Annotated in this window: 467 protein-coding genes, 32 tRNA genes, 3 pseudogenes and 1 other annotated feature (2 of these 503 running past the window's edge); of the genes and pseudogenes, 361 read left to right on the top strand and 141 right to left on the bottom strand. The window is 43.5% G+C overall.

Annotated elements, in window-relative coordinates; translation table 11 throughout:
* The 9 genes in view from AACH20_RS02770 to AACH20_RS02730 are tightly spaced (at most 30 nt apart) and all read left to right on the top strand, a layout consistent with a single transcriptional unit that may run on beyond the window.
* Positions 1–975, top strand: partial view of a hypothetical protein gene (locus tag AACH20_RS02770; RefSeq protein ID WP_338503943.1) — the 3' end only. The gene continues 1,557 nt to the left of window position 1, outside the view; 975 of the gene's 2,532 nt are visible here — the last part of the coding sequence; its start codon lies beyond the left edge, outside the window; it ends in the stop codon at positions 973–975.
* A gap of 30 nt (positions 976–1,005) precedes the next feature.
* Entirely contained in the window at positions 1,006–1,917 is a 912-nt protein-coding gene (locus AACH20_RS02765; protein WP_338503940.1) for a PrgI family protein, read from the top strand.
* Positions 1,918–1,926: 9 nt separating this feature from the next.
* A complete protein-coding gene (locus AACH20_RS02760) occupies positions 1,927–2,802 on the top strand; it encodes a hypothetical protein (RefSeq protein ID WP_338503938.1) in 876 nt (291 codons plus the stop codon).
* Entirely contained in the window at positions 2,802–4,661 is a 1,860-nt protein-coding gene (locus AACH20_RS02755) for a VirB4-like conjugal transfer ATPase, CD1110 family (RefSeq protein WP_338503936.1), read from the top strand. The genes AACH20_RS02760 and AACH20_RS02755 overlap by 1 nt, the downstream gene beginning before the upstream one ends.
* Before the next feature lie 17 nt (positions 4,662–4,678).
* Complete coding sequence (locus AACH20_RS02750) at positions 4,679–7,651, top strand: M15 family metallopeptidase (protein WP_338503934.1); 2,973 nt, start codon at positions 4,679–4,681, stop codon at positions 7,649–7,651.
* Positions 7,651–8,100 carry a hypothetical protein gene (locus tag AACH20_RS02745; protein WP_338503931.1) on the top strand — a complete coding sequence of 150 codons (450 nt, stop codon included), beginning with the start codon at positions 7,651–7,653 and terminating at the stop codon, positions 8,098–8,100. Before AACH20_RS02750 ends, AACH20_RS02745 begins: the two co-directional genes overlap by 1 nt.
* On the top strand, positions 8,093–9,313 hold the full coding sequence (locus AACH20_RS02740; protein WP_338503929.1) for a phage tail tip lysozyme: 1,221 nt from the start codon (positions 8,093–8,095) through the stop codon (positions 9,311–9,313). Before AACH20_RS02745 ends, AACH20_RS02740 begins: the two co-directional genes overlap by 8 nt.
* A complete protein-coding gene (locus tag AACH20_RS02735; protein ID WP_338503927.1) occupies positions 9,313–9,921 on the top strand; it encodes a hypothetical protein in 609 nt (202 codons plus the stop codon). Before AACH20_RS02740 ends, AACH20_RS02735 begins: the two co-directional genes overlap by 1 nt.
* A gap of 2 nt (positions 9,922–9,923) precedes the next feature.
* Positions 9,924–10,574 carry a hypothetical protein gene (locus AACH20_RS02730; RefSeq protein WP_338503925.1) on the top strand — a complete coding sequence of 217 codons (651 nt, stop codon included), beginning with the start codon at positions 9,924–9,926 and terminating at the stop codon, positions 10,572–10,574.
* Here AACH20_RS02730 and dnaN read toward each other — a convergent pair.
* Both dnaN and dnaA read right to left on the bottom strand, forming a co-directional pair.
* A complete protein-coding gene (gene dnaN / locus AACH20_RS02725; RefSeq protein WP_178143072.1) occupies positions 10,564–11,661 on the bottom strand; it encodes a DNA polymerase III subunit beta in 1,098 nt (365 codons plus the stop codon). The genes AACH20_RS02730 and dnaN overlap by 11 nt on opposite strands.
* A 246-nt stretch (positions 11,662–11,907) precedes the next feature.
* The gene (gene dnaA / locus AACH20_RS02720) at positions 11,908–13,263 is read right to left on the bottom strand and encodes a chromosomal replication initiator protein DnaA (RefSeq protein ID WP_338503921.1); all 1,356 of its coding nucleotides are present in this window, start codon (positions 13,261–13,263) and stop codon (positions 11,908–11,910) included.
* 223 nt (positions 13,264–13,486) lie between these two features.
* Between dnaA and rpmH the strand changes: the two genes are divergently transcribed.
* The 4 genes from rpmH to AACH20_RS02700 are packed head-to-tail and all read left to right on the top strand — an operon-like array spanning position 13,487 to position 15,435.
* A complete protein-coding gene (rpmH, locus tag AACH20_RS02715; protein ID WP_129635430.1) occupies positions 13,487–13,624 on the top strand; it encodes a 50S ribosomal protein L34 in 138 nt (45 codons plus the stop codon).
* Between the two features lie 59 nt (positions 13,625–13,683).
* Positions 13,684–14,031, top strand: coding sequence for a ribonuclease P protein component (rnpA, locus tag AACH20_RS02710; RefSeq protein WP_338503918.1), 348 nt, complete (start codon positions 13,684–13,686; stop codon positions 14,029–14,031).
* Between the two features lie 24 nt (positions 14,032–14,055).
* Complete coding sequence (locus AACH20_RS02705; protein ID WP_338503916.1) at positions 14,056–14,964, top strand: YidC/Oxa1 family membrane protein insertase; 909 nt, start codon at positions 14,056–14,058, stop codon at positions 14,962–14,964.
* A gap of 9 nt (positions 14,965–14,973) precedes the next feature.
* Entirely contained in the window at positions 14,974–15,435 is a 462-nt protein-coding gene (locus AACH20_RS02700) for a protein jag (RefSeq protein ID WP_338503914.1), read from the top strand.
* On the opposite strand, the gene AACH20_RS02695 is transcribed toward AACH20_RS02700, so the two are convergent.
* From AACH20_RS02695 to AACH20_RS02680, 4 genes are read right to left on the bottom strand one after another with little or no spacing between them, the layout of a single operon-like run.
* Positions 15,416–15,850 (bottom strand): GtrA family protein, encoded by a 435-nt coding sequence (locus AACH20_RS02695; protein ID WP_338503912.1) that lies wholly within the window; start codon positions 15,848–15,850, stop codon positions 15,416–15,418. The two genes, AACH20_RS02700 and AACH20_RS02695, sit on opposite strands and share 20 nt — an antisense overlap.
* On the bottom strand, positions 15,822–16,769 hold the full coding sequence (locus AACH20_RS02690; protein ID WP_338503910.1) for a glycosyltransferase family 2 protein: 948 nt from the start codon (positions 16,767–16,769) through the stop codon (positions 15,822–15,824). The genes AACH20_RS02695 and AACH20_RS02690 overlap by 29 nt, the downstream gene beginning before the upstream one ends.
* A gap of 2 nt (positions 16,770–16,771) precedes the next feature.
* The gene (locus tag AACH20_RS02685; protein ID WP_338503908.1) at positions 16,772–17,905 is read right to left on the bottom strand and encodes a glycosyltransferase family 4 protein; all 1,134 of its coding nucleotides are present in this window, start codon (positions 17,903–17,905) and stop codon (positions 16,772–16,774) included.
* Between the two features lie 3 nt (positions 17,906–17,908).
* On the bottom strand, positions 17,909–19,057 hold the full coding sequence (locus tag AACH20_RS02680; protein WP_338503906.1) for a glycosyltransferase family 4 protein: 1,149 nt from the start codon (positions 19,055–19,057) through the stop codon (positions 17,909–17,911).
* A 61-nt stretch (positions 19,058–19,118) separates the two neighbouring features.
* Here AACH20_RS02680 and AACH20_RS02675 point away from each other — a divergent pair, with 61 nt between their 5' ends.
* Both AACH20_RS02675 and AACH20_RS02670 read left to right on the top strand, forming a co-directional pair.
* Positions 19,119–19,913 (top strand): ABC transporter permease, encoded by a 795-nt coding sequence (locus tag AACH20_RS02675; RefSeq protein ID WP_243826496.1) that lies wholly within the window; start codon positions 19,119–19,121, stop codon positions 19,911–19,913.
* On the top strand, positions 19,914–21,095 hold the full coding sequence (locus AACH20_RS02670) for an ABC transporter ATP-binding protein (RefSeq protein WP_243826497.1): 1,182 nt from the start codon (positions 19,914–19,916) through the stop codon (positions 21,093–21,095).
* Positions 21,096–21,107: 12 nt separating this feature from the next.
* Here the strand turns inward: AACH20_RS02670 and AACH20_RS02665 are convergent, their stop codons facing one another.
* Positions 21,108–22,091, bottom strand: a complete 984-nt coding sequence (locus AACH20_RS02665) for a glycosyltransferase family 2 protein (RefSeq protein ID WP_338503900.1) — start codon at positions 22,089–22,091, stop codon at positions 21,108–21,110.
* A gap of 111 nt (positions 22,092–22,202) precedes the next feature.
* Between AACH20_RS02665 and AACH20_RS02660 the strand changes: the two genes are divergently transcribed.
* Positions 22,203–22,769, top strand: coding sequence for a hypothetical protein (locus AACH20_RS02660; protein ID WP_338503897.1), 567 nt, complete (start codon positions 22,203–22,205; stop codon positions 22,767–22,769).
* Positions 22,766–25,429: a hypothetical protein gene (locus AACH20_RS02655; protein ID WP_338503895.1), complete on the top strand. Its 2,664-nt coding sequence runs from the start codon at positions 22,766–22,768 to the stop codon at positions 25,427–25,429. Before AACH20_RS02660 ends, AACH20_RS02655 begins: the two co-directional genes overlap by 4 nt.
* Here AACH20_RS02655 and AACH20_RS02650 read toward each other — a convergent pair whose 3' ends face one another.
* The gene (locus AACH20_RS02650) at positions 25,430–27,580 is read right to left on the bottom strand and encodes a glycosyltransferase (protein ID WP_338503892.1); all 2,151 of its coding nucleotides are present in this window, start codon (positions 27,578–27,580) and stop codon (positions 25,430–25,432) included.
* Between the two features lie 60 nt (positions 27,581–27,640).
* Between AACH20_RS02650 and AACH20_RS02645 the strand changes: the two genes are divergently transcribed.
* Genes AACH20_RS02645 through AACH20_RS02630 form a run of 4 tightly spaced genes read left to right on the top strand, consistent with a single transcriptional unit; the run spans position 27,641 to position 31,921 of the window.
* Positions 27,641–29,002, top strand: a complete 1,362-nt coding sequence (locus AACH20_RS02645; protein ID WP_338503890.1) for a hypothetical protein — start codon at positions 27,641–27,643, stop codon at positions 29,000–29,002.
* Positions 28,995–30,125, top strand: coding sequence for an FAD-dependent oxidoreductase (locus tag AACH20_RS02640; RefSeq protein ID WP_338503888.1), 1,131 nt, complete (start codon positions 28,995–28,997; stop codon positions 30,123–30,125). Before AACH20_RS02645 ends, AACH20_RS02640 begins: the two co-directional genes overlap by 8 nt.
* Positions 30,103–31,092: a glycosyltransferase gene (locus AACH20_RS02635; RefSeq protein ID WP_338503886.1), complete on the top strand. Its 990-nt coding sequence runs from the start codon at positions 30,103–30,105 to the stop codon at positions 31,090–31,092. Before AACH20_RS02640 ends, AACH20_RS02635 begins: the two co-directional genes overlap by 23 nt.
* A 4-nt stretch (positions 31,093–31,096) precedes the next feature.
* Positions 31,097–31,921 (top strand): glycosyltransferase family 2 protein, encoded by an 825-nt coding sequence (locus AACH20_RS02630; protein ID WP_338503883.1) that lies wholly within the window; start codon positions 31,097–31,099, stop codon positions 31,919–31,921.
* 26 nt (positions 31,922–31,947) lie between these two features.
* Here the strand turns inward: AACH20_RS02630 and AACH20_RS02625 are convergent, their stop codons facing one another.
* Entirely contained in the window at positions 31,948–34,062 is a 2,115-nt protein-coding gene (locus tag AACH20_RS02625) for a hypothetical protein (protein WP_338503880.1), read from the bottom strand.
* A 105-nt stretch (positions 34,063–34,167) separates the two neighbouring features.
* On the opposite strand from AACH20_RS02625, the gene AACH20_RS02620 reads away from it, so the two are divergent.
* The 3 genes from AACH20_RS02620 (at position 34,168) to AACH20_RS02610 (ending at position 36,858) form a co-directional block, all read left to right on the top strand.
* Entirely contained in the window at positions 34,168–34,929 is a 762-nt protein-coding gene (locus AACH20_RS02620) for an NAD-dependent epimerase/dehydratase family protein (protein ID WP_243809742.1), read from the top strand.
* Positions 34,930–34,932: 3 nt separating this feature from the next.
* On the top strand, positions 34,933–35,748 hold the full coding sequence (locus tag AACH20_RS02615) for a sugar phosphate isomerase/epimerase family protein (RefSeq protein ID WP_338503876.1): 816 nt from the start codon (positions 34,933–34,935) through the stop codon (positions 35,746–35,748).
* Between the two features lie 66 nt (positions 35,749–35,814).
* Complete coding sequence (locus AACH20_RS02610) at positions 35,815–36,858, top strand: mannose-1-phosphate guanylyltransferase (RefSeq protein WP_338503874.1); 1,044 nt, start codon at positions 35,815–35,817, stop codon at positions 36,856–36,858.
* Between the two features lie 2 nt (positions 36,859–36,860).
* Here AACH20_RS02610 and AACH20_RS02605 read toward each other — a convergent pair whose 3' ends face one another.
* The 4 genes from AACH20_RS02605 to AACH20_RS02590 are packed head-to-tail and all read right to left on the bottom strand — an operon-like array spanning position 36,861 to position 41,886.
* Complete coding sequence (locus AACH20_RS02605) at positions 36,861–37,958, bottom strand: glycosyltransferase family 4 protein (protein ID WP_338503872.1); 1,098 nt, start codon at positions 37,956–37,958, stop codon at positions 36,861–36,863.
* A complete protein-coding gene (locus tag AACH20_RS02600; RefSeq protein WP_338503870.1) occupies positions 37,942–39,084 on the bottom strand; it encodes a glycosyltransferase in 1,143 nt (380 codons plus the stop codon). The genes AACH20_RS02605 and AACH20_RS02600 overlap by 17 nt, the downstream gene beginning before the upstream one ends.
* Complete coding sequence (locus AACH20_RS02595; RefSeq protein ID WP_338503868.1) at positions 39,084–40,505, bottom strand: sugar transferase; 1,422 nt, start codon at positions 40,503–40,505, stop codon at positions 39,084–39,086. Before AACH20_RS02595 ends, AACH20_RS02600 begins: the two co-directional genes overlap by 1 nt.
* The gene (locus tag AACH20_RS02590; RefSeq protein WP_338503866.1) at positions 40,489–41,886 is read right to left on the bottom strand and encodes a hypothetical protein; all 1,398 of its coding nucleotides are present in this window, start codon (positions 41,884–41,886) and stop codon (positions 40,489–40,491) included. The genes AACH20_RS02595 and AACH20_RS02590 overlap by 17 nt, the downstream gene beginning before the upstream one ends.
* Positions 41,887–41,902: 16 nt before the next feature.
* Here AACH20_RS02590 and AACH20_RS02585 point away from each other — a divergent pair, with 16 nt between their 5' ends.
* The 3 genes from AACH20_RS02585 (at position 41,903) to AACH20_RS02575 (ending at position 43,098) form a co-directional block, all read left to right on the top strand.
* Positions 41,903–42,253 carry a LexA family protein gene (locus AACH20_RS02585; RefSeq protein WP_338503864.1) on the top strand — a complete coding sequence of 117 codons (351 nt, stop codon included), beginning with the start codon at positions 41,903–41,905 and terminating at the stop codon, positions 42,251–42,253.
* 41 nt (positions 42,254–42,294) lie between these two features.
* Positions 42,295–42,369: transfer RNA gene (locus AACH20_RS02580), tRNA-Asn, on the top strand.
* 240 nt (positions 42,370–42,609) lie between these two features.
* Positions 42,610–43,098, top strand: a complete 489-nt coding sequence (locus AACH20_RS02575) for an NUDIX hydrolase (RefSeq protein ID WP_338503862.1) — start codon at positions 42,610–42,612, stop codon at positions 43,096–43,098.
* Positions 43,099–43,251: 153 nt separating this feature from the next.
* Here the strand turns inward: AACH20_RS02575 and AACH20_RS02570 are convergent, their stop codons facing one another.
* Together AACH20_RS02570 and AACH20_RS02565 are read right to left on the bottom strand one after the other, a co-directional pair.
* Positions 43,252–45,018 (bottom strand): family 16 glycosylhydrolase, encoded by a 1,767-nt coding sequence (locus tag AACH20_RS02570; RefSeq protein ID WP_338503859.1) that lies wholly within the window; start codon positions 45,016–45,018, stop codon positions 43,252–43,254.
* A 188-nt stretch (positions 45,019–45,206) separates the two neighbouring features.
* Positions 45,207–46,454 (bottom strand): glycoside hydrolase family 16 protein, encoded by a 1,248-nt coding sequence (locus AACH20_RS02565; protein ID WP_338503857.1) that lies wholly within the window; start codon positions 46,452–46,454, stop codon positions 45,207–45,209.
* A 121-nt stretch (positions 46,455–46,575) separates the two neighbouring features.
* Between AACH20_RS02565 and AACH20_RS02560 the strand changes: the two genes are divergently transcribed.
* The 7 genes from AACH20_RS02560 to AACH20_RS02530 all read left to right on the top strand — a co-directional run bounded on the left by AACH20_RS02560 (position 46,576) and on the right by AACH20_RS02530 (position 54,916).
* Positions 46,576–47,586, top strand: coding sequence for a hypothetical protein (locus tag AACH20_RS02560; RefSeq protein ID WP_338503855.1), 1,011 nt, complete (start codon positions 46,576–46,578; stop codon positions 47,584–47,586).
* Between the two features lie 176 nt (positions 47,587–47,762).
* On the top strand, positions 47,763–49,889 hold the full coding sequence (locus AACH20_RS02555) for a ribonucleoside triphosphate reductase (RefSeq protein WP_129743865.1): 2,127 nt from the start codon (positions 47,763–47,765) through the stop codon (positions 49,887–49,889).
* The gene (locus tag AACH20_RS02550) at positions 49,840–50,580 is read left to right on the top strand and encodes an anaerobic ribonucleoside-triphosphate reductase activating protein (RefSeq protein WP_338503852.1); all 741 of its coding nucleotides are present in this window, start codon (positions 49,840–49,842) and stop codon (positions 50,578–50,580) included. Before AACH20_RS02555 ends, AACH20_RS02550 begins: the two co-directional genes overlap by 50 nt.
* Positions 50,565–51,227: a ferredoxin--NADP reductase gene (locus AACH20_RS02545; protein WP_338503850.1), complete on the top strand. Its 663-nt coding sequence runs from the start codon at positions 50,565–50,567 to the stop codon at positions 51,225–51,227. The genes AACH20_RS02550 and AACH20_RS02545 overlap by 16 nt, the downstream gene beginning before the upstream one ends.
* The gene (locus tag AACH20_RS02540) at positions 51,224–53,002 is read left to right on the top strand and encodes a hypothetical protein (RefSeq protein WP_338503847.1); all 1,779 of its coding nucleotides are present in this window, start codon (positions 51,224–51,226) and stop codon (positions 53,000–53,002) included. The genes AACH20_RS02545 and AACH20_RS02540 overlap by 4 nt, the downstream gene beginning before the upstream one ends.
* A gap of 71 nt (positions 53,003–53,073) precedes the next feature.
* A complete protein-coding gene (locus AACH20_RS02535; protein WP_338503845.1) occupies positions 53,074–54,639 on the top strand; it encodes an RNA-directed DNA polymerase in 1,566 nt (521 codons plus the stop codon).
* 55 nt (positions 54,640–54,694) lie between these two features.
* A complete protein-coding gene (locus tag AACH20_RS02530) occupies positions 54,695–54,916 on the top strand; it encodes a DUF167 domain-containing protein (RefSeq protein WP_338503843.1) in 222 nt (73 codons plus the stop codon).
* Between the two features lie 2 nt (positions 54,917–54,918).
* Here the strand turns inward: AACH20_RS02530 and AACH20_RS02525 are convergent, their stop codons facing one another.
* Positions 54,919–56,355, bottom strand: a complete 1,437-nt coding sequence (locus AACH20_RS02525) for a polysaccharide deacetylase family protein (RefSeq protein ID WP_338503841.1) — start codon at positions 56,353–56,355, stop codon at positions 54,919–54,921.
* Between the two features lie 94 nt (positions 56,356–56,449).
* On the opposite strand from AACH20_RS02525, the gene AACH20_RS02520 reads away from it, so the two are divergent.
* Positions 56,450–57,211, top strand: coding sequence for an ABC transporter ATP-binding protein (locus AACH20_RS02520; protein ID WP_232736164.1), 762 nt, complete (start codon positions 56,450–56,452; stop codon positions 57,209–57,211).
* 1 nt (position 57,212) lies between these two features.
* Positions 57,213–58,331 carry an ABC transporter permease gene (locus tag AACH20_RS02515; protein ID WP_338503837.1) on the top strand — a complete coding sequence of 373 codons (1,119 nt, stop codon included), beginning with the start codon at positions 57,213–57,215 and terminating at the stop codon, positions 58,329–58,331.
* 48 nt (positions 58,332–58,379) lie between these two features.
* On the opposite strand, the gene AACH20_RS02510 is transcribed toward AACH20_RS02515, so the two are convergent.
* Positions 58,380–58,874: a hypothetical protein gene (locus AACH20_RS02510; RefSeq protein WP_338503835.1), complete on the bottom strand. Its 495-nt coding sequence runs from the start codon at positions 58,872–58,874 to the stop codon at positions 58,380–58,382.
* A gap of 92 nt (positions 58,875–58,966) precedes the next feature.
* Between AACH20_RS02510 and lysS the strand changes: the two genes are divergently transcribed.
* The 3 genes from lysS to AACH20_RS02495 all read left to right on the top strand — a co-directional run bounded on the left by lysS (position 58,967) and on the right by AACH20_RS02495 (position 61,521).
* Positions 58,967–60,493 (top strand): lysine--tRNA ligase, encoded by a 1,527-nt coding sequence (gene lysS / locus AACH20_RS02505; RefSeq protein ID WP_338503832.1) that lies wholly within the window; start codon positions 58,967–58,969, stop codon positions 60,491–60,493.
* Positions 60,494–60,772: 279 nt separating this feature from the next.
* Entirely contained in the window at positions 60,773–60,913 is a 141-nt protein-coding gene (locus AACH20_RS02500) for a hypothetical protein (RefSeq protein WP_338503830.1), read from the top strand.
* The gene (locus AACH20_RS02495) at positions 60,910–61,521 is read left to right on the top strand and encodes a hypothetical protein (RefSeq protein WP_338503828.1); all 612 of its coding nucleotides are present in this window, start codon (positions 60,910–60,912) and stop codon (positions 61,519–61,521) included. The genes AACH20_RS02500 and AACH20_RS02495 overlap by 4 nt, the downstream gene beginning before the upstream one ends.
* Before the next feature lie 6 nt (positions 61,522–61,527).
* Here AACH20_RS02495 and AACH20_RS02490 read toward each other — a convergent pair whose 3' ends face one another.
* From AACH20_RS02490 to AACH20_RS02480, 3 genes are read right to left on the bottom strand one after another with little or no spacing between them, the layout of a single operon-like run.
* Positions 61,528–62,244: a DsbA family protein gene (locus AACH20_RS02490; RefSeq protein WP_338503826.1), complete on the bottom strand. Its 717-nt coding sequence runs from the start codon at positions 62,242–62,244 to the stop codon at positions 61,528–61,530.
* Positions 62,241–62,840, bottom strand: a complete 600-nt coding sequence (locus AACH20_RS02485; protein WP_338503824.1) for a hypothetical protein — start codon at positions 62,838–62,840, stop codon at positions 62,241–62,243. The genes AACH20_RS02490 and AACH20_RS02485 overlap by 4 nt, the downstream gene beginning before the upstream one ends.
* 7 nt (positions 62,841–62,847) lie before the next feature.
* Positions 62,848–64,995, bottom strand: coding sequence for an ATP-dependent Clp protease ATP-binding subunit (locus tag AACH20_RS02480; RefSeq protein WP_338503822.1), 2,148 nt, complete (start codon positions 64,993–64,995; stop codon positions 62,848–62,850).
* A gap of 149 nt (positions 64,996–65,144) precedes the next feature.
* Here AACH20_RS02480 and galE point away from each other — a divergent pair, with 149 nt between their 5' ends.
* Positions 65,145–66,158, top strand: coding sequence for a UDP-glucose 4-epimerase GalE (galE, locus tag AACH20_RS02475; RefSeq protein ID WP_338503819.1), 1,014 nt, complete (start codon positions 65,145–65,147; stop codon positions 66,156–66,158).
* On the opposite strand, the gene AACH20_RS02470 is transcribed toward galE, so the two are convergent.
* Positions 66,155–67,426, bottom strand: coding sequence for an LTA synthase family protein (locus AACH20_RS02470; protein ID WP_338503817.1), 1,272 nt, complete (start codon positions 67,424–67,426; stop codon positions 66,155–66,157). The two genes, galE and AACH20_RS02470, sit on opposite strands and share 4 nt — an antisense overlap.
* A gap of 22 nt (positions 67,427–67,448) precedes the next feature.
* On the opposite strand from AACH20_RS02470, the gene AACH20_RS02465 reads away from it, so the two are divergent.
* From AACH20_RS02465 to AACH20_RS02450, 4 genes are all read left to right on the top strand, one after another.
* A complete protein-coding gene (locus AACH20_RS02465) occupies positions 67,449–67,580 on the top strand; it encodes a hypothetical protein (RefSeq protein ID WP_338503815.1) in 132 nt (43 codons plus the stop codon).
* Between the two features lie 192 nt (positions 67,581–67,772).
* Positions 67,773–68,564 (top strand): basic amino acid ABC transporter substrate-binding protein, encoded by a 792-nt coding sequence (locus AACH20_RS02460; RefSeq protein WP_338503813.1) that lies wholly within the window; start codon positions 67,773–67,775, stop codon positions 68,562–68,564.
* Complete coding sequence (locus tag AACH20_RS02455; RefSeq protein WP_232272879.1) at positions 68,561–69,271, top strand: amino acid ABC transporter permease; 711 nt, start codon at positions 68,561–68,563, stop codon at positions 69,269–69,271. Before AACH20_RS02460 ends, AACH20_RS02455 begins: the two co-directional genes overlap by 4 nt.
* Positions 69,252–69,974, top strand: coding sequence for an amino acid ABC transporter ATP-binding protein (locus AACH20_RS02450; RefSeq protein ID WP_338503810.1), 723 nt, complete (start codon positions 69,252–69,254; stop codon positions 69,972–69,974). The genes AACH20_RS02455 and AACH20_RS02450 overlap by 20 nt, the downstream gene beginning before the upstream one ends.
* Before the next feature lie 14 nt (positions 69,975–69,988).
* Here AACH20_RS02450 and AACH20_RS02445 read toward each other — a convergent pair whose 3' ends face one another.
* Together AACH20_RS02445 and AACH20_RS02440 are read right to left on the bottom strand one after the other, a co-directional pair.
* Positions 69,989–70,456: an NUDIX domain-containing protein gene (locus AACH20_RS02445; RefSeq protein WP_338503808.1), complete on the bottom strand. Its 468-nt coding sequence runs from the start codon at positions 70,454–70,456 to the stop codon at positions 69,989–69,991.
* A gap of 65 nt (positions 70,457–70,521) precedes the next feature.
* Positions 70,522–70,598, bottom strand: a tRNA-Pro gene (locus AACH20_RS02440).
* A 118-nt stretch (positions 70,599–70,716) separates the two neighbouring features.
* Between AACH20_RS02440 and AACH20_RS02435 the strand changes: the two genes are divergently transcribed.
* Together AACH20_RS02435 and AACH20_RS02430 are read left to right on the top strand one after the other, a co-directional pair.
* On the top strand, positions 70,717–72,477 hold the full coding sequence (locus AACH20_RS02435) for an ABC transporter ATP-binding protein (RefSeq protein WP_338503806.1): 1,761 nt from the start codon (positions 70,717–70,719) through the stop codon (positions 72,475–72,477).
* A complete protein-coding gene (locus AACH20_RS02430; protein WP_338503804.1) occupies positions 72,477–74,471 on the top strand; it encodes an ABC transporter ATP-binding protein in 1,995 nt (664 codons plus the stop codon). Before AACH20_RS02435 ends, AACH20_RS02430 begins: the two co-directional genes overlap by 1 nt.
* A 7-nt stretch (positions 74,472–74,478) precedes the next feature.
* Here AACH20_RS02430 and AACH20_RS02425 read toward each other — a convergent pair whose 3' ends face one another.
* Positions 74,479–75,219, bottom strand: a complete 741-nt coding sequence (locus tag AACH20_RS02425) for a hypothetical protein (RefSeq protein WP_338503802.1) — start codon at positions 75,217–75,219, stop codon at positions 74,479–74,481.
* 97 nt (positions 75,220–75,316) lie between these two features.
* On the opposite strand from AACH20_RS02425, the gene AACH20_RS02420 reads away from it, so the two are divergent.
* The 7 genes from AACH20_RS02420 to AACH20_RS02390 all read left to right on the top strand — a co-directional run bounded on the left by AACH20_RS02420 (position 75,317) and on the right by AACH20_RS02390 (position 82,731).
* Positions 75,317–75,949 (top strand): TylF/MycF/NovP-related O-methyltransferase, encoded by a 633-nt coding sequence (locus tag AACH20_RS02420; RefSeq protein ID WP_338503800.1) that lies wholly within the window; start codon positions 75,317–75,319, stop codon positions 75,947–75,949.
* A gap of 47 nt (positions 75,950–75,996) precedes the next feature.
* Positions 75,997–77,235: an arginine deiminase gene (arcA, locus tag AACH20_RS02415; protein WP_338503797.1), complete on the top strand. Its 1,239-nt coding sequence runs from the start codon at positions 75,997–75,999 to the stop codon at positions 77,233–77,235.
* A complete protein-coding gene (gene argF / locus AACH20_RS02410) occupies positions 77,235–78,224 on the top strand; it encodes an ornithine carbamoyltransferase (RefSeq protein WP_338503795.1) in 990 nt (329 codons plus the stop codon). The genes arcA and argF overlap by 1 nt, the downstream gene beginning before the upstream one ends.
* Positions 78,225–78,263: 39 nt before the next feature.
* On the top strand, positions 78,264–79,808 hold the full coding sequence (locus AACH20_RS02405) for a YfcC family protein (RefSeq protein ID WP_338503793.1): 1,545 nt from the start codon (positions 78,264–78,266) through the stop codon (positions 79,806–79,808).
* Between the two features lie 3 nt (positions 79,809–79,811).
* Positions 79,812–80,762, top strand: coding sequence for a carbamate kinase (gene arcC, locus AACH20_RS02400; RefSeq protein WP_338503791.1), 951 nt, complete (start codon positions 79,812–79,814; stop codon positions 80,760–80,762).
* A gap of 76 nt (positions 80,763–80,838) precedes the next feature.
* A complete protein-coding gene (locus tag AACH20_RS02395) occupies positions 80,839–81,753 on the top strand; it encodes a magnesium transporter CorA family protein (RefSeq protein WP_338503789.1) in 915 nt (304 codons plus the stop codon).
* A gap of 57 nt (positions 81,754–81,810) precedes the next feature.
* Positions 81,811–82,731: a CorA family divalent cation transporter gene (locus AACH20_RS02390; protein WP_338503787.1), complete on the top strand. Its 921-nt coding sequence runs from the start codon at positions 81,811–81,813 to the stop codon at positions 82,729–82,731.
* A gap of 352 nt (positions 82,732–83,083) precedes the next feature.
* Here AACH20_RS02390 and AACH20_RS02385 read toward each other — a convergent pair whose 3' ends face one another.
* A complete protein-coding gene (locus AACH20_RS02385; RefSeq protein ID WP_338503786.1) occupies positions 83,084–83,776 on the bottom strand; it encodes a DsbA family protein in 693 nt (230 codons plus the stop codon).
* 53 nt (positions 83,777–83,829) lie between these two features.
* Between AACH20_RS02385 and AACH20_RS02380 the strand changes: the two genes are divergently transcribed.
* Genes AACH20_RS02380 through AACH20_RS02370 form a run of 3 tightly spaced genes read left to right on the top strand, consistent with a single transcriptional unit; the run spans position 83,830 to position 87,290 of the window.
* Positions 83,830–84,852 carry a CBS domain-containing protein gene (locus AACH20_RS02380; protein WP_338503785.1) on the top strand — a complete coding sequence of 341 codons (1,023 nt, stop codon included), beginning with the start codon at positions 83,830–83,832 and terminating at the stop codon, positions 84,850–84,852.
* Positions 84,853–84,890: 38 nt separating this feature from the next.
* Positions 84,891–86,669, top strand: coding sequence for an aspartate--tRNA ligase (aspS, locus tag AACH20_RS02375; RefSeq protein ID WP_338503784.1), 1,779 nt, complete (start codon positions 84,891–84,893; stop codon positions 86,667–86,669).
* A gap of 48 nt (positions 86,670–86,717) precedes the next feature.
* Positions 86,718–87,290 (top strand): CAP domain-containing protein, encoded by a 573-nt coding sequence (locus AACH20_RS02370; RefSeq protein ID WP_338503782.1) that lies wholly within the window; start codon positions 86,718–86,720, stop codon positions 87,288–87,290.
* 118 nt (positions 87,291–87,408) lie between these two features.
* Here AACH20_RS02370 and AACH20_RS02365 read toward each other — a convergent pair whose 3' ends face one another.
* Complete coding sequence (locus tag AACH20_RS02365) at positions 87,409–87,948, bottom strand: VIT1/CCC1 transporter family protein (protein ID WP_338503780.1); 540 nt, start codon at positions 87,946–87,948, stop codon at positions 87,409–87,411.
* Positions 87,949–88,104: 156 nt separating this feature from the next.
* Between AACH20_RS02365 and AACH20_RS02360 the strand changes: the two genes are divergently transcribed.
* From AACH20_RS02360 to AACH20_RS02345, 4 genes are read left to right on the top strand one after another with little or no spacing between them, the layout of a single operon-like run.
* Positions 88,105–88,326: a hypothetical protein gene (locus AACH20_RS02360; RefSeq protein WP_129636661.1), complete on the top strand. Its 222-nt coding sequence runs from the start codon at positions 88,105–88,107 to the stop codon at positions 88,324–88,326.
* Positions 88,327–88,345: 19 nt separating this feature from the next.
* Entirely contained in the window at positions 88,346–88,615 is a 270-nt protein-coding gene (locus tag AACH20_RS02355) for a YtxH domain-containing protein (protein ID WP_129631738.1), read from the top strand.
* A gap of 40 nt (positions 88,616–88,655) precedes the next feature.
* A complete protein-coding gene (locus AACH20_RS02350; protein WP_338503776.1) occupies positions 88,656–89,198 on the top strand; it encodes a hypothetical protein in 543 nt (180 codons plus the stop codon).
* Positions 89,191–89,535: a hypothetical protein gene (locus AACH20_RS02345; protein ID WP_338503773.1), complete on the top strand. Its 345-nt coding sequence runs from the start codon at positions 89,191–89,193 to the stop codon at positions 89,533–89,535. The genes AACH20_RS02350 and AACH20_RS02345 overlap by 8 nt, the downstream gene beginning before the upstream one ends.
* 3 nt (positions 89,536–89,538) lie before the next feature.
* On the opposite strand, the gene AACH20_RS02340 is transcribed toward AACH20_RS02345, so the two are convergent.
* Positions 89,539–90,441 carry a mechanosensitive ion channel family protein gene (locus AACH20_RS02340; protein WP_243816757.1) on the bottom strand — a complete coding sequence of 301 codons (903 nt, stop codon included), beginning with the start codon at positions 90,439–90,441 and terminating at the stop codon, positions 89,539–89,541.
* A gap of 24 nt (positions 90,442–90,465) precedes the next feature.
* Here AACH20_RS02340 and trmB point away from each other — a divergent pair, with 24 nt between their 5' ends.
* Positions 90,466–91,107, top strand: a complete 642-nt coding sequence (trmB, locus tag AACH20_RS02335) for a tRNA (guanosine(46)-N7)-methyltransferase TrmB (RefSeq protein WP_338503769.1) — start codon at positions 90,466–90,468, stop codon at positions 91,105–91,107.
* 17 nt (positions 91,108–91,124) lie between these two features.
* Positions 91,125–91,472: a nucleoside triphosphate pyrophosphohydrolase family protein gene (locus tag AACH20_RS02330; protein ID WP_232736137.1), complete on the top strand. Its 348-nt coding sequence runs from the start codon at positions 91,125–91,127 to the stop codon at positions 91,470–91,472.
* On the opposite strand, the gene murC is transcribed toward AACH20_RS02330, so the two are convergent.
* Positions 91,469–92,719 carry a UDP-N-acetylmuramate--L-alanine ligase gene (gene murC, locus AACH20_RS02325; RefSeq protein ID WP_338503763.1) on the bottom strand — a complete coding sequence of 417 codons (1,251 nt, stop codon included), beginning with the start codon at positions 92,717–92,719 and terminating at the stop codon, positions 91,469–91,471. The two genes, AACH20_RS02330 and murC, sit on opposite strands and share 4 nt — an antisense overlap.
* An 84-nt stretch (positions 92,720–92,803) precedes the next feature.
* On the opposite strand from murC, the gene AACH20_RS02320 reads away from it, so the two are divergent.
* The 5 genes from AACH20_RS02320 (at position 92,804) to AACH20_RS02300 (ending at position 96,101) form a co-directional block, all read left to right on the top strand.
* Positions 92,804–93,469, top strand: a complete 666-nt coding sequence (locus tag AACH20_RS02320) for a hypothetical protein (RefSeq protein ID WP_338503761.1) — start codon at positions 92,804–92,806, stop codon at positions 93,467–93,469.
* A gap of 67 nt (positions 93,470–93,536) precedes the next feature.
* On the top strand, positions 93,537–93,743 hold the full coding sequence (locus AACH20_RS02315) for a hypothetical protein (RefSeq protein WP_082001355.1): 207 nt from the start codon (positions 93,537–93,539) through the stop codon (positions 93,741–93,743).
* A 136-nt stretch (positions 93,744–93,879) separates the two neighbouring features.
* Positions 93,880–94,371, top strand: a complete 492-nt coding sequence (locus tag AACH20_RS02310; protein ID WP_338503756.1) for a hypothetical protein — start codon at positions 93,880–93,882, stop codon at positions 94,369–94,371.
* A gap of 325 nt (positions 94,372–94,696) precedes the next feature.
* Positions 94,697–95,659: an ADP-ribosylglycohydrolase family protein gene (locus tag AACH20_RS02305; RefSeq protein WP_338503753.1), complete on the top strand. Its 963-nt coding sequence runs from the start codon at positions 94,697–94,699 to the stop codon at positions 95,657–95,659.
* A gap of 25 nt (positions 95,660–95,684) precedes the next feature.
* On the top strand, positions 95,685–96,101 hold the full coding sequence (locus tag AACH20_RS02300; protein ID WP_338503751.1) for a hypothetical protein: 417 nt from the start codon (positions 95,685–95,687) through the stop codon (positions 96,099–96,101).
* A 377-nt stretch (positions 96,102–96,478) separates the two neighbouring features.
* Here AACH20_RS02300 and AACH20_RS02295 read toward each other — a convergent pair.
* The 6 genes from AACH20_RS02295 to AACH20_RS02270 form a co-directional block, all read right to left on the bottom strand.
* A tRNA-Met gene (locus tag AACH20_RS02295) sits at positions 96,479–96,555 on the bottom strand.
* 43 nt (positions 96,556–96,598) lie between these two features.
* Positions 96,599–97,048, bottom strand: coding sequence for a hypothetical protein (locus AACH20_RS02290; protein ID WP_338503749.1), 450 nt, complete (start codon positions 97,046–97,048; stop codon positions 96,599–96,601).
* A 64-nt stretch (positions 97,049–97,112) separates the two neighbouring features.
* Positions 97,113–97,188 (bottom strand) — tRNA-Ile (locus AACH20_RS02285).
* A 30-nt stretch (positions 97,189–97,218) separates the two neighbouring features.
* Positions 97,219–98,589, bottom strand: a complete 1,371-nt coding sequence (locus AACH20_RS02280; protein WP_338503747.1) for a dihydrolipoyl dehydrogenase family protein — start codon at positions 98,587–98,589, stop codon at positions 97,219–97,221.
* 8 nt (positions 98,590–98,597) lie between these two features.
* On the bottom strand, positions 98,598–98,885 hold the full coding sequence (locus tag AACH20_RS02275) for a hypothetical protein (protein WP_129631704.1): 288 nt from the start codon (positions 98,883–98,885) through the stop codon (positions 98,598–98,600).
* Positions 98,879–99,616, bottom strand: coding sequence for a hypothetical protein (locus AACH20_RS02270; RefSeq protein ID WP_338503744.1), 738 nt, complete (start codon positions 99,614–99,616; stop codon positions 98,879–98,881). The genes AACH20_RS02275 and AACH20_RS02270 overlap by 7 nt, the downstream gene beginning before the upstream one ends.
* A gap of 140 nt (positions 99,617–99,756) precedes the next feature.
* Here AACH20_RS02270 and AACH20_RS02265 point away from each other — a divergent pair, with 140 nt between their 5' ends.
* Positions 99,757–99,921: a hypothetical protein gene (locus tag AACH20_RS02265; protein WP_164999847.1), complete on the top strand. Its 165-nt coding sequence runs from the start codon at positions 99,757–99,759 to the stop codon at positions 99,919–99,921.
* Between the two features lie 51 nt (positions 99,922–99,972).
* Here AACH20_RS02265 and AACH20_RS02260 read toward each other — a convergent pair.
* A tRNA-Met gene (locus AACH20_RS02260) sits at positions 99,973–100,049 on the bottom strand.
* Positions 100,050–100,123: 74 nt separating this feature from the next.
* Here AACH20_RS02260 and tilS point away from each other — a divergent pair.
* The 29 genes and pseudogenes from tilS (at position 100,124) to AACH20_RS02115 (ending at position 128,122) form a co-directional block, all read left to right on the top strand.
* Complete coding sequence (gene tilS, locus AACH20_RS02255) at positions 100,124–100,960, top strand: tRNA lysidine(34) synthetase TilS (RefSeq protein ID WP_338503741.1); 837 nt, start codon at positions 100,124–100,126, stop codon at positions 100,958–100,960.
* Between the two features lie 28 nt (positions 100,961–100,988).
* Positions 100,989–102,857, top strand: coding sequence for an ATP-dependent zinc metalloprotease FtsH (gene ftsH / locus AACH20_RS02250; RefSeq protein WP_338503739.1), 1,869 nt, complete (start codon positions 100,989–100,991; stop codon positions 102,855–102,857).
* Between the two features lie 6 nt (positions 102,858–102,863).
* A complete protein-coding gene (murJ, locus tag AACH20_RS02245) occupies positions 102,864–104,516 on the top strand; it encodes a murein biosynthesis integral membrane protein MurJ (RefSeq protein WP_338503737.1) in 1,653 nt (550 codons plus the stop codon).
* Positions 104,516–105,325 (top strand): annotated as a pseudogene (locus AACH20_RS02240) (GTP-binding protein); the annotation flags it as partial. The gene murJ and the pseudogene AACH20_RS02240, both read left to right, overlap by 1 nt.
* 115 nt (positions 105,326–105,440) lie before the next feature.
* A pseudogene (locus AACH20_RS02235) lies at positions 105,441–105,617 on the top strand (transposase); the annotation flags it as partial.
* A gap of 46 nt (positions 105,618–105,663) precedes the next feature.
* Complete coding sequence (locus tag AACH20_RS02230; RefSeq protein ID WP_061582780.1) at positions 105,664–105,927, top strand: SemiSWEET family transporter; 264 nt, start codon at positions 105,664–105,666, stop codon at positions 105,925–105,927.
* A 217-nt stretch (positions 105,928–106,144) separates the two neighbouring features.
* Positions 106,145–106,459, top strand: coding sequence for a dUTP diphosphatase (locus tag AACH20_RS02225; RefSeq protein WP_243813177.1), 315 nt, complete (start codon positions 106,145–106,147; stop codon positions 106,457–106,459).
* A 74-nt stretch (positions 106,460–106,533) separates the two neighbouring features.
* Positions 106,534–107,004 carry a hypothetical protein gene (locus AACH20_RS02220; protein ID WP_338503734.1) on the top strand — a complete coding sequence of 157 codons (471 nt, stop codon included), beginning with the start codon at positions 106,534–106,536 and terminating at the stop codon, positions 107,002–107,004.
* A gap of 110 nt (positions 107,005–107,114) precedes the next feature.
* Positions 107,115–108,077, top strand: a complete 963-nt coding sequence (locus AACH20_RS02215; protein WP_338503732.1) for a GTP-binding protein LepA — start codon at positions 107,115–107,117, stop codon at positions 108,075–108,077.
* A 2-nt stretch (positions 108,078–108,079) separates the two neighbouring features.
* Positions 108,080–108,538: a 5' nucleotidase, NT5C type gene (locus tag AACH20_RS02210; RefSeq protein WP_338503729.1), complete on the top strand. Its 459-nt coding sequence runs from the start codon at positions 108,080–108,082 to the stop codon at positions 108,536–108,538.
* Positions 108,539–108,547: 9 nt separating this feature from the next.
* A complete protein-coding gene (locus tag AACH20_RS02205; RefSeq protein WP_338503726.1) occupies positions 108,548–109,258 on the top strand; it encodes a guanylate kinase in 711 nt (236 codons plus the stop codon).
* The gene (locus AACH20_RS02200) at positions 109,255–110,622 is read left to right on the top strand and encodes an LssY C-terminal domain-containing protein (protein ID WP_338503724.1); all 1,368 of its coding nucleotides are present in this window, start codon (positions 109,255–109,257) and stop codon (positions 110,620–110,622) included. The genes AACH20_RS02205 and AACH20_RS02200 overlap by 4 nt, the downstream gene beginning before the upstream one ends.
* A gap of 50 nt (positions 110,623–110,672) precedes the next feature.
* The gene (locus AACH20_RS02195; RefSeq protein WP_129631658.1) at positions 110,673–111,383 is read left to right on the top strand and encodes a transcriptional regulator; all 711 of its coding nucleotides are present in this window, start codon (positions 110,673–110,675) and stop codon (positions 111,381–111,383) included.
* Positions 111,384–111,401: 18 nt separating this feature from the next.
* A complete protein-coding gene (locus AACH20_RS02190) occupies positions 111,402–111,866 on the top strand; it encodes a nucleotide exchange factor GrpE (RefSeq protein WP_338503721.1) in 465 nt (154 codons plus the stop codon).
* Positions 111,867–112,011: 145 nt separating this feature from the next.
* Complete coding sequence (dnaK, locus tag AACH20_RS02185; RefSeq protein ID WP_243822590.1) at positions 112,012–113,901, top strand: molecular chaperone DnaK; 1,890 nt, start codon at positions 112,012–112,014, stop codon at positions 113,899–113,901.
* A 102-nt stretch (positions 113,902–114,003) separates the two neighbouring features.
* Entirely contained in the window at positions 114,004–115,113 is a 1,110-nt protein-coding gene (dnaJ, locus tag AACH20_RS02180) for a molecular chaperone DnaJ (RefSeq protein ID WP_338503717.1), read from the top strand.
* Positions 115,114–115,173: 60 nt separating this feature from the next.
* Positions 115,174–118,305, top strand: a complete 3,132-nt coding sequence (locus AACH20_RS02175; RefSeq protein WP_338503715.1) for a hypothetical protein — start codon at positions 115,174–115,176, stop codon at positions 118,303–118,305.
* Between the two features lie 23 nt (positions 118,306–118,328).
* Complete coding sequence (locus AACH20_RS02170; protein WP_338503713.1) at positions 118,329–118,835, top strand: ATP-dependent zinc protease family protein; 507 nt, start codon at positions 118,329–118,331, stop codon at positions 118,833–118,835.
* On the top strand, positions 118,835–119,752 hold the full coding sequence (locus tag AACH20_RS02165) for a RimK family alpha-L-glutamate ligase (RefSeq protein WP_178142762.1): 918 nt from the start codon (positions 118,835–118,837) through the stop codon (positions 119,750–119,752). Before AACH20_RS02170 ends, AACH20_RS02165 begins: the two co-directional genes overlap by 1 nt.
* Positions 119,753–119,776: 24 nt before the next feature.
* Complete coding sequence (locus AACH20_RS02160) at positions 119,777–120,268, top strand: DUF192 domain-containing protein (RefSeq protein WP_338503710.1); 492 nt, start codon at positions 119,777–119,779, stop codon at positions 120,266–120,268.
* Positions 120,265–120,744 (top strand): hypothetical protein, encoded by a 480-nt coding sequence (locus tag AACH20_RS02155; protein ID WP_338503708.1) that lies wholly within the window; start codon positions 120,265–120,267, stop codon positions 120,742–120,744. The genes AACH20_RS02160 and AACH20_RS02155 overlap by 4 nt, the downstream gene beginning before the upstream one ends.
* A gap of 47 nt (positions 120,745–120,791) precedes the next feature.
* Positions 120,792–120,868, top strand: a tRNA-Lys gene (locus AACH20_RS02150).
* A 64-nt stretch (positions 120,869–120,932) separates the two neighbouring features.
* Positions 120,933–122,384 (top strand): ComEC/Rec2 family competence protein, encoded by a 1,452-nt coding sequence (locus AACH20_RS02145; protein WP_338503706.1) that lies wholly within the window; start codon positions 120,933–120,935, stop codon positions 122,382–122,384.
* A 47-nt stretch (positions 122,385–122,431) separates the two neighbouring features.
* Positions 122,432–123,148, top strand: coding sequence for a YebC/PmpR family DNA-binding transcriptional regulator (locus AACH20_RS02140; protein ID WP_129635224.1), 717 nt, complete (start codon positions 122,432–122,434; stop codon positions 123,146–123,148).
* Positions 123,149–123,247: 99 nt separating this feature from the next.
* The gene (locus tag AACH20_RS02135; protein WP_338503704.1) at positions 123,248–125,032 is read left to right on the top strand and encodes a lamin tail domain-containing protein; all 1,785 of its coding nucleotides are present in this window, start codon (positions 123,248–123,250) and stop codon (positions 125,030–125,032) included.
* Between the two features lie 16 nt (positions 125,033–125,048).
* Positions 125,049–125,522, top strand: coding sequence for a crossover junction endodeoxyribonuclease RuvC (gene ruvC, locus AACH20_RS02130; protein WP_338503702.1), 474 nt, complete (start codon positions 125,049–125,051; stop codon positions 125,520–125,522).
* A gap of 7 nt (positions 125,523–125,529) precedes the next feature.
* A complete protein-coding gene (gene ruvA / locus AACH20_RS02125) occupies positions 125,530–126,105 on the top strand; it encodes a Holliday junction branch migration protein RuvA (protein ID WP_338503700.1) in 576 nt (191 codons plus the stop codon).
* A 69-nt stretch (positions 126,106–126,174) separates the two neighbouring features.
* Positions 126,175–127,173: a Holliday junction branch migration DNA helicase RuvB gene (gene ruvB, locus AACH20_RS02120; protein WP_338503698.1), complete on the top strand. Its 999-nt coding sequence runs from the start codon at positions 126,175–126,177 to the stop codon at positions 127,171–127,173.
* Positions 127,174–127,285: 112 nt separating this feature from the next.
* Positions 127,286–128,122: a PH domain-containing protein gene (locus tag AACH20_RS02115; RefSeq protein ID WP_338503696.1), complete on the top strand. Its 837-nt coding sequence runs from the start codon at positions 127,286–127,288 to the stop codon at positions 128,120–128,122.
* A gap of 4 nt (positions 128,123–128,126) precedes the next feature.
* On the opposite strand, the gene AACH20_RS02110 is transcribed toward AACH20_RS02115, so the two are convergent.
* Positions 128,127–128,519: a type II secretion system protein gene (locus AACH20_RS02110; RefSeq protein WP_338503694.1), complete on the bottom strand. Its 393-nt coding sequence runs from the start codon at positions 128,517–128,519 to the stop codon at positions 128,127–128,129.
* A 67-nt stretch (positions 128,520–128,586) separates the two neighbouring features.
* Between AACH20_RS02110 and recA the strand changes: the two genes are divergently transcribed.
* Both recA and AACH20_RS02100 read left to right on the top strand, forming a co-directional pair.
* The gene (recA, locus tag AACH20_RS02105) at positions 128,587–129,642 is read left to right on the top strand and encodes a recombinase RecA (protein WP_129631572.1); all 1,056 of its coding nucleotides are present in this window, start codon (positions 128,587–128,589) and stop codon (positions 129,640–129,642) included.
* 11 nt (positions 129,643–129,653) lie between these two features.
* The gene (locus AACH20_RS02100) at positions 129,654–130,307 is read left to right on the top strand and encodes a regulatory protein RecX (RefSeq protein ID WP_338503690.1); all 654 of its coding nucleotides are present in this window, start codon (positions 129,654–129,656) and stop codon (positions 130,305–130,307) included.
* On the opposite strand, the gene AACH20_RS02095 is transcribed toward AACH20_RS02100, so the two are convergent.
* From AACH20_RS02095 to AACH20_RS02065, 7 genes are read right to left on the bottom strand one after another with little or no spacing between them, the layout of a single operon-like run.
* Positions 130,304–130,891 carry a hypothetical protein gene (locus AACH20_RS02095; protein WP_338503688.1) on the bottom strand — a complete coding sequence of 196 codons (588 nt, stop codon included), beginning with the start codon at positions 130,889–130,891 and terminating at the stop codon, positions 130,304–130,306. The genes AACH20_RS02100 and AACH20_RS02095 overlap by 4 nt on opposite strands.
* A 24-nt stretch (positions 130,892–130,915) precedes the next feature.
* A complete protein-coding gene (locus AACH20_RS02090) occupies positions 130,916–131,200 on the bottom strand; it encodes a hypothetical protein (protein WP_338503686.1) in 285 nt (94 codons plus the stop codon).
* Positions 131,197–131,790 (bottom strand): hypothetical protein, encoded by a 594-nt coding sequence (locus tag AACH20_RS02085; RefSeq protein WP_338503684.1) that lies wholly within the window; start codon positions 131,788–131,790, stop codon positions 131,197–131,199. Before AACH20_RS02085 ends, AACH20_RS02090 begins: the two co-directional genes overlap by 4 nt.
* On the bottom strand, positions 131,787–132,362 hold the full coding sequence (locus tag AACH20_RS02080; RefSeq protein WP_243819407.1) for a PilN domain-containing protein: 576 nt from the start codon (positions 132,360–132,362) through the stop codon (positions 131,787–131,789). Before AACH20_RS02080 ends, AACH20_RS02085 begins: the two co-directional genes overlap by 4 nt.
* Entirely contained in the window at positions 132,355–133,407 is a 1,053-nt protein-coding gene (gene pilM / locus AACH20_RS02075) for a type IV pilus assembly protein PilM (protein WP_338503681.1), read from the bottom strand. The genes AACH20_RS02080 and pilM overlap by 8 nt, the downstream gene beginning before the upstream one ends.
* A 57-nt stretch (positions 133,408–133,464) precedes the next feature.
* Entirely contained in the window at positions 133,465–134,691 is a 1,227-nt protein-coding gene (locus AACH20_RS02070) for a type II secretion system F family protein (RefSeq protein WP_338503679.1), read from the bottom strand.
* Between the two features lie 4 nt (positions 134,692–134,695).
* Entirely contained in the window at positions 134,696–136,474 is a 1,779-nt protein-coding gene (locus AACH20_RS02065) for a GspE/PulE family protein (RefSeq protein WP_338503677.1), read from the bottom strand.
* Positions 136,475–136,534: 60 nt separating this feature from the next.
* Here AACH20_RS02065 and tsaE point away from each other — a divergent pair, with 60 nt between their 5' ends.
* The 6 genes from tsaE (at position 136,535) to AACH20_RS02035 (ending at position 140,349) form a co-directional block, all read left to right on the top strand.
* Positions 136,535–136,993, top strand: coding sequence for a tRNA (adenosine(37)-N6)-threonylcarbamoyltransferase complex ATPase subunit type 1 TsaE (tsaE, locus tag AACH20_RS02060; protein WP_338503675.1), 459 nt, complete (start codon positions 136,535–136,537; stop codon positions 136,991–136,993).
* Entirely contained in the window at positions 136,990–137,364 is a 375-nt protein-coding gene (locus AACH20_RS02055; protein WP_338503673.1) for a tRNA threonylcarbamoyladenosine biosynthesis protein TsaB, read from the top strand. Before tsaE ends, AACH20_RS02055 begins: the two co-directional genes overlap by 4 nt.
* A gap of 153 nt (positions 137,365–137,517) precedes the next feature.
* A complete protein-coding gene (gene rny / locus AACH20_RS02050; RefSeq protein ID WP_129635283.1) occupies positions 137,518–139,008 on the top strand; it encodes a ribonuclease Y in 1,491 nt (496 codons plus the stop codon).
* On the top strand, positions 139,008–139,535 hold the full coding sequence (locus AACH20_RS02045) for an NUDIX hydrolase (RefSeq protein ID WP_338503670.1): 528 nt from the start codon (positions 139,008–139,010) through the stop codon (positions 139,533–139,535). The genes rny and AACH20_RS02045 overlap by 1 nt, the downstream gene beginning before the upstream one ends.
* Positions 139,535–140,170 carry a 2,3-diphosphoglycerate-dependent phosphoglycerate mutase gene (locus AACH20_RS02040; protein ID WP_338503668.1) on the top strand — a complete coding sequence of 212 codons (636 nt, stop codon included), beginning with the start codon at positions 139,535–139,537 and terminating at the stop codon, positions 140,168–140,170. Before AACH20_RS02045 ends, AACH20_RS02040 begins: the two co-directional genes overlap by 1 nt.
* 102 nt (positions 140,171–140,272) lie before the next feature.
* Positions 140,273–140,349, top strand: a tRNA-Pro gene (locus tag AACH20_RS02035).
* Between the two features lie 35 nt (positions 140,350–140,384).
* On the opposite strand, the gene AACH20_RS02030 is transcribed toward AACH20_RS02035, so the two are convergent.
* From AACH20_RS02030 to AACH20_RS02020, 3 genes are read right to left on the bottom strand one after another with little or no spacing between them, the layout of a single operon-like run.
* On the bottom strand, positions 140,385–141,905 hold the full coding sequence (locus AACH20_RS02030; protein ID WP_338503666.1) for a glycosyltransferase family 39 protein: 1,521 nt from the start codon (positions 141,903–141,905) through the stop codon (positions 140,385–140,387).
* A gap of 3 nt (positions 141,906–141,908) precedes the next feature.
* Positions 141,909–142,631, bottom strand: a complete 723-nt coding sequence (locus tag AACH20_RS02025; RefSeq protein WP_338503664.1) for a type 1 glutamine amidotransferase — start codon at positions 142,629–142,631, stop codon at positions 141,909–141,911.
* Positions 142,631–143,893: a MurT ligase domain-containing protein gene (locus AACH20_RS02020; protein WP_338503662.1), complete on the bottom strand. Its 1,263-nt coding sequence runs from the start codon at positions 143,891–143,893 to the stop codon at positions 142,631–142,633. Before AACH20_RS02020 ends, AACH20_RS02025 begins: the two co-directional genes overlap by 1 nt.
* A gap of 26 nt (positions 143,894–143,919) precedes the next feature.
* Here AACH20_RS02020 and AACH20_RS02015 point away from each other — a divergent pair, with 26 nt between their 5' ends.
* Positions 143,920–144,318, top strand: a complete 399-nt coding sequence (locus AACH20_RS02015) for a hypothetical protein (RefSeq protein WP_338503661.1) — start codon at positions 143,920–143,922, stop codon at positions 144,316–144,318.
* Positions 144,309–146,759: an AAA family ATPase gene (locus tag AACH20_RS02010; RefSeq protein ID WP_338503659.1), complete on the top strand. Its 2,451-nt coding sequence runs from the start codon at positions 144,309–144,311 to the stop codon at positions 146,757–146,759. The genes AACH20_RS02015 and AACH20_RS02010 overlap by 10 nt, the downstream gene beginning before the upstream one ends.
* A 67-nt stretch (positions 146,760–146,826) precedes the next feature.
* Here the strand turns inward: AACH20_RS02010 and AACH20_RS02005 are convergent.
* A tRNA-Arg gene (locus tag AACH20_RS02005) sits at positions 146,827–146,903 on the bottom strand.
* 54 nt (positions 146,904–146,957) lie between these two features.
* On the opposite strand from AACH20_RS02005, the gene murB reads away from it, so the two are divergent.
* From murB to AACH20_RS01975, 6 genes are all read left to right on the top strand, one after another.
* Positions 146,958–147,983 (top strand): UDP-N-acetylmuramate dehydrogenase, encoded by a 1,026-nt coding sequence (gene murB, locus AACH20_RS02000; RefSeq protein WP_338503657.1) that lies wholly within the window; start codon positions 146,958–146,960, stop codon positions 147,981–147,983.
* Positions 147,984–148,024: 41 nt separating this feature from the next.
* Positions 148,025–148,510 carry a prepilin-type N-terminal cleavage/methylation domain-containing protein gene (locus tag AACH20_RS01995; protein WP_338503655.1) on the top strand — a complete coding sequence of 162 codons (486 nt, stop codon included), beginning with the start codon at positions 148,025–148,027 and terminating at the stop codon, positions 148,508–148,510.
* Entirely contained in the window at positions 148,498–148,962 is a 465-nt protein-coding gene (locus AACH20_RS01990) for a type IV pilus modification PilV family protein (RefSeq protein WP_338503653.1), read from the top strand. The genes AACH20_RS01995 and AACH20_RS01990 overlap by 13 nt, the downstream gene beginning before the upstream one ends.
* Positions 148,949–149,794, top strand: a complete 846-nt coding sequence (locus tag AACH20_RS01985; RefSeq protein WP_338503651.1) for a hypothetical protein — start codon at positions 148,949–148,951, stop codon at positions 149,792–149,794. Before AACH20_RS01990 ends, AACH20_RS01985 begins: the two co-directional genes overlap by 14 nt.
* On the top strand, positions 149,791–151,569 hold the full coding sequence (locus tag AACH20_RS01980) for an RCC1 domain-containing protein (protein WP_338503649.1): 1,779 nt from the start codon (positions 149,791–149,793) through the stop codon (positions 151,567–151,569). The genes AACH20_RS01985 and AACH20_RS01980 overlap by 4 nt, the downstream gene beginning before the upstream one ends.
* A 78-nt stretch (positions 151,570–151,647) precedes the next feature.
* A complete protein-coding gene (locus AACH20_RS01975; protein ID WP_338503647.1) occupies positions 151,648–152,115 on the top strand; it encodes a prepilin-type N-terminal cleavage/methylation domain-containing protein in 468 nt (155 codons plus the stop codon).
* Positions 152,116–152,177: 62 nt separating this feature from the next.
* Here AACH20_RS01975 and glyA read toward each other — a convergent pair whose 3' ends face one another.
* Positions 152,178–153,446: a serine hydroxymethyltransferase gene (gene glyA, locus AACH20_RS01970; RefSeq protein ID WP_338503645.1), complete on the bottom strand. Its 1,269-nt coding sequence runs from the start codon at positions 153,444–153,446 to the stop codon at positions 152,178–152,180.
* 69 nt (positions 153,447–153,515) lie between these two features.
* Between glyA and AACH20_RS01965 the strand changes: the two genes are divergently transcribed.
* A complete protein-coding gene (locus AACH20_RS01965) occupies positions 153,516–155,036 on the top strand; it encodes a helix-turn-helix domain-containing protein (RefSeq protein ID WP_338504283.1) in 1,521 nt (506 codons plus the stop codon).
* On the opposite strand, the gene AACH20_RS01960 is transcribed toward AACH20_RS01965, so the two are convergent.
* Complete coding sequence (locus tag AACH20_RS01960; protein WP_338503643.1) at positions 155,026–156,831, bottom strand: glycogen/starch/alpha-glucan phosphorylase; 1,806 nt, start codon at positions 156,829–156,831, stop codon at positions 155,026–155,028. The genes AACH20_RS01965 and AACH20_RS01960 overlap by 11 nt on opposite strands.
* Before the next feature lie 32 nt (positions 156,832–156,863).
* Positions 156,864–156,938 (bottom strand) — tRNA-Gly (locus AACH20_RS01955).
* Positions 156,939–156,981: 43 nt separating this feature from the next.
* On the opposite strand from AACH20_RS01955, the gene AACH20_RS01950 reads away from it, so the two are divergent.
* Positions 156,982–157,058, top strand: a tRNA-Arg gene (locus tag AACH20_RS01950).
* Positions 157,059–157,082: 24 nt separating this feature from the next.
* Entirely contained in the window at positions 157,083–157,493 is a 411-nt protein-coding gene (locus AACH20_RS01945) for a hypothetical protein (RefSeq protein WP_338503641.1), read from the top strand.
* A gap of 34 nt (positions 157,494–157,527) precedes the next feature.
* On the opposite strand, the gene AACH20_RS01940 is transcribed toward AACH20_RS01945, so the two are convergent.
* Together AACH20_RS01940 and AACH20_RS01935 are read right to left on the bottom strand one after the other, a co-directional pair.
* Positions 157,528–157,604 (bottom strand) — tRNA-Lys (locus AACH20_RS01940).
* Positions 157,605–157,689: 85 nt separating this feature from the next.
* Positions 157,690–157,767 (bottom strand) — tRNA-His (locus tag AACH20_RS01935).
* Between the two features lie 76 nt (positions 157,768–157,843).
* On the opposite strand from AACH20_RS01935, the gene AACH20_RS01930 reads away from it, so the two are divergent.
* Positions 157,844–158,656, top strand: coding sequence for a bifunctional 5,10-methylenetetrahydrofolate dehydrogenase/5,10-methenyltetrahydrofolate cyclohydrolase (locus AACH20_RS01930; protein ID WP_338503639.1), 813 nt, complete (start codon positions 157,844–157,846; stop codon positions 158,654–158,656).
* Here AACH20_RS01930 and AACH20_RS01925 read toward each other — a convergent pair.
* Positions 158,653–159,024, bottom strand: coding sequence for a response regulator transcription factor (locus AACH20_RS01925; protein ID WP_338503637.1), 372 nt, complete (start codon positions 159,022–159,024; stop codon positions 158,653–158,655). The genes AACH20_RS01930 and AACH20_RS01925 overlap by 4 nt on opposite strands.
* A 40-nt stretch (positions 159,025–159,064) precedes the next feature.
* Between AACH20_RS01925 and AACH20_RS01920 the strand changes: the two genes are divergently transcribed.
* Together AACH20_RS01920 and AACH20_RS01915 are read left to right on the top strand one after the other, a co-directional pair.
* Entirely contained in the window at positions 159,065–160,414 is a 1,350-nt protein-coding gene (locus AACH20_RS01920) for a class I SAM-dependent methyltransferase (protein WP_338503635.1), read from the top strand.
* Positions 160,415–160,440: 26 nt separating this feature from the next.
* On the top strand, positions 160,441–162,600 hold the full coding sequence (locus AACH20_RS01915; protein WP_338503633.1) for a sensor histidine kinase: 2,160 nt from the start codon (positions 160,441–160,443) through the stop codon (positions 162,598–162,600).
* Here the strand turns inward: AACH20_RS01915 and AACH20_RS01910 are convergent.
* Positions 162,597–162,812 carry a hypothetical protein gene (locus tag AACH20_RS01910; protein WP_338503631.1) on the bottom strand — a complete coding sequence of 72 codons (216 nt, stop codon included), beginning with the start codon at positions 162,810–162,812 and terminating at the stop codon, positions 162,597–162,599. The genes AACH20_RS01915 and AACH20_RS01910 overlap by 4 nt on opposite strands.
* A gap of 91 nt (positions 162,813–162,903) precedes the next feature.
* On the opposite strand from AACH20_RS01910, the gene AACH20_RS01905 reads away from it, so the two are divergent.
* Positions 162,904–162,978: transfer RNA gene (locus AACH20_RS01905), tRNA-Glu, on the top strand.
* 42 nt (positions 162,979–163,020) lie between these two features.
* On the opposite strand, the gene AACH20_RS01900 is transcribed toward AACH20_RS01905, so the two are convergent.
* Positions 163,021–163,323 carry a hypothetical protein gene (locus AACH20_RS01900; protein ID WP_338503629.1) on the bottom strand — a complete coding sequence of 101 codons (303 nt, stop codon included), beginning with the start codon at positions 163,321–163,323 and terminating at the stop codon, positions 163,021–163,023.
* Positions 163,324–163,456: 133 nt separating this feature from the next.
* Between AACH20_RS01900 and pyk the strand changes: the two genes are divergently transcribed.
* The 25 genes from pyk to AACH20_RS01775 all read left to right on the top strand — a co-directional run bounded on the left by pyk (position 163,457) and on the right by AACH20_RS01775 (position 191,689).
* On the top strand, positions 163,457–164,878 hold the full coding sequence (gene pyk / locus AACH20_RS01895) for a pyruvate kinase (RefSeq protein ID WP_338503626.1): 1,422 nt from the start codon (positions 163,457–163,459) through the stop codon (positions 164,876–164,878).
* Positions 164,879–164,889: 11 nt separating this feature from the next.
* Entirely contained in the window at positions 164,890–166,128 is a 1,239-nt protein-coding gene (locus AACH20_RS01890) for a phosphoglycerate kinase (RefSeq protein ID WP_338503624.1), read from the top strand.
* Between the two features lie 24 nt (positions 166,129–166,152).
* Positions 166,153–166,911, top strand: coding sequence for a triose-phosphate isomerase (gene tpiA, locus AACH20_RS01885; RefSeq protein ID WP_129637313.1), 759 nt, complete (start codon positions 166,153–166,155; stop codon positions 166,909–166,911).
* Positions 166,912–166,925: 14 nt separating this feature from the next.
* The gene (locus AACH20_RS01880) at positions 166,926–168,164 is read left to right on the top strand and encodes a hypothetical protein (RefSeq protein WP_338503621.1); all 1,239 of its coding nucleotides are present in this window, start codon (positions 166,926–166,928) and stop codon (positions 168,162–168,164) included.
* Between the two features lie 4 nt (positions 168,165–168,168).
* Entirely contained in the window at positions 168,169–170,271 is a 2,103-nt protein-coding gene (locus AACH20_RS01875; RefSeq protein WP_338503619.1) for an ATP-dependent helicase, read from the top strand.
* Between the two features lie 35 nt (positions 170,272–170,306).
* On the top strand, positions 170,307–171,497 hold the full coding sequence (locus AACH20_RS01870) for a G5 domain-containing protein (RefSeq protein ID WP_338503617.1): 1,191 nt from the start codon (positions 170,307–170,309) through the stop codon (positions 171,495–171,497).
* Positions 171,498–171,588: 91 nt separating this feature from the next.
* Positions 171,589–172,614, top strand: a complete 1,026-nt coding sequence (locus AACH20_RS01865; RefSeq protein ID WP_338503614.1) for a G5 domain-containing protein — start codon at positions 171,589–171,591, stop codon at positions 172,612–172,614.
* Positions 172,615–173,403 (top strand): 16S rRNA (adenine(1518)-N(6)/adenine(1519)-N(6))-dimethyltransferase RsmA, encoded by a 789-nt coding sequence (rsmA, locus tag AACH20_RS01860; protein ID WP_338503612.1) that lies wholly within the window; start codon positions 172,615–172,617, stop codon positions 173,401–173,403.
* A gap of 28 nt (positions 173,404–173,431) precedes the next feature.
* Entirely contained in the window at positions 173,432–174,943 is a 1,512-nt protein-coding gene (gene metG, locus AACH20_RS01855; protein WP_338503610.1) for a methionine--tRNA ligase, read from the top strand.
* A 3-nt stretch (positions 174,944–174,946) separates the two neighbouring features.
* Positions 174,947–175,765, top strand: a complete 819-nt coding sequence (locus AACH20_RS01850; protein WP_338503607.1) for a TatD family hydrolase — start codon at positions 174,947–174,949, stop codon at positions 175,763–175,765.
* Positions 175,766–175,776: 11 nt separating this feature from the next.
* Positions 175,777–176,097 (top strand): hypothetical protein, encoded by a 321-nt coding sequence (locus tag AACH20_RS01845; RefSeq protein WP_338503605.1) that lies wholly within the window; start codon positions 175,777–175,779, stop codon positions 176,095–176,097.
* On the top strand, positions 176,094–176,531 hold the full coding sequence (locus tag AACH20_RS01840) for a hypothetical protein (protein WP_338503603.1): 438 nt from the start codon (positions 176,094–176,096) through the stop codon (positions 176,529–176,531). The genes AACH20_RS01845 and AACH20_RS01840 overlap by 4 nt, the downstream gene beginning before the upstream one ends.
* A gap of 12 nt (positions 176,532–176,543) precedes the next feature.
* Positions 176,544–177,701 carry a cysteine desulfurase family protein gene (locus tag AACH20_RS01835; protein WP_338503601.1) on the top strand — a complete coding sequence of 386 codons (1,158 nt, stop codon included), beginning with the start codon at positions 176,544–176,546 and terminating at the stop codon, positions 177,699–177,701.
* Entirely contained in the window at positions 177,698–178,294 is a 597-nt protein-coding gene (locus AACH20_RS01830) for a YdcF family protein (RefSeq protein WP_338503599.1), read from the top strand. The genes AACH20_RS01835 and AACH20_RS01830 overlap by 4 nt, the downstream gene beginning before the upstream one ends.
* Positions 178,291–179,343, top strand: a complete 1,053-nt coding sequence (gene mnmA / locus AACH20_RS01825) for a tRNA 2-thiouridine(34) synthase MnmA (protein WP_338503597.1) — start codon at positions 178,291–178,293, stop codon at positions 179,341–179,343. Before AACH20_RS01830 ends, mnmA begins: the two co-directional genes overlap by 4 nt.
* Before the next feature lie 76 nt (positions 179,344–179,419).
* Complete coding sequence (rpsP, locus tag AACH20_RS01820; protein WP_129634821.1) at positions 179,420–179,767, top strand: 30S ribosomal protein S16; 348 nt, start codon at positions 179,420–179,422, stop codon at positions 179,765–179,767.
* Between the two features lie 73 nt (positions 179,768–179,840).
* Positions 179,841–181,724: an alanine--tRNA ligase gene (locus tag AACH20_RS01815; protein ID WP_338503594.1), complete on the top strand. Its 1,884-nt coding sequence runs from the start codon at positions 179,841–179,843 to the stop codon at positions 181,722–181,724.
* 49 nt (positions 181,725–181,773) lie between these two features.
* A complete protein-coding gene (locus AACH20_RS01810) occupies positions 181,774–183,036 on the top strand; it encodes a cell division FtsA domain-containing protein (protein WP_129636425.1) in 1,263 nt (420 codons plus the stop codon).
* A gap of 1 nt (position 183,037) precedes the next feature.
* A complete protein-coding gene (locus AACH20_RS01805; protein ID WP_338503592.1) occupies positions 183,038–184,669 on the top strand; it encodes a hypothetical protein in 1,632 nt (543 codons plus the stop codon).
* The gene (gene ruvX, locus AACH20_RS01800) at positions 184,659–185,072 is read left to right on the top strand and encodes a Holliday junction resolvase RuvX (RefSeq protein WP_338503590.1); all 414 of its coding nucleotides are present in this window, start codon (positions 184,659–184,661) and stop codon (positions 185,070–185,072) included. The genes AACH20_RS01805 and ruvX overlap by 11 nt, the downstream gene beginning before the upstream one ends.
* Positions 185,059–186,135 (top strand): endolytic transglycosylase MltG, encoded by a 1,077-nt coding sequence (gene mltG, locus AACH20_RS01795; protein ID WP_338503588.1) that lies wholly within the window; start codon positions 185,059–185,061, stop codon positions 186,133–186,135. The genes ruvX and mltG overlap by 14 nt, the downstream gene beginning before the upstream one ends.
* A 189-nt stretch (positions 186,136–186,324) precedes the next feature.
* Positions 186,325–187,521 carry a LysM peptidoglycan-binding domain-containing protein gene (locus tag AACH20_RS01790; protein WP_338503586.1) on the top strand — a complete coding sequence of 399 codons (1,197 nt, stop codon included), beginning with the start codon at positions 186,325–186,327 and terminating at the stop codon, positions 187,519–187,521.
* 65 nt (positions 187,522–187,586) lie between these two features.
* Positions 187,587–188,909: a GTPase ObgE gene (gene obgE / locus AACH20_RS01785; protein WP_338503584.1), complete on the top strand. Its 1,323-nt coding sequence runs from the start codon at positions 187,587–187,589 to the stop codon at positions 188,907–188,909.
* A gap of 46 nt (positions 188,910–188,955) precedes the next feature.
* A complete protein-coding gene (gene sbcB, locus AACH20_RS01780) occupies positions 188,956–190,374 on the top strand; it encodes an exodeoxyribonuclease I (protein ID WP_338503582.1) in 1,419 nt (472 codons plus the stop codon).
* A gap of 64 nt (positions 190,375–190,438) precedes the next feature.
* Positions 190,439–191,689 carry a WD40/YVTN/BNR-like repeat-containing protein gene (locus tag AACH20_RS01775; RefSeq protein WP_338503580.1) on the top strand — a complete coding sequence of 417 codons (1,251 nt, stop codon included), beginning with the start codon at positions 190,439–190,441 and terminating at the stop codon, positions 191,687–191,689.
* A 4-nt stretch (positions 191,690–191,693) separates the two neighbouring features.
* Here AACH20_RS01775 and AACH20_RS01770 read toward each other — a convergent pair whose 3' ends face one another.
* Positions 191,694–192,080 (bottom strand): hypothetical protein, encoded by a 387-nt coding sequence (locus AACH20_RS01770; protein WP_338503577.1) that lies wholly within the window; start codon positions 192,078–192,080, stop codon positions 191,694–191,696.
* Between the two features lie 121 nt (positions 192,081–192,201).
* Between AACH20_RS01770 and uvrA the strand changes: the two genes are divergently transcribed.
* The gene (uvrA, locus tag AACH20_RS01765) at positions 192,202–195,015 is read left to right on the top strand and encodes an excinuclease ABC subunit UvrA (protein ID WP_338503575.1); all 2,814 of its coding nucleotides are present in this window, start codon (positions 192,202–192,204) and stop codon (positions 195,013–195,015) included.
* Positions 195,016–195,017: 2 nt separating this feature from the next.
* Here the strand turns inward: uvrA and AACH20_RS01760 are convergent, their stop codons facing one another.
* Positions 195,018–195,668: a DedA family protein gene (locus tag AACH20_RS01760; RefSeq protein ID WP_338503573.1), complete on the bottom strand. Its 651-nt coding sequence runs from the start codon at positions 195,666–195,668 to the stop codon at positions 195,018–195,020.
* A 37-nt stretch (positions 195,669–195,705) separates the two neighbouring features.
* The gene (locus AACH20_RS01755) at positions 195,706–197,478 is read right to left on the bottom strand and encodes an ABC transporter ATP-binding protein (RefSeq protein ID WP_338503571.1); all 1,773 of its coding nucleotides are present in this window, start codon (positions 197,476–197,478) and stop codon (positions 195,706–195,708) included.
* A 199-nt stretch (positions 197,479–197,677) separates the two neighbouring features.
* Between AACH20_RS01755 and AACH20_RS01750 the strand changes: the two genes are divergently transcribed.
* The 20 genes from AACH20_RS01750 (at position 197,678) to leuS (ending at position 214,844) form a co-directional block, all read left to right on the top strand.
* The gene (locus tag AACH20_RS01750; RefSeq protein ID WP_338503569.1) at positions 197,678–198,070 is read left to right on the top strand and encodes a Fur family transcriptional regulator; all 393 of its coding nucleotides are present in this window, start codon (positions 197,678–197,680) and stop codon (positions 198,068–198,070) included.
* A complete protein-coding gene (locus tag AACH20_RS01745) occupies positions 198,070–198,399 on the top strand; it encodes a thioredoxin family protein (protein WP_129637096.1) in 330 nt (109 codons plus the stop codon). The genes AACH20_RS01750 and AACH20_RS01745 overlap by 1 nt, the downstream gene beginning before the upstream one ends.
* Before the next feature lie 19 nt (positions 198,400–198,418).
* Positions 198,419–198,814 (top strand): cupin domain-containing protein, encoded by a 396-nt coding sequence (locus AACH20_RS01740; RefSeq protein ID WP_338503565.1) that lies wholly within the window; start codon positions 198,419–198,421, stop codon positions 198,812–198,814.
* A 32-nt stretch (positions 198,815–198,846) separates the two neighbouring features.
* Positions 198,847–199,311, top strand: coding sequence for an NUDIX hydrolase (locus AACH20_RS01735; RefSeq protein WP_338503563.1), 465 nt, complete (start codon positions 198,847–198,849; stop codon positions 199,309–199,311).
* Between the two features lie 29 nt (positions 199,312–199,340).
* Complete coding sequence (locus AACH20_RS01730) at positions 199,341–200,060, top strand: HD domain-containing protein (RefSeq protein WP_338503561.1); 720 nt, start codon at positions 199,341–199,343, stop codon at positions 200,058–200,060.
* 66 nt (positions 200,061–200,126) lie between these two features.
* A complete protein-coding gene (locus AACH20_RS01725) occupies positions 200,127–200,474 on the top strand; it encodes a DUF488 domain-containing protein (protein ID WP_338503559.1) in 348 nt (115 codons plus the stop codon).
* A gap of 55 nt (positions 200,475–200,529) precedes the next feature.
* On the top strand, positions 200,530–202,107 hold the full coding sequence (locus AACH20_RS01720) for a helix-hairpin-helix domain-containing protein (protein ID WP_338503557.1): 1,578 nt from the start codon (positions 200,530–200,532) through the stop codon (positions 202,105–202,107).
* Positions 202,108–202,157: 50 nt separating this feature from the next.
* A complete protein-coding gene (locus AACH20_RS01715) occupies positions 202,158–202,532 on the top strand; it encodes a phage holin family protein (RefSeq protein ID WP_243819339.1) in 375 nt (124 codons plus the stop codon).
* A gap of 1 nt (position 202,533) precedes the next feature.
* Entirely contained in the window at positions 202,534–202,770 is a 237-nt protein-coding gene (secG, locus tag AACH20_RS01710) for a preprotein translocase subunit SecG (RefSeq protein WP_129631344.1), read from the top strand.
* Between the two features lie 10 nt (positions 202,771–202,780).
* Complete coding sequence (locus AACH20_RS01705; RefSeq protein ID WP_338503551.1) at positions 202,781–204,571, top strand: peptide ABC transporter substrate-binding protein; 1,791 nt, start codon at positions 202,781–202,783, stop codon at positions 204,569–204,571.
* Positions 204,572–204,595: 24 nt separating this feature from the next.
* A tRNA-Leu gene (locus tag AACH20_RS01700) sits at positions 204,596–204,683 on the top strand.
* Between the two features lie 68 nt (positions 204,684–204,751).
* Positions 204,752–204,825 (top strand) — tRNA-Cys (locus AACH20_RS01695).
* Positions 204,826–204,949: 124 nt separating this feature from the next.
* Positions 204,950–205,035: transfer RNA gene (locus tag AACH20_RS01690), tRNA-Leu, on the top strand.
* Between the two features lie 48 nt (positions 205,036–205,083).
* Entirely contained in the window at positions 205,084–205,653 is a 570-nt protein-coding gene (locus AACH20_RS01685; protein ID WP_338503549.1) for a LemA family protein, read from the top strand.
* A gap of 63 nt (positions 205,654–205,716) precedes the next feature.
* Positions 205,717–206,592: a zinc metalloprotease HtpX gene (gene htpX, locus AACH20_RS01680; RefSeq protein WP_338503547.1), complete on the top strand. Its 876-nt coding sequence runs from the start codon at positions 205,717–205,719 to the stop codon at positions 206,590–206,592.
* Between the two features lie 2 nt (positions 206,593–206,594).
* A complete protein-coding gene (locus tag AACH20_RS01675; RefSeq protein WP_338503545.1) occupies positions 206,595–207,692 on the top strand; it encodes a hypothetical protein in 1,098 nt (365 codons plus the stop codon).
* Positions 207,667–209,688, top strand: a complete 2,022-nt coding sequence (gene ligA, locus AACH20_RS01670; protein ID WP_338503543.1) for an NAD-dependent DNA ligase LigA — start codon at positions 207,667–207,669, stop codon at positions 209,686–209,688. The genes AACH20_RS01675 and ligA overlap by 26 nt, the downstream gene beginning before the upstream one ends.
* Positions 209,689–209,863: 175 nt before the next feature.
* On the top strand, positions 209,864–211,153 hold the full coding sequence (locus AACH20_RS01665) for a glutamate ligase domain-containing protein (RefSeq protein ID WP_338503541.1): 1,290 nt from the start codon (positions 209,864–209,866) through the stop codon (positions 211,151–211,153).
* A gap of 42 nt (positions 211,154–211,195) precedes the next feature.
* Positions 211,196–212,278, top strand: a complete 1,083-nt coding sequence (locus tag AACH20_RS01660) for a hypothetical protein (protein ID WP_338503539.1) — start codon at positions 211,196–211,198, stop codon at positions 212,276–212,278.
* 64 nt (positions 212,279–212,342) lie between these two features.
* Positions 212,343–214,844 carry a leucine--tRNA ligase gene (leuS, locus tag AACH20_RS01655; RefSeq protein ID WP_338503536.1) on the top strand — a complete coding sequence of 834 codons (2,502 nt, stop codon included), beginning with the start codon at positions 212,343–212,345 and terminating at the stop codon, positions 214,842–214,844.
* Between the two features lie 8 nt (positions 214,845–214,852).
* Here the strand turns inward: leuS and AACH20_RS01650 are convergent, their stop codons facing one another.
* Positions 214,853–215,377, bottom strand: a complete 525-nt coding sequence (locus AACH20_RS01650; RefSeq protein WP_338503534.1) for a hypothetical protein — start codon at positions 215,375–215,377, stop codon at positions 214,853–214,855.
* Between the two features lie 135 nt (positions 215,378–215,512).
* Between AACH20_RS01650 and AACH20_RS01645 the strand changes: the two genes are divergently transcribed.
* The 5 genes from AACH20_RS01645 (at position 215,513) to AACH20_RS01625 (ending at position 217,797) form a co-directional block, all read left to right on the top strand.
* The gene (locus tag AACH20_RS01645; protein ID WP_164999843.1) at positions 215,513–215,659 is read left to right on the top strand and encodes a hypothetical protein; all 147 of its coding nucleotides are present in this window, start codon (positions 215,513–215,515) and stop codon (positions 215,657–215,659) included.
* A gap of 24 nt (positions 215,660–215,683) precedes the next feature.
* Entirely contained in the window at positions 215,684–216,142 is a 459-nt protein-coding gene (gene nusB, locus AACH20_RS01640; protein WP_129631319.1) for a transcription antitermination factor NusB, read from the top strand.
* Positions 216,123–216,620 (top strand): NUDIX hydrolase, encoded by a 498-nt coding sequence (locus AACH20_RS01635; RefSeq protein WP_164999844.1) that lies wholly within the window; start codon positions 216,123–216,125, stop codon positions 216,618–216,620. The genes nusB and AACH20_RS01635 overlap by 20 nt, the downstream gene beginning before the upstream one ends.
* On the top strand, positions 216,621–217,337 hold the full coding sequence (gene rnc / locus AACH20_RS01630) for a ribonuclease III (RefSeq protein ID WP_338503530.1): 717 nt from the start codon (positions 216,621–216,623) through the stop codon (positions 217,335–217,337).
* A 70-nt stretch (positions 217,338–217,407) separates the two neighbouring features.
* Positions 217,408–217,797: a KH domain-containing protein gene (locus AACH20_RS01625; RefSeq protein ID WP_338503528.1), complete on the top strand. Its 390-nt coding sequence runs from the start codon at positions 217,408–217,410 to the stop codon at positions 217,795–217,797.
* A 214-nt stretch (positions 217,798–218,011) separates the two neighbouring features.
* Here the strand turns inward: AACH20_RS01625 and AACH20_RS01620 are convergent, their stop codons facing one another.
* Positions 218,012–218,581 (bottom strand): hypothetical protein, encoded by a 570-nt coding sequence (locus tag AACH20_RS01620; protein WP_338503526.1) that lies wholly within the window; start codon positions 218,579–218,581, stop codon positions 218,012–218,014.
* Positions 218,582–218,682: 101 nt separating this feature from the next.
* Between AACH20_RS01620 and trmD the strand changes: the two genes are divergently transcribed.
* Positions 218,683–219,351, top strand: coding sequence for a tRNA (guanosine(37)-N1)-methyltransferase TrmD (trmD, locus tag AACH20_RS01615; RefSeq protein WP_338503524.1), 669 nt, complete (start codon positions 218,683–218,685; stop codon positions 219,349–219,351).
* 178 nt (positions 219,352–219,529) lie between these two features.
* Positions 219,530–219,949: a hypothetical protein gene (locus AACH20_RS01610; protein ID WP_338503522.1), complete on the top strand. Its 420-nt coding sequence runs from the start codon at positions 219,530–219,532 to the stop codon at positions 219,947–219,949.
* Positions 219,950–219,970: 21 nt separating this feature from the next.
* On the opposite strand, the gene AACH20_RS01605 is transcribed toward AACH20_RS01610, so the two are convergent.
* Positions 219,971–220,045, bottom strand: a tRNA-Gln gene (locus AACH20_RS01605).
* 79 nt (positions 220,046–220,124) lie between these two features.
* Between AACH20_RS01605 and AACH20_RS01600 the strand changes: the two genes are divergently transcribed.
* The 3 genes from AACH20_RS01600 to AACH20_RS01590 are packed head-to-tail and all read left to right on the top strand — an operon-like array spanning position 220,125 to position 222,236.
* Positions 220,125–220,607: a phosphatase PAP2 family protein gene (locus AACH20_RS01600; RefSeq protein WP_338503520.1), complete on the top strand. Its 483-nt coding sequence runs from the start codon at positions 220,125–220,127 to the stop codon at positions 220,605–220,607.
* 45 nt (positions 220,608–220,652) lie between these two features.
* Positions 220,653–221,147 carry a hypothetical protein gene (locus tag AACH20_RS01595; protein WP_338503518.1) on the top strand — a complete coding sequence of 165 codons (495 nt, stop codon included), beginning with the start codon at positions 220,653–220,655 and terminating at the stop codon, positions 221,145–221,147.
* An 18-nt stretch (positions 221,148–221,165) separates the two neighbouring features.
* Positions 221,166–222,236: a DNA recombination protein RmuC gene (locus AACH20_RS01590; RefSeq protein WP_338503516.1), complete on the top strand. Its 1,071-nt coding sequence runs from the start codon at positions 221,166–221,168 to the stop codon at positions 222,234–222,236.
* A gap of 52 nt (positions 222,237–222,288) precedes the next feature.
* Here the strand turns inward: AACH20_RS01590 and AACH20_RS01585 are convergent, their stop codons facing one another.
* Positions 222,289–223,224, bottom strand: coding sequence for an MIP/aquaporin family protein (locus AACH20_RS01585; RefSeq protein WP_338503514.1), 936 nt, complete (start codon positions 223,222–223,224; stop codon positions 222,289–222,291).
* 57 nt (positions 223,225–223,281) lie between these two features.
* Between AACH20_RS01585 and AACH20_RS01580 the strand changes: the two genes are divergently transcribed.
* The 4 genes from AACH20_RS01580 to AACH20_RS01565 all read left to right on the top strand — a co-directional run bounded on the left by AACH20_RS01580 (position 223,282) and on the right by AACH20_RS01565 (position 226,480).
* Positions 223,282–223,518: a hypothetical protein gene (locus tag AACH20_RS01580; RefSeq protein WP_232272729.1), complete on the top strand. Its 237-nt coding sequence runs from the start codon at positions 223,282–223,284 to the stop codon at positions 223,516–223,518.
* A gap of 1 nt (position 223,519) precedes the next feature.
* A complete protein-coding gene (gene pheS / locus AACH20_RS01575) occupies positions 223,520–224,563 on the top strand; it encodes a phenylalanine--tRNA ligase subunit alpha (protein WP_338503510.1) in 1,044 nt (347 codons plus the stop codon).
* Between the two features lie 122 nt (positions 224,564–224,685).
* On the top strand, positions 224,686–226,008 hold the full coding sequence (locus tag AACH20_RS01570; RefSeq protein ID WP_338503508.1) for an FAD-dependent oxidoreductase: 1,323 nt from the start codon (positions 224,686–224,688) through the stop codon (positions 226,006–226,008).
* 10 nt (positions 226,009–226,018) lie between these two features.
* The gene (locus tag AACH20_RS01565) at positions 226,019–226,480 is read left to right on the top strand and encodes an HIT family protein (RefSeq protein WP_338503506.1); all 462 of its coding nucleotides are present in this window, start codon (positions 226,019–226,021) and stop codon (positions 226,478–226,480) included.
* A 7-nt stretch (positions 226,481–226,487) separates the two neighbouring features.
* Here AACH20_RS01565 and AACH20_RS01560 read toward each other — a convergent pair whose 3' ends face one another.
* Together AACH20_RS01560 and cyaB (AACH20_RS01555) are read right to left on the bottom strand one after the other, a co-directional pair.
* The gene (locus AACH20_RS01560) at positions 226,488–227,483 is read right to left on the bottom strand and encodes an alpha/beta hydrolase (RefSeq protein ID WP_338503504.1); all 996 of its coding nucleotides are present in this window, start codon (positions 227,481–227,483) and stop codon (positions 226,488–226,490) included.
* A gap of 52 nt (positions 227,484–227,535) precedes the next feature.
* The gene (gene cyaB / locus AACH20_RS01555; protein WP_338503502.1) at positions 227,536–228,102 is read right to left on the bottom strand and encodes a class IV adenylate cyclase; all 567 of its coding nucleotides are present in this window, start codon (positions 228,100–228,102) and stop codon (positions 227,536–227,538) included.
* Between the two features lie 85 nt (positions 228,103–228,187).
* On the opposite strand from cyaB (AACH20_RS01555), the gene AACH20_RS01550 reads away from it, so the two are divergent.
* On the top strand, positions 228,188–228,529 hold the full coding sequence (locus tag AACH20_RS01550) for an ASCH domain-containing protein (RefSeq protein ID WP_338503500.1): 342 nt from the start codon (positions 228,188–228,190) through the stop codon (positions 228,527–228,529).
* Positions 228,530–228,596: 67 nt separating this feature from the next.
* Here AACH20_RS01550 and AACH20_RS01545 read toward each other — a convergent pair whose 3' ends face one another.
* The 3 genes from AACH20_RS01545 to AACH20_RS01535 form a co-directional block, all read right to left on the bottom strand.
* The gene (locus AACH20_RS01545; RefSeq protein WP_338503498.1) at positions 228,597–229,496 is read right to left on the bottom strand and encodes a hypothetical protein; all 900 of its coding nucleotides are present in this window, start codon (positions 229,494–229,496) and stop codon (positions 228,597–228,599) included.
* Positions 229,497–229,591: 95 nt separating this feature from the next.
* Positions 229,592–229,984, bottom strand: a complete 393-nt coding sequence (locus AACH20_RS01540; protein ID WP_243809928.1) for a hypothetical protein — start codon at positions 229,982–229,984, stop codon at positions 229,592–229,594.
* A gap of 68 nt (positions 229,985–230,052) precedes the next feature.
* The gene (locus AACH20_RS01535) at positions 230,053–230,319 is read right to left on the bottom strand and encodes a hypothetical protein (RefSeq protein WP_243809929.1); all 267 of its coding nucleotides are present in this window, start codon (positions 230,317–230,319) and stop codon (positions 230,053–230,055) included.
* Between the two features lie 229 nt (positions 230,320–230,548).
* Between AACH20_RS01535 and pheT the strand changes: the two genes are divergently transcribed.
* Genes pheT through AACH20_RS01515 form a run of 4 tightly spaced genes read left to right on the top strand, consistent with a single transcriptional unit; the run spans position 230,549 to position 235,258 of the window.
* Positions 230,549–233,062: a phenylalanine--tRNA ligase subunit beta gene (pheT, locus tag AACH20_RS01530; RefSeq protein WP_338503496.1), complete on the top strand. Its 2,514-nt coding sequence runs from the start codon at positions 230,549–230,551 to the stop codon at positions 233,060–233,062.
* Positions 233,063–233,120: 58 nt separating this feature from the next.
* Complete coding sequence (locus tag AACH20_RS01525; RefSeq protein WP_338503494.1) at positions 233,121–233,798, top strand: FKBP-type peptidyl-prolyl cis-trans isomerase; 678 nt, start codon at positions 233,121–233,123, stop codon at positions 233,796–233,798.
* A complete protein-coding gene (locus tag AACH20_RS01520) occupies positions 233,791–234,723 on the top strand; it encodes an NAD(P)/FAD-dependent oxidoreductase (protein WP_338503492.1) in 933 nt (310 codons plus the stop codon). The genes AACH20_RS01525 and AACH20_RS01520 overlap by 8 nt, the downstream gene beginning before the upstream one ends.
* 4 nt (positions 234,724–234,727) lie before the next feature.
* Positions 234,728–235,258 (top strand): inorganic diphosphatase, encoded by a 531-nt coding sequence (locus tag AACH20_RS01515; RefSeq protein ID WP_338503490.1) that lies wholly within the window; start codon positions 234,728–234,730, stop codon positions 235,256–235,258.
* 42 nt (positions 235,259–235,300) lie between these two features.
* Here the strand turns inward: AACH20_RS01515 and AACH20_RS01510 are convergent, their stop codons facing one another.
* Positions 235,301–236,818: a RelA/SpoT family protein gene (locus AACH20_RS01510; RefSeq protein ID WP_243809934.1), complete on the bottom strand. Its 1,518-nt coding sequence runs from the start codon at positions 236,816–236,818 to the stop codon at positions 235,301–235,303.
* 70 nt (positions 236,819–236,888) lie between these two features.
* On the opposite strand from AACH20_RS01510, the gene gap reads away from it, so the two are divergent.
* The 8 genes from gap (at position 236,889) to AACH20_RS01470 (ending at position 243,612) form a co-directional block, all read left to right on the top strand.
* Positions 236,889–237,911, top strand: coding sequence for a type I glyceraldehyde-3-phosphate dehydrogenase (gene gap / locus AACH20_RS01505; RefSeq protein WP_338503487.1), 1,023 nt, complete (start codon positions 236,889–236,891; stop codon positions 237,909–237,911).
* Positions 237,912–237,928: 17 nt separating this feature from the next.
* Complete coding sequence (locus tag AACH20_RS01500; RefSeq protein WP_129631214.1) at positions 237,929–238,381, top strand: RpiB/LacA/LacB family sugar-phosphate isomerase; 453 nt, start codon at positions 237,929–237,931, stop codon at positions 238,379–238,381.
* Positions 238,378–239,028, top strand: coding sequence for a ribulose-phosphate 3-epimerase (locus AACH20_RS01495; RefSeq protein WP_338503484.1), 651 nt, complete (start codon positions 238,378–238,380; stop codon positions 239,026–239,028). Before AACH20_RS01500 ends, AACH20_RS01495 begins: the two co-directional genes overlap by 4 nt.
* The gene (locus AACH20_RS01490) at positions 239,028–239,864 is read left to right on the top strand and encodes a transketolase (RefSeq protein ID WP_338503482.1); all 837 of its coding nucleotides are present in this window, start codon (positions 239,028–239,030) and stop codon (positions 239,862–239,864) included. The genes AACH20_RS01495 and AACH20_RS01490 overlap by 1 nt, the downstream gene beginning before the upstream one ends.
* Entirely contained in the window at positions 239,861–240,823 is a 963-nt protein-coding gene (locus AACH20_RS01485; protein ID WP_338503480.1) for a transketolase family protein, read from the top strand. Before AACH20_RS01490 ends, AACH20_RS01485 begins: the two co-directional genes overlap by 4 nt.
* A 436-nt stretch (positions 240,824–241,259) precedes the next feature.
* A complete protein-coding gene (locus AACH20_RS01480) occupies positions 241,260–242,171 on the top strand; it encodes a class II fructose-bisphosphate aldolase (protein WP_338503478.1) in 912 nt (303 codons plus the stop codon).
* Positions 242,171–243,133 carry a carbohydrate kinase family protein gene (locus tag AACH20_RS01475; protein ID WP_338503476.1) on the top strand — a complete coding sequence of 321 codons (963 nt, stop codon included), beginning with the start codon at positions 242,171–242,173 and terminating at the stop codon, positions 243,131–243,133. The genes AACH20_RS01480 and AACH20_RS01475 overlap by 1 nt, the downstream gene beginning before the upstream one ends.
* Positions 243,133–243,612 (top strand): hypothetical protein, encoded by a 480-nt coding sequence (locus tag AACH20_RS01470; protein WP_129637266.1) that lies wholly within the window; start codon positions 243,133–243,135, stop codon positions 243,610–243,612. Before AACH20_RS01475 ends, AACH20_RS01470 begins: the two co-directional genes overlap by 1 nt.
* On the opposite strand, the gene AACH20_RS01465 is transcribed toward AACH20_RS01470, so the two are convergent.
* Positions 243,613–244,284, bottom strand: a complete 672-nt coding sequence (locus tag AACH20_RS01465) for a TIGR00730 family Rossman fold protein (RefSeq protein WP_338503473.1) — start codon at positions 244,282–244,284, stop codon at positions 243,613–243,615.
* A 122-nt stretch (positions 244,285–244,406) separates the two neighbouring features.
* Here AACH20_RS01465 and AACH20_RS01460 point away from each other — a divergent pair, with 122 nt between their 5' ends.
* From AACH20_RS01460 to dnaE, 12 genes are all read left to right on the top strand, one after another.
* The gene (locus tag AACH20_RS01460) at positions 244,407–244,595 is read left to right on the top strand and encodes a hypothetical protein (RefSeq protein ID WP_338503472.1); all 189 of its coding nucleotides are present in this window, start codon (positions 244,407–244,409) and stop codon (positions 244,593–244,595) included.
* 103 nt (positions 244,596–244,698) lie between these two features.
* Entirely contained in the window at positions 244,699–245,007 is a 309-nt protein-coding gene (locus AACH20_RS01455; RefSeq protein ID WP_338503470.1) for a hypothetical protein, read from the top strand.
* Between the two features lie 27 nt (positions 245,008–245,034).
* Entirely contained in the window at positions 245,035–247,005 is a 1,971-nt protein-coding gene (gene uvrB / locus AACH20_RS01450) for an excinuclease ABC subunit UvrB (protein WP_338503468.1), read from the top strand.
* Positions 247,006–247,035: 30 nt separating this feature from the next.
* Positions 247,036–247,821, top strand: coding sequence for a hypothetical protein (locus AACH20_RS01445; RefSeq protein WP_338503466.1), 786 nt, complete (start codon positions 247,036–247,038; stop codon positions 247,819–247,821).
* A gap of 67 nt (positions 247,822–247,888) precedes the next feature.
* Positions 247,889–248,176, top strand: a complete 288-nt coding sequence (gene gatC, locus AACH20_RS01440) for an Asp-tRNA(Asn)/Glu-tRNA(Gln) amidotransferase subunit GatC (protein ID WP_338503463.1) — start codon at positions 247,889–247,891, stop codon at positions 248,174–248,176.
* Positions 248,176–249,546, top strand: coding sequence for an Asp-tRNA(Asn)/Glu-tRNA(Gln) amidotransferase subunit GatA (gene gatA, locus AACH20_RS01435; protein WP_338503461.1), 1,371 nt, complete (start codon positions 248,176–248,178; stop codon positions 249,544–249,546). The genes gatC and gatA overlap by 1 nt, the downstream gene beginning before the upstream one ends.
* Positions 249,546–249,965, top strand: a complete 420-nt coding sequence (locus AACH20_RS01430) for a hypothetical protein (protein WP_146423190.1) — start codon at positions 249,546–249,548, stop codon at positions 249,963–249,965. Before gatA ends, AACH20_RS01430 begins: the two co-directional genes overlap by 1 nt.
* The gene (gene gatB / locus AACH20_RS01425; protein WP_338503458.1) at positions 249,965–251,413 is read left to right on the top strand and encodes an Asp-tRNA(Asn)/Glu-tRNA(Gln) amidotransferase subunit GatB; all 1,449 of its coding nucleotides are present in this window, start codon (positions 249,965–249,967) and stop codon (positions 251,411–251,413) included. The genes AACH20_RS01430 and gatB overlap by 1 nt, the downstream gene beginning before the upstream one ends.
* A 34-nt stretch (positions 251,414–251,447) precedes the next feature.
* On the top strand, positions 251,448–252,341 hold the full coding sequence (locus AACH20_RS01420) for a UTP--glucose-1-phosphate uridylyltransferase (protein WP_338503456.1): 894 nt from the start codon (positions 251,448–251,450) through the stop codon (positions 252,339–252,341).
* A 15-nt stretch (positions 252,342–252,356) separates the two neighbouring features.
* The gene (locus AACH20_RS01415; RefSeq protein WP_243813046.1) at positions 252,357–252,644 is read left to right on the top strand and encodes a hypothetical protein; all 288 of its coding nucleotides are present in this window, start codon (positions 252,357–252,359) and stop codon (positions 252,642–252,644) included.
* Positions 252,613–252,909 (top strand): DUF5665 domain-containing protein, encoded by a 297-nt coding sequence (locus tag AACH20_RS01410; RefSeq protein ID WP_129635164.1) that lies wholly within the window; start codon positions 252,613–252,615, stop codon positions 252,907–252,909. The genes AACH20_RS01415 and AACH20_RS01410 overlap by 32 nt, the downstream gene beginning before the upstream one ends.
* A gap of 19 nt (positions 252,910–252,928) precedes the next feature.
* Positions 252,929–256,669, top strand: a complete 3,741-nt coding sequence (gene dnaE, locus AACH20_RS01405) for a DNA polymerase III subunit alpha (protein ID WP_338503453.1) — start codon at positions 252,929–252,931, stop codon at positions 256,667–256,669.
* 488 nt (positions 256,670–257,157) lie between these two features.
* Here dnaE and AACH20_RS01400 read toward each other — a convergent pair whose 3' ends face one another.
* Positions 257,158–257,718, bottom strand: a complete 561-nt coding sequence (locus AACH20_RS01400) for a TrmH family RNA methyltransferase (protein WP_338503451.1) — start codon at positions 257,716–257,718, stop codon at positions 257,158–257,160.
* A 51-nt stretch (positions 257,719–257,769) separates the two neighbouring features.
* On the opposite strand from AACH20_RS01400, the gene AACH20_RS01395 reads away from it, so the two are divergent.
* Positions 257,770–259,392 (top strand): GspE/PulE family protein, encoded by a 1,623-nt coding sequence (locus tag AACH20_RS01395; protein ID WP_338503449.1) that lies wholly within the window; start codon positions 257,770–257,772, stop codon positions 259,390–259,392.
* Between the two features lie 37 nt (positions 259,393–259,429).
* A complete protein-coding gene (locus tag AACH20_RS01390) occupies positions 259,430–261,001 on the top strand; it encodes a hypothetical protein (protein ID WP_338503447.1) in 1,572 nt (523 codons plus the stop codon).
* A 2-nt stretch (positions 261,002–261,003) separates the two neighbouring features.
* Here the strand turns inward: AACH20_RS01390 and AACH20_RS01385 are convergent, their stop codons facing one another.
* On the bottom strand, positions 261,004–262,137 hold the full coding sequence (locus tag AACH20_RS01385) for an NAD(P)-dependent malic enzyme (protein WP_338503444.1): 1,134 nt from the start codon (positions 262,135–262,137) through the stop codon (positions 261,004–261,006).
* Between the two features lie 163 nt (positions 262,138–262,300).
* Here AACH20_RS01385 and rplS point away from each other — a divergent pair, with 163 nt between their 5' ends.
* The 3 genes from rplS (at position 262,301) to AACH20_RS01370 (ending at position 264,362) form a co-directional block, all read left to right on the top strand.
* Positions 262,301–262,822 (top strand): 50S ribosomal protein L19, encoded by a 522-nt coding sequence (gene rplS, locus AACH20_RS01380; protein ID WP_129637077.1) that lies wholly within the window; start codon positions 262,301–262,303, stop codon positions 262,820–262,822.
* 69 nt (positions 262,823–262,891) lie between these two features.
* The gene (locus AACH20_RS01375) at positions 262,892–263,389 is read left to right on the top strand and encodes a hypothetical protein (protein ID WP_338503441.1); all 498 of its coding nucleotides are present in this window, start codon (positions 262,892–262,894) and stop codon (positions 263,387–263,389) included.
* Positions 263,373–264,362, top strand: coding sequence for a ribonuclease HII (locus AACH20_RS01370; RefSeq protein ID WP_338503439.1), 990 nt, complete (start codon positions 263,373–263,375; stop codon positions 264,360–264,362). Before AACH20_RS01375 ends, AACH20_RS01370 begins: the two co-directional genes overlap by 17 nt.
* 122 nt (positions 264,363–264,484) lie before the next feature.
* Here the strand turns inward: AACH20_RS01370 and AACH20_RS01365 are convergent, their stop codons facing one another.
* Positions 264,485–264,871 carry a hypothetical protein gene (locus AACH20_RS01365; protein WP_338503437.1) on the bottom strand — a complete coding sequence of 129 codons (387 nt, stop codon included), beginning with the start codon at positions 264,869–264,871 and terminating at the stop codon, positions 264,485–264,487.
* A 268-nt stretch (positions 264,872–265,139) separates the two neighbouring features.
* A complete protein-coding gene (locus tag AACH20_RS01360) occupies positions 265,140–267,641 on the bottom strand; it encodes a M1 family metallopeptidase (RefSeq protein ID WP_338503435.1) in 2,502 nt (833 codons plus the stop codon).
* Positions 267,642–267,661: 20 nt separating this feature from the next.
* Between AACH20_RS01360 and AACH20_RS01355 the strand changes: the two genes are divergently transcribed.
* The 7 genes from AACH20_RS01355 (at position 267,662) to AACH20_RS01325 (ending at position 275,712) form a co-directional block, all read left to right on the top strand.
* Positions 267,662–268,351: an HNH endonuclease family protein gene (locus tag AACH20_RS01355; RefSeq protein WP_376787504.1), complete on the top strand. Its 690-nt coding sequence runs from the start codon at positions 267,662–267,664 to the stop codon at positions 268,349–268,351.
* A 36-nt stretch (positions 268,352–268,387) separates the two neighbouring features.
* Entirely contained in the window at positions 268,388–268,846 is a 459-nt protein-coding gene (locus tag AACH20_RS01350; protein WP_338503433.1) for a GNAT family N-acetyltransferase, read from the top strand.
* Positions 268,847–268,962: 116 nt separating this feature from the next.
* On the top strand, positions 268,963–270,084 hold the full coding sequence (gene nusA / locus AACH20_RS01345) for a transcription termination factor NusA (RefSeq protein ID WP_338503431.1): 1,122 nt from the start codon (positions 268,963–268,965) through the stop codon (positions 270,082–270,084).
* A gap of 40 nt (positions 270,085–270,124) precedes the next feature.
* Complete coding sequence (locus tag AACH20_RS01340; RefSeq protein ID WP_338503429.1) at positions 270,125–272,581, top strand: ATP-dependent Clp protease ATP-binding subunit; 2,457 nt, start codon at positions 270,125–270,127, stop codon at positions 272,579–272,581.
* On the top strand, positions 272,565–273,545 hold the full coding sequence (locus tag AACH20_RS01335; RefSeq protein WP_338503427.1) for a hypothetical protein: 981 nt from the start codon (positions 272,565–272,567) through the stop codon (positions 273,543–273,545). The genes AACH20_RS01340 and AACH20_RS01335 overlap by 17 nt, the downstream gene beginning before the upstream one ends.
* On the top strand, positions 273,545–274,894 hold the full coding sequence (radA, locus tag AACH20_RS01330) for a DNA repair protein RadA (RefSeq protein ID WP_338503424.1): 1,350 nt from the start codon (positions 273,545–273,547) through the stop codon (positions 274,892–274,894). The genes AACH20_RS01335 and radA overlap by 1 nt, the downstream gene beginning before the upstream one ends.
* An 11-nt stretch (positions 274,895–274,905) precedes the next feature.
* Complete coding sequence (locus AACH20_RS01325; RefSeq protein WP_338503422.1) at positions 274,906–275,712, top strand: PIN/TRAM domain-containing protein; 807 nt, start codon at positions 274,906–274,908, stop codon at positions 275,710–275,712.
* Positions 275,713–275,717: 5 nt separating this feature from the next.
* Here the strand turns inward: AACH20_RS01325 and AACH20_RS01320 are convergent, their stop codons facing one another.
* A complete protein-coding gene (locus AACH20_RS01320) occupies positions 275,718–278,378 on the bottom strand; it encodes a transglycosylase domain-containing protein (protein WP_338503420.1) in 2,661 nt (886 codons plus the stop codon).
* A 73-nt stretch (positions 278,379–278,451) separates the two neighbouring features.
* Here AACH20_RS01320 and tyrS point away from each other — a divergent pair, with 73 nt between their 5' ends.
* The 7 genes from tyrS to AACH20_RS01285 all read left to right on the top strand — a co-directional run bounded on the left by tyrS (position 278,452) and on the right by AACH20_RS01285 (position 284,967).
* The gene (tyrS, locus tag AACH20_RS01315; RefSeq protein ID WP_338503418.1) at positions 278,452–279,672 is read left to right on the top strand and encodes a tyrosine--tRNA ligase; all 1,221 of its coding nucleotides are present in this window, start codon (positions 278,452–278,454) and stop codon (positions 279,670–279,672) included.
* Positions 279,672–280,427, top strand: coding sequence for an HAD-IIB family hydrolase (locus AACH20_RS01310; RefSeq protein ID WP_338503417.1), 756 nt, complete (start codon positions 279,672–279,674; stop codon positions 280,425–280,427). Before tyrS ends, AACH20_RS01310 begins: the two co-directional genes overlap by 1 nt.
* Positions 280,428–282,470, top strand: a complete 2,043-nt coding sequence (recG, locus tag AACH20_RS01305; protein WP_338503416.1) for an ATP-dependent DNA helicase RecG — start codon at positions 280,428–280,430, stop codon at positions 282,468–282,470.
* A 1-nt stretch (position 282,471) separates the two neighbouring features.
* Positions 282,472–283,296, top strand: coding sequence for a hypothetical protein (locus AACH20_RS01300; RefSeq protein ID WP_338503414.1), 825 nt, complete (start codon positions 282,472–282,474; stop codon positions 283,294–283,296).
* Positions 283,286–283,831, top strand: coding sequence for a 16S rRNA (guanine(966)-N(2))-methyltransferase RsmD (rsmD, locus tag AACH20_RS01295; protein WP_338503412.1), 546 nt, complete (start codon positions 283,286–283,288; stop codon positions 283,829–283,831). Before AACH20_RS01300 ends, rsmD begins: the two co-directional genes overlap by 11 nt.
* Before the next feature lie 59 nt (positions 283,832–283,890).
* Positions 283,891–284,523 (top strand): DUF421 domain-containing protein, encoded by a 633-nt coding sequence (locus tag AACH20_RS01290; RefSeq protein ID WP_338503409.1) that lies wholly within the window; start codon positions 283,891–283,893, stop codon positions 284,521–284,523.
* Between the two features lie 129 nt (positions 284,524–284,652).
* Positions 284,653–284,967, top strand: a complete 315-nt coding sequence (locus AACH20_RS01285) for a hypothetical protein (protein WP_338503407.1) — start codon at positions 284,653–284,655, stop codon at positions 284,965–284,967.
* 13 nt (positions 284,968–284,980) lie between these two features.
* On the opposite strand, the gene AACH20_RS01280 is transcribed toward AACH20_RS01285, so the two are convergent.
* From AACH20_RS01280 to AACH20_RS01260, 5 genes are all read right to left on the bottom strand, one after another.
* Entirely contained in the window at positions 284,981–286,567 is a 1,587-nt protein-coding gene (locus AACH20_RS01280) for an alpha-amylase family glycosyl hydrolase (protein ID WP_338503405.1), read from the bottom strand.
* A gap of 45 nt (positions 286,568–286,612) precedes the next feature.
* Positions 286,613–287,038, bottom strand: coding sequence for a DUF4396 domain-containing protein (locus AACH20_RS01275; RefSeq protein WP_338504281.1), 426 nt, complete (start codon positions 287,036–287,038; stop codon positions 286,613–286,615).
* A 50-nt stretch (positions 287,039–287,088) separates the two neighbouring features.
* Entirely contained in the window at positions 287,089–287,376 is a 288-nt protein-coding gene (locus AACH20_RS01270) for a metal-sensitive transcriptional regulator (protein WP_338503403.1), read from the bottom strand.
* A gap of 432 nt (positions 287,377–287,808) precedes the next feature.
* Positions 287,809–288,222, bottom strand: a complete 414-nt coding sequence (locus tag AACH20_RS01265) for a hypothetical protein (protein ID WP_338503401.1) — start codon at positions 288,220–288,222, stop codon at positions 287,809–287,811.
* On the bottom strand, positions 288,212–288,892 hold the full coding sequence (locus AACH20_RS01260; RefSeq protein WP_338503399.1) for a type II toxin-antitoxin system antitoxin SocA domain-containing protein: 681 nt from the start codon (positions 288,890–288,892) through the stop codon (positions 288,212–288,214). Before AACH20_RS01260 ends, AACH20_RS01265 begins: the two co-directional genes overlap by 11 nt.
* Positions 288,893–289,201: 309 nt before the next feature.
* Here AACH20_RS01260 and AACH20_RS01255 point away from each other — a divergent pair, with 309 nt between their 5' ends.
* Positions 289,202–289,531: an HNH endonuclease signature motif containing protein gene (locus tag AACH20_RS01255; protein ID WP_338503397.1), complete on the top strand. Its 330-nt coding sequence runs from the start codon at positions 289,202–289,204 to the stop codon at positions 289,529–289,531.
* A 2-nt stretch (positions 289,532–289,533) separates the two neighbouring features.
* Positions 289,534–289,821, top strand: a complete 288-nt coding sequence (locus AACH20_RS01250) for a hypothetical protein (RefSeq protein WP_338503395.1) — start codon at positions 289,534–289,536, stop codon at positions 289,819–289,821.
* Between the two features lie 62 nt (positions 289,822–289,883).
* Here AACH20_RS01250 and AACH20_RS01245 read toward each other — a convergent pair whose 3' ends face one another.
* The 4 genes from AACH20_RS01245 to AACH20_RS01230 form a co-directional block, all read right to left on the bottom strand.
* Positions 289,884–290,765: an HpyAIV family type II restriction enzyme gene (locus AACH20_RS01245; RefSeq protein WP_338503393.1), complete on the bottom strand. Its 882-nt coding sequence runs from the start codon at positions 290,763–290,765 to the stop codon at positions 289,884–289,886.
* Complete coding sequence (locus AACH20_RS01240; protein WP_338503391.1) at positions 290,758–291,825, bottom strand: site-specific DNA-methyltransferase; 1,068 nt, start codon at positions 291,823–291,825, stop codon at positions 290,758–290,760. Before AACH20_RS01240 ends, AACH20_RS01245 begins: the two co-directional genes overlap by 8 nt.
* Before the next feature lie 269 nt (positions 291,826–292,094).
* Positions 292,095–292,170 (bottom strand) — tRNA-Gly (locus tag AACH20_RS01235).
* Positions 292,171–292,219: 49 nt separating this feature from the next.
* Positions 292,220–292,295 (bottom strand) — tRNA-Phe (locus AACH20_RS01230).
* A gap of 67 nt (positions 292,296–292,362) precedes the next feature.
* On the opposite strand from AACH20_RS01230, the gene AACH20_RS01225 reads away from it, so the two are divergent.
* Positions 292,363–292,437, top strand: a tRNA-Gly gene (locus tag AACH20_RS01225).
* 56 nt (positions 292,438–292,493) lie between these two features.
* On the opposite strand, the gene AACH20_RS01220 is transcribed toward AACH20_RS01225, so the two are convergent.
* Positions 292,494–293,240, bottom strand: a complete 747-nt coding sequence (locus AACH20_RS01220) for a slipin family protein (protein WP_129743970.1) — start codon at positions 293,238–293,240, stop codon at positions 292,494–292,496.
* Positions 293,241–293,341: 101 nt separating this feature from the next.
* On the opposite strand from AACH20_RS01220, the gene AACH20_RS01215 reads away from it, so the two are divergent.
* On the top strand, positions 293,342–294,514 hold the full coding sequence (locus AACH20_RS01215; protein ID WP_338503388.1) for a replication-associated recombination protein A: 1,173 nt from the start codon (positions 293,342–293,344) through the stop codon (positions 294,512–294,514).
* Between the two features lie 36 nt (positions 294,515–294,550).
* Complete coding sequence (locus AACH20_RS01210) at positions 294,551–295,120, top strand: hypothetical protein (protein ID WP_338503386.1); 570 nt, start codon at positions 294,551–294,553, stop codon at positions 295,118–295,120.
* A gap of 64 nt (positions 295,121–295,184) precedes the next feature.
* Here the strand turns inward: AACH20_RS01210 and typA are convergent, their stop codons facing one another.
* The 3 genes from typA to AACH20_RS01195 form a co-directional block, all read right to left on the bottom strand.
* On the bottom strand, positions 295,185–297,008 hold the full coding sequence (typA, locus tag AACH20_RS01205) for a translational GTPase TypA (protein WP_338504279.1): 1,824 nt from the start codon (positions 297,006–297,008) through the stop codon (positions 295,185–295,187).
* 97 nt (positions 297,009–297,105) lie between these two features.
* Positions 297,106–297,627, bottom strand: a complete 522-nt coding sequence (locus tag AACH20_RS01200; protein ID WP_338503384.1) for a hypothetical protein — start codon at positions 297,625–297,627, stop codon at positions 297,106–297,108.
* 19 nt (positions 297,628–297,646) lie between these two features.
* Positions 297,647–297,723: transfer RNA gene (locus AACH20_RS01195), tRNA-Val, on the bottom strand.
* Between the two features lie 307 nt (positions 297,724–298,030).
* On the opposite strand from AACH20_RS01195, the gene AACH20_RS01190 reads away from it, so the two are divergent.
* From AACH20_RS01190 to AACH20_RS01180, 3 genes are all read left to right on the top strand, one after another.
* On the top strand, positions 298,031–298,483 hold the full coding sequence (locus AACH20_RS01190) for a hypothetical protein (protein ID WP_338503382.1): 453 nt from the start codon (positions 298,031–298,033) through the stop codon (positions 298,481–298,483).
* A gap of 531 nt (positions 298,484–299,014) precedes the next feature.
* Positions 299,015–300,307: a hypothetical protein gene (locus AACH20_RS01185; protein WP_338503380.1), complete on the top strand. Its 1,293-nt coding sequence runs from the start codon at positions 299,015–299,017 to the stop codon at positions 300,305–300,307.
* Positions 300,308–300,383: 76 nt separating this feature from the next.
* A tRNA-Leu gene (locus AACH20_RS01180) sits at positions 300,384–300,468 on the top strand.
* Between the two features lie 59 nt (positions 300,469–300,527).
* Here the strand turns inward: AACH20_RS01180 and AACH20_RS01175 are convergent.
* The 5 genes and pseudogenes from AACH20_RS01175 to AACH20_RS01155 all read right to left on the bottom strand — a co-directional run.
* Positions 300,528–300,811 (bottom strand): annotated as a pseudogene (locus AACH20_RS01175) (IS30 family transposase); the annotation flags it as partial.
* A 102-nt stretch (positions 300,812–300,913) separates the two neighbouring features.
* Positions 300,914–301,204, bottom strand: a complete 291-nt coding sequence (locus tag AACH20_RS01170; RefSeq protein WP_338503378.1) for a hypothetical protein — start codon at positions 301,202–301,204, stop codon at positions 300,914–300,916.
* A gap of 172 nt (positions 301,205–301,376) precedes the next feature.
* A complete protein-coding gene (locus tag AACH20_RS01165; RefSeq protein WP_243813015.1) occupies positions 301,377–302,255 on the bottom strand; it encodes a TIGR02391 family protein in 879 nt (292 codons plus the stop codon).
* Positions 302,256–302,276: 21 nt separating this feature from the next.
* Positions 302,277–303,518: a hypothetical protein gene (locus AACH20_RS01160; RefSeq protein WP_338503374.1), complete on the bottom strand. Its 1,242-nt coding sequence runs from the start codon at positions 303,516–303,518 to the stop codon at positions 302,277–302,279.
* A gap of 159 nt (positions 303,519–303,677) precedes the next feature.
* A tRNA-Leu gene (locus AACH20_RS01155) sits at positions 303,678–303,762 on the bottom strand.
* A gap of 84 nt (positions 303,763–303,846) precedes the next feature.
* Here AACH20_RS01155 and AACH20_RS01150 point away from each other — a divergent pair.
* Both AACH20_RS01150 and AACH20_RS01145 read left to right on the top strand, forming a co-directional pair.
* Positions 303,847–305,457, top strand: coding sequence for an FAD-binding oxidoreductase (locus AACH20_RS01150; RefSeq protein WP_338503372.1), 1,611 nt, complete (start codon positions 303,847–303,849; stop codon positions 305,455–305,457).
* A 42-nt stretch (positions 305,458–305,499) separates the two neighbouring features.
* Positions 305,500–305,586 (top strand) — tRNA-Leu (locus AACH20_RS01145).
* A 127-nt stretch (positions 305,587–305,713) separates the two neighbouring features.
* Here AACH20_RS01145 and AACH20_RS01140 read toward each other — a convergent pair.
* Entirely contained in the window at positions 305,714–306,142 is a 429-nt protein-coding gene (locus tag AACH20_RS01140; protein ID WP_338503370.1) for a hypothetical protein, read from the bottom strand.
* A gap of 327 nt (positions 306,143–306,469) precedes the next feature.
* A complete protein-coding gene (locus AACH20_RS01135; RefSeq protein ID WP_338503368.1) occupies positions 306,470–306,700 on the bottom strand; it encodes a hypothetical protein in 231 nt (76 codons plus the stop codon).
* Positions 306,701–306,970: 270 nt separating this feature from the next.
* Between AACH20_RS01135 and AACH20_RS01130 the strand changes: the two genes are divergently transcribed.
* From AACH20_RS01130 to AACH20_RS01110, 5 genes are all read left to right on the top strand, one after another.
* Positions 306,971–307,495, top strand: a complete 525-nt coding sequence (locus tag AACH20_RS01130) for a TrmH family RNA methyltransferase (protein ID WP_338503366.1) — start codon at positions 306,971–306,973, stop codon at positions 307,493–307,495.
* Between the two features lie 139 nt (positions 307,496–307,634).
* On the top strand, positions 307,635–308,969 hold the full coding sequence (gene hisS / locus AACH20_RS01125) for a histidine--tRNA ligase (RefSeq protein WP_338503364.1): 1,335 nt from the start codon (positions 307,635–307,637) through the stop codon (positions 308,967–308,969).
* A 26-nt stretch (positions 308,970–308,995) separates the two neighbouring features.
* On the top strand, positions 308,996–310,285 hold the full coding sequence (tig, locus tag AACH20_RS01120; protein ID WP_338503362.1) for a trigger factor: 1,290 nt from the start codon (positions 308,996–308,998) through the stop codon (positions 310,283–310,285).
* Positions 310,286–310,292: 7 nt separating this feature from the next.
* Positions 310,293–310,886, top strand: a complete 594-nt coding sequence (locus AACH20_RS01115) for an ATP-dependent Clp protease proteolytic subunit (protein ID WP_129635252.1) — start codon at positions 310,293–310,295, stop codon at positions 310,884–310,886.
* Between the two features lie 90 nt (positions 310,887–310,976).
* A complete protein-coding gene (locus AACH20_RS01110; RefSeq protein WP_338503359.1) occupies positions 310,977–311,915 on the top strand; it encodes a thymidylate synthase in 939 nt (312 codons plus the stop codon).
* Positions 311,916–311,949: 34 nt separating this feature from the next.
* Here the strand turns inward: AACH20_RS01110 and AACH20_RS01105 are convergent, their stop codons facing one another.
* Both AACH20_RS01105 and AACH20_RS01100 read right to left on the bottom strand, forming a co-directional pair.
* Positions 311,950–312,204, bottom strand: coding sequence for a hypothetical protein (locus AACH20_RS01105; protein ID WP_338503357.1), 255 nt, complete (start codon positions 312,202–312,204; stop codon positions 311,950–311,952).
* Between the two features lie 46 nt (positions 312,205–312,250).
* A complete protein-coding gene (locus tag AACH20_RS01100; protein ID WP_338503354.1) occupies positions 312,251–312,745 on the bottom strand; it encodes a dihydrofolate reductase in 495 nt (164 codons plus the stop codon).
* Positions 312,746–312,849: 104 nt separating this feature from the next.
* Between AACH20_RS01100 and AACH20_RS01095 the strand changes: the two genes are divergently transcribed.
* The 10 genes from AACH20_RS01095 to fusA all read left to right on the top strand — a co-directional run bounded on the left by AACH20_RS01095 (position 312,850) and on the right by fusA (position 328,435).
* Positions 312,850–313,569, top strand: coding sequence for a dCTP deaminase (locus AACH20_RS01095; protein ID WP_338503352.1), 720 nt, complete (start codon positions 312,850–312,852; stop codon positions 313,567–313,569).
* Positions 313,569–314,012, top strand: coding sequence for an HIT family protein (locus tag AACH20_RS01090; protein WP_338503350.1), 444 nt, complete (start codon positions 313,569–313,571; stop codon positions 314,010–314,012). The genes AACH20_RS01095 and AACH20_RS01090 overlap by 1 nt, the downstream gene beginning before the upstream one ends.
* Positions 313,967–314,659 (top strand): dTMP kinase, encoded by a 693-nt coding sequence (tmk, locus tag AACH20_RS01085; RefSeq protein ID WP_338503348.1) that lies wholly within the window; start codon positions 313,967–313,969, stop codon positions 314,657–314,659. The genes AACH20_RS01090 and tmk overlap by 46 nt, the downstream gene beginning before the upstream one ends.
* A 170-nt stretch (positions 314,660–314,829) precedes the next feature.
* Complete coding sequence (locus AACH20_RS01080; RefSeq protein WP_338503346.1) at positions 314,830–318,171, top strand: DNA-directed RNA polymerase subunit beta; 3,342 nt, start codon at positions 314,830–314,832, stop codon at positions 318,169–318,171.
* Position 318,172: 1 nt separating this feature from the next.
* Positions 318,173–322,006: a DNA-directed RNA polymerase subunit beta' gene (rpoC, locus tag AACH20_RS01075; RefSeq protein WP_338503344.1), complete on the top strand. Its 3,834-nt coding sequence runs from the start codon at positions 318,173–318,175 to the stop codon at positions 322,004–322,006.
* A 273-nt stretch (positions 322,007–322,279) separates the two neighbouring features.
* Positions 322,280–322,693: a 30S ribosomal protein S12 gene (rpsL, locus tag AACH20_RS01070; RefSeq protein WP_129631024.1), complete on the top strand. Its 414-nt coding sequence runs from the start codon at positions 322,280–322,282 to the stop codon at positions 322,691–322,693.
* Between the two features lie 2 nt (positions 322,694–322,695).
* Positions 322,696–323,175, top strand: a complete 480-nt coding sequence (rpsG, locus tag AACH20_RS01065; protein ID WP_338503341.1) for a 30S ribosomal protein S7 — start codon at positions 322,696–322,698, stop codon at positions 323,173–323,175.
* 80 nt (positions 323,176–323,255) lie between these two features.
* Entirely contained in the window at positions 323,256–323,750 is a 495-nt protein-coding gene (locus tag AACH20_RS01060; RefSeq protein WP_338503339.1) for a YajQ family cyclic di-GMP-binding protein, read from the top strand.
* Positions 323,751–323,762: 12 nt separating this feature from the next.
* Positions 323,763–326,240, top strand: coding sequence for a trypsin-like peptidase domain-containing protein (locus tag AACH20_RS01055; protein ID WP_338503337.1), 2,478 nt, complete (start codon positions 323,763–323,765; stop codon positions 326,238–326,240).
* Positions 326,241–326,344: 104 nt separating this feature from the next.
* Positions 326,345–328,435, top strand: coding sequence for an elongation factor G (fusA, locus tag AACH20_RS01050; protein WP_338503335.1), 2,091 nt, complete (start codon positions 326,345–326,347; stop codon positions 328,433–328,435).
* Positions 328,436–328,504: 69 nt separating this feature from the next.
* Here the strand turns inward: fusA and AACH20_RS01045 are convergent, their stop codons facing one another.
* The 4 genes from AACH20_RS01045 to AACH20_RS01030 form a co-directional block, all read right to left on the bottom strand.
* The gene (locus AACH20_RS01045; RefSeq protein ID WP_338503333.1) at positions 328,505–329,896 is read right to left on the bottom strand and encodes a threonine/serine ThrE exporter family protein; all 1,392 of its coding nucleotides are present in this window, start codon (positions 329,894–329,896) and stop codon (positions 328,505–328,507) included.
* 103 nt (positions 329,897–329,999) lie between these two features.
* Complete coding sequence (locus AACH20_RS01040) at positions 330,000–330,368, bottom strand: hypothetical protein (RefSeq protein WP_338503331.1); 369 nt, start codon at positions 330,366–330,368, stop codon at positions 330,000–330,002.
* Between the two features lie 263 nt (positions 330,369–330,631).
* The gene (locus AACH20_RS01035) at positions 330,632–331,027 is read right to left on the bottom strand and encodes a hypothetical protein (protein ID WP_338503329.1); all 396 of its coding nucleotides are present in this window, start codon (positions 331,025–331,027) and stop codon (positions 330,632–330,634) included.
* A gap of 101 nt (positions 331,028–331,128) precedes the next feature.
* Positions 331,129–333,096 carry an alpha-amylase family glycosyl hydrolase gene (locus tag AACH20_RS01030; protein WP_338503327.1) on the bottom strand — a complete coding sequence of 656 codons (1,968 nt, stop codon included), beginning with the start codon at positions 333,094–333,096 and terminating at the stop codon, positions 331,129–331,131.
* Between the two features lie 72 nt (positions 333,097–333,168).
* Between AACH20_RS01030 and AACH20_RS01025 the strand changes: the two genes are divergently transcribed.
* The 3 genes from AACH20_RS01025 (at position 333,169) to tuf (ending at position 337,393) form a co-directional block, all read left to right on the top strand.
* Entirely contained in the window at positions 333,169–334,866 is a 1,698-nt protein-coding gene (locus tag AACH20_RS01025; RefSeq protein ID WP_338503325.1) for a hypothetical protein, read from the top strand.
* A 16-nt stretch (positions 334,867–334,882) separates the two neighbouring features.
* Entirely contained in the window at positions 334,883–336,094 is a 1,212-nt protein-coding gene (tgt, locus tag AACH20_RS01020; protein WP_338503323.1) for a tRNA guanosine(34) transglycosylase Tgt, read from the top strand.
* 114 nt (positions 336,095–336,208) lie between these two features.
* Positions 336,209–337,393, top strand: a complete 1,185-nt coding sequence (gene tuf / locus AACH20_RS01015; RefSeq protein WP_129637477.1) for an elongation factor Tu — start codon at positions 336,209–336,211, stop codon at positions 337,391–337,393.
* Between the two features lie 74 nt (positions 337,394–337,467).
* Here tuf and AACH20_RS01010 read toward each other — a convergent pair whose 3' ends face one another.
* On the bottom strand, positions 337,468–338,241 hold the full coding sequence (locus AACH20_RS01010) for a hypothetical protein (RefSeq protein ID WP_338503320.1): 774 nt from the start codon (positions 338,239–338,241) through the stop codon (positions 337,468–337,470).
* Positions 338,242–338,386: 145 nt separating this feature from the next.
* Here AACH20_RS01010 and AACH20_RS01005 point away from each other — a divergent pair, with 145 nt between their 5' ends.
* The 20 genes from AACH20_RS01005 to AACH20_RS00910 all read left to right on the top strand — a co-directional run bounded on the left by AACH20_RS01005 (position 338,387) and on the right by AACH20_RS00910 (position 349,338).
* Positions 338,387–339,328 (top strand): L-lactate dehydrogenase, encoded by a 942-nt coding sequence (locus AACH20_RS01005; RefSeq protein WP_338503318.1) that lies wholly within the window; start codon positions 338,387–338,389, stop codon positions 339,326–339,328.
* A gap of 94 nt (positions 339,329–339,422) precedes the next feature.
* Positions 339,423–339,740, top strand: a complete 318-nt coding sequence (rpsJ, locus tag AACH20_RS01000) for a 30S ribosomal protein S10 (RefSeq protein ID WP_129630989.1) — start codon at positions 339,423–339,425, stop codon at positions 339,738–339,740.
* Between the two features lie 69 nt (positions 339,741–339,809).
* Positions 339,810–340,142: a hypothetical protein gene (locus AACH20_RS00995; RefSeq protein ID WP_338503316.1), complete on the top strand. Its 333-nt coding sequence runs from the start codon at positions 339,810–339,812 to the stop codon at positions 340,140–340,142.
* A gap of 190 nt (positions 340,143–340,332) precedes the next feature.
* On the top strand, positions 340,333–340,947 hold the full coding sequence (gene rplC / locus AACH20_RS00990) for a 50S ribosomal protein L3 (RefSeq protein WP_129630980.1): 615 nt from the start codon (positions 340,333–340,335) through the stop codon (positions 340,945–340,947).
* Positions 340,947–341,546 carry a 50S ribosomal protein L4 gene (gene rplD / locus AACH20_RS00985; protein WP_129635108.1) on the top strand — a complete coding sequence of 200 codons (600 nt, stop codon included), beginning with the start codon at positions 340,947–340,949 and terminating at the stop codon, positions 341,544–341,546. The genes rplC and rplD overlap by 1 nt, the downstream gene beginning before the upstream one ends.
* A gap of 1 nt (position 341,547) precedes the next feature.
* The gene (locus AACH20_RS00980; RefSeq protein WP_129630974.1) at positions 341,548–341,868 is read left to right on the top strand and encodes a 50S ribosomal protein L23; all 321 of its coding nucleotides are present in this window, start codon (positions 341,548–341,550) and stop codon (positions 341,866–341,868) included.
* Positions 341,868–342,707 carry a 50S ribosomal protein L2 gene (rplB, locus tag AACH20_RS00975; RefSeq protein WP_129630971.1) on the top strand — a complete coding sequence of 280 codons (840 nt, stop codon included), beginning with the start codon at positions 341,868–341,870 and terminating at the stop codon, positions 342,705–342,707. The genes AACH20_RS00980 and rplB overlap by 1 nt, the downstream gene beginning before the upstream one ends.
* A gap of 6 nt (positions 342,708–342,713) precedes the next feature.
* Positions 342,714–342,980 (top strand): 30S ribosomal protein S19, encoded by a 267-nt coding sequence (rpsS, locus tag AACH20_RS00970; RefSeq protein WP_129630968.1) that lies wholly within the window; start codon positions 342,714–342,716, stop codon positions 342,978–342,980.
* Between the two features lie 2 nt (positions 342,981–342,982).
* The gene (gene rplV / locus AACH20_RS00965; RefSeq protein ID WP_146423288.1) at positions 342,983–343,441 is read left to right on the top strand and encodes a 50S ribosomal protein L22; all 459 of its coding nucleotides are present in this window, start codon (positions 342,983–342,985) and stop codon (positions 343,439–343,441) included.
* On the top strand, positions 343,442–344,077 hold the full coding sequence (gene rpsC, locus AACH20_RS00960; RefSeq protein ID WP_129630962.1) for a 30S ribosomal protein S3: 636 nt from the start codon (positions 343,442–343,444) through the stop codon (positions 344,075–344,077).
* A complete protein-coding gene (rplP, locus tag AACH20_RS00955) occupies positions 344,078–344,491 on the top strand; it encodes a 50S ribosomal protein L16 (protein WP_243778147.1) in 414 nt (137 codons plus the stop codon).
* Positions 344,491–344,700, top strand: coding sequence for a 50S ribosomal protein L29 (rpmC, locus tag AACH20_RS00950; protein WP_129635100.1), 210 nt, complete (start codon positions 344,491–344,493; stop codon positions 344,698–344,700). Before rplP ends, rpmC begins: the two co-directional genes overlap by 1 nt.
* A complete protein-coding gene (gene rpsQ, locus AACH20_RS00945) occupies positions 344,700–345,011 on the top strand; it encodes a 30S ribosomal protein S17 (RefSeq protein WP_129630953.1) in 312 nt (103 codons plus the stop codon). The genes rpmC and rpsQ overlap by 1 nt, the downstream gene beginning before the upstream one ends.
* Positions 345,008–345,376 (top strand): 50S ribosomal protein L14, encoded by a 369-nt coding sequence (gene rplN, locus AACH20_RS00940; RefSeq protein WP_129630950.1) that lies wholly within the window; start codon positions 345,008–345,010, stop codon positions 345,374–345,376. The genes rpsQ and rplN overlap by 4 nt, the downstream gene beginning before the upstream one ends.
* Positions 345,376–345,696 (top strand): 50S ribosomal protein L24, encoded by a 321-nt coding sequence (gene rplX, locus AACH20_RS00935; RefSeq protein WP_039327403.1) that lies wholly within the window; start codon positions 345,376–345,378, stop codon positions 345,694–345,696. Before rplN ends, rplX begins: the two co-directional genes overlap by 1 nt.
* Entirely contained in the window at positions 345,696–346,280 is a 585-nt protein-coding gene (gene rplE, locus AACH20_RS00930) for a 50S ribosomal protein L5 (protein ID WP_146423291.1), read from the top strand. Before rplX ends, rplE begins: the two co-directional genes overlap by 1 nt.
* Entirely contained in the window at positions 346,280–346,549 is a 270-nt protein-coding gene (gene rpsN / locus AACH20_RS00925) for a 30S ribosomal protein S14 (protein ID WP_178142843.1), read from the top strand. The genes rplE and rpsN overlap by 1 nt, the downstream gene beginning before the upstream one ends.
* A gap of 20 nt (positions 346,550–346,569) precedes the next feature.
* On the top strand, positions 346,570–346,971 hold the full coding sequence (gene rpsH, locus AACH20_RS00920; RefSeq protein WP_129630940.1) for a 30S ribosomal protein S8: 402 nt from the start codon (positions 346,570–346,572) through the stop codon (positions 346,969–346,971).
* A gap of 83 nt (positions 346,972–347,054) precedes the next feature.
* On the top strand, positions 347,055–348,665 hold the full coding sequence (abc-f, locus tag AACH20_RS00915) for a ribosomal protection-like ABC-F family protein (RefSeq protein WP_338503300.1): 1,611 nt from the start codon (positions 347,055–347,057) through the stop codon (positions 348,663–348,665).
* 133 nt (positions 348,666–348,798) lie between these two features.
* Positions 348,799–349,338, top strand: coding sequence for an NUDIX hydrolase (locus AACH20_RS00910; protein ID WP_338503297.1), 540 nt, complete (start codon positions 348,799–348,801; stop codon positions 349,336–349,338).
* Here the strand turns inward: AACH20_RS00910 and AACH20_RS00905 are convergent.
* Positions 349,301–349,948 carry a non-canonical purine NTP pyrophosphatase gene (locus tag AACH20_RS00905; RefSeq protein WP_338503295.1) on the bottom strand — a complete coding sequence of 216 codons (648 nt, stop codon included), beginning with the start codon at positions 349,946–349,948 and terminating at the stop codon, positions 349,301–349,303. The genes AACH20_RS00910 and AACH20_RS00905 overlap by 38 nt on opposite strands.
* Before the next feature lie 120 nt (positions 349,949–350,068).
* Here AACH20_RS00905 and rplF point away from each other — a divergent pair, with 120 nt between their 5' ends.
* The 5 genes from rplF to secY all read left to right on the top strand — a co-directional run bounded on the left by rplF (position 350,069) and on the right by secY (position 353,671).
* Positions 350,069–350,602 (top strand): 50S ribosomal protein L6, encoded by a 534-nt coding sequence (rplF, locus tag AACH20_RS00900; RefSeq protein ID WP_338504277.1) that lies wholly within the window; start codon positions 350,069–350,071, stop codon positions 350,600–350,602.
* A 2-nt stretch (positions 350,603–350,604) separates the two neighbouring features.
* The gene (gene rplR / locus AACH20_RS00895) at positions 350,605–350,955 is read left to right on the top strand and encodes a 50S ribosomal protein L18 (RefSeq protein ID WP_129745349.1); all 351 of its coding nucleotides are present in this window, start codon (positions 350,605–350,607) and stop codon (positions 350,953–350,955) included.
* A gap of 1 nt (position 350,956) precedes the next feature.
* A complete protein-coding gene (gene rpsE / locus AACH20_RS00890; protein ID WP_129632920.1) occupies positions 350,957–351,547 on the top strand; it encodes a 30S ribosomal protein S5 in 591 nt (196 codons plus the stop codon).
* A complete protein-coding gene (gene rplO, locus AACH20_RS00885) occupies positions 351,547–352,020 on the top strand; it encodes a 50S ribosomal protein L15 (protein WP_232736554.1) in 474 nt (157 codons plus the stop codon). The genes rpsE and rplO overlap by 1 nt, the downstream gene beginning before the upstream one ends.
* A 175-nt stretch (positions 352,021–352,195) precedes the next feature.
* Positions 352,196–353,671, top strand: coding sequence for a preprotein translocase subunit SecY (gene secY / locus AACH20_RS00880; RefSeq protein ID WP_338503290.1), 1,476 nt, complete (start codon positions 352,196–352,198; stop codon positions 353,669–353,671).
* Between the two features lie 51 nt (positions 353,672–353,722).
* On the opposite strand, the gene AACH20_RS00875 is transcribed toward secY, so the two are convergent.
* Complete coding sequence (locus tag AACH20_RS00875) at positions 353,723–354,298, bottom strand: hypothetical protein (RefSeq protein ID WP_338503288.1); 576 nt, start codon at positions 354,296–354,298, stop codon at positions 353,723–353,725.
* Positions 354,299–354,403: 105 nt separating this feature from the next.
* Here AACH20_RS00875 and infA point away from each other — a divergent pair, with 105 nt between their 5' ends.
* The 22 genes from infA (at position 354,404) to AACH20_RS00765 (ending at position 366,121) form a co-directional block, all read left to right on the top strand.
* The gene (gene infA / locus AACH20_RS00870; RefSeq protein ID WP_129635133.1) at positions 354,404–354,646 is read left to right on the top strand and encodes a translation initiation factor IF-1; all 243 of its coding nucleotides are present in this window, start codon (positions 354,404–354,406) and stop codon (positions 354,644–354,646) included.
* A 54-nt stretch (positions 354,647–354,700) separates the two neighbouring features.
* A complete protein-coding gene (rpmJ, locus tag AACH20_RS00865) occupies positions 354,701–354,817 on the top strand; it encodes a 50S ribosomal protein L36 (RefSeq protein WP_129637195.1) in 117 nt (38 codons plus the stop codon).
* Between the two features lie 2 nt (positions 354,818–354,819).
* Positions 354,820–355,206 carry a 30S ribosomal protein S13 gene (rpsM, locus tag AACH20_RS00860; protein ID WP_039327369.1) on the top strand — a complete coding sequence of 129 codons (387 nt, stop codon included), beginning with the start codon at positions 354,820–354,822 and terminating at the stop codon, positions 355,204–355,206.
* 15 nt (positions 355,207–355,221) lie between these two features.
* Positions 355,222–355,611, top strand: coding sequence for a 30S ribosomal protein S11 (gene rpsK / locus AACH20_RS00855; RefSeq protein WP_129745336.1), 390 nt, complete (start codon positions 355,222–355,224; stop codon positions 355,609–355,611).
* A 2-nt stretch (positions 355,612–355,613) separates the two neighbouring features.
* Positions 355,614–356,234 carry a 30S ribosomal protein S4 gene (gene rpsD, locus AACH20_RS00850; protein WP_129632896.1) on the top strand — a complete coding sequence of 207 codons (621 nt, stop codon included), beginning with the start codon at positions 355,614–355,616 and terminating at the stop codon, positions 356,232–356,234.
* A gap of 21 nt (positions 356,235–356,255) precedes the next feature.
* A complete protein-coding gene (locus AACH20_RS00845) occupies positions 356,256–357,179 on the top strand; it encodes a DNA-directed RNA polymerase subunit alpha (RefSeq protein ID WP_146423081.1) in 924 nt (307 codons plus the stop codon).
* A gap of 2 nt (positions 357,180–357,181) precedes the next feature.
* Positions 357,182–357,568, top strand: coding sequence for a 50S ribosomal protein L17 (gene rplQ, locus AACH20_RS00840; protein ID WP_129636875.1), 387 nt, complete (start codon positions 357,182–357,184; stop codon positions 357,566–357,568).
* 1 nt (position 357,569) lies between these two features.
* Positions 357,570–358,001: a 50S ribosomal protein L13 gene (gene rplM, locus AACH20_RS00835; RefSeq protein WP_129632888.1), complete on the top strand. Its 432-nt coding sequence runs from the start codon at positions 357,570–357,572 to the stop codon at positions 357,999–358,001.
* Between the two features lies 1 nt (position 358,002).
* Positions 358,003–358,398, top strand: coding sequence for a 30S ribosomal protein S9 (gene rpsI / locus AACH20_RS00830; protein ID WP_338503274.1), 396 nt, complete (start codon positions 358,003–358,005; stop codon positions 358,396–358,398).
* Positions 358,399–358,468: 70 nt separating this feature from the next.
* Positions 358,469–359,305: an alpha/beta fold hydrolase gene (locus AACH20_RS00825; protein WP_338503272.1), complete on the top strand. Its 837-nt coding sequence runs from the start codon at positions 358,469–358,471 to the stop codon at positions 359,303–359,305.
* Positions 359,306–359,327: 22 nt separating this feature from the next.
* Positions 359,328–359,900: a class IV adenylate cyclase gene (gene cyaB / locus AACH20_RS00820; protein WP_338503270.1), complete on the top strand. Its 573-nt coding sequence runs from the start codon at positions 359,328–359,330 to the stop codon at positions 359,898–359,900.
* Between the two features lie 22 nt (positions 359,901–359,922).
* Positions 359,923–360,444, top strand: a complete 522-nt coding sequence (locus AACH20_RS00815; RefSeq protein ID WP_338503268.1) for a GrpB family protein — start codon at positions 359,923–359,925, stop codon at positions 360,442–360,444.
* A 76-nt stretch (positions 360,445–360,520) separates the two neighbouring features.
* The gene (locus AACH20_RS00810; RefSeq protein ID WP_338503266.1) at positions 360,521–361,120 is read left to right on the top strand and encodes a non-canonical purine NTP pyrophosphatase; all 600 of its coding nucleotides are present in this window, start codon (positions 360,521–360,523) and stop codon (positions 361,118–361,120) included.
* Positions 361,113–361,607: an NUDIX hydrolase gene (locus AACH20_RS00805; protein WP_338503264.1), complete on the top strand. Its 495-nt coding sequence runs from the start codon at positions 361,113–361,115 to the stop codon at positions 361,605–361,607. Before AACH20_RS00810 ends, AACH20_RS00805 begins: the two co-directional genes overlap by 8 nt.
* A gap of 27 nt (positions 361,608–361,634) precedes the next feature.
* Positions 361,635–362,744, top strand: a complete 1,110-nt coding sequence (gene trpS / locus AACH20_RS00800; RefSeq protein WP_338503262.1) for a tryptophan--tRNA ligase — start codon at positions 361,635–361,637, stop codon at positions 362,742–362,744.
* 12 nt (positions 362,745–362,756) lie between these two features.
* Positions 362,757–363,902, top strand: coding sequence for an RluA family pseudouridine synthase (locus tag AACH20_RS00795; protein WP_338503260.1), 1,146 nt, complete (start codon positions 362,757–362,759; stop codon positions 363,900–363,902).
* Positions 363,903–364,712, top strand: coding sequence for an AAA family ATPase (locus AACH20_RS00790; RefSeq protein WP_338503258.1), 810 nt, complete (start codon positions 363,903–363,905; stop codon positions 364,710–364,712).
* A 10-nt stretch (positions 364,713–364,722) separates the two neighbouring features.
* Positions 364,723–365,409, top strand: coding sequence for a tetratricopeptide repeat protein (locus AACH20_RS00785; RefSeq protein ID WP_338503256.1), 687 nt, complete (start codon positions 364,723–364,725; stop codon positions 365,407–365,409).
* Positions 365,410–365,452: 43 nt separating this feature from the next.
* Positions 365,453–365,529 (top strand) — tRNA-Thr (locus AACH20_RS00780).
* A 6-nt stretch (positions 365,530–365,535) separates the two neighbouring features.
* Positions 365,536–365,620: transfer RNA gene (locus tag AACH20_RS00775), tRNA-Tyr, on the top strand.
* An 89-nt stretch (positions 365,621–365,709) separates the two neighbouring features.
* Positions 365,710–365,997, top strand: coding sequence for a hypothetical protein (locus AACH20_RS00770; RefSeq protein ID WP_338503254.1), 288 nt, complete (start codon positions 365,710–365,712; stop codon positions 365,995–365,997).
* Positions 365,998–366,045: 48 nt separating this feature from the next.
* A tRNA-Thr gene (locus AACH20_RS00765) sits at positions 366,046–366,121 on the top strand.
* A gap of 352 nt (positions 366,122–366,473) precedes the next feature.
* On the opposite strand, the gene AACH20_RS00760 is transcribed toward AACH20_RS00765, so the two are convergent.
* The 6 genes from AACH20_RS00760 to AACH20_RS00735 form a co-directional block, all read right to left on the bottom strand.
* Positions 366,474–366,698 (bottom strand): hypothetical protein, encoded by a 225-nt coding sequence (locus tag AACH20_RS00760; RefSeq protein ID WP_338503252.1) that lies wholly within the window; start codon positions 366,696–366,698, stop codon positions 366,474–366,476.
* A gap of 209 nt (positions 366,699–366,907) precedes the next feature.
* Positions 366,908–367,324 (bottom strand): DUF4236 domain-containing protein, encoded by a 417-nt coding sequence (locus AACH20_RS00755; RefSeq protein ID WP_338503250.1) that lies wholly within the window; start codon positions 367,322–367,324, stop codon positions 366,908–366,910.
* A gap of 397 nt (positions 367,325–367,721) precedes the next feature.
* Positions 367,722–369,812, bottom strand: a complete 2,091-nt coding sequence (locus tag AACH20_RS00750; protein ID WP_338503248.1) for a DUF262 domain-containing protein — start codon at positions 369,810–369,812, stop codon at positions 367,722–367,724.
* A 15-nt stretch (positions 369,813–369,827) separates the two neighbouring features.
* Positions 369,828–372,875: a type I restriction endonuclease subunit R gene (locus AACH20_RS00745; protein WP_338503246.1), complete on the bottom strand. Its 3,048-nt coding sequence runs from the start codon at positions 372,873–372,875 to the stop codon at positions 369,828–369,830.
* A gap of 47 nt (positions 372,876–372,922) precedes the next feature.
* Positions 372,923–374,107 carry a restriction endonuclease subunit S gene (locus tag AACH20_RS00740; protein WP_338503244.1) on the bottom strand — a complete coding sequence of 395 codons (1,185 nt, stop codon included), beginning with the start codon at positions 374,105–374,107 and terminating at the stop codon, positions 372,923–372,925.
* Entirely contained in the window at positions 374,107–376,185 is a 2,079-nt protein-coding gene (locus AACH20_RS00735; RefSeq protein ID WP_338503242.1) for a type I restriction-modification system subunit M, read from the bottom strand. Before AACH20_RS00735 ends, AACH20_RS00740 begins: the two co-directional genes overlap by 1 nt.
* Before the next feature lie 207 nt (positions 376,186–376,392).
* On the opposite strand from AACH20_RS00735, the gene rpmG reads away from it, so the two are divergent.
* On the top strand, positions 376,393–376,611 hold the full coding sequence (gene rpmG, locus AACH20_RS00730; protein WP_129632843.1) for a 50S ribosomal protein L33: 219 nt from the start codon (positions 376,393–376,395) through the stop codon (positions 376,609–376,611).
* A gap of 66 nt (positions 376,612–376,677) precedes the next feature.
* Here rpmG and AACH20_RS00725 read toward each other — a convergent pair whose 3' ends face one another.
* Both AACH20_RS00725 and AACH20_RS00720 read right to left on the bottom strand, forming a co-directional pair.
* Entirely contained in the window at positions 376,678–377,880 is a 1,203-nt protein-coding gene (locus AACH20_RS00725; RefSeq protein WP_338503238.1) for a glycoside hydrolase family 57 protein, read from the bottom strand.
* Complete coding sequence (locus AACH20_RS00720) at positions 377,877–379,079, bottom strand: glycosyltransferase family 4 protein (RefSeq protein WP_338503236.1); 1,203 nt, start codon at positions 379,077–379,079, stop codon at positions 377,877–377,879. The genes AACH20_RS00725 and AACH20_RS00720 overlap by 4 nt, the downstream gene beginning before the upstream one ends.
* Before the next feature lie 126 nt (positions 379,080–379,205).
* Here AACH20_RS00720 and AACH20_RS00715 point away from each other — a divergent pair.
* From AACH20_RS00715 to AACH20_RS00680, 8 genes are all read left to right on the top strand, one after another.
* Positions 379,206–379,282 (top strand) — tRNA-Trp (locus AACH20_RS00715).
* A 60-nt stretch (positions 379,283–379,342) separates the two neighbouring features.
* Positions 379,343–379,885, top strand: a complete 543-nt coding sequence (locus AACH20_RS00710; protein WP_338503233.1) for an AAA family ATPase — start codon at positions 379,343–379,345, stop codon at positions 379,883–379,885.
* A gap of 2 nt (positions 379,886–379,887) precedes the next feature.
* Positions 379,888–380,580 (top strand): YgjP-like metallopeptidase domain-containing protein, encoded by a 693-nt coding sequence (locus AACH20_RS00705; protein ID WP_338503231.1) that lies wholly within the window; start codon positions 379,888–379,890, stop codon positions 380,578–380,580.
* A gap of 30 nt (positions 380,581–380,610) precedes the next feature.
* Positions 380,611–381,804 carry a sensor histidine kinase gene (locus tag AACH20_RS00700; RefSeq protein WP_338503229.1) on the top strand — a complete coding sequence of 398 codons (1,194 nt, stop codon included), beginning with the start codon at positions 380,611–380,613 and terminating at the stop codon, positions 381,802–381,804.
* Positions 381,805–381,893: 89 nt separating this feature from the next.
* Positions 381,894–382,223: a preprotein translocase subunit SecE gene (secE, locus tag AACH20_RS00695; protein WP_338503227.1), complete on the top strand. Its 330-nt coding sequence runs from the start codon at positions 381,894–381,896 to the stop codon at positions 382,221–382,223.
* A 10-nt stretch (positions 382,224–382,233) separates the two neighbouring features.
* On the top strand, positions 382,234–382,779 hold the full coding sequence (gene nusG / locus AACH20_RS00690) for a transcription termination/antitermination protein NusG (protein WP_338503225.1): 546 nt from the start codon (positions 382,234–382,236) through the stop codon (positions 382,777–382,779).
* Positions 382,780–382,845: 66 nt separating this feature from the next.
* On the top strand, positions 382,846–383,271 hold the full coding sequence (gene rplK, locus AACH20_RS00685; protein ID WP_129632624.1) for a 50S ribosomal protein L11: 426 nt from the start codon (positions 382,846–382,848) through the stop codon (positions 383,269–383,271).
* Between the two features lie 64 nt (positions 383,272–383,335).
* Positions 383,336–383,893, top strand: coding sequence for an L-threonylcarbamoyladenylate synthase (locus AACH20_RS00680; protein WP_338503222.1), 558 nt, complete (start codon positions 383,336–383,338; stop codon positions 383,891–383,893).
* A 77-nt stretch (positions 383,894–383,970) separates the two neighbouring features.
* Here AACH20_RS00680 and eno read toward each other — a convergent pair whose 3' ends face one another.
* Positions 383,971–385,251, bottom strand: coding sequence for a phosphopyruvate hydratase (gene eno, locus AACH20_RS00675; protein WP_129634982.1), 1,281 nt, complete (start codon positions 385,249–385,251; stop codon positions 383,971–383,973).
* Between the two features lie 33 nt (positions 385,252–385,284).
* Positions 385,285–385,761 carry a hypothetical protein gene (locus AACH20_RS00670; RefSeq protein WP_338503218.1) on the bottom strand — a complete coding sequence of 159 codons (477 nt, stop codon included), beginning with the start codon at positions 385,759–385,761 and terminating at the stop codon, positions 385,285–385,287.
* Positions 385,762–386,232: 471 nt separating this feature from the next.
* Between AACH20_RS00670 and rplA the strand changes: the two genes are divergently transcribed.
* Entirely contained in the window at positions 386,233–386,919 is a 687-nt protein-coding gene (rplA, locus tag AACH20_RS00665; RefSeq protein WP_338504274.1) for a 50S ribosomal protein L1, read from the top strand.
* Positions 386,920–388,318: 1,399 nt separating this feature from the next.
* Here the strand turns inward: rplA and AACH20_RS00660 are convergent.
* Positions 388,319–388,600 (bottom strand): hypothetical protein, encoded by a 282-nt coding sequence (locus AACH20_RS00660; RefSeq protein ID WP_338503216.1) that lies wholly within the window; start codon positions 388,598–388,600, stop codon positions 388,319–388,321.
* Between the two features lie 305 nt (positions 388,601–388,905).
* Here AACH20_RS00660 and AACH20_RS00655 point away from each other — a divergent pair, with 305 nt between their 5' ends.
* The 11 genes from AACH20_RS00655 (at position 388,906) to recR (ending at position 398,248) form a co-directional block, all read left to right on the top strand.
* Positions 388,906–389,232, top strand: coding sequence for a WhiB family transcriptional regulator (locus AACH20_RS00655; RefSeq protein ID WP_338503213.1), 327 nt, complete (start codon positions 388,906–388,908; stop codon positions 389,230–389,232).
* 37 nt (positions 389,233–389,269) lie between these two features.
* Positions 389,270–389,407: a sequence feature (ribosomal protein L10 leader region), on the top strand.
* 58 nt (positions 389,408–389,465) lie between these two features.
* A complete protein-coding gene (gene rplJ, locus AACH20_RS00650) occupies positions 389,466–389,990 on the top strand; it encodes a 50S ribosomal protein L10 (protein WP_338503211.1) in 525 nt (174 codons plus the stop codon).
* Positions 389,991–390,055: 65 nt separating this feature from the next.
* The gene (rplL, locus tag AACH20_RS00645) at positions 390,056–390,433 is read left to right on the top strand and encodes a 50S ribosomal protein L7/L12 (RefSeq protein WP_129632638.1); all 378 of its coding nucleotides are present in this window, start codon (positions 390,056–390,058) and stop codon (positions 390,431–390,433) included.
* 250 nt (positions 390,434–390,683) lie between these two features.
* Entirely contained in the window at positions 390,684–391,199 is a 516-nt protein-coding gene (locus AACH20_RS00640; protein ID WP_129632640.1) for a hypothetical protein, read from the top strand.
* A gap of 5 nt (positions 391,200–391,204) precedes the next feature.
* Positions 391,205–392,080 carry a DUF2797 domain-containing protein gene (locus tag AACH20_RS00635; RefSeq protein WP_338503207.1) on the top strand — a complete coding sequence of 292 codons (876 nt, stop codon included), beginning with the start codon at positions 391,205–391,207 and terminating at the stop codon, positions 392,078–392,080.
* Between the two features lie 140 nt (positions 392,081–392,220).
* Entirely contained in the window at positions 392,221–392,679 is a 459-nt protein-coding gene (locus AACH20_RS03695) for a DUF2690 domain-containing protein (RefSeq protein ID WP_376787508.1), read from the top strand.
* Between the two features lie 341 nt (positions 392,680–393,020).
* On the top strand, positions 393,021–394,469 hold the full coding sequence (gene dnaX, locus AACH20_RS00630) for a DNA polymerase III subunit gamma/tau (protein ID WP_338503205.1): 1,449 nt from the start codon (positions 393,021–393,023) through the stop codon (positions 394,467–394,469).
* Positions 394,469–395,821: a replicative DNA helicase gene (gene dnaB / locus AACH20_RS00625; RefSeq protein WP_129635267.1), complete on the top strand. Its 1,353-nt coding sequence runs from the start codon at positions 394,469–394,471 to the stop codon at positions 395,819–395,821. Before dnaX ends, dnaB begins: the two co-directional genes overlap by 1 nt.
* Before the next feature lie 21 nt (positions 395,822–395,842).
* Positions 395,843–397,303 carry an ArnT family glycosyltransferase gene (locus AACH20_RS00620; protein WP_338503202.1) on the top strand — a complete coding sequence of 487 codons (1,461 nt, stop codon included), beginning with the start codon at positions 395,843–395,845 and terminating at the stop codon, positions 397,301–397,303.
* Between the two features lie 32 nt (positions 397,304–397,335).
* Positions 397,336–397,626 carry a YbaB/EbfC family nucleoid-associated protein gene (locus AACH20_RS00615; protein ID WP_129635271.1) on the top strand — a complete coding sequence of 97 codons (291 nt, stop codon included), beginning with the start codon at positions 397,336–397,338 and terminating at the stop codon, positions 397,624–397,626.
* Positions 397,627–397,630: 4 nt separating this feature from the next.
* A complete protein-coding gene (gene recR, locus AACH20_RS00610; protein ID WP_129632661.1) occupies positions 397,631–398,248 on the top strand; it encodes a recombination mediator RecR in 618 nt (205 codons plus the stop codon).
* Between the two features lie 69 nt (positions 398,249–398,317).
* Here the strand turns inward: recR and AACH20_RS00605 are convergent, their stop codons facing one another.
* On the bottom strand, positions 398,318–399,484 hold the full coding sequence (locus AACH20_RS00605; RefSeq protein WP_338503195.1) for a PKD domain-containing protein: 1,167 nt from the start codon (positions 399,482–399,484) through the stop codon (positions 398,318–398,320).
* 208 nt (positions 399,485–399,692) lie between these two features.
* On the opposite strand from AACH20_RS00605, the gene AACH20_RS00600 reads away from it, so the two are divergent.
* Positions 399,693–400,673, top strand: coding sequence for a DHH family phosphoesterase (locus tag AACH20_RS00600; RefSeq protein ID WP_338503193.1), 981 nt, complete (start codon positions 399,693–399,695; stop codon positions 400,671–400,673).
* Positions 400,674–400,685: 12 nt separating this feature from the next.
* Here the strand turns inward: AACH20_RS00600 and AACH20_RS00595 are convergent, their stop codons facing one another.
* Complete coding sequence (locus AACH20_RS00595; protein WP_338503190.1) at positions 400,686–401,498, bottom strand: hypothetical protein; 813 nt, start codon at positions 401,496–401,498, stop codon at positions 400,686–400,688.
* Between the two features lie 327 nt (positions 401,499–401,825).
* On the opposite strand from AACH20_RS00595, the gene AACH20_RS00590 reads away from it, so the two are divergent.
* Both AACH20_RS00590 and cysS read left to right on the top strand, forming a co-directional pair.
* A complete protein-coding gene (locus AACH20_RS00590; RefSeq protein WP_338503187.1) occupies positions 401,826–402,476 on the top strand; it encodes a hypothetical protein in 651 nt (216 codons plus the stop codon).
* A gap of 140 nt (positions 402,477–402,616) precedes the next feature.
* The gene (gene cysS / locus AACH20_RS00585) at positions 402,617–404,050 is read left to right on the top strand and encodes a cysteine--tRNA ligase (protein WP_338503185.1); all 1,434 of its coding nucleotides are present in this window, start codon (positions 402,617–402,619) and stop codon (positions 404,048–404,050) included.
* 39 nt (positions 404,051–404,089) lie between these two features.
* Here cysS and AACH20_RS00580 read toward each other — a convergent pair whose 3' ends face one another.
* The 3 genes from AACH20_RS00580 to AACH20_RS00570 are packed head-to-tail and all read right to left on the bottom strand — an operon-like array spanning position 404,090 to position 407,200.
* The gene (locus tag AACH20_RS00580) at positions 404,090–405,223 is read right to left on the bottom strand and encodes an AI-2E family transporter (protein WP_338503183.1); all 1,134 of its coding nucleotides are present in this window, start codon (positions 405,221–405,223) and stop codon (positions 404,090–404,092) included.
* A 2-nt stretch (positions 405,224–405,225) separates the two neighbouring features.
* Complete coding sequence (locus AACH20_RS00575; protein ID WP_338503181.1) at positions 405,226–406,458, bottom strand: ABC transporter permease; 1,233 nt, start codon at positions 406,456–406,458, stop codon at positions 405,226–405,228.
* On the bottom strand, positions 406,451–407,200 hold the full coding sequence (locus AACH20_RS00570) for an ABC transporter ATP-binding protein (RefSeq protein ID WP_338503179.1): 750 nt from the start codon (positions 407,198–407,200) through the stop codon (positions 406,451–406,453). The genes AACH20_RS00575 and AACH20_RS00570 overlap by 8 nt, the downstream gene beginning before the upstream one ends.
* Positions 407,201–407,263: 63 nt before the next feature.
* On the opposite strand from AACH20_RS00570, the gene AACH20_RS00565 reads away from it, so the two are divergent.
* The 4 genes from AACH20_RS00565 to AACH20_RS00550 all read left to right on the top strand — a co-directional run bounded on the left by AACH20_RS00565 (position 407,264) and on the right by AACH20_RS00550 (position 410,107).
* A complete protein-coding gene (locus AACH20_RS00565) occupies positions 407,264–407,932 on the top strand; it encodes a response regulator transcription factor (RefSeq protein WP_338503177.1) in 669 nt (222 codons plus the stop codon).
* Positions 407,929–408,879, top strand: coding sequence for a sensor histidine kinase (locus AACH20_RS00560; RefSeq protein ID WP_338503175.1), 951 nt, complete (start codon positions 407,929–407,931; stop codon positions 408,877–408,879). Before AACH20_RS00565 ends, AACH20_RS00560 begins: the two co-directional genes overlap by 4 nt.
* Positions 408,880–408,956: 77 nt before the next feature.
* Positions 408,957–409,415 carry a GreA/GreB family elongation factor gene (locus tag AACH20_RS00555; RefSeq protein WP_338503173.1) on the top strand — a complete coding sequence of 153 codons (459 nt, stop codon included), beginning with the start codon at positions 408,957–408,959 and terminating at the stop codon, positions 409,413–409,415.
* Between the two features lie 110 nt (positions 409,416–409,525).
* Positions 409,526–410,107, top strand: coding sequence for a hypothetical protein (locus AACH20_RS00550; RefSeq protein WP_338503171.1), 582 nt, complete (start codon positions 409,526–409,528; stop codon positions 410,105–410,107).
* A 76-nt stretch (positions 410,108–410,183) separates the two neighbouring features.
* On the opposite strand, the gene AACH20_RS00545 is transcribed toward AACH20_RS00550, so the two are convergent.
* A tRNA-Gln gene (locus AACH20_RS00545) sits at positions 410,184–410,258 on the bottom strand.
* A gap of 73 nt (positions 410,259–410,331) precedes the next feature.
* Between AACH20_RS00545 and AACH20_RS00540 the strand changes: the two genes are divergently transcribed.
* Positions 410,332–411,645 carry a class I SAM-dependent RNA methyltransferase gene (locus AACH20_RS00540; RefSeq protein WP_338503169.1) on the top strand — a complete coding sequence of 438 codons (1,314 nt, stop codon included), beginning with the start codon at positions 410,332–410,334 and terminating at the stop codon, positions 411,643–411,645.
* The gene (locus AACH20_RS00535; RefSeq protein ID WP_338504273.1) at positions 411,645–411,884 is read left to right on the top strand and encodes a DUF3021 family protein; all 240 of its coding nucleotides are present in this window, start codon (positions 411,645–411,647) and stop codon (positions 411,882–411,884) included. Before AACH20_RS00540 ends, AACH20_RS00535 begins: the two co-directional genes overlap by 1 nt.
* A gap of 8 nt (positions 411,885–411,892) precedes the next feature.
* Here AACH20_RS00535 and AACH20_RS00530 read toward each other — a convergent pair whose 3' ends face one another.
* From AACH20_RS00530 to AACH20_RS00520, 3 genes are read right to left on the bottom strand one after another with little or no spacing between them, the layout of a single operon-like run.
* Positions 411,893–414,205, bottom strand: coding sequence for an HAD-IC family P-type ATPase (locus AACH20_RS00530; RefSeq protein ID WP_338503167.1), 2,313 nt, complete (start codon positions 414,203–414,205; stop codon positions 411,893–411,895).
* Positions 414,205–414,693 (bottom strand): hypothetical protein, encoded by a 489-nt coding sequence (locus AACH20_RS00525; RefSeq protein ID WP_338503165.1) that lies wholly within the window; start codon positions 414,691–414,693, stop codon positions 414,205–414,207. Before AACH20_RS00525 ends, AACH20_RS00530 begins: the two co-directional genes overlap by 1 nt.
* A gap of 55 nt (positions 414,694–414,748) precedes the next feature.
* Entirely contained in the window at positions 414,749–415,066 is a 318-nt protein-coding gene (locus tag AACH20_RS00520) for a hypothetical protein (RefSeq protein WP_338503163.1), read from the bottom strand.
* 99 nt (positions 415,067–415,165) lie between these two features.
* Here AACH20_RS00520 and AACH20_RS00515 point away from each other — a divergent pair, with 99 nt between their 5' ends.
* From AACH20_RS00515 to AACH20_RS00500, 4 genes are all read left to right on the top strand, one after another.
* A complete protein-coding gene (locus AACH20_RS00515) occupies positions 415,166–418,462 on the top strand; it encodes an ATP-dependent helicase (protein WP_338503161.1) in 3,297 nt (1,098 codons plus the stop codon).
* A 443-nt stretch (positions 418,463–418,905) separates the two neighbouring features.
* Positions 418,906–418,972 (top strand) — tRNA-Leu (locus AACH20_RS00510).
* Positions 418,973–419,150: 178 nt separating this feature from the next.
* Positions 419,151–420,110 (top strand): tRNA dihydrouridine synthase, encoded by a 960-nt coding sequence (locus AACH20_RS00505; protein WP_338503159.1) that lies wholly within the window; start codon positions 419,151–419,153, stop codon positions 420,108–420,110.
* 13 nt (positions 420,111–420,123) lie between these two features.
* Positions 420,124–420,999: a hypothetical protein gene (locus AACH20_RS00500; RefSeq protein ID WP_338503157.1), complete on the top strand. Its 876-nt coding sequence runs from the start codon at positions 420,124–420,126 to the stop codon at positions 420,997–420,999.
* Positions 421,000–421,034: 35 nt separating this feature from the next.
* On the opposite strand, the gene atpC is transcribed toward AACH20_RS00500, so the two are convergent.
* From atpC to AACH20_RS00455, 9 genes are read right to left on the bottom strand one after another with little or no spacing between them, the layout of a single operon-like run.
* Entirely contained in the window at positions 421,035–421,460 is a 426-nt protein-coding gene (gene atpC / locus AACH20_RS00495) for an ATP synthase F1 subunit epsilon (RefSeq protein ID WP_243819138.1), read from the bottom strand.
* Between the two features lie 2 nt (positions 421,461–421,462).
* A complete protein-coding gene (atpD, locus tag AACH20_RS00490) occupies positions 421,463–422,896 on the bottom strand; it encodes a F0F1 ATP synthase subunit beta (RefSeq protein WP_338503155.1) in 1,434 nt (477 codons plus the stop codon).
* Between the two features lie 14 nt (positions 422,897–422,910).
* Positions 422,911–423,792 (bottom strand): ATP synthase F1 subunit gamma, encoded by an 882-nt coding sequence (gene atpG / locus AACH20_RS00485; protein WP_146422300.1) that lies wholly within the window; start codon positions 423,790–423,792, stop codon positions 422,911–422,913.
* Between the two features lie 3 nt (positions 423,793–423,795).
* Positions 423,796–425,322, bottom strand: a complete 1,527-nt coding sequence (atpA, locus tag AACH20_RS00480) for a F0F1 ATP synthase subunit alpha (protein ID WP_338503151.1) — start codon at positions 425,320–425,322, stop codon at positions 423,796–423,798.
* Between the two features lie 8 nt (positions 425,323–425,330).
* Positions 425,331–425,729 (bottom strand): F0F1 ATP synthase subunit delta, encoded by a 399-nt coding sequence (locus AACH20_RS00475; RefSeq protein WP_338503148.1) that lies wholly within the window; start codon positions 425,727–425,729, stop codon positions 425,331–425,333.
* Positions 425,730–426,272 (bottom strand): F0F1 ATP synthase subunit B, encoded by a 543-nt coding sequence (atpF, locus tag AACH20_RS00470; protein WP_243809502.1) that lies wholly within the window; start codon positions 426,270–426,272, stop codon positions 425,730–425,732. It lies immediately after the preceding gene.
* A gap of 15 nt (positions 426,273–426,287) precedes the next feature.
* Complete coding sequence (locus tag AACH20_RS00465; RefSeq protein ID WP_129637300.1) at positions 426,288–426,500, bottom strand: H(+)-transporting ATPase; 213 nt, start codon at positions 426,498–426,500, stop codon at positions 426,288–426,290.
* A gap of 36 nt (positions 426,501–426,536) precedes the next feature.
* Positions 426,537–427,373 (bottom strand): F0F1 ATP synthase subunit A, encoded by an 837-nt coding sequence (gene atpB, locus AACH20_RS00460; RefSeq protein ID WP_243819132.1) that lies wholly within the window; start codon positions 427,371–427,373, stop codon positions 426,537–426,539.
* The gene (locus AACH20_RS00455; protein ID WP_338503143.1) at positions 427,370–427,630 is read right to left on the bottom strand and encodes a hypothetical protein; all 261 of its coding nucleotides are present in this window, start codon (positions 427,628–427,630) and stop codon (positions 427,370–427,372) included. Before AACH20_RS00455 ends, atpB begins: the two co-directional genes overlap by 4 nt.
* A gap of 39 nt (positions 427,631–427,669) precedes the next feature.
* On the opposite strand from AACH20_RS00455, the gene AACH20_RS00450 reads away from it, so the two are divergent.
* Both AACH20_RS00450 and AACH20_RS00445 read left to right on the top strand, forming a co-directional pair.
* Complete coding sequence (locus AACH20_RS00450; RefSeq protein WP_129637302.1) at positions 427,670–427,894, top strand: hypothetical protein; 225 nt, start codon at positions 427,670–427,672, stop codon at positions 427,892–427,894.
* A 48-nt stretch (positions 427,895–427,942) separates the two neighbouring features.
* Positions 427,943–428,230, top strand: coding sequence for a glutaredoxin family protein (locus AACH20_RS00445; protein WP_129632750.1), 288 nt, complete (start codon positions 427,943–427,945; stop codon positions 428,228–428,230).
* Between the two features lie 49 nt (positions 428,231–428,279).
* Here AACH20_RS00445 and AACH20_RS00440 read toward each other — a convergent pair whose 3' ends face one another.
* A complete protein-coding gene (locus tag AACH20_RS00440) occupies positions 428,280–429,938 on the bottom strand; it encodes an ABC-F family ATP-binding cassette domain-containing protein (protein ID WP_338503139.1) in 1,659 nt (552 codons plus the stop codon).
* 89 nt (positions 429,939–430,027) lie between these two features.
* Between AACH20_RS00440 and smpB the strand changes: the two genes are divergently transcribed.
* Positions 430,028–430,504 (top strand): SsrA-binding protein SmpB, encoded by a 477-nt coding sequence (smpB, locus tag AACH20_RS00435; protein ID WP_338503137.1) that lies wholly within the window; start codon positions 430,028–430,030, stop codon positions 430,502–430,504.
* A gap of 29 nt (positions 430,505–430,533) precedes the next feature.
* Here smpB and AACH20_RS00430 read toward each other — a convergent pair whose 3' ends face one another.
* From AACH20_RS00430 to AACH20_RS00420, 3 genes are read right to left on the bottom strand one after another with little or no spacing between them, the layout of a single operon-like run.
* Positions 430,534–431,832: a glycosyltransferase gene (locus AACH20_RS00430; RefSeq protein WP_338503135.1), complete on the bottom strand. Its 1,299-nt coding sequence runs from the start codon at positions 431,830–431,832 to the stop codon at positions 430,534–430,536.
* 19 nt (positions 431,833–431,851) lie between these two features.
* A complete protein-coding gene (locus AACH20_RS00425) occupies positions 431,852–432,877 on the bottom strand; it encodes a glycosyltransferase (RefSeq protein ID WP_338503133.1) in 1,026 nt (341 codons plus the stop codon).
* 20 nt (positions 432,878–432,897) lie between these two features.
* On the bottom strand, positions 432,898–433,707 hold the full coding sequence (locus AACH20_RS00420; RefSeq protein ID WP_338503131.1) for an alpha/beta fold hydrolase: 810 nt from the start codon (positions 433,705–433,707) through the stop codon (positions 432,898–432,900).
* 30 nt (positions 433,708–433,737) lie between these two features.
* Between AACH20_RS00420 and AACH20_RS00415 the strand changes: the two genes are divergently transcribed.
* From AACH20_RS00415 to AACH20_RS00405, 3 genes are all read left to right on the top strand, one after another.
* Entirely contained in the window at positions 433,738–434,538 is an 801-nt protein-coding gene (locus AACH20_RS00415) for an exodeoxyribonuclease III (RefSeq protein WP_338503129.1), read from the top strand.
* Between the two features lie 5 nt (positions 434,539–434,543).
* On the top strand, positions 434,544–435,329 hold the full coding sequence (locus tag AACH20_RS00410; RefSeq protein WP_338503127.1) for a hypothetical protein: 786 nt from the start codon (positions 434,544–434,546) through the stop codon (positions 435,327–435,329).
* A 132-nt stretch (positions 435,330–435,461) separates the two neighbouring features.
* The gene (locus tag AACH20_RS00405) at positions 435,462–435,674 is read left to right on the top strand and encodes a hypothetical protein (protein ID WP_129636501.1); all 213 of its coding nucleotides are present in this window, start codon (positions 435,462–435,464) and stop codon (positions 435,672–435,674) included.
* A gap of 123 nt (positions 435,675–435,797) precedes the next feature.
* Here AACH20_RS00405 and AACH20_RS00400 read toward each other — a convergent pair.
* Positions 435,798–435,884 (bottom strand) — tRNA-Leu (locus tag AACH20_RS00400).
* A gap of 91 nt (positions 435,885–435,975) precedes the next feature.
* Here AACH20_RS00400 and AACH20_RS00395 point away from each other — a divergent pair.
* Positions 435,976–437,391, top strand: a complete 1,416-nt coding sequence (locus AACH20_RS00395; RefSeq protein WP_338503124.1) for a sortase — start codon at positions 435,976–435,978, stop codon at positions 437,389–437,391.
* A 9-nt stretch (positions 437,392–437,400) separates the two neighbouring features.
* Here the strand turns inward: AACH20_RS00395 and AACH20_RS00390 are convergent, their stop codons facing one another.
* Positions 437,401–438,897 (bottom strand): PEGA domain-containing protein, encoded by a 1,497-nt coding sequence (locus AACH20_RS00390; protein WP_338503122.1) that lies wholly within the window; start codon positions 438,895–438,897, stop codon positions 437,401–437,403.
* Between the two features lie 89 nt (positions 438,898–438,986).
* On the opposite strand from AACH20_RS00390, the gene AACH20_RS00385 reads away from it, so the two are divergent.
* From AACH20_RS00385 to AACH20_RS00350, 8 genes are all read left to right on the top strand, one after another.
* Positions 438,987–440,009, top strand: coding sequence for a DUF4367 domain-containing protein (locus tag AACH20_RS00385; RefSeq protein WP_338503120.1), 1,023 nt, complete (start codon positions 438,987–438,989; stop codon positions 440,007–440,009).
* A gap of 29 nt (positions 440,010–440,038) precedes the next feature.
* Positions 440,039–441,484 carry a glutamate--tRNA ligase gene (gene gltX / locus AACH20_RS00380; protein WP_338503118.1) on the top strand — a complete coding sequence of 482 codons (1,446 nt, stop codon included), beginning with the start codon at positions 440,039–440,041 and terminating at the stop codon, positions 441,482–441,484.
* Between the two features lie 38 nt (positions 441,485–441,522).
* The gene (locus tag AACH20_RS00375; protein WP_338503116.1) at positions 441,523–442,629 is read left to right on the top strand and encodes a DUF3048 domain-containing protein; all 1,107 of its coding nucleotides are present in this window, start codon (positions 441,523–441,525) and stop codon (positions 442,627–442,629) included.
* Positions 442,620–444,146, top strand: coding sequence for a sensor histidine kinase (locus AACH20_RS00370; RefSeq protein WP_338503114.1), 1,527 nt, complete (start codon positions 442,620–442,622; stop codon positions 444,144–444,146). Before AACH20_RS00375 ends, AACH20_RS00370 begins: the two co-directional genes overlap by 10 nt.
* A gap of 8 nt (positions 444,147–444,154) precedes the next feature.
* Positions 444,155–444,535, top strand: coding sequence for a response regulator transcription factor (locus tag AACH20_RS00365; protein ID WP_338503111.1), 381 nt, complete (start codon positions 444,155–444,157; stop codon positions 444,533–444,535).
* 144 nt (positions 444,536–444,679) lie between these two features.
* On the top strand, positions 444,680–445,414 hold the full coding sequence (locus tag AACH20_RS00360) for a nucleotidyltransferase domain-containing protein (RefSeq protein ID WP_338503109.1): 735 nt from the start codon (positions 444,680–444,682) through the stop codon (positions 445,412–445,414).
* 105 nt (positions 445,415–445,519) lie between these two features.
* The gene (locus AACH20_RS00355; RefSeq protein ID WP_338503107.1) at positions 445,520–446,011 is read left to right on the top strand and encodes an NUDIX hydrolase; all 492 of its coding nucleotides are present in this window, start codon (positions 445,520–445,522) and stop codon (positions 446,009–446,011) included.
* A gap of 282 nt (positions 446,012–446,293) precedes the next feature.
* The gene (locus tag AACH20_RS00350; RefSeq protein WP_338503105.1) at positions 446,294–446,776 is read left to right on the top strand and encodes an NUDIX domain-containing protein; all 483 of its coding nucleotides are present in this window, start codon (positions 446,294–446,296) and stop codon (positions 446,774–446,776) included.
* 144 nt (positions 446,777–446,920) lie between these two features.
* Here the strand turns inward: AACH20_RS00350 and AACH20_RS00345 are convergent.
* A tRNA-Glu gene (locus AACH20_RS00345) sits at positions 446,921–446,995 on the bottom strand.
* 117 nt (positions 446,996–447,112) lie between these two features.
* On the opposite strand from AACH20_RS00345, the gene AACH20_RS00340 reads away from it, so the two are divergent.
* The 6 genes from AACH20_RS00340 (at position 447,113) to AACH20_RS00315 (ending at position 453,561) form a co-directional block, all read left to right on the top strand.
* Positions 447,113–449,104 carry an ATP-binding protein gene (locus AACH20_RS00340; RefSeq protein WP_338503103.1) on the top strand — a complete coding sequence of 664 codons (1,992 nt, stop codon included), beginning with the start codon at positions 447,113–447,115 and terminating at the stop codon, positions 449,102–449,104.
* Between the two features lie 52 nt (positions 449,105–449,156).
* The gene (locus AACH20_RS00335) at positions 449,157–450,170 is read left to right on the top strand and encodes a response regulator transcription factor (RefSeq protein WP_338503101.1); all 1,014 of its coding nucleotides are present in this window, start codon (positions 449,157–449,159) and stop codon (positions 450,168–450,170) included.
* On the top strand, positions 450,167–450,874 hold the full coding sequence (locus AACH20_RS00330) for a pseudouridine synthase (RefSeq protein ID WP_338503099.1): 708 nt from the start codon (positions 450,167–450,169) through the stop codon (positions 450,872–450,874). The genes AACH20_RS00335 and AACH20_RS00330 overlap by 4 nt, the downstream gene beginning before the upstream one ends.
* Positions 450,875–450,957: 83 nt before the next feature.
* Positions 450,958–451,482: a hypothetical protein gene (locus AACH20_RS00325; protein ID WP_338503097.1), complete on the top strand. Its 525-nt coding sequence runs from the start codon at positions 450,958–450,960 to the stop codon at positions 451,480–451,482.
* Positions 451,483–451,484: 2 nt separating this feature from the next.
* Positions 451,485–452,918, top strand: coding sequence for a ribosome biogenesis GTPase Der (gene der / locus AACH20_RS00320; protein WP_338503094.1), 1,434 nt, complete (start codon positions 451,485–451,487; stop codon positions 452,916–452,918).
* A gap of 253 nt (positions 452,919–453,171) precedes the next feature.
* Positions 453,172–453,561 carry a hypothetical protein gene (locus AACH20_RS00315; RefSeq protein WP_338503092.1) on the top strand — a complete coding sequence of 130 codons (390 nt, stop codon included), beginning with the start codon at positions 453,172–453,174 and terminating at the stop codon, positions 453,559–453,561.
* A 121-nt stretch (positions 453,562–453,682) separates the two neighbouring features.
* On the opposite strand, the gene AACH20_RS00310 is transcribed toward AACH20_RS00315, so the two are convergent.
* Complete coding sequence (locus tag AACH20_RS00310; RefSeq protein ID WP_338503090.1) at positions 453,683–454,651, bottom strand: GTP-binding protein; 969 nt, start codon at positions 454,649–454,651, stop codon at positions 453,683–453,685.
* Between the two features lie 43 nt (positions 454,652–454,694).
* Here AACH20_RS00310 and pth point away from each other — a divergent pair, with 43 nt between their 5' ends.
* Positions 454,695–455,255, top strand: a complete 561-nt coding sequence (gene pth, locus AACH20_RS00305) for an aminoacyl-tRNA hydrolase (RefSeq protein WP_338503089.1) — start codon at positions 454,695–454,697, stop codon at positions 455,253–455,255.
* Between the two features lie 11 nt (positions 455,256–455,266).
* On the opposite strand, the gene AACH20_RS00300 is transcribed toward pth, so the two are convergent.
* Positions 455,267–456,388, bottom strand: a complete 1,122-nt coding sequence (locus tag AACH20_RS00300) for a DUF475 domain-containing protein (RefSeq protein WP_338503086.1) — start codon at positions 456,386–456,388, stop codon at positions 455,267–455,269.
* A gap of 41 nt (positions 456,389–456,429) precedes the next feature.
* Between AACH20_RS00300 and AACH20_RS00295 the strand changes: the two genes are divergently transcribed.
* From AACH20_RS00295 to topA, 6 genes are all read left to right on the top strand, one after another.
* Positions 456,430–457,473 (top strand): permease, encoded by a 1,044-nt coding sequence (locus AACH20_RS00295; protein ID WP_338503084.1) that lies wholly within the window; start codon positions 456,430–456,432, stop codon positions 457,471–457,473.
* Positions 457,463–458,197, top strand: coding sequence for a TIGR03943 family putative permease subunit (locus AACH20_RS00290; RefSeq protein WP_338503082.1), 735 nt, complete (start codon positions 457,463–457,465; stop codon positions 458,195–458,197). Before AACH20_RS00295 ends, AACH20_RS00290 begins: the two co-directional genes overlap by 11 nt.
* Positions 458,198–458,244: 47 nt before the next feature.
* On the top strand, positions 458,245–458,658 hold the full coding sequence (locus AACH20_RS00285; protein ID WP_338503080.1) for a Fur family transcriptional regulator: 414 nt from the start codon (positions 458,245–458,247) through the stop codon (positions 458,656–458,658).
* Positions 458,659–459,034: 376 nt separating this feature from the next.
* Positions 459,035–459,904 (top strand): DNA-processing protein DprA, encoded by an 870-nt coding sequence (gene dprA, locus AACH20_RS00280; RefSeq protein WP_338503078.1) that lies wholly within the window; start codon positions 459,035–459,037, stop codon positions 459,902–459,904.
* Between the two features lie 38 nt (positions 459,905–459,942).
* Positions 459,943–460,629 (top strand): CDP-alcohol phosphatidyltransferase family protein, encoded by a 687-nt coding sequence (locus AACH20_RS00275; protein WP_338503076.1) that lies wholly within the window; start codon positions 459,943–459,945, stop codon positions 460,627–460,629.
* A gap of 51 nt (positions 460,630–460,680) precedes the next feature.
* Positions 460,681–461,373 carry the 5' portion of a type I DNA topoisomerase gene (gene topA, locus AACH20_RS00270; protein ID WP_338503074.1) on the top strand. Its footprint extends 1,653 nt past the window's final position, so 693 of the gene's 2,346 nt are visible here — the first part of the coding sequence; the start codon lies at positions 460,681–460,683; its stop codon lies off the right edge, out of view.

The raw sequence follows: 461,373 nt of genomic DNA, 5'->3' as shown, positions 1-461,373 counted from the left end.
TCCAGGCGCTCAGATTTCTTATCTGCACAAGATGATAATCGCTACCTCGAATCTACGCTGGGTCACGCACCAGATGATATATACGAAAAAAGATCTCTATACGATCGTGCTCTGAGAAACGTGTCGGCTACCTATGCAACTCGACAAGATTTGAAAGCCCATCAGCAGCAAACCGCATTCATGAATGATATTAAAGACCTAGAAACCGAAATTGCAACAGCGGGTCTGATTAAGAACAACGCTCAACGTCAGCAGCACAGTGAATTTGCAGAACAATTGATAAACAGCAAGGAACTTCGAGAAAAAGCTGGCGGCAACGTATTCAAAGATGCAAATGGCAATTTGATTGGTGCAAATGCAGCCTTAGCTTCAGCCATAGCAACCAGCCGCAGTGAGTACGCCAAGTCTGTTGATGAAGCTCATCAGATTATGAAGCATTATAAGCTGAGCGCTGAGCAAAGACAAAAGATATCTTTAGGCAATTCCGTGACGCTTTCAAATGGAACAGTACTGGATAGTAATAACATATTTATACGTGAAGCCGCAATTGAAGAGCAGATTAAATACGGAACTGTTACAGAAGTGGCTCAGCTTGTTAGCGAATTACCGCCAGAATTCTATTCTTCCGTGTCGGCAGCATTAGCGTCATCCGGCGTGAAAAACAAAGCTTCATTTATGGGCGGTAAATTAATTGACGATATGGTTAAGGGCGCTATTAATAACCGTCAAGATTTGCTCAATTATTGTGCTGACTGGCTACAGGGTGGTAAATATAAACCAGAAACTTTAGCCACCACTGAGGCTGATGGTGTTAAGTTATTAATAGAAGCTGTAAAGAATACATCTGTTATTACTGATAAGAAACGTCAAGATCTTAAGAAAGTTATCAACACAATTCTTACTGATAAGAGGCTGTCAGCTAATGCAACTGACGCAGCCAAAGATCAGTTCAAAAACCTTCGCAACATGCTATAATCATCATATTTTTGATATAATATAAGCAGTATGTCGGTGTATAAAGTCCCTCAAGATGTCGAGGCGGAGGACAAACTGCTCGGGCCGTTTAGTTTCCGACAGTTTGTGTTCTTAATTATAGCTGTTATCGGAATCGCTATCGCGTACGGTTTGAGTACAATTTTACTACCTTTGGCAATAATTCCTGTGCCGATAATTTTATTCTTTGGAGCGCTGGCTTTACCGCTTAAAAAAGATCAGCCAATGGAAGTTTATTTGGCAGCAGTCATTTCTTTTATGTTAAAACCAAAAAAACGTCTATGGCAGCCTGATGGAATTGAAAGATTAGTCGAAGTTATCGCGCCAAAAGTCGAGGAGAAGACTTACGGAAATAATTACGATCAAGCCGAAGTTCAGCGAAGATTGTCATATTTGGCGAATTTGGTAGATAGTCAAGGTTGGTCAATTCGTGGCGTCAATAATCCGAATAGCTCGATGCGTGCCGACTTATTCAACGAAGGGCAAGCGGCTAACGACATATTGGATGAAAATAGTGCTACGGCGCAAAATATCAATCACTTAATAAATCAGTCAGATGTTCGTAGACGACAAGAAGTTATCCAAAAGATGCAAACAGGGCAATCTGCTACACCGCCTCCTACGCAAACACCTCAACCATCTCAACCAGATAATCCTACTCCAGCCGCACCACTACAAATGAATCCGTACCCAACAATGCGTCAATCCGTATTAAATCCAGTGTCCGGACTACCTGTCACGAACACTCCAGCTCAAACTCAGCCGACAACCACGCCGCAAACTAGCGTAAACGAGGTGCCACCTGCTATAATAGAACTGGCAAATAACCGCGACCTCTCGATTGAAACGATTGCGCGTGAGGCAAATCGAATTCAGCAAGAAAATAAATTATCAGATGAGGAAGTGGTGATTTCACTACGTTAGGTGGGGTTTATGCAACCAGAGTTACAAAATCAACAATCTTATCAGCAGGTTCCGCAAACCAATGCGGCTCTTCCTGGTGTCTCTCAGCAGCCATCAGCAGCAATTGGTTCGGGACCAAGTCCAACCGCGCCATCTCCAGATAAAACCCCTGACGACAAGAAGCAAAAAGGACCAATTAGCACCCAGAATACGCTGCTTTTCTCTGAAATGCGCGAAAATATGATCATCATGAGCGATGGCAGTTTTCGGGCAGTAGTGGAATGCGAATCGATCAACTTCGACCTTATGAGTTCACGCGAAAGAGAGGGAATTGAGTTCAGTTATCAAAACTTTATTAACTCTCTATATTTCCCAATTCAAGTTCTTATCCGTTCACGCCGCGTAGACATTGGCCCATATCTGGACAGATTGGCTGAAATTCGCCGCAATCAAGACAATATGCTCCTCAATGTCCTAATGGATGATTATATGGATTTTATTGATATTCTGGCACAAGAGGCAAACATTATGGATAAGAGTTTTTATGTTGTCGTTCCATATTATCCAGCTGGCGAGGAAAATGCCTTCAAACAACAGACTAAGGGATTATTCAATAGCTTCTTCAGCGGAAAAAAAGAGGCAACCGTAACAAAAATTGACCAAGTTACCTATACCAAAGCAAAAGATGAAATTAAAAACCGCATTGATTCGGTTATGAATGGTCTATTCCAAATGGGCGTAAAAAGCTGGCAATTGAACACCCGACAACTGGGTGAGCTGTTCTACACTTCATATAATCCCGACACGTCGTCACGTGAATCGTTAGAGGACATTGATCCAAGCGAGCTTACGACCACTTACGTAACTAAGGGAACTGGTCCATCACCGAGAGGAGGAAGGTCATAATGGCGAAGAAGAAATTAGACGCCGTTGATATTGCTGCTCAACAACGAGCAAGGGAGCAAGCCGAAGTCGAACAAGCCTTCTTAACTGGTGTTCGAACTTTGCGTGATTTTATCGCGCCAAGTAGTATTGAGCTTCATTCTGACCATTTCCGACTTGGCTCAAAATACGGTCGCACAATGTATGTTTATGGCTATCCTCGCCAAATCTACACCGGCTGGCTTAGCTCAATCATTAACATCGATGAAGTGCTGGATATTAGTATGTTTATTTATCCAGTCGATACGCAAATTGTCCTGAATAACCTGCGTAAAAAAGTTACTCAGTTGGAAGCAACCATGAATATCAACATGGAAAAAGGAAAGGTGCGCGATCCAGGCTTGGAAGCGGCTTTGCAAGACGCCGAAGAATTGCGCGATCAATTGCAGATTGGCGCCGAAAAGTTCTTCCGCTACGGCTTATATATTACGCTTTACGCCGACAGCTTGGACGAGCTAAACTTCATCCAGCATAAAATTGAAACTATTTTTGGTCAACAATTGGTGTTCTCAAAAGTAGCTTCCAGCCAGCAGGAGCAGGGATTGAATAGCTCTATTCCACAATTGACTGATGAACTACAGATTCGCCGCAACATGAACACTGGCGCAATTTCAACCAGCTTTCCATTCACTTCAGCCGATTTAACAGATAATAAGGGCGTGCTTTACGGAATTAATATGCATAATAATGGCTTGGTGATTTTTGACAGATTCTCTCTGGAAAACGCCAATATGGTCGTGTTCGCTAAGTCTGGTGCTGGTAAATCATTTACCGTTAAGCTGGAAGCTTTAAGAAGTATGATGGTCGGGGCTGATATTGTAATTATCGACCCAGAAAACGAGTACCAAAAACTATGCGACGCGGTTGGTGGCAGTTATATTCGATTGAGTTTAAGTAGCGACACGAGAATCAATCCGTTTGATTTGCCGCGTGTTATTGACACTGATGAAGCAGATGACGCACTGCGAGCTAACTTAGTTACACTACACGGACTACTCAGACAAATGCTGGGCGGCGCAGGAGTAGGAGCCGGCGGGCAAGTCATGGCAGGATTATCACCAGCAGAAGAAGCTGATATTGATCAAGCATTGATTGACACCTACGCGCGCGTCGGTATTACTTCGGATCCATTGACGCACAATTCTACGCCACCGACAATTTCCGACCTATACGACACTTTGCTTCATATGGGCGGAACTGGCCCAAGTCTGGCTCAGCGACTTCGCAAATTTACCTCTGGAACGTTTGCTGGAATATTTTCACAACAGAGTAATATTGATATTAATAATAATATGGTTGTCTTTAACATTCGCGACTTGGAAGATGAACTGCGACCAACGGCGATGTATATTGTTCTTAACCATATCTGGAATATTACGCGTACCGACCAGAGGAAACGTATGCTGATTGTTGACGAGGCTTGGCAATTGATGAAATATGACGATTCTGCCAATTTCTTATTCTCGTTAGCCAAGCGCGCCCGCAAATATCAATTAGGCTTAACGACTATCACGCAGGACGTGGAAGATTTCGTCGGAAGTAAAATGGGGCGAGCAATCGTTTCCAACTCCTCAATGCAGCTACTTTTGAAACAGTCTGCCAGCGCCGTTGACGTTTTGGCGCAAGTGTTTAAATTGACAGATGAAGAGCAGAAACGACTAGCCAATTTCCCAGTTGGGCAAGGATTATTCTTTGCTGGACAAAATCACGTTCACATCCAAATTCAGGCTAGTGATACCGAATATAATTTGATCAATACAAATCCTGTATCGCAACAAATAAAACCGTCAGATTCGCCGATCGGCGGCTACGGAGCGGTGTAGAAAAATAGCGAGAAAATATGGCACGAGTTGATTACACGACGGATTCCGAAACTGACAGCAGGTTAAATCCTGCTGAGCAGGCTAAGTTTGATCAAATCTCGGCTGGTTCTGACAGTGGGTCAGAGTTAAGTGATCGCGAAAAAGATGCCATAAATGACCTTGAATCTCAGTTTGATAATAAAGATTCGGATTTGAATCCTAATCAAAATGATTCCGCCAGCACTGCTGTTAATGACCAAGAATCTTCTGTTCCAGGCAACGGTTTTTATCAGCCGTCTGCGGGAAAAAAGAAAAGTCCAGTAACGTTCAAATCTTTACTGAAAAAACGCGGACCAATTGCAGTTATTGCTGGAATACTGGGACTGGGCGGTGGAATTCTGGGAATATTTCTTAGTCCAGCGACAATGTTACAAAATATTATGGAGAATTTCACCTGGAAAAACGACTCCGCTTCAGTTGTTAAAGAAACCAGAATGAAAAAAATAATAAACAGAATTTTTGAATCTGGTGATGATGCAGGAATTTGCAATAATAAGAAAATTAAATGCAAAACAGGAAGATTATCCAACAAAGCTCTTAAGAGATTCAAGAAATCCGGATTAATTCCAGTTGATGCTGATGGCAAAGAAATGGACATAAAAGGAAGAGGATACCCAGAAAAAAATCCAACTCACTGGAAGGTGGAAGGATTAAACGATGGGAAACCTATTGAGTCGTCGAAATTAAAAGACGAATTGCTCAAAAAAGAGAATCGTAAAATTGCCAGTAAAGTCTATGGCAGAACCGGTCTAATGAAAATGCGTTTCCGCGCCTGGACAGGAAAACACATAAGTAGGCTTTACGGTAAATTCAACCTTAAAAGAAATAGTGCCATTTCAAAAATTGATAAAAAACTTGGAATAAAAGAAAAAAGAGAGAAATTTAAAGAAAAATTACCAAAGTTTGAAGCTGGTAGTGCTAGTAAAAATATTAGCAAAGGTGTTGATAAGTTGGGTGGTAAGCTGAAAAAAGGTGGCCTAGCTTATGCTATTAGTGCAGGGGCTTGTGCTGTAGTAAAAATCCCAAATCTTATTGCGTCAGGTGTAGCAGCAATTCAGTTAGCTCCACTATTAGGCATAGTTATGGATGTTATCCTATCCCCTGGATCACAAGCTAAGGCTTCTGGACTCGACTCTAGTGGTGGTGGATTCTCTCAAGAAACGATGGAAACCATCGGCACTATGCTAACCGAAAGAGGAAAGATGAAAGGGTCCGATAACGCCGAAGGATCGGCATTAGATTCTCCGTATTTACTAGCAGCAATGGGCGTAAATAACGACAAGCCTGGAATTGCAAAAAACTACATTCCTGGATATTCAGTAGCTACGAATCCTATAATCCAAGGCTTTAATGAAGCTAAAGAAGCCACTGAAGGTGTATGCGATTATATATTAAGTCCAGTAGCCATGTATGCCTCTATGGCAGTAGAGGCAGCAGTCTCAGCCTCTACTGGCGGTATAAGTGCGATAGTTAGTTGGGTAGGTAAGGCAGCGCTATCTGAAGTGATTAAAAAAGTACTCGAATATGCAGTTGGCGAGCAAGTAAAAAATATCCTCACAGAATTAGCAAAAAGCCTCCTTACGCCAGACAAGGCTCAATATAAAGACCTGGGAGATGCACTCGGCGTTGGTGCGGCGGCGTTCTTTTCGGCAGGATCTATGGGACAAATGCTCCCCGGGCTTAAGATGAGTCAATTAGCAGAATTCAACGGAATCCAAATAGCAAACGAAGAATTCCAAAAAGAAATGGATATAGCCTCATTAAGTCCATTCGATACGTCCAGTAGATATACATTCTTAGGTAGTATATTCCATAATATGGGCAATATGATGATAGCTAATGGAACTTATAGTAAAACTCCAGTAGCAATGCTGTCTAACATTCTCAGGCTACCTTCTATGGCACTATCTTATTCATCTACTGCAAAAGCAGCAAGCGGTATGTATTCTGATAAATATTGTGGATACGCAAAAGACTTTTATATGGGAAGTGGATCATCCGAAGATCCAGCCGTGAATATGGCAGGATTACCGTGTACTGGCATAACCAATAGCCAGGCAAACATGTCAGTAGAGGAGGCTATTCAAATTGCCGAAAATGAAGGATGGATACAGAAAGATATGGACATTCCAGATGGCGCAGATATATCCGATCTCATGAATAATGGATACATAGTTAAAGATACTCCTCTTCATGACTTTGTAGAAGGCTGTGGAGATGCCAGCACCGGAAGCTACTGGTTTAGTAATGGCGGGTGTACAGCGCCATCAGATTCAACACAAACAACATCATCTACCGCACCAACATATAAAGATAGTGAAGGCAAAGATATTACTGACCAATCTTTCGGAGCTGAAAATTCCGCTAAGCAATACGACGATAGAAAGCTTTCCGCAATGTCAGTATTATTAATTGATTTCCAAATTGCCCAATCAATCAATGGCGAAGATGACGAAGAAGACGCTCCTTCAACCACGGCTAAAGCTCCAGACAATGGCGAGGCAGTTGGCGAACCTCAATTAGAAGAGGCGCAACAAGACGGATGGGGAGGTCATAGCAACGGCGGAATTCCAGATTCAGAATTGCAAACTCTATCTTTCTCGTCAGGCAATAAAATGAATAAGAAAGCTGCAGCGGCCATGGAAGAAATGAATAAAGCGTATAAAGCCGATAACGGGTCAGACTTAATAATTAATGAAGCGTATCGAGATTGTGCAACGCAAATTAGATATAGTAAAGAGCTAGGATCAAGAGCAGCTCCAGCTCCCCCGTGTGTATCAAACCACGGCTGGGGACTTGCTGCAGATATTGAAGTTGGCGCGTTTGGGTCTTCTACATATAATTGGCTAAAAGCTAACGCCCACAAATACGGTTATGTACATCCCGCTTGGGCTGAGCCGGGTGGGAGTAACCCCGAACAATGGCACTGGGAGTATGCGAGGAAGGTCTAATGAATAAAGAAAATAAAGTTATCCTAATATCATCCGTATTATTTTTAGTAAGTATTACGGCAACCTTCCTTATTATTAAAAACCCTGACAGCAATCAATACACAACTATTCTGTCATCATCCCAAAACACTAACGAGAATCAAAATAATACTCACGAGCAATCATCAGAACAGAAAGTTATTACCGAATTACTAAATTCTACCTCTAGTACCTACGGCAACCGTGAATTAAAAAAGTATTCAATAGTAAAAGAGCAGGGCGAATTTAAGTTGGTTGCACTAGAAATTTATAGCGAGAAATTCAAATCTACCTACAACACGTATGCAGTCCTAAGAAATAATTCAGTCATAACAGGCGTTAATGATAGAAAATCCCCAGACGCCTTAAAAAATATTGGTGTTCCTGCAGATATTATAAACGAATATAAGAGGAATCGATCTGATGTATAAAAAGTTGTCTATCGCTCTTTGCTTTGCTATATCTTTTGCTATTACTATGCAGCCAGTATCTTTGGCGGCAGGATATCCCGATTCATATGTAACAAACGATATTCTTTGGTATAAAGAAAATGATTCAACAACTTGTTCCGGATCATCTTCTAATGGAGTATCAGGATCTGATAACCAAGAAAAGATTTGGGGATATCTACGCAACGCAGGATTAAGCGCCGAACAAACAGCTGGCGTGATGGCTAATATTCAGGCAGAGTCAGGATTTAGTCCTACCAGACACGAAGTAGGTCAAGGATGGGGGTCTGGAGGTTGGGGACTTGCCCAGTGGACGTTCGGAAGGCGAACGCTTATAGCTAATAAAATACCGTCTGAGTTAAAAAAATATTACAGCCAAGAGTATGGTGGCGCGCCTAACGACAAGGGTATGGTCGATTCTATTCCGGTAGAAGACAACGACAAGCTATTGATCTTCGAATTAGAGTATTTAGTGCAAGAGGGGACAGAAAGACCCGTTACTGCTCGTGGATTTGGTACCGCTTCAAATTCATGGGAATTATTAAAAACCCTGAAGACAGTTGATGACGCCACTGTTTTTTGGCATGACGATTTTGAAAAATCAGCCATGACAAAAGATGACGTTAAAAATATACGCGGTGCCGCCGCACAAAAAATCTATGAAAGATTTAATGGTACAGGCGGAAGTGGAGGAGGATGCTCTTCATCAAACGGTGGCGGCGACTTTATCGACTATGTCAAACGTTATGCCTGGCCAGAAAAAAGGGTTCGTACAGATAAAAAACCTGATTACGAAAAAGCTATAGAAAAGGCAAAAAGTGAGAACAGATTTACTGGCGGTACGTGTTATGGCGGCGGTGTCGATTGTGGCGCGTTTGTAACAACGATTTTGAACGACAGTGGGTTTGATAAAAATTACAACTACGGAGGTGAGGGCGGTAAAGCTGGGCCGACTGGCGTACAGAGAGCGTGGGCAGAAGCCAACTGGCAAACTCTTGGTAACGGTAGCTCGATCAACGTAGCAGACCTTAAACCCGGTGATGTCGCCCATAGTCCAGGACATACATTTGTTTTTGTTGGTAATATAGAAGGATTTGACTCAAATATAGCATCCGCCTCATTGTGTGAATACGCCCCAAAAGCAGGCAACGAGAGCTTAACATCACCAAGCGTAACTTGGTTTAGGAAGAAATGATGAATAAAAAAATAATTAGCAGTATATTAATATTATTATCAGCCAGTACATTAGTATATGGCGTCATAACCTACGTAAATAGATATGACACCACTCCGGTTTACCTACTAACCTCGCCCGATAAAGCTGAAATTACTACTGGTAGTCAAAAATTTATCGGCTCGCAAGTCGTATATTTAAGACCAGGAACGTACAATTTTAAAGCATCAAGAAGTGGCTTTAAAGATGAGAATATTAATGTTGAAGTAAAAAAAGGTAATCCGTTAAGGATAATTTTTGCACTCACACCCACAACAGAGGAGGCTATTAAAGAATTGCAGTCTTCCTCCAAAACATCAGAAATAGACAGAGCTACAACGGACAGACTTGCTAATGAACAAAAAAAACTAGAAGACGCCAATCCTATAATTAAAAAATTACCAATAAAAAACTTAATTTATTCAATTGGATATAAGGCAGACCCTAGTCATAAGAATGGAGTTATCGTAGAAATCGATACTATAGAAGGATATAGAAATGCTGCCCTCAATAAGATTAAAGAGCAGGGATTTGACCCGTCAAAACTAAATATCACATTTAGAAACTACGCTAATACATTTACGGAGTAATTATGAATCGAAGGAATATTATCATCGGCAGCATTACATTGGCAATATTAACGTTAATATTGCTAGCGATTATGTTCATCCAGCCAACACATACTATATCTATAACTTTCGATAAGGAAAATCTGTCAGCGAAAATATATCGCAACACAAGCAAAAGCACTTCCGAAATTACGTCGATAAACGGTAATTCTAAGATACAGTTATCAGACGGCAAATACATAATAAAGACGTCATCTAAATCTGGTTCTATCAATGAGAATTCCACGGAATTTACCGTAAAAGGATCGGATGAAAATATATCTGTAAAAACTGAATATAGCCAAAAATTCATGTCTAGTAAAATAAATGAATATAGAAGTGATATTTCAGAGGTATTATTTGCCAAATATCCAGAGCTAAAATCATCTTTTATACTTCAAAAAGAAATTATCCTAGGAAATAACGCAGACTGGTATGCGGCTAGTTATCAGAGAGGTGTCATAGATAGAAATTCCGGCGATATCTACACTGTTATTCTGAAGAAAGAAAATAACAAATGGGTGATTAAAACTAAGCCACAAATAATCAATACTATATACAACACCAAAGATATACCAGAAGATATTTTATCAGAAACAGCCTCCAGATTATCTCCGTTTTCTACTAACTCTTAAGCGGCATGATAATGTGTGTATAATCAGGATTTTTTACTTGCTCGCGAATTACGCACGGCGACAATTTACCATTAAATGAGAATACAATTTCATCCGCGTCAATAATATTCAAAACCTCTGTTAGGTAGCGCGAATTGAGAGTAACTTGACCATCTGCGGATATTTTGGCTGTTGCCTCTGAGGTGTTCTCACCAAGTTCAGACGCAATCGAATGAATAGAAAGCAGAGAATTTTCCTCTGATGCGGTAATTGTAATTCCACCACCAGATTCACGCGCAAATAACGCCGCAATTTTCGTAACTCGACTAAAATCAGACTTCTTAATAACGATCTCAGTTTCGGCAGTCGCTGGAATCAATTGGCGATAATCAGGGAATTTCCCGTCAATTAATCGACTAACAATTTCCATATCTCCCGTCTTAAAACAAACTTGAGAATCGTCAAAAAGAACCGTAATTTTCTTCTCATCGCCGACGCTCTTACTGACTTCCGCCAATGTAGACGCAGGAATGATCGCTGAAACTTCATTATCCGACTTTATCAGACGCTTTTCTGCCAGCCTGTAGCCATCAGTAGCGGCTAAGTATAGCGATCCTTCATAATTATGCCAATAAACTCCCGTGAGCACCGCTCGCGTAACGTCAGAGCTAACAGCCAACTTCGTTTGGACTATGGCTTTCTTTAAATCCTCAACATCAATTTCATATTGCATGGCGGTCTTTTCGTCAATTGTAGGCAGCTCAGGATATTCGTCAGCTACTACGCCATTGATAACTGATGAGAATTTTCCTGAAGTTATATGCAAATGTTCGTTTTTGGTTTCAAGTTCCACTGGACCGCTTGGTAAGTTTGTAATGAATTCTGATACCAATCGGGCAGGGATTGTAATAGATCCATGATCTTCAATTTTCGCACCAATGTATTGAGTAGAAGCAATTTCCAAATTCGTTCCAGCAATCAATAATCTTCCTCCATCGGTGCGAAGTAAAATATTATTTAATATCGGCAGTTCATTACGGCTCGATGCGATATCTTTGATTAGATTAAGTGCTTTTGCGAGTTTTTCTTGAGTGACTGATACTTTCATTATACTTTCCTTAATTTTTTAATTAGTCTTAATAGTAATAGGTGCTGTGGAAACTGGGTAAAAAATGTGTTCAAACAGGGGTAGAGTGGCGATAAAATAGGTGGAAAACTCTGTGTGCTATTTGTGGACTTTATAGTGGATATTTGTGTATTATTCCACTGTCTGCTGACTTGTTGTTTTCTTTCCACAGATCTGTGTGTTGGTAAGTCGCCGCAAAAACACAACATCTGCACAGCTTTTCCACAATTAATGAACATATAATTTATCCTTAATGTCGTTAATTTGCTCGCGAATACTGACATTAGTAAGGCTTTCCTTGGTGATTTTTTCAATTGAATGCATAGCGGTAGTGTGGTCTTTTCGTCCAAGCTCTTGGGCAATTTTCGGAAAACTCATTTTCAGCTCACTACGCAGAAGAAACATCGCAATTTGCCTTGGCATCGCGATAAATTTATCTCGCCTGGATGAGCACATATCTTTTACGTCAATATTATAATAGCGCGCCGTCTTATCAATTATTTGTTTGGCGGTTATATGTTGTGGTCTATTGCGTTTAATATCTCCCAAGATTCCTTCAGCCGCCGCTAAATCAGGAGTGAAATTCTGCATTTCCGCATAAGCAAGCAGTCTATTCAAAGCGCCTTCCAACTCGCGAATGTTCGTCTTAAAGTTGGTCGCCAGATATTCTACGACATCGGAATCTAGTTCAGTGTTGCTGAGTTCAGCTTTTGCTTTAACGATAGCACAACGAGTTTCATAATCGGGCATCTGAATATCGATCGCCATACCCCATTCAAATCGACTACGCAAACGATCGGTTAGAGTAGGAATACTTTTTGGCGGTTTATCTGAGCTAATAATGATTTGCTTGTTGTTTTGATGAAGATCGTTAAATGTATGGAAAAATTCGTCCTGAGTTTTTTCTTTCCCAGCGATAAATTGCATATCATCGACAATCAATACATCGACATTGCGATATTTATCAGAAAAACCTTTTTTCTTGAAACGAATAGAATCCAGAAATTCATTAACAAACGTTTCTGTAGTAATGTAAAGCACTCGCGCCGATGGCTGCTTTTTAATTATCTCATTTCCAACTGCCTGCATTAAGTGAGTTTTACCAAGTCCAGACCCTCCGTAAAGATAGAGCGGATTATATTTTTCTCCTGGATGTGCGGCGACGGCTTGGCAAGCGGCATAGGCAAGATCATTACTTGAGCCAACGATGAAGTTGTCAAAGGTATACCTGGGATTAAGATTACTAGAATGAGATTTCCTCGATGGTAAAATCAGAGGCTTCGCTGTTTCTTGTTGTCCGCTTTTATCAACTTCACGATTAACGCGCGGTTTTTTATTGCTAGATTCGACGTTATAAGAAATAGACGGAGCATTAATGCCATTGTGAGCCAAGGCTTCTAATATTTGCGGGTGAAATCGCTTTTCAAGTTGAGTTCTAGCAAAAATATTCGGCGCAATTATAAGAACTTCTTTTTCGGAGATTATTTCCAATTTGGTATTTTTAAACCACGCAGTAAACGACGAAGACGATACAGTTACTTCAATCTCACCTAAAACACCCTGCCAAACCGCATGACTATCCACGAAAATTACTCCCTCAAATTCTGTTAACTGTCTTTACTATAGCAAATAAGGGGAGTTTTCCACAAGTATAAACGGAGTAGAAAGGTTACTATTCAAAACAGGGGTGGAGTTTTCCACAATTAAAATTCTCATCTGTTAAAATTGTGGAAAAATATACGTCGATAGTGGAAAAGTCATTGTCGACTTGCAAAAAGTGCTGAAAGAATATATACTATTTATTGATATGCCAAAGCGAACATTTCAACCACACACCCGACACCGCGCAAAGACGCACGGTTTTAGGGCACGAGTTTCTACCAAGGCTGGTAGGATGGTTTTGAAGCGCCGCCGCCTAAAGGGCCGCGCTAAAATTGCTATTTAATTGATAGCTAAAAATTATCCCGTCGATGAAGGCGGGATTTTTTGATATAATTGTAAAATATGTTACAACAATGTAATCGGTTTCATGGTCATGGCAGTCTTAAGTTTGTCTATAAAAATGGACAAGCGGTTCGTTCGTCTATAGCCACGATAAAATACGTGAAGAACCCATATCGAAGCCACAGCAGGTTTGCGGTTGTTGTTAGTAAAAAAGTTCTAAAATCAGCGGTGCGTCGGAATCGTATACGTCGACGTGTTTATGAAATTATTCGCCTGGAGCTGCCTAATATGAAAAATGACCAAGATGTGGCTGTTATTATATTTTCGGCGGAAGTTTTATCGATGCCACATAAAGATCTAAAACAGACAATAAAGAATCTTTTCTCTCAAGCTCAACTGTATAAATAGGCGCTTTTTTGCTATAATCAAGACATGAGTTTTTTTGATGAGTTTATTGTTCGACCGATTTTAAATTTGCTAATGGCTATTTATAGTCTGATTCCGGATTTTGGTGTTAGCGTTATTATCTTTACGATTATTGTAAGACTTTTACTTTGGCCGCTAATTAAAAAGCAACTTCACCAAGCAAAAGCCATGCGTAAAATGCAGCCAGAGCTAGCAAAACTTAAAAAACAATACGCAAAAAATCCGCAAATGCGTAACCTAGCGATGATGGAGCTTTATAAAAAACACAACGTCAGTGCCTTTGGCTCAATTGGTGTTATGATTATTCAGTTGCCGATTTTGATTGCGATGTATCGAGTGGTGCAGATTTTCGTTTCTAGCCGCGCCGACTTAGGAAAATATGTTTATGATTTTATGAAAAATCTGCCGGTTGCTAATAATCTAGTAAATAATCCAGATCAATTTAATCAGAATTTCCTGGGAATTATAGATTTGACACAACACGCAATATCAAAGAATGGAATTGTTATTGGCTTGGTTATTTTGGCGGCAGTTGCGGCATATTTGCAATATTTAACTTCAAAACAATTGTCACCCCAATCTGACAGCAATCGTAAGTTGCGAGATATTCTAGCTGAGGCTGGTGATGGAAAAGAGGCAGATCAGGCAGAAGTAAATGCTATTATGACGCGAAAAATGATGAAATTTATGCCAGTAATGATGTTCTTCGTGATTGTGTATTTGCCGGCAGCTTTGGCGCTTTATTTGACGACAGCTAGCGCCGTGGGATATCTCCAGAATTATATTATCTTCAAGCAAGACTCTAAAGAAATGCAAGAAATTGCAGATAAAAAATCTAAAGCATCGACAAAAATTGACAAACGTGTTAAAAAGGCTACAGAGGCCAGGGTAACTCGAATCAAGGCTAAGGATTAAGGAGGATTTATGGACCAAATTGAAACAGTTGAATTTGTAAAAAAATATTTAGAGGATTTGCTAACATTCTTTGACTTGAATCTGGAAGTTTCAGTAAAAATTGAAGATGGAATTGTTGTGGCTTCAATTCCGCATAGCGAGCGAAGTAGTATTTTAATCGGCAAAAATGCGGAAACATTGCGCAGTATTCAGAACCTTTTGTCGACAGCTCTTCATCATAAAGAAGCGTCAACTGTTCGAGTTAATTTGGACATTGCAGACTATAAAAAGCAGCACGCTGAAAAAATTGCCGAAAAGGCGCGCGGTTGGATTGAGGAAGTCCGTCGAACTGGCGAGTCAAAGATAGTGGATTTGAATGCTGCTGATCGCTGGACGGTGCATCACTTGGCTGGTGAATATAGTGATATTGATACGCATTCTGAAGGTGAAGGTCGCGAACGACGGCTAATTATTAGTCAGAAGAGTTCTTAGTGTCTTTAAAGACTATTCTGGAGTATAGAACGTAATTCCAGACGAGGCTGACTACCGTGGCGGCTAGCTTGCTAATTAATAGAGCAAGTGATTTATTTAATCCGAAGTTTATAAATATCGGTGTGATAATAGTGATGATAATTGTCTGAATTACCCATAAACCAAATAGTGTAACTGCGGCGAATAAAAGAAATTGTTTTTTCAAGTTTTGGGATGTTGACTTGAAAGTATATTTTTTATTTGCAAAAAATGAGAACAAAAAAGCAACGAATGTTGATATGAAATTAGCAAACTCCTTTGGGATATTTAAAAAGATTGTTAGGCTAAAAAGTATGCCAAAATCTAGTACTGTATTAGTACTGCCGACAATGAGAAACCTGAATTTATCAGCGTGTTTTTTTAATATTTCCTGCATGATACTCCTCTATTAAATATAATGGTCTGTTTTTTGTTTCAATAAATATTCGTCCTACATATTCACCAATTATACCCAGGGATAATAACTGAACTCCGCCGAGGAATAAGATAACTGCCATTAAGGAAGAATATCCAGCGCCAGTGGAAACTCCGAACAAAGGGCGAACTAAAAGATAAATAATCCAGACAAAAGCAATAAACGAAATGATAAATCCAAAAATAGTTGCCATGCGTAGCGGTGCGGTAGTAAAGCTGGTAATTCCGTCAATTGCCAAATTGAGTAGTTTCCGGTAATTCCACTTGGTTTGACCAGCTAATCTGGGGTCGCGATCATAAAATATCTCTTTTTTCTTATATCCAATCCAGCTGAAAATCGCTTTTGTATTGCGTTGAGATTCGCGGAATTTTTGCAAAGCCTCAATGCATCGGCGATCCAGTAAGCGAAAATCTCCAGTGTCGACCTGAATGGGGATGTTGGTCGATTTTTGCAATATTCTGTAATACCATTGGCTGGTTTTTTTCTTCAGCCAGGTTTCGCCTTGTCGATTGTTGCGGCGAGCATAGACGTCATCGTAACCATCTTCCCAATACGAAATCATTTCCTGGATGATCTCTGGCGGGTCTTGCAAATCTGCATCGATAATCACCAGAGCGTCACTTTTTACGTGGTCAATTCCAGCTATCATGGCAATTTCCTTACCGAAGTTTCGCGATAGATTTATATAGCTAATTCGAGAATCTTTTTTCGATTGCTCGGCTATGATTGAAAAAGATTTATCGATGCTGCCGTCATTTATGAAGAAAAATTCGAATTGATAATTGGGTGTGTTTTTTGTAAATTCGTCCAAGCGCTTAAATAATTGCGGCAAAACGGATTCTTCGTTGTAGACAGGAATGAGAAGGGTGATGGTTTTCATAACTATTTCAAAGCTTCTTCAAATGATTTCATCAAGGTGTCTACATTCTTTTCCCACGAAATTCTTTGCACCTGTACTTGCATGCGATCACTCATTTCTTTACGGCTGTTCGGATTGGATAATATAGATAAAATCTTTTCAGCAAAATCTTCGGGATTTTTGGGTTGAGCGTACAAAATAGCATCACCTCCAGCTTCACGCAATACTGGGATATCTGAAGCGACAGCAGGAGTTCCGCTCGTTAAGGCTTCGACGATAGGCATTCCAAAACCTTCATAGATAGAACTCATACAAAAAAGGTCGGCTTGTTGATAGAATGCAGGAACGTCTTCTTGAGGTATATATCCTGGACGTATAACATTTTCTCCCGCAGCTTGTGCTTCCTTTATGGCAAGCTCAGTGGATTCCGTTTTCCATCCTTTTCCGCCTGCTAAGACTAGGGAATATTTTTCGCGAATTTCCTTCGGTAGTGATCGAAAAGCGGCTATCATTGTTGGTAAGTCTTTGCGCGGCTCTAAATTGCCGATTGAAAAAATATATCGTTTGGTTGGTAAGTTATATTTGGTTGCAACGTCTATTGTGCTAGGTTGGCGATAGATTGGGTCTGCTGGTATAGGTGTTACAACAATTTTTGATGCGGGGACTTTGTACTCGGCGATAATCTCTGATTTGATTGACTCTGAAACTGTAATGATGATATCGGCTTTTTTGGCAGAGCGAGGAACGCATCTCCTAAGATGCGCCAAGTTGCGTTGCTCGATGGTCTCAGGAAAATATAAATATCCAAGGTCGTGAATAACTACGGCGGAGATGGAGGATTTTACTGTCGTCCATAGATCAAAATTTGGAAATATAGATACGTCTACGCGAGGGGAAAATAGATCATACGGCAGCGGAATATTGTAACTTTGAAGTTTTGTAAACAAGCGCTGCGGCATAAAAATATGCTTTTCGTGCTTGACGGCTTTATTTAATTCGGGATCTTTATGTTTGCTAAGAAAATTAAAATAAAATGCGGATATTTCCGTATTTGATGGAGAATAGATAGCTAGGCTGTTAGTGAGCATTCGTGTGTAATGACCTACTCCAGATATATTTGGGGCAGTTAATGCAGCAGTTTCGATACGAATCTTCATATATTAAAGTATACCATTTTCGTATATAGGAATAAATTGCGTCTTTACTATGTTGTGAAATACGAATAAGTCTAAATATTGCTGTCGAGCTGCCATAGATAGGCTGGTTCTGAGCTTGTCGTTTTCATATAATTTTTTCATAGAATCCTGTAATGCTGATGCGTTTTTAGAAGGAATGAGAAGCCCCGTTTTATTATTGTGAATAATTTCTGGATTTCCACCGACATTGGTTGCTATGATAGGCAGCCCTAGCATGCTAGCTTCAATTAAGGAAACGCTAAATCCCTCATGATATGTTGGATGTAGATATATATCAGCGGATGCGACATAAGGTAGGGGATTTGTCTTATATCCATAAAAAGTAACAGGTAGCCCTTTGGCTTGTTGCTCAAACTGTAATCGATCAGGGCCATCACCAATAAGTACTAATTGTGAATTTTTATACGTAGCGTTAAATTCTTTAAAAGCAGTAATCGCTTCTCCAATACCTTTGTCTATGACAAGGCGACCGGATATGCAGAAAGTAAATACCGTATTCTTAGGCGATTCGTATTTTTGCTTTTGATCTTCAACTCCATTATAAATAACGATTATTTTATTGCGAATTGGCGAGTTTGCGGGTAGATTATTGGAAATAAGAGTTTGTTCACTTTTACTGACTGCGGTTATAGCATCGGCAAAGCGAGCTGACCACGCAACCAACTTGCCTGTTGGATTCTTATGTTTTACGCAGATATTTTTCCAGACATGTTTGAGATCGGCATGGTCAGTCCAAATCACTTTAGCGCCAACAAGTTTTCCGGCAATAGATCCAGCTATGAAATCATCTTTACTTTGCAAGTGTACAACGTCCGCTTTAAATCTACTAAACTGAATGGCGTAATATATAGTCAGCAATAATTGCCACAATATATAAAACGGCACAAGCAGAGCATTTTTTCCGCTCCAATTTTGTTTAGGCCACCACCAAGATCGATAATGTGGAATGTTTTCGTGCTCAGCGTAATCACGCAACTTTTTATGGTGACTTAGAATTATTGGAAAATGTCCTAATTTTTGTAGTTCTTTTGCTAGGAAAATAGGAAAACGCTCACCCCCGCCGAAATCATAAGATGCGGCGTTGCGTACTAAGACGATTCGTAAAGCACTCATACTATAGAGTATATATCTTTTTTATGCAATTTGATATAATCGTAAGGAGATGCGTATTCTTGTGAATAAAGAAAATGAGGCGATTTTACGCGCAATAGTTAGTACAGATTTTAAAGTAAGATACCAAAGTTCAGTTTTGGGATATGTTTGGTCTCTCTTAAAACCTATGTTTATGTTTGGTATTTTATATGTGTTGTTTACATATGCATTTCCTCAGGGTAGTAAAGGTATTGAATCTTATGGGGTTTGGCTGCTAATGGGAATTGTGTTGTGGAACTTTTTCTCTGAGGCTACTATGATAGGTACGCGTTCCGTTGTTGATAATGGACAATTGATTCGCAAGGTGGCAATTCCACGACATCTTCTGGTTATTGCAAGCAGTGTGTCGGCGCTTATTAACCTCGGCTTAGGAATGATAGTGGTGATACTTTTTGCGTTTCTTAGTGGTTTATTTCCTACTTTTTCGTGGTTGCTACTTATTCCAGCTATAGCTGAGCTATTTATATTATCCGTTGGACTGTCCTTGCTACTTTCTGCTCTTTATGTGATATTTCGCGATATTGCTTATATATGGGAAATCTTATTGCAGGCAGGACTTTATGCGAGCGGTATTATTTTTGCGGTTACTTCTATGCCGTCAGTCATACAAAAGATTGCATTTTTAAATCCAATTACACAGATTATCCAAGATGCCAGACACGCTTTAATGCCTAATAATCCCGCATCTCAAACTATTTGGCAGACTTTTCATAATCCGTTATTGTGGTTTATTCCAATCATTATAGTTATTGTGATATTTGGTTTAGGAAGTTGGTATTTTCAGCGCAGACAACGATTTTTCGCGGAGGACATTTAAATGACAAAACCTGCAATTGTAGTAAAAGATATACATAAGGAATTTATTCTTCCACAGTCAAAGAATTCTAGTATTAAAAGCGCCTTTGTTAACATTGTTAAGAAGAATAAAAAGACAGTTCAGAAAGTGTTGGACGGTGTCAGCTTTAATGTGAATCAAGGTGATTTTTTTGGTGTTGTTGGCCGAAACGGTTCAGGTAAGAGTACTATGCTTAAGATGCTAGCTGGAGTTTATCAGCCAACGAGCGGAAGCATTGAAATAAATGGCAAATTGACGCCTTTCATAGAGTTGGGGGTTGGGTTTAACCCAGAACTGTCTGGTAGAGATAATGTTTTTTTGAACGGTGCTCTACTTGGATTTACGCGTAAGGAAATGGAACTGATATATGATGATATCGTTTCGTTCGCGGAGCTTGAGCCATTTATGGATCAGAAATTAAAGAACTATTCATCGGGTATGCAGGTTCGTTTGGCGTTTTCAGTAGCAATAAAAGCGCGCAATGATATTATGATTTTTGACGAGGTGCTGGCTGTTGGTGATGAAGCTTTTCAGCGTAAGTGTATAGACATTTTTGAACAATACAAGTCCAGCAAGCAAACGGTTATATTGGTTACGCATGATATGGATACTGTTAAAAAGTTTTGTAATCGAGCCGTATTGATCCACGAGGGTAAGATTATTAAAGAAGGTAGTCCAGTGCAGGTTGCGGATGAATATAGTAGGCTCAATCAAGCTGTAATAGATAAAGCTGTAGACCAAAGACATCAATATACAGGTAAAAATATTAAAACCGCCATATACGATAAAACGGGTAAGAAGCGCCGTAGCTTTAAAGTGGGAGAAACGATTTCTCTTGACTTGTCATGGGATAATGATAAGACTAAGGCTATTATGGTAGATTTGTATCGTAAAGACAGCAATTTGGTATCGAATTTTATCACCAACAGAGAGGGATTTCCTAAATTGCCTAGCGATAATAAATTAACTCTTGATATTGAAGCAAATTTAGGTCCAGGGTCGTATTATGTCGACATTAATCTGCTCAATCACAACGGCACCGTGAAGTATGACGTGATGTATCGTGCTGAAGAATTTATTATTACGAATGATTTTTCCGCAGTCGAGCATTCATTTGGCGGCTTAACTATGATTCCACGTAAGTGGCACACCAGTAAGAAATAATATAGAGAAAATCTATTTTGACGGGTGAAGCTTGATTTTGATAATATCAAGACCCCATTTAACGACTATTCTGGCAGCAGTTCGCCCAGTCGATGCGATATTCCACAATTGATGTAATCCTTGTAGAACATTGCCTTTTTTAATCATACGATACCCGACGCGCATTAGTACAAATATATACGCATGCTTAAGACTTATTCCAAAGTCGTCAGTAACCGAACTTTTCATATAATAATTAAAAGACTGTTTGATTTCTGATCTAGATGTAACCTCTGGGGAAATAGTGTCCCAGCTGCGATATGATAATTTTTTAGCAAGGAGATTTTGTTCGTCGCGTCTTTGAGCTGATATGCTGCCATCGCTAATTCTATATCTAAAAATAGGGTAAGCGACGTTAGCTAGTTTGCCATATTTAGCAAAACTGCTAAACAGGTCATAGTCTTCGGCTGGACACGTATTAGGATATAGCCCCGCCTCAATTGCTGTCTGTTTACGATAAACTACTGATGAATGGCAGAATTGGTTAAAAATACAAAGACCAAGCCGAATATCTTTGTCGCGAGTAACGTTAATAATAAAACCAGTAGGTACGCTGTCTTGGTTAATGATTTCTGCGCCCCCGCCAACGAGAACCAGCTCGTCATCATTTTCCAGCATATCAACCTGAGTTTTTAATTTATGAGGCAACCATTCGTCATCCCCGTCTATTCGAGCAATGTATTTTCCCTTGGCTTCACTTATACCACGATTAAGCGAAGCAACAAGACCCTTATTCTGTTGGTTAATGAGGCGAATGCGACTGTCTTCTTTTTGAAGGCGCTGAACGATTTTTTTTGTATTGTCAACGGAGCCGTCGTTTATGATAATATATTCAAAATCAGTAAAGTCCTGAGATAGAACAGAGCGAATAGAATTTTCTATATACAATTCATCGTTATAAGTCGCAGTAATAATTGATACTAGCGGTGTTTTATCTTCAGAAGTCTTTTTTACCATATGTGATATTATAACATTTTTTATAGCGGCGTTGAAATCTTATTACCGAAATGTTATTATTATAAGCAATAAAATAAAACGAGAGATTGTATCGTGAAAATCAAACAAAAAATGAAGAAAAAAACTAGAATTATACTTGCTTCTACGCTGGCTTTGGCTTTAGTGGCGTGTGCTACAGTTGCGTATATTTATAAGCCGCAACAAAACAATACTGATTCTAATAATCCCGTAGTAAAAGAGTCTACAGATAAAAAAGAAGACTCTAAGAAAGTTGATGACAACAGCGCGAAGCCAGAAAAACGCGATGGATATAGTCCTGATAAACCAATTAATACTGGAGATCAGCAGTCGTCAGGGTCAAAAAAATCAGTAGTTCCAATTGTAAGCGGATATGGATTGAGTGCGGATAAGCAATATTTACAGATTGACGGAGGGGTTAACTCCATTGTTGAGAACGGCGGTAGTTGTGAATTTACACTGTATTGGGCTGGCGGAAGTATTTCTCGTAAATCTAGTTCATTTGCTGGTCCAAGTTCGACGAGTTGTCATATGATTGAGATACCATTGTCGGAATTGCCATCAGGGGTAGATATATCGGTAAAGGTGAGTTATTCATCAAAATTGTATACAGGAGAGTCTTCGAATAATCCGTCATTCCGTAAGGAGAGTTTGCGGTGATTGAAATAAGACGTACGAAGTGGACGAGATTAAAATATGTCAGCTGCACGTTAGCTATGGTGAGTGTTATTGTCTTAGGGTTTATTTTTTGGCCGAGGACTGGAGCGCTATCTCCTTGGAATGCTGGTAGGATTATCGATGATAATGTTTTTTATGATACAAATACATTTGCTAGCGTTCAAGATATCCAGAATTTTATAAACGACCATACTCCTGCCTGTGACACATGGGGAGCTGGACGGTCTGAATATGGTGGCGGTACGCGAGCGCAATATGCTGTTAACCGCGGCTGGCATGGTCCGCCGTATGCTTGCCTGCGTAATTATCACGAGAATCCAAACACTAAAGAAACCTCATTTGAAAAAGGCGGCGGCTGGTTTAGTGGTGGATTATCTACTGCACAAATTATTTGGAATGTGTCAAAAGAATTTGGCATTAACCCACAGGTTATGTTAGTGATATTGAAGAAGGAACAGGGGTCTTTGTTTACTGACTCGTGGCCTTTAAAGAGTCAATATAAATATGCTATGGGATTTGCTTGCCCAGACAACGGTCCAGGAAATACTGCAAATTGTTCAAGTGAATATGCTGGACTATACAACCAGTTGCGTATGGCTGCGCGCCAACTACGACTTTATGCGAATAGGCCAAATGAATATCGTTACAAGGCGGGTCGAACCAACTACATCCAATACAATCCAGATGCAGCTTGTGGCGGAAGTTGGGTATATATTGAGAACCAAGCGACCGCGAGTCTGTATAACTACACGCCATATCAGCCGAATCAAGGGGCTTTGGACGCTGGTGCGGGAACTGCACATTGTGGAGCTTATGGCAATCGAAACTTCTGGAGGTTCTTCAATGAGTGGTTCGGTTCTCCGTTGAATTCTGTCAAAATTGATTCGCCATTATCCATAAAGACGGAGAAAATTGGATCAAAATTGTTTACGAATATGGAAATAACAGCATCTTTCACTATTCGCAATTCCACTAACCAGCGTCGTGACTTAGGTGTGATGGTAATTGCAGGTCGGGATAGCAATTCGAATAATTACGATTTTGGCAGTCAGCGCGTTGTTCTTGAGCCGTGGCAATCATATACTTATCGAGCGTCAACTAGATTGAATAAAGAAGGTGATTATAAGTTTTGGATCAGTAATTATCGTGATGGTAGTGGGTGGAGCGACAATTATCCAGAATCTTCAGCGGGAAATGTTCGTGAAGTTGCAGCATTTGTTCAATCGTCTCCAACAGTAGTTTCTGCCGTCACGACACAGATTTCGCGCATTCATAAAAATCAATCAGTTAACGTAGGTTTTCAGGTAAAAAATAATAGTGCCAAACCTGTTGATCTTGGTTACTTTGGCTTAGCTATAACAAGTCCAAGTGGAAAGAACGCTGATGTTGTCTTTGATACAGTTAATCAATTATCTCCAGGCGCTGTATACAATTACAACAAAGAGTTTTTACCGCGTGAAGAAGGGCTGTATCGAGCAAGAATTAGCGGGACTCTTGACGGTGGTAGGACGTGGACAGAAGCTCAGTATCCTGTAGCTACGGACGCCAGTGCTGGCAATCGCACCACCTTCACAGTTCTTCCTAGCTTAACACTCACTCAAGGTATAACGTTCTCTAGTGCTAACCCTCGCTCTGGCGATTCAGTCACAACTACATTCAAACTAAAAAACTCCTCTAATCAACCAATAACAACCAGTGAGTACACTTGTCTAATCCTACGTAACCAAAGCGGGCAAAACTACGATCTAGGATGTCTTTCTCCATCAACAATTCAGTCAAATCAAGAGTTAGAATTCAAAGCAACTCGTCAATTCCCAGTAGGTACATATAACGCATATTTCTCTACATTTGACGGTAGAAGGTGGCAAGACTACAAAACACCACCCCTCGAAACTGGACAAGAGGTGGTGAAGACTGAGATGAGGGTTCTTCCTGACGTCGTTCTTTCTGAAGGACTATCAATTAGTAGCACTACTGCACATGTCGGTGAGCAACTGACAGGTACTTTCAAGTTAGAGAATCTTAGCTCTAGCGTGTCTAATCATAATCAGCAGCTATGCTATATCATTCGCAGGCGGCAGGGTGGCAACTATGACTTAGGATGTTTGCCTACGAGTGGAATTCCACCTAAGAGCCAATCAAGCTTCTCTCTGAGTCGTACGTTTAATGAACCTGGTGAATATGAAGCGTTCTTTTCGCTTTATGACAATGGAGTATGGCGTGAAGGAGCTTATCCTCCAGGACTTACAGGAAAGGAATCTTCTCGCACCACCTTCACAGTTCTTCCTAGCTTAACACTCACTCAAGGTATAACGTTCTCTAGTGCTAACCCTCGCTCTGGCGATTCAGTCACAACTACATTCAAACTAAAAAACTCCTCTAATCAACCAATAACAACCAGTGAGTACACTTGTCTAATCCTACGTAACCAAAGCGGGCAAAACTACGATCTAGGATGTCTTTCTCCATCAACAATTCAGTCAAATCAAGAGTTAGAATTCAAAGCAACTCGTCAATTCCCAGTAGGTACATATAACGCATATTTCTCTACATTTGACGGTAGAAGGTGGCAAGACTACAAAACACCACCCCTCGAAACTGGACAAGAGGTGGTGAAGACTGAGATGAGGGTTTCTGCTTAATTAATTTGAGAACATATCCTTAACTTCATCCATAAACGAATCTTCCGAGAACTCGCGGGATGCTTTCTCCCGCAAGTTTTTGGCTTTATGGAACGATGATTTTATATCATCCAGAGTCTGCTTAATACATTTCGCATATGCTTTTGGATTAGTGATATCGTCAACTATGAAGCCGTTTTCACCTATAAAGTCAGGAAGCCCGCCAACTCTAGCTGCAACTATTGGTAGTCCGCGTAAAGCTATCTCGACTGGCGTATTTGGCATACCATCAAAAAGTGAGGTATATAGAAAAGCGTCATATTTTTCAGCCGGCAAAGATGCTACTCCGTTAAATCCACCGATATAATGAACACGTGGATGCGGCGGTAGGCTACTTGCAGGGAACTCTGGTGAAGGATCTCCGTACATATCTATATGAACGTCTTCAGGAAGAAGATCTGCAATTTCCGATACTAATTTAGGCAATTTTTCTGGCGCCAATCGAGAAGCCCATAATATTCTACGACTATTCGGTAATTTGTCTACTACAGGATAATGATTTTTTGTCAGTGGTTGATGATGTACGACTATTTTTTGAGGATCGTATGCATATTCATTGACCCACATAGATTTTACTGCTTCGTTGTCTGTCGTAATTAAATCAAGAAGTTGATATACCTGCGGTATGTGACTGTGTGAAAATCCAAAAATTCGTCCCGTCTCATCAGTACTCTGACTATATGCAGTAGCTATTATTCGCTTGTTGGTAGCTTTTATGTATGTTTCGTGATCACGTACAAAATCATAAGCTAGCTCAGAATTAAGAATATGTAAAGTTTTAATATTGGTGTTTTCGATCAATTGTTCAAGCAATCTGTATTTTTGGTCAATACTAAAGAACCGAGTTATTGTCCCAAATTGTAAGAAATCTATTTTCTTATCTAGCTGCGACCTCCATTCTGAATAGTCAGCGGGAACTTCATTAGTGGAGATAACGAGCACTTTCTTTCCTATTGAAGCCGCGGTGTTTGCGTAATTGACGGCAAATAAATCTGCGCCGCCTCTCTTAAGCCAGGGTACAAATAGAGCGTAATCATAGCTATCACTTCGTAATTCCTTACATATTTCCCAATACGCAAGACCAACTCGATAATGGTCGTCGGTGATTGTGTGGTATGTGCTTGGTAGTGGTGATGGTGGAAAAATTTCTTTTTCTATTGAGTGAAGAGCTTTCCATTCTGTTTTCAGCCATTTTGGTATAGATTCTGCAATTTGTGAATGTGCTGGTCGTTTTAGTAATGCATTGCGTCCACGGCGTATTATAGCCAGGGGTCGGCGGATCAATCCTAACGGTATGCGCGATCGTATGATTAATTCTTTGATTGTGTTTTTTGTTTGACGGTGCTGCTCTGATTGAGGAACGCGAATTTTGTTGATATCTATAGAGCGAAAATTGGACGGCTTAAATATTGGATGTGCGTGCAGTAATGATCGACTAGCTTTTTGGCGCGCCCACTCTGATCCTGATGATTTACGACGTACAAATATTGCTGTTTGTGGAATGAGAATGTTTTTTACGCCATTTTCAATCAAGCAACAACTTAAGTACCAATCTTCATATCCATATCCTGGGCTATTTGGTGCATACGGGAATTTTTTAAGAAGCGTAATCGGCGCGATGATAACGGAATTCCAGCGTCCAGATAGAACGCTTAATAAGATATCTTGGTCTTTAGTGGTGCAGCCAGTTTTTTGGACAATAGAGTCCGCGCCCTCGAATTCTATAGTATAAGCGCTGTGGGCAACATATTTCCCGTAAGGTTTTTTTAATAGCAATTGAACGCTGTCGTGCAGCCAATTTTCACTCATTAAGTCATCGGCGTCGATAAAAGAAACAAATTGGCCATGCGCTTTTTTTATGGCACTATTTCGCGAACTTGAAAGATCTCCATGATCCCATTGATATACGTGTATAGGTAGACCAGTATAATTATCGAAATAATTAATAGTTTGATCATCACCTCTGTCTATAGAAACTATCACTTCATAAGGTATGGACGCTTCCTCAATTTTTTTTACAGCACGCTCGACTGATTTCATAGTCTTATGCGCAACAAGACCCTCGCGGTGGGCGGTTATAATAATAGACAATACACAATCTTTCTTATTCATAATTCAGATTATAGACTAGGTAGCTTCTTTAGTCTATTTTGTGCTATTATGATATTTGTAATGAAAGAGTGGAGTAAGAATAAACCTGGGGTAGTTTTCTTTTTTGTAGTCTGGTTTATATTATCAATATCATTTATTGGTAATTTTTTTGGAACAGGACTATGGAACGGCTGGTTTGACGGTTTTCAGAAAGATTCGTCTGCCATAATAGAGAAAACTGCTTATTGCAAAAATAAATATGATTATAAAGGTCCGTTAATAGCAGCCGACAGTAAAGATTACAATAAGATAATGATGAGCCAAGATTGTAATCCGTCTCAGGTAAAACCTTATGTATCTCAATACGGTTTACAGGCGAGGGCTATAGCTGGATTATCTCCGAATGATGCCTCCAAAATCCCAGCTTACATCAAAAGAGTATCTATATTCCTGGCTGTGCTTACTGCCTTTTTACTAGCTCTAGTCGTTCAAAAAATAAGAGCGTTGTTTGGCGGAATTACTGCTTCTGTTTTCACCGTAATGTTGGCGTTTAGCCCTTGGATTGCTGGGTATGCTCGCAATATATATTGGATAGAACCGCTGTTGATAGCTCCGTTTGTAATATCTTTTGTTGGCTATCAATATTTTAAGAAATCAAAAAAACTTTGGCTATTTTACATTATTGAATCTGTAGCTATGTTCCTCAAGCTACTAAATGGATATGAATACGTATCGACAATCGCTATATCTGTATTAGTTCCTGTAGTATTCTTTGAATTAGTTTATAAAAACGTGAAAATCATTAATCTTTGGAAGCAAGCAGTGCCCGTGTTTGCTGCTACGGTTGTTGCGTTTTTTGGTGCTTATTGGGTAAACTTTATATCGCTTACTGATTATTACGGGTCGTCCGATAAAGCCGCGAGTGCTATAAACGCCAGGGCGTCAGATAGGGGAATTTCTGGTATACGTTCTATGAGGGCATACGCCGTCGGTAACTTTAAAATCTTACGACCTGAAACTTACAACTTCATAAATCAAATAGTGAATCTGGACAATATGGCTAATAATAGCGGAAAAACATATAAGTATATTATTGTAAATGTCGTCAATTATTTGCTACTTCCAGCAATTACTTTGCCTGTACATATTAATGGTATGTTTGGCGAGTTTGTGCAGTCTATTCTATTCTGGACTATTCTTGGGTATTTGATTATTCTTAGCTCCAGAAAGATCATTAGTAAGAAATACAGCAGACCTTTTCTTTGGTCTATGAATTTCTCTGTTATTGGAGCTTTTTGTTGGCTTGCTCTTATGCCGGGGCACGCATTGCCGCACGCTCACATAAACGGCATTATATTCTACATACCTCTACTATTGTTCGTATATATGTTGATTGGGTTGTGGGCTGATTATGTAGTAAAAAGGACGGTGAAGTATGAATAGTACAGTTATTATTGGCGGTGGATTTTATGGGCTAAGGATAGCACTATATCTGCACGAAGAACTTGGTGTAGACAATATAATTATTATCGAGAAAGAAACTGCGTTGATGGATAGAGCCTCTTATGTGAATCAGGCGCGCATCCATAATGGATATCATTATCCTCGTAGCGTTTTGACTGGGTTTCGTTCAGCGGTTAACTTTCCAGTTTTTGTTGATGAATACGGTCCAGCTGTAGTATCTAATTTTGAGAAATATTATGGAATTGCTAAGCATCTTTCAAAGGTTAACGCTAAGCAATTCGAACATTTTTGCGAGAAGATTGGTTCTGAAATTGAGCGTGCTCCGCATGATATAGAAAAAATGTTTAATCCGTCGTTGATTGAAGAGGTTTTTAAGGTTAAAGAATACGCGTTCAATTCACGAAAGCTAAGAGAGCTTTTGGTAGAGCGCATTAATAAATATAAGGGCATTAGTATTCATACTGGAGAATCTGTCAGTAAAATTGAATTGCCTGCTGGCGGCGCGGGTAAAATAAATGTTGTTACTGATCGTGATAGTTATGAAGCGGATTTTGTTTTAAACTGTACTTACTCAAATATTAATACGCTACATCGTGCATCTGGATTACCGCTAGTTGGACTTAAACATGAAATTACCGAGATGTGTCTTGTTGAGCTACCTCAGCAGCTTAAGGACTTTAGCATAACAGTGATGGATGGTCCGTTTTTCTCGATTATGCCATTTCCTTCGAAGAATTTATATACTCTTTCACACGTTCGTTACACGCCACATGAATCGTGGATTGATGATGAAAATACTAGCGCCGAGCGTATCAAAACTCATGAATATTTGAAAAATCGCCCCTTTAAATCAAACTATAGGCAGATGTATAATGATGTTGTGAGGTTTATTCCAGCCTTGAAAAATATGAAATATCGTGAATCTATCGTTGAAGTGAAGACGGTTTTAGTGAAGAGTGAAGACGATGACAGTCGTCCGATATTGTTCAGAAATGACTTTGGCAACGATGGATATATTTGTATTATGGGCGGAAAATTAGATAATATTTATGATGCTTTTGAGGAATTGAGGAGGATATATGGTCAAGAAAAAGCAAACTAATAAAACTGTAAAGAAACAAGATATTTTTGTATCTGTTGTGGTTGGAGTTGATCGTAACTATACTGGCTTGGGCGAATATTTAACGGATTTATCGAAATTACTTGGTGGTAGTTATGAAAATTACGAAATCATCGTGATAGATAATGAATTGAAGCCAGAAGTTGTAAAAGAAGTAATAGATATATTGAAGATGCTGCCGTGCATACGCTTAATTCGTCTGTCTAGGGAATATAGTTATGATATCGCTCTTATGGCTGGTATTCAGGGGGCAATCGGAGATTATGTAGTACTGACTAACCCAGCAATTGACCCGATAGACGCCATACCTTCTATCGTCGAAGAAAACAAGAAATATGACATCGTTAATGGAATAGCAACTAACCACACAAAGAAAGATGATTTAGGTAGGCGAACATTTTATTGGTACAACCGTCGATATCTCGGTGTTGATATTCCTGCCGCTGCGACATATTTTATCGCGCTCAGTAGGCGTGCAGTAAAAGCTGTTTCTACTACAAATAGGCACGATGGACATATTCGTCATTTGATTCGTCAAATTGGATATAAGTGTGCGGAATATAGCTATGAAGTGAAAGTAGACCCAGTAAAGACACGTAAACTGCGCACGGGAGTGTTGGAGGCTATAGATATAGCAGCTAGCCACTCCACCCAACCGCTAAGGGCTATGTCGTGGGTTGGTGTTGGTGCTAGTGTTATTAATCTAATTTACGCATTATACGTTGTTTGCGTATCAGTATTTAAGCGCGACGTGGCTGCGGGATGGACAACTATGTCCTTGCAGCTTTCTGTGATGTTTTTCTTGCTATTTATGTTTTTGGTTGTATTAGCGGAATATGTTGGAAAAATACTTAAAGAGGCGCGAGACGATGCTTCATATATAGTGATGGATGAATTAAGCAGTACGGTATCTATTGCCGATACAGAAAGAAAAAATCTTTCGGAGTAATAATATGAGCAAAATAACTTCTGAGAAAATAAACCAATTACATCCAGAATGGGAATTTCCAGAGTTTGAAATTGATGAGATAAACAAAAAGAAGCATAAATATTGCGTGTGTGTTTTTGTTATCAATGAAGGAGAGCGCATTCAAAAACAGCTACAGAAAATGAAACCGCTGGCTGACCAAATCGATATCGTGGTGGCTGACGGCGGAAGTACTGACGGGTCGCTTGGAATTGATTTTCTAAAGTCTCAAGATGTGCGAGCTTTATTGACGAAAAAAGGTAAGGGTAAACTGAGCGCGCAGATGAGAATGGCATTTGCTTGGGCTCTCTCTGAAGGTTATGAGGGCGTTGTGGTCGTTGATGGAAATGGCAAGGATAGTATAGAAAGAATTCCTAACTTCATCAAATTGCTTGACCAAGGATATGACCATATTCAAGGATCACGATTTATACCAGGCGGCAAGGCTGTAAATACGCCGCTCTCGAGGGAAGTTGGTCTTCATCTTATTCACGCACCATTAATAAGTCTTGCGGCTGGAAAAAGACATACCGATACGACAAATGGATTCCGTGCTTATAGTGCAAAATTGCTCAAAGATCCAGACATTGCTGTATTTCGTGATATATTTCAAACTTACGAACTTCATTACTATCTCGCTATTGAAAGTAGCCGTCGTAAGCAGTACAAAACAGCTGAAACACCAGTTGTGCGAACATATCCGAAGAAGGGTAAAACACCAACGAAGATTAGCCCAATCAAGGGGAATATGCACGTTATGAACGTACTACTTCGTGCGGTGGCTGGAAAATATCGCAAGCCTAAAAAATAGTCTACTTGCGATAATTATTATTGAAGTTAGTGTTTATTAGTTTCTGTGCATTTATCGGCGTTATGTAGGCAGAAGTTACTCTTATAGATATATAAGTTATCTTCTCTAACAGGCATCTCGCGGTAAGATATGTCTTGTATTTCGAACGAAACTCCCGGTATCAAACTGTAGGCTTTAGGTGAGATTCGTACAGATGAGTCGTTTGGTCCTAGTGCTATTGGAAAACTCCAACTAGTGCTATACGGTGGCAGTGATATTGGATATTCCTGTAGCGACGATCCAGATATTTCTAATAGATATCTCGGCAACTTAGAGGTCATAGGTAAGATACTTTTTGCCTTGTAACGCACAGATATCTCAAACACTCTAATATTATTGCCAGTGTCGGCATTAATGACGTAATCTCCATTTGAAGATTTTTGCACGCGACGTTCTGGGTGTATCGTGGTTTTTTGGTTTGCGCTATCGGATTGGCGTTTCCATAATACGTGAGAATCATTTGTCGCAATTACGGTATAATTATTCAAAAGTTCTTTGTAAAATTGCCAATGACGCGACCATAGCCATTCTTCGTAAACGAAATATGACGGATTTAATGTTATGACGTAATCGGGTTTCTGTTCTATAAAATCTTCAGTATATTTATCTCTTCTATCAGGACCTAATGCATGTATAATGTAGTCTTCACCTCCCGAAGATCCGTTTTTCTGCTTGTGAATAGAGTCGTAAACGCTGGTATAAGTAGACCAGATACTAGCACCATTTTTAATGTACGGCGCAAAAGCCTCTAATCGCTTTTTCCACGCAACGCTCACGTATTCAGAGTCGTCAGTAGAATGTCTAGCCTTCCTTGATTCGGTGACAATGTGTTTTACTGGCATCCAGCTGATTTTTTGCAGGAATATTGCCGTGTTGTATCCAATAGCAACTACGCAGCCGAGTAGTAATCCGAATGCTATAAACGAAATTTTCTTATTTATAGCATTAACGTTCGGCTTCTTTGTTCGGATTATTTTATCCGCCGCGTAAATTAAGACCATTACAAGAATAGATCCCGCAGCTCTTTCTAATGGTATAAGTTGCGCGCCAGGCGCCCAGTAGCCAGTTATGGAGACGGCGAACACTATAATTCCATACAGTAATAATATAGAAAAGGTGGAAAATTCTTTTTTGGATAATATCTTTTTCTTTATGCTTATTATATACGCAACAACTCCACCTATCATAACAGGTAACATATAAAGTAACATTCTTTTTGTGACGAGCTGGTCAAGAGTATTTAATTGCAGAAAACTATTTGGAGGAGCCCCAAAATACCACCCTTGGTCTTTAGGAACTTCAATCAATGCGTAGCGAAGCGCGTCGTGTGCATGACCGAGCGTCATAATTGATAATACGGCGTAAACTGCAATTGCCACACCAAACAACTCTCCGAAAAACATCATTATCTTTTTCTTTGTAGTTTCTTTTGAGCGAATGTATCGAATGGCTTTAATGATAACGTAAGCAAGAATAAAGGCTAGTCCTTGTTCGGTGCCGCACGCGACGGAAAGCCCCATAATTGTATATAAAATAGGATAATAGAGGTTAATTTTATTTTTGCCAATAGTCATTTGCCAATTTGGACGCCATAACATGAAAGCCGTAGCGATAAACGGAAATGTTGTCCTGAGACCGAGAAGAGAATTGCCTGCCCAAATAGCGTCAATAGCGTCAATAGAGATTATTGTGAATATGCTGGTTGCGAAGATGGATTTTTTAACATTTCTAAAATAAGCCCAAAACAGGAAAAAGGACGAAACGAGGAATAATATTGGCGATACTAACAATTTTGCAACTTCCACGGCGAATAAATTGTGTCCCATAATATAAAATAATGGAAAATGAAGAAGTGGAACTCCGACTCCGTGAAAGAATGGGAAATCTCGTGCCAGAACTTCACCGTCCAATAGGCGACGGAGCGGGTTGTATAATTGGAAAGTTCCATTGGCTGCATACGAATCCATAGCTAAGCCGTTTCCTAATGCCGCAAGCGTAGCGAAAATTACAAAAACTAGTATGTAAACGACACTTACAAATACTGCAGTAAAAAGTAGCGCTCGTTTAAGATTTATATTACTTAGAGTCTTACGTATATTCATATTACTTAAACTATTCTAAATTGATATCAGGGATATGTCTATACTAACTAGTGTTATGTCTTTTATATAAAATCTACTATAATAAATATAGGAGGAATTATATTAATGAAAACTGCACTGATTGGATACACTGGATTTGTTGGCGGAAATATTAAGAACCAACACGAGTTTGACGATTATTATAATAGTAAGAACATATCTGATATTGAAGGTAAAGAGTACGATCTCGTGGTTAGCGCTGCGAATCGTGCTGAGATGTGGCGAATTAATCAAGAGCCAGAAGTTGATCGTGCAGAAATTGAAGATTTTATATCGCACATCGAAAAGGCGAAAATTAAGAAACTTGTGCTAATTTCAACAGTTGGAGTTTATAAAAATCCAAATGGTGCCAATGAAGATACGCCCATTGAAACAGAAGGTCTATTGCCATACGGAGTTAACAGGTATTATCTTGAGCAATTTTGTCGCGAGAATTTTGATACGACTATTGTCCGCTTGCCGGGTTTATTCGGTGACGGTTTGAAGAAGAATGTTATTTATGATCTTATGAATAACAATATGGTTGAAAAAATACACGCTGATGGTATGTACCAATATTATAATCTTGATAACATCTGGCGAGATATTAACATTGCTTTGGAGAATAATTTACCATTGGTCAACCTTGCTACGCCACCAGTCAGTACGCGAGAAGTTGCGAAGGTTGCTTTTGGTATAGATTTTACCAACAAGCCAGAGGGAATAAATCCCGCATATTGGGATATGCATAGTAAATACGCGTCTGTTTATGGAGGTGAAGGAGAATATCTCTATACAAAAGAACAAGAGTTAGATGATATTAAAAAGTTTGTTGCAAGAAGTAGGTAAGGTATGAAATTAGCTATATCAAATATTGCCTGGACTAACGAAGAAGAGGCGGACGTTGCGGCGAAACTGCAAGAGCTTGGCGTGCGTTATATTGAGATTGCGCCAACTAAGATTTGGAGTGACCCAACTAAGGCTACTATTGAACAGATCAATGAATATATCGAATGGTGGAAGAAATACGATATTGAGATTGTAGCTTTTCAGTCGATGTTATTTGCGCGACCTGATCTTAAAATGTTTGAATCAAGCGAGCTTCGTGATGAAACACGTCAATACCTCGCTGATTTTTTGCGATTAGCTGGCGATATGGGCGCTAGTCGATTAGTTTTTGGCTCGCCAAAGAATAGACAGCGAGGCGGAATGTCGACAGAAGAGGCGGATAATATTGCCAATCGCTTTTTCTCTGAGCTTGGTGATGTCGCTAAGCAATATAATACGATGCTTTGTATTGAGCCAAATGCTCCTCAATATAATTGTGATTATATAACAACGGCGGATGAGGGTGCACGACTTGTTCGCACAATTAACTCGGAAGGAATTGGTCTGCATCTTGATACTGCATGTATGGCTCTAGCGGGCGATGATATTAGCAAATCAATACAAGATAATGGCGATATATTGAAACATTTCCATATTAGCGCTCCTATGTTGGATCGAGTTTACGATCGTGATGATGTTGATTATCGTTCCGCAGCTGATGCGTTAAAAAGTATTGATTATAGCGGTGTTGTTTCAATTGAGATGCGTCCAGGCGAGCAGGGTGAGAACGTGAAGCGTGTGGAAGATGCCGTTTCGTTTGTGCGGAATATTTTTGAATGATTTCACTCTAAGATCTTGCCTAGAAACAGATAGCATTTATGTGCTTAAATCGCTATAATATGTAGTATGATAACTGTAATAATTGCTGGTGGCTCAGGTACGCGTCTATGGCCGCTTTCAACCTCTACTCAACCGAAACAACTTTTAGCATTGACCAGTGAACGTACTATGGTTCAGCAAGCTTATGATCGAGCGAGGAAGCTTGGTGATACGGTTTATGTAGTAACTGAAGCCAGTCACGCTGAAGCGCTTAGAGCGCAACTGCCAGAATTGCCAGACGAAGCGTTTTTGATTGAGCCAGGGCGACGAGGGACTGCGCATTGTATTATATTTGCCTTAGATTATATCAATCGTAATCATGATCACACTGAGCCTATTGCTTTTATTCATTCTGATCACAACGTCCGCGATATTCAAGGTTTTGCCCATTCGTTCGATACGGCGGCGCGCGTTTCTAGTGACCGCGGCTGCATTACGCTTATCGGTATTGAGCCTACTTTCCCGTCGACTGGATTTGGCTACATTCAGCGTGATGGTGTGATTGATGCTCGAGCGGGTGTTTATAACGTTGAGTCGTTCAAAGAAAAGCCTAATTATGATACGGCGAAGCAATATGTTGAGTCGGGGAACTATTTGTGGAACTGTGGTTATTTTGTTGGCTCAGTTGACGTTTTTATGAATGAAATGAAACGAAGTGCTCCTGATTTGTGGTCAAATTATCAAACCTTAGCTTCCGTTGCTGAGTTTGGTGGCGAAGAATACAATAGGACGTACTTAGAGCTTGATAATCAAGTTATTGACATTGCTCTTATCGAGAAAGCGGCTGAGTTGGCGGTAGTGTCGGCTGACTTTGACTGGATGGATATTGGCAATTTCAAGGACCTGCATAATGCGGTAGCTAAGGACGAAAACGACAATTATGTTCGTGGCGAGAATATTCATACTATCGACATTGACAACACTTACATTCGCAATGAACAACCAGATAAACCAGTAGCGGTAATCGGTCTTGATAACGTGGTAGTCGTCAATACGCCCGATGGTGTACTAGTAGCGCGCAGGGATGTTGCGGCTAAATGTGGCGATATAGCTAAGAAACTTCAGGCTTAACCTCAACTTTTCCGACCATATTTTTCATATACAACCAAAGTTTGCTCGGCCATGCGCTGCCATGAAAATGTCTTAACATGTTTCTTGCCTTTTTTAACGAGTTCATTGCGTAATTTGTCATCAGATAAGATGTCATCAATTGATTTTGCTATGTCCTCGACACTGAAAGGGTTAAAATAGTGAGCAGCATCACTGTGGGTTTCTGGCAAGCAAGTGGCTGTGCTCGAAGCGACTGGCGCGCCGTGTAGCATCGCCTCTAACCCTGGCAAACCAAATCCTTCACTGAGCGAAGGGAAGCAATAAACTGCCGTATTTTCGTACATCCAGCGCAATTGCTCGTCTGATATAAAGCCGGTAAACACAACATTTTTAATTCCATGTTCATTTACATATGTCTCGTGGCGAGCGTAATTGCTATCTTTTTTACCTGCCAAAGCCAGTGTTAAATCTGGATATTTTTTCTGTAACAAAGCAAATGCGTCGATTAGTCGTCGAAGGTTTTTATGTGGTGTTGGTCTACCGATATACATAATGAATTTTTTGCCAATTAACTCGTCAACAGGTTCGTTTCCTTTTGGTAACTCATCCGCAGATTCCAAAGTTACAGTAATTTTCTCTGGGTTTACGCCGGTGAATTTAATCAAATCATTTTTTACGAAGTTAGAAATTGTGATGATGTGCGAAGATTTTTTCGCAACTTTTTTATTGACCCATTTATAAACTTGCTGTTTGATCCAGAAAATGACAGGATTTTTATCTGGATTCTTAAACCTGACAGTGGTCAAATCTTGCATCGTAGTAACAACTGGACTGGAATTATATAGAACTGGCTGCTGAACCATCGCAAAATGTACTAAGTTTGGATGAAGACTTTCAAGTTGTTTTTTAAAGCCGATTTGCTCAGCAAAAGTGTATTCTTTATATGGGCAAATAACTTTCTGAAATCTTGGATTGCTTGGTTGCCAACCATCAAAGTCTTTTGGCTTGAGCAGAATAACATAATCGTTTTTATTATCAATTTTCTGCAAATAATGAATCAGCCGTTCGATGTACCGACCAGTACTAGTCCTTAATGTTCGGGCGTCAATTACGATTTTCACGATAATGTTCCTTCCATGATTTATCAACTATATTTTTTATCGCTTTATGGAAAATTGCGGCTGAAAATTCGTTGGCCGTGGCTGAGATTTTTGTTGGTGAAACTTTTTTTCCTGGAAGTTTCTCTAAGGTTTCTATCAATGAAGAATCTGTTTGCTCAGAAAAGAACCAGCCGTTTTTTTCAGGTTTTATATAATCAAGTGCGCCGCCAGCTTCATACGCAACTACTGGAATGCCAGACGCCAACGCTTCGACTGGCGCAATTCCGAAATCTTCGTGCGAACAAAAAATAAACAAATCTGCTTTTTTAATGTATTTTTCTCGTGTGGCATTATCGACAAATCCTAAGAAATTAGTATGTTTATCGGCGATATTTTTTAGATTATCAACATCTGGACCTTTTCCAATAATATCTAATTGCCAGCCAAGTTTCTGACAAGCTTTAATAGCAATATCAAGACGTTTCATTGGCACAATTCGTCCCCAAATCAGGCAGCGAGGTTTTTTGGGGATGGATGTTTGCTTGCGATTTTTAGCAAGCGGCGAAAAGCTCGACACGTCAATTGGCGGAAAAATAACCGTACTTTTTCGCTGGTAAAATTCTTCGATATCAGCCTGAATTCCCGTAGAGTTGGCAATAAAAACATCAACTTGCTGAGCGGCGTTAAAATCTCGTTTTTTCAGTGGTCGAACTAGGGTTTTTAAGCCTAGGCGCGCCAGCCATTGCGGACGAAAACTTGGTCGTTTGATGTATTCGTCGTAGTGTCGCCAATAAAAATGCGTTGGCGTGTGGCAATAACAAATATGAAGTTGATCTGGTCTGGATTTGCGGACGAATTTTGCCTCGCCATTTCCCGAGCTGGAGATGATAATGTCAAATTCACTAAGATCAAGCTTAGCGAACCACCACTGTCTAAGAAGCGGTAACAATCGTCGGATTTTTGAAAACGGCCATCGCTGTAGATAACCAGTAACGACTTTGTTGTCTAATCTTTCTCGCCACTCATCGCTACAAAAAGAAGTGTAAATTGGCGCTTCTGGATATAATTTATGAATTTCCAAAACGACTTTTTCGGCGCCGCCGCCGTAAATCCAATCGTGAACTATGGCAATTTTTGGCTTACTCATTAATTATCTTTCTGGAAAATAACCAAGCAGGTTTTTAATAAAATTGTAATATCCAGCCAGAGACTCCAGTTTTGAACATAATATAAGTCAATTCGTCGACGCTCTTCAAAGCTGATACTGCGCCTGCCAGACACTACTGCAAGTCCAGTGAGTCCTGATTTGACTGCCAGCAAAACGTGTTTTTTGTCGTAGGCGCTTAATTCGTGTGGTACCAGTGCTCGAGGTCCGACTAGGCTGATGTCGCCCTTTACGACGTTGAATAATTGTGGCAATTCATCAAGACTGAAGCGACGAATAAATCGACCAACTGGCGTCACGCGAAAATCATGATCAAGTTTGTCGCCGTTTTTACGGTATTCTTCAATTAGCTCAGGTTTACCAACCATTCGAAAGACTTCTTCGTCAGTTTTGCCGTCAAACTTTGCATAATGCGAGCGGAATTTGTAAACCTTAAACGGTCGATTATAACGAGTGAGGCGTTTTTGTTGTTTGCCGTGCATTAAAATCGGTCCTGTTGGGTCGCTGATTTTTACGGCAATTGCCACCAAAAGCATAATTGGCGAGGCGATGATAATCCCAATTGTCCCGCCTACAACATCCATAATGCGCTTCACAATTCGCCCATAGCCCATTAGCGGCGTCGGATGAGTGTGAATTAGCGGCACGGAGTCGATGATATCAATAGTGTGTTTGGTGGTCATAATTCCGTCGAATTCCGGCGCTTGATAGAAATCCAAGTAATGTTTTTGGGCAATTTGATAATGTTCGCTAACATTTTTTGAGTCGGTTTGGATGATGACGTCAATTTTATCTCTGGTGAGTGCCGATTCTAATGACGAGCTTCGACGCTTTTTTAATTCAATAGGAATGAATTGGGTTTGCGCAACAATTCCGCTAATCTTAAAGCCAGTCAGCGGATTGGTTTCTATAAAATCAGCCAGAACGTGAGTTAAATCGCAATTGCCAATTAGCACAACACGGCGCGCTCCGAGTCCGCGCTTTAATAGTTTTAGGCGAACAATATTGGCGGCGCTGCGGAAAATCATCAGTAAGATGAAGCCAATTCCGGTGGCGTAAACCGCGACAAGTTTGGCTGGGAATAACGGAGTGTTAGTAAAGAACGCCACAGAAATCATAATCATAATTCCAGTTATTGACGCCAAAAGTATTCGTCCGAAGTTTCGCAATGGGTGAGTGTAAACCTCTCTGTCGTATAAGCCAAAGAAATAGAACATTACAATCCACAATGGCAGCGTCATAAAAATGGAGGTGATAAAATCCATGGCATTGATGCTGATATGGAATGGTCTAGGATCCAGGGAAATTCGCAAAATATAGGCAATAGTAAATGCGCTCAATAAAGCTATGATATCAAGAACGACCAGAACAATTTTGAAGTAAAAATCAGACTTTTTCCGCATAATCTCTGGGGTAATTATACAAAAATATGCCGATTATAGCAAAACAATGAATCGTATTTATAAAACTGCCAAAAAACCAGAAATGCACAAACATCGCGATGGTTAGAGATAAGATAAATTGGGCTTTAATTTTACGGATGTTTTTTATGGCAAGAAATATAATTGTCAACGGGGCAATTAGAAGGGCAAATAGCCCGATGACTCCCATTCCACTGAGTAATAATATGTAAAAAACGTAGACTGTTTGGTCCGCTGGGACGTTTACGTGAAGGTGTTTTTGGATAAAATTACCGAGATTGCCGAGTCCGACGCCGAAGAAGAATGTTCGCGGCGATGATAGCCAAGATTTTATGGCTAAGTCACTGGCGCTGAGTCTGTCGTTGGCGGAAGCTTCAACGAAACCAGCGGGCTGGAAAGAATTGTTGCTTGACGGAACGTTTTCGGCGGGTTTTGGTGATGGATTTTTGGCGACGGATTTTTGCGGAATCTTAATTTTCCCGAGAGATAATTGATCAACCATACTGACGAAGGTATTGTGCGCAATGAAAGGTGTATTGGCGTATCTAATGTTGGCTGACGAGAATAATAAGGTGAATCCGAGTAATAATCCAGCGAAGATGATTGGAAGTTTTTTACACACAAAAGATGCATCAATTCGTTTTATGAAAGCGATTATAAATAAGGCTGTGATGGCGATAAAAATTGCCAAAAATCCGCCACGGGAAAATGTTAAAGATATGGCGAGAGTTGTGAAAAATAGGCTAAATTTGGCTAAGCGAGATTTTGATTGAAAGAGCGCAAGGAAGAATGCTGGAAGTAGAGAATTGGCAAAAAACTGAGGTTCAGCGGCGAATAAATTGATTCGTGGAAATCCAAAAACGTCGGCTTTACAGCCAGCGCAAAGCGTACCAAATCCTGTTGGCTCAAAAGTGGCGACGATGAGCTGAATGATTGCTAAAATCCCAAAAACCAGCCCGCTCCATAGTCCGACATTGATGAGTTTACGTTTTTCTGATTTTGACAATTCGCTGTAAATTAAGCCAGCGGATAATCCGACGGTGAGTAAGAATAATAGTGATAACGAATATAACGCGGTGCGCAGGTGTGCTTCTGCGAAAAATATGCCGACGGTGATGGCGATAAAAATTGCCAAAAATCCGCCGATTAGCCATCGGTTTCTAGATAATGATTGCCGCTTTTTGAATATTAGAGGTAAGGAAGATATTATCAGTCCGACTGCTGCGATTTGATACAAGCCTATGCGAAAAGATGAGAAGTCCAGAATTGATAAACCGATACTGGGGTGCAGAGCGAAGCCGCCGCCAAAAATAATAATCGCCAATAGCCAGAATCGAACGTCGTTAATATATTTTTTTGCCATATTTTAAGTATAGCGTATGGTGTATACTTTAGATATGAAACTGACGAAAAAGCAAAAAATAATGTTGGATTTTATCGATGGGTTTATAAAGGGCAATGGCTACAGTCCGACGCTTCGGGAAATTATGCGCGCCTTGGGCTATAAATCGGTATCGACGGTAGCAAAACACGTTGATAATTTGGTGGCTGCGGGATTTTTAGAGAAGCAGGATGGCGAAGTTAGATCTTTGACGCTGAGCAGTGAGAAAAAAGAAGTTTGGTGGCAGAATTTAGCGAAAGAAATTAAGAAGAGAGAAGCTGAAGATAACGAAAAATCACGCTCGGAAGTGGAGATTTTAAAAAAAGCATTGGAAATTGTCCGTCAGTAACTTTACAACTATTCAAAAACTCGCTATAATACAAGACATATTCCGGGGTAGCTCAGCGGTAGAGCGGTTGGCTGTTAACCAATAGGCCGCGGGTTCGAACCCCGCCCCCGGAGCCATAGAATTGGTCAAGAACTGTCCCGCGCGGGCAGTTTTATATTTCCTTGAATAATAGCCATAGCACTAAACGGTTATTAAGAAGTAATACTTACATTAATGGTTTTAGTTTATCAAGTAGTTGTATCGAAGAGTTTGATAATCCAATAAAACGACAATATATCAAAAATCATTGAAGAGTTCTTGAGAAATACACGATTTATCATGTGATATAATTTTGTCATGAAAGAAGTATTTAGAATATGAGCCAGGATAGCGCAACAGCAGCCTACGGACAACAAGTAATAACTGCCTGTGCGGTAGTCAACAAATTTATAAACGGCAAGCCATCTATTCTTGTGGCAAAGCGAGCAGCGACTAAAAAGTTTTTACCAGGTAAATACGAACTACCTGGGGGTCATGTTGATTATGGTGAGAACCCAGAGGATGGTCTTAAGCGAGAGTTGCTAGAGGAGCTTGGGCTTGATGTGACGATAGGTAGTTTGTTCGCAGCTTTTACCTATATAAATGAAATAAAAGGCTCGCATTCAATTGAGCTCTTGTATTTTGCACAAGCTAAAGAGGGTTCAGAGCCGACAGTCAACCCAGAAGACCACTCAGGTCTTTTATGGGTCAACGAAGACAATATAAATCTTGTAGAACAAGAAAATGGCAGCGACGATCAAGAATTACCATATCTAAAAAAGTCTCTACGCATTCTTAACAATTATGAATCGATCAAATTAGGGTAAACTAATGTTGGGTATGATGAAGCGTCGCACTTTATAAGTAGCTGCGGGCAAGTTATATATTTCTAATAATGTGGAATAGGGACGAGAGGCTGATATTGTTGAGCAAAAAAATTACCACCTCATCACGGGGTGGTAATTTTATGTAGCCATAGGTTAGCGTAGAATGAATAGTCCTGCGGCAACTAATGCTAGAGTGGCGATAACACCTAAGAAGGCATTAAATCCTGTGTTTGCGAGTAGACCGCTTACAGCATTCTGAGGCTTATTAGCTGGATTATGAGCGGCAGCTGACGGATTTCCAGGCTGCGGCTGAGGCTGCGGCTGAGGCTGTGGTTGACCTGCCCCAGTGATCGCTGATGTGTCAATAGCTAGAGTGCCACTAAACGCCATATAGTAAGCTCCTCCTAAGGTTCCTAGATGAGTTTCCCAAGTACTATTCAATATAGGGGATGTTCCGCTGGCTGGTAGCGATAATAGCCGAATATTTCCAGGATTTGTAGTATCGTTGACGACTTCCGCTGAGTTGGTTATAGGAACTATGCCTCCTGCTAGAAACTTCAATGGTGAAGCAAACAATTTGTCGTTAGGCTTAACACTAACTCGCTGATCTTCAAGACGTAAGGAAGTTAGGGATGTTAATCCATTTAGTGGACTTATGTCGGCGATGGCATTCTCTTTTAGGGATAGAGTCTTTAGGGAAGTCAATCCAGCTAGTGGGCTTAGATTTGAGATTGAGTTGTGATTTAATGACAAGTTCTGAAGATTCTTGGCAGCTTCTATTCCAGTTAGGTCGGTAATGTTTGAGTTGTCCAGGTTAAGATCTGTCAATTTTTCCAACTCTACGTCAGTAATTTTTTGATTGTCCGTACGAGTTGTACCAAGTTTTTCTCCTAGTTTTTCATTAAGCAACTTGCGCAGTTGTGTGTCTTTGACTTCAACCTCTTTGGGTTTTCGCATCTCGTACACGCGGACGTAGTCGATTGACATAGTTGCCGGGAAGCCCTCTCCGTTTGCAGCTCCTACTGAGCTGGTAGGATCATCCCATGGAGAATCAATGTAATTGCCGCCAATGGCTAAGTTAAGTCGCAAGAAGAAGTCTTGATCAAATGGTCCATTAGGACTTCCTGTGGAGTTTGAATTCTTAAATTCGGTAATTGTATGATGCCATTCTCCGTCAATGAAGTATTCAAGTTTACCTTCAGTCCATTTTACACCGTATGTGTGCCACTCCGTAGTGTCATTATTAGTGCCGAACTTACTTGGTGGAATAACGCCTTGGCGGTTTCTGTGACTACCAGTTTGACCGGTCGGCGTATTCTTATCTCGCCAGTGTGCGTCGGATGCAGCAAATTGGTGATTAGAGCCTTTTGCCTCTACGATGTCGATCTCGCCCCAATCAGGCCAACCAGCACTGTACGGAGAGTTATTAGGACTCATCCAAAAACCAGGCCAAGTGCTCTTATTCTTTGGCATTTTTATGCGAGCTTCGATGTAGCCATATTTAAAATATGCCTTATTTTTAGTCTGTACGAATCCAGAAGTGAAGTTACCAGTTTTAGTGTTACCACCAGTACAAGTTGCTCCTGGTTTGTGTAGTCCAATTAGATTTAAGCTACCGCCACTGACATTAATGTTCTCATCTGATCTCGTGTAGCAGTTTCGAACTTGTTGGCCTTCGTCTTTCCATCCGCCATTAAGAGCTGTCCATTTGGTCCCATCTAGCGAATTTCCGTCAAACTCGTCACGCCAAACAGGTTCTGGATTCCAGTTTTCACTATCTGTTGGCGGATATGGACTTCCTGCACCTTTGGCGTTGTCCATTGGCAGAGTAAATAACGCCCCACCAACAAGAACACCAACAGCCATTACCGCAGTTACTATTTTAACTTTTGTATTAAAAAAACGTCTTTTTATTAACATTTTTTGTTTTCTCCCAAATATTTTTTATCCATCGCTAGTGTAACAATAAGCGGAATAAAAGTAAAGAATATTATGTAGTTATTTTAACAACAGAGCTGTGAAAACGCTGAATGCTGAGGTTTTAAGCTGAAATAAAAAATTGCCACCCCGTAATGAGATGACAATTTTCCTGTAAACGCCTAAGCTAATTAGCGATTAATCGTTAGGTTTATTGACTTTAGAGATTTGATGTTAGAAACCGCTCTTAAGTCGAAGACGGAGTTGTTCTTAAGAGATAAAGTCTTAAGGTTTTTAGCTGCCTCTAAGCCTGTTAAATCGTGAATCTTTTCTGCTTCTGATGCGTCGTCAGCTGCATCCAAGTTAAGATCTGTCAATTTTTCCAACTCTACGTCAGTAATTTTTTGATCGTCTTTACGATTAGTGCTAAGCGCTGTCGACAGTTTTTTATTAAGTTGAGTGCGCAAATTGTTATCTGGCACGTTTATTTCCTTAGCTGTTCGCCTTTCGTATACGCGAACATAATCGATTGACATAGTTGCTGGGAATGACTTTGGATATTTAGCTAGGGCATTGTAGGCGTTTGACCATTTACTGCCTTTACCGTCGATGTAATCACCGCCAATTGCTAAGTTAAGACGCAGGAAGAATGGTTGATCAAACGGACCATAAGGCGCGTTTGCTGCGTTTGGCTGATCGAATCCGTTGACAGTGTGGAACTTTACGCCGTCAATGTAATATTCCAATTTTCCTTCAGTCCATTTTACGCCGTAAGTGTGCCACTGAGTGGTATCTTTGAATCCAGCTGGCAAATCCTTGCCTTGAGCATGTTTTTTATTGTATGTTGAAAGTCCCCAGTGAGCGTCTGCTGCGGCGTAATCTAAGTTAGAACCTTTAGTTTCTACGATGTCAATTTCACCACTGCGAGGCCAACTGCCGTATGTAGGTTTGTCAGGACTCAGCCAAAAACCAGGCCAAGTACTCTTATTATTTGGCATTTTTATACGCGCCTCGATGTAGCCGTAAGTCCAAGACTTCTTACCCTTCGTTTCTACGAATCCAGAGGTGAAGTTGCCGCTTTTTTCATTTCCTTTGCAACGCGCGCCAGGCTTGTATAGTCCTACTAAGTTTAGACTGCCGTTTTTAACATTCACATTCTCTTCGCTCCTACTGTAGCAGCTTTGGACGTTATTAGCGCTCCATCCGCTGCCGTATATATTCCAAGAATCTTTATCTAACGATGTGCCATTAAACTCATCACGCCAAACAGGTTCTGTGTTCCAATGAGTACTATCATTTAATGGATAATCATCGCTGACGACACCCTTAGCTTGTCCAGTCGGCAAGGTAAGTAGTGATCCACTAATGAATAGTCCAGCGGCTATTACTCCAGTTAATATTTTAACTTTTGTATTTAAAAAGCGTTTTCTTATTAACATACACTCCCCTTAAACTTATGTTAGACACCAATTATAACAACAAGCAGAATAAAAATAAAAGAAGAATAGTCAATTTTACAGCAAAATTAAAACTGATTGAAGATGATGTTATAATTTATGCATGGAAACATTGCCAGATCGCGATAAATTATTAACCGACAGAGCCTTGCAATGTGCGGCGACAGAGCTAAACGTTGATTTATCTGAATTACGGATCACGCCAGTAAGTGGCGGCTTTTCGCTTAATCGCCGAGCGTTAGTGTCGTCTGGTGGTCGAACAATTTTCGTTAAAGAAGTTGATGCTAATTTATTGTCGGATGAGGGCGAGCGGGAATTAGGCTGGCTAAAAAAAGATTATGCAGTAACGCGTTTGTTACAGAAAACTTATCCGCAATATGTTGCTGATTGGACTGAATTGGCTGATGACGGTTACGTGTTGATGACGAGTAGTTACGCTTCGTCGGATGGGTGGTTGTGGCAACCTCCGACGGATAACTCTGTCGCGGAACACTATATTTCGACGGTGATAACCGCGGTTCGCGAGTTGGAAAAAATAAAATTGCCACAAGAGTTGATTGAAGAATTACAACTACAACCGTTTGCGGCGGAAAAGCTTGGCTTAGATGATGGGATTGATCAGATTATTGCTGACGCTGATATTCGTCGTCGGTTGATTAATAACTATCAAAAACTATTGCCAAATCAGTTGGAGATTAATCAGCGGCGTTGTCAGGCTATAATTGAGCTGTTAGAAAAGCGCGATGAGTTGATTGATATTTCGGTGCGCGCTAAAGAATTTGCCAAGCAGACGGAAGATTGCTTTAATCATTCGGATGTTCGTAGTGATAATTTGGCATTTAATCCGCAAACTGGCGAGTTGAAGTTGGTTGACTGGAACTGGGCTTCCTATGTACCCCAGGGATCTGGTGCGACAGAATTTCTGGTTGATATGGCGCGCCATGGTCATGACGTAACATCGTGGCTAGGTGAGTTGAACGCGGAAATGTTGGCGTCATTTGTCGGATTTTTCCTTACACGTAGCCTCAAACCACCGCTCAAGCCGGGTGATAATCTTCGTCAAATGCAGGCGTTATCAGCGGCTGTTGCTTATGATTTATTGCAATCTATGTAAAGAAATCATAAATGTAAATAATACAATGTACTTTCATTGACAGACGCTATATATCGCGTGTATATTCAATATTAAGCACTACATATGGTGTTTTAGAAAATAAATAACGTTTTTTGCAACATGCACCCACTGGAGAGGTTGGGCTAGTTTGCTATTTTTATAAACAAGGAGGGGGAATGTATAAATCAATTAAAAAACGCGACGGTCGAACTGCTAAATTTGATCGGAAAAAAATTGAAAAAGCGATTGAAAAAGCAGGACTGGAAACTGGTGAATTTGACGCCGCTCAAGCAGTTGAATTGACCGACAAGGTTTTGGGAGTTTTGGAAACTCGTAATCAGAAACGTCTACCAAGCGTTGAAGATATTCAGGACATTGTTGAGGATGCGTTGATTGACTCTAAGTTTAAGAAGACTGCAAAGGCGTACATTATTTACCGCGATCAGCATAAAAAATTGCGCGAAATTACCTCTAATGCACACGTTGATTTGATTGATAAATATCTGAAAAATTTGGACTGGAAAGTTAATGAAAACTCTAATATGGGCTATAGTCTTCAGGGTTTGAATAACTATGTTTCAGCGGAGATTACGAAGACTTACTGGCTGGATAAAATTTATACATCGAAGATTGGGCAAGCTCACAAAGAAGGCGACTTACACATTCACGACCTTAACTTGCTAAGCGTTTATTGTGTTGGTTGGGATCTGACTGACTTATTGCAAGAAGGATTTACTGGCGTGGCTGGTAAGGTTGCTTCTAAGCCGGCTAAGCATTTCCGATCAGCGCTTGGTCAAGTCGTAAACTTCTTTTATACATTACAGGGCGAAGCGGCTGGTGCGCAGGCTTTTTCTGATTTTGATACACTATTAGCGCCGTTTATTCGTGCCGACAAATTGAGCTATGAGGAAGTAAAACAGGCTATTCAAGAATTCGTCTTTAATGTCAACGTGCCGACTCGTGTTGGTTTCCAGACGCCGTTTACCAACATTACACTTGACCTTGAATGTCCAAAACACATGGCAGATAATCCAGTGATTATTGGTGGCGAAATGCAGGACACGACTTATGGCGAATATCAAGAAGAAATGAATATGCTAAACAAGGCGCTGCTGGAGGTTCTTTCTGAGGGCGACGCTAATGGTCGAGTCTTTACCTTCCCAATTCCAACGGTTAATATCACCAAGGATTTCAATTGGGATAATCCGGTGATTGAAAGTTTGTGGGAAGCTAGCGCTAAATACGGCATTCCGTACTTCTCAAACTTCATCAATTCCGACATGGATCCAGAAGATGCGCGCTCAATGTGCTGTCGATTGCGTATAGATAATCGTCAATTGGAATATCGTGGCGGTGGCTTGTTCGGCTCAAATCCAATGACTGGTTCGGTCGGTGTGGTAACGATAAACTTGCCACGACTGGCGCTAAAATCTAAGAATGAGAAAGAGTTCTTTAAGGGATTGGCTGAACTTATGGATATGGCAAAGGACAGTTTGGAGACCAAGCGTAAAGTTTTGGAGCGATTGACCGACGCTAATTTGTATCCGTACACTAAGTTTTATTTGCGAAACATTAAGCAACGTTTCAATCAATATTGGAAGAACCATTTTTCAACTATCGGTTTGATCGGCACGAACGAGGCGGCGCTTAATTTACTAGGCGTTGATATTGGCACGGAAAAAGGTAAGGCTTTTGCTGAGAAAACGCTTGATTTTATGCGCGATCGTTTGGTGGAATATCAGAAGGAAACTGGCAATAATTACAATCTTGAGGCAACGCCAGCTGAAGGCACGACGTATCGATTGGCACAACTTGATAAAGCTAGCTTCCCAGATCGAGCACATTTTGCTAATGGAATTGGTGCGGAAGTTAAATGTCCGTTCTATACCAACTCTAGCCACTTGCCAGTTAATTACACGGACGATTTGTTTGAGTTGATGGATCTTCAGGACAATTTGCAAACCAAGTATACGGGCGGCACGGTGATTCACTTCTTCTTAGGTGAGCGCATGGACGATCCGCAAACTTTGAAAAAATTGGTGAAAACGATTTGTGAAAATTACAAATTGCCATACTTCACGTTCAGTCCAAGCTTCTCAATTTGTAAGAACCACGGCTATATTGTTGGTGAGCATCCAGAATGTCCAAAGTGTGGTGAAGCGACTGAAGTTTACTCACGTGTGGTTGGTTTCTTGCGTCCAGTTTCTCAATGGAATAAGGGCAAGCAAGCGGAATTTGAAATGAGGGAGCATTATGACGATGCCGCCGAACACCAGCGACTTAGCGCCGTCGCGGCAGCTTAAGGTGTCAATCGGTGGAATTCAGAAGCTGTCGCTCGTGGATTATCCAGGGCACGTGGCGGTAGCTCTGTTTCTCTCTGGTTGCAATATGCGGTGCGGTTATTGTCATAATCCTGAATTGGTATTACCTGAACGGTTGGCACCGAGTATTCCAGTTGATGAAGTGATGATATTTCTAAAATCGCGAGTTGGTCGACTGGACGGCGTGGTGATTTCTGGCGGTGAGCCAACGGTAAACGAAGATTTGCCGGAGTTATGTCGGATGATTAAGGAACTTGGTTTTGATATTAAATTGGACACCAACGGCACGCATCCAGATATAGTTCGCGGAATGGTCAAAGAAGGACTGATTGACTTTATTGCGATGGACGTAAAAGGTCCGCTGGAAAAATATGTTGAAATTGCGGCGCGACCGATTGATTTGGAAGCGATCAAGGAGAATGTTCGGTTGATGATTGATTCGGGAATTGATCACGAATTCCGTACGACGATTGTCCGCGAGCAATTGGAAGTTAGCGATTTTGAGAAGATTGGCGATCTGGTTAAGGGCGCGAAGAGATTTGCTCTGCAGCATTTTCGCACCGGCACGACAATTAGTCCAAAGTTTGCGAATTACCACACTTTTACTGACGAAGAATTTAGAGAAGCTCAGAAAATAATGGAAAGGTACGTTGGAGAATGCGTGATTCATTAGAGGTTGAAATTGTGCGCGTCCGTCAGGAAAATCCTGAGGTGAAGACATTATATTTTGCGCGACCGTTCGACTTTACCGCCGGACAATATATTACTGTTTTTATTGATGGTAGTAGCGTGCGTGAAGGGAAGGCTTATAGTATTTCTTCTACTCCTGACGATGAGCTAATGTCGATTACCGTGAAGAATGTTGGTGGTGAATTTTCTAGCTATTTATGTTCACGGAATGTTGGCGATAAATTGCAAATCAGCCACGCTTATGGCGATTTTAATCCGCAAACGGAAGGTCCTTTGGTCGGAATTGCTGCGGGCTGCGGACTTAGTCCAATTTGGAGCGTTATGGCAAGTTCTAGCCAGCCGACGTTTTTATATTTTAGCCAAAAATCGCCAGAATATATGGTTTTTGAAAATGAGCTAGCGGCGTCAAATATTAAAGTGAAGAAGTTCAGTACTCGCCAGCAGATTGAGGAAAAAGATGGTTGGTTTAACGGTCGATTTAATGTAGAAAAAATTGTTCATGAAACGCCAGAAGATGCGCATTTTTTGGTCTGTGGAAGTTTGCCGTTTGTTAGAGATGTTTGGCAAAAATTATCTGCGGCTGGCGTGAACGAATTGAAAATTTCAACGGAGACATTTTTCGAACAATGAACGAAGGTTTGGCAAATGGAGCGGGTGATTTTGATGTTTTTTCAGCGTTGAATGGTGGTGTTAATTTTCAGGATTTATCTTCGGAAGTTGATGACGATGCGACTGAATTAAATTTGGTAGAAGCGGTTGCTAGCGGTGAGAAAATTGATACGTCATTTGCCGAAGAAAATGAATCGGAAACAGCAGAAAAATATTTGGACGCTGAAAGACGATCGGAAATTTGCCAAAACGTAGCCAGCGCGGCGTGCGCCAGTTGTGCTGCGGCGGGAACTTGTTCAATACTACGAATGCGTAATTTTGCTGAGGAGAATTTACAGCCGGCAGCAGAGGAGCCGAAGAGCTATTTGTCTGACTTAATGAATGATGATTGTGATTTTGTTGTTGCTGGATATGTCAGTGTTGATAATGAAGAGAAGGCGTCCGAGTCGATTGAAAAAGATAATCCATCAGAAAATGAAAAAACTGAATCCGTATCAGAAAAACCTGCGGTTAAGTTGGAAGCGAGCGATGATGATGTGTCGATACGCGTGTCGGCGGAAAATAATGAGGCGAACAAACCGACGGATGATGAATGTTTGGATAGCGAAAGTGCGTCATCGGAAAATATTCCAAGCGCGAAAATGATCAAAGAAAATATCCCGCCGAAAATCAACGAAGAGCCGGAGGAGACTGAGGTGGCTAGTCAAATTAACTTGATGGACTCGGAAGACATCGATGAAAAAGCAGACATTTATAAAGGAGATGTATCTTCTGAGAATCAAGCTCCGGCTGTTGATAAAGGTGATGAATTGCCGAGAGAATTATCTATAAAGGAAGATAGCCATGTAGGGGATGAAAATAATATAAACTCTGCACCGATTTTGGAAGATTCTACTCCAAGGGAAGATCTGGTCGAGAAAGCTATTTCTAATGAGCCAAATTCCTTGCCTGTGCGTGATTTTCTTCAAGTCAATAATGAAATTGATATGGCGATGAATGACAATAATAATGCGCCAGCTGAGGTGGAGTTGAGCGATGAGGCTGTGCGTAAAAGAATTGAATCTGCTGAATTGGCAGAAAATAAGGAGGATTCGCCAATTTTACCACAACGTGATTTTGAAGAGCGTGAAGTATGTTTCGAAGATTCAGAGAATATTGCTATGGACGAAGATTTTGACAATTGTATGGTCGTGAATGAAACAGATAATATGGCAGATGATTTGGGTGATTGTGCAGAATTGGGCGAAGAAGTTACGTGTGAATTGGAAGAATTGCCGACTAATAGGTTTGAAGTAATAGGACAATTTATTCCTGATTTGAAATTAGCCGATGATGCAATTGATCGGAATAATATCGTCGATGAGGCCGTGAAAAAAGTCGCGGAAAAAGCTGAATTGGCTGAAGAATGTAGCGAATTGGTTATTACGGATGATTGCGATGGGGTAAAATGCTCTATAAAAATTGAAGAATCGAGCGATTGTTGTGATGGCATTGATAATGTTTTGAAAGAGGATTTAAATACTCCAGTTTCTCAGGAAATTCCTGTTTCGTCAGATAATTCATCGGAGGAAAAAGATAATTATAATTGCGACGGAGATGATATAAACAATATCATTAATAGTACAAATATTTCTGGTGCTTATTCGGGGTTTTGGGCTGATGATAGTCCGCTGAATCCGGAAGATGATAAGGCTTCGAATAGCTATGGTGTCAATATGCTTTTACCCTTAGTGGAATTTCTAGGTTTTTTGGCTATTAAGATCTCTTCGATAAAACAGGAGATAATCATAAGATAAAAATAGGACATAGAACATAGTATAATGTTTAATATGACAACAGGTGATACTATTTGGAAGATTGCGAAATAATGGGCAAACTTATCTTAGAATTAGAGTGTTCTGAAGCCAGAGATTTATTACTGCGACCTAATTCATATTGCAATTTTGGCTTGCCTGCTTATTTTAATGTGCAAAATTTATTAGACTGTGCTGATGACATAGTACAAAAAGGAGGCTATAGAAACAGTGGCAAGAAGTCAGGACCAGGTGCTTTTGAGGGTGTAAACTACACGCTACTTGCTAACAAAGATGGTGCGTATGCCTGGCGACCATATGAGCTTGTTCATCCGATTCTTTATATCGAGCTAGTAAATTTGCTCACAGAGGAAAAGAATTGGAATTGTATTAAGAAGCGCTTCAAAGAGATGCAATGTAACGACAAGATTATAGCGGTAAACATTCCGCAAAAACCCGATGAGAGCAAAGGAAATACAGAAAAAGAAGAGAATATAAATCGTTGGTGGAGTGAGATAGAACAGGCATCAATTAAATTATCACTAGAGTTCAAATATCTTACAACTACAGATATTACAGACTGTTATGGGTCTTTGTACACACATTCTGTCGCATGGGCGCTTCATGATAAAAAAATAGCTAAAGCTAATCATAACGAATTAGATAAAAAAGATGGACTGTTGGGAAATAGTATCGATAATTTTCTACAAGATATGCATAACAGGCAGACAAACGGCATACCTCAGGGTAATATGGTGTCCGATTTGATTGCGGAGATGGTCCTTGGCTTTGCAGATATGTTACTGAGTAAACAACTGAAAAAAGAAAAAATTGAAGATTATAAGATACTTAGATACCGGGACGATTATAGAATTTTCACAAACAGTTGCCAAGACGCTGAAAAAATTCTCCTAAAGCTGAGTAGTATATTAGCGGAATTAAATTTCAAGTTGAATCCAAATAAGACGGTAATCGCGGATAATGTTATTGACGCTTCGGTTAAGACTGATAAGAATAGCCTGATTTTATCTAATTATAGATATGATAATCTTGGGCTACAACATAAGCTGTTTTATATAAGGAACTTCTCAAAAATACATAAAAATTCGGGAAGTGTGAGCAGACTGTTCGGGGATTTCCGAAAGTGTATAGAAAACCTCAAAGAAAAGCCTGATCAAAACGACGCAATGGTTGCTATTGTGGTGGATATAATGCTTAATAATCCTCGAACATATGCAACTGGTGCTTCTGTGATATCGAAGCTGATGTCATTTGATACGAGAAAGGAGCGAGATGATATGTACCGAAAAATTGAGCGTAAATTTACTGATGTTCCAAACGTGGGATATCTAGATATATGTCTGCAGCGCATTAGTATTAAATCGGATCGAAGCAGAAAATTTGATGAGCCTTTATGTAAGCTTGTATCACGTAACCCGATTATTTCTATGCTGTATGAAAGTCCTATAGTTACAGGAGAAATGGTTGATGGTATTTGGAATTCAGCATGGCTAAAGCCATCAGCATTTTGTGAATTATCTAAAGCTAATTTCATAGATGATACTATTATTGATGAGTTGGATGATGTCATATCACTCCCTGAGACGGAAATATATATAATGGATAAATATGATAAGTAAAGTTGTGCGAGAAATTCTACCTAGGGGATTAAAGGTGATAGATTTTTAATGGCGTATGAAAATCTCCGTACACATTAAACCAAACTCTCACCATCGTGAGGAAGTTGTGAAAAATGACGACGAAACGTTGACGGTTTATACCAAAGCCCCAGCAATTGAAGGTCGAGCCAACGCGGCGACTATTAAATTATTGGCAAAACATTTTAAGGTTGCGCCGTCCAAAGTTAAATTAGTGCGCGGCGCAACTTCAAAGTATAAGATATTTGAGATTGATTAAGTTTACGGATAAACGGCGCCCGGTGTCATATCGCCGATTAAATTTTGTACCGTTACGAATGAATAGCCTTGTTGTTTGAGTGAGTCAAGAATGCAAGGAACGGCATTTACGGATGTCTGATGAATATCGTGCATTAAAATCACAGCTCCGTTGTGAGCGCCAGCGACAGCCCTTGAACAGACTATCTCACTATTACGATCAGCCCAGTCGCGCGTATCGACAGACCATAGAATAGACGACATTCCACGTTGACGGAACTTCTCCAAAACTACCCGATTAAACGCGCCGTATGGCGGACGTATGATATTGGGATTGATGCCGACTGCTTGTTTTATGGCATTATTTGTTTGGTCAATTTCGCTAGATAGTTGCTCTGTTGAAATCTTATTTAACTCTGGATGCGACCAAGAGTGGTTGCCTAATTGATGCCCGCGCGACTGCATACGACGTAACGTGTTGGCGCGTGCTGAAACTTTACTTCCAATTAGGAAAAATGTCGCCTTGGCGTCGTACTTATCTAATATGTCCAATAATTTTTCAGTGTATGGTCCAGGTCCGTCGTCAAAAGTTAGAGCAATTGTTTTATTTGCGACGATAGGTGTTGGAGCTGCAGGTGCTGGTTTTGGTTTTTCTGCGGGCTTGGGGATGTTAGCGAATTTTCTCGCCGTTGGGTTTTGTAGATATTTAGAGACGGAGGAAATTGGCACAGTAATTGTCAATTCGCCGTAAGATGATGGTAATAGCGACGCCTGACCGAGTGGCCAAGCCAATGAATTGCCGTTATTAGTGATGATGAAATTAGACAAAGCTTCTTTATTTATGATTTCATTCAGGTCAATTTCTGGCTGCTGGCGTTGTTTGATGGTCTGAGAAATATTATCTTTGGCAGCGGATATGATTGCTTCGATGGCTTCATCGGACTGTTCTGTAAAATCAGCTAAGCCGACAACTTCGCCAGATTTTTTGTCGAAAGTCCAAAATTGCGTCATTGATGCTGGATGTGCGCCGTTCATATCCTGCTTAATATTGATGACAATTGACAGCGCTTCTGAAGTGTTGTGCGTGACTTGATAGCCAATTGTTTCGGTCATTGGCTTATCAAAAACTGTCGCCAGTAAAACCGTATTTTGAAAATCGCGATCAATTTTATCAATCGACTCGCTAATTAAGCGATTAATCTTTTCATTTTCCGTGATCGGATATTCAATTGAAACTTTTTCTCGTTTGTTATCTCTGGTGACAAATTTTGAGCGAATGCCAGAATATTTCGAATCGGCAAAATAATACTTTTCGTCAGATGGCGCAGTCGTTTGTCGCGAGTATGATTGATTGAGAAAATATATCCCAAATAGCCCTGCCGAAAATAGCAAAATCAAAAATGGTATGATAATAAATAGTTTTTTAGATTTTGGTTTTGCTTTTTTTCTCTGAATGCGCATACTATAAGTATAGCACTAGTGTTTTGGTTTTGTTATCATTGATGATAAGTAGAGACTAGCTTGATCAAAATTACAACAGAGAGGAATTTGCGGAGTGGAACTTGAGCCAATTATAAAAGTCGATAAACTTGTTAAAACTTATGATGGAAATAACGTGGTCGACGGCGTGTCGTTTGAAGTTAAAAAGGGCGAGATATTTGGGATTCTTGGCCCTAACGGCGCGGGCAAAACAACAACGTTGGAGATGTTGGAAGCGCTCAGACCAATTGATGGCGGTGTGGCTACAATTGATGGCATAGATGTCGCTAAGAAACCTAAGGATATTAAGAATATAATTGGTATTCAGCTTCAGTCGACAGCTTTTTATGACAAGCTGACTTTGCGTGAACAATTGAAAATGTTTGGTAGTTTATATGGTCGGACAGTTGATACTGAGGCGCTGCTTGCTAAGGTTCAATTAACAGAAAAAGCTAAGAATTACGTCGAGCAGCTTTCTGGTGGTCAAAAACAGCGTTTTGCGATTGCCTCGACGCTGGTAAATAATCCAAAAGTACTATTTTTGGACGAGCCGACTACGGGGCTTGATCCGCAGGCGCGTAGAAATTTGTGGGATTTGATTAAGGAAATTCGTGATGAGGGAATTACGATTCTTTTGACGACGCATTATATGGACGAGGCGGAATTATTGTGTGATCGTCTGGCAATTATGGACAGTGGTAAGATTATTACAATTGATACGCCACATAATCTCATCCAACAATTATTGGCGCGTGGTTTTAAGAAGGAACAGGTTGTCGAGCAGGCCAACTTAGAGGACGTGTTTATTGATTTAACAGGAAAGGCAATTCGGGATTAACATGAAAAAATATTGGATTGGAATATTTGGGCAAGTTCGCGCTCAACAAAAGCGTTTTATTCGAGATAAAATGGCGCTATTTTTCACCTTTCTTTTTCCGCTGATTTTTCTATTAGTGTTCGGGTCGGTTTTTAGTAATGATTCGACCAGTTTTAATATTGCAATTGTCAACAATTCGCAGACGGAATTTGCCAAAAGTTTCGTTAAAAATGCCAAAGAAAATTCTAAGGATTCGATCCTCAAAATTAAAGACGTTAAAGATATGGATGACGCACGCGAAAAGCTGAAGCGATCAGAGCTCAATGGTATTATTGAGCTCCCGAGTGATTTTGGTGTGATAAAAAATAATGGCAATCATCCTATTCCAACAGGCACTGTGAGTGTTATTTACTCCAAGGGTTCTGAACAAACAGGCGGCGCGTTGGTGGCAGTGATGAACCAAATTACCAATAACATCAATATTCAGATGGGTCAACCTGAAGCTCCGCTTAAAGCTGTTGGTAAAGCGATTGGTGATGAGCAATTAAAATCGTTTGATTACATATTTACAGGGCTATTAACTTTCAGCTTGATAAGTATGGGTATTTTTGGTTTAGCTAATCAAATGCCGGCTGAAAAGAAGCGTGGCTCGTACCGACGTTTACGCGCGGCGCCGTTTACTTCTGGTCAGTTGATTATCTCTACAGCAATTCACTATACGATTATTTCCTTGCTTAGCTTGATCATGATGGTTGTCGCTGGCGCTTTGATATTTCACTTTAATATGCGAGGCGATTGGGCGCTGTTTGTGATTATATCTGTATTATCGGCATTCATGATGGTGGGAATAGGGCTATTGATTGCTGGCTGGTCGAAAAACGAAGACCAATCTTCCGCGTTAAGTAATTTAATTTCTTTCCCGATGATGTTCTTGTCCGGTACGTTTATCCCGCTTTATCTATTCCCAGAATGGTTGCGAAGCGTTGCCCAATTTGTCCCCATAACTCCAATCACGGATGGATTCCGGTTAATTATGACTGAACACGCAAGTTTTATGGAAATCTTGCCACAATTCGGTATTATCGCGGCTTGGACTTTCGCTATTTATTTCTTAGCCATTAAGCTATTTAGGTGGGAATAATAAACTGTCTCAATCAGATTGTTATATAGCACACTAAAATAAAAAATATCAACTTACTCGTATGGTTGCTAACCATATGTCGATTGCAGTATAAAAACTCTCGGGGTTACTTCGAAATATCTTACGTCGTAGTTGTGATAAAATACGCTCATGTAAGGAATGTGGCCGGTAGACGCGCAGACGTCGCAGTGGCACCATGGTTATTGTGCTTGACTTGCCATCCCAGCAAGCCATAGGTAACATTGGTGTAAGCCCAATATCTATTGATGGGTCGACATCGTACGCAAATTCATCAATAAACACGCGTAGTATCACATGTCTCTCATATTGTTGGCGGCGAATTTTGAGGATGTGTTCGGGGATCTGCAGGTCTTGCCAGTCAAAAACACCAATTAGCAATTGACTGGTAATGCCGATGTGCTGCAGTTCTTGTTTCAAGAGTACGCATTTTTGGTAACACGACCACACTTCATCACTGCCACTTGTTCCGTAGGGTAAGTCGCGAATCTTTTCAAATACTTTAATTGCTTTTTTGACTCTCATGATAGGTAGAAAATGGGACTACGTCTATGATATCACCGGAATGATCGCTCAACGTTAACTCTTTTGTAACAAGCTAGTGTATAATATAGCACATGAAGTGGCTCGATGATATAGTAAATACGTTTCAGGATGCTAATAAAGATATTTTGGTTGCCTCGGGCGCATCGCCGTCAGGTGTGTATCATGTGGGTCATCTGCGTGAAATTGTCATCGCTGATGCCGTGGTGCGGGCGCTGAAGAAAGCAGGCATTCGGGCGCGCCACGTTCACGTTTCAGACAACCTCGACGCCTTTCGTAAAGTGCCGGTTAATTTGCCAGCGAACTACGAACAGTACTTGGGTGTGCCGCTCTGTATGGTGCCATCACCAGATGATCGGTACGATTCGTGGGCGGATTTTTGCTTGAAGCCATTTCTCGACAGCGCCGATAAAATTGGCGTCACCATGGACGTGATCTATGCTAGCGATAAATATCGGAGCGGATTTTTTGTGCCGGCCATCGAGCGCTCACTGAGCCGCATTGACAAAGCTAAGTTGGCTATCCAGGAAGTGTCGGGTCGGCAGCTGGATAATCAATGGTCGCCGATTCAGATTATGGAACATGGTCGTCTTAAAAATCGTCAGTTTGTCAGAATGGATAGCGATACAAAAACAATTACCTATCGTAGCCATGATGACTCGGAGCACACGGTTCGGTACGATGACGGGCAGGTAAAGCTGGACTGGCGGTTGGATTGGCCGGGGCGGTGGTGGCTGCTCGGTATTGATATCGAGCCGTTTGGTCGTGACCACGCGACGAAGGGCGGTTCGTATGATACCGGCAAACGGATCGCTCGTGAAGTCTATGACATTGATGCGCCAGTACCAGTGCCATATGAATTTATTAATCGCACCGGTGATACGAAAAAGATGAGCGCCAGCAAGGGTACTGGCGTGAATGCACACGACGTTGTTGATATGCTGCCGCCTGAGGTAGTGCGCTACTTTATCCTTCGATATTCGCCAGCCAAGCGGTTGTATTTTGACGAGACCGATAGCCTGGTGCGGCTGGTTGACGACTTCGCGGCGATGAAGCAGCATCCGCAAAATGAGCTTGATAAACAGCTATTATTCTTGTGTACTGACGGACTAGATCAGCCAGCGGTCAGCTCAATTCCATTCTCGCATCTGGTTATTTCATACCAAGCGGCGCTGTGCGACATGGTAAAAACAGTAGAGATTTTGCGGCGCAGTTCGGAATACGCCCGCATCGTCGACGAAGAAGAAGCAGTGATCATCACAGAACTAGGCTATGTTGGTCGGTGGCTGGAAAAGTGGGCGCCCGAGTCATTGAAGTTTCGTCTGACGGACGAGGTAAATCCCGATGAGTTCTCGCCAGAGCAAAAAGAATACTTGAGGCGATTAGCTGACGATATCGCCGAGGCGCCGGCTGGGGCTGACGGTAACTGGTTTCATCAAGCAATTTACGCCTACAAAGAGAGCGGTTTGCTGCTGCCGCGGGAGCTTTTCACCACCATCTACCGTGTGCTCATTGGCAAAGATTCCGGGCCGCGCGCTGGCTGGTTCTTATCGATTTTGCCGCGGGATTGGTTGATTGAGCGATTGCGACTAGTCAAGTAGAAGCTCGTCTAGTGATTAAGCTTTTCAGGTGGAAATGGGGAGCAAAACTCTAATCGTCTGGCGGTTTTATTAAAATATATCGGTAGTTTGCCTGTTTTCGCTTGCTTTTTATCGAATAGTCGTATCTGTCGCTTAAAACATTCTTTCTGTTTTCGAAAACAGCTTTTATGTTTTGGAAAAATGCCTTTATATTTTGTTCGATTTTTACCGTTTTTCATGATGCTAACGCTGTATTATAATTAGACCAGCTATAGTGAAGCTACACCAGAAGGGGGAATTATGACATTTGAAGAAGCGCAAGAGCTAGTGATGAGTCATATTCGCGCGCGGAAGTGGGATAAGACGAATGATTCGCGCGGTTCGGCGGTATCGTTGTCGCTGGAAGCTAAGAAAAATTATAAGAAGGATACGACGTTATGAAAAAGAGGTTTGGTATGAATAAAAAACTTATTGCGATTATTTCCGTCATAATCATCTTGTGCGGCGCTGCGGCTGGGCTGTGGTATAACCGCCAGCATTCTGCCGAGCAGCCGAAGACTCCGTCTACTAACGTGTCCGACGCCGCCAAATTCAAGTCAGAATATCCGCGAGTGGCGGCGAATAATCGCTTCGTTTATGCCAGCGATAAAGAGATCCTTGATATCTTTGATAACGGCAGCGGCGTGGTTTTCTTGGGCTTTCCGCAATGTCCGTGGTGCCAGCATTTGAGCAAACACGTTGATCGGGCAGCTCGGGCTGAAAGTGTTGATAAAATATACTATTTGAATATTCGCGATGCTCGCGCTAGCAACAACGAAGTTTATCAAAAATTGGTCAAGAAATTAGAACCGTATTTGGAAAAAGATAAAAATGGCAATCCTCGAATATTTGCGCCTGATGTATCGATTGTCAAGAACGGCAAGATTATCGGCCGCTACAAAGAGGAATCAACTGGCGACGATAATATCACGCCAGATAAATATTGGACTAATGAAAGAATAGAGCGGACTTTATCTCAATTGCGTGGATTTATGAGTCAACTGAAATAGTGACAATTATTTAACGCCGCCAGCTTTAAGAATGCTTATTAATCCGTTTTCGCCGCCGACGAATCCGCTGGTTTGATAGTCGTTAATGACCATGTACGGCAAGCCGTTCACGCCAAGCGACAAGGCTTTTTGTGTGTTGCTGTCAATTTCTTTTTGGTGCGGTTTTTTAGTCATACAGTCGGAAAATTGCGATTCATTCATGCCGACATTTTTGGCGGAAGTTAGGAAATATTCCAGCGGAAGAGCAGGGATTTTTTTCGGCACAGCAACGTTTTTTACGCCGATTCCTTTATCGAAATAATCGCTTTTAATGCGCGGGACGATATCGTGGGTGTACTGCCAATATTTATCTTGATCAGCAGCACAAAACGCAGCGTGAGCGCCAGTTTCTGTATTGTTGGTCATCTCTTTTAATAGTGTTACTACGCGATGCTCATAACGAACTTTTCCGGATTTAATATAGTCATTTTTGAAGAATTCTGTGCTGGTTGCGGCTTCGACCTCGGCGCAAAATGAACAAAAATAGTCAGTATAATCAATGAATACGTTTTTCGCGTCAGCGGATCCTTGTGACATTTTTTCATTCCATGGTTTATTATCGCCAATGTGACGATTCGGCGGACGATTGACAATTCCATAAATAAACAAAGCTACAATTCCCACGATTACAATTCCCGAAAGAACCCAAATAAGTGCTATGCCTGATGATTTTTGTCGATTCATATTTTCTCCTGTTTAGATAATTCTGTGTACATAAAAATAATTTGACCTGATTTATATAGCGAGAATAAACTGAGTAGTAAAGCCAATAAAAGGACTATTATACTGGCGATATTTGCGGCGGTGGCGGCGGCAGCTCCCGAGAAAAATAGGGTTACAATTGGTAAGATTAGTGATGTTCCGCAGGGAACGCAGCCGAGTCCAATTGTTGCGGCAATTGATGCGATTCCGCTTAATCCGACTTGTCGAGATACAGTTTTTTCATTGTCGCGATTATTCTTTGCTGTAAAAATTACAGCGGCGATCGATACACCTTGAAGAATTGACACTACCATAAGTAGCGCGCCATTTGGTGAAGTGAAACTTTGTTTGAAGATGTCTATAATCATCGAACCGAGCAGCGTGATTTTATCGAGGATTGGTAAGCGCGACATTATCAGCGGTCCGTAAAAATTGGCGTTGATTGCGAAATAAATTACCACGGCGAAGGCGACGGTCGCGACAATTGTTATTAGTAAATATTTCGGCAAACCAAGCATTCTGCCGACTCCTAAAAGCGCTGATTTGACGGATTCCTGCTCGCTGCGAATTTGATCCATGCATCTATTATACGATATTCGTAAAGGCAATTCGATCATCCACGGCAGCAACTTTTACTGTATCTCCGTCGTGAATTCGCCCGTCGATCAGTTCGAGCGCCAAAGGATCAAGCACGCGTTTTTGAATCAAACGCTTAAGTGGCCGAGCGCCGAAACTCGGGTCGTAGCCGTCTCGCGCCAACATATCACGAACGCTATTGTCAAAATTCAGCGTTATGTCACGACTATCCTTAACTTGGCGAACAACTTTTTCTAATTGCACGTCAACAATTGCACGCATCGACTCGGGATGGATTCGGTCAAAAATCACAATGTCGTCAATTCGGTTTAAGAATTCTGGGCGGAAATGACCACGAAGCGTCTCTAAAATTTGATTGTCGAGCGAACTAATGTCGTCGCCCGTGTAGTCCATAATCATTTGCGATCCGACGTTGCTGGTCATGATGATAATGGTGTTGCTAAAGTCAATCGTTCGTCCTTGTCCGTCCGTCAATCGACCATCGTCCAAAACTTGCAACAAAACGTTAAACACGTCGGGGTGTGCTTTTTCGATTTCGTCAAACAAAACCACGCTATACGGACGTCGTCTAACGGCTTCCGTCAATTGACCGCCCTGATCGTAGCCGACATATCCTGGAGGCGAACCGATCAATCTGGCTACGGCATGGCGTTCCATATATTCACTCATGTCAATTCGAATCATGGCATGCTCGTCGTCGAATAATTCACGACATAAACTGCGCGCGACCTCTGTTTTTCCCACGCCAGTAGGGCCGAGGAATAGGAATGAGCCAATCGGTCGATTGATATCGCCGAGTCCAGCGCGTGACCTACGAATGGCGCTTGCTACAGCTGCTACGGCGCGATCTTGTCCGATGACTTGGCGGCTGATCGATTCTTCCAATTTGGTCAATTTGCTGGATTCGCTTTCCATCAATCGCTCCACTGGAATTCCGGTCCAGCGCGCTACCACGCCAGCGATATCATCAGGCGTAACTTCTTCGCGGAGTAATCTGTCGTGGGTTGGAATTGCCGCTAGCTCCTCGCGGGCGCTTGCTAATTTTTTCTCCAGCTCCGGTAAATCGCCATATTTAATGCGGCTAGCGGTGGCGAGGTCTGCGTCGCGTTCAGCGATTTCCAATTGTGAGCGCAGATTGTCCATTTTTTCGGTAGTCGTGTTGACGGTTTGCAAAATGTCTTTTTCGTGTTGCCATTTTTTATCAATCACTTCGGCTTTTGCGCGAATCTCGGCAATTTGCTCCTTGATTTCATCTTTGCGAATATTGGCGTGGTCGGATTTGTCCTTTTTCAACGCCGCTTCCTCGATTTCCAATTGCAAGCGTCTATTATTCAATCGATCCAGCGCAATTGGCACGCTTTCTAACTGCATTTTGAGTGAGCTGGTCGCTTCGTCAAGCAAGTCGACTGCTTTGTCTGGCAAGAATCGGTCGGGTAAATATCTGGTGGATAATCTGGCGGCTGCCACGATTGCGTCATCAGCAATTTTTACTCCGTGATGAATTTCGTATTTTTCCTTCAATCCGCGCAAAATGGCGACAGTGTCGTCAAAGCTTGGTTCGCCAACGTAAACTGGCTGGAATCTTCGTTCTAAGGCGGCATCTTTTTCGACATACTGACGATATTCAGCGAGTGTCGTCGCGCCAATCATGTGCAATTTTCCGCGAGCCAGCGCTGGCTTTAACATATTGCCCGCGTCCATACTGCCTTCGCTTTTTCCAGCACCAACCATGGTGTGAATCTCATCGACAAAAAGAATAATCTCACCAGCCGCTTCTTCTACTTCTTTTAGAACAGCCTTCAGTCGATCCTCAAATTGTCCGCGGAAACTAGCGCCCGCCAGAAGACTGGAAATTTCTAGGGAAATTAGTCGTTTATCCTTCAGTGAAGCGGGAACGTTGCCTTTGACAATTCGTTGCGCCAACGCCTCAACAATTGCGGTTTTGCCAACTCCTGGCTCACCGATGAGGACGGGATTGTTTTTAGTGCGGCGACTTAGAATCTGCATAGTGCGTCGAATTTCTTCATCTCGACCAATCACTGGATCGAGTTTACCTTCGCGCGCCAACGCTGTTATATCTGTACCGAACTTTTCGAGTGGTTTAGTTGTTTCTTCTTGATTCATGTTTGGTGGCATAAAATCCTCCTTTTGGTTTTTAGTCCTAGTTTGTTGCGCCCCAGTAAAAGACAGAATGGTGAAATTTGATGTAGCTATCATAACAAATTAGCACTCTCAGTGCAAGAGTGCTAATAAAATAAATAGTCATTTTGTGATACACTAAATGTATGAATATTCTTGTCACTGGTGGCGCTGGATATATCGGCAGTCACACAATCATCGAACTATTTTCATCAAATCATAACGTAGTGGTGGTTGATAACTTATCAAATTCATCCGTCGAGAGTCTGAGGCGAGTTGAAGAAATCACTGGTCAATCAATACCGTTTCACGAATTCGATTTGTGTGATCATCAGCGACTATCAGAATTGTTTAAATCTGAGAAAATTGATGCTGTAATTCATTTTGCTGGGTTGAAGGCGGTTGGCGAGTCGGTTGAAAAGGCGCTTCTTTACTATAAAAATAACCTTGAAAGCACGTTGGTTTTGCTTGATGTGATGCAAGAATTTGACGTGAAGAAATTGGTGTTTTCTAGTTCGGCAACAGTTTATGGCGATCCTGCTAAATTACCAGTTACCGAAGATATGCCGTTGTCTGCCACAAATCCATATGGCCAAACAAAGTTGATGATTGAGCAAATGCTCCGCGATATTTCTGCGACAAATCAAAATTGGCAATTTACATCTCTCCGCTATTTTAATCCAGTTGGCGCGCATCCGAGCGGTCGCATCGGGGAAAATCCCTCAGGAATCCCGAACAATCTCCTGCCGTTTGTGTCGCAAGTTGCTGTTGGTAAGCGAGAGTATTTGAGCGTTTTTGGTGACGATTATGACACCCCAGATGGAACTGGCGTGCGTGATTATATTCACGTGGTTGATTTGGCGAAGGCTCACGTGGCGGCTTTGGAGAATTTAGGTCGACCGAACGAATATAAAGTCTATAATATCGGCACTGGTCGTGGTACTTCGGTTTTGGAATTAGTGAAGGCATTTGAGAAGGCGTCTGGTCATGATGTTCCGTATCAAGTTACGCCACGTCGAGCAGGTGACATTGCGACGTGCTATGCAGACCCAGGCTTGGCGGAGAGAGAATTAGGTTGGCGAGCGGAATTGACAATTGAAGATGCTTGCCGCGACGCTTGGAATTGGCAGAGCAATAATCCAAATGGCTACAATGGCTAATTGCCAGATTTGGTGAAAATCTTATTTTCGTAATAAGCGGAACGTTTGGAAAGTTCTGAATTTAAGTTTTCAATTCCGCCGTATTGTTCGACCAAGGTTTTCTTTCCAGAAAATAAGTTTGTGCCCAGACCTAATCGGTCGCCATCAATTTTAACTCCCAGCGCCGCCAAAGTTGACGGATACATATCGAATGTCGTGAATTGACGATTCTTTGAATGGCTAGTCGAAATGGCTGGATTTATAAACGTGTTGTAAATGGTTCGCTGATAATTAGTTCCGCCAATTTTCTCGTCGTAGTATGAAGTTTGCATTCCTAAATGGTCTCCAGAAATAATAATCGTGGTGTTTTCATAAAATGGCTGAGATTTAATCCAATTGACGAATGCGGCGACCTGTTTTGAAGAACAAGCGTGGACATTATCGTATTGATTGCTGAAGGTTTTAGCGCAGGTTTCATCCAAATATCCGTCGGTAAAATGCGTGTCGGCAGTCAATAATTGCAAGTTAAATGGCTTGTCTGACGCCGCCAAGCGCGAGGCTTCTTCGCGGGCAAATTGGAATAATTTTTTATCTTCATAACCCCACCAGACTTTGTAATCTTCGGATATTTTTCCGTGTTTTTTGGCGTAATTGTAATCTTCGATATTGAAATTGCCATGCTGAGTTAATAATTTATCGCGTCCGCCAAAACTTGCTTCAGAGCCCATAATAAATGTTTGATTATAGCCTTGTTTTTCTAAAATCTCACCAAGACTATAAGCGCCTGGCAAGAATTTTTTAAACTCGCCCAGGGCGTTATGGTCGCGTCCACCAACCAAGTTTTCTTTCAGCGGGACACCAGCGGATTGCGCAGCCATTCCTGCCACAGTCCAGCCAGTGTTTGTTGCAGGCAAAGCGCCGCCAACACCAGATGCTTTGTTTGAGAATGAGGTATTTTTTAACGCCAATTCTTCCAGCTCTGGAATAACGGAGGTTTCGGAACTGCCGCCATTAGCCTTTGATGCTAAAGTGTTTTCCATTGATTCTAAATAGATGTATATTAAGTTGCGCTTTTTCTCTGGGAAAGTCAATTTGGCGGTTTTTGGATTGACGTAATTTTCTTCGTATAATTTGGTCGATTGGGTCAGGGCGTAAATATAGTTAGGGATGCCGAAACTTTGAATTAGAAGGATGATCGCAATTAAAAACATACTTAGTGAGTAAATTGCCTGATTTCGTAATCTCAAAAACGGCAAGGTGAGCTTTCGTGATGATTTGATTTTTTTCAAGCAAAAGGCGATTATACGATTGATGAAAGAGATCGATTTGTCGAACATTGGGATTAATAAAGTGCCGAATAATAGGAAAACCAGCGGAAGATTTTGCAGGACGGCCGACCATAAATTGTCAGATTTGCCACCAGCTAATCCGTTGACGAAATAAAAAATTATCTCGTCGATTTGTGAATCTTTAAAGACTATATATTTATAGTGGGCTGCAATTAAGCAAAATGCCGCCAAAAAAAGCAAAATGATTGATATTGATTTAATCCAGAAACGTTTGGTAAATTTAATTTTTCTCACCATTCTATTATATCACTTACGTTTTTTGAGGATGAAGGGGTATAATAAAAGCATGAGCAAGAATAAGACGCGCATATTCGGAATTAGTTGGTGGATTGGGCTGGTTTTATTTGCGGGGATGATTTGTTTGATGTTGGGTGATATTTTACATCGAGATGGCGTAATTGGCTCAAAAACTGATGTTCTGGTGATGGGCACAAATGCTGGGTTTAAGCCGTTTGAATATATTGATAACAATCAAGTGGTTGGCTTTGACGTTGATCTGGCAAGGGAAATTGCTAAAAGCTTGGGTAAGGACTTGAAGGTCGAAGATATGTCGTTTGACGGGTTATTGCCAGCGTTGGATAGTGGTCAAATTGATATGGTGGCGGCTGGAATGACAGTGACGCCTGAGCGAGAAAAAAATGCGTTGTTTTCAGATCCGTATTATTCGGCGTCGCAGAGAATAATTGTTAAAAAGGGCAGTCCGATTCGCAATAAATATCAATTGCCAGGGCGAAAAATTGGCGTGCAGCTGGGTACGACTGGCGATACTTTGGCGTCTAAGATTACCGGCGCATCAGTCACGCAGTTTCAAACCGCGCCGAGTGTTTTGCAGGAATTAAGTTCGGGAAAAATTGAAGCGGTCATTCTGGACGACGCTCCCGCAAAGCAGTATTCGGCTGGATTTTCTGACTTAGAAATCTTACCGGGCGCGCTCAGCGATGAAAGTTATGCGATTGCTATTAAAAAAGATAATAAAGACCTCTTAGAAAAGGTTAATAAAGAAATTGCCAAGATGAAAAAAGATGGCCGTTATGAAAAATTAATCCGCAAATATTTTGGCGAGGAGGCTAAATCGTGAATTTTTGGGAAGTGATTTTTGGCGGCGGTCGATGGCTATTTTTATGGCATGGATTAGAGGTGACACTGGTTTTGACTGTGTTGTCGCTTATTTTAGGGTCGGCAATTGGTGTGCTTGTTGCCCTGATGCGTACGTCTAATTTACGACCATTTGGCAGGATGAAAACGAGTAGACTCGCGAACTTTAATCCGCTAGCTAGTTTGGGAAAAATTTATGTAGATATTATTCGCGGCACGCCACTTTTGGTTCAGTTATTGATTATGTATTACGTCGTTTTTGGGTCGTACCAATTTATGCCGAAGATTTTTGTGGCGGCGGTGGCGTTCGGGATAAATAGCGGTGCATATATCGCCGAGATTATTCGTGGCGGAATTCAGAGTATCGACAAGGGGCAAATGGAAGCGGCTAGGTCTTTGGGTTTGAGCAATTGGCAGGCAATGCGGCTGGTTATTTTGCCGCAAGCAATGAGAAATTCATTGCCAGCGTTGATTAGTGAATTTATCGCGCTATTAAAGGAAACTTCGGTTGTTGGTTGGATTGGCCTGAATGATATTATGCGGGGCGCGGACAATATTCGTTTTCAGACGGCGACGGCTTTTCAATCGCTATTTGCCGCTGCGGCGATGTACTTAATTTTGACGGCGATTTTTACGCGAGTAATGGCGCGAGTAGAAAGGAAATTGAAGCATGACGATGATCAGCGTTAAAAACTTGAAAAAAACGTTCGGCACGAATCGAGTTCTTCGCGATATTGACGTGGAAATCGAAGAGGGCGAGATTGTCGTGGTGGTTGGTTCGTCTGGTTCTGGCAAGTCGACATTCTTGCGTTGCCTGAACCTACTGGAAGAGCCGACTTCGGGCGAGATTATTGTTGATGGAGTTAAAATTACTGATCCTCACGTAAACCTAAACGCCTTGCGTCAGAATATTGGCATGGTTTTTCAGCAATTTAATTTGTTTCCGAATTTGAGCGTGATTGAAAATATTAAATTAGCTCCGAAAAAACTGCGTAAATTTTCAGACCAAAAAGCGACAAAATTGGCGCGAAGTTTATTGGACGATGTTGGATTATTGGATAAAGCGGACGCTTCGCCGAATAGTTTGTCTGGCGGTCAAAAACAGCGAGTGGCAATTGCGCGGGCGCTAGCGATGGAGCCAAAAATTATGCTGTTTGACGAGCCGACATCGGCGCTGGATCCGGAAATGATCGGCGAAGTGCTAGATGTGATTAGGAAAGTTGCCAAAAAGGGAATGACGATGGTGATTGTTACGCATGAAATGAAATTTGCCCGTGAAGTCGGGACTAGGATGATTTTTCTGGATAAGGGAGAAATAATCGAAAATGGCACGCCAGCCCAGGTAATGGATCACCCGAAAACTGAACGTGCCAAAAAATTCTTCGCCAAATAGCCCGAGTGACCTCGCTATAATTCGCTTAGAACTGGAACTTCTGTCAATTTATTAACCAGCTGGTCCAGGTCAACCTCTGTCAAATAACTTGGCAGAATCCGCGTGGTTTTTGGATCAACAAAGCCACATTCCGCTACTTCCTCGACGCCGTGCGATGTTTGTTCCAGGTCAATCTGCTGGTAATCTTGCCAGTTGGTGATGAGGAAGAAAAATTCCAATTGTTCATTCGGGCCGTGCGCTGATTGTTCGCCTGATTCGGCGAATTGCTGGATAAATAACAACTTGCCAATTTCTGGTTTGACGCCAGTTTCTTCAATCATTTCTCGACGCAAGCCGTCTAGCAAGCCTTCGCCCATTTCTAAACCGCCGCCCGGCGTACACCAAAAATCACGACCCTTGTCAGAATTTGCTGTTAGTTTTTGGCAGAAAATTTCGCCCTTGTTGTTGATAATAATTCCGCGTACGTTTACTCTTCGTCGCATAAAACCTCCTTTGATTGCTAATAGCCAGAGGTTCAATTAAGCTGAACGTACGCCCAATAATTTCATGGTCGGGGTGACTGGATTTGAACCAGCGACCTCACCGTCCCGAACGGTGCGCGCTACCGAGCTGCGCCACACCCCGACGCTAAAAACAGTATAAAACTAACAGATATTTTTGTCCAATTGTAATTATTAAAACAGAATCAACTAGTCCTAAAATGATATAATATAAGGTGGACTTAGAACGTAAAGGACTATAAATGAAACATATTTTACGAATTTTTAGAGGCTATTGGTTGCTGTTTATTATCTTGATTGGATTCACGTATGGCGTTGTGATGGCGAATTTGTGGCTGCCGGATAAAATGTCGGAAATTGTCAATAATGGCATTATTAAACAAGATATGTCGGCGATTTGGAATAATGGCTTGATGATGATTTTAGTGACGGCGGCCGGTGGGTTTTGTTCAATTGTCGTGGGCTTTTTGGCGGCGCGAATTGCTACGGGAATGGCGCAGAAATTGCGATTGAAATTGTTTGAACGAATAGAAAGTTTTTCTTTGGCGGATTTTAACAAGTTTTCTACGGCGTCGCTGATTACGCGCTCAACGAATGATATTCAGCAGATTCAAACAACGTCAATAATGCTGCTGAGGCTGGCGTTAATGGCACCGATTATGGCAATTGGCGGTTTGCAAAAAGCCATGAATAATGCGCCAGACCTGAGCTGGATTATCGCTTTGGCGGTGTTCGTTTTATTTGTGGTGATCGCTACGCTATTTACGATTGCCGTACCTAGGTTTAAGAAATTGCAGACTCTGGTGGATAAACTTAATTTGGTAGCGCGGGAAAATTTGGTTGGACTGAAAGTTATTCGTGCGTTCCATAACGAGAAGATTGAGCAGAAAAAATTTCAAGAAGCTAACGTGGAATTGAATAAGATGAATTTATTTGTGAACCGTTTGATGATGTTGCTTGATCCGATTATGACTTTAGTGATGAACTTTTCGAGTGTGGCAATTGTGTGGTTTGGCGCGCATTTGATAAGTAGTGGCAATTTACAAATTGGTAATATGATGGCATTTTTGGAATACGCGATGCAGGTGATAATCTCGTTCTTGTTGCTGTCGATGGTGTTTATTATGGTGCCGCGAGCCGCCGTATCGGTGCGCCGAGTCGGGGAAGTTTTGGATACTTCACCGTCAATTACTGACCCGAAGTCGCCGAAAAAATTACCAAAAGATGCCAAGGGAAAAATTGAGTTTAAGGACGTTACGTTTACTTATCCTGACGCGGATTTGCCAGTGCTTTCGGATATTAATTTTATAGCTGAACCTGGTCAGACAACGGCGTTTATTGGCAGTACTGGCTCGGGAAAGTCGACGTTGATTAATTTGATTCCTCGTTTCTATGATGTTTCGGCGGGGCAGATTTTGCTTGATGGCGTTGATATTAGAAATCTGAAATTGGAAGATTTGTCTGGTCAAATTGGTTACGTGCCGCAAAAAGGCGTGTTGTTTAGTGGAACGGTTGCTAGTAATATCAAATACGGCAACGCTGAGGCTAGTGATAAGTTGGTTGAAAAAGCGGCCAAAATTGCCCAAGCGGAAGAATTTATTAGCGAGTTAAAAAGTGGCTATAAAAGTGAAATCGCTCAGGGTGGCAGCAATGTTTCTGGTGGTCAGCGCCAGCGTTTGTCGATTGCGAGGGCTATTGCGGTTGAGCCGAATGTTTACATTTTTGACGATTCGTTTTCGGCGCTTGATTTCAAGACCGACGCGAAGTTGCGGGCTGTGCTTGCGAAGGAAACTAAGAATAAAACTGTGTTAATTGTTGGTCAGCGAATTAATACGATTATGAATGCCGATAAAATTATCGTGCTTAATGAGGGAAAAATTGTTGGTCAGGGAACGCATCAGGAATTGATGAAAGATTGCGAAGTTTATCAAGAAATTGCCGCTTCGCAGCTCTCGGAAGATGATTTGCAGAAAATGTCTATTGCTGCGAAAGGAGTGTTGTAATGTCTAGGCAAACCACGAAAAAACGTCAGCAAGTACGAATGGGCGGCCCGATGGGCAGAATGGGCACTGGCGAAAAGGCTAAAGATTTCAAAGGAACGGTCAAGAAGCTGATTAAATATTTGTCGGATTTTCGATGGCAAATGTTGATGGTGTTGGTTTTTGCAATTGGAAGCACGATTTTTGCGATTGCCAGCCCGAAGATTTTAGGCGGCGCGACGAACCAAATTGTTGATGATTATGCCAATATGAAAGCCTACGAGGCGATTACTAGCAAATTGCCAAAAGGTGTTTCTTTGCCAGCGGGAACTACTGGCGCGGACGTTTTGAACCGATTGCCGAATAAGTCGGAGATTGAAAAACAGATTCCGTCCAGTCAGCTTGAGTCGATTAAAAAGTTAGATCTTAGTCGGCGTCCAGAATTTCATTTTGACGCTATTTGGCGAATAATTATTTTGCTAGTCGGAATGTATGTGTTGAGTGCAACTTTTCGCTATATTCAAACGTGGATAATGACTCAGGTGACGCAAACCGTAACTTTCAGGATGCGACAACAATTGTCCGAAAAAATAAATCGCTTGCCGCTGAGTTATTTCGATAAGCAAACTTACGGCGAAGTTCTTAGTCGCATAACTAATGACGTCGATACGATTAGCCAAACGCTAAATCAGAGTTTGTCGCAAATTGTAACTTCAACGGTTACGGTGCTGGGAATTTTGGTGATGATGTTTTCGATTAGCTGGCAGATGTCGCTAGTTGCGTTGTTGGTGCTTCCGCTGGCGGGTGGCGTGATTACGCTGATTGCAAAGAGCTCGCAAAAACAATTCTTGCGCCAGCAAACGCAGCTTGGTGAACTTAATGGACACATTGAAGAAATGTATGGCGGTCATCAAGTGATGCGCGTATTTAATGGTCAGAAAAAATCGATTGCTAAGTTTTCTAAGATTAATAATCGACTTCAAGAGAGTGCTTGGAAGGCTCAGTTCTTTTCTGGCTTGATTCACCCGATTATAAATTTTATCAGCAATATTGGCTACGTTGCTATGACAATTTTAGGCGGTTGGCTGGCGATTAATGGTCGGCTAAAAATCGGCGATATTCAGGCGTTTATTCAATACGTCGATCAGTTCAATCAGCCACTAGTTCAGGTTGCTAATATCGCTAATATTTTGCAATCGACAGCTGCTGCCGCCGAGCGAGTATTCGAGTTTTTGGACGAGCCAGAAGAAGCGGTTGAATCGAATAACTTGGTAAAATTGTCTAACGTAAAAGGCGAAGTTGAATTCGACGATGTCGTCTTTGGTTATAAACCTGACCAGATGATCATTAAAGGTTTGTCGGCGCATATTAAGCCGGGTCAACGCGTGGCGATTGTTGGTCCGACTGGTGCTGGTAAAACGACGCTGGTTAATTTGTTGATGAGATTTTATGAGATTAATAGCGGTTCGATTAAAATTGACGGCGTGGATATTCGTAGAATGAAACGTAGCGATGTGCGTCAAATGTTTGGTATGGTACTGCAAGATACGTGGCTGTTTAATGGCACGATTCGTCAGAATTTGATGTATGGCAATCCAAAAGCTACCGAGGAAGAGATGATAAAAACCGCCAAAGAAGCGCATGTTGATCATTTTGTGAGGTCGTTGCCGGGTGGCTATGATATGGTCTTGGGTGAGGAGGCTGCTAACATTTCCCAGGGAGAAAAGCAGCTGCTGACAATTGCCAGGGCGATGTTAGAGAAGGCGCCGATGTTGATTTTGGATGAAGCAACAAGCTCGGTTGATACGCGCACAGAAGTCCTTATCCAAAAAGCTATGGATAAGTTGATGCAGGGAAAAACTAGTTTTGTTATCGCGCATCGTTTGAGTACTATCCGCGACGCTGATTTGATTTTGGTGGTTAAGGACGGGAATATCATTGAGCAGGGCAATCACGAAACTCTGCTGAAGCAAAATGGATTTTACGCTGAGCTTTACAATAGTCAGTTTTCTGAGTAGATGTTCGCTATTTTTTACATAATGATATTTTTGTCGCTTCTGGTATGTGCAGTTCAAAATCAATATCAGTTTTCTGGACAATTTCATAATAAGGCGGAATTGATGGGTTTTTCGGAAGTTCAATTATTTTTCCGTCGTTAAATAATTGTCCTTGTCTGTAGACATTGTGAATAAACGGTACATTTGGTTTTGTTTTTCTCAAGCGACATAACGCTGATTCATGCCGTGTTTCGCCATCTGTAATAACTTTGGGCTGCGTATGCCATTGTCCCATAATACATAATGTTGGTAGAGAGCCGTCAATTCCGAGGATATTTTTAGCTAGCTGCTCTTCTCGTTCTTGCGGGCTTGGTGGTATGATGGCATCCTCATCTAAATTGTCAAAAAATGTATCAATAAAAACGAGCTCTTTAAGTTGATTTTGCTGCAGAAGAATTGCTATCGTTTTTATCATCTCAAGAGATAGAACGCTTAAGTCAAAAAGGTCTTCATCAACTAAGGAAAAATCGCAAGAGTCGGTCTTTACTGAATTGATGAAGTTGAGTATAGCAGGGCTGGCCTCAATAGCTAATCGTTTTACGCCAAGTTTCTTAACCAGAGTATAGATGACGTCGGCATTTTCTTTAATGCCGTGAATTTCACCATGAACAATTATGTTTGATTTTCGCAATGTGGACTGAAACAAATTTAACCGTCTTATGTCTAGTTGTTTCGGCAAGAATGTTTTGATGATATCGTGATTATTCATAGGTGCTAATTGATAGTTTACTTCATAAAACCGTAAATATATAGAGCCGCGTCGTTGATAATTTGTCGATATTTGGCGAACTATTTATAATTAAGTCATGAATATCACAGACCAACTCCTCACTAAATACCCGATCATTTCCGATCAAGTCGACATAAAAGAGCTTAGCGCGCTTTTAAGAGAATTGGAGAAAACTTTACGCTGTGGCGCCACTGGAAATATTGTGGAGTTTGGTTGTTATGTTGGCACGACTAGTTTGTTTATTCGCCGACTGCTGGACGCTTATGATTTTACGGGCGAGTTTCACGTTTACGATTCGTTTGCGGGATTGCCAGAAAAAACCCAGAAGGATAATAGCGCCGCGGGTGATCAATTTAAGGCTGGCGAATTATTAGCGCCGCGTAAGACGTTTGTCCAGAATTTTAAGAAAGCAGGGTTGAAGTCGCCGATTATTCACAAAGGCTGGTTTTCCGATTTTACTTCTGATGATGTGCCGGAAAATATTATGTTTGCGTTTTTTGATGGCGATTTTTATGAGTCAATTATCGATTCTTTTCGGGTTTGTGAAAGTAAGTTTAATAAAGACGCGATAATTATTGTCGATGATTACGCAAATGAGGCTCTGCCGGGAGCTGCAAAAGCCACTGATGAATGGCTAAAAGTTAACCGACAATTCGCAGCCAGGACTGAGGCTAGTCTGGCAATTATCTCCTCTTGCCCAAAAACATAAACGTGTTACAATTAAAACATCACTAATATAAACAGGGGAGGGTTGTGATGGACGAACCAATTCATATCACGTCTGAAATAGGAAAACTTAAGACCGTTCTATTGCATCGGCCAGGTGAAGAGCTGGAAAATTTGACGCCAGACTATCTGACCGATCTTTTATTTGACGATATTCCATATCTGAAAGTGGCGCAGGCTGAACACGATGCTTTTGCGGAAGCATTGAGAAGTCGTGGAATCGAAGTTTTGTATCTGGATCAATTGGTCGCCGAGGCAATTAGCACGGATCAATTGCGCGAACAATTTGTCGATGAAATGTTGGCTGCTTCTAAGCAGGATTCACGCCGTGTTACTCAAACGTTGCGCCAATTCTTGTTGGACTTGCCAACTCACGCTATGATCCGCAAGATTATGGCTGGTGTTCGCAAGGATGAAATTACTTTGCCTCCAGATCAGCATCAGCAACTTCATAATATGATCGAGAAAAATCATTATCCGTTCTATCTCGATCCAATGCCAAACCTATACTTTACACGCGACCCGGCTGCCGTAATTGGTAACGGTTTGACAATCAACAAGATGCACTGGACAGCTCGTCGTCGTGAATCGCTATTTATGCGCTACATCATCGACCATCATCCACGTTTTGCTAATCGTGCGCCAGTTTGGTACAACCGCACAGAGAAATTCTCAATGGAAGGTGGCGACGAATTAGTATTAAGCAATAAGGTTATGGCAATTGGTGTTTCAGAGCGAACAACCGCTGAGGCAATTGAAAAGATGGCAACCAAGCTGTTTGCTGGCTCGAAATTCGAGAAAGTCATTGCTATGGAAATTCCAAAATCTCACGCCTTTATGCACCTAGACACTGTGTTTACGATGATTGATCGTGATAAGTTTACGATTCACCCAGAAATTCGCGACCATGGTGGCAGGATGAATTGTTTCATTTTGGAGAAGGTTGAAGGTCAGCCATTCCCACGAATTACACATGAAACAGACCTGGAACACGTCTTGAGAGTTGCGCTTGGTTTGCCAAGTGTTACGTTGATTGAGTGTGGTGGTGGCGATCCGATTGCTGCTGCTCGTGAGCAATGGAATGATGGTTCAAACACTTTGGCGATTGCGCCGGGTGTTGTGGTGACTTATGATCGCAACTACGTAACTAACCAGAAATTGCGCGAAAACGGTATTGAAGTTATTGAAATTAGTGGCGCTGAGCTTGGACGCGGTCGTGGCGGTCCACGCTGTATGAGTATGCCGCTAGTACGAGAGGATGTATTCTAATGGCTCAGAGTTTGAAAGGACGATCGCTGCTGACTTTAGGCGATTATACCGCTGAAGAGATTCGCTTACTGTTAGATACGGCTCGTGAATATCGTCGATTGAAGTATGCCGGAATTCCGCACCGAATTCATGAGGGCAAAAACGTGGCTTTGTTGTTCGAAAAGACTTCAACACGAACACGCTGCGCATTTACGGTGGCGGCTAACGACCTTGGAATTGCGCCGGAATACCTCGGTAAAGATGATATTCAATTGGGCAAGAAAGAGACAGTTGAAGACACTGCCAAGGTTTTGGGTCGAATGTTTGACGGAATTGAGTTCCGCGGCTTTGACCACGCGACTGTTGAGGAATTGGCGCGTCACGCTGGCGTTCCAGTATGGAATGGATTGACCGATAAGTTTCATCCAACACAGATTTTGGCTGACTTCATGACAATTGAAGAGCATGTCGGAAAATTGAAGGGGACTAAGTTGGTATTTGTTGGTGATGGTCGTAACAATATGGCGAACTCGCTGATGATCGGCTCAGCTATTATGGGACTTGATTTTCGTATTTTGGCACCTCGTGAATTGCATCCAGATCAGGCTTTGGTTGATAAGGCAAATCATTTTGCCAGGTCAAGCCACGCACGTATCACCATTACTGACAACTTCGAAGAAGCTTTGCGCGGTGCTGATGTAATTTACACGGATGTCTGGGTTTCAATGGGCGAGGAAGATAAGTTTGCTGAGCGCATTAACCAATTGCGACATTTCCAAGTTAATCGCCAAATGATTAACTTGACAGGAAATCCTGAGGTCAAGTTTATGCACTGTTTGCCAGCATTCCATGACGCATTGACGATTACTGGAAAGAAGATTCAGGAAGATTTCGGTTTAGATTCAATGGAAGTAACGGATGAGGTGTTCCGCTCGCCACATTCGATAGTTTTTGATCAAGCGGAAAATCGTATGCATACAATCAAGGCTGTGATGGCTTTGACATTGTAGTTGTTGTCGTAATAAGGAGGTTAAGGAGGCTCCGAGGCAATGGTAGAAAAAATTAAAAAAGCAAAGCAGAAGCTTCGATCACCGTCGGCGTTTACTATTTTGTTTGTCGTGATCATCGTTATGGCGGCATTGACGTGGGTTGTTCCTTCTGGACTATATAAGACAAACGAAGATGGCGATCGTATAGCTAATTCGTATCACGTAGTCGACAAAGAGCGAACCGTCACAGAAGAAAAAGACGGTAAAAAGGAAGAGGTCAAAAAACACGACCAGCAAGGTTTGTGGGACGTCTTCACCGCACCTATTAAAGGTATGTCAGACAAGCTTGATGTCATCGTCTTCGTGATGGTGCTTGGTGGATTCTTAGGCGTCACTATGAAAACTGGTGCGCTTGACGCTTCTCTTGGCGCGCTGCTCCGAAAGATGAAGGGCAAGGAAAAGTGGCTCATTCCGATTCTGATGATTCTCTTCGCTATCGGTGGTACTACTTACGGTATGCAAGAAGAAACTGTGGCGTTTTACGCACTTGTTATACCGATGATGATTGCTGCTGGCTATAACGCCATGACTGGTGTGATGGTTATTGTGTTGGGTGCTGGTACTGGTGTGCTAGGCTCGACAATCAACCCATTCTCTACTGGTGTTGCAGCAAAAACTGCAGACGTGAAATTGGGTAGCGTTATCCCAATAATGTCTATCATCTTAGTACTTTGTCTAATTGCTGCGATTGTCTTTACTATGCGTTACGCTGCAAAAGTTAAGGCCGGCAAGTACAAAGAAGATGTTCGCTACAAGCCAGCTACGGCTGCTCTTGACATGACAAACGTACCAAAATTCACTGGTCCACGAAAAGTTGTTATGTCTGTGTTTGCTATTACATTTGTGTTAATGATTCTTTCCTTGATTCCATGGGGAAGTTGGAATATCACACTCTTCGCCGACATGTTTGAATGGGCTGCAGGTTTGCCGGTTATTGGCGCGGTACTTGGCGTAGTCCACAGTGCAGCCTTTGGTGATTGGTATTTCAATGAAATCACCGCACTATTCCTAATTTCAACAATTGTAATAACCGCAATTTACTACAAAGAATTTAAGAAAGAGGGTGTTTTCCCAGTTGATGCATTTATCGACGGCGTGAAAGATATCTTGCCGGTTGCTCTGATTATCGCGGTGGCAACAGGTGTTTCTGTGGTGATGTCTAACGGTGAGATTCAGGACACAGTTATTAGCTGGGGTGAGTCTCTCCTGAAAGATGCTGGTGGTGGTGTTGTTGGTGTGTTGGCATATCTATTCTACTTGCCAATGTCGTTTATCGTTCCGTCATCATCAGGTTTGGCAGCAGCAACTATGCCGGTTATTGCGCCAATTGCCGACCTGGTTGGCTCAAGTAAAGAAGTTATGGTTGCCGCATTTGCGACAGCGTCTGGCTTGATCAATATGATGGCTCCAACTATCGCGTCGTTGATGGGTGGATTGGCTCTGGCTGGTGTTTCATATCGCGACTGGCTAAAGCGCTCAGCTCCAATTATGGCGATATTTGCTATTATCAGCATTACAGTTATTGCAATTTTCGGGGCACTGTAGCCTATGGATAAGAAGCGTACTATTGTAGTAGCGCTCGGTGGTAACGCCCTGCAACGGCAGGGCGAAGCCGCGTCTGAGCAACAGCAACGAGTAGCCGATGAAACGGTTCGGCAACTTTTGCCGTTAATCCAGGCTGGTCATAACGTAGCAATCGTTCATGGTAATGGTCCTCAGGTTGGCAACATTGTGTTGCACGAAGAGGCGATTAACACGCCAGATGTGCCAAGTTTGCCGCTGGAAGATTCTGGCGCTATGAGCCAGGGATTGATTGGCTTTTGGCTGCAACAGGCTTTTCATGACGCCTTTATGGTTAATCAGATGAATAATCGCGCTGTTAGCGTTATAACCCAAACGATTGTTAGCTTGAGTGATCCAGCATTCCAAAATCCAACAAAGCCAATTGGTCCGTTCTATTCGGAAGACGAGGCAAAAACCGTCGCTAGCGAGCGCGGCTACACGGTAAAAGAAGACGCTGGCCGTGGTTGGCGTCGTGTCGTTCCTTCACCGAAACCTCAGACAATTGTCGAGGCTGATGTGATTAAGGCGTTGGTTCATGCTGGTGTGACAGTCGTTTCAACTGGCGGCGGCGGTATTCCTGTTCTGCAAGATGAAACTGGTCAATTAAAGGGCGTCGCTGCGGTTATTGATAAGGACTTCGGCGCGGCAAAATTGGCAGATCTTTTGGACGCTGACACCTTGCTGATTTTGACTTCGATTGATGCTGCTAAAATTAATTTTGGCAAACCAGACGAACAATCTCTTGGGGAAGTTTCAATAGAAGAGCTCCAAAAACACATTGACGATGGGCAATTTGCAGCAGGTTCGATGTTGCCAAAAACTCAGGCTGCCTTGTCGTTCTTGGACGGGAAGTCGGGGCGTACGGCGATTATTACTTCGCTGGATAAAACCGCTGAAGCTATTAGCGGCTCGGCAGGCACGATAGTTAAATCGTAATAAAAATCAAGAAGTTCCTGTGAATGGCGCAGGAGCTTCTTGTGTTTATATATGTTTTATTTTATAATATGAAATTATGTTGCAATATCTTCGTTCAACAAATAGTGATTCAATAATTAGCCCGCAAGAAAATTTGCAGTCTGGTTCGTGGGTGCGCTGCGAAAGGCCGAGCGACGAAGAGGTTTCGCAATTGTTGATGCTGGGCTTGGATGAGGATTTGATAAGTGACGCGCTTGACCCGCACGAGGTGCCGCGTATTGAGTTTGACGATGAGTGGACTTATTTGATTGCGCGATTGCCAGACACTGATGACGATTTTAACGATTTTACCACGCCGATTTTATTCTGCATCAATAAAGATCATATCGTGACGTTGTCTAGAGATAGTTTGGGGCGATTATGGCAGCCATTTATTGATAAAGTGCGAATTAGGACGGATCGACAAGTTGAGCTTTTGGTGGCGATGGTTGAGGCGATTTCAATGCAATATCAGCGGCGTGTGGCAACGATTAATCGCCAGATGCGAGCGGCTACAGACAGTATTCATACGCTGAGAGTTAATGATATTGCCACACTGGCGGAGTATGAGCGTAAATTGAATGATTATCTTGACGCGCTAATTCCGATGAACTGGGCAATTGAGAAACTTTTGGCGACTCAGAAGTTGCGACTGAAAGCTGATGATAAGGAAGATGTTGAGGATATTTCGATTGATTTGGAGCAGGTGATTGCGCGTTGTAAAAGTTTGTTGAGGACGATTACTAATGTGCGCGACAGCTATAGGGCGGTGATGGATACGCGCCTTAATGAGACGATCCGTCTGCTAACCGTAATTACCGTAGCTTTGACTATTCCGACGATGATCGCTGGTTTGTATGGTATGAATGTGCCGGTTCCAGGTGCCGATAATCCATTGATGTTTTGGGGAATTACCGCAGTTAGTGTAGTGCTGGCATTCGTTGTGGGCTATTATTTCCTGCGCCGTCGATAAAGTTTAATTGTAATTCGACAGATTGCTAATATCGCTTGTGTATATTATAATTTTCTTATGATGGTGGGCTATTTTGAACGCAGATCGTTGACTGAAAAGTTGACGCAAGCTCAACGAATGCATAAAAACGGTTGGATTAATTTGACCGGGAGTCTTGATGCTACTCGAGTTTCAAAGGCTTTGTCGTTGTCTGCTAATATTGTCCGTGACGTACTCGATATCCACGAATTACCTCGAGCGGAGTTTTCTGATGGTGTTGAATATATTTTTACGCGTATACCGTTTGGTCAAACTGATTCTGGCAAAACGGCACCGTTTTTGATTGCAATTAGCGGCGGTCATTATATTACAATATCGCCTCATGTTAAATTTTCACCTCTGGAGGTTAGCGATTATTTATTTAGCACAACCGAGCGTCCAGCGGGAGTTTTTTCTGCGAATTTGGCGTATATTATTTCTCAATATGAACAGCGAGTACATTTGTTAACGGAGCAAATTAGCGATGCTCGTCGGCGGCTAAGTCGTCATGAAGTTGAGAATTCGGATTTTATTAAATTTGTCGCAATTGAAGACACTCTCAATGAATATCGAAGCAGTTTGGAAGGCATGTCTCGCGTTATTACACAACTGATGGAAAATCGCCGTCATTTATTTAAGACTAGAGATCTGGAAGCCTTGGAGGACGTCGATCTACACATCAGGCAAGTTTTAGTGGCAATCAGTTCCAGTACGCACACAATTTCCAGTATCCAAAACGCTTATTCGACGGTTGCTAATAATACGCTGAACCAACGCATGAAGGCGTTGACCGCCATAACAATTCTTCTGGCTATTCCAAACGTTTTTTACGGGATGTATGGAATGAATATCGCGTTACCATTTCAGGGCGAGCCTTGGGCATATCCAGTTATCACTAGCTTTACAGTGTTGTTGATTTTACTTGTTATGTTTATTGCCAAGCGACTCCGCTTATTCTAATATAGATATAATAAGCATTTTCAAAATGTTTTTGCTTGACGTACCAATAAACGTTTGGTAACATTGTTAGCACGTCTCGCGCCGAAGCATTAAATTGCTGATATTAAGTGATAAAGGTCGAAGCGCGTGGGGCTGCACATAATAATAAGGAGTGCAAAACACATGCCAATAGCAATCAAATTTGTGCCATCAAGGCGCAAAAAGATCGCGGTGGATGTGGTGCCTGCCGAATGGCAAACATACATAGCACAATAAAAAGAGTGCAGTCGGCTCCAACGATAGAATAGAGACGACTATAAACAAATCCCGCTCCAAGGCACCGGAGCGGGATTTTGGTTTGTGTGAAAATGCGTTAATCTTTTACTTCAACGCCAGCTTTTTTCAAGGCTTCCTTAACTGATGATTCGATTGAGCCAGAGCTGTCCATCTCAGTATTTTTTCCATTTATGTAGAAAGTTGGTGTCGCGGCAACGCCGTGTTTGCGACCGAGAGCCATATCGAAGTCGATTTTATTTTTAACCTTGTTACTGGCAATATCGGTTTTATATTGATCGATATTAAGCTTCAATTGTTCAGCATAAGATTTGAAGATGTTGTCGCGTTCTGTAGAGTTGGCGTTTTTCCAAGCGTCCTGATTTGCATATAGAAGCTCATTCACTTCCCAGAATTTACCCTGCAGGCCAGCAGCTTCAGCTACGGCAGCGGCAGCTCGTGCGTTAGGGTGTGAGCTGGCAATTGGGAAATTACGGAAAATTAATCGAACGTGATCTTTATATTTTTTAGCTAGCGCTTCGGCTTTTGGTGCAGCGGTGCCACAGCCAGGGCATTGATAGTCGGCGTATTCGATAATTGTTACTTTGGCGTCTTTACTGCCAATTTCGTGATCTGCAATATTGCCATTTCTCGATTCTGCGCTGATAATTGTGTTCAGTTGATCGTTATTGATATCGCTAATGTTTAGTCGATTTTGTGTCGAAATATAAATCATTCCACCAACAATCGCCACTACAATAATTGCGAAAATTATCCAGCTTTTCTTATTCATTTTACCTCCATTTACTCTAGTAAGTATAGCACGGAATGCGGTACAATAAAACTATGACGATTGTGCTAATTTTTGGATATTTGGTTACTTTGGCGGTTTTATTGATAGTGCTGGGAATTCAGCCGAAAACGTCTTCGCATAGTCAATTTGAGCTGCGGCGGAGAAGTGGACTAGGCGATGAAAAAGCTAAAATTCTTTTGCGACAAAGAGAATTTTTACGAGATATTATTTCACTGCAGCGCGCCGTGGCTTCTTTATGTTTGGTAATTTTAAGTATTATTAGTGTTTATTTGTTCAATTGGATGGTTGGGCTAGTTTTGTCAATTATAATAGCTCTAGAAATCGGAGCTGTCGCGCGAATTGGCTTGTGGCAGAAATACTCACAGCAACTTTATGAAAAATACGAACCGCTAATCTTAACGACAATTGAGCGACATCAAGTAATTTTGTCGCTAATCCGTTCGGTGTCGCCAGTGGTTGGTGATAGTCGGGTGATTGAATCGAAAGAGGAATTATTGGAAATGGTGGCTCAATCCACCGGAGCGATTTCATCTTCTGAGAAAAAGCTTATTACTAACGGGCTGAAGTTCAACGATATGAAGGTCGAGGAAATCATGACGCCACGAAGCATGATTGAATCGGTACCTATGAATGAACTTCTCGGGCCGCTAGTGCTTGATGATCTTCATAAAAAGGGGTATAGCAGATTTCCTGTCATTGACGGCGACATTGATCATGTTGTTGGAATGTTGAGGATTCAAGATTTGTTAACGATTGATCGCAAGGCAAAATCTCATCGTGCGGAAACAGTCATGAGTAAAGACGTCTATTATATTCGCGAAAATCAAACTCTACAGCACGCCTTGGCTGCATTTTTGAAAACGCAGCACCACTTGTTTATTGTTGTAAATGAGTTTCGAGAAACAGTTGGTCTACTAAGTTTAGAAGACGTAATTGAAGCGCTATTAGGTCAGAAAATCATTGACGAATATGATATTTATGGAGATATTCGTAAGGCCGCCACGGCTAATCCGCAGAAAAATAATTTGCCCACAAAAACTCGACGAGATGTTTAATTCTGGGAATTTGCCCAGATTATGCTATAATAACAGATATGAAAAATAGAATTTTGGCGGCAGAAACTTCTAAAAAAGTTGGTGAGAATATTACAGTTGCGGGCTGGGTTCATTCCAGGCGTGATCATGGCGGGTTGATTTTTATTGATTTGCGCGACCACACGGGTTTGGTTCAGTTGGTTATTAACCCTGATAAAAAAGATGCTTTTTCTTTGGCGGAAAGCTTACGGGATGAGTTCGTGGTTCGTGCTTGTGGCGTGGTTGCGGAGCGTGGTGAAGGTCTGAAAAATCCGAATATTGCCAGTGGCGATGTGGAAATTGTTGTGGACAATTTGGAGATTTTGAACCGAGCTGAAACTTTGCCAATTCAGCCATTTGCCGAGGATAATCAAGCTGGCGAAGAACTAAGATTCAAGTATCGTTATCTTGATTTGCGTCGTCCAAAAATGCAAAACATGCTTAAAAAGCGCGCCGAAATGTATCGTCGAATCCATAAATATATGGACGATCGAGATTTTATTGAAATTCAAACGCCAATTTTGGCTAACTCAAGTCCTGAGGGTGCGCGCGATTTTCTGATTCCGAGTCGTTTGCAGGAAGGGAAGTTTTATGCTTTGCCACAAGCTCCACAGCAGTTTAAGCAGTTGCTGATGGTTGGTGGCGTGCCGCGTTATTATCAGTTGGCTGCTTGTTTCCGCGACGAAGATCCGCGAGCAGATCGCTTGTATGGCGAGTTTTATCAGCTTGATTTGGAGATGAGTTTTGCTGAAAATGGTGAAGAAGTTCGCGCTGAAGTTGAGCCTTTAATGAAGCAATTGGCGACTGATTTTGCTGGTAAAAAATTGTTGGATTTGAGCGATTTGGCGGTTGGTGATGGTAGTTCAATTCCGCGAATTTCGTATCGCGACGCCATGGAAACTTACGGTTCTGATAAGCCGGATTTGCGATTTGGCATGGAATTGATAGAACTGACGGACGTGTTCTCAGAGACTGAGTTTGGCGTATTTAAAAATGCTGAATGCGTTAAGGCTATTTGCGTAAAAAACGGCGCAAGTTTGAGTCGCAAGCAAATTGACAATTTCACCAACATCGCTAAAAGCGAAGGCGCTGGCGGTTTGGCGTACATCACATATCAAGATGGCGAAGCAAAATCTCCAATTGCGAAATTCTTGAGTGAGAAGGAATTAGCTGATATTCAGCAGAAAACTGGTGCGGTTGATGGCGATGCAGTGTTCTTTGGCGCTGATTCTCGCTCGGTTGTTAACGCGGTATTGGGGCGCTTGCGTAATGAATTTGCCTCGCACTTTAATCTTAAGGACCCATCGGTTGTGGCGTTTGCTTGGATTATTGATTTTCCGTTTTATGAGTGGGATGAACGAAGTAAAAAACTTGACTTTGGGCATAATCCGTTCAGTATGCCAAAGGGTGGTTTGCAAGCTCTGGAGTCTGCTGAAACTGACGCCGAAAAATTATCCATTGTCGCTGATCAGTTTGATATGGTGATGAACGGCTATGAGATTTGCTCTGGTGGTGTTCGTAATCATAACCCAGCGGTGCTATACAAAGTGTTCGGTTTGCTGGGCTTCAGTGAATCTTATGTTGAAGAGAAGTTTGGCGCTATGTTAGGCGCTTTCAAATACGGCGCTCCGCCTCACGCAGGATGTGCTTTTGGGGTTGATCGTATTTTGATGGAATTGACCGATGAGCAAAACGTCCGTGAGACTCTGGCGTTTCCAAAGAATGGCTCTGGTGTGGATGTGATGATGAATTCACCTTCAATTGTCGATCCTGCTCAGTTGCGCGAATTGGGTTTGTAAAATATTTGCAATATTGATCTACTGTTTTGGCTGTGCTAGTGTGTAAGTATGAAAAAGGTTATAGTCATTGCCGTCATTGTGGCGCTTACGATAGGCGTTGGCGGTGGAGTATGGCTAAAGACCCGTCTGGATGCTCAGGCAGCTGCTGGAGTAGCTCAGGAGCAGAAACAGGAACAACCGAAGAGTAAGTATGATGTTGGTCCAGCAGATCCTGCTGAGTTATTAGAGCTAGTTAACGCTGAACGCCAGCGTGTAGGTGTGGCGCCGTTGGAGTTTGATGAAAGCGTGCAAAGGTCAGCTCAGCTCAAGGCAAATGATATGATCACCAAAGACTATAGACAGCATATCATACCTGGGCTAGGTGATATGTACACACAAGAAATGCGCTATCTAATATATCAACGGGCTAAATGCTCTCATAGTAGTGAAAATTATTATACTGGCGCATATCATCCAAAGTCAGATGTTTTTGTATCGACCAGTAGAGAAGCATTTAACGGATGGATGAGTTCTAAGCCCCACAGAGAAGCTATACAAGATCCTAAGTACAAAAAGACGGGATTTGGTGTTAGCACCAACAACACAACCCTAGTAGCAGTCCAGCACTTCTGCCAAATCTAAATAACATCTTCTACTGAGTCTCTCTCCTTATAAAAATAAGGAGATTTTTTATGGGCTATAGAAGTTGGCTACAAAATTATGTGAACAACCACCCAGACCAAAACACAAGAACAATATACTAGATCCTAATCCCCAGCCAGGCCGCCAAAATGTCGCCCGCAAAGTAGGCTAGCCCTGCTGCAATCGCCCCAAGGAGTAATGTAATTCCTGCAGACTGCCAAGGTGATTGTTTGCTGACTTTGCCCTTGATGAAGCCGATTGCTAAGAACGTTGCCGCAGTTAGCGCCGAGCTAACATAGAATAATACCGCGTTTGGCGCCTTTAAGTTTGCAATTACGTCAATCAAATATGGCAATACTGGTACGCTACCGACCACCACGAAAGCTAAGAACGTTACTGCGCCTATGATCTTTGGGGATGAGCGTTTTTGGCTGTCGCGAACGGACTCTTCGTGCTCAGCGCTGGCTGCTAAATATGCACTAGATCCCATTGAAAAACCGTCGGCTATTAAATTGGCAATTCCTAATATAAGAATTACTGAACTAGATATTCCAGCACCAGCTGAAGCCGCCACGACTGCAAATGTTGTTACCGTGCCGTCAACCGCGCCATAAACAAATTCCGGTATGTATCGTTTGAAAAAATCTCGCATAACCATACCAGTTTATCATATTATTAACGATTAGCGGACATCTCTATTGACAATTTAATAAGCTTATGCTATAGTGAAATAGTTAGATTATCTAATACAAACAATTTAACAAGCATGCTAAAATAAACATAACAAATATAAACTTTTGCAGAAAGGTAAAGCGTGGAAGATATCCAAACAGCCATCGTTTTATTATCAATCATCGTAGGATTGTTGTCGGTTATTATCGTAACGCTACTGGCAGTGGTCATCGCCTTGTTGGTAAGACTTAATACGGTCATGAAAAGCGTTAGTAAAATTACAACTAACGTAGCTAGTGCGACTGAGTGGTTGTCGCCAACAAAAGTTTTTAGTGAAATATCAGGTTTATTTCGTAAAAAATAATTAAAAAAGGAGTAAATATATGAAAAAAGTTTTAGCAATTATCGGAGCAGTAGCAGCAGGTTTTACAGCTGGAATTTTAACTGCACCAAAGAGCGGCAAGGAAACAAGGAAAGACTTGAAGGATAAAGCTGTAAAAATGAAAGCCGACACTGAAAAGGTGGCTTGCAAAGCGACTGCCGCAGCAAAAGACAGCTTAAGTTCGTTAAAAGCTGGTTCTCAGAAAGTTGGAGATGCTGTAGCAGAAACCGCAAAAGACGTTAAGGGTAACGTCGAAAAACGTTTCAAGTAATATTTGACTCTATTCAAGAAGACGTGAGATAATATAAGTGATGAAAAAAGTTACTTTCTATCTCGCGTCTTTTTTGATTGCTTCTAGTTTGTTAGTGACTCCGCGGGCAGTTGAGGCTCAGTCTGTCGATGCTACGGCTGATTCTGAGATTATAAAAACGCTTGATCGAAACTGTAGTTCCGTAAGAGTTGCTATTAAAAACATCCATACCAATGACGCTCTAACTAGAGTTAACGTTGGACAAAGATATAATTCTATTTCTACCAAACTTATGGCCAGGCTGAACGGTCGATTGGCAATCAATAAGCTGGACAGCTCAAAACTACTGAACATTACTAATGAGTTCGAGTCGACGAGACTTAAGTTTAATAGTAATTACAACGATTACGATACTGCAATGACTGATCTTCAGCGCACAAATTGCTCTAATAATGTGGCGGACTATTATAAAAAATTGACCGTTGCTCGCGAGACTCGTAATAAACTTTCTGAGGACGTGAAGGTCTTGGATGAATTGTTAGTGAGATATAAAGAAGAAGTGCAAGTTATTAAAAATTCGCTGTCTGGAGGTTCTAATGAATAGAGCTAAGGAATTATTTCGTAGTTATAAATTCGCTACATTTATTGGGCTGACTATTGCGGTCTCGGTTGTGTTGGTATCGATCGCGATGTTTATGTATTACAAGACTGACGCTTATCGATTAGACTTGAGTCGCCCAGAATACGCTTCTCGCCGCAATCAAATTAGCAAGGATGCGGATGAAAAAAGTCACGAATTTGACGCGCAAGGTACAGTAAGCAAGGATACATTGAAGGAATTTTTGGGAATTTATGATAAAGAAGTAGAGAACGTTAATAAGATCAAAGCGTTTTCTAATGATGTGTTAAGCGATAAAGAATTGGGTTTGTCTAATAATTAATCTTTATCTTCTGGTTATTGAGGTTGGGGTCGGCAGGGTCGCCAGAAGAACTCCTTCACGATCAAAGTTTTGTAGCAATCGATGTCGCATTTCAGAGGTAACAGACCACTGATCGGATGGCTGAGTTTTTCCAGCGATGATCAATTCTGTTCCTCGTCCAGTAATATCACCAACGGAAACGAATTTAGGCGGATCGATAATTTTCTTTTGCCAAGCCTTTTCTTTAGCCAATTCTTGACCAGTAGCGTTAATGATGTCTGTAACTGCAGAAATGTCAGAACTTGGGTCGATATAAATGCTGAAGCGCGACATACTATAGCCCATAGTTTTATTGATAACATGCTGAATCGTGCCATTTGGAACATAATGAACATTACCCTCAGAATCTCGTATAACAGTAGTGCGAGTGCCGACTCTCTCGACGGTTCCAGCGGCTCCCATTACGTCAACAACATCGCCAACACGATATTGATTTTCGGCGATGATGAAGATACCGGATAAGAAGTCTTTAACAAGTGATTGAGCACCAAATCCTAATGCCACACCGATTATACCAGCGCTGGCGAATAGAGGCGATAAATCAAATAGGAATAGTTTATTGGCGACAATTGCGGCGACATAGAAAATTATTATGATTTGCCAGAAACTTCTGGTTAATTGGATGAGGGTTTTTTCGCGCTTTTCTATGTCTTTACGGTGCCAGGAACGATGTTTAGCGGTGGAGCGTATAGAATAATGTATAGTCCAAGATAATAAATATTTCCCCAGAAAATAAACAAAAACAGAGCCGATAATAATGCTGACTGTGTCGATAATGCGCTCACTAATTAACCAGCCAAAGTTGTTGCCATGCAGCCATTGACCTAACGTAGAAGAATCTAAAAACTGTTTTATAAGCTTATCCATTATTGATTTAGTATAATAGAAAATATGAGTTTTGTCGATCCGAATCAATTTATTATCACCAGAAAACGTAAGAAGTATAAATTCGCTTTGTTCCACAATTCGCCGCTATGCTTTGAGTTTGATGAATGGGTGAAGCGGGAAGTCGATTGTTTGGAAATCGGTGCTGGAACTGGACTGTTCAGCGTGGAGCTTGCGCTGCGCCATCCTGAAAAAACGTTTTTAGCAATTGACGTTAAAGGTGATCGATTACAGAAGGGCGCGAAAATTGCTGAAGAAAATGGGCTGGAGAATGTGTTTTTTGTTCGAGCGCGGGCTGACCAAATAGACCAATTAGTGGAGCAGAATTCTTTGGAGCAAATTTGGGTAACATTTCCTGATCCGTTTCCGAGGAAGCATAGCGCTGGGCGCCGCTTGACTCATCCTAATTTTTTGAAGAAGTATTCTTCATTGCTAAAATCGGACGGATCTTTATTAATCAAACACGACGATCACAATTTTTTCTGTTGGAGCTTGGAGCAATTGGTGGCAGAAAAATGGCAAATTAAAGAGTTGAGTTTTGATCTTCATGAATCCGCGCTAAGTGACGAATATAAAATAATGACGACGTACGAACAAAGGTGGATTGGTGAAGGAAAAACTATTAATTTCGTAAGAGTTACGCGCTAATAAATGAAAGGAATATTATGCAATTTAACGATTATTCAACTAAAGCAATTTCTACCTTAACAGATAAAGATTCTCATAAATATGGTGATGTTGACGCCAGATTGATGGCACAGATATTGGGATTAAGTGGTGAATCTGGCGAAGTCATGGAGAAATTTAAGAAAATCCTACGTGATAAAAATGGCGAGATCTCGGAGAACGACCGCGACGCAATAATAAAAGAGCTTGGTGACGTGCTTTGGTATGTCAATTCTATAGCGCATTTGCTTGGTTGCAGTTTAGAGGAAGTGGCTCGCAGAAATAATGATAAACTGCTCAGCCGCCAGAGTCGGGGGAAGATCCACGGCAGCGGTGATGATCGCTAATTTTTAGCTAATCGCTCGCGAATCCATCCGTCGATTGTGCCAGCGCCCATGCACAGGACGAGCTTTCCAGAGCTTCTTGCTGCGGTTATTTCTTGCCATAAATTATCGTCTAATTCGGCAAAATGAACTTTTTCTTTGTCGATATTTTTAGCAAGTTGTTGCGGTGTTAAGGTTGATAAATCTGGATTTTCCCTAGTTAAATAAGTTGGCAGCCAGTAAATTTCATTGGCATCACGGAAAATACCATCAGTGTATTGACCAATTATCTCGTGCTGGCGAACATTTTGGTGTGGCTGATAAACTAGGACTACATCGTTTGACAACTCCTTAGCCATCTGTAGTGTTGCTTGAATTTCAACTGGGTGATGTCCATAGTCAGAGTATAGATTTTCGGCGAGCTTTTCAAAACGCCGTCCTGAGCCGGGGAAGGAGTTTATTGCTTGGTATATTTCTGACTCCTCCGCGTCCACTCCGATATGCCTCAAAGCTTCGATCACCAAAGTAGCGTTCTTTCGGTTATGCTCGCCGGGCAGAGCGATGTTTTTATTGGAATCGTGCAAGATTGTTAGATTTTTCTCATCAAATATGGCGGAATTTTCTTGCCACGCGATAACTTTTTTAGATTTTTTACCGAATTCACGGAAAGCGTCTAAGTAGGATTCTTTTGTTGGATATGTGTCTGGATGGTCGTAATCAACAGATGTGATAAGGCTGATTTCTGGAGAAAAATGCAAAAAGTTGCGATCAAATTCATCGCACTCGTATACGAAAAATTGGCTATTTTTATCAAACGTTCCGCTTGGTCCAAAACTTAAAGTTGAACCCACAGAATAACTGACAGGAATTTGCAATTGCTCCATTGTCCAGATTAGCATGCTCGTTGTTGTGGTTTTTCCGTGGGTGCCAGCGACCGCGATAAGTTTCAGGTTTTTATCGGCGATTATTTGCGCCAGCAATTCGTCACGCTTGCTGGTTTTTATGCCTAATTTTCGCGCCAAGACTAATTCTGGGTGATTTTCCGGTAAGGCAGCGGTGTAAATAAACCAATCAAATGGTGATTTATCGTGTTCTGATTGCAAGAACGCGCCAGATTGGTCAAAAGAAATAGGAATTCCGGCTGACTCTAATTCGTTTGTGATTAGACTTGGTGATTTGTCGGAGCCGCAAACGTCATATCCAGCCTCTAAAGCAATTCTACTCAGTGGTCCGATGCCAACGCCGCCGATTCCTGAAAAATAAATTCGCATACAAATATTATACCACCGCAATGGTAGTAATATTCACGTCATTGGGATAATTTGCTATACTAAAATCATAGAGAAGGCGGTGGGATGGCTATAGATAAGAAGAAAACCAAGTTCAGAATTAAGCGACTCAGTCAGATTAAGACTTGGCAGTTGGTTATTTTATTGGTTATGTCTGGTTTTATTTCGGCAACTTTTTTGAGGTTGAATAATGTTGGTATGGTCGAGCGACGAGAATCTGTAGAGAACGCAGATAAGGCTGGAGATATAGTCAATCTTCAGCAGCGACTATACGATTTGCAGCGTTATGTATCTACGCATATGAACGCTGATCCGGGGAAGATTGCGCTGGATCATACGTATAAACAAATGTATGACCGGAAGTTGAAAGAGTTCGAGGAGGAGATAAAAAATCAGTCTAACAATGATACTGTGTCGAAAGTTAGGGCTGTCTGTGATGCTAGGGCGCAGCAGGGCGGTTACGGCCGATTTACGACACAGGCGGATCCGAGGTATATCAGTTGTATTAATGAGGAATGGGCGAAATATCCTGCCGCGAAAGCCACTAACTTGCAGTTTGAAGCGCCTTCAACCGAGCCGTATTATCACACTTTCGTCTCGCCGATATGGTCAGCTGATTACGCGGGGTGGTCTTTGCTAGTGACGATATTTATTGCCATGATTATCGTAATGAGGTTGGTTGTTCTGGGGATGTTAAAGTTGATACTTAGACGACGAAATAAGCTTTTTTAGCTTGACAGGGGTGATATAGAGATAGTAATCTATATAGGAATATCATTAATAGGAGGTATATAACCAAATGGCTTATAAACATACCAACTCAAAGGGCATCACATATTACTTGCACAAGACTGACGTAACTTTGCGCGGCGGCAAGACTCAAACTATTTACTTCTTCGCTAAAGTTGAGAAGAATGAAAAGGGTACACCATGTGATCTACCAGAAGATCGTATTGTGAAAGAAAACCCACGCAACGGCTTTTTGACAATTTCTAAGAAAAAATAGTCCTTTGCTTGCACCATAAGCGCGTTTGGTGATATAGTATAATCAAACAAACAGGTGCCATAACTCCTCTGTAAAAAGCAGGGGAGTTTTTTGTGGGGTTGATTATTTGTGGATATTGTGGTATAACAGTTACTATATGAAGTCGAAGACGGTTGAAGTGTTGGAGCTTGCTAGGCCAAACAGAGCGGGCGTTATTGATGTTGTTGATTCGGACGGTAATGTTGTGCCGTTGGATTATTTAGGCGAAGATTTTGTTCCTGATGCGAATAGTTATAGTGATGAAGATTTTACGAAGAGAAATAGAATTATAGTTGAGATGTGTGATCTTTTCGGCAGGATTCGTCGTCGTGCTGGCTTTGCCGAACGTCATAGAGGTCGTGGCGACTATGATCGAGCTCGTCGCATAGAAAGAAACAGGGGTAGTGATATTTCTGAAGTTGGCAGACTTGCTATAAGTGCTTGTGAAGCATGTCCACTTAAGCTTGATTGTGAACTGTATGGTAAATTAGGAGGGGCTGTCCTAAGTGATGTTTTGGATTATAAAAAAGTTCGTACAGCCACATCTCTGACTAAAGCAGGCAAGAAACGTTCAGGTTGGAATAAGGGTTGCATAGATAATAATGCGTAAAGAAAAAGCCCCCTTCTGAATGAAGAGGGATTTTTCTTGGTGACCCAAGTGCATCTACATTGGAACCATATCTGTAGCGGGATTCTGAGCTGGAGACACTTAATAGAGGCGACCACCTCTTCAATAAAGATACCCAACCATCATTAAAGTATATCGTAACAGAATGTGTTAATATCAATAAATTATCCTCTTGACTACTTTTTACGTTATCCAGCCTGATAAATTCATAAATCAGCACTAAATGTCGCGGTTGGGTTAAACTAAGATTGCCGCAAAGGGCTAATTGAGGTCGCTTATTTAGGAGATTGACGATATAATCAAAATAATGAAGAAAAACTCTCAAGCACAGCTCCAGGGTATGTTATTCGGCTTAGCTATAGGCGACGCCCTCGGTGCGCCTATCGAACACGGCTACACAAGTGATGAGATTGTCGCTCGTAAAGAAGAATTGCGTCATATGCACGATGAAGCACACTTTCCTCGTGGTGTCTGGACAGACGATACTTCTATGGCGTTATGTTTAGCAGACAGTTTACTGGAGTGTGGCGGCTATGATTCGTGGAACGTTATGGATAAGTACTGTAAATGGCAATCAGAGGGCTATCGTTCGTATTTTGACTATGGCGAGGGCATTGGTATGCAGACGCTTATCATGCTGGATATGTATGCTAGCGGTCACGCTATTTTTCACAAAACGATGAATCGGAGCGATGGTGCTGGCAACGGTGTCGTGATGCGTCTTGCACCAGTCGTGATAGCTGCCTACGGCAAACGAGATATCCGTGACGTGATACGGCTTGCTCAAGTTTCCGCTAGAGAAACACATTACTCCTATGAGGCTGAAGCTGCTGCTGAAGTGTTTGCTGCCATACTACATAACGCTATCCATCTAAAAGACAAAGCAGAGATTGTAGATGTTAGTAAGTATAGTACCGGCGCACACTACGACCAGCTGCTGAACAAGCTAAAAGAGAGAGTTGATACGGATAAGCTCAAGAATAAGCCAGGTTATGTCGTATACACCCTCCAGATAGCTTTATGGGGTTTTATGAGCTATGACACATTTGAGGATGGGATGTTGGCAGTTATGTGCCTAGGCGGCGACGTTGATACGACCATGGCAGTGTACGGGCAATTAGCTGGTGCATGCTATGGACTTAATGCAATACCGAACGAATGGCGGCGTGATGTTTATCAAGGGAATGATATTATTGAACTAGCGGATAAACTAGCCGCAATGGACGATTGCCCTGTCCTGTATACACGGTTTGAGGAAGATGTAACTTAATACAAATTAGAAAGAGAATGACTATATGAACAAAACAACATTAGAAACCGCTCAGCAGCTGCTAGCCGCAAAAGAGTTTAGCTACAAGGATATCAACCCAAGTGAGAAAGGAATATTCCTAGCGGCGCTTATTGAGAACGGTAAATCCGCCAAAGAAGGAAATAATCACCACTCAAATATTCCCAAAGGAACGCTTATTAGCGAATGGTACTTACGGCATAAGTTAGGGCTAAGTGGGGCAATAAAGCACGACCTATACACCTCGCTTGAGCTGTGGAAGTTAGATGATAAGCGATATCAAATTATCTATTATAAACCCTTCGGTTTGGGAAATTATGCTGAAACAAAATCAGAATTCTATGACAATAAAGACTCTGCTCAGGCTCGCCTTGACGAAGAATCTCGTAGGCTTGAAGCAGAGTTATCTCGCCTTGAGCGATAAAACCTAGAATCATCTTTTGTCAAGATAGGTCATGCTAGGTACTGCTACTTTTTGTGCTTGGATTGTTGTATGAAAAACAGATCTAATAAATGCGTATGATGACGATAAGGCGATAATTACCGATGAGCTGCGGCGACTAGAGCGTCAGCAAGCAACACGAGAGACTGATATTGATGTTGCTCTTGAGATTATGCGAGATGCCGATAAGCAGTGGCTACTTGCGTCACCAAGTGCTGGGGTAAGGTTCCAAAGCATATTATTCCCAAAGAGGTTGGTGTATGACTATAAAAACCATAGGTTTGGAATCAGTGAAATCAGTGTATTTTACAGAATGCTACCAACCAAAAAAGGCTCTCCAGAGCCTGAAAAACCTTTCTTGGTGGCGGGGGTAGGATTTGAACCTACGACCTTTTGGTTATGAGCCAAACGAGCTACCAGGCTGCTCTACCCCGCGATACATAATTATGATATCAGCTTAGCGTAATAATTGCAACACCTTAGTGTTTATGACTATTGCCGCCAAATAGAAAGTTCATCCATTGCTGAAAGTTGCTATTCGTTCGCTTCGCGCTCGACGCAAGTTTTTGGGCAGGCGTGGCGCTTTCGAAAGATTGAGTGATGAGCTGTTTTTCGCCAGGTAGACCTTTTCCCGTGCGCTGTCTAATGGTCAATTCTTGATACTCTTCGCTTTGATAATATTTCGATTCGTATTCTAGCAGGGCGACTTGTAATTTTTCTATTTCCACTTGCTGGCGTTTGTTGTCAATAGAGCGTTGCAGTTCGTAATTTTTTTGCATTGATTCAATGGAGCCCCAGGCCCAACTCATAGCAATTAAAATCGCAGCAGCAATAACGACATTATTTAAGGTCAAATAGTCGTGCTGTATTCTGTAAATTAATCGTTTGAGTTTTAATTTGTTCATTTTTGCAAATTTAATATCTACCACATAATATTGTAGCAGGAATGGTAAAAATATTCATCTTATGATTATCAAGTTCAAATTCAGAATGTGGTGGGGGCGGCTGGGATCGAACCAGCGACCAATCGGTTATGAGCCGACTGCTCTAACCCCTGAGCTACGCCCCCGTGAGACTTATTATAGCGCATCAGAGGTAATTATAGAAGTTTTCCAGCGGCAATTCGCACGGCTTCTGACCAAGAAGTAAAACAATGCGGAGTGGACGCTAGTTCTTCGCTGGTAATTTTATGTCGAACGGCCAGGGCTAGCTCGGCTGCCATATCGCTAGCGTGCGGTCCGGCGATCGTTCCGCCTACGACAACTCGCTTCTTATCAACGATCAATTTCACAAAACCTATTCGCTGGTCGGTAATATTGCTGCGTACGGTAGTCGTGAGCGGAACAATTGCTATTTTTGCGCTTATTCCTTTCACCTTACAATCATATTCATTCATTCCAATTTGAGCTATTTCTGGCTGAGTAAATGCAACTTGTAGGCGTGGGGAATCATTGAATTTAATCTTATTATTATGTAGCAAATTATGAGCCGCAATACGACTCTGCGCTAAAGCTGTGTGAGTTTGGATATTGGCGTCAGTTACATTTCCTGCGGCAAAAATATGCCGAGCGGAAGTTTGCAGGTAAGAATTAACCAAAATGCCATTTTCGGTATATTTTACGCCAGCGTTTTCTAAGCCTAAATCTGTCGCAGGCAATTGTTGGTCGGCAATTAGAATCTCATCAACGCGTACAGATTTCTCTATTCGCCCCTGCAGAAAAATGACGCGCTTTTGTATAGACGATTTTTGTATAGCGATAATCTTAGTGCGAGCTAAGATTGAAATATTGCGATTTTTTGCGTCATTCGTAATCAAAGTGCCGATTTCTGGGTCAAATGTTGATAATATTCTGGACGATTTCTCTGCTACGTAAACTTTCGTTCCCAGGGTGGAGAAGACATGCGCCAATTCTAGTGCTGTAGCTCCCGCGCCAACAATGAACATGGTTTTTGGTGGGCGCTTCAAGCTAAAAATAGTTTTTAGAGTGTAATAAGAAACGGCATTTAACCCAGGTATTTCTGGAATTTGCCAATCAGATCCAGTTGCAATGAGAAATTTGCGAGCGGACAAGTGTCTTCGATTGATGGCTATTTCGTTCGGACTCAAGAAGTGTGCATTGCCAGCAAAAACACTAATGCCTTGCTTTTCGTAATAATATCGATTGCCGCCAGCTCCAGTTCTCTTTACAACTTTGTCTTTCCAGGAGAGCAGAGAAGGGTAATTATACCCAACCAAGTTAGTGCGCAGCCCAAATTTAGCGGCATCTTTGGCTGTTTGATAAACATTAAGAGCATGAGTTAAAAATCCAGTTGGTACATCTCCCCAGTTTGGTGATTCCCCGCCGAATGTTGATTTTTCTACAACAGCAACTTTTTTTCCGGCACTTGCTAATATGTTGGCTGCAGGTGAACCGCCAGCGCCACTACCAATTACGATATAGTCATAGTCAAAAGTTGGTTTTTGCGACATCAAATCTCCTAAATTATGGTTTTATAATTTTTATATAAATAGGCTGCGTCAGGATGTAGAGTTTTCATAATGCGTTGTGCTTGGCGGCGGATATCGGCAGAGGTTATTTCTGGGTGAGTTTCGCACCAATTCATAACGCCCAAAGTGACGGTTTTTGCGATGTCTTGAGCTTGACCTTCTGGTGTGCGAACGCTTAGGCAGGTGGCAATTATGGAATTGTGGAGCTTATCTGGACTAAACTCCTCTGGTGGTCGTTTTCCTTGTTTGATGACGTCAATTTGACCTGGCTTTACCATAGATTGCCTCCATAGCTAATGACGCCAATAACGCGATCGACAAATAGGAATGCCGCCAAAATTAGTAAGCTACCGCCGCTGGCGAATTGCAAAAATCTCTTATGATCTTCTCTCCAACGTTGTAAATTAGAGATGCTGCGTCCGCTGCCGATCAAGACGATAACGACAAATAACGGCAGTGTGGACACGATGACGTAGATCGCTATGCTGACGATTTGCAAGAAGGGGTTTGGTAGGGTGATAATAGCCAGACTGGCGGCGATAATTGGCGCGATAATAAATACGATTTCTGCAATAACACTAATTATTCCCAGGGCAAAGCTTTCTATGGAATTTTTGGTTTTTTTGGTGCGCTTGTTTAAATATTCTGCAAAATTGCGTGGAAGCCATAACGAAGTTCCTGGTTGTCGTCGAAAGTAGAACGCCCAAATTGCGATTCCTAATCCAAACATCATCCCTGAAGAGACGGCGGCAACGAGTTGCTCTGCGCTGGTGACGTGGTGGATGAATAGTGATAAGAAATAGGAAATTGAGCTGATAAATAACAAGGTGATCATTGCGACTCCAAGTACAAAACTGTTGCTCATACGAAAAATCTTTCTCTGGGCGGTTTTTTTGCCAATTGAATGTCCGCTAAGTAACGTTAAAACACTGACGCTAAGCTGAAAACTAGCGTGAATAATCGCTGCAAAAATTATGGTGGCCAGTGATGAGATTGTTACAGGGGTCATTTTTGTGTATAAATCCTTCTCTACCAGTGTACCACAAGCGGAATGAAAAGGTAAATAATGACCGAAAAAGGTATTGCTTTTTTGTCAAATTTATGATAGTATAAAGACAGTTAAATAATTAACACAAAAAAGGAAAAAATATGGAAATCAACACCAGTGAATTAGCTGAATTTTTAGAAGTAACCCGAAAAAAGGATTTAGCAACGTGGGAGCGTCAGCGTAATTCATGGGAATTGGATAGTTTTGTGTCACGACGATTGGCGGCTTTGGACGGCGTTCAATCTGAAGAGCTTGAGCTAATTTAATTCAGTATCTATAAAAAATTCCCCGTCGTATTGACGAGGAAAGATAATTTCTGGTAGCACCGGGTGGACCCGAACCACCGACCTCAGGCTTATGAGTCCTGCGCTCTAACCAGCTGAGCTACGGTGCCACACTGCATTGATTGTAACAGATAGTATAAAATTTGCCAAATACGTTTTAGGTAAATTGTGAGATAATGGATGTGTGAGATATATTATCGCAGTCAGTGGTGGGATTGATTCGGTAGTTTTGCTGGATTTGATGTCACGAACGGAAAAAGATTTGGTGGTCGCTCATTTTGACCACGGAATTCGTGAAGATTCGGCGAGTGATGCTAGATTTGTCGAGGCTTTAGCTGATAGATATAAAATACAATTTGTTTGTCGGCGCGAAAAGCTAGGGGCTGATGCCAGTGAAGAATTGGCGCGCCAAAGGCGTTATGAATTTTTGCGTGGCGTGGCGACGGATTTTGATGGCGTGATAGTGACGGCACATCACCGAGATGACATTATTGAAACTGTAGCAATGAACCTTAAGCGTGGCTCCAGGTGGCGAGGCTTGGCGGGGATGAGTGATAGTCAAATAGTTAGGCCGATGAATGGTTGGACAAAGCAGAGAATTTATGAATATGCGATTCGCCAGAAATTGGAATGGTGTGAAGACGAGACGAATCAAAGCGACTTGTATCAGAGGAATAAATTTAGGCGTAAGATAAATCGTGAGCTTGATGAATATCAGAAGCTTGGAGTGTATGAGGTGTGGCGAAAACAGAGAGAATTAAGAGGAGAAATTGAGCAGGAAATAGAGAAGTTTGATGGAGAAGTGCTTAGTCGGTATTTTTTGACGATGATAGATGATAATGTCGCACAAGAATTACTATATTATTACGTTTTACGACATTATGATGTGTCGTTACTGGGTTCTCAATTGGAGCGTATGCTAATTGCTATAAAAACTGGAAAAGCTGGCTCTTGTTGGCAAGTTGGCGGCGGCATTGTGATGAAATTGACGCTAAGAAGTGTTATAATAAAGAGAGTTTGATTAGTATAGGCGAAAGGATTAGTTGAGAATGGCTGTTAAGATGCCTCAAAGAAATGGAAAGAATAGAATAAGTCAAATTTTACGATTTGGATTGTTTTGGGCAATTATAATTTTTGTAGCGTTAATTTTTTACGCAACACTCTTCCCTGCGTCAAATCTTAAAGATGTAGCTTTGTCTGATGTAGTGCGTCGAGCAAATGACGGTAAAATTGCTCAATTGGAGGTTCAAGGAAACGATATTAAGATTACTCCAAAGGATCAATCAAAACCTACCGAGCATTCAGTCAAGGAATCTAGTAGCATTTATGAGCAGGGCTTGAACAAGGATGCTAAGGTTGAGGTGAAGGTTATTCCACCATCCACAACCGGCGAAACCATGTGGAACTTGGCTGTTATGGTCGTGCCTGTGTTGATTGTCGTGGTGTTCTTTATGTTTATGATGCGCCAAGCTCAGGGCCAAAATAATCAAGCTATGGGATTTGGTAAGAGCAAGGCTCGCCTGTATGGACAAGATAAAGAAAAGGTTCTGTTTACGGATATCGCTGGAAATGATAACGCCAAGCAAGATCTGCAGGAAGTTGTTGATTTTCTTAAGCATCCGAAGAAATATAAAGATTTGGGTGCAAAGATTCCAAAAGGCGTATTGTTAGTCGGTAATCCAGGTACAGGTAAGACGATGCTAGCTCGTGCTGTTGCCGGTGAGGCTGGCGTGCCATTCTTCTCGATCTCCGGTTCTGAATTTGTGGAAATGTTTGTTGGTGTTGGTGCTAGCCGAGTACGAGACCTATTCTCTAAGGCTAAGAAAAATGCGCCGTGCATTATATTTATTGACGAGATTGATGCCGTGGGTCGTAAGCGTGGTTCTGGTATGGGTGGCGGTCATGATGAACGCGAGCAAACTCTGAACCAGATTTTGGTGGAGATGGATGGATTTGATGGCGAAACGAACGTTATTGTTTTGGCGGCAACCAACCGAGCGGATGTTTTGGACCCAGCTTTACTTCGCCCTGGACGATTTGACCGACGTGTGAATATTACATTACCAGAGCGTAAAGATCGTGAGGCAATTCTGAAAGTTCACTTTAAGAAAAAGCCGACTGACGAAACTGTTGATCTTGATAAATTGGCGGCAAAAACTGCTGGCTCATCTGGTGCGGACTTGGCAAATATGGCTAATGAAGCTGCAATTATTGCCGCTCGTCGCAACAAGAAGAAGATCTCAAATGACGAATTAACTGAGGCGTTTGAGCGTGTGGCAATTGGTCCAGAGCGCAAGACCAAAATAATGAACGATCACGAGAAAGAACTAACTGCTTATCACGAAGCTGGCCACGCAATTGTTGGTCACGTCTTGCCTGATTCCGACCCAGTCCACAAGGTTACGATTATTCCGCGCGGCGGTACTGGTGGAGTAACGTGGTTCTTGCCGCCAGAAGATAAGAGCTACACAAATGTTTACGAGTTTAAGGATATTTTGGCTCGGGCAATGGGCGGACGAATCGCTGAGCAATTGATTTACGGCGACGACGGAATTACCACTGGCGCTGGTTCGGATTTGCGAAAAGCGACTGAAATTGCCCGTGATATGGTGATTGAGCAAGGAATGGGCAAGGGCTTGCGCGATCAAGTATTCCATGAAGATAACGGCGGCTTGATGTTCGATAAGATGACCAGAGAGCGTCCGTATTCTGATGAGACTGCGAAGATGATTGATGAGGAAGTCGCGCAATTGATTACCGAAGCTAAACATCGTGCAATGTTGGTATTGAAAGAGAACCGTTCGTTCCTTGATAAGTTGGCCGAGGCTCTACTAAAGGAAGAAACTCTGGAAGAATCTGAGGTTGACGAGATTCTTAAAGGCACTAAATTACCAAAAGAAGCTAAACTGCATTCGTAAAATACTATGGGGCGCGTTCGTAGTACAGTTACGAAAATAAATCAGCGGCTTAATGTTAAATTGGCTGCTACGATTATGGCAAGCTCGACGTTGCTGTCGAGCTTGCTGGGATTTTTCCGTGATCGTCTACTTAACTCTGCCTACATGCCAAGTAAAAATGGAGTATCGGCGGGATACCCGGTTGGACTAGACGCTTATACGGCGGCTTTCATGGTGCCAGATTTTATGTTTGCAGTGCTGGTTTCTGGTGCGCTTAGTGTGACGTTCATTCCAGTTTTTAATGAGCGCTGGGTCAAGGGCAATAAGCAGTCGGCTTGGCAAATTAGCTCTAGCATGATCAATTTTATGGCGCTAATAACCATGGCGGCGTCGGTGTTGATTATTATTTTCGCTGATCCGTTGATGAAGTACTTAATCGCGCCTGGCCTGAGTGAGTCTGGTCATGCTTTGGCGGTCAGTATGATGCAGGTAATCGCGGTTAACCCGTTTATCTTTGCGGTTGCGGCGGTGATTGCTAGTATTCAGCAAGCGGTTGGTCGATTTATGTTCTGCGCGCTGGCGCCAATGCTGTATAACGTCGGTATTATTATTGGTACGGTGTGGTTTACCGGCGGCGTCAATTTATTCGGCTGGCAGATTTTTGACGGCGGCATTATGGGTGTAGCATTGGGTGTGGTTTTGGGATCATTTTTACAATTGATCGTCAGTGCGGTCGGTTTGGCTGGGCTTGGGTTTGATTACAATTTCAAAATCTATTGGCGAAATAAGGGATTTAGGAAAGTTTTATCTTTATTGCCGGCGCGTTCTGTCGATCAAGGAATGGATTATGTGGTTAGCTTGGTTGAGGTCAATTTGGCTTCGCGCTTGGCTGACGGAACGGTTAGGGCGTACCAACAGGCTTTGACTCTTCATATGATGCCGATCAATCTTATTGGTGTGGCGATTTCAAATGCCGCCTTTCCGCAATTAACTGAGCATTTGGGCGAAGGTCGAAATGATCTATTTCAAAAAGACCTGCGTTCCCTGCTGAGAATTATTTTTTGGATGGCACTTCCGATGTCGGTGGTGATTTTCTTTACCAGGGGATACGTTGTGCACTTTATTAGTAACGGTGGTGATCAGCTGATTGCTGGAATTTTGGGCTGCCTGGTCGTGGCGATTTTATTCCGAACTATTTATCACATGGCCGCGCGAGCATTTTACGCCCGCCAAGACACGAAAACTCCGCTGTACATTTCAATTTTCTCGATTACTTTGAACATCATCTTAGCAATTGTTCTGTCGATGGTTTTGAAAATGGGCGCATATGGATTGGCCTGGGCTCAATCGACAGTGGCAGTTTTGGAAGTGGTTGTTCTTTTGGCGGTTATGAATCGTCAAATGCCAAAATTATTCGACATGACGTTTGTGCGAGCAATTTTTAAGATGATACTCGCTGGAATTATTACGGGTGTAGTTTGTTATATTGGTGTGTTGGTTTTGCCATTTCGTTATCATGACGACAGCTTCTTTAGCGCTTTTCCGAAATTCGTTATCATTTCATTGGTTAGTTTTGGCGCGTATGCCGCGGCTTCGAAGTGGCTAAAATTGCCGGAAATTGACCCGATTCTTGCGCGATTGAAGAAAGTGTTATTTGGACGATTGGAGTTTAAGGGCTAATGGAAAATATTCGGAATTTTTGTATTATTGCTCATATTGATCACGGCAAGTCTACGCTGGCTGATCGAATGATGGAGATGACTGGGACGGTAGAAAAGCGCGAGATGAAATCGCAGTTGCTGGATTCGATGGATTTGGAGCGAGAAAAAGGCATTACTATTAAGTTGGCGCCGGTGCGAATGCGATATAAAAATGTCGATCTGAATTTGATTGACACTCCGGGGCATGTTGATTTTAGTTATGAAGTTTCGCGTAGCTTGCAGGCTTGCGAGGGCGCGATATTGGTGGTTGATGCTAGTCAAGGAATTCAGGCGCAAACATTGTCGAATGTTTACCTGGCAATGGAGCAGGATTTGACGATTATTCCGGTCTTGAATAAGGTTGATTTGCCAGCCGCCGATATACCGCGCGTATCCAGGCAAGTCATTAATTTGTTGGGCTGCGACGAGAGCGAGATTATTCATATTTCTGCTAAAACTGGTCAAAACGTAGATAAGGTTTTGGATGCGGTTGTTGATAAAATTCCGGCACCAACTGGCGATGCTGATGGTCCGACTAGGGCGTTGATTTTTGATAGCTATTATGACGATTATCGTGGCGTGATTTTATACGTGCGGGTGGTTGACGGGCGAATTAAAAAGGGCGAATCTATCCGAATGATGGCGACTGGCGCAGATGGACTAGCTCTGGAAGTCGGTCATCTTAACCCAGCCATGCAACCCGACCCTTCGCTTGAAACTGGCGAAATTGGCTATATTGTGACGAACCTGAAAACGACACGCGAGGCGCGGGTTGGCGATACGGTAACACTGGGGAGATATTTTAATTAAGATTAAAAAGGGAAACCACGAATCTACAAACAATAAGCTTAACTGAATTTTTTTGGCGTTGGTTCGTAGTATTGACGCGTATGATTGCTGAAATCAGTTTCCTTACCAGATTTGGCATAGCATTTATTCGACAAAACTCATTAAGTCTCTTAATAAAGAAATCAAACGTCAAACGAAATAGAAGGTTCTTTTTCCTAACGAGGAGGCTCTGGAACGTTACTTAGTTACTTTGTTTGAAGACTCTACTAGAGTGTTTACACAAAATTATTGACAGCATCTTTTCCTTTATAATATAATAAAACCTCATGAGGTATTATATGTCTAAACAAAAAATTAATCGCTTTGTCGGATCTATTGGAGCTTTTATTGGGATCCTTGTCTTTATTGCATATATTCCACAAATTATCGCTAACCTACAAGGAGAAAAAGCTCAACCATTCCAACCACTATTCGCAGCAGTTTCTTGTTTAATTTGGGTAATCTATGGTTGGACAAAAGAACCTAAAAAAGACTGGATCCTCATCATTCCCAATGCAGCGGGAGTGATATTAGGCGGTTTAACTTTTATTACTTCTTTATAAAAGTTATATAAACAAAACCAGCAACTTCATAAAAAAGTTGCTGGTAGAGATTTTGGACTATCACAGGAAAAAATATTTAACCAAAGTGATATATTGTTTGATAAATCAGAGTATAATAGTAATTAAAAATAGGATTGGATAGCGAGCAGATTCTTGCTTCCTGCTATGTTTATATTTCATCAAGTGTAAGTTAATTAAGATTAAAGAAGGAAAAACCATGAATCCACAAACAATAAGCTTAACTGAATTACAAAAACACCTCGATCAAACTTGTAAGGAGAAAGGTTGGGATAAAAATTCTGTCACTGAAGTATTCTTATTGTTAGCCGAGGAAGTTGGCGAGCTGGCGAAGGCGATTCGCAAAGAGACAGGATTTAAGGGAGAAAAAAGACCTGATAACCACGACAATCTGCGCGAGGAGTTTGCGGACGTACTGAACTATTTGATGGAATTGGCAAATCGGTTTGACGTCAATTTGGCGGAAGTGTATTTTGAGAAGCACAAGATCAACCAGACGCGACAGTGGAAATAGTATATACTGTATTGAAAAGCGCAGATGTAATAAAATGCACGAAATAGGTATTGATATATCTGTTGTTGGCAATTATGAGTAACTTCAAAAACTTTACAGAGAAGATTAGATGTCGCGTAATTCCGATAACACGCGATCGTCGTGTGTGGTTGGATGAGAAAATTGTCGACGATGATTTGTATTGTGTTTTTATGAATGGACGATCATACGAACTTGGTGAAGAATACGATGACTTTTTGTGTGTCACTGCTGACAACTTTGCTGAACTAGCAGACGTTATTCTCCGCGAGTTGTATGCGCGCGGATTTTCATCGTCAGACTATAAACTGATCAACGAAAATTATGTTCATCTAGATTATAGCTTTTTGAGCGATAACATGCCTTGGATTGCTTGGCGTAATGTTGATGCAATAGTTAAGGGCGATATTACCGATGAGAAGGACTATCGTCGCGACAAAGCTAAGCACGGTCGGTGGATGAGTTACGCTGAACTGGTTCAGGCTATTGGCAAGAATCAAGCTCATAAGATTTTTGAGCAGTTATAGGTTAGACCTCAGTGTGTAAGGAATAATTTGCTGAGAATAAGTAGGCATGCAAGGAGCGATTTACTGTGCGTTTATATAAAAACATTGAGCTGATATAATAACAAATAGTTATGACCAAAAAAATTACCGTCCACCCTCTACCCGGCTACAAAGAAGTCAAGCCCTTCGTTTATGCGGGGTTTTTCCCAGTGTCCAATGAAGACTATAATGACCTGAAAGAGGCAATTGAAAAGTTGAGCCTCAGCGATTCGGCGCTGCAATTCGAGCCGGAAAATTCGCCGGTTCTGGGCTATGGTGTGCGAATTGGATTTTTGGGTCTGCTTCATATGGACATCATTCGCGAGCGACTAGAGCGTGAATATAATTTGGATTTGATTGTGACCAATCCGAGTACTGATTATCAAGTTAGTTTGACGAATGGCGAGGAGCTGGATATTAAATCCGCCAGCGAATTGCCCGACCCAGCGCAGATAAAAGAGATTCGCGAGCCGTGGATTGACGGTGAAATTGTTGTGTCGCAGGATTACATCGGTGCGGTGATTCAGTTGATTGTGAGCAAGCGTGGCCGCCAGAAAAACCTGAGTTACATTGACGAGCGGGCGCTGATTTCATTCGCGGCGCCACTTGCGAATTTGTTGACGGATTTTTATGACCAATTGAAATCTATTACCAGCGGCTACGGTTCGTTTAATTATGAGTTGGCGGATTATCAAGTGGAAGATTTGGTGCGTGTCGATTTTTATGTGGCGGGCGAAATGGTTGATTCGTTGAGCGTAATGTGCCATCGGTCGGAATCGCAGCATTTGGGGCGCGAGATTGTTAAGAAGTTGAAAGAAGTCGTGCCGCGCCAGAGTTTTGAAGTTTCATTGCAAGCGGCAATTGGCGGTAAGTTTATTGCCAGGGAAAATATCGGCGCTTATCGAAAAGACGTTACGGGCTATCTTTACGGCGGCGATGTCAGTCGTAAAAAGAAGCTTCTCGCCAAGCAAGCGCGCGGTAAAAAACGAATGAAGCGCTTTGGTAAAGTTGACATACCGAGCGAAGCATTTATGGTGATGCTAAAAAGGGATTAACTATGAAAAAACTCATTGTTTATATTGATATGGATGGCGTTTTGGCGGATTTCAAATCTGCTTTAACAAAAATATCGCCCGAGTTGATTGATGAGTTTGCTGGTCATCACGATAATATTCCAGGAATTTTTTCTTTAATGGAACCCGTGCCTGGAGCTATCGAGGCGGTTTACGCCCTGAAAGACAAATACGATTTATACATTTTATCTTCTTCTCCGTGGGAAAATCCGACGGCTTTGGGAGATAAGTTGGCGTGGGTGAAAAAGTATTTTGGTGGCGAAGGTTCGGATAATATTTTCTTTCGTAAGGTTATTTTTTCGTCAGCAAAGAATTTGAGTCGAGGCGATATTTTGATTGACGATCGGACGGCGAATGATGCGGGCGAGTTTTCTGGTCGGCTTATTCGTTTTGGAAGTTCTGAATTTCCCAATTGGCAATCTGTACTTGATGAGTTATTATAGGTAGATATTATGCCAAGTATTGAAGATCTTATTACAAATTATCAGCCAACTGAATCAACAATTGAGTTGGTTAAAAGTACGAAAATTGCGCTGCTCGCGGGAATTTCTGGTGCGGGCAAAGACACGATAAAAAAACAATTATTGAAGTCGCCAGGGTTTCGCGATATCGTTTCTCATACTACGCGTTCGCCACGCACAAATAACGGATGCGCCGAGCAAGATGGAATTGATTATCACTTTATTGATTCGCGAACTGCCGAAAATATGCTACAAAATAATGAATTTATCGAGGCGAAGTTTGTTCACGGTACAGTTTATGGGACGTCGGTGGCTGAGTTGAAATTAGCGCATGACCAGAACCGCGTGGCAATTACTGACATTGACGTTCAGGGCGTGGAGGAATATGAGCGACTGGCGCCAGATAGCATTGCGATTTTCATTGTGCCGCCAAATAGCCAAACTTGGATTGAGCGATTAAAAAAGCGTTACGCAACCGAAGAAGATTTTCAAGCGGAGTGGCCAAAGCGTCACGCCTCGGCGATAAAAGAGTTGGCTTACGCGCTTGAAGTTCCGTATTATCACGTGATTATCAATGACGATTTGGAGCGAGCAATTCGAGTGACTGAGGAAATTATTTTGCGCGGCGACGTGTTTAAGCGTCAAGATGACGAGGCGCGTTTGATAGCTCGAAATCTCCTCAATGATATAATTAATCTATGAGTTCAGTAAAAACTCCAAAAAAAATAGCAGCCAGGCAAGATCGCTCCTCGAAGACCTTGACTACATTGTTAGACCAATCCTTTTTTATCTTTGCAGGTCTGGCATCGTTTTGGTTGGCATGGTTGGTACTTAGAGAAGGTTGGGCGACGGGCGGCTGGTGGCTGGTTGGCTTGTTCTTTGTTGTGTGGATAATTGTGGCATATTTGGCGTTGCCTAGGCTTCATCGAATTTTGAGCAATATGTACGTACCGAATTATTTTATTGGCAGGACGCGAACGGCGGACGGAGTATTAAGCGACCCTGTCAATTTGAGCGTGCGTGGTTCAGAAGAAAAGCTCCATAAGGCAATGACTGAGGCTGGCTGGGTTTTGGCGGATGACATAACTCCAAGGTCGGCTTGGAAAATGGTGCTTACGGTGCTGAGTGGTCGTAGTTATCCAAATGCACCGGTGTCGCCCGCATTTTTGTTTGGTAGACGGCAGGACTTTGCTTATCAGCAGGAAGTTGACGGCAATCCAAGGCGTCGTCATCATGTTAGGTTTTGGCGATGCCCAACTGGCTGGCTTCTTCCTGGCGGTCATCGAGTTGATTGGTTGGCGGCTGGTACATACGATAAGAGCGTTGGCTTTTCTTTGTTTACTTTCCAGTTCACGCATAAAATTGACGAGAATATTGATATTGAACGAGATTATATCATTGAGTCGGTTAAAAGTAACAATAAAAATGTTAGAGTGACGATATTAAAGGATTTTTCAACGGGCTATCATTCGCGCAATGGTCTTGGAGATTCTATCCGCACTGATGGCGATTTGCCAATTTTGGGAGTTGGTCGAATAAAGGCTGACGATAATGTCACGGCTTCAACGCGGCTCGGGGTGATTATGGATGGCACAATTTATGATCGTCATCCGCGAAATCACGAAACTTTACTGGAAGAGCTTTGGAGTCGCCGACCACCGCAGATTTTAATTGGCGGCGGATTAATGATTCTGGCGTCGTTATTCACAATTGGGCAAATGTTGGTGGACTTTTCTAGTTGGCCGACGACTTTGGTGCAGGTTGCGAATATTGACGGAATTGATATAAATGCCGCGAATACCATGTTATCGATGATGGCCGGCTTTAATGTGCTGTTGGTCGTGGCGGAAATCGTGCTGGTTGGACTGCTACTTCGAGGAAGTAGCCGGGCGCGAATCTCACTACTTTCTGTAGCGACATTAGCTATTGTCACCGAATCTTTATCCGTGACAATTGGGCGAATTAATGCGTCGATTATGCTGCTTTTGATCTCAATTGGCGTGCATATTATGATCATGATGTTGTTCTCTTCAGATGCAGCGCGCTACTTTACGGAAAGACGATAAGGCTTGGCACTCTGCTTGTATGAGTGCTAGATTTGCGATATAATTGGACTATGACCGAACGTCAACAAGCAATCCTTGTCGCTATTATCGAACAGTACGCTGAAATTGCGGCGCCAGTTGGTAGTGTAACGCTAGCCAAACTGTTTGGTGTGAGTAGCGCCACGATTCGCAGTGAAATGGCAAAACTTGAGGAGATGGGATTTATTGAGGCGCCTCACACGAGCGCAGGTCGAATTCCGACAGATAAGGGATATCGTTTTTATGTCAATGGAATCACGGCGGCGCAAATGACGGAATTGCCGAGCGGTATTGATAGCAGCACGAAGGCAATTGAGGCGCACGTCAATTCAAATGTTGATACTTCAGACAAAGCGATTCGTCGAGCAGTTGATGGTTTGGTGGAAATGACTGGCAATTTTGGTTTTGCGTCGTTTGGTTCGAGTTTATATATGAACGGAATGACTCAGCTCTTTAGTCAACCAGAGTTTGGTGATGGCGATCACGTTCAGGCGGTTGCTAAATTGATTGACAATATCGAACCGTGGCTGCGCGAAGCGGCACCGGACGAACCGCTAAATGTGTTTATTGGTAGCGAAAACCCAATTGGTAAAAGTAGTGGAGCTACGTTGATTATAAGTAAATTTAAGTCATCGTCTGGTGGCGATAATTACATCGGTGTGATTGGTCCGACGCGACAAAATTATCGTCGAACGATGGAGCTGGTGCGTCGTACGGGCGCGATGCTGGAAGAAGTCTTGTAGTGGCTAAAAGGAGGAAAAATGACGAAGAATAAAAAAGCTGAAGATTTAGAGAAAGAAATTGCTGAGCTGACGTCGGATCTGCAGCGAACTCGAGCGGATTTTGAGAATTATCGTAAGCGCGTGGATGCAGAAAAGCAATCAGCGCACGAGTTGGGTCAAACTAAGTCGGTGATGAAATTATTGCCAGTTGTTGATACGATTGAGCGGGCTGTTGCCAACGTCCCAGAGGAGATTCAAGATAATGCGTGGGTTAAGGGCGTGGCTGGTCTGAGCAAGCAACTTGACAAGCAATTGAAGGAGATTGGTTTGGAGAAAATTGACGCCAAACCTGGCACTCTATTTAATCCTGAATTTCATCAGGCTGTTCAATTTGACGAATCGACGGATGGCGATAAGGAAGTTATTGTCGAGGAGCTTCGCGCTGGTTATACTTTGAACGGCTCAGTTATTCGCGACGCAATGGTAAAAGTTGCTCGTAAGTAATGTGATTGCGAAAAAATAGCGATTAGCACTCTTGACATGAGAGTGCTAATTATTTATACTGAGATAGTTGGCACTCGCCACGAAAGAGTGCTAGAATGAATATAAGATATAGACCAGATGTGATCATAGCAGAAAGGGGAATCATATGGGTAAAATTATTGGTATTGACCTTGGTACAACCAACAGCGCATTTGCGTATATGTTAGCTGGAAAACCAGAGGTTATTTCTAATGCTGAAGGCAATCGTACTACACCGTCTGTAGTTGCGGTCAATAAAAAGGGCGAACGACTTGTCGGTCAAGTTGCTCAGCGTCAGCGTGTAACAAACCCAAAAAACACGATTTACGGCGTTAAGCGTTTGATTGGTCGTAAGTTTGACGATAAGGAAGTGCAAAAAGACTTGGATATCATGCCGTACAAGATTGTTAAAAAAGGTACTGGTGTGGCAGTCGAAATGGGCGATAAGGAATACACGCCAGAAGAAGTTTCAGCAATGATTCTTAGTAAAATCAAGGCTGACGCCGAGGCTTTCTTGGGTGAAAAAGTAACGGAAGCGGTGATTACGGTGCCAGCGTACTTTGACGATTCACAGCGCCAAGCGACTAAGGATGCTGGTAAAATTGCTGGATTGGAAGTTAAGCGTATTATCAACGAACCAACAGCTGCAGCTTTGGCGTACGGCCTAGAAAAGGGTAAAAACGACGAAACTATCGTAGTATTCGACCTTGGTGGCGGTACGTTTGACGTGTCGGTGCTGGAGCTAGGCGACGGTGTATTTGAGGTTAAAGCAACTAATGGCGACACACACCTTGGCGGTGAGGATTTCGACAACGCTATTGTCAATTACTTCTTGGACGACTTCAAGTCGAAGGAAGGAATTGATCTTCGTAAAGATAATGCAGCGATGCAACGCCTGAAGGATGAGGCTGAAAAGGCAAAGAAAGAATTGTCGACGGTTACGGAATATGAAGTCAACATTCCATTTATTACCGCCGATGCTGACGGTCCAAAGCACTTTGAGATGAGCTTGAGTCGTGCCAAGTTGGAAGATTTGGTTAAGGATTTATTGGATCGCTTGGATGGTCCAGTAGAAAAGGCTTTGAAGGACGCCAAGCTTTCTAAGTCCGATATTAACAATGTAGTTATGGTTGGTGGAATGACTCGTATGCCAGCTGTGGTCGAGCGCGTAAAGAATTTCTTTGGAAAAGATCCAATGCAAGGCGTGAACCCAGATGAGGTTGTGGCTGTTGGTGCCGCAATTCAAGGTGGTGTCTTGGCTGGTGATGTTAAGGATGTGTTGCTTCTGGATGTGACTCCGCTTTCTCTTGGAATTGAGACGATGGGCGGCGTATCGACGAAGTTGATTGACCGAAATACGACGATTCCAACAAGCAAGAGTGAAGTTTTCTCGACGGCTGCGGATAACCAGCCTCAGGTGGAAATTCACGTTCTTCAGGGTGAGCGCGAATTTGCCAATGATAATAAAAGTTTGGGTCGTTTTGTGCTTGACGGTATTGCGCCAGCACCGCGCGGTGTGCCTCAAATTGAAGTGACCTTTAACATTGACGCCAACGGTATTCTTAATGTTACGGCTAAAGACAAGGGAACAGGCAAAGAGCAATCAATCACTATTCAAAACTCTGGCAATATGAGCAAGGAAGATATTGAGAAGGCGCAAAAAGAAGCCGAACTTCACGCGGACGAAGATAAGAAAAAACGCGAAACTGTCGATACGAAGAATCAGCTTGAAAACGCTATTTATCAGGCAAAGAAAATGCCGGACGAATTCAAAGATAAGATTTCTGACGACGACAAGCAAGCGATTGAAAAGGCTGTCGAAGAGGCTGAAAAGCACAAAGATTCTGAAGATAAGGACGAATTGGACGCTGCAATTAAAGCCTTGAATGATGCGATTATGCCAATTGGGGCTAAGATGTATCAACAATCAGCCGACGATAAAAAAGCTGACGAAGCTGGCGACAAAAAGTCTGATAAAGATGAGCCGGTCGAAGGCGAAATTGTCGACGAAAAATAAACTTAACGTCTTTACAAAGAAGGCTGCTCGATAAAAAGAGTGGCCTTTTTTGGACTTAGCACTCTTGCACTGAGAGTGCTAAACGCGTATAATATATAAGGTATGAGTAAGCGTGATTATTATGAAATATTGGGCGTTCCAAAGACCGCTTCTGAAGATGAGATAAAAAAGGCTTTTCGTAAATTAGCAATTAAATACCATCCCGATAAACAGGGTGGTGACGAGGCTAAATTTAAGGAAATCAATGAGGCTTATGAGGTTCTGAAAGACAAGCAGAAGCGACAGCGTTATGATCAATTTGGTCATGCTGGTGTGGGTGGTTCTTCTGGCGGCGGTTTTTCCGGTAATCCGTTTGAAGGATTTGGTGGATTCGGCGGTCAAAACGTTCACTTTGATTTTGGTGACGGTGGACTAGGTGATATTTTTAGCCAATTCTTCGGTGATGCGGCTGGTGGCGCTGGAAATGGTCGTTCGCGTGGGCGTGATGTTGAAACTAGTGTAACATTGAGTTTTGAGGACGCGGTATTTGGTGTAGAAAAGAGAATTAGTTTAATGCTGGATGTTGAATGTGAGCATTGTCATGGCGATGGCGCCGAGCCAGGGTTTGGAATGAAAACGTGCCCAACTTGTAAGGGAGCGGGTCAGCAAACTCGAACGATGAATTCGCTGTTTGGGCAAATTCAGCAGGCGGTTGTTTGTGAAACTTGTCACGGTAAGGGAAAAGTTCCTGAAAAAGAATGTTCAGTTTGTCGAGGAAAAGGCACGACCCGACAGAATCAGGATATCACTATTAAAATTCCGGCAGGAATTGATGATGGCGCGACAATTCGTCTGCGCGATCGTGGAGAAGCAGTTGCTGGTGGTAGTAGAGGTGATTTGTATGTCCACATTCGCGTTAAGGCGCATAAAAAATTCACTCGTGAAGGCAATATTATTCTTAGCGAAGAGCATATTTCTATGGTTGATGCGGCACTGGGAACGGAGATTGATGTGGAGACTGTGGATGGCGTAATAACGATGAAAATCCCAGCAGGCACTCAGAGCGGCACCGACTTTAAGTTGTCAGGTCATGGCGTGCCGCACCTACATAGTGAATCCCGTGGTCCGCATATTGTGGGTGTTATTGTTGATACGCCAACCAAATTGACCAAAAAGCAGAAGGAGCTTTTGGAGCAATTTAAGGGTACGAAAAAACGAGGATTGTTTTCCTAGTATATTTGTCGAGAAAAAATCCTGTGCTATACTGAAGCTAACATAAGAGGGATTGAAGGCATGGGATTAATTTTTCTGATAATAGTTATTATTGTAGTAATTAAGCTAATAAAATTATTACAGAGGGGTGATAGCCAGCCGTCTAATTATTCCGAAGATTATCGGCAGGGATATTGGGATGGCGTGCGTGATGCACAGGCTGGTCGCGCCAAAATTGAGAATGACAACGGTCAAGTGAGGCTTATTACCGAGAATCAAAAGGCAGTTCCGCAGTTTAGTGACCTTGTGCTAATTAGTAGCGAAGAGCAAGAGCCTGACGTTGCGCCACCTACTGATGCTGTACCGATTGAAGAAAATGTGAATATTCCCGCTAAAGAGGTGCAAATCTCTGAGCAGGTACCGTTAGTTGGCAATAAAGAGAAAGAGAAAAATCGTCAAACTACCATCAATGTAGCGCTATATACTGCGTCATTATTATTGACCGCTGGCATATTGTTGTTGGCGCAAACGATTGAGCTTTCGGCACAGCTCAGGTTTGGGTTGGTGTGGTTGTTTATTTTTATTTATTATATTATTGGTCAGATATTGTATGCTCGCTTGCCAATATTGAAATCTGCGTCGACGGCACTTATTGGCACCGCCTTGGCAGCTGTACCAATTGGCGGCTGGACTATGAATTTACTTTTAGGTATTGACCCCGCATGGTGCTGGCTTATTACCTCTGTAATTGGTGCTGTTTTGTGTGTTGATGCTACAGTGAGATTGAATAGTAGACCTCTTGCTTATGTATCACTACTATCAATGTTTACGATGACGACTAGTTTGCCGGCTGTTGTGCATGCGCAGCTGGTCTGGTATTACGTTGTAATGCTGCTATTTGGATGTTTGATGACTGTGGCTGCATATTTTTCTAGTCGCTTTCCTCGTCAGTTCGTCGAACCGTTAAACGTTGTAAATCCGTTTATCGTGCCGATGACGATGTTTATCGCGCTTAGCTCGTCGGCATATATGGGTGCATTAGATATTAGTGTACTGTTATTTGCTAGCGTTGCATATTACTTTACGGTTGCTCTTGTTGAGAAGTCTAAAAAGATGCGTACTTATGAATTGACAACAGCTCGCTTATTGTTAATGGTGATGGCTACTAGTTTCGCAATGTATTTATCTGATGATAATCAGTTGGTTGTAAGCGTGATTCTAGGGTTAGTGGCACTTGGAAATATAATCTGGTCCGCTATATCAATGTACATTCAGAAACAGTACGATAGACATCATGAAATAGTATTGTGGGTTAGTTTTGTTGTGTCATTAAGTGCTCTGTTTGGCGTGATCGGTTCTGGAGATTCGCTACGAATGATGGTTGCTTTTATCTTTATTGGTGTTATTTCAGCGATTAGTCTTGCAATCCTTTTTTTGTTACGTCGTGTCCGCTTCGGTATTATGGTTGTGATATCTGGGATTCTATTGGTGCCGATTGGTATAACACTATTCAATATTGATATAGCTATGGCACCACGCGTACAGTATCTAATTTTTCTATTCATGACGCCACTGCCAGTTATTTGCCGATTGCTAATTTTGAAGCGTCCGAATATTAGTAAAAGTCAGGCTGCTTTAGTGTATGGCGCTGCGTCAACTTGGCTATTAATGGCAATGTTTACTTCAGCGATAATAGCCACTTATGCGACAGAGGAAGCCCTGATGTGCCTATCGGGCGCGATAGCTATCGGCGCTGGCATTATGAGTGTGGTTGTATGGCGCGAAAAAGTTTATGAATTTGTAGTTGGAGTCCATACTTCTTTAATGTTGTCAGTATTTTTGCTAGCTTTAGGTTTTGCGGTGTCTAGTGAAAACGTCTCTATTTTAATGGCGTGGATAAATGTGTCGTCGCTATTAATAGTAGAATGGCTTTATCATCGTCATGACAACACGGTTATCAAAAACCATGAGTTATTATTGCATTCTATCATTGGCGTAGCTATCGTTGTTGTGTTGTCGTCAATTCATCCGATAGTTTGGTTGCCGCTAGTGGTGTCGCTATACTATGCATTTTACCGATGTCGTAGAGAGGTTTATTTGGGCGGGGCATATCTTACGACAATCATCTTTGTTTCATTATCCCTGCATTGGTTGAATATACCGTTTAATGACAATCTCGCAATTACTACATGGGTGAGTCTAGTTGGTTTTGGGTCTTTGTACTGGCTGTTGCTAATGAATAGACAATCGTCAATTATTGGTGATATGACGCTGTGTGCTGCTATAGTTCCAGCGATAGCGCTTCCAATAATTAATCTACCGGCAACATATGATCTGTCGTGCAAGATATTGGGGTGGTTGGCAGCTACAGTAGCTCTTTATATGGCGGTACTTGCTAAACGAGATTGGCGAATAATGACAATAGCCGCACACCCGAGCCTAGTGTTGTTACTTTGCCTTATAGCTCAATGGTTTACTGTTCCACTCGAATTCATGTCAGTCGTTGCCCTGATTGTTTTTGCGGTATTTTACGGTCTAGCTATTGCTGCGCGAACCAGAAAGATATCGAGTCGTTGGTATTACTCTTCATTCTATAGCGCCATCGGCTGGTCGGTAGTCTTATTGTCTATTGCTACACCAGTTAGCGCTGCTGTGGCGTCAGTGATTCTGGCGGCGCTAGTGTGGATAATTAACGGTATAGCCTTGATGTTCGAAGGTGTTCCTAAAAAGAATATTTTATATTTTGATTCAGGTGTGATCCTGATTTTGTGCGGCGTTTTATTTACTGTTAAAAACCTATCCCTGCCCGTTCACGCTATCACAATACCATATTTGTGGTCAGTGGCAATTCTTTCGGGGGCGGCGCTGTCGTGGCGTTGGTTGGGGTATATTCATAAGTCTACGATAGTACATCTAGTACTGGCTCTCTCTGTGTTTAGTCTGCCAACTCTCATCCTGGCGTTCGCGGGAGATAGCGTTATGGAAATATTATTCCTAATAGAGCACTCATTGATGGTTGTTGTGGGACTGGCGCTTAACAAACGACTGATTACGACCTGGGGTGCTGTATGTGTGACATTAGCTCTGATATATCTATTGTCGGGATACACTTATGTATTAGCTATTTTGGCTGGTATATCTATCATTGTAGCGGTGACAATTGTGGTAGCGAGAGCTCAAAGAAGCAAAAGGCAAGATATTGCAAAAAGATAGTTTTTATGCCATAATATTGACGTATGAAAGAAAAATCCATTATTGGGTCAACTGAGTTTGTGAACTTCGGCGAGCGAGCGCAAAAAATCCCAGCTAAAATTGATACGGGCGCCGATTCCAGTGCAGTTTGGGCGAGTAATATTCACATTGATAAAGATGGAGTGTTGAAATTTTCTCTGTTTGGCGAAGGCTCGCCGTATTATGACGGTAAGATATTTAAGAGAACTGATTATTCGGTGGCGAGGGTGCGTAGTTCGTCTGGGCATGAGCAGATTCGTTATCGGACACATTTTTGGGTAAAAATTAGTGGGCGAAAAATTAAAATGTTGATGAATTTGTCTGATCGATCGAAGAATGAATTCCCTGTGTTAATCGGAAGACGGTCGATTTCTGGAAAATTCCTAGTGGACGTATCGAGAAAAAATGTTCGCAGGAAAAAACTGTCCGTAACTGCTAGTCTTAATGAAGAAATAAAATTGAATCCATACGAATTTTATAAAAAATATCATCAGAAAGGTGAAGAAAAATAATGCGAATTGCAATCTTATCTAACGGCAACATTAATTATTCGACGCTTCGCCTGAAAGAAGAGGCTGAAAAGCGCGGTCATCAAGTCAAGGTTATTAAGTATAAAAACTGCTACGTTTCAATTGACGAAAAGCATCCGACGGTTATTTACAAGGGTAAGGAAATTGGTGAATTTGACGTAGTAATTCCGCGAATCGCGAGCCATATGACAAAGTATGGAACAGCGGTTTTGCGTCAATTAGAAATGATGCATCCGAAGGCGTTTTTTATGAATCGCTCGATTGCAATTACTAGGGCGCGGGATAAATTGCGCTCAACTCAGTTATTAGTTAAAGCGGGAGTGTCGATTCCGAAGACGGTATTTTCTCGAAACGCGACTGACATTGATTCACTCATTGAAGAAATTGGCGGTATGCCGGCGATTATTAAGTTGGCGCGTGGTACACACGGAAATGGTGTGGTTCTGGCGGAAACTAAGAAGGCTGCCAAGTCGGTTCTGCAGGCGTTCTATTTGACCAACTCGGACGGCACGAACGTGCTGCTTCAGGAATTTATTAGAGAGTCGGCTGGTGTCGATATTCGTGCGTTTGTGGTTGGTAGTCAAGTGGTGGCTAGTATGAAGCGTCAGAGTTTGGACGATGATTTTCGTAGTAATTTACACAAAGGTGGCGAAGGAACCAGTATAAAATTGACAGATTCTGAGCGTAAAATGTGCGTGAAAGCTGCTAAGGCAATGGGATTAACGGTTGCTGGAGTCGACTTCATGAGATCAAGCCGTGGAGCTTTGGTGCTGGAGGTTAATGCTAGTCCGGGATTTGGAATTGAGAAAATTACTCGCCGAAATGTAGCTGGAAAGATAATCGAATACATTGATCGAAATGCTAAGCGTGGCAATAAAAAAGATAAAATCGGCGCTTAAGCATAAACTTGTTATAATAGGTTTATGGACGAATCTCGTCACTCGACAGTAACTCAGACTGTCATTAAATGGATATTTATATGCGGTATGCTGATGGTTATTGGTGGGGCAATTTTTTATGCTTTTCGAACGGTTTCGCCAAAAACGGAAATGATTTACCTTAATAAGACGATGCTTCAGGCGGAAATTGCTAATGACGAAGAATCGCAGCGGAAAGGTCTGTCTGGAAGGCTGGGGATTGATGAAAATTATGCCATGCTGTTCGTATTTGACCATAACGATCGTCATAAAATGTGGATGAAAGATATGAAGTTTTCGGTTGATATGATTTGGATCAATGATAAAAAGCGCGTTGTCTATGTAAAACATAACGTCAAGCCGGACGCTGAGCCGCATGAAAAATATGCGCCACCGGTTCCTGCAAAGTACGTGTTGGAGGTGAAGGCAGGAGTTGCTAAGCAGGCGAGCGCTATGATTGGGTCACAGGTAAAATTTGATTTGGAGGAGGATAAGTGAGCGTGATAATTCTATTTGGAGTAATTTTAGTAACGGTTTTTGCGGTTGCATTTGTTTCATCTCGAAGATTCGGTCCGTTGGCGTTGGCGTTGGCGACGGGATTTTTACTATCAGAATGGTGGAGCAACTGGCTGACGGTGGTGCTGGACGGCTTGAAATTGAAAACTGGTTTATTGCCAAATGGTGTAATTTCGGGATTAGTCTTAACGTTGATTCCGTTAATTATGCTTCTTCTAAGTGGTCCGAGATATCAGAAAAAACATGAGAGAATTGTCTCGGCGGTGGGAATTGCGTTTTTGACGGCAGCGCTATTGGTGGTTCCTCTGGGAAAATATATATCACTAGACGGACAGGCGCTGGAGCTGTATAGGATTTTCGCGAATAATTGGCGGTATGTGGCTACGTTTGGTCTGGTGTGTGGTCTAATTGACATTTTTTCACTACATACTGGCGGACATAAACTTGCTAAGCATTGACCTTTGTGTTGGTTTGTGCTAGGATGAAGAAAGCGGATATTCCGAATGGGTCCATAGCTCAGCTGGTTAGAGCACCTGCCTTTTAAGCAGGGTGTCCCGGGTTCAAGCCCCGGTGGACCCTCCAAATTTGAAATCGACTCCCTTGGCGGAGTCTTTTTTATGGCTTCAGATCCAGATATACTTTAAGTATGAATAGTTGGCTATTTAAGAAGTTGCATATTTCTTGGTTGGTGGCGGTGTGGTGCCTCGGTCTGACAATTGGCGTAATTTCCATCCATTACATACCGCGGTCGTTTGCGGCGAATCCATTATTTTTATTGGTCGGGCTGGTTATTTTTGTAATCGTGGCAATTTGGCGCTGGCGATTTTTCGTGATTTTAGCAATTATTTCTGGAGTTTTGATTGGTCTTTGGCGCGGTGAAATCGGCAGAAAAGGCGTGGAGGTTTATGATTCGTTAATCGGAAAAGTCGCAATTATCCAAGGTCAAGTTTTGGAGGATCCTGATCTCGATAAAAATAGTCAAACGGTTCTTAGACTGGGCAATTTGCAGATGAATAATGAAAAATTGCCGGGACAAATTTGGGTAACGACACCAGATAAAAACTCAATTAAGCGTAGTGATATTGTGAGGGTTAAGGGTAAAATGACGGCGGGATTTGGGGCTTTTTCAGCAAGCATATATCGGGCGAAAATTATTAGTGCCGAAAGACCCGTTCCGGGTGATGTGGCGGTGGGAGTTCGCGATTGGTTTGCCGGGCGAGTTCGCACTCACGTTCCAGAGTCTGAATCTGCGCTAGGGCTGGGATTTTTACTGGGTTTAAGACGTGCTATGCCAGCTGAATTAAGTGACAATTTGAAAATTGCTGGACTAACGCATATCGTGGTGGCGAGCGGCTATAATTTAACAATTTTAGTTCGTTTAGCGCGACAATTATTCGCCAAGCGATCAAAATATTTAGCGATGCTCAGCGCGGCTGTTATGATAATTGGTTTTATGGCGGTGACTGGATTAAGTCCTAGTATGTCGAGGGCTGGCTTGGTGGCGGGACTGAGTTTGGCGGCGTGGTATTATGGTCGGACAATTCATCCGCTGGTCCTGCTTCCTGTGTCGGCGGCAATTACGCTATTGATAAATCCACAATTTGGCTGGGGTGATTTGGGCTGGCAATTAAGCTTTGCTTCATTTGCGGGTGTAATTATGTTGGCGCCACTTTTGCATTCTTACTTTTTTGGCAATAAAGAGCCGGGCGCGTTTCGACAAATTTTAATTGAAACTTTGTCGGCGCAAATTATGACATTGCCGCTACTTATGATGAGTTTTGGGGTTATTAGTAATGTGGCGCTAATTGCGAATATGTTGATTTTGCCGTTTGTACCGCTAGCGATGCTGCTGACGTTTATGTCGGGTGTACTGGTTTTTGTGCCGATGATTGGTGTGTTGATTGCAATTCCGACGACGTGGCTACTTGGCTATATGATTCAAGTCACCAATTGGACGGCTGGATTTGAATGGGCTCAAATGGAAGTTAGTATCAATTTGTGGCAGTGTGCGGTTTTATATGTGGCGCTAATTTTGGCAATGATTTGGATGAAAAAGCAAACTAAATTAGACCTCGCTAAGATAAATATTGTGGAGTAGTGTATAATAGTAACAGATTGAAATAGCAAATAACTTTAGGAGAAATTATGTCAGGACACAGTAAATGGGCTACAACTCACCGACAAAAAGCGATTGTTGACGCTAAGCGCGGCGCGATTTTTACGAAACTGGGTAATCAAATTGCTATTGCAGCACGTGGTGGCACAGACCCAGCGCTGAACTCAAGTTTGGCGATGGCAATTGAAAAAGCTAAGGCTGCAAATATGCCTAGCTCAAACATTCAGCGAGCAATTGACCGAGTTGCAGATAAGAGTGCGGCAGCTTTGGAGGAAATTGCTTACGAAGGTTATGGTCCTGGCGGCGTGGGCGTTATTATTGAAACAGCGACAGATAATCGTAATCGAACATTGCCAGAGGTAAAAACTGCGTTGGTTAAAAATGGCGGGAGAATTGCTGATGCTGGTAGTGTGATGTTCCAATTTACGCGCAAAGGCGTCATTACTATCGAAGGCAGCGGGGAAGATTTGTTGCTAGCGGTTTTGGATGCTGGCGCTGAAGATGCTGTCGAGGAAGACGGCGAAATTATCGTGTATACGGAGTTGAAAGATTTGGCGAGCGTGCGAAATAAATTGGTTGAGCAAGGCTTGAAGGTTAAAGATGCGGAACTGCGATATATTGCCAATACGCCGATAGAAATTGCCGACATGGAAACTGCGCAGAAATTGATGAAGATGATTGATGCGTTGGACGATTTGGATGACGTTGTGAATGTTCATACAAATGCGGATATCACGGCGGAATAAAATTATCGCTCTAAGAAGTCGCTCCTTTTCTGGGGCGATTTTTAATTTGACAAAAAGTACGCTAAACTAAAGATGATTAACCATAAGCAAGGAGCGAGCATGAAGTATTTGCGAAACACACTACTTATGATACTAGCCGCGGCACTAATAATGCCGTCGCCGTTGGTTTTGGCGGAAGGCGTTTCAGGTGCTACTCAAGAGTCGAAAGTTGATGACGTTCAGACTGTTGATAATAGTCTTAAATCGGCTGAGGAGGTGAAAGATCCAGTTGTTGATAAGGAACAGATCGATAGCAATTCACCTTCTCAATCAAGTGAAAATTCCGAGATTCTACTGGAAAATCCGTCTACGAATGACTCGAATGAAAATCATGTCGCCAATGAGCCTCCAAAGCCTGAATCAAATTCCGAATCTGAGCCGCCAAAAACAGATAATTCAGATAAAAGCACAGAAGAAAATGCTCCGATATTAATTTCAAAGATTAGTCAGGATAAAAAATACGTTGAGATTTATAATCCGACGGATCAGAATGTTAATTTGGCTGGTTGGAAAATAGAGTATTACACTGGATCTGGCGCTAAAACCGTTGGAAAAATTTTCAAGGATGAAGTAATCTTGGCGAACGGATTTTTGGTTTTGTCGAACGATAAAACGCTTGCTGATGCCATAAAGTTTGATAATAATTTAGGTTTGGCTCAAAATGATGGATCGGTCGTGTTGTCGCGTTCGGATGGGTCGGTTTCAGATACTGTTGGCTGGGGGAATAATTCAAAGTCTACGGGTTTGCCGATTAAAGGCGGTGTGAAAATTGTTTGGCGCTGTTTTATTGATGAAAATATTATTGATTCGAAATTTTTGTCAGGTAAAAATTTTAACAATCAGGAAGTTGAGCCGTATTCGCGACCAAATTGCAAAACCCCAGATTCCAAATCTGAATCTCCAAAGGAGTTGAATAAATGTGAAGGCCTGAAGTTAAGTGAAATCGCATCGAATGTTGATGAACAATTCATTGAAATTATCAATTCTGGCGAAAAAACCGTCATTACGACGGGCTGTAAATTGACAGTTGGCGATTCTGGCGTTCGTGAAAATATTGGTGACATCGAATTAAATCCTGGTGAATTTTTAACGATCAAAATAAAAAATACGAAGCTGAAATTGCCAAAAACAAAAGGAAAAGTTTATTTACTAGACGAGGCTGGCTCGAAAATTGATTCCACTGAATATGAGAAGTTATCGAAAAGCTCTTCGTGGAGTTTGATTGATGATGAGTGGATGCAAACGTTTATGATAACTGAAAATTCTGAGAATATCTTTAAGGAATATCCAGACTGTCAGAGTGGTTACGAGCGAAATGTGTTGGGTAAATGTGTGAAAATTTCCGTTCCGCCCATTGAGGTTTCTTGTCCCGCCGGTCAATATCGTCATCCAGAAACTGGCCGTTGTCGAAAAATTGAAGTGGAAAAAACTATTACGCCCTGTAAAGATGGCTATTATCGTAGTGAAGAAACTGGCAGATGCCGATCTATCGCATCGGCTGCGGCAAAAACTTTGAAGCCTTGCCCAGAAGGTCAATTCCGCAATTCATCTACGGGTCGATGTAAGAAAATTGCCTCCACTGACGGTATAGCAAAAGAATGTCCAGAAGGATTTGAGCGCAACCCACAAACTAAGCGATGCCGAAAGATAAAATCTGCGAATATGCCAACTGTTGGTTCGGCGGCCGCTGAAGTTAAGCAAGTCGCTGGTGCTACTTGGGGTTGGTGGGTATTTGGTGGCGTGAGCTTACTGGCCGTCGGTTATGGCGTATGGCAATGGCGATGGGAAATTTCGCAATTTGTACGAAAAATCTGCGAAAGTATTAAATCCGCTAACGGCAAATAATTGCTATAATAAAGATATGAGAATTATCGGGATTGACCCGGGAACGGGGATTTTAGGGTTTGGTGTGATTGATTTTTCTCGTGGCAAGTTTAAGATGGTCACGGCGGGAGTTGTGACGACGCCGGCACATACGCCAATTGACGAGCGACTGGAGGAGATTTTTGATAGCCTGACAGAGATTATTGCCGAAACAAATCCTGATGTTATGTCGATTGAAAAGCTATTTTTTGCGCGCAATGTTACGACGGCGATTTCTGTGGCGGAGGCGCGTGGTGTGGCGATGTTGACTGGGCGAAAAGCCGGAATGCCGATTGCTGAATATACACCGTTGCAAATAAAGCAAACTTTGACCGGCTATGGAAAGGCTGATAAAAAGCAAGTTCAGGAAATGGTGCGCCTTAATTTGGGTTTGAAAGATGTTCCGAAGCCGGATGATTGCGCGGATGCTTTGGCTGCAGCAATTACACACGCGGCGATGAATCGGGTATAATTGAAATATGATTGCACATGTTTTTGGAAAAGTTGCCGAGAAGTTTAATGGGTCGTTGGTTATTGACGTGCATGGAGTTGGATATGAAGTCAGTGTGGCGGCTAACGATTTTGATGCAGTAACATTAGACCAAGAAGTAAAATTTTACACTTATCATCACGTGCGCGAACAAACTGAGGAGTTGTTCGGGTTTTCTAGCCTGGCGGCGAAAAAGTTATTTGAAATGCTAATCACGGTTCAGGGGGTTGGCCCGAAGGCTGCGCTGGCTATCTTGAGCTTGGGTGATGCCGAGCAAGTGCGTAACGCTATTGCTAATGCTGACAGCGGTTTTGTGCAAAAAGCTTCGGGCGTTGGCAAAAAAACCGCCGAGCGAGTAGTGGTTGATCTGAGTGATAAAGTTGGCTTACCGACTCATTACGGCCGAACGGAAGCTCCGCTACAGACTGAATTAAACACTTCCGACGAAGCTTTGGAGGCGTTGATGGCTTTGGGCTATACATTAGCGGATGCCACTAAGGCACTCGAAAACGTCGATGCTAATTTGCCGACAGCTCAGCGAGTAACTGAGGCGCTGAAGAAATAGATCTTTGTGTTCCAATATTTAATTATTGACCCTAAATTAAGTATTGCTTGTAAATGTTATAATTAGTGTATGGCAATTGAAAGAATAGTTGATACAAGTTCGCATGATGATGATTCTGAAGAGCAGCGAATTGAGGTGAGTCTGCGTCCGCAGAGTTTTGCTGAGTATGTTGGTCAGGAAAGATTAAAACGTAATTTGCGCTTGGCGATTGATGCGGCTAAAAAGCGCGGCGAGCCGTTAGATCATGTATTATTATATGGTCCGCCGGGGCTTGGTAAAACAACTATGGCAACGGTGATTGCTAATGAAATGGGTACGAATCTGCGGATTACTAGCGGTCCGGCTATTGAAAAAGCGGGCGATTTGGCGTCGATTTTAACTAATTTGTCTGATGGTGATATTTTGTTTATTGATGAGATTCATCGGTTGGGTCGGTCGGTTGAGGAAATTTTATATTCCGCAATGGAAGATTTTAAGCTGGATATCGTGATTGGAAAAGGTCCGGCAGCGCGTTCAATTCGATTAGATTTGCCGCGATTTACGGTGATTGGTGCGACGACACGAACCGGAAGTTTGGCGGCACCTTTGCGTGATAGGTTTGGGCATATTTATCGTTTGGAATTTTACACGCCAGAGGACATTGCGAAAATCGTGACGCGTAGTGCGAAGATTTTGGAGTCGTCAATTCGAGATGAGGCGGCAGTTTTGTTATCTACAAGGGCTCGCTTGACGCCACGTATTGCCAATAGACTTCTTAAGCGCGTGCGTGATTATGCTGACGTTAATGGCGACGGAATAATTGATGTAAAAACTACAACCAACGCTTTGGAGATGCTGGAAGTGGATGAGTTGGGCTTGGATCCGGCTGACCGTAATTTATTACAGTCGATTCTGGAGAATTATGGCGATAATCCTGTTGGATTAACGACAATTGCGGCGTTGACTGGCGACGAAGCGACAACAATTGAGGATTTTTATGAACCATATTTGCTACAAATTGGTTTTATTGAGCGTACGCCGCGTGGTCGTCGAGTGACGATTAAGGCAAAGCGACATTTGGGAAAATAGTTATCGTATTCCTTGGTTTTTTGTGGTTTAATAAAACCAGACAAACTTAACTAGGAGCCGCCATGGGCAAAAAACAAGACTATCTTAAGTTCTGTCGTGTTATAATATAGGCATGAATCCACAAACATCCTCGTCAGAAGATTTAACGCAGCCTGTTGCGTATGATGCTGATGGTCGACCACTGTACCACCATCCACCACAGACTGGTCGTCCAGCTCCGGTTGTGGCGCAGACGAATTCTTATGTGACGGCAAGACCAGAAATTATTGATGGGGAGAATTTTGATCCGCGATTACGTAGTCAGTATGCTAATGAACCGCAAGTTGTCCATGTTGCCAGGGATATTGACCCGAAGCCGTTTACTATTAGCGATGATTTGAAGCAAAAACATGAAAAATCAGTTCAGCAATACCCAAACCTCAATTTGAGTGAAGGCGAATATATTATTTTGGATATTAAGCGTCATCCGATTGGTATGCTAATCCCGACGGGAATCTCGGTTTTCTTAGTGGTGATGATCATGGTGTTTGTGATGTTTTATCCGTCAATTGCTCGAGATTCGATTATTTCGCCAATGCCGTCACTAACCGATATGTTTGGCGTGGCGATGCTGCTTATTGGGCTGGTGGCGCTTGGTGGTGCGGTGTCCTTGTGGATATATTTGCAGAATCATTTTTACATGACCAACGAAAGTGTGATTCAGGAAATCCAAGGTAGCTTATTTTATCGACACGAGCAAACGGTGAGCTTAGGCAGTATTGAAGATGCAAGCTTCCGCCAATCAGGCATTATTCAGACTCTTTTCAATTATGGCACGATTCGCCTCAGCACTGAGGGTGAAGAAACGACATACATATTCCATTTTGTGGCAAATCCACGCAAGCAAATTGCGATAATCAATAATGCCATTGAAGACTTTAAGAATGGCCGTCCTGTTTGTGATGATTAGCTAATTATTTGTGGCGACTTTCTTTTATATAGTCATCTTCATCGACAAGCGTCGCGACAAGTTTGTATGACTTACATTTTCCGTCATTACAATTTGAAGATTCATAGCGGTAACTGCTGTCTTTTTCGCCAATTTTCTTACCTTGTGGATCTTTTAACAATGCGGGATCCATAGTTGGAAGCGTACCTTCTTCTAGCTTCTCTGGGTAATAGCCATTTTTAACGTAAAAACCTTCTTCCAGGCTATAATGCATAGCGTTAATCGCGGTGCGTTTTTTGGCGTTGTTTGATTCGTTGGTCAATTTTGTATATTGTGAGAAACCTAAGATTGCGATAACAATCAAGAAAGTCGCTACAACCAAAAGTTCAATAATAGTGAAACCGTTTCGCTTATTCATGAATGTAATTATAGCAAATCTTGCGACAAATCGGTATAATAAAAGAAGTAACTAAGGAGGGAATGCTATGGCAAAATCAGACAGTAAAACAGTAAATCCAGAAAAGTCAAGTCAGGCATCGGATAAAAAAGTTGATGAAGGCAAGCTTAAGGCGCTTGGTCTAGCAATGGATCAAATCACCAAGCAATTTGGCGACGGATCAATTATGAAATTGGGCGAGGCTCATAAAGTCGATGTTGAAGTAATTCCTTCTGGTGCTTTGAGTTTGGATTTGGCGCTCGGTGGCGGATATCCAAAAGGTCGTATCATAGAAATCTATGGTCCAGAAAGCTCGGGTAAGACAACATTGACGCTTCACGCTATTGCAGAAATTCAGAAGCAGGGTGGAACGGCAGCGTTTATTGATGCTGAGCACGCCCTTGATCCAGCATACGCTAAGCGTCTGGGTGTAGATACGGAAAATTTGTTGGTTTCTCAGCCAGATAACGGCGAGCAAGCATTGGAAATTACAGAAACGTTGGTTCGTTCTAATGCGGTGGATTTGGTGATAGTTGACTCGGTGGCTGCCTTGACGCCACAGGCTGAAATTGATGGCGATATGGGCGATTCTCATATGGGTCTTCAGGCTCGATTGATGAGTCAGGCTCTACGTAAATTGACGGGAATCATCAATAAATCAAAAGCCACGGTTATCTTTATCAATCAGATTCGTATGAAAATTGGCGTGATGTTTGGCAATCCTGAAACGACAACTGGCGGTAATGCCTTGAAATTTTACGCGTCGCAGCGAATTGATATTCGTCGAATTGGTCAGATCAAAGTTGGCGATGATATTATTGGTAATCGCACAAAAATTAAGGTTGTGAAAAATAAGATTGCACCGCCGTTCCGTGTGGCTGAATTTGACATTATGTACAACGAGGGAATTAGTAAAACTGGCGATATTCTGGACTTGGCGGCAACGCACGGTATAGTTGAAAAATCTGGTGCGTTTTATAAATATAACGGCGAAACGATTGGTCAGGGGCGTGACAAGACGAAGAATTATTTGAAGGAAAATCCTGAGGTTTTGGCGGAAATTGATCAGAAAGTGCGTGATAAAGTGAAGGAAGCTGAAAGTTAATTCATATATAGATGAAAATCACCGATATTTCTCTTCAGGCTCGTGATAAAAATCGCGTCAATGTAAGCGTTGACGGAAAATATCGTTTTAGCTTGGACGTATTTCAGGTCGGCGAACTAGGCATTAAGATTGGTCGCGAATATACGGAAGAGGAAATTTCGAAACTAGAAGACGATAGCCAGTTTGGCAAGTTGTATGCTAGGTCTATAGAATACTGCTTAATGCGTCCGCGAGCCATCAAAGAAGTGCGTGATTATCTGCGTCGGAAAACACTAGCTACTCGTCGACGTTCGGCGAAAACTGGAAAAATTATTGAACGTCCTGGAGTGAAGCCGGAGATTACTGAGCGCGTCTTAGATCGTCTTATTGAGAAAAAATATTTGGACGATGAAAAATTTGCTCGATTTTGGTTTGAGCAGCGGTTCATGAAAAAAGGCGCCAGTATTCGCCGTTTGAAATTGGAACTGGCGCAAAAGGGAATTGATAATACAACGATTGAGTCGTTAGTTAAAGAGAACATTCGCTCTGATGACGAGGAATTGCGGAAGATTATTGCTAAAAAACGTTATCGATATAGCGACCAACAGAAGTTTATGCAATATTTGGCTAGGCAGGGGTTTTCTTACGACGACATTAAGAAGGCTCTTGAAAACCCAAATGATTAATCAACTTTTGTAGATTCTGGTTGTGGACGAGGCTGCTTGCGGAATGGGTTTTCGTATGAATTTATCTGCGGAATAGGTGTTTTTTCGGCTATATGCGAGATAGTTGCTGATTTTACAACGATTTTATCATCGGTCACTTTTACAATCTGAGAACGATGAATAAGTAGCTCTGTGTCGCCAAAACTTTTCAAGAATGGTCGCCGAATTCGGAGCTGTTGTATAATAAAATTCCCAGCCGCCAACGTATATCCGATAACTTTTCCGATTTTCTTATTCTTTTCATCAATAACCAACTTGTCTTTTAATGCAAAATTGATTTCATAAATTTCTTTTATAGCAATAACATCATCAATGCCTATGATCTCATCGGTTGAATCAATAATCATACCGAGCGGCCCAATTTCTCTGACATCGTCAACGCGAAGTAAACTAGGATGTTGGTCCAAAAGTCGCCCCTCAAGCTCATATGCGATTATAGACAGATTCTTCGGATTGATAATTTCTCGCGATGTTCGCGCCAGTTCGGAGCCCGTCTGAAGACTCATGACGGGAATATCAAGGAAGCGATCTGCGGATATAAGCATAACTATATTATAAACGGTTACGTTCTATTCGGCAAACGGATTGGAGCGACCAGCCGGCAGACTAAATGAGTCGTTTGTTGAAGTTGATGGTCGGAAGTCTTTAATAATTTTCATGGTTTTTTTGTCAAAACTTATTGATGCGGTTTGTGGTTCTTCGGTAGGAACTGCTAAAAGTCCACTCAAAAGAAATATCGCGATTGCTACGCCTCCGATTACGACAACGCTATATATTATCACATGAAATCGCCACAGGAATTTGGACAGTGATTTTACGATTGGTTCAAGCTGTTCTGATATTGATGGACTCATCGTGTATAAACCTTTACTTCAAGTGATTGGATTGATATTTCATGATTATTTGCACCTCTGGAAATTGACACGCCTAAAAGCTGCATTCGAGTGACATTTTTTTCAATAAGACTAAGGAAATGTAGGAATTTCGTATAATCTATGTGATCTCCCAATTGAATTGATACGAAAGTACTTTTCACCCCAGCAGGGCTGGCGGGTGTCCGCTTGCTAGATTTCGCTGTCTTAGCAGAAGTTGTTGGTTCGTTTTGGAAAGAGAAAGCTTTAATCGGAATACCGGCGCGGTCAGCGTAGGTATTTAAATCCTTAATAATCTGATTCTGGTATTGATAAAGTTTCGATTCTGAGACGATATTCTTTGCTTTTTTAACTGTGTCGGAATTGCGGTCGAGCTGAGATTTTGACGCTAGCAAACTTTGTATTTTTGCATCAACTGCAATTGCTTCTGTTTGCATTTTTCCAACTTCTTCTGATGTTTTACTTAAGAATGAATAGGCGAAAATAACTAGTCCCACCATTGCTGATAATATTATGAGCAATAGTAACGACAGGACAATTCGCGCAATACTGGCATTTAGAACTTTTTTCATTGTTTTAAGACCTCTGGCTTTGGTGTAACGCTAATTGTTATAGTGATTGGATAATCCGCAGGCTTGTCTGACGATTGGCTTCCATCGCTATAAACAACAGTCTCCAAGTGAACGTCACTAAATATTTCTGACTTTTCTAAGCTGGTTTTTATTCGAATAGCGTCATCCTTATTTTTTCCAAGAGCTGTTAATGACAATGGTTTATCTAACGCTGAAGTGTCTAGCGTCAGAGAGTCCAAAACCATACCTGATGGGATGTACTGTGCAATTTTTGGGATAATTGTAGAGTAATGAGCCTCGTTGCTAATTATCGCCTTAGCCGAGTCGAGGTCTTTCTTAAACTCGCTAACTTCTTTTTGTGTCGATTGGTATTGAGCAAGCTTAGCGTTTCCTTCGTCGATGTTGGCTTGAGCTGAGGTGCGGCTATTTTCTAAGAATAGATAAAATCCGCCAATAGTTAAGAATAGTAAACCTGCAAATATCAATGATATGATACAGTACCGCCTTAAGATGACATTTACTCGCCCGGCGCTGATTTGCTTTTTTTCTTGAGGAGGGAGGAGGTTAATCATAAATATCCTCCTGCTTGATTAAGGCTAGTCCCGCGACTGGTGATAGCTGGGAGCGAAGCTGTTTTGCCGGCTGCTCTAGTCCATCGAAATTCAGCATTTGCCACGGACTTGCCACGCGTGCTGGCATTAATAACTCGTTTGTGAAAAAATCACCAATTCCTGGTAAATTACCGCCGCCGCCGACTATGAGAATTTGCTCGATTTTTTTCTCATCAGGGAAGCGGTCTGTGTAATATCGCATAACGCGCTTAACTTCATTGGTCATTTTTTCCAAACTTGGGTGCAAGGCTCCTGCGATTCTGGCTTGCCTTGGGCCGGGATTTAATCCGTTTAATACCTTAAATTGATGAGCTGTTTCAATTGGTACGTTCATTTTTTTAGCTAAATTTAAGGTGAGTGAATAGCCGCCAACATTTAAGCCGCCCGTCACACGTATATCGGAATCTAGAATTGCAATATCTGTAGTTGATGTGCCTATATCGACAATAATAGTAGGAAGTATTCCTTCTTCTGTGCGCTTCAGAAGTCTAGCGATTGCGCTGATGTTCGGCTCAATTATTGCAACTTCCAGACCACATTGTTTTGTGGCGTCTAACATGCTGTCGATCATTTTCTTCGGTGCAGCACACATTAGCACACTAAGCTCATCTTTCGTACGATTGATGATTCGATAGTCCAAATAAAGAGAATCTAACGGAGCTGGAATGTATTGTTCGGCTTCCAAATTTACCGCACTGCGAATATTGCTTTCTTCTTTCACAGGTAAGCTGAATGTCCGCGAAAATGTTCGGTTGGTCGGTATGCCTAGCGCCACGCGGTTGCTATTAATTTGTCCTACGACGTTTTTCTTCAATAACGTTTTGATATTCTGCGCTAAATATTCAGTGTTGTCTGTAGAATTTCCGTCGCTTTTTTGAGAATCAAGGTTAATCGATCCATATCCATGAACCAGCATCCGATTTCTATCAATCGACATTACTTTTATGCTTGTTCGGCTGATATCTAGGCCGATAATTGGTTTTTTTCTATAAAATATGCTCGACACGTTATTATTTTCCCACCTATATATCGGTATTATAACATAAGCTTTTTTGAAAAACCATTATTCCTTAACTTGACCTGCCATACTTGTAATTGGGCCCATAACACTAACCGCCACTAGGGCAATAACAACACCCATAGCAACGATCATTACTGGCTCAATGATAGAACTAACGCCGTCAATCGCAGTGTCAACTTCTTCCTCATAAAAGTCGGCAACTTTAATCAGAACTTTGTCTGTTTGTCCGGTTTCTTCACCAACGGACAACATCTGTGCTACGATTGGCGGATATAAATCATCTCGTTCGGCAATAATTTTTGACAAGACTTCACCGTTTTGGACTCGCTTGGTGGCTTCTTTTAGGGACTTTTCGTAAGCGACATTTCCGACGGCACGCGAAGTTACGTCCAGCGCTTCAAGCACAGCCACGCCCGCACCGATAAGGGCGGAGAAGGTTCGAGTAAAGCGAGCGATTGCCACCTTCTTAACAATTGGACCGACAGCTGGAACTTTGATGATGATATTGTGAAATTTGACGCGACCTTTTGGGGTTTTAATGTAGCGAATCAATAGCCAAATGCTTCCGACAAATATTGGAATGATTATATACCAAAACGACACTACGAAATCGCTAATTCCGAGCATAATCTCAGTAAGAAGTGGCAATTTGGCGTCAGGTCCGCCCATGTCTTTAATGGTTTTACCGATAACTGGAATAATGAAAATCATCAGGATAAAGAAGGCAATAATCGTAATAATTAAAAGTACGATCGGATATGTCATGGCGCCTTTAATTTTTTTCTTCATGGATGAGTTTTTTTCTTGTTGTAAAGCTAGACGTTTTAAGATATCGTCCAAAATACCTCCAGTTTCACCCGCAGCAACCATATTCACGTAAATATCATTGAAGGTTTCTGGGTGTTTGCTCAGGGCATCCGCGAAAGACATACCACCTTCAATGTCTTTAATAACAGCGTTGATCGTGTCTCGGAAATTGGCGCTTTCGGCGTGTTTTGCCATAGAGTTAAGGGAGCGAAGAATAGGAACGCCGGCTGAAACCATGGCGCTTAATTGACGAGTAAACATCACCAATTCTTCAGTCTTGGCACCTTTCTTTTTCTTGCCGAAAGAAAAACTAAGCTCTTTTTTTGCGCCTTTTTCTTCAATTTTTATTAATTGTCCGCGTGACCTCAAATTGTTAATGGCAGATAGTTTGTCGGCCGCTTCAATCGTTGAAGAGACGGTCTCTTTCTTTTTATTGACAAGCAAATATTCAAAAATTGGCATAATGTTACTCCCTTGTTGCCCTCAAAACTTCGTCCACGGTGGTGATCCCGCGCAGTGATTTAATAAGTCCGTCCATCTGCATTGTCACCATGCCTTCGGAAATCGCTTGATCTTGAATATCGTTGCTGGTGGCGTTGGCGGTAATCATTTTTTGGATAGGGATGGAGATACCAAGAACCTCGTAAATGCCAACGCGACCCTTGAATCCATTATGTCCACACTTATCGCAGCCTTCTGGGTTCGGCCTCCATAATCGTTCAATTCCTGAATCGGTTGACCCCATAGGCGTGTCGCCGCCAATTTTATCCTCAAAAGCCTGTTCTTCGAGATTGTGAATTTTTTTAATCGACTCGGTGTTTATCTTAAACATCTCGGTGATATACTTTATTTCTTCTTCGTTTGGAGTGTATTCTTGGCGACAATTCATACACAGGCGCCTAACTAGGCGCTGTCCAATCACCGCCTTCACGGTTGAAGCGATCAAGAATGGCTCAATTCCCATATCCAGCAGACGCGGCAAACATGTTGCGGCGTTATTTGTGTGTAGAGTGGAGAATACCAGGTGTCCAGTTAGCGCCGCTTGAACACCAAGGTTTGCGGTTTCGCCGTCGCGAATTTCTCCGACCATGATGATATTTGGGTCTTGGCGAAGTAGCGCCCTTAGCCCTGAAGCGAAAGTCATCCCAGCTTTGGCGTTGGTCTGGGTTTGATTGACCCCTGGGATTTTATATTCTACTGGGTCTTCAATTGTGGAAATATTGACATCTGGAGTATTAAGCTCCGACAAGACGCTAAACAAACTGGTCGATTTTCCCGATCCAGTCGGTCCAGTCACCAGAATCATTCCGTTCGGCTGAGCCATTGCGTCTTTTACGGTTGCGAGCGACAGACCCCAATAGCCAAGCTGATCCAGTTTAACAGCCTGGTTCGATTCGTCCAAAATACGCATAACTACTTTTTCGCCGTCAGCGATTGGCAATGTCGAAACACGAAGCGCGTATTGTTTTCCTGAAACTTTTATCTTAAATCGGCCGTCCTGTGGTACGCGGCGTTCGTCAATTTTCAGATTGGAGAGAATTTTAATGCGGCTCACTAAAGCGCCGTGAACGTTTCGTGGCAATTTGTTAACTTCCTTCAAAACACCGTCAATTCGATAACGAACCTGAACGTAATCTTCGCGTGGCTCAATGTGAATGTCAGAAGCGTTGGATTTTATGGCATATTCCAGTAGTAAATTAACAGTTTGGGCAATTGGTGAATTTTCCGCAAAATCGTCTTGACTAACATTTTGGTCTTCGGCAGACGCGTCTTTTTGCACCGCAATAACTTCGTCAAGCTCGGCGTTAATATTGCCGCGATAATTTTCCAAACAGTCTAAAATGTTGCTTTTTGTCGCTAGGAAAACCTTAGTGTTGTAGCCAATTTCTTTTTGGATGAAGTTCAGCGCCTGTACGTCATCTGGGTCTTCCATCGCAAGCGACAGGCTGTCGTCCTCGTTTTTCTCAAAAAGCACAACATTATACTGGCGTGCGATATGTTCGGGAATTCGTTTCAATATATCTTCGGGAATATCCTTTGGCTCAATTCGCACGAAAGGTACACCGATATAATCGCCGATCAACTTTGTCAAATCTTCCTCAGAAATGACTTTTTGTTCAATAGCGGTTTCTTGCAATGTTTGCTTTGACCGTTCAGCTATCAATTTCAAATCAGCAAGCTGCGGCTCATCAACAACCCCACCTTGTTCCAGAATGCTCTCAATTGTCTGGTCTGAAACACGCATAACTCTTATGGTTATTGTACTATCATCGCCAAAAAAAAGCTAGCATAGTATAATAAAAGAGTGAATATTTCTGGTGAAGAGAAAATGCGAGAATTGGGCGCGGCAATTGGCCGGGCTGTTTCTGGTGGGGAGGTTCTGGAATTGGTCGGTGATATTGGCGCGGGGAAAACCACGTTGACGAAGGGAATTGCGCAAGCTTTAGAGATCAACGAGCCGGTTCAGAGTCCAACATTCACAATTTCGCGCGTGTACGATTCGCCTCGCGGTCTGAGTTTGGCGCATTACGATTTTTATAGATTGGGAAATGCTGGAATTATGAGCGAAGAGATTCGTGAAGTGGCGGATTCTAATTCGGTTGTTGTAGTTGAATGGGCTGGTGCTGTCGATGATGCATTGCCGAGCGATCGGTTGGTGATAAAAATTACTGCGATCAGCGAAGAAGGGCGACTTGTGGAATTTTATCCTGGCGGCAAAAAATCTGATGAACTTTTGGGAAAAATAAAGGAGAATATGGCGTGATAATTTTATTGGACACTTCAACATCAACATGTTTTTTGACAATAGTCAATGGAGAAAATCGTCAGGATTTTGAATGGGAAGCTGAGCGAACGTTGGCGCGGAATTTGTTGAAATTTTTGGAAGAAAAGACTGGCGATTTGCATCTGATAAGCGGCATTGGCGTGATGAAAGGACCAGGAAGTTTTACGGGACTGAGAATTGGTTTGACGGTTGTGAATACCTTGGCGGACAGCTTGAATATCCCTATTGTTAGTGCGATGGGTGACAATTGGCGTGATTTGGCTTTGGGTAAATTGCATTCTGGCGAGAATGAAAAAATTGTTATGCCAGAGTACGGTGCTGCTGCGAATATCACTGCGCCGCGAAAATAATTTTTATCGCCCAAACCGTCAAAACCGTGTATAATTAAATTACGGCGGTTTGTGATTTTTGATTCGCCGAATTAGATAGTTTGAAGTTGATTGGCTGTTGATATTTTTCCTTGAGGCGAACACTCAGGGGCGGCTGATCGGAAAGGAATGATAATGATAGAAGTAATTATTGCTGCGGCTGTTGGAGCTGGCGCGGGTGCTGCTGGTCTTGTTGGATATCAGAGAACTCGCCAAATTAACGGTAAAAATCAGATTGAGCGAGATCTGGCAGATGCGAAAACTAAGGCGAGCGACATCGTCCTTAAGGCTAAGGATGAGGCGCTTAAGATTGAAAATGAACGTCGCAAGGAGTGGCAAAAGACCGAAAATCGTTTGGCGGATCGCGAGAAGACCCTGGATAATAAGCTGGAAGAGCTTGATCGACGAGCAGAAAAATTGCGCGCGCATGAGGATGAAGTTGATAATCTTAAAAATGAAATTCGTGACATCCGCTCCAGACAGCAAGAGAAATTGGAAAAAATCGCTGGATTGAAGAAAAAAGACGCTGCTGACAAGTTAATGCAGATGACTGAGCGTGACATTAAGCAAGACTTGGTCGGTTTGGTGTCGAAACTACAACATGATGCAATGGATGACGCTGAAGAACGGGCGCAAATGATTTTGGTGACTGCAATGGAACGAATGAGCAGTGAAGTTACCGCTGAGCGCACGGTGACTGCAGTCAAACTGACTGATGACGAGATGAAGGGTCGAATTATTGGCAAGGAAGGGCGTAATATTCAGGCGCTCCAGCGCGAAACTGGCGTCGATATTTTAGTTGACGACACACCTGGCATGATTATTTTGTCGAGTTTTGATCCTGTTCGTCGACAAGTGGCTCGTCTTAGTCTTGAGATGCTGATGAAGGATGGTCGTATCCATCCTGCGCGCATCGAAGAGGTTGTTGCTAAAGCTAAGAAACAGATTGAAAAAGAGGTTCGACAAGCCGGTGAAGATGCTATGCGTGAAACTGGCGTGGTTGGTATTCCGAAGGAGATGCTATTGCTTCTTGGTGAATTGAAGTTTCGTACCAGCTTCGGGCAGAACGTTTTGAAGCATTCGACTGAGATGGCACAAATTGCTGGAATGATTGCTGAGGAAATTGGTGCGGATGTGCGTATTACGAAAATTGCTACACTTCTTCATGACGTTGGTAAGGCTGTGTCACATAAAATTGAGGGCAAGCATCATCATATTGGGGCGGAATTGGCTCGTAAATATGGTATGGATGAGAGAATTGTTCACGCAATCGAAGCACACCACGATGATATCGAAGCGACAACTCCAGAGGCAATTATTGTTCGAGTCTGTGATGCGGCTTCGGCGGCGCGTCCGGGTGCGCGTAACGTTTCTGCTGAAAACTTTGCAGAGCGAATGCGCGATTTGGAAAATGTTGCTACCAGCTTTGAGGGAATTGATAAGGCTTACGCGATTTCTGCCGGCCGTGAAGTTCGTGTGATTGTGAAGCCTCAGACGATTGATGATTTGTCGGCGATTAAATTGGCGCGAGATATTGCGACGAAAATTGAGTCGACGATGCAATATCCTGGCACGATTAAGGTTAACGTGATTCGCGAAACGCGAGCGATTGAGTTTGCTAAATAATGAAATTTACAGATGAAGAGCGACGGGCTTGGCTGGCAAGTTTGGACAGGCGTTTTTCTAGTGCGGCGGTGTTAATTGAAAATGAGCAGGGCGAACTATTGATCGTCAAGGCTGGCTATAAAGATCATTGGTCGCTGCCTGGCGGCATTGTTGACGCTGGAGAATCCCCGTTGGAAGCGGCGGTGCGCGAGGTGAAAGAAGAAGTTGATATTCAAGTCGACTCTAAGGATTTGAAGCTTGCAATGGTTGCTTCGCGTCATTCTGATGAATTTTTGACACATCAATTTGTGTTTTTTACAAAGTTAGAAAACGATGCTTTTTCTGAGATAAAATTGCAGGAATCGGAAATTGTGGCTAGCAAATTTATTGCCAAAAATGAGGTTGATTTTGAAGACATGTCGCTGCTCTGGGCAATAAGATTTTGGGCAATTGATAAATTCGGTTACGTAAATACGAAAATTATTGATAATGACGGCGTGAAAAAAGAAGTTGTAGATTTTTTTGCGCCGATGATTGGAGGGAAATAATGGGAATATTAGTTATTAGTCGGCACGGTGAGAGTGAATGGAATCTGCTCGGTAAGTGGACTGGCTGGACGGATGTTAATTTGACGGAAAAGGGTCATAATGACACAGTGCGATTGGGCGCTTTATTGAAAGACTTGTCATTTAATGAAGCTTACACTTCATCATTAAAACGCACACAACAAACTTTGGCTGCGCTACTCGAAGGATGCGGAGTCGAAAATCTACCAACAACGCATGCAACTGAGTTAAATGAGCGTGATTATGGCGATTTGACTGGAAAAAATAAATGGGAAGTTAAAGCGGAGATTGGCGAAGAAGCTTTTAATGGTATTCGACGCGGTTGGGATTATCCAGTGCCGGGCGGCGAAACTTTGAAAGATGTTTATGCGCGGGTTGTTCCATATTTTGAGCAAGAGATTTTGCCGAAATTGCAGAATGGTGAGAATATTTTATTGGTGGCTCACGGCAATTCTATTCGGGCTTTAATTAAACATCTCGACCAAGTTCCAGAGGTCGAGATAGCGAATGTAGAAATGCCGTTTGGTCAATTGCTGGTTTATACGTTCGAGCCCGGTCAATCTTTGCCAATCAAAAAAGAAGTGCTGTCAGTTGAGATTGAAGCTGTGAATGCTTAGCTGTTGTACTTTTAGTGATCTCTTTTAAGTTTTATGGGATTTTCCTGTACTTATTTAGCGATATATGTTAAGATAGATCAGAGTGAATGATAGAGATATCTTCGGGGTGTGGCGCAGTTGGCTAGCGCGCGCGGTTTGGGACCGTGAGGTCGAAGGTTCGAGTCCTTTCACCCCGACCAATTGAAATCATTCAACGTATTAAAATAACTGGCGTTTAACCAGTTATTTTTTTATTTTCGTATAGTCCAATAATCAAATCGCCATCATGAAATTCTTGCTTTAATTGCCAATAGAGTGGAACTTGTTTTTTATATTCATCATATGTTTTTTCGCGAAGAATAAGCCAGATTCTTGGGGATTTTACTGACTCTAAAGAGCTAATTTCTGGAGTATTTAATTTTTTAATTAATCCCCATTCGCCAACCCAACCTAGCTCTTCTTTCGGCTTCAGAAGTATAATTTCTTTATTTGTGCGGTTGTAATAGGAAGTGTGAAAGTAAGTGTAGATTTCGCCAGAGATAATAGCATCACTACTCTGGATATTTTCATTTATATGATTCATGGCTGTGCTGGTGTTGTTCCAGGATGATTCCGCAATATTCTTACCGCCAATATGCCACATGTAATGACCAATAAATAATGTCAGGACAATAGATATTCCAATAGGCCACCATTTTTTATTAGAAAAAATAAGCCCGATGAATACCGCAATCAAGCCGTAAAACGCCGGCGCTGAATAAGTGAAGTATCGATCTAAGTAAACTGGTCGACCCTGGCTAAGTATGTAAATAATAATCATTGGTAGTAGCGACCAGATTGTTAAAATCCAAATTGCTGCTTGGTATTTTGGGTGTTTTTTGGCTAGGGTGAATGAAATTGCGATTATAATTGGCGGCAGTAACAATCCAAAATAGCGGACAATCCTGTCGTCGTAAGTCAAGAACATTGATAATGTTGTTGGTATGGTAAATTTAGTAACTTCGGGGATCCAGAAGCCGCCGCTTACTCGGCTGGTTTGGGAGATCATAACTGGTAGCCAGGGGAGGAATAGTAAAAAGCATGTTTCTGCGGCAAGCCAAACGTTTTTGTCCTTAAATATATTTTTTATGGCAGTGCGATTTCCGCCAAGCTTTAGCCAAATATATACGAAATGCGCGGGTAGTATTAACGCTAGGAAATATTGTGTATAAAGACCGAGTGCTACTAAAATTCCGTATAGCGCCCACCAGAACTTCTTATTTTTGTGCTCGACCGCCACGACGAATGCGTATGTCATTGCTACAGCCAAAAGTGCCGCCAGCGCATACATTCGAGCTTCGTCGCTATAGCGGATTAAGAACGGTCCTAGCGCTGCTAAAAAACTTCCAAATACGGCGATTCTTTTAGAGAAAAGTTTTTGGAGTAATAGAAATAATAGGGCAATTGTAAGAATTCCGCACGTAACACTAAACCCTCTGAGTGAAGCTACGGAATTGCCGAAAATCGATTGCCAAACATGCATAATAACGTAATAAAGCGGCGGGTGGACATCCGTGGTCGTAATGGCGATAATTTCCCTGATCGGCTGCTGAATGATGGCTGCCGTATATCCTTCGTCATGCCAAATATCGGCTTTTGTTAAATAGGTAAGTCGAACGTTGACGGCTAAAATTAAGATTGGAATTAGCCAAATCCAACCTGGCATTTTATAAAGAAATGCATATAGCTTTTTAAGATATATACGGATTTTTTTCATGAATTATCTGGATAATTTTAACGCTACCTCTCTCGCTTTATTCGCTAAAGTATCATCAATTTTTTCCAGCCCCGAATCTGAACTTACGTCGCGTCGCTCTAGCGCCTTGCCAATAAGAAAATCTGCAATTTGCGGGTTTTTAGGCAAAATTGGGCCGTGGAGGTAAGTGGCAATGATGTTGTTATAGCGAACGCCTTCATTTGCGTCGATCATATTATTGCCAGCGCCTTTAATAACTTGTCCAAGAGGTTTGGCGGTCTTGTCTAAGAAAGTTTGTCCGCTGTGATTTTCATAGCCAACGATATCTCCAAATTCCTGGCTTTTGATGACAATGTTACCAATCATCCGCTCGTCGCCAGCAATTGTTTCAATTGGCAGAATATTAGCGCCAACAATTTCCTCGCCCTTGAGCGTTCGGAAAAATCGACCAAATAATTGGTACATTCCGCAAATCATTAACATCGGCACACCGTCTTTTGCTAATTGTCGCAGTTCATCAGCTCGCGCCAGAAGATCATTTTGGATAATCGTCTGCCCAGAATCTTGTCCGCCGCCGCCGACAAAAATATCAATTTTAGAAAAATCCGTTGAATCGCCTGGATTGTGATCGATAATCTCAACCTCGAAGCCGCGTCGTTCTAGTCGTTTTTTCAGGACTAGCGTGTTGCCCCAGTCGCCATAAAGATTCATATCTCGCGGATAAAGTTGCGCAATTGTTATTTTCATTATGATATTTCCTCCACGTCGGTTTTTTCGCTCAGCAGGCGACGAATCGCTGTCATGGCTGTGTAGCTACAAAAAATCTGTTTTGGCTCGTCGGGATTAGTATTAATGAAATCTTCCAAGGCCTTCGAAATATTGGTGTCAATTTTTCCAATTGGAATGTCGTCGTATTGAAGCCGCAAAGCCATATCATAAGCGCGTGCGCCGCTGATCATTACTACGTTTTTCAATAGTGAAAAATCGACGTCCCAGAACCAACTGACATCTCGTCCATCGGCGTAATTGTCATTAACAGCGATCATCGTAGTACTATTATTTTTGGCGAATGACAGAAGTGCCAACCGAAAACCACTTGGATTTTTCACCAAAATAAGCTCAATTGGCGTGCCATTCAGGTAAATCGTTTCGCCACGACCAAACGCCGGCTTTATATTTTCCAGCGCAGATAAAATCGTATCGGTAATTTCCGGTCCCGCTATTTGTCGAGCCAGAGCAACCGCCGCCGCCGCATTGAGAAGATTGTAAACTCCAGTGAGTTGCAGATCTACGTCAATTTCTTTATTGTCAATTTGAAAAGTTGCCTGTTGAGCGTTAATTTTTTTCAATAAGACATCGGCAACTACGCTTTGATTTGCGACCGCGGTTCCGTATTTTAGAGTGTCGTCCGTTGGCATCAATTGAAGTAATTCGCTGGTTGTGCCGAAGAAAGCTTTTTTAGCCTGAATATGTTCGCTAATCTTAAAAATTCGCGGATCGTCGCTGTTGAGAACGACAGTGTCGCTGGTTGCTTCAGCTATTTTTTGGAGCAATGCGGCTGTATTGTCGATTTCTCCAAATCTGTCCAATTGATCACGCATAACATTCAGAAGCAGGGAAAAGCGCGGACGAACAATTTGTACAAACTTAACCGCCCAAGCCTCGTCCAGTTCCAGAACCGCAATGTCGGCGTCCAGCTTGCCGCGGATATTGACCTCATCAAGTAGCGCCGCTGCCACACCTCGGGAAAAATTGCTACCAGTGCGATTAGTGAAGACTTTCAGCCCGACTGATTCCAGCAACTCTACGACGATTTTTGTCGTCGTTGTTTTCCCATTCGTTCCGCTGATAATCACCACGCCTTGCGGTAAATCCGCCAGCGTTCTCTGAATAAATTTTGGGTCAATTTTTTCAATCACCAAACCCGGCAAGGCTGAACCGCCACCGCGTAATTTAGCGACTTTCTTGACGCTTTTGCCAATAATAGTACTAATCATCTGTCTTGCCATATTGTCTATTATACTCTGCCGGGTCGATGTGCTACAATATCAATATGTTTTTGGTGGGTATCTTTCAGTGGTGGTACGGCAATGGCTTGTTGCAATATATCCGACAAAGTTTTCTAGGGGTTTTACGAACCGCGGATTTTTTCTCAGTCGGGCTGCTTTTGAAAACCTTATTCAATCCGTTTCGCCAGATTTCAGCCGCTCCGGTTGGCGGCGACTTATCTGTGCAGCTATCTGCGTTTTTTGACAAGATGTTCTCGCGAGTAATTGGCGCGGTGGTGCGCTCCATGGTGATAATTATTGGAATATTGATGATATTACTACGATTTTTGTGGATGATTTTAGGAATTATTATGTGGCTGGCGCTGCCGCTGATGCCGTTTATCGGAATTATTTTATGGCAATTGGGAGTTTCTGTATGGAAATAGAGCCGAGATTTAATTACGACAGTTTGCGAGCTCAGAAGGCGCGATTTTCTGTAAGATTTGGCAATGCTTGGCATATCGTGGCAATAGCTGTCGGCGTTATGTTAGTTTTGCTTGGCGTATGGTCGTTGATTGAGCATGGATCGATTGGCTGGCTATTATTTGGTCTGAGCGGTCCAATGATTATGGTGTCAATTTGGTGGGAAAAAGATCTTAAGACTGCGGAAATTAGTAAAAATCCTAAGACAATTGACGATGTGATGGCGGCGGACGTTTTGGGCAAATTGCCGCGCAGACCGACGCCGATTGATATTGCTGAGGCGATTACAGGCACGCGAGCCGGGCAATTTTTGGCAGTGCGGCTGGGTTTGACACCGAATTTCTTGCGTAATATTTCCGTCGACGATCCGGATCGAACGGAGCAGATTTGGAAGGCAGCGATTGAAATTTGGCAGAGCACGGAAAGTCCGAAGATTACTAGCGCGGTTTTGGCAGCGGCGATAGTAAAACAATTGCCACAGCACGATTCTTTGCTGGCGAATATGAAGATCGATTTTCATGATATAGAGGAGGCTATTCGATGGTACGAGCGAATAAAGGCGCTGATTGACCAATATAAAGAGAAGCCGTTAAATACGGGCGGAATTGCTAGGGATTGGTCTTTTGGTTATACGCCACTGCTGAGTCGATTTGCTCAGAATATTAGCGTCAGTGTATCTGGCGGCGCGTTTACAACTAAGTTGGCTGCGCACGAGGAGGCGCTGGGGCAGATGCTTAAAACGTTTAGTTCTGGCGGGCGGCAGAATATTACGCTGGTTGGTGCTGACGGTGCGGGAAAAAGTACTGTCGTGTCGGCGTTTGCGGAAATGCTGATTGATGGACATCGAGGCGTTCCTGGTTCGCTGATGTATCAGCAGGTTTTTATGCTGGATGCGTCGTCGTTGATTAGCGTGGCGTCGGGTCGCGGGGAATTGGAAAATCTAGTCACGATGATTTTGAACGAAGCTTTTCTGTCGAAAAACGTGATTTTATGTCTGGACAATGCGCAATTATTCTTTGAAGAAGGCGTTGGTTCGGTTGACCTGAGTAATGTATTATTACCAATTCTGGAGGCGGGCAGACTTAGGACGATTTTAACGATGGACGATCAGCGATTTTTGCAAATTTCTCAGACTAAGCCGCAGCTTGCTCACGCTTTGAACACAATTGCAATTCAGCCGTCAAACGAACCTGAAACTATGAAAATTATGCGCGATCAATTGGTTTTATTTGAGGCACAGCACAAAGTGACATATATGTATCAGGCGCTGGCGGAGGCGTATCGTGTTGGCGATCGTTATGTTCAGGACTTAGTAATGCCAGGTAAGGCGTTGAAAATTTTGGAAGCAGCGGCAAGTTATGCGAGTGGTGGGCTAGTGACTGCGCAATCTGTGGATGACGCGATTGAAAAGACTCTTGGTATAAAAATTTCGGTAGCATCTTTGAGTGACGAAAAGGAAAAATTGTTAAACTTGGAGTCATTAATTCATCAGCGAATGATCAATCAAACGCGAGCCGTGACAGTTGTTTCTGACGCTATTCGCCGCGCGCGCACAGGTGTTAGAAATCAGAATCGACCGATTGGCGCATTCCTATTTCTTGGTCCGACTGGTGTTGGTAAAACGGAGCTTTCTAAAGCTTTGGCGGATGTTTATTTTGGCGGCGAAGGTAATATGATTCGTTTGGATTTGAACGAATTTGTCAGGCCAGATGACGTGGCTAGGTTGATTGTGGATGGCGCGCGAGATCCAGGGAGTTTGACTGCTCAAGTTCAGAAGCGTCCGTTCTCTGTCGTGCTTTTGGACGAAATTGAAAAGGCTCATCCTCAGGTTTTGACGACGCTTTTGCAGCTTTTGGATGAGGGAATACTTCGCGATGAAAATAACCGAGAAATTAGTTTTCGCGATACGATTGTAATTGCGACGTCAAATGCTGGCGCGGATAGAATTCGTGAATATATTGAGCGCGGTTATCAATTGGAGCAATTCGAACAAACGTTTATTAACGAGCTGATTAATGCCAATTTATTCCGCCCAGAATTCTTGAATCGTTTTGATGAAATTGTTCTGTTCCGTCCGCTAGGAAAAGAGGAGTTGCTGCAGGTTGTTGATTTGATTTTGGCGGGAGTCAATAAGACCTTGGCGCCGCAAAAAATTCAAGTTGCGGTCGAGGAAGAAGGTAAGAAATTGTTGGTCGAGGCTGGCTATGATCCAAGATTGGGAGCTCGCCCGATGCGCCGCGTCGTCCAGCGAGCTGTCGAGAATACCGTCGCCAAGCAAATGCTGGCGGGAACTGTCGCGCCCGGTTCGACTACAATTATTACGGCTGATCAAATTCGCCAAATTTTAGGTTCGCAATCTGCGCAAATGCCGTCAGGAATTCAGAACCCGCCATTGAATAGCTAGCTCAGCCGCTTGACTAGTGTTTTTATGATCATCATAAATAAAAACCCGTCATAATGACGAGCTATTTTGGTACACCCGGCAAGATTCGAACTTGCGACCCCTTGGTTCGAAGCCAAGTACTCTAATCCGCTGAGCTACGGGTGCGTATGAAGTTATTATATCATAGATGACGGCCGAGTAAAATGATATACTATATGTATGGACGTCATGACTAATATATCACTGAAACAATATACAACTATGAAATTGGGAGGTGAGACTCGCTATATGGCGACAGCGGATTCTGCTAGTGATGTTGTGTCGCTATATCGTAATGCTCGAAAGGAAAATTTGCCGATTTTTGTGTTGGGTGGTGGCAGTAATGTGATTACGCATGATGAGGTTTTTGAGGGAATCGTACTGTTGAATAAGATTAAAGGTTTTGAGGTTATCTCTGAAACTGACGAAACAACTGATGTGAAAATTGGTGCGGGCGAAGTCTGGGACGAGGTTGTTGAGAGGGCTATTGGGCTTGGACTTCAGGGAGTTGAGGCTATGTCGGGAATTCCCGGAACGGCTGGAGCTGCGCCAGTCCAGAACGTTGGGGCGTACGGTCAAGAAATCGCTGATACGTTGATTAGTCTGGAGGCTTACGATTCAAAAACCGACACAATTGTAACTATTTCCGCTGACGAATGTGATTTTTCTTATCGAAACAGTATTTTTCGTGACAAGGAAAAAGGACGATATTGCATTCTGAATATTACTTTGCGACTAAATAAATCAGAGCCGAAACCGCCATACTACGCTTCTTTGCAGAAATATATTGATGAAAATGATATTCGCGAGGTCAATTTGTCAGTGATTCGCGTGGCAGTTCTTAACATTCGTTCGGAAAAATTGCCAGACCCAGCGGAATTGCCAAGTGCAGGTTCTTTCTTCAAAAACGCGCTGGTTGAAAAATGGAAATTGGAAGAATTGCAAAAAGAATATAGCGACATTCCAAATTATGCAATGTCGGACGGAAGATATAAAATCCCGACAGGTTGGTTGATAGATAAGGCTGGCTTAAGGGGTTATCGCAGTCACGGCATGCGGGTTTATGAAAAAAATGCGTTGGTGCTTGTGAATGATTCGGCAACGGGATATGATGACTTGGCGGCGATTCGTGAGGAAATTGTGCAAATTGTCTTTGACAAGTTCGGTATAAAAATTGAGCAAGAGCCGCTAGAACTTTCCCGATAATAAGCATATGCTTTTTTGTAGATTTGCGCTACAATATTGATATGAATCGTGGGACGGGTGGTTATACGATAATTGAATTGGCGATAGTAGTGGTGGTTGTTGCAATTTTGGCTAGCATTGCCTTTGTTGGTGGCGGAAGATTTTTGAACCTAACTAAAGATCAGGAGCAGAGGGCTGATGTGTCTGAACTGTCCTTGAGGTTGGAACGATATTACAAGTATAAAAATGTTAGTTCTATCGGTCACGAGTATCCTTCCTGTGCTGATTTAATTAAGGATTTTTCATCAATTGTAGGAGGTGATTCTCTGAAAAAGGAGATGATCAAGTGTAATCGTAGTGATTGGGCTGGCGGAAATAATGGTGAGTTATTGTATGAAGCTTCGAATGTGGATGACGGCGATTGCACGAAGCCTGCGTCCGGTCCTGTGTCTGATGTTGTAGCGGTAACTTGTGTGAAATATAGCATTATATATAAAGAGTTTTCAACAGGAGTAGAGAAGAAGGTGGATAGTGTATGGCGCGACTAGTGGGAAAAAGCGATGGATTTACTATTGTCGAAGTTGCAGTTACTCTGGTTGTTATTGGTATTTTCATGGCTGTTATATTGAGTATGCAAGCGCAAGTTAGCCAGATATCAGTCATGAATGCCCAGTACAACAAGGCGAGTCTTCTGGCATATAATAATATGCGTCGTTACGCGAATGATTCCGCTCCGTCTTGGTTTAAATGTACAGACCCTCCTCCGATCTTTAGGGCTCCGGGTTCTAGATATAAAGTTGAGGAAAGTGTGGGTAATATTGACGGGCTACCAGGAACGGTTAAGCAGGAAGTATATGCATCAGCGCCATACGGATGTAAGAGTGGAACGGTTAGCCTGGGGATGCCGGTTAAAGTGGAGTCTATCGTAGAGTATGGATTGCCAAGCTCTGGTGTGGGTAGTGGAAAGAAGGTGGTACATGCGACATATGTGGCGTTCTAATGAGGAGGGCTTTACCGTAGTCGAATTGGCAATGGTGATGGTCATTGTCGCAATGGTCGTCGGCGTGTTTAGTCAGATGTTAATTTCAGCAAACCAAAGTGCGTCTATCAGCAAGGCAAAAGTCGAGATTAGTCGAAATATGCACAATTCCATGGATGCAATTGAAACTGATGTTCGTCAAGCTTCGCGTTTTAAGGTGAGTAGTTATGATGGAGAGGATACGTTTGCTACCGATAAAAATTTCCCTAGTGCGACGCCTAGAGAATGGAGATATAGAAGTAATCCGTATTCAAGTAGCGCCATTACTGATCCCGAAAAGAACTCACTTATACTGCTTCAATATGCTACAAATATGGGCAGAGGCGCTGATTCTAGGGAGATTGTGTATCTAAGAACTCCAAAGTTTGACTGTAATGTAAATAAGACTCAGCAACCGAAGTATAAAAAAATAGTCATATATTTTTTGAAGAATGGAGAGCTGCATCGACGGACTATCTATAATGATTTAGTTGATTTCTCCAGTTACCCTCCAGCGCCATACTCAGGGTCTGCTGCGGGATATTTCTGTATGAATAGCCTGGATGCTGATAAGTTTAAAGATCGAGCTATGAAGCTTCGTGAAGATTCGATTTTAGCGACTGGAGTTTCGGAATTTAAGATTAATTACTATGATGGAAAAACGCTAATAAGCAAAAATAGCGACGCTCCAGATAGCGATAAGAAAGCTCTTGATGGCGCGGATAATGTAGAGGTTACTTTAACGATACAATCACCAAGTAAGCAAGTTTCTGATTCGCAAACCTTAACAATACGAAAGATAAATAACTTATGATTCGACAAAAAAACGGCTATTCTTTGGTGTTAATTGTACTTATGAGTACTTTTATACTGGCGCTTTTGGCTGGAGCTATGAGGGTTGTAACTCAGTCGTATGTCTACTCTCAGGAAGAGTATTATTATAAGTTAGCTCAAGAGGCTGGCGAGGCAGGTACGGCGTATGCCAACGCTTGCTTGGATTCTAATGGAGCTGAGCAATCATGGGGTTCGGTTCCTGGTGGAATTGGTCCGCTTCGCCCGGAAACTAATTGCAAGGGGGCTGTAGCTTTTCCTGGTAATAGATATGTATTTGAGAATAGCAAGTTAAGAACGACTTTTGAAGTTGGCAATTTGGAAGCGTCAACTAAAAGTGCAGCCTTGTCGGCTGCTACCGCTCAAATTTCGTCAACTGGTCGCGTTGAAATAACAAATGGTAGTGGCACAGTCTTAAAAACTTATACTGCTGTTGTAAAAAAATCAGTTACTTGGCCAGCTGATATTGACGCAACGCGCACAGTAAGCGGCACTTATCGCACGTGCGCTATATTGTCGAATAATGTTTGGTGTTGGGGCAATAATGACAAGTATGAAAGTAATGAATATACTATGGGTCAATTGGGCGACGGAACTACTGTTAGTTCTAATGTACCCGTAAAGGTGCGTTCTGTGGGCGATATGAGAAACGGGAAGATTATTGATATATTTGCGGCACAATTTCATAGCTGTGTATTGACTGAATTTAGTTCTGTCAGGAAAATATATTGTTGGGGTAATAATAAATTTGGACAACTAGGTAATGGAGATTTTGGCGACGGCAAATATTCTAGTGTCCCAGTCGAGGTTAAACCGCCTACTGGCGCACTAGCTGCAGATTTTGCTGGAAATAATATTAGTGCAATTGGAGGAACTGGTGATGTTTCGTGTGCTATTGCTGCAGGAAAGGTGTATTGTTGGGGTAGTAATAATATAGGTCAATTGGGTTACGGGAGCCCCGGCAGCCCTAAGTCCAGCGCAACGCCAGTGCGTATTAATTCGGGCGGCCCCGACAGGCTTCCTAATAATTATTCTGCTACTAAGTTATCAACTGGCGGATCTCGTTCAGAAACTATGTGCGTTATAACCACCGAAAAAAGAGCTTACTGTTGGGGGCAAGCTAGGTTTGGGCAGTTAGGTATTGGTGTGCCGCATTATAGCGGCTATGGTAATGCTACCAGAGTTAAGGGCTTGGAGGATGTGACTGATATATCTCAAGATGGATACACTTGGTCGGGCTCTCCTGATTATGTAACTCACACCTGCGCTATTGCTGCAGGTAAAGTGTACTGCTGGGGTGGCGCTGGGCGCGGACAGGCTGGATCTCCGGGGAGTGGTACTCCTAAAAAGCATATTGAGCCGAGGTTGGTCGGTGGTTTGCCTGGGGTGGCACTGCAGGTTGAGGTTGGCATTGCTCATTCTTGCGCCTTGATGAACGATGCTGGTACTAAGAAAGTCTATTGTTGGGGCGATAACAGATTGGGTCAACTTGGAGCAAATAGGGCGGACGTTCAATATTCATTTACTCCTCGGCCAGTTAATGTTGGTCCAAATGGGCTTCCTGCTTCAGAGAGTGTAGTGAGTTTGTCTGCTGGGGCAAACCGCGGCTGTGCAATTATGTCGGACAAGCGCTCTTACTGTTGGGGATTGAATGATAATGGGCAGATTGGTGACGGAACTTCAGGTAGTGAAAATAATAGGTTCAGCCCGACGGAATCTTTATTCTTGCGTCCAGTACAAAATCGATATATATATTAAAAAAACGCTTGCGCTTTTAAAAACGTTGTAGTATTATCAAGTTACAAATCAAACTAACAATTTAGGGGGCACATTATCGTGACTACAAAGAATATCAAAAATCAAGGTTTTACACTAGTTGAGCTTTTGATCGTTATCGTGATCATCGCAATTTTGACAGTTGTTTCTTTGGTTGCATACAACGGTTTGCAAAACCAGGCAAAGACATCTGCTGCTAAATCTGCTGCTGACGCTGTTGCTAAGAAAGCTGAGCTATACAACACAGCAAAGAGCAAATATCCACATCAACTATCAGACTTAACAAATAAGACTGTTACTGATGGCACTTCTTCTGTTTCGCAGACTGGCGAACCATACTACTTAGACGAGAGTACTGTTAAGACTACTACCACAGCTCTTGCTGACGGTCACGCCCCAGGAGAAGCTAATACTATTGAGTATAAGCCATGTCCGGATACGGGTGATGCTACGGGTGCGCACGTTAAGTACTACAATTTCTCGACAAGCAAGGTAGAAGAGCGAACAATCGGTTCTTGTGCTTCGTAATTCGGTATAGGTAATAAAAAACTCTGGCATTAAGCCAGAGTTTTTTTATGTGCGGATTTACATTAAATATCGCGTAGAGTATGGCAGAATTCCATAACTTCTTTACGGAGTTCAGCCAACATTTCGTTATTGTCGCGATTATCTATTGACCGCCTCATCCATTCTGCGATTTTTTCCATGTCGTCTTCTTCGGCGCCTCGCGTCGTGACGGCTGGCGTGCCTAAGCGAATACCGCTTGGCCTAAATCTTGGTAGTGGGTCGTCTGGAATCGCATTGGCATTCAGTGTCAGACCAATTTTATCCATGGCGATTTCCGCTTCCTTGCCATCAATGCCGAAGCTACTGTGAATATCTGCCAGAATCAAATGGTTACTGGTGCCGCCAGTTACTAACTTAAAGCCACGCTTTTGCAACTCTTCCGCCAGTCTTTTTGCATTTTTGACAATTTGCTCGGCGTAATCTTTGAATTCTGACTGCAAAGCTTCACCGAACGCTACGGCTTTTGCAGCGATGGTGTGCATGTGTGGTCCGCCTTGCGTGCCAGGGAATACCGCTCGATCAATCAACGTAGGTAAATTCTCGAGAGTTTTCTCTGGTTTTTTCAATGGATTGCCAACTATTCCTCGACTAAGAATCAACCCGCCTCGTGGTCCACGTAGAGTTTTATGAGTTGTTGTGGTAATTACGTGAAAACCGTAATCGAACGGGTTTTTGGCAACACCACTAACGATTAGCCCCGCAATATGGCTCATATCTGCCATTAGCATGGCGCCGACTTCATTGCCAATTTCGGCAAATTTTTCGTAATCTAACTCTCGTGGATATGCCGAAAATCCCGCCAGAATGATCTTTGGTTTGTGTTTTAAGGCTAATTGACGAATTTCTTCATAGTCAATTTCGCCAGTGTCGATATTTTTTATGCCATAGCGAATGAAGTTATACTCTCTGGCGCTACGAGTAACTGGGGCGCCGTGCGTAAGATGTCCGCCGTGAGCCAAATCCATAGCCAGAATAGTGTCGCCAGGCTCGCACCAAGCGTAATAAACCGCCTCATTAGCCTGTGCGCCAGAATGTGGCTGGACGTTAGCGTGATCTGCTTTGAAAAGTTTCTTAGCGCGGTCAATCGCCAGTTGTTCGACTTGATCGGTGTTTTCTTGTCCACCGTAATAGCGTCGACCAGGATAGCCTTCTGAATATTTATTAGTGAAAACACTACCGAGCGCCTGAAGTACATCTGACGAAACGTAATTCTCGCTAGGAATTAGTTCCAGGCCGTCCGTTTGACGCTTTTTTTCTGCTTTTATAAGTTCTTCAATTTGCTTGTCTTTCATGACTAAACCTCCGTTAATACTTATTATATCATTGCTTATATATATCATTAGTGATATAATTTACGCATGATAAAAGACAAGTATCTTCAAAAAATCGGCAATTTAATCGCTGAAAATCGTCAAAAACAGGGGCTAACTCAGACTCAGTTGGCTGAAGCAATTGGTACATCTCAGAGTGCTATTAATCGCATTGAAAACGGAGGTCAGAATATTAGTATTGATATGATCGCTCGAATTAGCGAGGTGCTTAATAACAATATCGTAACCGTAAATCATTCCGGAAAAATGAATTTTAAGGTCACTGGCGGCAAAAAATTGTCTGGTGAGATACAAGTTAAGACTAGTAAAAACGCTGCAGTAGGTCTTCTTTGTGCGAGTTTGTTGAATAAGGGAAAAACGACGCTTAGGAAAGTGGCGCGAATTGAGGAGGTCAACCGAATTATCGAGGTTTTGAATTCGATTGGTGTTAAAACTCGCTGGTTGGACGGTAGTGATCTTGAGATCGTGCCGCCAGCGCGCTTGAAACTTGAAGATATGGATATTGCTGCGGCGAAGAGAACTAGGACGGTAATTATGTTCCTTGGTCCGCTACTGCATCAATATGACGATTTCAAATTGCCGTTTGCTGGCGGCTGTAATTTAGGCAAGCGCACGGTCGAGCCGCATCTTAGTGGTTTGAGACATTTTGGAATGAACGTTACGGCGGAAACTGATTATTATCACGCAAAAACTGATGTCAATTCTGGCGATCGAACGATTTTGCTGACGGAGCGCGGCGATACGGTGACGGAAAATATCATTATGGCTGCGGCGTTGTCGCCAAACACTACCATCATCCGCAACGCTAGCCCAAATTACATGGTTCAAGACGTCTGCTTCTTCTTGAAGAAGTTGGGTGTGAAAATTGAGGGAATTGGTACGACAACCTTGAAAATCACGGGTCGTAAACGAATTAGTAAAAATCTGGACTATTATCCGAGCGAAGATCCGATTGAAGCGATGAGTTTTATTGCGGCGGCTGCAGTGACGGATTCGGAAATTACTGTTCGTCGTGCGCCGATTGAGTTCTTGGAAATTGAATTAGCGACATTGGCGGAGATGGGTCTTAAATTTGAACTCAGCAAGGAATATTTTGCTAATAATGGACAAACTCGTTTGGTTGATATTAAATTGCGGCGTTCCAAACTCCAGGCAGCCAAGGATAAGCTACACGCCTTGCCGTTCCCGGGAATTAATATGGACAATTTGCCGTTCTTGGGGCTTATTGCGACGGTAGCTGAGGGACGCACGTTGGTTCACGACTGGAGTTACGAGAACCGAGCAATTTACTTTACAGAGCTCAGTAAACTAAATGCACAAATTGAACTGGTTGACCCACACCGTGTTTATATCACTGGTCCAACAAGATGGAAGCCGGCCGACGTTGTTGCTCCGCCAGCGCTTCGTCCGTCCGTTGTGATACTTTTGGCAATGCTTGCTGCTCCAGGTGTGTCGATTCTGCGCGATGTATATTCGATTAATCGCGGATACGAGGAATTGGCGACACGCTTAAACTCGTTAGGTGCTGAGATTGAAGTGATTATTGAATAGGAATTCGCTTGATCTGTGGTTCTTTTTTAGGCTGGATTTGCGGTTTTGGAAAAATAAATTTGAGATAATCTTTCATCATTCGAGCGCCAGAGATAATTGGCAAATAGTTGCTTAATTGGTGGCGAACATGTTTTTCCAATAATTGATCATTTTTCAAAATAGCGGCAGCTTTATGCATGTTGACGTACAGAGATGAAACTTCGGCTTCGTAGTTTCTCCCGGTAACCTCGAGGCAAGCGATTGGCTGGACATCAGCAACGCCGCCGTCACTAGTGGAGATGAGGAGTTTCAAGTTGGCGACGTCTTTCTCCCATGAAGTGCCGCACGCTTCTAATCCGACAATAGGAATATTTATCGAGGCATCTGAGCCGATTGCTAACGCTCGCCCCAACTCTTCATCGTAATCTTGTATGTAATGAACACGCTCCTTGAGGACTGGATCGTTGTCAATCAATTTTAATACTTCGAGCAATTTCTGATACATCGTCACGTCACCTTGGTGAACTTTTCCTGTCAGAATATAATGCGCGTTATGGCTAATGAGAATTTGTCGTAATGAATCTGGGTTTTCAAACGGCATATAAGGTCGTTTGTAATTGGCGAATCTTCGCTTGAAGTCGAATAATATTGCATTTTCTGGGATTTGTATGGATTTTCCGTACTGATCTTTGCGACTCAATAGGACTCGATTCAACTCCTTTCGACCGAGTTTTTTCAAATACCTCAAATCCGCACTACTCAACGAGTCTAATTTTTCAGAAAAATCATTTGTGGGCAGCCCAAATTTATCGATAATGCCATGATTGCGATATGTTTGCAATGTTTCAGGTAGCATCCACGTTTCGAGATCTATTCCATTAGTAATGGCTTGAAATTTAACTTTGTCGTTGTTGCGGTCGCGGAAATTTGCTACACGGGCGTGTAGTTTACTTACACCATTCTTCGCTTCAGTAAGTTCAATTGCCAAAAGATTCGGCCTCAGTCTGTCGTTGCGAAATTGTTCCATTAGCCAGCAACGTACGGCGTTGCTCTTTATATTTGGCAGAACTAATTTTTCAAATTGCGAACGATGAAATTCCGGTTCGGCCGCTTGAAGAAGCGTATGGTTTGTATAAAGTGTGTGCTTGCGAACGTAAACGATGGCTTCGTATAAATTCATTCCGTTAGCGCACAGCTCGTCTAGTCGTGCCAATGCAGCAAAAATCGTTGCGGTCTCATTAAGTTGAATAACAGCCGGCTTAATACCGAGGAGCTTTAATGCTTTATAGCCGCCAAATCCCAGCGCTACTTCTTGGTATAGTCTATGATCGCCAGATCCGTCGCCTTCGTACAATTGTCCAAAGTTCGGTTCTGAAATTGTAACAAATTGTGTTGAACCGAGCGTCTTCTTAAAAATGCTTAAGCTTGCATCTGGGAATCCATTTGAACTTACGAAAACTTCGTCAATATATTCAAATCCGTAATCTTGAGGTGAAACGGATTCCGAAAACTCTTCTTGTGCGAGGTCGGTGATTTTCTGGTGTGATTCGCTACGGTAAAACGGTGCTACTACTACGAATGGAACTTCTAATTTTTCAGCTACACGTCGCGTGTCCGCCGCTAAAACTCCAAGTCCGCCGCCGCCTTTAATACCATTGGATTTATCATAAATCTCCATCGTCCAATAGACATATGGTCGGTTTTCAGACAATTGATGCGTTAAGCTGCTTCGTTCAATTACATCATAAAATTCGGACGCATCTTCAATATCATGCGGCTGGTATTTTGGCTTTTCTGTATAAATATATGGATCCATCGATGCCCTTTATGGATTGAAATTGTCAAACTTGGTGCGGGTGGGGAGAATCGAACTCCCATCTCAAGTTTGGAAAACTTGCATACTAACCGCTGTACTACACCCGCAAGCTTTTACTATTGTAGCAGAAAGATGTTATAATGTGAATACGCCCTGATAGCTCAGTTGGATAGAGCAGAGGACTTCTAAGCCTAAGGTCGTAGGTTCGAATCCTACTCGGGGCGCCATTTCATATAACTAATGGGGGATATATGGATGCGAATAAAAAACCGCAAATGACGCGGGAAATGATGATTAGGTTATCTGGCTCCTTAAGAAGATCAATTGATGGTTTTAAAGCGTATGGAGATACGGGCAGAATGCCGACCGCTAATCGTAGCGTGAATTCGGAGCGCCGATATATTAAAGGATACGGATCTTCGATATCTGCCAATAATTATGACAATCGAAGACGATTTGGTGCGGAAATAAGTGTAGCGCCTCGGTCGAGAGTCGCTAACAACAATCCTGATGACGCTGGTCTGTCTGGCGGGAATCGACGAGTCAATGGTCTACAAAATAACAGTGTTCCGTCAGGTGCGAATAACTCTCGTCAATCGTTTAACGCTAATCGAACTACTTTTCATGAACCACCTTCTCGTGGATATAATCCGTTTGGATAAATAAAAAATCCTCACTTCGTGTGAGGTTATTTTTTGGAGGGCCAGGAGGGGCTCGAACCCTCGACACCCTGCTTAAGAGGCAGGTGCTCTAACCAGCTGAGCTACTGGCCCACGATTTCATTATACAACAATTAATAAAAATGTCTACCGTTTTATTGAAAATAATTTATCGGTGTGAATAAATTGTTGTAAAACTTGGGGCGAATGATGGGGTTCGAACCCACGGCCTCCGGAGCCACAATCCAGCGCTCTAACCAAACTGAGCTACATCCGCCATAAACCAAGCTTTTCAAATTATAGCACATACTATATCTGTACTCAAGATGGTAAAATTGCTATACTTAATGACAATGAGAGAACTAAATGGCTCAGAATTAGCTGGATTTATCAAGGAGCGCCAGGCGAAACAGGTGCGAGCTTTAAGGCAGGCTTGGCACATTAATCCTCGTTTGGCAATTGTTACTGATGTCGAAAATCCAGTCATTGAAACGTATATGCGTTTGAAGCAGAGGTATGGCGCTGATATTTTGATTGACGTGGAGATTCATCGAGTCCCTGCGGGCGGTGCTTTGGAGGTGATTCAAGAATTGAACAATCGAGACGATGTTCAAGGAATAATTCTGCAATTGCCGATTAGTAATCCTGGTCAGACTGAGGAACTACTCGAGAGTATTCGAGAAGATAAAGATGTTGACGGTCTGCGCAAGAGGGCGATTTTTCAGGCAGCCACGCCAACGGCTATTAGTTGGCTGCTAGCTGGATATGGCGTTGACTTGAAAAATAAAAAAGTCGCAATTGTCGGGCGAGGCCGTTTGGTTGGTGCGCCTCTTGAGAAAATGTGGCTAAAGTCTGGCGTTGATGTGACGGTTTTTGAAAAAGGTGACGATTTATCTCAATTGATAAATTACGATATTATCGTGTCGGCAACTGGAGTTCCAGGGCTGATTAAAAGTCAGATGATTAAGACTAAGGCGGTTGTTATTGACGCGGGAACTGCTTCGGAAAATGGAAAAATTGTTGGCGACGTATCTGAAGAAGTGCGTCAGCGTAATGATGTAATTATTACACCAAAAAAAGGCGGAGTCGGTCCATTAACGGTTTCTGCGCTGTTTGATAATGTAATTACGGCTTGTTTGAAAATTGCGAATCAATCAAAAAACTAAGCAGCTTTTATGGCGGCTTTGACTTGCTCGACAACTTGGCGCGGCGTGAGGTTTGCTTTTACGATGTAGCTATGAATTCCTAATTTCTTCAAATCGCGCGGAGCTTCTTCTTCGCCGAGATTAGTGAGGACGATAACGGGAATAGTTTTGCCCCAATCTTTAGACCTAATTCGCTTTAAGGCTTCCGCGCCGTCCATTTCTGGCATTTGTAAATCTAGCAAAATAATATCTGGCTGAAACTTTTCGACTACTTCTATGCCGATTTGTCCGTTGGCGGCCAAGCGAACGTCAAACCCGTCCGATTCGAACTTCATTCGGTACATCTGGCTGATGGTAGGGTCGTCTTCAATGATAGCGATTTTTATCATGCTTTAAGTATATCACATAAACTATGTTATAATTTTTGGCATGGAAAAATTTAGAGGCGAACAGTATATTACAGAAACAGGTGATTTTCTTAATGGAGTTGATCATGAAGCTAATGAAAAATTAAACGAGGAAATTGCGGATCTTAGAAGTGAGGAATGCAGGGTTAAAATTGGAGAAAAGACCGATCCTGCATATAATAATCCAGATAAAATTCAGGACATATACAATTATCTGGAACGAGGCGGAGCGGAATTAAAGGATGTTCGTAAAGATATTATCCATATAAATTTGGCGGCGGTAGCACTTGCGAGTGTCCTGGAAAAGATTCCTTTTGTAAGAGAAAATAAATGGGGTAATATTGTAGATTCATATCTGGAGATTTTTCGCGATAAATTTCTATACGGTAAGGATCAAACTGATTCGCGGCCGTGGCACAATCAGCGAGGTTCCGCACTGACGTTTTTGACAATTTCTGAAGCTGAGGATTTGAGTGTTTTTGATGAAACTGGCGAAATATTGTCAGAAGATAAATATCCGACTATGAGTGGTCCACTGGATGAATCTGTATTTGATGAGAAGATTAATGGTTTGCTGCTGACAGAAATTATGATTCAAGATAAAGTCAACAACGGTGTGGATAAAGCGACGGCTATTGAAGAAGTGGAGAAGAGAATTAGTGAAGTTCGAGAATTTATTCAGGCGCCGGTGACTGAGAAGTTTTCTAACGTCATTCGGCATTGTGCGGATTCGCTTGGTATTCGTGAGCGGGTAGAGACGGTGAATAGTTTGTCGATTGACCATTTGAAGAAAGTGGCGGAAAAAGAAAATCATTCGATTGATGATATGCTGGTGATGAGTTTTGGCTGCGGAACGGGACTGGCGACTTTGAAGATGTTGAAAAAACTTAAAGATGAAACGGGTGAGGCGCCGACGGTTATCTTGCTAGATCAAGATCCGTTGTCTCTAGCAGCGGCGCAGAGCTTGGCTAAGAAATGGAATTTGGAAGATAAGATTGAAGTTCATTGTGAACGATTATTCAGCAAGCTTGGCAAGCCTCTGAGTTTGGAGGGAGTTTTGGGCAATCGTAAGCTGGATATTGCGGAAGATTCTGGCTTGCGAGAATATTTGCCAGACGGTGTTTATAAACAATTGACACGAGAATCATTGAAGTTTTTACGAACCGGTGGACTAATGATTACTGGCAATATGAACGTAAATCGCCCACAAAAAGAATTTTTGCATGGACTAATGGGGTGGGTTCCAAAAGTTAGGATGCGCTCAATTAAAGAAGGCTTTAAATTGCTCCAAAAATCTGGCATACCAAAAGAATCTATTGAAGCTACAGTTACCGCGAGCGGCGTTTACACAGTTTTTGCAATTGAAACGTAGAATAAAATGCTATAATAAGCATTAGTATGATGATACGAGCGTTAGTGCTAGGATTGGTTGCGTTGATGGCGCTAATTTTGGGCGTGCTTGTACTTAAAAAATCGAAGCATCGTCATGATGCAAAGTATTGGTTTTTTCTGGTTTGTTTATGTTTGGCTGTGTGGTCGGCTGGACTTGAAGTGTTTTCTCTGGCGGACAATGAAGTAACATTGGACACTGCGTCTAGGTGGTTTTATGTAGCTTCGGCTGTTTTTTGTCCTGCATTGGCTATTTTTACTACAAAGTCGTTTCTTCCATCGACAAAATCAACGAAGAGTTTTATCTGCGCGTCTAGTATACTGATAACGATTTTTTCGCTATATATTATTTTGGTTCCTGAGTTTATTATTAATACATCAGAAATCGTCACGCCAGTAGATTTTTCTCGAATTCCGATTCATGCAGTCAACTATGTTATTTTTGCAACTTTTTTCTCTGTGTTTTTCTTGGTTTCTATGTGTTTTGGGCATATAGCATGGCGCAAATCAGATTCTGTTCGACGCAAGCAAGTCGCGATTTACATGATTGGTCTGTTGATATGTAGCATTCCTGGCTTTGTAGTGGATCTGTTTCTTCCGGCGCTTGGTGATTATCGATATATATGGATTGGTCCAATTGCTACGATTATTTTCTTGTTTGCAATTATGTATAGCATCGTCAGATACCGATTGATGGATGTAAAAATGGCGGTGGCTCGAAGCGTTTCGTATATGTTGCTATTAATCGCACTAGCTGTCGTTTACGTGATTTCTGCATATGTCATTTCAATTTTGGTTTTCCAACGCAGCCTGACGGTTGATAGTCACGTAAATCTTATGAATATGATTTTGGCTATGGTTTTGGCGGTCGTATATCAACCGGTGAAGAAAATCTTTGATAAATTTACTGATAGAGTTTTTTACTACGGAGAATATGACGCTGATACGTTTACGCGTGAGATTAGTAAAATATTAACCTATACAGCGGATCTGCAACTCCTAACTCGACGTGTTGGCAATTATATAGCGACTTCTCTTAAGGCGGAAAAAGTGGTGTTTTGCATTCCGGAAAAAGGAATATACGGTCGGGCGGGTCGGCGACGAATATCTGTTGTCGAGGAAGATATTCACAGGATTATGGATTACTATTATAAAAATTGTAGTTTTCCGGAAGTTATTTTGGCGAATCAAGTAAAAGATCCAGAACTGAAGAAGCTTTTGGATATTCATCGCACGAAAATTGTTATGCCACTGCTGCATCAAAATCAAGAAACGGGAATTCTATTTCTGGGCGAGCATAAGAGCTTGGGATATAGTTCTCGCGATATTGAAATGCTGGAGTCGATTGCTGGGGAGCTGGCGGTGTCGATTCGAAATTCTTTGTCATTGGAAGAGATTAATGAGTTGAATAAAAGTTTGCAGCGTAAAATTGACGAGGCGACGAAAGAGTTGAGGTTCAGTAATCGACAGCTTCAGCGACTGGACGAGGCGAAGAACGAATTTATTTCTATGGCTTCACATCAGTTAAGGACACCGTTGACTAGTATTAAAGGTTATCTGGATATGATGCTGGAGGGTGATTTGGGGAAGATTACGCCGACACAGCGAGCGGTTCTTAGAGAGGCGTTTTCTTCCAGCGAGCGAATGGTGAGGCTAATAAACGACTTTCTTAATGTTTCTAGGCTTCAGACTGGTAAATTTAACATTGATAAACAAAAGACAGACGTTGCTCAAATTCTTCGGGATGAAGTTGCGTTGCTTAAGGTTGTGGCTGATCAGAGGTCTGTCGAAATGGATCTAAAGATTGATCAAAAAGTTCCGTTGATTACGGCCGACTCTGAGAAGATTCGTCAAGTTATGCTGAATATGATCGACAACGCTATTTACTATTCAAATCCGCACAAAAAGGTAATAATTTCTCTGAAAAATAGTAATGGCGCGATTGAATTTACGGTAAAAGATTCGGGAATTGGTGTGCCAAAATCAGAGCAAGCAAATTTGTTTGGCAAATTCTTCCGCGGCACAAATGCCAGAAAAAAGCGACCAGACGGCACTGGTGTTGGTCTGTTTTTGGCGAGGAAAGTTATTTTATCGCACGACGGCGAAATGATCTTTGAATCAGAAGAAGGAAAAGGCAGCACTTTTGGGTTTAAGTTGCCAGTTCGTTAACGAAATAAACTCAGTATTCCAGAAATAACGATAACTAAGGCGATTATAACAAGCCCCGCCATGCCAATGGTACGAATGAGCTTTTTTCGATCAAAAAACCATTGAGATAATTTGGAACGATTCGTCGCTGTAATCCTTGTTACTTTTGGTCGCTGAGATGTCGCGTCCACTCCAGAATATTTTTTATTGCGCTTTTTCTTCTGCTTTGTCATGGAAATATTATACATTAATGGATGACGGCGGAGAAGTGGCTGATTTGCTATAGACAATTCGACAATAATTTGTTATGATATCTGAAGTCGTGGCCTTATCGTCTAACGGTTAGGACACCAGGTTTTCATCCTGGCAATCCGGGTTCGATTCCCGGTAAGGTCACCATAAAGATTGTTTGGAATAGCTTGCTTATTGTGGCAAGCTTTTTTATTGTCGCTTCGTGGTTTCTTTGGTGGCGGACTCATTGTCAGTTCGAGATATCATTTCAGAATAGGCTTCAAGTATATCGCTCTCTTTATATTTCGGTTTATGTGAGCGCTCGATTGCATACCAGATTGTTACAGGTATCAGCAGGACGGTGTTTATGCAATATATCGTAATTGCGGCTTCTATGGACCCAACGATATTTATAAATACTCCAGTATAGAATAAAAAGAAAATAATTACAGTAGTTGATCCGAAAATAAAGAACAAAATTTTTGAAATAATATATTTATCTATTTCTGGCATAATATTTTATATTCTAGCATTAAGGAAATGGGTAAGCTAGTTTTGACTAACACAAATCTTGACATTAAATAAGTATTATAAGGTTCTCTGGCGCCATTTTTCATCACTGTTATTTCGTGGTATAATTTTAAAAATGAGTGATAATATATTTAAACGAACAAAAATATTAGCAACAATTGGGCCAGCAACGTTCAGCCAAGAAAAGGTTTACCAATTGTTGGAGGCCGGCGTTAACGGCATCCGTATGAACTTTAGCCACGGCGCTAATGAGGAGAGAATTGAGCAGATCAATTGGGTGCGCACAGCTAGTAGACAGTTGGGCAAGCCTGTCGCAATTCTACAAGATTTGCAAGGTCCAAAGATTCGCTTGGGTGTTTTGAAGGACAATATGCTGAATGTTAAGGTTGGCGATATGCTGGTCTTGGACTCAGAAATTACTGATCATGATGGCGGTTTTAATTTGCCAGTGCAGTACAATTTGGCAGAGAAGATGAAAGTCGGCGAGCCACTTTACATGTTTGACGGCAAGATCAGGACGGTTGTGCGAGAAATTGTTAGCCCAACTGCAATTCGCGTAGAAGTTCAGAACGACGGCTTTTTGATGAGCCGCAAGGGTTTGAATTTGCCAGACACAGATTTTGGTGGCGACATTCTTACTCAGAAAGATATTAACGATTTGGAGTGGGGCGCAAGCCAAGATTTTGATTATGTTGCATTGAGCTTTATTCAAAAAGCTGATGACATTATTGATTTGCGTCGTCGATTGACAGACCTGGGTTCGACAGCCAATATTATTGCCAAGATTGAAACTAAGTCTGCCGTTGATCCAGAGAATTTGGAGGAAATCGTTAAGGCTAGTGACGGTATTATGGTCGCTCGCGGCGACTTGGCAGTGGAAGCTGGTGCGGAAATTGTCCCAGTTGTACAGCGTCGAATTATTGCCTTGTGTCGTAAATATTGCAAGCTGGTAATTGTTGCGACACAAATGATGGGTAGTATGGTTGATAATCCAGAGCCAAGTCGCGCTGAAGTAAGCGACGTTGCCAATGCTGTAATCCAAGGCGCTGATGTAGTTATGTTGTCTGATGAGACTGCCAATGGTAAATATCCTGTTGAAACTGTTCGCGCAATGCGCAAGACTATTATCTACACTCAAGAACACAGTGAAGTAATGTTGGTAGAAAAGGCTGAAATGCGTGAAAAGACTGACGCGATTTTAAGCTACACGGCAGCTCAATTAGCAAGGAGAATTAAGGCTCGAGCTATCATTGCAGAGACGCACACTGGCGCCACTGCAATTAACGTTGCTGCATATCGTCCAAATATGCCAATTGTTTGTGTGACAGAAAATGTGAAGACTGCGCAAAAGTTGGCGCTAAGGTACGCTTCTCGTCCATATGTTCGACCAAACGACTCAAATGCGGCAACTAAGCTAGCTGACGAGTTGAAACAAGAAGGCTATTTCGGCGCAGACCCAGTTACTGTTGTGCTTGTTAGCGGCCACAATCCAGAGCCAGGTAAAACTGACAATATCCAAGTCAAGACATTGTCATAAGGAGAATTTGGGTGGGCAGAAAATTTCCGAAGCAAACAATTCGCGATATTGATCTACGTGGAAAAACTATTCTTCTGCGAGCAGATTATAATGTGCCACTAACAAAGCGTGGTCAGATTTCTGATGATCTAAGAATTCGCGCTTCGCTGCCCACACTCCGATATTTGCTGGAGCAGAATTGCAAGATTGTTATCATGTCTCATCTGGGGCGACCAAAAGGTAAGGACCTTAAGTTTAGCTTGAAAGTTGTTGCAGATCACCTATCCAAGTTGCTGAGTCGTCCGGTAGAATTGCTGGACGATTGTGTGGGCGAAGCTGTTCGTCAAGCCGTTCGCCGCGCGCCACGAGGCAGTATTCTTATGTTGGAGAATTTACGCTTTTATGACGAGGAGGAGGATGACGATTTAACATTTGCCAAGTCAATTCAGCGCGCTGTCCGAGCGGATTATTTTGTGCAGGACGGATTTGCGGTCGCACACAGGGCGCACGCCAGCACTCATGCGATTACATTGTGTGTTCCAGGGCTAGCGGGATTACTATTAGAAAAAGAATATGTAACTATCACTGAGGCGATGAATAAGCCAAAACGTCCGTTGGTCGCGGTTATTGGCGGCGCGAAAGTTAGCGATAAAATATTACTGATTAAGCGTCTGATTAAAAAGGCGGATCGGATTTTAATTGGCGGCGCTATGTCGAACACGTTTTTACATTGCCGTGGATTTAATGTTGGCAAGAGTGTGTTTGAGTCAGGAATGGAAAAGGTTGTCGCAGAAATTTATGATTTGGCAGTGGCTAAGGTTGGCGTAGAGAATGTTGACGATTTTTTGGTATTGCCGATTGATGTGGCGGTTGCGCCAGAGATTTCTAAAGATTTTCCTCGTCAAGAAGTTAATATTGATAAAATAAAGAACTCGGATATGGCGCTGGATATTGGAAGTCAGACGATTGAGAAATTCACGAAAATACTGGCTGATGCAAAGATGGTTATTTGGAACGGTCCGTTGGGCTATGCTGAAATTGATAATTTTGCAATCGGTTCGGCGCGAGTAGCGCTAGCTATTGCCCAGAATAAAGGAGTCGTTTCAATAGTTGGCGGCGGAGATACGGCTGATTTTATATTGAAATGGGACGGGCATGACGGCGCCAATTTTACCCATGTTTCCACTGGTGGCGGAGCTAGCATGGCCTTGATGGCTGGTAAAAAATTGCCTGGAATTGAAAGTTTACTAGACGCATACGGTTTGAGGTGATAAACTAAGCATAAGGATTATCTCATGAGAAAAAAGTTAATCATCGGTAACTGGAAAATGAACTTCAATATGCAAGAGGCTAGCTTATATTTGCATAAGCTGATGAACACGCTTCCATCGCATAGAGATGTTGAAGTGGTGCTGGCGCCTACTATTTTGACGCTGCAGAGTTTGAGTTTACAAATTAATCGTCGAATCGCTAAGTTGGCGGCCCAGAATTGCTATTGGCGAGATTCGGGGGCGTATACGGGAGAAATTCCAGCGGCACATCTTCGTGGAATTGCTGATTATGTGATAATTGGGCATTCGGAGCGTCGCTATATTTTCATTGAAAGCGAAAAAGATATTCGACTGAAAGTTCAGGCGGCAATTCGAAATCGTATTCATCCGATTCTGTGTGTTGGTGAGACGATTCAGGAGAAGACCCTTGGCGAAACGAAGGATGTTCTGGCTGATCAATTGACTAGCGGTCTGGCTAATGTGACGGCGGACGAGCTGGATGAAGTAGTTATTGCGTATGAGCCAGTTTGGGCGATCGGTACTGGCGACAGCGCTAAAGCGTCTGATGTAAAAAAAGCTACACAGATGATTCGACGACATATTTCTCATTTGTATGGTAAAAAAGCGGCGGAATCAGTTCGAGTTGTTTATGGTGGAAGTATTACGTCAATAAACGCCGCAGATTATTTAGCAATTGATGAACTTGATGGTTTATTGGTTGGGGCAGCCAGTTTGGATGCATATCAATTTAAGGAGATAATCTCGAAAGCACATAAAGGTTAAAAAATAGGGGGCATATGACAGATATTGATTTTGATGAGTTGGATAGAGCGGTAAGCTCTCTTATGGATAAGCAGCGAGAAAAGGAATCTCCAGCGGCGGCTAATGAAAATAATAGCGAGGTTTCTATGTCTGCGCCTGTAGGGGAAAAGTCTGCACCGGAGAGTTCTATTGATACTAGCCTTGCACCTCCGGTAACTCCATTTACACCTTCGCCTGTTGCTTCTACTTCTTTATCGTCGATCTCTCAGCCTGAAGCAAAAAAAGATCCTTCTAGCGACAATACGACTCCTAAAGAGGTTGATAATCCTACGAACGAGAAAGTTGCTAACGACTCAATAGCTAACAGAGCTCCTGGTGTGGCTGCTAGCGAAGTCAAAGCTGCGCCGTTAGTCGCGAGACGCTCGACTGGTCGTTTCATGGATGTTGTTAGACCTTCATCTGTCAGCGCTATACAAAAACCCGTTGCTCCCGCTCCATCCCGAACTGGCACGACTATTCAGCCTTCACCTGATTTGGTGGACGTGATTAGCATAAATAATAGGCATTCTGCGGTAGGAAAAGAGATGTCTGATATAGTTGCTCAATCAGATAATCTTAGTGACACCCCCGATCTTAAAGACGTACATAATGAATCTACTTTTACGAAAATTGAAGATACGCCTGCTGAGGAGTTGTCATTGACTGATAAGATAGCTCAATCATTAGCCGTAAGTAATAGCGAAGCTCCTGCTGCGCCGATGACTACGCCGCTGGAGTCTCCGTTTATTGCTAATGTTGAGGTAGAGAAGCGACCTCTTGGTTCTGTTAATCAAGCTATGACTGGTTCTGAGATGAATAATGATGAAGACGCGTCTATGTCTGCTGATTCTGAGGATGTAAAACTGGAACATCAATATAATACTAATTTATCTAATTACAGCATGAGCGAAAATTCTTTGGGCGATGCACCCGACTCACCAATGGATTTGAGTCCAGAAATTATAGCAATTGAGGAGGCTGGCGTTCCTGAAGATTCAGACGACAAAATGTCCGCTGATATTGACAGTTCTTTGATTGAGTCTTCCGAATTGTCTGAAAAGGAAGTTATGGATTCTGAGCCGGCACCGATGTTTGCTGCTGTATCCACAGAAGTCAAACCTTCAGTCGACAAAGAAAAGAAAAAGTCCGGATTATTGATAGCGTTGCTTATTGTTCTATTTTTGGCAATTGGTATGGCTGGCGGCGCTGTTTCGTACTTTTTGCTGATAAAATAGATATATGTCTAATTTTACTGACGGATTAAATAGCGAGCAGGCTCGAGCGGTGACGCACGTTGATGGGCCGTTGTTGATTTTGGCTGGAGCCGGATCTGGAAAGACCAAAACTCTGACTCATAGAATCGCTTATTTGATTGGCGAGTTGAAAATATTCCCTAGTCGAATATTGGCGGTTACATTTACTAATAAAGCCGCGAAGGAAATGCGTCAGAGGCTAGCACAAATATTGGGTGAAGATTCTGAGAATCGGCAATTTATGCCGTGGATGGGAACTTTTCACAGTATTTGCGTGCGAATGTTACGGATGGATGGTGAAAATATTGGTCTGAATAAGCGATTCTTAATTTACGATACCGATGATCAAATAAGCTTGATGAAGCAAATTATGAAGTCTCGCGGCTTGACGGATAAAGACATTAAACCTCGAGCTGTACTTTCGGTTATTTCAAACGCTAAAAATGAAATGCGAAATGCTGAGGATTTTTCCGCTTCGACTCGTGGTCCAAGAGAACAGAAAATAGCCGAGCTATTTTTTGCTTATGAAAAAGCCCTGAAAGATGCTTCGGCGTTGGACTTTGACGATTTATTGACAAAAACTGTGGAATTATTAAGAAATAATCCAGACATTCGTCACAAATGGCAGCAGCAATTCGAGCATATTCTGATTGATGAGTATCAGGACACAAATGCGGTGCAGTATGCGCTAATTAAACTGCTGGTTAATTCGCGCCGCAATTTATGTGTGGTTGGCGATGACGCCCAGTCGATTTATAGTTTTCGCGGGGCTGATTATACTAATATTCTCAATTTTGAGCGTGATTTTCCGGGTACGACGGTGGTTAAGCTGGAGCAAAATTATCGTTCGACTGGCGCGATTTTGAATATGGCAAATGCGCTGATTAGTCATAATATTCATAGAACTGATAAAAATTTATGGACAGCGAATGGCGACGGTGTTGAGCCAAAATTATGGCAATTATACAATGAGTCTGAGGAGGCTTTGGCGATTGCGAATGAGATTCAGGCGCAAATTGCGAACGGTCGTCAATATGGTGACGTGGCGGTGTTGTATCGAACGAATGCGCAAAGTTACGCAATTGAGCGAGCCTTGCGTCAGAGTTATATTCCGTATAAAATTGTCGGCGGTTTGCGATTTTTAGATCGAGCGGTCGTTAAGGATTTATTGGCATATCTTCGATTGTTATATCAGCCGAGTGATCGAGTTAGTTTTTTGCGAATTGTGAATACGCCAAAACGTGGCGTTGGCGCGGTGAGTATCTCTAAGTTTTTGGACTGGAATGACGCGTCAGGGAAGGATATAATTAGCGGGTTGTTGGCAGTTGATGAGGTGGATACTTTGACGGCGCGTGCAAAACGTCCGCTGCTAGAGTTTGGTCAAAAACTGCACGATTTGCAGCAGGAAATTGACGGATCTCCGGCCGAAATGATTGAAAAAATTATGAAAAGTACTGGCTATGAAGATTTTATAAACGACGGAACACCGCAAGCTGAGGAGCGAATGGAAAATATCGGCGTGCTTTTGTCAGAGGCGAAGGCTTACGTTGACGTGGCGACGTTTTTGGAAGAGATGGCTTTGATGTCTTCGACGGATACAACTGCCGATCAGCAAGTAACGCTCATGACGCTTCATGCGGCTAAAGGTTTGGAGTTTCCGGTGGTTTTTTTGGCGGGACTGGAAGAGGGGATTTTGCCGCACGCAAGAGTGTTTGATAGCAGCAACGCTGATGACGTCGAAGAAGAGCGCAGGTTGTGTTACGTTGGTGTAACTCGGGCGAGGGAAGAATTGTTCGTTAGTTGTGCCAGCTCTCGGACGCAATTTGGTCAGATTGGCTATAATATGCCATCGAGGTTTTTGGACGAGATGGGCTTGATGGCTGGTGGTGTTGATAGATCAGCTCAGCCGAGTATAGAACCTGATTTTTATTCAGAAGATATTGGTTTGGAGGTTGGTGATCGAGTTCGCAGCCCGAGTTTTGGTTCGGGGGAAATTATTGATAGCGAAGGGCTGAGTGTTACGGTCCAGTTTGACAATGGAAATATTAAGAAATTGAACGTCGAGTTCGCGCGCTTGGAGAAAATTTGATATAATAAGAATACCTGCGTTGTGGGTGTGAACTTATGGGTATAAGATTACAAGCAAAACATTATTCTAAGAAAATTACGTTCGTTTCTGGCGCGATATTGATGCTGGTTGGCGGTTTATTTTTCGTCAATCAAGCATTGGCTGATGCTACTAAGCCGGCAACTAAGGCTGGTGAAAAGTTGGTAACGATTTACGACAGGGGCGCAGAAAAGACGATTGTTACAAAAGCGAGGACGATTCGCGAGGCTTTGAAATTGGCTAAGTTTTCTATTGATGAACGCCAAGACGTAGTCGAGCCGAGTCTTGATTCGGAGATGGTGGCGGAGAAGTACAATATTAATATTTTCCGCGCTCGTCCAATAACAATTGTCGATGGAAATAAACGCCTGAAAATAACCACAGCTGAACAAACGCCAGCTTTGATTGCGAAGACTGCTGGAATCGAAGTTTTTGAAGAGGACAAAACCACTTTATCCAATTCCGATAATATGGCGGTTGATGGCGCAAACATGGTGATGAAAATTGACAGAGCCTCGATGGTTAATTTTGTACTTTATGGCAAAGAATCTGTCATTCGCACACACGCTAAGACGGTTGGCGAGCTATTGAAAGAGAAGAATATTGATCCAAAGAAAGATGATACGCTGTCCGTAGATCGTTCGGCAAAAATTATTCCTGGAATGAAAATTGAGCTTTGGCGTAATGGCAAGCAAACCACAACCGCAGAAGAAGATGTGAAATTTGAGGTTGAAAAAGTTCAAGACGCGAATCGAGATTCGGGATATCGCGAAGTAAAACAAGCGGGTGAGAATGGTAAGAAAAATGTCACTTATGAAATCGAGATGAAGAACGGCATGGAGGTGAGTCGCAAGGAGATTGCTAGCGTTATAACGAAAGAACCAAAGAAGCAGATTGAAATTGTGGGGACGAAAGTTAGCCTACCTTCTGGATCTCATTCGGATTGGATGTCTGCGGCTGGTATTAGTTCTGACGATTATGGCTATGTGAACTTCATTTTTACGAAAGAGTCAACTTGGCGAACGACGGCTAGGAATGGGCAATATGCTGGGCTCGGTCAGACGAATATAAATAAGCTTTCTCAGGCTTGTCCAAACTGGCAGAGTGATCCAGTTTGTCAAATTAGAGTCTTCAATAGTTATGCTGTAAGTAGATATGGTAGTTGGGCTGGGGCTTACAATGCATGGAACCGCCAAAAATGGTGGTAAACTGACACTAGTGACGTAAGTTAGCCGCAGTCTATAGATAAAAAGCGCTTAATCTGGTATAATTTATTTGACTAGGTTTACAAGTCATTATATGATTATGCGCGCAAAAGGTTTATTTTTTGGAAAAATTATTGGATTAGCTGTGTTGGTTGCGATTGCGACTCCAATGATTTCGTTTGCTGACGGAAAGACTTCTGGTGAGCATTTGGTTCGTATTTATGATCGCGGCGAAGAAAAGACTATTATCACAAATGTATTGACCGTTCGGCAAGCTTTGCGTGCGGCTAAGATTACGATTGACGAAAAGATTGACGCGGTTGAGCCAAATATTGATATGGAATTGACCGGCGCAAAATACCAGGTCAATATTTTCCGCGCTCGTCCAATAACAATCGTCGATGGAAATAAACGCCTGAAAATAACCACTACAGAACAAACGCCGGCTTTGATTGCGAAGGCTGCTGGGCTGACTTTATACCGCGAAGATAAGACGCATTTTACGAATTCTGACGATCTTTTGGTGAACGGCGTGGGTCTGGTAATGAAGATTGAACGGTCAAAACAGCGAACAATAACCGAAGAAGTTGATATTAATTTTGATATTGAGCAGATCAAGGACGATTCTCAGCCGATTGGATTTAAGAGTGTTAAGCAGCTTGGGGAAAAAGGTGTGCGGAAGGTGACTTATCAGATTGAAGTAGAGAATGAGCGCGAGATTAGTCGTAAGGAAGTTGCTAGCGAAATCACAAAGCAGTCAAAGAAGCAGATTGAAATAATTGGTACGAAGCCTAAAAATCCATTGACGAAAAGTAAGGGTGCGCAGATATTTACCGACTCCAAGGGCGTAGCGCATCGCGAGACGTATTATGATTTGCCGATGAATATTGTGATAAAAGCTTGTGGTAGCGGCGGTACTTATACAGTGCGGACGGACGGCGCGAAGGTTGATAAGGATGGTTATATTTTGGTGGCGGCTAATTATGGTAATTATCCGCGATGTTCGGTAGTGGAGACAAGCATGGGTCTCGGAAAAGTCTATGACACTGGTGGATTTGCAGCCAAACATCCACACGGATTTGACTTGGCGACTGACTGGACGAATGGAGATGGTCGCTAAATGGCTTCTTCTCGTGGACCAAAAAAATCGCTTGGACAGCATTGGCTGAAAGATCCGGAGATTTTGGCGGATATTGCTGAAGCGGCCGAATTGACGAGTGATGATGTTGTACTGGAGATTGGACCGGGACTTGGTACTTTGACTAGTCGCTTGTTGGCTCGGGCTAATTCGGTGACCGCCGTAGAGTTTGATGCGGATTTGGCGAGAAAACTACCAGGGCAATTTCCTGGGAAAAAATTAACTGTCGTAAATCAAGATATATTGCAATTTGATCTGAATCAATTGCCAAAAAATTACAAAGTCGTAGCTAACGTCCCATATTACATTACCAGTAAAATTGTTGAAAAATTGATGACTGCGGAAAATAAGCCGAGCATCGCGGTGCTGTTGGTGCAAAAAGAAGTTGCCGAGAGAATTGCGGCAGAGGCTGGGAATATGAGTGTTCTGTCTGTGAGCGTTCAGATTTTTGCCGAAGCGGAGTTGGATATTGAAGTTCCTAGACAGTTTTTTACGCCACCGCCAAAAGTTGACTCGCAGGTTGTGTTTTTAAGAACTCGTAATAATCCGTTAATTACTCCAGAAGATCAGAGAGATTTTTTCCGCATTGTTAAGGCTGGATTTTCTGCTAAGCGAAAGAAGTTACGTTCCAGCTTGAGTGGTGGTTTGAGGATTGATAAGATTGTGGCGGAAGAATTGCTGAAAAATGCAGGAATTTCACCAGATGCTCGCGCTGAAGATTTAGCGATTGAAGATTGGAAGAGGCTACTGAAAGAGTGGCGTCTGCGATAATTGCTCTAGTGGTGATATAATATATATCATGACTAAGAAACACGCTTACATCACTACCGCTATTCCTTACGTAAACGGCTTGCCGCACATTGGGCACGCTATGGATTATATGTTGGCAGACGTGTGGGCGCGTTATTCCAGACAGAACGGGCGTGAAGTTCGTTTTCAAGCTGGCGTGGATGAGCATGGTAATAAAATTGCCGCCAAAGCTTCCAGCCAAAATCAAACACCTCAAGAATACGTCGACCAAACGCACGTCAATTTTAAGAAGATGATAGCTGAGCTGAATATTTCAGTGACTGATTTTATTCGAACGACTGACACGCATCACGTTGCTGCAGTGCAGTATATTTGGCAAAAACTCGTTGAGGCTGGCTATATTTACAAAGGTTCATATGAAGGCTGGTATTGTCAGGGTTGTGAAGCTTTCGTTACAGATAAGGAAGCCGCCGATAATGACGGAGTTTGTCCAGATCATCAAACTCCGTACCAGCGTTTGAGTGAGGAAAATTACTATTTTAAGACAAGCGCTTTTTCGGACAACATTCGCCAGGCAATTGAGTCAAATAAAATGAGAATCGTGCCTGAATTCCGTAAAAAAGAGTTTTTGGAGTTGATGAAAGACGGTCTGAAAGACGTGTCGGTTTCTCGTCCGCGTAAAAATCTTAGCTGGGGCGTGCCGGTTCCTGGTGATGATAATCAAGTCATGTACGTCTGGTTGGACGCTTTGAGCAATTACATTACGGTTATCGGTTATCCTGATCGTCCAGAAGAGTGGCAATCATTCTGGCCGGCTGACGTGCAGGTTATCGGTAAGGATATTCTTCGTTTCCACGCTGGTATTTGGCCAGCAATGCTCATGGCGTTAGATTTACCACTTCCAAAGGTTCTGCTTGTTCATGGATTTATCAATTCTGGCGGAATGAAAATGTCAAAGAGTCTCGGAAATGGTGTTGGTCCAGCCGATATTATTCCAGATTACGGAGCCGAGGCGTTTCGATATTACTTCTTGCGCCACGTACCTACTCAGGATGACGGCGACTTTACTTGGGAAAAGTTTGAAGCTGCGTATAATGGTGAGCTTGGTAATGATTTGGGTAATTTGGTTCAGCGAGTCGCTAAAATGGTACAGAGTTATCAAGCTGGCGTTATTGGCGATGCTCCACAATCAGAACACGATATGGGACCGTATCGTCAGGCGATGGAAAGTTATATGTTCGATCAAGCAATGGATGAAATTTGGCTAATTGTTCGCTCTTTGAATCAATATATTGAGCGAGTTCAACCATGGCAAGTTGCTAAAAATCGTGATAAAGATCCAGAAGCGGAGTCGCATTTGAGTGAGATCTTGGCGCATGCTTGCGGTACGTTGCTGCAAGTGTCTGACATGCTTCGTCCATTTATGCCGCAAACTGCCGAGAAAATTCACGATATGTTTGCTAGCGGTGTCGTGCCGTCAGAATTGACGCCTTTGTTCCCGCGCAAATATATTCACACGCCGGATCCACGCGCTCCGAAAGCAGAATCTCAGGTTAAATAGTTTATGATTGAGGCTGATAAGAAAAGTTCGACTGAGGGTTTACGCCTGATAGATTCGCATTGTCATTTGCACGATACGGAATTTTTTACGGATAATCGCGAGCGGTTTTATCAAGACACCATTGCTGAAAAAATCGGGATGATTTGTGTTGGTACTGATCAGAAAAGTAGTCGGCAGGCTGTGGAATTTGCTGCGGATCATAAATTTGTTTGGGCGGCAATTGGCGTTCATCCGCACGATACGAAAGATGGCTGGGGAGATGTCAAAACTTTGCTGGAGAATAAGACGGAAAATTCTCCGATTGTGGCAATTGGTGAGATTGGGCTTGATTATTATTACAACAACAGTCCGCGGGAAACACAAATTGAGGGCTTGGAGGCGCAACTTCAAATGGCAATAGATTATGATTTGCCGGTAAGTTTTCATGTTCGCGATGGCGCAAAGGATCGGCCGTCAGTTTGGGATGACTTTTGGCCAATCTTCGATAATTTTCCTGGACTGCGCGGCGTGTTGCATAGTTTTACAGATACGCGTGAAAATTTGGAAAAAGGTTTTTCGCGAAATTTATACGTTGGACTTAATGGAATTAGTACATTCACAAAGGATCAATTGCAGAAAGAATTGTTCGCTTCAATCCCGCTGGAGCGATTAGTGCTAGAAACTGACGCGCCATTCTTGACACCAGCGCCATTTCGTGGTAATATAAACAAGCCAGAATATGTGAGATTGGTGGCTGAATATTGGGCGAAGCAGCGAAATATTGATTTTGATGTTTTAAGCCAGGCTACTCTTCGCAATACAAAAGAACTTTTTGGCATTTGAAAGTGGAGAAAATGAATAGTACGCCGGAATGTGTTACAAAAACACCTGAAATTGAAGCTCGCGAAAAACTTGCCGCTATTTTTTCTGACGCCGAGCAGCGCGGTGACAATTCTAAAGTAAGCCCTGAATTGGGAAAGACTGCGATTGATATTGAAAACACTTCCAAGATGGACTCTGCTGATAATGGTGCGGTTGATTTATGTAATCAAGCACTTGGTGGCTATGGAAAAAGTCTTGACTACATTAACAACAGTCCGCTTGAAACTGTGCAAGCAATTGGTAATTCACTCCAACTCTTCCGTGAAGACAAAACCAAGGAGAGTTGTAAGTGACTAAGTTTTTGAAAAAAGTACGAAGTTTGGTTTTTGCCGACGATAGTGACGCAGTGTCTTTATTAAAACTCCGTAAAAAAGATCGTCCATTAAAGAAATTTACCGAGCGCGAGCTAATCCAATTGGAAAGTGAAATTGGCGCAACAATTTTTGGTGAGAAGCCGGCATATGTTGCGCGACGAGAATTTTTTAATTTAGATAAAGATACCTGGATTTGGTATGAAGAAGTTGCTGATGGTAAGGGTGGCCGGCAAGAATTGACGACGCGTTATGAAGTGCAACCAAAGGGAATTTTGAAGATTCAGCCGAATTATCGTTATAGCTATTTAGAAGGTGATGAGCTTCAGAATTTTGTCTTGGCGACTAAGGAATATTACGAGCGAGTTTCTCGGCAATTATATAAGAAAGATCCGCAAACCGGTCGGCCGCTTTGATATAATAAAAAAGTGAATAAGGACTACATTTATCTTGATCATGCTGCTGCCACGCCAATGGATCCGTTGGTGGTTGAGGCGATGTTGCCATATTTTTCTGAAAAGTTTTTCAATCCGTCTAGTCCGTACGCTCTAGCAATATTTACAAAGCGTGAATATCAAGACGCGAAGGCTCGGCTGGCGCGCTGCTTGGGTGTGATGGCTGACGAATTGATAATGACAGCTGGAGCAACTGAGTCTGTCAATTTGGCATTCAATGCAGCAAATGGCGTAAGTTTAATTTCGGCAATTGAGCATGATTCGGTGATTAATTCCGCAAAAGCGCGTTCGGAGGTAAAGCTAATTCCGCCAATGAAAAATGGACGAATAGACCCGAACACGGTTAAAAAAATGTTAACGCCAGATGTTGGATTTGTTAGTGTTGCGCTGGTGAATCATGAGCTGGGCTACATCCAGCCAATTGAAGAAATTGCGGAAATTGTAAAGGCTGAGCGACTCAGGCGCCAAGAAAATGGCGAATCTTTACCGTTGATTTTTCACACAGATGCTTCGCAGGCGGCGGCTTTAATTGATATGAAGATTAAAAGGCTGGGTGTTGATTTATTGACATTATCTGCGGCGAAAGTTTATGGTCCAAAGCAAGTTGGTTTATTGTGGGTGCGACCTGGTGTTACGCTGAAAGCTAATATTTTTGGTGGTGGTCAAGAATTGGGTCTTCGCAGTGGAACTGAAAACGTTGCTGGCGTGGTTGGCTTTGCGACGGCTTTGGAATTGGCGCAAAAACGACGTTCCGCTGAAGTGAAGCGACTGCGAAAACTACGAGAAAATTTGGTAAAAGATTTGAAGCAAGCTTTTCCTGATATGTTGATATCGTCAGATATGAAAAAAAGTTTGGTGAGTTTTTTGAATATATCATTTTCTGGAGTTGACGCTGAAAGATTGGTGTTTTTATTAGAATCTCGTGGAGTTCTAGTGGCTACGGGTAGTGCTTGCGCGGCTAATTCTGGAACGCGTTCTCACGTACTAGCGAGTGTTGGTCTGAGCGAATCAGAGATTGACGGAAGTCTAAGGCTTACCTTAGGCAAGTTGAATAATGATGAGAATATAAAGCGAGCTGGCGAATTTATCATTGAAGCTGTGCAAGCGGAAATGAAGAGGACTCGTCGATGATCCATAAACTAGTTGGCTTGATTATTTTTGCTGCTTTGGTGATTTTTGGGCTTAGCGCATATTTGTCGCCGAATGATTTGGGAAAATGTCAAAGCGTGGGCGAAGGCAATTGTCGTAAGGCTGATGCAATAGTTGTTGTCAGCGGTGGCGATACGAATGCGCGAACCGACGAGGCTATTAAACTGTATAAAGAAGGTTGGGCGCCGTTGATTGTTGTGTCGGGCGCAGCGGCCGATAAAACTGGCCCGTCCAATGCTAAGGCTATGTACCAGCGAGCGATTAACAGCGGCGTTCCCGAGAAAGCCATTGTTATGGACGAGTCTTCCGAAACGACCAGACAAAACGCCACTGAAGTGAAGAAAATTGTCGATTCGCGAAAAATTGAAGATGTGATTCTGGTGACAAGTGGTTATCATATGCGTCGGGCGCAACTCGAATTTTCAGCGCAATTTAACGACGTGAAGATTCGAAGCCATCCAGTTGCTTCTGATAAAAACTGGAGTTCATTGTGGTGGTTAACGCCGTGGGGCTGGTGGCTAGCAATGGGTGAATTAATGAGAATTGGGCTATTTGCTATGGGGTTGTCCAGATGAGTAAAAAAGTTTTTGTTGGTATGTCTGGTGGCGTAGATTCATCTGTAGCTGCGGCGCTGTTGGTCGAGCAAGGCTATGATGTAACAGGAGTTTATATGAAAAACTGGTCGGAAGATCTTCCCGGAATGCATTGTCCGTGGGCGGAAGATGTTGCTGACGCCAAGCGTGTGGCGGTTGGCTTGGGCATTGATTTTCGAGTTTTTGATTTTCAGAAAGAATATAAACAAAACGTTGTCGATTACATGATTCGCGAATATCAAGCGGGTCGCACGCCAAATCCGGATATTATGTGTAATCAAGAAGTGAAGTTTAAGATATTTTTGGAGGCCTCGTTGGCGGCTGGAGCGGATTATATCGCGACAGGGCATTATGCGCGCGTTGCTCATGAATCGTCTTCGTCAGCCAAATTGTTACGCGCTCGTGATGATAATAAAGATCAAACGTATTTCTTATATCGAGTGACTTCGGAGGCTTTGTCAAAAACCATATTTCCGTTGGGCGATTTCACTAAAGCGGAAGTTCGTGAAATGGCGAAAGGGCGTGGTTTGTGGACGGCTAGTAAAAAAGAGTCGATGGGAATTTGTTTTGTTGGGCAAGTTGGAATTCGCGAATTTTTGTCGGAATATGTTAAAACTGCGCCAGGAAATATTATTGATCAGCAGGCGGGATCTGTCGTTGGTAAACATGACGGCGCAATTTTCTATACTCTTGGTCAGCGTCATGGTTTGAATGTTGGCGGCGGATTACCATACTATGTTGTGGGTAAAGATATGGAGAAAAATGAGGTTTACGTGTCGCGCTCGATTGATAATGATAATCTGTGGCGAAAAGAACTTAAATTGACAGATGTTCATTGGATAAATCAGCCGCCACGTAAAGATAAGGACGTACAAGTCCGGCTGCGTCATCGAGGCACTTTATTCGACGCGAAAATTGACGGAGATATTGTGCACCTTTCTGCTTCGGAGCGTGCCGTAGCCGCGGGTCAATCTGCGGTAATATATGATGGCGATGAATGTTTGGGTGGCGGAATCGTGAAAACAGATTGACGTTATAGGAAAAATAGTGTAAACTGTTCTAAAGTAAGGAATAATAAAACGTAGAGTTAAAGGAAGAATTAAATTTATGCTAGCAATTCGTTTGCAACGTTTGGGTCGCAAAGGTTATCCAGTATATCGCTTGGCGGTACAAGAAGCACATCGTCATCCATCAAGTGGTCGTGTAGTCGCTTATGTCGGTAGCTACAATCCACACACTAAAGAATCAAATATCCAAGTTGAATTGGCTCAGAAATATTTGGACAATGGCGCACAGCCAACACCACGCGTAGTTAAGTTATTGAAAGAAGCTGGCGTTAAATTGCCAAAGTGGGTTAAGGAAGTTTCCGCTGACAAGCACAAAGCCATCCGTAATCCAGAAAAACTTCGCAAGAATCAACCAAAAGAAGAGCCAGCTGAAGAAGTAGCTGAATAATTTGTTGAGATTGGCAATTTGATCTATAAACCCCATCTGTAAGGTGGGGTTATTTTATGGTATAATTACACTCATGAATGCCCAAAAAATACGTAGTAAATATCTTGAATTTTATAAAAAACAGGGTCACGCCGTTGTTGAGCGTGCGCCGTTGATTTTAACTAATGATCCGACGACTTTATTTACGGGCGCCGGAATGCAGCCGATGATTCCGTACTTGCTTGGTGAGGCGCATCCCAAAGGCAAAAGAATTGCCGATTCTCAAACGTGTTTGCGAGCGCAGGACATCGACGATATTGGCGACAATCGTCATACAACGTTTTTTGAGATGCTTGGAAACTGGAGTTTGGGCGACTATTTTAAGGAAGAGCAAATTGGTTGGATGTGGACATTCTTAACCGAGGAGATTGGTCTTGATCCTCAGAAGTTATATGTAACTTGTTTTATTGGTGCGCCAGAATATAATATTGAAAAAGATGTTGAAGCGGCTAAATTGTGGCAGAAAAAGTTTGCGGAAAAAGGTATTGACGCAAAAATGGCAGATATCGGCAGCGAGGAGCAAGGTGCATCTCGCGGTATAAATCCGGGCGAAAGAATTTTCTTTTATGATGGTAGTAAAAACTGGTGGAGCCGTAATGGTGGTCCAGAAACTACTCCAATTGGTGATCCGTGTGGTCCAGATAGCGAAATGTTTTATGAGTTTGATTTCATTGAGCATGATCCAAAATTTGGTGAAAATTGTCATCCGAACTGTGATTGCGGTCGATTTATGGAGATTGGCAATAACGTATTTATGGCGTATAAAAAAGTTGCCGAGGGCAAATTTGAGCCACTTGATAAGCCAAATATTGACCATGGATCTGGACTTGAGCGAATCGCAGCTGCAACAAATAATGATCCTGATGTCTTCAAGATTAGCTTGATGTGGCCAATTGTTGAAAAACTGCAAGATCTGAGTGGCAAGGATTACGCTTCACACACCGAAAGTATGCGAGTGATTGCTGATCATTTGAGGGCTGCGACGTTTATGGCGGTTGATGGGTGTGTGCCAAGTAATAAAGAGCAGGGCTATGTGATGCGTCGTCTGCTCCGTCGGGCAATTCGTTATAGTTTTGACTTGGGGATCGAGCAGAATTTCCTGCAAGAAGTTGTGCCGACGATTGCTGATTTGTACGAGGCTGATTTTCCAGAGGTGAAGAATAGCCGTGATAATATAATTGCTGTCCTCGTTAAGGAAGAAAAAGCTTTTCGCCAGACTTTGAGAAAAGGTTTGCGACAAATGCAGCGCTACATTGACGATGGCTTGACTGGTGAAGAATTGTTCACTTTGTACGACACTTTCGGCTTCCCAGTGGAACTCAGTACGGAAGAGGCATATAAACAAGGAATTAAGCTTTCGGATAATTGGCGCGAGGAATTTACCGCGAAAATGAATGAGCAGCGACAGCGCTCTAAGACGGCTCGCAAGGGGCAATTCAGCGGCGGCTTGGAAGGTCACGACTCTATTCATCTGAAATATCACACGGCGACGCATTTGTTGGGTGCGGCGTTACGTAAGGTTTTGAATGCGCCAGATTTACAGCAGCACGGAAGTAATATTACCGCTGATCGATTGCGCTTTGATTTTAATCACGACAAATTGACACCTGAGGAAAAACAGGCGGTCGAAGATCAAGTTAACGCTTGGATTGATGAAGATTTGCCAGTTAGCTTTGCTGTTTATCCGACCGACGAGGCATTGAGCATGGGGGCAATTGGTGCATTCGGTGAGCGTTACGGTGATGAGGTTAAGGTCTATTCCATTGGCAAGGATGGTAACATTGTTAGCTTTGAAGTTTGCGGCGGTCCACACGTCGAACACACTGGAGTTTTGTCTGAAGATGGCAAGCGATTCAAAATCACCAAAGAAGAATCTAGTTCGGCTGGAATTCGTCGAATCAAGGCTGTTTTAAGATAGATAATTAACTGTTGCTCTAAAATCACAAGCGTTATATAATATTTATTATATGGCATTGAAAGACATGTTGAAGAAGTCTGATAAAGATAGTCGCGAACTATTGGTTAGCTTAGATATTGGTACGGAAGTGGTTAAGGCGTTGATCGCCGAAGTTAAAGACGACGAGCTGAAGATTATCGGCGTTGGTCGAAAACAGCAGGAAATGGGCGATATGCACAGCGGTGCGATTGCTGATATTGCTGGTGTTGTAGCGAATTGCGAAGAGGCTCTATCTGAAGCTGAGGATCAAGCTGGCGTTCAGGGTAAGCGAGTCGTTATTGGTATCGCGGGCGAATTAGTTAAGGGCGTTACGAATACTATTCGCTATCGTAGGCCACAGCCGAATAAGCCATTAGACATTGCCGAGATGGAGTTCATTATTGAGAAAGTTCAGGAGCGAGCCCAGGGAAAGGCTCAGGCTCAAATTGCACTAGAAACTGGCAATGAAGATGTTGAGGTGAAGCTGGTTAACTCGGCGTTGGTGAGTATTCATATTGATGGCTATAAAGTTTCAAATCCGATTAGTTTTCAAGGGCGAGATGTGGCGGTGCAGATTTACACGGCGTTTGCTCCGATGGTTCATATTGGCGCGCTGGAGAAGGTTGCTGACGAGCTTGCGCTGGATTTAGTGGCTGTGGCTGCTGAGCCATTTGCAGTGAGTAGGAGCGTTTTAGGATCGGATACGGATAGCAATTTCACGGCGATTCTAGCGGACATTGGTGGTGGCACGACGGATATTGCAGTTGTTAATGACGGCGGAGTCGAAGGCACAAAGATGTTTGGTATTGGTGGACGAAGTTTCACTAGAACTATTGCGGCTGACCTGGATTTAAGTTTCAAAGATGCAGAAAAGTTGAAGCTGAATATTGATAATGAGAATTTGAAGCCTAGCGTAAAGAAAAAAGTTGACGCGGCGATCGATAAGACTTTGGAAGTTTGGCTATCGGGTGTTGAATTGGCGCTGAGCGATTTTGATAATGTCGATTATTTGCCGAATAGGATTTTACTGTGTGGCGGCGGATCAAGCTTGCAAAAAATTACTGAAGCTCTGAAAACTCGACGCTGGCCAGAAGACCTGCCTTTTACTAAGAAACCAGTAGTTCAATATATCAATCCAAGCGATATTACAGGAATAGTTGACGAAACCGGAGATATTAGCGATCACACATTTGTAACCGCAATGGGCTTGTTGCGAGTTGGATACGATACAATTATCGGTAGCCAAGACGGTAATAGTTTAGTTGAAAAAGTAAATAGGTTGTTAAAGATTTAAAATGAATAAAGACGTTATTTATATCGATGTAGAAGACGACATTACGACGATAATTAGTAAGATTAAGGCGTCGAAAGAGAGGATTATTGCGTTAGTGCCGCCTCGAAGAATTGGCGTTTTACAGAGTGCGGTCAATATTCGATTACTAGCTCGGGCGGCAACTTCGGCGGATAAGAGAATTGTATTAATCACGAACGATTCGGTTTTGGCTGGGTTGGCGGCAACGGCGAAAATTCCGATCGCAAAAACACTTCAGAGCAAGCCAGAAATTGCGGAGATTCCAGTTCTGAAAGTTGATGACGACAATGATGTGATTGATGGCGGCAAACTGGCGGTTGGAGATATGGCGGATTCTGCGAAAAGATCAAAGAAATCCGATGAAGACTCTGCCGTAGATAATGTTATAGCTGACGCAAACAAGAAGGAGCCTAAGGGGTTAGGCTCTCTGAAAAAGATGGTTAAAAAACCGAAAGTTCCTGATTTTAATACATTTCGTAAGAAGTTCTTATTGATAGGCGGTGGTACCTTACTTTTGATCGTATTTTTGGTTTGGGCAATTTGGTTTGCGCCGCATGCTACAGTTGTTATTTCTGCAAAAACTACCAGCATGACGGTTAGTGATACGGTTAGTTTAAGCGAAAGTGCTGCTACGAACGCTAAATCTAATGTTATCAAGTCTGTAAAGAAAGAATTAGCAAAGGAAGTTAGTGTTGAATTTTCCGCTACGGGTAAGAAGAATGTAGGAGAAAAAGCTACTGGAGTAGTTGTCTTCAGTAACTCATCGTCAAGTAGTGTGACTATTTCAGCTGGCACAATTTTGAAAAATAGTGGACTATCTTATACTTTGAATTCTTCTGTGACTGTTCCAGGGGCTACGTTGGGTTGGAGTTGTCCAGGATATAAATGTCCGGGATCTGCTTCTGGGTCTATTACCGCCAGTGAGGGCGGGGCTCAGTATAATGCGGCAACTGGTAGTATGAGCATTTCGGTTGATGACATTTCTGCGTCGCTGCGGTCTGCTACTAGTGGCGGCACCGATAAAACTGCAACGGTTGTGACGGCTAGTGATATAGAATCGGCGAAAAGCAAACTGAGCGAAAAGAAGATCGATGGATTAAAAGAGCAATTGTTGTCATCATTCGGCGATTCGGCAACGGTTATAGCGGAAAGCTACGTTGAAAATCGATCAGATCCTAGCTCAAGTGTAGCGGTAGATGGCGAAGCGACTGGAGCTGTAACTCTAAAATCGACAATTACCGCCAGCGCGTTGGCTATTGATAAGAATGAGCTAAAAAACTTTGTAGAAGCAAAGCTTAAAGAGGAGATTTCTGGTAAGAAGTCGCAGAGAATTTATGACAATGGAGTAAGTAAGGTTGCGTTCTCGCAATTTTCTAAGGCGCATAATACACAGACTGTGCGCTTAACTACGAATGGCAAGGTTGGTCCAGATATTAAAGAAGCGAACGTAAAGGATCAAGCCAAAGGCAAGAGTTACGGAGAGGTTCAGTCTGCTATTGAATCTATCGAAGGTGTTGAAGATGTCGATGTTAAATTCTCGCCATTCTGGGTTAAATCTGTTCCAAAAGATATCAATAAGATTAATGTCGAGTTTAAGATAAAAGATGTCAAGTAAAAACTTCTTAGCGCTAGATGTTGGGTCGCGGCGAATTGGTTTGGCTATGGCGGATTTGCAAGTGAAGATCGCCGTGCCGTTCGGTTGGTTGGAGAATAATGAAAATATCGTCCAGGAAATAACAGAGTTAGTATTGAGGCACGATATTGATACGATCGTAGTGGGATATCCACGAAACCAATCTGGCGAACCAACGAAACAGACGGAATTTGTAGAAGAATTTGTTAAGCAATTTGAAGATATTGAGCTTGATACTGAGATTGTTTTTCAGGACGAATCTTTAACAAGTGTGCAGGCTGAGCAAAGATTGGGTAATAAAATTAAAGATAAGGGCGAGATTGATGCGGAGGCTGCTAGCATAATTTTGCAGGATTTTTTGGAGGAGAATTATGAAAATTCGTAAACAACGTATTTGGTTATTGGTGTTGTCAATAGTTGTGGCTATCGCTGGAATCGGCGCTCTCGGGGCAACAGTGTGGTATAAGCAGATGCTTTCTCCTGCCGACGTAAATAGCCAGAAAGCCTTCAGAGTTAATATTAAAGAAGGTATGGGATCTAGTGATATTGCCAAAACTTTAGAGGATAATAAAATTATCAAAAACTCTTTAGCATTTTCTATTTACACAAGGCTTCATAATTCGGCAAGCAAATTCAAAGCTGGCGTTTATTCTGTAAAAGCTTCACAATCTGTCGATGAGATAATTAATCATTTGACCAGCGGTAAAACTGATGAGATTGCTATAACATTTTATCCTGGATCGACTTTGAATAAAAAAATGAAGAATTCTGACGGCAGAGAAGTTGAATCTGTGTTGCTTAAGGCGGGATTCTCGGATGATCAGATAAAAAAGGCATTTGCTGCTAAGTATGACAGTCTAGTTTTTGCGGGTAGACCGGAAAATGCTGGGCTTGAAGGGTATATTTACGGTGAAACATTCTATATTTCCCCAGACGAAACTGCAGAACAGGTTTTGCAGCGCTCAATTGATCATCTGGAGAAAATTGTTAAGAAATATAATCTGGAGGAGAAATTTAAAGCTCGTGGGCTGACCTTATATCAAGGGATAGCACTAGCGTCGATTATTCAGCGCGAATCGATTGGCTGCGGGTCTGGTGCGGAAACTTGTGAAGATCAACGTAAGATTGCTAGCGTATTTTACAATCGCCTGAAAGCCAATATGCCGCTAGGCTCTGACGTAACATATCAATATATTGCTGACAAAACAGGGGTAGAGCGCTCGCCGAACCTTAAGTCGCCATATAATACACGCATCCAAAAAGGTCTAACTCCTGGGCCAATCGCTTCGCCTAGTTTGAGCGCGTTGAACGCCGCTGCCGACCCGATAAACTCTGATTATCTATATTTCCTGAGCGGCGACGATGATATTACGTATTTTGCAAAAACCAACGAAGAGCACGAGGCTAATGTCAAGGCTCACTGTCAAAAGAAGTGTCAGATTTCTTGACAAAAACGCATTTTATAAAATTTATTGACTTTATTGTCAATGTTGTGTAAAATAGATGTTAGATCATTTGTCTAATTTATCAACAGGGGTGAATTACGATAAATGACCTGCCAAAATTGTCGCTACGGATATAGCAAAACTAATGTAGAATAATAATAATCAATTAGGTCGACAACATATCCTGTTCTATTGCGAGAAGAAAGACAATTTGGTAGAAGTGCTGATGGTAACATCAACACAAGGAGAACGATTATTCGTAACCATTTTACATCTCTTCGGAGTAAAAAACGTAAACTGCAATCATTTGCAATCTACGGTGGAATATTTTTATTGACTATATCATTTTTGATCTACGGCAATAGTGGTAGTAATGTATCCGCTGAAAGATCAAAAACTTTGGCATCATCTGAAACTACTGGTGTTTCATCGGTATCTAAGTCTGCTAAGTCTAAAACAGCTTCAGTAGATGAATTGGCAGCAGCTAATGCTGTAACTAACTTGGCGGAAACGGCGGAATTGCCTTCGGCTGGTGATTTACGCGAGTCTGAAACTTCACTAACAATTAAGAAGAGTCTTTCTCAGAATGATGCAGAAGTTATAACAAAACCTGACATTGTTAAGCCAGACACTTCGGCGGCGCGTGGTATTTCATCTTACGTGACCAAAGAGGGTGATACGATTGAGTCTATTGCTAAGAAGTTTAAGATTTCATCTCAGACGCTTCGTTGGGCTAATAATACAACTTCGGACGCCGTAGAGCCGAATAAGACTCTAGTTGTGCCTCTTGTTGACGGTGTTGTCTATACTGTTAAAGACGGCGATACTGCCCAATCTCTGGCAGAAAAGTATAAGACGAGCGCTGAGCGTGTTGTCCTATACAATGATATCGATGACGGTGCTAAGCTGTCTATTGGCTCTAGAATTGTATTGCCTGGAGGTGAGCTTCCGGAAAATGAGCGACCTGGTTATGTTGCTTCGCGAAGTAGGTCATATGGCAATCGATATTCTTCGTCGTCGACTACTACGAGTGCGAGTCGAAGTTGGTTGACCGCTTCTGTCGGTAACCGCTATGCGGCTGGTAACTGTACTTGGTATGCATACGAGCGTCGTTTGCAGTTGGGTCGTCCAATTGGTAGTTTCTGGGGTCATGCTAAGGCTTGGAGTGCTAGTGCTCGTGCTGCTGGGCTCGTGGTTAACAATGTTCCAGCGCCGGGTGCTATTATACAGAATGTTTGGGGTGGCTATGGCTATGGACACGTCGGTATCGTGGAACGAGTAGATGGTCAGAATATCTATGTTTCAGATATGAATTATGCGGGTTATAATATTATCTCTTCTCGCATCGTGCCGCTTGCTGAGGCTGGTCGCTATAACTTCATTCACTAAAATTTAAAATGACACCAGAGTAACACCCCGTCGACTGATGGGGTGCTTTTTGGTATACTAAAGATATGTTTGTAGATATTGCAAAAGTTTTAGTGCGCGCCGGTAGAGGCGGTAATGGTGTAGTTAGTTTTCGTCATGAGAAATACGTCGATAAGGGTGGTCCTGATGGCGGTGATGGCGGTCGTGGTGGTGATATTGTTTTTTTGGCGACGAAAGATCTTAACACGCTTTTAAATTTTAGATATAAGCCAGAACTTAAAGCTGAAAAGGGCGGTGATGGCGGAAAACGTAATAAACGAGGAAAAAGTGGTGCACCACTAATTGTTAAGGTACCAATGGGTACTCTGGTGAAGCGCGACGGTATGGTAATTGCGGATTTGACCGAAGATCAGCAGCAAGCAGTGGTGGCTCGCGGTGGAGATGGTGGATTTGGAAATGCACACTTTACGTCTAGTACGCGCCAAACGCCTAAAATTGCTGAACTTGGTGAGGCTGGCGAGGAATTTGAGGCAGAGTTGGAATTGAAATTATTGGCTGATGTTGGTTTGGTTGGATTTCCGAACGCTGGTAAGTCGACGTTCCTGAGTGTGGTTTCTAATGCGCGTCCGGAGATTGCTAATTACGAATTTACGACTTTGACGCCGAATTTGGGAGTGGCTGACGTCGATGATGGGTCGATTTTGATTGCTGATATTCCGGGGTTGATTGAAGGTGCATCGGAAGGTAAAGGTTTGGGCGATCAATTTTTGCGACATGTCGAGCGAACAGCCGTGCTGCTTCATATGATTGATGTATATAGTGATGATCCGGCGGAGAAATATCAGGCAATTCGTCACGAACTGGAAAAATATTCCGAATCATTAGCGGAGCGTCCAGAGATAATAGCACTGACCAAATGCGAAGGCTTGGATGATGAGATTATTGCTATGCAGTCGACTGCCCTTCAAAAAGTAGCTAATGGCGCGCCGGTCGTGGCGATTTCTTCTCAGACACACGACGGAGTGACTGAGCTTCTACGAATGTTGCGTGATGAAGTTGCTGGGTATCGAGAACGTGAAGCTGAAATTGTTGATGAAGAAGAGGAAGATTTGCCAACAATTTCGTTAGACGATCAGGTTATTTCTGATGCTTGGTCTGTAAGGCGTGTTTCTGACGCTGAATTTAATGAGACTGACGATGAAGATGAGGAGATTGAGTTTATTGTTACGGGCGCTAAGATTGAAAAATTTGCTCGTCGGACTAACTTTGATCAGTTTGAATCTGTTAATCGCTTACGAGATATTATGCGAAAAATGGGGATTACTCATGAATTATTACGTCAAGGGGCGATTGGTGAAAGCTTGATTCAGATTGGCGAATCTATGCCGTTTACATTGGTCGAGCAATAGATTCTGCTGGTGTAAATTAGCGTGAGCTTGATGGTATAATATAAATATGGCGCAAACATTTTTCTTTTACGATCTTGAAACTAGCGGTCTTAATCCCAGGCAAGATCGAATTATGCAATTTGCTGGTCAGCGAACCGATATGGATTTGCAGCCGATTGGTGAATCGTACAATATTCTCGTGACGTTGAATGACGATACGCTGCCGAGTCCTGATGCGTTGATGGTGACGGGTATAACGCCGCAAAAAACTGTCGAAGAAGGCTATACTGAGGCTCAATTTGCGCGTATGTTAAGCGAGGAAATATTTACGCCTGATACGATTGCTGTTGGATTTAATAATATCCGTTTTGACGACGAGTTTATTCGTCATTTGTTTTGGCGGAATTTTTACGATCCATATGAGTGGACTTGGAAAGACGGTCGATCCAGATGGGATTTGTTGGACGTGGTGCGCTTGACCAGGGCGCTTCGACCTGAGGGAATTGAGTGGCCAATTGACGATAAAGGTGAGCCGAGCAACCGCCTGGAGCTCATCACGAAAGCTAATGGTATAGAACATGAAAATGCCCATGACGCGCTGGCTGACGTGACCGCGTTGATTGCTGTGACTAAATTGATTAAACAGAACCAGCCGCAAATGTACGACTATTTGCTGAAAATGCGCGATAAGAAATTGGTTCAGAAACTGGTGAATGTCGATGATAAAAAACCTTTTGTTTATGCGAGTGGTCGTTATGATAAAGAATTAGCCAAAACGACTGTGGCTTTTCCGCTAACCACGAGTCGAAATGGTGGCGTGATTGTTTATGATTTGCGTTACGATCCGACGCCGTTTGTTGATCTGAGCGTTGAGGAATTGTCGGCGAAGATATTTGCAACATGGGAAGAAAGGCAAGCTGAGGATTTCGTTAAATTGCCAGTTAAGGAATTGCAATATAATCGCTGCCCGGCAGTTTCGCCACTTGGCGTGTTGACTCAGGGCGATGGCTGGAAGAAGATTTCTCTGGATGCGGAAACTGTACAGAAGCACCAAGATATTTTACTTTCTCATCCAGATTTTGCCGAAAGGCTGCGTAGTATATTTGAAAATAAGCCAGAGTTTAAGAAAATGACCGACCCGGAAGCGCAATTATACGATGGATTTTTGGACAATAGCGATCGAGTTCGCGTTGAAGCTGTGCGTAATGCTGGCGAGCGCGAGTTGGCTGATTTTCATCCGGATTTTCAGGATGAGCGATTGTCGCCACTATTGTTGCATTATAAAGCACGAAGTTTCCCTAATTTGCTGAGTGAAGATGAGTTGCGACAATGGGAGGAATGGCGCACTGAGCATTTACAGGCGCAAATGCCGCAATTTATGAAATCTCTGCAACGATTAGCGCCTAGTGCGACCGACGAACAGCAGTTTATTTTGCAAGAACTACAGTTATGGCTGGAATCTGTCCTGCCTTCTGTTGACGCCTGAAATTCGGTTATGCTAAAATCGGAAGGATGGTTTCGCATAGAAAAATAAAAAAATGGGGGAACGGATGTTAATTAAGAACAGAAAACGTGTAGTATACAGAGGGATACTGTCCTTGGTATTTGTATTTGCATTATCAGCATTGGCAGTCTTATCTCCTTTGGTTAGAGCAGAAGAATCGCCTAAGTATACGTGGAGGGATGTAACTGTACCAGGAGATGATGAATTTAGAGAAGCGAGTATTAGTCCAGACGGATCAAAGCTTTTTATACTGCGAGAAGATGCTAATACTGGCGATATGAAATTGTTAATCTCCGCAGATAATGGTGCAAGTTGGAATAGTTTTGCGATGCCAGATTTCGCGAATAGATTGCTAGTAAACACAGACGGGTCTAAGATGATTGTGAATGGTCGGCGTGGAGAAAAATCTTTTTATATGTCAACTGACGGTGGGCACAATTGGGTGAAGTCTAATAATATAGACCCCAGTAATAATCATTTATTTATGAGCCCAGACGGTTCCACTCTGGCTAGGTGTGGAGATGACGGTAAAACCCCTCCGCTTTATGTTTCTACTGACAATGGTCAAACTTGGACGCAAAAAGGTAATATTTGTCCCGAGCGCGTACTTGATGGCGGAAAGATGATTGCGATAGATGGAACCCCTAGTGCAGTAAAGAGGTCTGATGATTACGGTTTAACTTGGACAAGTGCTGGGACTCACGCTGTCTATGATACAACCCTCATGTCCATCAGCACTAACGGTAACAGCCTATTTGATGGTCACAAAATTTCATTAGATGGCGGCGTCAGCTGGGCGCCTATTCCTACTAAAGTTCCGACTCAGAAGGTGGATGATTATATTATGCAGACAGGGATTAGTGATGATGGTAAGAGGCTGTTTGTCTACGTTCGACCAGCAGTCATGGATGCCTCCAATTTGCCATATATTGTAATGTCAGTAGACGGCGGTAAAACCTGGACGTCGCGGGGTGATAATGAGGCTGGTTCTGGTAGCGTTTATTCGTCTTCGTCGGCGTCCAGAATGTTCGCAATGTTTTACGACATGACAACGGGCGCACCTTATTATCGCCTAGCAACTCTACCAACGCCTCCATCTGTAACTCCTGGCGGTACCGGCTCAGGCGCGAGCGGAACTGTCGCTCCATCCACAGGCTCTACTTCTGCCACTTCTGGGCAGAAACCAGGAAAAGCGTCAGGACGTTTGGCTGAAACAGGAACTTCAACTTGGATGGTCGGTGGATTAGCTGTTGTGGCTGTCGCCGCTGGTGCGTTGGTGCTGAGAAAACGACTGTAAAAAATTAGGTCATAGATGGAGCGAGCTTTTGAGATTCAATCTCATCATAAGGCTCGCTCTTCTCTATGTTGGAAAGTAGATAAATTGATAATAAAATGAGTTCGCTTTTTTGATTTGGCGTAAAGTAGCGGATTTTTCTGTTGATTCGTCGTTGTGCGATTTCGCCGGCAATGCTAATGAATTCCCAGAACAGGGCAGAAAGTGATTTTCTGAGGATAATTGCCAACGGTACGATAATTGCCCAGAAAATAACCATTAAAATTGCGGGCAGGCTGATGTTCGTGAAGGGGATTTTTCCTAGGAAAAAGAAGAAAAATAGCTGGTCAATCACAAAAGGCGCGAGTAGTATCGCTCCGAGTGTTATAACTAAGTAAATGCCCAGCTTTCTCATAGATCTAACTGTAGCAAATAAGATATTGACTTGCAATCATAAGCGTAATGTGTTTTAACTCTGATTTGCGTCGATATTTGGACTGGAAAAAATTGTCAAAAACCTGTATAATATAGCGGTTATGACAGAGGTAATTCGTGTTAAAGGTGCTCGTGAGCACAATCTGAAAAATGTAGATATTGAGATTCCGCGAGATCAGCTGGTGGTGATTACTGGGCTTAGTGGGTCTGGGAAATCCAGCCTGGCATTTGATACGATTTACGCTGAAGGTCAGCGTCGCTATATGGAGAGCCTTAATTCCTATGCGCGTCAGTTTTTGGGGACGATGGATAAGCCTGATGTTGATTCAATTGAAGGACTCAGTCCAGCGATTTCGATTGACCAGAAATCGACCAGTCGCAATCCGCGTTCGACCGTGGCTACGGTGACAGAAATTTATGATTATCTGAGGCTTTTGTTTGCGCGAATTGGCGTGCCGCATTGTCCGATTTGTGGCAATGAAGTGACGCGTCGCACGACCGAGGTTATTATTGACGAGATTCTGCGACAATTTGTCGATAAGCGAATTCTGCTATTGGCGCCAATTGTTAAGAATAAAAAAGGTGAGTTTGCGCATATTCCGGAGCAATATCAGCGACTTGGTTATGCCAGGGTTCGCGTGGATGGCGTGGTGTACGCGCTGGATGAATTTCCGGAGCTGCAAAAAAGTTACAAGCATAACATCGAGTTGGTGGTTGATAGGTTGGCGTTGACGGCGGAAATGCGATCTCGACTAAGTCAGAGCGTTGAGCAAGCATTGGATCTGGGTCAGGGAGTCATCGAGGTTTTAGACGCGGACAGTGATGAAGTAAAGACATTTTCGCAGAGATATGCTTGTGTTGATCATCCTGATGTCGATATTCCAGAGCTGGAGCCGCGATTGTTTAGTTTTAACGCACCGCAGGGGGCTTGTCCTGTGTGTACGGGTTTGGGATCGAGGCTGGAGGTTGATCCAGAATTGGTCTTTAATAACAATTTGACGATTTCCGAAGGCGCAATTCGACCGTATAATCGAATGAACTCTGACGCTTGGAATATGAAGCGATTGGCGTCTGTTGCTGAAGCTCACGGCTTTAGTTTGAAAGTTCCCGTAGGCAAGCTTTCTGATGATGCTAAACATAAAATATTATACGGAACTGGTGACCAAAAATATCGCGTTGATTTGGGTGGTGGTCGGCATTATGATACGACTTATGAGGGTGTTATTCCTAATCTGGAGCGGCGCTGGAAGGAAACTGACAGCGATTTTATGCGACGAGATATTGAGCGATTTATGCGCGAGAGGGATTGTTATGCCTGTAAAGGTGCGCGCCTGAAACCTGTGGTTTTGGCGGTGACGGTTCATGAATTAAATATTGTTGACGTGTGTGATTTGAGTGTTGATGACGCGTTGGACTTGTTTGACAATAAGCTTCAATTGACTGAGCAAGAAATGATGATTGCTCGCTTGATTGTGAAGGAAATTAAATCCCGTTTGGCGTTTATGAGCAATGTTGGGTTGAACTATTTGGAACTAAGTCGAGCGGCTAACACGCTTAGTGGTGGCGAGGCGCAGCGAATTCGCTTGGCGACGCAAATTGGCGCTGGACTTCAGGGCGTGCTTTATGTACTGGACGAGCCGTCAATTGGACTTCATCAACGCGACAACGACAAGTTGATTGATATGTTGAAGCGCCTTCGTGATTTGGGCAATTCTGTGCTGGTGGTTGAGCATGATGAGGACACGATTCGTCAGAGTGATTTTCTGGTTGATATGGGACCGGGAGCTGGTGTGAATGGCGGTCAAGTAGTGGCAATGGGGACGCCTGAAATTGTTGCGAAAAATGAGAATAGTATAACGGGTCGCTATTTATCTGGGGCGGAAAAAATTGCCGTTCCGAAAAAGCGTCGTAAAGTTGTGAAAGATAAAAAGTTGATTGTTCGTGGCGCTCGCGAAAATAATCTTAAGAACATTGATGTGGAGTTTCCTTTGGGTTTGATGACCGTAGTGTCTGGTGTTTCTGGTAGCGGAAAGTCGACGCTTGTGAATGATATTGTGGCGCGGGAACTAGCGGCAGAACTTAATCGCGCAACGACAGCGCCAGGATTGCACGACGCTATAGAAGGTGTGAATTTTCTTGATAAGACGATTGTCATAGATCAGTCGCCAATTGGTCGAACGCCGCGCTCTAATCCAGCAACATATACTGGGATTTTTACGCCGATTCGCGAACTTTTTGCCAGCACGCCCGAGGCTAACGTTCGGGGCTATAAATCTGGGCGCTTTAGCTTTAATGTTAAGGGCGGCCGCTGTGAAAATTGTCAGGGTGATGGTGTGATAAAAATTGAAATGCACTTTTTACCGGACGTTTACGTTCAGTGCGACGAATGTCACGGCAAGCGTTATAATCGCGAGGCGCTGGAAATTAAGTATAAAGATAAGACGATTGCTGATGTTCTGGATATGACAATTGATCAAGCGGCGGAATTTTTTGACAGTGTGCCGAATATTGCGCGAAAACTTCAGACATTAGTCGAGGTTGGGCTTGGCTATATTAAACTTGGTCAGCCAGCAACTACTTTTTCGGGCGGTGAGGCGCAGCGAATTAAATTGGCAACGGAGCTCTCCAAGCGTTCCACTGGAAAAACTATGTACATTCTGGACGAGCCGACCACTGGGCTTCATTCTGCTGACGTAAAGCGACTGTTGGGAATTTTGCAGCAATTAGTTGAAGGCGGTAATAGTATGATTATCATTGAGCATAATTTGGACGTCATAAAGTCAGCCGACTGGATAATTGATATGGGTCCAGAGGGTGGAATTGGCGGCGGTACTGTTGTGGCTTGCGGTACGCCTGAAGATATTGCCAAAGTGCCAAATTCGTTCACTGGCAAATATCTGAAAAAGATGCTTTAAGGCTATTTTTTACGCTTGGTTTTCGAGAGGAGAACCGACAATTGTTTTCTTAATAAAGCGCGAGTATTTGGTTGTTTCAAAGCATGAATAATCATTGGTGAGACAGACAGGAAGATGATGAGAATAGCCGCAACTTCAATATTTACGCCTGCTTTGGTCAAAAACTCGCCAGCGTAGAAGCCTAGATAAACGAATGCTGATGACCAAAGAAATCCACCGATAAGATTGAAAGTTAAGAACGTTTTATAGTGCATTTTACTAGCGCCGGCAACGATTGGGGCGAAGGTTCTTACAATTGGTACAAATCGAGCCAGGACGATTGTCGCTGAGCCGTGCTTATCGTAAAACTTTTCTGTTTGCTCCAAATATTTTTTCTTGAAGAATCGGGAATTTTCTTTTTCAAACAACTTGCGTCCAACTTTGTGACCAAAACTATAGCCAACACTGTCGCCCAGCACTGCCGCCGCAAAAACCAAAAGTGCAAAAATGTGGATATCAATGTGCTGAGGATTTTGCTGAACCATATATCCAGCAGTGAAAAGCAGACTGTCGCCAGGTAAGACGAAGCCGATTAGTAGACCGGATTCTGCGAAAATCACTAATAAAATTGCCAATACGCCGAAGCTAGTTATCAAGTGAATAAAAGATTCCATATCTTAATTATAACATAATTAGCGTATGCAGATTGAGCTATTCTTCAATAAATCCGCCAGATTGCCTTGCCCATAATTTGGCATAAACACCGCGTTTTTTATTGATGAGGTCGTCGTGCGACCCGTCCTCGACAATTTTCCCATTTTTCAAAACAATTATACGATCCAACTTAGCAATTGTAGATAAGCGATGGGCAATGACAATTGAGGTTCGATTCTCCATCAACGTTTCCAAGGATTTTTGGATCAACGCTTCTGACTCAGAATCTAGCGCTGAAGTCGCCTCGTCGAGGACTAGAATTGGCGCATCTTTCAGGATTGCCCTAGCAATTGCAACTCGTTGTCGCTGTCCGCCAGATAATTTGGTTCCGCGCTCGCCAACCATTGTGTCAAAACCGTCTTTAAGTCCAATGATAAAATCGTAAGCACCAGCTTTTTTGGCGGCTTCTTCAATTTCTGCGTCCGTTGCATCAGGTCGACCGTAAGCGATGTTTTCGCGCACAGAGCGGTGGAATAGTAATGGCTCTTGCGGTACGTAAGCGATTTTTGCACGCAAACTTGCTTGGGTGACTTCGGAAATATCTTGTCCGTCGATGGTAATTTTTCCCGAGTCAATATCAGCGAAGCGTAATAGCAATTTGGTGAGCGTCGTTTTTCCGGAACCGCTTGCTCCGACCAAACCTAATTTTTCGCCCGGTTTAATACCCAGAGAGAAGTCGTGGAATAGAGTGTTGCCTTGACCTTCGTCGTGCGTGAAAGTTATTTTGTCCATAGAAATTTCGCCGTTTGTAACTTTTAGCTTTGAATCGCTTTTATCAATCAATGTCGTTGGCGTTTGTAAGATTTCTACCATATCATTTGCGTTACCGATAATTCGGTTGTAATTGCGCATAATTCCGTTCATGTTCCACAATTCATGTGCGACACTCCCAGTGTAGGTGATAATAAGGTAAACAGACGCCACGGACACCAAATCATTCTGGGCTGCGTACACTGCGAAGGCGATTGCTCCAATTTTAATAACCATGTTGATTGACGAATATACGGTGCTGACTTTCAAAAATCCACGCATTACGTCGAGGCTCGAGTTTCGCCAAGAGTTGACAGTTTTTGCGAAAAACTTCTGTTCCGTAGCTTCGGCGCCAGATGACTTGACCGCTAGAACGTTTGAGATTACGTCGGCTAATTGTCCGTTTAATTTATTGCTGGCTTTGGCTTCTTTTTTTGTCAATTTCGCCATTGGCTTGGATCCATAATAAACGACGATGCTGAAAACAATTGAGAAGATGAGTAAGAATAACGCGTATTGCCAGAGAAGAGTTGACAGGATAATTATTGAACCGACCAGTGAAACAACTAGTGGCAAAATTGACCAAATTATCGTGTCCCAAAAACTTTCTACCGCGCCAACTAATTTATTTGTTTGGCTAACGAGTGACCCGCCGAATTTATTTGAATGAAAGAATAGTGTTTGGTTGGTCAGTTTGCTGAAGCATCGAGCGTATAAATCTCGTTGCATGGCGGTTTCGAATGTCCAGGCGAGATATAAAACTAATCGCCAGCCGATGACGCTAGACCATAATCCACTGACGCTATATAAAGCAATTAGTGTCCATAGATTTTTTGCGTCGTGCAGTTGATTGTGTTGGATAATACTAAGAAGCTGAGCAATTATGAGCGGCCCGACAAAAATGGTAACCACGAGAGTCAGTATTGCAAAAAATATTGCCAAGTTTCGACGGTGTTTGTACGGCTCTGACGTCTTCCAAAATAGACGAAATATTTCTTTGCTGTTTGGTTTGTTTTTCAAATCAATTCCTTTCGATAATAAATTAATATTTATAAGCTGCACAGAAAACTGAGCGTTCTTAATTATTCAAAAATGCATATTAGAGGAACTCGCCGTCGGGAGTTCATAGACTTTGATTATTATAGGAAATATATAGATATAAGTCAATTTGTGGAATAAAATCCTTGTTTATTTATTGTAAATACTTTACAATAGGAACATGACGCAAATTGTTAGGCGATCAACAAAATACACGAATGACGTGATGGCGATTTTAAAGAGTAAGCATCATGCGACGAATGCGGAAATTGCTCAGGAATTGCGGAACATTCATCCTGAAGTCAGCGACACGACGGTGCATCGAATAACTCGACGCCTGTGTGGCGACGGGATGATTGGTTTGGCACCATCGACCAAAAAGGGTTGCTTGCGATATGATATTCATAAGGACGATCATGATCATTTTGTGTGTAGTGGCTGCGATGGCTTGGTGGATGTTAAAATTGCCAATGAGATGAGAAAACAGATTGCGCATGAAATTAGCGATTGCTATATTGACGGCCCGTTGGTTGTGACGGGAGTTTGTAAAAAATGCCAGAAAAGGAGGAAATAATGGCTTTATATGAAATTACAACGAAGCAAGAATTCGAAGATAAGGTGCTAAAAAGCGACGGTCCTGTACTAGTTGATTTTTGGGCGCCGTGGTGTCCGCCATGTCGTGCAATGGCTCCGCTTTTGCATCAAATTGCTGAAGAAACAGAGTTCGATATTGTTAAAGTTGATACTGAAGCAAGTCAGGAAAATGCGCAATTGGCTATGGAATATCGCGTGCAGGGAATTCCAAATATGAAGATTTTTGTTGGCGGCGAGGAAGTTGCTGAAATGATTGGCATGAAGCCGAAGCAGACGTTGATTGACGCTCTGGAAAAAGCTGCGAAATAAAGAAGTAAAGGGGATTTTTGTGAAGGGTTTTAGTGGAAATATAGAAGAATTAACACTGGAAAATAATAATTTTCGTCAAGTTCTATATACTGCGAAGCATTGCCAATTAGTATTGATGAGTCTGCCTGTTGGCGGGGAAATTGGTTCGGAGATTCACGAGGAGAATGATCAATTTTTCAGATTTGAGTCTGGCGAAGGTAAGGTTTTGATTGATGGCAATGAATATATTGTTTCCGACGGTAGTGCTATTATTGTGCCGGCGGGCGCTGAGCATAATGTGATCAATACCGGCGAAGAGCCGCTTAAGCTCTATACTATTTATAGTCCAGCACATCATAAAGATGGAATCGTTCGGGCGACTCGCGAAGAAGCGGAGGCTAACGAAGAAGATTTTGACGGCGTAACTACCGAATAATCTGTCGCCAAAGGAGAAAGTTTTTACTAATTATGTCTCGCAAAGGATCGATAGTTGGCGAGATGTTCAGTTCATTCGGGCGGGCAATTTTTCGTGGAATTGCATGCGTCATATCGCTAATTTTTAGGATTATACCGCAGAAGGACCGCGTGCGGGTGATTGTTTATCGTGATGATGGTGATATTTTGCTGGTCAAAAATCGTTTTAGCCGCCAAAAGTGGGCTTTACCGGGAGGCGGGGTGAAGCATAATGAGAGTTATGAACAGGCTACCGTTAGAGAAACCTTGGAAGAAGTTGGATTAAAGATACATAATCTGCGATATCTCGGAAAAGCTAATTCTCATGAATCATATGCCAAATTTTCAGTTCGAGTTTTTGCGGCGCACGCGTCTAATTATGACATAAAATGTAACTTTGAAATAATGGAAGCCCGGTGGCTTAATATGAATTATCTTCCCAAAGAATATTACGCTTTGTATGCTAATAAGCGTCAGTAGGCGACCCTGCTTTTATGTATAATATGAGTATGAACGATCGACAAATTTCCCAGCTTGAAATAGTAAAGACAAAAGTTCGGCAGTTACTGGGCGGCGACACTTCAGGTCACGCTGATGATCATGTCGAGCGAGTAGCGTTGTTGGCAGAGCGTTTTGCTAACGAATGCAGTGAATCAGTGAACCTGCAAGAAGTGCTATTGACGGCTTGGCTGCATGATGTTGATGATTATAAATTAGTCGGTAAAACACAGGCGAAAAAATTGACGAACGCAGTAGATATTATGGCGCAGGCAGAGATAGCTGATGATTTAAGTCAGGTTGTGCTGGAAAATATTGCGGCGATTGGTTATAGCAAACGGCTGAACGGCAAGCAGCCGCAGCGGCTGGCGGGGAAATTGGCGTCTGACGCTGATATGTGTGATGCTATTGGTGCGGTCGGCATTGAGCGGGCGTTGACTTATGCTTGTCATCACGACGGTCGGATTTTTGATCCTAAAGTCTGGCCGAATGTCAATCTGGCGGCGCACGAATATAACGCTGATGGCAATACGCATGACACTGACGGATTTATCAATCACTTCTTTGAGAAACTGCTGAAATTGAAAGGTTTGATGTTGACTGAACCAGGACGGATAGAAGCAGAAAATCGTCATCAAATTATGGTTGATTTTCTTCGCGCCTATTTCCGCGAGAAGAATGCGCCTGACTGGAGTGAGTTTTTGGAGGAATATTTACGTAGCGTTGAATAAGTATTGGATAATGGTTGGCTTTCGCTTTTTATTGATCTGATCAATAATTTGTAGTTATATGAAATTATGACAAAGTATAAAATTGAACGGATTTATGAGCCGACCGCGTCAGACGATAGTTATCGTGTGCTGGTCGATCGATTGTGGCCGCGCGGGATTAGTAAAGAACGAGCTGCATTGAACGAGTGGAATAAAGAAATTGCCCCGACCGATGAATTACGTAAATGGTTTAATCACGATCCAGAAAAATTCCCGGAATTTTCTCGCCGTTATATGAAGGAGCTGGATAATAATCCTGCGGCTGCCGAGGCGAAGAATAATTGGAATAAACAATCTGCAGTTACGCTGTTATATGGCGCCAAAGATACGGAACATAATCAGGCAGTAGTTCTCAAGAAGTGGCTGGAAGATTAGTCAATCGCTAGAATAATGCTTGCATAATTGTCGTGTTTAGATTGTAATATATTTAATGAATCAAGCATTGCAAGCCAAGCTGAAAACTTTGCCGCGAACGCCCGGCGTTTATTTTCATAAGTCGGCGAGCGGCGAGGTAATTTATGTTGGCAAGGCGGCGGTTCTTAAAAATCGCGTACGTCAGTATTTTCAAGATTCGCGCGGGCGAGATAATAAAACTATGGCGCTGGTGGCGGAGATTTTTGATACTGATTGGATCGAAACTGAGAGTGAGGTTGATGCGCTATTTTTGGAAAGCGAGATGATCAAGCGATATATGCCGCGATATAACGTTCTGCTGCGCGACGACAAATCTCAGATGTATGTTCGGATTGATATGAAAAGCGATTGGCCGACGGTCAGTTTTACGCGGAACCCTGCCGATGATGGTGCGGATTATTTTGGTCCATTTTACAATGGTTTCGCTCTGAAAAAGGCATTGCGCTATTTGAGGCGAATTTTTCCATATCTCACTCACCAAAGACGACCTGGTCAATCAAAGTTGGATGAAGATTTGGGCTTAAGTCCGAAGATAAGTGATGGTTCGGACGCGTATAAAGCTGGTTTGCGTAAATTGATAAGTTATATCAAGGGAAATCGCAAGGCTGTTGCTGTGGAGTTGGAGCGTGATATGAAAACGGCTGCGGGACTTCACGATTTTGAGCGGGCGGCAAGTCTGAGAAATAAGTTGCGCGCCATGCGAGAGCTTCAGCGACGCGTTATGTTTGGCGATAAGGAATTTTTGGATATTTCAAAAGACAAGGCGCTAGCTGATTTAGCGAAACTACTTGGCTTGAAAAATATTCCAGTGCGAATTGAGGGCTATGATATTTCGCATATGAGCGGACATCAAGTTGTGGCGAGTGTGGTGGTCTTTACGAATGGTGCGAGCGATCGTGCGGAATATCGCAAATTTAAGGTGGGTGAAAAAAACGACGATACTGGAAATATGTACGAGGTGATTTTTAGGCGACTTGGCGAGCGAAATATCAAAAGCTGGGGTCATCCGGATCTGTTGTTGATTGACGGCGGAAAGGGTCAACTTTCGGCGGCGATTAAGGCAAGGGATGAGCGCGGAATAAAATTGCCGATTATTAGCATCGCTAAGCGTGAGGAAGAAATTATTATTCATAAAACTGGCTCGCAAATTGACGTAACGCGCATTGAAGAGTTGCAAAAATCTATTCATCAGGACATCGCTATTTACGAAGACAATGATGTGTATGTGGTAAATTTGCATCCTGCTCAGCGCAACGCAGGATCTCATTCAAAGAATCTACGAGGCTCTGCTATTGATGACGGTTCCAGCCGGGACAATTTTACAAAAAGTTCTATTGCGACGACAGATATTGTCAAGCTTTTCCAGCGGATTCGTGACGAGTCGCACCGATTTGCTGTGAGCTATCATACAACGCTGAAGCGTCAAAATCAGACGAAAAACCAACTAGAAGAAATTCCGGGGATTGGTCCAAAGACGCGCGCTAAATTGTTGAGAAAGTTTGGTAGTGTGAAAAAAATTATCGAGGCGGATTATGCAGAATTGCAAGCAGAAGTTGGCACGAGAAAAGCAGATTTGATTAAGCGCTTGTCGTAAGTTTGGGCGACCAATCGACAATAAAGCATAAATTATATATAATAAGACTAATGAAAAGACAATTTGCAACGTTTTTGATTCGGCTGATTCTTAACTCGGTAGGTATTTGGGTTGCAGTGCGGCTACTTGGAAATGAAACTCCGGGCGCAACTTCTGTGTGGACGTTTATGATAGCGGGGTTGATATTTTCGGTAGTGAATAGCGTATTGAAGCCAATTGTTACAATTTTAGCTCTGCCAGCAATTCTACTGACTTTAGGACTGTTCACCTTAATTGTGAACGGCTTTATGGTTTATATCTCGCTCGCTTTGGCGCCAGGAATTTCTATGACTTTTGCGCATTCAATTATTGCCGGGATTATATTGAGTTTGGTAAACTATATTATAAGTAGCGCGCTGGTTTTGCAGCGGGAAGAAAAGGAGTAATATGTCAATTGATACAATTTTACCGTACGTGACGCTTGGATCTGCCGTACTGATGATTATCGCAATTTTGTTGCAGCAACGAGGCGCAAGCTTAGGTGCAGGATTCGGCTCGTCTGGGGAATTATTCACTACTCGTCGCGGATTTGATAAAAACTTGTTTGATGTAACTATTGTTTTTGCGGTGATTTTTGTGCTATCGATTTTGGCAAGTATGATTTTGCCGGGATTGCAAAAATAGGAGAATAGATTTGAGCTCGGATAATTCGTCATGGAATCGTTTTGCGCGGCTAAAAGTTTCCAGCAAAGATGTCAATAAGCGTCTGCGCAAGATTGAAAAGGGGAGCTTGCGTCATGCACATAAATTCGTGACATCCAGGTTAGATCGTTTGTCTAATGTGCGACGTCGAGTTTCTGTTTGGATTATTCTAGTATTGGTGATGATTGGCGCCAGTGCGGTGCAGTGGCATATTTCTCGCAATTCTTTCGCGACAATGGCGTACACTTCTGGCGGATCATATTCTGAGGGTGTGCTGGGTCCTTTAGAGAATCTAAATCCGATTTTCGCAAAAACCAATGCTGAAAAATCCGCCGCGAAATTGCTATTTTCAAGTTTGTATCGATATGACTCAACGGGCAATATAAAGGCTGACATGGCGGACAGCATCAGCGTGAACGATAAAGAAACTGAATATACGGTTAAGCTGAAGAAGGGATTGAAGTGGTCAGACGGGCAAGATCTAACGGCGGACGATGTAATTTTTACGTTGAAGTTATTAGCGAATCCAGAAGTTGGAGCTGAGATATCTGGCTGGAAGTCTATAAAATTCGAGAAAGTGTCTGATGACTCGGTGAAGTTTATCTTGCCGTCGTCATATTCGCCGTTTGTCCACGCTTTGACGTTCCCGATTATTCCTAAGCATATATTAAAAGATGTTAAGCCGTCGAATTTACGTGAACATGATTTTAATAAGTCGCCTATATCCAGCGGTCCATTCGCCTTTAGGTTGTTGCAGAATGTAACGAGCGATGGCAGTAAAAAAGTGCTATATTTGCAGTCGAACAGCAATTATTATGGCAGCACGCCTAAGTTAGAGCGATTCCAGTTGTACGCGTATCCGACGCAGGATGATATTGCGAAAAGTTTGCGTACGCGAGAAATTACAGGAACTCCAGAATTGATTTATAACGATCAATCCGCCGAGGTAAAATCTATGTATACCGCAGAAGCGCATTCTTTGAATAACGGAGTTTACGCGCTGTTTAATAACAACAGTCAGTTCTTGCGATCAAAAGCTGTTCGTCAAGCTTTGTCGCTCAGTGTCGATACGTCCAAACTACGTCAATCTTTGTCATTGTCTACGGAAGAGCTATCTGGTCCAACGCTTAATAAATTCCTAGGAAAAAGCTCGAACTCTGCTAGCTATGATGTTAAAAAAGCGAAATCTCTACTGGATGCTGAGGGCTGGAAGAGTGTGAATAATGTTCGCCAGAAGGGAAATGATAAGTTAAAGCTCAACGTAGTCGTTTTGAAGAATAGCAATTACGAAAAGGCTGCCAGATACTTGGCTCAAGTTTGGTATGACGAGCTGAATATAGAATCGGATATTAAAGTTGTCGATCCAAATGATGCCACTCAAAATATTCTTCAGACAGTTTTGCAGCCGCGCAATTTTGACGTGCTGGTTTATGAGCTCTCCTTGGGCGGCGACCCTGATGTTTACGCCTATTGGCATTCTTCACAGGCAACCAACAATGGTTTGAATTTCTCTAATTACAATAATGCGATAGCGGACGATGCTCTGGAAAGTGGTCGATCTAAAATCTCAGCGAAGCAACGCGCTGATCGTTACGCGAAGTTTACTGCCACTTGGCAAGCAGACGCCCCAGCGATTGCCTTGTATCAGCCGAAGTTTGACTATATCCATATTCGGAACGTTAAAGCCCTCGATGCAAGCACCGAAGTTGTCAATCCCGTCGATCGCTATGTTGATGTTCAATATTGGGCGACAGAGAAAAAGTCCGTTTACAAAACCCCGTAATCGGGTATAATGGTAAGTGGTTATGCGGGCGTGGCGGAATTGGTAGACGCGCTAGCTTGAGGGGCTAGTGAGCATTGCGCTCGTGGAAGTTCAAGTCTTCTCGCTCGCACCAAACATATTACAGCTATTAGATGATCTGTTCGTGATATGTTTTACAAAATCTGATATAATAAGAGTGGTGGCGCGTTGGCGGAGCGGTTACGCAGAGGTCTGCAAAACCTTTTAGACGAGTTCGACTCTCGTACGTGCCTCCAATTTTTGATAAATAGTCCTGAGTATTGGGCTATTTTTTATTTTGCGAAATTGTACAATTTACTTGGCGAATATAGTATAATATAGACAGTCTGGCGCGTAGGTGTCTGGATTGTATATAAATAAGCGCGAGTGGCGGAATTGGTAGACGCGAGGGACTTAAAATCCCTTGACCAAAAGTCGTGCGGGTTCGATTCCCGCCTTGCGCACCAAAGTTGTAAAGAAAATAATATTGAATAGGAAAGGGACAAAGGTAAGAAATGAGTCCATTGGTAATTGTACTTATTGTTACAGCGGTAGTTTTATTAGTACTCGTAGGAGTTGTAATCGGTGCGTACAACAGCTTAGTGGTACTGCGCAACCGCGTAGAAGAGGCGTGGAGCGACATTACTGTTCAGCTAAAGCGCCGAACTGATTTGATCCCAAATTTGGTCAACTCGGTAAAAGGTTATGCTACACACGAAAAAGAAGTGTTTGAGAAGGTCACAGAAGCTCGTTCAGCAATCATGAATGCTGGCAGCGTGGCTGAAACCGCCAAGGCTGAAAATGCCTTGGAGGGCGCGTTGAAGAGCCTGTTTGCCGTATCTGAGGCTTACCCAGAATTGAAAGCAAACCAGAACTTCTTGCAATTGCAGCAGGAATTGGTTGACACTGAGGATAAAATCCAAGCAGCTCGCCGATTCTACAACGGTGGCGTTCGCGACTTAAACACGAAGATTCAGACTTTCCCAACAAACATTATCGCGGGAATGTTTGGCTTCCAAGCTAAGGAATTCTTTGACGTTGAAGACCGTGCAAGCGTCGAAAATCCAGTTGAAGTAAAGTTCTAATTGAACCTCGAAATGAAAATCGCTCGTCTATTTTTAGCGGGCGATTTTTGATATAATTAGCATATGTACAATGCAGTTTCTCAAAACAAACGCAACACAATATTAATTATGTCTGTGTTTGTGATAATTATTGGAATTATCGGTCTGTTTATTGGAGCGGCAACTGATAGCTATTCACTGGCACTCGTCATTTTTATATGTGCGATGTTATATGCTTGGCTGCAATATTTTATAGCTGGCAAGTTGGCTATGATGATGACTGGCGCTCAGGAAATTAGTAAAAATGACGCTCCTGAACTTTGGCGAGTGGTGGAAAATTTGTCTATCGCTTCTGGTATGCCGATGCCGAAAGTCTATATCATTGATGATCCAGCTCCAAATGCTTTTGCGACTGGTCGCGACCCGAATCACGCCATCGTTGGTGCGACTACTGGGCTTTTAGACATCATGGACAAGCGAGAGCTGGAGGCGGTTATGGCGCATGAAATGAGCCACGTGCGAAATTACGACATCCGCGTGAGTATGATTGCTTTTGGTCTGGTTAGCGCGATTGGTCTATTTGCAGACCTGGCGCTGAGAATGATGTTTTATAGTGACGACCGTGATAGTGATGTTAATCCTATTGTCTATGCTCTCGGGCTGATCGTGGTTATATTGGCGCCGCTTTTGGCAACGATAACTCAATTGGCGGTTAGTCGACAGCGTGAATATCTGGCGGATGCTTCGGGAGTGCTATTGACACGAGACACTGAAGGGCTGGCAAGCGCGCTGGAGAAATTGCGCCAATACGGCAGACCAATGCAAAAACAAAGCTCTTCCACTGCCAATTTGTTCATGAATAATCCTTTGAAGCCCGGATTTTTCTCAAAACTATTTAGTACTCATCCACCGCTAGAAGACAGAATTGCAAGGTTGAGAAATAACGCAACAAAGATGTAATTATGGCAACAAAAACCTCCAAAAAACGAGTAGTCAAGAATCCTAAGAAGCCAAATGCTGATCATAAAAAAAGTGCGTGGTCTGGTGTTAAACGTGACTTTAGTAAATTGAATCAGCAGCGGCGTAATTTTCTGCAGCGTCGCCCTCATCGTAGTTTTCGGTTAACTAAGCGACGAGATTATCAACGAGATCTTAAAATTCCAGGATATTGGTCGCTGACTAGCGAAGCTTGCCGTCTAGTGTGGCGAAATAAGAAAACTTTTTTGGCGTTAATTATCGTTATGTCGATATTGACATTTGCTTTAGCCAGCGTCATGTCACAAGACACATATCAACAACTTAAAGACGTGATGAATCAGGCTGAGTCGAATGGATTCGGCGGAATTTATACAACAATTAGCCTATTCTCTGGCGTTGCGGTTAGTTATATTTCCGGTAGCGGAACGGCTGGTGGAAATGTGCAGCAAGCGGCGGGAATTTTTCTGGGGCTATTAACTTGGTTGTCGTCCGTTTGGCTAACGCGAGCTATTTTAATTGGTAAAAAACCGAAAATGCGTGATGGTTTGTATAGTTCTGGGTCACCTATAATTGCGCTGATAATTGTCATCGGAGTTTTCCTAATTCAAATGGTGCCGGCGGCAGTGGCGGTGATTATTTATAGCGCGCTTAATGCTTCGGGAGTGTTAAATCAAACGCCGATTCTGATGGCGGCTGGCGGTGCGGCGATTCTGATAGTGGCGATGTCCGTCTATTGGGCAACTTCTACGGTTTTTGCGATGATCATCGTAACATTGCCGGGAATGTATCCGTTTCGCGCGCTGCGTTTGTCGGGCGATATTGTGACGGGGCGAAGACTAAGGATTTTACTGAGATTTGTGTGGGCTGTTGTTCTGTCCGTGCTTTTGTGGGCGGTCGTTCTGATTCCGGTAATTCTGCTTGACGGCGCGCTGAAGGGATGGATTAGCGGCATTGACTGGCTGCCAATTGTCCCGACAACTGGCTTGATTTTACTTTACGTAACGATAATTATGATTTCTGTATATGTCTATTTGTTCTACAGAAAGGTGGTTGAAAGTGACACCAAAAAAACCAAGAATTGACGAAATTAAAGACCTGTTAAATCGTTATAGCTACGAATACTACACCTTGGACAAACCGAGTGTGAGCGATGCGGTTTATGACAGTCTGATGGATGAGCTGAAGAAAATTGAATCGGATCATCCGGAACTGATTACTATTGATAGTCCTACGCAGCGAGTTGGAAATAAGCTGCTCGACGGTTTTCAAAAAGTGAAGCACATGCGCCGAATGGTTAGTTTGAGTGATGTTTTTGATAAAAGTGAAGTTGAGGCATGGATTGAGCGAACTGATAAATTGATACCGGGTCAGCGACATGAATTTTTTACGGATATAAAAATGGATGGCTTGGCGTGCGCGTTGATTTATGTCGACGGTGTATTGTCGCAAGCTGTGACACGTGGCGATAGTTTTGTTGGCGAAGATGTAACGAATAATGTTCGAACTATTAAAAACGTACCGCTTCGTCTGCGTGAAGCGGCGGGTTTTGAGAATTTTTTACATGGTCGAACAGAGATTCGTGGCGAAATTGTCATGCTGAAACGGGATTTTGAGGAGCTTAATAAAAAGCAGAAATCTCTAGGGCTGCCTACATTTGCTAATCCGCGCAATTTGGCTGCGGGAACAATTCGTCAATTAGATCCTGCGCTGGTGGCGGCGCGCCCGTTGCATTTTCGCGGATATGATGTGATTCGCGATGATGGTTCGGAAGTTCCGACGAATAGTTTTGCTTACGAGGCTTTGACGGCGCTGGGGATTTCTTGTAATCAGCAGGCTAGCGTTTTTGATAATTTGTCCGATGTGATGAAATTTGTCGACGAATGGAGCGACAAGCGTCATGATTTGCCGTTTAATACGGACGGGCTGGTTGTTAAGATTAACGATCGAGAGATATATGACAATCTCGGGATGGTGGGCAAAAATCCGCGTGGGGCGGTGGCTTATAAGTATGCAGCTGAAGAAGCTACAACGATTGTTCGGGATATAGTAATCTCTATTGGGCGAACTGGTGCGGCGACTCCGGTGGCTGTGTTTGATCCAGTGATGGTGGCGGGAACTACAGTGCAGCACGCCAGTTTGCATAACGCCGATGAAATTGAGCGTTTGGATATTCGGCGAGGCGACACTGTGGTGATTTTTAAGGCTGGCGATATTATTCCGCAAGTTGAGAGTGTCTTGAAGGAATTGCGACCTGCAGATTCTGAGCCAATTGATTATGAAGCAGAATTAAAACGGCAATATCCGGAGTTGGAATTTGTGCGACCGGAAGGTGAAGCCGTTTATCGAGTTAAGGGCTCTAGTGGTCCGCTGATTTTGAAGCGAGCTTTGGCACATTTCGCGTCTAAGGGTGCGCTTGATATTGATACGCTTGGTGAAAAGAATGTGGAGGTTTTAATTGACAACGGTTTGGTCGGCGATTTGGCGGATATTTTTACGCTTACTAAAGACGATTTGTTGAAACTGGATCGGTTTGCTGATATTTCTGCACAAAAGTTAATCTCGGCAATTGCCGATAAAAAACGCCCAGAATTAGAGCGATTTTTGTACGGTCTGGGAATCCGTCATATTGGTGCGCAAACGGCAATTGATCTGACGAATCATTTTGAGAGTATGGAAAATTTGGCGAAAGCGACGATTGATGATTTGCGACAAGTTGATGGTGTGGGTGAAATTGTTGCCGAATCTGTAGTGGCGTGGTTTGCTGATGAGGATAATGTAAAATTGCTAAATAAATTCACCGAGCTAGGTGTCGTTCCTCAGTTCAATAAAAAGGCTGGCGGTTTGAGTGGGAAAAGTTTTGTCGTCACGGGTACTCTGAAATCTATGGGACGCGACGCTGCTGCGGATAAAATTCGTAATCTCGGTGGAGTTTTTCAAACCGCAGTTTCTAAAGACACAACATATCTGGTGGCTGGTGGTAAGGTTGGTGCTAGCAAATTGAAAAAAGCTGAGCAATACGGCACGAAAATCATCGATGAGCAAGAACTATTGAAAATGATGAGCGACGCAGATCAATAGTCGCAGTGAGATATAAAGCTTGTGTTTTTTTGGACGATAATGCATAATTAAACATGAGCTGGTACGCATAGGGGCATTCTCCTATGCTTGCCAATTGAAAGACAAACACATATTCAAATATGCCCCGGGTGGGCGCGTAGCAGCTCTTCTATAGTGCTTATGGTATGATATAGTTATGGTTACTGTTTCAAAAAAAAGGGAAGAAAAACTAGCAAAATTAGTGCGAGAATTTTTTGCTGTTCATCCAGATGTGAAGCTTGTGGCAATAACTGGTAGTGCCGGAAAGGCTAGCGCAAAAATAGCTATCGGTACGGTTTTGGCGCAACAATTTGATATTCAACTTCGCAATGAAGAGCCGAAGACGAAAGCTGACGTTTTCCTTCAGATGATGGGCGTGAAAATGCCTGAAAAAGGCTTGTTCAAATGGTGGAAAGTGATGCGCGCCGTAAAGAAGAGAATTAAGGCCGAAAAACCGGAAGTTCAGGTAATTGTTCAGGAATTTAATCCAAAGGAACTTGGCTATAACGATTGGTTTAAGGCTTATGTTGTGCCAGATATTACGGTTGTAACTTCTGTGACGAATGGTCGAATGCAGGTTGAATATTCCCTGGAGGAAGTGGCGAATGAGATGATTTCGTTGGCGAATTTCTCGCGAATGGCGATGATAAATCGCGATGACATCGACGGGCGTTTTGCTAGTTTTTTGACGAATCCTAATATCACTACTTACGGAAGTGATCCTGTGGCGGAGTATAATTTTGACGATCGTAATTTTTCCCTGAAAGATGGACATCACGGCTTTATTATGTCGCCAGAAAATCCTAATGGATTAGAAGTCAATGTTAAGCTAATCGGCGAGCACAATATTCGTCCAGCGATCGTGGCGGCGGCTATTGGGTATGCGTTTGGTGAAACTGAGGATAATATAAAAAAAGGTATAGAGAATTTGCGTCCACTGCCTGGCAGGATGAATTTGCTGAAGGGTGCGGACAATACTTGGTTGATTGATGATAGCTATAGTTCGACGCCGTTGACTGCCTTGGCGGCTTTGCAGTCTTTGTATCGAATTGAGACTCCGCAGCGAATTGCTGTGCTTGGCAATATGAATGGCTTAAAGGGGATTTTTGAGCAAGCTCACGCTGAACTTGGTTCTCATTGTAGCCCGGATTTGTTGGATTGGGTTGTGACGGTTGGTGAGAAGGCTAATCAATATTTGGCGCCGGCCGCTCGTCAAAAAGGTTGCCAGGTGAAGGAATGTAAGAATGCCATCGAGGCTGGGTCTTTCGTACGCGACAAATTGAAATCCGAAGGCGTTGCTCTGTTTAAGGGTTCAAGCGGCGGCGTATGGCTAGAGGAATCTATAAAAATCAACCTTCATAGCACTGAGGACGATAAATACTTAGTCAGGCAAACGCCGGAGTGGATTGCTAGGAAAAACCAATTTTTCTCACAATTTAAAGATTAATGTGATGTATTAAATTCAAGGTATATAAAACAAGGGGGAATGATGGATCAAGGTAATCAACCTGCACCGCAGCCACAATATAATGGCGTACCGATGCAACCAAAAAAGAAGAAAACGGGATTGATAATTGGTATAGTGCTGGGGGTTATGGCTCTTATTGCTATTATTTCTGCTGTACTAGTTTATTTCTTGTGGTGGCAGAATCCAGAAAAGATGGTTACGGACGCTGTGTCTAATGCTATTATGGCAAAGAAGATGACTGCCGACGGTAAGGTAGTTATTGACATGCGCGACCGGGGGAAAATAGAGCTAAACGTAAAGGCTGCTACTGATTCGGGAAAGTCAAAGGCGAATATTGACGCTAAGCTTAATATCAAAGGGGTCGAAAAGAGTATTCCGCTAGATGGTGATATGGTTCTTGGCGATGATGGGACGATATATGTGAAGATAAATAACTTCAAGGAGTTGTATGGCACTTTGCTTGAGATAGTTATGGAGTCTTCATCTAGCGGAAATCTATCAAGATCTCAAATAGAAACTTACCGCGATCAGACATTGGAGAAGATGAGTTCTGAGATAGATAAAATGAGCGACACGTGGATGAAGATTTCTCCAGATGAAATCGGTAGCGAATACAAGTGTGGAATTAACGCTCTGAAGAAAATCCAAAGTGACGAAAGTGCACGTAAGGAATTGGCTCAGATTTATCAAAAGAATAGCTTCTTCACTATAAAAGATTCAAAGATTAGTGATCGTAACGGCGGACGCGGTTTTGAACTGCAGGGCGATAACAGTAAATTGTCGAAATTTAATGATGAGTTTAAGAATTCATCAGTCGGTAAGGCGCTCAGTAAGTGTGGAAAATCTAATAGCTACAAGAGTAGTGGATCATCATCTATTGACACAGCTTCATTGAAAGTATGGGTTGATAGGTCATCTCATGAACTGAAAGCCCTAGAGCTGAAAGGTGATAGCAAGAAGGTATCTGTAGAGATTTCATTTGACATTAACATGAACAAGTCTGAGGAGATTAAGGCGCCGTCGGACGCTGAAAGCTTGAAAGAGTTTATAGAAGGCTTTATGGAAGGGTATTCGAGCGGATTGTCATCAACCTCGACCAGATAATAGCTTAATTTTCTAATAATAATCCCGTTCGTAATGAGCGGGATTATTTGCTATAATTACAGATATGAGACGCTATAATCCGACAGAAATTGAACAAAAATGGCAAAACAAATGGGAAGCTGACGGCACTTACGCGGTTGATTTTAATGACACGACTCGGCCGAAATATTACAGTTTGAGTATGCTTCCGGGGATTACAGGGGCGGGAATTCACATTGGTCACGGTCGTACTTTTCAATTTGCCGACATCAAGGTGCGATTCAAGCGTCAGCAGGGCTATAATGTCTATCATCCAATCGGCTGGGACAGCTTTGGTCTGCCGGTTGAAAATTACGCTATTAAAGTCGGAAAAACGCCGCGTATGGCACACGATGAGGCGAAAGTCCACTTTAAGGAGCAATTGAAGCGACTTGGGTTTAGTTATGATTGGACAAAAGAAATTTCTACAGCCGATCCAGAATATTACAAATGGACTCAGTGGATTTTTACGCAATTATATAAGCACGATTTGGCATATCAAAAAGAGCAGCCGCAGTGGTGGTGTGAGACTGATAATACAGTGCTTGCTAACGAACAGGTTGAAGGTGGCAAATGTTGGCGCTGCGGTAATCCTGTAACCAAGCGAAATCTCAAGCAGTGGTTCTTTCGAATTACGGCGTATGCAGATGAAATTTTAGAGGCAACCGATGCGCTTGATTGGACGGAAATGGTTAAAACCATGCAGAAGAATTGGATTGGTCGATCAGTTGGTGCGGAAGTTGAGTTTGCGGTTAGTGGTCAAGATTCCAAGATTACAGTTTTCACGACTCGTCCTGACACGTTATTTGGCGCGACGTATGTAGCTTTGGCGCCGGAGCATCCTCTGATTCCTCAGTTGGTCAATTCTGATACGCGCGAAAAGGTTGAAGCGTATGTTCAAGCTTCGCAACAAAAATCTGATGTTGAACGTCAAGAGAATAAAGAGAAAACAGGTGTATTTACTGGCAGTTATGTCATAAATCCAGTTAATGGTCAAAAATTGCCGATTTGGGTGGCGGATTATGTTTTGGGTGGTTATGGAACCGGCGCAGTTATGGCAGTGCCAGCGCACGATGAACGTGATTTTGCGTTTGCCGAGAAATTTGACTTGCCGATTGTCCAGGTTATTGATAAGCCTGAACATTCAGCTGATACTGGCTGTTATTCTGGTGAAGGCGAATTGATAAATTCCGGACAATTTAACGGGACCAGGAGTGAGGATGCTCGCGAGCAAATTGTTGCGTGGCTGGAGCAGCAGAATTCTGGGCGAAGTAAAACCACGTATAAAATGCGCGATTGGTTGATTTCTCGTCAGCGCTATTGGGGTGCTCCAATTCCAATTGTTCATGTTGATGGTCGTGCACCAATTGCTGTGGCTGATGAATGTTTGCCGGTGATTTTGCCAGAGGTAGAGAACTTTAAGCCGACGGGCGGGAATACTTCCGTTTTGGCTCAGGTTAATGATTGGGTGCGAGTCTGGGTGGATGTTGAAACTGGAAAAACTGTACCGATTACAGAAAGTAAGCCTGACGGCGACAATTGGGTAGAAGGTCGACGCGAGACCGATACTTTGGACGGCTATGCTTGCTCTAGTTGGTATTTCTTGCGATATCTTGACCCGCACAACGATAATGAAGCGTGGAATCCCGAGAGAATTAACCATTGGATGCCAGTTGATTATTACAATGGCGCCGATCACGCCGTAGCTCACTTACTATACAGTCGTTTTTGGATGCGATTTTTCTATAAGCTCGGCCTTGTTCCAACCCCTGAGCCTTTCAAGCGAATGATGTACAATGCATACATTATGGCACCAGATGGTCAGAAAATGTCCAAGTCTAAGGGTAATGTCATTGATCCAATGGAGATTATGGACAGTGGATACGGCGCCGATGCGCTGCGAGTTTATGAAATGTTCATCGCTCCTTATGACATGGACGCGCCATGGGATCCTCGTGGTGTTCCGGGGACTTACAGGTTCTTAAATCGAGCATGGAACTTGGTTCAGGAGTTCGTTGATAATAATCCAAATGACTCTCTTGACGCGAATGAAAAAACAACTCAAGAACTATTGCGACTGACTCATTCGACAATTAAAAAAGTTACTCGCGATATTGAAGACGAGAAGTTTAATACAGCTGTAGCTTCGATGATGGAAATGGTCAATGGCCTGTATAAGATAAAAGAATCGCAAGGAATTGACATGTTAGATGAATGGCGATTTGCATTAGAAAGCTTGATTCAGATTTTGGCACCTTTTGCTCCGCATATCACAGAGGAATTGTGGCATGAAATGGGTCATGATGATACGGTTCACATTGGTCACTGGCCAAAGTGGGATGAAAAATATCTAAAGAGCAGCGTGATGACTATTATAGTTCAAGTGAATGGCAAGCTTCGTGCGAAACTTGAACTGCCGAGTGATGTAGATAGGCAGAGTGTTGAGGAAGCGGCTCTGGCTGATGAGAATGTCCAGAAATTCATAAACAATAAACCACCTAAAAAGATGGTTTATGTTTCAGGTAAGCTGGTGAATATTGTAGTCTAGGAAACAGTCTACTTCGCTTCTATTCCTGTTATGGCTATGCTTGGCTTTCCGTCACCGTTTATGTCACCTATGGCGATGTTGACGGTAGTTCCTGGTCGGATCTCTGTATTGCCCGTCTCATCTTTGTAGAGTTCTTTCATGCTAATGCCAGTTTCATATATGGAGCTTCTTGCCTCATTAGGGTCTATCTTATTTTCAGGATTTTCCTCGTTGTATTCTTCCATGGCTGTTTCAGCCACCGAAGTCGGATTTTCTCCCTCTTCAAGTGTGACGGTGTGAATTTCTGTATCTTCCGGTAGCTCCGTGATGATTCCATTGCTATAATCCTCTACAACTTGAGCTACTTGGTGGGCAGGGCTTGGTCCTTTTTCTGGTGATTTAGGGCTATGGAATAAGCCTAGGGCGTTTGCAACTCCAGCTACGCCTAGCGTGGCTAATGCTACTGCACCGATTTTAACTACAGATTTTGGTATTTCTATTACAGGTCTGTCGTCTTCATTGTTGTTTTGTGATGTAAATCGTTCCGTGTTCATGTTTGCTATATTACCATAAACGACATAAAAAGTCAATATTATTATCTAATTTGTAGACAAGCTCTTGAGATTGTCCAATAAAAAAGGTATAATGGTACGTAAGTTTTATGACAACCTAAAAGAGGAGAATAAATTATGGCACAACCTAAGAAACAGAGTAGCCCACGTAAAACTGGTCTTCGTCGCAGTCATTTGGTATTAAAATTGGCACGTCGCGTTAATGCAACTTCACCAGTTAAAGTGAAGACAACCAAGCGTGAAACTGGTAAAACAACAAAATAATAATTACGAACAGGACGCTTAATAATGGCATCAAACCGTCATTTGGGACGAATTGTCGCACTGCAAACACTTTATGAACATGAATTTCGCAAAGAGGTTGGCGATAGCGATGTTGACTATAAGACTATTTTAAAGCGTAATTTGGCTGAATATAAATCATCAGTTGACGATATTGAATTTATTGATAATTTGATCAGCGGCGTACTTTCGACGCAGAGTCAATTGGATGAGAAATTGCAGCCATTGGCGCCAGAATGGCCTATCAGTCAGTTGCCGCGAATTGATCGGGCAGTACTTAGAATTGGTTTATATGAATTGCTATATTGCGCAGATACCGTTCCGCCAAAAGTGGTGATTAACGAAGCTGTAGAATTAGCAAAAGCGTTCGGTTCGGATAACTCGGGTAAGTTTGTGAATGGCGTGCTTGGCACGGCACTCCGTACTCTCGTGGAGGAGTCCGACAGTGAGAACAAGCAACTTTGATAAGATAAAAAAATATTTTAGTGGCAGCAAGAAGCCATTGATTCAGGAAATTGTACGCGAGCCAACCGCTGGTGGCGTGATTTTTCGTCGTAATAAAAAGGGCGAGGCGGAATTTTTGCTATATCAAGACGCTCGCGACCGCTGGACAATTCCCAAAGGTCATATTGAGCCAGGTGAAACGGCTCAGGTGACGGCTCGTAGGGAAATCGGCGAGGAAACTGGATTGAAGAAAATTGAACTGCACGGCTGGCTGGGCAAGGTAAATTTTCGTTATCGTCGAATCGATAAATTGGTATTGATGACAACGCAAGTTTATCTAGTTAAGGCATTGGATCCTAATGAGAAACTCCAAAAGGAAGAGTGGATGAATGGTCTTAAATGGTTTAGTTTTCATGAGGCGCTGGATGAAGTTGAATATGAAGATATTGGCAAGCTGATTCTTTTGGCGATGAAACGAATTAGACAGGAGAATTTATAAATGAACGGAATGAACACTACGCCATATCAAGAATTTGCGCGCGAAAAATTAGGTTTTGAGTTTGAGAATTTGGATTTGCTAATCACGGCTTTGACTCACCGCAGTTATGTCAATGAGCATCGAAAATCCGTCCATCACCACAATGAGCGCTTGGAATTCTTAGGTGATGCGGTTTTGGAATTGGCAGTAACGGAATATTTGTTTACGCATTTTTCTGAGCCAGAGGGAATTTTGACTGCTTGGCGGGCAGCTTTGGTACGAACGGAAAGTATTGGTGACGCTGGCGATAAATTAGGTTATGGTCCGCTAATTCGTATGTCAAAGGGTGAGAAAAATGGCTCGGAACGAGCGCATTTACAGATTTTAGCTAATGCGTTTGAGGCAGTAATTGGCGCTATTTATTTGGAGCGTGGCTTTGACGATGCTCGCGATTTTATTCACAAGCATATCATAGTTAAATTAGATGGAATTTTGGAGTCGGGCAGTTGGCGTGATCCGAAGTCGTATTTGCAGGAGATTTCTCAGCGAGTTGACAATCAAACGCCGGTATATAAAGTCCTGAGCGAAGAAGGTCCAGATCACGATAAGGTCTTTACCCTTGGGGTTTTTGTTGGCGATAATATGATGGGGCGAGGTATTGGTCCGTCAAAGCAAGTCGCCCAACAGCAAGCTGCTCGTGCTGCAATTGCTAAATATAAAGAATCTGGCGAGAAATAATTAAAGTTTGCACGGCGTAAACTGCTCGTGTATAATGAAAATACAGTTTAATTCCAGGAGGAGGGGCAGAATGTCAACAATAGATCAGCAGTTTGTAGAATATACTGTAAAGGCGTTGGTTGGACATCCAGAAGACGTCGTAGTAGACCGAACAATTGATGAAAAGGGCGTTTTACTAACATTGACAGTTAATCCGGCGGATTTGGGTCGAGTTATTGGTAAGCGTGGTAGTACGGCACAGAGTTTGCGTACACTTCTGCGAGCCTTGGGTGCAAAGAATGACGCTCGATATAACTTGAAGATCGTTAACAATGATGGTTTTTCTGGTGAGCGTGAAGAAAATGATTATAATGGTAATGCTTCTGTGGATAACTCAACAGATGAAACTGTGGAAAATGAATCATCTTACGCAGAAAGCACCAGAAAAGAGCTTGCAGAACTCGACGATCTTGATATATAATTAAAACCAGTTCAAGCACAGACATTATGCGAGAACAGCTCTATGCGAGACAATGGGTAACCATTGAGAGCCTTATTTGTGCTAAAAAACCGTCCTTACTGGGGCGGTTTTTTGGTGGGGAATAATTTCTGTAAAAAGACATGAAAATAGCCCGCCGAGAGGCTCAAGCTGAGACTTAATGTCTCAACGAGCTATTCTCAGCGGGCTTTAGGCCCTAGTTGCGGGAACGAATACTCCACGCTGGGGTCGCATTGTTCCACAGCTCGTGGAAGCTATTTTCGACCCTCTGAGGGAGGTGCATTTTGCACTTCTCAGTATCGTAGACACGGCGTAGACAGACTCCAGGGGAGGCGTGCTTAAGAAAGACGTTCGCAAGCTCGCCTCCAACAGCTTCATCGAGGAAGTTGTACAGATAAATTTCGGGATAACCTTCCCAGAAGATCTCCCCGAACTCCTGGTCGAGCTGGACAGACTCCGCGTCCCTCTCTTCGTCGAGATCATACCATTCGGTGCCGTCATAGACGGTGATGGTACAGTCATCGTACAGAGAGTTTAGTGCTAGACCATAGCCATCGTCCGCCCACCAAACGGAGCTAATCTCGCATCCGGACAAAATCTCCAGTGCCGCTTCCTCCGACTGCTCGTTGGAGGCGTTTGGCTCCATAGAGACCGAGGCAGTGATAGTGACAGAGACATGCCCGTCGGGTGCTTCCTCCACGATAGAGTAAGCTAGCAGACCGCATTCCGCGAGAGTCATTTCCCATGATTCAGCGTCCTTGTGCATGATGCATCCTTCTTGTCTAGGATCTACTTCTGTTCGGTTGAACAAAAGCTGATATATATCATACCTGGACAAAAAAGTCAATACTTGCTACACTGTAACAGATGAGAAAATTTCAAGTAATTACGCTTTTTCCGGAAATGATGACGGGAGTTTTTAACAACTCCATGATGTGGAAGGCACAAAAAGACGGTATTGTGGAGCTTGCGACGGTGAATCTGCGGGAGTTTGGTTTGGCCCCGCGGCGTCAGGTAGATGACACGCCGTATGGCGGCGGCGACGGGATGCTTCTTATGATTGAGCCGTTATGGAAAGCGGTAGAATTTGCTAAATCTCAAGATGAAACAGCGAAGGTGGTATTAATGAGTCCGCGCGGGCAGCGCTGGAAGCAGGCCAAGGCTCAGCAGGAAGCAGATGATGACAGGGGTGTGATATTCATTTGCGGGCGATACGAGGGTGTCGATGAGCGAATTTTGGAGTTGGTCGACGAGCAATGGAGTATTGGCGATTTTGTGCTGACGGGCGGAGAGCTGGCGGCAATGATGATGATTGATTCTATTGTTAGGTTGATTCCTGGAGTTTTGGGCGGTGAAAAATCTGCGGAAATTGAGAGTTTTTCAGATGGAGAAACGTTGGAATTTCCACAATATACACGACCTGAGGAGTTTAAAGGTTTACGTGTGCCGGACGTATTGTTAAGTGGTCATCACGGAAAAATAGCAGAGTGGCGTGCCGAGCAGTCTCGAATATTAACAAAGAAAAATACCCCATAGAGACGGGGTATTTTAAGTTGTGGTGGATTTGTCGTAGAGCGAAAGATACTGTTTTATGGTGTTTATTTTTGTAACGTTCGCTGATTTAACTTTATGACGTTTTTATAAAAAGTGCAAGTGCTTTCGTAAAAAATACAACAAGCTTGAGCTTTTTTGACGCGCAAGCTATACTGAAATTATGTCTAGAAAAGTGAATAAAATTGTTAAATTGATTGCAGGACTATTAATAATGGTGCCATTATTATGTCAATTATTTACGTTTGAGAAGTTTTCTGCGGTCCTTACTTCTGTAGGGATTATGCCATATTTAAGCCTTCCGATTGTGATAATATTGGTAGTTGTTGAGCTAATATCGTTGCCGTTTTTGATTGATATGAATATATCAAAAAGAATTACTCTGACGAGCAGAGTGGCTGGTTTTTTGAGTTTGGGGATTATGACGGTAATTAGTTTTTTGGCGTTTGCGAATGGGCACGCGGCAGTGATATTTGGTGCAACGATAAAGAATGTGAATAATGTGGCTGCGATTTTTCTGGTATTCGTGATGTGGTCTTTGTTGATCTGTGCAAATTTATCGACGAAAAAAACAGCCAAATAATTGGCTGCTAAATTTCAAACTTGGCTGGGATGGAGGGATTCGAACCCCCGAATGGCGGGACCAGAACCCGCTGCCTTACCGCTTGGCGACATCCCAACGGCAAACACAATTGTACTATAGAAAAATGATTTCCGCAAGCGTTTACTGACTAGCATTGACGCGATATACTGGTAGTATGGATTTGCAATGGATCGTGAAGCTAATTGCTGACGGACTAGTGGTGCCGGTCGTGCTAATTGGTGTGTACGCGCTGATAAAATTGGTGCCAAATAAAGAGAAATATCAAGTTTATAGTCAGGTGTTGATGGCTGGTTTGACTGCTTACGTGGCGGCAAAAATTATCGGGTCAATTTATCAACCAGATCAGATGCGCCCGTTCGAGATTCTGGGAGTGTCTGCTGGTGCGTCATTCCTTAATAATCCGGGTTTTCCGTCCGATCACGCGCTATTTACAATGGCAATTACTTTGGCGGTATTTTTCGGAGCAAAGAGTTGGCGGTTGGCTGTTGTTTGTTTGGTTATGACAATCTTAATATGTGTTGGTCGGGTTATCGCTCTGGTGCATACGCCACTTGACGTTATTGGCGGATTATTGATTGCCTGCGTAGGGATTATTTGGTATAAACCGATGAATCTCCTGAAAAAACATAATATTTAAGTATATACATTTGCAATATTGACAAGTTTACGTTACAATTTACGTATGAAATTATTGTCGGCTATTTTCCGTGAAGAAATATCAGATTACACATATCCATTTTCAAGGCGAGTTTTCTTGAGGATTTTGGCGATTTTAGTTGCTAGCGGCGTGGCTATTTGGTTGCTGGCACTTGCGTTTGATAAATTTATGATTACACCCGTATTTTGCGCGAACGCTGAGCATATTTCTATTTGCGCAAACAGCACAAGCATCGCATCTTACGTCGCGTTGGTTTTGGCGGGAATTATGCTAGTTCCAGTGTTGGCGGTATTTGACATCAAGCGACCTCTGCTAGTAGTGATCGCGGCAACTGTGTCATTGTGGGGTGCTACATTATGGGCTGGCGGATCTTGGATTTTGTCATTGCTATGGGTAGTTTTGGCGACAGTTTTGGTATATTTGTCGTTAATCTGGTTAAATAGAATTCGTGGCAACGGCGCAGTAATTTTATTTATGACTTTATTCGCAATCTTAGCACGAGTTGTCTTGGCGCTATAATCACTGTACACTAAGTGTATGGAAATCATTATCATTATTCTCTTAATTGTTATTACTATTGGTTTGGGTGCGACTTTATTTGTCCTGCAATCAAAAATCAGTGAGCTAAAAAATCAATCATCCGTCGAGCTAATTAAAACCGATGTCGTGGAATTGGGGCGGACTATTGCAAAACTGAACGAATCCGTTAGCGATAAGTTGGAGCGAAGCAATGCGCAAGTCCAGACTTCCGTACAGAAACAATTGTCAGAAAGCGCGAAGTTGGTGGCTGACGTGACGCAGCGATTGGCGAAATTGGATGAGACTAATAAGCGTGTGGTTGATGTGGCAACTGATCTGAAAACCTTGCAAAACGTGCTGCAAAACCCAAAGCAACGCGGGGTTTTTGGGGAGTTTTATCTGGAAAGTGTGTTGGATAATGCTTTGCCAGCCAAGCAATATCAAATGCAATATCGTTTCAAGGATGGGGAAGTTGTCGATGCGGTTATTTTTCTGGACAAGGGTCAAATATTGCCGGTGGACAGTAAGTTTTCTTTGGAGAATTACAATCGCATGATTAACGCCGAGACAAAATCTGAGCGTGAAATGTGGCTAAATAAGGTGAAGGCTGACCTTAAGGGGCGAATCGACGAAACTAGTAAATATATTCGTCCGCGCGAAAACACCATGGACTTTGCTTTTATGTTTATTCCTAGCGAATCTTTGTATTACGATCTTCTGATTAATAATGTCGGTCAGGGCGGTTCGAGTCGCGATCTGATTGAATATGCGTTCCGAGATAAGCGAGTGATTATTGTTAGTCCGACTAGTTTTTTGGCGTATCTACAGACTGTTCTTCAGGGGCTTCGTAGTTTGCAGATTGAAGAGCAAGCTAAGGATATTCAAGTTCGAGTTGGTCAATTGGGCGTTCATATTAAAAAGTTTGACGAGTTGATGACGAAAATGGGTAAGAGTCTTAGTACGACCGTTGGTCATTATAACAATACGTACAAGGAATTGGGGAAGATCGATAAGGATGTTGTGCGAATTTCTGGTGGCGATAACCAGGCGCAGCCGGAGCTGATTGATCGGCCGACTCAAGAAGATTGACATAAAAAATACCCCGCCGATTAAGCGGGATATTTTATTGTGAAGTTATAATCTATTCTTCGTCTTTGTTTCGGTAATTGACGAGTAGAAATAGGTTGCCACCTAATGCTGCGCCGATTAGGGTAGCGGCAATTACTTCCAGGCTAAAGCGTGAATAGCTTTTTTCGCCTTCAGCTGGCAATACTCCGTTGCTACGTAGTTGAGAGTCGGTTTTCTCTGTAATAGCCAAAGAAACTGCCGGGTTCAAAGTTGCGCCTGAGATGTAGATTTCGCGTGGGTAAGTGCGGCCGTTTTTCTCAGTTTGAGCAGTACTTTGCTCTTTTTGGATTTTTGCAATAGCAGTACTTTTAATGTACGAAGAGATTGAGCCAGATACGACAAGACCAATCATCAATGCTAAGCCAATTCCAAAAGCTTGACCAGCTGCTTTGATTTCTTTGCGCTGCAATACTGCGGCGATGCCAAATACAAATACAGCGGTACCGACTAATTCCATCGCGAAGATATTCCAAGAGAATGCAGTAAATTGGTCGAAGCTTAGGGCGAATCCGCCGTTTGTTAATGAGCCAACAAGCACGATAGCTGCCATTGCACCGAGGAATTGTGCGCCCCAGTAAAATGGTACAAGTACGGTCTTTAGCTTACGCATTGTCCATAGACCAAACGTGACAGCTGGGTTTACGTGTGCGCCAGAAATGTTGCCGATAATTGCAACGATAAACATCAATGCAAAACCGACATACATCGATGACAAAATATCTGATGCGAACAATGCGGCAAGTGTCAAAATGAATGTGCCGATAACTTCCGCAATAACGATGTTAATTAAGTTGTCTGGTAATTTAGAATCTAGTTTGACACGCTTGCTTTTAGCGGTAGATTCAGTAACGACGTACTTGACGGTCGTTTTGGTTTCAGTCTTAGCGGCAGCGGTTTTCTTTTCTGCAGCTTTAACTGGGGCTTTCTTTGAAGTTTTCTTCGTAGCCATATTCCCTCCTTAAAGTAATATCACGACTATTATAACATAATTTGCTATACTGTAGTTATGGGATTATTTGTAAATCAACAAGATCAGCGTAGTGAATTGCAAGAGCGAATTGCGGCGGAATTAAGAGAGAAGGCGAAAGCTTCGAGTTTGCAAGAAAAGGCAACTATGGACGGCGTCGACGACATAAGATATTTGGAAGGCACGAAACAGACGACGACTTTGGCGTGGGCGTGGATTTTAATTGCTATTATGGCTGGTGTGGTGATTGTAATGTTTTTAATGCAAGGACGATAAAATGGTTGACTTAGACGAATTGAGAAGAGAAATAGTTTTGGCGGTTTCGCAATCCAAATCTCCGCGTGAGTTTTTACGTGATCGACGGCTTAGAGAATTGTATGATCAAATCAAGTCATTGCCACCAGTTGAGCGTGGTCCGTTCGGCAAGCAGATTAACGAGCTGAAACAAGCTGTTGAACAGGCTATTGCTGTGCGACTGGAAGAGCTGGAAAAAGTTGACTTGAAATCTATTGACGTTACGGCGCCGATGGATATGAATTCACACAAGCCTGAACTTTTGCCGAGCGAACAAGGCACGATTCATCCGCTGAGCGCTGAAATTGAGCGCATTTCTGAGATCTTTAATCGTATGGGATTTGTCACGGAAGAGTCCAGAGAGATTGACGATCAATTCCATATGTTTGAGAGTCTGAATTTTCCAAAAGGTCATCCAGCGCGCGACGATTACGATACGTTTATGACCGAGGAAACTGATTCTAATGGCGACCGTTTGATTGCTCCAGCGCATACGTCGACTATGCAAAATCGTGTGTTAATGAAATATCGCGACAATTTGGAAAAAGGCGAGGCTATTGCCGCTATCGTTCCTGATCGCGTTTTCCGCAACGAAGATTTGGATGCGCGCCACGAGCATACGTTTTATCAAGTCGAAGGCGTGTACGTTTCACGCCGAGTTAATGTTGGCAATTTGATTGCCACGCTGCAAGAATTTTTGCAGGAATATTATGGCAAGAAACTTGACGTTCGCGTTAATCCATTTTACTTTCCGTTCACCGAGCCGAGCTTCGAGTTTGCATTAAGTTGTCCGTTTTGTGAAGGAAAAAATCCTGATTGTAAAGTCTGCTCTGGGGAAGGTTGGATTGAGCTATTGGGCTGCGGAATGATTCATCCGAATGTACTGAAAGCCGCTGACATTGATCCGAACGAATACACTGGCTTTGCCTTTGGTTGCGGCATTGACCGGCTGGTAATGATGAAATATGGCATCGAAGACGTGCGGTATTTTGAAAGCGGTAAGTTGGACTTTTTGGAACAGTTTTAAGGAGCTATTACACACGATAATAGTAGTAGCTCAAAAACTTGTAATAAAAGAGGCAGTTCTGTGTGCCGATAGAGAATTTGTTGCAGCGAGAGAGATCGCTAAAAAAGATAGGAGGAGGTAAAATGGATACACAACAATTTGACGCACTCATCATTGGTTTTGGCAAAGCTGGCAAAACATTGGCGGTAGCGCTGGCAAATGCGGGAAAAAAGGTAGCGCTAGTGGAGCGGTCGCCAAAGATGTATGGCGGCACCTGTATTAATATTGCTTGTATTCCTACTAAGGTGCTAGTCAATGCAGCCGAACATCATCAAAGTTTTGATGAGGCGATGGCGCATAAGACAACAGTGGTAGCGCGGTTGAATGAGAAGAACTATCATATACTTGCGGATCGTGAAACAGTGAGCGTCATTGAGGGTGAGGCATCGTTCGTAGATGATCGTACTGTGAAGGTTGTGGCGGGTAACGACGAGCTAGTAGTTAGTGCACCGCAGATTTTTATTAACACCGGTGCGGAATCAATCATCCCAGATATTCCAGGTGTTGATAAGCCGTTTGTGTATACCAGTACTGAATTGCTGGATAGAATGACGCAGCCAAAACAGCTAGCTATCATTGGTGGCGGTTATATTGGGTTAGAATTTGCCTCAACTTATGCCAAACTTGGTACAAAAGTAACAGTATTTGAGAGGGGCGATGCCCTGCTTGCACGTGAAGATCCAGCAATTGCTCGGGCTGCTACTGAAGCATTGCAGGCACAGGGTATTGAGATTGTGTTTAGTGTGGATGTGACAGCGATTGAGGGTGAGTCTACTGCGACGATTCGCACAGTAAATCATGATGATTACGCTGGTTATGATGCGGTTTTGATGGCTACGGGTCGTCGCCCGGCAACGATGAGCTTGAATTTACCAGCTGCTGGTGTAGCGACGGATGAGCGCGGGGCAATTGTGGTTGATGAAACACTTCGCACTAGTCGGTCGCATATTTGGGCAATGGGCGATGTAACGGGCGGGCCACAATTTACCTATGCGTCGCTGGACGATTTTCGGATTGTGAGAAGCCAGTTGCTGGGTGACGGTCTGTACACTCGCGCCAAACAAAAAACCTTGCCGTACACGGTCTTTATGCAAACGCCGCTAGGTCGGGTGGGTATGACAGAGGCTGAGGCGCGTGCGACGGGGTGCGAAATTATCGTAAAAGAGCTGCCTGCTATGGCGATTCCACGCCTGCATGTTGATAATGCTACAACAGGATTGCTGCGTGCGGTGATTGATGCAAACACTGAACAAATTTTGGGTGCTAGTTTATTGTGTCGCAACTCACCAGAAGTCATTAATATTATCAAAACTGTAATGGATAATGGCCTGCCATATACTGTGCTGCGTGACCAAATATTCACTCATCCAACGGTGAGTGAGGCATTAAACGATTTATTTGCATAAAGGAATAATTATGAATCACACAATTTTTGACGACATCGTATCTGGAAAAATGAAATCTTGGAAGATTTGGGAAGATGAGAAATTCCTAGCATTTTTAACACCGTTTCCGAATACACCAGGTTTTACTGTGGTGATTCCGAAACAGAATCCGGGCGATTACGTATTTTCTTTGGATGACAATCTATATTCTGAAATGATGCTGGCGGTGAAAAAAGTTGCTGGTATTTTGGAAAAAGCGTTTGACACTCCACGAGTGGCGCTGATTTTTGAAGGCACGGGTGTGGCGCATGTGCATGCCAAATTGATGCCGCTTCATGGCGATTTGGCAAAGGGAATTGGTTCGCCAGTGTCACACGAGCAAGCGTTTTATGAGAAATATCCTGGCTGGCTAACTACGGCTGACGGTCCGAAAATGGACGACGCTCAATTGGATGAAATTCAGGCACGAATTTTGGCCGCCCAAGATAAATAGTAATTTTCTATTTTGATTCTAATTTTACGTCTTTTCCTTCGTACATATCCAAGTAGAACGGATATAGTTTGGCGGCGTGCTTTTTAACCTCGTCTTGGTTTAAGGCTACAATGTCGTGACCGATACCAAATGAGGCTGGAATTGAATAATATTGGAATTTGGCGCCAGAAGCCGCAGCCATTTGCTTGGGTATGTTGACCGCGAGATTTTTATCAATTGCGGTGTCGTTTTCGCTCGTTACAACCCCGACATATTTTAGCCCTGGAGCTTTTAGGTCGGATTTATAGTTCTTAGCGATTATTATATATTTTCCAAGAGCGCGATATGACAAATTGCTACCCGTGAACGAATCTGGAAGAATATTACGTCCGTAAAGATTTCGTAAAAGCGGGATTTTCCAGGAAGGGGTTTCTGACGCTGAAGGCTGATAAAAAGGTGATAAAAGTAGCGCTCGTGATATGGTTTGGCTGTTGTGCTGCGTAATCCAAGTTGCCATATTTGCGCCGCCAGAAAGTCCGACAACTCCCGTTTCATCGCCCAAACCACTAAGTATGCTGGTGCTGGAGTTCATAAATTGTGCCATTGCTGGAATGGTAATTTCTCCGTGTCGTTTGTTGTCTGTCAGGCCGTGGCTGGGAACGCGGGGAATATAGACGTTATAGCCGGCATTGAAAAAGGTGTCGCCCAAGTCTGCGAATTGCTGTGGGCATGCGCTTACGCCATGAATCATCATGACGGCTTTGGTGGTTTTTTTACCGTGGGTTTTAATAATCGATCGGCATTCTGGTCTAACGTCGGTATTTGAAGTGTCTTCGCTAACAGTACGATTTGCAGCGGCGATGGCATCGTTGTAGTTCAATTTTTCAGAGCTTGAAGATTGCAATTGCTTGGATGTTGCTGGCCAAAAGAAGGCTGCGGCGACTAGTAAAGCAGTTATAACGACAATTGAGCAGACTGCCCAAATAGTAATTTTTATGATGCGATTTTTTCGTGAAGTATTCATGAGTATATTATATTGGTTGCGAGTGGAGTTGTGAAGTTTTGTGGTGATCTTCTTAATAGCCCATACAAATGTCTCTATAAGGTCGCGTCACAATTTCCATTGAATTTAGACCGAGTTTGGCTTCAATTTCACTAATCGTCATCAGTGCGCCAGTCTCATCATCCGACAAAACCTCAACTTCTACGAAAGTTCCGGCGCCTTTGATTTCGTCGATGGCTACCGTTGCCTGCGGAAAATCAGAGGATTGAAACGAGCGACGATATTTGTTGACCTCGACCAGATGCACCATGCCGAGGCTTGCCAGTAGCTGCTTGGCGGTTGCCGTGTCTTCGGGCTGAATTGGCAGGTTTGTCTCGGGCTTGATGATTACATTATTTTCCGTATGTGTCGCAGCGGTCGTTGCTGGCTTATATGTTATCTCAGCAAAACTATCGCGCTGGCGAATCCGCAAGCATTCAACCGTCTGCATAAAGTCGACGTCAGGACGAGAATAATACGTATCAATTTCGTGAAGATTACTCTTTAACTCAAAACCGATGTTTTGCAACCGCTCGATTAGCTCTTCAATATTGCCCGTTAGCTGGCGCTTGCGTTCGATTTCTAGTAATTTTTTGGTCATTTGATAGCCTTTCTTGTGGAAGTGTAGATATTTGAATATTTATTTATATGATGGTTTAATTATAGCAAGAAAGGCAAATAATTTTATGACCACACACCAATTAAAATTGGCGACTGAGCCGTTTAATGCTATTATTTCTGGCAATAAGACTATCGAGTCGCGACTATATGACGCCAAACGACAGAAAATCCAGATTGGGGATCTAATTATTTTTACAAATAGAGATAATTCCGAGCAAACTGTTACCGCTGAGGTTGTTGGTTTGCTGAGATACGCGACATTTCGTGATTTATTTTCTCACAATAATCCGCGAAAGTTCGGCGGCGATAATGTCGAATGGTTAGAAAATCAAATTTCTGAATTTTATTCTATTGAAGACCAAAAGATTTATGGCGTGATTGGTATTGAGTTTAAGGTTTGCCGGTAAGCTTGCATATTGGCGGCGTTAATATTTCCTCTTCAGAATCTTTTCTCTACTAGAAAACCAGCTAGAGCTAATAATCCAGGACTATCGTCGCCTTTACTTGTTTTAAGATTGTGTTCATATTTGCGACGTTTATAGTTTTCGCTAGGTCATTTTTGGCTAGTGGCGTAGCGGTTTGTTGATAAAAATATATGGGCGCTGAAATATAAAATGGGTCAGACGTGAAAGCTTCGGCAAGGTTTCTTAGGCCGGTTGCGTGCGAGGATATGTTAAAGCTTTGTAAATATGTTTGTATAGTTTCACTTGAGCTCAGTCGAGCAAGGTCTGTATTTTTTACGGTGTAGGTTTGGCTGGTGTAATTGCCGTCATAGTACGCTATAAACTTTCCGGGGCTGGACGGGTAGGCTGAGATTTTATCGAAACAAATGTCGCGCACTAGATCTAAAAGTATTGGGTATGTACAGAAAAATGCGGCAGTCAATTCATCGCTGGCGTCAGCAATTTCTATATCAATCTTAACGTCTGTAAAATCCTTCGGACTATGACTGATTTTAAGAGGAGAAATTTTAGATTTTGGGTGTGAATTGCTGGGAGTGGTTTTTTGACTATCGATAAAATATTTTTGACAAAGAGCGAGCTGTTCTTGTAATAATGTCATGTCTGTTATATCAATGTTGGATTGCATCTCGGCTTCTATGTGTGAGATGGACTGTTGAATAAGGGGTATTTCAAAAGGCGTAATATCGTTGATGGTTTTTTCAAATAATGTATTAGACTCGCTTGTGAATAGTGCGGACGCAAAAAATACGCTTGATTCGCTAGTCGTGCCATCCAACTCTCCAACGAAAGCCCGGTTGCCGCCAATTTTTTCTGTTTCCTTTAAGAATCGCCTAATAATCAGATGCTCAAACAAGTGGCACGTGTCGTGGTCTGCTGGTAAATCGTAGGCAGAGTATAGCTTATGAATCATAGGTTTATTATAACAAGGTAGTAACCCCACTCAGGTAGCTTTATGCTACCAGGACGGGGTAATCTAGAACTTAGAAACACTCAGTCGGCATAAACCTACCAACTCCGCTTTTGTTTGACTGCTGCCAGATAATAGTGGCAACGGCCATTTGGGTCTGAGATGAAAAATAATTCTTCTGCTTCATCATTTGGACAGATTCTGAGGTGTTGGTCATTGGCATACGGCTTGATAAGATATGTGAATTCAAACTCAAAACCACCAGACATTTTCTTTACCTGTTGACTCTCGTCTGTTGGGTCGGGATAGTCAATTGCTACAAGTATGAGCGACATGAGCGACTGGCCAGCTGTTGTTTGAAATAGATAATAGACCGCATCTGGATATAGCGTGATGAAAGAAGCAAATTCACGAACGTACGTCGCTTCATTCAGTACAGGAAAGGCCTGAGTGATAAAATCTGGTATTGTGATGCCGATGCTATTTTTCATGTCTTTATAATTGTACTATTTTGAGTGTGAAAAATGGACAGTTTTATGACGTGTCCAGGTCATATAGCTCAGAAGAGCCCGGTCAGGTGGTCTCGCAGGCGCAGGTCGTTGCCATTCATGATCGTGAACTTATTATCCACGATCACATGACCTCCCTCGCTGTCAGGCAGTCGCCAGAACACAATGTTCTCGCCGAGTGGGCCACCGGTAGCCTTAACATGGCCATGACCATCACCAGGGATGTTGCCATACCTGCCGCCGTAGTAGACGTTGATCATCCCTCCAGACCGCTGGATTCTCGCTTCTTTTCCGTCGAACCAGCCGAACTGTTCCATGATAACTCCTTCTGGAGTCGGGCAGAGAAAGACTATTCTCTGCGAAGTGGGACGTCTCAAACCCAATGGTTTTGAGCGAAACGCCGACCTCTGCGAGTGCAAAGGCTGATATATATATCAATAACAGAACGCGATGTCAACTAATTATGTAATATATTTTGACAATTGTTGATTTGCACCGCGGATTTCCGTCGAATCATTGATAGTAAGGTGATATAATTATACTAGTATGAAAGTTAGCTTAAATCTTATAAAACAATTAATTGACTTTGAACTACCGCCGGTGGATGAGCTGGTTGCGCGGGTAAATCAGCAACTTGGTGGCGTTGAGGAAGTGATTGACCTGAAAGCCAAATATGGTGGCGCGCGCATTGTGCGAGTTGTTGAGTGCGAAAAGCATCCGAATGCGGATCGTTTGAGTGTGACTAAAATTGACGATGGTGGCGTAGCGGACGTTCCAAGGGATGATAATGGTTGCGTGCAAGTGGTTTGCGGTGCGCCGAATGTTCATGCTGATATGTGGGCAATTTGGTTGCCGCCAAAAAGTACCGTCCCAGCGAGTTTTGATGACGCCGAGCCGTTCGTGCTGGATGCGCGACCGCTGCGTGGAATCTTAAGCCAGGGTATGCTGGCGGCGGCTGATGAGCTGGCGATTGGTACAGATCACGAGGGAATTATTGAGATCAATGAGCGTGATATTCCGGCGGGTGTTACACTTCAGGCTGGCGCGAGCTTTGCGGAAGTGTTTGGGCTGGACGATTACGTGCTGGAAATTGAGAATAAGATGTTTACACACAGGCCGGATTGTTTTGGGCAACTTGGCGTGGCGCGCGAAATTGCTGGCATTTTTCATCAGCAGTTTAATAGTCCTGACTGGTATAATGCTATTCAAGAATTCGCAAATAGCGATGGCTTAGAGCTTGAAGTGTTTAATGAAGCTAATGAGCTTGCGCCCGCATTCTCTGTGATTGCTATAAAAAATGTAGATATTCATTCAAGCCCGTTGTGGTTGCAATGTCAATTAGTCGCAATGGGCGGCAAGCCTATCAATAATATCGTTGACGCGACAAACTACGTGATGTTTATGACGGCGCAGCCGACTCACGCTTATGATTATGACAAGTTGCGCGGGCATAAACTCGGCGTGCGAATGGCGCACGATGGTGAGAAAGTCGGTTTGCTTAATGGCAAGGAATATGAATTGACGGCTGACGATATTGTGATCGCTGATGGCGAAGGTGTGATTGGGCTAGCGGGAATTATGGGCGGCGCTGACGCTGAAGTTTCGGCTGAAACGAAGAATATTGTCCTTGAATGTGCCAATTTTGACATGTACGCACTGCGACGTACGGCTATGCGTCACGGAATTTTCACCGACGCTCTGACTAGGTTTAATAAGGGGCAGTCGCCAGCACAAATTAACCCTGTCTTAAAATGGTTAATTGGTATGGTTGGTGGTGAGCAAGCTAGTCCTATGCTATTTAAGAATCATTCTTCATTACGACAGGTGTTGGTCGATGGTAAGCACTGGCACGGTGGATTGTTGATTCCTAAAAGGTTTGTCGAAGAACGTCTGGGTGTTGACTTTGCCGAGAATGAGATTGAGGCACTGCTAAAGAATGTTGAATTTATCGTTGACGATGGTAATAAATATGGCGAAGCTGGCGTGATGGTTTACAGTCCATTTTGGCGAACAGATATTGAGCTTCCTGAGGATGTCGTTGAGGAAGTTGGGCGACTGTATGGTTTTGATAGATTGCCGCGTCATTTGCCAGAGCGAAGCATTAAGCCTGCGCCGAAGAATGAGCGTCGTAAATTGAAACAGAGAATTCGCCAAAGTTTGTCGCGAGCTGGAGCAAACGAAGTTTTGACATATAGCTTTGTCCATGAGCGAGTTTTAAAAAATTCTGACCAAGATCCGAGCCGTGCGTATCGCTTGAGTAATGCGCTTAGTCCAGACTTGCAATATTACCGAATTAGCATTTTGCCGAGTTTGTTGGATAAAGTTCACGCCAATATAAAATCTGGGCATGACGAATTTATATTGTTTGAAATTGGCAAAATTCATGATAAGAAATTAGGATTTAACGATGAGAATTTGCCGATTGAAAAGACTTTCATTGACGGAGTTTATGCGAATAAAAAACCTCAAGTTGGCGCGCCGTTTTACAAGGTGAGGAAAATTGCCGAAAGATTGATGAAGGATTTGGGCGTTGAGGTTGATTTTGTGAAGATTGCGAAACCTGACGGCGACGTTCCGGCGCCGTTTGATGCGAAACGCAGCGCTTGGATTATGGCGAAGAATGGCGACAATTTGGGAGTTGTTGGCGAGCTGGTTTCATCTGCTCGACGCAACTTCAAATTGCCAGATTACACCGCGGCGTTTTCTATTGATATTGAAAAATTGCAGGAAAATCTGAGTAAAAATCAGGTCTATGATTACCAGCGGTTAAGTCGTTTTCCATCGACTGCCAGGGATATTTCATTGAAGATGGATTCGAATGTTGATTACGCGAAGGTTTATGCTTACGCCGAAGAAGTTGCGAAAAAACACGGTGAGCTACAAATTGACATAACGCCGATTGCGATATATCAGCCAAAAAATGACGATTCGACAAAAACTGTAACTTTGAATGTAAAGTTTACGAGCGCTGAGCGGACGCTGGAAGATAAAGATATTGCGCCGATTATTGAGGAGATTGCCGCCATGGCTGCGGAAGAATTCGACGCCGCTCAGGTTTAATGCGATTTGTTGCGCTTGATAAAAATTGCTATAATTGAAAGGTAAATAAAGGAGGAATATGGCAACTACAAAAGGCCAGAGAATAGGTATTTGGGTTATTGCCGGCATGATGTTTTTGGGGACCGTTGGCGGATTTGTCGCTATGATGGTGGCGCCTGGAAATGAAGCCAAAGACCAAGCCGCGTTTAAGAAAGCTCAGGATGAATATACCAAGGCTACTGACGAGCGAAAAAAGAAAGTAGAGGCTCAGGCTAATGAATTGAGTCAAAAATATTACGGCAAGTTTTCTGAGTTTAGCTCACGAGTTGGCGCGTTTGAAGCCGGTGACGTGAAAGAGCTTGTTAAGGAAGATTTGGTTGAGGGCGAAGGCGCTGAAGTTAAGGACGACACCAAGTTGGCTGTTTATTACATTGGCTGGAATGCTAAGGGTGAGATTTTCGATCAATCAATCGCTGACGGCAAATTGAAAGCTCCGCTCAATATGGACGGCCCGGCAAATACTGCAGTCATTCAGGGTTGGAAAGAGGGTTTGATTGGTATGAAAATTGGCGGCGTGCGCGAGCTAACAATTCCAGCCAACAAGGCTTATGGCGACAAAGCTCAGGGCGATAAAATTCCTGCAAATTCTCCGCTTAAGTTTGTGGTGATGGCTATTGAAAAGCCAGCTGATATTCCAGAGCCAGAAATGCCAGAAGTTATGAGGCAATATTATCGATCGCGAGGTTTTAATGTCTAAAGATATTGTTATTGTTGGCGCTGGTCCAAGCGCGTTAACGGCGGCAATTTACTTGTCGCGCGAAGATGTCGACACGACGCTATATGAGCGTGGCGTGGTCGGCGGAATGGCGGCGATTACTGATCAAATTGACAATTATCCTGGATTTGCTGAGGGCGTTACGGGAATGAAGCTGGCGTCTGAATTGCAACAACAGGCGGAGCGATTTGGTTCGAAGATTGAGTATGGTGATGTGACGGAATTGAAGCAAGTTGATGGCGAGTTGGAGCTGACAATTGACGGTCAATCTGTCCGCGCGAAGTCAGTTTTGCTAGCGACTGGCTCGAATTACCGCAAATTAGGTGTTCCGGGCGAAGATGAATTATATGGTCGAGGCGTGCATTACTGTGCGACTTGCGACGGTGCGTTTTATCGTGATAAAAATCTAATCGTTGTCGGCGGTGGAAATTCTGCCGTGCAAGAGGCGATATTTTTGACGCGATACGCTAGTCACATTGATCTGTTGGTTCGCAGTAAGTTACGCGCCAGTGACATTTTGCAAAAAGATTTGCAGAAGTATGTCGATGATGGAAAAATTACCGTTCACATCGGTGCAACGACTGATGAAATTATTGTCAAGGACGATAAGTTTTACGGCGTTAAATCGACCCAAAACGGCGAGCAGAAAGAATTTACCGCTGATGGATTATTCGTATTTATTGGGCTAATTCCGAACACGCAATTCCTGACAAACTCGGATGTTGAGCTGGATTTGGGCGGACACATCATTACTGACGAACATCTGCACACTAATATTCCTGGCGTTTTTGCTTCTGGCGATGTACGCTCGGGGGCAACTATGCAAATCGCTTCGGCGGTTGGTGAAGGCGCAGTAGCTGCGGTGCAGATTCGTGAATATTTACAAGAAAAAGCCAGAGAGGAGTAAAAAAATGGCAGATTTTAATCAAATTTTAACACCTGGTGATGTCGAAAATGGCATCGTAAATGTAGTTGTTGAGATTCCACAGGGATCAAGTCATAAAATTGAGTGGAACCGCGAGCTTGCAGTGATGCAGTTGGATCGTGTTGAGCCAGCTATTTTTGCAAAGCCAACAAACTACGGTTTCATTCCACAGACTTTGGATGAAGATGGCGACGAATTGGACGCGCTAATTATCGCCGACGAACCGCTGACAACCGGTATTTTTATGGAGGCAAAAGTTATCGGCGTGCTGGAATTTGTTGACGACAATGAAGTTGACGACAAGGTTATCGTTGTGCCGGCCGACGACCGAAACACGGGCAACGCAATCAACTCACTAGAAGACCTACCTTCACAATTGTTGAAGCAAATTGAACACCATTTCAATCACTACAAGGATTTGAAGAAGCCTGGTTCAACAGTAGTCAAGGGATTCGGCGACGTAGAAAGGGCAAAGCAAATTATCCGCGAGTCAATTACTCGTTGGAACGAAAAATAAATCGCGTTTGATTATTGATTAAAACCGAGAGACTGGCGAGCGTTACTTGTGTCGGAAGAACGAGGAAACGCCGCCAGTTAATTGTTGTAAGATGCCGTTTGAGCGGGATAATTGTAAGCGCAATTTATCTTTGGCGTGTGGTGTAATTATGACGTCCCGCCAATCTGGTTTTGGACGAGCGGATTTGCTTGTTAATACTTCAATTGTGTCGCCGTGCTGTAATTTGTAATTGAACGGCTTCATTACGCCATTGATCTTAAATCCACTTGCGCGGGCTGCGATGTCGGAGTGAATTCGGTAGGCATAATCCAAGGGAAACGCTCCGCGAGGCAAATCATAAATATCGCCCTTTGGTGAATATACGAAAATCCTGTCAGAAAACAGCTTCATTCGGAATTTGTTGGAGTCGAATCGCTTTCCTTCGCTAATTAGAGCGGCGGCTTCTTGAAGTTCGCGAATCCACGATAAATCGGCTGGCATAGTTCCGATTTTTCCTTTTTTATAGGCGTCGGTCAATTTTTGCTCATTGTAATGGAAGCTGGCCGCTAATCCACGCTCGGCGTATTCGTGCATTTCTTTGGTTCGGATCTGAAACTCGACGATTTGTCCGCTCGGAGTTTGCACGGTTGTGTGAAGACTTTGATAGCCATTTGGCTTTGGATTGGCAACGTAATCTTTAATCCTCTCGTACATCGGTTGATACATATCGTGTAAGATTCCCAGAACCAGATAGCCGGTCGATAAATCATCGACAATTATTCTTAGGGCAATCAAATCATAAATCTTATCAATATCGCCAACTTTGTCCAATTTCTTAAACAGACTATAAACGCTCTTAACGCGTCCGTCCATCTGGAAAACCAGCTTTTCCGCCTTTAGTCGCGCTTCAACTTCACGACGAACGTGATCCAATTTTCGTTGCGATTTTTTCAGTCGACTGTCCATCAAATTTTTGGTTTCCTGGAAAGCTTTCGGCATCAAATATCTAAAGCTCAGCTCCTCCAATTGAACACGAACTCGTCCCATATTTAAACGGTCGGCCAGCGGCGCAAAAACTTCAATCGTCTCTCTGGCGATTTTTTTCTGCTTTTCTGGCGTCATAAATTGTAGCGTTCGCATATTGTGCAGGCGGTCGGCTAGCTTGATAATTATCACGCGCACATCTTCGCCCACGGCAATCATCAGCTTGGTCAAATTATCCTTCGTGTGTGGCAAATAACTATCCAAATTTCGCATCCCGGCGCGAGCTTGTGAAACTTTAGTTACGCCATCCACCAGAAACGCCACATCGCGCCCAAACAAACTCTCCAAATCGTCCAAAGTTGCGTCGGTATCTTCAACGGTGTCGTGCAGAACTCCCGCCACAACCGTATCGATATCCATACCCCATTCAATCAGAATTCCCGCCACTGCCAATGGGTGATTGATGTAGGGTTCGCCACTTTTGCGCTTTTGTCCAGCGTGCTTTTCCGTGGCGTAATCAATTGCGCTCGCTAAAACCAATACTGGCACTTCGTCGTATTTTTGCTTAGCAATTGACAATAACTCTTCGCGCGTCATATTTATATTATACAACTTTGTAGTATAATTAAGAAAAGCTAAAGCGAAAATATCTAACAGGGAGGGCGATATGGCTGTAACGAGAATAGCAATTAACGGCTTCGGGCGAATCGGACGCAATGCGTTTAAGATTGCGAACGAGCGAAGCGACTTGGAAATTGTTGCGATCAATGATTTAACTGATACGAAAACTTTGGCGTATTTGTTGAAGCATGATAGCAATTACGGCGAGTACGGACGCCAAGTTGATTTTACGGAAAATGAGCTGATTATTGAAGGTAAGTCGGTTAAGGTGTTGGCTGAGAAAAATCCAGAAAATCTGCCGTGGCGAGATTTGAATATTGATGTGGTGATTGAATCGACAGGATTTTTCACCGATAAAGATGGCGCGAGCAAGCACTTAACGGCTGGCGCAAAGCGTGTGGTTATCAGTGGTCCGACGAAGTCTGAGGGAGTCGATACGATTGTTCTGGGGACTAACGACGACAAGGTGAAAAACGCGACGCCAATTGTGTCTAATGCTAGCTGCACGACCAATTCTTTGGGTGCGGTTATGGCAATTTTGGACGCAGAGTTTGGTGTTGAAAAGTCAATGTTAACGACGGTGCATAGTTATACGGCTAGCCAAAAACTTCAGGACGCGCCATCCAAGGATCTTAGAGAAGGTCGCAACGCCGCCGAAAACATTGTCCCGACTACGACTGGCGCCGCAATTGCTGTGACTAAAACCTTACCGCAATTAACTGGAAAATTTGATGGACTTAGCGTGCGTGTACCGACTCCAGTGGTGTCGCTTAGCGACGTGACGGCGCTTCTCAGGAAAGATGTGACTGTCGAGCAGATAAATGACGCGTTCAAAAAAGCTGCCCAGAGTAATTTCTATCAAGGCATTTTGGGTGTTTCTGAGGAACCTTTGGTGAGCCGCGACTTCATTGGCAATTCATATTCGGGGATCGTTGATCTTCCATTGACGAAGGTAGTTGGCGGTAATTTGATCAAGGTTATGGTCTGGTATGACAATGAGTGGGGCTATTCTAATCGCTTGGTCGAGTTGGTAGCTGACGTCGGATATTATTTGCAGAATCAAGCATAACCATTATAATAAGAAGTATGAAGATTTATCTAGGTTCCGATCACCGCGGTTTTATGCTGAAAGAAAAAGTTTTTGCCTATTTGGTTAAAAATGGCTATGACGTTCAAGACGTCGGCGGTGTAGAATTAAATCCTGATGACGATTTTCCGCAATTCGCACAGGCGGCAGCGTTAAAGGTCATTGGTGATGATAGCAAAGATCCGCGTGCGATATTAATTTGCGGCGGTGGACAAGGAATGTGTATGGCGGCGAACCGCTTTAAGGGAATCCGAGCTAGCGTGATTTGGGATGCGTTTGAGGCAAAGATGACGCGCCAAGATAACGATTCGAATGTTTTATGTTTGCCGGCGCGAGTTTTGGAAGATAATGAGTCTGCTTGGAAGGGGATTGTGGAAACATGGCTGAACACTCCTTATGCGAATGCTCCGCGATTTAATAGGCGTAATGCGCAGTTGGATGAATTGTCATGAGTAATTCTGTAATTGCACCAGCAATTTTGGCAGAAAATGCCGATCAATATAAAGAGCAGGTTGATAAGATAACTGGTCTTGTTGAGCGTGTGCATATTGATATTTCTGACGGTGAATTTGCTCCGACGTTGACTGTCGGAATTCCAGAATTATGGGCGCCGGAGGGTTGGATGATTGATATTCATGCGATGGTTAATGATGTTGCTGAGTATGTTCCGAAGTTGATTGCCTTAAGGCCGCATATGATTATTGTTCATGCAGAGGCGACGGGGGATGTGAAGACTGCGCTCATGCAGATTCGTCAAGCTGGAATTATGGCGGGGCTGGCATTACTTAAACCAACGGTTCCACGAACGGTTGAGGAATTGATAAAAATAGCAGATCACGTAATGATTTTTAGTGGTGAGTTGGGGCGATTTGGCGGCACTGCTAGTCTTATGCAACTAGAAAAAATACGACTTATTAAAGCTATTAATCCTAGTGTTGAAATCGGTTGGGATGGTGGAGTGGCGGTAGATAACGCGTACAGTTTGGTTCAGGGCGGCGTTAACGTTCTGAACGTTGGCGGCGTTATTCAGAAATCGTCAGATCCTCGCGCTATTTTCTCCAGATTACAGCAGGAGATTAATAAAACGAGCGTGCTTTAATGGATATTGACGCTACAACTAATCTGAAGAAAATATCGCAACAATTGCGAAAGTCTGTCATTCGTGAGCTATCCGAGGCTGGTTCGGGTCATTCTGCTGGGTGTTTGGGTTTTGCTGATGTTATGGCGGTTTTGTATTTTCATGCCATGCGACTAGATCCTGAGAATCCAGATTGGAAAGATCGGGATATTTTCGTGATGAGTAACGGTCATTATGCTCCGCTTTTATATGCGACGCTGGCGGAGCGGGGATTTTTCGATAAAAAAGAACTCGCTAATTTGCGAAAATTTGGCTCCAAGCTCCAAGGTCATCCAGAACGCGGCAGTTTACCGGGAATTGAAACGACTAGCGGTCCTCTGGGCTGCGGTCTAAGTCAGGCGGCCGGCATGGCGTATTCATTGCAATATTTGGGTGGCAATTCTGAGCGATTCGTTTACTGTAGTTTGGGCGATGGCGAGCTTGACGAAGGAAATATTTGGGAAGCGGCGATGTTTGCGAAAAAATATAATCTGGCGAATTTGATTACGATTGTTGATAGAAATAATATTCAGATTGGTGGCGATACGGAAAAGGTGATGCCACTAGGTGAGTTGGCGGACAAATGGCGAAGTTTTGGCTGGAATGCGCAGGAGATTGACGGACATAATCATTCGGCGATAATTCAGGCGATTGATAAGGCAAAGAATTCTCGGCAGCCGAGCGTGATAATTGCGCATACAATTCCTGGTCGCGGCGTTGATTTTATGGAATATGATTATCATTGGCATGGAAAATCTCCTGACGCCGAGGAAGCGGAGCGGGCGCTTGCTCAATTGAGTGAAGGAGGTGGCGAATGAGTTTCTTAATGGAAAATTGGCAGAATTTGGAACTTGCAGTAATTCGCGTTGGCTTTGGCGAAGGCTTGGTTGATATTGCGAAGAAGAATAATTTGGTGGTAGCGCTGAGCGCGGATTTGATGGAAAGCGTTGGCTTTGGTAAGTTTTACGAGGAAATCGGGAAGCCGCGGGCAATTGAAGTTGGCGTGGCGGAACAGAATTTGGTTACCGTGGCGTCTGGATTGGCGGCTATGGGAAATATTCCGTTTGCAGCCAGTTATGCGGCGTTTAGTCCGGGTCGCAACTGGGAGCAGATTCGCACGACTATTTGCCTTAATAATCAGCCGGTCAAGCTGGTCGGTTCTCATGCAGGGCTTAATGTCGGTCCAGACGGCGCGACACATCAGATGTTGGAAGATATTGCGCTGATGCGAAGTTTGCCTAATATGGTGGTTTTGGCGCCCGGTGATGCTAATGAAGCCAAGCTAATGGCGGCGGCAATGGCTGGAGATAAACACCCAAACTACGTAAGATTGCCAAGAGAAAAAACACCGCTATTCCTGAATCAATCTACTTTTGAGATTGGAAAAAGTTATACGTTGAGGCGCGGCAAAGATGTTGCCTTGTTTGGAGCTGGCACGATGACTTATCAATTGTTGTTGGCAGCGGAAAAGCTTGCGAATGAATATGACATTCAGGCGGAAGTGATTCATTTCCCGACGATTAAACCGCTGGATGAAGAGGTCGTACTTAACGTAGCTCAAAAATGCCAGGCTGTCATTACGGCGGAAGAGGGGCAGATTGCTGGTGGATTTGGCTCAAGCGTGGCAGAAGTTCTTAGTGAGAATATGCCGGTGAAGATGAAGCGAATTGGTGTTAATGACGCGTTTGGAGAGTCGGGCAAGATGTCTGAATTGTGGCAAAAGCATGGCTTGGATGTCGATTCAATTGTTCGTAGTGTTGTCAATTTTCTCCAGTGAAAAACCCGCCAGGAGCTACCGCCAAGATCTAATTAAAGACCTCAAAGCAGTAGTCCTGACGGGTATGTGATTATCTACGATGATGTTTCATACCGTAGATAATTGAGAGGAGTGAGATACTCCCCAGCGCAAATGCCACTCCCTCGAGCGGTCCATAGACTGCTAGTAGACAGATAAGTGCTGCCAACCATGTCGCGCACATCATCAAGATGAGCAGGATAAACCCGCTAAGTGCGAATTTGGCTATCCTGACAATAGGGCTCATTTCTCTTCCTTCCTGAAAAGAAAACACTCAAAGCTAAAGGGCGACTTCCGCCCTAAGACAAAGCCTCGAGCAAAAGTTATTTTATGTTATCACCAAAATAACATAATGTCAATTCTCTTGGCATAGCGGGCAGTAATTGATATAATTACCATAAGTATTTTAGGGGGCAGTATGGGATTATCGATTTCAGAGATTCGGAAAAACACGACACGGGCGCGTCATTTAATGCAGCGGACACGGGCGCAGCGTTTTGCGGTTGGGGCGTTTAATATTGACAATCAAGAAACGCTAATTGCGGTGGCGCGGGCGGCGCAAAAACTTCAATCGCCAGTGTTGGTTGAGGTTTCCGACGCCGAAGTGAAGGCTATGGGTCTAGAGAACGTTCGCGATCTGGTGGACAATTATAAGGCTGAGTACGGAATTGAAATGTATTTGAATTTGGACCACGGTCCGACGGTTGAGGGCTGTAAGCGAGCGATTGATGCTGGATATGAGTTTATCCATATTGATATTTCTCAGGCGAATCATAACGCCTCTGATGAGGAAATTATTGCGAAGACTCGTGAAGTTGTTGAATATGCCAAGTTTACTGGTGCGCTAGTGGAATCTGAGCCGCATTATTTTGGCGGAAGTTCAAATGTTCATACGGAAGATATAAATTACGAGGAGATAAAAAAGACTTTCTCTACGCCAGAGGGTGCGCGTGCGTTTGTCGAGGCGACTGGAATTGACACTTTTGCGGCGGCGATTGGCAATTTGCATGGCAAATATCCAGTTCCGAAAGTGTTGGATTTGGATTTGTTGGCTGACATTCGTGAGGCGATTCATTGTCAGATTTCGTTGCACGGTGGGTCTGGCACGCCGCTGCATTATTTTGAGGATGCTGCGAAAATTGGCGTTTCTAAAATCAATATCAATTCTGATATGCGCTACACTTTCCGAACGACTCTGGAAAAGACATTACGTGAAAATCCAAATGAGTATGCTATCGTTAAATTAATGCCGCCAGTTTATGCCGCTGTACAGGAAGTGGTGGAGTCGAAGATTAAGGCGTTTAATTCCGTACGAAAGGCAGTGGTTTAATGGCAAAAATAATCACCGTTGGTGCGGCAATTCAAGACGTATTTTTAAGCCAATCAGACGCACTGACGCCAGTTTGTGAAAGTCCAGAACACTGTTTTGCGCGACTAGATTTAGGGGCGAAAGCCGACGTAAACCAGATTCATTTTTCGACTGGCGGTGGCGCTACAAACGCCGCGGTAACGTTTTCCAGGCAAGGGCATTACGCTAGTTTTATGGGCGCAATCGGTCATGATCCAGCTGGGCAAGCAGTGATTGCTGACTTGGATAAGGAAAATATTGACACGCATTTGGTGAGGTACTCGCCAAAATACAGCACGGGATATTCAGTCTTACTATTAGCCTCAAATGGCGAGCGGACAATTTTAACATACCGCGGTGCTTCTACTCATTATCACGAGTCAGACTTTGATTTATCAGAGGAAGATGCGGATTGGCTATATGTTTCAACATTGGCGGGAAATATGCTGATGCTTCACAAATTATTCCAGCAAGCCAAGCGTCGCGATATGAAAATATGCTTTAATCCTGGAAAGAAGGAATTGGCACAAAAAGATAAATTGCTGGGATTATTGTCTGATGTCGATGTTTTAACTTTGAACAAAGAAGAAATGCAGCAATTGGTATCCGGCGAGGATTTGGAGGCCTTGGTTAGAAGAGGTTTGAGATTAGTTCCGGTCGTTTTAGTGACGGACGGCGTAAATGGCTCGATTGCAAGCGATGGAAAAACTATCGTGCGAGCGCTGATGTACGACGACAGACCGTCAATTGACAGAACTGGCGCTGGAGATGCGTTTGCGTCGGGATTTTTGAGTGAATGGGCGCGAAGCGGCAATTTGAAAAACTCTGTGATTATGGGCAGCGCGAACGCTAGTTCGGTGGTTATGAAAATTGGAGCAAAGGCTGGAATTTTATATGCTGGCACAGTACTTCATGCTATGCCAATTCAAGAAAGGGAATTATAATGGCGCAAAATTTGGGGAAATTGTTGGGCGGTGACGCGAAAAAGCGTCGAGCATTAACCGAGCTCAGGCAGATGACTAGAGATGATAGCGATGTGCGATTGATTGCGGAAATATTGGCCAGAGCGCACTCAATTATTCGATCTCTAGGTCTGGATCCGTCAAACGCTACGGCAGAAGAAATTTACCAATCACTAATGGCTATTGCGCCGAAAGTAGACAAATGGGCGCCGTTCAAGGCTTCTGAATGGGTACTTTTGGACGTTGATGGGCAAGTGATTTCGTTTAATCCAATTGACGTTATAAATAACTATCACTGCCAGTTACCTCTGGGAAAGCAGCAAACAACGTATGGTAAGCGAGGTCTGGGATTTGAGATTACGCGCCGATATAAAAACCACCCGCGCACATATAATCCAGCTGTGGAGCGAGTGGTTTGTCAGGGCGGAATTTGTTGGATTGAGCCGAAGCCTAAGAAATAACTATCGGTCGCAACAAGTTCGCTGATTCCTAATTAGCTCAACTACTTCCGTAATGTCTTCAGTAATTGTGTAGGTTTTTTCATCGCCGTCAGATATCAGCTTGTTTGGAAGCATATTTTCGCAAACAAAATCATCCCATTTACCCCAGAATTTTTTATCAAACAGAACAATTGGCACTGGCGCCATTTTCTTAGTTTGTGTCAATGTGATGATCTCACAAATTTCATCCATTGTACCGAATCCGCCGGGGAAACAAACGTACGCATCAGCCAGAAGCGTCATAACGATTTTTCGCGGCGCGAAGTGAGTGAATGCGAACGAATCTGTCGTATAGTTGTTTAAGGATTGCTCGTGTGGCAAGCGAATGTTGAATCCGACTGATTTTCCGCCAGCTTCCATAGCGCCGCGGTTTGCCGCTTCCATAATTCCGCCACCACCGCCGGTGATGATTGTGTAGCCTTCTTTAGCTAATTGAAATGCTAAGTCTTTGGCTTTTTGGTAATATTCATTATCTTCAGTTATCCTGGCTGATCCAAAAAAAGTTACGGTTTTATGATATTTTTGGAGAATTTCATAGCCGGCATGAATTTCGTCATCGACTTTTCCTAATCTGAACATCGCAGCCTGAAGTTGCAATTCGCGCGGAATACAAACATTTTTCGGTGTCATCATTATCCTTTTTATTTTATGATTTTAACTTTATTACTATATCATAAAATGTCTATGGTTACAATACGCTGACGGTAAATAATCCAATCATATACAATCAAAGCATAATCTAAGCGGAGATTTTTATGGAAAATAAATCAACGGCCAATAAATGGCTGATCGCGGCGGTGATTGTTATGGGTATAATTATCGTAGCTATGGCTACTTGGATAATTGCTGGTGCTATGCATAAAAATAGTGACTCTAACTCTTCGGTAAAAACCAGCCAAACAAAGAAAGACTCATCTGATTCACTGGAAAAAAACTCGCGGTGAAGGCGAGGAGCCGTCAAATGAGGCAAAGAAAGAATATAAAGATTTCCGAACCAAAGGCGACGGTACGGGCATTCGTTTAACTTCAGCAAGTGATGTTGATAAATTGGATATTGACAGTTCTTTGAAGAAGTTCTTGAAGTCTAAAGTCGGTCAGCCAATTCCAGAGCGTGAAGGTTCTGTGTATGAGCCAATCATCGACCGTGCATACGGAAAATATGCGGCAGTATATGGCTTGACGAACGCTTATGCTATTATCGGACCAAAGAGCGGTACTGGTGAAATTGCAATTGTTGCGGGCACGCAGCAAGGTGGCATGTCGTGCTCAGACTTGAAGTTGACATCGGTTCCGAGTCGCTTGGTTGACGGCAAATGTGAAGTTTCTGGCTCGTCTCAAACTTATGGCCAAGACTAGTTTTCATAAATATAGTAAAATAGAGAGGTGAATAAATTTCGCCTCTCTTCTTCATATCAGCCCACGGGCGATCAGCCGCGAGCAATTGCTCAGTTGGTCGATGGTTTGGAAAAAGGTCAGCGCGAGCAAACTTTGCTGGGTGTGACTGGTTCGGGGAAGACGTTTACAATGGCGAATATTATTGCCGAGCGCAATGTGCCGACGCTGGTTTTGGCTCACAATAAGACTTTGGCGGCACAACTTTTTTCTGAGTTTAAGGAATTTTTTCCAGACAATGAAGTCCACTATTTTGTTAGCTATTTTGACTACTACCAGCCAGAGGCGTACATCGCTTCAAGCGACACTTACATCGAGAAAGATTCGAAAATCAACGACGAAATTGATCGGCTTAGGCACGCGGCAACTTCTGCGTTATTGACGCGCCGCGATGTAATTATTGTGGCGAGTGTGAGCTGTATTTACGGCATTGGTTCGCCAGAAACTTACGCCGATATGGCTATTAAATTGACCGTTGGTGAGCGCCGAGTCCAGGACAAGTTTATTCGCCTATTGACCGACATTCAGTATAAGCGCAACGACATCGATTTTGCGCGTGGAACTTTTCGGGTGCGCGGCGATGTCGTGGATATTTTTCCAGCGGGTCAAGATACTGCGATTCGCGTGGAATTCTTTGGTGATGAAATTGAGCGGCTGACGAAGATCGACCCCTTGACTGGCGAGATTTTGGATCGTCCAGACCAATTTACAATTTTCCCATCCAGCCACTATTCGACACCACGTGAGCGAATTGAAAAAGCAATTGTTGGAATTGAAAATGAGTTTAATCAGCGACTGAAATGGTTTGAGGATAATGGCAAGTTTTTAGAGGCGCAAAGGCTGAGTCAGCGTACCAAATATGATTTGGAAATGCTGAAGGAAACTGGTTTTGTGAAAGGAATTGAGAATTATTCGCGCTATTTGACCGACCGAGAACCTGGCGAGCAGCCGGCAACTTTGATTGATTATTTTCCGGACGATTGGCTACTTTTGGTTGACGAATCGCACATGACGTTGCCGCAAGTTCGGGGAATGTACAACGGTGATCGCGCCCGTAAGGAAGTTTTGGTTGAGCATGGTTTTCGTCTTCCAAGCGCGCTGGACAATCGCCCACTTCGATTTGATGAGTTCAATCAGCATATTCATCAGGCAATTTATGTTTCCGCTACGCCGGGAGATTATGAACTTTCTCACTCGCCAAAGCCAGCTGAGCAGCTTATTCGACCGACTGGGTTGCTTGATCCGCCGATTGAAGTTCGACCGACCGACGGGCAGGTTGATGATTTGATGGAGGAAATTCGCCAGACGATTGCGAAAGGTCATCGCGTGTTGGTGACGACACTAACCAAGCGAATGGCGGAGGACTTGAGCGCTTATTTGACGGAAAACGGCGTGAAGACGGCGTATTTGCATAGCGAAATTGATACACTGGAACGTGGTGATATTCTGAAAGATTTGCGACTTGGAACGTATGACGTGCTGGTTGGAATTAATCTATTGCGTGAAGGTTTGGACCTTCCGGAGGTCAGTTTGGTGGCAATTATGGACGCTGATAAGGAAGGTTTCTTGCGTAGTGAGCAGGCGCTAATTCAGACGATTGGGCGAGCGGCGCGGCACGTTGATGGGCGAGTTATTATGTATGGCGACAATGTTACGGATAGTATGCGTCGAGCAATTGACGAAACGAATCGACGTCGAGCGATCCAGCAGAAATATAACGAAGAGCATAATATTACGCCGCAAACTATTCAGAAGAAGATTGACGACGGTTTGCGCTCGATTATCCCGCAAAAAGAATCTGATAAAAAGCCAAAGCTTAACCTGAAGAAAATTCCAAAAGACGAATATCCAGCTTTGATTAAAGATCTGACGGCGCAAATGGAACTACATAGCGCTAATTTGGAATTTGAAAAAGCGGCAGAACTGCGTGACTTAATTGCAGAAATCCGTCATACAATGTAGAATAAAAATATTATTAGATTAGGAGGGATTATGGCAGCAAAAGAACAGCCACAGCCAACAAACGTCGCGCAACCAGAAATGCCGATGCAACCAAATGCTTACCAGGCATATCCACAATACGCATACGAAGACCCAAATAAGGGCAAGGCAAAGATGCTAACTTTGGAATACGCTTTAGCAATGGGCTCAGCGATTGTTTCAGTCATGTTGCTGATTGACATCATAACCAAGGTGTTTGGTTTGTGGACGAATTCAACATCAATGTTATTAAGAAGTGTTGGCGGATTTTTCGCGCCATCAATGGTAACTCAGGGAACGGGAATTATTGCAGCGTCAGTGTTTGCTGTACTTTTGGCTGTATTGTCACTAGTTCTATTCTCTCGCGTATCAAAAGCTGTTCCGGAGCGTGAAGGCTACACAAAGCGAACAGCTTACAAATTGGTAACTTACGGCGGTTTGGCGGTTTTGATTATTCCAGCTGTCGACTTGGTTGCTCGATTAGTAAGCATTTTGATCAACTCATTGCTATTTATCGGCGTTGGTGACGGTGGCGAATTCTATAAGAGTTTGTACTTGGGTGAATTCTTGCCATATGCATTAGCTCTTGCAATTGTTGCTACTAGCGCTTACTTCATTTGTCAAATTGTCAAAGGACGCAACATGTCAAAGGCTTTGTCCTTGATGCTGATTGTGGCTTCTTCTGTCGTATTATTGACTGGCGCTATTACAATTGCCGTTAAGGCACACAACACGGGTAGTGCAGTAAAGCCTTCTCAATTAGACTACACTAGCCGATATAAAGATTACTCAATGTAATAAAACCCAGAGAAGAATAAAGTCGCTCATTTTAGTGGGCGGCTTTTTTTAGTGGTATAATATTGATATGATAACTATTTCTACCAGCGATATTCAGCACTTGGCGAGTTTGAGTAGTCTGGCATTAACTGATGACGAAACCGACGGACTGCGCCAAGATTTGGAAAATATAATTGGCTACATTGAGCAGTTGAGTGAGCTTGACGTGTCGGGTGTTGAGCCGACTTATCAGGTTACGGGGCTGAGCAATGTGTGGCGCGAAGATGAAGTTCAAGTGGGGATTTCTGTTGAGAGCCTGCTCGATTTGGCGCCGGAAAAACAGAATAACCAAGTGAAAGTTCCGCAGGTATTGTAATGAGTGAGATTAGTGATTTTATCGGCAAGAGCGCAGTTGAGAATGTAAAAGAAGTATTACGACGAGCGCGTGAAATTGGGGAGTATAATGCGCTGCTTAGCTTGACGGAAGAGCGTGCACTGGAGCGAGCAGAAAAAGTTGATGCTGGCGAGATTTCTGGGCGATTGGCGGGCGTGCCATTTGTTGTGAAGGACAATTTTTTGGCGTTTGGTGCGCCAACGACTGCCGCTTCAAAAATGCTAGAAAACTTTAATGCGCCATTACAGGCGACGGCTGTTGAGAAATTGGAAGCTGAAGGTGCGATTTTCATCGGTAAGGCGAACTTGGATGCTTTTGCACACGGTGGTTCGACGGAAAACTCGGCATTTGGTCCAACCAAGAATGCTGCTGATAAAACGCGAGTTGCTGGCGGATCATCTGGTGGATCGGCGGTAGTCACGGCGCTTGACGTGGTTCCGTTTGCGCTTGGTACGGATACTGGTGGTTCGATTCGTCAGCCAGCCAGCTTTAACGGAGTGGTTGGAATTAAGCCGACTTATGGGGCGGTTAGCCGTTATGGCGTAGTAGCGATGGCGTCAAGTACGGACACAATTGGTTGTTTTGCTACGAACGCAGAAGATACTGATTTGGTGATGGAAATTATGGCTGGTCGCGATGATAAAGATATGACGACTTTGCCTGATTTTTGGAATAATCAGCCAGAATTCGCAAAGAAAAAGATAGGTCTAGTCAAGCAGTGTATGACCGACGACGTGGACGCGGAAGTTCGCCAAAAAACGCTTGATTATGCGGAGAAATTGAAGCAGCTTGGTTACGAAATCGAGGAAGTAGATTTGAGCATGATGCAACATTCTCTGGCGATGTATTACATAATTGTGCCGGCGGAATTGTCCTCAAATTTGGCGCGATATGACGGTGTGCGATATGGTCATCGAGCGGCGGAAGTGAAAACTTTGGCGGAACTTTATGGTCGTAGTCGAAATGAAGGATTTATGACTGAGAATAAGCGACGAATCATGATAGGAAGTTTTGTATTGTCAAGCGGATTTTTCGATGCTTATTATATGCAGGCTCAAAAAGCCAGGACGCTGCTTATTGACGAATTTAAGAAGTTATTTACCAGATATGACGCGCTATTGATGCCGGTTGCGCCAACTCCTGCGTTTAAGATTGGGGAGAATGCTAGCGATCCGATAAAAATGTATTTGGCGGACATTATGACTGTGCCAGCAAGTTTGGCTGGACTTCCTGCAGTTGCCGCGCCAGCTGGAAATAGTGATGAAGGTTTGCCAATTGGCGTGCAGCTTATTGGCGATTACAAGTCGGACAAGAACTTGCTGAAGCTAGTTTCGGAAGTGGAGAAGATTTGATGGATGGATTGATGGTTGCGATAGTTGTTGCGGCGTTGATTATCGGCGCCTTGCTGATGATTTTCATTCAATTGACTTCTCGTGGTCGCGGTCAAATTGACAAAGAAATGTACCAGAGGGTTTGGCGGCAAATTTTGCGCAATGTCGAAACCAGAAAATCGGAAAGTATGCAGATGGCGATAATGAAGGCGGACAAATTGCTGGACAAAGCTATGCGCGACTGCGGCGTGGCTGGCGAAACGATGGGCGAACGTATGAAATCTCGCAAGGGATATTGGAGCGATGAAAATGGGCTTTGGGCGGCGCATAAATTGCGTAATCAAATTGCCCACGAAACCAGTGTAACGGTAACGGCGCAGAGTTTTCGTCGAGCTATGGCGAGTTTTGAACAGGCATTAAAAGATTTGGGAGCATTATAATGAGTGTATATGACGATTATGAAATGACAATTGGTATCGAATGTCACGTTCAGCTAGCGACGAAAACCAAGCTATTTAGTCCGGCCGACAATGACGCTCGCGACGCTGAGCCGAATACTAAGACGCATCAGATTGATTTTGGTTTGCCGGGGATGTTGCCGGTTTTGAATAAACACGCTGTTGAGTTGGCGGTTCTCGCTGGAAAAGCCTTGAATTCGCCGATTGCGCACGTTAGCCGATTTGATCGAAAGCATTATTTTTATCCAGATTTACCAAAGGGCTATCAGACTTCACAGATGTATAATCCGATTATTTTGGCTGGATATGTCGATGCGCCATTGGAAGATGGTTCTTTGAAACGCGTGCGAATCCATCATGCTCACATGGAGGAAGATGCTGGTAAGTTAACGCATCACGACGGCTATTCGTTGGTCGATCTTAACCGTGCTGGCACGCCGTTGATTGAGATTGTTTCTGAGCCGGATATGCATTCGGCTGAGGAGGCTAAAGCTTACGTTTCGGAACTTCATAAATTGATGGTTTATGCGGGCGTGACTTATGGTAATTTGTACCACGGAAATATGCGATTTGACGTTAATATTTCAGTAGCAAAGAAGGGCGCAACAGAGCTTGGAAAGCGCGCAGAAATTAAGAATCTCAATTCCTTCCGCAGCGTTGAAAGGGCTGCTGAGTATGAGTTCAAGCGTCAAGTCGATATTTTGGAACGTGGCGAAGAAGTTGTTCAGGAAACCAGAGGTTGGAATGATGACAAGCAAATAACTATTTCTCAGAGGTCAAAGGAAGACGCGCAGGATTATCGCTATATGCCAGACCCAGATATTCCGCCAGTTGTGCTGACTGACGAGGTGATTACTGAAATTCAGTCCAAAGTGCCGATGCTTCCGGGTGAATATAGGGAAAAATGGAGCGCGCTGAACTTGGATAAATCTGTTATCAATTCGCTTTTGTCTAACCAGGATTATGCTCAGATTACATTGGAAGTTCAGGAAAAGTCTGGTGAGGCTTCCGCTAAGCGAGTCGCGCATTGGTTTGCGAGCGCATTGACGGCTTCTGACGAAAGTGACGCGCAAATGGACAATGAATCTATACGTGTGGCGGTTGACGATTTGATAGAATTGGCTGAAATGACAGAGAAGTCTGAAGTTTCCAGCACGAATGCAAAGGAACTGTTCAATGAGCTTCTGGCTGGCGCGACAAATCCACGTAAGCTTGCTGAGGAGAAGAATTTATTACAGGTTTCTGATGAATCGGCGATTGCTGCAATCGTTGACGAAGTTCTGAGCGATCCAGCTTCGGCGGCGTCAATTGCAGACATTAAGGCTGGAAAAGATAAGGCTATTGGCTATTTGGTTGGTCAAGTCATGAAGAAGTCTAAGGGTCAAGCTAATCCAAGCCTTGCTCAGAAACTGATTCGCGAAAGACTTTAGAATTGCTGAAATAATAGGGAATAGGAGCTGAAATATGAGAAAACCAACTAAAGCTATCATCGCCGCTGCCGGTTTTGGTACACGATTTTTGCCACAAACTAAAGCCATGCCAAAGGAGATGCTGCCGCTGATTGATAAGCCGATTATTCAATACGTCGTCGAGGAATTAGTTGAGGCTGGCATTAAAGATATCATTATTATCGGTAGCGCGAATAAGCGAGCAATCGAGGATCATTTTGACGAGCCGAATGAAGAGCTTTTGGCTAATTTGCGTGCTGGCGGTCCTAAAAAACAGCCGTTCATTGACGAGGTGCAGAATTTGGCTGAGATGGCAAACTTTATTTATATCCGCCAGAAGGGCCCGTACGGCAACGCAACACCTTTGGCCTGCGCCTCGCATTTGATTCATCATGATGAGCCTGTGATTTACACATTTGCGGATGACTTTATTGCGGCTAGTCCAAGTCGTTTCAAGCAGATGATCGAGGCATCAGAAAATCTAGATGGAGCGGTTCTGTCATGTAAGAAGATAACTGATGATGCGGAATTTGATCGTTATGGAGTTATCAACGGTCAAGGAGTGAAAGATGGCGTTATAAAAATGACGAATATCGTTGAAAAGCCGGGCAAGGAGAACGCGCCTTCTGATTTGGCGAGTGTCAGTAGCTATTTACTTCCGGGCGAGATTTTCGGCTATCTAGACAAAGCCAAGGAAGAATTTGACGGCAACGGCGAGTTTACAATTCAGCCAATTATGCAACAAATGATTGACGACGGATTTGATTTCTATGGCGTAGAGATTACGAACGGCACTTATTATGACACTGGCGATAAATTGGAATATTTGAAGACGGTGATTGACTTTGGATTGCGTGATCCTAACTTTGGTGATAAATTGCGCGCCCATCTGACGGATCGTCTAAAATAATGTATAATAAATAACATGAACGGATTGCTTATTATATTAGTGATTTTGATGGTGATTTTTGTCATCATGATGATCGCTATGACAATTTCCATCATCAAATTAACGCGCCAAATTCGCCAAACCCAGCAGAACGTGGAGGCAATAAGCCAGCGAATTGCTAGTCTGAATGGAATTGTGAGTACGGTTTCAATTGGCGTAGAACTAGCCAAAAGCTTCGCTTCAAAGAGCGGATTTTTCTCGAAATTTTTCTCAAAGAAGAAGGTAAAAAAGAGTGAAAAAGTCAGCCAAAGAACAGTCAAATAAGTTGGCAAAAAAAGTCGTTCGTGATAACGAAAACGGTGCTCGTCGGGCGATTTTGGAGGATTTGTTTTTTGATTTTCATAAATCTCGCCATCAGGTTTACTGGGTGAATTTTGTTCGCGGAATTTTCTTTGGCCTTGGAAGTGCTTTGGGTGCGACATTATTGATCGCGATATTGATTTGGATTTTGGGGCAATTTGCCGACATTTTTCCGCCGTTGGCTGATTTTATCAACCACTTAATTGAGACAATGCAACGTCGTCAATAGCGTGCTATAATTGTTATTAATGACTGAGGGGAAAAGCGAACAATCATCGTCGGCGGCTTTGAAGCCGTCAGATTTCGTGCATCTTCATAATCACACTTTCCATTCGGTGCTGGACGGATTGACTAAGATTCATGACTTGGTTGATAAGGTTAAGGAGCTCGGAATGGAGGCTGCCGCCGTAACCGATCACGGCACGATGAGCGGCATTCTGGACTATTACAAAACTGCCAAAAAAGCGGGAATTAAGCCGATTATCGGAATTGAAACTTACGTGGCGACTCGTTCGCGATTTGACCGCGATCCGGGCAAGGACAAGCAGCGTTTTCACTTGACCGTGCTGGCGATGAACAACACGGGTTTTCACAACTTGATGAAGTTGTCGACGCGCGCTAATCTGGAGGGAATGTATTATAAGCCGCGAATTGACCATGATTTGCTGGAGGAGTTGAACGAGGGATTGATTGTTCTGAGTGGTTGCGCAAGTGGTGAAATTGGCGTCGCTCTGAAAGAGGATGATTATGATCGCGCTCGTGAGATTGCCAAATGGTATAAGTCAATTTTTGGTGATCGCTATTATTTGGAGCTACAGGATCACGGACATCCGAAATCGAACACGCACTGGGACGTGCAGGCGAAGATCAACGAAGGCTTGATTAAGCTTTCGAAAGAGCTTGATATTGAAATGGTGGTGACTTGTGATGGTCACTATTTGACGCACGAATATCAAGACGCGCACGAGATTTTGCTTTGCGTTGGGACGGGCTCGTATCTTAGTGATGAAAAGCGAATGAGCTTGAAGGATTTTGAGCTTCACTTGACAGATCCGCGCGATATTATCGATCACTGGGGCGAGGAATTTCCTGAAGTTATTCGCAACACGAAAAAAATAGCTGATCGCTGCGACGTTGAGATTGAGCTTGGGCGGATTCTTATTCCAAAATATCCATTGCCAGACGGCGAGAACGAACATTCGTATCTGCTCAGATTGACATATCAAGGTTTGCTACAACGTTACAATGGAGCTTCGAAGGAGGAGGCTGAAAAGTTGGATCCTGACGAGATTATCCCTCAGTTATCCGAGGAGGTTCGTGAGCGCGCTGAGATGGAGCTTGGCGTGATGGGAAATATGGGCTATGAAGGTTATTTCTTGATCGTTCAGGATTTTATCAACTGGGGAAAATCTCAAGGAATTGTTTTTGGTCCAGGGCGTGGTAGCGCGGCTGGTTCTATTGTTGCGTATGCATTGAACATTACAGATCTTGATCCGCTGAAATATGGACTACTGTTTGAGCGATTTCTTAATCCTGATCGTATTTCTATGCCCGACATCGACGTCGATATTCAGGATACGCGTCGCGACGAAGTGATTGAATATTGTGCGAAAAAATATGGCGAGGATCACGTCAGTAATATCGCAACGTTTGGCAAGATGTTTGGCCGTATGGCGGTGCGTGACGTGGCTAGGGTTTTGGAGGTTCCGTACGCCGAGAGCGACCGCTTGGCGAAGTTAGTTCCGCCGCCAAACCAGGGGCGTCACATTCCGTTGTCTGTGAGTATTAAAGAGGATGCGGACCTTCGGAATGAATATGAAAATAATCCGACTGCGAAGGAAGTTCTGGACTATGCAATTCAGTTGGAAGGGACGATTCGTAGCCACGGCGTTCATGCCTGTGGCGTGGTGATTGCGCCAGATATGTTGGCTAATTATATTCCGCTTGAAATGGCGCAAAAGGGTGTGGTGGCAACTCAGTTCCCGATGGGTGAGGTTGAAGAGTTGGGTCTATTGAAGATGGACTTTTTGGGGCTTTCGAACCTTACGATTATTAATAACGCCATGAGGATTATCCGAAAAGCTTATAAGAAAGAAATTAATCTTTCGGAGCTACCTCTTGATGATAAAAAGACTTATGAGCTGTTTCAGCGCGGCGATACGACTGGCGTGTTCCAGTTGGAATCGGCGGGAATGAAGCGATATTTGCGCGGACTGAAGCCGACTACGTTTGAAGATATTATTGCTATGGTGGCTCTTTATCGTCCGGGCCCGATGCAGTTTATTGACAGCTTTATTAGGCGCAAACACGGCGAGGAAGAAATAACTTATTTGCATTCTGGAATGAAAAACTCGCTGAAAAATACTTATGGAATTTTGGTCTATCAGGAGCAGTTTATGCAGATTTCTAAGGAATGGTGTGGATTTACTGGTGGTCAGGCTGACACGTTGCGTAAGGCTGTTGGTAAGAAAAAAATTGACTTGATGAAAAAGGTCAAGCCTGAATTCGTCGAGGGTGCGGTTAAAGTTGGTGGCGCAACTAAGGAAATTGCGGAAACTTTCTGGACTCAGCTGGAAGAGTTCGCTAACTATTGTTTCAATAAGTCGCACGCCGCTTGTTATGGTTTGATCGCCTATTGGACGGCTTATTTGAAGGCGCATTATCCCGACGCGTTTATGGCAGCGCTTATGACTAGCGACCATGATGATACCGATCGTCTGGCAATTGAAATTACTGAATGTAAGCACATGGGAATTAGCGTGTTGAGCCCTGATGTAAACGAGTCGTTCGTTGAGTTTGCTGTGGTGCCGAATGAGAATAAAATTCGTTTCGGAATGTCGGCGGTGAAGGGCGTTGGTATTGGTGCGGTCGAGGAAGTTCTGCGAGCGCGCGAAGATGGACCGTTTACGTCAGTTGAGGATTTTGCTAGGCGCGTTTCAACCAGCAAGTTCAACAGGAAAGCCTGGGAGTCGCTTATTAAATCTGGTGCGTTTGATGATATGGGCGATCGATCTGATTTGCTATTCAATCTGGATTCCATTACGTCATTTGCGTCCAAGCTCCAAAAAGAAGCCGCCAGTGGACAGACCAATTTGTTTGGAATGTTGGGCGGCGATGATGCGGCGAATGTCCAATCGACTCTTCATCTCCAGAAGGCTCCCGTGAAACACGATGATAAAGAGCGCTTGATGTGGGAGCGAGAATTGTTGGGGTTGTATATCTCGGCGCATCCACTTGATAGATATGAAACGTATTTGAGCGAGCAAACTCAACCATTGACGCAATTAGTTCCTGAGTACGATAGTCGAATGATGACGGTCGGGGGAATTATTAGCACCGTTCGTACAATTGTCACAAAAAGCGGTTCGAAAATGGCGTTCGTGGGAATTGAGGATAAATTCGGCGAGGGTGAAATAATTGTTTTCCCAAATCTGTATGAGAAAGTTGGCGCTAAGTTGGTTCAGGACGCGGTGATTCGAGTTTCTGGTAAAAATTCAGCTCGAGATCGTGACGGAAATTTGGGCAATGAAAGTAAACTAATTGCCGATGATATTATTGTGATTACGGATAACGATATCAATGGCTATGAGTCGACTGGTCGTAAAATGGATGCGCCAAAAATTAGCTCTGCTGTAAAAAAAGAGCGCCGTGAAGCTTATCGTAATCAGAAAAATGGAGCTTCTCCGAAGTCTGCCGTAAAGAATGACGCCGCCAAACCGCAGTCAAAAACTCATTCGGCACCTGTTAATGTTGCGCCAGAAATTCCCGCTTCAAAGTTATTTGTGTATATTAAAGACCCAAATGACCATTCGCGGTTAGTGAAAATGAAGTCTGTTTGCGGCGAGAATGCTGGCACGACTGACGTGGTTTTGGTACTGGGCGAGAAAGAGAAATCAGCCATGCGTCTGCCGTTTAAGGTGGATGCTAATGATAACCTATTGAGCCAATTAAAAAACACTCTGGGTGAAGAGTGCGTAGTTCTAAAGTGATAGTTAGCCCGCTGACAGAGGCCTCAGCCTGAGCTGGTTGCTCTGGCGGGCTAACTATACTACTGTCAGCGGGACTTATTGTCCCGCAGTTCATTCCTCACCTCTGTCTTACCTCTCTCTTGCAGGGTAGTGTAAGTGGCCGCCGTCGTGCAGTAGAACAAAGCCACCAGCACCGTGTGGTACATCGGCCGGTGTGGCGATTCTGCTACCATGAAGTAGATGAAAAAGACTGTCATCCACCCGCCAGCCGCGGCGGCTAGCGTGTGCCATATGTGACTAACCCCCGAAGGGGCCCTGTAGGCGTACCATGCAACATACATGGTTGCTAGAATTGTGAGAATGAAGAAAATGTCAAACATTTCCTCGAACCTTTCATGTAGGGGACTACTTTCTCTGGGGGATTCCAAAGAAAGCTCATACAAATATAACACATATGTTTAATAAAGTCAATAATCAGACTTGAGGGATTTATTTATTCGTTGTTGAGATTATTTCATTCTCGGGAAAATCAGTCCGAACAGCGCAATTCCTGTTGCGACCGACACGTTGAATGATTCTTTTTGACCAAACATTGGGATTTCTACAGTGAAATCGCAGTTTTCCAAAAGTTCCGGCGTGATTCCGTGGACTTCTTCTCCGAGTAGCAGCGCAAATTTTTCAGGCGGCTGAAATTCTGATAGCATCACACTGTCTTTTGATTGCTCCAGCGCGACAATTGGCAAGTTTTCTGTTTGTCTATTTTTCTCAATCCAGTCATTGATATCTTCATAAAACTCAAACGGCACCAAACTTTCCGCACCTAAGGCTGTTTTATGAATTTGGCTAGTGATTTTTTCGCGAATGTGCGGCAGGCGAGGATCTTCAGATCGAATTTCTCCATCGGCAAGCGCGCAAACAGGCGCCTTGCTACATAAACTCAATTCTGGATACGGCGTGTAGCCACTAAGAATAATCTTTTTTATACCAAATCCTTCGGCTGTGCGAAAAATTGCCCCAACATTATGTGTCGAGCGAATATTGTGGACTAACAGGGTAATTTCTGGATTCATATCACTATTATATCACTCGTAAAACCGTAAGCTTTTTGGTATAATTTTCATATGGACGAAGATAAAATTCAGGCGCGACGCCGTGAGCAAGATGAGGAAGCTACTCGTCGTCGAGCGTCAATTTTAGGACTTCAATATCTTGACGGGCGGGAATTTGAAGAAACTTTACCTTTGCTTAAGGATGTTTTAACGATAGAAGAGATGTATAAAGGCAGGTTGGTTCCGTTAGCCTTTAATGAGGAAGACCAGTCTTATCGATTTGGTGTTACGTCGCAAACTTCTGAATCGTTGATGAAGCGGATGCGAGATCAGTATGTTGAAAATGGCAAGCGAATTTTCTTCTTCTTAATTTCTGGTTCGGCGTTTCGGTCAATTATGCTTAGGTTTGATCCGCCAAAAAAAGTGATTTACGACAATATTGAAATTGCCAAGGAAGGTGATAGCGATACTCTGGCGCAGGTTACTCAGACTTTGGCATCCGTCGGCACAAATGACGTGTTTAATTATTTGATTGACCAAGCGGATCTGTTGGGCGCGTCGGATATTCATATTGAGAACCAGCGCGAATCGATTCGAATTCGGATGCGTGTTGACGGAGCTTTGCACACGGTGGCGGAACTTAGTAGGGATAGATATCGAGTGATTATGGCGACTTTGGCGTCTCGTGCGAATATTTCTACCGCTTCCAGAGAGCCTCAGTCTGGACATATGCAGCAGGAAATTCATAGAGATGGCGCATCGCACGTGCTGAATTTGCGTGTGGAAGCCGTGATGACGGTGTACGGTTTGGATCTGGTACTTCGATTGTTTAACTTTGATGAGTCAATGTTGAACTTGGATCTATTGAGCATTTCAAAGAAAGAGCGCGAGCAAATCGATGAAGTTATTTCTCATCCGCGCGGAATGTTGTTGATGGTTGGTCCAACTGGTTCAGGAAAGTCTACGACGTTATATAGTATTTTGAACGCTCTTAATACTCAGGATCGAAAGATTATCACGCTGGAGGATCCTGTAGAAAATACGATTCCTGGGATTGCTCAGATTCCAATTGATACGACAAATGGACAGAGGTTTGCTGATGGTTTGCGCAGTGTTTTGCGTCTTGACCCAGATGTGGTGATGGTTGGCGAGATTCGCGACAATGAAACTGCGAAGACTGCGATTCAGGCGTCAATTACGGGACACTTGGTATTGTCCAGTTTCCACGCCAATTCGACTGCGGCGGCGTTTAGTCGTATGATCGATATGATTGGGCAAAATCCGATTTTTAGCTCGGCGGTTCGGCTGGTTATTGCTCAACGACTAGTGAGAAGATTGTGGGATGATAGCAAGGAAGAATATGAGCCAGACGGGGCGACTCGTAAGTGGGTAAAAGAAGTCTTGAAGGATTTGCCAGAGAATGTTGATTGCCCAGATTTGGATACGTTTAAGCTTTGGCGTGCGGTGCCGACGGATGACGTTCCGTTTGGCTACAAGGGGCGAATTCCAGTAATGGAGCAACTGGTCGTGAGTGAAAATATTCAGAAATTCTTGCGCGGCGATGTTGAAGATGTTCATACGGAAGCGATTGAAAAGGCTGCAAAAGAAGATGGTATGGTGACGTTGCTTCAGGCTGGCGTGTTGGCGGCTCTTCGTGGCGAAACAACATTAGAAGAAGTTAACAGAGTAATATAATTGACTTTATAGCCATAAACTGATAAAATATCAGTTTATGAGCGAAATTCCGGAACACTCTTGTCACGATAGCGAATCTTCAGAGTCTGAGAAAGACTCTGTCTGTGAAATTTTTGATACTGTTATCAATTTCCTTGAATATATATATGAAGATGTGTCCAAAGATTCATCCATATTTAAGGACTTGGTTGAGAAATATAAGCCTGTAATTGATAGTCTTAAGCAGGCTAAGGATGCATACGACCAGTCTCCTGAATATTTGGAGATCCGCTATGATTTTTACGAAGTGAGTTCTCGGTTAAAAGAGGAATTTAATAAGGAGTATAAAGCCTCACTAAATGCTTTTATATCGTCGTTAGATAAAATTTTTCCCGCTAAAATAGCGGAAGTTAATGTTCCGAAGTATTGCAATCTTGAAGGACATAAAATTCCTAAAGTAAAGAAATTTCAGAGGAATAATAATCTTAGCCCAGATGCTGCCGACTCTGAATATATACAACTCACATTAGAGACTAAGGAGACTGTGATTGATAGTGTTCATGAGAAAGATGATACTTCTTCATTTATAGAATTTGAAGTAAGTCAGCCTGAATATGATCCAGTTCGTGAAAATACGGACAGATTAGTCAAGCTGTTGGCGGATTTTTCAGGGATTAAATATGACGAATTTAATGCAATGCTCGAGAGCAATGTTGATGTACGTATGGAGCGCGTTGAAGCCTTCTTTAATTATGAAAGAGACTTGGAGTGGGCTAAAACCATACTCGATTGTGCGGACGGGATGAGAGATCTGGACGAGGAGTTGTTAGCTCGTGAATATACGGAAATTGTATTTGAGGAAAATTGTCCGAATGTGCGAACTCTTGCCAAATCCGTGGTGGAAGAAAAAATGGAGTCAATTCTAGAAGGTGAGCTAAAGGTTCTTTCTGAAAAATTCAGAACCTACGAAGTGGCGGGTGAAATTGCGAGCGGGTCTTTGAAAAAAGTTGCTAAGAGAAAAAGATCAAACAAATCGAAGCCGACAATCGAAGAAGGCAGCTCTCAGTTGGTAGAAATTGGATTGAAGGCGGGAGATGCTGTGACGCTTGATAGCGAGACGTTTCCGTGGCTTAAAGAAGATTCTATTGTGGATGTACTGCATGTTGAGCGTGGTGGTGACGGTACTGTGGTCGCAGTAGTCGACGCGCGCACTGAAGAGGCTAAAAAGGTCGAGCATAAAATGACTGGATACGAAAACGACGAGAAGAAGCGGGACATTCTACCTATTATTAAGGACAAATTAACTATGGCTGCTAAATGTGTAGCAACTTCAGAAGATAAGTCTGTCGGTTTGCCAATTGGCTTAAATAACAGATTAAGAGAGCTTTATCCGTTTATAATTTACGCCTGGAAAGAACAAACGCATAACGCCAAGAGAGTTTATGTGTCAAAAGTCAGCATTGAAGATATGCCCGATGAAAGTGAGACTAAAAAATCTCTTCAGGAAGCTGGAGTGACTGAAGTAGTTTTATTCTTAGGAGCTTGCGACAAACAGAACCAGGAGTCGTTAGTGGCTCTGTTTATAGATGGAAACTCTCGTGATGCGGCTAAGTACGGTGCTGGTGCTTAGGCTTATCTAATGACATTCGCAATAGCTTCAACAACACCCTCATCAAATGCAGTTGGGACGACTTTGTCGACGGTTGGATTTTCGACCAGGTTAGCTAGCGCTTCAGCAGCCGCTAATTTGTGCTGATCGGTGATTTTCTTAACTCCGTGATCTAATGCGCCGCGGAAAATTCCAGGGAAGGCCAGAGAGTTATTGACCTGATTTGGGAAGTCGCTACGACCTGTACCGATGATTGCGACGCCGGCTTCTTTGGCGACATCTGGCATAATCTCTGGAACAGGATTTGCTAGTGCGAATACGATTGGATCTTTCGCCATTTTTTGGACTAATTCTGGAGTGAGAAGTCCTGCACGCGATACGCCGATGAATACGTCTGCGTCAGTGATGGCGTCTTCAATTGAGCCAGATTGCGATGCGTCGACGTATTCCAATAGCGCGGTTTTTTCAGCGTTCAAATCTGTGCGTGATTTTCCGACAATTCCTCGGCTATCTACCGCTACGATGTTTTTTGCCCCGTAAAGATTTAACAATTTGATGATTGCCGTGCCAGCTGCGCCTGCGCCGATGACCACGAATTTGCAATCTGCCAGGTCTCGTCCTGTCAATTTAGCGGCGTTAATTAAGCCCGCTAATACAACGACAGCTGTGCCGTGTTGATCATCGTGGAAGACTGGAATATCTAATTCTGCCTTCAATCGTTCTTCAATCTCAAAGCATTTTGGTGCGGCAATGTCTTCGAGGTTGATGGCACCGAAACTTGGCGCAATGGCTTTAACGGTGGCAATAATTTCTTCTGGCTCGTGAACGTCTAACACAATTGGCACTGCGTCGACATCGGCAAAATGCTTAAATAATAAAGCTTTTCCTTCCATGACTGGCATGGCGGCTTTTGGTCCCAAATTGCCTAAGCCCAAAATCGCTGAGCCGTCTGAGATTACGGCGACTAGATTGTTTGTCCAAGTGTACTTTGGTAAATCGGCTGGATTTTCGGCAATTGCTTGGCTGACTGCGCCGACGCCAGGGCTGTAATAAGCGCTAAGCTTGTCGCGATTAAGCTCCTCTTTATCTCTGAGGCTAGTCGTAATTTTACCTTTGTATTTTTCGTGTAGTTCGAGTGCTAATTTATTGTAATCCATAACTATATTATACTCCAATTTTATTTAATTGATATTTCTTCATATTTGTGTTATTATCTTATGTAATTGTACGAGAGTTAAATATTCGAGCTTTGTTTGATGTGGAGCCGCAGAGGTACAACTGCGTGGCCAGTCGGAGCGAGTTCGGAAGATAGGAAAAATTATGAGTTTTGAGTTAATCAACAAAATCAACCAAGCACAAAAAAAGCAAGCAGTTGTCGATGCTCGCAGTGGTGACACAGTTCGCGTTTACCAGAAAATTAAGGAAGGCAACAAAGAGCGTATTCAGATGTTCGAGGGTGTTGTTATCCGCACCGACAATAAAAAATCACACACATCACGCATTACGGTTCGAAAGATTGCTTCAGGCGTTGGCGTTGAAAAGTCATTTTTGATGCACAGTCCACTGATTGAGAAGATTGAGATTGTTCGTCGTGCTAAGGTTCGCCGCAAGTTCTTAAGCTTCCTTCGCCAGCGTAGCGGTAAGTCAGCTCGCTTGACAGCTAAGAACTTTGATCGCGCTGCTGTTAATGACATTCATGACGTTAAGGCAGAAGCGGAAGCTGAACGCTTGAAGGAAGAAGCTGCTCAGGCTGCTGCTGCAAAACAAGCTGAAAAAGATGCCGCTCAGGCTGAACTTGACGCTAAGGCTGCTGAAGTTGCAGCTCGCCATAAAGACGCGTAATTGTCAATTGGCTAATCATTAAAAACCGTCTCTTAATCTGAGGCGGTTTTCTCATGTTATAATCTCAATATGGCAATATTTCATTATATATCCGTCCTTGTTCCGACGACCTTGGCTGTGGCGGCTCCTTATGCTTTGAAGAAAAACGGCTTTGATAGTGAGCAAAAATATCGCTGGCTACTTTACGTAGCGTGTTTGTTGTTTTTCATATCTTGGTATTTGCCATCGCCGTTGATTGACGGACAGGACACTAGTTTTACGACACACTTTGTGGGTGGCGGTCTATTTACGGGGCTGTTCTGGGTGTATTTGGTTTCGTCGATGAAATGGCGGGCGCACTGGTTGGTGATGGCGTTTTCAGTATTTGCTTTAGTTTCGGCACTGGGTTGTATTAATGAGTTGGCGGAATTATTTATGGTCAAGGTGGGCTTGGCGAGTATAAAATTGGACGACACGAATTGGGATATTTTGGCGAATACATTAGGCGCGGCAACAGTTTGGATTGGCTGGACTATTGCGGATTTTATAACGAAAAAGGGAAGATTGTCAGGTGATTCTGGGGATTGATGAAGTCGGGCGCGGCGCGTGGGCTGGACCGTTGGTGATTGGCGCGGTGGTTTTGGGTGGCGCTGAAATTGAAGGACTGGATGATAGTAAAAAATTGACCAAAAAACGACGTGAGTTGCTTGATGAGGAAATTCGCGAGCAAACATCGGCTTGGGCGTTGGGTTGGGTTTCTGCTGAGGAGCTGGATGAAATAGGGATGAGCGAGGCGCTTAAACTGGCGACGCGGCGCGCAGTCAAAGAAATTCAAGCGAAATGTCAGAAAAATGGCTCGAAGTTTGATGAGATTATTATCGATGGGACGGTCAATTTTTTGGCGGGCACACCGCTAGAAAAGTATGTAACAATTATAGCGAAAGCCGACGGTCTGATTCCGAGCGTTTCGGCGGCGTCGATTATTGCTAAGGTGGCTCGCGATAAATTTATGGCGAAGCAGGATAATATTTATCCGGGATATGATTTTTCTTCGCACGTTGGTTATGGTGTGGTGAAGCATCGAGCGGCTATTGATAATCTGGGCATAACGCCACTTCATCGATTGAGTTTTGCGCCGTTGGCTAAATATGCTAATACTGGGGCGAATTCGCAAAATGCGTCTGACGACGGAAAGTCTAAAAACCAGCAAAAAGACACAACGCGTCAAACTGGTGATAAAGGTGAGCAAGCGGCGGCGGATTGGTTGGTCGCTGATGGTCATGAGATTATAGAGCGGAATTGGCGAACGCGATATTGTGAAATTGATATTGTTAGTAAAAAAGATAATGTTTTATATTTTACAGAGGTCAAATATCGTAAAAATGACAATTTTGGCGATGGCTTGGCGGCGATTACAAATAAAAAACAGCAACAAATGCGTTTTGCTGCTGAAATATTCATTGCCAAAAATGCGCAGTATGGAAGCTGTGATATGCAAATGCTGGCAATTTCTGTCGACGGAAATCCGCCTGTAGTTGAAGAATGTGTGGTGTTGGAGTAAATTGTTCGCTTTCGTCGTTTCCGACTCATCAGCATAGACACGCATCTATGGAGCAAACATGACAAGTGAGAGAATCTGACGGAGAGTCTACAGACTCGCCATGTTTGCGAGGCTATTGCCTGCTACTCCTGGTTGTTGGAGAAGTAGATGACAATACAGGGGTCGGGAGTAATTCCCCACGTGTTGGAGTCTGTGTATTGGAATTCAATACCACAGACCTTCTCTTCGAGGCTCTGGAGTTTCTTAAGGAGCTCCTTACGACACCCGCGACTGTTTGCAACTGCCGGAGTGACTAGACGGTTATGATCAGAGATACAGATCTTATCTGGAAGCTTACCTTTCATAAGGTATTCATTGATTGCGGCTTTCCTGGCTTCCTCGCACAGTGTGGGGATTCCCTCTTCGAGAAAACGGGAGACTTCATTTCTCCTGAGTGTCTCCATCCTCTCCTCTGTTTCCTTGAGGTTGGCAGCCCTCTTTGCCTTGACTTCATCGGTAATAAACGACATTGTAGTACTCTCTCCTCATCTGGGCGAACGCCCGTGCTGGAAACACTGATCAACGCCCGGATGGCATATATCGAAGATGAGGTTTTGAGGCACTTATTAGAATACCGCAAAATCTCACCTTCGTCTTATAGATTCTCTTCACTTGTCAAAGTGCGCTTTCAGACAAAACATTTGTTCTGTCAACAAAAGCTGTGTCTATTTATACCACTAATAGAATAAAATGTCAATAGATTTTGTCAAAAACCATAAAATAATGCGACCAAATTATTTACAACGCGGAGATAACCGCCTCTTTGTCTCGTTTAATCAGTTCAGCGCGTGCTGATATTTCGGTAATTCCCAGCTTAATCGTTCTGGCGAGGGCTGGAATATTTTCCATCGGTTCAAAGAATTGTCGAAAGTCATTAAGTTCGTCGGTTGTTAGTAGGGCTGTGGCGGCATAGCGAATGAAGTCATCATAGCTTTTATCTTCGCCAAACGTATCTTCGACCCACGCCCAGTTTTCTTTCAGCCAATTCCACGCAATCTGGCGGCTTTCTCTGGCCCGAATTAAATACACAAACCAACGGCTGGCGTCTTGCGGGCGGATAACATTGGAATTTTTAATGTTGGCAAGAATTTTTTCTGCTGTTTCAGGGTTTTTAGTGGAAGTTAGTCCAATTGCAATATCATTCTGCAGGTCATTTGACGGCGTGTTTTTATATGTGCCAAAGAGATTTTCAATCATCTCTGGCGTCTCAAAATGTCTTACGTTTACGCTGATAATTAAAGCTCGAATTTCTGTCGGTAAGTCTTCCGGCTTATTGCTGTCAAAACGCGTTTTTGCCTCGTCCAAAACTTCTTTATCTTCGCTATACATCATCAAACTCAAAGCTGTGGTGCGTCGTTCGCGGTCGTCATCCGATTCTCCGTCTTTTTCATCCCAGCCAAGCTCTTCAAATGTGGCGCGCGCAAATTCTCCAGAAATTTTCTTTAATGAATCTCTGGCGGCGTCATTGTCATCGACGAATTTTCGTAGTTCTGTCAAAGAACCAGCCGCCATACCGAAGACTTTTTCGTTGGTTTCGGTTTTTAGCGACAATGCCAATGGAAGTAGTGACGCCGAATTTTCAAATCCAGCGCGGGCGAGTATTGTCGCGTCCTGTAAGATACAAATCTTATCCAAGGTTGGCAATTCTGTAATGTTTTTCAATAAATATTCGCGAGTGGATTCATCATATTTGGTGATGAAGTGGGCGCTTAAGCCACAGTTTAATTGCAATGGCTTTTCAATGGAAACGGTGGTTTCTTTTTGATTCAAGATTTTTACGTCAAGTGGCTGGTTTGCGAATAATGGAATCGGCCATAATGCGTCGGATGGTTGGTGTTCACCAATGAAGAATCGCTCTTGACTTAAAGTTGCCGTGTCGTGGCTGCTTGAAACCGATACGACAGGGAGTCCTGGCTGGGAAATCCAAGCGTTCATTAAATTGACGATTGGCTGACCGCTCGCCGACTCTAATTCTTGCCATAAGTCATTTCCGACGGTATTTTTATACGCGAATTTTTCAAAATATGATTTAAGTCCAGCGCGAAATGCCTCTTCGCCTATAAGTTTTCTAACCATAGCAAGCAGCCGTCCGCCCTTAGCATAAACAATCGCCGGGTCAAATAATGTGCTGATTTCATCTGGATGATTGACGTCGGCCTGAACGGATTGTACGCCGTCTAAGCTGTCGCGCCTGAGTGCGGCTGTTACTTCATTTGTGGCAAAATCTTCCCACATACGCCAATCTGGCTGGAGTGCATCAATCGCCACGTATTCCATCATATTGGCAAAGCTTTCGTTGAGCCATAAGTCGTTCCACCAGTTCATGGTAACGAGATTGCCAAACCATTGATGGCTAAGTTCGTGCGCGATAACCGTGGCAATGAAGCGCCTGGATGATTCTGGGGTCAACTCAGGGTCTGCCAGTAAACAACTTTCTCGGTAAGTGATTAAGCCCCAGTTTTCCATTGCGCCAGACGAAAAGTCGGGAAGGGCGACGTGATCGGATTTTGGCAATGGATATTTGACGCCGAAATATTCATCATAAAAATCAATTGAGCGAGCGGCTATATCTAACGCAAAATCTAATGTATTTTCATTCTGAGCTGGCGTTGCCCAGACGTTAACCTCGACGCCAGATTTGGTGCGGGCGGATTTTTTGTGCAATTCACCGATGACAAAAGCCAGAAGATAGCTGCTCATTCGTGGGGTTTTCTCAAATGTCGTTGTGAGTGAGTCGCCATTTTCTTCTTCGCTTTTTACGGGCATATTTCCCAAAACTGCTATTCCTGTTCGGGTGATTAGTGTCAAATCGTATTCGGCTTTGGCGGCCGGCTCATCAACGCAAGGGAAAACTTCGCGGGCGTGATGTGATTCAAATTGAGTCGCGAAAAGCTGTTTTTTAACGCCGTCGTGAGTGAAATAACAAGGATACAAGCCGTGCATTGCGTCGGTAATATTTCCGGAAAAAATGATGTGAATTGTGTGATTTCCGTCTTTAAGGTTCGGCTGAGATAATCTCAATTCGTCAAACTCACCAAATGAAACGTCGGCGGGCTGATTGTTGATTGTGGCTGATTGAATTGTTAAGCCTTTGGAATGTAGCGAAATTGATTCGCTGGTGGAATCGCCAGAAATGATAACTGTGCCAGAAAATTCTTTTTTCTCGGCGCGTGTTAAATCGAGAGTTAGGTTGTAATGATTTGGTGTGAATGTGTCAAGTAAGCGTGGAACTTTAGTCATAGTTTAATTATAATACAGTCATGAGGGTGAATAAAATACGACGTCGGCAAGTGGTGGTTGCGCTGGTGATTTTGATTGTCGGCGCGGCGATTTGGGCTTCACAAATTTCACAGCCCGAACCTCAGACAATTCAAACTTCAACGCAACGAGAATTATTTGGTGCTTCGAACGCCAAATCGGAATTGGAAAAGATAGAAGTCAAAGGACGTGCACCAAAGACTGGTTATTCCAGAAAGCAATTTGGAAACGGCTGGGGCAAAATTAACGGCTGCTCTGTGCGGGAAGTGATTCTGGCCCGAGATTTGACGGATGAGAAAATTGATGAAAAATGTCGAGTTTTGTCGGGTGTGCTGAATGATCCATACACTGGTCAAACAATTCAATTTCAGCGCGGTGAAAAAACCAGTTCTAAGGTTCAGATTGATCACGTCGTGGCTTTGAGCGATGCTTGGCAAAAGGGTGCGCAGCAAATTTCTCCAGAAGAACGAGAGAAATTAGCGAATGATCCATTAAATTTATTAGCGGTTGACGGCCCAGCAAATCAAGCCAAAGGTGACGGCGACGCGGCGACTTGGCTGCCGAGTAATAAGCCGTTTCGTTGTCAGTATGTAGCGCGCCAGATAGCAATAAAGCGACGATATCGCTTGTGGGTAACGGAAGCTGAAAAAAGCGCGATGTCGGGAATCCTGGAAAAATGCGTGGAAGTATAATATTGACAAAATACGTTTTTATGATAAAATGGTAGAATGAAATCTGAAGTATGTCTTACTAAATTGTCGGTGAATGATGATGAGGCTTTGGAACGGGCAGCCATAGCTCATTCGGAGTCCGTTTTGGGCTGCGAGTTTACGGATAGTGCGAAAAAGGATTTAATAGAATATGTAAAAGGCATGAATAATTACTACGGTAGTGATGTATTTGCTATCGATACTCCTGGCGAAGAGTTGTCATCTGGACTTATGACTGTATGCTCTAATGGTGACGGCGAGATTACTATAGAAGACCTTTTTGTTAGGGAAATTGCGCGCAAGCGAGGAATTGGTCGGGCGGCTATTGAAGCTTTGGCTGGTGAATATCCAGACGCGCGTGCCGTCAAATTGTATTCCCTAAAATCCGCTGAAGAGTTTTACCAAAGAATTGGCTTTGACCAAATATCGCCATCCACTAAGAAATGTTTATCTCTTTGGCGAAAAGAATTGGATTGACAGAATAGAATCTTTCCGCTACAATAGAAAAGTACTAATCCGGCCGGCAGGTCGGAGTTTTTCGTTTATGGAAGTTTGAGACGGAAAAAGATATAATTAATAAGAAGGAGAACATAATGGAAGACTTGAATATCAAGCAGTTGACGTTGGCAGTGCGTACGATTGCTGAAGAAAAAAACTTGCCAGAAGAAACAGTTTTGAGCGTGATTGAGCAGGCGATTGCGGCGGCTTGGCGTCGTGATAACGGTACGCGAGATCAGTTGGTTCGCGCTAGCTTGAATATCAATAACGGTACGGCTGTCGTGTCGGTTGTTAAAACTGTCGTTGAAGAAGTTGAGAATGACGCCAATCAAATCGACCTAGAGGAAGCTAAGGAGATAGATTCTGCGGCTGAACTTGGCGGTGAAGTTGTGATGGAAACTCATAACGTGACGACTTTTGGTCGAGTTGCTGCTCAGACCGCTAAGCAAGTGATTCTGCAGCGTTTGCGCGAAGCTGAGCGTGAAGTTGTCTTGGCGGAATTTGAAGATAAAATCGGTACGGTTGTTATTGGTACGGTTCAGCGAGTTGAGCCACGTGTTGTGCGAATTGAGCTGGGCAAGGCTGTCGGAATTATGCCTCAGAGTGAGCAAATTCCTGGCGAATATTACGGCGTTGGTCGTCGAATTAAGGTTTATATTAAGGACATTGAGCGCGAAGGTCGCGGTCCGCAATTGATTCTTAGCCGCGGCAATGAAGAATTTGTGCGATTCTTGTTCAATCAAGAAGTTCCAGAGATGGAAACTGGTGCAGTTGAGATTAAGGCAATCGCTCGCGAAGCTGGTCGCCGAACTAAATTGGCGGTTTCTTCAGCGCTACCTGGCGTTGATCCAGTCGGTACGTTTGTTGGTGGTCACGGCGCCCGCGTTCAGGCTGTGATGAATGAAATTGGCGAGCAGGAAAAAATTGACATTATTCCATATGAGGAAGATGCGGCTGGATTTATTGCTAATGCAATGAGTCCAGCAGAGGTTTTGAGTGTGACTGTCAATGAAGACGAGAAGCGTGCGACGGTTTATGTTAGTGAAGACCAGCAGTCAATAGCAATCGGTCGTGCCGGACAGAACGTTCGCTTGGCAAGTCGATTGACTGGCTATGAATTAGACATCGAAGCAAAAGCTCCTGTTAAGGTAGAGCCAAAACCTCGAAAGAATATTGAGGATAGCTTGATGAGCGTAGTTGAGGAGGTGGCGGAATAAGCTGCCTTCTGCGAATCGCCGAAAACGAAAGGAGGGCGATATGTCAGAAGATTTTTCTGAATTAGAACCTCGGCTGACGGAAACGGCTCGGGCCAGTTTGGGACGGGCTGGTTTTCTGGCGCATAATGAGGGGAGTGAATATGTTGGCACGGAGCATATTTTGCTTGGTGTGTTGGCGCAAAATTCGTCGCTAGGCGCGAAGATTTTGGCTGAAAACGGCGTAACTTTGGATCGTGCGGAAATGGCATTGAATCTGACCGCAAAGCCGCTGGTGATTACGATTGTAAGTAAGGGTCTAAGCGCAGAAGTTGTTGAATTGATAAGAATTGCTTGGCAATTAGCGGTTGAATTTGGACAGGAAAAAATTGGCACAGAACACATCGTTTATGGAATGCTGCAGCAACACGAGGCGCGAGCGACTAAATTGCTGCGAGATATGAATGTCGACATTGACAATCTGCGTGGAAGTTTGGAAGATGTGTTTGATAAACAGCAGTTTGAATCTCTGCAGAGTGAACGCAGTGTGGCGAGTAAAAATTCTGGCGATTTGCGAGTTTTGGAGAAATTTGGTGTCGATTTGACGCGGCGTGCTAGCGAAGGATTTTTGGATCCGGTTATTGGTCGAGCCTCGGAAATTCAGCGAATGATCACGATTTTAGGTCGGCGTAGCAAGAATAATCCAGCGCTGATTGGCGAACCTGGCGTCGGTAAAACTGCGGTCGTTGAGGGCTTGGCGCAGAGGATTGATGATAATAAAGTTCCCGAATTTTTGAAGGGTAAGCGACTTTTTCAACTGGATTTGACGGCGATGATTGCTGGGACGAAATATCGCGGGCAATTTGAGGAGAGATTGCAAAAAGTTCTGGCGGTCGCCAAAAAACATCAAGAAGTTATTTTGTTTATTGACGAGTTACATCTGTTGGTTGGCGCTGGTTCGGCCGAAGGCTCGATGGACGCGGCGAATGTATTGAAGCCAGCGTTGTCGCGAGGCGAGGTGCGACTAATTGGCGCGACGACGTTTGATGAATATCGAAAACATATCGAAAAAGATGCTGCGTTGTCACGGCGCTTCCAGTCGGTGACGATCAATGAGCCATCGCCAGAAGAGGCGGTGGAGATGATGTGCGGCTTAAGTGTCAATTTGGCTAAGCATCATCAAGTTCAGATTCCTGACGAAATGTTGACTGAGGCGGTGGATTTGAGCCAGCGTTACGTGACGGAGCGATTTTTGCCAGATAAAGCGATCGACGTGATTGACGAGGCAGCGAGTTTATTGAAGTCTAGCTCACCAATAAAATTGTCGCGTAAGGACAAGTTGGCTCGCCAAATTAAGCGATTGGCTGGAAAAATTGACGCCGCGGTCGAGGCTGAGGATTATGAAAAAGCCGCAGGATTTAAGATGCAAATGCGACAATTGGAATTGCAAGCCGAAGCGCTGAGAGATGAAGCCAGTGATGAGCCGGTGTTGACTGATGAATATTTGCGTCGAGCGGTTTCGGCAATGACGAATATTCCGATTGACAGATTATCATTAAATCAGATGAAAGATTTGATTCGCTTGGAAAAACGACTGAGCCAGAGCGTTCTTGGTCAGAATGAAGCGATTGAGCAACTGGCGCGCGCGATTCGCCGCAATAAAGCCGGACTAAATCGTCAGAGTGGGCCGCTTGGGTCGTTTATCTTTCTGGGTCCGACTGGAGTGGGCAAAACGGAATTGGCGCGAGTTCTGGCGCGGGAAGTTTTTGGTGGCGAGGATAGCTTGATTAAAATTGACATGAGCGAGTTTTCCGAGCGTCACACGGCTAGTCGGCTGGTTGGTGCGCCGGCTGGTTATGTTGGCTATGAGGATGGCGGGAAATTAACGGATAAAGTTCGTCGTCGACCGTATAGCGTGGTATTGTTCGATGAAATTGAAAAGGCGCATCCCGACGTTCTGAATCTGCTTTTGCAGATTTTGGAGGACGGCAAGTTGAGCGATTCTCACGGGCGAACGGTGAGTTTTCGGCAGACGATTGTCATATTGACGAGCAACGTCGGCGCCGAGCAAATGATTCAGGATTCGGAGCTGGGATTTGGTGCGTCTGGGCAGAAAAAGTCGGCTAGCGAAAATCGTCACGAGAAAAATTCGCGTGCCGCTCTGCGTGAGCTTGAGGAATTTTTGCGTCCAGAATTGATTGGCAGATTTGATAGCGTGATTACATTTAAGCCACTCTCTCGTTCGGTCGTACGAAAGATTTTTGATAATCTCACGTCTGACTTGATCGAAGCTGTTGGTCGACATGGAATGACGCTTGATATTACTTCTTCGGCGAAGTGTTGGTTGATTGATCGGGGATTTGACGAGCAACGTGGCGTGCGAGTTTTAAGACGAACAATTCAGTCGGAATTAGCGGATCCGCTGAGCGATGTTTTACTGTCAAATAAAGCAAAACCTGGCGACGCGCTGGAGGCTAAAATTGATAATGATAAGGTGGTGATTAATGTCAATCGTGCGTAAAATATTCAGCGTCCTCACGCCGATAATTGTACTTTCTGCTGCGGTTTTTGTGATGATGAATCGTCAGCAAATTATTGATGAGATTACGCTGTGGCAATATAAGCCGAGTGCGGAAATTGTCGCTATTGCTGACCGCGTGAAAATGTCAGACACTGGCAGAAAAATGTTCTATGTTTCTAATCCGCAAATCAAATCGGCAAATGAGTTTAACGAAGATTGTCGGCGTGTGGAAAAGGGAAACGCGATTTTGGGTTGTTACAATCCGTCGTCTAGGGATATTTATATTTATAACGTGACCAATTCTGAGCTTGACGGCGTGAAAGAAGTGACGGCGGCGCATGAGATGTTGCACGCTGCTTGGGAAAGGTTGAGCGCGTCGGAAAAATCTCATTTAAGCGAGCTTTTGGAGCAGGCTTATAACAATGTGAAAAATAAAAAATTGTCTGAGCGGATAGAGTATTATGATCGCGCGCAACCTGGAACTAGAGCTAACGAGCTGCACTCAATTTTAGGGACGGAATTTGCCGATTTGGGCGACGAACTGGAAGAATATTACCGACGATATTTTACCGATAGATCCGAAGTCGTGAAACTGCATGCGCAATATCAAGAAAAATTTGAATCCAGAGAAAATGAAGCACAGAAGTTGAGTGAGTCGTTGAAGGCCCGGAAGGAAAAATTGAACAGAGAATTATCGCAATATTCGACTGATTTGGCGGATTATAATGGTCGCGTGGCGGACTTTAATCGGCGAGCGGGCACTAGCGGCGGATTCTTGTCGCAGAGTGATTTTTATAGTCAACGTCAAGCCTTGAAGGCGGAGCTCTCGGAGTTGAACGAAAGGCGTGCCAATTTGAATTCTGAGATCAATTCTTATAATTCTGATGTTTTGAGGCTCAGGGAATTGGGCGTGCAGATTGATGAATTGAATAAAAGTTTGGATAGTTTGGAGGGGGCGAAATAATGGCGAAAGCTAGAAGTCAATTTGTTTGTCAGCAGTGCGGAGCTAGTTTTTCAAAGTGGGCTGGCAGGTGTGAAAATTGCGGGGAATGGAATTCGCTAGTCGAGCAGGTCGTTTCTTCTGGCGGGTCGTCCGTTGTTGATAAATCGGCTGGGCGCGGCAAAGCCTTGAAAACGTCTAGCATTCGTGAAGCTGCCTCTGAGGCTGGGCTAGAAAGATTAAGCACGGGAATTGACGATTTGGACACTGTTTTGGGTGGTGGTTTTCTGGTTGGCGGCGTGGTGTTGGTGGCGGGTCAGCCAGGAATTGGGAAAAGTACGCTGCTGGCGCAAGTTGCGGCACATATCGCCAAGACAAAATCGGTGTTATATGTGAGCGGCGAGGAGTCGGTTTCTCAGGTGAAGCTTCGTGCGGAGCGTTTGGGTGCGGCTGATTCGGAAAAAATGCAGCTGGCGTCCAGTAATAGCGCGGAAGATATTGCAGCGTCAATTCAGCAAGGCGGGTATGATTTGGCAATTGTCGATTCGGTTCAGACAATTTCTCTCAGCGAGATTTCCTCTGCTCCGGGGTCGGTTAGCCAAATCACAAACTCATCAAACGTGATTATTCGCGCCGCCAAAGCTTCGGGTACGGCAGTCATTTTGGTTGGCCACGTCACTAAAGAGGGCTCAATTGCTGGGCCGAAGATATTGGAACATTTGGTGGACGTTGTACTGAACTTTGAGGGCGATCGATATGGCGGTTTTCGAGTTGTTCGAGCACAGAAGAATCGATATGGTTCGACTAATGAGGCGGCGATTTTTGAAATGGACGAGCAGGGACTAAGAATCGTAAAGAATCCGTCGGCGGAACTTCTGGCGGAGCGTCAGAATCTGGATGGGTCAATTGTGCTGGCGACCATGGAAGGCGCACGTCCGCTTTTGGTGGAAATTCAGGCGCTAGTTAATCCGACGAATTTTGGCTATCCTAAGCGCACGGCGAGTGGTTTTGATCTGAATCGATTGAATCTATTGGTGGCGGTTTTAGAGAAGAGAACCAAGTTGAAGTTGGCGGACAAAGATATTTATGTCAATGTGGTCGGCGGCCTGAAATTAAATGATCCAGCGGCCGATTTGGCTGTGGCGATGGCGATTGCTAGCGCTAGCGCTGGGCGAAGTCTGGACGAAGGTGCTGTGGTGTTTGGCGAGATTGGTTTGGGTGGCGAGGTTCGCTCGGCGACGAATTGGCAAGCTCGAATTAAAGAGGCGAAGAAGCTGGGCTTCACTTATGCGATTGCGCCAAAAGTTCATAAAGATAAATTTATAAAAGGCGTCAGTGATATGCGGCAGGCGCTGATTGACTATTTACAATAGAAAGGGAAAAAATGAAAGATTTTTACGGATTGATAATAATTATAATGTTGCTTGGTTTGGTAGCCGAAGTTTATCTCTTGGCAAAACCGCGACGAAATTCATCTGTGGGCGCGGCGCCGATTTTGGTCGACACGTCAGTACTCATGGATGGGCGAGTGACTGAGCTGGCGAAGACTGGATTTTTGCTGGGAAAAGTTATCGTACCAAGGAGTGTATTGACAGAATTGCAATTATTAGCCGACGGCGCAGACCATGACAAGCGCGAAAGGGCGCGATTCGGTATGGATGTTGTGAAGGAGCTTAAGGATATTTTGAAGTCTTCATTCGAGCTGTATGATGATAATGTTCGCGTACCAGAAGGTGTGGATTCGCGCTTACTGAAATTGGCAAAGGAAATGGATGCGGCAGTGTTGACGCTTGATTACAATTTGAATAAGGTAGCGCAAGTTGACGGCGTTAGGGTTTTGAATATCAATGAGCTGGCGAAAAGTTTGAGGATGAGTTATTTGCCTGGTGATGAGCTGGATTTGGAGCTGTCGCAGAAGGGGCAAGATTCTCATCAAGCGGTTGGCTATTTGAAAGATGGAACGATGGTGGTTGTTGAGAACGCCAAGCGCTACATTGGGCAAACGAAGAAAATTGAGATTATCCGAAGCTTGCAGACCGACGCTGGAAAAATGATGTTTGCGAAGCTTGTGGTTGAACAGAAAAAACCTGTAAAGCAGAAGACTAGCGTTCCTAAAAAGCGCACAAATGGTCGCTCAAAAACATCAGCTCAACACGAGGCTGAGCTGATTAGTTTGGTGAATAAACAATAGTTTATTTAGTTAACTTGAATGCTGCCAGTTGACGTGGCGGTGTAATATGCCGAGTCTCTTACGGTTACAGAAACTGTGTGCGCTCCCGCCGTATCAAGCTCTACTGTGGCGGTCTGCTTGCCGCTTGAAGTAATTTCTAAACTCTTAATGCTCTTTCCGTCCACGGTAATTTCGATTGCCGATAAGCCCCAAGTTCCTGCTGTAATGTCGACATTTATCGTATATTTCTTACCGCTGTTGGTGTATGATATTGCTCCAATTTGCGGTTTAGTGTCGTCACACTTGTGAACGTCATCTTCTGCGTTCGCGTCGTAGCCTGAAGGAACGGTAATTGACTCTTTCTTAGTCAAAGGATCAATAATCTTTGTCACTTCAATTTCTTCCTTTGCGCCATCCGGAGTACAGTTTGTCGCCTTTTTCTTAGAGACTTTATCGAAGGTAATTTTCTCTGTAGATTGACTTTGTCTCTTATTCCACCATGACGGATAGAGTTCACCGTTGACAGTCTGGATTCCGCTTGGTCGCTCATACCATTGACCTGACTTCCATTTACCCTCTTTGGCGTAAACTTGGGTGTGGGCGAACTCCATAACCTTTCTAATCACCGGCATTCCGTAGTTAGAAGCTGATGTACCAATCACGCTGGTGTCGGAGTTTCCGAGCCACATTCCCATAACCAGAGCTGGGCTGTAGCTGATAATCCAGAGGTCTTTTGGCTGCGAGCCTTTGTCCGATGTACCAGTCTTTGCAGAGGTTCGAACGCCATTGACGCCCATCCAGCCGTGAAGTCCAGGGGTTCGGTCGGACAAGATGTCGTTCACAATGTACGCTGATTGCGAGTCGATAACTTGCTTGCCTTCGTCTTTCCATTTTTTCAGAGTTTCACCTTGGCTGTTCTTTACCTCGATAACACTTGAAATGTCTTTTTGGACTCCCATTCGCGCCAATGTTGAGTAAGCGTTCACCAATTCTGTCTGCTTGGTTCCACATGCGCCAATTGCTGCACCGAGTCCGTAACCACCGGCATTTTCTTCCTGACGGCAATAGTTAGGATCGCCCATCCTGCGGATTCCCTCGACGACTGGTTTAGCGGATCCGTCACCAACGATGTAAGCGGCTTTAATAGCTGGGACGTTTCGGGATAGGGCTAGTGCTCTTCGAATATTGATGGCACCCATAAACTTATTGTCCCAGTTTCTCAGAGTTGCGCCGTACAGTTTATCAATGTTCTCGTCAGCTAAGACTGTGCCGCTACCGTATGCTTGCTTGCTGTCGTGTTTGTCAAATAATTGAGCAAAGACAAGCGACTTAATCGTGGAACCTGGCTGGATATAGGAAACTGCGGCGTTGTCCTGACCGAAGCCAGTGTAATTAAAGTCACGGCTACCAACAAGCGCTACGATTTGTCCAGTCTGAACGTCTTCGACTGTTGCGGCGCCGTTACTAATTCGCACAGAATCTGGTCGACCCGTTGCAAAGAACGATTTCATTTCATTTTCAAGTTTCTCCTGAATTCGCCAGTCGAGGGTGGTTTTAATCGTCAATCCACCGCGTCCAACGACTGATTCGCCAAGCTCTTTACTCAACTGATTGCGAACCATCAATAGGAAGTGAGGAGCCTTAATATTCTCCAAGTGCTCGGTCTGTGGCTTAAGCGTGCTTAAGATATCAATCTTTTTAGCTTTTTCAGCCTCATCCTTGGTGATAACGCCTTGCTCAGCCATGTAATCCAGAACTGTATGTTGTCGGGCAATCAAAGCCTTATTTCCAGCGGTGTTGTATGGATTATAGTAAGTTGGATTCTGTGGAATACCGGCAATTAGCGCCGCTTCCGCCAGCGTCAGATCTTTGGCGTGCTTGCCGAAGTACGTCTGAGCGGCTGATTCTGCGCCGTTGCGACGACCGCCGTATGGAGACTCATTCAGATATAATGACAGAATTTGGTCTTTGCTATACATGCGCTCAACTTCGATTGCGAGGATGATTTCCTTGATCTTTCGAGGAATACCGCTAATTGATCGGTCGCCGGCCTCATCTGCGAAGAAGACTTGCTTGACTAGCTGCTGTGTCAGAGTCGATCCACCCTGAACTTGGCGGCGTGAAGCGGTTGAGAGCATTGCGCGCAACATACCACTAATACTGATGCCGTGGTGATTGTAGAAATTTCGGTCCTCGATTGCGACAGTGGCTTTTTTCAAATAGTCGCTAATCTGGTCAGATTCGACAACCAATTGATAATTACCTGTGCCTTTATCTTCCCAAAGCAAATTGTCGTTGCGGTCGTAATATTTAGTGACAGTCGTTTGAACGCGCTTAGCAAGCTCGCCAGGGCGAATTTTATCGAGGTCTTTACGGAAGTAAGCGAACATTCCGCCGATAAGTAGCAACATCAACAAAATACCGACGCCAAGAATTTTCAGAGCCATCAGTCCGCCGCGCTTGGAGAACCAATATTTCGCTAGTCGCTTCGGATGTAATCGATAAAAGAATCGCTTTACGGGATGTTTCGGCAAAGTCGCCAAATATTCCGCTCGTTCGCGCGCGTCCTTGTCTTTTTTAGTCTTATGTTTCTGCGCCAAATTGGCATATAAGTTCATCCGTTTCGACGGAGATTTCTTATCGCTTGAGCCGTGTCCGGCGGTGCTTATCGTAGTCTTTTTCTTCACAATTCTATTATATCACGCATATGTTTCGCTTCAATTGTAAAATTGATATACTAATATATAGAAAAGGAGTGATATGAAATTATCAGAAGAATTACAATGGCGTGGATTCTGGAATCAGACCACATTTACTGACGACAAACTTATCGATTCGGAGAATTTCACGCTCTATTTGGGGACGGATCCTTCGGCGGACAGCTTGCATGTTGGGCATTTGGCTGTTTATATGATGGTTCGACATTTTCTGGAGCGCGGACATAAGGTGTTTTTGCTCGTTGGCGGCGGCACAGGAATGATTGGCGATATGCGCGACACGGAAGAGCGAAATTTGCTTTCGTACGAGGAAATTGAGCATAATAAACAAGCCTTAAAATCCCAAGTTTCGAGGATTTTTGCTGGACGAGATTTTACTTTGGTTGATAACGCTGACTGGCTGGCTGAGTTGGAATTGTTGCCGTTTCTTCGCGATATCGGTAAGAATTTCAATATGGCAGATTTGGTGAGCCGCGAATTTTTCAAGGCGCGCATTAACAACGGCAAAGGTTTGAGCTTTGCGGAATTCACTTACACTTTACTTCAGGGCTATGATTTTTGGCATCTATTTAATCAATATGGCGTGAATCTGCAAATTGGTGGATCAGATCAATGGGGTAATTTATTGTCAGGCGTGGATCTGATTCGCAAAAAAGAAAACACTGAAGTCTATGCAATGACCGCGCCACTGCTTATCAATAAGTCGACTGGTCGTAAATTTGGCAAATCTGAAGGTGGCGCGGTTTGGCTTGATGATAATAAGACTAGCGTCTATAAATTCTATCAATTCTGGCTGAATGTCGATGACGAGAGCGCGATTGAATATATGAAGATATTTACGATGTTGGATCGTGATACCATTGAGGCTATTGCTGAAAACCACGCCGTCAATCCTGGTGCTCGTTCGGCGCAGAAGGTTTTGGCTCGTGAAGTTACTGACATTGTTCACGGTAGCGCGCGTCGTGAATCTGTTGAGCGTGTGAACGAAGTTTTATTCGGTGGTGGCGATTTTAAGAGATTGTCGGACGATGATTTAGGTGCTTTGGCTGAGGAAATTCCTTGCGTTGATGCTGGAGTTGATGTGATTGAAGCGTTGGTAGAGTCTGGCGCAGTTAGCTCTAACGGCGAAGCGAAGCGATTGTTAAAATCTGGCGCCATTAGCCTAAACGGCGAAAAACTTGCCGAAAACAAAGTCGTCAATGACACGTCGCTACTTAAGAAGGGTAAAAACACATTTGTATTAATTATGGGGGAGAATGAATAATGAAAAAAATTATTGGTTTTGATTTGGATGATACGCTAGCAATTACAAAATCGCCAATTAGCGATCGTATGGCTGGAATTCTTAGTCGATTACTTGAGAATTATGACGTTTGCGTGATTACTGGCGGCACGTTTCAGCAGATAAAGAAGCAGGTGATTGACAGGCTGAACGTTACTCCAGAGTTGCTTCAGAAGTTCCACGCGATGCCAACTTGCGGTACTCGATATTATAGATTTGACGCTGCCGATCATGAATGGAAAATTCAGTATGCGAATGATTTGTCTGACGAACAAAAAACTCAGATAACTGCGGCGTTGGAAGAAGTTGCGAAGGAAATGGGTATTTGGTGCGAAAATCCTGCGGGCGAAATAATTGAAGATCGACATAGCCAGATTACTATGTCGGCTTTGGGTCAACAAGCCACACCTGAAGATAAATATGCATGGGCTGAAAAATATAAGGATGTTCGACCGATATATCGCGACAAGGTGGCGGAAAAGTTGCCTGGGCTTGAGGTGCGAATTGGTGGTACGACCAGTACTGACATCACGCTTCCGGGAATTGATAAGGCTTATGGAATTGTTAGGTTGCTTGAACTGAATGGCTGGTCGAAAGAGGAAACGCTGTTCTTTGGCGACAAAATTGAAGAAGGTGGCAATGATTTTCCAGTGAAGCAAATGGGCGTAGATTCAATCGGCGTGAGAGGCTGGGAAGATACGGCCTACGCTCTGGAAGGCATCAACGCTGTTTCGTAGATGAAACTAGCAACTCCTCTCGAGCAAATTAAAGGTGTCGGTCCGAAAACTGCTCAAGCTCTAGCGGCGGCCGGTCTTACGACGGTTTCTGATGCCCTGAATTTCTTACCGCGAGCATATGACGACTATTCAACTGCGGTTAATATCGCAGATCTTCAGCCGGGAAAAGTTACTGTTAAGGCGCGCTGCGAGTCGGTTTCGACGCGTATTGTTCGGCGCGGACTTAGAATCACGACCGCGGTTTTGGCGGATAAATCAGGCAAAGTTAAGGCGGTTTGGTTCAATCAGCCGTACCGCGAAACGCAATTAAAATCTGATGCGGAATTTATTTTTTCTGGCCAATTTGATATGCAATATAATCGCTATCAAATCAATAATCCGTCCGTCGAGCTGGCGAAAGAAGTTGCTAAAACTGCTGCAGAAAATAATTCTGGAATTCAGCCAGTTTATAAGTCGATTAAAAATATTCGCCCAAAAACCGTGCAGGATTTGATGAAAAATATTCGTCCGATTATGGATTTTTTGCCCGAGACTTTGCCGGAAAACATTATTCGGCGCCAAAAATTGGTTAGTCGCTCTGAGGCGGTTAAATTTCTTCACGCACCAAAAACTCACGAGGAAATTTCCCGTGGTCGTGAGCGCCTGGCGTTTGAGGAGCTGTTCGAAATGATATTGGCGGCACAATTTAATAAGCAAGAGCAGACCAGATTAACAGGCTGGAAAATTCCGTTTAATAAGTCGGTCGTGAAAAGTTTTGTCGACCAATTGTCGTTTCCACTGACAAATGCCCAGCGTCGCGCCGCGTGGCAAATTCTGCAAGATTTGGAGTCTGATCATCCGATGAATCGGTTGTTGCAGGGAGATGTTGGCTCGGGAAAAACTGTCGTTGCTGGATTGGTGGCTGCGGAAGTGGCGAAGGCTGGTTTTCAGACGGCAATTATGGCGCCGACGGAGATTTTGGCACAGCAACACGCGAAAACGCTTGACGAGTTATTGTCGCCATTTGGTGTGTCTGTTGCGCTTCTGACGGGTCACGTGAAAGGTGCGGCGCGCAGTCAATTGTTGGACAATTTGGCTAGCGGTAACATTGATGTTGTGGTCGGCACACACGCGTTAATTCAGGAAAAGGTTGCGTATCATAAATTGGGGTTTGCGGTGATCGACGAGCAGCATCGATTTGGCGTGAAGCAAAGACAAGCTTTATTGGAAAAGTCTGATTTTATGCCGCATCTTTTAAGTATGACAGCCACGCCAATTCCGCGCAGCTTGGCGCTGACGTTGTACGGAGAATTGGACATTTCCATTTTGGACGAGTTGCCGTCTGGGCGCCAGCCGATTCAGACAAAGATTTGGTCGCCGGCGTCAGCTCCGAAGCTTTACGAATCGATTGAAAATGATCTAGCCAAAGGTCGCCAAGCTTACGTTATTTGTCCGTTAATTGACGATAATCCAGATAACGATAAAAAATCGGTGGAGGCGGAATATAATAAACTATCTAAGACTATTTTTAGCCATCGTCGAGTTGGGCTGTTGCACGGAAAGCTTCCTGTCGAAGAAAAAGCTGAAGTGATGCAGAAATTTGCGGACGGCGAGCTGGATATGTTGGTGAGTACGACTGTGGTTGAGGTTGGTGTGAATGTGCCGAATGCGACGGTGATGTTGATTGAGAATGCGGACAATTTTGGATTGAGTCAATTGCATCAATTGCGCGGTCGAGTTGGACGCGGGAAACATCAGAGTTTTTGTCATTTGATGATGAGCGGCCACGATAAGCCGAGCCAACGACTTCGGGAGATTGAAAAATCGCAAGACGGATTTTATTTGGCGGAGGTTGATTTGAAATTGCGTGGACCCGGTGAGATCTACGGCAAAATGCAACACGGGGATTTGAACTTGAAAATTGCCTCGCTGGCGGATACGGCGCTAATTTCTCGCGCTCAAACCGAAGCCGAACGTTTTGTCAAAGAGGGGCAAGATTTGCTACAATATAATCATCTGGCGCACGCCGTCAGTCGCTATCAGCGATTAACTGTTTTAAATTAATATGTACGCAGGAACAACAATTAGGGATAGCTCTGGTCGATTTATTGGCGTCCACCAAAAAATAGATCGAGTCGCAAGAAAAAATATAGAACCAATTCTTCCTGATTGGTGTGATTTTCCTGACATTAAAAACATTCTTCATTTTGAGGGCAAGAATGGTCCTGATGGTGTTAAACGAAAAAGTCCAGCGGTGGATGAGCCTTGGCACTTTATAAATCCGGACGATCCGAATGACATTGCACTTTTGGAGATGATTGACGGACATATTGGCAATTTAGCCCAAGCACTGCGAACAAATAATTCCGAGCGAGCAGCGTTTGAGGCGGCTTGGATGGCGCACGCGATTACTGACGGTTTGACTCCAGCGCATCATTTTCCTCTGGAACAAGCTATGGCGGAACTTCGCGGCGGTGAAGGGTTGGAGACGCGAACTTCAATTTTGAAGAAAAATCTCATGAAGGGCGATAACGGAATTGAACTGATTAAGAACAACTGGAAATTCTGGGGCGCCAAAGGTATGATGACGACACACGTGGCGTTTGAGGCTGGCGTAGCTAGCGTGGTGGCATATCCGCGTTTTAAGGACGCAATTCCGAGTGACGATGAGATATTGCAAGTGAAAAATCACGGCTATCGTGAGTATTATTTGGACCAAGTTCACGCCGTGGCATCGATGAAAATGTATGACAATTTTAGCAAGAGTGGTTGGACGACAGACCTTGCTTGGCAGACAAATCACGAACTAATGCCGATTATTATAAAGTCGGTGATGCTGGGTTGGCTGGCGTCCATTTGGAAACTTGAGGCAGAAAAAAGTGAGAGTTAGGATTATTTCTGGCGAATTTGGCGGACGATTCATAAAAACTCCGCCCGGCTCAACGACACATCCTATGGGCGAGCGAGTGCGTTCAGCTATGTTCAATTCTTTAGGCGAATCGATACGCGGCGCGCGGGTTTTGGATGCTTTTGCGGGGTCTGGTGCTGTTGGACTAGAGGCATTAAGTCGCGGCGCAGAATCGGCGGTTTTCGTGGAGCGAGATCGAGTCGCTCGGCGAGTAATTGCTGAAAATATAAGCATTTTGGGTGTCGAAGAAAAATCTATTGTAATAAAAACAACAATAATAAATTGGCTGGAAAGTGCGAGTTCAACAGGGGAGTTCGATATTATTTTTGCCGATCCGCCATACCATAATCCACAGTTTTCCACAGTTTCTAAGCTAATGAGACTACTCAAACCGGGTGGAACTATGATATTATCACATCCAGGAATAGGTGAGGTGCCGGTTCAAGACAAAACTGTTGTGGTGGACAGTCGTAGTTATGGGGAGGCGCACCTCACCAAGTTCCTACGATTGAAATAAGTCTGATGAGCGTTCTGATAAATATCAGAGCGTTTTTAATAGAAAAAAGTAGGTAAATTATGAATGAATTTATTTTAGTAGCAATAAAATTATTGATCGGATTTTTTGCCCTGACGATAATAATTAACGTTACAGGAAAAGGTAATTTGGCGCCATCTTCCGCCAGTGATCAAGTTCAGAATTACGTACTTGGTGGTATTATTGGTGGCGTTATTTATAACAATGATATTAAGATTTTGGACTATGTTGGGATTTTGTGCATATGGTGTGTGCTAGTGTTAACACTGAAGTGGATAAAGAAACATAGCGTTAAGGCTAAACAGCTGATTGACGGTAAGGCTTTGATAATTATAGACAATGGGAAGATAGATATCGGAAACTGCGAGAGGGTCGGCTTGAGCGCTCATGATGTGTCTTTCAAGCTTCGAACCCATAATATTTACTCGACGAAAGACGTGAAAAGGGCTGTTGTTGAACAGGATGGCGAGCTTATTATTTCGCACAAAGACGAGGAAAATCCGAAATTCCCGTTAATAACGGACGGTCAATTGCAGGCTGATATTTTGGACGTAATCGGAAAAGACGAAAAGTGGTTGCTTGGTCAGCTTAAAAAACAAGGCTTAGAATCTTATGGAGATGTATTTTTAGGCGAGTATGTCGACGGTGATTTGATTCTGACTGCTTATAATTAAAGGTGAATTAACTGGACAGGATGAAAAACGTTGTTGTTTGATAGTGTTGTGAAGTTAACTCTACCACTACATCTGGTGGCGGTGTATAATAATTTATAGATAAAGTGAAAAGAGGAGGAATGTAGAGAAATGCCGTGTATTGATTATTTGCCAAGTGGAACAAACACAAATTCGCAACGAGTAATATTGAACGATAAGCTAGGTGGCTTCGGCACTTATGGGGAAGTCAGCAAGGTTGATAACGAGGAGTTAGAAAACGATACGACAGAATCTAGCCAAAACAGCTATCCAGATGTTCTTGATGATTACTATCTAGACCTGGAAGCCCTCACCGAGGCTGCCGACGATGAGAGAACTAAAAAGAAAATGGCAGATCTGGCGGCTCGATGTGCGGGCGTTTATCCTATGGAAGAATGTGATCTAGAAACAGGAACATTATTCTAACCGAGCGTTTTTATTATTGGACAATAAGCAAAACTCCGCAATATCCTGGGATTGTCATTTGGAGATTTTCTGCGGTAATTAAATTGACAGAGTGAGTCGAGGTTATAATCTTTGCGTTTTCTGGAATGGAGAAGCTTTGTTTCTCGTCTGCGAAATTGATGAAAACGTAGGCACGTTGACCGGCTAGCTCTCTTTTTAATCCAAGAATAAAGCCGTTTCCAGTGTTTTCTACAATACTCAAATCGCCATTTTTAAGAATCGGGAGAGTTTGGCGTAATTTTAGCAGCTTTCGGTGCATGTTAAGCAGGGAATCGTTTACGATTTTTTCGCTATCAACGTTGACTCTTGTGCGATTATCATTAACAGGAAGCCAAGGTTTTGCGCTTGAAAAGCCTGCAAATTGCGAATCATTCCATTGCATTGGCGTGCGTTCTAAGTCTCGGCTATCAACAACAGAATTGGCGGGGCTAAAATTATCTTGAATGTCATCAGCGGTCAATTCTCCGTTCGTCATGCCAATTTCGTCGCCGTAATATACTACGCTAATTCCTGGAGTGAGGAGATTTAAGAAGCTGAGGGCGCGGGCGCGTTCTTCGCCCAATCTGGAGGCGACTCGCGGCTGATCGTGATTTCCGATGCAGAAAAATGGCGTGGTTGAGCTCGCTGATTGCAAGTAATTTTCGATTTTTTTCTCAATATTTTTAGCGTGCCATTCGTTGTCGCGATATTCCATAAAAAACGCCGAGGCTTTTGGGTGAACTGTCAGGATTTGGCTGTATTGATGATAAATATCACCTAGCTTATCGTCGGGATAAAATTCAAACACCATTTGCTTGTCGTTATATTCATCGCAGACTGACGCTAATTCTCGCAAATATTCCTGAAAATGCGGCCCCATTTTACAGTGGTCGTGGATAAATGCTCCGTAATCGTCTGGATTGCCATAAAAATCAGGATTTGGAGAATCGTCTTTAAAGTCGGGATCTTTGGAAATTCCCCAAATTGCATCGACGCGCATTCCATCAACGCCCATATTAAACCAAAATCGCACTATGTTTTTCATTTCAGCACGCACTTCAGGATTATCCCAATTCAGATCTGGCTGTGTTTTTAGGAACGAATGCAGGTAAAATTGCCCAGTGTGCTCGTCAAATTCCCACGAACTGCCGCCAGACAAACTTCGCCAATTGTTAGGCTCGCCATTATCTTTTCCGTCGCGCCAAATATAGTAATCTCGCTTGGGATTGTCGCGTGAAGATCTAGATTCTTGAAACCACGGATGTTGGTCTGAAGTGTGACAGGGAACGAGGTCGATCATAACTTTAATGTCGAGGTCGTGAGCCTTTTTAAGTAACGCTTGGAAATCTTCCATTTGACCAAAAGTCGGATCAATAGCTCGATAATTTGCGATATCATAGCCAAAGTCGGTCAGCGGCGATACGAAGAATGGGGAGATCCAAATCGAATCGATACCCAGCCATGATAAATAATCCAGCTTCTCGGTAATGCCGTTCAAATCGCCAATTCCATCGCCATTCGTATCCAGAAAACTGCGCGGATAAATTTGATAAAGAGAGGCGACATCTTGCCAAGTTTTCATGGTCTAAGTATAAGCGAGATGATAGAGAAAATCAAAGCAAATGAATTACATGTGATGATAATGATGAGTCAACGCGTGACCCTTACCTCGACGTAGCAAATATAGATTGACGGGATATGATACGACAAACGCGGCTAGCATACAGATTATTCGGCTAACCCAATAAATCGGATGAGCTAAGTTCTTATCCATGGCGCCCGGAATGATTAGCATAATTATGTTGTCTACGACGGTCATTGACAGTATGGATAATGTGTCGGCGGCGAAAACTAACTTTAAGGATTTTATAAGCGATAATTTGGCGCGTACTAATGGTATGATTGACGCGGTGTAGCCGGAAATGAAAGCTAAGACTGATGCCAGAATGACCGTAGTATGTGGCGCAAATCCAGCGTGCGTGCCGATGGTAACGCCGATCATCTCACCGATCATACATCCCGCCAGGCAGTGTAAACTTGCCGATAGCGCCATACGTTTGATTGAATTTTTTGTATTGCAATGATTATGAGATTCGTGATTCATTATTTTGTCCTTATATTATTTAATTCATATAGATTGAGTAATTCTTCTATCGCTTTACTTTGTTGAGCTTTGTCGCCGGACGCCATTTTATCGGCAATGTGCGTGCGGAGATGTCGTTCCAGAATAAGTTTATTAAGCGATGCCAATGATTTTTGTATTGCTAGACTTTGGGTTAAAACATCCATGCAATACGTGTCGTCGGTAATTTGTTTCTCGAGTCCGCGCATTTGTCCTAATATGATCTTTGTGCGATGCAGGGCTCGTCGTTTGATGTCTGCTGTATCCATAAAATAATCATATACCCCCTGGGGGTATTATGTCAAATGTAATTAGCTATCTAAGGACTGGCTGTGTTGAATGGCGTAGTCTAGAAAATTTCAAAACGATTATCAATACTTTACTTATGTGTTAGAGGTTGACGATAAATAATGTTATAAATACGAAAAAACCACCCGTTCGGATGGCTAAATATCTAATTGGCAGCAATATACACCAAAGCTCGGACCTAGTTCGAGCGCAAGCGTCTGCTCGTCCCACTAGAAAAATCCTTTGAATTATCTTTTTGAAATTTTCCCTGCCGATTTTTTTATTTTTTAGTTGAAAAAGGTGTTTTCTGGGCAGGGACGACTACTGTTATGACAGTAGAGGTGTTGGTGTTTCGTTTAGGTGGCAAAGCTGCCGTGCTTAAGTGTCTTAACCTCGTAGGTTATTGGTAAAACCTAAAGACTAAACCTAGTCAATAAGTCTTTAAACTCTTGTTTTATAATACCTCGCCAAGTAGCAGTTTCACTTGCAGATTTACCCAGATAACCCTTGTGGTAAAGCAGTAAAACACGAACGGTGCGATCATTATGATTTACATATAAAATCACTCTGTTTCCAGAGTCTTTTGCAGATTGTTTGCGTCCCGCAATGACAAACTCATGTTTGATAATCCATTCCTTATTGTCGTCAGTTCGATGAATCGGAGGATTTGTTCTTCCATTAAGCACTAGCTGATCAATGTGTGCAAACTGCGCTACGAGCGCTTTGCGTGTTACAAGCCATTGATTGCCATAATTCTTTTTGAACGCTTTGGCGTAGTGGCGTTCGGAGTAATCTTCAAATAGTACACGGTAGTTATCAGTAAACACGGCTCGGCTCTTCCTGGGTAATTAGCTCGTAGGGTATATATTCGTTTTGCCTACAGATTTGCCAAGGAAGTTGTGTGTGTGTAAAGTGTACGATTTCTTTTGTATTTGAATCTTTCCATTTTTGTGCAATTTTATCAATCAAGTCAAGTTCACTAGTCGAGAGGTGCTGAGGTGGAGTATCTTGTGCAGATCGCGTGAGATTGAGCCACTGGGCCTCATCGCCAACCTTGAGTGATACCTTACCTTCATCAATAAGCTCATCAACAATACGAAAATACTGGTCGGGTACTGGACCATACTGCAAGCGACGGTACTTCATGCCACTCATCGGCTGCAAATGCTCATAATACCATGCAAAGTCTGCAAGGTAGATAAGTTTTGCGAGTAGCGTCTTCGTTGCGCTTTTGCCTGCGTATTCTGTATAGCGACGCAGCGTTTCCACTATCATTTCGCGGTATTTCTCGTAATTTGGGATTTCTTGTGATAAAAGATCAATGATATCGACACCAAGAAAATCAGCAAGCTTACCTAGTTCTTCACTACTCAGTTCACGCTCGCCTTTTTCGGTGGCTACAACACTACTGCGACTCACATCAATCGCTTTCGCCACATCATCTTGTGATAGTCCGTAGATCGCCCGGAGTTCGCGTAGATTCTTTTCAAGAGTCATTTTGCTTCCTTTCTCTTATATGTACAGTATACTACATCGCGCGTAACTATGTCAATATTACGACTATTTGTTTGTATAGTTGACATATAAGTGTGCAGTTGTGATATAATGAGAATACGAACCTGTAAAACACAAACGGTGGAGCTGTGTGGGCGGGTCGTCAAAGCGGAGGGTACCCGTCCGTAATACAACGTTAGAATAGGAAAAGTACTGGCTCGCGCCAGTACCAGTGTGCAAGATTTGCTTCCCTCGTACACTCCTATTCTAGCACAACAACAATGTTGAGCCATATAAAAAAGGAGAAAAATCATGGCATACAATCATCAATACACTCCGCTTTTGCGAGTACTAACCAAAAAACAATATACAGAACAACAAAAAATTGACGTATGGAATAAGGCACGTATAGTACAAGGCTATAACTCTGCATACGTTCGTGCCGACGTGTGTGGTGCTCTCATTGAATGGGGGAGTTACGGAGATACAACAAGTAGATGTGGCTGGGAGATTGACCATATCATACCTAAATCGCTCGGAGGTACTGATGTCATCACTAACTTGCAACCGCTACAATGGCAAAACAACCGCGCAAAGGGTGATAGTCTTTCGCTCAACTACTGTGCAGTGAGGAGCTACTAGCTATGGCTGACTTAACGATCACATCAGACCCAGATAAGGATGGCAACCACAGACTCCAGTGTCCGCAGTGCCTTATATCGTTCTTTGCGCCTATTGCTAAAGATGACAAAACTGGTGAACTGCAGGACATCATCTGTGAGAATTGTCATCACGCCGCCGAACCACTGATGTTTATATATACGGCAAACAAAGAGCAGGTTGACGCAATGGTAATGAACTACGCAGAGCGCGAGATGAAGAATATGCTCAAAAAAGCGTTTCGTGGCTCAAAGCACATCAAGATAAAGTAAAATCTATTTGGCGGACACTCGTCGCACTACGGCTTAATTAAACAGGCGTGATGTGGGGCGATTTACAACAATATTTTGGTGGGCGATGATTGCAGATATAGAAGTATTGAATCAGCTATTTTATGCGTAACCATTATGTTTTGTGCGCGAAAATATGGCTCAAGTATCGCAAGCGTTGCACCGGTCGGGAACAACACGGGCAGTATCTGGCTTACAATTCGCTCATCATCAAAGAGCTTACGGAATGTGCGTAGCGGTAGATCTTTTATTTCTTCGGCAGATTCTTTGGGGCTACTGTCAAAATTGACGTTTGGTAAGTCTGGTATGTCTTGACGCCATTTTTGTAGATTATTCATGATGTCAGGCCAAATATGAGATAAGTCGAGCTGGTTAAACATGTCTTGTCCGTACGACACTGACAAGTGCACACCCCACGATTCTTGCAGTTTTTGTAGCTCCGGCTGATAAAAGTTTCGGTTTTTGACAAGGCTTGGGTCAATGAAATAGAAAAATCCCCACGTTACTCTATCACCATAAATGTCGACAAGTGTCTCAAGTTTCTTTTCAAAGTTACTAATCTGACCACGTTTTTTGGTTGAATCATGGTCGTCGCGTACCTTTTGCTCAATGAATAGTACTTTGTCATCTTTGACGAGCAACTGATCTATGTCGAGAGCGTCACCTTCTTTCGATGTAATCTTTTGCGGTAACGGCTGCCAGCCCTCGTTGATAAAGTATTGCTTGATTGCCACCTCGAACGCGTCGCCAAAACGGATTTCATTTGACTGCAACAGGTTTTGTAGCAATTTTGCCTCTGGCTTGGTCGGGCGGAATAGCCCCACGTATCTATCGGGGTACTCGGCGACTTTCTTGAGCAAATCAGGTTTTGACTTTGCGAATATTTTTTCATTAAAAATATTTTTGAAAATCTCATATTCAAGCATGATTTTCCTCCAGATACTTTTGACGGATATTGTCAATTGGTAGATTATTCATATACCAAAACATCCATCCATTGCATGACGGTTGGTTTTGTAGAATTGCACCGACCTTATGAATAGAGCCCTCTATGTCGCCACTTTTTAGCGAGCCATTTACGGTAACTGCCGCCGAGTATTTACCGTCTTTACTTGTAAGTATCGTTCCACTCTTGATAAGTCCGATATCAACCAGCAAGCCAAAGGCGACGCGCGGTGCTTTTGCCTCTAACTTGCTTGATACCAATGCTTCATCAAGCAGTGTTGTTTTGTCGAGTCGTTGCTTCGCAACTTTAATATAGGTATCGTCACGCTCAATACCGATATATTGCCGCCCTAGTTCTTTTGCGGCAACTGCGGTTGTGCCACTGCCGAGAAATGGGTCAAGCACAATATCGCCAGGCTTTGATGTTGCATTGATAATTCGACGGAGTAAAGCAAGTGGTTTTTGCGTCGAGTGTGCTTTTTCGCCATTAATTTTTACGCGTTCTTGTCCGCTACATATCGGAATAAACCAATCGCTACGCATTTGCTTATCTTCGTTATATGTTTTCATAGTTTTGTAGTTGAAAGTCGGCTTTGACTTTTCGGACTTACCCGCCCATATGAGTGTTTCGTGCGAGTTATTAAAGCGTGTGCCCTTGAAGTTCGGCATAGGGTTTGTTTTGATCCAAAGAATGTCGTTAAAAATCCAGTAGTCGAGGTCTTGAACGATTTTTCCAACGCGGAAAATATTATGGTAACTTCCAATGACCCAAATTGTGCCATTGTCTTTAAGCACACGCCGACACTCCGTCAGCCATTTGGTTGTAAAATCGTCGTAAGTTGCAAAACTGTCGTATTTGTCCCAGTCATCACTGACTGCAGATACTTTTGTGTTATTTGGTCGCCACAGGTCACCTTTGAGCTGCAGGTTATAGGGTGGGTCGGCAAAAATTAAATCTACTGATTTGTCTGGTATGGTTTTTAGTATTTCAACGCAGTCACCTTGGATTATGACATTTGTTTCTAGTGATTCTATACTCATGGACGCCTTTGAGTTAGTTGCTATTATGTGAGTATTTATTGTCCGTAATAAAAAAACGGACACCTACTCTAGGCGTCCAACCAACAATCGGAATTCAAACCAAATGTCTTTCGAGCAAGTGCCCGTTTTTCCTGGTTTGAATACCAAAAATATTAGGTAATCCCTAAATGTTATATTGTTGGTTGGACTCTTTTATTATAGCACTTTTGTTGTATATTGGCGGGTATAAATACGAAAAAACCACCCATTCGGATGGCTAAATATCGAATTGGTGCGGGTAAGGAGACTCTAACTCCTGGCCTCTTCCATGGCAAGGAAGCGCTCTAACAACTGAGCTATACCCGCATGTTGTTCACGATTTATTGTAACAAAGTCGTGAATGAAATGCAATATTTGGTGGCTCCTCCCAGACTTGAACTGGGGACACAAGGCTCTTCAGGCCTCTGCTCTACCAACTGAGCTAAAGAGCCACAAACTTGCTATTTAATTGTACTAAAGTTGTCGCCATCTGGCAAGGGTGTTATAATTCTATCGAGCGCGGGTGTCGTATAGCGGCTATTATGTGACCTTCCCAAGGTTGAGATGGGAGTTCGACTCTCCCCATCCGCACCAGAAATTATAAAGCACTCTGTAAAATTACAAGAGTGCTTATTTTATTGATAGGTGGTTTATTTCTTACCGCCACGAATTGCATCGATGAGTTCGATAGGGAATAGCATCATCGTCTTTTGGCTTGGCTCTGTAGAGATTCGCTCTAAGGTGTTCAATGTTCGCAGATTGATAGCGCCTTGAGTTTTTGCTAGGATTTCTGCAGCCTGGGCTAATGTCTCGGCTGCGGCTTTTTCACCGTCAGCGTTGATGATGTTGGCGCGGCGCTCGCGCTCTGCCTCGGCTTGTTTGGCCATGGCACGCTTCATATCGCCAGGAAGCTCGATATTCTGAATCTTAACGTTCTCGACATCGATACCCCATTTGTCAGTTTCGGCATCAACAATTTCCTTGATTTGCTGGGAAATTTCTTCGCGCTTGGCGAGCAAATCGTCCATGTCGACATTTCCGGTGACGTCGCGCAGTGCTGCTTGGGCAAATTGGCTAGTCGCGTAAATATAGTTCGTGGTTTCTAGCACGGCTTTTGGCGCGTTGATGACTCGGAAATAAACCACCGCATCAACGCCGACCGTGACGTTGTCTTTGGTGATGACTTCTTGTTTTGGAACGTCAATTGGAGTTGAACGAATATCGACCAACATCATTGTCTGCAATCCTGGAATGACGACTCTTAATCCTGGTTCACGAACGCCGGTGAATCGGCCAAGTGTTAAAACCACGCCGCGCTGATATTGATTGACAATTTTAATGCCACCAAGCACATAAAGCCCGATAGATACTAAGATTATTACTACAAATGCTCCCATTTTTCCTCCTATTTATATAGATCTATTGTAGCATTTTGTGCGAGGAAAGTGTAAACGGCGGAGACTTTTTGGCTTTATGGATTTCGCGATATAATGGGAGTATGAGTGATAGTAGACAGCCGCTGGCTGAACAGATGAGACCGCAGACGCTGGATGAGGTGATAGGGCAGAGTCATTTGCTTGGCGAGGGCGAGTTATTGAGGCGAATCGTTAAGAATGGCGAGCCGGTCAGTTTGATATTGTGGGGTCCGCCGGGAACTGGAAAAACGACGTTGGCGCGGATTATTGCGCGCGAGGTGAAGGCGGAGTTCATTGAATTATCGGCGGTTACGAGCGGGAAAAAGGACGTTGAGCAGGTAATTGAACACGCCCGTCAAAATTGGAATTTAGGACTTAGGACAATTCTATTCGTTGACGAAATTCATCGATTTAATAAAGCTCAACAAGACGCGTTTTTGCCGCACGTTGAGAGTGGGCTAATTACGTTAATCGGCGCGACGACCGAGAATCCGAGCTTTGAAGTCATCACGCCGCTACTGTCGCGTTCACGAGTTTTAGTTCTCCAGCGATTGACAAAAGACGAGATTATATCCGTATTAAAAAGAGCGCTGAAAGTCTTGAAAAAGTCTAAGCAGGTTTCGCCCAAAGCTCTGGACTATTTGGCGGAATTATCGGATGGCGATGCAAGGGTGGCGCTGGGCAATTTGGAATTGGCTCTGAGTTTTAATGAAAAAGTAACGCCGGAAGTGGTTAAGGCGGCGGCTCAGAAGCGACTTCCGGGCTATGATAAAAAAGGCGATTCGCATTACGATGTGATTTCCGCTTTTATCAAGTCGCTAAGGGGCAGTGACGCGACGGCTGCGACGTATTATTTGGCGCGAATGATTGATGCGGGCGAGGATCCGAAGTTTATTGCTCGGCGGATGGTGATTTTTGCATCGGAAGATATTGGACTGGCGGGCAATGGTGCGCTGAGCTTGGCAATTGCAACATTTGAGGCTGTCGAGCGCGTCGGTCTTCCGGAGGCGAAGTATAATTTATTCCATTGCGCTATTGCTCTGGCTCGCAGTCAGAAGTCGCGTGAAATTACCGATTTAATGTATGGCGCTTTTGAATTGGCGCACAAATATCCGAATTCTCCCGTGCCGTTGCATCTCAGAAACGCTCCGACCAAATTGATGAAAGATTTGGGCTATAACAAGGACTATAAGTGGCAAGCTGGCTTTAAGCACGACAAAGGATTTTTACCAGAGGAAATTAAGGATGTGGTATAATTGGCATTACCAATATTCTTAAAAGGAGAAGTTAATATGCCAAAACAAGAACCTCAGCAGCCGCAATATGCGCCACAGCCTGATCCAAATGCACAATACGGTCCCGCACCGCAACCTCAGAACACACCGTATGAACAGCAACCAGTTAGTCAACAATATTTTGCGCAACCTCAAGCAGCGCCAGTGCAATATGTCGTGATGGCAGAATCCCTGAAGGGTGTTAAGGGTTGGTTAATGTTCTTTGTGGTTTGTTTCGTTATCGGTAGCCTTGTCAATACAGCAGTGTTTTTTCAGGCGATAATGAATCTTAGTCAGCCAGAGAACGTCATTTCTTTGATATTTTCACCTGTACTAGTAGTCTTGGCTATTTGTGCGGTTGTGTTTATAACGATGCAGAAGCGTCTTGGTAAGTGGCTAGCTGTTGCTACGATCGCCACGGCTGGATTGGGCAATGTTGCAAATGCGGTGGTTATATATGCATCCGGAAGGTCAGGAGTAGACGTTTCAGCATTTATTACCGGAATCGTTACAATGCTAATAGTAGAAGGATTGGTAATCTTGTACTTCTTTGCTTCTCGCCGAGTCAAAGAAACTCTTGTCAACTAATTCCTGTCTGCGTATAAAAATAAACCGCTCCATTACGGGGCGGTTATTTTTGTGGTTAACGCAATTATTGTTTTGCGGCGCGTTTTCGTTCATTTGCGTCCAGATATCGCTTGCGAAGTCGTAATGATTTTGGCGTAACTTCCAAAAGCTCGTCATCTTCGATAAAGTCGATACATTGCTCCAAGCTAAATTGCGTAAATGGCGTCAATTGCACAGTTCCATCCGACGATTTGGAGCGCATGTTAGTCAAATGCTTGGCTTTACAAACGTTGATTTCGATATCTTCTTGGCGATTGTAAATCCCGACAATCATTCCGGCGTAAACTTCTGTTCCTGGTCCGACTAATAATTCGCCACGGGCTTCGGCTGCTTGCAAAGCGTAAGGTGTTGTTGTGCCAGCTTCAAATGCAATCAAAACTCCATTGCGGGTTTTTGGCAGTTTTCCGCCAATCGGTTGATATCCGTGAGGCAGGGAGTTCATAATCACCGTACCTCTAGTGGCGGTCAATAAAATGTTGCGCAGACCAATCAGAGCTCTCGTTGGCAAAATGTAAGTCAAACGAACAGCGCCAACGGTGGTCGTTTCCTGGGATTTCATTTCAGCGTGTCGCGCGCCAAGCTCTTGGCTGATCGCGCCGATAAATTCGCTTCCAACTTCAATTTGCAATTCTTCAATCGGTTCTTTTTCGACGCCGTCCTCGGTAATTGTAACGACTTGCGGTCGTCCAACCTCAAACTCAAAGCCTTCACGTCGCATAGTTTCAATCAAAACACTTAGGTGCAATTCACCGCGTCCAGAAATCGTAAAGCCAATTCCGTTTTCCTCAACACGTAGCGCCACGTTAGTTTCAAGCTCTCGCTTCAATCGGTCGCCAATTTGCCTGGATGTTGTAAACTCGCCTTCGCGCCCTTTCATTGGACTGGTGTTTGGTCCGAGGTACATACTCAGAGTTGGCGCTTCAATGTCGATTGTCGGTAGCGCTTCAGGCTGTTCTTTGTCGGCAATCGTATCGCCAATATGCGCGTCAGCCACGCCAACCAGCGCCACAATGTCGCCAGCAAAAGCTTCGTCAAGCTCTTCGCGATTCAAGCCGCGATAGCCAAAAACTTTCTCAATTCGCGCCGAGCCCGCGACTTCGCCATTTTTCATCAAACTGACTTGCAAGCCACGCTTAACAGATCCGCGAGCAATTCGCCCAATCGCGTATTTCCCCTGGAATGTGTCATATTGTAAGCTGGTAACAAGTAATTGAAACGCGCCATCTTCCGTCACGTCTGGCGCTGGAATATCGTTAATAATCGCGTCAAAAATTGGCGTCAAATCCGCGTCTTCGTCGGTGTTTGTAGGAATTTCTTTCCATGATTTTCCGTCGCGTCCGATTGCGTAATAAATTGGATATTGCAATTGAGAATCGTCGGTCGCTAGCTCCAAAAACAGATCGCTCAACTCATCTTCAACTTCGGCAATTCGTCTGGCTGGCTTGTCAATCTTATTGATAATCACAACAGGCTTCAGCCCCAGCTCAAGTGCCTTCGCCAATACGAATTTGGTCTGAGGCATCGGACCTTCCTGTGCGTCCACGATCAACAGAACGCCGTCAGCCATATTCAAGGTTCGCTCAACTTCGCCAGAGAAATCGGCGTGTCCTGGCGTATCGATGATGTTTATTTTATAGTCGCCGTAAAAAATTGACGTTTGTTTGGCGGTGATGGTGATGCCGCGCTCGTGTTCTTGATCGCCGGAATCCATAATCAATTCCTGGCTCATCTCGGCTTGGTTGTCGCGGAATGTTCGCGACTGCTTTAATAGCCCGTCAACCATGGTTGTTTTGCCGTGGTCGACGTGGGCAATAATGGCAATGTTTCGAATCTTGCTAGCGTCCTTCATAAAAATATGGTCTGATATTAACACAGACCTTCCTCTTAATATAAAATTTTACCACGATAAGGGGAAAATAAAAAGAGTGAAAGTTGTGTTTAATACTTTAATATACTGTAATTTGCTGTTCGTCAAGTTGGTCTTTTGGGAAATTTATCAGCCGAGTTTTACCGTCGGCTCTATGTAAAATATCTAGATCAGCCATTACTATACCGAGAGCTTGAGTCGCCAATTTAACTTGCGTCGAGTCTACTCTTAATTCTTGATGAGCTAATCTCTTCGCTTTTTTATTCTTCGTACAAGCTATTAGTAGTTCGGGGTAGTCTGGCATGCTGTCTAACCGGGGTATATATATTCCGTAAGCAGGTTCTGTTCGGGCGAAGTAATTTACGATCTTGCCTTGTTGATTTTTTACTCCCCAATGTTCACGTTCTGCTACTAAAGCTTCATTCCTTGTAAGATAATCGTAATATACATCTGTATGATGGTTCTCGGGAGATACTATTATGTGCCCAGTCGGCTTCCCGTTTGTAGATAATTCTCGCGAGAATATAACCAATCCAGAAGGATGAGGTTCAGTCGCCATATCTATGTCAAGATGAGTTGACGTAACGTAAAAAGATTCCATATTTATACCTAACGTGAAATGGTGGGAAATACAGGGCTCGAACCTGTGACCTCACGAATGTGAATCGTGCGCTCTAGCCAACTGAGCTAATTTCCCGTAATTACATCTGTCGTTTTATTTAACGAACTCGTGATGTGAGCTAATTATAGTTCAGGTTTCAAGTCCTGACAAGATATGCCGAGTATATTCTAATTGACTTTTTGCACGAGTATGGTATAAATGAAAGTAGCTTTCGTTGACAAGTTGAGTAAATCCTTGTCCGAAAGTGAACTTTGACAGGCAATCGAATACAAGATGAGGTTTTATTTCTTTTTTAAGAATCGTTGAGAGAGATGAAATCTCATCTTGTACTGAAGAATAGTACATATCACGTTCCCGTGAGGATGAGAAGAAAGATGGAACAATGAGTATCCTCAGACGCATTTTTGGAAAGTCTGACTCTGAGCTTATTTACGGGTCGAGCGAGAATCCTCGTCCATTCCGGCATGTAGAAGCAGCAGAGGACGAGTTGCGCGCCACCATGGCACGTTTTCGGGAGCTGAAAGGTTACCTTCGCCCCTGCGTTAAGCAGGCGGAAAAAGAGGCTCTTGAGGCCGAAGTCCGCGCTGACTACTACGAGAAGGTATTCAGCGAATCCCTCCTTGGGATCGTGAAAAATGGCGGAAACTACTGGAAGGACAGGAGTTCTTATCCGGAGACGTCAGAACTCTGGAGCAAGTGTAGAAACGCCGCGAAAGAGAAGACGGAGACTTTGAGGGATCTGCGCGATTGGGCGCAGATATTCCGTATGGTATACGGGTACAAATACAAGTCTGAAGTGTATAAGGACGAGTATCTCTATCCGTACGTGGGATGATGATTTAAAACGTCCATGCATCTCGCCGTGACCATGAGAAAGGGTTGATAAGTGTCCGTTCTACTTACGGTTGCCTGTCAACCCCTTCTTTGAAATGTGAATTTATGATATTAAAAATCACCCTAACTATGGGTGATTTTCTTATGGTAAAAAATTCAATTCTTGGTGCGGATGAAAGGACTTGAACCTTCACGCCGTGAGGCACATGCTCCTAAGACTAGATGATTAAGCTTTCTTTTCACTTAGCGGAGGAACTACGCACACCGCCGACAAAAGGCTTACAACAGGCAAATAATGGGCAATAAAGGCAAAAATGATATAAGAGTTCTAGCTCGTTGTTTTTTGTTTGTTATTGTACGGGGCGCAAGGAGTCAATTCTGGAGTCTGGGGCGGAGTTTAATTAGCCAAATTGAATAAGTAAAGTTCTCTACTCTTAGAGGTGGTCAATTTTAAAAACAAGGGTGATATAATGGTACTTAAAGTTTTTAATAAGGGGTAGCGAATCAACTAAGCAAAAAGGAATAATGCCTCATGAGTAAATGGGAAGATCGTATACAGAATAGTGCCACATACACTGCAGCCAAGAAACTATTAACCAGATTTGATGAGGTAGATCTTGGTAATGTATCTCTTGAAGCAATCGATGATATTAATCGGGCAAAACTAGTCATTGAACTTTTAATAGATAGACTTAATAATACAGACGACCGCTTAATATCAATATCAAATCTTGACAATATCAACAACTATCTTTCAGGTGTAAGCTCGTGCTTTGATAACTGGCAAAACTATCGTAATGATGCGTATCTAGATATTTCTTATATGAATGGATATATCGATAATATATTGTCATACATCCCTTCATTAACACCCGCTATGGACATAAAAGAAACTCGCAAAGCTATTGCGGGATTGAATAGGTCAGTCGGTCAATATAAGCGTGTAGCAGCAAAAGAGATTAATAGCATATCCGCTAAAGGAGCCGCCTCAGAAAAGACCATTGACGAAAAAGTTACTGAAGCTAAGAACGAGTTTGAAACACTTGGTGCAAAAGTGGCTGAACTTAATAAAGATTTAAAAGACATAAAAGATTCGTCAAATAAAATCTCTGCTGAGCAGCAATTATCATTTACAAAATCTGAAAATGTACGCAATGAGATGGTTAATAAATTTATTGAAGAGCAGAAACGTACAATTGAAGAGACATTTAGCAAAAAGAGTAATGAAGCCGATCGCATTACGGATGACATAGATAAAAAGCTAAACGCTACTGAGGCGAAGGCAGAAGATAGTCTTGCTAGAATAGATGAATTATTGAATATGGCTGGAGATAAAACACTAATCCACGATTATTCTAGTAGTGCTAAGGAAGATAAAATAGTTGCTTATATATGGAGTGTAGTAACAGCAATTTTACTGCTTGCAATGTTAGGATTTTCTTGCTGGGTAGTTTATGAAGTTATTAATACTAAGGCCGTGTCATGGCAACCCTTAGTAGCTCGAGCATTTGTTATGCTATTTGCTGGAGGTGTAGCAGGATATACAGCCACTCAATCAAGCGAGCACCGCAAAGCACAGCGAGCTAACCAACGAACAGCTCATCAACTTAAAGCACTAAAGCCTTATCTGCTAAGTATTGAAGGTGATGTAAAACTAAGAAATGAAATTATCAAAACAGTTGCATACCGAATATTCAATAATGAAGAGAATAATCAAGTCAAAAAATCAAAAGGATTATTTAAAAGCAAAGAGGAGGCTCCTATTATGAGTTCGCAATTGATTGAGTTGTTATTAGATTTAGCAAAGAAAATTCCTGTTAAATAAAAATATTAAAAATGTGGTAATTTATTTTATCTACCGATATACTTACTTACAGAAATATTTCACAATATCAAACTATGCGGATGTGATGGAATTGGTAGACACGCATGTCTTAGGAACATGTGCCTCACGGCGTGAAGGTTCAAGTTCTTTCATCCACACCAAGCATATAAGAGTTACGGATCCCTAAAGACTCTCTTTATTTTATGTTGAATTGCAATAATTATTGCGACACCTCTCCTAACAAATTTAATTCGTGCATGAAACGTTCAAATGGCGTATCAAACTCTAGGCATTTTCTCGGTCTGGAGTTTTTTTATATATAACATCTACTAGTTCTTTATTTTTGATTTTAGCTAAATCAGTTTTCTTTGGAAAGAATTCTCTAAGTAGGCCATTACTATTTTTCGCTAGTCCCTCTTTGCCAAGCGCTATATGGATCTGCGAAATAAAAGTCTACGTTTAATTCATTTTTACTTTTTCATAACAAGCAAATTCCTTACCTCTATATTATTTCCATCGTTTAGGGTAAGATAACTATGACTCATATTAACCTCCGTGTGTGTTTTTGTTGTTATTAACATTTTACACGAAGTTAGTATGAGTTTTTTACTTGCTAGAGGTGCCGCATTTAATTTTACAATCTATCATATACTTTGAGGCGCATTGCGCTTCGGCACTTACGGTCTTATTACCACTCAAGGCTGATAGACCTCCAGATGCTATGCGAGCAAATAGTGGCGCCCCGGTTGTGCCAGTTAGCTCGGCTACTGATTTCTTACTGAGTTCCTGTGCTGGTGTGCCAAAGGACATTATGTGCAGGTTTTCTATGCTAGTAAATAGCCACGGACTGAAGTCCATAATCTCGATATCGTTTGGATGTTTTTTTGAGTCAGACATTCTTCGGTTATTTTATCCACGGATGTTTTGCCACTATCTCAAGCACCATATAACCCGACCGTGAATGACTCAGAGTTTGGTACTTTGACGAGCACTTCAGCTAGACCTTTAGCAAAATCAGTGCGATCAGCCTATCTTCTTTGACTGTCGTTACTGGCTCATCGGGGTTTTATCAGACCTTGTCATCTTGTTCTGTCTCATTGCGAGTAATCAAATCATAGGCCAAACTAGAAAGCGATATGTAGTGAATAGCCAGGTTACGCTCAAGAGCTGCTGCCGGTGTGTGCGCTTTTTCATTGCGTAAAAATTGTATGGTCAGGTTCAGGTAACCGACACCGCGGAAGAAATCTTTTTCGGCATGGGTTGTGCCGTCCGATTTGCCAAACAGTTGCATGTAGTATTTTCTGTTCTCGGCATTCATACTGAACACTTCGGTGGCTTTTTCGTTGCCAGTTATCTCTTGCAGTTTGCTGCGTACCAATTTGTATGCTTCGTCCACCGCATGGAAGTAGTCCTCGTTGATTAAGTACTGTTTGATGTGGTCGTAAACATTTTTGTTGATCTGTAGCGATATAAAGTCGTTGTCTATAATTGCGAGCGGTGTTTCATCTATCTGTGTGGCGGGCGTGATATTTCTAGCACCCAGTATGTCGCGGCCTGATACTTTTGACTTGGCATACAACTCTACGCCATCAAGTGCCAAGTTTTTGTTGATGGTCGCCAAGACTCTTTTGGTGTTCCAATTTATATCTCTAACTTCCGGATGGAAGAACTCGGCCAGGAATTTCAGGAACTTGGCGTCTTCTGTTTCCAGCAGGTCAAACTTATCAATGTACCAGTTGTCATCCCAATCATCGTTATTCACGCGGTGCTGCCACAGGTCGCTCTTCATGTCAGGGTAACGGCTGTCGGTAGATGGTAGTTTTTCTAGGTTGAATATGCGCTCCCAGAACTCTACTTCGTTTAATCTGCCATAAAAGTCGATGGCCATGTAAGTGTCCAGAACTTCTAGGATGGCATACCTGGTTATCTTCGTGATTTTATTGGTCATCTGTACATCCTCCGTGGCGCATCATGACTTTGTCTCATATACATCAAACAGCATGACGTGAACTTCAACTTGTCGGCCGTTATCGTCAGGTTTGGTCATAACAAAGCGCCACTCACCATCGCGCTGCTTGATTGTGCGCACGTAGTCGCTTCGTTCAGTAAATATGAGTTCGACTTTACTTTGTATATCAGAGAAGTTAGCGTTGTCTTTATTGAATATAACGAGTGCGGTTTTGGCGTCGCGCCAAGTCAAATAACCCAAAAGCTGGTCTATGCCTCTGTCTATATATTTCTGACCTTTCCATAGCTTACATTCAGCAACAAAAGTCGCTTTATTGTTGAAGGGTATTGAGATGTCTGTTTTGCCGCTCTTGTGGAATAGCTCGCCGCCGACCGCGCCACTCTTTATGCTCGCAGACAAGCCGACCAGCAACATATCCCGGAGCGCTTCTTCGTCCTTTGATTCTGACGCTCGGTTGGTTTCCATAGATGCACCCATGCTTCGTATGGTTTCAAGTATCGTTTCGTAATCTTTGCTTGATATTGTTCCACCAGGTTCATCTTTTTTGGTTGAGAGTGGAGTCAGCTTTTGCACTGAAATCCTAACTTGACTTAATGGGCTAGGATTGTTTGATTTTTCAAGTGGTATATTCAGCGCAGTCTTTATCGAGTCGAGTTTGTTTATCTGCTCAAAACGTTTGGCGACTGCTTCGGTTACCACGCCTTTAACACGCTCTTCAAACCCAGATAAGTCGCTGTTTATATAATCTATGTTTTGTTGTATTGATGCTATCTTTCCGTCTAATGCATCCTTTATCCGCTCCGCAGTGGTGTTTGATTCAGTAAACTCCAACGCAAAAGTCAATTCGTTGCCAGTAATCACGGCATCATCATACGTCATTCGTATTCTAGTAGGAGTGACTTTGAATAGGTCTGCGGAACCAGTGAACGGTATCGTAATAACGACCTTATAGCCGGGCACGCTGATTGGACTATTGTCAAATGCTTGTACATACATATTGTTGCCGGTGACATCTACCTTGGTCTCTACTATGTCCTGAGTTTTGTTGTCCGCCAACAGCACCAGCGGGGCTAAGTTATAGCCAGACACGATGTGATCAACTATTCGCTCCTGACTGTTTGCTTCAAAAACACTCTTTTCAATATTACTGGCTTTTTGACGAGCGTCGACAATAATACTCTCTGACCATTCGTGCCATCCGATTGCGTAAAATAGATAGTTCTTTGATCGACCATAATGCATACTACTTAAATTATATAATAAACCCAGCAAATCTGATTACTCAGATTTGCGACTTTGTATTAAACTAAGTTCTAGCGTGGGCGTAAAATCTCACCATTTTAGAGTAAAAATTCAAAAAAATCGCCCATTCGGGCGACAATTGGGTTTTTTACTCTAAAATGGTGCGGATGAAAGGACTTGAACCTTCACGCCGTGAGGCACATGCTCCTAAGGCATGCGTGTCTACCAATTCCACCACATCCGCATAACCCGATTATATCAAAACAAATTCTACTTATCAACTGTCCGCGCTTATGTTAAAATTGAAGTAACATGCTAAGGAGGATTAATGAATAAAGTTGCGAAATATTTGAATGAGCATCTTAGCGGCGAAGTTGCGTCGCAGGATTTTGCATTGAGTCAAGTTGAAGTTGATAACGGACTTTTGGCGCGCCGACCAGAAATGATTGTTCGTGCGGCTAATATGAACGACATCAGGAAAGTGATGCGATTTTGTTCTCAATTGGCAGAGAAAGGTCATGTTTTACCTGTATTTGTTAGGGGTAATGGCACCGATGAGACTGGCGCAGCGACGAATAAAGGCATTGCAATTGATGAAAAAACGTATATGAATCGTGTGGTTGGTATTGATCCTCGCCAGCAACTGATTCATGCTCAAGCGGGAATTTCTCTTTCAGCAATCAACGCAACTTTGTCTACTCATAAAGGCTTAGGTTTGCCACGAACTTCATACGTAGCGGAAGATGGTACGCTTGGTGGCGCAATTAACACAGCTCCGTCTGGAATGTTATCTGGCGCGCATGGTCGTTTTACTGACACTATTCAGCAACTTGAAATTGTTTTAAGTAATGGCGACGTGATTCAGACTGGGCGTATATCTCGACGCGAATTGAGTAAGAAAAAAGGCTTATCGACGTTTGAGGGCGAGATTTATCGAGAGATTGACAATTTAATCTCAGATAACACCGAGCTGATTTCGCAAATGGATCCAGCTTTGCCAGATACGGTTGGCTACAGCGGAATTTTTCGGGTGAAGCAAAAAGACGGGTCGTTCGATTTGACGCCGCTGTTTATTGGTAGTCAGGGAAGTCTGGGTGTGATTTGCGAAGTTATTATGAAGGCGCAATTTATTCGTCCAGAATATTCAGTTGTTGCCGCATCATATAAAAAGTTGTCAGACGCGCAATCAGCCGTGGAATTGGCGATGAAAAGCAAAGCTTCTTCCGTTGAACTGATTGATGGGCGATTCTTCCGTCAGGCTGCGGTCGTCGGTAAAGTGGTTGAGTGGGCGCCGAAAGAATGCTTTAAGGGTGCGGTGGTCTTGGCTATCTTTGACGACTTTTCTGACAGAGCGCGCAATAAAGCCGCGAAGAAATTGACTAGAAAATTGGAATCATCAGAAGCGGTTGACATAAAAACTCTACATTTGGAAGAGCAGGATTTGTTCAGCTTGCATTCTGTTTTGGCTTTGGCGGAAACTCCAAGCGAGCCGCATATGATTACGCCACGCGTTTTCTCTGGGATTTTAATGGCGCCAGAAAAGATTGACAGTTTCCTTAGCGAGTTGAAGTCACTGGAATCTAAGTATGGCGTAGATTTGCCAGTTTTCGTTGACTTTTCAAGCGATTATATTTCTCTGCATCCGACGTTTGATAGTAAAAAGGTGAGTGAACGCCAGAAGGTTCTTCAGTTGTTGGTGGAAATTTCTCAGATTGTTAATAAGTACGAAGGTTCTTTTGCGGGCTTTGGTGGTGACGGAAGATTGAAGGCTAACTTTATCTATAAAAATCTGCCAGATGATGAAAAGCAATTATATGCAAAGGTGAAGCAAATCTTTGATCCAGCTGGAATTTTTAACCCAGGAATCAAAGCGGAGGCTCAACCAAAGGAACTGGCGGCGGAATTAAACGCATGGTGTAAGCTTCGTAATCAAGCTTGATACTGGGTGGGAATTGGGCTATAATTGACGCGTAGCCCACATGCGGATGTGGCGGAATTGGTAGACGCGCTAGCTTCAGGTGCTAGTGTACGCAAGTACGTGAAGGTTCAAGTCCTTTCATCCGCACCAATATTTGACATTTTTTCATCATAAGAAAATCACCCATGCTCAGGGTGATTTTTAATGTTGTAAATTCAGAGTCTACATGACAGGCAATCGTAAAAGAACAATCACCTGTCATGTAGACTATATACTGTCAGTCAATCCAGGGATCACTGAGTACAGCTTCGTCGCGGCTTTGCATGGATTCTCCTGCGTACATCAAGCACAGAAGAGTATCATCGATCTCGTTCAAGATATTCTTGAACTGCTTGTCATCTTCGTACGTCATGGCGACGTGCTTGTCAACGAAGATTTTCAGCTCCTCTAGGGCTGAAGCGACGCGTACAGCATCGTTGTAGATGTTGACACCCACAACGATGGCTGGAGATTGCGCGAGACACATGTTCGCATAGACCTGGAGGTCTTGTACTCGTTGACACGTGTCGCGAATCATTTGGACGAATCGCCTTACTTGAAGGACGGGGATATACTCGTCCTTGCAGATGATCTCCATGGCGGTGTGCCATTTCGAACTCAGGTCTTTCGTCGTAGCGGAAAGATCGTCAGAGACATCGATAAACATTGTGCTATCTTCCTGTTTTCTCATCCGCAGGATTGCGACGTATTGTTCTTTACAATACAAGATGAGATCTTATCTCTCTTATGGCGGTTTTAAAAAAGAAATAAAAACTCATCTTGTGTTCGATTGCCTGTCAAAGTTCACTTTCGGACAAGGAATTACTCAACTCATCAACGAAAGCTGATATTATATATACCACACTTGTGTAAAAAAGTCAATAGAATATATAAAAATAGCCTCAAATGAGACTATTCTAAAATTATTTCAGGGGATATATGACAAGCAGCCATAAAAAAGAATGTGGATCAACTCATCATATATCCCGCGTTGTTAATCTTCTGTCTCTGTGTAGTCCAGAAGACTTTGTGCTACTTGCGCCAGCGCAGTGGCTTCTTCGCTTAGCTGGACGAGAAGTTTCCTAACTTCTACATCAGTGGCGATCGTGTGTGATATCAGACCTTCTTTCGGGATATAGTCGAGGGTTAATTTCTTCCCCTCGACAGACGCGGTTGCTCGACGAAGAAAATTCTCCAGTGCCGTCGTATTGGTCTTTTTATTCACGACCCTTTACCTTTCTGGTGTTTTCTCGCCCTCAGTGTGATATACGTGCATTCTTTATGCACAAGACGAGATTTTATCTCTTTAAAGCTCTTAGAAGAAATAAAACCTCATCTCGTGTTTTGGCTGCTTGTCAATGAACGTTTTCGGATGAGGAGTAATCTCAACTCATTAACGAAAACCAATATTACTTATACCATTCTATGGTGATTAAGTCAATAGAAGGCTCTCGACTTTTGTTATTCGCTTAGGAACTTTGATAAAATAACAGAGATGGAAGATAAAAGAAATGTCATTGATAAGTTTAAGGGTCGGAGCGAATCGGAAATTATAAATGAGTTGGATTCTGAAGATCACGGTTTGGTGATTGCGCTGGAAAATACCGAGCGAGATTTTAATATGGGGACAATTGTCAGGAGCGCTAATGCGTTTGGCGTGCGGCAGATTTATGTGATTGGGCGCAGGCAATGGAATAAGCGCGGTGCGATGATGACGGATAAATATCTTCACATTACATATTTGGCGACGACGGAAGAGTTTGTTGAAAAAATGCGTAATGAAGGCAGGGAAATTATTGCTATTGATAATATTTCGGGCAGCGTTAATATGTCGCAGACGAGGTTACCGAAGTGTGCGGTTTTGGTATTTGGGCAAGAAGGGCCTGGGATTTCTGCAGAGCTGGCCGGTGCTGCGGATCAGATTGTGGCGATTGAGCAATTCGGCTCGACTCGCTCTATAAATGTTGGTGCGGCAGCGACTGTGGCGATGTATTGTTGGTTGCAACAGAATGTGCTATAATAGTACCATGATTTTACCTAAATTCCATCATTCACACGTGTTGCCGAGGTAGGACTCTGATTTTTGATTGTACGCGCCGAGTTCTGCCTCGGCGTTTTTGATTGCTATAAATAAGAAATAATGACATAATGGAGCTAACATGAGCAGTTTATCTACACAAAGTTACAAAGGTTCGCGAGACTATTTTCCAGAGGAAAAGCGTCTGCAGAATTACATTTTTAATGTTTGGCACAAGACGGTTGAGAGTTTTGGCTATGAAGAATACGGCGCGCCGCTACTGGAGCCGCTAGATATTTATCTGGCGAAGTCGGGTCAGGAATTGGCGGGCGAGCAAACATACGCTTTTGAAGATCGTGGCGGTCGAATGGTGGCAATTCGTCCTGAGATGACGCCGTCGATTTCTCGAATGGTGGCGGCTAAGCGTCAGGAATTGGCGATGCCTGCGCGGTTGTATTCAATTGCTAATTTTATGCGCTATGAACGGCCGCAACGTGGGCGTGAGCGTGAGTTTTGGCAATTGAATGCGGATTTGTTTGGCGTGGACGGCGCGGCGGCGGACGCGGAGATTATTGAGTTGAGCCACGCTAGCGTGATGAATTTTGGCGCCAAGCAGGAAATGTTTACGGTCAGGGTTAATAATCGCCAATTGATCAATCGTTTGATGAGCCAATTTTTGAAGCTTGATATTGTTGGTTCGACGATGATGATGAAGCTGCTTGATAGGAAAAATAAGATTACTGCCGAAGAATTTAAGCGTCAGGCGATTGAGATTTTTGGAAGTCAAGCGGCTGAAGGTCTGCCTAAGTTGGCTAAGATGATCAGCATGAAATCTGTTGATGATTTGCCGAGCGAATTGATGGAAGATGAAAGCGTCAAGCAGCTTCGCGAAGTGATGAAATTGCTTAGCCAAAAAGGCATTACGAATGCAGTGTTTGATGTTACTCTGATGCGCGGACTGGACTATTACACGGGCATGGTTTTTGAGCTTTTTGATAATTCGCCAGAGAATAACCGAGCGTTGTTTGGTGGAGGACGATATGACGGATTGGTCGGGCTATTTGGCGTTGAACCGATTGCTACGGTCGGCGTTGGCATGGGTGCGACGACAATGCAACAGTTCCTGGAAGTTCACAATTTGTTGCCTAAATTGGCATCTAAAACAGATGTATATATAATTCCGGTGTCAAAAGAATCTATGGCTGGCGCGGACGATTTGGCGCGAAAATTGCGCAGCGAAGGCGTGCGAGCAGAGCTGGATATCACCGGTAGAAAGATTGACAAGCAGATAAAAGCGGCGTTGAAAAAGCAAATTCCGTTTGCGGTGTTCGTGGGCGAGGATGAAATTGCTAGCGGCACATACACGGTTCGAAACTTGGTGGAATCTGATGAGCAGAAGGTTAGCGCTGAACGAATCGTGACAATTGTCAAAGATCGTCGATACGATGGCGATGAAGACGCTCTGTTTGAGATATAGTCTGATATCTGTTATAATTAGTCTTTATGAAGACTACTGTAAAAAAACTATCAGATACTAAAGTTCAATTGACGATTTCTTTGGGTGCTAGCGAATTAGCTGACGCGGAGCAGGTTTCATTGACAAAGTTGGCGCGCGACATTAAAGTTCCAGGTTTCCGCAAAGGAAAAGTTCCCGCAAGCATAGCCGCTAAGCATGTTGATCCGAATGCGCTTCAGGAGCAGATTTTAGAGAATGCTTTGTCAAAGGCTGTAGCTGAGGCGTTTTTGCAGGAAAAATTGCAGGCTTTGGATCGACCAAGTGTTGAGGTGAAGAAGTTTGTACCGGGCGTCGAATTGGAATTTACGGCTGAAGTTGAGATCATTCCGCCGGTAAAATTGGGCGATTATAAAAAATTGACAGCGAAAAAAGAAGTAGCAAAGGTCGAAGATAAAGATGTTGACGAGGTTATTGATCGAATCCGTAAAAACTATTCTGAAAAATCAGAGGTCAAGCGTGCCGCTAAGCTCGGCGACGAGGCTGTGATTGACTTTACGGGAAAGAAAGACGGCGTGGCGTTTGACGGCGGTTCAGCTAAGGAATATGGCTTGAAGCTTGGCGAAGGTCAATTCATTCCGGGATTTGAAGAAGGTGTTGTTGGTCATAAGGCTGGTGAAGAGTTCGATTTGAAACTGAAATTCCCAGAGGATTATCACGCTGAGAATTTGGCAGGTCAAGACGTTGTGTTTACTGTGAAACTTCACAAGGTTAATGAATTGAAATTGCCAGAATTAAATGATGAATTTGCAGCAAAATGCGGTCCATTTACAGAGATGAAAGAAGTAAAAGAAGACATCAAGCGTGAACTTACCGCACAAAAAGAGCGCGAAGCTGACGAGAAGTTTAAGGACGCGTTGGTTGGTGAATTGACGGAAAAAAGTAAGGTTGCGCTGCCAGAACTTTTGGTTGAAGACCAATTGCGGTCAATTGAGCGTGATTTGACTCAGAATTTGATGTACAGCGGACTGAGTTTGGACAGCTATTTGAAGACTCAGGGCTTCAAGGATAAAGAGGAGTGGGTGAAGAAAGAGGCCCGTCCAGCGGCTGAAAAGCGTGTTAAGGTTGGTTTGGTATTGGCGGAATTGTCGAAGGAATTGAAGATTGACGCTTCTCGTGATGAAATTCAGAAACAAATTGACTTCTTCAAGCAACAATACGGCAAGGACAAGAAAATGCTGGAACAATTTGACAACCCAAATGTTCACCGCGATATTGCCAACCGAATGATTACAGATAAGACCGTTGCTAAATTGGTCGAATTAAACACGAAGAAATAGGGTAAATATGCCAAAATCATATCTCATTCCAACTGTCGTTGAAAAGTCGGCCGACGGCGAGCGTGCTTTTGATATCTATTCGAGATTGTTGAATGAGAGAATTATTTTCCTTGGCGAAGATGTTAACGAGCATACCGCTAACAGTGTAGTGGCGCAATTACTGCATTTGGCATATGTTGATCCGCAAGCTGATATATCTTTGTACATTAATAGTCCAGGCGGCAGCGTTTATGACGGAATGGCAATTTATGACACGATGAATTTTATTAAGCCCGATGTGGCGACGTATGGAATTGGTTTACAGGCAAGCATGGGCGCGTTTTTGCTCAGTTCTGGCGCTAAGGGGAAGAGGTTTTGTTTGCCGCATGCTAAGGTTATGATTCATCAGCCGTCTTCTGGAACGCATGGAAAAGTGACCGACATGGAAATTGACATGAAGGAAACTTTGGAAGTCAAAGAAATGCTAGCGAAGATTATGGCAAAAAACACCGGTCAGAAGTTGGCTAAGGTTAAATCCGACATGGAGCGTGACTATTGGATGACGCCGGATGAAGCTGTAAAGTACGGACTAATCGACAAAGTCTTGACTAAATTGTCGTAAAAAATGCGTGTTTGTTGTTAAAACTACTAGTGATTCTGCTTGTGGTTTTTGGAGGATATTGTCATAATTTGAAGTAGGCAAGGAGGATTTATGAGGCAATATTTAGACGCATTGAAATACGTTCGTGATAACGGTGTGCAAAAAGGCGATCGTACGGGAACGGGGACGACGGAAATTTTTGGCATTCAGACGCGATATAATTTGGCAGACGGATTTCCGGCTATGACCACTAAGAGGTTATATTTCAAAAGCGTCGCTCATGAGCTTCTTTGGTTTCTTAAAGGTACGGGCAATATTGAATATTTGGCACAAAACGGCGTTCATATCTGGGATGAGTGGCCATATAAAAATTACCTAGAAAAAACTGGTCAGAAAATACCAGAAATTAACGGCGACGAATGGCGCGCTGGAATGAAGGAATTTATTGATAAGATTGCGAATGATCGTGCATTTGCTGAAGAATGGGGAAATTTGGGTCCTGTTTATGGTGTTCAATGGCGAAAATGGCCGGATGGAAAAGGCGGAACTATTGACCAGATTCAGAACGCCATTGACATGATAAAGGCAAATCCAGAGTCGCGTCGGAATATCGTGAGCGCGTGGAATGCGGCGGAAATTGACGACATTGTCCAAGCCGGCGGGTTGCCTCCGTGTCATACGATGTTTCAATTTAACGTAAGACCTGGCAAGAATGGCGAGAAGGACAAGCTGGATTTGGCGCTGACGCAGCGTTCGGCGGATATGTTCCTCGGCGTGCCGTTTAATATCGCTAGCTATGCGCTGCTTCTATCTATGGTCGCCCAAGTTACCGACAAGCAGCCTGGTGAGTTTGTCCACACCTTGAATAGTGCGCATATTTACAATAATCACCGCGCGCAAGTTGACGAGCAATTATCGCGCCGTCCGCTGCCGCTACCGAAACTGTGGCTAAATCCAGACATCAAGAATATTGACGATTTCACGATTGATGATATTCGCCTGGAGGACTATGAATGCCATCCAGCGATAAAAGCGCCGATTGCGGTATAAGTTGATTATGCCTGCCGGCTGAAATGGCTATAATTTACTTTTTGCAGGAATTTTTCTCTGGCGGAAGTATATATTTGTTAGCTTCTGGATCATACAATAGGGTAGCAATCTTTCCTGCTATATACTTCACTCGTCCATCATCGCCGGGCGCTTTATTGAACAGCATGGCATCCTCTTTGAGTAGTCCGGTGGCTTCGTCAGGGTATCGTGCGCCTCTGAGTATTGCGTTCGTAGTGTATTCTGAGTTGTCTTCGGGGTTTAATATTTGTACACATGCTTCAGTATTCATGTGTTACATTATATAACAAATACCAAATACTGTCAACTTAAGAAGGTTATTTTCTTTTATACGTCACAAAATCAAAATCGTAACTATTTTCATTATCTACCGAATGATGTGCGCGACTTACTTCCTCCCACGCGTCCATATCTATCTCTGGGAAAAAAGTGTCAGCATTGGGAAATTCGGCGTCAATTTCCGTGGCGTAAATAGTGTCAATTTCTGGAATATCTAGCGCGTCTTTATAAACTTGCGAGCCGCCAATAATAAAAGTCGGATATCGCGATAAAGCCAGGGCGCTTCGTAAATTCATAGCCGTCAGGACTTTTTTGACGCCAGTTGGCTTGGATGAAATGACAATATTTTCTCTGTCTGGAAGTGGTCGCGAACCAATTGACTCAAACGTTTTTCTGCCCATAATGACATTGCTGTTTCTCGTCAAGCGCTTAAAATTCACCAAGTCGGCCGGCAAACTTCGCCCCCACGGCATATCGCCATTTTGTCCGATGGCGCGGTTTTTATCGTAAGCTACAATAATGGCTTTTTCCATAATCTCAGTTTAACATGCTGTAAAATTTACCGAAAGCTTGATAGAAATGCGTAAACTTGCCATAATAAGACTTGGTAGAAAAATCACGCAATGGGAGGTGTTTAGTGAGCGTGTACTCAAATAAAGATATATTAGCGGCGATTGAAGACGGGACAATTGTCTGTACGCCGTTCAACCCAACAAACGTATCGGAAGCCAGCTTAGATTTTACGCTAGGCTTTAATTTTTATAAGCAGGAATATGACGATATTTCGCGAGTTTATAATCCGTTTGATGAGTCTGATGTCAATCGATACTTCAAGGGTCCGCTTAAGGCTATGCCGCATGCCGAATGGTGCGAGCGGCACGGTTTTCGGGAATTTAAGAATATTCCGCCAGATCATCCGATTATCGTGCTGAAGCCTGGTGAGCGAATTTTGGCACATACGCACGAATTTGTTGGGATTCGGACGCATGGCGGCGCGGCTGAGGTGAAAAGTCGTAGTTCTTGGGGGCGAAACGGCGTGGCGGTGTGTTTTGATGCTGGCTGGGTTGATCCTGGGTATATCAATCGGATTACGCTTGAGATTTACAATTTGAATAAGCATGAGAGTGTAGTTTTGCCTGTCGGCGAACGTATTGGGCAATTGATTTTTCATCACACTGGTCAGGTTGACGGCGGATATGCTAGTGGACGCGACGGAATGAGTGGCAAATATCAGCACACTGACGATTTGGATGAATTGATAAAAACTTGGCGTCCAGAAATGATGTTGCCGCGGGCGTTTAAGGATCGTCGGCATAAACCGATGGAAATTCCGGGACTTAGAGAGGGGATTTTGTGATGATGACTGGCTCAATTTTCCGTTGGCGGACAAAAGAAAAAGAATATAAGAATCATAAGAAAAGTAATAGATCTGAAAGTTGCGACTTCTGTCAATTGGTAAAACAGCACACTAGTCAAGTCGTAGAAGAAACGCAGCATTGCCTAATCATTAAAAATCGATTTGGCTATGATTTTTGGGACGGCTGCGGCGTGGACGACCATTTGATGGTGATACCGAAACGACACGTCGATTCGTTGGCGAATTTGAGCGATGAGGAAAAAATTGACTATATGAATCAGGTTGCCAGGTTTGAATCTAGTGGCTATTCAATTTACGCTCGAGCCCAAGGCAGCAAAACCAAGTCGATGATACATCAGCATACTCACTTGATAAAAATTGATGGAAAAACGAAAAAATGGCTGGTATTTCTACGGAAGCCGCACATTGTGATTACGAGGTGATGATGGGCGACGCTGGAAAATATATAGTTATCGAGGGTAATGACGGTACAGGAAAGTCGACGCAGGTCGCGAAATTGGCGGAATACTTTCAGTCAATCGGGCGAACGGTTTGCGTGATTGAAGAGCCGGGAAGCGATGATCCGGAAAAATCAACTCCGATAGCAAATGAACTTCGAAAAGTGATTAAAAATGGCGATTTGGCTCGCTCTGCGGCGGTGAATGTGGCGCTATTTTCTGCGGCTCGGCGTGAATTATGGCGGGAAAAAATTCAGCCTGCGTTGGAACGTGGGGAAATTGTTTTGAGCGCGAGAAATTATATCTCAACGCTGGTTTATCAGGGGCGAGGTGAGGGATTTGATGAGTCGGAGATTCTGCGATTAACGAAGTTGTTTACTGACGAAAAATATCTGAAGCCAGACGTTATGGTTATTTTGAGTTTGAGTCGCGATAAGCGGGAAGAGCGAATTTCTATGCGCGGTGAGTTAAAAAATCCTGACACTTTTGAGTCGCGCGGGCAAGATTTTCAGAAAAAAGTCGACGATGGATATTTGGAGATTGCCGAGGCGTACGGAATTCCGGTAGTTTCGGCGGACGGGACAATTGACGAAGTTCACGATATGTTGATTGATAACATTGAAAAACACTAGTAAAACCCCTTGATTTTATTGACGTTTTTCGTCATAATGAGTAGTTATAGAAGTAGTGTATTCATGGCGGGTGAAAATTGCGAGTAGGCAAATCGTGATTTTGGGCTATGAATTAGAGATCTTCACGGCCGTCTATTAACCACTAATTAAAGCGAGGAGTGTTTACGCCTGTGGCAAAAAAACCAACCACAAGTAGCGATCGCGTCTATTTCACCTCTGGTGATAATGCCCTGCCGCTACCAAACTTAATCGCTCACCAAAAAGATTCTTGGCGCTGGTTCGTCGAAGAAGGTTTGAGTGAGATATTTTCAGAAATTAACCCAATTGACGACTACACTGGTCAGAAGTTGTCGTTAAAGTTCGGCAAATATTATTTTGGCGAGCCAAAAAACACTGACCAATTTGCCAAAGAAAACAACTTGACGTTTGAAGCGCCGCTACACGCAACAGTTGAATTGACAAACAAGACAACCGGCGTAGTTGAAGAGCAGGAAATTTACCTCGGTGAATATCCATGGATGACTGAGCGCGGTACATTCGTTATCAACGGTACGGAGCGTGTGGTCGTTAGCCAGTTGATTCGTTCTGCTGGTGTTTTCTTTACTGCTGAAACAGTAGCGGGACGTAATTACTACGGCGCGAAAATCATTCCAGGACGTGGAGCTTGGATGGAATTTGAGACGGCTTCTAACGGCGCAATTTACGTAAAGATTGACCGCCGCCGCAAGATGCCAGCAACGACTTTGTTGCGCGCTTTGGGCTATCCAAAGACTAGCGAAATTAAGGAATTGTTCGCTGATATTGATACTGGCGACGTAAAATACATTGACGAAACTTTGGACAAGGATACTTCTCGTGGTGCGAACGAGGCGTTGATTGAGGTTTATCGTCGATTGCGTCCAGGCGACTTGGCAACGGTTGATAACGCTCGTCAGATGATTGAGCGAATGTTCTTTGACTTCAAGCGGTTCGATTATTCGCGGGTTGGTCGTTATAAATTGAACCAACGCTTGGGTCTGGATGTTGCAAATACAGCAGAAAATCGTACGTTACAGATGAGCGATTTGGTGGCGATTTTGCGTGAAGTTATTCGCTTGAACAATACACAAGAGCCAGCTGATGACATTGACGCATTGAGCAACCGCCGAGTTCGCTTGGTTGGTGAATTGATTGCTCGACAATTCCGCGTTGGTATGCTTCGAATGCAGCGCAACGCGATGGATCGTATGAGCGTGGCTGATTTGGAAAGCGTTAGCCCAAGCCAATTGATTAATGCTCGTCCGATTGTTGCTGCGGTTCGTGAATTCTTTACTTCAAGCCAGTTGTCGCAACTACTTGACGAAGTTAACCCGTTGTCAGAATTGAGCCACAAGCGACGCTTGAGCTCGACTGGTCCTGGCGGTTTGACACGTGAGCGCGCTGGATTTGAGGTTCGCGACGCCCACCCAACTCACTATGGTCGTATTTGTTCAGTGGAAACGCCAGAAGGTGCGAATATCGGTCTGGTGTTGAACTTGGCGGCTTATGCGCGTGTTAATGAATACGGATTTATTGAGACTCCTTATCTTCGTGTTAAAGATGGTAAAGTGACTGACGAACTTGTTTATTTGGATGCTTCGCAAGAAATTGGTGAGGTTATCGCTGATGCTGGTGAGGCTCTTAACGAAGACGGAACTTTCCGAGATGAGCGCGTTAATGCTCGAAGTAACATGCAGCCATCACAAGTTGATGCTAGCCAAGTTACATTCATGGATGCAGCCCACCGTCAGATTCTAGGTTCGACTGCGGCGCTGGTGCCATTTATTGAAAAGACTCGTGTCGACCGTGCTTTGACTGGTTCAAACATGCAACGTCAGGCTGTTCCTCTATTGTGCCCAGAATCTGCAACTGTTGGTACTGGAATTGAGAAGGCTGTGGCTGAGAATAGTGGTCACTTGATTCAAGCTAGCGCCGACGGCGAAGTCGTTCGCGCTGATGCTGATGAAGTTCACGTCAAATATGCTGACGGCGTAAAGATTTATACGTTGAAGCATTTCGTAAAGAATAATGACGATCGTTGTTATAACCAAAAAGTTCGCGTCGAGCGTGGCGACAAGGTTAAGAAGGGCGATATCCTGATTGAAGGCGCCTCAATTGCTAGCGGTGAAATTGCCCTAGGTAAGAACCTGTTGGTTGCCTTTATGCCATGGGGCGGCTACAACATGGAAGACGCGATTATTATGAGTCGTCGTTTGGTTGAAGATGATCGATTGACAAGCATTAACATTAAAGATTACACCGTTGAGGTTCGCGAGACGAAGCTTGGTCCAGAGATTGTGACACGCGATATTCCAAACGTTTCCGAGGAAAGTTTGCGTCATTTGGACGAGAACGGAATTGTTCAAATTGGTTCAGAGGTTAAGGCCGGCGATGTTTTGGTTGGTAAGATTACACCAAAGGGCGAGCAGGAATTGAGCTCTGAGGAACGCTTGCTTCGCGCAATCTTCGGTGAAAAAGCTAAGGACGTTCGCGATACATCACAGCGAATGAACAACGCGGGCGGCGGTAAAGTCGTTGGCGTTAAGATCTTTAGTCGTGAAAATGGTCACGAATTGAAGGCTGGCGTTTTGATGCAAATTCAGATCTTCGTTGCGCAATTGCGAAAGATTGGCGTTGGTGACAAGATGGCTGGACGCTTCGGTAACAAGGGTGTTGTGGCGAAAGTTCTTCCTGTTGAAGATATGCCATTCCTAGAAGACGGTACGCCAGTTGACGTAGTTTTGAACCCACTTGGTGTGCCAAGCCGCATGAACCTTGGTCAGATTTTTGAAACTCACCTTGGTATGGCGGCACGAGCATTGGGTTACCGCGTAGCAACTCCGTCATTTAACGGTGTTCCAAGCGAGAAGATTTCTGATGAGCTAGAAAAAGCTGGTTTGGCGCGTGACGGCAAGAGTCAATTGTTTGACGGTCGCACCGGTGAACCATTTGAGGAGCGAACAACAGTTGGTGTAATGCACATGATTAAGTTGCACCACATGGTTTCTGACAAGATTCACGCTCGTTCAACTGGTCCATACACGATGGTTACTCAGCAGCCACTTGGTGGTAAAGCACAAAACGGTGGTCAGCGATTCGGTGAGATGGAGGTTTGGGCATTGGAGGCTTACGGTGCTGCTGCAACCTTGCAGGAAATGTTGACAATTAAGTCCGACGACGTTTACGGTCGTGCAAAGGCTTACGAGTCAATTATTAAAGACGAGCCGATTGTTGGTCCAAAACTTCCAGAGTCCTTCAACGTGTTGGTTAAGGAGCTTCAAGGTTTGGGTCTTCGAGTTGATTTGGTTGACGATGAGGCTGCAGTTGACGCTGAGCATGTTATCGCTTCAAGTGGTCCAGAAGACAAAACCGTTGCCGCTGACAATGAGGAAGAAGAAACATACTTGGACGAATCAGATGACATCGGTGAAATTGACGATGGCATGAGCGTGCAAGATATTGATGAAGTAGAAGAAATAAAGGAGGACGCGTAAGATGGCAAATTCTGCATTTAACGCAACGGGCATCAGCGATTTTGACGCGGTTCGTTTGGCGGTAGCTAGCCCAGAAGACATTCTGAAATGGAGCTACGGCGAAGTTTTGAAGCCAGAGACAATTAACTATCGCACACAAAAGCCAGAACGCGACGGATTGTTCTGTGAGCGAATCTTTGGTCCAGTTAAGGACATCAATCCACACGACTCAAAGCTTAAGGGTGTACGTTCACGCGAAGCTGCTGTCGATAAGAATGGCGAATTAGTCACTAAGTCAATCGTTCGTCGTGAGCGAATGGGCCACATTCAATTGGCAGTTCCTGTAGCGCACATTTGGTTTATGCGTGGTACTCCAAGCGCAATGAGCCAGTTACTTGGTATGACGGTTCGCAATATTGAGAAGATCGTTTACTTTGCAACTTACGTCATCTTAAACGTTGATGAAGCAACTCGTGATCAATATTTGGCAGATTTGGAAGCGGAAACTGATTTGGCTCGCAAGGCTATCAAAATCCGCTACGAAAAAATGGCTGAAGAAGATGGTGCTGATGTTAAGCAACTAGCTAAAGAGCAGAGCCGTGAAGTCGAGGAATTGGAAGAATCTTACGTTGGTAAGAAATCTCAATTGGAGAGCTTGAATTTCGGCGCTTTGATCTCAGAGAGCGAATATCGCAACTTGCCAGAAGAATATGACGAATTGATTGAAGTTGGCATGGGTGCCAGCGCAGTCAAAGAACTCTTGGACAAGATTGAGTTGCCAAAGCTTATCGCTGAATTGACTGAAGAAGTTGAAACTGCAAAAGGTCAGCGACAGAAGAAGTTGCTAAAGCGCTTGAAGATGCTCGAGAGTATGGAATCTGCTGGCATTAAGCCGTCGAGCCTATGTATGACCGTTCTGCCAGTGATTCCTCCAGATCTTCGTCCAATGGTGGCGTTGTCTGGTGGTCGATTTGCGACATCTGACTTGAATGATTTGTATCGCCGAATTATCAACCGAAACAATCGCTTGAAGAAGTTGATTGAGCTTAACGCGCCAGAAGTTATTCAGCGCAATGAAAAGCGCATGCTTCAGGAAGCTGTTGATGCTTTGATTGACAATTCAGCATCTCGCGGTCGTGCAGTTAGCTCGACTGGCGGTCGCCGCAGTTTGAAGAGCTTGAGCGATATGCTAAAGGGTAAGCAGGGTCGCTTCCGCCAGAACCTTCTTGGTAAGCGTGTTGACTATTCTGGTCGCTCGGTTATCGTGGTTGGTCCAAAATTGAAGATTAACCAATGTGGTTTGCCAAAGCAAATGGCGCTGGAATTGTTCAAGCCGTTCGTGATTAGCTGGTTAATTAAGAACGAATTTGCGCACAATATTCGCTCGGCTTCACGCCTAATTGAAGCTGGTGAAGCGGTAGTTTGGGACGCGCTGGATTCAGCAATTGAAGGCAAGTACGTGTTGCTTAACCGCGCACCAAGTTTGCACCGTTTGTCAATTCAAGCCTTCCAGCCAGTTTTGGTTGAGGGAAAAGCTATTCAGTTGCACCCGCTAGTTTGTGCCGGATTTAACGCCGACTTCGACGGTGACCAGATGGCTGTTCACTTGCCGCTATCAAAAGAGGCTCAGGCTGAAGCTCGTGAATTGATGAGTGCAACTGCCAACTTGTTGAAGCCTGCTGATGGTGCGCCAGTGTTGCACATTTCTCAGGACATTGTGCTTGGTAACTATTACTTGACTTACGATAAGCCGCAAGCTCAGACTGATAAGGTTAAAACTTACAGCTCTGTTTACGAAGCAGAAATGGCTTACGACAATGGCGTAATTCAATTGCAAACCCCAATTCGTATCTTTGCGAAAGGTAAAATGCGTGAAACAACTTTGGGTCGCGTCTTCTTCAATGAGATTCTGCCTGAAGATTTCCCATACGACAACAACGTCCAGACTAAGAAGCAGCTTAAGAAAGTGCTGGCGCAAATCTTTAACAAGTACGGCGCCGAGGAAACTGCTAAGATTGCTGACCGTATGAAGGGTCAAGCTTTCCGCTTTGCTACGGTTGCGGCTGTGTCGACCGGTATGACCGACTACGTCCACTTCGAGGAAATCCCTCAGTTTGTGGCTGAAGGTGATGCTAAGGCGGCTTTGATTTCTGAGCAATTCGACCAAGGTTTGATTACTGAGGAAGAGCGATACAACTTGACGGTTAGCGCATGGCGAAACGTCGACAATAAGATTACGGCATTCCTGAAAGACCAATTGGCGCATATGGACACCAGTATTTCTATGATGGTCAACTCTGGTGCTCGTGGTGATATTTCCAACGTGAAGTTGGCGAGCGCGATGATTGGTGTTCAGATGGACGCAACCAACCATGAGATTGAGCTTCCAATCCGCAGCTCTTACACGGGCGGTTTGTCTAGCCTTGAGGCCTTTATCGCAACCCGTGGTGCGCGCAAGGGTCTTATTGACACGGCTCTTAAGACTGCCGACTCGGGTTACTTGACTCGTCGTTTGGTTGACGTTGCACAAGACGTCTTTACCGTTGAAGATACTGATGGCGACGATGAAGGTTACGCAATTTACCGATCAGAAACCGAAGAGACGATGATTGACTTCTCAAACCGTTTGGCTGGTCGTTATGCTGCTGAAACAATTCCAGGTCACGTCAATAAGAACGAATTGATCACGCGTGAAATCGCAGATTCAATTGATGACGACGAAAGCATTGAAAGCGTTAAGATTCAGTCCGTATTATCAACAAATAACCTTAACGGCATTCCGCAGCGAAGTTACGGTATTGATATGTCGACTGGTAAATTGGTTGGCAATCATCAGCCAGTTGGCGTTATCGCCGCTCAGTCAGTCGGTGAGCCGGGTACTCAGTTGACGCTTCGTACCTTCCACAACTCTGGTGTTGCTGGTGGTGACATTACCCAAGGTCTTCCTCGTGTTGAAGAGTTGTTTGAAGCGCGCACACCAAAGGGTCAAGCATTCATTACGGAAGTTGCTGGTTTGGTTGACGTTTGGGAAGATGGCAAGAAATATATCGTTCAAATTACACCAGAATCTGGCAAGGTTGAGCGATTGCCATTAGAGGGACGAACTGTTGTGGTTAAGGCTGGCTCAAGCGTCAAGGCTGGCGACGTCTTAGCAACTGGCGAGAGCGACACTCGACCTTTGATTGCGCCATTTGACGGTGTGATTGAGTCGGCTGAGGATACTTTGGTGATCGCGGCAGAGGCTGCTTCGCCAACTCGCTACGAAATCCCAGGCAATATGCAGTTGGTCGTTAAGGCAAACGATGTTGTTGAAGCTGGCGATCGATTGACGGCTGGATCATTGAACTTGCACGATTTGATGCGACTTAAGGGTGTTGAGGCAACTCAGCGCTACATCATCAACGAAGTTCTGCGAATCTACGCTGCTCAGGGTCAGGACGTGGCTGACAAGCACTTGGAGATTATTGTTCGACAGATGTTTAGTCGCGTGCAAATCGAAGATGCTGGTGATAGCGAATTCGTGACTGGCGACATCGTTTCTAAGGCCGCTGTGGTTAATGCAAATAAGCAATTGGCTGCTGAAGGTAAGAACTTGATTAGCTACACTCAATTGCTACTCGGTATCACGAAGGTGTCAATCTGGAGTGATTCATGGCTATCAGCCGCATCCTTCCAAGACACTACTCGCGTCTTGATCAATGCTGCTGTATCTGGTCGAGCCGACCACTTGCACGGTTTGAAGGAAAACGTCATCATCGGCCGCAAGATTCCAGTAGGAACTGGCGCTGTCGAAGAAGATGAAGAATTCGAAACACCGGGTGAAGACGAACTTGCTGAAGAAGAATTCGTCGCTTAATAAGTAGGCTTCGCAACTACAGAAACCGCCTCAATTCCGGGGCGGTTTTCTATTAAATTTTAGTGACATCTATTATTTTTATATTTTGGGTAGATATTTGACGTCAAGTGTGTTATAATTCTTCTCAGAGTTTCCTCTTTTCGGAGTGCGCGGTGTTTTGAATGTGTACAGATCGCAATCTCGGCGGAAAAGGTATAGACACGGAGAGGAGTTGCTGAATCCAAACCGTAAGGCAAATTGCCATAATTAGTTAATCAACCAAGGAGAAATTGGATGCCAACAATCAACCAATTGGTGCGCAAACCGCGCCAAACGGCTAAGAAAAAGTCCAAGTCGCCAGCACTAGGTCGTATTCATAACGCCCTAAAAACACGTTATTACGACCAGAATGCACCGCTTAAGCGTGGTGTTTGTGTGCGTGTGACGACTAAGACGCCAAAGAAACCAAACTCAGCTTTGCGTAAAGTTGCTCGTGTTAAGTTGAACAATGGCTATGAAGTTTGGGCGTACATCGGTGGTGAAGGTCACAACTTGCAGGAGCACGCTGTGGTCTTGATCCGCGGTGGTCGTGTGCCTGACCTTCCTGGTGTGCGTTATCACATCGTACGTGGTGCACTTGACCTTCAGGGTGTTAACAACCGTAAGAAGGGTCGCTCTAAGTACGGTACAAAGAAAGGGGATAAATAATCATGCCTCGTAAAGTTACCAAGAAGTTGCAACGTGAACTTAAACCTGATCGCCGATATCAAAGCGTACTAGTTCAGCGTTTGATCAACAAGTCAATGCTAGACGGTAAAAAGTTGGCGGCTGAACGCGCTGTCTACACAGCTCTAGAAACTGCTGCTAAGAAATTGGATTCTGAAGATCCATTGGCAGTGTTTGAAAAAGCATTGAAGAACGTTAGCCCAAGCTTTGAGGTTAAATCTCGTCGCGTTGGTGGTGCTAACTACCAGATTCCATTCCCAGTTCAGGGGCATCGTCAATTGCACTATGCGTTCAGTTGGTTAGTTCAATCAGCTCGCGCTCGCAGTGGAATGCCATATTCACAGCGATTGGCGTTGGAAATCGTTGACGCTTACAATGAAGCTGGTGCTGCCTTTAAGAAGAAGGAAGACACTCATAAGATGGCTGAAGCTAACCGCGCCTTTGCGCACTTTGCTCGTGGCTAATTATTGCTTGAAAGCAAAATCAGGAAATCGCTCTAAACGGGGCGATTTTTTGATATAATAGAAAAAATTAGGAGGGAGAAATGGCGAGTTTTTCGTTTGATATTGTGTCAGAAATTGACAAGGCTGAGATGAATAATGTTTTCATGCAGGCTGAAAAAGAAATCCAAGGGCGTTATGATTTTAAGGGGACGAGCGCGGCAATTGATTGGCTGGATGATAAAAAGGGTCTGAAAATTACCGGCGACAATGATTGGCAAGTTGATGCTGTTCTGGATATCGTGCGCAAGAAATTGGCGGGGCGTGGTCAGTCGAGCAAAGTTCTGGATTTGTCAAAAGAGAAAGTTGTTTCGAACCTGAAGACTACTTGGGAGATTACGTTCAAGCAAGGCCTTGATCAGCCGATGGCGAAGCAGATTGCCGCTGATATTCGCGCTAATGCGCCGAAAGCTAAGCCGCAAATTCAGGGCGACCTCGTTCGTGTTACTTCTGCGTCGAAGGATGAACTGCAAAAAGTCATTAGTTTATTACGAGAAAGTGATTATGATACACCTCTGCAGTTTGTAAATTATCGTTAGGGTTGGAGCGGTATGAACCATAAGTCAATGAAGAAATTAAAAATTGCAGCCATCGTTCTGGGTGTAGTTTTCTTGATCTCTGTTATAGTTGGGCTGATTGTCGTTAATAATAACCGCTCTTCCGGAGTTAGTAAAACCGCAAAAAAGAAGATCCAGAAGATTTTTGCCGAAGAAGATGCTAAGAACTCGCAGAAGGTCGTTTCCAAATATGGCTATTCGATTCGGTACGATAAGAGTATTTTTACTGGCGAAGGTCACGTTTTAAATAAAGACTCTAATGAAAAACAGTATAGCGCCACTACGTATGCCGATGATGAATTGAAAGAAAGCCGCGCTTATGCGATTTTGCGATTGCATTTTAGGAAAGGTTCAGAAAAGCCGAAGGAGGAAGAAGAGAACTTCTCGTTTAGGAAGATTATGCCAGACTTCTCAATCATAACTTCGCGCAAAAAAGCTTATTTTGATCGCTCAACGATGCCCGAGGAATACAAGGACACGAAGAAATATTCAGATTTGGATTTAATGCTTCAGGGCGATATCAACAAGCAGAAAAAGGATAATCCGAACTTAAAATATCACACTAGCGACGCGACGATTTCTGGGAAGAAGTTTAAGAAGATGGTCGTCGATTACGGAAGCACTATTGATGGCAAGTGGCAGAAAACTGGTGAAAAAATAACTTATTTAACGATTCAGAACGGCAGACCTTACTGGATGACGATTTTTGCATTGAGTAAAAATTCGTACACGCAGCCATATATTGACCAGCTGGAGGCGCTGGTTGCTAAGGTTACTTTCCAGAATCCAGACAGTAGCTACTTGGTTAGGGCTGATGGCAACAATGAGGCGCAAGTGGCTTCCGCTACGATAGCTAAGACCGAAACTAAGGCGGAAAATTTCTCAGAAGATAAGGACACTACGAATACCTTGGATGAACTAGACGAAGATTCTGTTATTAAAGTGGTGGCAAGGAATCAAATTGCTACGGTCCGTGTAGGGACATATCGTTGTGCGGATATGATCTATACGGCACAGAACGGTGCTAGTATGCAGCTGAATGGTTTGTGTACGGGCGGAATTGGTAGTGGATCGATTGTTTCTGATGACGGCTACATTGCTACAAACGGGCATGTTACTGAAGTTTCTAATCAGAGTATGATCATGGGTCTCAACACGCAAGAAAACATGAATAAATATATAAAGTTTGTGGTAGATGCGGGCTATGTGACTCGAGAGACGCTTCGGGATTTGGCAAATAAGGCTAACGGCGGCGATCAGAGTGCGCAAGCGGCAATTCTCGGTCTTATCAACCAAGTTCCTGCCGATAATATACGTTCGCAAAACGATCGATACGATTATGTCATTCAGACCTCAAGCGAACCTATTGCGCGCGAAGATGACGGTTCGGGCAATCTTAAGTGGAAAAAGACGAAGACTAATATTCCAGCTAAGAAAATTGACGCGGAAGTTGATTTGAAGGGTCGTGGCATGGACCTGAATAGCGACAAAAGTGATGTGGCGATTCTGAAGGTCGAAGGGCGATTTCCGGCGGTAGAATTGGGCGATAGATCTAGGATTTCTAGAGGTGATCGGGTGACGGCGATTGGTTATCCAGCAATTGTCGATGACGGTGTAAATACGAAGAAGAGTAAGACTGTGCCAACCGTTACTCAGGGGAATGTTTCTGGTTCGGGCAGTGACGCGGGCGGACATAAGCTATTTTCAATGAGCGCGCAAATTGCGGCAGGCAACAGTGGCGGTCCAGCGTTTGATGACGATGGTAAGCAGATTGGACTAAACACCTACGGCGGTTCATCCTGTGCGGATAGGAGCGAGCGCAACAATTCTTGTTTTGGAGAGGGAATATTTCGTGATATCGCCGATCTGAAGACTATGGCGAAGAAAAATAATGTTGCGTTATCGGCAAACGGCGAATTGACTAAGCTCTGGAAAGATGGCTTGGAGAGTTTTTCTCAAGGTAAATATTCTCAGGCAAAAGCTAAATTTGAACAATTGGATAAAAAATATCCCGACAATTATTTGGTGGCGAAGATGATCGAAGTTTCATCCAATACTCCAGATGATTCTACGGAAAGCGAGACATCTAGCGCAGAAGCTGGAACGAGTGAATCAGAAAATAACACTACAGTTATAATCGTGGTTGTGGCGATTCTTTCAACGGGAGCATTATTCTTAACAGTGTCAATTATCGCAATTGCTGTTTCTGTCAGTAATCGCCGAAATATGAATGCCTATCCATATCCTGTCGCTGGACAATTCCCGCAGCAGTCTCAGTATCCACAGCAGCCATATCAACAACCAACTCCGCCGCAACAACAATATTCGCAGCAGAACTACTATCCACAGCAACCTGGTCAATATCCGCCAACATACGCGCAGCCGCCTATGCAACAGTCTCCATCTAACTATCAGCCTGCGGCGCCAGCTCAGAACGACAACGAGTCTAAAAATCCTCCGACTCAGAGCTAGTCAAAAACATAGATAACTGATATAATAAAACGCAAGAGTAGTTTTTTGGTGCCAAAAAATTGACCAAAAATCTCGGCAAATTAACGTAATATAAAGGAAAATTTATGGCAGAGACGCATGTTCCGCTAAAGAATTTTAGAAATATTGGTATTATTGCCCATATTGACGCCGGTAAAACGACGACAACTGAGGGTATTTTGTACCGCACTGGCTTGACACATAAGATCGGTGTGGTTCGTGGTGAAGGTGACGGTGCTACCACCGACTGGATGGCACAGGAGAAAGAGCGTGGTATTACTATTACGTCAGCTGCTGTGACTTGTTTCTGGAAAGATCACAAGATTAACATCATCGACACTCCAGGGCACATCGACTTTACTGCTGAGGTTGAGCGTAGTTTGCGTGTGCTTGACGGTGCAGTTACGGTCTTTGACGGTAAGATGGGTGTTGAGGCTCAGTCTGAAACCGTTTGGCGCCAGGCCAATAAGTACGGCGTGCCACGTATTTGTTTCGTTAACAAGATTAATCAGACTGGTGGCGACTTCTACAAGTCTCTAGAATCAATTCACAACCGCTTGAGTAAGCAAGCTTTCCCAGTTCACTTGCCAATTGGTTTTGAAAAGACTATCCACGGTGTTGTCGACTTGATTGACATGAAGGCTTACACCTACGACGACTACACAGATCACGAGTTGAAGGTTGGTGAGATTCCAGCTGACATGCTTGAAAAAGCTAAGAACGCACGTTCTCTGTTGGTTGAAAACGCTGTTGAGGCTGATGACGAATTGATGATGAAGTTCTTGGATCAAGGCGAAGAAGCTATTACCGTTGACGAGCTAAAGATGGCTCTACGTAAGCGCGTTTTGGCTGGTGACTTTTACCTAGTCACTGGTGGTGACGGTCGCGGTGTGATCGTTGAGAAGTTGCTTGACTTGATGGTTGACTTTTTGCCAAGTCCGCTAGACGTTGATGAAATTTGGGGCAAGAATCCAAAGACCGGTGACGAAGTTAGCCGCAAGCCGTCAGATAAAGAGCCTTTGTCTGCTTTGGCGTTTAAGATTGCTACCGACCCATTTGTTGGTAAATTGATCTTCGTTCGTGTCTATTCTGGTGTTCTGAACTCAGGAAGCTACGTACTTAACACGACAACTGGCGAGAAAGAGCGAATTGGACGAATCGTTCGTATGTTTGCTGACAAGCGTGAAGAAATTAGCAAGGTTGAAGCTGGTGACATCGCTGCTGTGGTTGGTCTGAAATCTACCGCAACTGGTAACACGTTGTCTGACGTGGCGCATCCAATTACTCTTGAATCAATTGAATTTCCAGAGCCACCTGTATCAATCGCGGTTGAGCCAAAGTCAAAGGCTGACCAGGAAAAAATGGCGTTGGCATTGCAGCGCTTGGCTGAAGAAGACCCAACTTTCCGAATTCATACTGACGAAGAAACAGGTCAGACGATTATGTCAGGAATGGGTGAATTGCAACTAGATATTCTTATTGACCGTATGAAGCGCGAATTTAAGGTTGAAGCCAATATTGGTGAACCTCAGGTTGCCTTCCGCGAAAGTATCAAGGGTCGCTCTGAAGTTCAAGGTAAGCACGCCAAGCAGTCTGGTGGTCGCGGTCAATATGGTGACGTTTGGGTTCGCTTTGAGCCAAATGAGACTGGTAAGGGCTTTGAATTCGTTGATGAAATTAAGGGTGGTGTGGTTCCTCAGGAATATCGCCCAGCCGTAATGAAGGGTATTCGCGAAACATTGGAAGGCGGTGTTATTGCTGGCTATCCAGTTGTTGACGTTAAGGCTACACTTTACGATGGTTCATACCACGATGTCGACTCCTCAGAATTGGCGTTCTCATTGGCAGGTTCGATAGCTGCTCGTGAAGGTATTAAGCAGGCTAACCCAATCTTGCTTGAGCCAGTTATGAAGGTTGAAGTTACTACACCAGAAGACTTCATGGGTGACATCATCGGCGACCTTAACTCACGTCGCGGACGTATCGACGCTATGGAAGACTTGATGGGTGGCGCTAAGTTGATTAAGGCGTTTGTGCCATTAGCAAATATGTTCGGCTACACATCGGACATTCGCTCAATGTCTCAGGGTCGCGCCGCTTCAACGATGGAATTAGCTCAATACGAGGAAGTTCCACCAAACGTTGCGCAAGAGATTATCGAAAAGCGAAATAAATAATCTCTACCTCATAAAAAATCCTCGGAGCGAATCCGGGGATTTTTGTTTGGCTAAATTTCGGGTTATTTTTTATGATATCTGTGTGTTGCGACGGAATAAATTAATGAATTGTCGGCGAATTGGGCGACCGACGATGTTGCCGAATGACGCGCCAATTGCTACCGCTACGCCGATGAGAATTGCTCGCGCTAAGATAGCCAAGGCTGGTAGGAAGTTTACGCTGTTCGGTGGATATAAAACTACGCCCATCAATCCATTGTAAAGCGACAATCCTGGAACTAATGGCACGATTCCCGCCGCAATAATCGCCAGGGAAGGGAATTTCCATAACCTGGAAGTCATGACTGCGACTAGTCCAATTACCGCCGCCGCGATACCACTTGCGGTCACGATATCAAAACCAAAACTCATGGCTAATCTTGAAATCCACCAGCCGAATATAGCAATTAATGCTGAAATAATCATGCCAAAGAATCGAGAATGATTCCTCAGGACAAACGCCGCCGCGATAATTCCAGCCCCCAAATACTGAGTGTGCTTGTCTGCTAATGTCAATCGATCCGGTGTCGCAGGGAATGTTACGCCAAATTTTGTCGCAATGTATAATCCGACCATCACGCCAGCAATTACGCCGCCCGTCGCCATTACGACTTTTAACAATCTGGCGTTGGCAGTCATGTAATATTCGTCGATTGCGTCCTGAAATGCGCCGACAAACATTAGTCCCGCGACTAATAAGACAATTCCGCTGATAACCAACAATGTTGCGTTGACGCTTAGTCCCAGATAATTGCTACACCAAGCTGCGCCCGCCGCCACCAATGTTACGAAAATCGCCACGAGGGCTTGCGAATAAAACAACGGCGCGCCAATACGTCCCAGCCATCTTAATAATCCAGTCGCTGAGAATCCGAGCAGAAACGCGATTGATGCCATGAGCAAACTTCCGCCGTACAAAATAACAGAACCCGCGCTCACCAATCCGCCCGCCGCGTAAACGACTAGCCGGGAATGTTCGGTGGGTTTTTTGAGTATTTGTTGCAATCGCTCTTCGGCTTCTTCCAGGGAAAGTTGCTTGCGGCGAATGTCGAGGGCTAATAATTGCAATGCTTGAATCAATTGATAATTAGGATCGTCAGGAACGATAACTCGCGCCATTGTCAAAGGCTCATGGCTGACTCCGCGGTCTTGAGAAATTGTCACCAAAGTGTAACTTACGTCCACGTGAACGGGTCTGCGGCAATATGTCCGCGTAATTCCTTGCGCCATACGAACCACATCGCGCGCCACCACGCCCATACTCAGGAGTTGCTCGGCAATCGCCATAGCCAGGCGCAAAGCTCGCATATTCGGCGTCAAACTTTCGTCAATTTTCTCCAGGTGATGCTCCGGCTCAAAGCTGTAAAGATTAGCAACTCGGGCTAATGATTGCTCAATGAATTTTGGTACTTTTTTCTTCACAATATCTAGTGTAACAAATTTTATGCCAATAGAAATAGCCCGCCAAGAGAGCTCAGCCGAGACTAAAAGTCTCAAGGCGAACTATTTCTCTTGACGGGCGTGGTTAGTCCTCGTCGTCGTTACAGTAATCATCGCGCTCGGGCGGCACTGGCGCGATGACCGCAGTCACCACTGGCAACGTACACATAAACAGCGTGAACGCCAGCGCGCCGGCCCACCCCTCTCCATCAATGACGACGTTAAACGCCGTCGTTAGGTCACCCCAGTCAGTGATTAGGGTGTCGATATTTGAGGCTAATAGCGCGACATATACTACCGTACCAAGTATTGCAGTCACCTTCAGCGCTACTGTTGGGATTTTACCAGTAGAACTAAAGTAGACCCAGCCGAGGGGGATAGTAAGAGCTTGCGCCGCCACCAGGAGAGCTGTGGAGCAGATAATTGCCCCGATAGTCGTGCCTAGTGTGAGCACGAAGACTGCGCACGCACTGATGGTAAAGACCATAGTCCTCAGGCTGATGCCGAGACTCGTGTTGTTGCTGTTCATGGCTTTCCTTCCACAAGAACTACCTTTGTTGACGGGGTTGTCAACAAAGACTGTATTCATTTTACAACATCTACATCAAAAAGTCAATAGGATATACGAAATGATTCCACAAACCAAAAGAAATAGCCCGCCAAGAAAGCTCCAGCCGAGACTAAAAGTCTCAAGGCGAACTATTTCTTGACGGGCGGTTAGTCCTCGTCATTGTTGTCGCACTTGGGCGACTGTGGGATGATGACCGCGAGAAGAATGGAGACAATGTTTGCATATGAGACATACTGTCTCACTTCCCCTATCTTCTGTGCGTTGTCAATGGCCGCACTAAGCGGTACGTCTACGACTCCAATGTATTGGAGCATGCTAGCTGCCGCCATCACTGATATAGTGGCCCACACGACCGACCAGAACCACAGTAGACCGTCGTGCGGATCCTCTACAAACCACCTAAATGTTAGGTGCAGAGATAGGGGCAGTGCTGTGGCTGTACAGATGACAGCCACGACGACAGTCAGATATGAGCCTCCCATGAGGAGGCTTGTCATCCCGATCAGCGCCAGGACTGCCGCAGTCAGCTTGAGTTTCATCATTGACCCTTTCACTAAGGACTACTTTCGTTGACGGGATTGTCAACGAAAGTCTGTATTCATTTATACAACACTTGCGTAAAAAAGTCAATACTAGGAGGAGATTAGTCAACTTTCTGTAGAATAATGCCCGTTCTGGCTGGCAAGTAAACTTTAAGGTCGTGGCTATTATCAGCCGGGGAAGTGAAAAATCGGGAATTATGGTCTATTCGCTCCTGCCCGCCGAAGTTCTTGTCATCGCTACTTAATGCCAATTTATAAGAGCCAGCTTCTGCGGGTACTGCGTAATCTGAGTGGGATTTGTCGGGCGAAAAATTGATAACAAATAAAAAGTCGCCATGCATAAAACTGACCATATGATCAGATTGGCGAACTGTCAAATGGTGAACATTAGGATTATCAATTTGCCTAATAATCTTCATCAGCGCCGCGTCAAAATCTCCCAACCATTGATATTTTAAGAAGCCATTGTCGCGCAAATTCCATTGCCGTCGAGCGTGCTTAAACGACCAATTATTACCTTCACGCGGAAAATCAATCCATTCCGGATGCCCGAATTCATTGCCCATAAAATTCAAATAACCGCCGCCATGCAGCCCAGCTGTCATTAGACGAATTAGTTTATGCAGCGCCACGCCACGCTCAACTGTTAAATCTGGATCAATTTTATCCATATGCCAATACATATTTTTATCAATCAATCGGAAAATCAGCGTTTTATCACCGACGAGCGCTTGGTCATGGCTTTCGGCGTAATTAATGACTTTTTCCTCTGGCCGATACGAACTCAAAGTGTAAGCCAATTGCCCCAAATCCCAATCTTCATCATTTTTCTCTTTCAGAGTTTTTATCCATAAATCTGGCGCGCCCATTTGCAAGCGATAATCAAATCCCAGCCCGCCGTCTTTTGTTGATGCGCCAAGTCCAGGAAAGCCACTCATTTCTTCTGCAATGGTCGTGGCGTCGGGGCGAACGGCGTGAATGGTTTCATTTGCCAATCTTAAATAAGCGAGCGCGTCTTTGTCGACATTATCGCGGAAATAATCGTCATAACTAGTGAAACTTTTTCCGAGTCCGTGATCGTGGTAAATCATACTAGTTATGCCATCAAACCTAAATCCGTCAATGTGATATTCGTCCAGCCACCAGCGACAATTGCTTGCCAAAAAATGCAAAACTTCTGGCTTACCGTAATCGAATAATCGCGAATCCCATTCTGGATGATTTGTTGGCTTGAAATATTGTGTCGGATCGCCGGCAAAATTGCTCAGACCTTCGACTTCGTTTTTGGCGGCGTGAGCGTGAACAAGGTCAATGATGATGCGCAGTCCCATTCCGTGCGCCGTGTCGACCAATTTCTTAAAATCGTCGGGCGTGCCAAATCTTGACGAAACCGCGAAAAAGTTGCTGACATGATAACCGAAACTGCCGTAATATGGATGCTCGGCGATTGCCATTAGCTGAATGGTGTTATAGCCAGATTCTTTAATTCGCGGTAAAACCTCCGTGGTAAATTCACTGAAACTGGCAACTTTTTCTTCCTGACTACTCATGCCGGCGTGCGCTTCGTAAATTAGTGGAACTTTTGGCTTGGGTGGGGTTTTATATTGCCAATCATAAGGAGTTTTTGGCGACCACACGACCGCGGAAAAATCGACAGAATTTTCGTCCTGAACGACGTAATTCGCATACGAGGGCAGTCGCCAGCCGTTGCCGTTAGTCCAATAGACGCGCAATTTATATTTCTGTCCGTGGCGAAGTGAATTTTCAGGAAGGTTTATGCTCCATTCGCTATTCTCGCCGCGATCTAAGGCGAATTCTTCGCGTTCTTTCCAATCTGAAAAATCGCCAACTAAGAATATCCGAGTGGCATTCGGCGCCCATTCTCTAAAAGCCCATCCTGCATCTGTTTTATGAAGTCCGAAATGTAAAAAACCTATCGCGAATTCGGCTGGCGTCTTGCCGTTTAAAACCGTTTTCAGCTTCGAAGAAATATACTTCTCACGCGCCTGAATTGTGGATTTGTGCGGGGCTAGCCACTGGTCCAAATCAACGAGGGTTTTATTGCTCATGTTTCTAGTATACAGCATACGGAAGGGGCTATGCTTGTAAATATCGATTAAAGTTGTATAATATATAGCAATATGGAGCGTTCAAATCCTAATACGGAGTCTAATTCTCCCGAACTGTTCTCTGATGAGGACTGGAGGCGAATTGCTGGTGCGAATTTATTGCTCGGCGGAGAAAACGACGAGATTGCAATTGCTGAGATAGAACAAGCTGCGCACGCTGGCGATATTGAGGGCGAGAAGGTTAGAGTTGTTGGATATAGTCAATCCGAAGAGGATGATTCGTATCGTCTGCAGTCAGTTGAAGGTGTGGCGGATTTGATATCTCCTATGGAAATTGACTCTGAGATTTCAGCGCCGTTTGCGACTTACACCAAAGAGATGGCTGCTTTGTGTGTGCGAACTTCGCAGAAGGACTATTATTTTCCGCTTGATAAGCAGGCGATTGTATCAATAGAGTTGCTGCCGGATGATAGCGGCGTTCCTCGGTGTGTGCGTAAATTGCGCCACTATGCTGACAAAATTGAAGAAGTTGCTGGTGTTGGCGACATTCAAGATGCGGAGTCAAGGCAGCTTTTGATAGATGAGATAAATGACGTTTTGAATGAGATTCCGTATGATGGCGGAATTCAAGTGAAATGCCAGGCGTATAAGATTAAAATTGACGGCAGGGAAAATAATGTAGAAGACGCTAATCCCGCGGTTTTATCTGGATGGCTACCGAGTTTTACGTGGCGCGACGATCGCCCTGTGCTGGAAATGTTTGATATTAAAAATCGATTTGCGACTTTTTGTGTAGATATGAAAGATGTGCTTGATATGGCGCCAATTGATAAAGAGGAGATCGGGGTCTCTATTGATTTATTTGAAACGGTTTTTAATGACGATTTTCAGGAGACCGCTTGGCAGCTAGCGACGGATCTTTCTTATGTTGACAAGTCGGAGTTTGATGAAGTGTCAAGAGAGTATACCCAAATACTAAATGATCAGTTGTCTGAGTTTTCTGCGACAAAACTTTATGGCATTAGCACTGTTGGATTTACCGGTTTTGCGTTGGCTCCTTACGCTACGAAAAATAATGAATTACAGTATGAATTTATGGACGTTTCTGGGGCGTGTATTGATGGGATGTGTTTCGTTAGCTATCATGATAAATTTTACGCGACGCTTGAAGTGACGATAGATGGTGAGTCTGAAGACTTTCCGAAGAAGGTTTATGTGATACCCGACAGAGATAAGATTATTCGTTTGGAGGGATTTGATGGTGAAGCTGAAGAGCTTAAAATGGCGGTAAATGAACTTCATAAAATTGCAAATTTTGCAAGTGAGGTAGTTGATGGTGAGTGTTTCTATAAATTGCCCCTTGATGAGCAGCTTGATGTATTGAGCCAGTATGAATGCGCCGCTCGTAATGTAATCCAGGATATTAGCAGAGTGCGGGAGTTTAAGGGCGAATGTGTAGTTTCGGCATACCGATGTTTGCCTGGTGACTTGCTGAATGCGGTTTCGTGGAATGATGTTCTACTAGAAGAAGTGAATAGTCATGAATATGTTGAAAAATTTGCGCTGTGTGCGGATAATTTGGTGGTCTGGAATCCAGAAATTAACGATAGGCCAGATGTTGACGGCCGAATATTAAGCGTGTCGGAATTGCCACTTAGTCGCGGCGAGCCTGTGCTAATAGTTAATAACGCGGAAGAGAATAAATATTACTTGGTGCGATGTAGCGATGTGATTAGCTTGTCACGAAACGATCCGTCGACCATTTCGTGATATAATCAAACAGATTATGCAGGAAAAACCTTTTTCTTTTGAAATAACTTCACGATTTAACGACACGTTGGCGCGAACGGGAATTATTCACACGCCACACGGTGATATTAAAACGCCGGCGTTTATTGTGGTTGGAACTAAGGCTAATGTTAAGGCGATGATTCCGGAGATGGTGAAGGATGTTGGCGCGCAGGCGGTGCTGGCGAATGCTTATCATTTATATCTGCAGCCGGGGTATGAGTTGATTGAAAAGGCTGGATATCTTGGTAAATTTATGCACTGGGATGGTCCGACTTTTACGGATAGCGGCGGCTTTCAGGTGCTAAGCCTGGGCTCAGGTTTTAAGAAGGTTTTGGCGATGAGCACTGATGTCGATGAAGAAATTGCGATTGCTAAAAAATCGTCGCGTCATGCTTGGGTGGACGAAAACGGTGTGATGTTTAAGTCGCATCTGGACGGCTCTTATCATAAATTCACGCCAGAATTGTCCATGCAAATTCAGGCTGGAATTGGCGCTGATATTACTTTTGCGTTTGATGAATTGACCTCTTTGATTGATCCGTACGAATATCAAGTTGAGGCGCTAGCCAGGACGCATGCTTGGGCAGAAAGAAGTTTGGCGGAAGTTAAGCGCTTAAGGGCGGCTCGTCCAGATAAGCCATATCAAGCTTTATTTGGAGTTTTGCAAGGCGCGAATTACGAGGATTTGCGAAAGCAGACTGCCGAGTTTTTGGGCGCAATGGATTTTGATGGCTATGGAATTGGTGGCGCACTGGAAAAGGAAACTATGGCGCAAACGATTCAGTGGGTCAATCAAATTCTGCCTGAAAATAAACCACGTCATTTACTGGGAATTTCCGAGCCTGATGATATTTTTGCGGCAATTGAGCAGGGAATTGACACCTTTGACTGTGTGAGCCCAACGCGAGTAGCTAGGAACGGCGCCGCGTATACGCCGTTTGGTCGGGTCAATGTGCGTGGTCGAAAATACCGTGAGATGTTTGCGCCAATTATGGACGATTGCGATTGCTATACTTGCAAAAATTACACGGCGGCTTATCTCTGTCATCTTTTGCACGCCCGCGAGTCGTTGGCTGGAACGTTGTTGTCAATTCACAACGAGCGATTTATCGTTAAGTTGGTTGATGATATTCGAGCCAGCTTGGAGGATGGAACTTTTTACGAGTTTCGCGATTCGTTCTTGGCGAAGTATTATAGTAAGAAATAAGCTATTTACAACTGATTGGAAAATCGTTATAATTAAACTCATACGCCGTGAGGTCTTTTTTATGGACTGTACCCGCGTGAAAAATAATAATTAAATTAAGGAGAACTTCTACAAATGGCAGATGCATTTGACCGAAGCAAACCGCACGTTAACGTTGGTACAATGGGCCACGTTGACCACGGTAAGACTACGCTGACTGCTGCGATTACTGCAGTGTTGGCAAAGCGCCTACCAAGCGCAGTTAACAAACCTGTTGCGTACGACCAGATCGACAACGCACCAGAAGAGAAGCAACGTGGTATTACTATCGCGTCTTCACACCAAGAGTATGAATCAAAGAATCGTCACTATGCACACGTTGACATGCCAGGACACGCTGACTACGTCAAGAACATGATCACCGGTGCTGCTCAGGTTGACGGTGCGGTATTGGTTATCGCTGCAACTGACGGCCCAATGCCTCAGACTCGTGAGCACGTTTTGCTTGCAAAGCAGGTTGGTGTGCCAAAGATCGTTGTCTTCTTGAACAAGATGGACATGGCTGACGAAGAAATGGTTGAGCTGATCGAAGAAGAAGTCCGCGAACTTCTTGAAAAGAACGGCTTCGACAAAGACGCTCCAATCATCAAGGGTTCTGCTCTTAAGGCTCTTGAAGGTGAAGAGAAATACGAAGACGCTATTATGGAATTGGTTGACGCAATGGACAGCTACATTCCAGAGCCAGCACGTGACATGGACAAACCATTCATTATGCCAATTGAGGACGTCTTCTCAATTAAGGGTCGTGGTACAGTAGCAACTGGTCGTATCGAGCAGGGTGTTGTTAAATTGAACGACGAAGTTGAAATCGTTGGTTTGAAGCCAACTCAGAAGTCAGTTGTAACTGGTATTGAGGCCTTCAAGAAATCTCTTGACCAAGGTCAAGCAGGTGACAACGCAGGTGTCTTGCTACGCGGTATTGAGCGCAGCGACATTGAGCGTGGTCAAGTTTTGGCAAAGCCAGGCACAATTACTCCACATACTGAGTTTGAAGCTGAAGTTTACATCTTGAAGAAGGAAGAGGGCGGTCGCCACACTCCATTCTCAAAGGGCTACAAGCCACAGTTCTACTTCCGCACAACTGACGTTACTGGTGAAGTTGAATTGCCAGCTGACAAAGAAATGGTTATGCCAGGCGACACTGTAACCTTCAAGGTTAAGTTGCTTGCACCAATCGCTATGGAGCAAGGTTTGAACTTTGCTATCCGCGAAGGTGGCCGTACAGTTGGTGCTGGTGTTGTTACAAAGATTAACAAATAATCTTGATAACACAAGCCTAATTAAATCCCCCGAACTTTCGGGGGATTTTTTGATACCACTGCGATAATGTATGTCTAATGAGTGAACCTTGTGTCAAAACATTCTTTAGAAGTACCAAGCGTATAGTGAGGATAATATGGGCTATTGTTATTGTCTTCCTCGTTGACAGATGTAGTCTTTGTGATTTCCAAAGCAACCTTCTCTCCGTCTATTGTTGTCATAAATTGAGGAAGGCAGAGGTATTGCTCATTTTCGCTGCGTGAAGAAGATACAGGCTTAGTGAATTGCCCTACGCTGCTTTTCTTCTCTCGGCATTCAGTCATATTCTTTCCGATTTCGGTTGGAATATAATACTCATACTCCATTGCTAATGTTCTTGTCTTGTTCATTAGGTCTGAGATCTCAGGTTTTCTTCGTCCATGAGTTTGTTCGGTGAAGTCGATATCTTCGAATGTGAAGAAAACCACATCGTTTCCATCGCAAATATACATTGAACAGTTTGCCTTTTCAGGGAATCCGTCGTAGGTTCTTGCTGTACAGTTAGCTATAAATCCTTCGCGGGTTCCGTTCTCCGAATAGTACATTGAGTTCTTTTCTATATCTATTTTTCCCGCAGAATCGTCTTTTTTATTTTGTGACGGATTCCCGGTATTGCTATTTTCTGGCTGAGATGTAGTAGTTTCAGAGTCGCCATATGGGGCTGAACTTGAGCTTCCAGCATCAACTCCTTTTTCGCCTGCGCATCCAGCCAATACACACGATGGTAATAAAGCTAGCATTGCAAGTGCTCGATATACTTTTGCAGTATCGACGCGTGGCGCTTTTTCTGCAAACATTCTTTTTTCCATATATCCTCCCGTTGATAATATGTAAAAGTTAATAAATTGCCAATATTATACATATTTTTTGCTGTAAAGTAAAGTTAATTGACAAAGCGGTAATGTTTATGGCAGAATAAAAACATCTAATATAAAACAGAAAAAGGAGATTTTGGTGAATAAACAGAAATTGCTAATTGTTGGCGGCGGTGGAATGGTCGGTGCGACGGCGGCTTATGCGTGTGCATTGCGTAGTGTCATCGAAGAGATTGTGTTGATTGACCGCAGTGAGGATTTGGCTTGGGGTCAAGCAGCCGACATTAATGACGCGATGGGAATTGACAGGAATGTCGTGGTTCATACGGGAAATTATTCTGATATCAATGACGATGATATCGTTGTGATTACTGCAGGTGCGCCGCAACTTCCTGGTCAGACTCGGTTGGAGTTGATTGACGTTAATGCGAAAATTATGCGTGATATTGTGAAAAACATTATGGCGAATGGCGCGAAGCCGTATTTGGTGATTGTCAGTAATCCGGTTGATGTTCTGACTTACGTGGCGCTTAAGGAATCTGGTTTGCCGAAAAATCGCGTGTTTGGGACGGGCACGACGCTTGATACTTCGCGTTTGAAGTCGTATTTGGCGGACGCATTCAATGTCGACAGTAAAGCGGTTGATGCTTATATTCTGGGCGAGCATGGCGATTCATCATTTTCGACAATTGAAACGGCGCAAATTGGTGAAGTGCCGATTAAGGAATATCCTGGCTTTACAGAGGAAATGATTGACGGAATTGAGCAGAGGGTTCGCGACCGAGCGTATCGGGTGATTGAAACAAAGAAATCAACGTATTTTGCAATTGGGTTTGTTGTGTCTAAGATTGTTTCGGCGCTCCGAAAATCGACGCACACTGTTTATCCTGTTTGCTCTTTGGCTGAAGGTGAATATGGCTTGAATAATGTTGTACTTGGATTGCCATCGACAATCAGTAGCGACGGCGTGAAGATTTTAGCAGGCTATCCACTTACCGAGCGAGAAAAAGAATCGTTGAATAAATCCGCTGGAATTATTGCGGAAATGATTTCTCATCTTGATAAAGCGGAAAATTGCTGATATAATCGCATAGTTAATAATAATTTATCTCGAGAACTCGATTGACTATAAATAGGACAATTAGAGGTTACGAGATCGCACACAAGGAGGAGCTATGGCTCAAGATACAGGAATTAAAATCCGTATTCGTCTGAAGGCTTATGACCACAAAGTCATCGACCAATCAGCAAAACAAATTATCGACACCGCAATTCGCACGGGTGCTAACGTGGCTGGTCCAGTACCTTTGCCAACTCGCCGCAGCACTTACACCGTCGTAAAGAGTCCGCACGTTTACAAAACTGGTGGTGAATCTTACGAGCGCCGCGTCCACAAGCGTCTGATTGACATTACAAACGCTACACCAAAGACGATTGATAGCTTGCAGAACTTGAATTTGCCAGCTGGCGTTGACGCTGAAATTCGTATGTAATTTAACGATATATAAAATTTCCGCCTCTTGAATGGGGCGGATTTTTTGTGCTATAATTCCATTCAGCTTATGACAAAACAAAAAACTCGTACTTATGCTCGCAATCGCTCGAAGTCTAGCGAGCTGTTTAGTCGCAAAGGTCGCGAACGTATTTATGATAATGACGGCTCATTTTTCTTGAAATTGGTGGTTTTTGTGATATTAAGTGCACTGTGGCTTCGTCTAAAAAATCCAGTTGAGATGGGCGGCTTGGTCGTTCAGGCTATTCCCGTCGGTCTATTTATTGCGTTGCTGCTGGTATTAAAGATTGAGAAATACCAATTCAACCGGAAAATTTGGTATGTCACGATAATTTTCATGGCAATTTTGACTTCGTTTACGCCGGTTGGCGTGATGATTTAGAGCCTGTCTTTTATTGACAATAATATACATAACGTGCTATAGTGAGGAAGTAATTTCTATTACGCGTAATATCAACTGTTCTCCTTGATGAATGAGCAGGTCTGGTTATGAGCGAATGTTTACATTTAACGTTCTCCCAGAATCCAGAAACCGCACGTCATCAGGAGTATTTAAGTGGGAGTGAGGAAAAGTGAAAACACTTCTCGGTACCAAACTTGGTATGACCCAGCTCTTGGCTGAAGACGGCAAAGCCATTCCGGTAACGCTGATCCAAGCCGGCCCTGTCACCGTGACTCAGGTGAAGACTGTCGAAACCGACGGTTACAATGCGGTGCAGGTAGCTTTTGGAGAGGGTAAGAACCTGAGCAAGGCCGTGGCTGGACACGTTAAGCCAGCCCAAGTGACCCCGAAACATATTCGGGAATTCCGTGTCGACCAGATTCCAGAGGATCTGAAAGTTGGCAGTGAAATTAATGTTTCCGCGTTTGAAGTCGGCGATTTTGTCGATGCAACCGGAACCAGCAAAGGTAAAGGTTTCGCTGGAACCATTAAACGCCACAACTTTAAGCGTCATCGTAAGACGCACGGTGGTAAGGGTAATACTCGTAAGCCAGGTTCAATTGGCTCGATGTATCCACAAAAAGTCTTCAAGGGTAAGACGATGGCTGGCCATATGGGTCACGAACGTGTTACTGTCAAGAACTTGGAAGTGGCATATGTTGATCCAGAGACCAATCTAATCGGGGTTAAGGGCGCTGTTCCTGGACCACGAAAGGGGCTGATTATTTTAGGAGGTAACAAGTAATGGCAGATTCAACCAAACTTCCTAAAGACATTTTTGCTGTGGAAGTGCCAAATCACGAATTGTTGAAATTGGCATATGACAGCTACTTGGCAAACGCACGCCTAGCTAGCGCTACAACCAAGCAGCGCGGCGAAGTTTCTGGTGGTGGTAAAAAACCATGGAAGCAAAAGGGAACTGGTCGAGCACGTTTCGGCTCAAGCCGTAACCCAATCTGGCGCGGCGGTGGTGTAGTATTTGGCCCACGCGGCAACGAAAACTACACTAAAAAATTGTCAAAGACTGCTAAGAAAGTGGCAGTTCGCCAAGCTTTGACCGTAGCTAACGAAGCTAAGAAAATTGTCGTTAAAGATGTTAAGACTACTGGCAAAACCAAGGAAGTCGCAACATTCCTAGCAGACAACAAGTTCGAGCGCCGTGTTCTGATCGTTGTAGATGAGAAGACGCCAGAACTTATGCGTGCTACAAACAATATTCAGAACGTTTTGGTGGTTCGCGCTAATTATCTAAGCGTTTATCACATTCTGAATGCGGATACAATCGTTATAACACCGAAAGCTCTACCTGTAATTACTGCATGGTTGGGTAAGGAGGAAGCGTAATATGAAACAGACGATTATTATCCCACGCGTTAGTGAAAAGGCTTACGCACAGAGCGCCAACGGTGTATACGTGCTACGCGTTCCACTTAACTTGAATAAGAACGAAATCAAATCAGCTGTAGAAGCGCAATTTGGCGTTACTGTAGTTAAGGTTAAAACCTTAGTACAAGACGGCAAGGCTGTACGCTTCTCACGAGGCAAGAATCGTTATCCTGGCACAACAACGCGCAAGGATTGGAAGAAGGCTTACGTGACGCTGAAAGAAGGCGATAAGCTCGATGTGTTTGACGCAGTAGAGCAGCAGATGGAGGAGACCAAGTAATGCCAGTGAAAGCTTACAATCCAACCACTCCTGCTCGTCGCGGCATGACGAGTCAGGATTTGTCAGACATTACAACAAGAAAACCTCTTAAAAGTCTGATTAAAGCTAAGAAGCAAAATGCCGGTCGCAACAACCAAGGTCGAATTACTGTTCGTCATCGCGGAGGCGGCGTTCGTCGTCACTACCGCTTGGTGAACCACAATTTGCCAGCAGGCTTGACCTTGACGATTGAAGAAATCGAATACGATCCAAACCGCTCAGCTCGTATTGCTCGAGTTAAGGATCAGTACAATTTGTACCACTATATCCTAGCTGACACCTCAATGGTTAAGGGTAAAACTATCCGAACTGGCGAAGAAGCTCCAATTGAGGCTTCAAACCGCTTGCCATTGTCAGTTATTCCTGTTGGTACGATGATTTACGCTATTGAGTTGACTGCTGGTAAGGGCGCACAAATGGTACGCGCTGCTGGTGCTAAAGCTCAGTTGATGGCGAAAGAAGGCAACTACGCAACTATCAAATTGCCATCTGGCGAAGTTCGCAAAGTTCGTTTGGAAGCTACCGCTGCTATCGGTGTAGTCGGTAACGTCCAGCACCAAAATGTTAAGATCGGTTCAGCTGGTCGTAAACGTCGCAAGGGTATTCGCCCAACCGTTCGTGGTGTTGTTATGAACGCCGCAGACCACCCACATGGTGGTGGTGACGGTGGTCGCCACGGTACTGGTAAAGCACCACGTACTCCTTGGGGTCAATTGACATTAGGTTATCGAACTCGTCGCCGTAAAGGCTCGAATAAATTAATCGTACGCACGCGTCACGACGCGAAGAGGAAGAGGTAAATCACGATGAGTCGTTCATTAAAGAAAGGTCCATTCGTCGATGTAAAGCTAGCAAAGAAAATTGCTGCTCTTAGCCTTGACGATCGAACCGTTATCAAAACGTGGGCGCGCGCTTCGACTATTACACCAGAGATGGTTGGTCGAACGATTGCTGTTCACAACGGTAGAGTGCACGTACCCGTGCTGATTACCGAAAACATGGTTGGTCATAAGCTCGGTGAGTTTAGTCCAACTCGTAAATTCCGTAAACACGGTGGAAAGGATAAGAAGTAATCATGGCTGATACAACTTATACTGTCCGTGCTTACGCTAAAGGTGTTGATCAGGCACCACGTAAGGTAAGTCTAGTCGCAGCCTTGGTGCGAGGTCGTACTGTAGCTGATGCTCTAGTTATCTTAGAGCACGTTCCAAAGCGCGCTGCTAGCCCAGTTAAAAAGGCTATCGAAAGCGCTAAGGCAAACGCCATTAACAACCACGGCTTGGACGCTAAAAGCTTGGTAATTACTACTTTGAGCGTTACTACTGGTACACGTTTGCGTCGCTTTAAGCCTGCATCACGTGGCCGCGCTTTGCCATTCCAGAAAAAGACTTCAAATATTTTGGTTGAAGTAACTGGCACGGAAAAGCCAAAGAAAGCGCCTGCAAAAAAGGCCGAAGCTAAGGCAGAAGCAAAAACCGCTAAGCCTGCAGCTAAAAAAGCCGCTAAACCGGCAGCAAAAAAGGAGGAGAAGTAAATGGGTCAAAAAGTGAATCCAATCAATTTCCGCCTACAGGTCAATAAGAACTGGAGCTCTCGTTGGTTTACGGCCAATAAAAAAGAGTTTGCAGAGGCGATTCGTCAGGACCACGAAATCCGCGAGTTGATTGAAAAGAAATTTGCCTCACGCCCAACTATCAATCGCATTGAGATTGAGCGTAGCGCTAACTTGATCACGATTACAATTCACACGGCAAAAGCTGGTGTTGTTATCGGTCGCGGTGGTGCTGGCGTGAACGAATTGAAGAAGCAAGTTGAGAAGATTGCTGGTCAGCCAGTTCGTATCAATATTGAAGAAGTTCGTCGTCCAGAATTGGCAGCCAAATTGGTAGCTGAGAATATCGCTCGCCAATTGGAGCGCCGAATCAACTTCCGCCGTGCAACTAAAATGACCGCACAAAACACCATGAATGCTGGCGCTAAAGGTATTCGTATTGAGGTGGCTGGTCGTTTGAACGGTGCTGAAATGGCACGTCGCGAAAAGGTAATTGAAGGCTCAGTGCCTCTACATACCTTGCGCGCTGATATTGACTTCCACTGTGCTCGCGCTCAGACACCAGCTGGTATCATTGGCGTGAAAGTGTGGATTTATAAGGGAGAAAGGAGTCGCTAAATGCTGTTACCAAAGAAAACTAAGCACCGCAAAGTGCGTATTGGAAAAAACCGCGGTCAAGCAACTCGTGGCAATTACATCGCGTTCGGCGACTTTGCATTGCAATCACAATCAAATGAGCGCATCAACTCCCGCCAAATCGAGTCTGCTCGTCAGGCGATGACTCGTTACATCAAGCGTGGCGGTAAGATTTGGATTCGAATCTTCCCTCACACTCCAGTTACCCGAAAGCCACTTGGCTTGAAAATGGGTCAGGGTAAGGGTAATCCAGAGTTCTTCGTTGCTAAGGTAAAGGCTGGTACTGTTCTATTTGAGATGCAGGGCGTTTCAGAGGAAGTTGCTCGCGAAGCAATGCGTCTGGCTAGCCACAAATTGCCAGTCAAATGTAAGTTCATCAAGCGGGAGGACGCATAATGGCTGAAACGAAGAAATCTGTTAAAGCAGCAGTTGTTAAGACGATTGACGATTTGAAGAAGGAATTGGCTGAAAAGCGAAACGACCTACTTCAGGCAAAACGTTCTCACGCTGCTGGCGAATTAGTTAATCCAAAAGCGTTGCGTTCACTCCGAAAGGAAATTGCACGCCTGCTGACACAAATTAATAATACAAAGGAGAGCAAGTAATGGCCCGACGAACATTGATTGGCGTCGTAACGAGTGCCAAGCGCGACAAGACCATCACCGTGACGGTCACTAGCCGCGAAACGCATCCGCTATACGGCAAGCAGTACACCGTGACTCGCAAATACACTGCTCATGATGAAACCAACGAGGCAGGTGAAGGCGACAAGGTGCAAATCGAAGAGACTCGCCCAATTTCCAAGACTAAGAGCTTTACTCTAGTTAAGGTGATTGAAAAGTCTCGCGGTTCTATCAAACTAAAGGACGAAGTTTCTGGCGAAACTAAGGAAGAGGCTAAGGAGGACGACAAATGATCCAACAAGAATCTCGCCTTAAGGTAGCCGACAACTCAGGTGCTAGGGAAGTTTTGTGTATCCGCGTTCTTGGCGGTACACGACGCCGTTACGCTCGCGTTGGCGACGTAATCGTCTGCTCAGTAAAAGACGCTAGTCCAACCGGTAACGTTAAGAAAAAATCTGTTGTTAAAGCTGTAGTTGTTCGTACTCGCGATCAAATTCATCGCAAAGATGGCTCAACAATCTGTTTTGACGACAACGCTGTAGTGATTATCAACGATGACAAGCAGCCAAAAGCTACTCGTGTCTTCGGTCCAGTTCCACGCGAACTTCGCGATATGGGCTACATGAAGATCGTCAGCTTAGCTCCGGAGGTACTCTAATGGCTCGAATTCATAAAGACGATACCGTAAAAATTATTGCTGGTAAAAATAAAGGCACAACTGGTAAAGTTCTAAAAGTTAACACAAAAGACCAAACTGTTTTGGTTGAAGGTGTCGGCGTTGGACATCGCCACGTTAAGCCAAGCCAGTACAATCCAAAAGGCGGCAAGAAAGATATTCACGTACCAATGGATATCAGTAAAGTCGCTCTGGTTGTTGATGAGAAATCAGGCAAAACCAGTCGGGTTGGTTTAGTAAAGAATGCTGACGGCGGCAAAACTCGTGTTGCTCGCCAAGCAAAAAATAAGGAGATTAAATAATGGCAGAAAAGAAAACTGTCGTGCCAGCTCCTCGCTTGAAAGCCTTGTATCAAGGAACTTACCTTAAGGAACTACAAGCCGAATTGAATCTAAAGAACGTGCATGAAGTGCCAGCTTTGGAAAAGATTGTCGTGAGCGTTGGTACCGGCAAAAAGAAAGATGACAAGCGTCATTTCGAAATTGTCAAAAACACTGTCGAGAAAATTACAGGTCAAGCACCAGTAGCTCGACAAGCCAAAAAATCAATCGCGACATTTAGCATTCGTAAAGGTATGGGCGCGCCAATTGGTGTTAGTGTAACTTTGCGCGGCGCTCGTATGTACGAGTTTATGGATCGTTTGATTAACGTTGCTTTGCCTCGTGTTCGCGACTTCCACGGCGTTGGCTTGAAGTTTGATAAAGGTGGCAATTATAATCTCGGCATCACCGAGCAATCGATTTTCCCAGAATTGACATTCGAGGAAACTCAGGTTTTGCACGGTTTGCAGATTACATTTGTTATCAAGAACGGCAACAAGGAAGCTTCTAAGGCGTTGCTAGAAAAATTCGGCATGCCGTTTGAGAAGAAAGGAGGCGTCAAGTAATGGCTAAGAAATCAATGGTCGCTCGTGATAAGAAGCGCATAAAGATGATTGCCAAGTTTGCAGCGAAGCGTGCTGAGTTGAAAGAACTTGGCGACCTCGATGGTTTGCAAAAATTGCCTCGCAATTCTAGTCCAACCAGGCACAAGAACCGTGATAGCATTTCTGGTCGCCCACGCGGCTACATGCGTCAATTCGGCTTGAGCCGTATCAATTTCCGCGAAAAAGCAGCCAAGGGTGAAATCCCAGGCATAACAAAGAGTAGTTGGTAAGAAGGAAAGGAGATTAGAATATGTCTATGCAAACTACAGACCCAATCGCCGACCTTCTGACTCGCATCCGCAATGCGAAATTGGTTGGCAAGACGGAAGTTCGTGTTCCGTCCAGCAAGATGAAGAAAGTCATCGCTGAACAATTAGTCAAAAATGGCTACTTGGCAGATGTCAAACTGGAAGATGCTAAACCTCGTGGCGTGTTGGTAGTTACTATCAATGAAAAAGGAACTAACAGCACTATCAACGAAATTACCCGCATCTCAAAACCTGGTCGTCGCGTTTACGTCGGCGCTAGCGAGATTCCAAAGGTAAAAAGCGGCCGCGGTTTGGTACTTATCTCAACATCAAAGGGCGTCATGACTGGTGCCGAAGCAGCAAAGGCTAAACTTGGTGGTGAGTTGTTGTTGAAGGTTTACTAAGCCTCACGCAAATCAAATAAACGTCCTCATTGCAGGGCGTTTATTTTTTATATCTATCTGTACAGAGATAGTATAATAGTGACATGATCGATCTTAAGGATGTGTCTTATGAAACTAATAGTCGAGAATTGTTTAGTGATGTAAGCTTTGCTATTAACGCCGGAGACAAGATTGGACTAGTTGGTCCAAATGGTGCTGGAAAAACTACTTTATTAAAAATAATAAACGGAGATATTCAGCCTACATCAGGTGATATTATTTCGAGTGGTGAAGAGATAGGTATTTTACCACAAAACCTGAATAAATGGCTCGATAAGACAGTTTATGATTTTATAGAAGAAGTGACTGGTGTTAAGTCGACTAGAGAAGAATTTGATTATCAGTGCGAGAGATTAACCCAAGAGGCTAGTGAAAAGACGCTATTAGCTTATGGCGAAGCTCTGGAGAGGTATGAAAAATTCGAAGTAGCAAATTTTGACACGACGATTAAAAAGGCTTTATCGCGGGCAGCTCTGGGTGATATTGATCCGGATAGACGTCTGAATACATTTTCTGGGGGACAACGCACACGGATAGCTTTGGCGGCAGTTTTTGCGTCTCGTTATGATCTAATTTTGCTTGATGAGCCAACTAATAACCTTGATGACAGCGGAGTAATCTTGCTTGAAGATTTTATTGACAATTCGCCAGCTTCATTTTTGATCGTGTCTCATGATCGGCATTTCTTACGTAACACCGCAGAACGGATCATAGAATTGACTGGCGACAAGGGTGTGAATAAGTATAATCTTGGTTACGATGAATATATTGAAGCAAGACGTGAAGCTCGTCAAGCAATAATCGACCGCTATGAGCAATATGAAAAGGAGAAAAAGCGACTATACCGCGTTGCGCGGGATGCGAGAATTCGTGCGAATTCGGCCAAAGCTAGCCACAAAAAATCGGATAGTGATAAGTTAAATGATAATTTTCGCAAAGAGCGCGCATCTTCAAATATTGCAGGGGCGGCTGGAGGTGTGGAGTCTCGCCTGCGACAATTGGATGAACCTGAAAGAGTGGAGGATGAAATTACTATTAAGTTTGCTTTCGATGAAGTATCGTCTAAGAAGCATAGCCTTATTTCTGTGCAATCGCTAAGTATTTCACATGATGGAGAGAAGATGATAGGACCCGTTACTTTTAATGTGCGTCCTGGTGATAAAATATTGATCCAGGGAGAGAATGGTTCAGGAAAATCTTCGCTCCTCAACTTTATCATGGGACATAATACACCCGAGTATCATCGCGGAGAAATAAAAAAAGGCGAAAATGCAAAAATAATATATATGAATCAGTCGCAATCATTGCCGCTTAAAGACAACTCACCTTTGGACAATTTGCGGTATTTATCGCCAAAACTTGAATTACACGACGCGATAAATATATTAATTCGTTTTGGTCTGGATAAACGAACAATCTCTTCGACAAAAGCAATAGACCTCAGCGGTGGCGAACGAGCTAAAGTTTTACTTGCTGCCATGTCAACGAACTCTCCTGATCTTATCATCCTGGATGAGCCGACGAATAACCTTGATATTCCTACGATTGAAGCTTTGGAATTGGCGCTAGGTCAGTATAGAGGAGGTGTTGTGATAGTGTCTCATGATCAAGACTTTATCGAAAATATAGGGATAACGGAGAAAATTAAAATATAAAAAAGACTTGACGGAGTGGCTTTTTATCAGTGTCGCTCTGTGCTATAAAAGAAAACATAGGGCACTTTCTGACGCCCGGGGATATAAAGTATAATAAATTAGACTGGCTCGGGCAATAAATTTAGGAGATATCATGGACGCCATAAGAAAAACTATTAAAGCACGCACCTGGAAGGATGGTAAAAAAATCCGCCCAGAAGATCAGGCTCTTCCGGTAAATCAGGTATATGCTTGGCTTTTTACTCACGATAATAAAATAGCCATCGTCTCTAAAGATGGTCGGAAGTGGCAGCTGCCCGGTGGAAAACCAAATAAGCACGAGACGTACTTGCAAACCATCGTACGTGAAGTAGCTGAAGAAACGGGAATTAATACAGACAGCGTGTCTAGTCAGTATAAGTTCTTTGGTTATTACGATATCTTGGAAACAGATAACTTAAAAAATGATGACGAGTACTTACAACTTCGGGTTAGTCTGAAACTTAATAAGAATTCCGATGAGTATATCTTACATCAACAGAACGAGGACGAAGAGCAAATACAGGAAGAACAGATACGGTATGCTAAATTTGTAACAGTTGATGAACTCACACAGCACATTCCATGGGCAAGCGAAAGCGCAGAGTTGCAGACCGCTATACAGAGTCAGATAAATTTTCCTGTATCACACTAGCACATTTTTCGACTGCAACCTCATGCCCGAGTGAATATCCATTGCGCTTCAATTTCGGCAGCTCGCGCACTTCGTGAAACATCATATTAAGCTCAGGTACGAAAAATAATTCCCGAAACGGCATGCCTTTGAGTCGAGATTTTTCTCGTGGCTCGGTTAAGATGACACCAGAATTTTTTCCAAAAATTACTTTCTCACGACCATCAGAGAAGTTTACTACAAGACACGTCGTGTATTGTGCTCGTCTGTTCGTTTTACCTTCAAGCTTCTTCAGGCAATAATCTACGATTTCTTGATCACTCATTTCATGACCATCCCAGCGTCTTGTAAATACGCCAGGCTCGCCATTTAGGGCTTCAATTTCCATGCCGGAATCATCGGCGATAATTATCAGGTTTTTGTCATTTCCGTGTAAATGATGTCTTGTGTGTCGCGCTTTCAATAGGGCGTTTTGTTCAAATGTCGTGCCTGTTTCTATGCAGTCAGGAATTTGATAGTCCAAATCTGCCAACGAAATAATTGACGTCTGCGGAGAGAATTTATGAAACGCGGCAACGAATTCTGCGCGCTTGCCTGAGTTTCTGGTGGCGAATAGTATAGTTGCTGTCATTGAGTATAATTATATCATTATTAACTAGCTCTTCGTAGCTTGAAAACCTTGCTTTTTACCCCTAGTCTGTGTTAGAATACTGAAGTTAATATCAAATCACACGAAAGGTGAGTAATGAGTCTGAGTCGAATCGGAAAACTGCCGGTGATTATTCCGGCCGGTGTGACAATCACGGTTGACTCTGGTGATGTGGTCGTTAAAGGACCAAAGGGTGAATTGAAGCAATTCATCACACCAGCAGTTGAGGTGAAAGTCGAAGACGGACAAGTCACGGTACATCCTAAGGACGAGTCTAAAGTAGCCCGTAGTCAGCATGGTCTGATGCGCGCGCTAATCAACAACATGGTAATCGGCGTGACCAAAGGCTATGAAAAGCGCCTAGAGGTTAACGGTGTCGGTTTCCGTGTTAGCTCAAGCAACAACGAGCTAGAAATGGCACTTGGATTTTCACATCCAGTCAAATACAAAGCCCCAGAAGGCGTAACTGTTACTAACGAAAAAATGATTATCGTTGTTAACGGTATCAATAAACAACAAGTCGGCCAAGTTGCAGCGGAAATCCGCGCCTTGAAGAAGCCTGAACCGTACAAGGGCAAGGGCATTAAGTACGTCGACGAGCAGATTTTGCGTAAAGCAGGAAAGACAGGTAAGTAATCATGGCTGAAAATAAGAAGCTACTCAACCGCGCTCTTCGCAAAAACCGCGTTCGCGCTAAGGTTTCAGGTACGGCAGAGCGCCCACGCTTGACAGTTACTATTAGCAATTTGCACGTTAGCGCGCAATTGATTGACGATGTGGCTGGTAAAACATTGGCTGCAGCAACTACAGTTGGCACAAAAGCGACTGGCACGATGACTGAAAAAAGTGCCGCTATCGGTACTGAAATCGCTAAAAAAGCAAAGAAAATTAAGATTAGCGCAGTAGTGTTTGATCGCAATGGTCGTCAATACGCTGGCCGCCTAAAGGCTTTGGCTGATGCTGCGCGCCAAGAAGGATTGGAGTTCTAGTATGGCAGAGCAAGCTGCAAATACTACCCCACGTGCAGAAGGTCGTCGACCTCGAAATCCACGTGGTGGTCGCCGCGATGACCGGCGAAATGTGCGCGATGACGCACCAAAAGAATTTGAAGAATTGGTAATCAACATTGATCGCGTTTCTCGCGTGGTTAAAGGTGGTCGTCGCTTCCGATTTAAGGCTTTGGTGGTTGTTGGTAACCGCAAAGATAAAGTTGGTGTCGGTGTTGCCAAGGGTGCAGATGTTCAAGCTGCAGTTGCTAAGGCTACGTCAGTCGCTAAAAAGCACCTAATTACATTGCCGCTAAACGGTGAGACAATTCCACACGACAGCGAAGTTAAATTCTCTGGCGCACGCGTATTGATCAAGCCAGCTGCTCCTGGTACCGGTATTATCGCTGGTGGTGTAGTTCGCCAAATTATCGGCGTAACGGGCGTTCGTAACCTATTGACCAAATCTCTTGGCTCAACCAACAAGGTTAACATTGCTTACGCGACTATTGAAGCTCTAAAATCATTAGTTCCACGTGATCAATGGCTAAGCGCTCAGCCTGTAAAAAAGGTTGCCAAAAAGGAGGCTAAATAATGAAGTACAATGATCTCCAAGTTTCAGCAAACAAGAATAAAAAACGTGTTGGTCGCGGTATTGCTGCTGGTCAAGGTAAGACTGCTGGTCGCGGTACTAAAGGTCAGAATGCCCGAACGGGTAAGAAGCTTCGCGTAATGTTCCAAGGTGGTCAGCGTCCATTAGCTCAAGCTGTGCCAAAGGCTCGCGGATTCAAGAGCTTGCGAACTCCAGCTCAAGTTGTGTACATGGATCATTTGAACGCATTTGACGGCAAGACCGTTGACAATGCTTTGTTGTTCACTGAAGGCTACATTGCAACTCCTTTCCACACGGTTAAGGTGATTGCTCGTGGTGAATTGAAGGCTAAGGTTGACTTGAAAGTACAAGCTGCCTCAGCTTCAGTTGTTGCTGCCATCGAAAAAGCTGGTGGCTCATTCGAGAAAGTAGCTACGCCTTTGCGCCAAAGCATGAAAGAAGCTGAAGAGAAATAATTTTTCTCGATAATAATAAATCCCCTTCGAAAGAGAAGGGGATTTTCTTTTGTTCTAAAATCGCGGTTTCATCTATAGAGCATACGCTTTTATGTTTTTTAGTATGGAAATATCGGCAGAGGTAATGTATAATTAACAGAGTTAAGAATTGTTAGTGACTATGAGGGGCTAAAACATGAATTGGAGAATAATTTTTCGCTCGCTGAAAAATAAAGATATGCAAAAACGACTATTTATTGTCGTGGGAATAATCGTTGTTTATCGATTATTAGCGCACATTCCAGTGCCATTGGCGGAACCAACGCAACTACGTAACGCGATTTCGTCGGTACTTGGGCAATCTGACCTTGGTGGTATCTTGAACTTGCTGTCTGGTGGCGCGTTGTCGAGCTTCTCTCTGGTGTTGGTTGGACTTAGTCCATTTATTACCGCTAGTATTATTATTCAGCTTCTTACCAAAGCCATTCCAAGGCTTGAGGAACTACATAAAGATGGTGAATCTGGACGTCGAAAAATTCAACAATGGACACGTGTTATTACCGTGCCGCTCGCTATTGTCCAGTCAATCGCTTTCATCTTCATCTTGAGACAAACAGTTCTTCAAGGCGGTAGTACAACATTGGCCGACCCTACGATGATGGAATGGATCGTTTCAATCACTTCAATGACAGCAGGCTCTGTCCTTCTGATGTGGCTCGGTGAGTTGATTACTGAGCAAGGAATCGGCAACGGTATTTCTATCGTAATCTTCGCTGGTATCATCAGCCAATTGCCACAAATGCTCGCGTCATTAATCTCCTCACTGTTCAATACTTCATCTGGCAGTCTAAATGTCTTTAACTGGTTCACTCTTCCTGTAAACCCAGTTATGTTCTGGACGATATTAATCATGTCAATCGCCGGACTCATCGTCCTTTACTTCCTAGTTAAAATCAACGAAGCTCAGCGTGTCATTACGATTAACTACGCAAAGCGAGTTCACGGAAACAGTAATTACGGCGATGTAAAAAGCATTTTGCCAGTTAAATTGATTGCAGCGGGAGTTATTCCGGTCATCTTCGCGGTTGCATTCCTAAGCTTGCCGCAATTTGTTGGTCAAGTTATGAAGGCGTCTGGTAACGCTAATCTTCTACCGACCGCCAACAAATTGATCACTTGGTTCCAAGCTCCAAACGCCGGCTCATTCACCGGCAGTACCGCAGAAGCATTTATCTACCCAACGTTGTATTTTATCTTGGTTATCGCCTTTACGTATTTCTACACTGGAATCGTCTTTAACGCTAATGAAATTGCCGAAAATCTGCAGAAGCAGGGCGGATTTATTGAAGGCGTGCGTCCGGGCGCTCAGACTGAAACGTATCTTATGAGAACTGTCAATCGCTTGATTTTGTTCGGCTCAATTGTCCTAGGAGTCGTGGCTATTTTACCATTCGTTGCGGAATATCTCACGTACAATTTGACAGGCTTGCAAGGTTTGCGTTTGTCAATAGGCGGTACTGGAATCTTGATCATCGTATCTGTTGCCCTTGAAACTCTGCGACAAGTCAACTCGCGTGCGCTGATGGTTACATATGATGACTTTGACCCAGACGAGCTGCTTGATAGCGACAAAAAGAAGAGTAAGAAGCGTCGTTTGTTTAAGAGAAAATAATTGACATTAAAAATCCCCGCCGAAAAGCGGGGAATTCTTTTTGTGAAGGGATTATCGTATTTTGTAATCGTAAGATAGATTGTCGCCAACTTTTTTCTCATTTTGGCAGACTGGCGCAATTTCATTACTAATGTTATTTTCATCAACCATCTTACAGCTCGGAATGTTGAACAAATTAAATTGGTTGGTTGGGGAAATCGTTTTCCATCCGCCATCTTTCTTGACTGCAAACATTCGCGCCTCAGAATTGCCGCAACCATAGCCCAGCAACAATTGTTTCTCATCTTGGGAATGGGCAATTACCGCAGCTACGCCGTTGTTATCCTTACAGCCCGACTTCTTCACTTCTGCCTTCAGAAAATCGCGAAGCTCTTGCGTGGCTGAATCGTTGCGAATAACCGCTTTACCTCCTTCAATTCGGAAGCCCAAAGACCCCAAGTTCACAGATCCATTATCAACCTTTTTCGCTGTTTGAGATGTCTTGTCGGAAGTTTGATTGGCGTGTAGTAAAATTACGCCAATAACTATCACTATCAAAGCCGTCACCAGACCGATTAGCACCGCGGTCATTATCTCATTCTTCGATTTTGTAGCCTTAAAGTTTGTTGGTTTTTTCTTGCTTGCCATAAAAATCCTTATGTTAAATTTGATAATACAATTATAGCACTTAAATTTACGGCGAAAACCCTTGTCAAACTGTGTTTAGTACTGTATAATTGACAACTGTAACTTATGGCGAGTCAAAAGGAAGTCATCAAAATGGTAGGAAAGGTAGTGGAAGCACTGCCTAATACTCAATTTAAGGTGGAACTGGAGAATGGCCATAGTATCATCGCGCACATTTCAGGACGAATGCGTAAGCATTATATCCGTCTGGTGCCTGGTGATAAGGTTGAAGTTGAGATGACCCCTTACGATCTTACAAAGGGACGAATCAGCTTCCGCCTACGTGACGATCGACCTCAAGGTCGGTAGTTAAATATTAACGGTAATCTCGGGTTTACTCGGGAAGGGAGATTTAAGCACTTTATGAAAGTTCGTGCAGGTGTGAAAAAAATCAGTCCCGATGATAAGTTCGTTCGCCGCAAAGGCCGACTATATATCATCAACAAGAAAAAACCTAAGAATAAGCAAAGGCAGGGTTAAGCATGGCTCGAATTGCTGGGGTAGTTATCCCAACAGAGAAGCAGGTGCAAATTGCGCTCACCTATATTTACGGTATTGGGCCAAAGCACGCTTCGAGCATCCTTGCGGCGGCTAAAATTGAGCCGACCACTCGGGTGAAAGATCTCACCGAGGCTGAAGAAAACAAGATTCGCGAAATTATTGACAGCGAATACACCGTTGAAGGTGATCTCCAGCGCTTGGTGACAAATAATATTAAGCGCTTGAAAGATATCAACGCCTATCGCGGTCTTCGCCACAAAGCAGGACTGCCAACACGCGGACAGCGGACTCGTACGAATGCACGAACTCGCAAGGGTCGCGCCATCGCCGTGGGCGGTACACAACCAAAAGCAGCAAGTAAGACCTAAAGAAAGGACTAAGAAATGGCAGACGCAAAATCTACCAAGAAGAAGCAGCGCCGATCAGTCCCAGCTGGTCAGCTGCACATTCAGGCAACATTTAACAATACTATCGTTACTTTTTCCGACAAGAAAGGTAACGTACTAACTGCTTCATCAGCTGGTGCATGTGGTTTCCGTGGAAGTAAAAAAGGTACAGCCTATGCTTCACAGGTTGCTGCTGAAAAAGCTGCTGAAGCTGCGAAATCTCAATACGGCTTGAAGTCTGTTGACGTTTTCGTGAAAGGTGTCGGCTTGGGTCGTGACGCCGCTATTCGTGCGGTCAGCGCCTTCGACATCTCAGTAGAAAGCATTAAGGACGTAACTGGCGTGCCTCACGGCGGTGTTCGTCCACGAAAGGCACGGAGGGCATAATTATGGCACGAGATAATTCACCAATTGTCAAGCAAAGCCGCCGCGAAGGTTATGCGCTTCATCCAAAAGCACATAAAATTTTGGCGAAAAAATCTGGTATTCCAGGTCAGCATGCACATGGTCGTCAGAATAAGCCAAGCCTATACGCTACGCAGCTACGCGAAAAGCAGAAGGTTCGTCGCTTGTACGGTCTAGTCGAGAAGCAGTTTGCTCGCTTGATGGACGAAGCAACACGCGCTCAAGAAGGTTTGGCGGGCGAAAACTTGTTGAAGCTATTAGAGCGCCGTTTGGATAACGTTGTTTATCGTTCTGGATTTGCCGTATCACGCCGCGCAGCTCGTCAACTAGTTAGTCACGGACACTTTGAATTGAACGGCCGACGCGTCGATATTCCATCGATTCGCGTTAAAGCTGGCGATGTCATCACAGTTCGCCCAAAGAGTACCAAGTCAGAGTACTTTACGCGAATTGACGATGTAATCAACAATTCAGTCCAAGGCCCACTAAGTTGGCTAAAAGCTGATAGTAAGAAGCTGAAGATTGAAGTAACTGGTTTGCCAAAGCGCGAGGAAGCAGAAGCTGACATCAACGAGCAATTAATTGTTGAGTATTACTCACGATAAAAGAAGGGTTAGGGAAGAATTATGGCAAAAGCAATTTACAATCCAGCACTCGCGAGCGTTGATGATATTTCAGCAACCAGTGCTACTTTTCTAATCGAGCCACTTCACCCAGGCTACGGTAATACTCTTGGTAACTCATTGCGACGCGTTCTATTGTCAAGCGTTCGCGGTGGCGCAGTTGTAGCTTTCAGGATTGAGGGCGCAACTCACGAGTTTACTACTGTTGAAGGTATCAAAGAAGATGTTGTCGACATTATGTTGAACTTGAAGAACGTTCACCTACGCGTATTTACTGACGATCCAGTTGAACTGCGCATTGAGAAATCTGGCGCTGGCGAAGTAACTGCCGCTGACATTAAAACTAATGCTGATGTTGAAGTCGTTAACCCAGAGCAAGTAATTGCTACAATCGATGACCCAAACAAGCATTTGGTTATGGATTTGGTAGTTGAGGCAGGTTGCGGTTACCAGACAATTGAAGAGTCAAGCGAAAAGCGTTTGCACAGCGACATGATTGCTATTGATGCAATGTACTCACCAGTTCTACGCGTTCGCTACAAAGTCGACTCAACTCGTGTTGGCCAGGAGACAAACTTGGACAAATTGGCAATCACTGTTGAAACTAACGGCACAATCACACCTCGTGAGGCGTTCGAAGAAGCAGCAGCGATTCTTGTCAACCAATACACAGCTTTGGCTGGCAATACGATGGTAACTGGCGCGCCAGCACTTGGTGCAGCTAAGGAAGACGAAGAGTCAGAGCTAGCAATGCCAATCGAAGAGCTAAACTTAAGCGCCCGCACGACGAACGCGCTAATTAACAATGAAATCCGCACTATTCGCGATTTGGTAACTTTGACTGAGCAAGATTTGCGAGAATTGAAAGGTTTCGGTTCAAAGGCACTAGACGAAGTACGTGACAAGATGGCGGAGTTGGAGTTTTAACTATGCATAGACACGGATATCAAGGGCGCAAGTTCGGCCGCGAGCGTGATCAGCGACGAGCCCTACTCAAAGGTCTGGCTACCAGCTTGGTTGAGTACGGAAAAATCGAGACCACCTTGCCAAAGGCTAAGGAACTAAAGCGTCACATTGAAAAAATCATCACCAAGGCTAAAAAGGGCGACCTAGCAAGCCGACGTCAGGTGATTGCAGCATTAAGCACACGCGCCGCTGCTTACAAACTAGTTGATGAAATTGCACCACAGCTAAGTGGTCGAACCAGCGGACACGTTCGCGTTGAACGAACACGTTTGCGAGTCGGCGACGGCGCTCAAATGGCAATCATCGAGTTTGTTGACGATATTAAACCAATGCCAAAGGAAGGAAAATAAGATGAAGACTTATTCACAAAAACCATCTGAAGTTTCTCGCCGTTGGGTATTGTTTGACGCTAGCGAATTACCACTTGGACGTTTGGCTACAGAGATTGCTAAGCATTTGACTGGTAAATACAAGCCAACTTACACTCCTCATATTGACGGTGGCGACTACGTAGTTGTTATCAATGCTGCGCAAACAGTCGTTACTGGATACAAGGAAACTGATAAGTATTACTATCGCCACAGTGGTTTCCCGGGTGGAATTAAGGAAACGCAATTCAAAGAAATGCGCGAACGCCACCCAGAGCGAATTATTGAAGAAGCTGTTAAAGGTATGCTGCCAAAGAATAAATTGCAAGCAGAGCGTCTAAAGCGTCTACGCATTTTTGCTGGCAGCGACCACGCTCACACAGCACAAACACCAGAGAAAGTTGAGGTGAAGTAATATGGCTGATACTTATTTCTACGGCTTAGGTCGACGCAAAAGTGCTTCAGCAAGCGTTCGATTGCTTCCTGGAAAAGGCACTATCACTATCAACGGCAAACCTGCCGCTGAGTACCTGAACGGCAACAAAACCTTACTAGCAGAAGTAACCGATCCACTTGCAATTGTCAGCAAGCAAAAAGAATTCGACGTTACTATCCTAGTTAAGGGTGGCGGCTTAGCTGGTCAAGTTGACGCTATCAAGCTTGGTATCGCAAAGGCTTTGACTGCAGCTCACGCCGACCTGCGTCCAGTTCTGAAGAAGGCTGAGCTATTGAAGCGTGACCCACGCGAGAAAGAGCGCAAGAAGTACGGTCTTCGTTCTGCTCGTAAGCGCGAACAGTTCTCTAAGCGTTAGTATAGAAAAGGCTATCACAAAATACTCCGTTTCACATGCAGGCGGAGTATTTTCATAGTATACTAAAAATATGTTGGACAAGATTATTCATCGCTGGTTACGGATTCCGTATTCATTAAACGTGCATTATTTTTCTCGTCCGGAAAAATCGAAAGCGACGATTTTACTTATTCATGGATTAGGCACATCCTGGAAAACATGGACGCCGCTGGAGCCGTATTTACCAAAAGACACGCGAGTTATAGCAATTGATATGCTGGGGTTTGGCAATTCGCCCAAGCCTGATTGGAAATCCTACAATGTTCACGACCAAGCCGCAAGCATTGTCGCCACCTTGCGTAGGGAATTCATAAATAACGTCGATATTGTCATTGGTCATTCTATGGGGTCGCTGGCCGCCGTAGAGCTCGCCAAGCAATATCCGAAGTTAAGCAGGTCGCTGATTTTGTGTAGTCCGCCGATATATTATCCGAGGGTTGACGAAAAAATTCATCATCCAGAGAAAATTTTGCGTGCGCTTTATGAGTTTTTCAATAGTCATCCGCGCAGTTCGAAACGCTTTTTGCAATTCGCTGATCGGCATAATATTTGGCCTGACGCTGGATTTAAGGCTGATGAGGTTACTTCCGAATCCTTCTTGATGGCCTTAAACACCGCAATTATCAATCAGACGACAATGAATGATATCACCAAGCTCACTCTTCCGATTGCTATTTTGTCTGGAAAACTCGACCCGCTGATTGTCGAGAGAAACCTGAAGAAATTAGCAAAAGATCATAACAATATCACTCATACGTCAATGGCAACTCAGCGACACGAAATAACTAGCGCATACGCTAAAAAAATATCTGAAATTATAAAACAGCACTTGGCGGAAAATATTCACCAAAAACGAGTCGCTCTATAGCGGAGTCCAAACGAGGAAGCTTATGATCGAATTAGAGTCCAAATTTAAGGTATTAGGCGACATAACGCAGAGCGATCTTCTCGCCGTTCTTAAAGACCAATTCATCGCGCCCATCTCAAGCAAACGCCAAATTGATACAGTATTTTTATTGCCCGAGCAAGTTGACGCGCCAATTGTTCCTGGCTCAAAAATTATGCGAGTGCGCGATGTTCTTAATCCGGAAACTGGTGAGCTGCAACAAAGCTTGATGACGCTGAAGGTCGAAGGGCAGGCAAAGCTGGTGTCTGATGAATATGAATTTGCAGTTGATGACGGAGATACGGCGCGCCAAATGCTCACAGCGCTGGGCTGGCAAGAAATTGTTACGGTTGATAAAGTCCGCCTTGAATCGAAAACCAAAGATTACACGATTTGCATCGACGAAGTTGCTGGATTGGGACTATTTATTGAACTGGAAGTTTTGACCGAAGATAGTGCCGACGTAAAAAATATTCAGCAGCAAATGTGCAATTTTCTGAAAAACCTGGATATCGATGGCAAATTATGGAAAATTCCGTACGACACAAGCATTAGAAATATGCAAAATAACGTTTAATTGATTAAATTTAGAAAGTCTTATGTCGGTTGAAATTAAAAGATCCAAAAAAGATATATCGGCTGTCTTTACGCGCGTGAAAAATAAATTAGCGCTAGTGCTTGCGGATAGTTCGCAAATTCATCATGTCGGCAGTACCGCGGTACTTGGTTTGGATGGTAAAAATATTCTAGATATCCTTATTTCTGCTAAAGATAGCGAACACATGAACGAGCTGCGAGACAAATTGGTAGCAATTGGATATTTTCCTTCATTAAATCCAAGTTCCCGTCAAGGGTATATCTTCCTGGCGTCCCGACAAGAAGAAACTGACGAGGGCGATATTCATATTCACCTCGCGGTCGCGAATACTGAAACGCACGATAACTTCTTAATTATCAGAGATTATCTAAGGTCTCACAATGACGAAGCTGATCAATATTCAAAGATAAAATATCAATATGCCAAGCAAGCAAATTACGACAGGTCAGCGTATAAAAAACTTAAAGCAGCTTACGTCGATAAGTTATTGCAACGTGCCAGGCAATGGGAAAATGGCGGCTAATCTCCTCATTCATATTCCGCACGGCACAAGCATTAGAAATCTGCAAAATAACGTTAGTTAGCGTATACTTATTAGTATGAAACAAGAAAATAGTCCAATTTATTTTATCACTTCCAACCACAGTAAATTCACCAGTCTTCAAGAACTCCTTCAGCCGCTTGGTGTTGATTTAAGGCAGCTCGATTATGATTTTGACGAAGGGCGCGGACTAGATATTCAAACGATTGCCAAAAGTAAATTATCTCAAGCCAAGAAAGCGTTTCCGAACAAGCGCCTGGTCGTTGATGATCGCGGTTTCTTCATCCCGGCGCTGAAAGGTTTTCCGGGGCCGTTTGTTAAATTGCTACTGAATAGCTTTAGCTATCCCGGCATTATCAAGTTAATGAAGGGTGAGGCTGATCGTCGAGCTATTTTTTCTTTTGCGGTTGGCTATTTTGACGGCGAAAAAGACCACATTTTCGTAGCCAACGAAGAGGGATTTATCGTTGACGAGCCATGTGGCAATAATCTCCATGGCTGGACGGAATTGTTATATATTTATGGACATCCGAGCTTTCCTGGTCGCAGTTTGGCAGAGTTGAACGACGAAGAATGGCAGGAATATCTGACGATAATTGAGAAAGTTGATGGGCTCGCGATGTTTAGGGATTATTTAAGTGGAGAGAATAATGACTAAATCTATCATCTGTAAAGACGTCTTCGGCAATCAATACACCGTTCCCGTTGACGAACTAAATATTCGCGTCGGCGTGTACGTGGTGATTATTGAGGATAATAAGATTCTTTTAACTCGGCAATGGGACGGATATAGCCTAATTGGCGGCGGTGTCGAGAAAGGCGAAACGATCGAGGAATCGATTGTCCGTGAAGTTAAGGAGGAAGCTGGACTGACTATCACACCAGATAGAATTATTCACCAAGCAACCACTTTCTTCAAGCGCAACGCTGAGTCGCAAGCTAACCAGTCGATTCAGCTGTATTTTACCCATAGTCAACTGCATGGAAAAATAAATAACGACAATATAACCGACAGCGAGAAGACCTACGCCAACGGCATGCCGGAGTGGGTTGATTTGAGTGAGATTGATAATATAAATTTCCGCCACAGCGTGGATCTAAAAACAATTTTACAGGCGTATATTTCGCAATCTCGCACCCGCTAATGGCCGAATAATGTTATAATATATCTAATGAAACCATCAAAACCCGTTATCCTCACTGGCGTGCGCGCCAACAATAACATCCACATAGGTAATTACTTTGGGGCTATCTTGCCGATTATTAACATGGCGAAACGTCGCTCGGACGAATACGATATCAATCTATTCATCCCAGATCTCCACAGTTTTACTACGCCAATTGACCACAGCAAGTTATACGACAGCGTCCTAAATAACGCGCGAGTTTACGCCGCCGCTGGATTGTCGTTGGACAATCCCTCCATTCATCTATATCGCCAAAGTTATATCCCAGCTCACAGTGAGCTAACATGGATTTTAGATTGCTTCACTGGGTTTGGCAGGATGAGCATAATGACACAGTTCAAAGACAAATCGCGTAAGTTTCTTGATAGTAAAATAACCAAGGGGGAAATGTCTGACGAACAGAGAATTTGGGACACTATAGACAGAAGTATCTCCGTCGGACTATTTAACTATCCCGTCCTGATGGCTGCCGACATTCTACTTTACGGCGCAACTTACGTGCCGGTTGGCGACGACCAGACTCAGCATTTGGAGTTCACTCGTGATATTGCCGAGCGAATGAATCGTAAATTTGGTGATCTATTTATCGTGCCGAAACCCGTAATTCAGCAACATCAATTCTTCGGAAAAGACCAAGGATTGAGGATTAAAGATCTCGTGAATCCAGCGAAGAAAATGAGCAAATCTGACGAGAGTGGCAAGGGAGTTATTTTCCTTTCTGACGATCCAAAATCGGCACATAAGAAAATAATGAGTGCAACAACAGATTCAATTGGCAAAGTTCAATACGACAAGGAAAATCAGCCTGGAATTTCTAATTTGCTGGAAATTTTGACTTTGGTTCGGCAAGACGCTGGCAGGGAAGTTACTCTGGAGCAGACCGTCAACGAGTACTTCGGTATGGATCGTTATGGCGATTTCAAGCGAATCGTGGCCGACGAAGTTGCGGGATTTTTGGAGAATTTCCATAATCGACTTGCGGCAGTTGATGAGCGAGCAATTGAAGAAAAGCTGGCTTCCAGTGAGAAAGACATGAATGTCGTCGCTAATGAAACTTTGTATCGCGTTCAAAAAGCCGTAGGGCTTCGAAAATAGGGAGTAAGTCGCGTGAAAATATTACCTCGAACAGTGCTGAAAATAGCTAGATTGTACAAATTAGCGGACGACAATACGCCCGTCAAATCACTGCGTCGGCTAGAGATTCAAACAGACAAATCTCATGTTTTTGCGGAATTTATTTTGAATAAGCAACATTTTGCGCTGCTTTACGGTTCGATTGTCGACGAAGAATCTATTGACGAATTGTGGACGGAAAAACCAGATAATGCCGAGATTTTACCGAATCCGCTAGACCCAAAATTTATCGAAACGCCGTTCCAAGGAAAGTATGTCATAATGTTCAAAATTTCGCCAACTAAGGTACGCTTGGATATTTATTTATCGACCAAATTCGACACGACAATTTCCCGAAGTCTTTGGCAAAAATACATAAAAGCTGGATACGTTTCGGTCAATAATAAAGTCGCGACAACGCCGAAGTTTGAGGTTGATGAAACTGATGAAATTGCGCTTAATTTGCCAGAAAAAGAGCAGACGGACGTTGATTTACCGATTTTATACGAGGATGATGATGTGATTGTTGTTAATAAACCAAGCGGGCTACTGACGCACGCGAAGGGCGGACTTTCTGACGAGCCGACTGTTGCGGAGATAATTCGCCCCAAAACCTCATTCGCAACGGATACCGATCGTCCGGGAATTGTTCATAGGCTTGATCGCGACACTTCGGGACTACTGATTATCGCCAAAAACCCAGAATCTGCCGCGCATCTACAGAGGCAATTTGCCGAGCGAACCGCCAAGAAAACCTACATAGCGATAACCGACGGCAAGCCAAAGTTGAATGCCGCAAAAATTGATCTGCCAATTGGTCGCAATCCTTCAGCGCCGAGCACGTTTCGCATAGATCCAAACGGGAAACCAGCTCAGACGACTTACCATGTTTTGGCGGAAAATGATGCTCAGTCGCTTGTGGAGTTGAAGCCGACCACTGGTCGAACTCATCAATTGCGCGTCCATTTGGCTCATTTGAATGCGCCGATTCTTGGCGATCGAGTTTATGGAAAGTCTTCGGATTGTCGTATGATGTTGCATGCTCAAAAATTAGAGATAACTTTGCCGTCTGGTGAGAGAAAAGTTTTTGAAGCCATAGTTCCTGACGAATTCAAGAAATTCTTCCCAGAGGATTTATAGATGTCTGAAGTGATTATATCTGCTCGAGACGCTCAAAAAATCAGCCAGATTTCATCGCAATTGCCGCACGCGCTTTTGGTAATTGCGGATTACGGGCTTGATGGACTAGGCGTGGCTCAAATATTAGCAAAGAATAACGATACTTTTCATTTGAAACCGCTTCCAGAAAAGCAAACCATATCTGTTGATCAAATCCGCGAGCTCATCTCTAAACTCCGAACTTACGCCATAAATCGTCGAGTTATTGTCATTGACGAAGCCGATTCAATGACCGAGCCGTCGCAAAATGCATTCCTGAAAGCACTGGAAGAACCGAATAAAAATACCAATTTTATCCTTGTCGCGGAAAACCCGAAGTTGATGCTTGATACTGTTAGATCTCGCTGCCAGACGTTGACACTTCATAAAACGACATCCGCCCAAGATAAAAAACTGCTTGAAAAGTACAATTTAGACCCAGCTTCCAGCCAGCAAATTCTTTTTTTGGCGGCTGGGCGCCCATTGTTGATTAAAGAGTTGGCGGAAAATCCAGAAAAATTCGCCGAATATCGACAATTAGCCACAGACGCAAAGCAAATTTTAGCCACAAATCGAGAATACGACACATTTAAGAATCTCGTCAAATACTTTTCTGACCGCCAAAAAGCGATATTGTTGACGGATATTATAGTAAATATGATTCGTTTTCAATCTTTATCGCGCGGAACAAATCCGTCGCTTGAAGAGCAACTTGAAAAAACCACCTCTGTTGCGAGCGCATTAAAATCCAACGCCAACGTCAGACTGGCGCTTACGCAACTTGTGATATAATAGTATAGATATGTTTGGATTACTCCTCATTCTAATTTTAATGATTTGGGCGATTTTCTATCATCCGTCAATTAAAGAAACTGGCGATTTGCCAACTAAGATCACTAATAAACTTGATCAATTATGGGAAATTGCCCAAGAATCGATTCGCGAGAATAAGTACCTGCGCGCAGAAAAAGCTCTGCTGACAATCTTACGCGTCGATGAGAAAAATGCCACTGCATATAACCGTTTGGGAATTTTATATGCCAAGCAGAAGGCGTATAAAGATGCTATCGAATGCTTTGAGATCGCTCAGAGTCTCGAACCAAGCGCTTCGAGTCTTCATAATGTCGGCTTAATTTATTACGAAACAGAGAACTATGAAAAGGCGTCGCTAGCATTTGAGCAGGCATTGGAGATGGAAGATGATTTGGCTGCGCGCTACATCGCTTATGCCAAAGTTCAGGAAAAAATAGGGAACACGAAGAAGGTTATTAATGCACTGGAAAAGGCTGTTGAGCTGGAGCCGATTCCTCAAACCCTGAAGATCCTAGCGGAGGCCTACGACAATGCCGGACAGGCTGAATTAGCTGAAGAATTACGCAAGAAAGCCACAAAAATGATCGCTCCCGTAGCGCCGACAAATAGTAAAACTGAAGTACCGCGCCCACGCCAGCAGCGTAAAATACATCAACCACGAAAAATAGTTATGTAAACTCTTGTCACAGAGAGAAAAAATTGATAAAATAAATTCAGTTGCCGCTTTAGCTCAGTTGGCTAGAGCAACGGTTTTGTAAACCGTAGGTCCTCGGTTCGAGCCCGAGAAGCGGCTCCATATCACGCTGGAATCGTGTAGTGGCAATCACAGGAGACTGTAAATCTCCCGCCGTAAGGCTTCGTAGGTTCGAGTCCTACTTCCAGCACCAAGATTGAATTATCGCCTTTACGGGCGATTTTTTAGACAAGAAAGGGCTATAGTATTGACTTTTATAAACATATGTGCTATTATATGGACATGTTTGAATTTACAAAATCTATCCTGACATTATGGAATAGCGAAAAAAACCAAAGATTAAAACTACAATACGCTTATATCATGCTGGCTATAATCGGGCTAGCCGTGGCGGGATTATTGACATTATTTAACGCTTCGTCAGCACACTTGGCCGCGTCAGCTTCAGGAATATTGTTCGTTACGTTCTTGGTCAATAGCATAGCGTGGGGAATAATAGAAGCGTTTGTCACGCCAAAACTGCCAAAAGAAGTCAGCACGTCAGTCAAGAAATCCACTCGTAAGAAATAAACTCGGTTGATTAAACACGGTTTAATATGCTAAAATTAAGCCTGTTACGCCGCGATAGCTCAGTTGGTAGAGCGCATCCATGGTAAGGATGAGGTCTCGGGTTCAAGCCCCGATCGTGGCTCCATATCGAAGATTAACCTCTTTTGGTCTTACACTATTATGTAGTGTAGCACCGGGAGAGGTTTTTTGTTTCCATCGGAGTCGTCAATTAGCAGTCAAAACTTGATGAATCCGTAGGGTTAGAAAAACCTACCTAGCACCTTGGCTAACCAAGAACGAAAGCAGTCTATGGAGTGAAGTTATGTAGGACTAGTGATTAGTTTAAGGTTATACCGTGTAAATTCTGTTATGTCCGTCTTTGTGTCGTATAGGCATACAACGATTCGTCCGCTGCTGTTTGGCGTTACGTTGATGATGTTGCTCATATTGACTCCTTTTTCTTTGGTATTGCTGACTAGACTCTTCAAGAATCTCAATCAAATCAGCGATTGTTTTCGACAGGACTTTTCCTCTACAGCCAATAAATTGCATATAGAAGTTTTTACGAAGATTATTCCCGGCGCGTCATCAGTCACTGTCCTAACTTCTATGCCAATACGTTTTAATGGTAAATAGAAAAGGAATAGCCTATCGCCACGAATGCGCGCCCAAAATTCTTTATTTAAGCCACGCTCAATTAAAATATTTTCTAGAGCAAACATGCACTGCTCTAGCACTTCTCGATAATAATATGCTGTTTTATATTGACAGCTTTTTCTGTCGACTAGTCTATTGCTAAGTACACGAAGTGTCGTAACTAACTCAAGACTTTTGAGAGATATATTGTTTGGCATTTCTAACCTCAGCCTTAATAATAAAAAGAGATCCCTTTCAGGATCGCAACTAACTATAAGTATTATAACATATTTTATCACAGAGGACGACCTAAGCTATCAGTAAAGCTTCCATTCAATATTGCCAAAATATCTATTATCCAACCAATAATAAAACCACCGGCAGAGAACAGCCAAAGTATACCAGTTCCTTTTTTACCAACATAGAAGCGATGTACTCCTAATAGTCCAAGCATAAGGCATAGTATTAGCGTTATTGTTTTGGAGTGATATCCAGCTGTATTTTGTGATAACTTTTTTACAGCATGTTTATTCTGCGTAGTCACGTACGAAATACCAGTGCCGGGAATACCGACCGATGCCGTTCGTCGACCTCCACTTCCCATAGTATAACGAGCACCTTTCACACCAAGCGTAGTAGAAACGCCTCGCTTAGAAAAGTTAAGCTTTACGCCAGGTATTATTTTTACAGATCTTCTGAATCTGAAACCCATATTTCAATTCTACCATACAAAATTGCTATTTGCGATATAATATACATGAGCAATAAGTTTATAGACGCTCTTATTGCTCCGAAAGTTGCGACATTATATGACCGTTTTTTATATGGCCGAACTAAAGCCTAGGAGCAAATGTGACTACTGAGAATTTGGAAGTTAAGGTGGCCGAAGCTCGAAACAAAAATGGACACGATTATTTAGAGTGTCGGTCAAATCAATCGCAAGATCGACGAACTTTCTGATGATCGCATCACTCGTCGCGAGCGCCGATTACGGTCTTTAGGTGGCTTAGCTACCCAGATAGTCGAAACTCTTGGGAACATTCCGGAATGCAGTGTGAAAGAAGCGATGGCCGCGTACCTAAAAGCCGCCCGGTAGAGGTGGCTTTTTCTCAAGCAGCTTTTACGTTTCTCGCACTGTAGCTAAACTCATCGAGTTCAATTCCGTAGTTTTCCAACAATGACCTGATGATACAAATAATATAAGCGGCTGAAAAGCCCTCAGATACGTAAATATCTGTGCCATCAATCTTTTGGTCGCCACTCGTGACGCCAGGCTCATAGGAGAACATCACATTCTTTGACCAGCTAACTATTTGACTGTTCGTTCTAGCCATCTCTTCAATTACGCTAGGATCTTCGTCGTAAAGTTTTTTGATTATAATTCTTAGCATATCGGCGAAGCTTGTAACGTAATTTTTTTCTCCCTGTAGCATAAAGTATTCAACGCTCTTGTTCGTTGCCGTATCCGCGTCTTCGCACCCATATTCTTTATATCTCGGATCCTTAAATGAAATATCGAAAGAAGATTCGGGATAGCTGAATATTTCAAGAACTTTATTTGCGAGTCTCAAAGCACGAGCTTTGATGTATTCAATATTCCAAACTTCCTTATCTAGAACATCGATATTAAGAGTTTTAATCTTTGCTCCGTATTCTTCTAGTAATTTCTTCTTTTCACTAAATGGCTTATTATATAACTCGCTATTATATCCAGTAAGAGTGAGATTGCCTAATGTATGGAGATATTCTGCGTGATCATTTTGCCAATTATCACCAATCATCCTCTGCCAATCGGATGATAATTTCTGTGGCATTATATGCTCGATAGTAATATCGCTATTGATTTCAAGCTTTTCTTTAGAACCGTAGTTTTCTATAGTGGAGAGGAGATATCTTCGTAAATCTGGTTTATGATATATATCTTTTTCACGAAGAGCGACCAAAAACTCAGAGTTCGTTGGGAATTTATCGCCGGAGTTCAGCTGAGTAAAGAAACATACGATTGAATCATAATAATAATTCTTGTTTTCCTCTTTATTGAAGATACGCTTATAGAGTGTCTTATATAGGCCGCGTAAAGAGTTTGAGCCGATTTCGCAAGCTAAACGCCTTACACTGTAGTTTAGGAAGAACTCAAGGACTTTTTCTAGTGTCTCGTCGTCGATAATTCCATTAAGACGATCATCAAAAACTCTAAATAAGAATACGTAAATTGTTGTCTGTTTTAAATCTCTAAGACCGCCGAGGAGACTATTTGTTTTTCTTGAAAACTCGTTCTCGCCACCCTGAAATGCTCTGTATAATTCAGAATAATGTTTTAGCTCTTCTAGCATAGACTGATTGGTATATCCATGCTCGTAATAGAACTCTTTAAAGCAATCGTAGGCGATATTATCCTTTGCAAAAATATCTAATTGCATATTCAGATAATTCAAGAAGAAATCAGACATCTTATTACGCTTTACATTCTTTTCAATAGGAAGCCAGAACTCTTCGTATAGGCTCTCCTGGTCTACATCGGTCATAAGGACGAAGTTTCTAATTTTATCAGAAAGACTCAATGGTAACCCAGTCGAGTTGATGCGTTCGAATATTTCTTGTGGCGCATCATCGTCTTCAAGCCCAATTCTGGCGCACGAAAGATGTTCTAGGCCATCGTAGATTCCTGGAATGGTAAGTTTGGAATATTTCTCTAAGGCTTCATTAATTAGTTCGCGGAAAAGTTTGTAGTTCTTATAAATGTCACTGGATTTATCGAGTTCATCGAGCTTATTCTCCATAAGAAGCTCTAGCTGAATATTGTCGGATTTAATGGGTTTAAGTTTTAACTTGCTTGCTTCATCCCAATCATACTTTTCGAATTTATCTTCGTTGTAAAGCGCAGAGACAAATTGATCCTTTTCAGCAGCAGAGCCGGTCGAATCCATCAGAGCTTTAATTAATAGATAAATGGTCGTGATACGCTGTTGCCCATCGATTATCACAAAATAATCAATATTATGTTCATCTTTTAATCTTGCATAGACAATAGATCCACAAAAATGCGACCTGTCTTTATTATGTGCATCTATAATATCGGCGAATAGTTTTTTACATTGCTCATCAGACCACTCGTAATTGCGTTGGTATACCGGTATTGAATATTGGCGTTTGTTTGGTTCGATGAAATCGTTTATAATCCTGCCTCTTTCGATCTTCATATAATTCCTTTAGATTTAATTCTTTTTTAATTCCGTGTAGACACTATGTTTAAATGCATCGAGAACGCGCTTTTTGAGATTTTGATCATTGAGGAGCAGGGTGAAGAACTCGTTATTGCTCATCAAACCCTCAAGCAACGCTTCGTCTGCATCGTCATAGAAGCTAAATGCAAAGTCGTCTTCGTTATTATTCTTCGCGCCAACTTTGAGATTTTCGTTTTTGAGAAGCAAGTCTTTAATCTGAAGCATGGCTTTGGTTGCGACATCCGTATCAAACGTTTGGCCGGAAGCGGTGTTAATATCATCGATGATTCTCGAAAGTAGTTGTTCTTCGTCTTTTGTAAGTCTTACTTCGGCATTTGGAAGATTAACAAACGGTTTAGACGCGTGTGGGCCACCATCGTGTTTCTGGGCGTATAGATTCTTGAACTCGACCATATTTACTTTCTTTGTGATGTCGATACCATTACCGGTACCAAAATCGATATTGGTTAAGAAAGTAGAAAGGAAGATATATTTCTTGAATAGCTCATTATCTATTTGACCAGTAATGAGCGAAAGAAAATCATAGAGACGGACGTAGCTTCGGCAAGCTCCGATAAACTCTTTCTTTTTATTGATATCCTCGCCAAACATATTATTCATGACTAGGATATTGCGGCGGATGATCTGATTCGCTTCAGCATTCGCATTAATCCTTGTGCGAATATTGCCAGTACCTTTGGCGTCTTTTGCAGCGTTTTCATAAACTACTTTGAAGAGTGCATCCACGTCGTAATCAATAACCACTCCGTGGCCGTCAATTTCTTCAGCCTTATCACGAAGTTCGGAGACTGACGCGGTATTTTTTAATATAGTTGTAGTATAATATGGCGCAAATGCATTTTCCATTTCTTCGTAGGTATTTACGAAGTCAAGGATGAAAGTTTTCTTTGCGTATGGAGCGCAGGTGCGGTTAAGACGAGAGAGTGTCTGAACGGCGTTTACTCCAGCGAGGGGCTTTAAGATGTACATCGCTGAAAGCTTTGGTTGATCGAAGCCGACCTGATATTTATTAGCCACGATAAGGATATTGTGGCGATCTGTATTGAATTCTTCAGGTAGTTTGTCTTCGGAGCAGCCATTAACTCCATGTTCAGTATATTCAGTTTCGTCGCCATCAAGTTTAACTTTGCCGGTAAAGGCTACTAGTGGCTTGATATCGTCTATTGCATGGTCGGCAAGGTATTTCTTCAAAGCGAAGTAGTAGCGGACAGCCTCTTCGCGCCAGTTTGTTACAATCATAGCCTTTGCTTGGCCGCCAAGTTCATTCTTTACGTTGTCGCGGAAGTGAGCAACAATAATCGCAATGCGTTGTTCAATATTCTCTGGATTAAGCATTGCTATGCGATAGATTTGCTTCTTTGCTTCCACAGTCTTTAGCATAGGATCGTCTTCGCTCGGCTCTTGTAATACTTTATAGAAAGTATTGTATTCGGTATAATTATTGAGTACATCGAGAATAAAGCCTTCCTCGATTGCTTGCTTCATTGAATAGAGATGGAAAGCAGCTTTCCGGACATCGCCCTCTGGCGTGACAATATCTGTTCCAAATAATTGTAGAGTGGTTGGCTTTGGTGTAGCTGTAAAGGCGAAGATAGATACGTTTTCTTGCTTGCCGTTTTTGCTGAGCTCTTTTTCCAACACATCCGAGCTATCAATGTCTTCGGCATTCTCAGAAGTTGCGTCTTTGGCGCCAAGGATATTTTGAACCGCCGACATATCTTTACCAGAGGTAGAAGAGTGAGCCTCATCGATGATAACTGCAAATTTCTTATCCTTGAGCTCTTTTACGAGCTCATTAAAATCAAGATACAAGAATTTCTGAATTGTTGTCACGATAATCTTCGTATTACCCTTAAGCGCATCGCGAAGAGTAGAGGAATCGTCACTCGATCTCTCACCGATTGCACGAATGAGGCCGGCTTGGTGGTCAATGCTCTTTACAGCCTTTTGAAGTTGCTGATCAACTACTAGGCGGTCAGTTACGATAATCACATTATCAAAGATTTGCTTATCTTCTTTGTTGTGGAGAGAAGAGAGACGGTGTGCAAGCCAGCAGATAGTATTTGTTTTACCAGAACCAGCACTATGCTCAATAAGATAGTTCAGCGAAGATTCGCGGTCGTGGACATCGGTAAGAAGTTTCCTGACGGCATCGCGCTGATGATAACGTGGGAAAATGAGCTTTTCTTTGTATGATTTCTCGCCAGTTTCTGGATCTTTCTTTTCTTCACGGATCGTAAAGCAGAAGTTCATTAGGAGTTCGATCATACTGTCTGGCGTAAGTACGTCATCCCACATATAGTGGACGGGATATTCGCTAACACCGTCACTTAGAGGGTTCCCGGCGCCAGTTTTTACGCCTTCACCAGAGCCGCGGTTAAATGGTAAGAAAGTAGTGTTGATTCCGTCGAGTTTCGTAGTCATATAGACTTCATTTAAGTCCATTGCGAAATTGACAACCGTACCCGCCTTGAACTTAAAAAGACGGTTATTTGGGTCTCGAGTATTAGTATACTGGTCAATTGCGTTACGATAATTTTGGCGAGAGTATTCACTCTTAAGCTCGCAGCTCACTACAGCCAGGCCGTTTACAAAGAGAACTAAATCTACGCGCTCGTGGTCGCTGATTACGGCTTCTTGCATTACAGTGAAGCGGTTTTTCTTATAGAAGGCTTCTAGCGTTGGGTTGTAAGAAGTTGCAGGTTTGTTATAGATGAGTTTTAGCGTAGTGCCGGCAATTTCTACGCCATCTTTAAGAACGTCGAGGAGACTGCTTTGGAGAATTTGTTGGTTAATTTTTGCGATAACCAACGCATCGGTATTGTCTTTATGAATCTTTTCGAGGGTAGCCATTTCTTCTGGCTGAGTATCTCGTAAAAAAGCAAGGAGTTCTTCGGTGTCCATTGCATAACGTTTGTCGTATTTTTCCTTGGCAATACGCTCACGGTAGCCTGCATCGCAAAGTCGAGCGATAAAGTATTGCTGATATTCTGTTTTCTCATCTATTAGTGATTTCATTTGGCTTTCTCCTTATTATTTTCTACAATTCTCTCCAGCCGTATTGCTCATACAACCCTCTTTTTACCGGTTACATATTCGTAAATGATAGACTTCTTATAAGTATCAAGTTTTGTGATCTGTCCTTGCTTAGAGTTTATAGATTCATCTATTTCTGTACATTTATCATCGAGAAAAGTAACGATTTGTTCCTGCTCGTCTTGGCTCATTAAAGGAAGTTTAAAATTGTAATAATTCGATTGGGTCATACTGGGGAGCGCAGTCTGGGTTGAATAATTTTCATAATCAAAGCTACAAGCTGCATAATAGAATAGCTTCAAATCATAATTGCCCTTAGGTTTTGTATTAAAAGCTGTATCGACGTTCCAATAATTACCAGTTACATACTGGGGAATATTAACGGTACCTTTTCTACCAAGTAGCACTGTTGGTCCTTTCTTAAACTCGACACACTTCTTGAAACTTTTTGAACCGCTTCCATATACTGGTGTATCACCATAATCAGTTTTAGGATCTGAGCCATTTTCAATGTCAAAGCAATATTTTACTGGTATGACCGTCCATTTTTCTGGTATTTTTCCAATCCATTGGACACCGCTATCTTTCATTTCTGCGTTTGGATCGAGGCCTTTGGTGACGGCTCGAGTAATGACGGATTTCTTGTAGTCATTTAGGATATCGATTTGTTTTTGTATGTCTTCGGAAAGTCTGTCAATTTCAGCGCATTTTTCGTCGAGAAAGTCAGCAATCTTTTCTTGCTCATCAAGAGCAGGTAATCGTATATGGATATTCCGCAGAACAGAAACGCTCACACCACCAATAAGACCAGTTATACGACTTTTGAATTCTTCAGTAAATGATGGTGACATAAGAAAATAATAGAGAAACTTATTGTTTTCTGTTTTTGAGTGGAAACAACACAACTTATTAACGAAACATACAGTCCTGTCATTAAAGGCTATCTTTTTTCCGGCATTGCCACCTTCTATACATAATAATGTACTGTTTTTTGGCGCGCGTCTAAAAGATTTATCGCTGTTTTTTATGAAAAGTCCATTATCAAAATCGATCGTTTGAAATTTGTCATTAATATCTTTTGTAGAGATGTAGGGGATAGCATTGATATTATCTATATATAAATCTTTATGTTCATCCTTAATGCTATTGCCGGTATATGGCGTACTCACATCTTTTATTCGTGCTTTTTTCCAATTTACATTATTGTCGGTCATTAAGCCTCCTTGAATAGCTTAGCTACGCGTTCATTGACTGACTTCTCAAGCTCTAGGAACTCTTTCTCTAGTTCTTCACTAGATTTTGGCTCTTGATACTTATAAAAGTATCTAGTGAACGGAATCTCCGCACCGATCTTGTCTTCATCAAAATACTTTGCGTCTGGAATGTGAGGCAAGACTTCACGCGCCATATAATCTTCGACGTCTTCATCAAACTTTACGATTTCGGAGTCTTTGGTAGATTTATCATACTCAATCTCGCCATTTCTCTTGGTCTGAATCTTAGCCGATTTATCCATTTCAGAAAGGCCATCCATAATCTTTGTAACAAATTTCTTATCGAGCTTAATATCTGAAAGGATATCTTCAAGCACAGGTTTAAATTCCTCTGGGGAATTATATTTCTTATCTGACTTAGCATTTTCAAGAGCCTCGAGTACGACATCATAGATTTCTTTATTTGCGCGGAAGTTATCGAGTTTCTTTTGGTCTTTATCAGTTAACTTATCGGCATTTTCGAGTTCATATACCTTGGCTTCGTCATAAAGTGTATTCAGCGATCCGCTTGAAAGCATATTTTCGATTCTGGCTGCTGTTACCGCATAGCTTCTTTGTAGTGGCTGCATGACGGTATATTCGCGATAGATGAACTCCGTATTCTTATAAACTTTAGAGAGTTCTGGGTCGGCGTCTTCGAAAGCTTTGTATAGATCGACAATCTTCTTAATATCCACGCCTTTGAATTCATTTTTCTTCATGCCGAGCGGCTTGCGAAGCTTATGAAAGATTCCGGAAGCGTCGATTAGCTGAATCTTGCCTTTGCGTTCTTGGCGTTTATTTTTCGAGAGGATCCAGACGTAAGTTTGAATGCCGGTGTTATAGAAGAGATCAGTCGGCAAAGCAATAATCGCTTCGATTAAATCGCGCTCGAGCATTGAGCGACGGATCTGAGACTCTCCAGAAAGCGTACCGCCAGTGAAGAGTGGGCTACCGTTTTCAATAATTGCGGCACGACCAAGATTTTCATCCATCTTATCAATAGCAGACTGCATAAAAAGAAGTTGGGAATCACCGCCAGATGGCAAGCCAGCTCCCCAGCGGCCATCTTTGCCGCGTCGATATTCAGCGCGAACAGCATCTTCCTGTCCTTGCTTTGCGTCTTTGCCAGACCATGGCGTACCGAATGGTGGATTCTCGATAACTAGGCGCATCTTTTGATTTGGGAAGCAGTCTTCCTTAAATGTGTCAGCGTGACGGAAGTTTTCTGAATTCTGACCTTTGATCAGCATTTCGGCGAGGCCAATAGACCAGCTCACAGAGTTGTATTCCTGACCGAATAAACGAATGTTCGCGGTCGGGTTTATTGCCTTAATAGAATCATAAGCCGTGGAAAGCATACCACCGGTTCCACAAGCTTGATCGCAGACCGTAACAACTTTTTGCGGGTCCTTGAGATCATCACAGCCCTCAGACATGAGAACTTCGACGAGCATCTTAATAATATCGCGGCCAGTATAGAATTGACCTGCATCCACGTTTTCAAAGAAGCGACCAATAAGATTTTCAAAGATATAGCCCATCTGTACGCTATCGTAAGTTTTTGGTGATAGATCTAGCTCGGAAAAATCCTTTACGACGGAGTAAAGACAACCCTCTTTATCCATCTTCTTAATATGAGAATCAAGCTCAAGACCACTTAAGATCTCGCGGACATTCTGTGAAAATCCGCTGATATATTCTTTAAAATTAGCGGCGATATTGTTTGGATCATTACAAAGTTCAGCCAGGGTAAAGCGACTTGTATTATAAAATTGGTAGCCAGAAATTTTGTAGAGGAATTGCACAGGGGAATTATTATTCTTTTCGTATTTTTCGAGGATTTCTTTTTTAGTGTCTGCAAGAGAGCATTCAAAACGACGCACGATCGTCATTGGAATAATAACGTCACCGTATTTATCTGGCATATAAGCGCCGCGCAGTTTATTTGCTATATTCCAAATAAAGTTAGCTTGATCCGTAACCTGATTTGAATTCTTGTTTCCGGCGGTTTTCAGGGTATAGTCTGCCTCTGGCATCGAGCCAATCCTCCATAATTGATTTATAAATATCCTCCGCGACTGTTTAATAAGAGCAGCCTTTCTGATAATTATACTATAAAACAGCCGCCAAAAACTCAGCTGAACGACATAATCTTAATAAAAAATCTGATACAGGTCTAGCATTTTCACTTCACCCATGCTATAATTAGTCAAGACGTTTTATAAAATCTAACGAGTAAAGAGATGGCAAAGAAGAATACGAAACGAAAGCTGATTGGTTTGGTGAGTAACTTGAGCAACCACCGAACTTACTATACTACTGTTAACACCCAGAACCGCACCACAAAAGGTCAGGGTAAATTGACACTACGTAAGTACGACCCAATTGCGAAGCAACACGCTACTTACACTGAGACTAAGAAAAACCTTGGTCGTAACGAAGTTAAAGCTCGTAAAAGCTAATTTAACAGGATTATACAGAAACTCCCTCGCATTAAGAGGGAGTTTTTATTTGATAAGAATGTCTGACTATTTCCTCAATCGAGATTTCATATCACGAATGGTGTTCATATAGTAAAGAAAAGCGTCGTATGGCGAATCATACGGACTAAAATAAGCGTGGACATCGCCGTCGGTAAAATTCTTCGTTCCCATGTAATAGAAGTGGTCTGAAGTTTGCAATTTTCGCCAATCGCCAATTAAACCTTCGTCTTTACTATTCAAGACCTCATCTTCAAGCTCATAGACATATCGCAAAGCTTCTTTCTGCAGACTATTTCCATTCCAAGCCGTCAAATCCCGCTCAGCGTCTGCCCACGTTACAGGCGACGGCATACTTATTTCACCAGCAGGCACATTCGCGTCCAGTGCTTCGCTAACGGTATAGAAAGTATTGCCATCAGCACTCAGCCATTTATCAACAAACTTCTCAAAGAAGCCGAAAATCCCAGATTCCGCCCATTGATGTTCGCCGAAAGTTTCATAGTCCATAAACAAGTTAAGCAGTGGCGCGTAACGGACAGAATCTTCCACCCACGTATTAAACTTGTCCGCGGTCAACGGCCATTCATTCCATTTTCGATCACTAAACCTAAACGCCAAATCATCGCTCAATCGATAATTCTTAAGTAGTAATCCAATTTTCTTCGTGCCTCTCGGGCGATATACATAATTCGGACTGCGCCAATTCAGAATCGGATCCCAACCTTCAGCCAACACGCCCTTAAAGCCGTCCTGTTCAGCCCATTTCGCCAAGTCATCACTATACGCCAACTCTGTATTTGCCAAAACTCGCGTTTCCGCACCAAAAATCTCACGAATCTTCCAGCGATGAAGTTCGACTTGCTCCTCAAATTCCTTACGCGAATAGAAAAACGCCAGACTATGATGATAAGGACTTGATAATATTTCTACTTGACTAGTCTTTACCAAGCGCTTAAAGCTCTCCAAAACTTCAGGGTTAAACCTTTCGGCTTGCTCTAAAAACGTTCCACTAAAACTCAGTGAAATCTTAAAATCAGGATATTTTTTCAATAATTTTTCAAGCAAAGCATTCATCGGCAAATACGACTTTTCTGCAACTTTTTGGAATATTTTTTGATTGTCCTGATCTGGATTTTGACCGCCAGAGAAATAATTATGCTTCCAAGCCGCGTCAAATATACTATACTCGCGTATTCGCCACGGTTGGTGTACGTGTAGATATAAAACTATTCCTTTATTTTTATTCATACCAGCGCTCCTTTGTACAGTTTCAGGCATTTTCTAGCGGCGTCCTGCCAAGAAATTCTCGCGTATTCATTCTTAACATTTTTCTTCAAAGATTTCTGTAAGGCAGGCGATTCAGCGATATTAACAATTTCATCCGCCAATTTATTCACATCCCAATAATCAAACCGCATAATGTTATTTAATACCTCACCGACACCAGATTGACGACTAATAAGTAGTGCAGTGTCGTGATGAGCTGCCTCCAATGCGGTCAGACCAAACGGCTCAGAAATCGAACTCATCACAAAAACATCAATTAGATAATAAGTATCTCGCCATTGTTTTCCGCGCACAAATCCCGTAAAAATCATCTTATTGCTAATCCCTAAGTCTGCCGCTAGTTCAATCAGTTCATCTCTTTGCTCGCCATTTCCGGATAAAACAAAAACGATCTTCTCATATTTATCAAGCGCCTTCGCTGCAGCTCGCACAAAATACGTCAAACCCTTCTGAACCGTGAGTCGCGTCAACGCACCAACAACCGCATAGCCATCCTTTTTCAACTCCTCCAAATACCTGTAAGTGCTGGCGTCATACTCATGCGGCGGCAAGTCAGCCAAATCAATCGCGTTATAAACCACCTCAATTTTCTCTGGCGGAATGTGATAATTCTTAACAATTATCTCCTTCGTGATTTCACTAACGGCGATTATCCGGTCAGCCATCAACAAGCCTTGTTGCTCAATTTCGTGAACCAGAGGATTTCCTGACTGCTCGCCAGAACGGTCAAATTCCGTCGCGTGAACATGCACAATTAGCGGCGCACCAGTCATTTCCTTAGCAATTATTCCAGCTTCCATCGTCAACCAATCATGCGCGTGAATCGCGTCGGGCTGATGATTTTTCACAAACTTCCGAACATATTTGCCATAACGCCTCTGTACAGCGCGCATCGGCGAAAGACCATACTCGTCCTTAGCGTTTTCACGGTCTTCCTCTGAACCGTTATTATACGCACCCAAATCGTGATAATTCGGCGGCAAAGGAGTAGCTGAATAGATATTCATATAGTCAATTCCGGGATGCTTGGCGATATAGGGAATAATAAAGTCAATATCAACGCCCTCCGAAGCAAGCGCCTTCGACATCTGATAACAAGCAACGCCAAGTCCGCCACTATTGTGCGGAGGAAGTTCCCACCCAAGCATTAAAATTTTCATCTCTGAGTTAATTGTAGAACTACGCTTATGTTTTTTCAAGGGATTTTGGGATCTTTTTCACGAGTTTTTATTTTTCACAATTTTAACATTTGCGACAAAGCTAATTCGTGATAAAATGGTTGCTATAGGAGTGTAGCTCAGGTGGCTAGAGCACTGGTCTCCAAAACCAGGTGTCGGGGGTTCGAGTCCCTCCACTCCTGCCAAGATTCTCGCTTGAAAGAGAATCTTTTTTATTAGTCAAAAATCTGCTATAATTTCTCAATATGAAACCTTTATCACCTTCACTTCCGCATATTATCGCCATGGTTGGTGCGCCAGGTTCAGGGAAGACGCAATTCGCTGTAGAATTTGCGAAGATTTTCAATTCTCCAGTGGTAAGTTCTCGACAATTTGAAGTTTTTACGGACAATACAAAAACCATTTCTGACGCAACATTGTCGCTTTTGGAAGAATTTTTGAAGACTAAACAAACTGTTATTTTGGACGGATCAACGGATCAGCGCACGAATCGTATGCGTATCAATCGCCTTGCCAGGGAATATGGATATAAAGTCCTATTTGTTTGGGTGCAAACCGATCCCGCCACAGCCAAGCATCGCTGGATAAAGACTTACAGCGGAAATGACGAATCTTTTGAACGACGATTGAAACAGTTTTCAGCTCCACACAGCAGCGAATCTTACGTCGTGATCAGCGGTCGTCACACCTTAAGCAGTCAAGCTCGCACTGTTCTTAAGCAAATTGGCGCCAGTCGTCCAGAAGCTCCACGCCGCCCAATTGCCGGAAATCGCATTAGCATAGGTTAACCATGACAATTATTACCGACGAAGAATTCGGAGAAATTGTCGTTAAAAAACGCAGCTTAGCAAAGAGCGTTAGCCTGAAAATTGCGCCAGACGGACGAATACAAATTACAATGCCGCCATATGCGCCGCTATTGACTGCAAAGGCATTGATTAAAACTTCCCGCAAGCAAATCCGCGAACTAGTTTCTCAGTACAGAGAAAAACTTTCTTACACAGAAAATCAGCAAATCGGCAAAAGCCATCATTTATTGATACAAACGACCGCTAAACCTTCGAGCGTAAAAATCGTCGGAACGCAGATATTGGCAGAAATCAACGAAGCAGAATCTGTCGAATCGGCCGCAAACCAACAACTTATCCGCAGTAAAATTCTGATCGCACTCAGAAAAGAAGCCAAGTCGTATTTACCAAGGCGATTGTCGTTTTTAGCGGAAGAACACGGTTTTTATTTTGCTCGGAGTAAAATCACGCACTCATCAAGTCGCTGGGGAAGCTGCTCTTCATCTGGAACGATTAGCTTGAATATCGGGATGATGAACTTGCCATTTGAGCTAATTGATTACGTAATTATCCACGAATTGTGCCACACCAGGCATATGAATCACTCGACGAAATTCTGGGACGAAGTTGCCAAATTTGACCCGCATTATAAAATCCACCGAAATGAATTGAAAAAATATTCGCCATACATATAGAAACGCATATGCTTATGTTATACTTTAGCTATGTGGGCGCTAATTTTTCTATTGATCACTCTGAGTGTTGTTTTAGGTGTTATAGCTATTGTTTTACATAAAATATTGTCGGAAATTAGCGATGAATCTGATTATAAAAATAATAAAAAAAGCCTAAGCGAACATCAAAGAATGATCACGCTTATCAATAATATCACCGACGCGATTCTCAGTACGGACGAGCGCGGAATTATCAATACGTACAATTCTGCGGCACTTAATTTGATTGATACGAACAGTGGAATTAACGGCGAACATATCAGTCAGGTGCTGAACCTTGAAACGACAGATAAAAAGCCGATTGACATTTTTAAGGAGCTCACCAAATCTTCTGCGATTCGCCAGCGCGACGACGTTCTGATGAAAATCGAAGATGGCGATTATATTCGCCTGGAAGTTACGCTTGCGCCAGTTCAGGGTGGCGATAAAATGACGCCAGACGGATATGTACTTATCTTGCGCGACATTACGAAGACTAAGAGCCTCGAGGAAGAGCGCGATGAATTTATTAGTGTAGTCAGTCACGAATTACGCACGCCGATTGCTATTGCTGAAGGTTCGCTAAGTAACGCCAAATTGTTGGTCGAGCGTAAAATGACTAGCAAAATTCCCGAAGCCATTGACGAATCTCATAAGCAAATTTTATTCTTAGCGCGAATGATCAACGACCTCAGTACATTATCGCGCGCCGAGCGAGGTGTGGCTGATGAAACAGAAATAATTGACGTGACAGAGCTGGCGGCTCAGATAAATTCAGAATATTCACCTCAGGCGGGCGAAAAAGGCTTGGCTTTCAATTTGGATATCGGCGGGCGACTTGGTGTAGTTAAGGTTTCTCGTTTATATCTGGAGGAAATTCTCCAAAACTTCATTACCAACGCCATTCGATATACACAAAAAGGCTCCATAACTTTATCAATCAAGAAAAATAAATCTGGCGAAATCACCTTCAAGGTTATTGACACGGGAATTGGCATTAGCAAAGCCGACATAGTAAAAATTTTCGACAAGTTTTACCGCGCAGAAGATTATAGAACTCGCGAGACGAAAGGCACAGGATTAGGTCTATACGTTTCTACTAAGTTAGCGAAGAAATTGGGCTGCAAAATTGAGGTAGAAAGCCGATTAAATCACGGCTCAACCTTCGGATTCAAGCTAAAAGAGTTCAAAAATAATGACAAATAATATTCGGTTAACTTGTTTTTTTGGCTCGGATGAATTACAATGACTATTGACAGTCTGTGAAAAACAGACTTTTTAAATTGGGAGAAAATATGGCACAGAAAGGCAAGGCAAGCAGCAAAACTACGGTTCGTCGAATCAAGGCTACTGACGACGCACCAAAAAAAGAAAAAGCTGTAGCGAAAAAAATTAATAAACCAACCAAAATCGTCGCAAAAGCACCTAAAAAGTCCGGCGAAAAAGGTGGATTGATTGGGTATTTCAAAGGCGCTTGGGAAGAGTTGAAGCTAGTTCGCTGGCCAACCCGCTCAGCCACTTGGGCAATGACAGCGGCGGTGCTTATCTTCACCTTTGCGTTTGTCGTTCTGATTTTATTACTTGACGCCGCATTCAACTGGGGCTTTAACCAAATTTTGAAATAGAGGAGAGATTATGAGTTCAAAACGATATGACGACAGTAAGCAATGGTATGCAATTCATACCTATTCTGGCTACGAAGAAAAAGTTGCCGAATCAATCCACCAGCGAATCAATGGCGTTGATATGGCTGATAAGATTTTTGACGTTATCGTGCCAAAGGAAAAGCAGATCCAGATTCGCAACGGTAAGCGTAAAATCGTTGAAGCTAAGATCTTCCAGGGCTATGTCTTGGTTGAGATGAAATTGACCGATGAAACTTGGTATATCATCCGCAACACGCCAGGCGTTACAGGATTTGTGGGCGCCGACACTACGCCAACTCCAGTTTCTGAAAAAGAAATTGCGAAGATTAAGAAGAGAATGGGCGTTGAAGAGCCAAAGCATCAGATTGACTTCTCAGAAGGCGAAGTTGTTTCAATTATCGACGGTCCATTCAAGGGCTTTGACGGCGCCGTGAGCGAAATTGACGCGTCTAAGGGCACTTTGAAAGTTATGGTTAGCATGTTTGGTCGCGACACTCCAGTCGAACTGGACGCCTTGCAGGTTAAAAAAGTTTAGCTTGCAATTTTAAGCATTTTTCGATATAATATTCGAGTTACGCACTACAAACTATAAGGAAGAACTATGGCAAAGAAAATTATTGGTAATTTGAAATTACGTATTCCAGCCGGTCGAGCAACAGCAGGTCCTCCAGTGGGATCAACGCTTGGTCAGTGGGGACTAAACATGATGGACTTTATCAATCCATTCAACGACGCTACAAAAGACATGATGGGTAAGGATGTAATCGTTCACATTCAAGTTTACGAAGATCGAACATTCACCTGGAACTCACTTGGTCAGCCAGTTGATGATATGATTCGTGAAAAAGCTGGAATTCAAAAGGGCAGCGGCAAGCCACACTCAGACAAGGTCGGTAAGATTACTCGCGCACAATTGCAAGAGATCGCTGAGGCGAAAAAAGACCAATTGAACGCAATCGACATCGAAGGCGCAATGAAAGTTATCGCCGGATCAGCACGCTCAATGGGCGTTGAAGTCGTCGACTAATCTACAGAACTTTTAGCAAATAGCCCCGAACTCCTCGGGGTTATTTTATGGTAAGATGTAATAAATGATTATAAAGAATATTTTAGACAACAGCGTAATTTCCGTACTTAAAGATGAGCAATTGATAATTGCCAAAACTGACACGATTTACGGAATATTAGCCGCTGCCAATTCAAAAAAAGCCGTCGAGAAATTATACGAAGTTAAGCGGCGCCCCTTGGATAAACCCGTTATTATTTTGGCTGCAAATATTGATGACACTCCTAATCTCACGCCATCAATCAAATGCAAATATCAAGAAATCTCCAAAAATAGACCAACAACAATCGTCACCAAAGTGAGCCCTAATTTTCTGCCATATCTTCCGAGAAACGGCGGAACATTGGCATTCAGAGTCGTGCCAGAATCTCCGTTGGCAGAGTTAATTCGAACCGTCGGTCTTTTGGTTGCGCCCAGTGCAAATCCATCGGGAGAAGAACCGGCAAAGAACGTCATCGAAGCGATAAATTATTTCCACGAATTAGTGCCAATTTATGTCGATTCTGGAGAGGTCGCCGACGCTCAACCGTCGCAGATTGTCCGAATCAATGAGGGCGGAGAAATTGAGTTTCTAAGAAGATAACCCTCAAAGAATTGTCAAAAAATCGCCAAATAAAAAAAAGACTTCCTCTGAATTACAGGGAAGTCTTTTTGCGTGAGCTACTTCACAAACGGATGCGCAATTTCCAAATCTGGGCGCTTTTCCGCAATTCTCAGCAGCTCATTATATTTAGCAATTCGCTCTGACCGCGACATCGAGCCAGTCTTAATTTGACCCGTGCCCAAACCGACCGCCAAGTGAGAAATCGTTACGTCCTCCGTCTCGCCAGATCGGTGACTCATCACCGTATTCCAGCCAGCATTCTTCGCCATCAGAACAGCCTGAATCGTCTCAGTCAATGTGCCAATTTGGTTCGGCTTGATTAAGATCGCATTGCCAGCCTTTTCTTCAATTCCGCGCTTCAATCGCTCGACATTCGTCACCAAAAGATCGTCGCCAACCAATTGCGCAAAATTGCCCAAATCAGCCGTCATTTTCTCCCAATCTTCCCAAGCTTCTTCGTTCAATCCATCTTCAATCGATAGAACAGGGACACGTTCCAACAGGGCTTTATACGTGCGAATCATTTCGTCAGCCGACAGAATTCGGTGTTCAGTCGCCAAGTTATATTTGCCGTCCTTGTAAAGCTCGCTCGCCGCAACGTCCAGCGCAAAACCAAAGTCCACGCCTAATTTATAGCCAGCCTGCTCGATGGCGCGAGATAGCAACAAAATAGGCTCCATATTACCATTCCTGACATGAGGTGCATAGCCACCCTCATCGCCAACCGTCGTAGGATAGCCTTCATCTTTCAGGATTTTTGCCAACGCATGGAAAACTTCCGCACTCATTCGAACCGCGTCCGCAAAAGTTGCCGCGCTAGTTGGAATAATCATATATTCTTGAAAATCAGTCGCACCGAGCGCATGCTGACCGCCGTTCATCACGTTGATCATTGGCATCGGCAGGCACATTGCAGGATTTCCAGCCAAGCTATTGACATATTGATACAATTCCACGCCACGCGACTTAGCAGCAGCTTTCGCTACAGCCAGCGACACGGCCAAAATCGCATTTGCACCCAAACGCGCCTTATTTGGCGTTCCGTCCAGGCTCTTCATTTTTTCATCAATTGCGGCCTGATCGAACGGATTAGAGCCCTTCAAAGCCTGCGCAATTTCACCATTGACATTCTCAACCGCACGAAGCACGCCTTTACCGCCAAACGCCAACTCGCCGTCCCGAAGCTCAACAGCCTCAAAAGAGCCAGTGCTTGCACCAGACGGAACAGCCGCACGCCCAAACGAACCGTCGCTCAAAGTCACGTCCGCCTCAACCGTCGGATTTCCACGCGAATCTAAAATTTGCCTTGCTTGTATGTTTGTAATTGTTATATCCATAATTACTATTTTATCAAAAACAGCAATTATATGTTAATCTTCATCTTTTTTCAGGTCGCGCTGTATTATCACCGGCTCACCAATTTGAGTTTCACCCAACCCTGAATAAAATACCTTCGGACTATCGCACATAGCGACGCGCACAACCCGAGAACCATCAGACCCTCCAAGAGTTAAAGGTCCTTCACACCCATTAGTTAGCATGTAAATATCCCTCTGCGCTTTTGCAATATTTTCATCTAGCTCGTCCATTCCACTGGCGGCCATTTTACAAACAATTTTAGTAGATTGATCTTTATCTAATACCTCACCTGTAGCCTTATTAACTAATGTCACCTCATCACCACTAAACGCCATTTCTAGAAGTTTATTTACTGTTTTTCTGTATTCTTCTAAGTCGTTTAACTTTTCTATTATTCTTGGGCAAGACATACATTGCTCTGGGATATAGATATCTATCGTGCCTAAAGAACCGTCTTCGTTACCTACAATTTTCGTAAACTCACTCATAATATTACATATTATACAATTCTTCTCCATAAAATCAAACATTTGCCTCAATCTCTGAAAATATGGTATAATTTCAACATTATCAATCAATGTTGGGAGGCTGATTTGTTAAGATGACAAATTGCCGTTCGTACCACAGAAAGGATTTTTATGGCAAAGAAAGCCGAGTTGCTAGAAAAAGCAGCAGAACTAAAACTAGAAGTCAGCGAGAAAAACACAATCGCTGAAATCGAAGCAGCAATTGCAGAAGCTACAGACGCAAGCAAATCTCACGACAACAAAGACAAAGACGTTGTTGCTGAGCGCGAAGCTACTGTCGCTAAATCTGGCAAACGCAGCCAAAAAGCTCTTGACGAAGCCGCTGAAAAAGCAGAGAAGGAAGCTCGCAAGGAAGCTGGCGACACAACTCCTCAATCAGACGACGCCGAAGCTCACGTAAAGAAGGGTCCAAAGCCAGTTACTCGTCCACGCTTGGAGCGCCGCGGTAAGAAATATCAAGAAGCTGCAAAGAACGTTGAAAAGAACAAATTGTACAGCTTAGACGAGGCTTTGAAATTGGCTACAGAAACCAGCCCAGTCAAGTTCGACGCTAGCGTTGAAATCCACATCCGCCTAGGCGTTGACCCACGCCAAGCTGACCAAAACATTCGCTCAACCGTAGCATTGCCACACGGTACAGGTAAGGATGTTCGTGTAGCAGTTTTCGCACCAGAGTCAGAACACGCTGCCGCTAAAAAAGCTGGCGCTGACATCATCGGTGACGAAGAATTCCTAAGCCAATTGGACAAGGAAGAATTGAACTTCGACATTTTAGTCGCAACTCCACAGTACATGCCAAAGCTTGGTAAATACGCACGTTTGCTTGGCCCACGCGGTTTGATGCCAAATCCAAAGTCTGGCACTGTCGCTACTGACGTCGCTAAAGCCGTTTCTGAAGCAAAAGCCGGAAAAGTTGAATATCGCGTTGATAAGCAAGCCATCGTTCACTTGTCAATCGGTAAAGTATCATTCGGAGCTGAAAAATTGTCAGAAAACGCACGCGCATTCTTAACCAGCTTGAACTCCCAAAAGCCATCCAGCTTAAAGGGTGTTTACATTAAGAGCGTTGCAATTGCCACAACTATGGGCCCTGGCATTAAAGTAGAGAACTCTCTGTAACCTTTTATATTTCAGGCAACTAAATCCCGTCGATTCTGGCGGGATTTTTGTGTTACTATTGCATTTTTCATTTTTTATGATAAAATAGTAAAGTCCACCTAGATGCTGATGTTCAGATCTCCTGATTTCCAGCCTAGCTGGATAAGGACCTTAACATCTGTATCTATTATTCACAAGAGAAAGGATGGTGCGAAATGCACCAGCAGCACAACACTCCACTGAGAGTGCCCGTAGCAGCAGCCCTCGTGGCGCTACTCATGGCGTTCCTCTTCGGAGGGGCGTCACGCGCCGACGAGGCGCAGTCGGCAGCCGAGGCCCAGTCCTCGTCTGGTATTGTTGCCGAGGCCCAGTCCTCGTCTGGTATTGTTGCCGAGACCCAGTCGTCTGGTGTTACTGCCACAGTAGCAGATACCAGCAACGAGACTCAGTCTTCGTCTGGCGTCGCTGGCGAGGCTCAGTCGAGCAGCACTGCTAACACTGAACAGTCGTCGTCCGGTAGTAGTGTCGCCACGGCGGCAACCACCGACAGCAACTGTACTCCTCGGCCGATTTCAGCCGAGGAAATTCAGACTAGCCTGAAAACAACTGACGGCTCGCCTGAGTACACCGCCTACGAGGCGGTGGAATTCGCAGTGAACCTGACTCTTGCACAGAATCACTGTGCTGGAGATAGCATCACCGTATCTGTGCCGAGCGAACTTGGCACAGACACGGATTTCACACCGATTCCAATGACAACCCCGGAAGGGGTCATCATTGGGCACGCCACCTACTCTGCCGACCACACTGTGTCGATCAAACTGACCGATGCCGTAGAGGTGCCCGGACGAGTGAACTTCCACGCCTCGGCGTGGTGGCGCGTCCACATGAGTAGTTCTCTTATTCCCGGGGAAACCCGAGAACTGAAGTGGGACGTTGGTGGCACTGTTCGCAGGACGACCATCCGAGTGGGCACCTGCGACGGGTGTTCCCACGTTGGCAAGGACCCCTCTAAATGGGGTTCTGTGGATGACTCTAGGCAGCACGTGACAATCGTGCTGCCCACCGCGACCCAGGACAACCAGCAATTCGTCGTAACGGACATGCTGACCTCCCCGGGTCAGTCGTTCGTCTGTAGCAGCCTGCTCAATGGACGGGTTGGGGTCTATTCCTCGGCCGGCAACTGGGGTCAGCCCCAGTATATCCGGTTTGAGGAAGCCAATGTCGCTAGCTGCTCTAGCGACAAGGCGGTCGTCAAAGTCCAGCTTAATACGGGTGAAAAAGCCCGATTCGAGCTGAACATCGACGTCAGTTCCACAGACCCCGGTCCGTGGACTGACAAGGCAACCATCACGTCTCAGGATAAGTCCTGGGACATGAGTGCCCGGGTTGTTCGACGTGAGTCTGGTGGCGACGCGGGTTACGATACCCGCCCAACGCCGACTCCAACTCCGGCACCCACACCGGAACCGTCGGTAACCCCGACTCCCGTGCCCACGCCGACCCCGTCGACGACTCCTGAACCGAGTCCGTCAGCAACACCGTCGGCACCCACGCCGGAACCGAGCCCGTCGGTGACGCCGACCCCAACTCCAACCCCGGAACCGAGCTCAACACCGTCGGCACCCACGCCGAGCACGACCCCGTCGGTGACACCGACTCCGAGTCCGAGCACGACGCCTACGCCCTCGGCTATCCCCACACCAGCACCCCAGCACAAGAAGCTGGCGATCACTGGTACAAGTGGAGGTGCGATCGCTGGCGCGATTGCGCTAGCTGCCCTCGGAGGCATTGCCCTTTGGGTGCGCCGTCGTCAGACGTCACGCTCGGAGAGGTAACCCATCTCGTCGAGGGGTGTTAGTTTAATCGACTAGCACCCCTCGACAGAACATACAGATACAGAAAAAAGTTAGGAGGTTCTACACCCGCTCTACGGAGCGGGTTTTCTCTTTGATTAGACATAGAAGTCTATTGATTTTATTACGTTATTATTGTAAAATAGTAAATATGTCAGAATTAAGTAACGAGAGTCTACTAGAAGGCGCCGAATGCGCGAAACTAGCCCCCGAAGAAGCTGATCGCTTGTTTTTCCAAATAAACCCAAATACTCCAGACCAAGATCTAAGGGGCGTCAGAAAGACAGAGGTCGCGGAAGCTGCCATAGCTATGTGCCGAAAATGCCCAGTATTAAAACAATGCTTAGAATATGCACTTCGACACCCAGAATTTGCCGAATATGGCGTGTGGGGAGGCGCAACTGTCGCTCAACGCAGAAGAATATTACGATTAGGCGAAAATGCGATAAATAAGGCGATTGAATCGACTGGAAAATAATCACCATAACTCTTGTCTTTCGTTGTCATTTCTGCTACAATGGTCTGGAACATTACCAAAGACAGTGGCGACTTGACGTAAAACAAGTATAAAAATGCCACCGAGGGATGAAACTAACAGTTTTATTTGACGTCTTTGGTAGTGCGAGAATCAAAGACGTTTTTTGATTCTCCATTACCGCACGTTAACAAATTGGCACATAACAAATTAACTCAATCAAAGAAAGGATTTTTATGGCAATTTCACGCAATAAAAAACAAACTTTGGTTGCTGAACTGACAGAGCTATTAAAAGACGCTAAGGGCACGGCTTTTGCTCGATATCAAACCCTTACCGTTGCCGACCTACAAGAACTACGCAAGGCTGCTCGCGAAGCGGACGTCACCATCAAGGTTGTTAAAAACCGATTGGTACGCGTAGCTCTTCAAGGAATCGACACTTACAAAGAAACCGACACCAGCTTATTGGTTGGTCAATTGGTTTACGCTGTAAGTAGTGAAGATGAAGTTATGCCAGCTAAGGTATTGGACACGTTTGCAAAAACACATCCAGCATTACAACTTGCAGGTGGCTTCTCAGGCGAAGGCTTGGCAATTAGCGAAGCTGACGTTAAAGCATTGGCAGGCCTACCAAGCAAAGACCAGCTCGTTGCTCAAGTGGTATCACAATTGCTATCACCAGTACACGACACGGTCAACGCGCTTGGCGGCAATTTGCACGGACTTTTGGACGGCATCGAAGCCAAAGCTGCTGCTTAAGTTTAGCAATCAACACTAGTAACGTTGCATTCATCGCAACAATATAATAATAAAGGAGAATATCAATGGCTGATATTAAGAAATTGGCTGAAGAACTTGTAAAATTGACAGTTCTAGAAGTTAACGAATTGAAAAATCATCTTAAAGAAGAATACGGCATCGAGCCAGCTGCTGCAGCTGTCGCTGTTGCTGGTCCAGCTGCTGGTGGTGACGCCGCTGCTGCTGACGAAAAAACTGAGTTCACAGTTACTTTGAAAGACGCTGGTTCTCAGAAGGTTGCAGTCATCAAGGCTGTTAAAGAAATCACAGGCCTAGGTCTAGGTGAAGCAAAAGCTATCGTTGACGGCGCTCCAGCACCAGTCAAGGAAAAAGTTTCTAAAGACGAAGCTGAAGCTGCAAAGAAAACTTTGGAAGACGCTGGCGCTACTGTCGAGCTTTCATAATTTGTTATATAACGCCAATTTGTTTCGTTTAATCACCGTCCGCCCTGGGCGGTGATTTTTATGTCGCCAATCTTAATATCACGAACCGCACACCATTTTCAAGAGTAAAATTTGCAACACTTTTTCGTCCATATCTTATAGCGCTGTGGAAAATCAGAGAAAATTAGATGACACGACTTGATATAAATGTAGGGATATGCTATATATTAGTTAAGTATTATAAAAAATAGACAAAGGAATTGCGAGAACCATGTCTGAATTACCAGAAAAGCAAATTAAGCGTCTGAGGACACTTATTCAAGAGGCGGAGACCAATTTAGCTGCCGCAAAAGAATTATTGATTAGTATTATTGGCGACGACGGTCAAGTTGTCACACCAAAAACTTCGTCAGATAATGTAGCAGGAAAGATTATCGAAGGCGTATTTGACGGACAAATGATGCTCAGTCCTGACGGTAAAAATTACCCAATCCCAGCCAACTACGCTTCAAAGTCGAAGCTGGTTGAAGGCGACTTGATGAAATTGACAATCGCTGAAGACGGCAGCTTTATTTATAAGCAAATCGGCCCTGTGCCTCGAAAACAAGTCATCGGAACACTTGTCCAGCACGACGGAATTTACTACGTCGAGGCTTCCGGTCGCGAATATCGTATTTTGCTTGCTAGCGTAACTTACTTCCGAATTAACGTCGGCGACCAAGTTACAATCATCATCCCTGAAGACAATCCTGACGCAACTTGGGCTGCTGTCGAAGCTGCATTGTAAATATTATGCTACCGAGCGAGTTCTTGCTCAGTTACGCCAGTTTTAACGCTGATAATAAGCCTTTTATTAAATGTCAAGTTGGTGATAAAATTGAGCGTTATGAATTATTTGGACAAGATTTATCTCTTAAGTTCGATTTTTCTGTTAAATATTGCGCGGGTTGGGTGGATTTTGAGAATCGCTGTAGCCAAATTTGTCCAGATTACGCCACGGTTGATGAAAAGTATGAAAATTGCCTAAAATGCCGCGATAAAACCGGCTTCAATCCAGCATTTTACAATGCCAATTCGGTTTCCGCCCAACAAGAAAAAATCAATCAAAATCCGCACTTTGTTTACTTGGCGTACTTCGCGCCGAACGTCATAAAAGTTGGAATCTCGCAAGAAGAGCGCGGAATTCGGAGATTATTGGAGCAGGGAGCGCGATTAGCCGTAAAATTAGAAACGTTTTCTTCGGCATTGATCGCCAGGCAATACGAGGCGAAAATTTCCAAGCTGGACGGAATAGTTGAAACTCTACCAGTTCACAAAAAGATGGAATTGATAAAACAACCTTTTGACTATGCGATTGGCGAAAGGGAATTGCGACAAAAATTACTTGAAATTGAGCAAAAAATTGGTGTGTCGTTTCCGAAATCCGAGCTAATTCCTTGCGAAGATTATTTTCAAACCGCTGGCGTTGATTTGTCACGTGTTATTTTAATGAAGAATTACAGTCAATTAGTCGGACATGTACGCAGTGTCATCGGCTCAATTGCCGTCACTGATTACGATGGTCAGCTGCTGGCTTACAACATCAAAAAGCTTATTGGCTATCGGGCGCAAAAAGTTGACGGCGTCATTGACATAGAAATACCCAGCACGCAGCTGGCGTTGTTTTAAGAGTAATTTAACCGCGAGGCTTTTGTTAACATTATTACTTTTATTTTAGAAGAGCAGGGGTTGACTTTTTGATAGAACAGAAGTATAATTCTACTCATCCGAGAATAATCTCGGTGTACGTTTCACAATCAGAGGAGTTGATGATGAACAGCAAGAAGCGATTGGCGGCATTTATTGCCATCATTTCTCTCGTGTTCTCAGCGATGACGCTAGCCACCCCACCCGCCGCTCATGCCGTCGGGTGCTACGGAGACTGGTGCTCAGGACAGGACGCAGACGCAACGGGCTGCAGTGCCGATGCCGTCACCACCCAAATCTACAACCACAAGGAATTCTCCTTGCATGTTAGGTGGTCGCCAACCTGCAAGACAAACTGGGCTCGCATTTTCATGCATAGCCCAGGCTGGATCAAGTGCACTCGTAGCGGATATCTGAAAGCTGTCCAGGATACTGGATACACACAACAGGTATACTTCGATGCAATATGCGCGCCAGTCGTCACTGTACGCTATACGCCGATGATCTACTCGCCGGCACATAAAGTGCGTGCAGTGTTCGTGGACCAGAACAACTTCACATATTCAACACCATGGTCGTGAGACCAGTCCCTCGCTCTCTATTCAAGTATAGAGAGCGAGGGTAAAACACAGCAAAGGAGGCTACTAGTGAGCTTAACTACAATATTATTAAATACTTCAATAGTACTGGCACGATACTTGCCATACATCTTGGGAACGGTGACTCTAATTACATCAATATTCATCCTTAAGAAAGAAAAAATTAGCAAGAAGTCTAAGGCTCTGCTGTTAACTTGCATAATTACTGCCATTATCACAATAATAATCGTATTTATGCGATCTCGAATACTCGGAAATCACATTTGTTAACTTCTGTCTCAAGGTATAGTTTGCTATAATTATCTCATGAGGAGCATGAGGGGATGAGTCAGGCGCTATATCGTAAATATCGCAGTCGCAGTTTGGATGAAGTTTTAGGTCAAGATCACGTGACTAGTATTTTACGTCGAGCGTTAGAGCAGGGAAAAATTGCTCATGCGTACTTGTTGACCGGACCGCGTGGCGTGGGAAAAACATCGGTGGCGCGAATTCTGGCGCACGAGATTAACCACTTGCCATATGATGACGATTCTTCAAACTTGGATATTATTGAAATTGACGCAGCCAGCAATAACGGCGTTGACGACATTCGCGCTTTAAGAGAAAAAGCCCAAGTCGCGCCTGTTTCTGCACCGAAAAAAGTTTATATCATCGACGAAGTTCATATGCTGTCAAAATCAGCATTTAACGCGCTATTAAAAACCCTGGAAGAACCGCCAGAGCACGTGGTGTTTATCTTAGCTACAACTGACGCCGACAAACTTCCAGCCACCATTCTTAGCCGTGTCCAGCAATTTTTCTTCCGCCCAATTCCAGTAGAAATTATGACGCGCCAGTTAATGAATATAGCGAAAAAAGAAGGATTTGCAATCGAAGAGGATGCTGCCAGGTTAATCGCTGAACGTTCCCGTGGCGGATTCCGTGACGGCATTAGTACACTTGACCAATTGTCGATTTTAGCAACCCCAAACCAGCCGCTGACAGCGAATATGGTTACCGAATATTTGGGACTGAGCGACGCGACAATGCTCGGCAATTTGCTAGATTCATATACATCCGACGACAATGAGAAAGTCTTAAACATCTTCCAGGAATTAGAAAATAGCGGCGCAAATTCAGTTGTTGTGTCGCATCAGTTATTGTCGATTGCTCGCAATAGATTACGAAAAAATCCGAATCTTATTGGGTTGGTTCAGCAATTGATTGAGGTTGATCGACACCCGCACCCAGACTTGAAATTATTGACGATATTTATGAATAGCAATTCTCAGCAGACAGAAAAGTCAGCCGCGACAAAGAAAGATACAACTCAAGCTGCGCCCCAAAAACCCGCCAAAAAACCAACGCCAATTAAGACCGCAGAGCCAGCAAAACCGACCGAAAAGCCGATTAAAAAAGAAGAAAAACCAGTCGAGCCAGCAAAAAAACCCGCCGAAAAACCAAAGAAAACTGACGCGCCACTAGAGCTAAATTGGGAAAAAGTCATTGAAAGAGCGAAGGAAAAATCCCTCGGACTGGCGTCATTATTACAGAAAAGTCAGTGGTCGTTTGACGGTGAAAAATTGACAATTTACGCAGGTTCCGCGTTTTACAAGAAAAAGCTGGACGACGCAAAAAACAAACCATTGATCTCAGAAATTATCTCAGAAGAAACTGAGATGGATTTGGAAATTGATATAATTGGAGAGAAGAAGCCACCAGAGGACGAAAAATTGGCGGAAATTGCAGAATTAATGGGTGGCGGCGAAGAAGTTAAGCTGGAGGATATTTAATGGCAGATAAAAGCGAAGAAGTAAAAGGGAAGATACCGCCACAAAATTTGGACGCGGAAAAGAGTTTGCTTGGGGCGGTTTTAATTGACGAGGAAGTTTTGGCGGACGCCGCAGAAATTACTCACCCTAGCGATTTTTACGACAAGAATCACGGATTGATTTTTGCCGGAATGATGCGGCTATTTGAAAAACACAAGCCCGTCGACCTTCTGACCTTAACCGACGAATTGAAGCGAAAGGATGAGCTGGAATTGGTTGGCGGATCGGCATACCTGACAGAACTAACAAACTACGTTCCAACGGCGGCGCACGCATCGGCTTACGCGGAGATGATTGCACAAGCAGCAGTTCGCAGGCGTCTGATAAAAGCGAGTGGCGATATTTCTGAACTTGGCTATGACGAATCGACGACCACGCAGGAATTATTAGAGAAGGCCGAAGCTGAACTTTTCAGCGTGTCCGACCAATCGACCAAGCAAGATTTGGTCAGTCTGGAAAGTATTCTGACGGATAGCTTTGATCGAATTGAAGAGCTCAGCAAAAATAAAGGATCTCTCAGAGGAGTCCGCACTGGATATCGCGATCTGGACAATATGACCGCTGGTTTGCAAAAATCAGATTTGATCATTCTGGCAGCTCGTCCAGCCATGGGTAAGACGACGCTGGTGACAAATCTGGCTTATAATGTGGCAACGATTGAGAAAAATCCTGTCCTATTCTTCAGTCTAGAGATGAGTAAGGAACAGCTGGTCGACCGTATGTTGGCGGATGCGTCGGGAGTTGACAGCTGGAACATTCGCACCGGAAATCTGAGCGATGAAGATTTTGCTAAGTTGTCTGAGGCTATGGGAGAAATGGCTGAGGCGCCAATTTATATCGATGACACTCCAGGATTATCAGTTTTGGAAATGCGCACGAAAGCTCGAAGAATTGCTCATGAAAACCAATTAGGATTAATCATCGTCGACTATTTACAGCTTATGCAGGCTAATGGAAACCACAACGGAAACCGCGTTCAGGAAGTTTCGGAAATTTCACGCGGACTGAAGCTTATTGCTCGCGAATTGAATGTGCCGCTAATCGCCCTGAGTCAGTTGAGCCGTTCTGTTGAATCACGTACGCCACCAATTCCACAACTAGCCGACCTGCGTGAATCCGGTTCCATTGAGCAGGACGCCGACATCGTGAGCTTTATTTATCGCCCTGGATATTACGAACCCGACAATCCGGAAGTTCAGAATATTACTGACCTCATTATCGCCAAGCATCGTAACGGCCCAGTCGGTAAAGTTCAGTTATACTTCCACCCAGAGCGCCTACGCTTTATGAGTCTGGATCGCAAGCATGAATAGAATTGTGTTATAATCATACCAATGAAAAAGCAAAAAGTTACCGATATATTCCTTTACCGATGGCGCTACGTTTTCGGCTATACGTTGCTAGCGTTACTTTACGTCGGAGCAATTATAATCTCTGCACTGCACATACCAGGTGGATTGTCGCAAGCAGAAATCGACATGGTCAATACAACGAATCACTTGAATTTCAGCATAGAGGGAATTGCCATCACAAACTTACCATTCCATCTTCTTCAATTGCTATTCTTCAAACTGTTCGGCGTCAGCTTATTAACAATTAAAGCACCTGCCGTAATCCTTTCAATCGCCAGTTCTGTCGCTATTTTCTTCCTCTTAAAACGCTGGTTTAAGCCGTCAACAACGATTCTATCGCTATTAATCATGGCAACGACTGGTCAATTTTTATTCATCGGTCAAAGCGCAACTGTTGGCATTTTATACATCTTTTACACCGCGCTAACTTTGCTTTTCGCTACATTGATTCTCCAGAAAGCCCAGAACGCCCCCATTTGGCGAATCAGCTTAGCCATCACCACGGCACTCAGCCTCTTCACTCCGTATTTTTGGTATATCAATCTGGGGCTTCTGATTATCGCCTTTCTGCATCCGCATCCACGCTATTTCCTTATCTCCCGGAAACATCGCAAGTCTTGGATCATACCGTCCGCCATTTTATTCGCGATTGGTTGTGCGATTAGTTTTCTTTGCTATAAATCCCACGCGCTATTTTACAATCTCATCGGTATCAACGGCCTAAGTTTTGACATCGTTGCAAACCTCAGGACTTTATATTACACATACATCCGCATTTTCCCATCAGTTGTAGGGAACCAAATCACGCCAATTATGGACATCAACGCAATGGTGTTAATCGGGCTAGGGCTATTCCGCAGCTTCCAAAAAATCTCCAGCGCCCGCTCGTTTATGATTTGGTCGTGGCTAATCTTAGCATTGGCGCTACTCATCTTTCAGCCAAGCCTCACCCCGATAATCATCATCCCGCTATTTATTCTCTTGGCGGTCGGATTGGAATCTCTAATGAATATGTGGTACGGACTTTTCCCGCGCAATCCATACGCTCGCGGCACAGGACTGGTTTTTATATCAATGCTAATTATCGTTATGGTGATGGGTGGCAGCTTCCGTTATATTGACGGTTATCGTTATTTCCCGGAAGCAGTTTCACGCTTTAATAAAGATTTATCTCTACTCCGTAAAAATACCGCGCCGACCGATTCATTCTCGTTATTGGTTAGTAAAGAAGAATCACCGATTTACGAAGCGCTTAAAAAACACAACTATCACCAGATATCAATTATCCACACAGCGCCAGCAAACGTCGGACAGACTTTATATGTTAGCCACAGCGTAAAGTCTCAAATTCCGCAGACTTACTCTGGGCACTTGTCGTCAGTAATTGTCAATGACCATAAAGACGGCGACCGATTCTATATCTACACATCCGACCGCAAATAGGGTATAATTGTAAGTGTTAAATAAGGAGGAATATGGCGTTTGATCAGGTAAAAATGCTGCAACAATTACGCAAAGCACAGAAACAATTAGGCAAAGAAATCATCGAAGTTGAGGCTGGCGATGGCGCTGTGATCGTGCAAATCACTGGCGAGTTAAAGATTAAGTCTGTAAAGATTGACCCAGAAATGGTCGACTTGGAGAATATCGAAGAGTTGGAACACTGGATCGAAATCGCAGTTCGCGACGGTATGACAAAGGCTCAGGAAGTCGCTGCTGAAACTATGAAGCCATTGATGGGCGGCTTGGGCAACTTGCCATTCTAAAGCCATGTCAATCGACATTTTACCAAAAGCTCTAACTGCTTTAATTGATGATTTTGGTAATCTACCTGGAGTTGGACCGCGTACGGCTGAAAGATATGCCTACGCGGTTTTACGCCGCAATCCCAAATCCGCAAAGCAATTAGCGCATTCATTAGACCGATTACACGACCGCGTAAAAACCTGCCCGAAGACATTTGCGTTGATCGACTCAGATGACGATGTGTCGCCTTTATACGCAGATTCGAACAGGAATAAGAAAGTCGTTTGTGTAGTCGAGGAGCCGCTAGACATTGTCGCTATAGAAAGAACAGGGCAGTTCCTGGGCACATACCACGTGCTGGGCGGCGTTATCTCACCAATTGACAATATTGGACCAGAGCAATTGCATATCCCAGAACTAATTGAGCGTATAAAAACAGACGACGTTCAAGAGATTATCATCGCTACGAACGCTTCAGTAGAAGGCGAATCAACAGCACTGTTTTTGCAAAGATATATCCAAGAGGCTGGGCTGAATACGACCATCACACGCTTGGCTAGGGGTATTCCAGTCGGCGTTGACCTTGAGTACGCAGACCAAATTACGCTAACTCACGCACTAGAAGGTCGAAAACAGTTATAAACTCAACAGCTTCATCACCAATAAAAATACCCGCCATCTCGGCGGGTATTTCGTTGCTAGCTTGACCTATTACATTTGGCGGCGGCTAGCGATGTAAGCGATAGTAGCTGTAGTTAGTCCACCTAGGCCTAGTGCTGACATGATCGCGTCACTTGCACCAGTCTTTGGCAATTCTGGGCTAGGTGTTGGTGTTGAAGGAGTGTTTGGTGTAGGAGTTTCCTGACACTTGCTTAAGTCAGTTGTGTACTTTGACTCGTTGTACTCTTCCTTCTTGATTTCACGAATCTCTTTTTTCTCGATTACGCAGATTTTAATCTTAGCAGGCGCTTCTTTACAATCGTTTGGATTCTTTGAATGCTTACTCTTGTCGAATTCTGATTCCTTAATTTCTGTTGGATATTTCTTAGTATTAAGGTCGCAAACGATCATTTTTGGCTCTGGCTTAACCGTAACAGTTTTTTGACAGTTAGGGTTTTGCCTCTTAACTTCACCAGTTTCTTTACCGTTTACAGTAATAGTAACTGTGTAGTTGCCTTCTTTTGCGTAAGTGTATTGAATTTCTGATGAGTTAGTTGTCTTGATGTTGTTGTCACCGAAGTTGTATGTGTAGCTGGTGATAGATGCGCCACCCTTGGCAGTTGCTTTAACGCTGAATTTGAAGGTGTTACGAGAAATTTCAGTTACTTGCAAAGCGTCACATGTTAGAGCAGGCTTTACTGGAGGTGTTGTTGGGTTACCCCAAACTGGGTTACCACAGTCTTTAATCACACCAGTGATAAATGAGCCGTTATTGTCAAACCATGCGTAAATATTGTAGCTCTTAGGTCCGTCAACGAAGCTCTGACCAGTTGTATATTGGTAGTAAGTATATCCGTTTGAGGTCTTGTAGCTACGTTGTGGCTGAGGCTGACGAGTACCAGCTTTAGACTGTACGGTTATAGCGTTTGTAGCTACAACACGACCGTCAACTGTAATGTTGCCGTTTGCGTCAACTACACCTTCACGCATGTTTGAGCCACCTTGAACCATAGTCTCGGTAACGTACCACTCTTTGTATAGTTCTTTAATTTCTGTACGGCTGTATGCTGTTTGCAATTCTGACATAGAATGTGTACCACAGTATACAACGTTAAAACTGTTACAGCCGGCAGCCTGTGAAGGTGATGCCAACCAGATTCCACCGAGCATAGCGAATCCCAAAGAGATAGCAATGCCGATTTTCTTAAATTTGTTCATAAAAACTCCTCTTTTCCAGCCCTATCTTCAGGCTTTATGTCCTCATACTAGCACAATCTTTATATTTTGTCAATAATAATTTATAAAAATGTTTATGTTTTTTCGATTGTGCAGTACTTTTAATAGTCCATCACATATTATACCACTTATGTAATTAAAAACAATGTATATTATATTAGAGTAAAAATCATTTGTTATAATAAATAATATGCTAGATACAGCTAAACAATTCATTCAATCCGCAAACAATATAGTTATTATTCAAGCCGAAAATCCCGACGGCGACAGCCTGGGTTCAAGCTTGGCGCTAGAAGAAGTCTTAAGCGACCTAGGAAAGACTGTTACTTTATATTGTCCAGTAGACATACCGAAATATCTTCATTATATTCGCGGTTGGGATCGAGTGCAGAACGACTTTCCGTTTCAAGCCGACGCCGCGATAATTGTCGATACAAGCGCGGACGTGCTCCTCAGTAAGGTATTAGAAACTCCTGGAGCGCGACATTTCTTAGAAACACACCCAACTCTAGTTATCGATCATCACACAGCCGAATCGACACTTAGCTTTGATCATATTATGTTATCAGAAACCGTCGTGGCGACCGGGGAATTATTGTATAAACTGTTCAAGCATTCCGACTGGAAGATAAATCCTCAGGCGGCCGAAGATTTATTGATAGCCATTATGAGCGATAGCCTGGGGCTTACTACGCAAAACACCACGGCTCAGACTTTCCATACGGCGGGAGAACTTACAGAACTGGGCGCTTCCAACGCGGAAATTGAAGAGCGACGACGCGAATTTATGAAAAAATCGCCAGAAATTTTGGCGTACAAGGGAAAATTGATCGAGCGAATCGAATATTTATTAGACGGACAACTGGCGCTGGTGCATGTGCCATTTGAAGAAATCCAAGCCTACAGCGACGCCTATAACCCCGGTGCGTTGATTGGCGACGAACTGCGGCTGGTTGAAGGCGTGGCACTTAGTTGCGTTATTAAAACTTACCCTGACGGCAAATTGACTGCGCGCTTACGGGGTAATTTACCAATCGCCGACACCGTGGCTGGATATTTTGGCGGTGGCGGTCATCCGTACGCGGCAGGATTCCGTGTATATGAAAGCTATGATGAAATCGTCCGAGAATTAGTCACGGCAACGGATCAGGCTCTACAAACAGAATATTAATCCACTACGCTATCAATATATATTTCTCAGGCCTGCTCTATCTAGTTGATTTATCAGATCATCATTTACATCAAATGCATTTTCAGACTGTAGAGGTCCGTTAACTTTTCTTCGCACCTTTTCTACTCGGTCCGATACGCTAGGGCAGATAAACCTTACTCCTTGATCGCGTTTCAGATAGTCCTGAAGTACCTTACCTACAGCATAGGCTCGCAACTCAAAACAAAGAATCTCTTTACTATCATTAGAACATACTTCCAAAACTGGATTCGTGACACAATCATGAGCATGAGATGTCTCGTGTGCTAATGTAGCAATATTAATACACATCAATGCATTACGAGCCACACTAACAATAGGGCGAAGATATACTCTTGAATTGCCCATATTGTAGATGCTATTACTACAAAAACCGCCAACATCTGTTCTTTCTATTTTTGTGGGCGGATAATTATCTAAGGCGCGATACATATCATCAATACACATTCTGGCAGAACTTTCACTGGCAAAAGTATCGCTTATTCTATCTTTTTGCACTGGCATAGGAGATATCTGCCTTCCAGAAACAACAAACTTATCGCTACTAACAAGCGGTATTATATTTTTATCTGGCCAGTCTGAGTCAGGATAGCTATCACCCAAATCTTCACCTTCAATATATTCCATAGGCTCCAGCATTTGAGCCGTGTTATATAAATTTAGCGCCAACTGTCCTAAGTCGTTAATTACGCAAGGTTTTTCCAAAGCAGTGATTAGCCCCTCTTTCATGCGCTTCAAAGAGTCCAGTGAAAGGGGCCTGTCATATCCAGATACAGGCGGATGCATAAAATACGCTTCTCCCATAAGTTCTCTATTATGTGTTAAATAGTCTATTCTGTCAAACATAAGGGCTTATCTGGCGACATAGCTACGATGTCTTAGACCCTGACAGGACTAGGTTAGAGTTGACTTTTTAATATAAGTGTGATATAAATGACACCAGCTTTTGTTGACAAGTCAAGTAAATCTTTGTCCGAAAGCGTACTTTGACAGACAGTTATATACAAGGTGAGTTTTTATTCCTTTTATAAAAAGCAGAGAAGAGGCGTGAAATCTCACCTTGTGGCAAAACGTCACTTAACCGCCCAGGGGTGAGAAGACAGGAAAGGGATTATGTCCCGACAGAAAGATGATGTCGCGCTGGCTTGGGAGTTTTCTTTCAAAGAGAGCGACATTAAGCTCTTCTTGAAACTGGAGAGTTCCATCAATGAAATCGGACGCACGCTTCGGGAATCTGGTAAAATTCCAGACTCGAAGAGGGAAGACCTCACTGCCAGCATGACTGAAGGATACCTCTCAATCATGTCTGTTCTGTACGACATCTTGACGTCGTCGCTTGACGTCAAGAATCACTCTGTTCGCAGAGTAGTGAGTGCTTCGCGTTCAACGGAGGAAAAGATCGTTGATGTATTTGTTGCAGCGGGAGCTGCAGCTAAGACTCAACCCTGGCGGGCTTGGGAGGTTATGTCAACATACAACGAGCTCGTACTGCATCACAGCAGAATGATGAAGCGTCTAAACGGCGCAGTCATCTCTGTCCTGAGAAAGGCGGTGCACGCCTTGGAAGAACACAGGAAGAGTGTACCAAATCTCGGAGACTATCTCGTAGAGATCGCTGTACCTGCACTGCAGGTGGAGGAGAATGTCCATATCTTGATCGACGATTCTGACACTCTTCAGTTGAGGGAGTACCAAATCTCCCAGCTGCACAATCTGCTCGGAAGGGTTAAGACCCTTCTAGAGTGGAAACGTCCTCAGGACTAACCTTCTCCCAGGAGAAATGGCAGGCGGCGTTTTGTAATAATACTGTCTGTCATTTCTTCCTTGAAATTATTAAGTCCCAACTGGGGCTGTTTTTTATACCAATTTTGAAAAACCAGCCAGAGTGCCGTACAATAGAACTAATGATAAAACTCTATAACACGCTCACTAGACGAAAAGACAAACTGACGCCGCTTGACAGAGAAACGGTCAGATTTTACACCTGTGGTCTAACGGTTTATTCGCAACCGCACATCGGCAACTGGGTTGGCTATATTTACTGGGACGTGTTAGTACGATTGTTACGCTGGCAAGATATTCCCGTTATTCGAACGCAAAACATCACCGACGTTGGACATTTGACCAGTGATGACGATAACGGCGAGGACAAAATGGAAAAAGGTGCGCGTCGTGAAGGGAAGACTGCCTGGGATGTGGCGGAAAGATATATTTCCATAGCCAATCACGAGGCTTACGACGTGCTGAAATTGATAAAACCAGATTACTTGGTGCGGGCGACGGATTATATTCAGCAGCAGATTGACTTCGCAAAAGGACTGGACGAAAAAGGATTTTTATATAAAATCGACGGCGACGGCATGTATTTTGACACGTCGCTTTTGAAGGATTACGGGAAATTGGCGCGGCTGGACATAGCGGGACTGGAGGCTGGCGCCAGAGTAAGCGTTGAAGGAAAGCGCAATATTACCGACTTCGCCGTATGGAAGTTTTCACCAAAAGACGCCAAGCGCGATATGGAATGGGATAGTCCGTGGGGAGTCGGTTTTCCTGGCTGGCATCTGGAATGTTCGACAATTGCCCGTGAAACACTTGGAGATTCTATTGATATTCACGCGGGTGGGATTGATCATATTCCAGTTCATCACACGAATGAAATTGCCCAGAGCGAAAGTCTGACTGGAAAACAATTTTCTCAGATTTGGCTACATAATAATCACATAAAAGTTGACGGCCGAAAGATGAGCAAATCACTGGGTAATATTATTACGCTGGAAGATATTATTTCGCGAGGGTTTAGTCCGATGGCGTTTAAGCTGGCGATTCTCAGTAAGCATTATCAAACGGAAGGGAATTTTACCTGGGAAATCCTGGAAGCAGCGCAGGCACGATTGAATCATTGGCGGGATTACGCGGTTCTGAGACATCAAACTCACGACACACTGGAAGATGACGACGATAAGGACGAGCAGGACGATTCAGTTTCGTTATTAGCGGGACGTCAGGCATTGGTCGAGAAATTGAACGATGATTTGGATACTCCAGGCGCACTGGCGTTGATTGATGAAGTATTTTCAAAGTTGGATCATACGCCGCTGGATAAAATTCATCGACAGAGTTTAGTACAGTTTATTGATGAGATTGACGAGATTTTAGGGCTGGATTTGGCTGAGTCTACGCCTGATATTACTGACGATTTGAAGAGGTTGATTATCCAGCGACGTCAAGCACGCGCAGAGAAAAATTGGGAAGAATCCGACAGAATTCGCGATGAACTTCTTCAGGCTGGCGTTGCCGTTCGTGATACGCCAAGCGGCAGCATTTGGACACGGAAATAGCCCGCTAGATTCAACGGGCTATATTTTATTTCGTGCTAATTAATCTTCGTTTTTCAATTTCTTAACTAATTTATTAAGAGGTTTTTCGCTTTCAACGCGGTTAGACTTGGCTTGCTCCAAGTAATTGTCCAGCAAAACCTTCACGACGCCAGCGGCTGGAATAGCAACCAAACCGCCCAATAGACCACCAACATACAAACCAATTGTCACCGCGACCAAGACAGTCAGAGCCGACAACTCAACCTTCTTTGATTGGATAGAAGGAGAGACAAAGTTATTCTCAATCTGTTGGTAAATCACGAAATAAATTGCGTAAATAACGCCAGCTGTCATGTTATTGAAGAATAGCAGTAGTGATATCAACGCGCCAGCAATCGTTGCGCCAAACATCGGAATTAGCGTCAACACAAACGTTGCCATAACGGTGAGCATTGCCAAATTGGAATTTATGACAGGGAATGTCAAACTCAGCACAAACACCACGAAACCTGATAATATCGCATCGATTCCAGAAACCGTCAATTGTCCAGAAACATAACCCGTGACCACGTTATACATTCGGCCAACCAGCTTCTTATGACGCTCCATTTTTTCTTCGTCGTTATACAATCCCCACAAACGCTTCACCCAAGTTGGACCCTCGAGGAGCATCAGGAATGACAGCACCAGCACCAAGAATAGCGAGCCCAAGAATGACGCCAAAGAGCCAACACTGGATAATAAATTCGTGCCGACGCTCGTCGCCCAAGACGAAGATTGCTGCTTGATGTTTTCCATCATCGAATCGACCTGCGGGCGCAAATTGTTCTTATCAATGAAATCATTAACGCCACGCCACTGTGAGCTTGCTTGGTCGATTATACTCGGAATGCTCTCGACGAATTTGGCGGATTGTTGGACAATTGGCGGAATAACAAACCAGACCACACAACCCAAAAGCAAAACCAGCGTCGTATATGCCAGTGCCGTGCCGCCCAATCGACTTTTTCCAGGAAGCTTCCTAGCAATTGCTGCAACTGGACGATTTAGCGCCAGCGCCAAGAACAGAGAAATTCCCAATAAAACCAGAGCATCCTTTGCGGAATAAATTGCCAGACCAGCCAGACCAAATCCCATAACGACCAGCCAAAATCGCACAAATGTTTTCGTGTCTATCTCTATACGTACTTTCATACCTAAACTTTACCAGCTTTTCGGCGTGTTCGCAACGCCGACAGAGATAATTTACTATCATAAGACATCGCGCCGTAGCGGAAAACGCGCACGGATAGCCACATAACAAACACCGCTGTAGCGACCAAAATTGCCGTACCGAGCAAAGCTTCCCAAATCGGCAAATTGCCTATTGCGTTTCGTAACAACAATGGAATCGGTGCGGTGAATGGAAATAGCGATAAGAACTTAACGAAGAAATAATCAGGGAAGGAAACGAACGCCGTGATTCCGTAAAATGGACCAATGAATAGCATAATCACAATTCCGAACCACTGGCTGGCTTCTTTGGCGGTCGGCATCATCGCGCCCAAAGTCACCAACATTCCCGTAAATAAAGTGAAGCTGGCGGAGAAAATTATGATCGCCAGACCAATTCTCACAGGATCAAACACGAGCGTACTCAAGTCCAGATTAGGCAATTGCAGCTTCGAGCCAAACGCCAAATAGCCCGCCAAAACCGGCAAAACAATCACCAAAATCTGAATCAAAGCCAACACCATCAAAGACAGAATTTTACCCGTAATCAAAGTGTCAGTTTTAACGGTCGTGAGTAACATTTCAACTGTGCGATTTTCTTTTTCCTCGGTGGTGCTAATGAGCATTTGATTGCCAAAAATACTGATGAGAATGAACAAAATAGCCAAAAACATTCCCGGCACGATCATCTCATTAATGCCGCCGTGCTCTTTTCCGTCCAGATATGTAGTTGATGACAATTGGACTTTGTCGCGTAAAATCGCAACTTGTGCTGGATTAACGTCACTTGCTACTGATTGACTCAATAAACTCTGTGCCACCGCGCCGTATTTTCCGTTTTGGAATAACCCAACATCTTTACCGTAAACTTCGACCTTTTGCTTGCTCAAATCTTTTGGAAAATAAACATACGCATCAACCTTATTATTTTTTACGTCGTCAATTCCAGATTCTTTCGACTTGGCGGTTTTGGCTTTAATTGCCGCCAGTAATTCTGGCTTCACTAACTTCGAATCGTCCGTGACTTCCAGTGAAAATTCTTGCTTTTCCAGATTTTTTGACGCTTCAATAGTCGTGCTTTGCGACCAAAACATAATGCCATACAGCACGCCAATCAACAAGGGGAATCCCAAGGCCGTCAACCAAAACGTCGGTTTCTTCAGTGTTCTAAGCGTTTCAAATTTGAAAACCGTCCCCAAATTATGCATTTTACTCATCACTCAACTCCTTCGCTTCGCCACCGTAAACTTGGACAAAAATGTCGTCCATTGACGCGCCGCCAAATTGTTTTTTTACTTCTTCCAATGTTCCGTATGCCGCCGCTTGACCGTCTTTCAATAAAATCAAGCGATCGCACAATCTTTCAACTTCCTCCATCTGGTGTGTAACGTAAATAATTGTCGCGCCAGCTTTTCGCTGTTCCTCAATTATGTTCATCAACAAACGACGATTCACTGGATCAAAACCTTTGGCTGGCTCGTCCATAATCAGCAGTTCTGGATCACCCATAATCGTTACGCCAAGCTGAATTTTCTGTTGCTGTCCGCCAGATAATTTATCAAGTTGTACATTAGCCTTGTCGCTCAAATTGACGCGCTCCAAAAACTTCATAGAAAAATCCTTAGCTTCTTTGCGACTCAGACCTTTCAATTGACCAAAGTAAAGCATCACGTCTAAGACTTTTTCTTTTTTATACAAGCCGCGTTCCTCCGGAAGATATCCGAGGCGAATCTGACTTTCCACCGAATATGGCTTGCCGTTTATCAATAAATCGCCCGCAGTCGGCTGATATAGTCCCAATAATGCACGCAACGTCGTAGTTTTTCCCGAACCATTACTTCCCAAAAAACCAAAAACTTCGCCGCGAAAAACATCAAAACTCAGGTCTTTAATAACAGTTTTATCGCCGAAACTCATCTTAAAATGACGAATCTCAACCATTTTTTTATTATCTGGCATACGCCTCCTTTTCTTTAAATAAAATTATAACACTTAGCGTGGGAAAAAAGATATAATATAAATATGCGACTGCTAGTAATTGAGGACGAACGAAAAATTGCGAGGGTCATAACCGAATCTTTGAAGCGCGAAAAATACGCGGCTGATGCGGCGTACGACGGAGAAGAGGGCTTTAATTTGGCAGATAGTCAGCCGTATGATTTGTTGATTGTTGATCGAATGCTGCCGGAATTAGAGGGCACGGAGATTGTTAAAAAATTGCGCGAAAACGGGAAAAATATGCCAATTCTGTTTCTGACGGCACTGAGTACGACCGAAGATAAAACGCTCGGGCTGGACGTGGGAGCCGATGATTATTTGACTAAGCCTTTTGCAATTGATGAATTGTTGGCGCGCGTGCGAGCTTTGCTTCGTCGTCCACCGATTAGCCAGCCAGACATTCTGCAAATTGACGATTTGACAATTGACAAGCAACAACAGACGGTAACTCGCGCAGGAAAAATTATCGACCTCACAAGCAAAGAATATGCGCTGCTGGAATATTTGATGCAGCATCCGAATCAGATTCTCAGTAAAGAAACACTGATTGATCACGTTTGGGATTTTGACGCTGATATTTTACCGAATAATGTCGAGGCATACATAAAAAATCTACGCCAAAAAATCGACAAACCGTTCAAAAAACAATTGATAAAAACCGTGCGCGGCTTCGGCTATAAGATTGAATCATGAAAATTTTTACTTCAGCAACAATTAAGTTGGCAGGCTGGTATTTGATGATTTTGATGATCGTTAGTTTACTGTTTAGTAGTATTATTTTTCAGGTGGCGCGCTCGGAAGTTGATGCGCAAATTCATAAAATTATCGTTCAAAGGGAGGGTGATTTTCCTGCAATTAATTTGTCAGAGAGAATAGATAATTCAACTCGAAATCTTTTGATTAGTTTGGGCTATATAAATCTTATCGTTCTGCTCGCTGGCGGTTGGTGCTCGTATTTATTGGCAAAAATTACTTTGCGACCGATAGAAACCGCCCACAAAGCTCAATCGCGATTTGTTGCTAATGCCAGCCATCAGCTCCGAACACCTTTGGCAATCATGAAAGCAGAGACTGAGTTTGCGTTAAAAAATTGGAAAGCGAACAAGGCAGAACTTACAGAAACTCTGGAAAGTAATCTGGAAGAGATCAACAAACTGACGGAGCTTACAGCGATGCTTCTGGAGTTATCGCGGACGGAAAATAAGTTGGCACTGGAAGATAAAAATTTCAATTTGACGGAATTGATATCCGAACTCGTCCGCGAACGGAAAGCCGAAGCGCGAGTTAAAATGAATTGCCCAGAACACATAAATATTCCGCTTCATCACACCGCCACGCGAGAATTGTGCGCAATTTTACTCGACAATTCATTGAAACATAGCCCGAAAAATTCTGTGGTAAAAATTTGCATTATCCCATCAAAACAAAACATCACTGTCAACTTCATCAACGACGGCACAATTTCACAGCAAACCTTACCACACGTTTTTGAGCGATTTTTCCGCGGCAACCAACAGACGAAAGGCTATGGATTAGGGTTGCCATTAGCGGAACAATTGACAAGAGCACTGGACGGACAAATCTCTGTTACTACATCAAAAAACTCAACCATTTTCACAATTTCCTTGCCAATTCTGTAAATTTTCAGCTATTTTTCAGAATTAGATGTTGTAATAGGATTGTTGATTGGCAAAATTGTCGATCCGAAAGGGGAAGTATGAGTACAACATTTTTAAGTAAAAAAGGATTCAAGGAGCTTCAGAAAGAAATTTCTGGACTAGAGATTTCGGAAAAAGCGCTCATATTAGAATTGAAAGAAATTGGGCGCGCCAAATCACGCGATGACAAATTACGCCGCAACGATGTAATTACGCAACTGGAAAATATCCAATCAAAAATCTTTATGAAAAAGGATATTTTACGTCACGCTAAGCCGCTGCCAAGGAAGCGCGATCGATTGAAAATTGCTATCGGCTCAGTCGTGGATTTGATGGATCAACAGGGAAAAATTTTCCGCTATACGCTAGTTCACAGCATGGAGGCAAACCCTCTGGACGGGCGAATTTCCGTGGATAGTCCGTTGGGAAAAAGCTTGCTAAATCACAAGAAATCCGAAACTGTTTCCTGGAAAAACGGCTTGGCGACCAAGCAGCTACAGGTTATCAACATTAGCTAATCTCAATTGTCCACCACGACAGTTTAGTCCTCACTAGCGAGTGGGGACTTTTTTATAGATTCATAAATTTAAATAATACTAGGGTATACAAAAGTTGATACAATATTGACATGACAAGAGAATACAATCAGAGACATACAATCAAGAAAATATTCTATAATACTGCGAAAACTTTTATTTACAAGACCTCTATAAAACCGGAGATAATCTATATAGATAGTATAATAGACAAGAAAATAAACACCTGTAAAGAAAGCCTTGAATATACAAACAACGAAGTGCGCGCTCTCACTGAATTTGGAGCGGCAAGAGTAATGAGAGAGACGCCATTTCTATTGCTTAACCAATACTCTAAACTATTTGATAATTATGAAATTAAAAAATCTGACATACAATTAATTATTGAAAGTATAGACAGGCAGGCTAAATATATAGAGACTATGACTAATCGTGACAATACAGAACTTAGCGGCGCATACAACGGCGATACTGGAGATCTGTTATATGACGAATGGGTGATTAATGACTACGAATATTTTTTGAGAGGATTTTACGAAAAAATCAACATAATAAAAGAAAGAATGAAAGCATTATATTATACAAGCAGAGTACAATCTAAAAAATTCTGGATACCAACTATCATCTCCATAATATCTTTAATCATCGGCTTACTGGGTATTTTTATAAAATAGCACCACTCTGTTTCTGAAATTTAATATAAAAACAAAAAATCGCCCAAAAGAGCGACTGTTTATGTCTGTTCAAATTTGGCTGGGACGGCAGGATTCGAACCTGCGAATGCTGGGACCAAAACCCAGTGCCTTACCACTTGGCGACGTCCCACTATTGCCAGGACAATGACGATTATAGCACGCCAGACAGAAAAAATCCACACATCCTGATATAATATAACCTAATGAGAAAACAAATTTTTGAGACTTTAAGATTGGAAAAAATCGTTGGCGGCGGGCAAGCCATCGGGACACTTGACGACGGCCGCAAAGCATTCGTCTGGGGAGGGCTGCCTGGTGAATTAGTAACGATTCGCGTGACAAAGAAAAAATCACACTTCGTCGAAGGAATAGTGGCGGAAATTATCGAGGAAAGCCCAGAGCGAATTACACCGAAGGATGAAAATAGCTATTTAAGCACCAGTCCTTGGCAAATAATGCCGATGTCCAGCGAGCAATCACACAAAGCGTCGCTAATCGAAGAGGCTTTTTTACTTCACAACATCACATTGCCTGAAAAAATCAAGGTATTTTCCGACGGCGTGGAATTTAATTATCGCAACAAAGTCGAGTTCAGTTGGTTTGGCGACAAAACGGACGACGACGAAAAGGAAACTTTAGACTTGGCGTTTTTCAAGCGTGGCGGCAAAGGGAAGGTCATCGTTGACGGAACCAGCTTGGCACATCCGAGCATAAATAAATTGGCAATTGAAATCCGCAACCTATTACTAGAAAAGCCGATTGTCGCTCGCCAATTAAAAACACTCTTGATTCGCTCAGATCAACAGGGAAACGCTGTCTGGCAATTGTACGTAAAAGATAAGATAGAAAATCTGATTTCCGACGATGAAGCCAAATTATTATCAGCCAAAGGTGGCGAAATAATCTATTCCGACCCCAAAAGCCCAGCCAGTAGAATCACCGAACGTTTGAACAAACTCGGTGACACAACACTGAGCGACACGATTTTAGGCGTCGCCTTCAACTACGCTTGCGAAGGATTTTTCCAAGTCAACATTCCCGTTTACGAAAAAGCTTTAAGCGACATGAAAGCGTGGATCGATTGCAGTGAAAAAATGCCGACCCTTGACCTTTATTCTGGAGTTGGAACAATTGGTTTGACAATTGGAGGCGATGACGTGACGCTGGTGGAGATTAACGAACATGCCGTCGCGGAAATGCAGAGGAATATCACCAAGCTGAATCGACCGAATGCCAAGGCGATTTTGGCGCCGAGCGAAAAATCTCTGGAATATATAACGGGCGAACAAATTGTCATCGTTGATCCGCCGCGCGCTGGACTTCACGCGGATGTTACTAATCGACTGCTGGAAACTGAGCCGCCTAGGATTATTTATCTGAGCTGTAATCCAGTCACGCAAGCGCGAGACGTCAGCCTGCTTCAGGAAAAATACGAAATCGCGCATCATCAAGGCTACAATTTCTTCCCGAGAACGCCGCACATTGAGCACCTTGTGGTTTTGGACAAGAAAGCGTAATCTACATAGTCGCAGCCGCATCTGTAATATACGACATTGAAAAATGGTCATTACTTAAACAATCCGCCATACATTTTATCGTCATGATATTAACAATTTTTCCTTGTTTATTAATAAGCGGCTGGTACGAGTTAAGCTCGTTCGCAGATTATTTGAAAGTATTCGGAATATTTTTACTATGCGGTTGCGTTTTCTGGACTATAGGATATCTCGTTTTTGGCAAATTACTGGATAGATAGACAAGTTCCTACCGAACAATTCGCCGACCAGCCCAGCGAGCAATGAATAGCTGGACTAACATCGCTACGACAATTGCGCCAGCTGCTGGCCACATTATGAACAAATTTGGCACGGTGAAATCGAAAAAGTCGCGCAGAAAACCAAAGCTAAAGCTTCCAGCCGCCACAATAATTACCGACAGAAGATAAAGCAAGCGAGCGCGCTTGGCGGATTTATCGATAGCTACGTCCAGCATAATTCCCACTAAGAATACCAAATATACACCAAACAAAGTCGCGGTAAGTACGGTCATCGTTGCGACTTCTGCAGCGTGACCAGGGAACATAACAGAGGTAATCCAATAGGTGAACGCGACAGTCACGCCAGTAATTAAAGCAATCGGCAATACCGCCAGCAAAGTGTCGTGCCAAAATCGCTTCGGATTTATTCGATGCTTCGGCGTGGGAGGAAACAGCGTCCACATGAGGGTCGGCATCGTCACCAGAAAGATATTCATAAACGTAATGTGGCGCGGCGAATACGGATAGTTCATGTCAATAAGAATCGTCACAAGAAGAAGCGTCACGCCGTAAATAATTTTATGGAAAAATAGAACAGCGATGACTTCGATTGCCTGCATGATTTGATTGCCAAGCTTCATTCCCATCGGCAGAGAAGTGAACGAATTGTTGAGCAATATAATGTCGGAAACTCGACGAGAAGCCGGCGCACCAGCGTACATCGCCACACCGAGATCAGCCCTTTTCAGAGCCAGAGCGTCATTCACGCCGTCGCCGACCATACCAGTGAACTTGCCAGATTGCTGAAATCGATTGATCAAGCGCTCTTTTTGGTCTGGCAAAACTCTAGCAAAAATCGTGTAAGTATCGGCAGCCTTATTAAATTCATCTTCGCTAAGCGCCGCCAAATCCTCACCTAAAATTGCCTTTTCTGGATGTTTAATCCCAGCTTCCTTAGCGATGTATTGAACTGTGCGCGGGTTATCGCCAGAGATTACGCGAATAGTTACGCCTTGGCGCTGCAAAAAATCCACCGTTTCAACAACGCCATGACGCAGGGAGTTGCGCAGAACAACCGCACCAATTGCCGTTCCAGAACCGTTTTTCAAGTCTTTCAATTTGGTTTTATCATCCGAAAATTCAGCCAACATCAACACGCGCAAGCCATTGTCAGCCCAATCATTCAGATTCTTCTGGGTCTCCTCATCTACCGGCGCCAACTTCGACACAAACTCTGGCGCGCCCATCATTAACGTCCGAATTTCACCGTCAATATTCGCCCTCACGCCAGCCATTTTACGCGCCGATGAAAACGCCATCACTTCCAAAACTTTCGTATTTTTTGGCGACGTAGCTTCCGCCAAAATTGCGCGGCCAGTGATATTTCCACCGCTGGTTTCATGAGCAATTAACGCCGCAAAACTGGCAATGTCAGAGTCTGAATAGTCATTTTCATCACCAAAAGCCACGACTTTTTCAAGCGTCACTTCATCACTAGTTAAGGTGCCTGTTTTATCTACAGCCAGCAAATTCAAAAGCGCCATGGCTTCAATTGCTGACAATTTTTGCGGCAAGACTTTCGCCTGAGCCAATCGCAATGAGCCGAACGCCAAAAGCAGAGAACTCGCCAACAATAAACCTTCCGGCACAACCGTAACCGCCGCCGAAGTGATGGTTTTTAAGATGACGACGACATTATCGCCAGAGAAATAATAGACGATAGCGATAAGTAGCGACAGGACAATTGCGCCGTAAGTCAAGAAATAAATTGCGCGCCAAATCGCCAATTGCAGAGGCGTAAGCTCTGGCTTATAACGCTTCAAAACTTGGCTAATCGCGCCAGCTTTCGTGTCGTCACCAATCGCAATTACTCGCGCCGCACCTTCACCAGCCAAAACCGTCGTCGCCGCCAACACGACATCGCCGTCCTTTTTCTCAATCGACGCAGACTCGCCAGTCAACATGCTTTCATTCAGCTCCAAGCCTTTCGACTCGATAACTTTCGCGTCCGCCGGTAGTTCGTCGCCAGCCTGAATAAGAATTTCATCGCCAATTTTAAGCTCGTCATAGCCAACCTCGACAACATTTCCGTCTTTTAACAATCGAGCTTTCGGCGCGCTCATCAACTCCAATTGCCGCAAAACTCGCTTAGCTCTCAGCTCCTGAATAATGCCAATCGTCGAATTCACGACAATCACCACGGAAATGAACCACGCATCACGATATTCGCGAACATAAACCAGCGCGCCAGCCAGCAGAAAAATCACCACGACGATAGGGGAAAGTAGGTTCCGCTTAATAATGTCCAGGTAGTCGCGCATTAGCTCGTTTGAATCCTTCTATACCTGAACCTTGCGCCAACTCGCCAATTTCCGTACGCGTCAGAATCAAATTGATATATCTCGCCATTTTTCACTTCAGAAATCAAAACCAAGGCGGGATTATACGGCGCCAAAGTTTTATAAAAATGCAAATCTTCATCCGTAACGTGCTTTCTTCCAGGAAAAACTTCGCGGAATTTACGCTTGCCAATGTCTTCAAAATATCGCGGCTGACCTTTTGGCGGAATAAATAATTCCGCACGCATGCCCATTCGAGAAATTATCTTTTTAACGTCAGACAAAATCAACGGCGAAGTCGCCTCCAAATACAACATCAGCTGCTTTTTATTCGTCAAAAACACCGACGCCTTAGCCGTGCGACTAACATCGGCGTGCCACAAAATTATTGATTGAACATCAATTGGAAAACCAAATTTTTCCTTAGCAATTCGCTCCAGCGCCAGCTCGTCGTACGTCGCCTTATTCATAGATAATATTTTACCATTTTTTTATGAGGTACGCGAGATGACGAAGATGTGAAATCTAATAGTCAACTTGCCTGACCGCTTCAATTGCTTGACGGGAAATATCCAAGTGGCTTTTACCCTTAAACGCATCTTCTGGATGTTTTTCATTCCAATCATCGACATTTTCTTCAGTACAATCTTTAATGGCGTGATTAACACAAAACTCAAGTCGCTTAATGCTTTGGGCGTTTTCAAGATAATCGATGGAAGACTGGACTGATCTTCGATATTGTTTTTCATTCAGCCAGGAGACTTGATAACTCAGAAAAATCAACGCAATCGTCAGCACAAACATATATATATGACTAAATTTTATCTTCTTTAAGTTTTTCATTTAATCCTCCTTATGCTAAATATATAGCCCTAGATAAATTCTGTAAATAGCAATTTTGATATCGCGTTCTGAAGACCGCCGACATGGTAAAATAAAACTATGGATTTCAATACTCGTTACGCTAAATTAAACGATAATCAACGACAAGCAGTCGACTACATCCACGGATCGCTTTTGGTAATTGCTGGGCCAGGAACAGGGAAAACCGAGCTTCTGAGTATGCGCACCGCCCAAATCCTGAAACAGACCGACACTTTACCGAACAGTATTTTATGCTTGACGTTTACTGAAAGCGGCGCCACAAATATGCGCCAACGACTTCGTCAGATTATCGGTGAGGACGCGTATAAAATTGCGATTCACACGTTCCACAGCTTCGGCACAGAAATCATCAATCAACATCGCGAGTATTTTTTCCGTGGCGCCGACGCTCAGCCAGTTGACGAATTGACACAATATCAAATCATTTCTGGCATACTTGAAGATCTCGATTGGCGGAATCCATTAAGCGCGAAAAATAACGGGGAATTTGTTTACATCAAAGACCTCATTCGCATTATTTCCGAGTTCAAGCAAAGCGGCTTAACGTCGTCAGAATTACGGGCAATTATTGAGGACAATCAAAGCACAATCGCCGAAATTGCACCAGACATTCAGCAAGTATTTTCCGCCAAAATATCGAAAAAGACAATTGAAATGTTTGCGCCGATAGCTGAGAAAATTGCCAATTTAGCCGCCAAAAACCCTGACGAGAAAAACTCAAAATTGCCAGCCTCAATCACGCCATATGCCAACGTTTTAGCACTGAGCATTGCGCACGCCGCCCAGGAAGCGATTGATGAAAACTCAACAAAACCACTGACTGCTTGGAAAAATAAATGGTGCGAAAAAAATGCCAATGGCGAATTTGTCCTGAAAGATTTTACCGCCGCAGAAAAATTATCTGCCGCAATTGACGTTTACGAAAAATACGTAAATATTCTGTCCGAGCGTTCGTTATTTGACTACGACGACATGATTTTATCCGTTATTCAAGCCTGCGAATCTCACCCAGAACTGCGCGCAAATCTTCAGGAGCAATTCCAATTCATTATGGTCGACGAATTCCAGGATACGAACTTGGCGCAATTACGATTATTGTTCAATTTGACCAGCGAGAACGACGATAATCCAAACATCATGGCGGTTGGTGATGACGACCAAGCAATCTTCAGCTTCCAAGGCGCAGACGTGGGCAACATCCAGCGTTTCCGCCAACATTATCACGACCCAAAAATTATCGTTCTGACCGACAATTATCGTTCTGCCGAGAACATTTTATCCTCAGCGCGGGACGTCATCACTCAAGGCGCGGATCGATTGGAAAACACAATTGACGGACTATCAAAACAATTGACCGCGCACGCAAATAGCGAAGGCTCAAAAGTAGAAATCCAAGAATTCTCATCCGTTAGCGAAGAGCGAGCGGGAATCGCCAAACAAATTGCCGAGCTGATAAAAAATGGCGAGAAACCAGAAAACATAACGATTATTGCGCGCCACCACAAAGAACTCATTGAAATTCTTCCGCATCTTTATAAGGAAAATCTTTTTGTCAATTACGAGCGTCACGACGACATTCTGGAGCAAGATATAATTCAGATTCTGGACAAATTAGCGCGAACTGTCGTGGCGATTAGCCAGAATAATTTGGACGTTGCCAATAGTCTACTACCGGAAATTACGGCTCATCCAGCGTTTGGATTTTCTGCACTTGACATCTGGAAATTGAGTCTTCAAGCTTACAAAAATCGGCAATTGTGGCTGGAAAGTATGCTGGCGAATAGCGTATTTAAGGAATTTGCGGAGTGGCTTTTGGAGCGCGCTAAGGACGTGCCGAATTTGCCGCTGGAAGAGCAATTGGACAATTTATTAGGCTTAACTAATGACGAGAGCGGCAACCTTCAGGTTAATTCTCTCGCCAATTTCTATTTCTCGCCAGAAAAGCTAGATAAAAACCCAGAAGCATATCTGACAATTCTGGAAAGTTTGCGCACTTTACGCCAAAAACTTCGCGACCGAATCACCGACAAAAATCCAACTCTGGAAGACTTTTTGGAGTTTATTGACTTGCACATTTCAACAAAAACCCGCTTAACACAAATTCGCACGCACGCAAGTTCACTCAGCGGCGCCATAAACTTAATGACCGCACACAAATCCAAAGGTCTGGAATTTCCGCACGTTTTTGTAATTGGGGCAATTGACAGCGCTTGGGGTGAGAAAGTTCGTTCACGTAGTCGAGCTATACGATATCCCGCAAATCTCCAACTTCAGCCAGCGGGCGCCACTTACGACGAACGACTTCGATTATTCTTTGTGGCGATGACTCGCGCCAAAACCACATTGACCATGACTTATTCTCAAACCAACGATTCTGGCAGCGACACGATAATCGCTAGTTTCTTGACGAATTGCACACCAAATGTTATTCCAACCAACGACGATCCAGCTGAACAAATTAAACTCGCTGAAACCGACTGGACGACGCGACTAACTTCGCCGATTGTTCCGGAATTAAAGGACTTATTGGCGTCAGCGCTGGAAACATACAAACTTTCTGCGACGCATTTGAACAACTTCCTCGACGTTTCACGTGGCGGACCGCAAAATTTCTTATTGAACAATTTGCTGCATTTTCCATCCGCCAAAAATTCCGCCGCAGCTTACGGAACCGCGATTCACAGCAGCCTTCAGCAAGCACATTGCTCATTCAGCGCCGATCATCAATTGCCAAGCACCGAACAAATCCTCCAATTTTTCCAAAAATCCCTCGAGAGCCAGCATTTGCCAGCGGACGATTTTCAATTGTATTTAGACAAAGGGAAGTCGGCTTTGACTGCATTCTTAAACGCCAAATCTTCAGATTTTCATGACACGGACTTGGCGGAATTAGACTTTTCAAACCAAGGCGTAATTATAGATAACGCCAGATTGACCGGTAAACTTGACGTTGTCGACATCGACAAGCAAAATAAAACCATCTTCGTAACGGATTATAAAACTGGCAAGCCGGCGCATTCCTGGAAAGGTTCGGCCGATTACGAGAAAATCAAACTTCATAAATATCGTCAGCAATTGATGTTCTATCAGCTGCTGGTCGAGCATTCACGCGATTATGGCAATTTCACGTTTACTGGCGGGCGATTGCAATTTGTCGAGCCAGACATGAAGACCGGCGATATTCTTAGCTTGGAAGATACATTCTCCAGAGAAGAACTGACTGAATTTACGCAACTGATTGAGATTATTTGGCAAAAAATCACCACGTTAGATCTGCCGGATATTTCTGACTATTCGGCGGATTATAAGGGAATGTTGCAATTCGAAAAAGACCTTCTGGCGGGCGAAATATAAAAATATTCTAGTATATTGTTGCATTTTTTTATAATTAGTGTTATTATAATAAACGCTTTTGTTGGTAGAGCTGATTCTATATCGTGCTCTCCAGGAGCACAGATGAGGTCAGCTCTTTTCTTTTAGGAAAGAGGTGAAGGCGGTGTTTTTTGAAGACCGATCTCGGGAGGCATACCGTAAGGCTGCTGAAGCCGTCCAGAACGGAACGGCAGACAGCGCCCAGAAGGCCATGAATGACCGAGCCGCCAAGTATGTCGGCAAGATGGGCGACGATGCTCGAGCTGCCCAGAGGGGAGAGCTCAAGTCTTCTAACTAGATTTTGAGCCATCCTAACTGACGGTCGCAGATCTTAATCTACGAAAAAGCTAACTTAGTGTTAGCACAAGAGCGTCCGTCCGCTCCTGGCGTGATTCAGCCAGCCGGTAATCCGGAAAAGAATCAAGGGACATGTAAAACGGTGCCCTTACTCCATAAGGAGTGAGGATGAGGGTTCGACTCCCTCCATGTCCGCCGGGAAGTAAAACAAAGGGTTTTGCTTCCCTCCCAGTTTCGGGTTCGCGAGATTCACTCGTGGCAGTTTTTCTCACCGTTGAGATCAACTCCGAGCAGAACCGCTTGAGCCCCCATCCCCCTCATTCTCAAAGACGAGAGTGAGGGGTTTTCTCCTTTTTGTGATAAAATAACAGAGATGACATCGTTTTGGAATGATTTACCGCAGCCATTTTTCATATTGGCACCAATGGAAGCCGTCACTGACGTCGTGTTTCGTCATGTCGTGAAACAGGCTGGCGCACCAGATATATTTTTCACTGAGTTCGCAAATGCTACCGGCTGGGTTCACGCTGGCGACAAAGCCATAGCTGGGCGATTAATTAAAACCGACGATGAGCAGCCACTAATTGCGCAAATTTGGGGTGGCGAGCCAGGAGATATGGAAGCTTTTGCTAAGCACTGCGCGGAACTTGGTTTTAACGGAATTGATATCAATATGGGTTGTCCCGCCAAATCTGCCATTAAAAGCGGTGGCGCGGCTCTGATTCGCCGACCCGACATAGCGATAGCTGCAATTGACGCCGCCAAAAAATCTGGATTGCCAGTTAGTGTAAAAACCCGTCTGGGCTATACTTATGTCGACGAGTGGCGCGAGTGGCTTACGACAATTCTCAGACAAGACATCGTGAACTTGACGATTCATCTGCGTACAAAAAAAGAGATGAGCAAAGTTGCGGCGCATTATGAATTGATTGACGAGATTGTTAAGCTGCGCGATGAAATTGCCCCACAAACTCTTTTGACTATCAACGGCGACATTCGCGACAGAGAACATGGCTTGGAAATTACCAGAAAGCATCCCGGCGTGAATGGAATTATGATTGGGCGAGGCGTTTTCAGTGATCCGTTCTGCTTCCGTGAATCGAAAACTGACGCAGATAATCACAAAGAAGAACTATTGACGCTTCTTAATTATCACTTGGATTTATTTGATTCTTACCAGCCGATTTTAGGGCGACCTTTTGAAACTCTAAAACGTTTTTTCAAGATTTATATTCGCGATTTTGACGGCGCAAAGGAACTTCGAGAGAAATTAATGCACACCACGACGACCGATGAAGTCCGCCTAGCTATTGCAAATATCCGTGATTTATGATATAAAATAGTTTATGCGTCAGCTCGAAAGATATTTATCTATAACACCAATCGCTATTGATGATACGATCGATTTACGAAAACAAGTAGATCAACTGTATCCAGGAGATATTGCATTATTTGGCACCGACCAGTTGGGTGTGCCATTAGATTATCTTTATATAGGGTTAGATCCTCGCGACGATTACTCGGAAGGTCGCCGCAATAGCATCAATGAAGTTGGGTTTTATGATGCAACATCATACTGCTCGGGCGTAGCTCTCGCAACTCAACCTTGGGCAATCAAGCCATATCTTACACCGCGCGCAGCATTGAAAGATATTGATACAATGCGAGATATCAATAGCTTAGAGCACCCTCAAGCAATTCGCACCTTCGAGCCGAAAGGCGTTATCCGCCTCGAGAATGGAGAAGTGGCAGTGATTACCGATTTTATACAAGGCGTGCGGAGCTGCGATAGTCTAGTCGACGAATACCGCGAAACTATGCTACCTGAAGAAAAAGCACGGCTTATCGCCCGTACTGCATTCGTCACTATGCACTATTTTCACAGCCTAGAAAAACCGTATACAATGAATGACGCGCAAATAAAAAACTTTGCATTTACTATCAGCACTAAACCGTGGTGCATTGATACTGAAACATTTCAGCAGACCAACAAAGACTCGGCAAAAATCTCTAGGTTTGTGCGAGACGTTGGGAGTTGCGCCTATTCAATGAGCGGTCAATACAATTACGACGGTCAGCGGATGCTAGACCCAGAACTTATTATCGAGTACTTTATTAAGCCATACGAAGAGGACATTCCTAATCTATATTCCTATGACACTGTCGATATTGCGCAAGTGTCAATCGAGGATCTCAAGCAAGACATAGCACGAGGAGCCTAATAATCAGGCTCCTTCGTAGCATTGCCGATATATAGTTAGCGTCGTCGCTTACGCCTATGAAGATCAGCAACCTTCAAGCGCACCATATGACGATCGATAAGCTGCTTGGCCTTCTCACGCTCAACTTGATCGCCAGCCTCATCACGCGCCTTAATAGCACGCTCCAGAGCCTTCTGAGTTTCCGCCTCGATGATGTCATCGCCGTGATCAGCTTCATCAACCAAAATTTGCACCGACGAATAATCAATTTTTACCACGCCACCAGAGATTGCGAAATACTCCAACTGATTATCGGAATCTTCTTTATGTCGACGCACGGTAATTACGCCGTCCCGTGCAATCGTCACTAGCGGCTCATGGCTTGGGAAAACGGAAATTTCGCCGTCAGTAGTCGGAATTGACACCGAATAAACTTCTTCGTCAACCTTCGTACCGATAAGTGTGACTAATGACAATTTCATGACTATTTAGCTTTCTTTTCAGAATGTTTTTTAGCCTCGGCAGATTCAGCTTCAGCGTCGCGAGCAACTTGATCAGCCAGCGTACCCTGGACCATATAGAACCAACTCTCAGGTTTATCGTCATATTTACCAGCCAAGATATCGGAAGCGTCACGAATTGTATCTTCCAATTTAACGTAAACACCTGGGTTCCCGGTAAATTTCTCAGCCACGTGGAACGGCTGTGCCAAGAATCGCTGAATACGACGAGCACGAGCAACAATCTGCTTCTGATCGTCCGACAATTCTTCCATACCCAAAATAGCGATAATATCCTGAAGCTCTTTGTATTGCTGCAAAATTCGCTGAACCTCACGCGCCACACGGTAATGTTCTTCGCCGACAATTTCTGGATCAAGCGAGTTTGAGCTGGAGTCCAAAACGTCAACCGCTGGATAAATACCAATTTCCGTCAATGAACGATTCATCACGATCGTAGCGTCAAGGTGAGCAAAGGTCGTGGCAGGAGCTGGGTCGGTCAAGTCGTCAGCTGGCACATAGACAGCCTGAACAGAGGTAATCGAACCCTTCTTTGTTGAAGTAATGCGCTCTTGCAAGGCACCCATTTCCTGCTGAAGGTTCGGCTGATAACCAACCGCGCTTGGCAAACGACCAAGCAATGCCGACACCTCGGCACCAGCCTGAGTATAGCGATAAATATTGTCGATAAACAGCAAGACATCTTTACCTTCGTCGCGGAAAGCCTCGGCCATAGCCAGACCCGACAACGCCACGCGCAAACGTGCTCCAGGCGGCTCGTTCATTTGCCCAAAGACCAGCGAAGTCTTGTCCAAAACGCCAGCTTCTTCCATTTCGTAGTAAAGGTCGTTACCTTCACGAGTTCGCTCACCAACACCGGCGAAAACAGAGTTTCCAGAGTGGAACTTAGCGATATTGTTAATCAACTCAGTAATAAGAACCGTTTTACCAACACCAGCACCAGCAAACAAGCCAGCTTTTCCACCCTTAGCAAGCGGCGCAATCAAGTCAACAACCTTAATACCAGTTTCCAGAATCTCAGTCTTATTTGACTGCTCAGAAAGCGCTGGAGCAGGGCGGTGAATTGGCGCAGTTTTTCCCTTTGGTTGCGGCTTTTCGTCAATCGCTTCACCAACAACATTGAACATTCGCCCTTGAGTTTCCGCGCCGACTGGAACGGAAATTGGCGCACCAGTCGCAACAACTTCTGCACCACGGCTCAATCCATCCGTTGATGATAGGGCAATTGCTCGAACAGTGTGCTCGTCCAAGTGCTGCGCTACTTCCAAAACCAGCGTCTCTTTGCCGTTCTTAACATGCAACGCATCGTAAATCGCTGGAAGTTCAACGTCTCGTGGAAATTCCACATCAACGACCACGCCAACGATCTGAATAATTTTACCTAAATCTTTTGCCATCTTTTTCTCCTTTATCATTGTTCCATCGCCTCCACGCCACCAGAAATTTCAGCAAGTTCCTGAGTAATCGCCCCTTGACGAGCTTTATTCATAGCTAGCGTCAAATCGTCAACCAAATCACTGGCATTATCCGTAGCATTCTTCATCGCCATCATACGCATAGAATGTTCACTGGCGCGAGCGTCAAGTAACGCCTGTAACAGTCGCGCACCGACCAAACGATACGCTACCGCGTCCAAAACTTCTGGGATGCTCGGCTCATATTTGGCGTCAGAAATCGTGTTAGAAACTTCACTCGGATCAACCAAGATTTTCGTTCCTGCTGGCAACAATCTGTCTAATTCTGCAGTCTGAACCATGCTATTGACAAAACGCGTATAAACAAGCGTAACTGCATCAACTTCGCCATTCTCAAACATATTTACTGCCGTATTCAAAATCGTGTGAAACGTCAATCCAGACGGCTGATCTGGCAAATCTTCATACGTACCGATGATTTTCGTATCTTTAAGGCGCGTTGCGAATTGCGAAGCTCGCCGACCAATCGTCAAAGTCAAGTTCTCAATTCCGCGCTCGTCATCACGCTTTAACAGCTCCAAATACTTCTTCAAAACGTTGGTGTTGTATGCGCCAGCCAAACCCTTGTCGCTAGCCACCACGATAATCAATCGCTTATTTATCTTTCGCCTGGCGAACAGCGGATGATTGTCGGTTGCGCCTTGGCTAGCCAAATAAGACAATAATTCTTCCGCTGCCATTGTGTACGGCGCAGAAGCTTTGTCCGCCTCTTGAGCCCGACGCATTTTACTAGCCGCCACCAATTGCATAGCCTTGGTGATCTGCTTAGTCGAGTCCACCGAACGAATGCGATTTTTCAGCGCGCGAGTGCTCGGCATGAATTACTCCTCAAATCCTTTCGCTATTTCTTTCGTAGCTTCATCAATCAATTTCAATTGCTCATCCGAAGGTTTGTCGCCCTTGTTTAACTCACGCATAGCATCTTTAGAATTTTTCCAGAGATAAGTCAATAGGGCAGACTGCGCGTCTTTAATCTTTGCAACTGGAACATCGTCAAACATACCGCTAGTCACAGCGTGAATGCTGACAAATTGCTCCCAGACGCTCATTGGCTGATATTGTGGCTGCTTCAGAAGTTCAGTGAGTCGCTGACCGCGGTCAATTTGAGCTTTTGTCGCGTCGTCAAGATCTGAGCCGAATTGAGCAAATGATGCCAATTCGCGGAACTGAGAAAGACCGAGCTTCAAGTTTCCGCCGACAGATTTAACGGCTTTCGTCTGAGCTGCGCCACCAACACGAGAAACTGATAGACCGGCTGAGATGGCTGGGCGAATGCCTTGATAGAACAAGTCGGTTTCCAGGAAAATCTGACCGTCAGTAATGGAAATCACGTTGGTCGGAATGTAAGCGGAAATGTCGCCAGCCTGCGTTTCGATGATTGGCAGAGCCGTCAAGCTTCCCGCGCCAAGTTTATCTGACAATTTGGCCGAACGCTCCAACAAGCGCGAGTGCAAATAGAAGACATCACCTGGATAAGCTTCGCGTCCTGGTGGACGGCGCAACAATAGCGACATCTGTCGATAAGCCACCGCGTGCTTGGTCAAATCGTCATAAATCGTCAATGCGTGACCGCCGTTATCTCGGAAGTATTCTCCCATAGCAGTACCAGCGTAAGGCGCCAAATAAAGCAGAGAGGCTGCGTCGGACGGGCTGGTTGCGACGATAATCGTCTGATCCATCACGCCTTCTTCTTTCAATCGGTCGACCAACCTGGCGATCTTCGACAATTTCTGACCAATCGCCACATAAACATTTACCACGCCAGTCTTTTGACGCGCCTGGTTGATCATCGTATCAATAGCAATTGCCGTCTTACCAGTTTGACGGTCGCCGATAATAAGCTCACGCTGACCACGACCGATCGGGAACATAGCATCGATCGACATAATACCGGTCATCAGAGGTTCGTGAACCGACTTACGACCCATCACGCCAATAGCAGGACGCTCAATTAAACCACGTTTCTTCGTTTTAATCGCTGGACCGTCGTCAAGAGGCCGACCTAGCGGATCAACCACTCGCCCCAACAGCTCTTCGCCGACAGGAACGTCTAGCACCGAACCCTTACGACGAACGCTAGCGCCAGCCTTGACCTTATCTTCACCGCCAAGAATCACCGCGCCAATTTCATCTTCCATCAAGTTCAGAGCAAATGCTTCAACCGTGTCGTCATCAGTTTCAATTTCTAGCACTTCACTATAGCCAGCGCTACTTAGACCATGCACCCAAGCCACGCCGTCACCAACGCGAATAACCACGCCAGCATCTTCCAAACCTTCCGTCGCCTCCAGCTGCGCGATTTTTTCCCGCAGGCTTTTGGCTAATTCTGTCACATCAATCTTGCTCATTTTTCCTCCTAGATTTTCTTCGCCCGCAAGTCGTTTAACTTCTTCGAAACCGTTGCGTCCAGTGTTGCGGTCGGCGTTTGTAGCTTAAATCCACCAATCAACGTCGGGTCAATTGATTCTCTTAGCGACACTTTTGGCTTGCTATTTTTATCGCTCGCCGCAGACGCCAGAAATTGCTCTATTTTACGCCTTGTACTGTCGTCAAGCGCTCTCGCACTCTCGACCGACGCTACAATTTCACCACGCTCGGCCAATTCAGCCTCAATATCTCGCACCAACAAATCAACTTCACGTTCGTGCTTTTCATAAATCAAAAGACCGGCAATTTCTTCCAACACAGCGTCATTGCCAGCTAAAATCTGTTCAGCTGCATACTTTGCCAACTTTCTCCTGGACACCGACTTCATCTATTTAGCCTCCTCAAGCGCTTCCGAAATCAGCTTTGTATCTTTCTTCGCATCAATTTTCTCGCCCAAAACCTTGCCAGTCGCTTCAGCTACCAACTCTAATGTCGAATTGTGCAGATCTTTCTTAGCGTTTTCAATTTCTTGAGCAATCGTATTATGCGCTTCTTTAATCAAAGCTTCAGATTTGGCAGTCGCTTTTTTAGCCGCTTCTTCAACGACTTCGGTCGCTTCTTCTCGAGCAGACGCCACGATGTCGCTAGCTTGCGCTCGTGCTTTTCGCATCATTTCGGCAGTCATTTCTTCAGCTCGGTCGGCATTTTCCTTGGCAGATTTTGCCGCCGCGTCAGCCGCTTTCAAGTCTTTTTCTCGCTTGACGAGCATTTCCATCATTGGCGGATAGACAAATTTACGCAAAACAAACAGCAGAATTAGAAACGCTACTGTCTGAAAAGCCAACAGAGCCCAATCAATACCCAGCGAATCAAACAAACCAGCTTTTTCCGATGCGCCAGAATTGGCAAATTGTGTTAATATTTTCTCCACAATTTACTCCGAAAACTACATAACTTTGCCGACGATTGCTGCGACGAAACCGATAATAGCAATAGCGTCGATGAATGAAATGCCCAAGATCATCATTGTACGTAGATCGTTGATTTTTTCTGGGTTACGACCAGCGGCGTTCATAGCTGCTGCGCCAACGATTGCAGCGCCGATTGCAGCAAATGCAGCTGGGATTGCGTAGGTAAGTGTGAATGCTAATGCTTCCATGGTTAATATTCTCCTTTTAATTAATTATTACCTAATTTAATCACTCTCTGATGTTGCTAATTTATTAGTTTCAACAGAGGAGTGAACTTCATCAATTGGCTCGTGTGAATCATGGTGAGCCAGCCCCAGGGAAATAAACACAGTTGATAGCATAAAGAAAATATACGCCTGAATACCGCCGATAAATAACTCAAAGAAATAGAATGGTTGCAGAGCTACGGGCGACAAAAACTTCGTCATGTAAGCGATAATCGCCAAGAGAATTTCGCCAGCCAAAACGTTACCAAATAGGCGGAAACTAAGTCCCAGCATTCGCGAAAATTCAGCCACCAATTCCAAAATGCCGACAAATGACATGATTGGATCGCGCAGCGGGTTAACGAAATATCGCCCCAAATTGCCCTTAAAGCCAAGATATTTAAACGCGTAAATCTGAGCCGCGACAATCGTTACGATTGCCAAGCCGAAAGTCATATTAAGATCCGCAACTCCACCGCGGAACAGTGGGGTGTGATGCTCGCCAATTGTAATTGGACCAACGATCGGCAAAAGTCCCAGCCAGTACTGCGCAACGATAAAGAAAAATAGTGTAATACAAAGCGGAGCAACCTTACGCGCCCATTTTCGGTCCGGAATGACTTGGCAAACTGTATTATAAAGTCCGTCGAACGTCCACTGAATTAGTCTTGTAATAAAATTATGCTTCTTTTTACCTAAAACCGCCGCACGAGTACGAAACATTGCCCACACTAGTACAATCAATCCCAAGAATCCCATCAAGTGTGAATTCGTAATAGACACGCCAGCGACATTGAAAACTTCGTCAACCTTTACTGAAATATGCGGACCAGCGCTTGCCATATAATCGATCATTTCTTCAACTCCTGCTGTTTAATTTTAGCAATTTGCAAAGCTACGAGAATCACTGAGATAATCGCGCCAGAAATAATTCCAGCAAGTAACCATCTCATCTTTATTCCGCTGGCATTATCCAGCCACAATCCTAACAAAGTTAAGCCAATTGTTGGCAAAAACATTCGCCACATTGTACCAATCATCGTCCTTGCCAAGATCATCATCGCGCCAGAATCGCCTGTATCATTAGCCGAAATGTCAGTTTCTTTTACCATTACTTTCCACTATATCAATCTGTTATACTATTTTGCAAGATGCCGCGACGAAATTATTCAAAAAATAGTCAAAAAAGCCAAAAAACATCATTGATGTCAATTTCAGGGTTGGCTAATTGCCAGAAAAAACGTCGCTTCTCAACAGAGATAAAGGCCCGCCAAGCAGCAGAAATCCAAGAATTAGCAAACCCGAATTTGTCGATTGATATATATCACTGCGAGTGGTGCAAAAATTGGCATTTGACGTCGAAGAATTCTAAATAGACGTAACCGTTATGCTATAATTGGAAGTGTTATTAAATAGGGGAATATATGAGCGAAGACACAACGAACAACCATCAAGACACAAAAGTTGTCGTGTACAACACTAGCTGGTGTGCGTTTTGCCACACGGAAATGGAATGGCTGAAGAAGCTGGGAATTGACTTTGTTTCCAAAGATATCGAGGCTGATCCTGGCGCAAAAGAGGAGTTGCTAAATAAAAATGGCGGCAATTTCCAAGGCGTGCCAGTAACGGATATTAACGGGGAATTAGTGCTTGGTTTTGATCGACCGAAACTACAAGATTTGCTACGAAAAAACGGCTTATTGTCCGACTAATTTTCTTAAAACGATTCAAGATTTTCCGTCAAATTCTGGCGGAAAATTTTTATTCTGCGCCAATTTGCACAACTTTTCCGCCAAGTTTTTCGCGGAAATAATTATCGTGACTGACGTAAAGAATCGCGCCGGAATATTTGGCCAACGCCGTTTCCAGTTCTTCGATACTCGGCAAATCCAAGTGATTCGTCGGCTCGTCTAAAATCAGCAGTTGCGGGTCGTTCGCCAACATAGCAATAATCTGAAAACGCGCCTTTTGACCGCCAGACAAGCGAACCAGCGGCGTCATTCGATCAGCGTCCGTGAACAAATAGTCTGCCAAAAGTTGCCGAATTTTCGTATCAGAAATCGACAAATCGCAACTCATATACAATTTTTCAATCGCTTTTTCTAGCGGATCAGACAGATATCGCTCGTCAATTTCTTGCTCATAAACACCAATTCGAACCTGCGGATCAAGGAAAATATCGCCAGAATAAAGAATAGGACCGCCATCAAAACTCTTACCCGACGCCAAAATCATCCGAATCAGCGTAGTCTTACCAGCGCCATTGCGACCTCTAATTTCAATCGCTTCACCTTCACGCAAATCAATATTCACATCCTCAAACAATATCCGCTCACCAATCCCAACCGCCACATTTTCCGCGCGAACCAACACGTGCTGACTACGACTGGAAGCGTCTTTCATGTTCAGGCGAATATTACGCGACTTGAATTTTCCGTAACGCTCCGCCGATTTATAATCCAATTGACTAGCAGACTCTTTGTCAATCCAAAACGTCGGCTTTTCCATTTCTGACAATTCCGCCAGCTCCGCTCGCGCCTCGTTCTCCAGCCGCTTAAATTTCTGAATCGTGCCGGGATTTCGCGATTTTTCCTTAAGCCGCTGATAGTCCAAAACTTTTTGCTTCAGGTTAACAATCCGCTTCTCAATCTGCTCAAAATTGTTCATTCCAGCTGTCGTCGCTTGCGCATTCTGCTTCAAATACGCGTCGTAATTTCCGCGATAACTCACGGCTTGACCGTCCTTAATCTCAACAATTCGATCAACTTGTCCTAATACGTCGCGGTCGTGCGTAATGATTAGCATCGCTTGATGCGGCTGTGAATTCATCCAATCAATAAACTGCTGTTTCGCAACGTAATCCATGTGGTTGGTCGGCTCGTCAATCAGCGCCAAATGTGCCTCCGAGTGCATAATTTTAATAATTTCCACCAGCCTTTTTTGCCCACCAGACAGGGAAGAAATCTTCCGATTACCATAACCGTCTAATTGAAAATTGCTCAGCTCTCGCTCAATTTTCTCTTCAACTTGATAAAATCCTTTTTGATCAAATCGCTCCAGGGCTTGCGTATATTCTTCAATCTTTCGCATATTGTCGCCCATAGTCAATGGGTATTCATCAATAATTTTCTTCAGCTTGGAATATTCCGGAAGTCCACTAAGAATGTACGCCATGACCGTTTGCTCACCCAAACCGTGATGCTCCTGAGCCGTAGTCGCAATCGTAATGCCACGGCGAAAAACGACTTTTCCCGTGTAATCATTATCCGTGCCCGCCAATATTCCAAACAGCGTCGACTTACCAACGCCGTTACGGCCAACCACACCGACTTTCTCGTCATCGTCCACACTGAACTTGACGTCTTTCATTAACGTCTTATCGCCAAAACTTTTTTCAGTAATGTGAATGTCGGCTATCATGCTTGAGATATTGTAACATAAGTCATATTTCAGCCGCACCAAACTAGTCTAAATATACTGTCGCGTTAAGTTTTGTTATAATATAATCCATGTCGAAGCCAAAAGCTAAAAAACCAGCCACACAGAATATTGTCAATCGTCGCGCACGGTTTGATTATGAACTTGGCGAAGAAATCGTTGCCGGCTTGGTTTTAACTGGAATGGAAGTGCGAGCCGCCAGAGAAGGCCATGTCCAACTTAAAGGTTCATTTGTTAGCTTAAGAAACGGCGAATTGTGGCTAAATAATGCCAGCTTTTCACTGCGATTAAACGTTCGCGGAGAAGCAAATAGCCGTTCAGTCGACACTTCGGCGCGGAAATTATTGGTAAGTAAAAAACAATTGTCCAATTTTACAGAAGCCAAAAAACAGGGAATGACAATTGTCCCAACCAAATTGTTGACCAACGGAAAATTTATTAAAGTTGTAATTGCGCTCGGAAAAGGTAAGAAAAATTACGACAAGCGCCAAGCCATCAAACGCCGCGACCAAGACAGGGAAACCAGGCGACTCATCTCTAATAGATAATCGCATTGACTACGAACCAGGCTCAGAATTTATTGATTTTCGCGTGCGTCAATTAGCTTTTGATAGAGCTTTTCAAGCTTCTTCACTTGACTTCGCTCCGTAAACTTGTTGGCTAATTTTTTACTTTCAGCACTAAATTCTGCTTGTTTTTTCGGACTTTTTAGAATTGCAATCACTTTTTCTGCTACGCTTTCTGGATTATTCTCCGCAAAATAGCCATTAACTCCGTCCTTCACAACCTCTGAAACTTCCTTGTCAATAATAACAATCGGCTTTCCAGCGTGAGCAGCCTCGTGAAGAACCCAGCCTTGCGTATCTTTAAGCGAAGGAAAAGTAAACACCTTCATCACTTTATACGCCACGCCCAAATCTTCTCGCGGCATGGCACCAGTAAAGATAATCCTATCCGCGAAATCCGTCTCAGCCGCCATTTTTTCCAAAGTTTTTCGATATTCAAAATCGCCAACAAACAATAGCTTCGATTTCGGACGAGCTTCGGCAATAAACTCACTAAACGCCTGAATCAAAATTGGCAAATTCTTTTCCTCGCCCAAACGCCCCACAAAGCCAAATACTTCATCTTTTTCATCAAGACCCCATTGCTCGCGAAATTCCGCAACTCGTTTCGCGCTTGCCCGCGGAAGAGCATTCACGCCGTTTGGCATTAAAGTAACATCGTACGTGTAATCTTCGGTCTGCCAAGATTCCAATTGATCACGGCTTTTACGCGACAGGGCAATCACCGCATCCGCCTTACTGTATAAAATAGTAATGACGCGCTCAATAATATCTTTATTCCATTTCGTTACGCCACTACGCGGACGATAAAGCTTAGCAACTTCCAGCAAATCTTGTCCGTTCAATTTCACCGACAATGGAAAAACTACTCCCGCCAACGCCAAAACTCCCGGCAAAACTGCAGGATAATGATCGACGAACTCATATAGATCCGTACAATGCTGGATAATCAAAGGAATATTATTTTTCTTCGCCGCCTTCACTCCCAATAGCCCAATTTGCGATGGTGTAAAAATATGTACCACATCCAAATTCATATTGGCAATTTGACGCTGCACCACAGGAGGGAAGAACACCGACGTGTCATAATCATCAAAGAACGCACCCGTAATTGAGCGGAAACGAATTATTCGACTATTTTCATCTTCGTGGAGGAGTTCGGCTTGCTTGGACGGACTAATAGACTTTGCTGGGCAAAAAACATAAACCTCATGCCCCAAAGCTTCCAGCTCGCGCTTTAATGATTCAACAACGTAAACGATACCGTTAATGGACGGTCTGTAGCTGTCCGTAAAAAGTCCTATCCTCATAATAGCCCCATTATACCATTTATATCAGCGATCGATAAAATTCGACCAATCGTTCAGCGCCAGCACTGCTGTCAAAACGTTTGGCAATCTTTTCTGCTAATCGGCATTGTTGGCTATAAAATTTCTTATTTCGCCTCAGTTTATCTACTTGATTCACAAAGTCACCATCAGACGAAGCCATTACCGCCCCATCTCTAAATGTTGTGTCATAATCAGAAATATCTCGCAAGACAACAGGCAATCCTGCAGCAGCAGCCTCAACAACAACCAAACCGAAGGTTTCCTGCTCGCTCGGCAATACAAATACATCGGCCGCACGGTAATAGTCAGCAACCTCATCGAGTGGTATCACACCAGTAAATTTCAAATTCTTTGGCGGATTATTCATCATTCTTTGCATAGCACCATTCTCAGCCGCGATCACTCCAAACGGCACGCCGCCGACCCATACAAACTCCACATCAGGCATCTTTTCTGCCATATCAAAAAACACATCGACACGTTTACGTGGCTGCACTTGACCATTTCCAACAACCACAAAAGCATCATTGCTAATGCCAAGCTTTCGTCTAGCAGATTTCTTCTTCGCCGGTGAATTGGCATATTTTGCCGTATCTATAGTGTTGTATAGTACAGAAATTGGCTTCTTGACACCAATTTTTTCCAGTTCATTCTTTGTATAATCAGATACCGCTAAGACCAAGTCAGCTTTATTGTAAAACCATCGTAAATACGCGCGAGCAAGTGGCTCTAGCAACTTCGCGCCCTTAATACTGCCTATAAAAGAAGCTGGTACAACATGAGCAGACACGACCTTCTTTCCGCCAGATTGACGCATTTTTTTCATCGAATACAGTCCAGTAGTTTGTACATGGACGATATCCGCATCTAACCGAGCCTTATTCACCGCAATATCAATATCATTACGATCTTTAAGCGCATTTGTCATCTCTACAAAGGCCGTATGCACACCATGACCCTGAACGGTGAATTCGCTCTCAGAAATCATATCAACAATTAGTTTTTTATCGTCTTTCTTACTCATATCTACAGTATATCAAATAATTATTCCGCCAATATCAATTCGGCAACCAGTTCTGGGCTATCCAACACCGACAAATGTCCCGTATCAAGCTCCACAAATTTATCAATTTTTACACCATCGGCGGCGTTCACAGGAAGCGAAATCTTGTCTCGTCGCCCAACTATCAATCCCGTAAATTCGCGCTCAGAAATAATGATTTTTTCACCCCGAGAAATATCCCGCGCAATTTTCGATTGCTCCAAATATTGCCGCCGCGTTACTTGCGTATTTTTCGTCAGCCACCGTATCAAATCCACGACATTTTTCCGTCTATTATTCACCAAACACAGCCCACGGAACACCGAAAAGTAATAGTTCAAATAAATATATTGATTCATCCGACGAGTGCGGTAAAAGAACGACGAGGAAATTCTCGACATAACCGAAGTTTTCATCGGAGGACTGATGTACCAAATTTTCTGGCATTGCATTTTATTTGCAGCCAAACATCCAAGTGAATGAGCAACAACCTCGTCAATTGACACACCTTTAACGCCAAAAGCCGACATCAAATTCATCGCCCAATTTTCAATATCGCTCATTTTCATATTTTTTATCAATTGACTTCTGCCGTGAGAAGGCAAGTCAACAAACATCAAATTCGCGTCATTTTTCAGGTAATAAGCTAACGGAATCATTCCGTGAAAATCGCCACCAATGCCGTGAATTAGCAAAATAGTTTTATTCGAGCCGCCTTGATAAAAATAGCAAGCAGTTTTCACTCCTCCGACGTCCATAAAATCGCTTGATATTTCGCCCAAAAACTTATCGTACATTGGTAGCATATTCATTAAATTATATCATCACGGTATAATAAAATTATGAAGCTTTTCTCTTGGAACGTAAACGGCATTCGCGCAGTTATAAATAAGGGTGAATTTGCGAAGTTCATCGACACGTACAATCCAGATATTCTGTGCCTGCAGGAAACTAAGGCCACCAGAGATCAGGTTGAAATTGACCTGCCGAATTATCACGAGCACTTCTATTCCGCCGCCAAAAAAGGCTACTCCGGTACGGCGATTTTCTCTAAAATCCCGCCCTTAAGTTGGCGCGACGGTTTTCCGCCGAACATCATTGAGCAGTTTGATTTAACGGGCGATGAATACGGCAATCCAGCCGACGAAGGACGAATTATCACCGCCGAATTTGACGATTTTTGGGTTGTCAATTGCTATACTCCAAATTCAAAAGGAGATTTAAGCCGATTAGATTTGCGATATAAAAAATGGGACAAGGCAGTGCTGGCTTATCTGGAAGAATTGGAATTATCAAAGCCAGTCCTTTATTGCGGCGATATGAACGTGGCGCATCAGGAAATTGACTTGGCAAATCCAAAGCCCAACGTTGGCAAACATGGCTTCACCGACGAAGAAAGGGAAGGTTTTCAGAACTATTTGGACGCTGGATTCACAGACACTTTCCGGGCGGCTTTCCCCGAAAAAACTGGCGCGTATACTTGGTGGACACACTGGGCAAACGCCAGAGCGCGAAATGTTGGCTGGCGGATTGACTATTGGCTGGCATCGCGTGAAATTGCAAATCGTGTTACTAATCCGCAAATTCATCCAGAACAGATGGGCAGCGATCATTGTCCGGTGAGTATCGAGGTAAATTTGTAATGGATATGAAATTTTGGCAAAAACAAGAACCAGGGAAGCCACTTTTTCCAGATGTCGAATGGAACAAGCCAGAACGACGCGACCAAGCGGGAAAATTAGGAATCATCGGCGGTAACAAATTAGGCTTTTTAGCAGTGGCAGAAAGTTACCAAGAATCTCTTAAAACTGGCGTGGGTGAGGCTCGTGTTTTACTCCCTGACGCCTTGAAAAAAAATGTTCCCGCGAATATGACCGACGTTTTATTCGCACCGACAAACCAATCAGGAAGCCTGGCAAACGAAGCGCTCACCGAAACTTTGGCGCTGGAAAGATGGGCGGATGTATTGCTATTATGCGGCGACGCTGGACGGAATAGTCAAACGGCAATCGTCTACGAAGAATTGATCAAAAAGTCAGAAATTCCCGTCGTGCTGACGCGAGATGCGATTAACCTTGTGCAAAATAGTTTTCAGGAAATTCTGGACAATCCGCACGTGGTTTTCGTGGCAAGTCTGGCGCAAGTTCAGAAAATATTCCGCGCAATTTTTTATCCAAAAATGATTACGTTCAGCATTCAATTGTCACAACTCGTTGAAGCGCTGCACAAATTCACCATCACATATCCCGTAACAATTTGCGTTTTTCATGCCGACAATTTAATAATCGCCCACAGCGGAGAAGTCGTCACCCAAAAATGGGACGCACCAATGGCAATTTGGCGGGGAACCGTCGGCGCCCGCGCCGCAAGCTACTTGATTTGGTCGCCGAAAGCGCCGCTAGCAGCAATCAGTACCGCTATTTGCAAAATATAGCTTCTTATAAATATCTACTTGACATTACGTACAATTAGTTGTATTATACTAACAAGCTTTCGCTCGGACTTGTCAAAGGGCGAAAGTAGCCCTTGGTCATGAGTGTAAGAACACTTCTCGAAAGGAAGCGTCATGAAAATCGGACCTCTCTTCATCATGGTTACAGCATTAGCGGCGGTCGTCGCCGCTTCCGCCGCAATCGGGGCACTGCTTGGGATGCTAATCGCATTCCTGCTTGCCGCAGACATGTCCTCCGCGGCCCCCATTGGGGCACTAGGCGGAGGCTTCACCAGCTTCATGTTCCTGCTGAACGCAGGAATGAATGGGGGAGGAAAGGGGCTGTAAAGCCCGCAGAAAGGAAACAGCTTGCCTGGAAGGCTATAAAGCCTCGGTAGCGCCTTTCTGCGGGCTGTTTTCTTTGCATAAAAAAATCGCCCAAAATGGACGATTATCGCCTGAAGCTGCCTCTGGTACCGCGGGCCGGACTTGAACCGGCACGAGCTATTGCTCACCAGATTTTGAGTCTAGCGCGTCTACCAATTCCGCCACCGCGGCACAAGAGAACGCTCCAAGCTACCGTATGATTGTAACACAACTAACAATTTCTCACAAGCACGACTTTTATTTGATATCAATTTGACGTATAATGAAAGAAGTTATGTATCCGACGGATGATCAATCAAACGGTCGAGTGGGCATGCCGGTATCAGATCAGCGCCGATCTCTCACGCCGCCAACTCGCGACTCAGCAGCCTCACGAAATGCCGCTGCTGATGTTATTCGTGGACAGCTTGACGCTATTTATTCCAGAACAGAAGAGCAAAATTCTGCGCCAGAAAAAGCTCAGCCGCAATCATTTTCCGCTCAATTACAATCAAAACCCGAAGTCCGATCAGAACAGCCTAAGACACAAATATCCAAACCTCAGCAAATCTCAACAACGCCACAGCCAGAGCTAAAAAAAGACTCCGTCAATCACGCTATGCGGACGACGCCAATTGCCCAAACCCAGATTCAGCCAAAGCCGCAAATTAGCAATTCCGCTCCCGTAAACCAAACCGCTCAAACTCAAAATTCAGCCGTCCACACTCAAGTTTCAGCCGACCAATGGAAGCAATACCACAGTGCTTGGCAGAAATATTATCAGATGTATTACGAGCGTTACTACGCTGGCGACATCGCGGCAAAAAACCGTGAGATTTCTCGATTGACGAGGGAAAATCAGAATATCACGCCAGTAATCAGCGAAGACGAACCGCTGGACCCACAAAAAGCAGCCATAAAAGAACTCCGCAGTCAAATTCAGCAAAAGGTTCGCGACTCCGCAAATAAGGTGAAAAAATCCCGGCATTTCGTTCCGGCGATTGCTGGGTTATCGGTGCTATTAGTCTTCATGTTTTTGCAATATAACCGCGTTATTTTCGGCGCGGTCGCAGCCTACACAACACCTGGTGCAATTAACCCGCAAAATATCATTGTTGACGCCTCCACGGACGTAACTGTCGGACCAGAACCTAGGATTATCATCCCAAAGATTAACGTTGACGCGCCAGTTATTTACGGCGCCGCTAGCGACACGAAATCGCAATCAAAAGCCATGGAGAAGGGAGTGGCTCACTTTTCAATTCCTGGCGCCAGCGCCGTGCCAGGCGAAATCGGAAATGCCGTATTTGCCGCGCACTCCAGTAACGACGCTTTCGCTGGTGGCGATTATAAATTCGTCTTTGCTCAGAATGAGAAGTTGGTCAAGGGCGACATTATTTACATGAATTACAATGGGAAACGCTACACTTATAAAATAACATCAACAGAAGTTGTTATGCCGACCGAAGTTTCAAAAGTTCAGATTAACACGGATAAACCAATGCTGACACTTGTAAGTTGCGTGCCTTTAGGAACCGCAGAGAAACGACTTCTTATCTTCGCAGAACAAATTAGCCCAGACCCGAGCAAAGCTACCGCGACGTCAGAATCCAGCTCAAATCAGCAGCAAAGCAACAAATCAAATATCCCAGGAAAACCCGAGCCGACTTTGCTTGAGAAATTATTCGGCGGTCGATAAACTAGCTATTTAATTAAATAGCCCAACAGATCCATTGTCCATATTCATCTTACTCAGGACAATTTTTCCAGAAGCGTTGGTCGTTAATCCGTAAACGTATCGCTGATTCGAGGACAAAACAGAATCCAAACCAGGCTTAACGTCTATCAACGTATGAGCATTCGTGCCGTCAAACTCACGAATCTCCATTTTTCCCGACGCAGAAACGCTACGAATATAGAAGTTGTCAAGCCACTTCACTTCCTGCGCCACACCAATATTAAACGCGCTCGACAATTCTTTACGCTCCAAATCGTAAGTCTGCAGTACCGCGCCGTTTTGCGCCACGATAAATCGCCCAGCATTGTCCATCATCACGTTCGCAGTCACATTGTCAGTTTTAATGGTCTTTGCCGTTTTTAAGAACTCTTTTTGGCGGTCCTTAGAATCCGAAATGTCGCCTCTATAAATTGTCATATTTTTGCCATCAGTCAAGACCACGGTATCTTTATTGAAATAACGAGAAATTCGAATTACCGGGGTAGAATCACTAGCAAAGGTGCCGATCACAAATGACTCTTTCCAATCTCGCTTCCAAATTCCTGCCACTTTTTTACCGTCAATAACAGCCAGATAGGACAAACGATCGTCGCCGTAAAGCTTGAAAGATTCGACGCCAACTAAAATTGGACTGGAAATTGTCGAGCTATCAAGATCAACTCGCCTCAATTCGCCAGTTTCCTGCAAAGCGTAAACCGTGTGCGCGCCAGTCCCCGCAAAGCCAATTTGCTTAATTGCAAAACCAGTCATCGCCGTAACGTCAATAATTTTCTCCGGATTTTCTCTATCAAAAACCAACCACTGCACGCCCGTAGCGTTATTTTCCGCCGGATACGAATGTTTCACTAGCGCGTAACGAGAATCGCGGTCCCACTCCGACACGGTAAACGTATGATTGTCAGAAGATAGGGAATAGCCAGCCAAAACGCTCGTGCTTAATGCATGCTCCGTGAACTTTTCCTTATCTTTGTTCGTATCGCGAATGTCGCCAATTGTCAAAATCGGAGTTTTATCCTTAACGCTAAATCCCATCAAGAAATTACCAGCTGGCGACAGAGAAACGGATTGTAATGAGTCGAATGTTTTTACTTCGGTGGTTTCGCGTTTTGTCGGAATCAGTCTGGCGTAATTCAAATTCGTCACGGTATCAGATTTGATATTCAGCGTTTTTTGCCACGGTTCGTATTTGTCTAATTTCATCGAAAAAGTGTGCTTGCCAGGAAGAACGGTGCTTTTCGTCGGAGTGCGGCGCAGCTCCATATCGTCAACATAAACCAGCGCCCCGCCAGGATGTGATTCGTATTGAACAAGTCCGGTTTGTTGCAATTCTTTCGTATTTGGATCAAACGTATAGCCGAGCATTCTAAACGTCAAAAACGTAAGAAGAATTATAAGTGATAATGTCATCAGCGTGTACACAAAGGTCCGCCGTGCGAGCTCTTTAGTGCGATTCTTTTTCTGGTACATAATTACGAAAATTATAACATATTTTTACACTTGAAAAAACCTTAGGCGATTTGTAATATAATATACAGGAATAAACATTAGGGGGATTAATGGCAAGTAAAAACTACGTGGTTATCAATGGACGAGCTTACAACACTATTACTGGAATGGTAATGGATGATATTAAGATTGAAAAATCTGAGATAGAAAAAGAACAATCAATCAGTAAGCGTGGCACATCTGTATCAAATATTCACGCCGCACACGTTCAGAAATCTAGCACATTGAATCGTCGGCACGTTAAAATGCCGCAGCGCACACCATTGGCCGCCAAACCCCAGAAAGCTCGCGTCGACGTGAAGCAACATGTCGCCGTGAAGAAGCTTTCTACGCCAATTGTCAGCAAGCCAGCTCCTCAGAAAATCGCCATTAACCGCCCAGCCGAAGCTCACCCCGTTACTCGTCGCGCCCAACAAAGACCTCTTAGCGTTAACACTAAATTGCGAAAAGAACGCCAGCCTCTGGCTATGAATAACAATTCGCTTGTCGCCGTCGCTCCGCAAAAAATAGAAAAGCCAGTTGCAAAAACCGCTCATCAATTGAAAAACGAAGCGATTGAGAAAGCTCTGTCGAATGAAATCATTAGCAATAAAAAAGCACGTCGACGCCAGAAAAAGGGCGGTGCCTTGCGTTGGTTTAATACGTTTTCTGTTGGTTTTGCGGTGATGCTACTCGGTGGCTATTTAACGTACCTGAGTATGCCAAATATCTCTATAAAAATGGCAGCCGTTCAATCGGGAATTGACGCCAAATATCCAGGCTATAAGCCAGACGGCTACGCCTTAAACGGACCTATCAAATTCAAATCGGGAGAGGTCTCTATGAAATATGCCTACGCCGACGGAAGTTCAGGATACACCATAACCCAGCAAAAAAGCGGTTGGAATTCATCAGCTGTGAAAGAATTCTTCTCTGAAAAGCACAAGAATCCAAACACCACGATGATCGACGGATTGACAATTTACAGCGGCGGAAAAGAAGCGGCTTGGGTGAACGGCGGGATTTTATATCAAATCAGTGGCGACGCGAACCTCTCAAGCAGTCAAATTGAAAAAATTGCCACCAGTCTGTAACTCATCAGATAACGTGCTATAATTTACTCATGACTATTAGAACTCGTTTTGCGCCAAGTCCGACTGGCTATATTCACTTAGGCAACGTTCGCACCGCGCTATACACATACCTTGTTGCCAGGGCGCATCAGGGAGATTTCATCTTACGCATTGAAGATACAGACCAAGCTCGGTTCGTCGAAGGCGCAGAAGAAATGATTTTGGAAACCTTAAATTGGCTAGGGCTAAATTGGGACGAGGGGCCAAATCTTAACAATCCAAAAGAAGAGTCTGGCAATTTTGGTCCATATCACCAAACAGATCGCCGTGATATTTACATAAAGTGGGCAAAGAAAATGATTAGCGAAGGACTAGCTTACGCCGATCCGTACACGCCTGAAGAAGTGCAAGTTTTCCGCGACAAAGCCAAGGCTGAAAAGCGAGCATTCTTATACCGCGACCATCGTCCAGAAAATCCGCCAGAGTGGCAACTTGGAATGCCGCTACGCTTCAAGGTTCCGGAAATTAAGCGATATTCCTGGACAGATGCCGTTATGGGCGAGTTGTCAGCCGGGCCAGAAGCCTTGGACGATTTTATTCTCATCAAAGCAGACGGACTACCAACTTACAATTTTGCGCACATCATTGACGATTTCGAAATGCAAGTCACGCACGTGATTCGCGGCTCGGAATACATTGCCAGTACGCCTAAATATCTGTCGCTTTACAAAGCACTTAAAATTACGCCACCAATTCTGGCGCACGTGCCACACATTATGGCGCCATCGGGAAATAAAAAGCTTGGCAAGCGTGACGGTGCTAAAAGCGTAACTGAGTATCGATCAGAGGGAATTTTGCCAGAAGCAATGCTTAATTTCTTAGCGCAACTTGGGTGGAACGACGGCACGGAGCAGGAAATTTTTAGTAAAACGGAGTTAATTGAGAAGTTCTCACTCGATCGCGTTCAGAAATCTGGCGCGCGATTTGACGAACAACGACTCATTTGGCTTAACGGTCAATGGATTCGCTCGCTTAGCTTAGATGATCTTTATTCTCGCTGCCAATCATTCTGGGGCGAAGAAGCCAAAAACGCTGATGAATCGTATAAAAAACGCGTTCTGGGATTGGCGCAAGACCGCTTGAAAACATTGCAGGATTTGCCAAAGTTAACAAGCTATTTCTTCGTTGAGCCTGAAATTGACACGGAATTGATTGATGGAAATAAGCAACTTCGCAAATTGACCGACGACGAACGGCGAGAGTTATTGTCAATTGCTCGCCAAGAATTCGAGAAAATTACAGATTGGACGCCAGAAACAATTCAGAATTGCCTTAATGAATTACTGGAAACGACGGGGCAGAAGCCGGGGATTTTGTTTAGCCTGGTGAGAATTGTGACAACATGGGCGCCGTTTAGTCCGCAACTTAACGATACGTTGGCGCTAATTGGTAAGGAAAAAACTCTGCAAAGAATCGATAATTATCTACAAAAATAGTTTATTCGTGCGTCGAAAATGCTATACTAAGCATAAGCATGAATGTTGAAAAAATAGATAAATCAGGACAAAAAAAGAACGCTCGCTGGGAGTCGTTCAAAGAATGGGTAAAAAAGCATATCCTGGCAATCGTACTCGTGGTGAGCGTGATGGTTATTGCTGGAGTTTTCATAATTGCAATTCACTCCATAAAATACGAGCAGACCGCTAGCGTGGAACTGAAATTGCCAACTAAAAAACCCGCACCGAAGAAGTTTTATTCGCCGCTAACTGGCGTGGAAATCGCGAACGAAGCCGCCGCAAAGCTGCCTGTAACTGGCGTGATGATTGAGAATAGTCCAGCCGCCAGACCGCAGTCAGGACTGAAGAAAGCTGGTGTGGTTTATGAAGCCGTGGCGGAGGGCGGAATCACTAGGTTTTTGGCTCTGTACCAGGGAGAAAAGCCGGCGCTAATCGGTCCAGTTCGAAGCTTAAGATTATACTATCTGAGCTGGGCGGCGCCATATCAAGCATCAATCGCGCACGTTGGCGGAAGCCCCAACGCTTTATCTCAAGTCAGAAACGGCAATTATCGTGACATCGATCAGTTCTTTAACGATGGATCATACTGGCGATCTCGCGACCGCTACGCGCCGCACAATGTCTATACTTCAGGAGAAAAACTTGACCAATTGAACAGCGCAAAAGGCTATAATAATTCCGAATTCACCAGCTTCGCACGAGCAGACGGCAAGCCTGTCGAATCGCCAAACGCCACATCTGTAAACATAAATCTCAGCGGCTCACTCTACAACACCTCATACGCTTACGACAAGGCGTCGAATTCTTACCTCAGGAGCATGGCTGGCGCGCCACATACCGATAGGGAAGATGGGCAAATTGCCCCAAATACTGTCGTAGCTATGGAAGTTGGCGTTGAAGCTCGGGCTCAAAATTACGATGGATACGAAGATGTCAAAACGACAGGATCCGGCAAGGCTTACATTTTCCAAAACGGCACAGTCGCCACCGCCACTTGGTCAAAAGCAGACATAAATTCGCCGCTTAAATTGACAGACGAATCCGGAAAAGACATCGCCTTAAATCGCGGACAAACATGGATTGCAGCCTTCACACCAGGAAGGGGAAGTGTTTCATGGCAATAGATCCGGCATCTAAAACCTTGCGCGAGTACAAACAATATTATTACCGAAAAGTCATATTAGTCCTATTATCAGCGAGCGCCTGTATCATATTAGGACTGGGAATCGCACTCCACTTCACGGCAATTTCCATATCCCAGCTAAATTTTTGGATTATCATTTTAATTACCGCTATCTTGCAAATCCTATTTTCAATTTCTATCGTTAAAATCATCGCTGCGCCGCTTAATAAAATTCTGGCGGCACTTTCTCATAAAATTGGCGAACTAACCACCGACACTCCACCAAATCCTAACGATAAACGCTACGAAAAAACTGGGTTTAAGACGGCGCTTCAGGCGATTTATGGCGATTATCAACCAGAGCAAAAACCAACTAGTGACAACGACAAGCCAAAAATTCCGCTAACTCAAGCTCTAAATCAAACCAGCACTGGCGTCGTGATTCTTAATTCCAATCAGAAGATTATCTTCGCCAATTCCGCCGCCCCGATTTCCAGGAACGCAAAAGGCGAGGATTTTCTGGCGCTTGATTTTCTAAACGAACCGAGCATTTCCGATTGGCTTCACGAAATCTCCAATGAGAAAATTAAAGCAGAACATCGCTGGCAACGCATTGGCACCAACCCTGACATCATCCAAAAAACGCGGATTTTTGATATCGTGGCTTCATTTGAGAAAGGCGCCGCCGCCGAAACTGTCATTTTCCTCATCGACAAGTCTAAAGGATATTTGCCAGAAGAAGAGGACCTTAATTTCATCTCATTTGCTGCTCACGAACTCCGCGGACCGATTACAGTTATTCGTGGCTATCTGGACATTATCAATGAAGAGTTTTCTGGGCGCTTGCAGGGCGACGAAAGGCAGCTTCTTGATAGGCTGGTCGTTTCGTCCAACCGCTTGTCTAGTTACATTGACAACATTCTTAACGTTGCCAGATATGATAGGCACCACTTGAAGGTTTATTTATTAGAAGACACTGTCGCTAATATTTACGCCTCGATTGCCGATGATATGCAACTTCGCGCCTCGACTCAACACAGAATGCTCAGCGTCAATATTCCAGATGACCTGCCGACAGTAGCCGCTGACCACGGAAGTATTGGGGAAGTGATTGGTAATCTAATTGACAATGCCATTAAGTACAGTTTTGAGGGCGGATCCGTTACGGTTTCTGCCGAACAAAAGGGCGACTTCGTGGAAGTGTCTGTCGCTGATAATGGAATTGGTATGCCGGCAAATGTCGTGGACAATTTGTTCCACAAGTTCTATCGATCGCACAGATCACGCGAGGCCGTGGCTGGGACGGGAATTGGGCTTTACATCTGCAAAGCTTTTGTCGAATCTCACGGCGGCTCGATAATCGCTAGATCCCGCGAAAACGAAGGCTCGGTTTTCTCGTTCACTTTGCCAATTTATGCTACAGTTAAAGATAAATTGTTAGAAGACGGCCAATTAAATAATCAATTGATACGAAAGGGCGGCGGCTGGATAAAAAATCACGCCATGTATAAGGGCTAGGAGGAATTATGATAAAGACAATTTTATGCGTGGAAGATGACCGATTTATTGGCGAAATGTATGTCAGGAGTCTGCAAAAAGCAGGCTACGATGTGACGTGGGTGGTCGATGGAAATGACGGGCTAGTGGCGGCGCGCAACCAGAACTTTGACTTGATAATCTTAGACTTGATGCTGCCAGAACAGCGCGGCGACCAGATTTTAGACGCACTGAGAAATAACAATGTCGATTTGGTTCCGAATAGTAAGATTTTGATTATGACCAATTTTGAGCAAGACGAAGCTTCGCGTAAATCCGTCATGAGTCGCGTCGATGGATACCTGATTAAAGCCGACATTACGCCGCGGAATTTGATAGAAGTCGTTAAGCAGATGAGCAGCGACGACTAAAAATATTATGATTAGTAGGAACAATCTTGTAGGAGATCCTTCTATGAGAGCAACGATCGGCATCGGACACGAGGTTAGTGGCATCAGAGCTCAGATAGTAGCTTATTTAAGCAAACTGAGAGGCTATTACGTTAGAGAGGGTCTATGAGAGATAGCCATACATCTTTAGATGAAGTTATAAAAGCGCTTACCGACAACCCCCACATTTCCGAACTGCATCTTTTTGGCTCACGAGCAACAGAAAAGAGCGATGAACTTTCTGACATTGACTTAACCGCTACCTCGCCGCACCCAGCCGCCGCCGAAGCCTACGCTCGTAAAAGTTTGGCGGATAAATTTGGCTTGAGCGCGGTCTACACGATCAAGAATGATGAACATGAAATTGCCCGAACTTTTTGTCTGAGCGGTATGAGCCCGTTTCATAAAATTGACATTGGGTTTTCGCTACCTAGTGAGGTCAAGTTTTTTCCAAACTCTAGACTCATTTTAAAAAACAACAAACCACAGAAGCCTAACATTGAATTCAAAAAATGGACAGAACCACGCGCCGAGCACGATTATTTCGACGTGATGATGGGCTCGTTGCGCTACATCAAGCACCGCCGTCGCGGCGAAAATTGGCAGGCGTACAAATGCTACCGCGGCTTTATTGAGCAGCTGGCGAATGCACACGCGGCGAGTAACTCACCGCACAGTATATATAAAGAGCTAGACATACAAGGCAATGATGAAATTCTAAAGCTATTTTTTGCGGGCGACATCCACGAAAAAGAGCGAAAATACTACGAATTTATCAAAAACCGCGCCGAAAACGAGCAGCTTTTGCCGGGGTTTAGCAGGGACTTACAGGAAATTTGGGAAAATTATCTAGATGGCTGAAATCAATAAAAAATCACTTAACTGGCCCATAGTACACGAAGGTTTAACGAGCGACGACTTAGCGTTAATAGTCAAATCAGTAAAAAGTATGGAGGCAAACGTATAATGAAAGCAATTTTCAAAAATACTAAAGATCATAAAAAACATTTTACCGCAACAGGATATACTGTTAATAAAAACCGTACCAAAATGCTACTTATCCATCATAAAGGCTTAAATAAGTGGCTGCCCCCTGGTGGTCATATTGAAGACAACGAAGTTCCGCATGAGGCAGCTATACGCGAAGTTTACGAGGAAACTGGCGTAATGGCCATACCGATAAAAGATGATGAAAACGATCTAGCCCTAAAAGGTATAAAAGAGGCGCAAATTCCACGACCGTACGCTTTGATGTATCAAATTATACCAAAAAGCAAGAAAGATGTTGAACATATCCATCTTGATATGGTATTTGCTCTTGAGGCTGATGATTCCGACAAGATTACCGCACAGTATAAGGAAGTTCACGATGTTAGATGGGTGACAAGGAAGAGTTTAATAGATGAATATGACACATTTGACTCAGTAAGGAGTTTTGCTAGAAGCATGCTCAAGTGATAAGTCCATATACACATTCACTTCACGTACCGCCCAATTATACAGCTCGTACAAACCTATCAAGGTCGTATTCGCCCAGGAAAATCAACGTAGAATAATAAAAAGTGTCCTTCTATGGACTCCCACGGCGTCTCACATGCAGCGCAATTTATAACCTACTCACCCTGAAGGTTACCCTTGCGCATCCTTTTGACCACACACCACAATTAAAGTAAAATTTATAGTATGCCTCATATACACAACCAGCCTGGCCAGCACGATATATGTGTTAGCGGATATATCGTGAAAATAACAGAGGGTGCTGAACCTCGGATTATTTTACATAAGCACCGCAAGCTAAACAAGTTATTGCAGTTTGGTGGGCATGTCGAGCTGGACGAGACACCGTGGCAAGCGGTCTTACGGGAAATAGTCGAAGAATCTGGCTACGACAAAAACCAGCTGAGGTTGTTACAGCCGAGTTACAATAGACTTGCTTCATTGCCTGGAGTGAAACTGCATCCTCAACCGATCGCGATTCACACATATCCTGCTGGTGGCGGGCATTATCACACGGACATAAGTTATGCGTTTATTACTTCGGAAAATCCGACACATGATATAGCTAGCGGCGAATCCAACAACATCAGCCTCTTTAACTTGAGAGATTTAAAGAATCTTACATCAAAACAAATATACGACAACGCCAAAACCATCGCTATGTATACTTTAACCGCAGTGGTTGAGGAATGGGACGAGGTGGATTTGTTACTTTATGAACTCTAGGCCGCCCCTAGACTAGACCATCTACGTACGGTTTGTAGTATGTGTATATACGAAAAGCTGAAGAATATTGAGAATTGAAGCATACTACTTCACAAATTAAAAAAACACCTTCATGTAGATGTTTTTTAATAAGTTAACTATTTTTGGTGACCCCACCGGGAATCGAACCCGGGTTGCCAGGATGAGAACCTGGTGTCCTAACCGCTAGACGATAGGGCCGTAACTCCATAGATTATACCACGAAAAGGGGAGGCTTGTCTACTTTTCCGCATCCATACAACCTCTACGTCATATTTATCACTTGAGATTTTTCTGAAAATTCGCCATAATAAAACTATGAAAAAGGGCGGGATTTACTTTAAGCCTCACGCAATTTCCAGATTTTGGTTAAGACGGTTGTGTGAAGTGGCATTACTGAGCTGTTTCACGATCATTCTTTTATATGCATGGGCGCGATTTATACCGACCGGTTATCAATTGCCAATCGGATTATCTGTCTCAGATTTGGCGGCTGGCGTGGCAGGAATCGGCAGCTTAATTGTGCTGATTTTATGCTTTTGGCTTCCCAGAAAACACGAAACTGGTATTGGAATTTTCGTATATTTGTTAACCGTCACTGTCGCCACAACCACCATAATTACCAGCGGCGGAGTCGTTTCACCATTCCTGGTTATGTGGATTATCGTGGCAATTTTCGCAGGATTTTTCGGCGCAATAATCTTAGGAATAATGGGGCTTTTGGTTATTTTACAGATTATAGCTACCAGCGTTCAACAGGGAATAAATATACAATTCATCATCGGCTACCTATTCTTCGGATTTTTGCCTTTGATTTTCAGCCTTGTTTTATGGATTCGCCGCCAAAAAACTGACAACAACACATCCAGCTTAGAGAATAGACTTTCCGCGGTTGAAAGTAAGTCTGATGTGGTGATTAATGCCATCGACGACGGCGTTCTAGCTATTTCTAAAGACGGTAACATCGAACTGATAAATCCATCCGCCCAACAAATCATCGGCTGGGACCAAGGCGACGCACTCGGACTCAACTGGAAAAGCGTCTTAAAACTCGTCACCTCAGACGGAAAAGACGTAGAGGACCTCGAAAATCCAATAGCCCAATCCTTATCAAAAAACCAACCAACTCATAACGATAAATTATTCCTATTAACCAGCTCTGAAAAACGCATTTTAGTGTCAATCGTCAGCTCTCCAGTTGGCACTGAGGGCGAAGGAGTTATCGTAGTTTTCCGCGACATCACCAAAGAAAAAGCCGAGGAACGCGAGCAAGCCGAGTTCATCTCCACCGCCAGCCACGAGATGCGTACGCCAGTTGCGTCAATTGAGGGCTATTTGGGTCTGGCGTTAAATCCAGCCACCGCTCACATCGACGAGAAAGCCCGCGACTTCATCACCAAGGCTCACGAATCGGCGCAACATCTGGGACGATTGTTCCAAGATCTTCTCGATATCAGCAAAGTTGAAGACGGGCGAATGAAAAACAACCCGAAAATCATCAACGTAAACGAATTTTTGAAGGATATTTTTGATGGTTTAGCGACAAAAGCTAGCGAAAAGCAGCTCAATTACATCTTTATGCCAGACATAATTGATGAGGGTAAGGAGAAGTCGCTGCAACCGATTTTTTATGCCAATATTGATCCTGACCATTTTAGGGAAGTCGTTAGCAATCTGATTGAAAATGCCATCAAATACACGCCATCGGGCGAAGTTGTCATCAATATTACCGGCGACGATAAGCAGATTTCCGTAAGCGTAAAAGATAGCGGCATTGGCATTCCAGCCGAAGATATTCCGCATTTATTCCAGAAATTTTATCGGGTGGACAATTCTGACACGCGAGAAATCGGCGGAACTGGCTTGGGGCTATATTTGAGTCGCCGCTTGGCCGAGGCGATGTCTGGAAACTTGCGAGTTGAAAGCAAATATAAAGAGGGAAGTACTTTCTATCTGGAAATTCCTCGTATGAGCAGTTCGGACGCAAAACAACGTTTGGAATCTGCGGAAGTTGAAAAGCCCGAAGATAAAAATCCAGATTCTCTGGCTTCAAAAAAAATTGAAATTGCCACAGAAGAGAAGACGGAAGATGTCGCAATTGAAAATAATAGCGAAATTGTCGATTCAGATCCAGCCGCAATCGCAACTCCAGAGAATCCAGATCCAGCCACACCCGCAGTCCCGACGACTACAGCAGTCCAGCCAGAAATTCCACAACCAGCCAGAAATTCTTCCGAGCCAACGCTGGCTGAAATTGAGGAAGAATTGCGACGAAAACGCCAGCATCTATCAATTCCTGGTCGCGAATAATAGCCATAAGAACTATGGATTTTTTGTCAAAACTTCAGTATAGTATAAACATATGACAAAAATTTTATTGGTTGAGGACGACAAAAGTTTACGCGAGATTTACGGTGTACGACTTTTGGCGGAGGGCTACGATATCGTTTCGGCGGGCGACGGCGAAGAAGCTCTAGCCATGGCAATTAAAGAACGTCCGCGATTAATTTTAAGCGACGTGATGATGCCGAAAATTTCCGGATTTGATATGTTGGACATTTTACGCTCGACGACAGAAACAAAAGACGTTAAGGTGATTATCATGACCGCACTGTCATCAGAAGATCAGCGAAAACGCGGTGAGCAACTTGGTGCTGATAAATACTTGGTGAAATCTCAGGTGGGAATAGAGGACGTCGTGAGAGCGGTTCACGAAACCTTGGGTGATCTTCCAGGAGTCGGCACAAATCCAGTGCCGGTTTCACAGCCAGCTCATACATATGAGCCAGTAGCTCCAACGTCTCAACCAACTCCAGCGGCACTGCAGTCAGTTACTAGACCTGACATCTCTTCATTGTCACCACAACCAGCTGCCCCCGTTGCAGCACCAACAGCTCCTGTAGTAAATCCACTTATGCAGCAACAACCACAGCAAGCATTCGCGCCAGCACCACAGCCGCTACCTCAACCAGCGCAGACTCCAGCGCCGCAACCGATCCCGACGCCTCAGCAACAACCAACGACCCTACCGCAACCTATGGCGCCATTTTCATCGCCCGCGCCGCGACCTTCGGGACTTGGTGACCGCATTATTCAACCTTTGCCTGCTGACGATTCCCAGAATTCGGTAGACATTTCCAAGCTTATGGCAGAAGAATTGGATAATACACAGACAGTTTCTAAACCGACTGCAGAAATTCAACCAACACAAACTCTAACACCGCAGTCAATTCCAGCACCACAACCGACGCCAGATCCTATTGAGCAAGTTAGCTCAATGCCTCCAGTCCAAGCACAATCTCAAGAGCAAATCATTCCACATCAATCGTCAGAAACTCAGTCACCACAATTCCCACCGATAAATCCGCAACAATGACAAACTCAGACACAAAGCAAGAATCTTGGCGCCTCAATAAATTTGTAGCGCTGTGCTTGGGTATTTCCAGGCGGAAAGCCGACGAATTGATAGAGAAGGGAAAAATAGCTATTGACGGTCATCCCGCCAGATTGGGTCAACAAATTTCTGGCAATAATAAAATCTCCTACAACGGCAAATTGCTAGAATTACAATCCAAACAGCTCATTATCCTACATAAACCAACAGGATACTTATGTTCGCGCGCCTCTCAGGGTGGCGTTCCGACAATCTACAAATTGCTACCAAAAAACCTTCACCACTTAAAACCTGTTGGTCGCCTGGATAAAGACAGCTCCGGACTGATTCTCATGACGAACGACGGCGATTTTGCCCACAGCATGACGCATCCGTCGTTTTATAAGATTAAGCGATATCTTATTACAATTGACCAGCCATTGCAACCTCTACATCGCCAAATGATCAATGATTTTGGCGTGCAGCTTCCTGACGGACGCAGTCAATTGACACTAGAAAGACAACACGAAGGCGATGATTATCGCTGGATAGTGGAAATGAGCGAGGGAAGGAATCGTCAAATTCGGCGAACTTTCGATGCGTTAGGCTACACTGTTAAAAAACTCCACAGAACAAACTTCGGCAATTATTCGCTCGGTGACCTCAAGAGAGGCGAATGGCGAGAAGAGAAATTCACGAATTCATAATTTACTCCGAGGCTCTTTACATTTTACGGTAAATATTGTAATATAGCTTTTGTGCTAAATTTGATAGAAAGTGTAATTGCAAAATGGAAACGCTAGGGCGCGAATCTGAACCTTTGCCCTCAGAAAAACTAAGAGCAGTCATACGTAACCTTAAGGAAGAAAGATCGGATACCATAGAAAAACTGTTCTATGAGAATGATAAGTCCGACATTTTACCAAAATTCCTAGAAAACCAAATCTACGCTTACATCGAACTTATTAAAGAGGTTGAGAAACATACTACGAAATTTGAATATCCCATATCTGTAGCGTTCAAAGACGACAACAATAACGTTTACTACTGCATAAATAACCCCGAAGAAAATTGCTACATAACACTTTACCAAAATCCAATTAACGAAGAATCTCCAAAGGTATACATCCATAATTACGCCAGAGAATATAATAGCGACAGCAGAGAATGTACACTCGTCGTAGCCGAACCTGAGAAGTTAACAATAGAAAATAACCCGCATTATTTTACGGATTTCCTAAAAATAATTCGTCCGTGCGAGGCTTACATAAACAGTGTAGTAGCCAAAATGCCCGAAAACTGCTATAATATATAATCATGTCTAAATTACCAACAGTCGCTATCATCGGACAAGCCAACGTCGGCAAAAGCTCACTATTTAATCGCTTGACGCGCTCTCGCACGGCCATCGTCGCCAGGGAAGCTGGAACAACTCGCGACAACGTTGTTGGTAAAGTCTCATACAAACGACGTAACGTCGACTCTACGCCGTCAGATGACTATTCGCAATTTTGGCTCATCGACACGGCCGGACTTAAGACTGCCGAGGACGAATTCGAGGCGACCATTCAGGACCAAATCGCTGACGCCTCCGCCGCCGCTGATGTAATACTCGTAACCGTCGACTCCTCTGCATATCCTTCCGACGCTGATCGACAATTGGCCAAAAAAGCCCTAAAAAGCGGTAAGCCAGTCATTCTAATAGCCAATAAAGCAGACTTAAAAGGCTCTCTTTCTATCGACGAATTCAAACGACTCGGCATTAAAAACATCATAAAAACTTCCGCCGAGCACAGCATTGGCATTTCGGAGCTTCTTGACAGCATTGCCGAACTTATTCCGCCAGCCACCGAAACTGCACCTGACGACATCATTCGCGTTGCACTAATTGGTCGACCAAACGTCGGCAAAAGTAATCTATTCAATACCTTAGCTGGCAAGCAGCAAGCCATTGTCGCCAACGTCGCCGGCACAACTCGCGACGTAAACCGCGTTCAAGTTCGTTATCACGGTCAGACGATTGAATTGCTCGACACCGCTGGAATTCGCCGCCAAGGAAAGCAGGAAACGGGAATTGAAAAGTTCTCAGTTCTTCGCACAATGCAAGCCATCAACGAAGCCGACGTTTGTCTGCTTCTTATGGACGTCAATGAGCTTAACGTTCAATTGGATCAGCGCCTAGCTGGAATTATTGACGAGGCGGGCAAGGGACTGGTTCTGGTTGTCAGCAAGTGGGATTCCGTCGAAGGTAAGGACGCTTACACGCACGACGAAATCGCCCCACAAATCAGCTATAACTTCAAGTTCACGCCGTACGCGCCGTTAATATTCACCTCTTCTGTCACTGGGCAGAATGTAGCTAAGTTATTCGACCTAGCGCTTGATATTTATAAACGCCGACGCCAAGAATGTAAAACTCGTGCCTTAAACGACATTTTACAGAAAGCCATCGCCGCACATCCGCCAGCTGGTCTGAAAAATTCACACCCGAAACTGCGCTACATTGTCCAGACGGACGTTGCTCCGCCGTGGTTTGTTATCTACGGCAGTAATCTGAAATTTGTCCACTGGAGCTACAAACGTTATCTGGAGCGAACTTTACGTGAAGCTTTCAATTTTGCGGGAACGCCGATTAAAATGTCTTTCCGTGACGAAAAACAATTAAAAGCCAATCGTGAACGCGTTGCGCGCGGTCTGGCACCAGTCACCAAAGCCTACAAGCAGGCCAAGAACGCCGAAAAGCTCGCTTAATCCTATTTTTACGACAATTTCTCTTGACTTAAATATTATCGCGTGATATAAATAACATTGGCTTTTGTTGACAAGTTGAGCAAATCCTTGTCTGAAAGCGCACTTTGACAAGTGAAGAGAATCTATAAGACGAAGGTGAGATTTTGCGGTATTCTAATAAGTGCCTCAAAACCTCATCTTCGATCTATGCCATCCGGGCGTTGATCAGTGTTTCCAGCACGGGCGTTCGCCCAGATGAGGAGAGAGTACTACAATGTCGTTTATTACCGATGAAGTCAAGGCAAGGAGAACTGTCAGCATCGAAGAGACAAATGAGAAGCTGAAGACGCTCAGGCGGAACGAAGTCTCCCGTTTCTTCAAGGAGGGGATCCTCGCGCTGTGCCAGGAGGTCAGGAACGCTGCAATTGGTGAATACATGATAACAGGTAAGCTTCCAGATGAGATCCGTATCTACGATCGTGATCTTCTGATAACCTCAGCAGTCGCAAACAATCCCGAGTGTCGTAAGGCGTTCCTTAAGAAACTCCAGAGCCTCGAGAAGGAGGTTCGTGACGTTGAATTCAGATACACAGGACCCAACTACTCGTGGGGGATTACTTACGATCCTTACGTTGTCGTCTACTTCTCCAACAACCAGGAGTAGCAGGCAATAACATCGCAAACATGGCGAGTCTGTAGACTCTCCGTCAGATTCTCTCACTTGTCGTGTTTGCTCCATAGATGTGTATCTATGCTGATGAGTCGGAAACGACGAAAGCGAACTTTTATTCAAACATCATCAATTGCGCAGACAAAACTTCACGCGTAATTTCGTCCGCACGTTCACCAATTAGCACAATTTTTGCTGGCTCTTCCGCCGCAGAATTAGCTATTTGAATCTGATTTTCCGTCGCCTCCAAATGATGCCGCGCACCATTATCATCAATAAAACAACCCTTCATTCGCCTGAGTTTATAAGCATCAAAAAGTTCCGGCCAAATTTTTTCCAGAGTCGCCGCAGCAATTTTCATACCAGAAACATCCAGCACCGCATATGTCGGATTATCCGGCACCGCCAATTCGCCGTCGTACTTATCAAAAAACGTTAGTAGTCCCGATGGCGTCGTCATTTTATTGATATCAAATTTACCTCGTGGCGCGCTCAGTATTTTTCCGTAAGGCAGGGAGTTCAGCTTGGATTCATATTGCAGTCGCTCGTCGTCACCTAGCAAATCTTCTTTGGTTACTAAAATCATATCAGCCGCTTGCAGTTCAATTTCATGCGCCGGCTCAATTCCACGTAAAATCTCATGTGCGTCAATAACATAAAAACTCTGAGCCAACTCATACTTATTGAATATTTGTGCATTAATCAATTTCTCAACCAAATTCATCGTTCGCGCCACACCAGTCGCCTCAATAAACACTGGGGCGGGGGAATTGCGACAAAAGTCAAGTAACATTCGCGTCAATGCGTGCTTCGACGAACAACAGACACAATCGCCAGCCAAAGTCGTCACAATATCCGCCAACTTTTCCAATCGATATCCGTCAACGTTTTCATTAGCATATTCATTCTCAATCACCCGAGAACCCTTATAGTCACTTTGTTGCAATAAAAACTCAAGAGCACTAGTTTTTCCAGCGCCCAACGAGCCATTCACCAAATACAGCGGAACTTTATCGATAACCGCTCGCCCATCATCAAACGGCGCATTGATACTAAATTCCAAATCATCATCGCGTTTTGCCATATGCTTATTATACGTCATTTTCACAAGGTGATATACTAAGTCTATGAAAGTCATCTTAGCATTGGGGAATCCAGGCGAAAAATACACAAACACGAGGCATAATGCTGGGTTTTTAATTATTGATAAATTTGCCTCAGAGAATAATGCAGTTTTTTGCAATAAGCCAAAATTTTCCGCAGATATCGCCGAAACAAATATTTCTGGAGAAAAAGTTTTACTAATTAAGCCAACTACTTTTTACAACGAGGTTGGAATTTCCGCTCGAGCAATCTTAGATTTTTACAAATTGACATTGGACGATTTACTAATTATTCACGACGACACGGCGCTAGATTTTGGTAAAATTCGAACCCGCAAAGGTGGACGAGACGCTGGTAGCAATGGCTTAAAGTCGCTCCACGCTCACGTCGGATCAGACTTTTGGCATATTCGTATTGGTACAGACAATTTACTCAGACGTCAAGTCGGTGACGTAGATTTTGTCCTAGGCAAATTCAATTCAGACGAGCAAAAGATTCTCCAAAGTTGGATATTGCCCGAATCAATTAATTTGATCGAGAAATTTATTAACGGAACTATCGAGCCGTTCAGTATAAAATATTAGAATCTAAAACTTTATCTTCGTTTTCGCGGCACAATTTTTGAAGCGCTGTTCTTCAATTGCTCTTCGGCTTGATGTAATTTTTCGGCCGCAGCTTCTTGTAGATTGATCGATCGGGCTTCCAATATACTGCTGCCGACCGCCAAACTCACGAACAATAAGCCCAAGCCACCCGTCGCCCATTCCGGCAATTCCAAGTGGAATAATTTGGCAATCATCATCACGCCGAGCGCCATAATCGCCCAGTGAGCGCCATTTTCCAGATATTTATATTTGCTAAGCGCACCTGTTCTTAGCAAATATACGGTTAGCGATCGAACCCAAATCGCTCCAGCGCCCAGTCCAGCCACGATTAGTAGCACGCTGTTAGTAATGGCGAACGCACCAATCACGCCGTCAAAGCTAAAGCTGGCATCCAGAACTTCCAAATATAACAAGCTAGCGAACGCCGCCCAACCAGTTTTAATCTTAACAGATTTCGCGTCATCTTCATGGAAAAATGACCCAAATAGTTCCAATCCGATATGCAGCACAATTCCAAGAACCGCTGAAATCAGCACCAAAGATTTATGCGGCGCCTCGACCGTAAAATACAAAACAGCCGCCACGCTAAGCATTATGCACACCTTAAAATTCTCAAATCGCCCAGCCTTCGCCAAAATCGGCTCAACATGTCGCATCCAGTGAACACGCTTGTTGTAATCGATAAAATAGCTAAGCCCAATCATAATCAAAAACGCACCACCGAACGCGTCAATCATTGGCGATGCCTCATGCAGGATGTTGCCGTACTCAACAGGTTTATGAAGCGCTAGATTGACAACATCCATAAATCCGTGACCGCTCGCAATCATCACAATAGCAATTGGCAATATAAATCGAACGACAAACACCGCCACAAATATACCAACCGTCAAGAAGACTTTCTGCCAGACTTGGCTCATTCCCGCCAAAACCTTGCTATTTATCACTGCGTTATCGAAGCTAAACGTAACTTCCAAAACCACCAAAATAGTAAATAGCCAAAGACCGCTAACGCCCATATGGCTAAAAATCAAACTGCCCAAACCTAAGGTCAATAGGACCGAAAACCAGAAAATCCGAAACGGATGATGTGAATGTAAAAGATGTTTCATATTGATTTAGTATAGCATAAGCATGGAGTATAATTTTATATATGACACAAAAATCGCCAGATGGTCGCATAAAAAAGTTTTTATCAGCCAACAGCGAATTGATCGGTTGGGTGTTTTTTGGCGTCCTTATAATTTCTATTTATCAATTCAGCTCACGATTCGGCGTCATGTTATTAAACGGAGAATTTGCAGAATGGTGCAATAAATTACTTCCGTCATTACAAGATTTCATCACGCTGACGCTAAGCGTAATTGTCGAGGCGGTCCCATTCTTAATTTTAGGAATTATCATATCCGCGCTTATCAGATACTTTTTATCATCAAAAGACGTTTTCAAAATATTGCCAAAAAACGCCTTTCTTCGACGAATTGCGCTCTCTATGATCGGACTATTTTTGCCCGTATGCGAATGTGGCAACGTACCAATCGCGCGCAGCTTAATAGCAAACGGATTAAAACCTGCCGACGTTATTAGCTTTCTTTTCGCCGCGCCAATCATAAACCCGATAACCATAATTTCAACCATGACCGCCTTCAGTTTTGACGCCCGAATGGTTTGGTGGCGAATTATTTTTGCGTTAATTATCGTACAAATAACCGCTTTTATCGTCAGCTTTTTTAAGGAAGATTCCATTATTAATTCAGAATTTGAAAAACTTTGCCACTCTCATAATCACGACTCAAAATTACCAAACCTATTCAGCTCATCACGTAATGAATTCTGGCAATTATTTACTATGCTAACCTTAGGTGCTAGCATCGCAGCCGCTACACAAATCTTCGTTCCACGATTCATCATAAACGCTGTCGGTAGCGATATTTTCTTATCAGTCATATCTATGATCACGCTAAGTTTCGTCATTTCGATATGCTCCAGCATCGACGCATTCTTTGCACTAGCTTACGTGCGAAATTTCACAACAGGCTCAATTTTATCTTTCTTGCTGTTCGGACCTATGATAGATATTAAAATGATCACACTATTAAAAACAACTTTTCGCTGGAAATTTATTGCAACAATTACCTTAATTGTATTCGTCTTATCGCTAATTGTCGGACTGGGGGTTAATTTATATGTACGCTAATCTTGCAAGATCAATTGGCGGAATTGTCGTTTGCGCATATATTTTGCTATTAGCTTGGCGCGATCAACTCGGATTTTACGTACATCCGCGCTATCACGCATTCGCGGTCATAATTAGTGTAATCGGCGTTATACTTTTGTTTATTGATATAATGTTGCAATTGAAAAATAAACCCGCAAAAGATAAATCTAGAATTGGCTTGAAAAAAATTGCCCCGATATCTTATTTTGCAATAATTATATTATCAGTCGGATATATATTGCCACCAAAACCACTCTCCCCAAGCAGCCTCGCGCAAAAAGAAAGTCCTGCGATTATTGAGCCCGAAAGTCGTTGCGAAACACCTCAACCAAAAGAAGGCTCTTCTACAATCTCAATAAATCTCTGGAAAACCGCCATAAATTCTTGCAAAGAGGCCGCTTATTTTAACGGCAAAGATATCACCATTACCGGCTTCGTTTCAAATGATCTGTTAAAAAACTACGGCTATAATTACTTCAATATTGCCAGATATGTTATAAGTTGCTGCACTGTTGACAGCGTGCCTATGAAAATCCTGGTCGAGAAAAACTTTTCGACAGACTACCCAGATGGAACATGGTTAATCGTCAAGGGTAAATTGTCGCAGAAAATCGTTAATAGTCAAGCTGAATACGTCATAACCGACGCACACATCACAAAAATCAACCAACCTAAATATCCTTATGAATTACTCGGGCTGTAAGTCTATTGCACACTTGTTGCAATAAGTTATAAACTATTGATAGTACTATGCTAAATGAAATATTCGAACGCCACAATCTTCGCCTGACAAAACCTCGCCAGCAAGTATTCGATATCCTGCGAAATTCAGATGTTCCTCTTACGGTCGGCGATATTGCGAAAAACTGCAAAAACATTAACCGTGCCAGCATTTACCGCACGCTACTAATGTTCGATAATCTGAACATTGTAAACACCATAACTATTGGCTGGAAGAACTATTACGAGTTAGCGGAACCTTTTATACCGCATCATCACCATCTCTACTGCATCAATTGTCAAAATGCCGAACCCATACAATCGCAAGAACTCGAAAAACTCATAGATCTCATTGGTAAAAAACATAATTTCATAGTCGCAAAACACCACTTTGAGCTGGAAGGTGTTTGCGGAAAGTGCCGACATATTATAGAAAATAAATAATTTTTCCCAACAAAAAAGCGCCAGGTAAGGGTGGGCATCACCTGACGCTTTTTTACCCTTCAACCCACCCGAGCTACCGTATCAGTGAAGCGTCGCGACTAAAACTCCAAAAGTCCGCGCCTGATGACTATCAATACAATTTTGTACTCACATTAACAGAGGTCGCCTTTGAAAAAGGGCAGTTAAAGGGGTTAGTATGCGCGTAACGTTGAACCGCAAAAAGTGGAGGGTAAGAATACTTAATGCCATTGCGCGCAACCTAACATATAGTTAGAATAGGGGGTATAAGGTGCGTTTGGTTAATGATTACTTAACCAATCGTCCTTGATTATAGCAAACATTTGACAAAGTGTCAATACTTTTTACCACATTTTTTATGGAAATCAATAGAATTACACCAGATGAGCATATTTTCTCCCAGAGATTAGCGCATATTGCCAATCCACCAAAAAGCTTATGTTATATGGGAAAATTGCCAGAAACAAATGCGCCAGTCGTATCAATCGTCGGGTCCCGTAAGCCGTCTGCCTACGGAAAAGAAGTGACCGAGCGATTAGCAACAGATCTGGCAAAAGCCGGATGTGTAATCGTGAGTGGGCTGGCGTTAGGCGTGGATTGTATTGCCCAAAAAGCTGCGATTGAAGCTGGCGGAACAGTCGTGGCGGTCGTCCCAAATGAACTTCCGGATATTTCGCCGCGGACTAATTATCAACTAGCCATGAGCATCATAGAGCGGGGCGGTGCGGTCGTTTCAGAATGGATGAAGGGCGATAATAAAATAGTCAATCGTTGGAGTTTTCTGGAGCGCAATCGTTTGGTTAGTGGGCTGGCTGACGGAATTATTATCACCGAAGCCGCCGAGCGAAGCGGCACATTAAACACAGCCTCGCACGCACTGAACCAGGGAAGAGATTTGTTTGTAGTTCCCGGAAACATAACCAGCCCGTTGTCGGCGGGTTGTAATACTTTATTAAAACAAGGGGCGTATTTGGTGACAGACGCCGACGATGTTTTATCAATCATCGCGCCAGAAAAATTACAAAAAGACAACGGTCAAGAATTAGCAGCCAGCGCAACAATTGAAGAAGGCATCATCATAAAACTCATCTCAGAAGGGCTGCGCGACGGCGACGAAATCCAACAAAAATCAGGATTATCCGCGTCAGACTTCGCCACGGCGCTCACAATGCTAGAAATCAACGGTGTTATCAAGCCTCTCGGGGCGAACAACTGGACGTTACGATAATATTGTTATTTTGACAAATTGATGTTATTATGCGGACTATGAAAAAAGCCCGAGAAGCATCTCCTGTCGCCCATAAAATTGCTAAGGACATCTTTACTGTCCCTAATTTGATAAGCGTGACTGGCGCCGCTTTGGTGATGCACGGATCTAAAAAAATTGATACGGCTGAAGGACTGGCGGAATGCGCGGTCGGGCGATTAGCTGACGTCTTGGACGGCAAAGTAGCACGTATGACAGGACAGACCAGCAACACTGGCGCGGCATTAGACGCCACAACAGACAAAATAGTTATGGCAAAAATCCTCTATGAAATACATAAAAAGGGGCTGGCTCCGAAGAAAGTTCTTGGCACTGTTGCTCTACTAAACTCGATAAACGCTCTAGCTACGGGAATCGCTAATTTGCGTAGCGATGAGAAGGCTGAAACTCGACCAACTAAATCAGGAAAACTAGCCATGGCAGGAGAAACAGCCACTTTGATATCATATATTGGTGCTCATATTGCCGAACAAAACAAAAAACCAAATCTCGCCAAGACTCTACGCAAGCTAGGGGCTGTAGCATCTGCTACCTCTCTTCCACTCGCTGCACACGCAACATACACTTACGTAAAGAGAGCGGTCAACGGCAATACAGAAAAACCAAAAGAGCCGCGCCAAATAATAGATGTTAATCGCAGCCTTGGCTCAATGGCAATGCTCAGTCGCCTCAGTGGTCGCTCATAATAATTCACTTTGCGGTTGTAGCCAGATAATGATTTGTTATAATATAAAGTTATGAAAAATCTCGTTATTGTCGAGTCACCAGCCAAAGCTAAAACCATCGAGAAATACCTCGGCAAGGATTTTCACGTCCTGTCCAGTGTGGGGCATATTCGCTCGATTGTTAAAAAGACGAAGGATGGAACGCCGCCGATTGACGTGGCTAACGATTTTTTCGCAATTTATGAAGTTGATCCTGAGAAAAAGAAAGTTATCACCGAACTAAAGAAAAATGTCAAGGCAGTTGGCAAGGAAAATGTTTGGCTTGCAACCGATGAAGACCGCGAAGGAGAGGCCATTGCTTGGCATTTATGTAAGGTGCTGGATCTTCCAATTGAAACAACCAAGCGAATCGTCTTCCACGAGATCACCAAAGACGCCATAACTAATGCAATTAAGAATCCGCGAACCGTGGATATGAATTTGGTTCAGGCGCAACAAGCCAGGCAAATCCTTGACCGACTGGTTGGTTTTGAGCTCAGCCCAGTCGTCTGGCAGAAAGTGCCGGGCGGCAAGTCGGCTGGCCGCGTTCAGAGCCCAGCAGTGCGATTACTAGTCGAGCGCGAACGAGAAATTATGAAGTTTGAGGGCAATTCTCAGTTCAAAGTTACTGCCATTTTTATTCACGACAATCAAGAATTCAAGGCCGAGCTTAATCAAAAATTCGATACAGAAGAAGCGGCGAACGAGTTCTTAAATAGTCTGAAA

The sequence above is a fragment of the Candidatus Minimicrobia sp. QA0096 genome (assembly GCF_963967315.1).
In the GTDB taxonomy this organism is placed as follows: Bacteria; Patescibacteriota; Saccharimonadia; order Saccharimonadales; family Saccharimonadaceae; genus Nanosynbacter.
Note: the sequence above shows the minus strand (reverse complement) of the source record. Positions and strands in the feature narration are given on the sequence as shown.

Coding starts and splice junctions, on each gene's coding strand:
- AACH20_RS02565 (WP_338503857.1), bottom strand. CDS start 46,454: ATGTTAATAAGAAAACGCTTTTTAAATACAAAAGTTAAAATATTAACT.
- AACH20_RS02530 (WP_338503843.1), top strand. CDS start 54,695: ATGAAAATCTCCGTACACATTAAACCAAACTCTCACCATCGTGAGGAA.
- mnmA (WP_338503597.1), top strand. CDS start 178,291: ATGAGTAAAAAAGTTTTTGTTGGTATGTCTGGTGGCGTAGATTCATCT.
- AACH20_RS01550 (WP_338503500.1), top strand. CDS start 228,188: ATGACCACACACCAATTAAAATTGGCGACTGAGCCGTTTAATGCTATT.
- AACH20_RS02480 (WP_338503822.1), bottom strand. CDS start 64,995: ATGCCACCAAACATGAATCAAGAAGAAACAACTAAACCACTCGAAAAG.
- AACH20_RS00595 (WP_338503190.1), bottom strand. CDS start 401,498: ATGCATCCGCCTGTATCTGGATATGACAGGCCCCTTTCACTGGACTCT.
- rnc (WP_338503530.1), top strand. CDS start 216,621: ATGAACGGAATGAACACTACGCCATATCAAGAATTTGCGCGCGAAAAA.
- AACH20_RS01355 (WP_376787504.1), top strand. CDS start 267,662: ATGAGGGTGAATAAAATACGACGTCGGCAAGTGGTGGTTGCGCTGGTG.
- AACH20_RS00390 (WP_338503122.1), bottom strand. CDS start 438,897: ATGTACCAGAAAAAGAATCGCACTAAAGAGCTCGCACGGCGGACCTTT.
- tmk (WP_338503348.1), top strand. CDS start 313,967: ATGGCTGGTATTTCTACGGAAGCCGCACATTGTGATTACGAGGTGATG.
- dprA (WP_338503078.1), top strand. CDS start 459,035: ATGGAAATCAATAGAATTACACCAGATGAGCATATTTTCTCCCAGAGA.
- AACH20_RS00720 (WP_338503236.1), bottom strand. CDS start 379,079: ATGAAAATTTTAATGCTTGGGTGGGAACTTCCTCCGCACAATAGTGGC.
- AACH20_RS00670 (WP_338503218.1), bottom strand. CDS start 385,761: ATGAGTGAGTTTACGAAAATTGTAGGTAACGAAGACGGTTCTTTAGGC.
- rplO (WP_232736554.1), top strand. CDS start 351,547: ATGAAGTACAATGATCTCCAAGTTTCAGCAAACAAGAATAAAAAACGT.
- AACH20_RS01600 (WP_338503520.1), top strand. CDS start 220,125: ATGGATTTGCAATGGATCGTGAAGCTAATTGCTGACGGACTAGTGGTG.
- AACH20_RS01540 (WP_243809928.1), bottom strand. CDS start 229,984: ATGAAAAATAGCATCGGCATCACAATACCAGATTTTATCACTCAGGCC.
- AACH20_RS01725 (WP_338503559.1), top strand. CDS start 200,127: ATGACAAAGTATAAAATTGAACGGATTTATGAGCCGACCGCGTCAGAC.
- AACH20_RS01830 (WP_338503599.1), top strand. CDS start 177,698: ATGATCCATAAACTAGTTGGCTTGATTATTTTTGCTGCTTTGGTGATT.
- AACH20_RS01470 (WP_129637266.1), top strand. CDS start 243,133: ATGGCGCAAAATTTGGGGAAATTGTTGGGCGGTGACGCGAAAAAGCGT.
- AACH20_RS02345 (WP_338503773.1), top strand. CDS start 89,191: ATGAATAGAGCTAAGGAATTATTTCGTAGTTATAAATTCGCTACATTT.
- AACH20_RS02705 (WP_338503916.1), top strand. CDS start 14,056: ATGAGTTTTTTTGATGAGTTTATTGTTCGACCGATTTTAAATTTGCTA.
- AACH20_RS01685 (WP_338503549.1), top strand. CDS start 205,084: ATGAGTCCATTGGTAATTGTACTTATTGTTACAGCGGTAGTTTTATTA.
- uvrA (WP_338503575.1), top strand. CDS start 192,202: ATGACAGAGGTAATTCGTGTTAAAGGTGCTCGTGAGCACAATCTGAAA.
- AACH20_RS00515 (WP_338503161.1), top strand. CDS start 415,166: ATGGATTTCAATACTCGTTACGCTAAATTAAACGATAATCAACGACAA.
- glyA (WP_338503645.1), bottom strand. CDS start 153,446: ATGAAAGACAAGCAAATTGAAGAACTTATAAAAGCAGAAAAAAAGCGT.
- AACH20_RS01590 (WP_338503516.1), top strand. CDS start 221,166: ATGGAAATCATTATCATTATTCTCTTAATTGTTATTACTATTGGTTTG.
- AACH20_RS00475 (WP_338503148.1), bottom strand. CDS start 425,729: ATGAAGTCGGTGTCCAGGAGAAAGTTGGCAAAGTATGCAGCTGAACAG.
- AACH20_RS01595 (WP_338503518.1), top strand. CDS start 220,653: ATGAAATTATTGTCGGCTATTTTCCGTGAAGAAATATCAGATTACACA.
- AACH20_RS01325 (WP_338503422.1), top strand. CDS start 274,906: ATGAAAGATTTTTACGGATTGATAATAATTATAATGTTGCTTGGTTTG.
- AACH20_RS02525 (WP_338503841.1), bottom strand. CDS start 56,355: ATGCGCATTCAGAGAAAAAAAGCAAAACCAAAATCTAAAAAACTATTT.
- AACH20_RS02090 (WP_338503686.1), bottom strand. CDS start 131,200: ATGAGTCCATCAATATCAGAACAGCTTGAACCAATCGTAAAATCACTG.
- AACH20_RS01910 (WP_338503631.1), bottom strand. CDS start 162,812: ATGACAAAGCAGAAGAAAAAGCGCAATAAAAAATATTCTGGAGTGGAC.
- aspS (WP_338503784.1), top strand. CDS start 84,891: ATGAAAAATAGAATTTTGGCGGCAGAAACTTCTAAAAAAGTTGGTGAG.
- AACH20_RS01560 (WP_338503504.1), bottom strand. CDS start 227,483: ATGAATACTTCACGAAAAAATCGCATCATAAAAATTACTATTTGGGCA.
- atpC (WP_243819138.1), bottom strand. CDS start 421,460: ATGAAATTGTCATTAGTCACACTTATCGGTACGAAGGTTGACGAAGAA.
- AACH20_RS00875 (WP_338503288.1), bottom strand. CDS start 354,298: ATGGCAAGCAAGAAAAAACCAACAAACTTTAAGGCTACAAAATCGAAG.
- AACH20_RS01525 (WP_338503494.1), top strand. CDS start 233,121: ATGGCAACTACAAAAGGCCAGAGAATAGGTATTTGGGTTATTGCCGGC.
- AACH20_RS01925 (WP_338503637.1), bottom strand. CDS start 159,024: ATGATAAAAATCGCTATCATTGAAGACGACCCTACCATCAGCCAGATG.
- AACH20_RS01715 (WP_243819339.1), top strand. CDS start 202,158: ATGAAAAGACAATTTGCAACGTTTTTGATTCGGCTGATTCTTAACTCG.
- AACH20_RS02045 (WP_338503670.1), top strand. CDS start 139,008: ATGAAATTTACAGATGAAGAGCGACGGGCTTGGCTGGCAAGTTTGGAC.
- AACH20_RS02015 (WP_338503661.1), top strand. CDS start 143,920: ATGTGCTACAATATCAATATGTTTTTGGTGGGTATCTTTCAGTGGTGG.
- nusB (WP_129631319.1), top strand. CDS start 215,684: ATGGCATCAAACCGTCATTTGGGACGAATTGTCGCACTGCAAACACTT.
- AACH20_RS00555 (WP_338503173.1), top strand. CDS start 408,957: ATGAGTACAACATTTTTAAGTAAAAAAGGATTCAAGGAGCTTCAGAAA.
- smpB (WP_338503137.1), top strand. CDS start 430,028: ATGTCGAAGCCAAAAGCTAAAAAACCAGCCACACAGAATATTGTCAAT.
- AACH20_RS00415 (WP_338503129.1), top strand. CDS start 433,738: ATGAAGCTTTTCTCTTGGAACGTAAACGGCATTCGCGCAGTTATAAAT.
- AACH20_RS01810 (WP_129636425.1), top strand. CDS start 181,774: ATGGCATTGAAAGACATGTTGAAGAAGTCTGATAAAGATAGTCGCGAA.
- obgE (WP_338503584.1), top strand. CDS start 187,587: ATGTTTGTAGATATTGCAAAAGTTTTAGTGCGCGCCGGTAGAGGCGGT.
- rplD (WP_129635108.1), top strand. CDS start 340,947: ATGGCAGATTCAACCAAACTTCCTAAAGACATTTTTGCTGTGGAAGTG.
- rpmC (WP_129635100.1), top strand. CDS start 344,491: ATGGCTGAAACGAAGAAATCTGTTAAAGCAGCAGTTGTTAAGACGATT.
- AACH20_RS00710 (WP_338503233.1), top strand. CDS start 379,343: ATGAAACCTTTATCACCTTCACTTCCGCATATTATCGCCATGGTTGGT.
- AACH20_RS01245 (WP_338503393.1), bottom strand. CDS start 290,765: ATGCTTGAATATGAGATTTTCAAAAATATTTTTAATGAAAAAATATTC.
- AACH20_RS01170 (WP_338503378.1), bottom strand. CDS start 301,204: ATGTCTGACTCAAAAAAACATCCAAACGATATCGAGATTATGGACTTC.
- AACH20_RS01400 (WP_338503451.1), bottom strand. CDS start 257,718: ATGAATCCAGAAATTACCCTGTTAGTCCACAATATTCGCTCGACACAT.
- trpS (WP_338503262.1), top strand. CDS start 361,635: ATGAAACCATCAAAACCCGTTATCCTCACTGGCGTGCGCGCCAACAAT.
- AACH20_RS00770 (WP_338503254.1), top strand. CDS start 365,710: ATGTTTGAATTTACAAAATCTATCCTGACATTATGGAATAGCGAAAAA.
- AACH20_RS02275 (WP_129631704.1), bottom strand. CDS start 98,885: ATGGTAAAGCCAGGTCAAATTGACGTCATCAAACAAGGAAAACGACCA.
- AACH20_RS00760 (WP_338503252.1), bottom strand. CDS start 366,698: ATGTTTGCTCTAGAAAATATTTTAATTGAGCGTGGCTTAAATAAAGAA.
- rplV (WP_146423288.1), top strand. CDS start 342,983: ATGGCTGATACAACTTATACTGTCCGTGCTTACGCTAAAGGTGTTGAT.
- AACH20_RS01275 (WP_338504281.1), bottom strand. CDS start 287,038: ATGGCGCTATCGGCAAGTTTACACTGCCTGGCGGGATGTATGATCGGT.
- AACH20_RS01845 (WP_338503605.1), top strand. CDS start 175,777: ATGAATAGTACGCCGGAATGTGTTACAAAAACACCTGAAATTGAAGCT.
- trmD (WP_338503524.1), top strand. CDS start 218,683: ATGAGAAAATTTCAAGTAATTACGCTTTTTCCGGAAATGATGACGGGA.
- rpmH (WP_129635430.1), top strand. CDS start 13,487: ATGCCAAAGCGAACATTTCAACCACACACCCGACACCGCGCAAAGACG.
- typA (WP_338504279.1), bottom strand. CDS start 297,008: ATGAAGGACGCTAGCAAGATTCGAAACATTGCCATTATTGCCCACGTC.
- AACH20_RS02065 (WP_338503677.1), bottom strand. CDS start 136,474: ATGCGTGTTTCAGACCAGACAATTGAGAGCATTCTGGAACAAGGTGGG.
- AACH20_RS02755 (WP_338503936.1), top strand. CDS start 2,802: ATGGCGAAGAAGAAATTAGACGCCGTTGATATTGCTGCTCAACAACGA.
- rpsN (WP_178142843.1), top strand. CDS start 346,280: ATGGCTAAGAAATCAATGGTCGCTCGTGATAAGAAGCGCATAAAGATG.
- secY (WP_338503290.1), top strand. CDS start 352,196: ATGAATTGGAGAATAATTTTTCGCTCGCTGAAAAATAAAGATATGCAA.
- AACH20_RS02030 (WP_338503666.1), bottom strand. CDS start 141,905: ATGAAAAAAATCCGTATATATCTTAAAAAGCTATATGCATTTCTTTAT.
- AACH20_RS01745 (WP_129637096.1), top strand. CDS start 198,070: ATGGCTTTATATGAAATTACAACGAAGCAAGAATTCGAAGATAAGGTG.
- AACH20_RS02610 (WP_338503874.1), top strand. CDS start 35,815: ATGATAACTGTAATAATTGCTGGTGGCTCAGGTACGCGTCTATGGCCG.
- AACH20_RS01490 (WP_338503482.1), top strand. CDS start 239,028: ATGGATATTGACGCTACAACTAATCTGAAGAAAATATCGCAACAATTG.
- AACH20_RS02070 (WP_338503679.1), bottom strand. CDS start 134,691: ATGCCAATTTTTGAATATTTGCTTGTCAATAAAAAGAAAGAGACCGTC.
- AACH20_RS00450 (WP_129637302.1), top strand. CDS start 427,670: ATGCCGCGACGAAATTATTCAAAAAATAGTCAAAAAAGCCAAAAAACA.
- AACH20_RS02495 (WP_338503828.1), top strand. CDS start 60,910: ATGAAAAAGAGGTTTGGTATGAATAAAAAACTTATTGCGATTATTTCC.
- AACH20_RS02465 (WP_338503815.1), top strand. CDS start 67,449: ATGAAAGAGATCGATTTGTCGAACATTGGGATTAATAAAGTGCCGAAT.
- atpG (WP_146422300.1), bottom strand. CDS start 423,792: ATGCCGAGCACTCGCGCGCTGAAAAATCGCATTCGTTCGGTGGACTCG.
- AACH20_RS01350 (WP_338503433.1), top strand. CDS start 268,388: ATGAAATCTGAAGTATGTCTTACTAAATTGTCGGTGAATGATGATGAG.
- AACH20_RS02370 (WP_338503782.1), top strand. CDS start 86,718: ATGAAAAAGGTTATAGTCATTGCCGTCATTGTGGCGCTTACGATAGGC.
- AACH20_RS00620 (WP_338503202.1), top strand. CDS start 395,843: ATGAAAAAGCAAAAAGTTACCGATATATTCCTTTACCGATGGCGCTAC.
- AACH20_RS00455 (WP_338503143.1), bottom strand. CDS start 427,630: ATGGTAAAAGAAACTGACATTTCGGCTAATGATACAGGCGATTCTGGC.
- rplP (WP_243778147.1), top strand. CDS start 344,078: ATGCTGTTACCAAAGAAAACTAAGCACCGCAAAGTGCGTATTGGAAAA.
- cysS (WP_338503185.1), top strand. CDS start 402,617: ATGATAAAACTCTATAACACGCTCACTAGACGAAAAGACAAACTGACG.
- rpsP (WP_129634821.1), top strand. CDS start 179,420: ATGCTAGCAATTCGTTTGCAACGTTTGGGTCGCAAAGGTTATCCAGTA.
- AACH20_RS02555 (WP_129743865.1), top strand. CDS start 47,763: ATGTATAAATCAATTAAAAAACGCGACGGTCGAACTGCTAAATTTGAT.
- rpsD (WP_129632896.1), top strand. CDS start 355,614: ATGGCACGAGATAATTCACCAATTGTCAAGCAAAGCCGCCGCGAAGGT.
- AACH20_RS01960 (WP_338503643.1), bottom strand. CDS start 156,831: ATGGATCCATATATTTATACAGAAAAGCCAAAATACCAGCCGCATGAT.
- AACH20_RS02190 (WP_338503721.1), top strand. CDS start 111,402: ATGACGAAGAATAAAAAAGCTGAAGATTTAGAGAAAGAAATTGCTGAG.
- pth (WP_338503089.1), top strand. CDS start 454,695: ATGAAAGTCATCTTAGCATTGGGGAATCCAGGCGAAAAATACACAAAC.
- abc-f (WP_338503300.1), top strand. CDS start 347,055: ATGATCGATCTTAAGGATGTGTCTTATGAAACTAATAGTCGAGAATTG.
- AACH20_RS00845 (WP_146423081.1), top strand. CDS start 356,256: ATGGCAAAAGCAATTTACAATCCAGCACTCGCGAGCGTTGATGATATT.
- AACH20_RS01090 (WP_338503350.1), top strand. CDS start 313,569: ATGATGACTGGCTCAATTTTCCGTTGGCGGACAAAAGAAAAAGAATAT.
- AACH20_RS02595 (WP_338503868.1), bottom strand. CDS start 40,505: ATGCGGAAAAAGTCTGATTTTTACTTCAAAATTGTTCTGGTCGTTCTT.
- AACH20_RS00805 (WP_338503264.1), top strand. CDS start 361,113: ATGACTAAATCTATCATCTGTAAAGACGTCTTCGGCAATCAATACACC.
- AACH20_RS01610 (WP_338503522.1), top strand. CDS start 219,530: ATGTCTAGAAAAGTGAATAAAATTGTTAAATTGATTGCAGGACTATTA.
- AACH20_RS01510 (WP_243809934.1), bottom strand. CDS start 236,818: ATGACGCGCGAAGAGTTATTGTCAATTGCTAAGCAAAAATACGACGAA.
- rpsL (WP_129631024.1), top strand. CDS start 322,280: ATGCCAACAATCAACCAATTGGTGCGCAAACCGCGCCAAACGGCTAAG.
- pyk (WP_338503626.1), top strand. CDS start 163,457: ATGAGTGATAATATATTTAAACGAACAAAAATATTAGCAACAATTGGG.
- AACH20_RS02515 (WP_338503837.1), top strand. CDS start 57,213: ATGAAAAAATATTGGATTGGAATATTTGGGCAAGTTCGCGCTCAACAA.
- AACH20_RS01500 (WP_129631214.1), top strand. CDS start 237,929: ATGAAGATTTATCTAGGTTCCGATCACCGCGGTTTTATGCTGAAAGAA.
- der (WP_338503094.1), top strand. CDS start 451,485: ATGTCTAAATTACCAACAGTCGCTATCATCGGACAAGCCAACGTCGGC.
- AACH20_RS02300 (WP_338503751.1), top strand. CDS start 95,685: ATGAACAAAACAACATTAGAAACCGCTCAGCAGCTGCTAGCCGCAAAA.
- AACH20_RS01735 (WP_338503563.1), top strand. CDS start 198,847: ATGTCTCGCAAAGGATCGATAGTTGGCGAGATGTTCAGTTCATTCGGG.
- AACH20_RS00525 (WP_338503165.1), bottom strand. CDS start 414,693: ATGAATAAGGCGACGTACGACGAGCTGGCGCTGGAGCGAATTGCTAAG.
- AACH20_RS00605 (WP_338503195.1), bottom strand. CDS start 399,484: ATGAACAAATTTAAGAAAATCGGCATTGCTATCTCTTTGGGATTCGCT.
- rnpA (WP_338503918.1), top strand. CDS start 13,684: ATGTTACAACAATGTAATCGGTTTCATGGTCATGGCAGTCTTAAGTTT.
- AACH20_RS02760 (WP_338503938.1), top strand. CDS start 1,927: ATGCAACCAGAGTTACAAAATCAACAATCTTATCAGCAGGTTCCGCAA.
- ruvC (WP_338503702.1), top strand. CDS start 125,049: ATGAGAATTATCGGGATTGACCCGGGAACGGGGATTTTAGGGTTTGGT.
- AACH20_RS01430 (WP_146423190.1), top strand. CDS start 249,546: ATGGATGGATTGATGGTTGCGATAGTTGTTGCGGCGTTGATTATCGGC.
- dnaB (WP_129635267.1), top strand. CDS start 394,469: ATGGCAGATAAAAGCGAAGAAGTAAAAGGGAAGATACCGCCACAAAAT.
- sbcB (WP_338503582.1), top strand. CDS start 188,956: ATGGCGCAAACATTTTTCTTTTACGATCTTGAAACTAGCGGTCTTAAT.
- AACH20_RS00785 (WP_338503256.1), top strand. CDS start 364,723: ATGTTTGGATTACTCCTCATTCTAATTTTAATGATTTGGGCGATTTTC.
- AACH20_RS02355 (WP_129631738.1), top strand. CDS start 88,346: ATGAAAAAAGTTTTAGCAATTATCGGAGCAGTAGCAGCAGGTTTTACA.
- AACH20_RS02420 (WP_338503800.1), top strand. CDS start 75,317: ATGAATATCACAGACCAACTCCTCACTAAATACCCGATCATTTCCGAT.
- rpsJ (WP_129630989.1), top strand. CDS start 339,423: ATGGCTCAAGATACAGGAATTAAAATCCGTATTCGTCTGAAGGCTTAT.
- AACH20_RS00980 (WP_129630974.1), top strand. CDS start 341,548: ATGAAACAGACGATTATTATCCCACGCGTTAGTGAAAAGGCTTACGCA.
- AACH20_RS00405 (WP_129636501.1), top strand. CDS start 435,462: ATGAAAATCGGACCTCTCTTCATCATGGTTACAGCATTAGCGGCGGTC.
- AACH20_RS01980 (WP_338503649.1), top strand. CDS start 149,791: ATGATTCGACAAAAAAACGGCTATTCTTTGGTGTTAATTGTACTTATG.
- AACH20_RS01660 (WP_338503539.1), top strand. CDS start 211,196: ATGGATCAAGGTAATCAACCTGCACCGCAGCCACAATATAATGGCGTA.
- AACH20_RS01995 (WP_338503655.1), top strand. CDS start 148,025: ATGAATCGTGGGACGGGTGGTTATACGATAATTGAATTGGCGATAGTA.
- rpsE (WP_129632920.1), top strand. CDS start 350,957: ATGGCAGAGCAAGCTGCAAATACTACCCCACGTGCAGAAGGTCGTCGA.
- AACH20_RS01565 (WP_338503506.1), top strand. CDS start 226,019: ATGAATCACACAATTTTTGACGACATCGTATCTGGAAAAATGAAATCT.
- gatA (WP_338503461.1), top strand. CDS start 248,176: ATGAGTGAGATTAGTGATTTTATCGGCAAGAGCGCAGTTGAGAATGTA.
- AACH20_RS01675 (WP_338503545.1), top strand. CDS start 206,595: ATGGCAACAAAAACCTCCAAAAAACGAGTAGTCAAGAATCCTAAGAAG.
- AACH20_RS01515 (WP_338503490.1), top strand. CDS start 234,728: ATGGCAGATTTTAATCAAATTTTAACACCTGGTGATGTCGAAAATGGC.
- rplS (WP_129637077.1), top strand. CDS start 262,301: ATGAGTTTTGAGTTAATCAACAAAATCAACCAAGCACAAAAAAAGCAA.
- rpsH (WP_129630940.1), top strand. CDS start 346,570: ATGTCTATGCAAACTACAGACCCAATCGCCGACCTTCTGACTCGCATC.
- AACH20_RS02340 (WP_243816757.1), bottom strand. CDS start 90,441: ATGGATAAGCTTATAAAACAGTTTTTAGATTCTTCTACGTTAGGTCAA.
- rsmA (WP_338503612.1), top strand. CDS start 172,615: ATGGCTTCTTCTCGTGGACCAAAAAAATCGCTTGGACAGCATTGGCTG.
- AACH20_RS02165 (WP_178142762.1), top strand. CDS start 118,835: ATGCGAATTGCAATCTTATCTAACGGCAACATTAATTATTCGACGCTT.
- AACH20_RS01115 (WP_129635252.1), top strand. CDS start 310,293: ATGCCAAAATCATATCTCATTCCAACTGTCGTTGAAAAGTCGGCCGAC.
- AACH20_RS01240 (WP_338503391.1), bottom strand. CDS start 291,825: ATGAGTATAGAATCACTAGAAACAAATGTCATAATCCAAGGTGACTGC.
- AACH20_RS02405 (WP_338503793.1), top strand. CDS start 78,264: ATGGTAGAAAAAATTAAAAAAGCAAAGCAGAAGCTTCGATCACCGTCG.
- AACH20_RS02100 (WP_338503690.1), top strand. CDS start 129,654: ATGAAAATCACCGATATTTCTCTTCAGGCTCGTGATAAAAATCGCGTC.
- AACH20_RS01415 (WP_243813046.1), top strand. CDS start 252,357: ATGAACGGATTGCTTATTATATTAGTGATTTTGATGGTGATTTTTGTC.
- AACH20_RS01870 (WP_338503617.1), top strand. CDS start 170,307: ATGGGTATAAGATTACAAGCAAAACATTATTCTAAGAAAATTACGTTC.
- tuf (WP_129637477.1), top strand. CDS start 336,209: ATGGCAGATGCATTTGACCGAAGCAAACCGCACGTTAACGTTGGTACA.
- AACH20_RS00520 (WP_338503163.1), bottom strand. CDS start 415,066: ATGAAAAACTTAAAGAAGATAAAATTTAGTCATATATATATGTTTGTG.
- AACH20_RS02625 (WP_338503880.1), bottom strand. CDS start 34,062: ATGAATATACGTAAGACTCTAAGTAATATAAATCTTAAACGAGCGCTA.
- AACH20_RS01495 (WP_338503484.1), top strand. CDS start 238,378: ATGAGTAATTCTGTAATTGCACCAGCAATTTTGGCAGAAAATGCCGAT.
- recR (WP_129632661.1), top strand. CDS start 397,631: ATGTCAATCGACATTTTACCAAAAGCTCTAACTGCTTTAATTGATGAT.
- AACH20_RS01365 (WP_338503437.1), bottom strand. CDS start 264,871: ATGTCGTTTATTACCGATGAAGTCAAGGCAAAGAGGGCTGCCAACCTC.
- AACH20_RS02265 (WP_164999847.1), top strand. CDS start 99,757: ATGGAAATCAACACCAGTGAATTAGCTGAATTTTTAGAAGTAACCCGA.
- AACH20_RS00790 (WP_338503258.1), top strand. CDS start 363,903: ATGTCTGAAGTGATTATATCTGCTCGAGACGCTCAAAAAATCAGCCAG.
- infA (WP_129635133.1), top strand. CDS start 354,404: ATGGCGAGTCAAAAGGAAGTCATCAAAATGGTAGGAAAGGTAGTGGAA.
- AACH20_RS02735 (WP_338503927.1), top strand. CDS start 9,313: ATGAATAAAAAAATAATTAGCAGTATATTAATATTATTATCAGCCAGT.
- AACH20_RS01875 (WP_338503619.1), top strand. CDS start 168,169: ATGTCTAATTTTACTGACGGATTAAATAGCGAGCAGGCTCGAGCGGTG.
- AACH20_RS00295 (WP_338503084.1), top strand. CDS start 456,430: ATGACACAAAAATCGCCAGATGGTCGCATAAAAAAGTTTTTATCAGCC.
- AACH20_RS02450 (WP_338503810.1), top strand. CDS start 69,252: ATGACGATGATCAGCGTTAAAAACTTGAAAAAAACGTTCGGCACGAAT.
- AACH20_RS00445 (WP_129632750.1), top strand. CDS start 427,943: ATGAGCGAAGACACAACGAACAACCATCAAGACACAAAAGTTGTCGTG.
- AACH20_RS01570 (WP_338503508.1), top strand. CDS start 224,686: ATGGATACACAACAATTTGACGCACTCATCATTGGTTTTGGCAAAGCT.
- AACH20_RS01190 (WP_338503382.1), top strand. CDS start 298,031: ATGAGTATCCTCAGACGCATTTTTGGAAAGTCTGACTCTGAGCTTATT.
- ruvA (WP_338503700.1), top strand. CDS start 125,530: ATGATTGCACATGTTTTTGGAAAAGTTGCCGAGAAGTTTAATGGGTCG.
- AACH20_RS01160 (WP_338503374.1), bottom strand. CDS start 303,518: ATGCATTATGGTCGATCAAAGAACTATCTATTTTACGCAATCGGATGG.
- eno (WP_129634982.1), bottom strand. CDS start 385,251: ATGGATATAACAATTACAAACATACAAGCAAGGCAAATTTTAGATTCG.
- AACH20_RS00430 (WP_338503135.1), bottom strand. CDS start 431,832: ATGAGGATAGGACTTTTTACGGACAGCTACAGACCGTCCATTAACGGT.
- AACH20_RS01385 (WP_338503444.1), bottom strand. CDS start 262,137: ATGGATTACAATAAATTAGCACTCGAACTACACGAAAAATACAAAGGT.
- AACH20_RS02210 (WP_338503729.1), top strand. CDS start 108,080: ATGAAAAAACTCATTGTTTATATTGATATGGATGGCGTTTTGGCGGAT.
- AACH20_RS01545 (WP_338503498.1), bottom strand. CDS start 229,496: ATGATTCATAAGCTATACTCTGCCTACGATTTACCAGCAGACCACGAC.
- AACH20_RS01930 (WP_338503639.1), top strand. CDS start 157,844: ATGAGAGAACTAAATGGCTCAGAATTAGCTGGATTTATCAAGGAGCGC.
- radA (WP_338503424.1), top strand. CDS start 273,545: ATGGCGAAAGCTAGAAGTCAATTTGTTTGTCAGCAGTGCGGAGCTAGT.
- arcA (WP_338503797.1), top strand. CDS start 75,997: ATGGACGAACCAATTCATATCACGTCTGAAATAGGAAAACTTAAGACC.
- lysS (WP_338503832.1), top strand. CDS start 58,967: ATGAAGTGGCTCGATGATATAGTAAATACGTTTCAGGATGCTAATAAA.
- AACH20_RS02695 (WP_338503912.1), bottom strand. CDS start 15,850: ATGCAGGAAATATTAAAAAAACACGCTGATAAATTCAGGTTTCTCATT.
- secE (WP_338503227.1), top strand. CDS start 381,894: ATGGCACAGAAAGGCAAGGCAAGCAGCAAAACTACGGTTCGTCGAATC.
- AACH20_RS00745 (WP_338503246.1), bottom strand. CDS start 372,875: ATGAAATCACTAATAGATGAGAAAACAGAATATCAGCAATACTTTATC.
- tig (WP_338503362.1), top strand. CDS start 308,996: ATGAAGACTACTGTAAAAAAACTATCAGATACTAAAGTTCAATTGACG.
- AACH20_RS00395 (WP_338503124.1), top strand. CDS start 435,976: ATGAAAGAAGTTATGTATCCGACGGATGATCAATCAAACGGTCGAGTG.
- AACH20_RS01100 (WP_338503354.1), bottom strand. CDS start 312,745: ATGGAAAAAGCCATTATTGTAGCTTACGATAAAAACCGCGCCATCGGA.
- AACH20_RS01165 (WP_243813015.1), bottom strand. CDS start 302,255: ATGACCAATAAAATCACGAAGATAACCAGGTATGCCATCCTAGAAGTT.
- gap (WP_338503487.1), top strand. CDS start 236,889: ATGGCTGTAACGAGAATAGCAATTAACGGCTTCGGGCGAATCGGACGC.
- AACH20_RS02670 (WP_243826497.1), top strand. CDS start 19,914: ATGACAAAACCTGCAATTGTAGTAAAAGATATACATAAGGAATTTATT.
- AACH20_RS02435 (WP_338503806.1), top strand. CDS start 70,717: ATGAAACATATTTTACGAATTTTTAGAGGCTATTGGTTGCTGTTTATT.
- murJ (WP_338503737.1), top strand. CDS start 102,864: ATGGGGCGCGTTCGTAGTACAGTTACGAAAATAAATCAGCGGCTTAAT.
- AACH20_RS00385 (WP_338503120.1), top strand. CDS start 438,987: ATGGCAAGTAAAAACTACGTGGTTATCAATGGACGAGCTTACAACACT.
- AACH20_RS02425 (WP_338503802.1), bottom strand. CDS start 75,219: ATGAATAATCACGATATCATCAAAACATTCTTGCCGAAACAACTAGAC.
- AACH20_RS02570 (WP_338503859.1), bottom strand. CDS start 45,018: ATGTTAATAAAAAGACGTTTTTTTAATACAAAAGTTAAAATAGTAACT.
- AACH20_RS00995 (WP_338503316.1), top strand. CDS start 339,810: ATGACAAAACAAAAAACTCGTACTTATGCTCGCAATCGCTCGAAGTCT.
- AACH20_RS02350 (WP_338503776.1), top strand. CDS start 88,656: ATGAAAAAAGTTACTTTCTATCTCGCGTCTTTTTTGATTGCTTCTAGT.
- AACH20_RS00530 (WP_338503167.1), bottom strand. CDS start 414,205: ATGCGCGACTACCTGGACATTATTAAGCGGAACCTACTTTCCCCTATC.
- AACH20_RS02460 (WP_338503813.1), top strand. CDS start 67,773: ATGAGCAAGAATAAGACGCGCATATTCGGAATTAGTTGGTGGATTGGG.
- secG (WP_129631344.1), top strand. CDS start 202,534: ATGTCAATTGATACAATTTTACCGTACGTGACGCTTGGATCTGCCGTA.
- AACH20_RS00440 (WP_338503139.1), bottom strand. CDS start 429,938: ATGATAGCCGACATTCACATTACTGAAAAAAGTTTTGGCGATAAGACG.
- AACH20_RS01215 (WP_338503388.1), top strand. CDS start 293,342: ATGAGTGATAGTAGACAGCCGCTGGCTGAACAGATGAGACCGCAGACG.
- AACH20_RS01775 (WP_338503580.1), top strand. CDS start 190,439: ATGTTAATTAAGAACAGAAAACGTGTAGTATACAGAGGGATACTGTCC.
- AACH20_RS02575 (WP_338503862.1), top strand. CDS start 42,610: ATGAGCCAGGATAGCGCAACAGCAGCCTACGGACAACAAGTAATAACT.
- AACH20_RS00275 (WP_338503076.1), top strand. CDS start 459,943: ATGAAAAAAGCCCGAGAAGCATCTCCTGTCGCCCATAAAATTGCTAAG.
- tgt (WP_338503323.1), top strand. CDS start 334,883: ATGCAGGAAAAACCTTTTTCTTTTGAAATAACTTCACGATTTAACGAC.
- pheT (WP_338503496.1), top strand. CDS start 230,549: ATGAAAGTTAGCTTAAATCTTATAAAACAATTAATTGACTTTGAACTA.
- AACH20_RS01620 (WP_338503526.1), bottom strand. CDS start 218,581: ATGCACAAGGACGCTGAATCATGGGAAATGACTCTCGCGGAATGCGGT.
- AACH20_RS02685 (WP_338503908.1), bottom strand. CDS start 17,905: ATGAAGATTCGTATCGAAACTGCTGCATTAACTGCCCCAAATATATCT.
- AACH20_RS00565 (WP_338503177.1), top strand. CDS start 407,264: ATGCGACTGCTAGTAATTGAGGACGAACGAAAAATTGCGAGGGTCATA.
- AACH20_RS00505 (WP_338503159.1), top strand. CDS start 419,151: ATGACATCGTTTTGGAATGATTTACCGCAGCCATTTTTCATATTGGCA.
- AACH20_RS00550 (WP_338503171.1), top strand. CDS start 409,526: ATGACAAGAGAATACAATCAGAGACATACAATCAAGAAAATATTCTAT.
- AACH20_RS02730 (WP_338503925.1), top strand. CDS start 9,924: ATGAATCGAAGGAATATTATCATCGGCAGCATTACATTGGCAATATTA.
- AACH20_RS02160 (WP_338503710.1), top strand. CDS start 119,777: ATGGACGAATCTCGTCACTCGACAGTAACTCAGACTGTCATTAAATGG.
- AACH20_RS02540 (WP_338503847.1), top strand. CDS start 51,224: ATGAACGAAGGTTTGGCAAATGGAGCGGGTGATTTTGATGTTTTTTCA.
- AACH20_RS03695 (WP_376787508.1), top strand. CDS start 392,221: ATGATGAACAGCAAGAAGCGATTGGCGGCATTTATTGCCATCATTTCT.
- AACH20_RS00640 (WP_129632640.1), top strand. CDS start 390,684: ATGTCTGAATTACCAGAAAAGCAAATTAAGCGTCTGAGGACACTTATT.
- ftsH (WP_338503739.1), top strand. CDS start 100,989: ATGGCTGTTAAGATGCCTCAAAGAAATGGAAAGAATAGAATAAGTCAA.
- pheS (WP_338503510.1), top strand. CDS start 223,520: ATGGTTGACTTAGACGAATTGAGAAGAGAAATAGTTTTGGCGGTTTCG.
- trmB (WP_338503769.1), top strand. CDS start 90,466: ATGAGTTTTGTCGATCCGAATCAATTTATTATCACCAGAAAACGTAAG.
- AACH20_RS02430 (WP_338503804.1), top strand. CDS start 72,477: ATGTCTAGGCAAACCACGAAAAAACGTCAGCAAGTACGAATGGGCGGC.
- dnaK (WP_243822590.1), top strand. CDS start 112,012: ATGGGTAAAATTATTGGTATTGACCTTGGTACAACCAACAGCGCATTT.
- rny (WP_129635283.1), top strand. CDS start 137,518: ATGATAGAAGTAATTATTGCTGCGGCTGTTGGAGCTGGCGCGGGTGCT.
- rpsC (WP_129630962.1), top strand. CDS start 343,442: ATGGGTCAAAAAGTGAATCCAATCAATTTCCGCCTACAGGTCAATAAG.
- AACH20_RS01255 (WP_338503397.1), top strand. CDS start 289,202: ATGGCATACAATCATCAATACACTCCGCTTTTGCGAGTACTAACCAAA.
- AACH20_RS02385 (WP_338503786.1), bottom strand. CDS start 83,776: ATGAATAAGAAAAGCTGGATAATTTTCGCAATTATTGTAGTGGCGATT.
- rpmJ (WP_129637195.1), top strand. CDS start 354,701: ATGAAAGTTCGTGCAGGTGTGAAAAAAATCAGTCCCGATGATAAGTTC.
- rpsM (WP_039327369.1), top strand. CDS start 354,820: ATGGCTCGAATTGCTGGGGTAGTTATCCCAACAGAGAAGCAGGTGCAA.
- AACH20_RS02215 (WP_338503732.1), top strand. CDS start 107,115: ATGACCAAAAAAATTACCGTCCACCCTCTACCCGGCTACAAAGAAGTC.
- AACH20_RS01010 (WP_338503320.1), bottom strand. CDS start 338,241: ATGGAAAAAAGAATGTTTGCAGAAAAAGCGCCACGCGTCGATACTGCA.
- argF (WP_338503795.1), top strand. CDS start 77,235: ATGGCTCAGAGTTTGAAAGGACGATCGCTGCTGACTTTAGGCGATTAT.
- AACH20_RS02320 (WP_338503761.1), top strand. CDS start 92,804: ATGGCTATAGATAAGAAGAAAACCAAGTTCAGAATTAAGCGACTCAGT.
- AACH20_RS00755 (WP_338503250.1), bottom strand. CDS start 367,324: ATGGGTTTCAGATTCAGAAGATCTGTAAAAATAATACCTGGCGTAAAG.
- AACH20_RS01105 (WP_338503357.1), bottom strand. CDS start 312,204: ATGAATACTGAAGCATGTGTACAAATATTAAACCCCGAAGACAACTCA.
- AACH20_RS02545 (WP_338503850.1), top strand. CDS start 50,565: ATGCGTGATTCATTAGAGGTTGAAATTGTGCGCGTCCGTCAGGAAAAT.
- AACH20_RS01055 (WP_338503337.1), top strand. CDS start 323,763: ATGAACCATAAGTCAATGAAGAAATTAAAAATTGCAGCCATCGTTCTG.
- AACH20_RS01300 (WP_338503414.1), top strand. CDS start 282,472: ATGTACGCAGGAACAACAATTAGGGATAGCTCTGGTCGATTTATTGGC.
- AACH20_RS01580 (WP_232272729.1), top strand. CDS start 223,282: ATGGGATTATTTGTAAATCAACAAGATCAGCGTAGTGAATTGCAAGAG.
- AACH20_RS01310 (WP_338503417.1), top strand. CDS start 279,672: ATGAAAAAAATTATTGGTTTTGATTTGGATGATACGCTAGCAATTACA.
- AACH20_RS01770 (WP_338503577.1), bottom strand. CDS start 192,080: ATGAGAAAGCTGGGCATTTACTTAGTTATAACACTCGGAGCGATACTA.
- AACH20_RS01625 (WP_338503528.1), top strand. CDS start 217,408: ATGTCAACAATAGATCAGCAGTTTGTAGAATATACTGTAAAGGCGTTG.
- AACH20_RS01150 (WP_338503372.1), top strand. CDS start 303,847: ATGAATAAAGTTGCGAAATATTTGAATGAGCATCTTAGCGGCGAAGTT.
- AACH20_RS01340 (WP_338503429.1), top strand. CDS start 270,125: ATGTCAGAAGATTTTTCTGAATTAGAACCTCGGCTGACGGAAACGGCT.
- AACH20_RS01480 (WP_338503478.1), top strand. CDS start 241,260: ATGGGATTATCGATTTCAGAGATTCGGAAAAACACGACACGGGCGCGT.
- AACH20_RS02485 (WP_338503824.1), bottom strand. CDS start 62,840: ATGGATCAAATTCGCAGCGAGCAGGAATCCGTCAAATCAGCGCTTTTA.
- AACH20_RS01880 (WP_338503621.1), top strand. CDS start 166,926: ATGACAGATATTGATTTTGATGAGTTGGATAGAGCGGTAAGCTCTCTT.
- AACH20_RS00310 (WP_338503090.1), bottom strand. CDS start 454,651: ATGGCAAAACGCGATGATGATTTGGAATTTAGTATCAATGCGCCGTTT.
- AACH20_RS00635 (WP_338503207.1), top strand. CDS start 391,205: ATGCTACCGAGCGAGTTCTTGCTCAGTTACGCCAGTTTTAACGCTGAT.
- AACH20_RS00825 (WP_338503272.1), top strand. CDS start 358,469: ATGTTGGACAAGATTATTCATCGCTGGTTACGGATTCCGTATTCATTA.
- dnaX (WP_338503205.1), top strand. CDS start 393,021: ATGAGTCAGGCGCTATATCGTAAATATCGCAGTCGCAGTTTGGATGAA.
- AACH20_RS01815 (WP_338503594.1), top strand. CDS start 179,841: ATGAATGCCCAAAAAATACGTAGTAAATATCTTGAATTTTATAAAAAA.
- AACH20_RS02635 (WP_338503886.1), top strand. CDS start 30,103: ATGGTCAAGAAAAAGCAAACTAATAAAACTGTAAAGAAACAAGATATT.
- mltG (WP_338503588.1), top strand. CDS start 185,059: ATGAAAATTCGTAAACAACGTATTTGGTTATTGGTGTTGTCAATAGTT.
- rplR (WP_129745349.1), top strand. CDS start 350,605: ATGGCTGAAAATAAGAAGCTACTCAACCGCGCTCTTCGCAAAAACCGC.
- AACH20_RS02315 (WP_082001355.1), top strand. CDS start 93,537: ATGGCTTATAAACATACCAACTCAAAGGGCATCACATATTACTTGCAC.
- AACH20_RS01200 (WP_338503384.1), bottom strand. CDS start 297,627: ATGGAATCTTTTTACGTTACGTCAACTCATCTTGACATAGATATGGCG.
- AACH20_RS00700 (WP_338503229.1), top strand. CDS start 380,611: ATGTGGGCGCTAATTTTTCTATTGATCACTCTGAGTGTTGTTTTAGGT.
- AACH20_RS00370 (WP_338503114.1), top strand. CDS start 442,620: ATGGCAATAGATCCGGCATCTAAAACCTTGCGCGAGTACAAACAATAT.
- AACH20_RS01865 (WP_338503614.1), top strand. CDS start 171,589: ATGATTATGCGCGCAAAAGGTTTATTTTTTGGAAAAATTATTGGATTA.
- AACH20_RS00575 (WP_338503181.1), bottom strand. CDS start 406,458: ATGAGTAAAATGCATAATTTGGGGACGGTTTTCAAATTTGAAACGCTT.
- AACH20_RS02115 (WP_338503696.1), top strand. CDS start 127,286: ATGAATCCACAAACATCCTCGTCAGAAGATTTAACGCAGCCTGTTGCG.
- AACH20_RS02010 (WP_338503659.1), top strand. CDS start 144,309: ATGGAAATAGAGCCGAGATTTAATTACGACAGTTTGCGAGCTCAGAAG.
- rplJ (WP_338503211.1), top strand. CDS start 389,466: ATGGCAATTTCACGCAATAAAAAACAAACTTTGGTTGCTGAACTGACA.
- AACH20_RS02195 (WP_129631658.1), top strand. CDS start 110,673: ATGACCGAACGTCAACAAGCAATCCTTGTCGCTATTATCGAACAGTAC.
- AACH20_RS00655 (WP_338503213.1), top strand. CDS start 388,906: ATGTCAGAATTAAGTAACGAGAGTCTACTAGAAGGCGCCGAATGCGCG.
- AACH20_RS01730 (WP_338503561.1), top strand. CDS start 199,341: ATGAACGATCGACAAATTTCCCAGCTTGAAATAGTAAAGACAAAAGTT.
- AACH20_RS02080 (WP_243819407.1), bottom strand. CDS start 132,362: ATGATTAACCTCCTCCCTCCTCAAGAAAAAAAGCAAATCAGCGCCGGG.
- AACH20_RS02500 (WP_338503830.1), top strand. CDS start 60,773: ATGACATTTGAAGAAGCGCAAGAGCTAGTGATGAGTCATATTCGCGCG.
- AACH20_RS00290 (WP_338503082.1), top strand. CDS start 457,463: ATGTACGCTAATCTTGCAAGATCAATTGGCGGAATTGTCGTTTGCGCA.
- AACH20_RS02365 (WP_338503780.1), bottom strand. CDS start 87,948: ATGGTTATGCGAGATTTTTTCAAACGATACATACCGGAATTTGTTTAT.
- AACH20_RS01915 (WP_338503633.1), top strand. CDS start 160,441: ATGATGATACGAGCGTTAGTGCTAGGATTGGTTGCGTTGATGGCGCTA.
- AACH20_RS01535 (WP_243809929.1), bottom strand. CDS start 230,319: ATGGAACAGTTCGGCTGGTTCGACGGAAAAGAAGCGAGAATCCAGCGG.
- AACH20_RS02535 (WP_338503845.1), top strand. CDS start 53,074: ATGGGCAAACTTATCTTAGAATTAGAGTGTTCTGAAGCCAGAGATTTA.
- AACH20_RS02390 (WP_338503787.1), top strand. CDS start 81,811: ATGATGGTGGGCTATTTTGAACGCAGATCGTTGACTGAAAAGTTGACG.
- gatC (WP_338503463.1), top strand. CDS start 247,889: ATGATAACTATTTCTACCAGCGATATTCAGCACTTGGCGAGTTTGAGT.
- AACH20_RS00725 (WP_338503238.1), bottom strand. CDS start 377,880: ATGAATAAAAATAAAGGAATAGTTTTATATCTACACGTACACCAACCG.
- AACH20_RS01375 (WP_338503441.1), top strand. CDS start 262,892: ATGGCAATATTTCATTATATATCCGTCCTTGTTCCGACGACCTTGGCT.
- rpmG (WP_129632843.1), top strand. CDS start 376,393: ATGGCAAAGAAGAATACGAAACGAAAGCTGATTGGTTTGGTGAGTAAC.
- atpA (WP_338503151.1), bottom strand. CDS start 425,322: ATGAGCAAGATTGATGTGACAGAATTAGCCAAAAGCCTGCGGGAAAAA.
- AACH20_RS01060 (WP_338503339.1), top strand. CDS start 323,256: ATGGCGAGTTTTTCGTTTGATATTGTGTCAGAAATTGACAAGGCTGAG.
- AACH20_RS01250 (WP_338503395.1), top strand. CDS start 289,534: ATGGCTGACTTAACGATCACATCAGACCCAGATAAGGATGGCAACCAC.
- rplK (WP_129632624.1), top strand. CDS start 382,846: ATGGCAAAGAAAATTATTGGTAATTTGAAATTACGTATTCCAGCCGGT.
- AACH20_RS02490 (WP_338503826.1), bottom strand. CDS start 62,244: ATGAATCGACAAAAATCATCAGGCATAGCACTTATTTGGGTTCTTTCG.
- rpsQ (WP_129630953.1), top strand. CDS start 344,700: ATGGCCCGACGAACATTGATTGGCGTCGTAACGAGTGCCAAGCGCGAC.
- dnaJ (WP_338503717.1), top strand. CDS start 114,004: ATGAGTAAGCGTGATTATTATGAAATATTGGGCGTTCCAAAGACCGCT.
- AACH20_RS02310 (WP_338503756.1), top strand. CDS start 93,880: ATGAAGTCGAAGACGGTTGAAGTGTTGGAGCTTGCTAGGCCAAACAGA.
- rplL (WP_129632638.1), top strand. CDS start 390,056: ATGGCTGATATTAAGAAATTGGCTGAAGAACTTGTAAAATTGACAGTT.
- AACH20_RS01035 (WP_338503329.1), bottom strand. CDS start 331,027: ATGATGAAACTCAAGCTGACTGCGGCAGTCCTGGCGCTGATCGGGATG.
- AACH20_RS00300 (WP_338503086.1), bottom strand. CDS start 456,388: ATGAAACATCTTTTACATTCACATCATCCGTTTCGGATTTTCTGGTTT.
- ruvB (WP_338503698.1), top strand. CDS start 126,175: ATGGCAATTGAAAGAATAGTTGATACAAGTTCGCATGATGATGATTCT.
- AACH20_RS02650 (WP_338503892.1), bottom strand. CDS start 27,580: ATGAATAAGAAAGATTGTGTATTGTCTATTATTATAACCGCCCACCGC.
- recA (WP_129631572.1), top strand. CDS start 128,587: ATGGCAAAATCAGACAGTAAAACAGTAAATCCAGAAAAGTCAAGTCAG.
- AACH20_RS02025 (WP_338503664.1), bottom strand. CDS start 142,631: ATGAAAATAACAATTGCGCAACTTTATCCGCGAGATATGAATCTTTAT.
- rplQ (WP_129636875.1), top strand. CDS start 357,182: ATGCATAGACACGGATATCAAGGGCGCAAGTTCGGCCGCGAGCGTGAT.
- AACH20_RS02745 (WP_338503931.1), top strand. CDS start 7,651: ATGAATAAAGAAAATAAAGTTATCCTAATATCATCCGTATTATTTTTA.
- AACH20_RS01760 (WP_338503573.1), bottom strand. CDS start 195,668: ATGGAATCTTTTATTCACTTGATAACTAGCTTCGGCGTATTGGCAATT.
- AACH20_RS02040 (WP_338503668.1), top strand. CDS start 139,535: ATGGGAATATTAGTTATTAGTCGGCACGGTGAGAGTGAATGGAATCTG.
- murB (WP_338503657.1), top strand. CDS start 146,958: ATGGACGTCATGACTAATATATCACTGAAACAATATACAACTATGAAA.
- metG (WP_338503610.1), top strand. CDS start 173,432: ATGACTAAGAAACACGCTTACATCACTACCGCTATTCCTTACGTAAAC.
- nusA (WP_338503431.1), top strand. CDS start 268,963: ATGGAAGACTTGAATATCAAGCAGTTGACGTTGGCAGTGCGTACGATT.
- AACH20_RS02225 (WP_243813177.1), top strand. CDS start 106,145: ATGAATCCACAAACAATAAGCTTAACTGAATTACAAAAACACCTCGAT.
- galE (WP_338503819.1), top strand. CDS start 65,145: ATGAATATTCTTGTCACTGGTGGCGCTGGATATATCGGCAGTCACACA.
- AACH20_RS01335 (WP_338503427.1), top strand. CDS start 272,565: ATGTCAATCGTGCGTAAAATATTCAGCGTCCTCACGCCGATAATTGTA.
- AACH20_RS01130 (WP_338503366.1), top strand. CDS start 306,971: ATGGAAGATAAAAGAAATGTCATTGATAAGTTTAAGGGTCGGAGCGAA.
- hisS (WP_338503364.1), top strand. CDS start 307,635: ATGAGCAGTTTATCTACACAAAGTTACAAAGGTTCGCGAGACTATTTT.
- AACH20_RS00600 (WP_338503193.1), top strand. CDS start 399,693: ATGCTAGATACAGCTAAACAATTCATTCAATCCGCAAACAATATAGTT.
- AACH20_RS01645 (WP_164999843.1), top strand. CDS start 215,513: ATGGCACAACCTAAGAAACAGAGTAGCCCACGTAAAACTGGTCTTCGT.
- tpiA (WP_129637313.1), top strand. CDS start 166,153: ATGAGAAAAAAGTTAATCATCGGTAACTGGAAAATGAACTTCAATATG.
- AACH20_RS02740 (WP_338503929.1), top strand. CDS start 8,093: ATGTATAAAAAGTTGTCTATCGCTCTTTGCTTTGCTATATCTTTTGCT.
- AACH20_RS00375 (WP_338503116.1), top strand. CDS start 441,523: ATGAATGTTGAAAAAATAGATAAATCAGGACAAAAAAAGAACGCTCGC.
- AACH20_RS01665 (WP_338503541.1), top strand. CDS start 209,864: ATGGTTACTGTTTCAAAAAAAAGGGAAGAAAAACTAGCAAAATTAGTG.
- AACH20_RS00590 (WP_338503187.1), top strand. CDS start 401,826: ATGTCCCGACAGAAAGATGATGTCGCGCTGGCTTGGGAGTTTTCTTTC.
- rpoC (WP_338503344.1), top strand. CDS start 318,173: ATGGCAAATTCTGCATTTAACGCAACGGGCATCAGCGATTTTGACGCG.
- AACH20_RS02600 (WP_338503870.1), bottom strand. CDS start 39,084: ATGAGTAAGCCAAAAATTGCCATAGTTCACGATTGGATTTACGGCGGC.
- AACH20_RS01585 (WP_338503514.1), bottom strand. CDS start 223,224: ATGGCTACGAAGAAAACTTCAAAGAAAGCCCCAGTTAAAGCTGCAGAA.
- AACH20_RS01260 (WP_338503399.1), bottom strand. CDS start 288,892: ATGACTCTTGAAAAGAATCTACGCGAACTCCGGGCGATCTACGGACTA.
- AACH20_RS00540 (WP_338503169.1), top strand. CDS start 410,332: ATGAGAAAACAAATTTTTGAGACTTTAAGATTGGAAAAAATCGTTGGC.
- rpsS (WP_129630968.1), top strand. CDS start 342,714: ATGAGTCGTTCATTAAAGAAAGGTCCATTCGTCGATGTAAAGCTAGCA.
- leuS (WP_338503536.1), top strand. CDS start 212,343: ATGAGACGCTATAATCCGACAGAAATTGAACAAAAATGGCAAAACAAA.
- AACH20_RS02510 (WP_338503835.1), bottom strand. CDS start 58,874: ATGAGAGTCAAAAAAGCAATTAAAGTATTTGAAAAGATTCGCGACTTA.
- AACH20_RS00315 (WP_338503092.1), top strand. CDS start 453,172: ATGTCGTTTATTACCGATGAAGTCAAGGCAAGGAGAACTGTCAGCATC.
- AACH20_RS02140 (WP_129635224.1), top strand. CDS start 122,432: ATGTCAGGACACAGTAAATGGGCTACAACTCACCGACAAAAAGCGATT.
- AACH20_RS02690 (WP_338503910.1), bottom strand. CDS start 16,769: ATGAAAACCATCACCCTTCTCATTCCTGTCTACAACGAAGAATCCGTT.
- AACH20_RS00355 (WP_338503107.1), top strand. CDS start 445,520: ATGAAAGCAATTTTCAAAAATACTAAAGATCATAAAAAACATTTTACC.
- AACH20_RS01650 (WP_338503534.1), bottom strand. CDS start 215,377: ATGAACACGGAACGATTTACATCACAAAACAACAATGAAGACGACAGA.
- rplB (WP_129630971.1), top strand. CDS start 341,868: ATGCCAGTGAAAGCTTACAATCCAACCACTCCTGCTCGTCGCGGCATG.
- AACH20_RS01990 (WP_338503653.1), top strand. CDS start 148,498: ATGGCGCGACTAGTGGGAAAAAGCGATGGATTTACTATTGTCGAAGTT.
- gltX (WP_338503118.1), top strand. CDS start 440,039: ATGACTATTAGAACTCGTTTTGCGCCAAGTCCGACTGGCTATATTCAC.
- AACH20_RS01025 (WP_338503325.1), top strand. CDS start 333,169: ATGGAGCGTTCAAATCCTAATACGGAGTCTAATTCTCCCGAACTGTTC.
- AACH20_RS02445 (WP_338503808.1), bottom strand. CDS start 70,456: ATGCGACGAAGAGTAAACGTACGCGGAATTATTATCAACAACAAGGGC.
- AACH20_RS02750 (WP_338503934.1), top strand. CDS start 4,679: ATGGCACGAGTTGATTACACGACGGATTCCGAAACTGACAGCAGGTTA.
- AACH20_RS02765 (WP_338503940.1), top strand. CDS start 1,006: ATGTCGGTGTATAAAGTCCCTCAAGATGTCGAGGCGGAGGACAAACTG.
- ruvX (WP_338503590.1), top strand. CDS start 184,659: ATGTCAAGTAAAAACTTCTTAGCGCTAGATGTTGGGTCGCGGCGAATT.
- AACH20_RS00340 (WP_338503103.1), top strand. CDS start 447,113: ATGAAAAAGGGCGGGATTTACTTTAAGCCTCACGCAATTTCCAGATTT.
- AACH20_RS01520 (WP_338503492.1), top strand. CDS start 233,791: ATGTCTAAAGATATTGTTATTGTTGGCGCTGGTCCAAGCGCGTTAACG.
- nusG (WP_338503225.1), top strand. CDS start 382,234: ATGAGTTCAAAACGATATGACGACAGTAAGCAATGGTATGCAATTCAT.
- AACH20_RS01460 (WP_338503472.1), top strand. CDS start 244,407: ATGGAAAATAAATCAACGGCCAATAAATGGCTGATCGCGGCGGTGATT.
- AACH20_RS00465 (WP_129637300.1), bottom strand. CDS start 426,500: ATGGAAGCATTAGCATTCACACTTACCTACGCAATCCCAGCTGCATTT.
- AACH20_RS02280 (WP_338503747.1), bottom strand. CDS start 98,589: ATGTCGCAAAAACCAACTTTTGACTATGACTATATCGTAATTGGTAGT.
- AACH20_RS01185 (WP_338503380.1), top strand. CDS start 299,015: ATGAGTAAATGGGAAGATCGTATACAGAATAGTGCCACATACACTGCA.
- AACH20_RS00325 (WP_338503097.1), top strand. CDS start 450,958: ATGGAAACGCTAGGGCGCGAATCTGAACCTTTGCCCTCAGAAAAACTA.
- AACH20_RS00615 (WP_129635271.1), top strand. CDS start 397,336: ATGGCGTTTGATCAGGTAAAAATGCTGCAACAATTACGCAAAGCACAG.
- AACH20_RS01390 (WP_338503447.1), top strand. CDS start 259,430: ATGAGCGAAATTCCGGAACACTCTTGTCACGATAGCGAATCTTCAGAG.
- AACH20_RS01945 (WP_338503641.1), top strand. CDS start 157,083: ATGGATGCGAATAAAAAACCGCAAATGACGCGGGAAATGATGATTAGG.
- fusA (WP_338503335.1), top strand. CDS start 326,345: ATGGCAGAGACGCATGTTCCGCTAAAGAATTTTAGAAATATTGGTATT.
- AACH20_RS00425 (WP_338503133.1), bottom strand. CDS start 432,877: ATGAGTAAGAAAGACGATAAAAAACTAATTGTTGATATGATTTCTGAG.
- AACH20_RS01420 (WP_338503456.1), top strand. CDS start 251,448: ATGAGAAAACCAACTAAAGCTATCATCGCCGCTGCCGGTTTTGGTACA.
- AACH20_RS02270 (WP_338503744.1), bottom strand. CDS start 99,616: ATGACCCCTGTAACAATCTCATCACTGGCCACCATAATTTTTGCAGCG.
- AACH20_RS02220 (WP_338503734.1), top strand. CDS start 106,534: ATGAGTAACTTCAAAAACTTTACAGAGAAGATTAGATGTCGCGTAATT.
- AACH20_RS02305 (WP_338503753.1), top strand. CDS start 94,697: ATGAAGAAAAACTCTCAAGCACAGCTCCAGGGTATGTTATTCGGCTTA.
- AACH20_RS00815 (WP_338503268.1), top strand. CDS start 359,923: ATGTCGGTTGAAATTAAAAGATCCAAAAAAGATATATCGGCTGTCTTT.
- AACH20_RS00810 (WP_338503266.1), top strand. CDS start 360,521: ATGAAACAAGAAAATAGTCCAATTTATTTTATCACTTCCAACCACAGT.
- rpsG (WP_338503341.1), top strand. CDS start 322,696: ATGCCTCGTAAAGTTACCAAGAAGTTGCAACGTGAACTTAAACCTGAT.
- rplN (WP_129630950.1), top strand. CDS start 345,008: ATGATCCAACAAGAATCTCGCCTTAAGGTAGCCGACAACTCAGGTGCT.
- cyaB (WP_338503270.1), top strand. CDS start 359,328: ATGATCGAATTAGAGTCCAAATTTAAGGTATTAGGCGACATAACGCAG.
- AACH20_RS01985 (WP_338503651.1), top strand. CDS start 148,949: ATGTGGCGTTCTAATGAGGAGGGCTTTACCGTAGTCGAATTGGCAATG.
- AACH20_RS01280 (WP_338503405.1), bottom strand. CDS start 286,567: ATGAAAACTTGGCAAGATGTCGCCTCTCTTTATCAAATTTATCCGCGC.
- AACH20_RS00910 (WP_338503297.1), top strand. CDS start 348,799: ATGGACGCCATAAGAAAAACTATTAAAGCACGCACCTGGAAGGATGGT.
- AACH20_RS02200 (WP_338503724.1), top strand. CDS start 109,255: ATGAGTTCAGTAAAAACTCCAAAAAAAATAGCAGCCAGGCAAGATCGC.
- AACH20_RS02585 (WP_338503864.1), top strand. CDS start 41,903: ATGGTGTATACTTTAGATATGAAACTGACGAAAAAGCAAAAAATAATG.
- AACH20_RS00580 (WP_338503183.1), bottom strand. CDS start 405,223: ATGAAAGTACGTATAGAGATAGACACGAAAACATTTGTGCGATTTTGG.
- AACH20_RS02645 (WP_338503890.1), top strand. CDS start 27,641: ATGAAAGAGTGGAGTAAGAATAAACCTGGGGTAGTTTTCTTTTTTGTA.
- AACH20_RS01395 (WP_338503449.1), top strand. CDS start 257,770: ATGGACGAAGATAAAATTCAGGCGCGACGCCGTGAGCAAGATGAGGAA.
- AACH20_RS01485 (WP_338503480.1), top strand. CDS start 239,861: ATGAGTTTCTTAATGGAAAATTGGCAGAATTTGGAACTTGCAGTAATT.
- rplM (WP_129632888.1), top strand. CDS start 357,570: ATGAAGACTTATTCACAAAAACCATCTGAAGTTTCTCGCCGTTGGGTA.
- AACH20_RS00905 (WP_338503295.1), bottom strand. CDS start 349,948: ATGACAGCAACTATACTATTCGCCACCAGAAACTCAGGCAAGCGCGCA.
- AACH20_RS01220 (WP_129743970.1), bottom strand. CDS start 293,240: ATGGGAGCATTTGTAGTAATAATCTTAGTATCTATCGGGCTTTATGTG.
- AACH20_RS02330 (WP_232736137.1), top strand. CDS start 91,125: ATGCAATTTAACGATTATTCAACTAAAGCAATTTCTACCTTAACAGAT.
- AACH20_RS00740 (WP_338503244.1), bottom strand. CDS start 374,107: ATGACCGACAATAATGTAAATTGGAAAAAAGCACGAATAAAAGATGTG.
- AACH20_RS01805 (WP_338503592.1), top strand. CDS start 183,038: ATGAATAAAGACGTTATTTATATCGATGTAGAAGACGACATTACGACG.
- AACH20_RS01140 (WP_338503370.1), bottom strand. CDS start 306,142: ATGTTTATCGATGTCTCTGACGATCTTTCCGCTACGACGAAAGACCTG.
- AACH20_RS02660 (WP_338503897.1), top strand. CDS start 22,203: ATGAAGAAAAAAACTAGAATTATACTTGCTTCTACGCTGGCTTTGGCT.
- AACH20_RS02095 (WP_338503688.1), bottom strand. CDS start 130,891: ATGCTTATATCCGCAGATCGCTTCCTTGATATTCCCGTCATGAGTCTT.
- AACH20_RS01110 (WP_338503359.1), top strand. CDS start 310,977: ATGAGGCAATATTTAGACGCATTGAAATACGTTCGTGATAACGGTGTG.
- AACH20_RS00680 (WP_338503222.1), top strand. CDS start 383,336: ATGATTATAAAGAATATTTTAGACAACAGCGTAATTTCCGTACTTAAA.
- AACH20_RS00560 (WP_338503175.1), top strand. CDS start 407,929: ATGAAAATTTTTACTTCAGCAACAATTAAGTTGGCAGGCTGGTATTTG.
- gatB (WP_338503458.1), top strand. CDS start 249,965: ATGAGTGTATATGACGATTATGAAATGACAATTGGTATCGAATGTCAC.
- AACH20_RS01750 (WP_338503569.1), top strand. CDS start 197,678: ATGACGCAAATTGTTAGGCGATCAACAAAATACACGAATGACGTGATG.
- AACH20_RS00285 (WP_338503080.1), top strand. CDS start 458,245: ATGCTAAATGAAATATTCGAACGCCACAATCTTCGCCTGACAAAACCT.
- AACH20_RS01720 (WP_338503557.1), top strand. CDS start 200,530: ATGAATCAAGCATTGCAAGCCAAGCTGAAAACTTTGCCGCGAACGCCC.
- AACH20_RS00420 (WP_338503131.1), bottom strand. CDS start 433,707: ATGAATATGCTACCAATGTACGATAAGTTTTTGGGCGAAATATCAAGC.
- AACH20_RS02590 (WP_338503866.1), bottom strand. CDS start 41,886: ATGGCAAAAAAATATATTAACGACGTTCGATTCTGGCTATTGGCGATT.
- AACH20_RS02110 (WP_338503694.1), bottom strand. CDS start 128,519: ATGAATAAGCGAAACGGTTTCACTATTATTGAACTTTTGGTTGTAGCG.
- AACH20_RS01290 (WP_338503409.1), top strand. CDS start 283,891: ATGAATGAATTTATTTTAGTAGCAATAAAATTATTGATCGGATTTTTT.
- AACH20_RS00365 (WP_338503111.1), top strand. CDS start 444,155: ATGATAAAGACAATTTTATGCGTGGAAGATGACCGATTTATTGGCGAA.
- AACH20_RS02085 (WP_338503684.1), bottom strand. CDS start 131,790: ATGAAAAAAGTTCTAAATGCCAGTATTGCGCGAATTGTCCTGTCGTTA.
- AACH20_RS01850 (WP_338503607.1), top strand. CDS start 174,947: ATGATTGAGGCTGATAAGAAAAGTTCGACTGAGGGTTTACGCCTGATA.
- AACH20_RS02640 (WP_338503888.1), top strand. CDS start 28,995: ATGAATAGTACAGTTATTATTGGCGGTGGATTTTATGGGCTAAGGATA.
- AACH20_RS00410 (WP_338503127.1), top strand. CDS start 434,544: ATGAAATTTTGGCAAAAACAAGAACCAGGGAAGCCACTTTTTCCAGAT.
- tyrS (WP_338503418.1), top strand. CDS start 278,452: ATGAAATTATCAGAAGAATTACAATGGCGTGGATTCTGGAATCAGACC.
- dnaN (WP_178143072.1), bottom strand. CDS start 11,661: ATGAAAGTATCAGTCACTCAAGAAAAACTCGCAAAAGCACTTAATCTA.
- AACH20_RS02230 (WP_061582780.1), top strand. CDS start 105,664: ATGTCTAAACAAAAAATTAATCGCTTTGTCGGATCTATTGGAGCTTTT.
- AACH20_RS00330 (WP_338503099.1), top strand. CDS start 450,167: ATGACAAACTCAGACACAAAGCAAGAATCTTGGCGCCTCAATAAATTT.
- murC (WP_338503763.1), bottom strand. CDS start 92,719: ATGCGAATTTATTTTTCAGGAATCGGCGGCGTTGGCATCGGACCACTG.
- AACH20_RS02205 (WP_338503726.1), top strand. CDS start 108,548: ATGCCAAGTATTGAAGATCTTATTACAAATTATCAGCCAACTGAATCA.
- AACH20_RS02665 (WP_338503900.1), bottom strand. CDS start 22,091: ATGGTAAAAAAGACTTCTGAAGATAAAACACCGCTAGTATCAATTATT.
- rpsI (WP_338503274.1), top strand. CDS start 358,003: ATGGCTGATACTTATTTCTACGGCTTAGGTCGACGCAAAAGTGCTTCA.
- AACH20_RS02615 (WP_338503876.1), top strand. CDS start 34,933: ATGAAATTAGCTATATCAAATATTGCCTGGACTAACGAAGAAGAGGCG.
- AACH20_RS00360 (WP_338503109.1), top strand. CDS start 444,680: ATGAGAGATAGCCATACATCTTTAGATGAAGTTATAAAAGCGCTTACC.
- AACH20_RS02135 (WP_338503704.1), top strand. CDS start 123,248: ATGAAGTATTTGCGAAACACACTACTTATGATACTAGCCGCGGCACTA.
- AACH20_RS01270 (WP_338503403.1), bottom strand. CDS start 287,376: ATGGATACAGCAGACATCAAACGACGAGCCCTGCATCGCACAAAGATC.
- recG (WP_338503416.1), top strand. CDS start 280,428: ATGAAACTAGCAACTCCTCTCGAGCAAATTAAAGGTGTCGGTCCGAAA.
- AACH20_RS02560 (WP_338503855.1), top strand. CDS start 46,576: ATGGAAACATTGCCAGATCGCGATAAATTATTAACCGACAGAGCCTTG.
- AACH20_RS01920 (WP_338503635.1), top strand. CDS start 159,065: ATGGAAAAATTTAGAGGCGAACAGTATATTACAGAAACAGGTGATTTT.
- AACH20_RS00705 (WP_338503231.1), top strand. CDS start 379,888: ATGACAATTATTACCGACGAAGAATTCGGAGAAATTGTCGTTAAAAAA.
- AACH20_RS02620 (WP_243809742.1), top strand. CDS start 34,168: ATGAAAACTGCACTGATTGGATACACTGGATTTGTTGGCGGAAATATT.
- AACH20_RS01210 (WP_338503386.1), top strand. CDS start 294,551: ATGCCAAAACAAGAACCTCAGCAGCCGCAATATGCGCCACAGCCTGAT.
- rplX (WP_039327403.1), top strand. CDS start 345,376: ATGGCTCGAATTCATAAAGACGATACCGTAAAAATTATTGCTGGTAAA.
- AACH20_RS02175 (WP_338503715.1), top strand. CDS start 115,174: ATGGGATTAATTTTTCTGATAATAGTTATTATTGTAGTAATTAAGCTA.
- AACH20_RS02380 (WP_338503785.1), top strand. CDS start 83,830: ATGACGATTGTGCTAATTTTTGGATATTTGGTTACTTTGGCGGTTTTA.
- AACH20_RS02020 (WP_338503662.1), bottom strand. CDS start 143,893: ATGGCAAGACAGATGATTAGTACTATTATTGGCAAAAGCGTCAAGAAA.
- AACH20_RS01900 (WP_338503629.1), bottom strand. CDS start 163,323: ATGCCAGAAATAGATAAATATATTATTTCAAAAATTTTGTTCTTTATT.
- AACH20_RS02395 (WP_338503789.1), top strand. CDS start 80,839: ATGTTGCAATATCTTCGTTCAACAAATAGTGATTCAATAATTAGCCCG.
- AACH20_RS02145 (WP_338503706.1), top strand. CDS start 120,933: ATGAATAGTTGGCTATTTAAGAAGTTGCATATTTCTTGGTTGGTGGCG.
- AACH20_RS00750 (WP_338503248.1), bottom strand. CDS start 369,812: ATGAAGATCGAAAGAGGCAGGATTATAAACGATTTCATCGAACCAAAC.
- AACH20_RS02680 (WP_338503906.1), bottom strand. CDS start 19,057: ATGAGTGCTTTACGAATCGTCTTAGTACGCAACGCCGCATCTTATGAT.
- AACH20_RS01285 (WP_338503407.1), top strand. CDS start 284,653: ATGCCGTGTATTGATTATTTGCCAAGTGGAACAAACACAAATTCGCAA.
- rpsK (WP_129745336.1), top strand. CDS start 355,222: ATGGCAGACGCAAAATCTACCAAGAAGAAGCAGCGCCGATCAGTCCCA.
- AACH20_RS02170 (WP_338503713.1), top strand. CDS start 118,329: ATGAAAGAAAAATCCATTATTGGGTCAACTGAGTTTGTGAACTTCGGC.
- AACH20_RS01465 (WP_338503473.1), bottom strand. CDS start 244,284: ATGATGACACCGAAAAATGTTTGTATTCCGCGCGAATTGCAACTTCAG.
- AACH20_RS00735 (WP_338503242.1), bottom strand. CDS start 376,185: ATGCCAGAGGCAGACTATACCCTGAAAACCGCCGGAAACAAGAATTCA.
- AACH20_RS00500 (WP_338503157.1), top strand. CDS start 420,124: ATGCGTCAGCTCGAAAGATATTTATCTATAACACCAATCGCTATTGAT.
- AACH20_RS00570 (WP_338503179.1), bottom strand. CDS start 407,200: ATGCCAGATAATAAAAAAATGGTTGAGATTCGTCATTTTAAGATGAGT.
- AACH20_RS02550 (WP_338503852.1), top strand. CDS start 49,840: ATGACGATGCCGCCGAACACCAGCGACTTAGCGCCGTCGCGGCAGCTT.
- dnaE (WP_338503453.1), top strand. CDS start 252,929: ATGACTGAGGGGAAAAGCGAACAATCATCGTCGGCGGCTTTGAAGCCG.
- AACH20_RS01360 (WP_338503435.1), bottom strand. CDS start 267,641: ATGACTAAAGTTCCACGCTTACTTGACACATTCACACCAAATCATTAC.
- AACH20_RS01030 (WP_338503327.1), bottom strand. CDS start 333,096: ATGAGCAATAAAACCCTCGTTGATTTGGACCAGTGGCTAGCCCCGCAC.
- AACH20_RS01475 (WP_338503476.1), top strand. CDS start 242,171: ATGGCAAAAATAATCACCGTTGGTGCGGCAATTCAAGACGTATTTTTA.
- AACH20_RS02630 (WP_338503883.1), top strand. CDS start 31,097: ATGAGCAAAATAACTTCTGAGAAAATAAACCAATTACATCCAGAATGG.
- atpB (WP_243819132.1), bottom strand. CDS start 427,373: ATGATCGATTATATGGCAAGCGCTGGTCCGCATATTTCAGTAAAGGTT.
- rplE (WP_146423291.1), top strand. CDS start 345,696: ATGGCAGAAAAGAAAACTGTCGTGCCAGCTCCTCGCTTGAAAGCCTTG.
- cyaB (WP_338503502.1), bottom strand. CDS start 228,102: ATGACCAAAAAATTACTAGAAATCGAACGCAAGCGCCAGCTAACGGGC.
- htpX (WP_338503547.1), top strand. CDS start 205,717: ATGTACAATGCAGTTTCTCAAAACAAACGCAACACAATATTAATTATG.
- arcC (WP_338503791.1), top strand. CDS start 79,812: ATGGATAAGAAGCGTACTATTGTAGTAGCGCTCGGTGGTAACGCCCTG.
- AACH20_RS02700 (WP_338503914.1), top strand. CDS start 14,974: ATGGACCAAATTGAAACAGTTGAATTTGTAAAAAAATATTTAGAGGAT.
- AACH20_RS01445 (WP_338503466.1), top strand. CDS start 247,036: ATGGCAGCAAAAGAACAGCCACAGCCAACAAACGTCGCGCAACCAGAA.
- atpD (WP_338503155.1), bottom strand. CDS start 422,896: ATGGCAAAAGATTTAGGTAAAATTATTCAGATCGTTGGCGTGGTCGTT.
- AACH20_RS00335 (WP_338503101.1), top strand. CDS start 449,157: ATGACAAAAATTTTATTGGTTGAGGACGACAAAAGTTTACGCGAGATT.